We start from the raw sequence: 455,934 nt of genomic DNA, 5'->3' as shown, positions 1-455,934 counted from the left end.
CTCGCAGTACCAGGACACGGGCGACGCGGCCACCGAGGGCAAGAAGGGCGTGGGCGTGCCGAACTACACGCTGACGCTGAGCGGCGAGTACGACCTGCCGTTCCTGGCTGGCGCCACGGTGTCGGGCCGCTTCATCCAGACCGGCCGCCAGTACGCCAACCCGACCAACACCATTGCGCTGCCGTCGTGGAACCGCTTCGACCTGGGGGCCCGCTACACGTTCAAGGCGTCGCAGATGCGCTACACGCTGCGCGCCGCCGTGGAGAACGTCGCCAACAAGGACTACTGGGCAACGGTGTCGACGTCGGCCAACACGCTGGCCATCGGCAATCCGCGCACCTTCAAGGTGTCGATGACGGTCGACTACTGATCGTGCGCCGGCATCGCCAGATGCCGCTGCTCCGCGCGCAGCCAGTCGCGCGGAGACTGGCCCACCCGGGCCAGGAACACACGTGACAGCGCCGACGGATTGGCATAGCCCAGTTCGTCGGCCAGCAGCTTGAGCGGCTTGCCGTCGCGCAGGCGCGTCTGCGCCAGGCTGATGCGCCAGTCGGTCAGGTAGTCCGCCGGCGGCTGCCCCACCACCTCGCGGAACGCCGACGCGAACGCGCTGCGCGACATGCCCGCGCAGGCCGCCAGCCTTTCCAGATTCCAGTTTTCACCCGGTGCCTCGTGCATGGCCACCAGCGCCCGCGCGAGCCGTGGGTCTGACAGCCCGGTGATCAGCCCCGGCTGGACGCCGACGCGCGCGGGATTGTCCAGCATCCAGCGCAGCAGCTGGATCACCACCACCTCGAACAGCCGGTCGGCCAGCAGCCGCTGGCCGCAGCGCACCTGCTCGGTCTCCGCGAACAGCAGCGACAGGGCCGGGGACAGCCCGGGCACCTCGGCCAAGGGCAGCACGATCAGCGGCGGCAGCGCCCGCGCCAGCGGATTACGCGCGCCGCCGGCGAACTCCAGCGTCGCGCACGAGAACTGCGAGCCTTCCTCGGGCGGGTTGTGGAACGTGTGGAGCGCCGGGCGTGGATACAGCAGCAGCGACGGCTCGCGGATGTCCAGCCGGCGGGGCAGGCCCTTGGCGTGATGGGTCACGCTCATCTCGCCTTCGCGCATGACGTGCAGGAAGCCGCGCTCGGGCTCGTGAAAGCGCGAGATGCCGCACAGCGGGCCGGTGTGGAACAGGTGGGCGTGGATGCGAAAGCGCTCAAGCAGCGCGGACAGGCGATCGATGCCGGACGGAACGGGGTGGCTGGACACGGCTGGACGAATGGGTAGCTTTCGTGGACGAACAGCATCCTATCGTATGTCGTCGGCATCCATAGTGGAACCCAGGGACGGCAACGTCCTGACTTGACCCAAACGAACCTACCGTACAGGAGATCCACCATGACCGCACGTATCCCCGTGCCGGAGCCCGCGCATGCTCCCGCTGCCAGCCAGCCCGCGCTCGACCAGATCCAGGCCGCCTTTGGCGGTGTGCCACAGATGTTCCGCGCCGTCTCGAATTCGCCGGCCGCGCTGCAGTCGATGTGGGGCGCGTTCGGCGCGCTGGGCGGTGGCGCCATCCCGGCTCGGCTGGGCGAGCAGATTGCCGTCGCCGTGGCCGACCGCAACCGTTGCGAATACTGCCTGGCCGCGCACACCGCGCTGGGCCGCAAGGCTGGTGCGTCGGCTGCGGAAATGGCATCCGCACAAGCCGGCCAGTCCGACGATCCGAAAACCGCTGCGGCGCTGGCTTTCGCGCTGCAACTGGTGGAAGGCCGCGGCCAGGTATCCGATGCCGACGTGGCACGCCTGCGCGAAGTGGGTTTCAACGATGGCGAGATCGTGGAAATCCTGGCACACGTGGCGCTGAACCTGTTCACGAACTACGTGAACGTGGCATTCAACGTGCCGGTCGACTTCCCGGCCGTCAAGCTGACCGCCCGCTGATTCGCCGCCCCGCCATGAGAAAGGCCGCCCACATGGGCGGCCTTTTTGCATTGCATCATGCCGTGATGGGAACCCGGTGGCAGACCGGGCACCGGTCAGGCGTGGATGGCGGCGGGCGCGAACTGCTTGCCGGTCAGGCTGGCCACGGCCACTGCCATGGCCTGCTCGCGCGCCTCGGCGGCGGCGGGGGCGGGCATGAAGCGCTCCGGCTCGTCGCGGGCCAGCCGCTGCAAGTGGCGCAGCTTGGCCTTCAGGCCCGGCTCGACGCGCGAATCGGGCGTGACGGTGGACGGGCAGGCCACGCCCAGGATATCGAGCGCCTTGCGGAAGTTGTCAACGGTCAGGCCCTCGGCCGGATCCACCTGCACCAGGCGCGCGCGCTGGGCCGTGGTGAACGACGCGACCGGCGCGGTGGAGATGATGACCCATGCGCCCGGCGCCGGATGCTGGCCAAACCAGGCGTCGATCTCGGCCGGATGACCCCCCTGCACGGGCGGCGTCATGCCTTCCACCTGCAGGTCCAGTTGCTGGAAGATCGCGGCGGGCGTGCCACGGCGCCATGCGTCGGCAACCACCACGCGGGCGCCGGCAATGCCGAACAGGCGGCGCAGGAAGCCAAGGGCGATCGGATCGAAAAACCTGACGTCACGCAGGGTCCCCGTGTTTGGCGTACCACCCAGGCGGGCAGCGGAGCGGTCCGAATACAGGACGCCGGGTACGTCCAGCATGATGAGGCGTTCGGTCATGATTTCTCGTGGTCAATCGGTGATGGGATGAACCAAGCGTATCCGTGTTTTGCGTGGGAAAGTCGACACAAAATGTGCGCAAGTGCAACAGTTGTGTAACTTTTACGCGGGACTCGTTAATGCCGGTTACCGCTTCGGTCCAAGTGTTTCTCGCGGACACATCTGCCGCGCCAGGCCTTGTTTTCCGGCCTGTCCCGCTGCGCGGATACCGCCGTAATGCAAGCCTCAACGGGTCGTCGGGGCGCCCGGTTGACAGGAAAATGAAAGGAAATGTTCGAGTGGGGCGGGGACGTCCGGGATCGATCGTCGATGGCTAGCCCTTGCGCAGCAACCGCATTTCGAAATGCTCGAACGCGTACTGGCAGGCGATGCCGCAGAACAGGTCGGCCTGGCCCACGGGCTGCTCGCAGTTGTGGCACGTGCCGCACGGCTTGAGCCGGGGCGCCCAGTCGCGGCCCGCGGCTTCGAAGTCCTCCTGGAACGACATGTCGTCCTGCACTGCCTTGCGTAGCATGCGTTTCTCCGCTTTCCGTCCGCCGGGGCGCTCCCATCCGACACCGGCCGCCACCGTGGGCATGACCTGCCATGCTAGCGGGGCGCGGCCGGGCGGCGAATCGGATCTGCCTTAATTACGGCGGCAATCGACGAAAGCTGAAGTTTTGCGGCGGTGCGGCAACGGCGCGGCGTGTCAGAACTGGAAGCGGGCGACGTCCGATTCCAGCGCGGCCGCCTGGTGATCGAGCCGCGCGGCCTGCGTGCTGACCTCGTCGACCAGCGTGGCGTTGTCGGCGCTGGTCTGTTCCAGCCGCGCCAGCGCGTCGCCGACGGTGCGGATGCCGCTGGCCTGCTCGTCGGCCAGCATGCGCAGTTCGGCCGCGAGGGTGTGGCTGTGGTTGACGGCTGCGTCGATGCCGGACATCGCCGCTTCCACCCGGCTGCTCAGGTCCGCGCCGCGCGCGATCTCGTTGGCGGCGTCGCCGATGATGCCGCCGATCTCGCGCGCGGCCGTGGCGCTGCGCTGCGCGAGTGCACGCACTTCCTGCGCCACTACCGCAAAGCCCCGGCCGGCCTCGCCGGCGCGCGCGGCTTCCACGGCGGCGTTGAGCGCGAGGATATTGGTCTGGAACGCGATGCTCTCGATGACCGAGACGATCTCGGAAATATTGCGCGACTGGGCGTGGACGTTGGCCATCGCGCCGCTCATGTCGCGCACGGCGGCCATGCCGGCGCCGGTGGCTTCGCGCGCGCGGCTGGCCATGTCGCTCGATTCCTGCGCCTGCGCGTGAGCCTGCTGCACCAGCGTCGTCAGCCGCGTGACGTTGGCCGCGGCCTCGGCCAGTGCGGCGGCCTGCAGGCCGGTGCGCGTGGCCAAGGCCTGGTTGCCCTGGGCGATGCCGTCGCTGGCGCCGGTAATCTCGTGCGCGCAATGCTGGATGCGCGCGAGCACGCCGGCCAACTGGTCGCGCATGCCGGACAGGTTGAACAGCAGGCTGCTGTCGTCTCGGTCGCGCAGGGCGATGTGGGCCGTCAGGTCGCCGCTGGCGATGCGCGTGGCGAGCGTGGCGGCATCGCGCGGCTCGCCGCCGAGTTCGCGCGTCAGGCTGCGCGCGGCCACCCACGCCAGCAGCGCGGCGGCGGCCAGGCTGGCGGCCAGCAGGCCGATCATCACGGTCTGCGCGGTGACCTGCGCCGAGGCCACGCCGGCCACGGTGTCGGCCGCCTGCTGGGCCATCGACACCCGCACGGTTTCAATCCGCGCGCCCAGCTTCTGCAACTGTTCGCCCAGGAAATGGCCGTCGATGGACACCGCCGCGTCGAACTGCAACGGGTCCAGCGGCTGCTTGCGGATCAGATCGACATAGTTGCCGACCAGTTCGGCGGCGGCCTTGCGTTCGGCCAGCAGCGCGCGGGCCTGGGCCGGGGCGGCCTGCCGGACGCCGTCCACCGCCGCGTCCAGATGGCGCGATGCCTCGGTGATGTCGTGGACCGCGGCGTCGCGCTCGGCGGAACTGGTGGCCAGCGTCAGCGCCAGTTGCGCGCGGCCCAGCATCGCCAGCGATGCCTGCGCGCGCTCGGCGGCGATGGCGCCGCGCATGTCGCGCTGGTAGAGCGTATCGGTATCGCGTTTGAGATCGATCAGGTTGACGATGCCGGTGAGCCCGACCATCGCGCCAAACGCGTAGATGAGGACAAATGCCGCGGAAAGACGCACGACCAGCGGCAGCGCCGTCAGGCCCCGCCAGACAGATTGGCCGCGCCGGCCCGGCAATGCCAGCTTGATGGCTTGCAACACAACAGAACTCCTTCGGAGCAGCGCTCCGCCATGCATGACCCTGGCAACCGCCACAGCGGGCTTTTTGGCGAAACGGCCATGAGGGGAGGCTGGCGACGCCCGTCTTGCTGCGGTGCGGCGTGATGCTCGGTGAACAATGTGACAACGGCGTGACAGTCGGCATGTGGCAGGTTTGTCATACGGGCGACACAATTCTGTCCTGCAATGGCGCGCGCTTCCTCTGTGCCTGAATTGCAAAGTCGTGCTCAAGCGTGCTTGGGGTCGGCCGTTAACAAGCAGGTGGCCTGCCATCCGTCCGAGTTCGTTTCATGTTGCCCGTTGCCTCCGATTCGGCCGCGGCCCGAGAGGCCGTGAGACCGCCACCGCTGCACGCGGTGTTCCAGCCCATCGTGACGCTGGCCACTGGCGACATCCTGGGCTACGAGGCGCTGATCCGCGGCCCAGCCGGGTCGATGCATGCATCGCCGGACGCGCTGTTCCGGCTGGCGCAGGACACCGGCACCACGGTGGCCCTGGAGATGTCGGCCGCGCGCACCGCGCTGGCGTCGTGGGCGGCGCTGGACCTGCCCGGCAAGCTGTTCCTGAACTTCAGTCCGCTGACGCTGCGCCATCTGCTGGACCGGCGCGGCAGCGCCATGGCGTCGTTGCTGGGATTGGACGGCGGGCAGGGCGCCCGCACGCGCATCGCCCCCTCGCGCGTGGTGATCGAGGTGACCGAACAGACCGCCGTGGGCGACGCCCGCAGCTTTGCCGCCGTGATGGCGGTGCTGACCGACCTGGGCGTGCCTTACGCGCTGGACGACTTTGGCACCGGCCATGCCAACCTGGACCGGCTGGCCGAACTGGCGCCGCAGTACATCAAGATCGACAAATCGCTGGTGCGTGGCATTCATGCCAGTTCGCGCCGGCTGGAGGTATTGCGCGCGATCCTGGGCACGATGCACGCGCTGGGCGGCCGGGTGATTGCGGAAGGTATCGAGACGGCCGAAGAACTGGCGCTGGTGCGCGACCTGGGCGTGGCGGCGGGGCAGGGCTACTTCCTGGGCCGGCCCGCCGCGCTGCCGCCCACCGAGATTGCGGCGGAGGTGCGCACGGTGCTGGCATCACGCCAGATCGCCGTGTTTCCACAGATGCTGCGCACCGGGTGGTCGGGCATCACGGCGGGGCAGTTGCTGCGGCCGGTGCCGGCGGTGAGCGCGGAGACGTCGAACAACGACGTGCTGGCGCGCTTCCACGCGCATGGTGACTTGCATGCGATGGCCGTGCTGGACGAGTACCAGCGGCCCATCGGGCTGATCAATCGTCAGACGCTGCTCGATCGCTACGCGACGCCGTTCCACCGGGAGCTGTACGGCCGCAAGGCGTGCATCGCGCTGGCCAACCTGGAGCCGGTCTGCTTCGACCGGCGCGCGACGCTGGAGGAGATGGCCGACCACGTGGCCGGCGAGCCGTCGCGCGCACTGGCCGACGGCTTTGTGATTACCGACGAGGGCCGCTACGTGGGGTTGGGCACGGGCGCTGACCTGCTGCGCGCCATCACCGATGTCCGAATGGAGGCAGCACGCTATGCGAATCCGCTGACATTCCTGCCCGGCAACATCCTGCTGAACCAGCATATCGACCGCCTGATCGAGGCCCGCAGCCCCTTTCACGCCTGCTACGCCGACCTGAACCACTTCAAGCCGTTCAACGACCACTACGGCTACTGGAAGGGCGACGAGCTGCTCAAGGGCGCCGCCGCGATCCTGGCGCAGGCGTGCGACCCGGCGCGCGACTTCCTGGGCCACATCGGCGGCGACGATTTCCTGGTGCTGTTCCAGGGCGACGACTGGGAGGCCCGCATCCGCGGGGCGATGGCGAGTTTCGATGATGCCGCGCTGTCGATGTACGCGCCGGCGGACCGCGTGGCGGGCGGCATCCATGGCGAGGACCGGCACGGGCGGCCGATGTTCTACCCGTTCGTGACGATGGCGGTGGGCGCGGTGCGCGTGGGGGCCGAGGCAATGGCCACGTGGCGGCTGGGCAGCCAGCACGTGGGCGCGGCGGCCGCCGTGGCCAAGCGGCAGGCGAAGGGGGCGCCGGAAGGCGTGGCGGGTATCGACATCGCCGACCTCGCCGCGCGTGGCGAGCTGGAGAGCTAGCGCCGGCCTAGCGGTTGGCCAGGGCTTCCAGGCCCAGCCGTGGCGCGCGATGGGCGGTCAGCTCGGCCCGTGCGGCGCTGTCCAGCACGTCGAGCCGGTAGCCCTGCGCGTAGACCACCGTGACCGTCACGCCGTTCTCCGCGCAGAGATCGAGCGTCCGGCGCATGCGCGACACCAGCCCGGCCAGCGCGCGCGACGAAGGCGGCAGTGAGTGGCCCCAGATCGTGTTCTCGATGCGCTGCGTCGCCAGGATGCGGCCCGCGTTCGCGAACATCAGCATCGCCAGGTCGAACTCCTTCGGCGTCATCGGAATGCGCTGGCCGTGCAGCGTGGCGTAGCGGCCGGGGTTGTTCAGTTCGTAGGGGCCGGCGCGCAGGGGGATATGGATGCTCAGGCGGGTGCCGGACATGCGGCGGCGCAGGGCCGCGATACGGGCCAGCAGCACGCGGGCGTTGAGCGGGCGGACGATGTAGTCGTCGGCGCCGGCGTCCAGCGCTTCGACCATGTCGTCGTCATCGTTCTCGCTGGAGATCATGACGATCGGCACGTCGCGGTTGCGCACGGCGCGGACGGCGCGGATGACGTCGATGGCGGAGATATCGGGAAGGTCGCGGTCGATGAGCAACATGTCGAAGTTGTCGTGGCCCAGACCGTGGATCAGGTCTCTACCTGCCTGGAAGGCGCTGCACTGGAAGCCCGCGATGGACAGCAGTTCCTGCATGGGATAGAGCGGCGAGTTGCGGCTGGCGAGCAGCGCGATATTGGATTGGGGGTTCATACGACACTATCGAACTTGCAAAATGCATTGAATGGAACAAACACGATGCAGCGTATCGACGGGGCATGGGCGCAACAATCGGTGTTTCTTTAAAAGGACCGACCGGCGACGACGGGGTGGCGCCGGGCTGGCGCTGGGGACAAGCCCGATCGTTATCCACAGATTTTGTGGATAACCGGGGCGGCGGGTGGCGCGGCGCGGCGGTGGGCCGCCACCGCATCGGCGTGATCAAAAATTGGGCAGCGCGCGGCCGGCGACGGGCGGGGTGCAAATGGCGCGACGCGCTATGCCAGAATACGGCTCATCGTGTCCAGGACAGTCCACGGTATACGTGCCTATGTTCAGTCCCAGCGTGATTGCCGCCGTCATCCTCGCGTTCCACATTGTCGGGATCGTTGCCGCGCTGCATGCCGTCATGACCGTGCGCACGGCGCCCGGCGCCATCGCGTGGGCGGGGTCGCTGGTGATGATGCCGTACCTCGCGATCATCCCGTACCTGATCTTCGGCCGCAGCCGCTTTGCCGGCTACGTCAACGCGCGCCGCTTCAACAACGACCGCCTGCGCGAGATTCGCCACGGCATGACCCACCAGGAGCGCGAGGCGCTGGCCGCCAACGTCGTGCCGGTGCCGCAGCAGGCGTGCCTGCGGGCGCTGCCCAGCCTGACCGGCATGCCGTGCCTGACGAACAACGACGTGCGGCTGCTGGTGAATGGCGACGCCACGTTCGCGGCGATCTTCGACGCCATCGACGCCGCGACCGAACAGGTGCTGGTGCAGTTCTTCATCGTCCATGACGACGATCTGGGCCGCGCGCTGCAGCAACGCCTCTGCGACAAGGCGCGGGCCGGCGTCAGGGTCTACTTTCTCTACGACAGCATCGGCTGCCACGCGCTGGGACGCGGCTACGTGCGGACGCTGCAGCAGGCCGGCGTGCAGGCCCGGCCGTTCTCCACCCATCCCGGCTTTGTCAATCGCTTCCAGCTCAACTTTCGCAACCACCGCAAGCTGGTGATCGTGGATGGCGCGCGGGCGTTCGTCGGCGGGCACAACGTCGGCAACGAGTACCTGGGCAAGCGCCCGCCGCTGGCGCCGTGGCGCGACACCCATGTCGACATCCGCGGCGCGGCGGTGCTGGACCTGCAGATGGCGTTTGCCGAGGACTGGTATTGGGCCGCCCGCGAGGTGCCTTACCTGATGACGCCGCCGCCGCGGCGCGTGGGCGACATGATCTGCCAGGTCGTGCCGTCGGGGCCCGCCGACGCTCAGGAAACCTGCTCGCTGTTCTTCGTCGAGGCCATCCAGGCGGCCACGCGCCGGCTGTGGATGACATCGCCATACTTCGTGCCGGACGAGGCCGTGTTCGCGATGCTGCGGCTGGCGGTGCTGCGCGGCGTGGACGTCCGCATCCTGATTCCGTCGCGGCCCGACCACCTGGTGGTGTACGGCGCGTCGACGATCTATGCCTACCAGGCCGTGCGCGCGGGCGTGAAGATCTATCGCTACCAGCCGGGGTTCCTGCACCAGAAGGTCGTCCTGATCGACGACGAGGCGGCCGCGGTGGGCACCGCCAATCTCGACAACCGGTCGTTCCGCCTGAACTTCGAGCTGATGGTGATGACCGCCCACCCGGCCTTTGCTGCCGACGTGGCGCGCATGCTCGAAGCCGATTTCGCCCAGGCCCGCCAGATCGACTCGCGCGATTTCCTGGGCTCGCCGGCCATCCTGCGCGTGGCGATGCACGTCGCCAAGCTATTCGCGCCCATACTGTAGATGTGGCGTTTTCGCCATTCCAACGCGCCCTGTGTGCCGTATCGACGACTGGCAGTCGTTGTGTACACTGTCTACTATTCACAGTAGACGCGTGGACAACGTCCACATGGGAGCTGACATGACCCGAACTGCCGCCGCAACGCCTCCCACCCGCACCACGTACCGCCACGGCGACCTGCGCCGCGCACTGCTCGAAGCCGGTATCGACCTGGCCCGCGAAGGCGGCCCCGACGCCATCGTGCTGCGCGAAGCCACCCGCCGCGCCGGCGTGGTCCCCAACGCCGCCTACCGACACTTCGCCAGCCGCCAGGACTTGTTGCAGGCCGTCCGCGCATCGGCGCTCTCCAGCCTCGCCATGGCCATGGAATCCGAAATGGCCGCCATCCCACCCGACGCAACCCCACCCGACCGCGCCCGCGCCAGCCTGCGCGCAGTGGGCATCGGCTACCTGCAGTTCGCGCTGGCGGAAACCGGACTTTTCCGCACGGCATTCTCGGTACCGGACGACGTGGAAGGCGACGCCGACCCGGCCAAGGCCGGCAACAGCGGGATGAACCCCTTCGAACTGCTCGGGGCGGCCTTGGACAGATGGGTCGACGCGGGCCTGCTATCGGCGGAACGGCGGCCCGGAGCGGAGTACGTGGCGTGGTCGGCGGTGCACGGGCTTGCGGTGCTGCTGATCGACGGACCGCTGCGAAGCCGGGCGAAGGAACAGGCGGGGGTGATTGGGGAGCGGCTGTTGGGGATGGTGGAGAGGGGGTTGTAGGGATAGCCGTCGACGACAACTCGCGCCGCGCCATTCACAACCCCCAACAAAAAAACGCCAGCCTCCCGGCCGGCGTTTTCCCAAACCCCAACACCCAAATCAGAACTGATTCATCGTGTTGTCCTTGCCTGCGGCCTTCAGCGCAGCTTCGCCGCTGAAGTATTCCTTGTGGTCGTCGCCGATGTCCGAGCCGGACATGTTCTGGTGCTTGACGCAGGCGATGCCCTGGCGGATTTCCTTGCGCTGCACGCCTGCCACGTAGCCCAGCATGCCCTGGTCGCCGAAGTATTCCTTGGCCAGGTTGTCGGTGGACAGTGCGGCGGTGTGGTACGTCGGCAGCGTGATCAGGTGGTGGAAGATGCCGGCTTCGCGCGAGGCATCGGCCTGGAAGGTGCGGATCTTCTCGTCGGCCAGCTTGGCCAGTTCGGAATCGTCGTACTCCACGCTCATCAGTTGGCCGCGTTCGTACATCGACACGTCCTTGCCAGCTTCCTTCATGGCGTCGTACGCCTGCTGGCGGAAGTTCAGCGTCCAGTTGAACGACGGGCTGTTGTTGTACACCAGCTTGGCGTTCGGGATGGTCTTGCGGATCTCGCTGACCATGCCGTTGATCTGGGCGATGTGCGGCTTTTCGGTTTCGATCCACAGCAGGTCGGCACCGTTCTGCAGCGCGGTGATGCAGTCCAGCACGCAGCGGGCTTCGCCGGTGCCGGCGCGGAACTGGAACAGGTTGCTCGGCAGGCGCTTCGGACGCAGCAGCTTGCCGTCGCGCTTGATGATCACGTCACCGTTGCCCAGCTGGTCGGCCGACAGTTCCTCGCAGTCCAGGAACGAGTTGTACTGGTCGCCCAGGTCGCCCGGCGTGCGGGTCACGGCGATCTGCTTGGTCAGGCCGGCGCCCAGCGAGTCGGTGCGGGCCACGATGATGCCGTCGTCCACGCCCAGTTCCAGGAAGGCGTAGCGGATGGCGCGGATCTTGGCCAGGAAGTCCTCGTGCGGCACGGTGACCTTGCCGTCCTGGTGGCCGCACTGCTTTTCGTCGGACACCTGGTTCTCGATCTGGATGCAGCAGGCACCGGCCTCGATGAACTGCTTGGCCAGCAGGTACGTGGCTTCGGCATTGCCGAAACCGGCGTCGATGTCGGCGATGATGGGCACCACGTGCGTCACGTGGTTGTCGATCTTTTCCTGGATGGCGGCCTTGGCCGGGCCCTCAGCGGCGTCCAGTTCGCGGAACAGGCCACCCAGTTCACGGGCGTCGGCCTGGCGCAGGAACGTGTACAGCTCGCGGATCAGCGCGCTGACCGACGTCTTCTCGTGCATCGACTGGTCGGGCAGGGGGCCGAATTCCGAGCGCAGCGCGGCGACCATCCAGCCGGACAGGTACAGGTAGCGGCGTTCGGTGCTCTTGAAGTGCTTCTTGATGGAGATCATCTTCTGCTGGCCGATAAAGCCATGCCAGCAGCCCAGCGACTGGGTGTACTTCGACGGGTCCGCGTCGTACGCAGCCATGTCGGCACGCATGATCTTGGCGGTGTACTTGGCGATGTCCAGGCCCGTCTTGAACTTGTTCTGGGCCCGCATGCGCGCGGCGTATTCGGGATTGATCGCATTCCAGGCGCTGCCGTTGGTCTCTTTCAGCGCGGCGATTGCCTGAATGTCGTCTTGATACTGGGCCATGGGGAAGTCCTAATAAGAGTTGACGCGTTGGTAGAAGGATTCGGTGCCGCCACCGGCTGTTTCAGCCAGCAGCATGGGAACAAGTGTATGGCCGAATCCCGCATTGCAACGTAACTCTTATATAAGACATAAGACTTTGTTTGTCGTTATGAATCAATGAGATAGCAGCGATATTTTGCAATGTGGAAGGCGTTTTCTCAAAACGAAACCGCAGGATGGCCGCCAGACCCGGTCAGATTTCGCAATGTGAAAGGTGCTTTCAGGTGCTGAGTGGCGGGGGGCAACGCCCGGCCCGGAAGCGCCGCTGCAGATAGCAGCCGCCAACAGCTACGCCGCCAGCCGCAGCGTGCGGGTCAGCAGGTTCTGCAGTTCGTCCACCGCCTTTGCACCGCGCGATTCGCGGCTGCGATAGACGGCCACTTCCATCGGTTCCAGCGGCCCCAGGCCCTGCTCGCTGCCCAGGATGCGCAGGTGCGGGGGCGCGCTGCATTGGGTCAGGGCGGCCACGGCCAGGCCGCTCTCGATGGCGGCGATCTGCCCGGCCAGGCTGGAGCTGTGATAGACGACCTTGTAGCGCCGCCCCTGCTGCGCCAGCGAGTGGATGGCCACGCGCCGCGCCAGGCTGGCGTCCTCGTAGACGGCGATGGGCAGCGGGTCGCGCCGCCACGTTTCGAACTCGGGCGACCCCACCCAGACCATCGGCTCATGAAACAGCAGCGTGCCGCGCCGCGCGTGGTCGCGCGAGACCAGCGCAAGGTCCAGGTCGCCGCTGGCCACGCGGGGAATCAGCGACGTCGACTGCTCGCAGATCAGTTCGATTTCCACGCCGCTGTGGCGCGGGGCGAATCGCTTCAGTACCGGCGTCAGGTATTTCTGGGCGTAGTCGTCCGGCACACCTAGCCGCACGCGGCCAGTCAGTTCGCCGCCAGTCAGCGCGCCCTGCGCCTCGGCGTGCAGGTCCAGGATGCGCCGCGCGTAGCCCAGCAGCGTCTGGCCCTCGGGCGTCAGGCTCAGCTTGCGGGCGCTGCGTTCCAGCAGCCGCTGGCCAAGGGCGTCTTCCAGCTTCTTGATCTGCATGCTGACGGCCGACTGCGAGCGATGGATCTCGCCCGCGGCGCTGGCTAGCGACCCGGCGTCGACCACGGCGACAAAGCACTTAAGCCAGTCCATCTGCAGATCGCGGGGTGTCGTCGTCATCGTGATATTTCGATTATCGAAACCATATTTCGCGGATTATGCGCTTTTCAGGATCGACGCGGGGCGCCAGACTGGTCGCCATGAAATCCGATCCGATACCGCATGGCGCCACGACCGGCGCGCTCCGCACGACATGTACGGGACTTGGCGATGGCGCCTGGCCGTTCCTGCTTGGCAACGTGCTGCTGGGCACCATCGGCATCTTCGTGAGCCAGGCCCACGCGCCGCCGCTCACGGCTGCGTGGTCGCGCTGCGCCTTCGGGTGGCTGGGCCTGACCGTCTGGCTGCTGTGGCGACGAAGGCTGCGCGATGTCCGGCTCACGCGCGCCCATGCCGCCTGGGCGCTGACGGCAGCCTCGCTGATGGTGGCAAGCTGGGTGCTGTTTTTCGATGCCATCGGCCGCACGTCGGCGGGCATGGCCGTCGTGCTGTTCCACGTCCAGCCGCTGTTCGTGCTGGTGCTGGGTGGCCTGTGGCTCGGCGAGCCGGTCGGCAAGGCCCGTCTGGCGTTCGTGATGGTTGCGATGGCCGGGCTTGTGCTGGCCACCGGCCTGCTGGAGCCGATCTTCCGGCCCGGCACGGGCCGGGTGCCAGACGCGGCCTACTGGATCGGCGTGGCCGCGTGCCTGCTGGGCGCGCTCTGCACGGCCGGCGCCACGCTGATCGCGCGGCGGCTCGGCAACCTGCGCGCCGGCGTGCTGGCATGGTGGCAATGCGCCATCGGAACGGTCGTCCTGCTGGCCTGGCCGATCCACCACGGCTGGCCGGCGCCGGGCTGGCCATGGGCGTGGCTGGCCGGCATCGGCATCGTGCACACGGCCCTGGCCTATACGCTGATCTACGCAGGCATGGCGAAGCTGCGCACCGCCCGCATCGCCGTGTTCCAGTTCGTCTATCCCGCCACGGCGGTGCTGATGGACTGGCTGGTACTCGGCCACCGCCTGAGCGCGTGGCAGATCGCCGGCATCGGCGTGATGGCAGCGGCCATCCTGATGGCGGAACGCCAACGCTGACCGGCGCCGCAGAGCCCGCGTCCGGCCGCCACGGTGCGCGTGGCGGCCGGGGCAGCGCTGCGGATCAGGCGCGCCGCGCCGTGAGCCACTTGTCCGCGGCCAGCGGCTCGGTGCAGATCCGCACCTCGCCAATCTGGCCGAGGAAGCCGTTCGACGGCACGTTGGCGTAGACGCCGCCGCCCACGAAGAAGCGGCTGGCGGCGCCCACGGTGGCGATGCCGCGCGTATTCGACGCGTTGCGCAGCACCGGGGCCCCTTCCACGTACATCACCGTCTCGTTGTTGGCCGGCGTGTTGACCACGGCCACGTGTACCCATTTCTCGGCGATGATCTCGCCCGACCAGTTGGCGGCCGGGTTCTTGGTGCCGGCCGTGCTGGGCGTGACTTCCCACTGCACCTCGCGCAGGCTGGAAATGGCGAAGATCAGCGGGCTTTCGTCGGCGTCGCCGCTGCCAAAGCCCGTCACGGCGCCGCGCCGGCCTTCGCGCTCCATGATGTTCATCCAGGCGTTGTTGCCGGCCGTCCACGACGCGGGCACCTTGATGAACGCCTCGACGGTGTAGCCGTTGTCGAACGTCATCGCGTTGAGTGCCGCCGTGGTGTCCGTGGCAAAGAAACTCATGCGCGTGGGGCTGTTCACCGAGTTGGCGAACTTCACGCTGCCCGGCGCGGCCGACAGGAAGTGGTGGTCGTTCGACCACGTCACGTCGCCCAGCTGGGCGGCGCCGCCATCGGCCAGTGCCGCGCGGCTCAGCGGGTTGGCGCCGGTCATGTCGTTGATGACCTGGCCCACCGGCACCGCCGCGCCGTTGGCGCCGCCAAAGAAGCGCCAGTGCGCCACGGTGGAGGCCACCAGCGGATAGTCGTTGGTATCGGCGGCGGCCTTCTTGTCGGCCACCGACGGCTCGGTGTAGTTGGCCAGGATGGCAGCTTTGGCGCGGTCGTTGATCGGGTCGTTGCCAGCCGCCGGGATGGCGAAGTCCGGGTTGAAGCGCGCAAAGCGCTTGCGGAAGTCGAAGTCGATCTCGAACTGCTGGTTCTTGTCGGTCAGCACGGCCACGTCGAACTCGTTCAGCGTCTCGGTGGGCTTCTGCGGCACCCACGGCGAGAACGAGATGACCTTGATCTTGTTGTGCGTGAGGTCGAATTCGTACAGCCGCATCAGGCCGTTGCCGCCCATGTACGCCATCTGGTAATCCACCACCATTTCCTCGACCGGGTTGCCGAAGTCGTTGGTCTTGGTCAGGTGCGCGGCGCCATGGTAGTGGCCGTTCAGCGTCATGAAGATCTGGTCGTTGTCCTTGATCAGCTTGTCCCAGAGCATCAGGCCGTACGGCACCTCCAGCGGGCTTACGCCGTCCGGGCCGATGTTCAGCAGCTGGTGGGTCGACAGGATGACCGGCACCTTCGGGTAGCGCTTCAGCACGTTGCGCGCCCAGGTGATGGCCGCGTCCGACGCGCGCCACGACATCGACAGCACCATGAAGCGGTTGCCGTCGACTTCGAAGAAGTGGTACTCGTGGAAGCCCGACGGGTCGCGCCCGCCAAACGTGGCCTGGCGCTGCGCCCGCGTGGTCGGGAAGTTCTTGAGGTAGGGCTCGTTGGCCAGGTTGCGCTGCGCGTCGGTGTTCGACGCCTGGCTGCCCGCGTTGACGTAGTCCACGTCGGAGATCACGTCATGGTTGCCGGCCAAGATCGAATACGGTGCGCGGGCGGCCTCCATCACCTCCATCGCCTCGCTGGCAATCTGCCATTGCAGCGGCTTGGCCTGCTGATCCACCACGTCGCCCAGGTGGATCGTGAACGGAATGCGCAGGCTGGCGGCGTTTTCCGTGATCCACTTGGTCTGCGCCATGAACGGCGTGGAGCCGTACTTGCGCTGGAACTGCAGGTTTTCGTCCGTGGTCGCGTAGCGCGAGTAGAACTGCGTGTCGGGCAGCACGGCCAGCGCGAAGCTCGATACCTTGGCCGACGGCGTCGTGCCAGTGCCGGTGCCCGGCGTGGTGCCCGTGCCCGTGCCGGGGCTGGTGGCCGGCGGCGTGCCGGGCGCGGTATCGTCGCCGCCGCCGCAGGCGGCCAGCAGCGCGGAGGCACCCAGCGACATCCCCAGCCCGGCTCTCAGCAGCAGGCGGCGCTGACGGTCTGGAATGCCCTCCAGGCTGGCGGTATCGATGGCGGATGGCTTGCCCGGCGTTTTGTCTTGCATGTCGACTTCCCTGTTGACCCACGAAAAGCCGGTGATTCTGGCCAGCGTCCGTGACAGGGTGTTGATCGAAATGTGACGACTCGGTGGCGCTCGGGCGTTACGACACCTTGCGCACCTCGGTGTCGGCCGGGCGCAGCGAGGCTCCGTCCTTGCCATGCGGCTGCATCGGCGGCACAGGCTTGCCGGTGCGTTTGTCGATCAGCACCGAATGCGGTTCGCCGGGCGCAAACCGCTGGCGCTCGCCCCACTGGCGCAGCGCCACCACCACCGGAAAGAGCTGCGCGCCGGCCGCCGTCAGCACGTATTCCTGGTAGGCCGACCCGTCGGACGCCGCCTGGGTGTCGAGGATGCCGGCTTCGACCAGCTTGTGCAGGCGGCCAGCCAGGATATTGCGCGCCACGCCCAGGCTGCGTTGCAGGTCGCCAAAGCGGTGGATGCCGTCGAACAGGTCGCGGACGATCAGCAGCGTCCAGCGGTCGCCAATGACGTCGAGCGTGCGCGCCACGGGGCAGGGCTGGTACGGCGGGGCAGGGGTCTTGGGCATGCGCGGGCGCGATGGCGGATTGAGGTGGTTGCATTTTAAAACCAGGTGGCCTAGCATTCAACCGGTTTCGATTTGCAACTACTTTGCCGATGCCTACCCCGTCGAATCCGGCCGCCATGCCGCGCGCCCTCGTCCTGCTGTTCGCCATCGCCAGCGGTGCCAGCGTGGCCAATGTCTACTACGCCCAGCCGCTGCTGGACGTGCTGGCGCGCGAATTCCACGTGCCCGGCGCGGCCGTGGGCGGCGTGGTCACGGCCACGCAGCTCGGCAGCGCGCTGGCGCTGGTGTGCCTGGTGCCGCTGGGCGACCGGGTCGACCGCCGGTGCCTGATGACGTGGCAGCTCGCCGCGCTGGTCGTGGCGCTGCTGGCGGTGGCCGCCGCGCCGGGCGTGCCGTGGCTGCTGGCCGGGATGGTGGCCGTGGGCCTGCTCGGCACGGCGATGACGCAGGGCCTGATCGCCTATGCCGCCAGCGCCGCGTCGCCGCAGCAGCGTGGCCGTGTGGTGGGCGCCGCGCAGAGCGGGGTGTTCGTGGGATTGCTGCTCGCGCGGGTCTTTGCCGGCATGGTGGGCGACATCGGCGGATGGCGGGCGGTCTATCTGGCGTCGGCCGTGGCCATGGCGGGCATTGCGCTGGCGCTGCGCCGCCGCCTGCCAGCCACGGCCGCAGCGGCACCGGCGGTGGGGTACGGACAACTGGTCGGCTCGCTGCTGACGCTGCTGCGCCGCGATCGGACGCTGCAGGTGCGGGGCGTGCTGGGGATGCTGATGTTTGCCGCGTTCAACATCTTCTGGAGCGCGTTGGTGCTGCCGCTGAGCGCGCCGCCGTTCTCTTTCTCGCATACCGCGATTGGCGCATTCGGCCTCGTCGGCGCGGTGGGCGCGCTGGCCGGTGCGCGCGCCGGGCGCTGGGCCGACGCCGGCCACGCGCAGCGCACCACGGCGGGTGCCTTGCTGCTGATGATGGCGGCATGGTGGCCGCTCTCCAGGCTCGACGGCCCCCACGGGCTCGCGCTGCTGATCGTCGGCATCGTGCTGCTCGACCTGGGCGGGCAGGCGCTGCACGTGACCAACCAGAGCCTGATCCTGCGCACACGGCCCGATGCACACAGCCGGATGATCAGCCTCTACATGCTGTTCTACGCGGCGGGCAGCGGTCTTGGCGCCATCGTCACCACGGCCACTTACGCCCGCGCGGGCTGGCAGGGGGTCTGCATGATCGGGTTTGCGGTGTGCCTGGCGGCGCTGGCATTCTGGGCCGCGACGCGGCGGCGCGGAACGGCCGAGACAGAGGTGGCCAGCGTCGCGTAGCGGCTGCGTTATTGCAGCCTAACGCCCGCCAATGCCACCCCCGCACTGCTCGCAGGCCCCGGCCGACGGCAGCCAGTTGACCTGGGCCAGCCGCAGCCGGGTGGCAAGGTTCGATGTCCGCAGTGCCTGCGTGGCGTGGGCCAGGGCCTGGGTGCTGGCGATCAGGGCCGAGATGCTGGCTGCGGCGCGGTCCAGGTGGCCGGGCGGGGCGGATGGCGTAGCGTGGCGGGGCGTGGTCGGATTCAACGGGGCGTAGGCGGTGGATAGGGAACAGCCTCAAGGCTACGAGCCGCATCGCAGCCCACGCATCCGCGCCCGTCCGAACTCCTTGTCGTCCATCAGGTGAACCCCGGTGTCGGTCGATTGCCGACGCCGCGCGCGCTACAGCCCCTGGATGCCGCGCTTGCGGATGAACTCGCCCCAGACCTTCGACTCGCTCATCGCGCGCTGCCGGATCGCATCGGCGCTGCCCACCACCGGGAACAGGTACAGCGACGCCAGCCTGGCCTTGATCTGCGGGTCGGCCAGCGCGGTCTGCACGGCCGTGTTCAGGCGGGTCACGATCTTCGGGTCCAGGCCGGCCGGGCCCACCAGCGCGTACCAGCTAGGCATCACCGGCACGTCCACGCCCGCTTCCTTCAGCGTCGGCACGTTCGGCAGTTCCTTCACGCGCTGCGCGCCGACGATGGCCACCGGCACCACCGTGCCACCCGTGACCTGCGGCAGCGCGGCGCCCAGCACGCTCACCATGGTGTCCACCTCGCCGGCCACCACGCCGGTCAGCGCCGGCCCCGAGCCCTTGTAGGCCACGTGCGTCATCTTGGCGCCGAGCTTGTCGGCCACGACTTCCATGGCGAGGTGGGTGGAATTGCCCACGCCCGCGCTGCTGAACGTCAGGCCGCCCGGCTTGTTCTTCGCCTTGTCGATGAACGACTGCACCGACGTGATGCCGCTGGCCTTGCTGGCGACGATCACGAACGGCGTGTCCACCACCGGCGCGATGAACGTGTAGTCCTTCTGCGGGTTGTACGGCAGCGACGCATAGAGGTGCGGGTTGAAGCTGATCTGCGACACGCCCGTCAGCAGCACCGTGTAGCCGTCCGGCGCGGACTTGGCCACCGTGCTCATCGCCACGATGCCGTTCGCGCCGGGGCGGTTGTCCACGACGATGGACTGTCCCAGGTCCTGCGCCAACCGGTCGCTCAGCAGCCGCGCCACCACGTCGCCGCCCGATCCGGCCGACTGCGGCACGATCAGCCGCACCGGCCGGTTCGGATACGCATCCTGGGCCTGTGCGGCACCCAGGCACAGCATGGTCGAGGCAAGGCACGCGGAAGCCATCAAACGTCGGTACATCAATACTCTCCAATCGAATCGAAGCCAGTCACGAAATTTTCATGACGATGGTAGGGACCTGCGCCATCGGCGGCCAATACGGATTGTCGATGCCAACATAGGCCGGGGCTATGCCCGGGGCAAACCCTGACCGCCATGCCTCGCCCTGGCGCGCGGCTGCACTATTGCGGCGCAGCATGACGCGCGCCGCGCACCGGCCCTGTGCCTGCCCGCCGCGAAAGCCGGCCGCAGCGCTGCCCCAGCGCCATCGGCCATAGGGCAGGGCTATGGCGGGATCGGAATTTCGTCTTTCCGGAAGGCCCCGGGGGCTCCGTACCATGGCGGCGTTACCCGATCCCCACCGCTCAAGCTCCCATGTCCGACATCGACACCCGTGGCAATGCCTGGCTGACCCCGCCGTCCGCCTACCTGGCCAGCCGCCCCTCCGCGTTCTCCGTGCCGGCCCGTCCGGCGTCGTGCTACCTGCCGATGCGCGATGGCTGCCGGCTTGCCACCGACGTGTACCTGCCGCATCCGCTGCCGGGCACGCAGGCGCCCGATGCGTTCCCGACGGTCGTGATCTTCACGCCGTACTACCGGCGCTTCCGGCTGTCGCACCCGGGCGCGGAGCCCAGCCCAAACGGCGCCAAGTATCGCGACGCCTTCGTGCCCAAGGGCTACGCCGTGGTCGTGGTGGACGTGCGCGGCACCGGCGCCAGCTTCGGCACGCGCGACGCGCTGCGGTCGCCCACCGAGCGCGACGACTACTACGAAGTGGCCGAATGGATCGCCAGCCAGCCGTGGTCGAACGGCCGCATCGGCTCCACCGGCATCTCCTATCTCGGCGCGGCCGCGTGCTTCCTGGCCAGTACCGGCCATCCGGCCGTCAAGGCCATCGCGCCGCTGTTCTCGGTGTCCGACATCTACAGCGAGCAGCTTTACCCGGGCGGCATGCTGTCGAAGGTGTGGGTGGAAGCGTACGACGAGCTGATGCTTGCGCTGGACCAGGACCGCCGCGACCTCGTGGCCGGCTTTCCGTACTTCAATGACCTGAGCTTCGCCGGCCCCGAGCGGACCGACGAGGACGCCGACGGCACGCTGGTGGCCGCCGCCGTCGCCGAGCACCGCAACAACTTCACGCTGGCCGACCTGGCGCCCGAGTTCGCCTATCGCGACGGCGCGGCGTTCCACGACCCCGCGCTCGATTCCGGCAGTTGCAGCCCGTACCGTTACCTCGACGGCATCGCGCCCGACGTGGCGGTCTATTCGATCTCGGGCTGGTACGACGGCGGCGGCTACGCCAACGGCGCCATCACGCGCTTCCTGTCGCTGCCGTCGCACGACAGCCGCCTGCTGCTGGGGCCCTGGGACCACGGCGCCCGCACGAACGTCTCGCCGTGGCGCGACAGCGCGGCGTCGGGCTTTCCGCTGCTGGGCGAGGTGCTGCGCTTCTTCGATCACCACCTGCTGGGCCTGCCCACGGGCCTGGAGCGCGAGGCGCGCGTGCATTACCACAGCATCCACGACAACCAGTGGCAGCCGGCCGACACGTGGCCGCCGGCTCCGGCCGCCACGCGGCTGCACCTGGCCGATGGCGGCGCGCTGACCGGGACGCCGCCGGCCGTGCCCGCCACGGTGTGCACCCAGGTCAGCTTCGACTGGACCACCGGCCGCCAGACGCGCTACGAGCGCCTGGGCGCGGCCAATATCGAGGACTACTACGCGGACTGGGGCCGGCATGAGGCGGCGCTGCCGCATTTCGACACGGCGCCGCTGGCGGCCCCGCTGTCGCTCGCAGGGCACGTGGTGGCGCACCTGCAGGTGGCGTCGTCGCAGCCGGACGCGGCCGTGTTCGTCTACCTGTCCGAGGTGGAGGCCGACGGCACGGTGCGCTACATCACCGAAGGCATGCTGCGCGCGTCGCATCGCAAGACCGAGCCGTGCCCGCCCGCGTATCGCACGACGTGGCCCTACCGCGCGCATCGCCGTGCCGATGCCGAGCGGCTGACGCCGGGCGTGCCCGTCGCGCTCGATTTCGCGCTGCTGCCCGTGGCGTGGACGCTGGCGGCGGGCAGCCGGTTGCGCGTGTCGATCGCCGGCGCCGACCGGGGCCACTTTCCGCAGGTGCCCCACGGCCGTCCGCCGGTGCTGACGCTGGCGCTGGGCCCTGACGGCTGCCATCTCGACGTGCCCGTGGCCGCGCCGGCAAGCGGGCGCTGACGGCCGGGCCGATGCCCGCCCGGCACGTGAAGTGCTAGAGTGGGCTTCCGCCCCCAAGTATTCCCGTCGTCATGGATTTCCGGCAGCTTCGCTACTTCGCGCGCATCGTCGAGCTCGAAAGCATCACCGCCGCGGCCGATGCGCTGCACATCGCCCAGCCGTCGCTGAGCCAGCACGTGGTCAACCTCGAAGCCGAACTGGGCGCCAAGCTGCTGGTGCGCGGGCCGTTCGGCGCGCGGCCCACCGAGACGGGCCAGATCCTGTACCGCCACGCCAAGATGGTGCTGCGCCAGATGGAAGAGGCGCACGCGGCGGTGCGCCATGGCCGCGACGTGCCGTCGGGCCACGTGCGCGTGGGCCTGCCCACCAGTACGTCGCGCGTGCTGGCCGTGCCGCTGCTGCAGTTCGTCACGCGCAACGTGCCGGACGTGACGGTCGAGATCGTCGAAGGCAGCAGCGCCGACCTGGCCGAGCTGGTCACCACGCAGAAGCTCGACCTGTGCATCGCCATGGACGCGCAGCAGCGCCCGAACATGCACCTCGTGCCGCTGCTGGACGAGGACCTGATGGCCGTGGGCCCGGCCAGCGCCCAGCGCGACACGCCGCTGACGCTGGCCGAGATGGCCACGCTGCCGCTGCTGCTGCCGAGCTTTCCGAATTCGGTACGTGTGCTGACGGACCGCGCGTTCGTTGCCGCCGGGCTGGAACTGAAGCTCGTGGCGGAGACCAGCGCCGTGTCGGTGCTGCTGTCTGCGGTCAGCGCCGGCATGGGCTGGACCATCCTGCCGTGGAGCGCGCTGGCCACCGAGCCGCCGGGCGCATTCGCGTGCGTGCCGATCTCCGATTCGTCGCTGGTGCGGCGCGTGTTCCTGTGCGTGGCGGGCGCCGCGCGGCTGAGCCTGGCGTGCAAGACTGTGGAGGATGCCTTGCTGCGGCTGATCGTCGACGCCATCGCCTCGCAGGCGTGGCAGGGCGTTACGCCGCTGGGCAGCCTGGCCAGCGCGCGCCGCGACGCGGACGGGCAGGGCGGCTGACGCCTGCCGCTCACGGCGCCGGCGCCTCGTCAGCCAGCTTCCGGGCCAGCGCCAGCGCGGCCTCGATTTCAGCTTCGACATTGGCGCGCGCGCCGGGGCCATCCACGCGCAGCGCGTACGACGGATGCCATGTCGCCACGATCCACGTATCGCCCTGCCGCAGCGGTGCTGCCATTGCGTCGCGCAGGCGGATCTTCTCGTGGACCACGGCGCCCAGCGCGGTCGCGCCCAGCGTGACGATCACCTTCGGCCGCACCCGTTCGCGCTCCTGGTCCAGCCAGTGCGCGCAGGCATCGACTTCGAGCTGCCCCGGCGTCTTGTGCATGCGCCGCTTGCCGCGCGCGAACCACTTGAAGTGCTTGACCGCGTTGGTCAGGTAGACGCTGTCGCGCCGCACGTCGGCGCGCCGCAGCGCCTCGTCCAGCACGTGTCCGGCGGGGCCGACGAATGGCTCGCCCGACAGGTCCTCCTGATCGCCGGGCTGCTCGCCGACGACCATGATGCGCGCCGTGTCCGGCCCCCGCCCGGGCACGGCCTGCGTGGCGTGGCGCCACAGGTCGCAGTTGCGGCACTGGTCCAGCGATGTCGGCGCGGCGCGCACGGGCTGGGCCTGCTCGGCGTCCACCGCCACGCGCTTGCCCCGCATGCCGCCGATGTTCGCCGCCTGGCCGACGCGCCGGGCGCCGTTGCGGGCGTCGGCGATCATGCCCGGAATCAGCGCCGCCTCGGGCAGCCCCTTCCAGAATCGCACCGGCATGTGCTGGTGCAGCGCCGCCTCGTTGAGCCGCGCCGGGTTGAAGATGTTCCTGTAGTAGGCCATCCAAAGCGGCTCGATCTGGTCCGCGCCGGCGCGGAAAGCCGCCGGGTCCGCCGGCGCGGCCGCGTAGCGGATGGTCCGGCCGTCCCAGGTGGCGGCGCCGTCCGGCGTGCCGATCCACCACGTGGCGCCGCCCATGCGCCGGGCAAAGTGCTCGGCCGCGTAGGGCAGCACATCGTGGTCGGGCTCGTACCAGGCCAGGTACTGCGGCAGGTCGTCGCCGGTGCCGACGGTCATGTCGGGGCGGCGCTCCTGGAACCGCACGTAGGCGATCATGTCGTGCTGCGCGCGCCGCACGGCCTTGGCCATCGCGTAGAGCCGCGCACCGTCCTCGTCGGCTGCCGACGCTACCGAGCGGTCGCCTTGCGCCCAGCGCCACAGCACGCGGTACAGAAAGGCCCAGCGCTGCGGCGAGCGGTGCGCGGCGGCGTCGCGCAGCAGGTCGGCCAATGCTTTCGAAATCCGCAGCGTGGGGGTGCTGGCGCCGGCGTCGACAGTAGACGACGCCGGCGCCGCATCCATCGCCAGCGACAACTGGCCGGCCTCGCCAGCAGCCGTCTCGCCGCCGCCTTCCCACACCACCGCCTCTGGCCGCCAGCCCTGCGCCAGCGCATGCAGCGCCAGCTTGCGCCAGCCGGCGTAGCCGCCTTCGACGACGAGCACGGGCGCCACGCCGTCGTTCATAGCAGCGCCAATTGCTGCGGCGCGGGCGCCAGCGCGCGGCGCAACTGGTCGGAAGTTGGCTCGGCCAGTGCCGGCTTGTAGTCCTGCGTGACGACAAACGCCTTGACGGTATCCATCGCGCAGCGCAGCCGGATCAGGTCCTGGTAGCGGATGGCCCGCGTGCGGCGCAGCTCGGCCAGCCGCTTGGCGTTGCGCATGCCGATGCCGGGCACGCGCGCGATCAGCCGCTGCGGCGCGCGGTTCAGGTCCACCGGGAACGCCTCGCGATGCGCCAGCGCCCAGGCCAGCTTGGGGTCGATGTCGAGCGGCAGCGCGCCGTCGGCCTGGAACAGCTCTTCGGCGCGAAAGCCGTAGCCGCGCAGCAGGAAGTCGGCCTGGTACAGCCGGTGCTCGCGCAGCAGCGGCGGCGCCTGCGACGGCAGCGCGGACGGGCTGTCGGGGATCGGGCTGAACGCCGAGTAGTAGACGCGCTTGAGCTTGTACGCGCCGTACAGCGTCTGCGCGGTCTGCAGGATCGTGCGGTCGTCGGCCTCGTCGGCGCCGACGATCATCTGCGTGCTCTGGCCAGCCGGCGCGCGGGCCGCCGGCGGCCGCTTCTCGGTCTCCGCTTCCTCCTGGGCCAGCCGGATCGATCCCATCGCGCGCTTGATCGTGTGGACGTTCTTTTCCGGCGCCAGCCGTTGCAGGCCGCCGTCGGTGGGCAGTTCGATATTGACGCTCAGGCGATCGGCGTACTGGCCGGCCTCGCGGATCAGGCGCGGATCGGCGTCGGGAATCGTCTTCAGGTGGATGTAGCCGCGGAACTGGTGCTCCTCGCGCAGCGCGCGGGCCACGGCCACGAGTTGTTCCATCGTGTAGTCGGCGCTGCGGATGATGCCCGAGCTCAGGAACAGCCCGTCGATGTAGTTGCGGCGGTAGAACTCCAGCGTCAGGTTGACGACTTCGGCCGGCACGAAGCGGGCGCGCGGCACGTTGCTGGAGCGCCGGTTGACGCAATACTGGCAGTCGTACTGGCAGAAATTGGTCAGCAGGATTTTTAGCAAAGACACGCAGCGGCCGTCCGGCGTGAAGCTGTGGCAGATGCCGGCGCCCGTGGTGGCGCCCAGCCCGGCCCGGCCTTGCGAGTCGCGCCGGGGCGCGCCGCTGCTGGCGCACGATGCGTCGTATTTCGCCGCATCGGCCAGGATTTCGAGTTTCTTGAGCAGTTCCATGACGCGATACTGTATGGATATACAGTATTCTACGCGACCGCCGGAATTGCGCAATCTCGCATTTTCGTCAGCGTCGAAAAAGGCAGCAGGCGCCGCGCGGCGGGTGATTCGTCAGGCGCGCAGGGGGTGCCGGGCGGCCTGGGCGTCACGTCGCAGCCGCTCGATATCGAGCCGACCACGGCGCCATCCCGCACGGCCGCGCCGCGTCAGCCGGCCGCGCCTTCGTGTTCGAGCCACGTGCGGAACTGCGCTACGCGCGCGTCTTCGGCCTGCGCGTCCGGCACGTAGGTGCAGTAGGTGCGCGACGGCAGGCGCGGGGCGTCGAACGGCATGACCAGCCGGTCGGCGGCCAGGTCGTCGGCCACCAGCGCGGTGGGGCCGATGGCGATGCCGATGCCGTCGATGGCGGCCTGCAGCGTCAGGTAGAAGTGGTCGAAGGTCAGCGTGGCGGCCGGCGTCAGGTCCGACGCGCGGGCGCGGGCCAGCCAGTCGGGCCAGAGCCGTGGCAGGCTCGACGTATGCAGCAGCGTGTGGTGCCGCAGGTCGTCCGGTTCGCGCAGCGGCTGCCGGTCCAGCAGCGCCGGGCTGCATACGGGCAGCCGTTCCTCGGTCAGGAACGGGCGCATCGCAAAGCCGTAGAACGTGTCCGGCCCGCCCCGGATGATGATGTCGTGCGGCGCCTGCAGGCTGTCCAGCGGATCGTTGGACGTCTCCACGCTGACCTCCACGTCTGGATGCCCGGCACGAAAGCGGCCCAGCCGTGGCACCAGCCAGCGCAGCGTGAAGGTGGCCGGCGCATTGACCGACAGCGTGCGGGACACGGGCCGTGGCACGCCATAGCGCGCCGTGGCCTGCGAAAGCTGCTGGAACAGCGGGCCGATGTCGTCCAGATAGGCGCGGGCGGCCGGCGTCAATTGCACGCGCCGGTTGTGCCGCTCGAACAGCGGCGCGCCCAGCCAGTCCTCCAGCAGCCGCACGTGCTGGCTGATGGCGCCCGGCGTCACGTGCAGCGCGGCGGCGGCCTCCTTGAAACTGCCGAGCCGGCCGGCCGCCTCGAAAGCGCGCAGGGCATTGAGGGGCGGCAGCTTGTCCATTGGAGAGAGTTTTTCTGGGGCGAGCGGCCAATTTATCTGGTTTGTCGCGCGGCTACAAGATAGATAACCTGCACGCTTCGTTGCCCCTGGGGATCCCCATGCTGAGTCTGTCCGGCGGTGCCGTCCTGCTGGCCGCGGTGCTCCACGCGAGCTGGAACGCGATGCTGCACGGCAATCGCGACCGCTTCTGGTCCATGACGTGGATGAGCGTCGCGATGGCGGCCGTGGCCACGCCGGTGGTGCTGACGTCCCCGCTGCCGGACCCGGCCGCTTGGCCGTACATCGTCGCGTCCGGGCTCGTGCACATCGTCTACAACGTCAGCCTCGTGCGGTCCTACCGCCGCAGCGACCTGGCCGTGGCCTATCCCGTCGCGCGTGGCTCGTCGCCGCTGCTGGTCGCGCTGGGCGCGGCGCTGTTCGCGCAGGAAGCGATCCGGCCCGTGCACGCGCTGGGCATCGTCATGATCTCGGGCGGCATCATCGCGCTGGCGCTGCAGGGGCGCCGCGTGTCCGGCGCGGGCGTGTGGGCGGCGCTGGCCACGGGGGCCATCATCGCGCTCTATACCGTGATCGACGGCATCGGCGTGCGGGTCTCCGGCGGGCAGGCGGCGAGCTACGCCGCGTGGATGTTCCTGTTCTACTGGCTGATGCCGGTGCTGTTCGTCGCGGCGCGCGGCAGCGAGGCGTTCTGGGCGCCGATCCGCACGGCGCCGTGGTCGGCGGTGTCGTCGATGGGCGGCGGGCTGGTGTCGGTGGCCGCCTACGGCATCGTGATCTGGGCGTTGCAGGCCGGGGCGATGGGCATGGTGTCGGCGCTGCGCGAAACCAGCGTGGTCTTTGCGGTGCTGATCGGCCGGGTATGGCTGCGCGAGGCGGTCAGCCCCGCGCGCTGGGTGGCCTGCGTGGTGGTGGCGGCCGGGGCCGTCTGCCTGGGGCTGTGAGCCGGGTGCGGGCGCGTCACGGCGTGCCGGCGATGTCCCGGCCGATGCCGCGCGCAATCCGCCGCGCAATCCACGGCCCGCAGACGACCACCGAGAACAGCCGCAGCGTCTGCGTGGCGACGACGAAGTTCATGTCGGCGTGCGTGCCCAGCGCGATGGCGACGATCGATTCGACGCCGCCGGGCGACGTAGCCAGGTAGGCGGTCAGGAAACTGACGTCGCCGGTGGCCGAGATCAGCCATGCGGCCGCGGCGCAGAGCGCCATCATCGCCACGATGGCGGCCAGCATGACCGGCAGCGATGCCACCAGCGGCCGCAGCAGGTCGCGCCGGAACTGCAGGCCGATGGTCCAGCCCAGCACCGCGAAGCAGCCGGCCAGCAGCGGGGCGGGCACCACCACCGGCACCGGCACGGCGGTCACCCACGCGGCGCCGAGCGCCATCGGCACCAGAAAGGCGCCGGCCAGGATGCGAAAGCGCGTGCCGATCCAGCAGCCCAGCGCCGCGATGCCGAAGGCGGCCAGCGTGCCGATCTGCCAGGGCGTGCCGGCGAGCGGCGTGGCCGCTGTCAGCGCCGCCGGCGCCAGCGGCTGGGCATCGACGATGGCATGGGCCACCAGCGGCCCGGTGACCACCACCAGCACCACGCGCAGGTACTGCATCAGCGAGACCAGGATGCCGTCGCCGCCGTTGTCGGTGGCCAGCGCGCCCATGATCGACGCCGCGCCGGGCAGGCTGCCCCACGCGCCGGTCGTGCCGGGCAGCCGCGAATACCGTACCAGCAGCCAGCCGACCAGCGCGGCACTGCCGATGGTCAGCGCCACGCCCAGCACCACCAGTCCGTCGGATGCCGCTTCCAGCAGTTCGGAAAGATGCAGCGTGCTGGCGATGGCCGTGCCCGTCAGCGCCTGCGCCAGGGCGGTGAGCCGGGGCGCGATGCGCAGGCGGACGTCGAGGCAGCCGGCGGCCATGCCGCAGGCCATCGCCGCCACCAGCACGCTGGCCGTGGCGATCACCGGCTGCAGCAGCCAGCCCAGTCCCAGCGTACAGGCCAGGACGACGGGCCAGTGCAAGGCCCAGCGTTGGTTCGACATCGCGTGCGGCGGGGGCGCCCGTGGAGGGAGATCGACGAGGATCGGAGGCTGGATTCTATCCCGCCACCGGGCCGCCGCTCAGTCCAGCTTGATGCCGACGGCCTTGACGACCTTTTCCCACTTCTGGGTGTCGCGGTTCACCAGTTGCGTGAATTCCACCGGCCCCAGCGCGCTGGGCTCCATGCCCTGCTTGGCGATGGTGTCGCGGATGGCCGGCTGCGCCACCACGGCCGCAATCTCCTGCGCCAGGCGGTTCACGGTGGGCATCGGCGTGCCGCCGGTGGTGAACACGCCGTACCACGACACCACCTCGTAGCCGGGCACGCCCGATTCGGCGATGGTCGGCACGTTCGGCATGGTCTCCACGCGCTTGCTGCCGGTCACGGCGATGATGCGCACCTTGCCGGTATCGGCGCCGGCCTTGGCCGACGGCAGGCTGGCGAACGTCATTTGCGCCTGGCCAGCCATCACGTCCTGCATGGCCGGGGCATCGCCGCGATACGGGATGTGCGTGATCGACACGCCCGCCATGCTCTTGAACAGCTCGGCCGACAGGTGCGAGATCGTGCCGTTGCCGGGCGACGTGACGTTGAGCTTGCCGGGGTTGGCGCGGGCGTACGCCAGCAACTCCTGCACGGTCTTGACGGGCAGGTCGTTGTTGACCACCAGCGCATTGGCCGACCGGGCCACCAGCGACACGGGCTGCACGCCCTTGACCGGGTCGTACGGCAGCTTGCTGTAGATCGACGGCGCGATGGCCTGCCCGCCCACGGAGCCCAGCAGCAGCACCGAGCCGTCCGGCCGGGCGCGCGCCATCTCGGCCGTGGCCAGCGTGCTGCCGCCGCCGGGCTTGTTCTCCACGACGATCGTGGTCTTGGTGTTGATCTGGAACTGCGTGGACACCGTGCGCGCGATGACGTCGTTGCCGCCGCCCGGCGCAAAGCCGACGAGCATGCGGATGGGGCCGGGGGGCAGCTCCTGCGCCAGGCCGTGCGTAGCGGCCAGCGCAAGGGCGAGAGCGGGGACGATCTTGGTAAACGCCATGTTGAGTCTCGTTGGAAGGTTGGGGTGGCTCTCAGGGTGCGCGTCGCTGTGCTGGTCTGGCTGGCGGGATCCGGCCTGCGCCGGTCCCGCTCGATAGGTATGGGTGCTGCGTTACTTCTTGAATCGCACCACGGCGTCCCGCGATGCCTGCGTCTGCGGCAGCGTGGCGATCTCGCCCAGCGTCACCGGCTTGGTCGGGAACCGCAGCCGGTAGTAGCCCACGTCGCGCGGATGGCGCTGCTGCTCGTCGGCAATCAGCTCGGTCACGGTCAGCCCGCAGAAGCGGCCCTGGCACGGGCCCATGCCGCACCGCAGGAACGCCTTGAGCTGGTTCGGCCCCTGGCAGCCGATGCGCGCGGCGTGGCGCACCTGCTCGGCCGTGGCTTCCTCGCAGCGGCAGACGATGGTGTCGCCCACCGGGCGGCGGAACTGGGGCAGCGGGCGGTACAGCACCTCGAAGAATTCCCGGCCCCGCGTGGCGCGGGCCAGCGCGGCCCGATGCGGCGCGGCACTGGCGTCGCGCGCGGCGGTGCCGATGGCACCCAGCGCGGCGGCGGCGCCGAGCGCGGCGATGCGTCCCCGGTGCTCGGCGGCCATGGCGCCCGCGATGCCGGCGCCGTCACCGGCGATGCTCACATGCGGCACCGATGTGGCGCCCCAGCCGTCCACCTGCGGCTCCCAGCAGTCCTGCCGGTCGTTCCAGACATGCTCGGCGCCAATGGCGCGCGACAGGTTCGTATTCGGCACCACGCCCTGGTGCAGCAGCACCTGGTCGACGGCCAGCGTGCGGCGCTGCCCGCCGGCTTCGTAGCGCAGTTCGGCCACCAGCCCGCTGTCGCCGGCAATGGCTTCCAGCGCGGTCACGTTGCTGACGATCGGCACGGCCTTGCGCACCGCGCGCAGCATCGTCAGGCCCTTGCGCAGGTACGGCGAGCGCAGGAAGCCCCAGGCGTGCGGCAGCGCGTGGCGCCACTGGCCGTTGTCGGTCGTCTCCAGGATGGCCTCCAGCCGGACGCCGGCCTGCAGGTACTGGTACGCCAGCAGGTAGAGCAGCGGCCCGCCGCCGGCCAGCACGGTGCGGCCATCGGGCACCACGCCGGACGTCTTGAGCAGGATCTGCGCCGCGCCGGCCGTGATCACGCCGGGCAGCGTCCAGCCGGGGATCGGGAAGGGACGCTCCTGCGCGCCGGTGGCCAGGATGATGTGGCGGCAGTGCAGCAGCGCGGCCTGCGGGTCGTTGCCGGGCGCCGCCACGGAGTACGCGACCTCGAAGCCTGCCGCGGCGCCGTCCGGCTGCGGATCGCGGGCGTTGATCGACCAGACCGTGGCCGCGCCAATGTGCCGCGCGCCGCTGCGGGCGAAGGGTTCCAGCAGGGCCTCGCCATGCCAGTAGTCCTTGCCCAGGATCGCGCGGTCCTGCACGGGCGTGCTGGTGATCGCGCGATAGATCTGGCCGCCCGGGGCTGGCTGTTCGTCGACCAGCACCGTGGACAGGCCCAGCGCCGCCGCCTGCGTGGCGGCCGCCAGCCCGGCCGGGCCGGCGCCCACCACCAGCACGTCGCAGTTGGTCACGTCGATGCTCATGCCGCCACCTCGCGCGCGCCGATCTGGCGCTCCACGCGCATGCCGTCGCGCACGCGGGTCATGCATGCCTGCTGGTTCGGCCGGCCGTCGATGCGGACCAGGCAGTCGTAGCAGACGCCCATCATGCAATAGGGCCCGCGCGCGGCGCCCGACACGGCGGTGTCGCGGCACGCCAGCACGCCGGCCGCGAACAGGGCCGCCGCCACGCTGTCGCCCTCGCGGCAGGCCAGCGGCACGCCGTCCACGGTAAGCCGTACGGGGCGCCCGGCCGGTTCGGCGGCGTCAATGCGTCTGAACATGGAATCTCCGGGTCGAGAAGGGGGCCAGGTCCGGCGACAGCGCGCCGGCGGCGATCATCGGGGCAAGGTGCAGCGCGTGCGTGGCGGCCAGCGTCACGCCGCTATGGCAGGTGACGATGAACGCGCCGGGCTGGGTGGGCGACTGCTCGTAGACCGGAAAGCCGTCCTTGGCCCGCACGCGCAGGGCCGACCACGCGCGCACCGCGCGCACATCGCGCAGCGCGGGCAGCGTGCGCACGGCGCGGTCGGCCAGCGTCGCCAGCACCGGCAGCGTGGTGACCTGCTCGGCATAGCCCGCGTCTTCCTGGGAATCGCCAACCAGCCAGCTACCTTCGTCGTTCTGGCGCAGCGTGACCATCGGCGTGTCCAGCAGCCGGCGCGTGCGCTCCAGCACCAGGATCTGGCCGCGTTGCGGCGCCATGGGCAGGTCGATGCCGACCATGCGGCCCAGGTCGCCGTTGCGCAAGCCGCCGGCCAGCACGATCTTGCGCGCGCGGATGTCGCCTTGCGGCGTGGTCAGCGCAAATTCGCCGCCGGGCTGCCGCTCGATGGCCGTGACGCCGTGGTGCGGCAGGTATTGGACGCCGCTGGTGCTGAACGCGGTATGGAACGCGCGCAGCAGCTTGAGCGGGTTGACGATGCCATCGTGCGGCGTCCAGATCGCGCCCGTCACGTCGGGCCCCAGCCCCGGCACCAGCGAGGCGGCCTGGTGGTGGTCCAGCAGCTTCCACTCGTACGGTTCCACGCCGGGCTGGGCCATCAGCGTCTGCACCCACGCCAGCCGCGCTTCCACTTCGTAGTCGCCCATCAGCGGGGTCAGGCCGCCTTTCTGTTCCAGCGCCACGTCGATGCCGGTTTCCTGCGCCAGCCGCGCGGCCAGGCGCGGCCACATGCGCGTGGAGTTCAGCGTCCAGCGGCTGTAGGTGCCCAGGCCGTAGCCCTTGCTCTGCAGCCAGACCAGCCCAAAGTTGCCGCGCGATGCGCGCAGCGCGATGTCGCCTTCGTCCAGCACGGCGATGGTGCCGGCGTGGTCGCGCAGGCCGTAGGCCACGGCCGAGCCGACCAGGCCGCCGCCCACGACGGCCACGTCGAAGACCGGGAAACGGGGGGAGGCGGCAGCCATCAGCGGCGCCTCCGGTGGGGATGTTGCGGGCCCTGGGCCCTGCTGGAATTCATGTCGTACTCGCAAGCGTGTCACTGCGAGCGAGTATGCGCACGCGGGTGGCCCCCGCGCAAATACGAGTCTGTCAGGCGTCCATACCAAAACCTGATAGCTCGGCCGGCAGCGATGCCGTTTCGGCCGCGATGCCGGCGATCATCTCCGCGATGAAGCGGTCCACCAGCACGTTGGCGGGCCGGTTGCGGGCCAGCAGCAGGTAGCTGACAAACGGAATGCGTGGCGCGAACGGGCGCACCACCACCTCGTTCAGGTGCAGCCGGGCTACCAGCGGATTGACAATGCCGACGCCGAGCCCCAGCCCCACCATCCGGCAGATCGTGGCGCCGTAGGGGGTCTCGAAGTGCAGCACGCGGCGGTCGTCGGCGGCAAAGGCGGCGTCCACGGCGGCGCGCAGGCCGTCGCCATGGCTCATCGAGATGAACGATTCCCCGGCAAGGTCGGCCGGGGTAATCACGTCGTGGCTGGCCAGCCGGTGGCTGGGCGGCAGCACGCAGCAGCCGGACAGGTCTGCCACGGGCTGCGCGTCGGTGACGGCGGCCGGTGGCAGGTACGAGACGAGCCCGAGGTCGCAGTAGCGGCCACCGACGCGGTCCGCCACCAGCTGGGTGCTGCCGGTTTCCATCGCCACGTGGACGTCGGGGTAGTCGGCATGAAAGCGCTGGAGCACCAGTGGCAGCACGGTCATGGCCAGCGACGGCACCGACGCGATGCGCAGCCGGCCCTTGCCGAACTGGCGGATGTCGCGCGCGGCGTCCTTGAGCGCGTCCAGCCCTACGAACGCGCGCTCCACCTCGCGCACGAAGGCCAGCCCTTCCTCGGTGGGCACCAGCCGGCCGGCCGTGCGCGTGAACAGCGTGAGCCCCGTGCCGTATTCGAGCTGGGCGATCAGCCGGCTGACGTTCGGCTGCGACGTGTGCAATTCCGCCGCGGCGGCGGTCATCGATCCGGACCGCATGACGGCCTGGAATGCCTGGATTTCCTTGAATTTCATCGCGGGGGCTGGGGGGATGGGGCGCAGCCGCGATGGTATACCAGATCCGTATGCGGGCGGCCTGCGTGACGCCGGATCGGTATGGCGGCTCAGGACTTGCCGTCCGGGCAGGGCGCCAGCGATCCGCCCCAGAGAATCCGTTCCAGCGGCTGCCGCTGTCGCCAGCCTTCCTGCTCCAGCATCGGCGCGGCATAGAACGCCGGCACCGGGCCCAGGCACAGCAGCCCGAACGGCCGGGCGCCGGGCGGCAGGCCCAGCTCGCGCGCGAGCGCGTCGGGGTCGAACATCGAGACCCAGCCGAGGCCCAGGTTCTCGGCCCGCGCCGCGAGCCACAGGTTCTGAACCGCGCAGGCGGCCGACGCCCAGGCCATCTCCACCGGCATGCTGCGGCGGCCGAAGACCGTGCCGTCGTCGGGCGCCAGGATCACGGCCAGCAGCTCGGCGGCCTCGCGGATGCCCTCGACCTTGAGCCGCAGGAATTCGTCGCCGCGCGGCCCCAGCGCCTGCGCCGTGGCCTGCCGCTCGGCTTCCACCAGTGGGGCCAGCCGCGCGCGCCACGCCGGCGTGCTCAGGCGCATGAAGCGCCACGGCTGCATCAGGCCGACCGATGGCGCCTGGTTGGCTGCATCGAGCAGGCGCGCCAGCTGGTCGTCGGGCAGCAGCGGGCCCGGCGTGAAATGGCGGCAGTCGCGCCGCAGCGCCAGGATGCGGTACAGCGCCGCGCGTTCGGCGGCGTCAATGTGGGGATCGGCCGAAGGCTGTTCCATGGAGTCTGCAAGTCGTCAAAACAAGCGGCGGGCAAGGGCCCGCCAGTGGCCGCGAGGGTACCGCAAATGGCGCGGGCCCGCGCCGGTCGTTGTCTGCTGGAGTCGGAAGATTCTGATCCGCAGCGCTGACGGCCGGGACGAAAAAAATGCCACGCGGCGGGGATCCGCGTGGCACCGAAGATGAGCGCAGGGGAGGGTCAACCCTGGACTCCGTTGGGTCACCCGCATTGCACGGGCAAACCCAGTGTAGGGGAGACGATTCTCATCGTGGAATCGGAAAAATCTTAAATTCGCTCAGAAGCGTCCGAGTCGACCAGCGCGGCCATCGCGCGATCCTTTTCTTCCCATTGCTGTGCCAGCCAATGGTGGAAATCCGCGCGGAAGACCGGATCGGCGCCGTAGTCGCCGCCGCAGAAGCTTTGCGGGATCGGAATCTGCCGAATCATGACGACGATGCGCCCGGCGCGGCCGCAGGCAAGGTCCCAGAAGCTCGGCACGCCGTCGGGGTACACGATCGTCGCGTCGATCATCGAGCGGAACTGGTCGCCCATGGCGCTGAGCGTGGTAGCCAGCGCGCCGGCTCGTGGCTTCAGCAAATGGCGATACGGCGACGATTGCGCGATCCGCTTGGCCTCGGAAAACCGCGTGCCCTCGGCAAACACCATCACGCTGGTCGGCACGAGCCGGAACTTCTGGCACGCGCGCCGGGCCGTTTCCTGGTCCTGGCGGCCCCGCTGCGGCTTGCGGCGCAGTTGCGCCTTGCTGTAGCGCTTCATGAACGGGAAATCGAGCGCCCACCACGCCAGGCCGATGAACGGCACGTACAGCAACTGCTGCTTCAGGAAGAACTTCAGCAGCGGGATGCGCTTGTTCAGCGCGGCCTGCAGCACGAAGATGTCGACCCAGGTCTGGTGGTTGCAGTTGACCAGGTACCAGTCGTCGAGCCGCAGCCCGCTGTTGCCGTGAATCGTCCAGATGCCCGGTTGCAGCCGGGCGATCCAGCGCGTATTGCACGAGATCCAGTAGGTGGCGATGCCGTTCAGCACCGGGTCCAGCCGCCGGCGCACCGCGCGCGTCGGCACGGCCAGCTTGACCAGCGCCAGCAGGACGATCGGCACAAAGCACAGCAGCGTATTGACCACCAGCAAGGTCACGCTGAACAGGCCGGTCAGCGCTGGCAGGCGGCGGGTGGGGTGGCGGGTCTGGCGGGGGAGGTCGGACGCGGACAGCGGCGCCAGGCTGGCGCGACGGGGGGTGGGGGGTGTCGATGGCATGCCCGCCAGTGTGCAAGAGCGGGTCACGCCATCATTTGTCCTCGATCAAATCGAGGTGGGCAATCTGGCGATTCGACGATCCGGGAGGCGGATTGGCCGCGCGGGGGATGGCAGCGTGTGCAGTCAGGGCCGGGTTGCGTCGGCCGGCGCGCCGGCGTCAAGCAGCGCGGCGATTTCCGGGTCTCGCTGCCGGATATCCCACTCCCCGGCCGCCACCTTGGCGAACTGCTCGGTGCAAAGCTCGGCGATGACCTGCCGTTCGCCGTGTTCCAGCGCCACGCGCATCACGTCGAGTTGCTGGTTGGTGAAGCTGTCGATCAGCATCGCGTTCTGGGTCAGCAATTCCTGGCTGGCGCGGCGTTCTTCCTCGGTGCTGCCATGGGCGGCCGATGCTTCCAGCCGCGCGCGGTACTGGCGCGACACGGCCATGTGGGCCGCGTTGCGGGCCTGCCAGCCGGCCCAGGCGGCTTCCACCGCCGCGCGGGTGCGCGGAGCGTGGCGGCTGCAATAGTCGGCCGTGTTGCGCAGCACGGCTTCGTCCAGATGCGGCACGAGCGCGGCCGCCGCTTCCAGTTCGCTGCGCGCGGCGGGCGGCGCGGGGGTGGCGGGCGCGGCGGGCTCCTCGTTGGAGCAGGCCGTGGCCGCCAGGATGGCCATGCCGGCGGCTACGGCCAGCGGCATGGTCTTGAAGCGGGACATCCGGGGACACCTCCTGTCGATCGATGGTCGGCATTTTACTTGGATCGACATGGCGCCCGGCCAGCCAAGTAAAATGCCGCTCCTTCCGCCCTCGTCAACGCTTTTTGTCCCATGGCAGTCACTCCCGGTAGAACCCAGGCCACGCTGATCGGCCTTGTCGCGATCGTGCTCTGGAGCGCCATCGTCGGCCTGATCCGCGGCGTCAGCCAGAGCTTTGGCGCCACGGGCGGCGCGGCGCTGATGTACACGGTTGCGTCGGTGCTGCTCTGGCTCACGGTGGGCCCGGCCCGCGTCCGTGCGCTGCCGCGCGCCTATCTGGTCTGGGGCAGCCTGCTGTTCGTGTCGTACGAGGTCTGCCTGTCGCTGTCGATCGGCTACGCCAACACCGCCCGGCAGGCCATCGAGGTCGGCATGGTCAACTACCTCTGGCCGAGCTTCACGATGCTGGCCGCGATCCTGTTCAACGGCCAGCGCGCCAACTGGCTGATCGTGCCCGGCTTTGCGGTGGCGCTGCTAGGCATCGCGTCAGTGCTGGGCGGCGACCAGGGGCTGGACCCGGCCGGCATGGCGGCCAATATCCGCGACAATCCGCTCAGCTACGGCCTGTCGTTCTGCGGCGCCATGATCTGGGCCGGCTACTGCACGGTGACGGCCCGCATCGCCCAGGGCAAGAACGCCGTCACGCTGTTCTTCATGCTGACCGCGCTGGTGCTGTGGGGCAAGTACCTGTTCACCGGCGGCGAGACCATGGTGTTCAGCGCCGCCGGCTGCCTGTACCTGGCGCTGGCCGCCTGCGCCATGGGCTTTGGCTACGCCGCGTGGAACGTCGGCATCCTGCACGGCAACGTGACCGTGCTGGCCGGCGCGTCCTACTTCATCCCGGTGGTGTCGGCGGCGCTGGCCGCCACGCTGCTGCAGGCGCCGCTGTCGCTGGCGTTCTGGAAGGGCGCGGCAATGGTCTGCGCCGGATCCATCCTCTGCTGGTTCGCCACGCGCGCGGGCAGCGTCCGCAAGGCATCCACGGCCGATACCGCGTCCTGACCGCGCGGTATAACTTCGGCCTTCCTCTCAGGGATTTCCCGCAACGGGCTCCCCATGCATCACTACATGATGTAATGTCGCATCCCTGATACATCCGAACCGACGGCTGTAACGCATTGAAATATGCGATCGGCCGCCGCGCGGAACGGGGACGTACACAGCGACAGCAGCATGCAGGCCCGGCACAGCCGGGCCGACGAGTGTTTTTTCAACGAGGGGAGACCCCAGAGTCATGAAGAAGAGAGAGATGTGGATGGCGGCGGCCGTGAGCGGCCTGTTCGCCGGGGGAGCGTTTGCCCAGACTTCCGTCACGCTGTACGGCGTGGCCGACGTGGGCGTGGAATTCGTCAACCATGCCGGCGCCGGTGACAACACCGCGGTGCGCATGCAGTCGGGCAACCTGTCGGGCTCGCGCTGGGGCCTGCGTGGCACCGAGAACCTGGGCGGCGGCCTGAGCGCCGTGTTCGCGCTGGAAAGCGGCTTCAACATCGACGACGGCCGCAGCGGCCAGGGTAACCGCCTGTTCGGCCGCCAGGCCTGGGTGGGCCTGAGCAGCACGTACGGCACGCTGTCGCTGGGCCGCCACAACACGCCGATGTATGACTTTGGCGTGCAGTACGACCCGATGGGCATCTCCACGCGCTACTCGATCGGCGTGCAGGACCCGTCGTTCCAGTCGCGTGCCGACAACTCGGTCAAGTACGCCGGCAAGTTCGGCCCGATCGCGGCCAAGCTGATGTACAGCACGGGCTACGACGGCGCCGCCGGCGTCAACGGCGAAGTGCCGGGCAACTACAAGGTGGGCCGCGAATTCGGCGGCAGCCTGGCCTACGAGAGCGGCGCGCTGGCCGTGGCCGTGGTCTATGACGAGCTGCGCGGCAACACCGTGGCCACCGGCGACGACAAGACCCGCAAGGTGGCCGTGGCCGCCAACTACAAGATCGGCCCGGTCAAGCCGTACCTGGGCTACCGCTACGCGCGCTTCATGACGGCGCCCGCGTCGCAGACCGCCAACCTGTACTGGGCTGGCGCGCAGTGGGACGTCACGCCGGCGTGGTCGCTGACCGGCGCGGCCTACTACCAGGACTTCCGCAACTCGGGCGCCGATCCGTGGCTGTTCGTCGTGTCGGCTGACTATTCGTTCTCGAAGCGCACCGACGCGTACCTGAACCTGGCCTACACGCGCAACAAGGACGGCTCGGATCTGGGCACGGGCGGCTTTGGCACCACGCTGCCGGGCAAGAACCAGACCGGCGTGCTGGTGGGCGTGCGTCACAAGTTCTGACGCCGCGCAGCGCCATGCGATGGAAAAGGGCACGTCCGCCGGATGTGCCCTTTTTTGTTGCCCGCAGGCGGGCCGCAGCGCACTTTTGCGCGTCCGGCGGGCAGCGAGTCAGCATCCTCCGACGCGCCGTGCCGGCCGGCGTCCGATGCAGCGGCAACGGCCGCGCGCCGCAGAATCGACGGGAATGTCGAGATTTCCGACGATCTGATCCCGGAGGTGGACCGTGAGAAAGTCAATGATGCCGCTGGCGGCAGCCGGCGTGGCCCTGGTGGGCGCCGCGTTCGCGGCCAAGGCGTATGGCAAGTTCTCGGGCGGCAAGCGCGGCAACGTGGCCGTGCCCGAACCGGCCAAGGCGGTGGACCTGGACCGCTACCTGGGCCAGTGGTACGAGTACGCCCGCTACGAGAACGGCTTCGAGCGTGGCTGCGAAGGCGTGACCGCCGAATACACGCTGCGCGACGACGGCCTGATCGGCGTGCGCAACACCTGCCATGAAGGCTGCGCTGGCGGCGAAGCGCGGGTCTCGGAAGGCCGTGCCCGCGTGGTGCCGGGCAGCGGCAACGCCAAGCTGGAAGTGTCGTTCTTCGGCCCGTTCTTCTTTGGCGACTACTGGGTGCTCGACCATTGCGACGACTACGCGTGGTCCATCGTCGGCGAGCCGTCCGGCCGCTTCCTGTGGGTCCTCACGCGCGACGCCCGGCCGTCGCCGGAACTGGCCGACTTCCTGGTCAGGCGCGTGGCCGCGCTGGGCTACGACACGTCGCTGCTGCGGACCACCGAGCACTGAGCCGGGCACCGAGCGCCCAGCGCGGGCTCAACCGGCTTCGCGCTGCCATTTTTCGCGCCGCGCCAGCTCCCGCGCGCTGGGCGTGGCCTGGGCGAACGACCCGGCTGGCACGTCGCCGGCCGGCACGTAGGTGCTCATCACCACGCCCGAGCCGGACGTCCGCGATTCCACCAGCTTGAGCGCCCCGGGCCGGGTATCGGGCTCGAACAGCCGCTTGCCGTGGCCCAGCACCACCGGGAAGGTCCACACGTTGTATTCGTCGACCAGGGACGCGGCGCGCAGCGTCTGGATCAGGTTGCCGCTGCCGATGACCTGCAGGTCCTTGCCCGCTTCGGCCTTCAGCGCGGCCACCGCGGCGGCCACGTCGCCCTGCAGCAGCGCCGCGTTGTCCCACTCCAGCGACGTCAGCGTGCGCGAAGCCACGTGCTTGCGCGTGGCGTTGAAGGTGCTGGCGATGGGGTCGTCGGCCGGCTGGTACGGCCAGTACGCGGCGAAGATCTCGTAGGTCTTGCGGCCCAGCAGCAGCTCGCGGTCCTTGCCGTCCAGCCCCTTCATGTCCTGGCCCATGGTGTCGTCCCAGAACGGGAACGTCCAGCCGCCGAACGCAAAGCCGCCGGCGGGGTCTTCCTCGGGGCCGCCCGGGGCCTGCATGATGCCGTCGAGCGAGACGAAGGTGGAGACGATCAGTTTTCTCATTGGTGGGCTCCCAGGGGCGGGGGCCGCCGCCGCATGCCGCAACCCCTGAGCCAAGGTAGGCGCCCGGGGCCTGCTGCGCAAGGCAAAACCGTCAGTCGAGCGCCCGGTTGCGCGATTCCACGTTGACCGACCCCACCGCCAGCGCCGCCGCGGCCAGCATGGCGGAAATCATCGCCAGCGCCAGCGTGAAGTGCGTGGCCATGACCGGGGCGATGATGGCCGGCGCGAACAGGCCGCCAAAGCGGGCCACGGCGCCGGCCGTGCCCATGCCGGTGGCGCGCAGGTTGGTCGGGTAGACCTCGGGCGTGAACGCGTACAGCGCGCCCCAGGTGCCCAGCAGCGCAAAGCTCATCAGCAGCGTGGAGCCCACCACCACCGTGGTCGACGTCCCCAGGCTGTACAGCATGCAGCCGGCCGCGCTGAGCAGCAGGAAGCCGATCAGCGTCGGCTTGCGGCCCCAGCGCTCCACGCCGTAGGCCGCCAGCGCATAGCCGGGTAGCTGCACCAGCGCCAGCACCACCAGGAACACCTGCCCGCGCATCCAGCCAAAGCCGGAACTGCTGAGCCGGATCGGCAGGTAGACGAACACCGCGTAGTAGGCAATCGAGATCAGCAGCCAGGCCAGCACCAGCCCCACGGTGCGGCGGCGGAACGTGGCGCCGAACAGCATGAAGACCGACGCCCGCTCGGGGGTTTCGGACTGCAGCGGGGGAATGGACACCCGCCGGCCGTTGGTGGACGCCACGCGCTCCAGCACCTGCCGCGCCTGTTCCGACTTGCCGTTGCGGTTCAGGAACAGCGGCGACTCGGGCACATACATGCGCGGGATCAGGCCGACCAGCGCCGGAATGCCGGTGACGAAGAAGATGATGCGCCAGGCGTCGTTGCCGTGGGCGCCGGCCGCCAGGGCCAGCATCGCCAGGCAGATGGTGCCCAGCGCCCAGAACGATTCCAGCAGCACCAGCCAGCGGCCGCGGCGGTCGCGCGGCAGGAATTCGGCCAGCATCGTGTAGTCCACGGGCAGCGTGCCGCCCACGCCGATGCCGGTCAGCAGCCGCAGCACCATCAGCCAGCCCAGGCTGGGCGCGAAGGCCGAGGCCACGCCGCAGGCCGCGTCGATGATGACGGCCAGCATCAGCGCCGGGCGCCGGCCGATGCGGTCGGCAATGCGGCCGAAGCAGAAGGCGCCCATCAGCATGCCGACGAAGAACGCGGTGCCGGTCTGCAGCGCCTGCGGCACCGTGACGCCGAAGGTGGCGGCAATCGACGGCGCGCTGAAGCCGATGGACAGCACCTGCATCGCGTCGGCCATCCACACCAGCCCGAAAATCACGAACAGCCGGTACTGGAACTTGCCGACACCGGCGGTACGGATGGCATCTTCGAAACTCATCGGCGTGGACGACATGGCGGGGGGCGGTCCGTTCGGCGGGTTGGGGGCGGTCGCGCCCATTCTAACGTGGCGCGAGCCGCCGCAGGGTCAGGCCAGTTCGGGATAGCCGCCGTCGTTGCTGGCTGCCGCCACGGCCAGCGGCGCGTAGGCGGCGGGGTCGGGGCGCACGAAGCGCGCCACCAGCACGGCGTCGAGCAGCGGCGCATAGGCAGCGTCGGCGTGCAGGCCGCAGAGCCGGTCGATCAGCGTCGCGCGCGCGGCGTCGTCCAGCGTGGCGGACGCCACCAGCAGCGGATTGGGCGTCCACGGCGTGCAGGCTACGGTGTGCAGGCCGTCGAGCCGGTCGGGCGCGTGCCGGCGCAGCAGATCGAGGAAATAGCTGTCCAGCGCGGTGACGTCGATCTCGCCGTCGCGCAAGGCCGTCAGCGCCCGCATCGGCGTGTCGAGCGGGCCGACCGAGGCACGGAACAGCGGCGCGCCATGCGTCTGGGCGCTGGGCGCCAGCAGGTGGCGCGCCGCGTGGTAGCCCGACTGCGAATGGCGCGCCATCCAGCCGATGCGGTGGCCGAACGTGTCGTCGATGTGCTGCCAGCCTGCATCCGCACGCACCAGCAGTTCGCTGCGGTAGCGCGGCTGGCCGCCGTATGCGGCCGGCGATGGCACCGGCGCCACCAGCGGCACCACGGGCGCCACGCGCTGCGCGAACGGCAGCCCGCACATGAAGCCGCACACCAGGTCCGGCCGCTGCCAGAGCTCGGGCAGCGGCGCGGGCCAGGCGTGCGGCACGATTGCCACCGGCCAGGACAGGTCGGTAAACACCCGCGTGAACAGGGCCTGCCACGCCGCCGCGACGGCCGGCGTGGCGTTGTACATGCGGAACGACGCGATGCCGGCCGCCATCTCAGGCAAAGCGCAGCGTCTGGCCCAGGCCCTTGGCGCGCGCCTTGGTCAGCATGGCGTGGCCCAGCGCGATGTCGGTGGTGGAAAGCCCGCGGTGCCAGAACAGGATCGTCTCGTCGTCGCGCTCGCGCCCCGGCTTCAGCCCGGCCACGATCTGGCCCAGCTCGGCGTGCAGGTTTTCCTCGTTCAGCCGACCGCTGTCCACGTGCTGGCGCAGCGCGCCGAACGGCAGGCCCTTGCGGCACTGGCCCCAGTCGTCCACCACCATCTTGCTCATGATGTCGGTCAGCGACAGCTCCACGGCGCTCATCGTGCCGTACGGAATCACCAGCGCGCCGGGCTGGATCCACTCGGTCAGCAGCATTGGCTGCGGCTTGGGCAGCCGCGACGCCTCTACCACGATATCGGCGCCGCGCACGCACGATTCCCAGTCCTCGGTCACGGTCACGGGCTTGCCCAGGTCGCGCGCGAGCCGCGCGGCAAACGCGTCGCGGCTCTCGGGCCGGCGGGAATGGACGCGGATCTCGTCGAAATCGAACAGCGAGTCGAGCAGCCGCACGTTCCAGTACGACGTGCCGCGCGCGCCGATGTGCCCCAGCACCTTGCTGCCCCGGCGCGCCAGATGCCTGGCGCCCAGCGCGGTCACGGCGCCGGTGCGCATGTCGGTGATGGCCGTGGCGTCGATCACGGCCAGCGGCACGCCGTTGTCGGGGTCGAACAGGTTCAGCAGCGCCATCTCGGACGGCAGCCCGTGCCGGTAGTTGTCGACATAGTCGGACACCACCTTCACCCCGGCCACGTGCAGCGGCTTGATAAAGCCGCGCAGCACGTTGAAGTGGCCCTTGTCCGACGATTCCGGCACCAGGTGCACGCGCGGCTCGATCACGGTCTCGCCGCGGCCCTGGGCGGCCAGTGCCGCTTCCACGGCGGCCAGGATCTCGGCGTCGGTCAGCGCCAGCTCGGCCACGTCCGGGCCGTTCAGGTAGGTCAGGTACAACGGGTTCACGGGGCGTCTCCTTACTGCAGCGGGGGAATGTTGGCGCGATGCACGATCGCGCGCCATTTCGTGGTCTCGGTGGCGATGGTGTCGCCGAACGCCTGGCTGGTGTTGCCCACCGGCTCCAGGCCCAGGCCATCTAGCTTCTGGCGCACGTCGGGGTCGCGCAGCACGGTGGCCACGTCGGCCTGCCACTTGCGTACCACGGCCTCCGGCGTGCCCTTGGGCGCCACCAGCCCGTACCACGACGTCACGTCGAAGCCCGGATAGCCCGATTCGGCGACGGTCGGCACGTTGGGCTACTGCGGCAGCCGGCGCGGCCCGGCCACGGCCAGCGGCACCAGCTTGCCGGTTCGGATGTGCTGGAGCACGGTGGAGATGCCGCCGAACATCATCTGCACCTGGCCGGCCAGCACGTCGTTGAGCGCCGGCGCCATGCCGTTGTACGGCACGTGCACGGTCTTGACGCCCGCTTCGAGGTTCAGCAGTTCGCCGGCCAGATGCGCGCCGCTGCCGTTTCCGGGCGAGGCAAAGTTCAGCTCGCCCGGGTGCGTGCGGGCGTAGGCCACGAGGTCCTTGAGCGAGCGCGCCGGCACCGACGGATTGACGACCAGCACGTTGGGCGAGGCCGCCAGCATCGTCACGGGTACGAAGTCGCGCGTCTCGAAGCTGAGCTTGCGGAACAGGATCGGGTTGACGGTCAGGTTGCCGGCCGGCGCCAGCCCCAGCGTATAGCCATCGGGCGCGGCGCGTGCCACGGCTTCCATGCCGATGTTGCCGGCCGCGCCGGGCTTGTTGTCGATCACCACGGGCTTGCCCCAGCGCTCCGACAGCTTCTGCCCGATCAGCCGCGGCAGCGCATCGGCCACGCCGCCGGCCGCGAACGGCACGACCACGCGCACGGGGCGGGACGGATAGTCGTCGGGCTGCGCCAACGCGGGACGCGGCAGCGCCGCGAGCACGGAGACCACGGCCGGCACGGCCATCCACAGCCGCCATCCGATGGCCGGCCTTCTTACGCAACGGTTCACGCAATTCTCCCCGTCATGGCACTTCGATCGTTGACCCGGCGACGCCGTGCGGCCCTTGTGCTGCCGGCCGACTTGTATAGACTGATCTTACGGAAGCCGTCAGATACTGTATAGACAACTTTTCGCATATCGGAAAGCGGATTTCTCATAAGATGCGGGGCGGCACGCGCGCGGTGCCGCGTGGCACTGGCGCTGTGCATGGCCATGCGTGGCACGCGGCGCTTTTCCCCGACATGGCCCACGCGCGGTCGCCTGATTCGATCGTCCACCCACCCGCAGCCGGGAGCCTGCATGCCGACACGCCCGACCGTCCGACCCAGCAACCCGCCCGCGCCGGCGTTCCAGCGCATCAAGGACTACGTGCAGGACCAGATTGCCGCCGGGGTCTGGCGCGAGGGCGACGCCATCCCGCCCGAGCTGCGGCTGGCCGAGACGTTCGCGGTGTCGCGCATGACCGTGAACCGCGCGCTGAACGAACTGGAGGCCGAGCAGATCCTGGTGCGGCGCAAGGGCGCCGGCACGTTCGTGGCGCAACAGCGCTACCAGGCCACCGTGGTGGAGATCCGCTCGATTGCCGAGGAAATCCGCGCGCGCGGCCACCGGCACCGCAGCAGCCTGTACCGGCTGGAGCGGCAGCGCGCCACGCGGGCCCTGGCCGCGCAGTTCGGCGTGGCGGAGCGCAGCACGCTGTTCCATTCGGTCATCGTCCACTTCGAGAACGACGCGCCGATCCAGGTGGAAGACCGCTGGGTCAACCCTGCGCTGGCGCCGGACTACATGGAGGCCGACTTTGGCGCCATCACGCCGAACGAGCACCTGATGCGCGTGGCGCCGCTGCAGCGGGCCGAGTACCAGATCGAGGCGCTGCTGCCCACGGCCGACGTGGCCGAGATGCTGGCCATCGCGCAGACGGAGCCGGCGCTGGTGCTGCGCCGGCGCACGTTCTCGCAGGGCGCGGTGGCGTCGGTGGTGGTGCTGTGGCACCCGGGCAGCCGCTACCGGTTTGGCGGCGCGCTGGGCCAGGCGCTGTAGCAGGCGCCCCGGCGCCGGGCGAGCTTGTCTGCCTCTGAATAAGCAATAGAATCCAAAGGGACAGGACGCCGGACAACGCAGGACGGCCAGGCCTGCCCAAGTGGAGAAGGGAATGGGTGCCAAACGCAAGACGCTGGCCGGAGCCCTGGCCGGGTTTGCCCTGATGCTGTCCGGCTGCGTGACCTATCCCGGCTACGACACGGGCTACGCCAGCTACTACGGCAGCGGCTACACCGGCTATGCCAGCTACACCGGCACGGGATCGTCCTACACCACCTACACCGGTTATCCGGCCTACTACGGCGGGTATTACGGCGGCTACCCCTACGGCTATCCCTACAGCTACGGCGGCTGGCCGTATTCCACCAGCATCTGGCTAGGCTATGGCTGCTGCGGCTACCGGGGCTACTACGGCTATCGCGGGTACTACGGCGGCTATCGCGGCTACTACGGCTATCGGGGCGGGTATTACGGCGGTTATCGCGGCGGCTATCGGGGCGGATATCACGGGGGATACCACGGCGGCTATCGCGGGGGTTACCACGGCGGTGGGGGCTACCGGGGTGGCGGCTATGGCGGCGGGGGCTATGGCGGCGCCTACGGCGGACGTGGCGGCGGCAGGGGAGGCGGACGGGGCCGCTGAGCGCGGCCCTGGGTGGCTTACGGTAGCTGGCGGAGCTGGCCGATGACGGACATCAGCCGGCCGTGCGCCACGGTGACCGACGCCTCGTCTTGCAGCGCTTCCTGGTAGCGCTTGCGGAACAGTTCGTCGCCCTGCTCGCTGAACAGCTTCTGCGTGGCGCCGGCCACGGCGCGGCAGGTTTCGTCGTGATGCTCGTCGCCGTCCAGTTCCTCGTCGATCTCGATGATCAGGCGCGACAGCGGATCGAGCCAGCGGAAGAACGATTCCTCGGTCACCAGCTGCACAAACTGTCCGGCGGGAATCGGGCCATGCAGTCTCTCGTACTGGCCCCGGTCGTAGCCGATGACCTCCTTGTGGACCTGGAGCAATGCCGCCCGCAGGGCACGCAGCCCCGAGCGGCGGGTTTCCTGGGTAGCAAGGAACTGTTCGCTGGGCATGCCCATCTCCACTTTTCCTGTTCATGGGCAGGCCGTATCGACTCGACCTTCGGCGGCATCCTCCCGGGGCCACCCTTCGCCTGCCCGTTGTTATCGGCAGCACACGTCCACGCTCGTTACCATGCACGCTGCGCAAGTCAGTATAGGCAGCGCCATGTCCCCAATCTAGCGCGGGGGCCTAGCGAAATACCCGTATTGCGGCCATGCGGCAAGGCAGGCAGGCCATGCGCCGGGCCGCCGTGCAGGCCCGCCTATATTGCGATGCAGCGGCTAGCGCGACGTGAGCCGCATGCGCGCCAGCAGCGGCAGATGGTCAGACGCCAGGCGCGACAGCGCCGTGCGATGGCTGGTCACCGCCACCAGGTGCGCGCGTGGCGAAGTCCAGATGCGGTCGAGCGCCAGGAACGGCATGCGCGACGGAAACGTCGACACGTGCGGCGTGCGCTCGAAGTAAGCATGGAGCCAGCGCAGCGGGCGCCCCCACAGGAACCACTCGTTCACGTCGCCCAGCAGGATGGTGGGCTGCTCGGGCGCCTCGGCCAGTGCGGTCAGCAGCCGCTTGACCTGCCAGCGGCGCTCGCCGGGCCGCAGTCCCAGGTGCGTGGCGATCACGCGCAGCGCGAACGTGCCGGACTCGATGGCATTGCATTCAAGCTGGGCGTCGATGGCGCCGCGCGGCTCGCAGCCCCTGACGCTGAGGTCGATGTGCCGCACGGCCAGCGGCCGGTAGCGCGTCAGCAGCGCGTTGCCGTAGTCGCCGTCGTCGCGCACCAGCGTGGGCCCCGGTATGGCATGCAGCCCCGTGTGCTGGGACAGGAAGCGCAGCATGTCGAAGCCGGTGCCGCGCGTTTCCACCTCCTGCAGCGCGATCAGGTCGGCGCGCAGTTCGTGCAGCACCTCGCAGATGCGCTTGGGCACGAAGTGGCCGTCGGTGCCGACGCCCCCGTGGATGTTGTAGCTCGCCACGGCGATCTCCGCGTGGAGCGCGCCGTGCGGCGTGGCGTGATGGGTCATGGGCCGGGTATCCGGTGCGTTCATCGCGCCCCCTGGCCAGACGGCGGCGGGCAGCACCGCGCCGCGCCCGCGCCACTGCGCAGGGCCGCCTCCGACGCCTGCGCGCGCCGCTGGCGCCGGCGCCGCAGCACCCACCACAGGCCCAGCGGAATCAGCAGCACCACGCCCAGCCATGCAAAGCTGGCCGCGCCGGGATCGCGCGCGACGGCGGCAATGCGGTCCACCAGCGACGCCGACACGATGATGCCCGGCGACATGCCGATGGCCGTGCCCAGCAGGCAATCCCGCAGCCGGATGCGCGACGCCCCCACCACGAGGTTGACCAGCGTGAACGGCGCCACCGGCACCAGCCGCAGCACCACCATCGCCAGCAGCCCGTGCTTGCCCACCTGCTGCGTCAGCCGGTTCAGTCGCCGGCCGCCAAACCGCTGCACGGCGTTGCGGCCGATCACGCGGCCCACGGTGTAGGTGGCGGCCGTGCTCAGCACCGTGCCGCCCAGCGCGATGGCCGCGCCATAGAGCGGGCCGAACACCACCAGCGTGACCACGATCAGCACGGTCACCGGGAACAGCGCCAGCCCGCCGGCCACGAACGCGCCCAGCATCGCCAGCGGGGCAAAAGGCTGGTCATCGAGCTGCTGGACGGTGGCCAGCAACTGGCGAAAATCGGTCCATTCGCGCAGCGGCGTGTAGCGCCACGCGAACACCACGCCGGCAACGAACAGCACCAGCGCCAGCAGCATGACCACGCGGTTGGCCACGCGCGGCCGGCCTTCCTGGCCGACGAACTCGGACACGATCTCGTCCGGGTCGATCGGCTCCATCGGGTCCAGCAGCCCCGCGTCGGGCAGGGCGGCGTCGATGTTCTCGGGCACGGTCGGCACGAACGGCTGCAGCGTGCGCCCCTCGGGCCGGTACAGCGCCGCCAGCGCGGTGTTCAGCCGGCCGTGGGTGTCCAGCGCCTGCGCCAGCGCCTCGGGCGTCACGGCCAGGTGCTCGCACAGCAGGCGGTCGCGCATGGCGCGAATGCCGGCCGCGATGCGGGCGTCGCCGTTCGACTCGATGACGAGGTTGCACTCGGTATCGAGCCCGAACGAGCGGTTGCTGAGGTTGGCGGAGCCGATGGTCAGCAGGCGGTCGTCCACCACCATGACCTTGGCGTGCACGTTGACGCAGGCATCGCCCAGGTCCGGCACGTGCGGGCAATAGAGCTGGAAGCGGCCGTCCGGGTCCGCCTCGCGCAGGCCGCGATAGAGCCGCGCGCGCAGCACGCCCATGCTCGCTTCTTCCAGCCAGCCGCTCTCGGTGCGGCGCGATACCAGCGCGATGTCGGGCCCGTCGGGCTCGCGCAGCCTTGCCTCGAAGGCGTCGGCGATCAGCCCCGAGCTGAAGTACTGGTTTTCGAGATAGACGCTGTCGCGCGCCGCGGCAATGGCGTCGGTGTGCAGCGCGCGGATCTCGCTGACGGCGGGCGAATCGGGCCGTTCGGGATAGGTGCGGCTGATGCCCACGCGCACGTCGGTGATGTCGGGCATGACCTGGCCGGGCCACGGATCGGTGCCCACGGGGGCGTCCGGCGCCGGCACGCGGGGGCGGCGCCCGGTGGCGCGCAGCCAGCGTTCCGCGGCCATGTCGCCCAGCGCCCGCGCGGCCGGGCCATCGACCACGCACTGCACGTCATGGAATGGCGGGTAGGGCTTGCCGTCGGGGTCCACGCGGCGCGGGTCGTTGGGCAGGTGGTGGTGGGTGTCCCAGCGGCGGATGGTCAGGTCGAGGCCGCCCACGAACGCCACGCGGTGGTCGATCACGACGACCTTCTGGTGGTGCGAGGCGCCCGACGGGTGGTTGCCGTCCAGGCAAAAAGACAGGCGGCGGTGCGTCTGCCAGTGCTCCTTGGCCGACGGCAGGAATTCGCGTTCCAGCGCGAAGACCATCGCGTAGTCCCAGCTCAGCACATAGATGCGCAGCCCGCGCCGGCGCCGGCACAGCGCGTTCAGGAAATCGCGCAGCTCGGCCGGCAGGCCGTCGGTGGGGGCGTCGGGCAGCAGCCGCATGCGGCTGTCGATGTCCCATCCGAGGATGAACACGCTGTGCTCGGCGCGCGTCAGGGCCTCGCGCAGCGCGGGGAAGTAGGCGTCGGCGTCCACCAGCATCGCAAAGCGCGCGCTGGGCTCCACGCGCCAGCAATTGTGGCCCGGGCGCAGCAGGGATTCTGGGGCATCGTTTCTCATGGCGAACGGTAGCCCGCGCAAGTTTCGTACCGGTCGGGCGGCCGCATGCCGCCGTGGGGCGGCGCGCGCCGGTCGTGTGCGGCTTACTTGCCTTTGTAAAAACTGCAGTCAGGCAGCGGCGGGCAGGGCGGCGCTGCGCCAGGCGGCTGGCGGCATGCCGAAGCGGCGCGCGAATGCGCGCGTGAAGGTGGTCTGGTCGGGATAGCCGACGCCGGCCGCGATGTCGGCCAGCGGCATCGTGCCGGCCATCAGCCATTGCACGGCCTGGTCCAGCCGCAGCCGTGTCTGGTAGCCGTGCGGGGTGTCGCCAAAGGCTTCGCAGAACAGCGTGTGGAAGCGGCGCGGACCCCAGCCGATGCGCGCGGCCAGCGCGTCGACGCGCAGCGGCGTGGCCAGGTGGGCGCGCAGGTAGTGGTCCACGGCGGCCACCGGAAAGCGCTCGGCGGCATCGCCCTGCCGGTCATCGAGACCGAGCATCCGCGTCAGCCCGCCGGCCAGCGCGGCGGCGCGCTGCCACGCGTGCTGGGCGGCCATGCCGCTGCCAGCGGGCGCCGCCGCCAGCCGGCGCACCTGCACGGCAAAGCTGGCATCCATCGCGAACATGCGCGGCCGGGCCATCAGCCGGGCCGGCAGCGCCACCGAACTGGACGGGAAATCGGCCACGAGCTGCAGGTTGTCGGGCAGGCCGCTGCACAGGTGGTGATGCCCGGCGGGAATCACGAGGCCCTGGGTGCGGTCGACGCGGTACGCGTGGCCGTCGATCTCCAGCTCGGTCTCGCCATCGACGCCGAACAGGAGCTGGTGATAGTCGTGGGCATGGCCGAATGGCCGCCGCTGGTAGCGGCGCGGCTCGACCAGCGGAGACGCATGCTCAACGAGCTTCGGCATGGCGCTGCCTCCCCTGTGTCTGGCACAGCCAGACCCCGACCCCGGCGACGGCCATGCCGCACCACTGCAGCGGCCCCAGCCGGTCGCCGAACAGCAGCGCCGCCTGCACGGCCGCCAGCGGCGGCGCCAGGAACATCAGCGCGGCGGCGTTGGCCGCCTGTCCGCGCCGTACCAGGCCCAGCAGCAGCCACGTGCCCAGCCCGGACAGCACCACGGCCGCCCAGAGCAGCGCGGCCCACAGCGTGAGGCCGGACGTCCAGCGCAGGCCGCCGATGCCGCCGGACGCGGCCACCACGACGGCGGCCACCAGCAGCGCCCCGGCGTTCTGCCAGGCCGAGCTGGCGCGGATATCCGCGCGGGCAATCGAGGTTTTCTGTAGCAGCGTTCCCATCGTGATCGAAATGATCGCCAGCACGCCCACCAGCACGATCCACGGCGAGACGGCGTGCGGCGCACCGGCCTGCATCGCGGGCAAGACTACCAGACCCACGCCCAGCGCGCCCAGCGCCAGCCCGAGCCAGGTGCGCGACGTCGGCTGCTCCTTGAGCAGCGGTATCGCAAGCAGCGCGGTCAGCAGCGGCTGCAGCGCGCCCAGCAGCGCCATGATCGACGGCGACAGGCCGTGCGCCACGGCGCCATAGCCGGCGCACAGGTAGATGCCCTGCATCAGCGCGCCGGCCAGCAGATGGCGCGGCACCTGCGCCAGCGGCGGCCACGCGGCACGGCCGGCCGCCGCCACCGCCGCGAACATCAGCGTCGCCAGCGCAAAGCGGGCCAGCAGGAACAGGCTGGTATCGGCCACCGGCACCACGGCCTTGCCGACGATGAAGCCGGTGGACCAGATCAGGACGAAGGCCATGGCGGGCAGCCAGGCGGGCAGGGGGCGCGGCATGGTGGGGTGGGGGCGGTTGGCGGAAAGCGGACCGGAGGGGTGGAATCTGCCGCGCAGCCTATCGCAACGCGGGCGGCGTGTCTTGGCAAATCCTGCAGCCGGTGCCTGCCATCGGCACAGCCTCAGGCCGCCGCCTTGACCTGGGTGCGCAGGTAGTCCACCACCCGCGCCACGCGCGGCGGCAGCGACCACTCGGAGCGGTGGATCAGCCACAGCTTGTCGATCACGGGCGCCTGGCAGTCCAGCACGCGGATGCGGTCCGGCTGCACAAACGCCTCGCGTGCGTAGCGCGGGATCACGGTAAAGCCAAAGCCGCGCGCCACCGGTTCCAGCATCAGGCTGACCTGGTTGCTGAAGCCCCGGCACGGCAGCGTATGGACGCCCGGATTGCCGGGGTAATGCCGGCTCAGCAGCCGGTTGGCCATGGTCTTGCCGTCGGGATGGTCGACGAAACCAATGCGCTGCAGATCCTCCCAGCCGTCAACCTGTTCGCTGGCCGGGTAGACCAGCTCCAGCGGCTCCTCGCTGAACGGGCTTGCCGCCAGACGCGGCTCGTCCGGCTTCAGCGATACCAGCCCGACATCGAAGCGGTTCTGCAGCACGCCTTCCAGCACTTCGGCATCGGGCGCGAAGCGGTGCCGGATGATCAGCCCCGGCGTGCGCGCCTGCAGGTCCAGCAGGCGCGGATAGAGGAACAGGCCGATGCTGCCCGGCGTGATCAGCCCGACCACGCCGCTTTCGGCGTTGGCGCTGAGGCGGGCGCGCAGACGGTCGTTGGCCACCTCCATGTCGCTGCAGTATTCCAGCAGCGCCTTGCCGGCCGGCGTCAGTTCCAGCGCGCGCGGGCGGCGGATCAGCAGCGGGCCCAGCGCCTCTTCCAGATGGCGGATGTGCTGGCTGACGGCGGCCTGTGTCAGGCCCAGTTCGTCGGCGGCACCGGTAAAGCTGCCGGATTGGGCCAGCATCGCGAACGAACGCAGCCATTGCGGGTTAAGCATAATGAACTCTTATTGAAGCGATAAGGCGTAGACGGTTTTCATTATAGCGACCCGTCGCTACTATCGCTGCATTGCAACACGTCTCGACAATTTCATGACTACGCCTGCACTTTTCACGCCGTTTACCCTCAAGGAAGTCACGCTGCGCAACCGCATCGCGGTGCCGCCGATGTGCCAGTACAGCGCCATCGACGGCTTCACCAACGACTGGCACCTGTCGCACTACGCCGGACTGGCGCGCGGCGGCGCGGGGCTGGTCATCGTCGAGGCCACGGCGGTGTCGCCGGAGGGCCGGATCTCGCCGGGATGCACGGGGCTGTGGAATGACGAACAGGCCGTCGGCATGGCCCGCATCGCCGAGGCGATCAAGGCCGGCGGCGCCGTGCCCGGCATCCAGATCGCCCATGCCGGCCGCAAGGCCAGCGCCAACCGCCCGTGGGAAGGCGACGACCATATCCCCGAAGGCGACCCGCGCGGCTGGCAGACCATCTCGCCGTCGGCCAAGCCGTTTGGCGCCCATCTGCCCAAGGAACCCAGGGCGATGACGACCGAAGACATCGCGCGCATCCAGGCCGATTTCGTGGCCGCCGCCAAGCGCGCCCGCGACGCGGGCTTCCAGTGGCTGGAACTGCACTTTGCGCACGGCTACCTGGCGCAGAGCTTCTTCTCGGTCCATGCCAACACGCGCACCGACGCCTATGGCAACGATGCCATCGGCCGGGGCCGCTTCCTGCTGGAAACGCTGGCCGCCGTGCGCGAAGTCTGGCCGCAGAACCTGCCGCTGACCGCCCGCTTTGGCGTCATCGAGTACGACGGCAACGACGAGCAGACGCTGCGCGAATCGATCGAACTGGTGCGCGCCATGCGCGAGGGCGGGCTGGACATGCTCAACGTCAGCGTGGGCTTTTCCACGCCGGACGCCCAGATCCCGTGGGGCCCGGCCTTCCTGGCCCCGATTGCCGAACGCGTACACCGCGAGGCGGGCCTGCCGGTGGCGTCGTCGTGGGGCATCGACGACCCCGTGGTAGCCAATCGCGTGGTCGAAGCGGGCCAGATGGACCTCGTGATGGTGGGCCGCGCGATGCTGTCCAACCCGCACTGGCCGTACCAGACTGCCATGAAGCTGGGCCTGGAGCGTCCGTCGTGGGTCCTGCCGGCGCCGTACGCGCACTGGCTCGAACGGTATCGGGTGCAGTCGGCCTGATGCAAAACGCGTCGGCCCCGCGAACGGGCCGACGCGCCGCCGTTTGACCGGCGCGCCATAGCCGCTATACTTGTACAGTTAATTGGACAAGTACCGGAGTTGAATGATGCGCACCGTCCACTTCTCGGATGCCCGCAACAACCTCAAGGGCGTGATCGACCAGGCCATCGATGACCACGAGGCGGTTCTGATCACGCGCCGCGACGCGCCCAACGCGGTGATCATGTCGCAGGCCCAGTACGATAGCTGGGCCGAAACCATCTACCTGCTCAATTCCCCCGCCAACGCCGCCCATCTGTCGCGTTCGCTCGAACAGTTGCGCGCCGGCGAGGCCAAATCGCGCACCCTTCTGGACCCCGATACCCCGACCGAATGACGCGCAACATCCTGTTCACCGCGGATGCGTGGGCGCAATACCTGTTTTGGCAGGGGCAGGACCGCAAGACCCTGAAGCGCATCAACCAGCTTGTCGAGGATGCGCGGCGGTCCCCGTTCGAGGGGATCGGCAAGCCGGAGCCGCTGAAGGGCAACCTGACCGGCTTCTGGTCGCGCCGCATCGACGATACCAATCGGCTGGTCTACAAGGCCGACGACGCGGCCGTCTCGATCGTTAGCTGCCGCTACCACTACGGCGACCGCTAGCCAGCCCCTCGCCCGTTACTCCACGATCTCGAACGCGTCCAGGTACGTGTTGTTCAGCGTCAGCCCCAGGCCCGGGACGTTGTCGTCCAGTTGCAGGAAGCCGTTGTCGGGCGCCGGTTCCCCGTTGAAGATGTAGTAGAACAGTTCGTTGCCGACCTCCACGTCGTGCACGGGGAAGAACTCGGCCATTGGCGACGCCGTGGACGCCATCGTCAGGTGGTAGTTGTGCATCTGGCCGGCGTGGGGGATCACGGGCACCGACCACGCCTCGGCCATGGCGTTGATCTTCTGCGCGGCGGTGATGCCGCCCACGCGGTTGGTGTCGTACTGGATCACGTCCACCGCGCGGCGTTCCAGCAGGTCCTTGAATCCGTACGACGTGAACTCGTGCTCGCCGCCCGAGATCGGGAACGGGCTCATCTTCTTCAGTTCGGCGTAGCCCTCGATGTCGTCGGCGATGACCGGCTCCTCCAGCCAGCGCGGGTTGAACTCGGCCAGCCGCGGCACCATGCGGCGCGCATATTCGAGTGTCCAGCCCATGTAGCACTCCAGCATGATGTCCACGCCGTCGCCCACCAGCTCGCGCAGCAGCCGCACCTGTTCCAGGTTCTTCTGCATGCCGGCGGCGCCGTCGCGCGGGCCGTAGCCGAAGCGCATCTTCATCGCCGTGAAGCCCTGGTCCAGGTAGCGCTGCGCCTCGCCCAGGAAGGCGTCGCGGTCGTCGTTGTTGTAGAGCTTGGACGCATAGCACCAGATCTTTTCCTTGGTGCGGCCGCCCAGCAGCTTGAACACGGGCCGGCCGGTGGCCTTGCCCATGAGGTCCCACAGCGCGATGTCCACCGCCGAGATGGCGGCCATGCCGATGCCCTTGCGGCCCCAGGCGTGGGTGCGGCGGTACATCTTCTGCCACAGGTATTCGTTGTCGAACGGGTCCTGGCCGATCACGATCGGCGCCAGGTACTGGTCGACGATCTGCTTGGCCACGCGCGGCGCCAGCGCGCAGTTGCCGATGCCGACGTGCCCGTCGTCGGTTTCCACCTCCACCACCAGCCAGCCGTGAAAGCGGAACGACCCCATCGCGTCGCCGCGGTCGAACAGGATGTCGGTGGCGTTGGTGCAGAAGTGCGCCTGCGGCGGCACGGTCTTGCCCTTCCATTCGAAAACGCGGGCGCGGACGTTGGTGATCTTCATGGTCGATTCCTTTGAGCGGGACGGGGTCAGGCGGCGCGGGCGTCGGCCAGCCGGCGCGCGCCCATCTGGCAGGCCAGGTGGAACGCCTGCAGCGTGGCGCCCGGGTTGGCGCGGCCCTGTTGCGCGATGTCGAACGCGGTGCCGTGCGCCGGCGTGGTGATTGGCACGGGCAGGCCGCCCTGCACGGTCACGCCGCGCGAGAAGCCCATCAGCTTGATGCCGATCTGGCCCTGGTCGTGGTACATCGTGACGATGGCGTCGAACTGGCGTTCGTCGGGCCCGCCCTGCACCTTCAGGAAGATCGTGTCGGCCGGAAAGGGCCCCTGCGCGGCCACGCCGCGTGCCTGGGCGGCGGCCACGGCCGGGCCGATCACATCGATTTCCTCGCGGCCGAAGGCGCCGTTGTCGCCGTTATGCGGGTTCAGGCCGCAGACGGCGATGCGCGGGGCGGCCACGCCAGACTGGCGCAGCGCGTGGTCGATCAGGTCGATGGCGTCGCGCACGCGCTCCGGCGTGATCAGCGCGGGCACGTCGCGGATGGCCACGTGCGACGTGACGCGCGACGTCCACAGCCCGTCGAGCACGTTGAACTCGCAGAACGGGCCCCGGTAGCCCAGCCGCTCGGCAAACCAGTGCAGCTCGTCGTTGTGGCCCATGCCGGCCGCGTGCATCGAACTCTTGTTGAGCGGGCCGAACAGGATGGCGTCGGCCTGGCCGGCCTGCGCCAGGTTCAGCGCCACCTGCAGCGTGCCCAGGCAGTAGCGGCCGCCCTCGGCACTGGCGGCGCCGCGCGGATAGGCGGGGTTGCCGTCGAGCGCCCAGTGATGGAGCCGCGGGCCCTGCTCGGTGCCCTGGAAGTCGGGCCGGTCCACTTCGGGCAGCGTCAGCGAGACGCCGGCCACCTGCATGGCGCGTCGCCATTCCTCGCGGTCGGCGATCAGCAGGATGCGGGCCTGCGCGGCCACGGGGTCGGCCAGCAGCCGGGCAATCAGTTCGGGGCCGATGCCGGCGGGGTCGCCGAGCACCATTGCGATACGGGGACGTGGCGTCATGGTCGGGATAGGGTTTGGGGTCAGTCGAGCTTCACGCCCAGTTCGGCGATCAGCTTGCCGTAGCGCGCGTATTCGCTGCGCGAGAAGGCGTCGAAGCGGGCGGCGTCCATCGTGCCGGGCACCGCGCCAACGTCGCCCAGCCGGCGCAGCGTGTCGGGGTCTTTCATGACCTGTGCCATGGCGGCGCCCAGCTTCTGCAGCGTGGCGGGCGGCGTGCCGCCCGTGGCGTAGACGCCGTACCAGGTGTTGGCCTGGATCTCGGGCACGCCGGCTTCCTTCAGCGTCGGCACGTTCGGCAGCAGCGCCGAGCGCGTGTCCGATGTCACCGCCAGCGCGCGCAGCTTGCCGGCCTTGATATGGTTGATGACCGACGGCATGGTCTCGAAGCTCATGTCCACCTGGCCGCCCATCAGGTCGACCAGCCCACTGGCGCTGCTCTTGTACGGCACGTGCAGCATCCGGCCGTGGATCTGGTGCGCAAAGGCCGCCGCCGCCAGGTGCTGCGTGCTGCCGACGCCGGACGAGCTATAGCGGTACTTGTCCGGATGGGCCTGGATCTGGGCCACGAGCGCGCGCGCGTCCTGCACCGGCAACTGGTTGTTAACGACCAGCACGTTGGGCACCTGCGCCACCAGCGCCACCGGCGCCAGGTCCTTCAGCGGGTTGAACTGGAGTTTGAGCAGGTGCGGCGCGATGGCCTGCGACGTCGACACGCCCATCAGCAGCGTGTTGCCGTCGGGCGGCGCCTTGGCGGTCAGGTCCGCGGCGATGGTGTTCGACGCGCCCGGGCGGTTGTCCACCACCACCGGCTGCTTGAGGATCGCGGCCAGCTTGTCCGCGACGATGCGCGCCATGATGTCCGTGCCGCCGCCGGGGGCCGCGCCTACCATCATGCGTACCGGGCGAGCGTCATCCGCCCAGGCGGCGGGGGCTGCCAGGCCGAACCCGACGATGCCGGCCAGTGCGCCGGCCATCCAAGTCTTCATGTCTGTCTCCGTGGCACGCAGTCTGCGCTGCGTGAGACCCACTATACGGAGCGCGGCGGGCGCCGAAAACTGAGCATTTCTGAAGCGGCGATAAGCAGTGCTGATATCCGGGTTAACGCGGGCGGGCCCCGGGCGGCGGCTGGCGCGGCGCCGGCCGGGCGCCGAGCGATCACCGCAGGCGATCACGGTATCGGCACGTTTCATTAGGCAGCGCGCGGGCCGGCCCGTATATTGGGCGGCACAACATCAGACCCAGGAGACAGCGCATGACGACCCCCGTGTATCGCGGAGTGTTCCCCGTGGCCCCGACCATCTTCGACGCCCAGGGCGGGCTGGACCTGGACGGCCAGCGCCGCTGCATCGACTTCATGATCGACGCCGGATCGGACGGCCTCTGCATCCTGGCCAACTTCTCCGAGCAGTTCGTGCTGACCGACGACGAGCGGGCGCGGCTGATGACCACGGTGCTGGACCACGTGGCCGGGCGGGTGCCCGTGATCGTGACGACGACGCATTTCAGCTCGCGGATCTGCGCCGAGCGCAGCCGCGCCGCGCAGGACGCCGGCGCCGCCATGGTGATGGTCATGCCGCCGTACCACGGTGCCACGATCCGCGTGCCCGAGCCGGCCATCTTCGACTTCTTCGCGACGGTCTCGGCGGCCATCGACATCCCGATCATGATCCAGGACGCGCCGGTCAGCGGCACCACGCTGTCAGCGCCGTTCCTGGCCCGCATGGCGCAGGCGCTGCCGAACGTTTCCTATTTCAAGATCGAGGTGCCGCAGGCGGCAGCCAAGCTGCGCGAGCTGATTGCGCTGGGCGGCGACGCGATTGTCGGGCCCTGGGACGGCGAGGAAGCCATCACGCTGATGGCCGACCTGGAAGCGGGCGCCACGGGCGCGATGACCGGCGCGGGCTATCCGGACGGCATCCGCCAGATCCTGGACGCCTGGCAGGCCGGCGATGCCGAGGGCGCCGCCGCCCGCTACCAGCAGTGGCTGCCGCTGATCAACTACGAGAACCGCCAGGGGTGGCTGGCGACGGCCAAGGTGCTGATGCAGGAAGGCGGCGTGATCCGCTGCGATGCGGTGCGGCATCCGCTCCAGCCCATGCATCCGGCCACGCGCGAGGGGCTGCTCCGGGTGGCGCGGCGGCTGGACCCGCTGGTGCTGCGCTGGGGGCGCTGAGCGGGTTGCAACCAGGCGCTAGGCCGCGCGGGCGCGCAGGGCGTCGATCAGCAGGCTCATCGACGCCGTGGCGGGCCGGCCGCGCCGCGTGACGATGCCGTACGGCCCGAGCTGGATCGGCAACGGCAGCGGCAGCACGGCCAGCGCGCCGAGCCGCGCGTAGTACGCGGCCACCGATTCGGGCAGCACGGCCACCAGTTCGCTGTCGGCCAGCAGCGACGTGGTCATCAGCACGGCGGCGGTCTCGATGGTCGACGGGGGCGGGGCGACGCCGGCGTCCTCGAACGAGCGGTCGATCAGCGCGCGCATGGGGCTGGGGCGCGGCTGCATGATCCACGGGTAGCGCGTCAGCTCGGCAAACGCCAGGCGGCGCTTGCGTGCGAGCGGGTGCTGGGGGCCGACCACGATCGCCAGGCCCTCGTCGCCCAACTGCTCGAAATCGACGCCGCCGGCGTCCCAGCCTTCGGGCACGCGGCCGAGCACGACGTCGAGCTGGTCGCGCTCCAGCAGCGGCATCAGCACGTCGCTGGTATCGACCTGGACAGCGATTTCGAGCTGGGGATGGTCGCGGTTGAGGTCGCGGATGGCATCGGCCAGCAGACCCGGGGCTGGTGCCATGACGGCGCCGACGCGCACGCGGCCGATCTTGCCGGACGCCAGCGCCACCAGCTCATCGCGCAGGCCGGCCATGTCGGCAAACACAAGCTTGGCGTAGCGCGTGGCGGCATGGCCGAAGCGCGTTGCCCGCAGGCCGCGCGCGTGGCGCTCGAACAGGGCCACGCCAAGCAGGTCTTCCATGTCCTGCAGCATCTTGCTGACGGCGGGCTGCGAGAGCGTGAGCGCCTCGGCCGCCTGCCGCAGCGATCCGCGCGCCTCGATGGCCACCAGCAGGCGCAGGTGCTGCATCTTCAGGCGGTTGTGCAGGGCGGAGACGGACGGAATCATGGTCGGGGGCGGGCTGGGCCCGCAGGCGGGCGGCGCATCATTCTAATGTGCCGGCGCGGGCGGCCGGGGTGGCGGTAAATCTTCCAACGGATGGGGCGGGCTACACGCGGGCGCCTGGGCAGGCACCGCTGCGGAGGCTGGCTGTGGGGGTTTTTCGTCGCGGAACGGATTTTGCATCGTGTCTTTCCCATCGCCACCACTACGGGAGACCGATATGACGAAGCACAATCGCTGGTTCCAGCCCGGTGTGTCCGACGCCGGTAGCGACTGGGCCGTCCATGACCAGACCGAGGACTTTGGCGGCCCGGAGGCGTATCCCCGGCCCTGGGCGCGCGGGCGCGAGGCCGACACGCGCGTGTACGAACAGTCGCGCGTCGACCCCGCCGCCTATGGCATCTCTGAGGATGACGGCCTGCGCACGGCGCCCGGCCGCGCAAGCTGGCACCGCGCCGCCGACGTGAACTGGCAGGACCGCCACGAGGACGGCGCGCTGCGCCATCGTCCGGGCAGCGGCGGACGCCCGGCCGGCATGCCGCACGAACAGTCGCGCGGATATGGCGAACGGGTCGAGTGGCGCTCGCAGCCGGTCTGGCCGAAGGGCTACACCCGCTCCGACGAGCGCATCCGCGACGATGTCTGCGAGCGGCTGGCCCATGACGGCCGGGTGGACCTGCGCGAGGTCGAAGTCGATGTCGAGGCCGGCGTGGTCACGCTGAAAGGCAGCGCCCGCGATCGCGGGGAAAAGCACCGCATTGAGGACATCGCCGGGCATGTGATGGGCGTGAAGGACGTCCAGAACCAGCTTCGGGTGGGCTGAACGCGAACACGGCGAGGGGCGGGGCGATGTCTGACCCCGCCTCGGATTCTTAAAATGCCATTAACCGCCAAGCGTTTCTGACGCCCGCAACGTTTCGGCGACAGCGCAGGCCGTGCGGCGTGCAAGTCTCATGGCGAACTGCAGGGTTACCCGACCTGCGTCAACGTGGAGCCGCCAGTCGTCCATCAAAATCTGACGCCATTCGAATCGATGGCGGGCACGGTGGACGGACAGAACGATATCGCGGCGGGGCGGCGTCAGGCCCTGGTGGGGCGTCAGGCATATCGCCTGGAAGTGCCCGGGGCGCCAAGCGCTGGTGGGCTGTCCGTGGTCTCCTTCGACGCCGTCGAGCGGCTGGGCGAACCGTATCGCGTCACCATACGGCTGACCCACGCGGCCGAACTGGCGCGGCTGGACTACCTGCGCAAGGACGCGACGTTCTCGATCGCCCCGGCCGATGGCACCGAGTCCAGGCGGTTCTCGGGCTGCATCGTCCAGTTCTCAAAGACGGGACAAAGCCGCGACTTCTGCGCGTATGAGATGGTGGTGCAGCCGAAGGTCGCGCTGCTGGCGCTGACAAAGGCCAGCCGTGTCTACCAGCACCAGACGGCACCGCAGATCATCGAGGCCATCCTGCGCCGGCACGGGCTGGAAGGCCACCAGTTCGCCTTCAAGACCCGCCGCCAGTATCCGGAGCACCGGTTCCGGCTCCAGTACCAGATGTCCGACTGGGACTACATCCGGCTGCTGATGGAGCAGGAAGGGTTGTACTGCTACTTCCTGCCCGGCCGGTTCGGCACGGCGTTTGGCGATGTGCTGCAGTTCTCCGACGACATCGACCACTACATCTACCAGCCGGCCTTGCGCGTGCCGTACCGGGAAACGGCGGGGCTGGAGTCCGGCGTGGAGTCGGTCTCCGATATCCGGACCGATGTCCGGACCGTGCCCGAATCGTTCCTGACGGCTGACTACAACCCGGACCAATCCTACGAGCGCCTGAAGGCCGAGGCGAACGTCGCCCGCAAGGAAACCGGCAACTACGGACAGCCCTACGTCTACGGCACGCACCACCTCGACATGGCCGGCGCCCGCTGGGCCGCGCAGTTGCGTCACGAGGCGGCACTGGCCGGGCAGATCGTCTACGAGGGCCGGAGCAACATCCTGGAACTTCGGCCGGCCCGCGTGCTGCGCATGGACCTGTCGCTGCCCGACGCGCCGAACGGGCAGGTGGTTACCGAGGTCATCCACACCGGCGCCCGGGACCGCGCCTATAGCAACACGTACAAGGCGATACCGGCGGACCGGCGCTTCCGCCTGCCGGTCGATGACAGCCGGTGGCCGCGCATCGCCGGCACGCTGAGCGCGCGGGTGACGTCGCCGGGCGACTACAAGTACGCCTACCTGACGCAGCAGGGTCTCTATGTGGTGCGGTTCGACCTCGATTTCGACAACTGGCCCAGGGGCAGCGAGAGCGTGCCGCTGCGGCTGGCCAAGCCGTTCGCCGGGGCGCGCCAGACCGGCTTCCATTTCCCGCTGATCGACGGCACCGAGGTCGCCATCGCGTTCCGCGACGGCGATCCCAACAAGCCCTATATCGCCCACGCCCTTCACCACAGCCAGCACGAGGACCTGGTGACCTGCCAGGACCGCTGGCTGTCGCGCAACGTCATCCGCACGCAGAGCAACAACAAGCTGCGGTTCGAGGACTGGGAGGGCGAGGAGGGCGTCAAGCTGTCCACCGACTACGGCGGCAAGACGCAGTTGAACCTCGGACACCTGGTCGATAGCCATCGCAAGAAGCGCGGCGAAGGCTTCGAACTCCGCACCGACCGCCACGGCGTCGTGCGCGCGGGCGGTGGCTTGCTGGTCACCGCGGACAGGCAGGCCAATGCCATCGGCCAGCAGACCGACACGGCTGGCGCCATGCGGCAACTGGAGCTGTCAATGGCTGGCGCCGAGGGGCTGGCCGAAGCGGCCCGGGCCGCCGTCGCCGAGGTGGCCGACCTGAGGGCCGAGAACCAGTGGCTCAAGGACAGCGTCACCGATCTGAAGCAGGCCGTCCTCGCGCTGTCCGCACCGGCCGGCATCGCGGCGGCCACGCCGCAGCGCATCGCCCTGTCGGCGGGCAACGACGTCGGCATCAAGACGGGCGCGGCGTTCCACGTCAACGCCCTGCGCAGCGTCGCCATCGCCGCCGGCGACGCACTGTCGCTGTTCGCCCACAAGCTGGGCATCAAGCTGTTCGCCGCGCGGGGCAAGGTGCTGATCCAGGCGCAGTCCGACGCCATGGAACTGGTGGCCGAGAAGAACATGCAACTGACCAGCGCCAGCGGGTCGCTGATCGCCAACGCCCGGAACGGCATCGTCCTGAGCGGCGGGGGCAGCGCCTATATCAAAGTGCAAGGCGACAACGTGGAAATCGGCGGGGCCGGGCATCTCATCCTGAAGATGATCGAGATCCAGAAGTCAGGCCCCGGCTCGCTTTCGCTGCCACGCCCGACGTTCGCCCAGACCGACACCATCAACAACGAACGGTTCGTGCTGACCGACGTCGTGACCGGCCAACCGCTGCCCAATCGCGCCTATCGGATCCGGCTCGCCAACGGCGAAATCACCGAGGGCGTCACCAACGAAGACGGCGAAACCTCGCTGCTCACCAAGCACGTCGCACAGGGCATGCAACTGCTGCGCGTCAAACTGAAGCTCTGACATGGCCGATCAAACTGGCGAAACAACGATGGACGCTGCGGCTCCCCAGGCCAAGGCGTCGCCGCAGCAGGCTCGACCCAAGGAAGCCACCCGCGTCGTACCGACCCAGCGGGACGCCCACGGCAACCCGTACTGGGAGTCGTACATGACCCCCGACAGTTTTGGCGTCCGGGCCGAAGCCCAGATCCCCCCGCATCTGCCCGGCGTGATTATTTTTGTGCACGGGGTGAATTCGGAGGGGGAGTGGTATGACGCGGCCGAGAAGGCGTTGTGTGAGGGGTTGAATGAGAGGTTGGGGCTGGGGGATAGCGAGTTTCGGCTCAGAGAGAACAAATACCTAGATCAGGTCCCCGGTACTCCTCGGATCATGCACGAGCGCCGCTACGTCTCCAATGATCCTGGCAGATCCCTCGTGATTCGTTTTTTCTGGGGCTACCGTGAACCAGAAGCCGTCGCAGCGCAAGGGAAGTACAAAGTGCCACTTCGAAACATCAGCGGAGTGGATTTCGCCAAGCGCTCCAAAGATGACCAGGGACCGTGGTTCTGGGGCGGCGGGCCGTTCCAAAATGGTACCAACAACCTGCAACAGATGTGGAGTGGCAAGGGTTTCAGCCGCCACCTGTTCGGCGTCGTCAATCTCCAACTGCTGAATACCGAGCCGGAGCGCCAACTGCAGGACGCGCCTGCGCGAGACTATTACCCCCACGCCGCTCAACGGCTGGCCAATCTGATCGACAAGATACGCGCCCGATATCCGCACGACACGATTACGGTCATGTCGCACAGCCAGGGCACCATGATCGCCATGGCGGCTGCGGCACTGTGCAGCACCCGGGCGCCAGACGCGCTGTTCCTGATGAATTCGCCGTTTGCCCTCGACGACAAGATCACGGATTTCGCGACAAGCGGCAATGACCGCCCGACGGCAGCGGCGCGTGAAAAGACCTTCCGAAATATCGCAAATCGCATCCGCGCCGACAGGCGCATGCTCGATGACCGCCTCAAAGGGCTGCTCCAGGTTGGCAAGACCCCCGACGGCAAGCCCTGGCGCCCCGATGCCCAACTGGCTCCGGAACTCGCCGAACGGGATAACCATGGGCGGTTGTACGTTTATTTCAGTCCGCACGATCGGGTGATGGGCATGTCCGCTTTGGAGAGTATCGGCTGGCAGGGTGTCAGCAGCCGGCTGCTGGAGGAACTGGGGGAAACGGTCAAGCAGCGGATGCTGGCCCGGCTCACCCCTTGCGGAGATACGCCCGGTATCAAGCGTTTCGGCACGCTGCCCGACATGAAGGGCGGTGACCCGGCCGATCCAAAGTCTCCCAAGGAATTCTGGGATGGCAATCGGGGGCCGATTTTCAATGGCATCAAGCTGTGGACCGTGCCGTCCACACATCAAACGGTCCACATCAATGCCGAGGCAGTGCCGCGACCGCTGACGCCGGCGGAACTTAGCGCCTTTGATGAGTCTGTGGATGAAGCAAGAGAAATGGGCGCGATTCGGCCAGACAACGGCGAGTACTACTTGAAGGAATACCCGTACATGCGTTCCGTCTATGAGGGCGAGCTTTACAAGGATCGGGGTGAAGACATCTACAGCGGAAATCAACGCATCCGAACCAAAGAGACGGATGACGAAGCGCGTGAGCGGTTGAGCACCGTCAAGGCCGAGCCTCCCGATCACAGTACGCTGCCGTCAGATGTGAACTTCATGTCGCGGGTAGCCGCTTACGACCTGCCAATCGGCTTCTGCGAGTCATTTGAAGACCGCCGGTTTTGGCGTGAGCTCACGCTCGAAGCGGATTGGACTCAGATGACCGATGCGTATTTCACCAATGGAATATTACTTCGGCCGGAAATGCCAAGCGCCTACATAGACGAGGAAGCGGTCGCTGATGCGATAGCGGCCAAGGCTCACAACGACAAATTCAGAGGGGCATAATGAGGCAGCGAGTTATTCAGGGGGTCACCGCAGCGCTGGTTCTGTCGGGATGTGCATATCCGCCAACTCGTATCCCAGAAAAGGTGCGTAATTTCGACGTGCCGCCGCAGGTTATTTACCGAATCGACGACCATCGTTTTATCACGTTGGAAAACTATCGAGACTGTCGTCATGGAACGGCGTATTACAACGACACTCAGCAAGGTATTCGTACCCGGCTGGGCGACGAAAGCATCGAAAACTACCAAGGACGGCTGATCAATGCTGATTCAACAGGTCGGAATATCGTTATCCCCTCATCGGAGCCACCGAGGATCTCATGCCCGGACAAAGGCTGCAATGTTGGCTTTGTCTATTCGACTGACGGTGGGCGTTCGTTCTTGAGTGGTGGATATTACATGCGTAATGTGCGCCGACCTTATGATGAGTCAAAGAGATATATCGTCGCGGCCACTACCGACCGAATCTACATTGCTGAAAAATGGGGGGCAAAGGATTACTTCGTCATTCAGTACCCATTGGCTCCCGGCATCGACCTCCGTCCCTTCCGACCTGACGAACCACCGCGTCCCAAGGTCCAAACGCCAGTCAAAGGCGACACTTTTGCAGCTTCCAGACGCCCCAACTACCTGGACGGTCTCCGCACCCCCTCCGGCCAGGAATATGTCAGCTGCGACGACTCGATTCGTCCGGCCAAGGTGAGCAAATAAGGAGAGCCGATTGATTGCATATCGCCACATTCTGGGCGTTTTCGCCATCGCAGCCTTCTTCACCACCGGCTGCGCAAATCCGTCGTCGAATCGTTTGGAGGAAATGCCGAGTTTTGATGTGCCCCCGCAGATTATCTATCGCATCGACGATCAGCGTTTCGTCTCCCTTGAGGACTACAAGCATTGTTACTTCGGCACAACATACTACAACGACACACGTCAGGGCATTCGTACCAAGTTCGGCAGAGGCGGCGGCATAGCCAGCTATAGAGGGCGGCTCATCAACGCAGACCCAACAGGACAGAACATCGTTATTCCGTCGTCTTATCCTCCCAATGCGGCATGTCCAGACAAGGGTTGCAACATAGCTTTCATTTATTCGACAGATGCCGGCAGAACCTTTCTTAGTGGCGGTTATTACATGCGAGATTCCCCGAATCCATTTAGGGATTCTAAGGACTACATCGTCGCCGCCACCACAGATCGAATTTATATTGCTAGGAAATGGAGAACGGATGACTACTACGTCACCCAGTATCCATTGGCTCCCGGCATTGACCTTCGCCCGTACCGTCATGGCGAACCGCCGCGACCCGAAGTCAAGACGACAGTCCGAGGTGAGAGGTTTTCCGCATCGCAGCGTCCCAACTACCTGGACGGTCTCCGCACCCCCTCCGGCCAGGAATATGTCAGCTGCGACGACTCGATTCGTCCGGCCAATGTGAGCCAGTAAGGAGAGCCGATTGATTGCATATCGCCACATTCTGGGCGTTTTCGCCATCGCCGCCTTCCTCACCACCGGCTGCGCAAATCCGTCGTCGAATCGTTCGGACGAAGTGCCTAGTTTTGATGTCCCCCCGCAGGTCATCTACCGCATTGACGACCACCGGTTTATCACCTTGGAGAACTATCGCGACTGCCGTCATGGCACCACGTACTACAACGATGTCCGACAAGGCATCCGTACCAAGCTAGGGACCGATAGCGTCGAAAACTACCAGGGAAGGCTTATCAACGCCGATCCGACTGGCAGGAATATCGTGATTCCGTCCTCTGAACCACCTCGACGCTCCTGTCCCGACCGCGGGTGCAATATTGCATTTATATACTCCACAGACGAGGGGCGGTCATTTCGGAGTGGTGGTTATTACATCAGAAATACGTGGAAGCCATTTTTGGATTCTGCGAATTATATCGTCGCGGCCACTACCGACCGAATCTACATTGCTAGAAAATGGAGAACGGATGACTACTACGTCACCCAGTATCCATTGGCTCCCGGCATTGACCTTCGCCCGTACCGCCCTGGCGAACCGCCGCGCCCCGAAGTCAAGACGACAGTCCGGGGTGAGAGGTTTTCCGCATCGCAGCGTCCCAACTACCTGGACGGCCTCCGCACCCCCTCCGGCCAGGAATATGTCAGCTGCGACGACTCGATTCGTCCGGCCAATGTGAGCAAGTAAGGAGAGCCGATTGATTGCATATCGCTACATTCTGGGCGTTTTCGCCATCGCCGCCTTCCTCGCCACCGGCTGCGCAAATCCGTCGTCGAATCGTTCGGACGCAGTGCCGAGTTTTGATGTCCCCCCGCAGGTTATCTACCGCATTGACGCTCATCGCTATATCTCGCTGGAGGACTATAAGCACTGCTACTTTGGAACTACGTACTACAACGACACGCGTCTGGGTATCCGTACCAAGTTTGGCAGGGGTGGCGGCATAGCGAGCTACAGGGGAAGACTGATCAATGCCGACCCAACGGGCCGAAATATTGTCGTTCCCTCCTCGTACCCACCTATGGGGGTGTGCCCGGACAAGGGCTGCAATATTGCATTCATCTATTCGACGGATGGCGGACGTTCTTTCAGAAGTGGCGGCTACTATATGAAAAATTCGCGTAGTCCTTTTGAGGACTCGGCCCAATACATCGTGGCTGCCACAGCAGACCGAATCTACATCGCAGAGAAGATTGCCCGCGATATTGATGACTATTGGGTCGAGCAGTATCCCCTTGTTTCGGGCATTGACCTTCGTCAGCCTTTGCCTCCAGGCATCAAGGGCGATTACTTCCGCGCATCGCGGCGCCCCAACTACCTAAACGGTCTCCACACCCCCTCCGGCCAGGAATACATTTCCTGCGACGACTCCATCCGCCCGTCCAATTTCCCGAAACCTACCCCATGAAAGATCCCGTGCTGCTGGGCGATGCCACCAGCCATCAAGGTGTTGTGAAGACCGCATCGTCGACCTTTGTCATTGGCGGCCGGCGCGTGGCGCTGGTGGGGGATATCGTGTCCTGTCCCACGCATGGCGATAATCCTATTGTCGAGGGCGGCGAGGGGTATACCGAGCAGGGGCGACGGCTGGTGGTGCATGGGTGTCGATCGCAATGCGGCAGTATCGTGCTGGCCGCGCCGTCTGGGGCCAGGTTCGCATGAGTTCGGGTTGGGAAATGGAAGAAATTCCGGCGCGTCAGGAGCCGCGGGCGCCGTCGGGCTGGTTGTTGCTGGCGGTGCTGGTCGCATTTGAAGCGGTTGGTGTGCTGGTTGTTTTTGCCGGATGGCCGAAAGGCGAGACGGTGTGGTCCAACGCGTTCGTTTATCAGGCGCTGTATATACCGTTGACGATATGCACGGCGCTGCTGGGTGCATGCCTGTACGCCGGCTATGAGTTGCCGGCTGACAGTGCTTGGCTCTGGAACGTGCGGCGGCAATGGCGCGCCTATTACTGGTTGAACTGGGCGCGCGGCCATGTGGCGATTGTCGACAGCGTGGTGCTGACGCCCGAGAACGATCTGGCCGAGCGGCTGCTGGGGCTCGAAGGGGCGCCGCCGGTCAATCCCGACAAGGTGCTGGCGCTCGACCTCGATGCGCCGGCGGGCAGCTCCCGTCTGGTCTGTGCGCTCGAATCCCTGCTCTCGCCGCTGTTGCCCGTCTTGACACGATTGGTCCGGTTGGGGCCCCTCGAAATCGTCCTGCAGACCGCCGACGAAGGAGATCTAAAGGAATTGCTACGCCTGATGCGCCAGCTCGGGGTGCCGGACCGCGTGTCGGCGAGGTGGACGCCGGGCAGCAAGGCGGCGTGCATGGATACCCTGTGGGGCGCCGCGCCGCCGCTGGCCGGGTCGCGGCTCGTGCTGGCGTGTCAGTTGCACGATGGGCAGGAGGCGCCGGAAATTTCCGAAATCGCCGTCGCCGTGCTGCTGGCGGCGCCGCAAACGCTGGCGGGTGCCCGACCGCCGATCAGGCCGCAGGGCAACCTGTGCCGCGCGATCACCGCCGAGGCGGATGGCGTCGAGGCGGCGCTGGTCAAGCTGGTCGATGCCGGGCAGGTGCCGGCCAAGCGGATCAAGCAATTCTGGTACACGGACCTCAACAAGGGGCTGCGGCATGCGGTCACGACCGCTGTCGGGGACTCGGCGCTGACCGTCGCCAGCCACGACATCGACCGCGCGCTTGGCCGCCCAGGTCCCGCGCATGCCTGGCTGGCCCAGGCGCTGGCGGCCAGCATGATCGGGCACGGGCAAGGCGCGCAACTGGTGGCTACGCCCTGCAGCGCGGGTGTGGCGCTCAATGTGGTCGGCCCGGCGCCGGTAGCGGCCGTTCGCCCGACCGACTACGGCCCGCTGCCGCTGTCGCTGTTCTGGACGATGGGCGCGGCGGGCTTCACGGCTTTGCTGCTCTGTCTCGATCTGCCCGGGAAGGACGATGCCCGCGACGCCGTCCTGCCCGTGTGGGCCTATCCGCTGATCTGGCTCGGCCTGATGGCCGCGCAGGTGGGGATGAGCATCGTCCACCAGCGGCAGACCTCCACGGCGTTCGATCAGGTCGACGGCCGCTGACCCACCGCCCGCGTCTCAGATAATTCCGCCGTTGGCCCGCAGTGTCTGGCCGTTGATCCACGACCCGTCCGCGCCGGCCAGGAAGGCCACGGCATTGGCGATGTCCTCCGGCTTGCCCAGGCGTTCCAGCGGTGCCATTTTTGCCATCTTGTCGATCAGTTCCGGCGATTTGCCGTCGAGGAACAGTTCGGTGGCGGTCGGGCCGGGGGCCACGGCGTTCACGGTGATATTGCGGCCGCGCACTTCCTTCATCAGCACGTGGGTCATGGCTTCGACGGCCGCCTTGGACGCCGCGTAGACGCCGTAGGTCGGCATCAGCAGTCCCACCAGGCTCGACGACAGGTTGATGATCCGGCCGCCGTCGCGCAGCCGGCGGGCGGCTTCGCGCATCGTGTTGAAGCTGCCCTTGACGTTGATGCGCATGATGCTGTCGAACAGGGCGTCGTCGCTTTCCGCCACGGTCGCCAGTTTCATGATGCCGGCGTTGTTGACCAGCACGTCCACCCCGCCAAACGCGGCTTCGGCGGCGGCGAACATGCGCGCGACGGCGGCGGCGTCGCCGACGTCGGCCTGGTGGGTCAGCGCGCGGCCACCGGCGGCCTCGATGTTGGCGGCGACGGCCTCGGCGTCGCTGGCACTGCCGGCATAGTTGACGACGACGGTAAACCCATCGGCGCCCAGCCGGCGGGCGATGGCGGCGCCGATGCCGCGCGAGGCGCCCGTGACGATGGCAACGCGCTGGCCAGTCTGGGCGGAAGTGGACGGGAAAGTGGTCATGTCGGGCTCCAGGGTGGATCGTTGGTCGAACCGCGTCGGCGCGGTGTGACTGCACTATCGGCGATAGTCGGCACTGGATAATCGGCCTAGAATTGCCATCACTTGTTCTGCCAGAGAAACAATACGTCGTTAAATATGGCGGATACGCCATAGAGAGGCCAAAGTGGACCGATTCGATGCGATGCGGCTCTACACCCGCGTGGTTGAGCGCCGCAGCTTCACGCTGGCTGCCGGCGACATGGACGTGCCCCGGTCGACGGTGACCAAGGTCATCGCCGATCTGGAGAAACGGCTAGGGGTTCGGCTGCTCCAGCGCACCACCCGTGTGGTCCGCCCGACGCTGGACGGCGAAGCGTATTACCGCCGCTGCCTGCGCATCCTCGACGATATCGAGGACGCCGAGGGCGGTTTCAGTGGGGCCGAGCCGCGCGGGATGCTGCGGATCGAGGTGCAGGGCACGCTGGCGCGCCATTTCCTGATGCCCGGCTTTCCCGATTTCCTGGCGCGCTACCCGCAGTTGCAGATCACGATGAGCGAAGGGGACCGGTGGGTGGACCTTGTGCAGGAAGGCGTCGACTGCGTGCTGCGCTACGGGCGGCTGCCCGACAGCGAACTGGTGGCGCGGCAGGTGGCGATGCTGGACCGGCTGACCTGCGCCACGCCCGCCTATCTGGCGCGGTTCGGCACCCCGGCCAGCTTTGACGCGCTGGACGGCCACCGCATGGTCGCCATCCGCCAGATGAGCACCGGCAACGTTACGCCGCTGGAATTCACCGTCGGTGATGACCTGAAGACCGTGTCGCTGCCGTGCCCGCTCGCAGTGACCGGCACGGAGAGCTATCTCACCGGCATCGAACTCGGGCTCGGGATGGCCCAGGTGCCGCGCTTTCACGTGATCGACCAGCTTCGGCGCGGCTCGCTGGTCGAAATCCTGCGCGACACGCCGCCGCCGTCCCAGCCCGTGTCGCTGCTCTATCCCCGCTCGCGGCAGCTTTCGCCGCGCGTGCGGGCGTTCCTGGACTGGGCGGCCGGCGAGTTTGCCCGCAGCCCGTTGCTGGCCTGAAGCCTGCCCCGGTTCAGGCCAGCGTGGCCCGCAGCCCGGCCAGTTGGTCGAGCGCGGCCTTCAGTTCCTGTTCCAGCACGAAGACCATCTCGCCGGCCGGCATCACGCGCGCCAGCGGCACGGCCTGGCCGGCCCATTGCGCCGCGTAGTCGCTGACGCCCTTGGCCTTGGCCGCCGCGTGCAGCGCCTTGCCGGCGTCGTAGGTGACCGGGTAGTCCGGAATCGCAGGCGCGCCGGCGGCGGTGCCCAGCCGGGTGAAATGGCTGGTGAAGCCGCGTGCGGCGCGCCCGGAGATGGCGCGCGTCAGCGTGGTCGGGCGGGTTTCGGCCGCCGTCAGCGCGCTGCGGTAGGCCGCGTCGGCGGCCGATTCGTCGGTGGCCACGAACGCCGTGCCCAGTTGCGCGGCAACGGCGCCCAGCGCCAGTGCCGCCGCGATCCCCGCGCCGTCCATGATGCCGCCAGCGGCGATCACCGGCAGCCGTGTGCGCGCAACCAGCAGGCGCACCAGCGCAAACGTGCCCAGCCCTTCGTCCTCGGCCGCGGTGTCGAACACCCCACGGTGCCCGCCGGCCTCGATACCCTGGGCCACCACGGCGTCGATGCCGGCCGCCTCGATCAGCCGCGCTTCCTGCAGCGACGTGGCGCTGGCCAGCAGCACGATGCCGGCGGCGCGCAGCGCGTCGATGCGATCCTGCGGCGGCAGCCCGAAATGGAAGCTGACCACGGCCGGCTTTTCTTCCAGCAGCATCTGGTACATCTCGTCGTCGACCACGAAGCTCTTGTAGATCTCGCGCAGGTTGGCGGGCGGCGTGGCGCCGAACTCGGCAAACGCGGACGCCAGGTAGGCCAGCCAGCCAGACTCGCGCTCGGCGTCGGGCTGGGCCGGCGCGTGGCAGAACAGGTTGATATTGAACGGGCGGGCGGTCAGCGCGCGCGTCTCGCGGATGACCTGGCGCGCGCCTTCGGCGTCCATGGCGCCGACGCCGAGCGAGCCCAGGCCGCCGGCCTCGGATACCGCCGCCGCCATGGCGGGCGTGCTGACGCCGGCCATCGGCGCCTGGATGATCGGCAGCCGGAGGCCCAGACGGGCCAGCAGAGGGTGGGAAGTGTGCTGCGGGAAGGCGGTGTTCATGGCGAGAATCCTTGGAAAACGGGCGAAATAGGGCAGGGCGCTAGCTACGGCGCAGCGCCTGCTGGAATGCTTCGAAGGCCGACGTGGTAAAGCCGGCCCGCTGGATCAGGAACGTGTGGACCTTGCGCACGGGCACGGTCTGCCATGCGGCGCCGTCGTCGTGCATCGCCAGCAGGGACCGCGGCACGATCGCGACCGCCGACCCGGCCGTCACCTGGGCCAGGATCGCGTGATAGGAGGGCAGTTCGATGACGGTCAGGCGGCGGCGCACGCCGTCGCCGGCCTGTTCGAGCCAGTCTTCGGCACAGCGCCGATAGGTGCAGCCCCGGGCAAAGGCGGCAAGCTGCCGCAGCGTCACGTCCTCGGGGCGGTGCACCTTGGGATGGGTGGCCGGCAGCACCAGCACCAGTTCCTCGGTCTTGAGAAACGTGCCGTCCAGGCCGTCGCCCAGTTCCGCCAGGTCGATGTCCTTGTGGGCGCCGGCGCCCGGGTGCGCCACCACCGCGCAATCGAGCCGCCGTTCCAGCACCGCGTCGGCCAGCGCCTGCGACGTACCGGTGGTCAGTTCCACGTCGACGTCGGGCCACGCGGCATGGAAGCGGCCCAGCGGCCCCGGCAGCAGCGTGGCCGCCGTGCTTTCCATCGATCCCACGCGCAGCCGGCCGCTCGGGGCGTCCGCGCGCATGGACTGGCGCGCTTCCTCGGCCAGCGCCAGCAACTGGTCGGCGTAGCCCAGCAGCCGCTGCCCGGCCGGCGTCAGGATCATCTGCCGGTTCGCGCGCTGGAACAGCGCCACGCCCAGGCTTTCCTCAAGCTGCTTGACGCGGGTGGTGACGTTGGATTGCACGCGTTCCAGCGCCTTGGCCGCGCGCGTGACGCTCTGCTCACGCGCCACGGCCCGGAAGATTTCGAGTTCGGCCAGTTCCACGCTGTATCGACGACACCACGGTGTCGTTCTCGAATAGGGATCAAAGTTGATAGAAGTATTGTGTTTGGAGAATCCATTGTCAACCCCGGCGGGCAGGGCCGCCCGTGTCCTATAGTGATGTGTCAGGAACACCAGAACGGGAGACAAATGATGAAAAAAGACGCAGCGGCCGATGGCATTCCGGCAGCCGAGCTGATCGACGCCAGGATTGCCGAGCTGGGCGACTGGCGCGGCGAGCTGCTGGCGCAACTGCGGGCGCTGGTCCGCGAGGCCGACCCCGACGTCGTCGAGGAATGGAAGTGGAGCGTGCCGGTGTGGTCGCACGACGGCATCCTGTGCACGGGCGAGGTCTACAAGGCCGCCGTCAAGATGACCTTCCCGAAAGGCGCGTCGCTGCCCGATCCCAAGGGCCTGTTCAATGCCAGCCTGGAAGGCAACGTGCGCCGGGCCATCGACTTCCCTGAAGGCGGCCGGATCGACCGCCCGGCGCTCAAGGCCCTGATCCGCGCGGCCGTGGCCGCCAACCAGGCCACGGTCAAGGCCCGTACGACAGCCAAGGCGCGTCCGAAGCCGGCCCCGGCCGCCAAGGCCAGGGCCCGCGCCTAGGGCTTCAGCCGGCGACAAGCTTGTCCGGCGTCATCGGCGTGGTGCGCAGCCGCTTGCCGGTGGCGTGGTAGATCGCGTTGCTGATGGCCGCCGCCACGCCGACGATGCCGATCTCGCCCACGCCCTTGGCACCAATCCGGCTGACGATCCGGTCGTCTTCCTCGACGAAGATGACGTCGATGTCGCGGATGTCGGCATTGGCGGCAATGTGATATTCGGCGAGATTGTGATTCATGAAGCGGCCCAGGCGGTGGTCGCTCAGCGTTTCCTCGAACAGCGCCTGGCTGATGCCCCAGACCACGCCGCCCGAGATCTGGCTGCGGGCCGTCAGCGGATTCACGATCCGGCCGGCGGCCACGGCGCTGACCACGCGCGTCACGCGCACCGCGCCCAGCGCCTCGTCCACGCGTACCTCGCAGAACACGGCCGAATGCACCGCCCGCACGGTCTGCTTCTGCTTGCGCACGTCGGGCAGCAGCAGGTGCCGCACGCCAAGCTGGGTCTTGCCGCACGCCAGCAGCAGCGAATCGAGCGGAATGCTGGTGTCGGGCTGCTGCCGCAGCCGCATGGCGCCGTCGGCGAACTCGACGTCGTCGAACGCGCACTGCTCGAATCCGCGCCCCTTGACCGTGCGGGCCAGCCGCCAGAGTTGGCGGCGCAGCTTCTCGCAGGCGCCGTCGACGGCCGAGCCCACCGTGGCGATATGCGACGACCCGCCCTCGATCGGCGCGAACGGCAGGTCCGAGTCGCCCAGCCGGAAGATCACCCGTTCCACGGCGATGCCCATCGCATCGGCGGCAATCTGGCTGATGGCCGTATAGGTGCCGGTGCCGATGTCGCTGGCCGCGCAGGTGATCTCCAGCCGGCCGTCGGCCAGCAGTGTGGCGCTGGCGCGGGCGGCCATCTGCAGCGCGTCCCAGGTGCCCGTCGCCATGCCCCAGCCGATCAGTTCGCTACCGTCGCGCATCGCGCGCGGTGCCAGCGGCCGCTGATCCCAGCCGAACGCGCGCGCGCCCTGCTCGTAGCAGTCCATCAGCTGCTTCGTCGAGAACGGCAGCCCCTGGTTGCCGTCGCGCGTGGCGTAGTTGATGCGGCGCAGTTCCAGCGGATCGATGCCGGCCGCGTACGACAACTCGTCCATGGCCACTTCGATCGCGTGTACGCCATGCGCGGCGCCGGGCGCGCGCATGTCCATCGGCGTGTATTGGTCCAGCGCCACCAGCTTGTACACGTAGCGGATGTTGTCGCAGGCGTAGAGCTGCCCGGACCAGTTGACCACCACCTCGACGTAGTCTTCCTGCCGCGACGTCTCGGCGATGGCTTCGTGGATGATCGACGTGAGCCGGCCGTCGCGCGTGGCGCCCAGCCGTACGCGCTGCCAGGTTTCCGGCCGATGGCCGAACGTGAACATCTGCTGGCGCGTCAGCACCACGCGGACGGACCGCTTCAGATGCAGCGACGCCATCACGGCCAGCAGCAACTGGTACTGCGGCCGCAGCCCGGACCCGAACGCGCCGCCGACAAACGGGTTGCGCACCGTGACCTTGCGGCCGGGCAGGCCGAACACCCGGGACACCATCCAGCGCGAATTCTGCGAGCCCTGCGTCTTGTCATAGATGAGCAGATGGCCGCGGCTGTCCCGGATCACGGTGCTGGCGTGCATCTCCATCGGATTGTGGTGCTCCACGCCGGCGTAGAACTGGGCGTCGACCTTGACCTCGGCGCCCGCGAACGCCGCGTCGGGATTGCCCTTGGGCTTGGGCGGCTTGGAAAAGCCCACCTTCAGCGGGCTGGGCTCGTGCGCGGCGTCGCGCCGGGCCAGCAGGTTGGTCTCGTGGGGCGCCGGCGCGTATTCCACACGCACCAGCGTGGCCGCGTGTCGGGCGGCCTCGAAAGACGTGGCCACCACCAGCGCCACGGGCTGGCCGCTGCAGTGGATCTCGTCGTCGTGCAGCGGCCGGAACGGCTTGCCGGCCGGAGCGGTCATGTCCTTGTAGAAGAAGCGCATCGACCGCATCGACGGGCGATGGTCGTGCGTCAGTACGTCCAGCACGCCGGGGAAGGCGCGGGCCGCGTCGGTGTCGATCCGCGCAATCCGGCCGCGCGCGATCGTGCTGTTGACCGCCACGCCGTAGCAGAGGTCGGGCGACTGGTGCTCGGCCGCGTAGCGGGCGGTGCCGGTGACCTTGGCCAGGCCGTCGATGCGCGGCAGCGGGGTGCCGATGCCGGCCGGGCCGGCGTTGCCGGGGGCCATCGGCTGCTGGTCGGCTTCCAGCGGCGGCAGCGTGGTTTCGCTCATTGCCAGCCCTCCTCGCGGCAGGCGTCCTGCCCGGTGTTGGTGAGCACGCCGGCCGTGGCCATTTCCAGGGCCCGCACGATGGCGCGGTGCGCCAGCGGAATCTTGAACGCGTTGCCGGGCGTGCTTTCCGGCAAGGCGGGGCCGCCCCAGGCGCGGGCGTCGCGCAGCACGAAGGCGGCCACGTCGGCAAACGTCTCGGCCGTGGCCGGGCGTCCGGCCAGCATCGCTTCGGCGTCCCGGTCGCGCCAGGGCTTGTGCGCCACGCCGCCCAGCGCCAGCCGCGCGTCGCGGATGGTCTGGTCGGGCTCAAGCGCCAGCGCCGCCGCCACCGACACCAGCGCGAATGCATAGGACGCCCGCTCGCGCACCTTCAGGTAGGTACTGTGGCCCGCGAACGCGTTGGGCGGCACGCTGATATGGGTAATCAGCTCGTCGGGCGCCAGCGTGGTGTCGTGCTCGGGATGGTCGCCGGGCAGCCGGTGAAAGTCCTGGAACGGAATCTCGCGCGGCCCGCGCACCGATTCCACATGGACCACGGCGTCCAGCGCCGCCAGCGACACGCACATGTCGGACGGATGCGTGGCGATGCACGCCTCGCTGGCGCCCAGGATGGCGTGCTGGCGCGCCAGCCCGTGCGCGGCCGGACAGCCGCTGCCGGGGTCGCGCTTGTTGCATGGCACGCCCGCGTCGTAGAAGTAGTAGCAGCGGGTGCGCTGCAGCAGGTTGCCGCCGTTGGTGGCAACGTTGCGGATCTGGCCCGAGGCGCCGGCCAGGATGGCCGCGCGCAGCAGCGGAAACCGCTCGCGCACCAGCGGATGCTCGGCCGTGTCCGCATTGCGCGCCATCGCGCCCAGGTGCAGCGTGCCGTCGTCCCACAACTCGATCTCGTCGAGCGGCAGCCGGCCGATATCGACCAGCGCGCCGGGGCGCATGACGTTTTCCTTCATCAGGTCCAGCAGGTTCGTGCCGCCCGCGAACAGGCGCGGCAGGGCGGCCGGGTGGGCGCCGTCCGGGTCATTGCCGAGCTGCCCGGCGATGACCGCCAGCGCCTCGGGCACGGATTCCACGCGGATATAGCGAAACGGGTGCATGGCTTATCCCTCTGCGGGTGGGGTGGACTGGGGCGGCGCGTCCACGCTCAGCGCCTGCGCCACGGCCTCCACGATCTGCGGATAAGCGCCGCAGCGGCACAGGTTGCCGCTCATCCGCTCGCGGATTTCGGCGCGGTTGCGCGGGGGCGTCTCGCCCTGCAGCGCCACGGCCGAGCAGATCTGCCCGGGCGTGCAATAGCCGCACTGGAACGCGTCACAGGCCATGAACGCGCGCTGGACGGGGTGCAGGTCGGGCCCGGGATGCAGGTCGGCCACGCCCTCGATGGTCGTGATGTCGGCGTCGTCGTACGCCACGGCCAGCGCCAGGCAGCTATTGATGCGCCGGCCATCGACAATCACGGTGCAGGCGCCGCACTGGCCGTGGTCGCAGCCCTTCTTGGTGCCGGTCAGGTCCAGTTGGTCGCGCAGCAGGTCGAGCAGCGTGGTCCAGACGGGCAGGTCGAGCCGGTAGTCCTGCCCGTTGATGCGCAGGTGGGTCCGGCGCCGCTGGGGCGCCTGGACGCTGTCGGGGAGGTGGATGGGGGCATCCATCGTCGTCAGCCCGAAATGTCCGGCTTGTCGCTCTGCGGGCGGTTGCCCTGCTCGTCGCGCGGAGACTGGTCCTCGCGCATGATCTCGTTGGGCGTCGGGGCCGCCTTGCCGGCGTCGGCGGGGGCCTTGCCGGCGGGGTCGCGCGGCTTCGTGGACGGATCAGTGGCGGGCGGCGTGGGGGCGCCGGGGTTGCTCTGCGATGCCATGGCGGGCTCCTGGGTTCGTTGCAGTGCCACCAGGCGCGCAATTGTCGTACCCGTGCCGTCCCCGGCGCCACGCCCGGCGCGGCCGGCCGGACCGGGGCGCGGGATTGCAGTTTTCGAACCGATCCGGTGTAACGGTTGCCGATCCGGTGGCGTGCTGCGGCGCAGCAAATGTCGGTGCAACACCGACAGCCTTTTCGGTCGGCGCGGGGTAGCATGAGTCGCTTTGCGTTGGCGATCTGGCCGTCCGGCAATCCGGGGCGTTGCCGTGACCTTTTCGACATCCATCGGTATGCACCCGTCCTCCCTGCAACGCTTCCTGTTCGGCGTCATCATCGTCCCGGTCTCGCTCGTCGTCGTCTTTGGCGTCGACGCGATGACGCCGCTCGGCCTGGCCGTCTGGCTGTTCTACCTCGTGCCGGTCTGCCTGTCGCTCTACGGCAACGACGCCCGGCTACCCCTGATCACGGCGGCCGCCGCCACGGTGCTGATTGGCATCGGCTACGCGCTGTCGCCCTCCGGCGGCGCCAACGTCCTGTTCGCGATCATCAACCGGTCAGCCGGCGTGATCATGGCGTGGTTCCTGGCGGTGGTGGTCTACCGCTACATCGTGGCGCAGCAGGCCATGCAGCGCGCGAGCTGGCTGCAGCAGTCGCAGGTCAGGATCCACCAGGCGGTGCGCAACGCACAGTCGGCCGGCAATGTCGGCGACGCGCTGGTCCGCGCGCTGTCGGACGTGCTGCAGGCGCACGTCGGCGTGGTCTACCAGGTGGAAGGCGCGCAGTTGCAGCGCCTGGCCACCTGGGCGCTGGCCGATGCCGACCGCCTGCCGCAGACGCTGGCCAAGGGCCAGACTCTGGCCGGCCAGGCGGCCGCCGAGAACCGCGTGATGGCCGTGGGCGGGCTGCCGGCGGACTACCTGCAGGTGTCGTCGGCGCTGGGCCGCTCCGCACCGACCGAGATCATCGCCGCGCCGCTGACGGCCGAGGGCGACGTGGTCGGCGTGGTGGAACTGGGCTTCATCAAGGCGCAGCGCGACACGGCCGACGTGGTGGAACTGCTGGAGCGGCTGGGCGAGTCGATCGGCATGACCGTGCGCGCCGCCGTCTACCGGGGCCGGCTGGAAAAGCTGCTGGCCGAGACGCAGCGCCAGAGCGAGGAACTGCAGGTGCAGCAGGAAGAGCTGCGCGTGTCGAACGAGGAACTGGAAGAGCGTGGCCGCGCGCTGATGGATTCGCAGGCGCGGCTCGAAGCCCAGCAGGCCGAGCTGGAGCAGACCAACGTCCAGCTAGAGGAACACGCCCAGCGGCTGGAAGGCCAGAAGCGCGAAATGCTCGCCTTCCAGGCCGAACTGGCGGCCAATTCGCGCGCGCTGGAACGCTCCAACCAGTACAAGAGCGAGTTCCTGGCCAATATGTCGCACGAACTGCGCACGCCGCTGAACAGCGCGCTGATCCTGGCCAAGCTGCTGCAGGAGAACAAGGAAGGCACGCTGACCGACGAACAGGTGCGCTACGCGGCCACGATCCACGCGGCCAACACCGACCTGCTGAACCTGATCAACGACATCCTGGACCTGTCCAAGATCGAGGCCGGGCACCTGGTCATCGAGCCGGAGACGGTGGAGCTGAAATCGCTGAGCAGCACGCTGCAGAACCTGTTCGGCCCGATCGGCGAGGGCAAGGGCGTGCCGTTCCGCGTGGAGTTCATGCCCGGGGTGCCCGAATCGATCGTGTCCGACAGCCAGCGCCTGCAACAGGTGCTCAAGAACCTGCTGTCCAACGCGTTCAAGTTCACGGAAACCGGCTCGGTCACGCTGGCGCTCGCCGCCCATGGCGACGATGCGGTGCGCTTTGAAGTGCGTGACACCGGCATCGGCATCCCCAAGGACAAGCAGCAGGTCATCTTCGAGGCGTTCCAGCAGGCCGATGGCACCACGAGCCGCCGCTATGGCGGCACGGGGCTGGGGCTGTCGATCTCGCGCGAGCTGGGCCGGCTGCTCGGTGGCGCAATCTCGGTGGCCAGCGAGCCTGGGCAGGGCAGCGTTTTCGCGCTGACCGTGCCGCGCGTGCTGTCGACCGACGCCGCCTCGCAGGCCGGGCTGCTGACCCAGCCGCCGGCCGCGGCCCCGATCATGGCGCCGCCGTCGCGTGCAGCCCGGCTTTCCGGCGCCGATTCCCGACGACCGCGACCATCGCACGCGCGGCAACCGGCTGATCCTGGTGGTCGAGGACGACATCGACTTCGCCGGCATCCTCTACGACCTGGCCCACGAACTCGATTTCGACTGCATCCACGCCACCACGTCGGCGCAGGGCCTGGAACTGGCGCGCCAGCACCAGCCGTGCGGCATCCTGCTGGACGTGGCGCTGCCCGACCAGTCGGGCCTGACGCTGCTGGACTGGCTCAAGCGCGACCCCACCACGCGGCACATCCCCACGCACCTGGTGTCGGTCAGCGACCACGCCGAGGCGGCGCTGCACCTGGGCGCGGTGGGCTACACGTTCAAGCCCAGCGAGCGTGAGAAGCTGGCCGCCGCCATCCGCGGACTGGAGGCCCGCATGACGCCGGGCCAGCGCCGCGTGCTGGTGATCGAGGACGATCCGGCGCTGCGCGAGAGCATCCGCGCGCTGCTGAAATCGCTGGACGCCGAGATTGTCACGGCCGACAGCGTGGCCGCCGCCACCGCCACGCTGAACGGCACGCCGTTCGACTGCGTGGTGATGGACATGGTGCTGCCCGACGGCACCGGCCACGACCTGCTGGCGCACATGGCCAACACGGCGCTGGCCGATGCCAACCCGATGCCGCCGGTCATCATCTACACGGGCCGCCAGCTCTCGGCCGAGGACGAGCGCCGGCTGCGCAAGTATTCGAAGTCGATCATCATCAAGGGCGCGCGCTCGCCGGACCGCCTGCTGGACGAAGTGACGCTGTTCCTGCACAGCGTGGAGTCGTCGCTGCCGCCGGAGCACCAGCGCATGCTGCGCGCCGCGCGCAACCGCGACGACACGTTCGACGGCCGCAAGCTGCTGCTGGTGGAGGATGACGCGCGCAACATCTTCGCGCTGTCGAAGGTCATCGAGCCGCTGGGCGCCACCGTGGAGATTGCCCGCAGCGGCCGCGAGGCGCTGGACATGCTGAACCGCATGGACGACGTGGACCTGGTGCTGATGGACATCATGATGCCGGAGATGGACGGCATCACCGCCATGCGCCATATCCGCGAGATGCCGCGCTTTGCGCGCCTGCCGATCATCGCGCTGACGGCCAAGGCCATGCAGTCCGACCGCGAGGCGTGCCTGCGCGCCGGCGCCAACGACTACATCGCCAAGCCGATCGACGTCGACAAGCTGCTTTCCCTGTGCCGCGTATGGCTTCACGCAAACTGAAACCGCAGAGCCCCCGCGCCCAGGTGGCCGTCCCGGGGCTGGACGGCGGCGTGGTGCTGCCCGACGCCAACTTCGACATCGAGCTGGAACTGCTGCTGCAGGCCATCTTCCTGAAGTACCAGCACGACTTCCGGCGGTACTCGCGCGCGTCGATGCGCCGGCGGCTGCAGCAGGCGCTGCAGGACATGCAGGTGCCCACGCTGTCGCAACTGCAGGACCGCATGCTGCGCGATGCGGCGGTGTTCGGCCGGCTGCTCCAGTACCTGACGGTGCAGGTCAGCGAGATGTTCCGCGACCCGGCCTACTTCCTGGCCATCCGCGAGCACGTGGTGCCGGTGCTGCAGACCTACCCGTCGATCAACGTCTGGGTGGCCGGCTGCAGCAGCGGCGAGGAACTGTGGTCGCTGGCCATCCTGTTCGAGGAGGAAGGGCTGGCGGCGCGCACCGTGTTCTATGCCACCGACATCAACCCGGAAGCGCTGGCCATCGCCCGCACCGGGGTCTACGACGCCGGGCGGCTGCGCGGCTTTGGCGAGAACTACCTGGCGGCCGGCGGCCGGCGCTCGCTGTCGGACTACTATCACGCGGCGTACGGCAAGGCCAAGTTCAACGCCCAGCTGATCCGCCAGTCGGTGTTTGCCGACCACAGCCTGGCCACCGACAGCGTGTTCCAGGAGGCCCAGCTGGTCTCGTGCCGCAACGTGCTGATCTATTTCGACCGCCCGCTGCAGGACCGCGCCATCGGCCTGTTCCGCGACGCGCTGGCGCGCCGCGGCTTCCTGGGCCTGGGCAGCAAGGAGAGCCTGCATTTCAGCGCGCATGCGCAGGATTTCGAGACGGTGGCGTCGCACGAGCGGCTTTACCGCAAGCTCTGAGGACCGACATGGACAGCACGACGCGGACGTATGGCGGGGTGGTGATCGGCGGCTCGGCCGGCGCGCTGGAGGCGCTGAACGCGCTGTTGCCGATGCTGCCGGCGCACATGGTGCCGCCCGTGGTGGTGGTCATGCACCAGATGCCGTCGGGCCCGAGCCTGCTGCCCGAGATCTTCACGTCGCGCTGCGTGCTGCCCGTGCTGGAGGCCGAGGACGAGCTGGCCGTGCAGCCGGGCCACCTGTACGTGGCGCCGCCCGACTATCACCTGCTCGTGGAACGTGATCCCGACGCGCCGGACGCCGTGCGGCTGGCGCTGTCGGTGGATCCGCCCGTGCGCTTTTCGCGGCCGTCGATCGACGTGCTGTTCGAATCGGCCGCCTATGCCTGGCAACGACGGGCGCTGGGCATCCTGCTGTCCGGCGCCAACGACGACGGCGCGCGCGGGCTGGCCGCCATCCGCGCGGCCGGCGGGCAAGCCTGGGTGCAGACGCCCGAGAGTGCGCTGGTCGATACGATGCCGCAGGAAGCGATCACGCGCGGCGCGGCAGACCGCGTCCTGACCCTGGAAGCGATTGGCCACGGGCTGGCCCGCCTGACTGAATGACCCCTACCATGCAACCTCCCGTCAAGATCCTCGCGGTCGACGATATCGCCTCGAACCTGACCGCGCTGGACGCCGTGCTGGCCCGGCCGGGCGTCGAGATCGTCCACGCCAATTCCGGCGCCCAGGCGCTGGAACTGCTGCTGGAGCACGAGTTCGGCCTGGCCATTCTTGACGTGCACATGCCCGAGATGGACGGCTTCGAGCTGGCCGAGCTGATGCGCGGCAGCAAGCGCACGAGCCAGATCCCGATCCTGTTCCTGACCGCGGCCGGCCACGACAGCCAGCGCGCGTTCCGGGGCTACGCCACCGGGGCGGTCGACTTCCTGTTCAAGCCGGTCGATGCGCGCGTGCTGTCCGCCAAGGTCGACGTGTTCGTGCAGTTGGCCCAGCAGAAGCAGCTGCTGGCCGAGCAGCTCGAAACCGCCCAGCAACTGCTGAAGACCAACGAGATGCTGATGGCGGTGCTGGCGCACGACCTGCGCACGCCGCTGTCGGCCATCATCGCGTCGGCGTCGTTCCTGGGCCGTTTTGGCGGGGAAGAGAAGCTGAAGCCGGCCACCGACCGCATCGCCCGCAGCAGCCAGCGCATGGCGCGCATGGTGGACCAGCTGCTGCACGTGGCGCGGCTGCACGGCGGCCGCGTGAGCCTGATGCCGCAGGCGGCTGACCTGGGTGCGATCTGCGCGGCCATCGTCGACGAATGCCAGGTGTCGCGGGGCGCGGCGGCAGTGACGCTGGAGCAGCGCGGCGACACGCGTGCGACGATCGACCCGGACCTGATCGCGCAGGTAGTGCAGAACCTGATCGGCAACGCCCTCCAGCACGGCGATCCGGCCAGCCCTGTGGTCGTCACGCTGGACGGCACGGCGGCCGATACGCTGGTGATGTCGGTGTCGAACGGCGGCGTGATCGACGCCCGCGCGCTGCCCCATATCTTCGAGGCGTTCCGATCCGGCGCGGACGCGCCGGCGGGCGGCGGCACCCCGGAAGGGCTTGGCCTGGGCCTCTACATCGCGCGCGAGCTGGTGATGTTGCACGGCGGCACCGTGGTGGCCGAATCGTCGCCCGAGCAGCGCACCACCACCTTCACCATGACGCTGCCGCGCGAATGCTGCACGGCCCAGCGGGCCATCCAGCCCTGAGCGGCCGTCAGCGCGCCCAGGGCGCCTCGGCCGCCGCCTGCAGGCCGTAGCGCGCCACCGCCTCGGCATGGCGCGTGGCATCCACGGCATGCAGCGCGGCAGCCACGATGTGGTGGCGGTCGATGCCGAAGAAGCGGCGCAGCGCGCTGCGAGTGTCGCTGCGGCCGAACCCGTCAGTCCCCAGTGCGATGTAGCGGGCCGGCACGTACGGCGCGATGAGCTGCGCGTAGGCGCGCACGTAGTCGGTAGCGGCCACGACCGGCGTGGAGCCGGCCAGGCAGCGGGCCACGTGGCTGGTGGCGCCGGCATCGCCGCCGAACATCTGCTGCCGCTCGCATTCCCGCGCATCGCGGGCCAGTTCCGGGAAGCTCGTCACGCTCCAGATCTCGCTGGGCACATGCCAGTCCTGCGCCAGCAGCTCGGCGGCGGCAATCACCTCGCGCAGGATCGGGCCGGAGCCCAGCAAGCGCACCCGTGGCGCGCCGTCGCCCTGCGTGCCGAAGCGGTACATGCCGCGCACCACATCGGCGTGGGCCGATTCGGGCAGCGGCGGATGGGCGTAGTTCTCGTTGTTGACGGTGATGTAGTAGAACTCGTCGCGTTGCTGTTCGAGCATCGCCCGGGCGCCGTGGTCGATGATCACGGCGGCCTCGCCGATGAACGCCGGGTCGTAGGCGCGGCAGTTGGGCACCGTGGCGGCCACAAGCTGGCTGCTGCCGTCCTGGTGCTGCAGCCCCTCGCCGGACAGCGTGGTGCGCCCGGCCGTGGCGCCGATCAGGAAGCCGCGTGCACGCTGGTCGGCGGCGGCCCAGATCATGTCGCCCACGCGCTGGAAGCCGAACATCGAGTAATAGATATAGAACGGCAGCATCGGCTCGCCGTTGACGCTGTAGGACGTGGCGGCCGCCGTCCACGACGCCATCGCGCCGGCCTCGGTGATGCCTTCCTCCAGAAGCTGGCCGTCGCGGCTTTCCTTGTAATAGAGCATCGAGCCGGCGTCCTCCGGCTCGTAGAGCTGGCCCACCGGCGAATAGATGCCGATCTGGCGGAACAGGTTGGCCATGCCGAACGTGCGCGCCTCGTCGGCCACGATCGGCACCACGCGCGGGCCGATGGTGCGGTCCTTGATCAGATTGGTGAACAGCCGCACGACGCCCGTGGTGGTCGACACCTCGCGGCCGTCCGGCGCCAGCGCAAAGCCGGCGTAGGCTTGCAGCGGTGGCACGGGCAGGGCCGGGGCCTGCGTGCTCCGGCGCGGCAGGAAGCCGCCCAGCGCGGCGCGGCGCTCGCGCAGGTAGCGCATCTCGGGGCTGTTCTCGGCCGGCTTGTAGAACTGCATCGATTCCAGCGCGGCATCGTCGATGGGCAGCTGGAACCGCTGGCGGAACGCGTGCAGCGCGTCGGTATCGAGCTTCTTCTGCTGGTGGGCCGTCATGCGCGACTCCCCGGCGTTGCCCATGCCATAGCCCTTCTTGGTCTTGGCCAGGATCACGGTCGGCCGGCCCGTATGCCGCACGGCCGCGTCATAGGCCGCGTGCAGCTTGCGCAGGTCGTGGCCGCCGCGCCGCAGGCCGTCGATGTCGGCGGCGCTCATGCCGGCCACCAGCGCCTTCAGCTCGGGGTCCTGGTGGAAGAAGTGGGACAGGTTGTAGTCGCCGTCCTTGGCGCCCAGGTTCTGGTACTCGCCATCGACCATGGCCGCAAAGCGCTTGAGCAGCGCGTGCTGGGTATCGCGCGCGAACAGGGCGTCCCATTCGGACCCCCAGACCACCTTGATGACGTTCCAGCCCGCGCCGCTGAACAGCGCCTCAAGCTCGTTGATGACCTGCCCGTTGCCGCGCACCGGGCCGTCCAGCCGCTGGAGGTTGCAGTTGATGACGAACGTCAGGTTGTCCAGCCGCTCGCGCGCGGCCAGCGACAGCGCGGCCAGCGATTCGGGCTCGTCCATCTCGCCGTCGCCGAACACGCCCCAGACGCGGCGTCCGGCCGTCGGCGCGATGCCGCGGTGCTCCAGGTAGCGCAGAAAGCGCGCCTGGTAGATCGCGCTGATCGGGCCGATGCCCATCGAGCCGGTGGGGAACTGCCAGAAATCGGGCATCAGCCACGGATGGGGGTAGGAACAGAGGCCGCCACCGTCCACCTCCTGCCGATAGCGCGCCAACTGGTCCTCGGACAGCCGGCCCTCCAGGAAGGCGCGCGCGTACACGCCCGGCGCCGAGTGCGGCTGGAAGAAGACCAGGTCGCCCCGGCGCTCGGCCGTATCGGCGCGAAAAAAGTGCTGGAAGCCGACTTCGAAGATCTCGGCGGCCGACGCGTAGCTGGCCAGATGGCCGCCCAGTTCGCCATACGCCTTGTTGGCGCGCACCACCATCGCCAGCGCGTTCCAGCGCAGGATGGCCGTCAGCCGCTGCTCGATGGCAAGGTCGCCGGGGTAGGGCGGCTGGGCGTGCGCGGGAATCGTGTTCTGGTAGGCGGAGTACGGGTGGGCGCGGTGGTCCAGCCCCAGGTGGCCGGCATGCTGGCCCAGCTGCTCCAGCAGGAAGCCGGCGCGCTGCGGGCCCGCGCAGTCCACGACGCCGCTTAGCGCGTCCAGCCATTCGCGGGTTTCGAGTGGATCGATATCGCCGTCGATCTGCAGCGGTGTCAGCGGTTCGGCGCGCCCCATGGCCGGTCTCCTGATGCGGTTGTCGTGCCTACGATTCTAGGCCGCACCCGCAGGCCGGAAATGTCGGATTGCGCCGGTCGATGCCGGATCGGCAGCACGCCGTGTGGCGCTATGCCGGTCCTGCGGCATGACCTGCTGCGGGACCGCTCAGGCGCCGGTACGGACCGGCAGTGCCTGCACGCCCCGGAGGTTGTTGCGCCGGTGCCAGGACAGGGCGGCCAGGTCCACCGGCTGCAGGTTGGGAAAGCGGGTCAGCAGCCCCGTGATGGCCGATTCCAGCTCCAGCGTGGCCAGCCGGGCACCCAGGCAATAGTGGATGCCGCCGCCGAACGACAGCGACGGCGCGTCGGCGCGCGACAGGTCGAGCTGGTCGGGGTGGGGGAACACCGCCGGATCGCGGTTGGCGGCGCCCAGCAGCATGAAGACGATGCTGCCGCGCGGCACCACCACGTCGTCCAGCGCGATGTCCTCGAACGCGGTGCGCACCACCATCTGCACCGCGCCGTCGTGGCGCAGGCACTCGGCCACGGCGCGGGACACCATCGCCGGGTCGGACAGGCCGGCCTTGAGCTGCTGCAGCGCCTCCGGCGCGCGGAACAGCCCGATCAGCGTGTTGCCGATCATGTTCGACGTGGTCTCGTGCCCCGCCACGAACAGCAGGATCACGTTCGAGATGATTTCCGCTTCGGTCAGCGTCGCGCCGTCCTGTTCCACGCCGATCAGGCTCGAAATCAGGTCGTCGCCCGGCTGCGTGCGGCGGCGCGCCACCACGTCGCGGAAGTACGCCTCCAGCGTCAGCGCGGCGTCGTTGGCATCGGCTAGCTGGCGCTCGTCCAGCGGCGCCAGATCGAGCGCGGTGGCCATCCGGCTGGCGGCGGAGCCGAGCCGCACGCCGTCCTCGACGGGGATATCGAGCAGGCGGCAGATGATCTCGACTGGCAGCGGCAGCGCAAAGTCGGCGACGACGTCGAACTCGGTGCGATGGCCCACCCGGTCCAGCAGGCTGCGCGTGGTGGTGTCGACGATGCGCGCCAGACCTTCCACCTGCCGGCGGTTGAACACCTGCATCAGCAGCGCCCGCAGCCGGGTGTGGGCCGGCGGATTGATCATCAGGAAGGTGCGGCTGATCGCCTGGAACACCGGCGCCTGCGTGGCGGCCTCGCCGTAGCGGGCCTGCACGCTCTGCAGGTAGGTCTTGCCCATGCGGCGGTCGCGCAGCAGGGCGTCGATCACGTGGAACCGGCCGGTCACCCAGACGTTGGGGCCCAGCGGCAGCAGCGGCCCGGCGGCGCGGATCTGTTCGTAAAGCGGGTAGGGGTTTTCGAAGAAGGCGGGGGTGGCAAAGGACTCGAATTTCATCACGGGGTGTTCTTGTTATGGCGAGGGGAAACCTAAATCGGCCTGCGGAAAACGAAAAGCCCGCGGCGGGCTTTCGCGGAGAATTATAGCAGCCGCTCGCCGGGCCAACCACCGGGCTCTGTATCGCAATGTATCCGTCCGCTTCACCGGTACAACCTGTTACAGACCTGGCACGGCGGGCCTGAAATGTACGAGTTTGTATCGGCGCGCATGCGCGATACACACCGATCCAAAAAGGGGCCGGCGCCGACACTTGGCGCTCGTATTCGATTCCTAGACTGCGAGGGTCCATTCAGCCCGCGCTCGTTTCTGCCCGTCAGCAGCGCCAACCAGGAGCCTTCTCATGTCTTTCGGCATCGCCCGCAGCATCTCGCCATTCCCGTCCGCCGCCCGCGCCATCGCCGCCGCTTCGGCGCTGGCCGCGCTGGCCCTGTCCGGCCATAGCCCGGCCGCCCATGCCGCCGACGCCGCGCCCAAGGCCCAGGCCGCCGCACCCGCCAAGGCGGACGAGAGCATCCGCCCGTTCCGCGTGCATGTGCCGCAGGCCCAGCTCGACGACCTGCGCAAGCGCATCGCGGCCACGCGCTGGCCCGACAAGGAAACCGTGGCCGACGACAGCCAGGGCATCCAGCTTGCCCGCGTGCAGGCGCTGGTCAAGTACTGGGGCACGCAGTACGACTGGCGCAAGGCCGAGGCGCAGCTCAACGCGCTGCCGCAGTTCGTGACCAAGATCGACGGCGTCGATATCCAGTTCATCCACGTCCGTTCGCGCCATCCCAATGCGTTGCCGATCATCCTGACCCATGGCTGGCCGGGCTCTATCTTCGAGTTCATCAAGACGATCGGCCCGCTGACCGACCCCACGGCCTACGGCGGCCGCGCCGAGGATGCGTTCGACGTGGTGATCCCGTCGATTCCCGGCTATGGCTTCTCGGGGCGTCCCAAGGACCTGGGCTGGGGCCCGGACCGCACGGCGCGGGCGTGGGACGTGCTGATGAAGCGGCTTGGCTACACGCAATACGTGTCGCAGGGCGGCGACCACGGCTCTGTCATCTCCGATGCGCTGGCGCGCCAGGCGCCGCCGGGGCTCAAGGCCATCCACCTGAACATGCCGGCCACGGTGCCGGGGCCGCTGATGAAGTCGATCCTGGCCGGCGACGCCCCGCCCGCCGAGCTGACCGATCCCGAGCGCAAGGCCTACCAGTCGCTGAGCACGTTCTTCGGCCGCAACGCCGCCTATGGCGCGATGATGGTCACGCGGCCGCAGACCATCGGCTATTCGCTGGCCGATTCGCCGGCCGGGCTGGCGTCGTTCACGTACGAGAAGATCGCGGCGTGGAGCGACAGCAACGGCGAGCCGGAGCGCGTGCTGTCCCGCGACGCCATCCTGAACGACATCACGCTGTACTGGCTGACCAATACGGGCGCGTCGTCGTCGCGGTTCTACTGGGAGAACAACAACAACAACTTCAGCGCTGACGCCCAGAAGACGCGCGACATCAAGGTGCCGGTGGCCATCACGGTGTTCCCGCACGAGATCTACCAGGCGCCGGAAAGCTGGAGCAAGCAGGCGTACCCGTCGCTGTACTCGTACCGGACCGTGGCCAAGGGCGGACATTTTGCCGCCTGGGAGCAGCCGCAGCTCTTTGCCGAGGAAATGCGCGCGGCCTTCAAGTCCGTGCGATGAACTGATTGTCCTGGGGGTGCCGTTTTGTGGTGCGGTAGGGCGGCCCCGGTCCCTCCCCCGGCCCGCCCTTGGGCCCAGCCTGCGCGGCTGGGCCGTTTTTTTTGGCGCCGCGCTAGCGCCGCTGCGCCAGCCAGATGCCAGCGCCGATGCAGAGCAGCCCCACGCCGTGGTACCAGTGCGGCGAATCCCCAAGCAGCACCGTCGACAGCACGGCCGCGAACAGTGGCGTCAGCGTGATGAAGAACACCGGCAACTGGGCCCCGGCGCGCGAAATGGCGCGGTCCCACGCAAAGTACGCAAGCAACGACGGCACCGTGCCCACGTAGAGCAGAATCCACCCCACCTTGCCGCTCCATTGCAGCGGCGCGTCCAGCGCGCTGATCTCCCAGGCCGCCATCGGCAGGCTGGCCACCACCCCCATGAAGATCTGCGCGAACAGCAGCACCGGCAGCGGCAGGTCAGGCCGGCTCTTGCGCAGCAGCCACGTATAGAAGCTCCACGCCACCGTGGCGGCCAGCATGTACAGGTCGCCCGGCACGAAGGCAAGCTGGGCGAGCCGGCCGGGGTCGCCGCGCATCAGTACAAAGCCCACGCCCAGCAGGCAGAGCAGGGCGCCGCCGATATGCCACGGCTTGAACCGCTCCCGGAAGAAGCAGGCGCCGATGATCAGCAGGAACAGCGGGGTCGACGCGCCGATCAGCGTGACGTTGATGGGCGTGGACGTGGTCAGCGCCAGGTACTGGAACGCGTTGTAGCTGGCGATGGACAGCACGCCTATGGCGCACAGCATGCCAAAGTGCCGCCTGATTGCCGCCCGGTGCGCCACGATGCCGCGCCAAGCATAAGGCGCCAGCAGGGCGCCGGCGATCAGCCAGCGTACAAGGTTCAGCGTGATCGGCGGCACGGTGCCGGCGGCCAGCCGGCCGACGATGGCATTGCCAGCCCATGCCAGCGGCGGAAATGTCAAAAGCAACAGCGTGGTGGAATCGAGGCGGGTTTTCATCGGTCGGGGTCGACGCGGGCACGGACGCAGAAGGGAATCCCGAAATATACGGGAATTGGCCGCCGCCGCCCGAGCGGGGCGTCGCCGGCGCCACCGCCTGGGGGCGGGCGATGCTAGCGGCAAAGCCTTAATGCCAGATTAACGAAGGCTGGCGGATTGCGTGTTGCCGGATCAACCTGCCGGTTTTTTTGCGTTTTGGCGACAGGTACATTCCCGATACGTGTAGAGCGTTGACCTGACGGGGGCGCCACTTCTAGACTCGTCGGCACAACAGTTCCTTGCGGCACAGGGTCGGCCGGAAAGAAAGGGAGCAAGAACATGGGCAAGCATCGCCCCACGGCGCAGGTGGGCCGCGCAGGCACGCGCGCGTTCGCGTCATTCGGGAAGCAGGGGGTACACCGGGGCGGCACGCCAGTGCATCGCGCCGGGGCAGGATTCACGCTCATCGAGCTGATGGTGACGGTCGCCATCATCGGCATCATCGCGGCCATTGCGCTGCCCACCTATACCCAGTACATCGTCCGCAGCAACCGCACGGCCGCCGAATCGTACATGCTGGAGCTGTCCAGCCTGCAGGAACGGTTCATGGTGGACCGCCGAGCCTATGCCACCGACCTGACCGCGCTGAACGCGCCCACCGCGCCGGACAGCGTATCCCCCCACTACCAGATCACGATGGCGACCACGGCCACGCCGCCCGCCTACACGATCACGGCCACGCCGATCAACGCCCAGGCGTCGCGCGATACCGGCTGCGGCACGCTGACCCTCAACCAGGCCGGCGCCAAGACCGCCAGCGGTACCGCGCCGACCGGCTGCTGGAAGTAAGACCATGGCCCTCCATCGCATCCACGTGGCCCAGCACCGCCGCGCAGGCGGCTTCACGCTGACCGAGCTGCTGGTGACGATGTCCGTGCTGGCCATCGTGGCCACGGCGGCGCTGCCCTCGTTCTCGCAGTTCATTGCCAGCCAGCGCGTGCGCAGCGCGGCCAGCGACCTTGCGTCGGCCTTCACGCTGATGCGCAGCGAGGCCGTCAAGCGCAACACGTCCACCACGCTGGCCCCGGATGGATCCACCTGGTCGGCCGGCTGGGTCGTCAGCGCCGGCACCGAGCGGCTGCGCGGCTACGGCCCGTACGCCGGCATCACCATCACCACCAGCGGCGGCAACACGCTGTCGGTCGGCAACGACGGCCGGCCCGGCAACGGCAGCCAGACGTTCCAGGTGGCGATGGCCGACGGCAGCACCGCCAACGCGGTCTGCGTGCAGATCAGCGGCACGGGCCGCGTCGCGGCCATCGCGGGAGCCTGCTCATGAGCGTCCAGCATCGCTTCCACCGGAGCCGGCGCCGGCTGGCCGCGCAGCGCGGCGGCACGCTGATCGAGGTGCTGATCTCGATCGTGCTGGTACTCGTGGCCTTGCTGGGCACCGCGGGCCTGATCGCCCGGTCCGGCCAGTCGGAGATGGAGTCTTACCAGCGCGGGCAGGCGCTGACGCTGCTGCAGGACATGGTGAGCCGGCTCAATGCCAATCGCCAGGCCATCGGCTGCTACGCGAGCGGCGCCAGCGCCACGGTCATGGGCACGGCCACGGTGCCGCCGGCCGCCTGCACGGGCGGCACCGACGCGCAGCGCGCGATGGCCGTGGCGGACCTGGCTGCATGGAACGCCGCGCTGCTGGGCAGCGCCGAGACCGACGGCAGCAACAAGGTTGGCGCGATGATCGGCGCCGTGGGCTGCATCGAGGCCATCGACGCGGCCACCCAGACCTACCGCGTCACCGTAGCCTGGCAGGGCCTTGCCAAGACCGCCGCGCCAGCACTGCCGTGCGGGCTGAACCGCTTCGGCAACGACGCCCACCGCCGCGTGGTCAGCGTGCAGGTGCGGATCGGAGTGCTGTCATGATGGCCCGCCAGAGGGTGACACGCGGCCGGCCGCTCGCCCGCCAGCGCGGGCTGTCGCTGGTCGAACTAATGGTGGCGATGACGCTGACGCTGCTGCTGCTCACGGCCATGGCGGCGCTGTATTTCCAGACCAGCCGCACCCGCAACGCCTTTGTGGAAAGCGGCGAGCAGATGGAAAACGGCCGGTACGCGCTAGACATCATGAGCCGCGAGATCGAGCTGGCCGGCTTCTTCGGACCGTCCAGCGTGGCGCGCGGCGCAGTGGTCGCATCGCCGGACCTGTGCGCCGCCGACCCCGCCGCGCTGGGCTTCTCCGCATCGCCGGTCACCGTGCCGCTGGGCGTGCAGGGCTTTGCGCCGGGCACCGTGGCGCCTTGCCTGCCGAACCTGTTGCCGGGCTCCGAGATCGTCGCGGTGCGGCGCGTCAGTACCACGGCAGCTGGCGCGGCCACGGTCGGCACGCCTTACCTGCAGGCGTCGTACTGCGCAGACGACGCGCAGCCGGTGGTGTTCGGCGCCAGCGCGCCGGCCTTCACGCTGCGCACCAAGGCGTGCGACAGCACGGCCCCGGCCGAACTGCGCGCCGCCGTGGTACGCATCTTCTATCTGGCCGGCTGCGACCAGTGCAGCGGCAATGGCGACGGCCGGCCCACGCTCAAGATGGCCGAACTGGTCAACGGCGCGTTCCAGGTGCACGCGGTGGCCAATGGCATCGAGGACATGCACCTGGCCTACGGGGTGGACCTGGACGGCAACGGCGCGCCCGACTGCTACGTCGACGATCCGGGCGCCAACAATGCCGCCGCCTGTCCGAATGTGCCCACCTACGACTGGTCCGTGCCGCTGACGAACTGGCGCAACGTCACGGCCGTGCGTACCCAGCTGCTGGCCCGCACCGCCAGCGTGACCGGCGGCTGGACCGATCAACGCCGCTACGACCTGGGCCGCGCCGAGCCCAGCGGCCCTTTCCGCGACGGCTACAAGCGCCATGTCTACGCACAGCTCGCGCGCGTGATCAACGTCGCGGCTTCCCGGGAATCCCAATGAAACCATTCCGCCGCCGCCAGCAAGGCGCCACGCTGCTGATCACGCTGGTGTTCCTGGTCGTTTTCCTGATGCTGACGATTTCGTTGGTCGGCTCTGGCGTGGTCAACACGAAGGTGACCGCGAACCAGCAGTATTCGGTGGAAGCCCGCCACGCCGCCCAGCAGGGCATCGAGAAGGCCATCAGCCAGGACTTCACGGCGGCACCGGCCGCGCAGGCCGTGAGCGTCGACGTGACCGGCGACGGCAAGGCCGACTACATCGCGCAGGTGTCCGCGCCGGTGTGCCAGACCAGCAAGCCTGTCAAGAACGTCGAACTCGACGAAACCAACGCGGACGACGTGTCGTGCTTCGTCGGCAACGGCAACAACAACACTGGCATCCTGCCCGCCGCTGGCGGCGGCAGCGGGGGCGGTGGCAATTCGCTGTGCAACGCCACCCAGTGGGACGTGGCCGCCACGGTCAACGACACCGCCACGACGTCCGCCCGCGCCACGCTGCACCAGGGCATTGCGGTCCGCGTGCCCTACGGCACGGCCTGTCCGTCCTGACCCGACAAACGTACCGAACCCTTCGCGCCAACCCAACACAGCCCCCATGCGCACATCCGCTCTCAGCCTCGCGTTCGCCCTCTGCATGGGCACGGCAGCGTCTCCCAGCCTGGCCGAGGACATCGATCTCTACACGGGGCTGCAGCCTGAAGCGGGCAAGCCCAACGTGCTGATCCTGCTGGACAATGCGTCCACGTGGGACGCCGACGCCAACTTCACGTGTTCCACCGCCGGGGTGGTCAGCAGCAACAACGCCGGCAAGGACGTGGGGGCGCTGCAATGCGCGCTCTACAACGCCATCAGTTCGATACGGGATTCCAAGACGCTGTTCGGCAACATCAACGTGGGCCTGATGATGTTCGGCAGCGGCAGCAACGTCGGCGGGCGGATGCGCTACCCGGCGGCCGCGCCGTACAAGCTGCCGCTGATGGACGGCAGCGGCGTGGACGGCTTCCTGACATACCTGAAGACCATCGACCGCCAGGCCGACAACGCCAACAACTCGCAGGTCGGCGGCGGGATGCAGGAAGCCTGGGCGTTCTTCTCGGGCAACACGGGGCTGTCCGGCACCAAGTACACGTCGCCGATCGACAACCCGTGCCAGCGCAACTTCATCATCTACATCGGCAACGCCGTGAACAACGGCAAGCCGCAGGACACGGGGCAGAACGCCTTCGATTCGCTGGTCAAGGCCGGCGCCAGCACGGCGCAGCAGCAGGAGATCGTGCTGCCGATGAACGCCAAGTACCAGAGCAGTTGGGGCGACGAGTGGGCGCGCTTCCTGTACCAGACCGACGTGCGCGGCAACATGGACAACCGCCAGAACGTCACCACGTACACGATTGCCGTTACCGACGACAAGAACCCCGACTATGTGCAGCTTGCCGTCAGCATGGGCACCAATGGCGGCGGCAAGTCGTACACGGTAAAGCTGGGCGCCGTGAATGACCTGGCGTCGGCACTGGTGTCGATCTTCAACGAGGTGCAGGCGGTCAACAGCGTGTTCGCGTCGGTCAGCCTGCCGGCGTCGGTCAATGCGCAGGGCCAGTTCCTGAACCAGGTGTACATCGGCATGTTCCGGCCCGACGCCACCGCTGGCCCGCGCTGGATGGGCAACCTCAAGCAGTACAAGGTGGGCTACGACAAGACCGGCAAGCTGGTGCTGCAGGATGCCGTGGGCGAGTCGGCCATCAGCAACGCCCAGACCGGCTTCATCTCGCCCAACGCGGTCAGCTACTGGACGGCCGAGGCGCCGCTGTCGTATGCGGGCGGGGCGTACGGTGCCACGGTCAAGGACTGGCCGGCCAAGGGCTACTGGCAGAACAGCCCGTCCGGTGCCGGCTGGAACCTCGATTCGCCCGATGGCGAAGTCGTCGAGAAGGGCGGTGTTGGGGAGATGATGCACGCGCAGTGGCTGACCAGCCAGGGCTCGCGCACGCTGCTCACCTGCAACGGCATCGGCAATTGCCCGGTAGGTGGCGCGCTGCCGAGCTTCGATACGTCCAACACGTGGCTGACTGGCACCAGCGGCGTGGCGGCGGCCAATAGCGGCACCAGCGGCGCGGCCGCGATCCCGGCGTCCGAGATGCCCAAGCTGATCGCATGGGTGCGCGGCCAGGACGTCAGCGCGGCCGACACCAAGACCAGCAAGAGCATGGCTGGCGCCGAAGGCGAGCCGGGACCGGGATCGCCGGTGACGGTTCGCCCGTCGATCCATGCCGACGTGCTGCATTCGCGTCCGGCCGTGGTCAACTACGGCGGCACCACTGGCGTCGTGGTGTTCTACGGCACCAACGACGGCGTGTTCCACGCAGTCAACGGCAACCAGAAGGCCGGCATGGGCACCGTGCGGCCTGGCGGCGAGATGTGGGGCTTTGTCGCGCCCGAGTTCCTGGGCAAGCTGAGCCGCCTCTACACCAACTCGCCGGAGATCAAGCTGTCGACCACGCCGGACGGCATCACGCCAACCCCCAAGCCCCGCGACTACTTCTTCGACGGCAGCACCACGGTCATGCAGGACATGCGCGACGCCGCCAATCCGCGCGTGATGCTGTACTTGACCGCCCGGCGCGGCGGGCGGCTGGTCTATGCGCTCGACGTCAGCAACCCGGCCGTGCCGCGCTTTGCCTGGAAGCGGTCCAGCGACGACATCGCGGAGCTGGGCCAGACGTGGTCGCAGCCCAAGGTCGCCCGCGTGCGCGGCTACGCCAATCCGGTCATCATCATGGGCGCCGGCTACGACCCCGCCGAGGACAGCGACCCGTCGCCGGGCGTCAACACGATGGGCCGCGGCGTGATCGTGCTGGACGCGTACACCGGCAACGTCGTGTGGTCGGCCCAGCCGTCTTGCGCCGGCGCAAGCGGCACCTGCACCGAGGTGCCGGCGATGACGCGCGCCATCCCTTCCGACGTGACGACGGTGGACCGCAACAGCGACGGCTACGTCGAGCGCATCTACGTGGGCGACGTGGGCGGCAACCTCTGGCGCGCCGACTTCGAAACCACGGCTGGCAACGCCCCCGCCAACTGGGCGATGGCCAGGCTGGCCGCGCTGGGCGGCGCCGCCAACACCAACAACGCGCGCAAGTTCTTCTACGCGCCCGACGTCATCTCAACGCGCGGCTACGACGCCGTGTCGATCGGCTCGGGCGACCGCGAGCATCCGCTGTATTCAGCGTCGGCCACACCGGGCACGGCCTACAACGTGGTGAACCGGCTCTACATGATCCGCGACGTCAACACGATGAACCTGCCGGCCACATGGACGCCGCTCACCGAAGCCAACCTCGTGGACGCCACCAGCACCCCCTACGACGGCTCGCGCTCCGGCTTCTTCATCACGCTGGTGAACCCTGGGGAAAAGGCGGTGAACGCGCCGCTGACCGTGGCCGGCTACACCAGCGTCGGCACCAACACGCCGTCGGTGCCCAAGCCCGGCGTCTGCTACCCCAACCTCGGCATCGCGCGCAGCTATTCGTACAGCTTCCTGACCAGCGCCGGCCAGAACGCCGACCGCTCGATCATCCTCGACGGCGGCGGCTTCCCGCCATCGTCGGTCTTCGGCGTGATCAACGTCGACAAGGACGGCCAGCCCACCGTGGTCCCGGTGCTGTTCGGCGCCGGCAACCAGACCGGCAACGCCGGCGGCGACGACAAGTCCGCGCTCGGCGTGCAGAAGGTGACGCTGACCGGCGTGGGCAAGCGCAAGCGGATCTACTGGTACTCGGAGACGGACCGGAAGTAGGGCGGCTATCCGCCGGCAATGACCCAGGTGCACCGGCCACTACTGGCTATGCGAGCCGGAGGTCCCACAGCGCGTCCAGCACGTGCTGCGTGGCGCGTTCGACGGGGCCGGCGCGATGCGCGATGCCGAGGCGTCGCCATAAGGCCGGGCGCAGTGGGCGCATGACGATACGCGGGTCGGGCACGGGTGTCGTAGCCTCGTGGGGCAGCAGCGCCGCGCCGTAGCCGGAGGCGACCAGGCTCTTGATGGCGTCGTTGTAGTTAAGCTGGATGCGTGGCACAGGCTGGTGTCCCGCTGCAGCAAACCACTCCGCGGTCTGGCGCGATAGCCGGGTGGTGGCGTCATTCAGGATCAGCGGCTGGGTGGCCAGCCAATCGGGCGTGACGCGTTCCGGGCACTGCCAGTGGGCGGGGAGAAAGGCCATCACGGGGTCCCGACGCCATGGTTTGATCACCAGACCGGCTACTGGCGGTTGCGGCAGGGCGACCAGCCCGATATCCAGCGTGCCGTTCGCCAGTCGGGACAACGTTTCCTGCGAGGTCAGCACTGCGATCTGAACGTCGATGGCGGGATGCTGCTGGCGCAGTACCTCCAGCGCCTGCGGCAGCAGATGCGCGATGGCGCCGGTCGACGCACCCAGGCGCGCGCGGCCTGCAAGCCCTTCCACCTGGCGCCGTATGTCGTCGAACGCCTGCTCGGCATCGGCCAGCAGCCGACGACCCCTTTCCACCAGCACCTCGCCAATGGCAGACGGCCTGACCTGTCCACGCTTGCGCGAAAGGAGTGGTGCGCCGACCCGCTGTTCCAGCTCGGCGATATGCAGGCTGACCGTGGGTGGCGCCAGATGCAAGGCGCGCGCTGCCTCGGCGAACGAGCCATGGTCGGCAATGGCGACCAGCGTACGCAGGCGGTCTAGGCTGATTTCGCGCATCGCGGCTCCAATACTGAATTCAGGAAAGATGAATGTCACGGTTGTGAAATTCAACTTTTCCTATTTTAGCCGCCACTGCAACATAGGGCTCCTTTGACCTCAATGCTGCAGCAGCCACTGGAGATTCCGCATGAGCGCTCCCCTTGTTTTCATCGACGGCGACCAAGGTACGACCGGGTTGCAGATCCACGAGCGGCTGCGCGGCCGCACCGACCTTAGCGTGGTGACGCTGGCGGCATCGGAACGCAAGGACCTGCGGCGGCGTGCGGAAGCGATCAACGGCTGCGACATCGCCATCCTGTGTCTGCCCGACGCCGCCGCGCGCGACGCGGTCGGCGCCATCGTCAATCCTGCGGTCCGGGTGATCGACGCCAGTTCCGCGCACCGGACGCACGCCGACTGGACCTATGGCTTTCCGGAGATGGCGCCAGATCAGGCCGCGCGCATCGCCACCGCGCAGCGGGTCACCAATCCCGGCTGCTATCCGACTGGCGCGATTGGCCTGCTAAGGCCGCTGGTGCAGGCGGGCCTGGTGCCCGCCAGCTATCCGCTCAGCATCCATGCCGTATCGGGCTACTCGGGGCGCGGACGGGCAGGGGTGGAGGCGTACGAAGGCGGGGATGCCGTGGGCGCGCCGCCGTTTCAGGTGTACGGCCTGGCGCTTGCGCACAAGCATCCGCCGGAGATCCAGCAGCATGCGGGGCTTTCGCAGCGTCCCATCTTCGTGCCGGCCTACGGCGCGTTCCGGCAGGGCATCGTCCTGACGGTGCCGCTCGACGCGCGGTTGCTGCCTCACGGCGTGGATGGCGCGACGCTGCATGCCTGCCTGGCGCAGCACTATGCAGAGTCCCGGTACGTCCACGTCATGCCGATGGATGACGGTGCCGAGTACCTCGACCCGCAGGTGATGAACGGTACGAACGACATGCAGTTGCGCGTGTCCGCAAACGCCGAGCACGGCCACATCCTGCTCTCGGCGGTGTTCGACAACCTGGGCAAAGGCGCTTCCGGTGCCGCGGTGCAGAACCTCGACCTCATGCTGACACGCCAATAGGCGGCGCCAGCCTAGGCGGGCCGCTTCGGCCTGGCCGCTGCGACGAGGATATCGCGGATGTCTGTCCGATCGCTCGGCAAGGCCAGGCCGATGCCGACCGAAAGTTCTTCGCCCTCGGCTAGCGGGCGGTACACGACCCCCGCGCGCCGGAATGCGGTGAACGATTTCGGGAGCAGGGCGATGCCCCGGCCATTCGCGACGTCGGCAAGCAGGACGTGATGGTCCGTCGGCTCTTTCAGTTTTGACGGCGCAAAGCCGTGACGGACGAAGACTGTCTGGCAGTGGTCGTAGAAGGCAGGCTGCCGCGCGCGTTCGAACCAGAAGACGGGCTGACGTGCCAGATCCGCAAGGCCGACGGTCCGGCGCTTCGCCAGCGCATGGCTCGACGGGATCGCGGCAATCATCGGCAGGCGGTCCAGTTCCAGCACGTCCAGCCCGTGCACTTCCGTAGGCAGTGCGATAAACGCCGCGTCGAGCTTGCCGGCGCGGAGCTGCCTGATCAGCCGTGGCGACGTGTCAGAAGCGGTGGACACCATCGTTTCGGGATGGCTGGCTTGCATGCGCTGGGCCAGGCCGCGAAACCAAGCCGGTTCCACCGCGCTGGTCAGGCCGACCCGGAGATTCGACGGAAGGCCCTTCGTGGCCAGCGCTGCCTCGGCTTCGCGCAGCATTCGCGCGATGTTTCGCGCATACGGCAGCAGCTTTTCCCCGGCAGCGGTGAGCGTCACGCCTTTCGTGTTCCGGTCGAACAGCTGCACGCCAAGTCGCGCTTCGAGCTCCCGGATCGCCCGGCTCAGGGGCGGCTGTGACAGATGCAACGTCTCTGCCGCCTGCCGGAAGCTCAGCGCATCGGCTACGGCAAGGAACAACGTCAGGGATCGGGAATCAAGGCGCTCGGACATACCAAAAAGGTATCACGAACTCGGTCATTCCGCTCCGCCGGCGTGTGCCATAGAGTGGCCACATCAACCCTCTGGAGAACGTCATGCACCTGTTCCACCGTACTGTCCGGGCGAGCGTCGCCCTTGATTGCCGGGAAGATGCCCGATGAACGCCGATCGTTACGCACGCGGAATGCGCATGCTGGAAGCCGTCGATGGCGCCACCGGTCAGGAAGTGGTCAAGAACCTCGCCCGGTCATTCCCCGACTTCGCACGCTACATCGTCGAGTTTCCGTTTGGCGATATCTACGCCCGCGATGGACTGGGCCTGCGCGAGCGCGAACTGGCGACCGTCGCGGCGTTGTGCGCGCTTGGCAATGCCTCGCCGCAGCTCCGCGTACACGTGCATGCGGCCTTGCACGTAGGCTGTCAGCCGCGCGAGGTGGTGGAAGTCGTCATGCAGATGGCGGTGTACGCGGGGTTTCCGGCCGCCTTGAACGGGCTGTCCGTGGTGCGCGAGGTCTTTGCCGAAAGCGGGATAGCGCTGCCGCTGGACTGACGCTACCCCGGCAACGCGCCTTAGACCCGCGCTTGTTCCGCGTTCCTGCAAAATAAGCAACTTTCCGGCACCCTTGGCACGGCATGCGCCGTGCGTCCCACGCCCCCTTGAAGATGGCCATCCTTACCAACCTGCGCGCCTGGGCGCAACGCATCAAGCGCGACGGCGTGACCCTCTGGTTCGCCTGTCGGCATCCGGGGACGCCCGTGCTGGCCAAGGCGCTGTGCGTCCTCGTGGTCGCGTACGCGCTCAGCCCGATCGACCTGGTGCCCGATTTCATCCCGGTGCTGGGCTACGTCGACGACGTCCTGCTGCTGCCCGGCCTGATCTGGCTGGCGGTCAAGCTGATGCCTGACCACGTTCTGGCGGACTGCCGCACGCAGGCTGACCGCTGGTTCGAAGCCCGGCGCGACAAGCCGACCTCCTACTGGGGGATCGCGCTGGTGGCCGGCGTCTGGGCGGCCGTGATCTATGCGATCTGGTCGGTCCTCCGCTGAATCCGGAATCCAGCGTCGGCCGCGACCACGGCCGCCCCGCGTTACTCAGGCTGCACGCCCGCGTCGCGCGTGACCTTGCCCCACTTTGCAATTTCCGCTTTCTGGAATGCGGCAAACGTGGAGGGCGTCATCGGCTGCGGCTCCACGCCAAGCGCACGCAGCCGCTGCAGCACCGCCGGCGTATTGACGACCGCCGAGATCTCGCTCGACAGCCGGTCGACGATCGGCTTCGGCGTGCCGGCCGGCGCGAAGATGCCTTGCCACGACTGCATCTCGAAGCCCTTCAGGCCCTGGTCAGCCAGCGGCAGCACGCCGGGCAGGCTCGCCAGCGCATGGCTGGACGACACCCCCAGGGCGCGAACGCGCTTGCCATCGAGCATCGGCTTGGCCGCCGCCACCGTCTCGAACACCAGGTCGATCTGCCCGCCGATCAGGTCCGTCATCGCGGCGGCGCCACCCTTGTAGGAGATCTGCTGCAACTGCGTGCCGGTGATGCTCTGGAACAACTGCCCCGACAACTGCTGCGAACTGCCGGGCCCGGCCGTGCCGAAAGTCAGCGAACCGGGCTTGGCCTTCAGCGCCGCGACAATCTGGTCCACCGACTTGTAGGGGCTGTCATTCGCCACGACGAGCACGTTGCTGACCGTGCCCACGAGGTTCACCGCCACAAAGTCCTTCAACGGGTCGTAGTTGAGCTTCTTGTAGAAGAACGGGTTCACGGCGTGCGTCGTGATGGTCCCTTCCATGATCGTGTAGCCATCGGCGTCGGCACGCGCCACCAGTTGCGTGCCCAGGATGCCCGAGACGCCGGGCCTGTTGTCGATGACGACCGGCTGTCCCAGCCGCTTCGACAAGCCTTCGGCCACGATGCGCGCGGTGGCGTCGGTGACGCCGCCGGGCGAGAAGGGCACCACAAGCTTGATCGGCTTGCTAGGCCACGTATCGGCCCGCACGCCGGTGGCGACAGTGGCTAGCGACAGTCCGGCAATGGCAAGCGCGATGCACGCGGCACGGTGGGCTAGGGCTTTCATGATCAGTCTCCATGTTGTTCTGGGAAGGTAAGGCGGGGCGGGGCGTCAGTACAAGGGCCGCCCGCCGTCGACGGGAATTGCCACGCCAGTGGTGAACGGCATCGCGCCAGCGGCCACGAGTACCGCCGTGGCCACTTCAGCGGGGTCGGCAAGCCGGCCGAGCGGTGTCAGCCGCGCCTGCATGTCGCGCCAGGCCGGGTCCATCGCCCGCACGAAATCGGTGTCGACGAGCCCGGGCGAGACCGACAGCACGCGGATGCGTGGCGCCAGTGCGCGGGCCAGCGACGCCGTCACGTTGTCCAGCGCCGCCTTGGACGCACAGTAGGCGATGTTGCTGCCCATGGCCGTCCGCGCCGCGACGGACGAGATGTTGATGATGACCGGGCTGTCCGCCGCCTCCAGCAGCGTGCGGAATGCCCGCACCATCGCGATCGGCCCGCGCACGTTGGTGGCCAGCACCATGTCGATGAGCGCATCGTCGAGCCCGTCGAGGTCATCGTGCCGCACGTACCGCGTGGTGCCCGCGCAATTGACCAGCACATCCACACGGCCGAACGCTTCGGCAACTTGGGCGGCGCTGCGCGCCAGCGCGGCGCTTTCGGTCACTGGCAACGGCAGGGCCACATGGCCGATCTGGCTGACCTGGCCGGGGCCGGGCACGGGCAGGGCGCGCGCCAACGCCAGGGCGTCGTCGGCCGAGCGGTTGTACCCGGCCACCACCGACGCGCCCATCTCGGCGAATGCGTGGCAGATGGCGGACCCGAGTCCGCCGGCGGCGCCGGTCACGACGACCACCTTGCCCGTGAAATCGATCTGCCCGCTCATGGCCGTGCGCGCGGCGTTGCTCATGCTGCGTGGCGCGGCTTGCCGTAGCGGCGCACGCGAATGTCGGCCTGTTCCTTGTGTCCGGCAAAGCCTTCCAGCGCACACAGCCGCGAGCAGTACTCGCCGATCATGGCCGACGCCTCGTCGGTCGTCACGCGCTGGTACGTGCAGGTCTTGATGAACTTGCCCACCCACAGCCCGCCCGTGTAGCGCGCGGCGCGCGTGGTCGGCAGCGTGTGATTGGTGCCGATGACCTTGTCGCCATAGGACACGTTGGTGCGGGCGCCCAGGAACAGCGCGCCGTAGTTCGTCATGTGCTGCAGGAAGTAGTCCGGATCGCGGGTCATGACCTGCACGTGCTCCGACGCGATGCGGTCTGCCTCGGCCACCATCTCCTCGTACGAATCGCACAGGATGATCTCGCCATATTCCTCCCACGCCACGCGGGCGATTGGCGCCGTCGGCAGAATGGCCAGCTGGCGCGTGATCTCGGCCGGCACGGCTTCGGCAAGGGCGCGCGAGTTGGTCAGCAGGATGGCGGGAGAGTTGGGGCCGTGCTCGGCCTGGCCCAGCAGGTCGGCCACGGCAAGTTCGGCATCGCAGGTATCGTCGGCGATGATCAGCGTCTCCGTCGGGCCGGCCAGCAGGTCGATGCCCACGCGGCCGAACAGTTGGCGCTTGGCTTCGGCCACATAAGCATTGCCGGGGCCCACGATCATGTCGACGGGTTCGATATGTTCCGTCCCCAGTGCCATCGCGGCGATGGCCTGCACGCCACCCATGCAGTAGATCTCGTCGGCGCCGGCCAGATGCATGGCGGCCACGATGGCCGGCGACGGCTTGCCATCGAACGGCGGGGCGGCGGCAATCACCCGCTTCACGCCGGCCACCTTTGCGGTCAGCACGCTCATGTGGGCCGATGCCACCAGCGGATATTTGCCACCGGGGATGTAGCAGCCGACGCTGTTGACGGGCAGGTTCTTGTGGCCCAGCACCACGCCCGGCAGCGTCTCGACCTCGACGTCGTGCATCGAATCCTTCTGGATCTGCGCGAAGCGTCGAATCTGGTCCTGCGCGAAGCGGATATCGGCCAGCACATCGGGCGACAGCGACGCCACGCACGCTTCGATTTCCGCCTGCGACAGGCGGAATTGCTTCGGTTCCCACTTGTCGAACTGGGCCGAGTACTCGCGCACCGCAGCGTCGCCCCGGCTGGCGATCTGCGCCAGGATGCCGGCGACGGTATCGCGCACCTGCGCCTGGATTTCGGTCTTCACTGCCTGCGGCTTCGACGTCTTCAAGTATTGGGCCATGCTGTATCTCCTTGGATGAGTGCCAGGCGCGCACGACGCCGGGACGCACTGCGCCCGGTCGCCGCTGCGATCCTGCGATGTCTTGAAATGGTTGGATGCCGGCGCACCAGAACGCGCGCGAGCCGGCGCGACGCGCTAGTAGCGCAACGCGGGTGAGACGACGTCCTGCCCGCCCTGGGCGGCCTGACGGAACGCCTGGGTGATCAGGCTGGTGGCGACCGTGGCGAAGTAGCGGGCACCGAATGCGCCATAGCGTCGCTCGTCATCGGGGCTGAGCGCGATGATGCCGGCGCACTTGCCCTGCGACTGGACCGCACGCAGCGCCTGCTCGATGGCCGCGGCCACGGCGGGCGTTTTCCAGTCGTTGCCATAGCCCATCGCGTGGGCAAGGTCGTTGGGGCCGACGAACACCGCGTCGATGCCATCCACGGCGGCAATGGCCTCGGCATTGGCCACGCCCGTGGGCGTTTCGATCATGGCGATGAGCGCCACCCCCGCATTGCTGCGCGCCGTATGCGCCGCGCCGGGAAACGCGCCGTAGCCGGCGGCCCGCCCGCTGAAAGCGCTGCCGCGCCGGCCGATGGACGGGTAGCGCACGCGCTGTACCAGCTCGCGCGCATCGTCGGCGGTCTCGATCATCGGCACCTGCACGCCGCTGGCACCCATGTCCAGCACGCGGGGGATGTCTTCCATGAAGCAGCGCACCACCGGAATGATGCCGCTGGCCCGCGCCGCACGCAGCATATGCTCGGTGGTTTCGAAATCCGCGGCGCCGTGTTCGTTGTCGATGATGACGAATGTGAAGCCGGCATAGGCGCACATTTCCACGAGGGCCGGGCTGGGCATTGCCGTGAAGATGCCGCGCAGGGGCTGGTCGCCGCGCAGCAGTGCCGGCAGGCGGTCGTCGATGGGGTGCTGGATGGTCATGTCTCGCATCTTGTCGTTGTCACGGCGCATGGGGCGGCCGGGTGAAGACATTCTGCGACCAGGCGAGTTATATTTCCAATATTACTTCTGTATCTCATTTATACAGCGCCTGTATATGTACAACCCACTCGAACTCCGTGTGCTGACCTCGTTCCTGGTGCTGGCCGACGAACTGAATTTCACGCGCGCCGCGCGCCGGCTGAACATGACGCAGCCGCCGCTGAGCCTGCAGATCAAGCAGCTCGAAGCCCAGATCGGCGCGCAGTTGTTCGAGCGCACCAAGCGTAGCGTGCGGCTGACGCCGGCAGGGCAGGTCTTGCGCGCCGAGGCCGAGAAGCTGTTCGATATCGAACATCGCGCCCGCCAGATGGTGACGCAGGCCAACCGGGGCGAGGACGTCGGCCATCTCAGCATCGGCCTGACGGCAATCTCCGCTGTGGAACTCGTGCCAAACATCCTGCGCCGGTTCTCCGCGCGCGTGCCCGGCGTCCTGTACTCGCTGCGCGAGATCAGCTCGGAGGCCATGCTGCAGGCCCTGCTGCGCAATGAACTCGACGTCGCCATCCTCCGGCCGCCGGTTACCGATCCGCGCCTGCAGGCGCGGCGGCTGATGTCAGAGCCCTACGTGCTGGCCGTGCCGGTCGATCATCCATTGGCCACGCAGCGCAAGGTCCACGCCCGCGACCTCGACGGCCAGAGCCTGGCCACGCTGGAGCGGCGATTCGGGCAGTACGCGCACGACCTGATGATGACCTGGCTGGCAGAGCACAACGTGGTGCCGCTGCGGATGCACGATGCCGCGCGCCATCACGCGATGATGTCCATGGTGGCGGCCGGCATCGCGGTGTCGCTGGTGCCGGCGTCCGCCGCCGCGCAGCCCATCAAGGGGGTGGTCTATCGCCGCCTGGCGGATCGGGACGTTCCCGCGCTGGAACTCTGGGTCGCCTTCCACAAGGAAATCGGCAATCCGATGACGTTGCCGTTCGTGACGCAGGCGGTGGAATCCGCCGCGGGCTACAAGATCGGGGCGGAGTGTTTTGGGGGGTAGGGGGCTGAACAAGGCGTCGATCAATCCCGCAGAGGTGAAGGCGGAGATCCTGCGCATGATGGGGCAGTGGCTGCAATAGCCTCTGCACGGAAGTTCGACCCCCTGGCCTCGTACCAGCCGGACCCCTCACCGCGGCCCGGCTGGCACGCACCCCCATTCAGAACTTGTGGCGAATGCCGGTCGTCACGCCAATCCGCGTGCCATGGCCGTAGAACGGCGTGACGAAGGTGGGCTGCGCGGCCAGCGTGCGCCACGTGCCGTTGAGGGTCGTGTAGTCGGCTTCGATGTAGACGTCGGTGCGCTTGCTGAAGTTGTAGTCCAGCATGACCGCACCGGTGAAGCGGTTGCCGCTGTCGCCGTTGATCTTCATGCGGTCGTAGGTGCCTGTGACCAGCAGCATCCATGCGTCGCTGAACGAGTGCTTGGCGCCCGCGTAGAACGCGTTGTCGCGATAGCCCGCGTTGTTGTACGTGCTCCGGGTGAAGCCGGCGTTGAACTGCGTCCTGCCCAGCTTGTACGTGCCGCCGACGGACCAGACCTGCTGGTCGCTCAGGGGCACGACCGTGCCGAAGTAGGTGCTGGTGTCGCGCATGACCTGGTAGCCGCCGGCCAGCTTGAGCGGGCCGCTGGCGTACGTCACGCTGGCCCCGGTGGACGAGGACGTCTTGAAGCTGCCGGCGACTTCGCCAAAGGCATGTTGCGCGGCCAGCGTCACGGGGCCGAACGTGCCCGCGTACTTCAGCATGTTGTCCTGCCGCACGCCGCCGGTGTAGTTGCCGCTCTGGAAGGCGACCAGGCCCAGGTTGGGCAGCGCCATGGTGTCGTAACTGGCGATGACTTCGTGGATCACGGTAAAGTCGCGGCCCAGCTTCAGCGTGCCGAAGTCGCCGGACAGGCCGACGAAAGCCTTGCGGCCGAACAGGCGCCCCCCCTGCGAGGCCATGCCCGTGTCGGGCAGGAAGCCGTTTTCCAGCACGAACAGCGCCTGGTAGCCACCGCCCAGGTCTTCCGTGCCTGCCAGGCCCCAGCGCGTGCCGGTCAGCACGCCGTCGCCCATCTGGACCTTGCCGCTGCCGTTCGCATTCTCGTGCGTGGTGTAGCGGATGGTGGTATCGACCAGGCCGTACAGCGTGACGCTCGACTGCGCCAGGGCCAGTGTCGGGCTCGCACCGCCGCAGGCCACGCATAGCGGCAGGATGATCTTCCTCATGTTGTCTCCGTGATTTTTTGGATGGATGTAAGGCGGCGGCCGATTGCGGCGCGCCACCGTGGGACTGCGAAAACGTGTGTTGGCGCGCCGGCGTCAGGCCTGGATGTATGCGGTCTTGCTCGTGGGGAAAAACTCCCGCGCTGCCCAGCCTTGTTCGTGGGGGCCCGATGAGGAACCTTTGGTGCCGCCGAACGGCACGTGGTAGTCGACGCCTGCCGTGGGCGCGTTGACCATCACCATCCCGGCCTGGAGCCCGCGTCGAAAGCGCGTGGCCCGCGCCAGCGATTGCGTGCACACCCCGGCCGACAGGCCGAAGCTGGAGTCATTGGCCAGCGCCAGCGCATGGTCGTCGTCGCGGGCGCGCAGCACGGCCGCGATGGGGCCGAAGATTTCGTCCCGCGCGATGCGCATGTCCGGGTGGCAATCGGCAAAGATGGCTGGCGAGAAGAAGAATCCCTCGGTATCGGTACGGAGCCGCTCGCCGCCGACCACGAGCCGCGCCCCTTCGTCCTGCCCGATCGAGACATACCGCAGGTTCTTGTCGAGCTGTACCGCATCGACGACGGGGCCGATATCGGTGCGGTCCTCCAGCGCATGGCCCACCCGCAACTGGCTTGTCGCTGCCACGAAGGCGGAAAGAAAGCGGTCGTGGATGGCGTCGGCGACGATGATCCGGGACGATGCCGTGCAGCGCTGACCGGTGGAGTAGAAGGCGCCCTGTACCGCGGCGTCGATGGCCACGTCCAGCGCGGCATCGTCCAGCACCACAAGCGGATTCTTGCCCCCCATCTCCAGTTGCAGGCGCTTGCCGGCCGCTGCCGCGGCGAGTGCAATGCGTCGTCCGGTCGCCTCTGATCCTGTGAAGGAGATGGCCGTCACGCGCGGATCTGTGGTCAACGTGGCGCCCAGTTCCGCGCCGTGGCCCATCACGAGGTTGAACACGCCGTGCGGCAGGCCGCTGCGCGACAGGATGTCGGCCAACGCCCAGGCGCAGCCGGGCACCAGCTCGGCCGGCTTGAACACCACGCAGTTGCCGAAGGCGAGGGCAGGGGCGATCTTCCAGGCGGGAATCGCAATCGGGAAGTTCCAAGGCGTGATGATGCTGATGACGCCGACAGGCTCGGCCGTGACTTCTACCTCGATGCCGGGCCGGGTGGAGGGCAGGTGCTGACCATGGGGGCGCAGCGCTTCCTGCGCGTAGTACTTGAAGATGTGGCCGGCGCGCGTGACCTCGCCAATCGCCTCGCGCAGCGTCTTGCCTTCTTCACGGGCCAGTAGCCGGCCCAGCTCGTCCTTGCGGGCGAGGATTTCCATGCCCACACGCTCCAGCACGTCGGCGCGCTGCTGGACGGGGCTCTGGGACCACATGGGAAAGGCACTGGACGCGGCGGCAATCGCCTGTTCGGCCATATCAGGCGTGGCCAGGGCCGCGTAGCCGATGACCTCCGTGGTTTCCGAAGGATTGATGTTCGGCGCCCACCGCTCGGCGCCCATCCATTGCCCGTCGATCAGGTTCTCGTATCTCATTGGATTTTGGATTTTGGAAAATCCAATGTATAGTAAGCTCACGTTCCACCAAACGCAACCGGGTTTCCACGACCATGCAACGTATCAACACCCCCACGTACGTCCGGCTCCGCGAGCAGATCCGGGCCGATATCGCGGCTGGCGTCTGGCCGCTCGGCGCGCATATCACGCTCGCGCAGATGGTCGACCGGTACGAGGTGAGCCTCAATCCGGTTCGCGAGGCACTGCTGCACTTGCAGGGCGAGGGGATCATCGACATGCAGATGCACCGTGGCGCCGTGATTCCCACGGTCGACGCCACCTACATCGCCAACATCTACGACATGCGCGGCGCCATCGAGCAAATGCTGGCCGCCAAGGTAGCCACGCTGGCGACGCCCGAGGACCTGCAGGCCATCGACGCCGCGCGGCTGCGGCACGAGGAACTGGTGACGGGCACCGACATTGGCGCGTGCGTGGCGGCCAACCGCGAATTCCACCGCGTCTTCAACGGCGTGGCGGGCAACCAGCCGGCCGTGGACGTGCTGGGGTCCCGGTCTAGCCTGGTGGATGCGCTGCGGCGATCGCTGGGCTACGGCGCGCAGCGCAAGGACGCCGTGATCGCACAGCACCGGAAGCTGGTAGCCGCCGTGCGCAAGGGCGATGCGGCGCTGGCCGCGAAGGTTGCCCTGGAACACGCCGAGTCCGCACGGGACGACCTGCTGCGCATGATCGACAAGCCGCACTAGCCGTGCGCGCCCGCCCGGGCGCCACGAGAAAATTTCCAATCAACAAGGAGACAGCCGAAATGACATTCGGTAAGGGCGTCCTGCGCCTTGCGTTTTTGATGACCGCCAGCCTTGGGCTGGTAGAAAGCGGCGCCGCGGCGCCCGCACCCTATCCGTCCCGCCCCATCCAGCTCATCGTGGGCTTCGCGCCCGGCGGTGCCGCCGACACGGTGGCGCGTGCCGTGGCCGAGCAGATGGCCAAGTCGCTCGGGCAGCCCGTGGTGATCGACAACCGCAGCGGCGCGTCCGGCAACATCGCCACCCAGACCGCACCGGCCGCGCCGGCCGACGGCTATTCGGTCATCTTCGCCGCGATCCACCTGGCCACCAATCCGTCGATGATCGGCGTGCCCTACAACCCGCGCACCGATATTGCGATGGTGGGCCAGATGACCAGCGTGCCGGTGCTGATGCTGGCCGCGGCGTCGTCGCCGTACAAGACGGCGGCCGACGTGGTCACGGCTTCGCGCCGCACCGATGGCGGGCTGCGCGTGGGCAGCGGCGGCATCGGCACGTCGTCGCACCTGGCGCTGGAACTGTTCAAGCGGGCGGAACACGTGCCGGCGCTGCACGTGCCTTACCGCGGCGGCACGCCCGCGCTGCAGGGGCTGATGTCGGGCGAGGTCGACGTGATGTTTGACCTGGGGTCCGGCACCCTGAAGTCGTATATCGAAGCCCGCAAGGTGCGCCCGCTGGCGGTCATGCAGGCCGAACCGGTGGCCAGCATTGCCGCGCCCACGGCACCGCAGGCCGGGCTGCCCAAGGAGACCTATATCCGTAGCTGGCAAGGACTGGCCGTCAAGGCCGGCACGCCCCCGCAGGTCATCGCCCGGCTGCACGACGCGCTGAACCAGGCCCTGCAGCAGCCGGCCGTTCGCGCGCGGGTGCAGGCGCTTGGCATGGAGGTCAAGCCCAGCGCGGCCCCGGCCGATTTTCAGAAACTCTATGTCGACGAACTGGACCGCTGGTCCGCGCTGATCAAGTCGGCCAACATCAAGCCGCAGTAAGCGCATTGGCAACCATGAAAATCACTCGGGTCAACGTTCATCTGATGCAGGCAGGCGCGCCCACGCATACCGCATGGGGCGGGGCGGGCAAAAGCGCACTGGCATCGGGCCGCAACTGGTTGTTCGCGGAGATCCATACGGAAGAGGGACTGGTCGGTCTGGGCGAAGGCTCCGGCTGGCCACGCGTGGTGGCCGCGGCGCTGCCTGACCTGGCACCGCTGCTGGTGGGCGAAGATGCGTTTCAGACCGAACGGCTGCACCAGAAGTTGCGCGTGGCGACGATGGGCCACGGCCATCTGGGCGTCGTCGGTGGCGGGGCGCTGGCCGCCATCGACACTGCGCTGTGGGACATCAAGGCCCAGGCACTGGGGCGTCCGCTCTGCGACTTGCTGGGCGGCCGCGTGCGGGACCGGGTTCCCTACTACGCGCACGTCAAGGACGCGGACACCGCGCGTGCCGCCGTGGCGCGCGGCGTGCGGGCGCTGAAGGTGGGCGGCACCCGGCAAATCGTGGAACGTGCCTGGGCGATTCGCGAAGCCATCGGGCCGGATGTCGACCTCATCGTCGACCTGCACGGCCCGGCGTGGCTCACGGGTGCCGACGCCGTGGCGGTGGGCCGCGCGCTGGAAGGGACGAACCTGCTGTTCCTGGAAGAGCCGGTGGCGCCCGACGATGCGCTCGGCTGGCGCCGCGTGCGCGACAGCGTGGCGCTGCCGCTGGCATCCGGCGAGCGGCTGGGGACGCTGGCCGAGTTCGACCAGCTTATCGGCAGCGGCCTCGTCGATGTGGTGCAGCCCGACACCGGACGCACCGGCGGCCCGACGCAACTCAAGAAGATCGCGGCGCTGGCCGAGGCCAGGGCGCTGCTGGTGGCGCCGCATTCCGGTTCGCTCGGGCCGGTGGCCGAGTTCGCGGCGGTCCACTGGATGGCCGCGTCGCCCACCGGGCTGATCCTGGAGCGGCTGGAGCCGGACTGGGATGGCAAGCAGGCCGCCGTGACGCGGTCGTTGCAGGCCAGCGATGGATATATCGACGTGCCTGCCGAACCGGGCCTTGGCACCTCGCTCGATCACGCCTTCGTCGCCGCGCATCCCAGCGAGCGCAACATCGCGCTGCCCGCGGGCGGCTGGGAGCCCGGCACCGAGCACGAAATCCCTTACCTGCAGGCGCGGCGCAGCCGGGCCCGCCTGACCGACCGATAACCTCAAGATCACAGAACCATGGAGACGACCATGCCTTTGTCCGAAAAATCGCGCGAGATCCTGATGCGGGTCTCCACTGCCACGCTGACCACCATCATGTTCAAGCGCGGCTTTCGCAATGTCTTCCTGCAGGGGTTGAAGCCGCTGAACCCGCAGGCGTGCCGCTTTGTGGGGCCGGCGTTCACGCTGCGCTACATCCCCGCGCGCGAAGACCTCGACCCGATCAGCGCCTTCGAGGACCCGCGCCACCCGCAGCGGGTGGCCATCGAGGAATGCCCGGCCGGCCACGTGCTCGTGATGGACAGCCGGGGCGACGCCAGCGCGGCGTCGTCGGGCAACCTGCTGGTGACCCGCCTGTGGAAGCGGGGTGGCGCCGCGGTAGTCACGGACGGCGGCTTCCGCGACAGCCCTGAAATCGCGGACATGGCGTTCCCGGCCTGGCACACGCGCCCGTCGGCGCCGACCAACCTGATTCGCCACCATGCGGTCGACCTGCAATTGCCCATCGCCTGTGCGGGCGTCAGTGTCTATCCCGGCGACATCATGGTGGCGGACGAGGAAGGCATCGTCTGCATCCCGCAGCACCTGGCCGAGGAAGTGGCGCAGGAGTCGATTGGCCAGACGATGTACGAGGACTGGGTCAACGAGAAGATCCTGGCGGGCAGCGCGCTGCCGGGCCTGTATCCGCTGCTGAACCCGGCGCTGCAGGCCGAATACGCCGATTGGCAGTCGCGGGAGCGTCATCGCTATGCCTGAGCAAACCTTGCCAGTCGTGGTGCTGACCGGCGCGGCGGGGCGCCTGGCGCAGCACGTGCGGCCGCTGCTGGCGCAAATGGCCGGTGAAGTGCGGCTGTGCGACCAGCGTGCCGTCGCCACGCTGCATCCGAACGAGACGGCATGGCAGTGCTCGCTGGAAGACGCCGATGCCTTGGGGCCGATGCTGCAAGGCGCCGACGCCATCGTGCATTTTGCGGGCTATCCGCGTGAAGCCGCGTGGGACGTGATCCTGCCGGCCAACGTGGCGGGCGTGGCGAACCTGTGGGAAGCGGCCCGCGCGGCCGGCGTGCGCCGCATCGTCTATGCGAGTTCCAACCATGCGGTCGGCATGTATCCCCGCTCGGTCATCATCGGGAGCAACGATGCGGCGCGTCCGGACTCGCGTTATGGCGTGTCGAAGGTGTTCATGGAGGCCGTGGCCAGCCTCTATGCGCAGAAGTTCGGCATCAGGGCCTTCGGCATGCGTATCGGCCATTGCTCCGAGGCGCCGCTGGATGCCCGCATGCTGTCGCACTGGATCAGCCCGCGCGATCTGGCGCAACTGGTGCGCGTCGGCCTGACGGCGGCGTTCGATGAGGCCCTGGTCTACGGCGTGTCCCACAATTCGCTGACGTGGTGGGACAACTCGCGTGCCTACGCGCTGGGCTATGCGCCGCAGGACTCGGCCGATGCCTATGCCGGGGCGCTGCGCGGCAAGACATCCCAGGACCCGGTGGCGGAGTTCTACCAGGGCGGCAGCTTTGCCGCGGAGGAGTACGACGGTGATCGTTCGGCATTCGACGCGCCTCGTTGAAGTCCGCGAACGGCGTACCGCCGACGGGCTGCGCCTGAGGGAATTCCGCGTGGGCAACCGCGTTGGCGAGTGTCCGGTGTGGGATGCCGGCCAGCTCGCGTGGATCGATGTGCGCGCGCCAGCCTTCCATGTGCTGGACCCGCGCACGCGACTGATGACCACCTGGCATCTCGACAAACCCGTCGGCGCACACTGCCGGCGCGTTGACGGCCGCATCGTGCTGGCCCTCAGCGACGAACTGGCCGTGCTGGACCCGGTCACCGGCAAGCTCCGCACCGTGGCGCATCCCGAGCCGGACCGGCCGGGCAACCGCCTGAACGAGGGGCGGGTATCGCCCTGTGGCAACTGGTTCCTGTTCGGCTCGATGGACGACACCGGGGCACGCCAGCCCACGGGCCGCATCCATGCGCTGCATGCGTCCGGCCGCTGCCATGTCGTGCACGATGGCCTGTACACCGCCAACGGCTTCGCATGGGCGGCCGACGCGCAAACGTTCTACTTCTCCGACAGCCTTGCCGGCGTGGTCTATCGGGCGCGATGGCAGGCCGATACGGGGACGCTCGACGCCATCGCGCCATGGATCAGGGCCGGCGAGCAGGAAGGGCGGCCCGATGGCGCCTTTGTGGACGACGCCGGCAACTACTGGTCGGCAGGCGTGTCGGCCGGGCGCCTCAACGTCTATGCGCCTGGCGATGGGGCGTGGCGCTTCACCGTGGCGCTGCCATGCCAGGCCCCCAGCATGCCGTGCCCGGGGCCGGACGGCTCGGTGTTCGTGACATCGCTGGTCCGGCCGCAATGGCAGCCCGATGACATCCGTCCCGAAGATGGCCAACTGTTCCAACTGATGGACGTGCTCGACACCGGCGCACGGCCGTCGCCCCGTCTTTCCATTCTCTAGGAGCTTCTATCGCCCAGCTATCCCAGGCACGCGTGCATGAATTATGGATTATCCAAAATTCATGCCGCAGCAGGTCACGTTGAACAAAACCCAAAGAGGAGACACATGTACCAACGAAACTTGACCCAACTCGCCAGCCTTGTCGCAGTGGCAGCGCTGACCGCCGTCATGGCCGGCTGCGGGGGCGACGACTCCCCGGCATCGGCTGGCACACCGCCTACCAGTTCCCCCACGGCGCCACCGCCGGCCAATTCACCCACCCAGCCCGGCCCGACGCCGTCCATCAATCCGCCGGTCAGCGCCGAAACCCGCGCCATTCTCGATGCGGACCCGGCCAGCTACGCCGCCTTGCAGCCGGTGGCCGCCAGCGGCTACACGCAGCTTGGCCGCATCAAGCCGCGTACCACGATGGAACTCAAGGCGCAGGGCCTGAGCAGCACGCTGATGATCGGCGGCGAGACCACCGACCGCGACTTCAGCGTGTTCTCGAACTGGCGCGAGTACCTGAATCCGCTCGGGACGACAAAGGTGCGCGTCCAGTCGGGCTGGAACGACATCGAACAAACCATCACCACGCCCGCCACCTACAACTTCGCCAAACTCGACGAAATCGTCGACGGCGCCATCGCGCAGGGGCAGGCGCCGCTGGTCTTCCTGGGCTATGGCAACGTGCGTCCCGGCTGCACCGACTGCGGCACCGCAAGCCTGGGCGGCGCGTTTCCGACCGGCGAAGGCAAGGAGCGCTTCCTGAACTTCGTGGCCGCCACGGTCATGCGCTACAAGGACAAGGTGAACGACTGGCAGATCTGGAACGAGCCCACCAAGGACCTGGACACCTACAAGACGCTCATCGTCGAGACCGCCAGGCTGATCAAGCGCATCCAGCCCGAGGCCAAGCTGACGATCGGGTCGTGGTACACGGTGCACTACGTGCTGGGCTGCCTGGAAAACTGCAATGACAGCGCCGCGAACCAGGAGGCGCGCAACTACATCCTGACGTCGCTGAAGTACTTCTACGACAACAAGGGGCCGAGCGTGCCAAGCGGGGACGTCTACGTGGCGTTCCACCCCTACACGACCGCGGTGGATTACGACCACTCGGCCTGGGACAAGCAGAGCATGGACAACTTCCTGGCGCTGGTGGCGGGCTACGGCTTTCGCGTGCGCATGGACGAGAACGGCGCCCCGTCCACCCCGTGCAACACCTACGCGATGTGCAACCAGGGCGCGCTGGTCTGGACCGAGAAGAACCAGGCGAAGTACAACCTGCGCCGGGTGCTGGGCGACCTGGCCCGCGGCATCGAGACCAGCATGTTCACGATCACGGACCTGCACTACAACGACGCCAAGAACACCAAGGGGCTGCTCACCACCGGCGTCTGGGACCCGAACAACGATTCGCCGTTCCTGAATGGCGACCAGCGCGTCCACGGCAAGAAGATCGCCTACGGCGCGTTCCAGAACGTCACGGCCCTGTTCGACAACCGCATGCAGCCCGTACCGGATCACGGCTGCGTGGCGCCGGCCGGCTATACCGCCCACGCCTGGAAGCAGACCAGGAACGGTGCGGCCTCCACGGTCATCGGCGTCTGGAAGATGACGAAGTTGCCCGTGGCCGACGACGCGGAGCCGCGTGCCGTGGTGCAGGTCACCTGCAGCAAGATCGGTTTCACCGAAATGGCCGCCGCTGGCAGCCAGCCGCGCTATGTCGACATGATGGACGGCAGGGTCTATGCAGTGCCGGCCGGTGGCATCGCCGCCAACAGTCCGAACACCGTGACGTTCTCCGTGCCGGTTGCAGACTGGCCGGTGCTGATCGCCGACGCGTCGGTCGTGCCGCAGGCTGCCCTGCGCTAAGCCCCGGGGACGCCAGCCCGCTTCAGTTCCGGCGGGCCGGCGCCGCCGACAGAAACCCCAGAATGCCGTCGACGATGGCGCCCTCGACGTTTCGGGCGTCCTTGCCGTCCACGGTTTCCAGCACGGCGGCGTGCACCAGCGCCTCCGTCATCTTGATCGTCATCCAGGCTGCCATGTCCAGGTCGTCGTGGCGCAGCGCGGCGCGATGCCGGTGCAGCAGCTCGACCACGTGGCGATGGATGCGATCCCCGGCCGCGCCCATGTTGGCCTCCAGCAGCGGCCGTTCCCTTTCCAGCAGACGATGCAGCTCGGGCTCCACCTCATGCGCGGCCATGGTGGCGCGGATCAGGCTGGCAACCGCCCCCGGCAGGCCCTCTCCATGGGGCGCGGCCAGCACGGCTTCGATCGACTCGGCCATCTCGGTGGCGTGCCGCTGGTGCAGCGCGGCCAGCAGCGACGCCTTGTTGGGAAAGTACTGGTAGAGCGATCCGACACTGATGCCGGCGCGCTGCGCGACCGCGTTGGTGCTCATTTCGGCATATCCCCGTTCCTTCAGAACGCGAGCACTGGCCTCCAGGATGGTGTCCACCATCGCCATGGAGCGGCGCTGCCGTGGGGCTTTGCGGGGTGTTGTCTCGGCGGCGCGTGGCATGGTCGGAATGCGAGTTGAAAAGACGAGCGATAACTCGCATTATTCCCATGTCGATCGGCACAGTCAAACACGGGGCATGGCCCCAAACAGCGAGGAAACTCAGGTGAAGGAAATCGTAGTCATCGGTGGGGGCTTTGCCGGGCTGTGGGCGGCTGCGGCGGCGGCGCGCATGGCGCAAGAACTGGACAAGGCCGTCCAGATCACGCTGGTCAATCGGGACGATCAGCACAGCATCCGCGTGCGCAACTATGAGGATGACCTGGCTGCCACGCTGGTGCCGCTGCACGACGTGCTGGACCCGATCGGCGTGGCGCTGCAGGTGGGCATCGTCGCCGATATCGATCCCAGGGCGCGGTCCGTGGCCATCGAGCGCGATGGCCGGACGATCTTGAAGCACTATGACAAGCTGATCCTGGCAAGCGGCAGCAAGCTCGTCCGCCCGCAGATCGCGGCCGTGGATGTCTGTTCGTTCGACGTCGACACCTACGCGGAGGCCCGCCGGCTGCAGGACCACATCGCCGCGCTGCCGGGCCGTGCACCGTCTCCCGGCCAGTGGACGGCCGTGGTGGTCGGCTCGGGCGCCACGGGCGTGGAACTGGCCTGCGAGCTGCCGGCGCGCCTGCGGGCCGTGGCCGTGGCTGCCGGCCAGCCCGATGCGGCCCGGCAAGTACGCGTGATCCTGGTCGACAGTGGCGCCCGGATCGCCGGCCACCTCGGCGGCGCCCAACCCGTGATCGAGAAGACCTGCCGGCAACTGGGCATCGAACTGCTGCCGGGCACAACGGTCAAGTCGCTGGACGCGCATGGCCTGACACTGTCCGATGGCCGGCATCTGGACACGTCCACCGTGGTCTGGTGCGCCGGCATGCGCGCAAGCGAGCTGACCGCGTGTTTCGGTGCCGAGCGCGACGCGCAGGGCCGGCTGATGGTCGACGCCTACATGCGCGTGCAGGGCGTGGACGACGTGTACGCGGCGGGCGACGTCGCGCACGCGCTGATAGACGGCGTGCATCCGTCCGTCATGTCTTGCCAGCATGCCCGGCCGATGGGTCGCTACGCGGGCCACAACGCGGTGTGCGAACTGTTCGGCAAGGACCTTTTGGCGCTGAACATCGACTGGTACACCAACATCATCGACCTCGGCCCGGCCGGTGCCGTCTACGCCCAGGGCTGGAACCGCGAAGTGGTTGCCGTGGGCGAGCAGGCCAAGCAGACCAAGCAGGTCATCAACCGCGAACGCATCTATCCGCCCCGCAATGGCGTGCGTGCCGACATTCTCGCGGCGGCGTCTCCGGATCTGCAGCGGCCACCGGTGTTGCGTCCGCTGTCGGCGGCGTAGTCACTGCGCGGCGGCGTCCGGTGCTTCGGTGTTTCGGATGAAGTCCGCCGGCACGTCGGGGCCCCACTGGTAGAGCGAGTCCTCGGGCGCGAAATCGCCGGCCGGCCAGGGGTGGTCGGCGGCGACGAAATCGATGTCGGCCGAGTACTCGTTGAACGATCCCCACGGGTCCTGCACGTAGTGAAAATAGTTCGAGCCGAGCACGTGGCGGCCCGTCCCCCAGCCCCGCGTGTACCCGGCGGCCGCCATTTGCGCTGCGCCTTGCCCCACCATGTCGAGGTCGCGGACATCCCACGCGGCGTGGTGCCAGCCGCGGGCGGTGCTTTTGGCGAACGCCACCAGGTGATGGTCGCTGCCGTGCGGGGCGTGCGTGAACGCGATGATGTCCAGCGACTTGTCCGACAGCCGCAACCCGATGGCGCGTGCGTAGAAATCGACCGCCCGCAGCACATCGGGCGTGAACAGCAGCACGTGCGACAGCCGCTCCGGATGGACGGTCTGCACCTGCGAGCGCACCACGGCGCCTCGCGCATTGGCGCCAGCGCCCACGGTCACGTGCGGCGCCTTGGCGCTGGGGCTGGTCTTGGGACCCACCCGCACCTGCAGCAGATTGCCGTCCGGATCGTGGAACCACAGACCGTCCGGGTCCGCACCGGGCGGGGGGCTGGCGAGCGTGGCGCCGGATGCGTGGACCTGGCGCGCCAGCGCGTCGATATCGCGCGCGTAGCCATTGAAGCTCAGGTAGGCGAGGGACTTGGCGGAAGCCGGCAGGATGCGCGCCCAGCGGTGTCCGTCGGCCGCGTGCAGGGCCAGCTCGGCGCCACCGGCGGGCTCCCTGACGTCGAGCCCGAACGCGCGGTAGAAGCGGGCGGCGTCGGCAAGGGAGGGCACGTTCAGCGCGAAATGGTCGATCGAATGGACGGCCGCGCGGGCACCCGCCACCTGTGTATCGGGCATGACTGTCTCCGGGATTGGCCGCCGGCGCGTACGCTGGCGGCCTGTTCTACATGCGCTGGCGGCGGGTTACTTCGCTTCGTCGACGATCGGATTCGACAGCGTGCCGATCTTTTCCACGATCACCTCGCACACGTCGCCCTGTTTCATCAGCAGCTTGGGCTCGCGGGCCCAGCCGATGCCTGCCGGCGTGCCGGAGACGATCACGTCGCCCGCTTCCAGCGTGATGGCTTCCGAGATGATGGAAATCAGCGTCTCGACGTCGAAGATCATGTCGTCGGTACTGGCCGACTGCACCACCTGGCCGTTCAGCTTCGTCTGCAACTGCAGCCCGCGCGCACCGGGCGGCAGTTCGTCTGCGGTGACGAGGTCCGGCCCGAAAGCGCCGGTACCGTCGAAGTTCTTGCCCACCGTCCACTGCGGAGCCTTGAACTGGTACTCGCGCACGGAGCCATCATTGAACAGCGAATAGCCCGCCACGTGCGACAGCGCGTCCTGCTTGCGGATATGGCGGCCGCCCTTGCCCAGCACCACGGCCACTTCGCCCTCGAAGTCCAGCCCGGCGCAGTCTTCCACGGCGGGCCGCACCAGGGGCTGCCGGTGTGCCACCAGGCTGGTGTGGACGCGGAAGAACAGCGTCGGGTAATCGGGCTGCTCGTACGGGCTTTCCTTCGTGTGGTCGGCGTAGTTGAGCCCCACGCAGATGATCTTGGGCGGGCGCGACAGCGGCGGCAGCAGCTTGACCTCGCCAATGTCCAGCCATTCTCCGCCACTGGCCTGCGCGGCATGGGCAACCAGGTCCACGCCGCGCGCCAGCAGCGACTCCAGCGATTCGTCGCCCAGCACGCGGACCCTGCCGCCTTCCCGCACGCCCACCGCATGCTTGCCCTGAAATTCAACACTGACGAAACGCATCCTGGAGTCTCCGGTTTTCATCTTGACGAACTTGTCAGGTCGAATTCTAGTCAAGTTGACGAATTCATCAATATGGAATTGACTAGGGGAAACCCGCGACCGTTGCGCTGCTAGAATCGAGCGCCATCCATGGAATGACAGATATGTCAGCTAAAAGCGAGATCGACGTACCCGAGTCGCCCACCGAAGACCACCGCACCCGGGTGGCGGCCATCCGGCGAGAGAACACCCGCAACCGGCTGATGGAGTCGGCCCTGGCCGTCTTTGCCGAGAAAGGCCCCGATGGCGCGATGATCGACGACTTCATCGCCGCCGCCGGGGTCGCGCGTGGCACGTTCTATAACTATTTCCGCACCACGGGCGAGCTGCTGTCAGCGGTGGCGGGCGAGGTGAGCGACGAGGTGCTGGCCGTCATCGACCCCGTCGTGCGGCAGTTCGACGACCCGGCGATGCGCATGGCAGTGGGCTGCCGGCTCTACATGCATATGGCGATCCGCTACCCGCTGTGGGGCGCGTTCATCACGCGCGTGGGCACGCGGCGGGGTTCGCGGGGGCGCCTGCTGGACGCCTACATGACGCGCGACCTGGAGATCGGCATCGAGAGCGGCCGTTTTCCGATCGCGCAGGTGGACGTGGCGCGCGACCTGTCGCTGGGCGCGCTGGTGTATGGCATCGGCACGATGCTGCGGCCCGGCGCGGCCGCCGACTATCCCGAGCAAGTCATCCTGGCCATCCTCCGGGCGCTGGGCTTGCCGGAAACGGAGGCCACGACGTTTGCCTATGCGCCGTTGCCTGACACGCAGCCGCCGCAGGGCGTGATATTCGAACGGATTGCCGCGAATCCGCCAGCCGCGGACTAAGCGTCGCGGCTAGCCGGGCAGGGCGTGCCGCGACGCGCGCTGGCGGGCGTAGTGGCCGGCCTCGCGCTCGAACAGCGTGGCCAGATGCGATGCCGCCGGGGTCAGCGGCAGCCCGGCACGGGCGATGCGCACGATATCGGCACTGTCCATCCGTTCCTCGATGGCGATCATCTCCACCACGCCGGCGAACAGCGGTGAGTCGATCCACTGGCGGGGCAGCAACGCCAGCGCGTCGGTCATCGACAGCAGCGCCGCCACGCCGATCATCGATTCCGCCTGCACCATGGCCACCGGCGGATTCAGGCCGTAGCCGGCGAACACCTCGGCAAACTCACGCTCCAGCGGCTCGCGCGCGCCGGTCAGGATCCATTCCGCGTCGACCAGCTCCGCCAGTTGCAGGGCCTGGCGCAGCGGGTGGCCGCGACGCCCGGCGACCACCCGATCGTTCTGGAACAGCAGGTCCACGCTGTAGCGGTCGGCGTCGATGCGTTCGGGCCGGGGGCCGATGTAGAAATCGAGGGTGCCGTCCGACAGGCGGCCTTCCAACGCCGGGAAGAAGCCTTCCACCATGCGCAGCCGGACGGCCGGATGCGATTTGCGGAAGGCCGGAAACACCTCGGGCACCAGCCCCAGCCAGGTGGCGCCGGACAGACCCACTGCCACAGTGCCCGTCTGCGTGCCACGCATCTGGGCCACTTCCTCCTGTGCGCGGCGAATCTCTTCCATCGCGGCATGCGCGCGGCGCAGGAACGCCTGCCCGATGGGCGTCGGCACCACGCCGCGCGCATGCCGCTCCAGCAGCGGCGCGCCCAGTTCGGTCTCCAGTTCGCGCAGGCTGCGCGTCAGGGCCGGCTGGGTCAGGCCAAGCTGGCGCGAGGCGCCCCGGATGCTCCGTGTCTCGGCAATCGCAACAAAGTCGCGCAGGTGATGCAGTTTCATAGGATGGCCTTGGATTCGAGCGGACTGATGCCAATCAGGCATCGATGGGGCAATTCTGCCATCTGTTGGTTGTCAGTAGGGCTTCCTACGATGGCGTACACATACATAAGAACCACACGGAGACAATTCATGACTCGCCCCCACGCTGGCCGCATCGTGCCGGCCGGCGCCCCCGCGCCTACCGCGTTCTCATCCCGCGCCTTGCTGACGCTTGCGGCCGTCTCCGCTGGTGCGGCGCTAGCGCTGCTGGCGGCGCCGTCGGCACACGCGCAGGCATTTCCGTCCCGCGCGGTCCGGCTGATCAGCCCCTTCCCGGCCGGCAGCGGCCCCGACGCCGTATCGCGCCTGCTCGGCGAACAGCTTGGCAAGGTCTGGAACCAGCCCGTCATCGTCGATTCCCGCCCGGGCGGCAACGGCTTCATCGCGATGGAGGCGGGCAAGCGCGCGCCGGCTACCGGGCACGAACTGGTCGTGGCGGATGTGGGGCACCTTGCCATCAATCCCGGCCTGTTCAAACGGCTGCCCTATGACCCGCGCCGCGACTTCGTGCCGGTCACTGGCCTGTACCGCACGGCCTTCTTCATCGTGGTCTCGCAGCAAAGCCCGATTCGCACGGTGCCCGAACTGATCGCCGCGGCCAGGAAGGCACCCGATGCGGTGACGTACGGCTCGTGGGCGGTTGGCAGTACCGGCCATCTGGGCGCGGCGCAGCTTGAAGCGGCCACGGCCACGCAGATGCTGCACGCCCCGTACAAGGACACGGCGCAGCTCTACACCGCCGTGGCCAACGGCGAAGTCACGTGGGCGCTGGGCACCTATGCCACGGCGGGCCCGCTGATCCAGGCGGGCAAGCTGCGCGTGCTGGCCGTGGCCGACAGTGCGCGGTCGCCGGTGCTGCCCAATGTGCCGACGCTGGCCGAGGCGGGTGGCCCGGCAGGGCTGGAAGCATCCAGCTGGGTGGCACTGCTGGCGCCGGCCGGCACGCCGCCGGCGACGGTCAACGCCATCGGCAAGGCCGTGCGCACGGCGCTGGGCGACCCGGACGTCAAGGCAAAGCTGGCCACCTTCGGCTTTGCGCCAGCACCCGGCAGCAGCGACGAGGTTGCCGAGTGGGTCGCACGCGACAGCCAGCGCTATGCAGAGCTGATCAAGCGCACCGGCGCCACGGTCAATTAATCCGAAGCAGACAGGAAGATCAGTTGTGAACACGTCAGTTGCAAACACCGTGGATACCGACGTCGTGATCGTCGGGGGTGGTCCGGCCGGATTGATGCTGGCCATCGAACTGGGCTGTCGCGGCGTGCGATGCCTGGTGCTGGAAGAGGATGTCGATCCGCCGGATTTCCCGAAGGCCAACGCGACATCCGCCCGCACGATGGAACACTACCGCCGCCGTGGCTTTTCGGCGGATGTGCGCGCGCTGGGCCTGCCGCCCGACTATCCGCAGGACCTGGTCTATTGCACGCGCCTGGCCCATGCCGAGTTGTCGCGCTTCCGCGTGCCCAGCCGGGCGCAGGCGGCCAGCCGCGCGGTGTTTGGCGACTATGGCGCGTCCGCCTGGCCCACGCCCGAGCTGCCGCACCGCGCCCAGCAGATGTATATCGAGCCCATCCTGCGCCGCGAGGCCGCCAGGTATCCGAGCGTCGACCTGCGCTTCGGGCATCGGGCCGTCCGGGTGGCCGACCTGGGAGAGGGTGTGGAGGTGGACGCCGCCCCGCATGACGGCGGAGCGCCGTGGCGCGTGACGGCCCGCTACGTGGTCGGGTGCGACGGCCCGCGCAGCCTGGTGCGCAAGACGCTCGGCATCCAGTACGAAGGGCAGGGCGGCGAGAAGCGCGATTTCTTCGGCGGACAGATGCTGTCGATCTACTTTCGCTCCAGCGACCTGTACGACGTGATCGGCAAGGAGCGGGCGTGGCAGTACTGGGCCGTGAACGCCAGCCAGCGCGGCTTGCTGATCGCCATCGATGGGGTCGACACGTTCCTGCTGGCCGTGCAGTTGAAGGACGGCCAGCAGCCCAGCGATATCGACCCGTGCGCCACGGCGCTGGCCGTCGTGGGCGCGCCGCACGATTTCAGGCTGATCGGCATGATGCCGTGGGTGGCCGGCTATACGCTCGTGGCCACCCGCCTGAGCGCGGGCCGCTGCTTCCTGGCCGGCGATGCCGCGCACCTGTTCACGCCGACGGGCGGCATGGGCTACAACACGTCGATCGACGACGCCGTGAACCTGGGGTGGAAGCTGGCTGCCGTGCTGCAGGGTAGCGCGCCGCCGGCGCTGCTCGACAGCTACGACCTGGAACGCCGGCCCATGGCGGTGCGCAACACCGCGTTCGCACGCCGCATGGCCGACAGCATCGGCAACGTGCCGATTGCTTCGAGCCTGGAACTGGCAGGCGCGCCGGGCGACGCGGCGCGTGCCGAACTGGGGCGCGCGCTGGCCGTGCATGTCGCGACCGAGATCAATATCCCGGGCCTGCAACTGGGCGTGCGATACCTCGAAAGCCCCATCGTCGCGCAAGAACCGGGCACGCCGCCGCCAGACGATCCCAATCACTACGTGGCCAGCGGCTGGCCCGGCTCGCGGGCGCCGCACGCGATGGTCGACGGCATCCCGCTGTTCGACCGCTTCGGGCGCGACTTCACGCTGCTGTCGTTCGATGGCCATGACACCACGGCGTGGTGGCAGGCCGCGCACGCGCTCGGCATCCAGCTCGACGTGCTGCAAGTGAGCGATGCCGAAGTCCAGGCGCTCTATGGCGCGCCCACGGTGCTGATTCGTCCCGACCACCACATCGCCTGGCGCGGCAATGGCGCCACCGACGCCGCCGCGGTGCTGGCGAAGGCCACCGGAGGTGCGCGCCCCGCCTGACTTCCAGCGGTACCCGGCCTTGACGCCGGCACACTAAAAGACGAAGGAGGAGACCCATGAAGTTCCGCAATCTGGTGCTGGCCTGTGCCAGCGCCATGCCCGCACTCGCGTGCGCGCAGGCATCGCCGTCGTCGGTCACGCTGTATGGGGTGGTCGATACCGGCATCGAGTACGTCAACCACGTGGGGGCCGCGGGGAACAGCGTGGTGCGCATGAACTCGCTTTCCGGCATGGTCCCGTCGCGCTGGGGCCTGCGCGGCACCGAAGACCTGGGCGGCGGGACGAAGGCGAACTTCGCGCTCGAATCGGGCTTTGCGTCGGACTCGGGCGTCATGAACCAGGGCGGCCGGCTGTTCGGCCGGCAGGCATGGGTCGGCCTCTCGGGCAACTGGGGGCAGGTTTCGCTGGGCCGCCAGTACACGATGCTGTTCTGGGCCATGCTCGACCCCGACATTCTCAGGCCCAACACGTTCGGCTCGGCATCGATCGACAGCTACATACCGAACGCCCGGGCCGATAACGCGATCGCCTACAAGGGAAAGTTCGGCGGCCTGACACTGGGCGCCACCTACAGCCTTGGGCGCGACGTAGCCAACGCAGGCCCTGGCCCGGCCGGCACGAACTGCGCCGGCGAGAACCCGGCCGCGCGGTCCGATTGCCGCGAATGGTCGGCCATGATCCAGTATGAAACGCCGCGCTTTGGCGTGGCGGCGGCCTACGACTCGCTGCGCGGCGGGCCGGGCGCGTTTGCCGGGCTGAACTCGGGCGGCAAGTCCGACGACCGGCTGTCGCTGAACGCCTACGCGCTGTTCGACCGCACCAAGCTGGGCGCGGGCTGGCTGCGGCGCGACAACGACGGCAGCCTGACCCGGCTGAGCGACCTCTGGTATGCCGGCGCATCGTACGACCTGACGCCCGCGTTCAACGTGGCGGGACAGCTCTACTACCTGCGCTATCACGGCAGCGACAACAAGGCGATGCTCTACGCGCTGCGCGGGACGTACAGCTTCTCCAAGCGCACGGCGATCTACGCCACGGCGGGCTACATCAACAACGATGGCCAGCTCGCACTGTCGGTCAGCAGTGGCTCGCCCGGGGCCAACCCCACGCCGGGCGCATCGCAACTGGGCGCGATGGTCGGCGTCCGGCACGTGTTCTAAGGCGAAGTTGTCGCGGCCGCCGTGATGGTCCGCAAGCCCGTTTTATCCGCACACAGGCGACTGGTCCCGCAGTCGCCTGTGTCACTTTCTGCCCTCGCGCCACTGACAGATTGTCAGAGTGACGGCGGTCAGCGCCCGGATGCGGGCAATTCCCGAGGAGATTGATCTTGTCCCACAACCACTGCCGATCTACATTAGACATCAATGTCGTTCTGACATATTCGTACAAGAACTGGAGACCACATGCCCCGCATCTCACCGCGCCGACGGCGCCACACCGCCCGCTAACCGCCGGCGCCTCTTCCCTGAGCCTATGACGTTCGGCCCGGTGTGACCCGGGCCGGGGGAGACGCGCACGCCTGCGTTTTTGCTTCCCAAGCCATCACATCCATTTACAGCCGAGATTAGCCATGTCCCAATCCGCCGCCGTCATCGAAGCGTTCTACCCCTCGCATGCCACGCCCTCGCTGGAGGAACTGGTGCGCCGCGCCGAAGCGCTGCAACCGCTGCTGCGCGACAATGCCGTCGCCTCCGAGCAGAACCGCCGCGCCGCCGAGCAGAACATCGAAGCCATCGCCGACGCGGGGCTGTTCCGCCTGATGGTGCCCAAGCGCTACGGCGGCTTTGAAGGCACGACGCGCGCCCATCTGGAAGTCACCGCCGCGCTGGCCGAGGCATGTGGCGGCACCGCGTGGGTGGTGGCGCTGACCAATGTCTGCGCGTGGTTCACCGGCCTGTTCCCTCGGCAGGCGCAGGACGACGTGTTCGGCGCCAATCCCGACGCCCGTGTCTCGGGGGTGTTCACGCCGTCGACCCAGTGCCGCCGCGTGGAAGGCGGCCTGCGGATCTCCGGCAAGTGGTACTTCTCGTCCGGGTCGCTCCATGCGGACTGGGCCATGGTGGGCGTGATCGAGTCGGACGCCAATGGCGCGTTCAAGGCGCAGCACCTGGCGCTGGTGCCGATGGAGGACGTGACCATCGAGGACACGTGGTACACGGCCGGCATGCGCGCGTCGGGCAGCAACTGCATCGTGGGCAATGACGTCTTCGTGCCTGAGCACCGGCTGATGAACATCCTGGACGCCGTGGACGGCGTCTATCCCACCGAATTCAAGGACGAGGCCGCCTACCGGGCCGCCTTCGTGCCGGTGGCGGCGCTGATCCTGGCCGGCGCGCAGCTCGGCATGGGCCGCGCCGCGCTCAGGTACGTGATCGAGAAGGCCCCGCAGCGGGCCATCGCCTTTACCTCGTACGACAAGCAGAGCCATTCCACGCTGTTCCAGGGCCAGATTGCCGATGCCGCCGTGCGGATCGATACCGCCCACGTGCTGGCCTTCGCGGCCGCCGACGAGATTGATCGTGCCGCGCAAGAGAACCGCGAGCTCGACTACCTGACGAAGGCGCGCATCCGCGCCCACACCGGCCAGGTCATCACGCATGTCACCGATGCGCTGAACGTGCTGCTGTCCGCGCATGGCGCTGGCAGCTTTGCCGAGGCCAGCCCGATGCAGCGGTGGTGGCGCGACGCCAACACGGCCGCCCGCCACGCGGTGGCGTTGCCGGCAGTGGGTTTCGAGGTCTACGGCAAGGCGCTGCTCGGTGTGGAAAACACCGTGACGCGGCTGGTCTGACGGAGACGTAGCCATGCATGACGCCGCCCGCTCCCATCCATCCGCCGCCACGCTCGACGCCCGCCTGCTGCGCGCGACGATGGCGCAGTTCGCCACCGGCGTGACGGTCATCTCGTACCTGGCCGATGGCGCGCCGGCCGGCATGACGGCCAACGCTTTCATGTCGGTATCGCTGGAACCGCCGCTGGTGCTGGTGTCGGTGCGGGCGGCGTCGCGGTTCCACCAGCATATGCAGGCTGGCGTCTGCTACGGCGTCAATTTCCTGGCGGACGACCAGCGCCACCTGAGTGGCCATTTCGGCGGCCGGCCCGTGGACGGCATCGAGCCGCCATTCATCCACCGCAACGGGACACCGCTGCTGGACGGCAGCCTGGTGCACCTGGTGGCGCGCACCGTCGACGTGCACCCGGCCGGCGACCACTTGCTCTACATCGCGCAGGTCGAGGACATCCGCTTCGGCTCGCCGCGCGGTCCACTGCTGTTCTACGGCGGCAGGTACCACCACATGCCGACACAGCACCCGGTAATCGATCACCGCGACGCGGCCGACTGCTGCTGAACCCGCATTCATTCCAACGTTCCCATCCCGCCATGCAAGCCCAACCCATCGATCCGACCGACTTGATCCCTTCGAGCGGCCACCACCCCGACGACGCCGACCGCCAGGAAACCGGCGAATGGCTCGACGCCCTGGCTGGCGTGGCCCGCCAGGGCGGCGCCGAACGCGTGGGCTTTCTGCTGCGCCGGCTTGCCGAGCACGCCAGCCACTTGGGCATGGCACCATCAGCCCATCCGTACCAGCTCTACCAGAACACGATTGCGCTGGAAGAGCAGCCGGCCTATCCGGGCGACCTGGCGATGGAGGAGCGCATCACGTCCATCCTGCGATGGAACGCGCTGGCGATGGTCGCGCGCGCCAACAAGGCGTATGGCGAACTGGGCGGACATATCGCCAGCTACGCGTCGGCAGCCGAAATCTTCGAGATCGGCTTCAACCACTTCTTCCGCGCCGACAGCGAAGCGGGCAAGGGCGACCTCGTCTACTTCCAGCCGCATTCCGCGCCCGGCGTCTACGCGCGCGCCTTCCTTGAGGGGCGTCTGGACGAGGCGCAACTGGGCCGCTACCGGCAAGAGGTCAATGGCGGCGGACTGTGTTCGTACCCGCACCCGTGGCTGATGCCGGAGTTCTGGCAGTTTCCCACCGGTTCGATGGGCATCGGCCCGATCAGCGCGATCTACCAGGCGCGGTTCCTGCGCTACCTGGAACATCGTGGCATCGCGCCCACGGCCGGGCGCCGCGTGTGGGGCGTGTTCGGGGATGGCGAGATGGACGAACCCGAGTCGATCGCCGCGCTGTCGCTTGCCGCGCGCGAGAAGCTGGACAACCTGACGTTCGTCATCAACTGCAACCTGCAGCGGCTGGACGGGCCGGTGCGAGGCAATGGCCAGATCATCCAGGAACTGGAATCGCTGTTCGCTGGCGCGGGCTGGAACGTCATCAAGGTGGTCTGGGGATCGGACTGGGACGCGCTGTTCGCGCGCGACCATCACCACGCGCTGCTGCGCCGCTTTGCCGAAACGGTCGACGGTCAGTACCAGACGCTGGGTGCCAACGATGGCGCCTACAACCGCGCGCATTTCTTCGACCTCGATCCGGAACTGCGGGCGCTGGTGTCGCACATGAGGCCAGAGGAGATCGACGGCCTGCGCCGTGGCGGCCATGACTTCCGCAAGCTGTACGCGGCCTTCGATGCCGCCCGGTGCCACGCCGGCCGGCCGACCGTGATCCTGGCCAAGACCAAGAAGGGCTACGGCATGGGGCAGGCGGGCGAGTCGCGCAACACTTCGCACCAGCAGAAGAAGCTCGACGTGGATGCGCTGCGCGCGTACCGCAACCGCTTTCAGCTGCCGCTGAGCGACGATGCCGTCGAGACCATGCAGTTCCTGAAGCCGGGCGACGACAGCCCGGAACTGCGCTACCTGCAGGCGCGCCGCGCAGCGCTTGGCGGCTATCTGCCACGCCGGGTAACGACGGCGCCCACGGTGCCGGTGCCGGGGCTGGAGAGCTACGCGCAATTCGCGCTGCAGCCCGATGGCCGCGAGGTGTCCACCACCACCGCCGTGGTGCGCCTGTTCACCAACCTGCTGAAGGACAAGACCCTGGGCCCGCGCATCGTGCCCATCGTTGCGGACGAGGCGCGCACGTTCGGCATGGCCAACCTGTTCCGGCAGGTCGGCATCTATTCGCCGCATGGCCAGCTCTACGAGCCCGAGGACGCGGGCTCGATGCTCTACTACAAGGAATCCCGCGACGGGCAACTGCTGGAGGAAGGCATTACCGAGGCGGGCGCGGTGTCATCGTGGACGGCGGCCGCCACGTCGTACAGCGTCAACGGCGTGGCGATGCTGCCGTTCTACATCTATTACTCGATGTTCGGCTTCCAGCGCATCGGTGACCTGATCTGGGCCGCGGCAGACCAGCGTGCGCGCGGCTTCCTGATCGGCGCCACCGCCGGGCGCACGACGCTGTCGGGCGAGGGCCTGCAGCATCAGGACGGCACCAGCCACCTGATTGCGTCGACCATTCCTAACTGCCGCGCCTGGGACCCCGCCTTTGCAGGCGAGGCCGCCGTCATCATCGATCACGGTGCGCGCCGCATGCTCGAACAGCAGCAGGACGAGTTTCACTACCTGACCGTCACCAACGAGAACTACGCGCAGGCGCCCATCGATCCGGCGCAGCACGCCGACATCCTGCGCGGCATGCGCCTGCATGCGACAACGGGCAGCGGCCAGCCCCAAGTGCGGCTGCTGGGCTCGGGGGCGATCCTGCGCGAGGTCATCGCCGCCGCCCAGACACTGGCCGACGACTGGGGCATTGCCGCCGAAGTCTGGAGCGTGACGAGCTTCTCCGAACTCGCCCGCGCGACCCAGGAAGCGCAGCGTCAGCGCCTGTTCTCGGCCGGCACCGTGACACCCAGCCACCTGGAGACCTGCCTGGCAGGCGACGCGCCGGTAGTGGCCGCCACCGACTACGTACGCGCCTACGCCAACCTGATCGCGCCCTACGTCCGGGCGCCGTACACCGCGCTGGGTACCGATGGATTCGGCCGTAGCGACACGCGGGCGGCCCTGCGCAGCTTCTTCGAGGTGGACCAGCGCCATATCGTGCTGGCGGCGCTGGCCGCCGTCGACGCGGAGAAGCATCGGGCCGCCCTGGCGCGCGACGGTGCTACGGATTCGACGCCCGCGCCGTGGCATTGCTGATTCCATAGACCGAGATAGTCATGCAGACGATTACGATCCCCGACATCGGGGACTACAGTCAGATCCCCGTTATCGAAGTGCTGATCCGCGCCGGCGATGCCGTGGCGGCCGAGCAGCCCGTCGTCACGCTCGAATCCGACAAGGCCACGATGGATGTGCCCAGCGACCGTACGGGCACCATCCGCGAGGTGTTGCTGAAGCCGGGCGACCTGGTGTCGAAGGGCACCCCCATCGCGCGGATCGAGTTCGGCGAGGTGCCAGTCGCCGGAGCCGCCGCGCCGGAAGTCGCCACGCCGGCCATCCCACGCGTGGCGGCACCGCCGGTGCCGTCGCCAGATCGCGTGGCACCGGCTGCGCCCGTCACGTCGGCTGTGCGCGATGACACCGGCCACGCCGGCCCTTCCGTGCGCAAGCTCGCGCGCGAACTGGGCGTGTCGCTCACTGACGTACGGCCGTCAGGCCCGAAAGGACGTGCGCTGCGTGCCGATGTGCTGGCCCATGCAAAGTCGCTGCTGACCCGGCCGGACACGGCGGCGCCGGCAAGGGGAGGGGACCTTGACCTGCTGCCATGGCCGAAGGTCGACTTCGCGCGTTTCGGCGCGATCGAACGGGAGCCGCTGAGCCGCGTGCGCCGCATATCGGGCGCAAACCTGCATCGCAACTGGGTCAGCATCCCGCACGTGACCAACTTCGGCCAGGCCGACATCTCGGCGCTCGAAGCATTCCGCGTGGCCCTGAACGAGAAGGCGAAGCCCGAGACCGCGCGGGTTACGTTGCTCGCCTTCCTGGTACGCGCTGCCGCTGCCGCGCTGCGGGCGTTTCCGCAGTTCAACGTCAGCCTCGAAGGCACCGACGTCATACGCAAGCACTACGTCCATATCGGCTTCGCGGCCGACACGCCCAGCGGCCTTGTGGTGCCGGTGATCCGCGATGCCGACACGAAAGGCGTGCTCGCCATCGCCGCCGAAATGGCGGACCTCGCGGCCACCGCGCGCGCGGGGAAGTTGAAGCCCGACCAGATGCAGGGCGGCTGCTTCTCAATCTCGTCCCTCGGCGGCATTGGCGGCTCGCATTTCACGCCCATCATCAACGCCCCCGAGGTGGCGATCCTTGGCGTTGGCAAAGCAAGCATGCAGCCGTGCTGGGATGGCAGCGCATTCCAGCCGCGCCTGCAATTGCCGTTGTCGCTGTCCTGGGACCATCGCGCCGTCGATGGCGCCGAGGCCGGCCGCTTCCTTGCCCACTTGGCTGGCTTGATTGCCGACTTCCGCCGCGTGCTGCTTTGACGGCGTTCCGACTACATCATCAGGAGACCTGACATGACCACCCTGCAAGCGGCGCAAGCCGACCGCGTCGTCCCTTTCAAGATGGCCCACCTCGTGTACCGCTGCGCGCGCCGCGCGGAGACCGTCGCGTGGTACCTGGCCGTCTTTCAGGCAAAGCTCGTCTTCGAGGACGACGTGCTGACCTTCATCACCTACGACGAGGAACACCACCGCCTGGCGTTCTTCAACATGCCAGACATTCCGGCCAAGCAGCCGGAGGCTGCGGGCGTGCACCACGTCGCCTACAGCTATCGCTCGGTCGGCGAACTGCTTGGCACGTACAAGCGCCTGAAGGAAGGCAACATCCTGCCGGTCTGGTGCATCAACCACGGCCCGACCACATCGCTGTACTACCGCGATCCCGAAGGCAACAACATCGAGCTCCAGGTGGACAACTATCCGGATCCGGCCGACTGTTCCGGCTTCTTCCAGACCGAGGCGTTCGCCAGCAACATCATGGGCATCGAGTTCGACCCCGATGCGCTGGTCGCCATGTGGGAGGCCGGCGCCAGTGACGCCGAACTCTGCGCGCTCGGCGCCGCGCGTGCGGCCGAGCAGAAGGGCCCGCAATAACACCAGGGATACACCATGAAACTCGCGACCTACCAGAACGCTACCGGCAGCATCCATATCGGCCTCGTCGTGCCCGGCGGCCTTGTCCAGATCGACGCGGCGCTGCCCGACGCCCCCCGTGACATGATCGGCCTGATCGACGCCTTTCCTGTCTGGCGTGAACGGCTGGAAGTGCTGGCCGCCAGCGGCCGCGTCGACACGGCGCTGTCGGCCGTCACGCTGCTGGCGCCCATCCCGCGCCCCGGCAAGATCATGGCCATTGGCCTGAACTATGCCGACCATGTGGCCGAATCAGGCATGGCAAGGCCGGCCGAGCAGCTATGGTTCGCCAAGATGCCGACCGCCGCCACCGGCCCCTACGCACCGATCGAGCGTCCGCGCGTGTCGGAGCAGCTCGACTATGAGGCCGAGCTGGCCTTCATCATCGGGCGCCGCTGCAAGCACGTCAGCCGCGACAACGCCAGGGACGTGATCTTTGGCTACTGCGTGTCGAACGACGTCAGCGTGCGCGACTGGCAACTCCGCACGTCGCAGTTCACGCTCGGCAAGTCGTTCGATACGCATGCCCCGTTTGGCCCGTGGATCGTGACGGCGGACGAGGTGCCCGATCCGCATGCACTGGGCATCCGCTGCTTTGTGAACGGTGAGAAGCGCCAGGACTCCAGCACGGCGCAACTGATCTTCGATTGCTACGATCAGGTCGCCCATCTGTCGGCGGCCATGACGCTGGAGCCTGGCGACGTGGTCATGACTGGCACGCCGGGCGGGGTAGGCGTGGCGCACAAGCCGCCGTCGTGGCTGCGTGCGGGCGACCGGGTGCTGGTCGAGATCGACGGACTGGGCGAGATCGAGAACCGCGTGGAAGAGGAGGGCGCACGATGAACACCATCACCGCGACGCTGGATGCGTCCGCTGTGGCTGCCGAAATCCGCCGGCTGGAAGCGGAACGCTGCAAGGCCCTGGTGGCGGGCGACATCGACATGCTGGACGCGCTGGTCGCGGATGACGTGATCCATATCCACGCCAATGGCCAGGTCGACGACAAGCCAACCTACCTTGCCATGGTGCGCGACAAGATCGCATTCCTGTCGGCCAGCCGCGACCACCTGGACGTGCGCATCCAGGGCGACATGGCGGTGGCGGTGGGCCGTCTGCTGCAGTCGATCGAGATGCGCGCCACCGGGCAGCGGATCGACATGGACGTGATGACCTCGCAGGCATGGCGGCGCGAGGCCGACGGATGGCGGCAGGTCACCTTCCAGGCGACCAACCGCTGAGCTGGCCGGTCCGCGATTGCCGTGCCGCGCGTGCCCCCGCTATCCCATCGGTAGCGGGGGCATTTTCCACGCCCAGGCGCATGCTTCAGGGTTGCTCAGCGGCGGGGCCGGGCTCCAGCGCGTTTTCGCCCAGCAGCATTTCTTCCAGTCCGCGCCCACCGCGAATCATCGGCCAGACGTTCTCGCTGCCGTCCACATGAATGTCCAGGAATACCGTGCGGTGCTTCTGCGCCAGCGCTTCGCGCAGGGCCGGCTCCACGTCTGCGGGCGTGGTGACCTGGATGCCGACGTGCCCGTAGGCACGGGCCAGCGCCGGAAAGTCGGGCAGGGCATCCATGTACGACTCGGAATAACGCCGTTCGTACTCCACGTGCTGGAGCTGGCGCACCATGCCCAGGTAGCCGTTGTTGAGCGAGACGATCTTGACGGGAAGGTTGTACTGGCGGCAGGTGGACAGTTCCTGGATGCACATCTGGATCGAGCCATCGCCGGTGACCGTAATGACGTCGTGCTCCGGAAAGGCGTGCTTGACGCCCATGGCATACGGCAGGCCCACGCCCATCGTGCCAAGGCCGCCGGAATTGATCCAGCGACGCGGACGGCCGAAACGGTAGTGCTGGGCCGCCCACATCTGGTGCTGCCCGACATCCGAGCAGATGAACGCGTCGTCGCCGGCGATCTGGCACAACGTCTCGATCACGAACTGCGGCTTGATGCGCTGCGCATCGCGCTCGTACGCCAGGCATTGCGTGGCACGCCAGGCGGCAATGTCGCGCCACCAGGCCTCGCAGTTGCCCGGCGCGGGTGGCGTGTCGCACAGCACGGCGATCAGGCTGCGCAGCACGCGCCGCGCGTCGCCAACAATCGGAACGGTCGGCTTCACGCGCTTGCCGATGCTGGCCGGGTCGATGTCGATATGGATGATCTCGCGCGGCGTGGCGGCAAAGCTGGCCACGTTGCCGATGACGCGGTCGTCGAAGCGCGCACCGATGGCGACGAGCACGTCGCAGTCTTGCATCGCACGGTTGGCCTCGTAGGTGCCGTGCATGCCCGGCATGCCGACAAAGCGAGGATCGCTGGCAGGAAAGCAGCCCAGCGCCATCAGCGTGGTGGTCACGGGTGCGTCGACCAGCCGCGCCAGTGCGGCGACTTCGGCTGCGGCTTCAGCGGCGACCGCGCCACCGCCCACGTACAGATAGGGACGGCGCGCCGTGCGCAGCAGCCTTGCCGCCTGGCGGATCTGGCCTTCGTGGCCGTCCAGCGCGGGGCGGTACGACCGGATGTCGATGGTGGCCGGGTAGTCGAATGCACCGCACGCCAGTGCCACGTCCTTCGGGATATCGACCAGTACCGGACCGGGCCGGCCCGTGCGGGCGAGATGGAAAGCCTTTTTCAGCGTGACGGGAAGCTCGGCTACGTCGCGCACCAGGAAGTTGTGCTTGACGATGGGCCGGGTGATGCCGACGGCGTCGCACTCCTGGAACGCGTCCTCGCCGATCATCGCGGTGGGCACGTTGCCGGACAGCACGACCAGCGGAATCGAATCGAAATACGCGGTGGCAATGCCCGTGACCGCGTTGGTGACGCCCGGTCCAGAGGTGACGAGTGCCACGCCAACTTGGCCGCTGGCGCGCGCAAAGCCATCGGCGGCGTGCACCGCAGCCTGCTCGTGACGCACCAGCAGGTGGCGCAGGCCGTCCTGCGCGGCGATGGCGTCGTAGATCGGCAGTACCGCGCCGCCCGGATAACCCCAAACCGACGTCACCCCTTCGGCCAGCAACGCCCGTACCACCATGTCGGCACCGCGCATGACGGGCGACGCTGCGGCGCGCGGCGCAGCAGGAACGTTGTGGGGGCGAAACTCGGGGGCCGGCATGTTCATGGCGTGATCTCCGTCGAAGCTCGGAATCTTGAAGAAAAGAGGTGCATCGATTCTAAGAAGAAGGCCCCGGCAGAGGCTGCCGCAATCGCGGGCGCCAGATGCGCATCGCAGTGAAACGTACTGCGGCAGGCTGCGCAGGCAGCCGATTCTGCGGGGGTGGCGCGAAGCCTGAAACCGGTGCAAGAATGCAGCCAGCAAAGAGGCTGCAGAACAAGGCGTGATGGCCACGACCGTCACCGCGGAGACGACATGATGATGACAACGACCCCACATCCGCCCGCTTGCGACGGGGCCGGCGACGCGCCGGACCATCGCTCGCGCGTCGCGCAGGCCAAGCGCGTGGCTACGCGGGCACGTATCGTGTCCGCCATTCTGGACCTGGTGTCGGACCCGTCGAACCTGACGGTGTCGATCGAGGACGTCGTCAAGGCGGCCGGCATCGCCCGCGGCACGTTCTACAAGCATTTCGCGTCGCTGGACGAAGCGATGCTGGCCATGGGGCGCGAGGTACGCGACCAGTTCACCGCGCAGATCCTGCCGGCCCACGATCTGCTCGCGGACCCGGTGCAGCGCTTCAGTTGCGGCATGTACTGCTTTCTGGCGCACGCCCATGGCGACCGGCGGTGGGCCGGCTTTGCGCTGCGGGAAGAACTGGTGCCGGGCCGCTCGCTGCTGCTCGATTGCGTGTTGGCGGACCTGCGGGCAGGCGCGCTGCAAGGCCGCATGGAGATCGACGATCTGCAGGCGGCGGTCGATCTCGTGCTGGGCACCGTTCTCGAAGGCATCCGCACGTTGTACTTCCGCCGGACACGGTATCCGCAGCAGTACATCGACACCAGCATACGCATGGCGCTTCGCAGTCTCGGGGTCGACGCGAAAGCGGCGGCGGAAGCGGCAGCGTTTGCTCGCGCCTACGCAAGCCGATGTGAAGCGGCAGGGCCTGAAAGCGCTGACAGAACGTCAGAGTGACGGACATTAACGCGGGAATAGGGGGCAATTCCTGACGCGGGCGGCCTTGTGGCGGCAATGGCTGATCTCTAGAGTGGACATGATTGTCGATATGACATATTCATATAACTCTGGAGACAAAGATGAACAGCATTCCCCGTGCGGTCCGCGCTTGCTTGTTGGCCGCGGCGCTGCTGCCCGCCACGACCTTCGCAACGGAGAACGGCCTGGGCACCTATCCCATCGGCGTGAATACGGTGCTTAATGGCGTGCTTCCGCCACCGGGCGGGACACAGTTCTACAACTACTCGCTGTTCTATGTCGCGAACAAGTTCGCGGGTCCCGACGGCAACGCTGCGGTACCCGGCTTTCGCAGCGCCGTGTTCGTGGACGCGCCGCGCGTGGTGCACACGTGGGGCACGATGCTGGGACCGTTTGCGATATCGAGCGGCATCGTGGTGCCCGTGGCACGTGTCAATGTGGATGCGGCCGGGAGTTCGGGTACCCGCACCGGACTGGGAGACATCATCCTGCAGCCGTTCATGATCGGCTACACCAATCCGGACAAGACCTTCTTCACGTTCCTGTCGCCAGATGTCAGCTTGCGGACCGGGTCGTACTCGTCGACGCGCCTGGCCAACATCGGCACTAACTACTACGCATTCCAGCCCAACCTGAACGCGACGTGGTTTCCCTCGCCCAAGTGGGAGCTGTCGGCCACGGCGCAACTGGAAGTCCATTCACCGAACCATGCCACGCAGTACCACTCGGGAACGATCGGGTCGATCGACTGGCTGGTTGGCTACGCGATTGGCAAGAAGCTGCAAGTTGGCGTGCAAGGCTATTACCTGAAGCAGGTGTCGGACGACAAGCAGAACGGGCAACGCGTGGGCCCGGATGGCTTCCGGGGACAGGCGGCCGCGATCGGGCCGCAACTACGTTATGACTTTGGCCCGGCGGCTGCCGTTGTCCTCAAGTATCAGCATGAGTTTGCAGTGCGCAACCGGTCGAAGGGGGAGCGCATCTGGATCGAGTTCGCGTTCCCGATCTAGTCAGGCCGCATCGTGGGCCAGGAAGCGGTGGCCATCCTTTGAATTCAGGTTCAGCGCCCAGAGCGGGCGGCTTGCGGTCAGCTCACCGCTGGCCCAAGCCTTCAGATAGGACTGCGAGAAGGCCACGCCGTGGTCACACAGGTCGTCGGTACAACCGACGGCTTGCAGCGCCATGCGCGTGGCGGCGTCCATATAGGCGGGCGGGTCGTCTACACCGTGACCAATCGCCTGGATGCAGCGCGCCGATGCGCCCATCAGGAAATCGGTGGCGGCTTCGATGTTGTCGATGCGGAACTGCCCGCGCGCCTTGCCGGCGGCAAGGTCGCCGGACATGTATTTCGCAAGCTGCGCGGTGTGCGGCCAGGCTTCGATGCGAATCACGAACCCGGCCCACTTGCGGTCCAGCAACGCGCGCACCATGAACAGCCGGAACCCGACGGCCGCTCGCTGCCAGGGTTCTTCCAGCACGTTGTAGACGGGCAGGATGTCCGTCACCATCTGGTTGTTCATCTCCTGCCCGATCGCGTTTATGACCTCTTCCAACGACGTGAAGTAGTTGTAGAAGGTGCCGCGAGAGACTTTCGCCTCCCGAATGACATCGTCGATGACCGTTGCGGCGCCGGTCTGTTCGCCGATCACGCGCATCGCCGCGTCCAGCAGCTTTGTGCGCATCAGCAGACGCTTTTTCTCCGCCACCTTGGTGCGATGGTCGCTCACGTTACCTCCGTCATTTTTGACAGATCGTCATACTGACAAGTATAGCCAAACTGTGAGGTTGAAAATCGTCCGCTCGCCTGCAGCATCGCTTCCCGCCCAGAACGTGACAATACACGGCGCGCGGCGCGCGAAGTCCGGCGCGTTGCTCCACATCGGGTATCCTCCGCGATGCGTTTCGTGTTGCTTTGAGAGGAAGTTGTGTCGCGCAGCAGTTGGGCCGTGGCTGTTGGGCCACTTTTAGGGTTGTTCATTGTGAGTTTGGGAAGCGGTTTCATGTCTTCCCTCACGTCTCTCCGCCTCGACGCGGCGAACGTTTCGGCAACGATGATCGGTGCCATTTCGTCGGCATATTTTGTAGGGCTGACGCTCGGCGCGGTGACCAGCGACCGGCTGATCTCCCGGATCGGGCACATTCGCTCGTACAGCAGCTTTGCCTCCCTTGTCGCCATTACCTACCTGCTCCAGGGATTGGTTTTCGATCCCTGGGTCTGGCTCCTGCTGCGTCTTGTGAATGGCTGGGCGATGGTGGGCATCTACCTCGTCGTGGAAAGCTGGTTGCTACTCGTCGGGGATACGAAGTCCAGGGGGCGGCTGTTGGCGATCTATATGATCGCGCTCTACGGATCGATCATGCTTGCCCAGATGAGCCTGGGCGCCATTGGATCCGTGGCGGCGAGCGCGCCGTTCATGGTGGCCGGCGTGCTCGGGTCCATGGCGGTATTGCCCATGGCCGTTCTGCCGAAGACTGCGCCGGACGTGGCCCATGCCGCGCCGCTGATGCCACAGGATCTCGTGCGCTTGACCCCCGCAGGTGCCATTGGCAGCTTCGGTTCCGGCGTGGGCATCGCGGCGGTCTATACGCTGCTGCCGATCTACCTGCAGCGAGAGGGCATGAGCGTTGCCCAGGTCGGGCAGTTAATGGCCTGTGCGATCTGCGGCGCCATGGCATTGCAATACCCGGTAGGTCGATGGTCCGACAGGGAGGACAGGCAGACCGTCCTGCTTGCCTTGAGCGTGGGGTGCGCGGCGGTTTCCTTGGCCGTGCTGATCCTTCCGAGTTATCCGCCATTGTTGATGGCACTGATGTTCCTGATCGGTGGCGGCATTTTCGCCATTTACCCGGTAGCGGTGAGCCACTCGGCGGATCGTGCGGAGGCCAGCGATCTGGTACGCGTCATCCAGGGCATGCTCCTGATCAACTCGGTTGGTTCGGCAATCAGTCCCTTGATCATCTCGCCGCTCATGAACCGGTTAGGTGCCAGCGGGCTCTTCTGGGCGTTTCTCGTCCTGCACGCCGGACTGGCGTCGTTCTTCCTGTGGCGACGCAATAGCCATCCGTCTCCGACCTCGGCCGCGCCATTTGCGGCAACGGCGCAAATGACGCCGATCGGGGCAGAGATTCGTGTGACCGAGGAACTGGTGCAAGCAGTCGCGGACGCGAGAACGGAGGAGGTTGTCTCGTAATCCTTATCTTGTGCCGCGGAGGCAGGAACCTTGTTTGCCTGACGAACTCTCACGCAACGGCCCCTTATGCGGCATCACCAGATCGAGCCTCCCGCCGCGCAAAGCCGAGCATGATTGGCGGGAGCAGTTGGCTGACCAAGCGCTTTTGATATGAACAGCAAGCAACGCCGCAAAGCGTACCGACAAAGTCCCTACCAGGTGGAGACGACTTGGATCTTCCGGGGCGCTCCCGTGACTATCACCCGCGTTGCGAGCCCCACCGCGGTCATCGTCGAATTCGAAGGGGCCGGAGCACGTACCCATGTTCCGACGCGAGCGCTGGAGCCCCGCAGCACCATCGGCACCGGGGGCCAGCCGCTCGTGTAGGCGCAGGCGCTTAGTCGAGCTTGGCGCCCGACCTTTCCACGATGGGCTTCCACGCCTTGTATTCCGATGTCACCAGTTCCGCGAACTGCGGCGAGCTCATCAGCTTCGGCTCGGCGCCTTGCTCGTGGATGGCACGTATGACGTCAGGCCGGGCGAGCACCTTGTTGACCTCGGTTCCGATGCGCTCGACAACATCGGCAGGCGTTTTGGCCGGGGCGAAGATGCCGTACCAGGTGCTGACGTCCACGTTCCTGTAGCCGCTCTCCGCGACAGTCGGCACATTCGGCAGCGACGTGCTGCGCGTTGCCGACGTGACCGCCAGCGCGCGCAGCTTGCCGGCCTTGACCTGCGCCAGCGCGGAGGGCACGGAGGCCACCATCAGGTCGACGTTGCCGGCCATGGCGTCCATCATCGCGGCATTGGAGCCCTTGTAGGGCACGTGCAGCAACTTGATACCGGCCGCCTGGCTGAAGATCTCGGCGGCCAGATGGATGGTCGTGCCGTTGCCGGGCGACCCGTACTTGATGGATTCCGGATGTGCCTTCGCGGCGGCTACCACGTCAGCCAGGGTCTTGAAGCGCGAATTGGCCGACGTGACAATGGCGATAGGCGTGTAGGCGACGTGGCTGATCGCAACCAGATCGCGACCCGGCACATAGGACACCGACTTGTAGAGCCACGGCGCGACCACGAGATTGTCTTTCTGTCCCATCACCAGTTCGTAGCCGGTAGGCGCCGCGCGGACGATTTCCGCGATGCCCAGCGTGCCGCCGGCGCCGGGCTTGTTGTCCGGCACAAAGGTCCATTTGGTCTCCTGCGACACCTGGTTGGCCACCAGACGCGCAAGAATATCGGTGCCGCCGCCCGGCGGGAACGGAATCACCAGCCGGATCGGCTTGGTGGGCCATTGGCTACTGGCGGTTTGGGCGAGTACGGGCGTGGTGGTGAAACCACAGGCCACCAGCGCGGTGGCCAGCATTGCCTTCAGCATTGCGAGGATCCTTGTAAAGCGAATCCTGGGCCGAGCGTTCGCCGTCTTTTGGCGCGGGCTGGTTGGGGGTAGGTGATGACGCCGCTGCTCACGCGTTCATTTCGCGCTGCGGGTGGCACAGGCGCGCAGAATCGAGACATCACTTCAGACAACAGGAATTCGGGATGAGATGCGGCCCGAATTATACCGGTGAAGCGAAACCGGCCGCCGGAAAGGGCAGCCGGGGTGTTGGCACTATCTGGCTGCCACGGCGGCCAGTGCGTCAGGTTGCCAGCCGCCGATGGCTTGAAGTCATGACGGTTTCCTTCCCAGGCGTGCCGGTCGCGGAAGCGCTCAGTACGGGCTGGCAGTGGGCCGTACGACGATCTCACTGACATCGACATCGGCCGGTTGCTCCACGGCGTAGGCGACGGCACGAGCGATGGCGTCGGGCGTGATGGCAACGCGGCGGAACTCCTGCATCGCCGAGCGCGCGGTGTCATCGGTAATCGAATCGGCAAGCTCGGACTCGACCACACCCGGGCAGACCACCGTCACGCGGATCTTGTCCGTCTCCTGGCGCAGCCCGTCGGAAATGGCGCGCACGGCAAACTTGGTGGCGCAGTAGACGGCGGCCGTCGGCGACACGGACAGGCCGCCGATCGAGGAGATATTGATGATCTGGCCCTGGCCTTGCTGCTCCATCGTCGGCAGGACGGCAGCGATGCCGTGCAGTACGCCACGGATGTTCACGTCGATCATGCGGTTCCATTCGGTAACCTTCAGCGCGTTCAGCGGCGAAAGCGGCATCACGCCCGCATTGTTGACCAGCACGTCGATGCGGCCAAACGCATCGAGCGCGAAGCGTGCAAAGGCGGCCACGTCCTCTGCCGACGTGACATCCAGTTCACGATAGCGGACGTGACCGCCGGCTTGCTGCAGCGATTCGGTCAGCGCGACGAGCCTGTCGGTGCGCCGTGCGCCAACCACCAGGCGGTGGCCTTGCGCGGCAAGCAGGCGGGCGGTGCCTTCGCCAATGCCGCTGCTGGCGCCGGTGATCAGGATGACTTTCGATTCGGTGGTTGAGGTTGCCATCTTGCTTACTCCTATTGTCGGTTCGGTTCTGGCGGTGCCTGCCCGCGATTGCTCGGGGAGGACGCACGCCGGCTGCGGCCTGCAATGAAGCGAAAGGGGTTCGTCGGCCGGTGAATGAATGGTAGGGAAGGGGCGCCCGGAAGCGAATACACGGTCCGATGCCGTTATTGCCTATTCCTATTGAATGCACTGGCGCGGCTGGCTGAGGGCCAACTACAATGTCGTCCGTCGCGACAACAGGAGAGTGCGGTGTCGAACCTCCGCAATCCCGCTTTCACCCGCATGGTCCGTCTGCTGGAGAGGCTGGCGCCCAACGAGGGATACACCCAGTCGGCGCTTGACAGCGTGCGGCTGATGCGTTCGGACCGGCCGCTTGGGCGCACGCCGGTGCTGTACGAGCCTTGCATCGTGATCGTTTGCCAAGGGCGCAAGCTTGGCTTTCTCGGCAACGAGGTCTATATCTACGACGCACAGCACTACCTCGTGCTGTCCGTCCCGCTGCCGTTCTCGACGGAAACGGAAGCTTCGCCGGAGGAACCCCTGCTGGCGGTGTCCATCCGCCTGGACCTGATGGAACTGAGCGACCTGATCACGCAGATCGGGGCCGCCGGACATCACCCCGAAGCGCCGCCGACCGGCATCGTGTCTACCTTGCTTGACGGCGATCTTGCCGGCGCCACGATCCGCTTGCTGGAGGCATTGACGGTGCCGCTGGACGCCCAGGTGCTGGGGCCAGGGATCGTGCGGGAGATCTGCTATCGAGTGCTCACCGGCGAGCAGGGGGCGGCGATGCGTGCCGCGCTGGCGCATAACGGCCGGTTCGGACGTGTGGCCCGGGCACTCAAGCGGATTCACACCGAGTATGCGACGCCGCTCAACGTCGCGCGCCTGGCCGAAGAAGCGGGCATGAGCGTGCCGGCGTTTCACGCCAACTTTCGCACCGTGACGCAGACATCGCCAATCCAGTACATCAAGTCCACGCGGCTGCACCAGGCGCGCCTGATGATGATCCGCGACGGCGTGACCGCGGCCGCTGCAGCGGGACGAGTCGGCTACGAAAGCGCATCCCAGTTCAGCCGGGAGTTCAAGCGGCTTTTTGGGCGGACGCCAATCGAGGAAGTGCGTGACATGCGCGAATCCTTCACGCTTTCGCCGGCGGTCCGCTTCGGTGGCTAGGTGGTGGCTTGCCGAATGCTTATTTCCCGTGGCACTTCTTGAATTTCTTGCCGCTGCCGCACGGGCACGGGTCGTTGCGGCCGGGCTGGTCGCCCCTCACCAGGGCCTCCACCCGCGGGCCCAGGCTCTTCCAGATCTGACGCAGGTCGTAGACAGCCCAGATTGCTTCACCGAAGGTTTCCAGGCGCGCCTGGCTGGTGCTGGGCGGGCCATCCTCGTCGTACATGCAGACCGCGGGCTGGCCGGTGTCGTCCTCGGTCAGGGCGACAATGGCTTCGAGCGCGTCGTCCAGCCATTGGGCAGCTTCCTTGTCGCGTGGGGCGGCCCATTCCTCGGGCCAGTTCTCCACCGCAAACATGAAGCCCAGCGCCCACACCTGGCCAAACGCCGGGATCTCCCGGCCATCCATCTCAGCGCGTTCTTCCTGCGGCAGGCTCAAGATGGCGCCGCGCATGTCCATGACTTCGGGACAGAAGGAACGTTCGTCCTCCAGCCTCTCCACGGGCTGGTCGAGTTGATATTCCACCTCGTTCCATCGACGCTGCCACAGCTCCATGAAGCGGGCCTGCTGGGCCGCCTCATGGAACGCGGGCAGCAACGGCAGAGGGCTGTCCTCGGCCACGTCCAGCGCCGCGCCGTCTCCCAGCAACATCGGCAAGTAGTCGGCAGCCGGTATGCGGCGGCGCGTGCAGACCAGGGCCGTGAGAAAACCGTCGCAGAACTCCCACTGCGGGATTTCCTCAGCGCGCTGGCGCAGGTCGTCCAGCATATCGTCGAGCTCCTGGAGTTCGTCGGGCGTCAGGGAGGTGATTTCAGTCATAAGGCAGATTCGTGCGGTGCAGGGTGGGGATACGCTAGACGCGTGGCGGCGAAGTATAGCGCGGCCTCTTTGGAGAAGTGCATCGCACGATTTTCGCGGCCGTGACGTTTCGGTGCCGCGACAAGTCGGGCACATCCTCGCTGCCGTTCGCGGGAGCGACTGCCAGTCTCAAGTGGGTATTGGGATACGCTTCGAGATTCAATTCAACTGGTTCGCCTTGTTCCAGCTCGCGCTGGATCACTTGGCGTGGCAGCATGGTCCAACCTAGGCCGGAGCGAGCAAGTTCCAATATTTGTTGAGAACGTGCGAAGCAGTGGCACTTCACGATGTCATATCAAGGATGGCGACGATGCTAGTCGCCGAGATTACATCACGGACGTGAGTCTGCTGATCCCCAGCCTTGCGATGCCGGAAAGGGCTTTCGCCAGTTGTGTGAAAGCTGGGGACTTGGCGTGCGCCTCAAAGTCGGACTCACTGTGCGAACGTGCGCGCGCCTGCGAACTGAGTGTTCGGTGGATATAGACGATGCAGGTTGCAGCGCTACTTCACCGGAGGGAAGTCCAAAGTCGTGTCGTTGACACGATTGAAGAAGTTGGTCGTCAGGATTGCGGTGACTGCGAAGATGGCCTCCGTCACCTGCACATCGCTATATCCTGCCTGGCGGACGCTATCCAACGTGATCTGCGGCACCGTTCCCGATGTGCGTACCAGCGTCAGCGCAAACTTGACGAGGGCATCAATCTTTGCATCGGCGCTCAGACCACCGGCGCGTAGCTCGCGCATCTGCTCGGTGGTATAGCCTGCCATCTTGCCCGTCAGCGTATGTGCAGCGAGGCAATAGTCGCAGCCACTGTTTTCGCTGATCGCAAGGTTGATTGCTTCCAGTTCCTTCGCCGACAGTGCGCCGCTTGATTTCAGGGCCGCGTTGGCGGTCAGCAACGATTGGAGCGCTATGGGCGATTGCGAGCCAATGGTCGCATACGCATTCGGCACTTTGCCAAGGCCGCGCTTGATGCTGGCGAAAAGCTCTGCGGTCAGGCCGGTAGCGGATGCAATATCGATCGTGGACATGCGAGTCATCTTTTGGTCCTTTTCTAAGAAGAATTTCACTGTTCATCTGAGCTGCGTCGGAATAATCAGGCAGATTGAAGGAACGACGCCGCTCATATGCAACTGCTGCAACCCTAATGGAAACAAGCATTCGTTGGGAGAGCCTTCGGCAAACATAGATTTCGGTCAGGCGTGACAATCCATCCGGCGTATCAACTTGCTCGTTGATAGAATTTTTGATTAGAGGCCGTGACGCGACTATCGCGAGGAGGCCGGATAGGGGAGAGACGTGGGCTGAAGAACAGGATTCTTTGTCGCGATGGGATAGATACTGACGACGTTCATACTCGTGGCGATGGCCGCGGCGGCATCGCCATGGCTGGCCCCGTGACCTCGCGCGATAGAGAGTTTCAGGCGATTTTCGGCGGTGCCTTATGACGTCGAGTCACTTCTGTCTGGTGCTTGACGATTCAGAGCGGTGCGACGGATAAAGTCAAAAACAAATAACCGTCATTCGTCAACAGTTCCGATGACAAATCGGAGGCAAAGAAGGTCCACAAAGGGAGCGGTAAAGTCTGGCGACCGTCTGTTAGGCGGCAACGGGGGTCCTGGCATCCCGGCGCAATTCCTGGGGGCTTACGCCATAGGTGCTGACGAAGACCTCGCGGAGGTGGCTGCGATCACGAAATCCGGTTTCTCGCGCGATGACTTCCAGGGGGTGGCGTCCGCGCTCAATCATGGTGCGTGCCGTTTCGATGCGAAGCTGTTTCACCGCCTTTGCAGGGGATTGGCCAGTTTCAGACTGGAAGATGCGCAGGAACTGCCGCGTACTGAGATGCGCGGCGCGTGCCAGTTCTTCTACCCGCAGTGGTCGCGCCAGGTTCTGGCGCGCGTACTCGAGCGCAGTCTGGATGCGGTCGGATTTCGGCGCGAGCTTCAGCATCTCGGACTGTTGGGACTGGCCGCCGGCGCGGCGCTGGTTCATCACCATGACGCGCGCGACTTTGGTCGCCACTTCATTGCCCAGGTCTTTCTCGACCAGACCGAGCGCAAGGTCCATGGCAGCGGTCAAGCCTGCCGACGTCCAGATGGGCCCATCCACAACGAAGATGTGGTCGGGTTCGACCTGGGCGCTGGGGCAGCGTACCTGCAGCGCATCGGCGTAGGCCCAATGGGTTGTCGCGCGCTTGCCGTCTAGGAGGCCGGCGTCTGCCAGTACGAATGCACCGGTACAGAGCCCGGCGGTCCGGCGCGAACGTTCCGACGCCGCGCGGACAAAAGCCAGTTCCGCAGCGGTGCTGGAGCGCTGGGTCGGATCGACGATGCCACTGATCATCCAGGTGTCGGCGTCGGTGCTCTTGTGAATGGGTTCAGTCTTGACGGAGACACCTAGCGACGCCTGCACGTCTCCCCCCGACAGTGAGTAGTTGGTCACGGCGTAGACGCGCTCGCGGGCCACCACGTTGGCGAACTCGAACACGGATTGTGTCCCGATTGCCATGACCTGAAACCCGTCCGTCAGAAAGTACCCAATTCGATGCATCCGCTCCACCGTACTGCTGTCCGAAAGCCAGATTATAGAGGGTGCGCGAAATATATGCCGGCCGGAAGAAAATCGGAATGGGTCCATTGTGGCGTTCGCCGTACTGGACGCCTCAGCTCCTTCAGGCTGGGGTGCATGCGGCGTCGAACTCTGTGCGCCGTCCGTCTTCAGACCTTGGAAGGGAGGCGGGTGTCTGGCAGCCTTCCAGCGCCGATGACAGCCATTCGACGAAGACGCGTAGCGCCATCGATTCACGCGTCCTGCATGCATAGACGGCATGGATCGGTCTGGCTTGCGGGCGGCAATGCGCGAGCACTTCCGTGAGCCGTCCGCTTGCGATATACGGCGTTGCCACGGCATCCCAAACCTGGATGACCGCGCCATTCTGCAGGCCATATTGAAGAAGCAGATCCATGTCGTCGAAGGCGATGGATTCGGGCAAGGGGTACCGGGTGCTGCGGCCGTCAAGTGCGAAGCCGAATTCCCACGGTCGCCCGTCGCCTTGGTGGGAAGCGTGCGCCGTGCGATGTGCTGACAAGCTCTGCACCGTATCGGGGCACCCATGCTGCAAAACATAGAGGCGGCTCGCCACCGTGATCAATTGGTAAGTGCCGACCTGACGGCTGAAATGGTACGAATCCTCCAGATCGCCTAGCCGAACCGCGCAATCTATGCCATCGCGGATCAGGTTCGAGGAATGCCGTGGCGTGGAAATTTGCATGCTGACACTCGGATACTGGAGACGGAATCGGGCTATGTGCGGCATCAACTGGCGCGCAATGTCGCCCGGCAACTCCACGCGTAACCTGCCGCTCGCCTGCTCCGCAGCCGAGCCGACCTTGGATTTGAGTTCGGTGATGTCGAGCAGTATCTTGAGGCACTGCTCGTAGAAGGTCATGCCGGCGGCCGTAGGCCGAACCAGGCGCGTCGTACGGTGAAGCAATTTTACTTGCAGATGAAGTTCGAGCTGCTGGATCAGCAAGCTTGCGGACGCCTTTGGAATGCCCAGAAGATTGGATGCGCGCGTGAAATTCTCGCATTCGACGATCCGCGCAAAAACCTCCATCGCTTGTAGCATGCGTTCCATTGACCTTACCTCGCGTGTCACCTTTGATGATTGCTCGAGTGTATGGGCGGCCGCACCGGTGCAACAGTCGCAATTGGCGCATGGTGCGCGACACGTTCGTATAGTTTCCCTACTTTGGCGATGCTGCTGTATCAGGGGCCAGTGTTCAAAACGCGAGACAGCCAGCCGACCAGGTCGTCGGGATCCACCGGTTTGTCGAGCATGCAGACTGCTCCATGCTGCCTGGCCTCTTCACGGCAATGCGCAGTGGCATGGGCGGTAACGAAGATGCACGGCGTCTGAAGGCCTGTGGCGCGGAGTCTGCGCAGCAGTTCGATGCCGGAGATGTCCTCCAGCGCGATATCGCAGATCAGGCAGTCGTAGGAAGTGTTGCTCGGGTGGGCCATGAAGCCTTCCGCTGAGGAGAAGAAGGCTGCGCCCCAGCCAAGTGAACGAATCAACGCGCCAGTGGATCTACGAACCGATGGTTCGTCATCAATGACACAAACAATCTTGACAGGCACGGGCATCAGCGTTGGAACGGGCAAAACATAGGGGAAGCGTCTTGCAAGATGCGGGCGCTTGACGGGACATTAACGCAATCGGGATACGGGGGCACTTATACAGAAGTATCGCGTTGCATACGCCATCGCACATCGGGTTTGTACTGCAGGGTAAGGCGAGATGGGGCTTGGCGACGGCGGGAGATTCGCGGTCGCCGGCGCCTAGGGCTATACGTTTGTATAATCGCCGCCGCATTCGCCGCTTGGTATTGCTACCATGGCAACCGCATGATTTGCCGTCATAACCATCCTCTTTATGAGCCATCCTGATACCGACGCTTTTGCACTTCGCTGTAAATTCGAATCGGATGGCGGTGAGTGCCCGGAATCCACCAACCAACTCGTTGACGAGACCTTCCGCTTCGCGCCGATTCCCATCCTCGTGGAAGATTGGTCCGGTATCCGGCAGTGGGTAGATGACCGCAAGGCCGAGGGCGTCACGGATCTGGACGCCTATCTGGATGACCACCCCACCGCGATCCAGCAGTTGCGCGACCGTCATCACCACTTCGTGGATGCCAACGATGCTGCATTGAAGTTGTTCGATGCAGGATCGCGCGAAACGTTCTTCGCCGCGGCAAAGGCCTTGCTGCCGGCTAGTCGCCCCAGCAATTCGAAGGTACTCAAGGCGATCTTCGATGGCGAGACCGCTTGCCAGGGCGAACGTACCCTCACATCGCTGACGGGCGGGAAGATTCCCATCGTGTGGCGCTGTTCGTTGCCAGTAGACCCCGCGCGCTACGCGCGGCTGCACTTCTATGCGTTCGATATCTCCGAGTATCAAGAGAACATCAACCGACTGCAGGTCATGCGTGCGGATGTGGCGCGCGCGGGGCGTATTGCACTGGTGGGGCAACTGGCTGCATCCATCACGCACGAGATCAGCCAACCGTTGTCTGCAACACGAACATCGATCGAAGCCGCTGCACGATGGTTAGATCGTGAAGGACCCGATGTCATGGAGGCCATGGCATCCGTACGCGACGCAGCACGCTGGGCGCGGGATGCTACCGACATCTGCCACAGGCTGCGCGGATTCATGATGCACGCGCCCGTACAGGCGCGGCTTCAGTCCGCAGCCGATGTCGTGGCATCGGCGATCTACCTGATTTCGCCGGAAGCGGCAGCCAGAGCAATCGAGGTTGAAACGTCGGTTGACGCGGGGCTGCGCGTGTTCGTCGATCGTGTTCAACTCCAGCAGGTGCTGGGCAATCTTCTGCTGAACGGCATTCATGCTATTGATGCCACAGCGGACGCGCGGGCACGAAAGCTTACCGTGGGCGTCGAACCGGAGGGTGATGTCAGCCTGCTGTTCAAGGTGACGGACACCGGCCATGGCATCGATGCCACGTCGCTCGATACACTGTTCCAACCGTTCTCCACTTCAAAGGCGGAAGGTATGGGGGTGGGGCTTTCGATCTCCAAATCTATCATCGAAGCGCACGGCGGGCACATCTGGGCCGAATCGGGCGACGGGATGGGCGCGACGTTCTGTTTTACCCTGCCGGGCGCAAAGGCCTTCGCAGGATAGTCAATTGCGGATGCGCTCCTGGTGACGCTGTAGCACCCGCACCGCGACGATAGCCCCGAGGGCCGCCGCCGAAATAGTCCAGGCTGCGGCCATCCGGCTTCCCGCCCATGCATCCCACGTGGTAACAAGCGCCGGAGCCGTTCCGCCGAAAACCGCGACACCCACGGCATAGATAAAGGAAAGTGATGTGGCGCGCGACGTGCTGCGAACTGTCGATAGCAGCAGGACGACCGTTGGCCCGGCGGCCAGGCAACTCGCGGCCGTCACCGCGACGATGCCAGCCACAAAGAAGCGGTTACCCATGCCATGAACGGCGGCGAGATAGGTCGGCACCACGGCCACGATCGAGAGTAGTCGCGCCCAGATCACGACGACGGCATGTCCGAGACGGTCGGCAAGCAATCCGCCGATGATGGATGCCGCAGAGGTGATCGCGCCCAGGGCGATGGTCACGAGAAACGATTCCTGCAGCGTTGGCATGGTTCCCGCCATTTCGAAAGGGGCGGTGAAGGTGGCGACATAGGTTGGCACCGTACCGCCTGCGATCAACAGGGTCCCGATTACAAGGAATCTCCAGCCGTGCAGTCGCCCCGCGTCGTTGTCCGGAGCCACGGGCGGGGGCTTGTCGAGAGCCAATAGGCGCCGCCGCAGCAGCACCTGGACGGGAATCATCAGGACAGCTAGAAGAAAAGGGACCCGCCATCCCCATGCAGCAAGCTGCGCGGCGGTGAGCAGCTCATTAAGCAGGAAGCCGCAAACGCCGATAGCCAGCAACGCAAGTCCCTGCCCGGCGAGCAGCCACCCGCAGTAGAACCCCCGCCGCGCCGGCGCACACTGTTCGATCACGTACGCACCTGCCGCGCCGATCTCTCCGCCAATGGCGAACCCCTGAAGCATCCGGCAGGCCAGCAGCAGAAGCGGTGCCGCAACGCCCAGGACGGCGTAGCCTGGTATGAGCGCCATGCCAAGTGTGCCAGCGGCTACCAGTGTGATGTTGAGAACCAGAGCGGGCTTGCGTCCCACGCGATCGGCATATGCACCCAGTACCAGCGCGCCGATCGGACGCATGAGAAACCCCGTGGCAAAGGTGCCGAACGCGGCAAGTGACGCGACTCCGGAGTCGCCGTGCGGGAAGAATGCCGTGCCAATGAAGCGGGCGAACGTGGCATAGGCAAAATACTCAAAGAATTCCAGTGCATTGGCGAGGACCACTGTCACCAGCGCGCGGGGATTCAGTGTCTTTTTCACGGACTAGGCGCTGTGCTAGCGAGTCATCGGTTCGATGCCAAGCATCTGCGCCTTGCGGACCAGATCGGCGACGGAGCTCGATTTCATTTTTTTCATGGCGGTGCCGCGATGGACCTTGACGGTGATTTCGCTGATCCCGATGCCGGCTGCAATCTGCTTGTTCAACGCGCCGCCAACCACGTAGGCCAGCACTTCACGCTCGCGCGAGGTCAGTGACTCGTACAGCTCGATGAGGGTGCTGCGCTGGTAATCGGCTTCAAGCCGTTTCCTGTCCTGTGCCAGCGCGGCCGTGACGGCGTCGATAACATCCTGCTCGGACAACGGCTTGAGCAGAAAGTCAGTGGCACCGGCCTTCATCGCCTTGATACAGATGCTCACGTCTGCAAATCCCGTCATGAAGATGATGGGCATCTGTTGGTTGACCTTCTCCTGTTGCTGAAAAAACAGGCCGCTTTCACCGCGCAGGCGAACATCGAGCAGCATGCAACTGGGTCCGGCATTCTTCTCAGATGCCTTGAATGCTGCCGTACCCTCGAAGCTACGGACCGTAAATCCCACGGAACGCAGGAGATTCGTCAATGACGAGCGGGTGGCTTCCTCGTCGTCGATGATGTAGACGACTGAAGTCGCCTCCTGTCTTTGGGCATTACTGGGCATGCTTCATTTCACGAGTTCGGAAAGACTATCGAGTCGTGATGGCGGAGATGTCTTTCCAGGCGTCACGGTCGCGGCGATTGTCGCATAACCGTACTGCGGAGGTTTGGCGAAAGCCGCCGCGAAAACACGTGTCGAACCGCGTCGCACAACGTCTCCAGTGAACGATTGTTCGGTTTGGACGGAAGTACTGTTCATGCGTCGACGCTTTATCAGGACTGGCTTTGCGGCTAACTTTCACATCGAAGCCGCGCCATAAAATGACGCTGCGACTGGGTAAGGACGACGCCGCTTCATGGGTTTCGATGTCCGAAAACCCCACGATAAATGTCGTTTCCCATTGACGGGAAAGCGGCAATGATTTGGGGGCACGGCATCCGTGCCTCACATTGCATCGATGGTCATGCAAGGTTGGATAGAATGAATGCTTCAATCGCCGAATCCTCGGCAAGTCTTAACGCCAGAACCCGATTCGTCGACGTGCCCGGGCGGCGTCTCGCCTATCGCACGATCGGCAGCGGCAAGCCGATTGTTCTCTGCGTACGATTCCGCGGCACCATGGATGCCTGGGACCCGCTTTTCCTCGATAGCCTTGTGAACCAGGGCTTCCAGGTGACGGTGTTCGACTACAGCGGGCTGGGACAATCAACAGGCGACCCCACCTATCAGCCGGCGGCGCTGGCCCGTGATGCGATGGATCTAATCACCGCGCTCGACCTGGGCAGCGTCATTCTTGGTGGCTGGTCGGTGGGCGGCATTGCCGTGCAGCTCGTGATGACGATGGCGCCGCAGCTCGTCAGCCACACGGTGTTAATCGGCACCACGCCGCCGGGCACTCTAGTCAAGTCTGGCGAAGCGCTGTTCTACACCCTGGCGAAGCGCGAAAACGACTTTGATGATTTTGTCAGCCTGTTCTTCGAGCCAACCTCTGCCGAGAGCACGGATGCTGCCAGGCGGTCAGCCGATCGGCTTGCTGCACGCAAACTCGATGCCAGTCCGGAGGTGCCGTGGGAGTGGGCCGGGTCCCAGCTTGGCGACGCACCAAAGAATCCGGTCTTTCCAGTGGATGCAGTGCTTCAGGCGCTCAAGTCCACGCGCATCCCTATCCTGCATATCGGTGGCGATCACGACATCGTCTTCCCGGTTGAAAACTGGTACGCGCTCAACAACCAGCTTCCGACCTTGCATCTTGTGACCTTTCCGCGCGCCGGGCACGGGCCACAACTCCAATATCCTCAGGCATCCGCGCGACATATCGCGGCGTTCGTCGACGCCCACGCATAGCGGAATCCAGTTGGTATTCGGCGCGTCAGCCGCGCCACTCACGTACTTCGAGAACCCAGCCTCGAAGGGGATTAACTCGCCCTCCAAGTAGCAAACCAAGCAGAAGGGAAATCATGTCTGACCTGATCCATTTCGCCATCGATGCCGCAGGCGGTCTCGAACGCTTCAAGAGTTTCAAGCGCGTTTCCGCGCGTCTGCACCACACCGGCATCCTGTGGAATCTGAAACAGCGCGACGGAGTGCTGACGGATTCGCGCGTGACCGTGGACCTGCATGCACAGCGGGTCTCGCACGAGCCGTTCGCCCCGACTACCGATCATTCCGTCTTTACGCCGGATCGTGTCGAGATCCGGCAAGCGGACGGCACGCTCGTCGAATCGCTCGATCGTCCCCGCACGTCGTTCGAAGGTTTCGAACTCGAAACACCGTGGTCGAATCCGCAACTGGCGTACTTTGCAGGCTACACGATGTGGACGTACCTGACGTCACCGTTCGTGCTGCGCCATCCCGGCGTTGTGGCCACAGAGATCGACCCGTGGGTGGTCGATGGCCTGTCCTGGCGCCGCCTGCGCGTGACGTTCCCGGATTCGGTGGCGACCCATAGCGCCGAGCAAACCTATTACTTCGACGCAGACGGACTGCTGCGCCGTCATGACTACGAAGTGGACATCCAGGGCCGCAATGCGGCCGCACGTTACCTCAGCGACTACGTCGAGGTACAAGGAATCCGTATGCCCACCCGCATGCGCATCTATCCGCGTACGGCAGAAAACCTTGCGATGCCGGAGCCGCTGATCGTAGGCGTGGATCTTTCCGACTTCCACTTCGAGTGAGGCATGACGATGACTGTGAATCAAACCTATCGCGCCGCCGTAGTCGTGGCGCCTGGCAAGCTGTCGATGATCGACCGACCGATCGAGGACCCCGGATTCGGACAAGTTCGCATCCGCGTGGAGGCCTGTGGTGTCTGCCACTCGGACAGTGCGACGGTTGCACGGGCTCCGGCCAATCCGGCGCACGGGCTGACTCCCGGTCATGAAGTCGTGGGCCGCATCGAAGCGGTCGGCAACGGCGTCGAGGGCTGGCACGTAGGCCAGCGCGTGGGCGTGGGCTTCCTGGCCGGCGAAGACCGGACTTGTCCTTCCTGCCGCCAGGGTGACGTGGTGAATTGCCAGAGTCCGGTGATCACGGGCATGACGACCAACGGCGGCTATGCCGAAAGCATGCTGGCAGAAGCGCGCGGCCTCGTGCGGGTGCCGGATGAACTCGATGCCGCTGAAGCGGCCCCGCTGCTGTGCGCTGGCCTGACTACGTTCAACGCCTTGCGCAATGCGAATGCACGGTCTGGCGATGTGGTGGCGGTACATGGCCTTGGCGGCCTCGGTCACCTCGCCGTGCAGTTCGCGCGCAAGATGGGTTTCCATACGGTGGCGATTGCACGGGGCGCAGACAAGGCGGAACTCGCTGCTCAACTCGGCGCGCATCGCTACATCGATTCCGAAAGCGAAGATGCGGTGGGGGTACTGCGCAGCCTGGGTGGTGCGAAGGTGGTATTGGCGACGGCACCGACCGGCGCCGGTATGTCCTCTCTCGTTCCGGGATTGGCGGCTCGTGGCCAGTTGATCGTCGTGGCTGTGCCGGGAGATCCTCTCTCGTTGACCGCAACGGACCTCGTGTTCGGTGCGCGCGCCGTAGTGGGTGCACTGACCGGTACGGTCTTCGACAACGAGCAGACGTTGGCCTTTGCCAATCTGCAGGACATTCGTCCCATGATCGAAACGTTCCCGCTGGAACAGGCCCAGGTGGCGTACGACCGAATGATGCGTGCCGATGTGCGGTTCCGCGCGGTGCTGGTCACGTCGGCCTATGACGGCCCCTCTGCCGCTTGAAGGAGGCAACGATGACACTCATGACTTCCTCGAATGCCTCGACCCAGTATGTTGAAGCGGGTGGCGTGCGCTATGCGTATCGCCGCTTTGGCAACGCCAATGGCGGGCTGCCGTTGCTTTGCCTGCAGCATTTCACGGGTACCCTCGACAACTGGGACCCGGCCATCGTCGATGCGCTGTCGGCGGATCGCGAAATCATCCTGTTCGAGAACGCAGGGGTCGGTAGATCCGGCGGCGCCGTACCGGCATCGATCACAGCAATGGCGGAGCATGTCCTGCAGTTCGTGACTGCGATCGCACTGTCGAAGTTCCATATCCTGGGCTACTCGCTCGGCGGATTTCTGGCGCAGGAGATTGCCATCGCAAAGCCTGATCTGGTTGAGCGCATGGTGCTTTCCGGGAGCGCACCCGAAGGCGGGAAGGGAGCTGGCATGGATCGACCGGAACTGATCGCCATCTATACGGATGCTGAGATGCCGATGCAGGAGAAGCTTAAGCGGCTTTTCTTCCCAGAGACGGCCGAGGGCAAGCAAGCTGCACAAGCCTTCGTGGATCGTCTTGCATCGCGCATCGGCGAACCCGACCTACCTGCCAATGCCGAAGTCGCGCCGGCGCAGCTTGGCGCAATGATCGCCTGGGCGAACTGGCCGGGCGATGTGGCGCGCAAGCTGGCAACGATTCCGCATCCAGTGCTAGTCACCAATGGCGACAACGACACCATGATTCCCACGCGAAACAGCTTCGCGCTCGCGGAGGGTTTGCCGAATGCCACATTGGTCATCTATCCGAACTCAGGTCACGGCGCGCTGTTCCAGTACGCGTCCACGTACGTTGCACACGTGCGCGAGTTCCTGCGTGGCGCCTGAGCGCGCTGCATTTCCCTATCGAGGAGTCAAGCAGAAATGAAAGCGATTGTTTACGACAAGGCCGGCCTGCCGATCGATGATCCCCGCGCCCTGTACGAAATGGAGCTGCCCCGACCGGCACCGCAGGCGCGTGACCTACTGGTCAGGATCGAGGCAATTGCAGTGAATCCGGTAGACAGCAAGCTGCGTCTCGGCGTGCAACCGACTGGCCCTCGCGTTCTGGGCTGGGATGCGGTCGGCACCGTGGATGCCGTCGGCGAGGCGGTGGAGCTGTTCAACGTGGGCGACAAGGTCTGGTACGCGGGCGATATTACGCGACAAGGCAGCTACGCGGAGTACGGACTCGTGGACGAACGCATTGCCGGCCATTGCCCCAAGTCGTTGAAGACTGCCGATGCGGCAGCCCTGCCGTTGACAAGCATTACCGCCTGGGAACTGCTTTTCGATCGCCTGCGCATTCCCGAGGCCGGCGGCCACGGACAAAGCCTGCTGGTGATCGGTGCCAGCGGCGGCGTGGGCTCCATCCTGGTCCAGTTGGCACGCAAGTTGACGGGTCTGACTGTGATCGGCACGGCGTCGCGACCAGAAAGCCGGAAGTGGGTGACGGATCTGGGTGCGCACCTTGTGATCGACCACAGCCAGCCCCTGCAGCCGCAACTGACGGCGGGGGGCATCCACCAGGTGGACCACGTCATCAGCCTGACGCATACGGACAGCTACTACGCGCAGATCGTGGAACTGCTCAAGCCGCAAGGCCAGTTGGCGCTGATCGACGATCCTGCCACGCTGGACGCGATGCCTCTCAAGCGCAAGTCGATATCGTTGCACTGGGAGTTCATGTTCACGCGCTCGATGTACCGCGCAGCGGACATGGTCGAACAGCACAAACTGCTCGACCGTGTGGCTGCATTGCTCGATGAAGGAGTACTCAAGACTACGGTTGGCGAACACTTTGGCGACATCACGGTCGACAATCTGCGTCGCGCGCATGCAGTGCTGGAGAGCAGCAAGGCCGTAGGAAAAATTGTCCTTGCACGTAGCTGAACCAGGCGAGTTGGGCGCGTCCGCCCGGGCCTAGCGCCCAGTCCCTCATAGACCGGCTGGCCGCACTGGGCGCGCGATGGTGGTCAAGGTGCTTGGTAGGCCAGGGCCGCAATCTCGCAGACCGGCCAGACCGCCGCGGCAGGGTACGTCTGCAGAGCGCTTGTGCAGGGGCGTCGGGGCCCGGCGCTTACGAACCTTGAATTGGCAAGATGATGTCGACCATAGTACAGAAAAGCCTTTCGGTGACGCACGTCAGCGAGGTCTTCGAGATTGCGCCGGATGCGTTCTGCCGGCAGTTCGAGCAACAACTTGGAAAGCTGGATCATGGCGCCTTGGAGTTGATGTATCAAGATCCGGCCGCCGCTGAAGCGCGGATGGCGGAGATGGAAGGTCCGCACGGACTGATGCTGTTCGACAAGCTGGATCACGGCGTCCTGTTCGCACTGGGCGGCGAGCCACGCGTTTCCTTCCGCTATCACATCGGCAATCCCCTCGTGGCGTGGCGTATGACGCGGTACGATATGCGCGCCGCGTTGTACGCTCCCCTGACCTTGCTCGTCTTTGGCAATGGTGACCATCACACGCAGGTCGAGTACGACCTGCCGTCATCGCTCTTTGGTCAGTTCGGTGATGCTGTCGGCACCGTTGGCAAGTTCCTCGATGAAAAGCTGCGGGCGATCTTCAGCGCATTGGCCAGCCAAGAGGCACCATGACTTCGCCGACGACGATAGGGTTCTCGATTCCGGCTTCCGCTATGGGCATTGTGCTCGGCATGGCCGGTCTATCGAACTGTTGGCGAGTTGCCCACACGTTGTGGGGCGTCATGGCAGCGGTATCCGATGTGCTGTTTGCAGTCACGACGCTTATCTGGGCGGTGCTCGTGCTCTCATTCGTCGCCAAATGGCTCGCGCACCGCGATGAGGCCCTCGCCGAAGCGCGGCATCCGATAGCCTGCTGCTTTATCGGTCTGATACCGGTGGCGACGCTGCTGGTCGCGGTCTGGCTGCACGGCTTCGTTCCGGCGATTGGGTCGACCTTGATCGTCATCGGCGTGATTGCCCAACTAGCCTTTTCCACGTTTCGCAGCGGCGGCATGATGCGCGGCGGCCGCAAGCTTGGGGACACTACCGCGGTCATGTATTTGCCGACGGTGGCGGGCAACTTTGTCTCCGCGATGGCCATGACATCGCTTGGTTGGATGGATCTGGCCAAACGGTTCTTCGGGGCAGGGCTGTTTTCATGGTTCGCCCTAGAGTCGATTATCACTTATCGCCTTTATCTGGGCGACGAACTGGCGCCTGAGGTGCGGCCTACGCTGGGCATCCAGCTTGCGCCGCCAGTGGTCGGCGCGACGGCATATCTTGCGGTGACGGGCGGTAGGCTTGACTGGCCTTTCTATGCGATGGTCGGCTACGGATTGCTGCAACTGCTGTTCCTGTTCCGGCTCTCACGTTGGTTCCTGGCATCTGGCGCGACACCAGGGTTCTGGGCGTTCAGCTTCGGGATTACAGCGTTGGGGATTTCGTGCATGCGTGCAGCGACCTTTGCGCCGGCATCCCTGTTCGCGAGCATTGCATTGCCGGTGTTCATCTTTGTCAATGTGGCAATCGCCTCGTTGGTCCTGTTGACGTTGGGGCTGCTGTTGAGAGGGCGCCTGTTTCGTCGAGCCGGTTGACCGATGTGAAGAAGGGATGGGCACCGCTGAGACGTGTAGAAACTGTGTAGGTGCGACACGCTGCACGATCACCCGTTCCATGTGCCTGTTCGTGTGTAAAAGATGGCATTCCTTTCCATCCCTATGAAGGACATTGGAAGGAAGCTTGTTGGTGGAACAGAAAAAATGCACGCGCAATGCTCCAGAGGCAGGGCCGCGCATCAAGAAACTCTTATGAAAAAGCTCACGACCGCTTTCGGCGCGCCCGTCGTCGACAACAACAATATCCAGACCGCGGGCCCGCGCGGCCCGGCACTGCTGCAGGATGTCTGGTTCCTGGAAAAGCTGGCCCACTTCGACCGCGAGGTCATCCCCGAGCGCCGCATGCACGCCAAGGGCTCGGGCGCCTACGGCACGTTCACCGTCACGAACGACATCACCAAGTACACCCGCGCCAACCTGTTCTCGCAGGTCGGCAAGAAGACCGAGCTGTTCATGCGCTTCTCGTCGGTGGCCGGCGAGCGCGGCGCGGCCGACGCCGAGCGCGACATCCGCGGCTTCGCCATCAAGTTCTATACCGAGGAAGGCAACTGGGGCCTCGTGGGCAACAACACCCCGGTCTTCTTCCTGCGCGACCCGCTCAAGTTCCCCGACCTGAACCACGCCGTGAAGCGCGACCCGCGCACCGGCATGCGCAGCGCCGAGAACAACTGGGACTTCTGGACCAGCCTGCCCGAGGCATTCCACCAGGTCACCATCGTGATGAGCGACCGCGGCATCCCGCGCAGCTGGCGCAACATGCACGGCTTCGGCAGCCACACCTACAGCTTCATCAACAAGGACATGGAGCGCTACTGGGTCAAGTTCCACTTCGTCACCCAGCAGGGCATCCAGAACCTGACCGACGCCGAGGCCGCCGAGGTGACGGGCCAGGACCGCGAATACCACCAGCGCGACCTGTATGAAGCCATCGAGCGCGGCGACTTCCCGCGCTGGAAGTTCTGCGTGCAGATCATGCCCGAGGCCGACGCCAGCAAGGTGCCGTACAACCCGTTCGACCTGACCAAGGTCTGGCCGCACAAGGACTACCCGCTGATCGAAGTGGGCACGCTGGAGCTGAACCGCAACCCCGAGAACCATTTCGCCGAGGTGGAGCAGTCCGCGTTCGCGCCGTCGACGATCGTGCCGGGCGTCGGCTTCTCGCCCGACAAGATGCTGCAGGGCCGCCTGTTCTCGTACGGCGACGCCGAGCGCTACCGCCTGGGCGTGAACCATCACCTGATCCCGGTGAACTCGCCCAAGGCCGCGCGCTACGTCAACAGCTACCACCGCGACGGCCGCGGCCGGACCGACGGCAACCAGGGCGGCACCATCGCCTACGAGCCGAACACCAAGGGCGAGTGGGCCGAGCAGCCGGACTTCCGCGAGCCGCCGCTGACGCTGGAAGGCAGCGCCGACCACTGGAACCACCGTGTGGACGACGACTACTTCTCGCAGCCGGGCGCGCTGTTCCGCCTGATGTCTCCGGCGCAGCAGCAGGCGCTGTTCGACAACACGGCGCGCGCCATCAAGGGGGTGTCCAAGCCCATCCAGCAACGCCACATCGAGCACTGCACCAAGGCCGACCCGGCCTACGGCGCCGGCGTGGCGGCCGCGATCGAGAAGATCGAGGCGAAGTAATCATCCCTAGATGACCCGCGATCGTTGTATGAACTGGAACTGCGCGCCGGGAGCTCGGCGCGCAGGCTCCTCCCGTCAAAACCGACGCAATGCGTTCCGTTCGTTGGTGCATTGGCCCACATTTTTTTCTGAGATAACCGTCCAATAGTCGCTATGACAACCTTCTTCTCACTACGCAAAATTCTGCTCCCCAGCTTTCTGGCCGTAGGCGCGTTGACCTTGCCGGCGCAAAAGGCAATAGCGCAACAGATTAAGAACCCGGATCCCTATACACAGGGCGCGCGAATCGGGAAACCGGACCCTTACACCGATGGCGCAAAGGCGGAGAAGTTCGATACATACACGGACGGCGCATATTCGACGGCGGGCTCCCACTTGGTCGATGACAAGGCAAAAGCCTATACGCAAGGGGAAAATAACGGCGCCCGTGATCCGTACACGGATGGCGCCAAGGTTGGTAAGTCTGACCCGTGTACCGACGGTTCGCGCAAGACGCAAAAGTAAGGGCCGGTTACGGCGTAATCGAATAACTTGAATCAAGTTTTGCAGGAAAAGCTCATGTCGAACATCGTCCCCCAACAAAAAGCTGAACAACTGGACCAACCGGGCGCCGCGCGCCGCAAGCTGCTGGTTGGCAGCACGGTGGGCGCCGCCGCCGCATCGGTGGCTTCGATCGCCGCGCTGACGCCGGCCGCCGCAGAAGCCGCGCCGGCCGCTGCCCGCCAGTCGAAGCAGGGTCACTTCGTGACCACCAAGGACGGCACGCGCATCTTCTACAAGGACTGGGGCTCGGGCCGCCCGGTGGTGTTCTCGCACGGCTGGCCGCTCGATGCCGACGCCTGGGACGCCCAGATGCTGTTCCTGGTGCAGAAGGGCTTCCGCGTGATCGCCCATGACCGCCGTGGCCATGGCCGCTCGGACCAGCCGGCGCAGGGCAACGACATGAACACCTACGCCGACGACCTGGCCGCCGTGCTGGACGCGCTGGACATCAAGGGCGCCACGCTGGTGGGCCACTCGACCGGTGGCGGCGAAGTGGCCCGCTACATCGGCCGCCATGGCACGAAGCGCGTGGCCAAGGCCGTGCTGATCGGCGCCGTGCCGCCGACGATGGCCAAGAGCGCCGCCTACCCGAACGGCCTGCCGCTCGAAGTGTTCGACAACATCCGCAAGGGCGTGGCCGAGAACCGCTCGCAGTTCTACAAGGACCTGGCCACGCCGTTCTTCGGCTTCAACCGTCCGAACGCCAAGGTCTCGCAGGGCACCATCGACGCCTTCTGGGCGCAGGGCATGGCTGGGGGCATCCTGGGCCAGTACCTGTGCATCAAGGAGTTCTCGGAAGTGGACTACACGGCCGACCTGAAGAAGATCGACGTGCCCACGCTGATCCTGCACGGTGACGACGATCAGATCGTGCCGATCGACAATGCGGGCAAGCTGTCGGCCAAGATCGTCAAGAACGCCACGCTGAAGGTGTACCCGGGTGCGTCGCACGGCATGTGCGTGGTCAATGCCGACCAGGTCAATGCAGACCTGCTGGCCTTCCTTGGCGCCTGACGCCGCAGATGCACTAACACCATCCCCGAAACGAAACGGTCGTTCTCGGCAGGCCCGCGACCGCTTCTCCAGTTTCATCTTCTTCGCCGAGTTGGGCCGTCAATAGTACCGGGAACGCGATCGTAAGGTCGCGTGAACGGTGTGTCGTGGGCATCGGATCGTTTTTGTCTTTCTGAGCGATCGAGCGAGCGACACTATTAGGTTCACCAACGGTCATCGCGCTTGCATACTGGGGATGTCCCTTTATGGCCGGCAACCGACCGCTGGCGTGCCATCTCCCCTTGCGGGCCAACATTGCCTCACTATCCTCAGACTTGTGCCTGTCCACCGTCAACGAACAATTCTGCGCCGTTGACGAAGCTCGAGTCGTCGGAGGCGAGGAATAGGGCAGCACCGGCAATCTCGTCAGGCTCGCCTACACGCCCCATCGGGATGCGCGATGCAAGATAGTCGAGCAGCCCCTGCTGCTGCGAGGCATCGGGACCCGCCAGGTCGACCAAGCCGGGCGTACGCGTGGCACCCGGGCTGATCGTATTGACGCGAATGCCGCGGTCCTTCAGGTCCAGAATCCAGCTGCGGGCGAACGCCCGAATCGCAGCCTTCGAGGCGGAATAGACGCTGAAAGCGGCGGTGCCTTCAATGGTCGTGGTGGAACCGGCCAGAATCACTGACGCGCCGCTGGAGAGCAGCGGCAACGCCTTCTGCACGGTGAACAGCGTGCCCTTGACGTTACGATCGAAGGTGTCGTGATAGTGGGCCTCGGTGATGTCGCCAAGCGGCACCATCGTGCCGCCGCCGGCGTTGGCAAACAGCACATCGAGCCGGCCCTTCTCGGTGCGGATCTGCTTGTAGAGCAGATCCAGTTCTTCAGGCTTCGACGAGTCCACACGCACGCCGGTGGCGTTGCCAATGGCTACGACCGCTGCATCGAGTTCGGCCTGCCTGCGGCCGGTGACATACACGTGCGCACCTTCGGCGGCGAACCGCTTGGCAGTGGCCAGGCCGATGCCGCTCGTGCCACCGGTAACGAGTGCAATCTTGTTTTCGAGTCTGCGGGTCATGGTGATTCTGCTTGCCTGATATCGGTTGATGTCGTTGATATTTAGTCGCGGGAGGCGATGTAGGAAGCATATCGACGGACGCACCATTTCGAAATAGAATTGATCGCAAATCATCGTTGCGAAAATGAAATGATCAAGTTCCCTGATTTCGAAGGGCTGGCGATGTTTGCCAAGGTGGCGGAAGAGGGGTCGTTTGCCGCGGCGGCGCGCGTCATGGGCGTGTCCGTGGCCACCGTGTCGCGCGGCGTTGCCAGGCTGGAGGAGCGGCTAGGAGCACGGCTATTCAATCGCACCTCACGGCAACTGGCGTTGACGGAGTTCGGCGCGACGATTGCCGAAAAAGCGGGCGACATCTACCGGCAGGCCGAAGAGGCAGAGAGCGCCGCTAGGGAAATGTCGACGCAGCCACGTGGCCTCATCCGCCTTGCTGTGCCGATGTCCTTTGGCGTGCGCTGGGTAGCGCCTCTGCTCCCGGCGTTCTTCCAGGCCTATCCCGAGGTCTCCATCGATCTACACTTGTCCGATGCCACCACAGACATCGTCGCCCAGGGATTTGACGCGGCATTGCGCATTGCCGCACTACCGGATTCCTCGCTGGTCGCCCGGCGGTTGGTAACGGTCCGGCGAGTACCGTCTTTCGCGATTGAGACAGAGTCGGCAAGCTCTGGTGTCTTAGCGGGCCGCATAGGCGTCCGCTTAATTTAGGCGGACACCTATGAAGACCCAGCCGGATCCCGTTTCGGAAAGGCGCATCCAGCGACGCCGGTTCTCCGAAGCGTTCAAGCGCGATATCGTTGCGCAGTGTTTGCAGCCCAATGCGTCTGTGTCGGCGATTGCGCTGGCCAACGGCCTCAATACGAATCAGGTCTTCAAGTGGCGCCGCATGGCTCTCGATGGCGAGCACGCGTCCTCGTCCACGATGCTACCGGTGACCGTCGAGGACATCTCCTCCATGCCTGTCGTTCCTGCGTTGCGGCACGAAGGTGCCGTGGAGATCCGACTTGAGCGAGGCACGATCCGCCTTACCGGTCCCGTCGACATTGCTATATTGAATGCGCTGATGGCGTCGCTAACAGCATGATTGGATTGCCTGCCGGAACACGGGTGTGGTTGGCTGCGGGGATCACCGATATGCGCTGCGGCTTTAATGGCCTGGCTGCGAAGGCACACACCACACTGTCCGAGGACCCGTACAGCGGTCACGTCTTTGTCTTCCGCGGTCGGCGCGGCGACCTGATCAAAGTGCTGTGGTGGAGCGGTGACGGTCTCTGCCTGCTGGCCAAGCGTCTGGAGCGAGGCCGCTTCGTCTGGCCCCAGGCTGACAGCGGGAAGGTCCACCTGACGCCGGCGCAACTCTCGATGCTGCTCGAGGGCATCGACTGGCGCAAGCCAGAACGGACCTGGCGCCCGACACTCGCCTTGTAAACTGCTGCGCCGCTTCCTACACTGCGGGGCATGCAAACCGATCCCGCAACGCTTCCCGACGACATCGCTACCCTGAAGGCGATGATCATTGCACGCGACAGCGCGTTGCGTGATCACGCGATCGAAATCGAACACCTCAAGCTGCTGATTGCCAAGCTCAAGCGCCAGCAGTTCGGTCACCGGTCCGAGAAGCTGGACCGGCAGATCGAGCAACTCGAACTCAAGCTCGAAGAACTGCAGACCGATGAAGGCGTCGTTGCGGCAAGTACACCTCGCTCGCGCACGGCCCATAGCAACGGCGGACGCAACCCGCTACCGGTGCACCTGGAACGCGAAGACGTCATTCACTCGCCGGCGGAGACCACTTGCTGCCCATGTGGCGGCACCTTCGAAGTCCTCGGTGAAGACGTCTCCGAACAACTGGAACTGGTCCCCGCACGGTTACGTGTCATCCGACATCGACGTGTGAAGCTTGCCTGCACGGGCTGCGATCGCATCGTGCAGGCACCCGCGCCCAGCCGCCCCATCGACCGCGGCATCCCCGGCCCGGGACTGCTGGCCAATGTGCTGGTCTCGAAGTTCTGCGACCATCAGCCGCTGTATCGTCAGCGCGTCCGCTGGGAACGTGAAGGGGTCGACCTGCCCGAATCCACGCTGGGTGACTGGGTTGGCGGCTGCTCGGCGTTGCTCAGCCCGCTGGTCGCAGCGGTGGAGCGTTACGTGATGGGTGGCAACAAGGTGCACGGAGACGACACGCCGATCCCGGTACTGGCACCCGGCAATGGCAAGACCAAGACGGCACGGTTGTGGACCTATGTGCGTGACGACCGGCCATCGGGTGATGCCGCGCCACCTGCGGTGTGGTTCGCCTACTCGCCCGACCGTAAGGGTGAACACCCACAGCACCATCTGCGATCCTTCGCCGGAACATTGCAAGCCGATGCGTACGCCGGCTTCAACGCGGTGTATGAAACTGGCCGAGTGCAAGAAGCCGCGTGCTGGGCGCACGCAAGACGCAAGTTCTACGAGTTGCATGCAATAAGGCCCAATGCCGTCACAGAACAGGCGCTGGCGCGCATCGGCGAACTCTATGACATCGAGCGCGAGATCCGAGGGCAGCCGCCAGATCTGCGCCAGGAAGTGCGGCAACGCGAGGCTGTACCGCGACTAACCATGCTCAAGACTTGGCTGGAAGAGACGGCGGCTAAGCTCTCGCGCAAGTCCGATACCACGGCAGCCATCCTCTACACGCTCAAGCGCTGGGAGGCGTTCACGCGCTATGCGAACGATGGGCGGCTGGAGATCGACAACAACAGCGCCGAGCGCGCGTTGCGCGCTGTCGCCCTTGGCCGCAAAAACTTCTTATTCGCTGGCGCTGACAGCGGCGGTGAACGTGCGGCTGCGATGTACACCCTCATTGGCACCGCCAAACTCAATAACCTCAATCCCGAGGCGTACCTGCGCCATGTGCTGAGCCGCATCGCCGATCATCCGATCAATCGGATCGATGAACTGCTGCCCTGGGCCGTCGCGCATGAACTTCGGCCCGCGACATAAGCGCTGAGTTGCGCTCCCTCATACCGGGAGCCAGTGCTATCGCAACCTTAGTCGCTGGGCTGAACAACGTATCCGCTTGGCGGCTGCCGGAGCAGAGTCTCCGATCTGTTCCCACTCCCATTCAGAATGCCACCAAGAGAGGCGGTCGGCCGCATTCCTGATACTCGGCGCGCGGACCACGGCCGACACATCTGCCGCAACTGAGGTCCACCAATCGAGACCCTCGCCGTCACGTGCCTTCGGATCGACTGCGTCTCGATAGATCTCTTTTACTTGTTCGAGGGTAAGCGCGCCATCACGGTAGTCCGATAGTACGGATACACGAGACGCTACCACATCGGCTTTGCAGTGCAAGTCCCCCTGTCACGCGAACATCAACGTGCTATTCGTCAACACGGTATTGACCGGGCCGTTACGGCGGTTGTGCCGGGTCTCACAGATCTTGGTGGCGTCGTCAGCGTACCTGGACGTTTTCGGTCGCCCGGCCCATCCCCGCGATCTCGTTGGCAGACCATGCTTTTCGTATGCCTACCGGGCGCGTGGCGACGTCTGGCGCTTCGCCAATGACGCGGGTGAGGAGCACCCGGTGACGCCGGTGGGGCCGCTGCGCGTGACCAACTCGGAAGCGTTTCTACCGATGCTGCTAGCGGGGCAGGGCATTGCAGAGTTGCCGGAATTCATGGCGGGCGAATATCTGGCCGATGGGCGGCTGGAGGCGATCCTGCCTGGCTGGAGCCTGACACGGGGCGGACTGTACTTCGTCACGCCATCGGCACGAACTCGGCCTGCAAAGGTCACCGCGCTAGCCGATTACCTTGCAGAACACTTGTCTTCGCCTCCATGGTTGCGGCCGCCGGCTGATGGAGCTGGCACTCCAGAGCTAAGGAAATAGCGTTAAAAAGACTCTTGCCGAACCTTAGCGGTCCTTCACGTGCGGGCAATTTTGGGTACAGGCTCGCAGAGAATCGTGATGCAAAAGTGCAGACGATCCGTCGAATCTGGATGATCCCTCGACCATTCGCGCGCCGCAATCGGGATGGTTTGGCGGCAGAGTTCCGCAGCGTCCAGTGGCGAAAGGTCTTCGAGATTCGTCGTGCCTTGCGGTGCGCTGCCATGACCGACCCGTCCATCCTCCGCCAGAATCCACCCTTCCCACCCCAGAATGTGAATCTGTTTGCTGGCGAAATAGTCAACCGCTTCAATGGCTGCATTGAGAGGTAAGACAATTTCGCGATGGGAGATTGATTGCAGCGCGAGTTCAGGGGGTAGAAATGTCAACGACCTCATTGCGAGCGTTTTCGCTATTCAAGCTAGCAGATTAGCCTGATCTCGTCCTGGCCGTCGAGTGTCTGCTCATGGCTGTGAATTCAACCGGTCAACGCAACGGTCTGATGGAATCGTTCTGCAGGTGTGTCGAAGTTTAATGTCTTTCGCGGCCGTTCATTGAGTTGCCTCGCTATGCCGTTGAGCTTTGCCTGGGAATAGATGGAGAGATCAGTGCCTTTTGGGAGGTACTGCCTCAAGAGGCCATTTGTGTTCTCGTTGGAACCGCGTTGCCAGGGATGTTGAGGGTCGCAGAAGTAGACCTTGATGTCGGTCGAGACGGTGAAGCGCTTGTGATCGGCCAGTTCTTTGCCACGATCCCACGTCAGGGATTTGTACAGTTCTTGTGGCAGCTTTCCAGCATGTTTGATCAGCGCATTGACGACCGTCTCTGTGTCTTTGCTGGAGACCTTGAGCAGCATCACGAACCTCGTCTGACGCTCGACCAAGGTTACTATCTGGCTGTTGGCACTGCCGAAGAGCAAGTCTCCTTCCCAGTGGCCCGGTATCGCGCGGTCTTCAACGCTCGCAGGCCGCTCGCTTATTGAAACGGCATCACGGATTCTTCCGCGCTCATCGGTCTTCGCCGAGTAGTTCCGTGCGTGACGCATGATCCGGCACCGCCTCAGATGTGCGAGCAACTCCTTCTTTAGGGCGCCGCGGGCCTGGACATAGAGGCTACGGTAGATGGTCTCGTGTGACACCTGGTAGTCCTTGTTGACCGCATAGTCATGCTTGAGCCAGCCAGCAATCTGTTCCGGAGACCACCGCATCTTCAGTTTGGCCGCCACAACCTGTGCCAGCGCAGGATTTCTGACGAGCTTACAGGTCTTCGGACGGAGCGCGCGAACCCAGGCGAGTTCATCGGCTTGACTTGCGCGATAGCATTGGCTGCCGCCATTGCGCCGCAACTCCCGGCTAATGGTCGATGGGGCGCGCCCGAGCCGGCAGGCGATCGATCGGACCGACAGACCCGCCACTACCGAGCGAGAGATTTCTTCCCGTTCGGCGAGGGTCAGGGCAAGCCTGGAACGGTGTCGCGGTGACGGTTGAATGCCGCCGGACTTCGCCAGAATCCCTTGTACTGATGAATGGTACCGATCAAACAGCCGGGCGATCTGGTGAAGCGTGTCCCCTTTTCGCCACCGCTCCCACATTAGTGCCTTCTGAGTCTCGGTGTAGTAAATCCGGCGCCTTTGTTTCATTTGCAGCACCTTCACGGCTTACGCAGTGTCTAGTGTTGCATCGACCCATTGAATCCACGGCCGAAAAGAGCCATCCCTCAGCCACACAACCAGCTCCAGCCTTCCGTGCGTCGCACGCTTCAGACGGTCGTTCCTGGCGACGGCCGGCGGGCCAGGAAGCGATCCAGTTGGGCGGCGAATGCCTTGCTATCTTGTGCGGCGTATGGCGCCGGACCGCCGGTATCGATGCCCGAGCCGCGAAGCTGGTCCATCACCTCACGCATCGTGAGGCGTTCCTGGATGTTCTCGCGGCTGAACCAGTTTCCGCGGGGGTCGAGCACATAAGCGCCCTTTTCAAGGGCAGCGGCGGCAAGAGGTATGTCCGCCGTGATCACGAGGTCACCGCTACTTGCGAGTTCGACGATGCGGTCATCGGCGGCGTCGAAGCCGGCTGGCACTTGCAGCGCCTTGATGAAGCGAGACGGCGGCGTGCGCATGTACTTGTTCGCTACCAGCGTCACGCACACCTCGACACGCTGCGCGGCCCGGAACAACATTTCTTTGACAACGACAGGGCAGGCGTCTGCGTCAACCAGTATTTGCATCGCGGTATTTCCAGTCCAGGGAGGGGTGTGCTCACGCTACTGCCCGCAGGCGTCTCGCACGCTTGCGCGCACAATCCCAACCTCAGGCAGCAAACACCCCAACAACACATCAAACGCCGCCTCGGCGCCTCCCGGTCGTTTCAACGTTCCAGGAACAGCCTCAGCTTGTCAGCACGGACGGGATGCTTCAGCTTGCGCATCGCCTTGGCTTCGATCTGACGGATCCGTTCGCGGGTCACGTCAAACTGTTTGCCGACCTCTTCGAGTGTGTGCTCGGTGTGGGTGTCCAGCCCAAATCGCATGCGCAGTACCTTGGCTTCGCGCGGCGACAACTCGGCGAGCGCGGCTTCGATCTGCTCGCGCAGGCCGGACATTACGGCTGCCTCCGCAGGTGAGCTTGTCGCGCTGTCTTCGATCATGTCGCCCAGCGTCGTGTCGCCTTCTTCGCCAACGGGGGTCTCAAGCGAGATGGGTTGCTTGGCGATCTTCAGGATGCCGCGTACCTTTTCCTCGGACATCGCCATGCGTTCGGCCAGTACGGCAGGATCGGGCTCCTGCCCGGTTTGCTGGAGGATCTCGCGCGAAATCCGGTTCAGCTTGTTGATCGTCTCGATCATGTGCACGGGCACACGAATGGTTCGTGCCTGATCGGCCAGCGCGCGCGTCACGGCCTGGCGAACCCACCACGTCGCGTACGTGGAGAATTTCCAGCCGCGCCGGTACTCGAACTTGTCGACGGCCTTCATCAGGCCGATATTGCCTTCCTGGATCAGATCCAGAAACTGCATGCCCCGGTTCAGGTACTTCTTCGCGATGGAAATGACGAGCCGCAGGTTAGCTTCGATCATTTCGCCCTTGGCCTGCCGCATCTTTCGCTCGGCGGCACTCATCTCGCGGTTGATCTGCTTGAGCTGCGTGAGAGGCAGGGCGACTTGCGTCTCGATGTCGATCAGCTTCTGCTGGCTTGCCTGGATGGAGGGCAAGTGGCGCGCGAGGGCAGGGCCAAACTGTTTCGACGTTGCCGCCGTGCGGTGGGTCCATTCGAGATCGGTCTCGTGGCCCGGGAATGACTCGATAAAGGCCTCGCGAGGCATGCCACACCGTTCCACGGCAATTTCCAGGATGCCGCGTTCGATGGTGCGCACCTCCGCGACCTTCTCGTGCACGCTGCCACACAGGCGGTCGATCATTTTCGCGGTGAAGCGGATCGGCGCGAGTGCCTGCTGAATCTCGGCTCGCACCCCTGCAATCGCTGCCGATCGCGCCTTCCCCGACACCACACCCTCGGGCACTTGCTCGAACAGCGCGCGCACCCGCGCAAAAATTACGAGACTGTCGGCCGTCAGCTGTTCCAGGCGGGCTGCGTTTGCTTTCTCTGAGTCCTCGGCACCGGCATCGCCATCATCGTCGTCCGACCCATCGTCTTCGGCATCGGCCGCAACGCTGTCAGCGCCATCGTCGTCGGCGCGCGATTCGTCTGACGTAAGCGCTGGAATGTCGCCTTCGTCCGTGGCATCGCTGATGCCGTCCACGATGTCGTCAATGCGCAACTCGCCGGCGACCACGCGGTCCACGTCGGCCAGGATCATGGACACCACCGACGGACACGCCGCGATGGCGCGAATCATGTCCTGAAGGCCGCTCTCGATGCGTTTGGCGACTTCAATCTCCCCGGCGCGGGTGAGAAGTTCGCTGGAACCCATTTCGCGCATGTACATGCGGACGGGATCCGTAGTACGGCCGAATTCGGAGTCGACGGTCGACAGTGTCGCTTCCGCTTCTTCGTCTGCCTGGTCATCGGACGCCGTGGTCGGGGCGTTGTCACTCAGCAGCAGTGTTTCCGCGTCGGGCGTCTGTTCGTAGACGGCCACGCCCATGTCACTGAACGTGCTGACGATGGTGTCCATCGCGGCCGGCGTCACATTGTCCGGCAGATGGTCGTTGATGTCCGCGTGCGTCAGGTAGCCGCGCTCGCGTCCGAGGGCGATCAGCGAGCGCATCTGGCTCTGACGCTCTGCATCCTGGCGAGCGTTGGACGTGCTGTCGGGGGTTGTCGCTACAGCTTTGGACTTCCCGGCTGTCTTGCGGCGACTGGGTTGCCCGCTGTCAGGTAACGGGTTCGACGAATCAACGTCACGATCCGGATGAGTCAATACATACTCCTGTGGGCAGGCGGCTGATGATTTGGCGTTCTACCGCTATGCACGACATTGCTGACCGCTTGCCAGTACACAAGGCTCCTACCGCGAGATCCTTCTGCCGGTCCACAGTGTGCGCGAAAAATGGGGATCGCGCATGATACTGATCGCGATGATGCAGTGCAACGTGAGCTTGGTTCGCGCTTTGCGATTGTGGACGGTGGGTTGCATTTCAAGCGGCCGCCACGCTCATCGCGCGTTTCGACGGGCCTACAACGACCCTGGACATCAGGCGGAAGGGGCTTCGGCCAGCAAGACGAGGTCTGCCAAGGCTCTGCCGCCTGCCGAAATATGGATCCGCATCGCTTCGGCGGCGGCATCCGCTTGTCCGCTCAGTATCGCGTCGACAACCTGGCTGTGTTCGCGATAAGACGATGCCAGGCGCGCCTCATTGATAAGGTCCTTGCGCTGCCAATAAATGGCCAGGCGCCTTCTCAACTGGACGATCTGCTCGGTCAGAAACGGATTGGCTGCGGCCTGATACAGCACGTCATGGAAGGCGCGATTTGCCTCGGCATAGGCGGCCGCATTGCATGCACGGGCCGGGATGCCCGCGGCTTCGTGCGCGGCTGACAGTGCTTTTCGACCCTCTGTGGAAATTCGTCGCGTCGCCAGACGGGCGACCACCCCCTCCATTTCCGCCAGCGTCTCGAACATGGCCACCAGCTCCGCCGCACTGGGCTTGTGGACAAACATGCCGGCACGCGGCGCGATCGACACCAGCCCTTGGGCGGCGAGCATCAGCAACGCCTCGCGGACAGGCGTGCGCGAGCTGTCGAACTGCTCGGCCAAGGCCTTCTCATCTATCTGCGCGCCAGGGCGCAACTCGCCGGCCTGGATCGCGGCGATGACGTTTTCTCGGATGCGGTCTTGGAGCGATTGCACGGGTTAACCCTCTACTTTCCCTTGGAAAATATCTGTAGCCTATTTTGATATATCAAAAGGCCAACGAAATATATCAAGATGAATGATAACTTGCCCTCGCTTTCCGTCGAAGGTCGCATTGCCACCATTACGCTGCGACGACCCGAGGTGGCCAATCGGCTAAGTCCAGCCGACCTCGACGCATTGCGCGACCACGTGGCGGCGGTCAACGGCCGGCCAGAGTTGCTTGTGCTCCGTTTTGCCGCCGAGGGTAAGTATTTCTGCAGTGGCTACGACATCGGCTCCCTGGGTGGCAAAGCGGAAGAGGGCGCCGCAAATTTCGGCGACGTGATCGACGCCATCGCCGTGGCGCGGCCGGTGACGATTGCTGCCATCCAGGGCGGGGTCTACGGGGGAGCAACGGACCTCTGCCTGGCATGCGATTTCCGGGTGGGGGTACCGGATTGCGACATGTTCATGCCGGCTGCTCGGCTCGGCCTGCATTTCTATCGCGGCGGCATGGAGCGCTATGTCTCGCGTCTCGGTCTGAACGCGGCCAAGAGGCTGTTCCTGACAGCCGACCGTATTTCGGCGGAAGAGATGCTGCGCGTGGGCTTTCTGACAGAGCTGGTGGCAGCCGAGGCGCTGACTTCCCGTGTCGAAGCACTGAGCGCGCAGCTCGCCAGCATGGCGCCCATTGCGCTGCTGGGCATGAAACGCCACCTCAACGACATCGCCTGCGGGCGCCTCGACATTGACGCCTTGCAGGAGGACATCCGTCGCTCGGAGTCATCGGAAGACCTGCGCGAGGGCGCAGCAGCATGGCGGGAAAAACGGATCCCGGCGTTCCACGGCAGGTAGCCTGCCGCGGCCATTCACTCAAGTGGCGATACAGCTACGGAGGAGACATCATGATGAAGACCACCCCGACCCGTCGTACTGTGCTTGCCGTGATCGGCACGATGATGGGCGCCTTGCCCATTGCCGCCTCGGCGCAGGCCAACTATCCCACCAAGCCGATACGACTCGTGATCGGCTTTCCCGCCGGCGGCGGCGCCGACAATACCGCGCGCCTCTACGGCGATGCGCTGAGTCGAGAGCTGGGCCAGCCGGTGGTCGTCGACAACCGGCCGGGGGCGGGCACGACTATCGCGGCGGAGTATGTCGCCAAGTCGGCCCCCGACGGCTACACGCTGTATATCGCCACCGCCAGTCTGATGGGTGGCGACAAGGTGCTGTACAAGAACATTCGCTACGAGCCGTCCGACTTCGCGCCCATCACGAAGCTGTCGGCGGCGCCGCTGATCCTGGCCGTGAACAAGGACGCTGGCATCCGCAACGTGCAGGACCTGATTGCCCAGGCCAAGGCCCATCCTGGCGCCATCAACTATTCGTCATCGGGCAACGGCGTGATCACGCACCTGGCGGGCGTCTATTTCACGAAGCTGGCCGGCGTGCGCATGACGCACGTGCCGTACAAGGGCGGCGCGCCGTCGGCACAGGCTGTCGCAGCCGGAGACGTGCAACTGACGTTCGGCACGGCGCCGTCCGTCAAACCCATGATCGACACCCACAAGGTGATTCCGATCGCCGTCACGTCGGCCCAACGCTCGAATGCCAACCCGCAGTTGCCGACCATTGCAGAAAGCGGCCTCAAGGGCTACGACCTTTCCGCCTGGTACGGGCTTTTTGCACCCGCCAGGACCCCGCCGGAAATCATCGACAAGCTGTTTGCGGCGACGGCAAAGGTCATGGCCGATCCCGAACTTCGCAAGCGCTTCCTGGCGCAAGGCGACGAGGTGTCCGTATCGGCTTCCGTGGCTGAGTTTCGCGAATTCGCTGCACGCGAAGGCAAGATCGGCGTGGACCTTGCGCAATCGAGCGGGGCGAAGATTGACTGATGCCGAGGGGTAAACCAAGCATGAAGGAAACCGGTATGAACGTCCTGCAAGGCCCGCTGCACGGCATTACGGTCATTGACCTGACCCGGGTGCTGGCCGGCCCCTACTGCACAATGATGCTGGCCGACCTGGGCGCCCGCGTCATCAAGATCGAAAACCCCGGCAAGGGCGACGACTCGCGCCAGGTGGGGCCATTCGTCGACGGCGAATCCGCATATTTTGCGTCGGTCAACCGCAACAAGTCGTCGATTGCACTTGATCTGAAGGCCGACGTGGACCGGGCAGTCCTTGAACGGATGCTGGAAGGGGCCGATGTTCTGGTCGAGAACTTTCGCGCCGGCGTGATGGACAAGCTGGGCTACACCTGGGAGATGCTTCGGCAGCGATATCCGCGCCTGGTGTACGCGTCCATATCTGGCTTTGGCCAGACAGGTCCCTATCGAAACCGGCCGGCCTATGACATGGTGGTCCAGGCGATGGGCGGACTGATGAGCGTGACGGGCGAGCCGGATGGAAACCCGGCGCGCGTCGGCGTGTCGATCGGCGATATTGGCGCCGGCCTATATGCCACCATCGGCATCCAGGCCGCGCTCCTGCGCCGCGCGACAACGGGAGTGGGGGAGCGGGTCGACATCTCGATGCTCGATTGCCAGGTGGCGCTGCTGGAAAATCCCATCGCACGCTTCTCTGCGACGGGCACGGTGCCCAGGCCGCTCGGCACCCGCCATCCGTCGATTACGCCGTTCGACATGTTCGCCACGCAAGACGGCTTCGTTGTCATCGCTGTCGGCAACGACGCGCTGTTCGAGCGGCTTTGCAACGCGCTGGACCGACCCGAGTGGATCACAGACCCGCGATTCGCATCCGTACCGGCCCGCAACGAACATCACGCTGCCCTGAAGGCATGTCTGGAAGGCCGGTTGCGGGAGGCCAGGACGGCGAATTGGGAAGCCGTGCTGGAGGCAGCCGGCGTACCGCATGGACCCTTGAACGGTGTGCCGGAGATCATGGAAAACGCCCACGTATCTGCCCGACACATGCTGTTGGACGTCCCGATCGGGGGAGACAGGACGCTGCGTGTGTCTGGAAACCCCATCAAGATCGGCGAAGCGTGGCAGGGTAGCGCTGTACGCCGCGCGCCCCGACTGGATGAAGATCGTGAAGCCCTGCTAGGGGAGTTCGGCACCTGACGGGTCGTCCACGGGACCACTGGTCATGGCCAGAAGTCGCGTTGTGGAGCCTGCCCGGCCGGACGACAAGGTTATCGCCGGATCTGACCGAATCCACCCTCCGCCCATCGCGTCGCGCTTTCCGCCGTCAAACGAAAGTCCGCGGGCACGCTGACGCTCGCCACGACCTCACCATACGCATCGATTGCGGTCAGCGTGCCGAACGGTTCGAATTCGTCCGGCGTGATCGCGAGTTTGACGGTCAGCATCTGCGAAGCCGTCGTGATGGTGACTTCCTTGTTCAGTCGTGCATGCAACTGCTGCTCGTGCCGGCGGATGACTTCAGACGCTGTCTTGACCAACGTCTGGTGCGCAGCCGCATCGAGCGGCTTGGGATCGACCTTGTTTCGGCCCATTGTCCACGGGCCGACGAGTGCAGGCTCGACATGACCGTCGCGAATCATCTCCACAGCCCATCCTTCGCCATCCTCGTTCTTGATGACCCTCGCCGTCCAGCCTTTGTCTCGCCAAATCCTCGGTTCGTGGATCGGCGGAGCGTCGTCTTCCAGGAGGGTGGGATTCGAGGACATGGGCGAGGCGTCAGGAGTCAAGGTGGCGGGATTATACTGTATGAATATACAGTGCCGGTGATCAGCCCTTACCACTGCGGCATCTCGAAACCCGGATAGCCTTGCTCCGCGGCAACCACCGGGCAGCATCAAATTAGCATCCAATCATTGTTATGTTAAATCTTGGATGCCAGTAAGAATTGCCTCCCCAAGCATCCCTGCCACCCACAACCGCCTCCCGAGTGCCGCCCCAGCCCCACGAGGCCCTCCCACGCCCCGGCACCATCCTTGCAACCGACTGAGACACGCCGCTTGCCGCCCCAGGGGTCATAGCGGTCCATGCCACCCGACACGTTGAGGTTTCCATGATCAAGACACTCCTGCACAGCGTTATGGCAGTCGCCGTCGTCGCCGCGCCGTTGGCGCATGCCCAGACCAAGTCGGTCGATCCGTACACCCAGGGCGCCAAGACGGCCAAGCCGGATCCGTATCTGGACGGGGCCAAGACCGGCAAGCCGGATACGTTCACCGATGGTGCGAAGTCTGGCAAGTTCGACTCCTATACCGAAGGCGCCCGTCAGCCGACCGCTTCGAGCCTGGCGCCGGGCAAGACGGCGGATCCGTTCACGGATGGCGCGCAAGGCTGATCCCTACACCGATGGCGCGAAAAGTTCGCGATAGCCTGCCAATGCGCTAGCCGATCGTCACCGCACTTTCGGACATGCCCGCGCGGCCTGCACCGCGCACCGCCCGGCGGCCCCAGCGGCCATCGGGCCCGGCCGCTGCGTCTGGCCCGATCGCAGCCGGCCACAACGAGCCGCGTCAACTACACCCCGGTGGGATAGAATCGCCCAATCCGGGGTCGCCCCCGTCCCTGCACTCCCCTTCTGGGCCAGCCTTAGCGGTCGGGCCTGTTATCGATCCAGTTATGACTAAACAGCTCGTGCGCGTCCAAAGCGGTGTACCGGGGCTTGATACGATTCTTTGCGGCGGCCTTGTGCAGGGGGCGACGTACATCGTCCAGGGCAGTCCCGGCGCGGGAAAGACGATCCTGGCCAACCAGATCGCGTTCCATCAGGTCAAGGCCGGCGGGCGCATTCTCTACGTCACGCTGCTGGCGGAGTCGCATGACCGGCTGTTCCAGGCGCTGGCGACGTTCGATTTCTACGATGGCGCGGCGGTCGGCCGCGACGTTTTCTACATCAGCCTGTTCAAGATCCTGCAGGAGCAGGGGCTCCAGGCGCTGGTCAAGGCGCTGCGCCAGGAAATGGCGCGCAACCAGTGCGACACGCTGGTGCTGGACGGCCTGCTGATTGCCAAAGACAAGGCCGAGTCCGCGCTCGACGTCAAGACGTTCGTGGCCGAATTGCAGAGCCACGCGGCGTTCACCGGCTGCACCGTCTTCTTCCTGACCAGCGCCGGCATCGACGATGTCAGCCCCGAGCACACGATGGTCGATGGCGTCATCCAGCTCAAGGAAGAACTGGTCGGCATCCGGACCGTGCGCCAGATGCGCATCTCCAAGTCGCGCGGCAGTGCCGCGCTGGGCGGCCTGCACCAGTACCGCATCTCCGACCACGGCATCGACGTCTATCCGCGCCTGGAGGCGCTGCACGACACCCCGTCCAGCGACGAATGGCTCGAACACGCGCGCCTGGAAACCGGCGTGCAGGGCCTGGAACCCCTGATCGGCGGCGGGCTGCCAGCCAGTTCGGTGACGCTGCTCATGGGCGCGGCCGGCAGCGGCAAGACGACGTTCGGCATCAATTTCCTGAGCCTGGTCACCCCCGAGTCGCCCGGGCTCTATTTCGGGTTCTACGAATCGCCGCTGCGGTTGAAGGCGAAGGCGCGCGCGCTGGGCATCGACCTCGATGCGCTGGAGCGCTCCCGCGCGCTGCACATCCTCTGGAATCCGATGACGGAGAACCTGCTGGACCTGCTTGGCCACCAGTTGCTCGCCGCCGTGCGCGAACATGGCGTGCGCCGGGTGTTCATCGATGGCGTGACGGGCTTCCAGCGGTCTGCCTTCCACCAGGGCCGACTGGTCGAGTTCTACACGGCCGTGACCAACGAGCTGCGCGCCGCCGGCGTTTCCACCGTGGCGACGCTGGAGGTGCCGGATTTCAACAGCCTGACGGGCACTGATCCCCTGCCCGACTACAGCAGCCTGATGGACAACCTGATGCTGCTGCGGCACGTCAGGCTGGGCGGCGAGCTGCGGCGGTTCGTGGGCGTCGTCAAGATGCGCGACAGCGCGTTCGACACCACGTTCCATGACGTCGTGATCGGTCCCGGAGGCCTGCGGGTCGCCAACCGCCTGATCGTGTCCCAACATCCAGGCGAACCGGATTCTGTTTCAGTTTTCACAGGCGCCCAACCCCAAACCAGGTCCTAAGCCATGGCAACGGTAGTCGTCATTGACGATGAAACCATGAATGCCGATGCGCTGGCGTTCATGCTGGAGGCCGAGGGGCTCGAGGTTCGCACGGCTGCCGATGGCGAGGAAGGCATTCGCCTGGTGGCAGACCTGGTGCCGGACGTCGTCATCACGGACTTCATGATGCCTGTGATGACCGGCCTGGAAGTCGCGCAGGCGCTGCGGGCGGACCAGGCGGTGGCGCACATCCCCATCATCCTGCTCACCGCTGCGCAGGCCGAGATCGGCCGCCAGCATCCTCACCTGTTCGATGTCGTGCTCGAAAAACCCTGCCTGCCCGTCGACGTGATCGACATTGTGATGCGGCTCGCCAGGGACGGCCGCGGCAACTAGCCAAAAGAGCCGGGCCGCCCACTGGCGGCCCGTCCCGTACTGCCTTACATCCGGTAGCGCAGGGTCGCCATGACGCTGCGCGGTGCGCCCGGCAGGTTCAGGTTCGGGCTGGAGCCGTGCCCGGACACGATGTAGCCCTGGTTGAAGATGTTGTAGAGGTTCAGTTGCGCCTCGAACTTGCCGCGGCGATACCAGGCCACCATGTCGGCCGTGACGTAGCCCGGCAGCGTCACCGTGTTGGCCGGATCGGCCTGCCGCGCGCCCACCAGGTTCAGCCCGCCGCCCAGGCCAAAGCCGTGGCCCAGGTCCTTGGTCAGCCAGACATTGCCCGAATGGCGCGGCGTCAGCGTCGCCTGCTTGCCCTGCAGCGCCGGCGTGGACTGCGTGACCACCGCATCCAGATAGGCGTAGCCGCCCAGCATGCGCCAGCCGCCGCCCAGTTCCGCCGCGCCGCTCAGTTCCAGGCCGTCGGTCCGCTGCTCGCCAATCGGGATCAGCGCCGTGCCGGTGGCGTTGGCCACCTTGATGTTGGTCCGTTCGATCCGGAACAGCGACACCGTCGTGCTGGCCTTGCCATCCAGGAAGTCGTACTTGGCGCCCACTTCGGTATTGCGCGTCGTCTCCGGCGCCAGCTGCGCGTTGTTGGCCGCCAGCGAGAACGCTTCACCGGACGGCTGGAACGACCGGCTCCACGACACGTAGTACGACTGCTGCTTCGACGGCTGCCAGACCAGTCCGGCGCGCGGGCTCCAGGCGTTGTCCGTGCGCGCCAGGTTCGGCTGGCCCGGCAGGCGCTGGATGGTTTCCTGCTCGAAGCGGTCGTAGCGCACGCCCACCAGCGCCTTCCACTGTTCCGAGAACTGGATCATGTCCTGCGTGTAGAGCCCCAGCGTCTTGAACACGCCCAGGTTGCTCGTGGCCGGCGTGCCGCCCACCAGGCGCGGCAGCACCGGCAGCACCGGGTTGAACAAGTCCACCGACGCCACGTTGGCACGCGAGTAGTTGACCAGGTCCTTGTTCTGCTGCCCCACTTCCACGCCATACAGCAGCTCGTGCTTCATGCCGAAGAACTCGGCCTTCTGCGTCAGGTCGGTCTGGTTGAACCAGCCGTGTTCTTCGCGGTAGACGTTGCTGTGCGTCAGCGATGCGCGCCGCGTGGTCTCGTTGACCGAGCCCACCAGCGTGTTGTTGCGGTCGAGCGAATAGTGGTAGTAGCGCGTGGCGTTGCGGATCGACCAGTTGTCGTTGAACCGGTGGTTCACGGTGGCCGTACCCGAGTAGACGCGGCTCTGGCTGTAGTCGGCATCGCGCGCGTTGGCGGCGCCGTAGTACGTCGACGGGTCCACCGGCACGGGACGGCCCCGGTACGCCGGCACGCCGAAGTCGGTAACGCGGCGGTCTTCCAGCCAGTCTGCCTGCAGCAGCACGGTGGTCTGCGGGGCCAGCCGCAGCTCCAGAGACGGCGCCACGGCCGTCCGGTTCAGGAACTGCTGCGACCGGTAGCTGTTGGCTTCCTCGTGGGCGGCGGTGATGCGGAATGCCGCGGCGCCGTCGCCGAACGTGCGGCCCACGTCGCCCTCCACCCGGCGGTCGGCCCACATGCCGTAGCTGAGCGCGAAATCGGTGACGTCGATGCCCGGCTTCTTCGTGACGCGATTGATCAGGCCGCCCGACGAGCCCCGCCCGTAAAGCACGGCGGCCGGCCCCTTGATGACCTCGATACGGTCGACGTTGGACAGGTCGCGGAAGTACAGCGCGTCGTCGCGGATGCCGTCGACGAACTGGTCGGCAATGGCGCTGAAGCCACGGATCGACACCTGGTCGCGCTGCCCGTCGCCCGACGAAAAACTCACGCCCGGCACGTTCTTGAGCGCGTCCTGGATCGACGTCGCATGCTGGTCCTGCATGACCTGCGCGGTCACCACGTTGACGGTTTGCGGGACGTCGCGCAGCGGTGCCTCGGTCTTGGTGGCGCTGACGGTCGACGTGGGCTTGTAGCCGGTGCCGAGGTCCTTGTCGCCATCGGCGCGGACCGTCACGGAAGGCAGTGTCTGGGGTTCGGCGGGCACGTTCTGGGCGTGCGCGACATGGAAAAACAACGCTGGTCCGATCGAAACGCTGACACGGACGTACTTCTTGTGCAGATAACGGCTCATTTCCCTGACTGTAATGGTTTTGTAATTCTTTGAATGGGAGCGATTATCATTTTCGATACCTGCGCCGTCAACGAATTTGCTCCAAACGGGTGAAACTGTTGCGCGGCCCGGCGGCGTTAAGGTTTTTTTAAGGTCCGTCGGATACTCTGCGCGACGGCGCTTGGCCCGTCCTCCACGGGCAGGCGCCGGCCGATCCACCGCCTGACGCAGAGACGATCTCCATGCCTCACCACAAGCCCCGGCCCCCACACCTCCGGCCGGCCGGCGTACCGCTGTATGGCCAGGGATCGATCGCCCCCCATCTGTCCGGCGCAGGCTGGGCCGCCCTGTGGGTTGCCGCCGCCCTGCTGCTCTGGTTCGGTACGCTGGGCCTGGGTCACCTGCTCGGGCCCGACGAAGGCCGCTACGCGGAAATCTCGCGCGAGATGCTGTCCACCGGTGACTGGGTCACCATCCGCTACAACGACCTCAAGTACTTCGAGAAACCGCCCTTCCACATGTGGGCGACGGCCGTGGTCTACGCGCTGTTCGGCATCGGCGAGTGGCAGGCCCGGCTGACGGTGGCACTGGCCGGCCTGCTCGGCATGGCGATGACGATGCTGGCCACGTGGCGATGGTTTGGCCTGCGGGCCGCCGCCTTTGCCGGGCTGGCGCTGCTGGCCGCACCCATCTGGAGCATCGCCGCCCACTACAACACGCTCGACATGACGCTGGCCGGCGTCATGTCCTGCGTGCTGGCCTGCATGCTGATGGCCCAGCACCCGGACGCCGCGCCCGCCGCGCGCCGCAGGTGGATGCTGGCCTGCTGGGCCGCGATGGGCGTGGCGATCCTGACCAAGGGGCTGGTCGGCATCGTCCTGCCGGGGCTGGTGTTGCTGGTCTACATGGCCGTGACGCGCGACTGGCGGCTGTGGCGGCGCCTGCATCCCGTGCTGGGCGCGCTGGTCATGCTGGCCGTCACCGTGCCGTGGTTCTATCTGGTGGCCAGCCGCAACGCGGAATTCCTCCATTTCTTCTTTATCCACGAGCACTGGCAGCGCTACACGACCAACCTGCACGCCCGGAGCGGCCCCCTCGCCTACTTCGTGCCGATCCTGGTCGGCGGCTTCCTGCCCTGGATCGGCCTGTGGCCACGGATCTGGGCGGCCGTGCCCCGCACGGACGGGCGCCAGCCGCCCGCGTTCCGGCCGGCACTGATGGCCGGCCTCTGGGCCGCATCGATCTTCGTGTTCTTCAGCCTGTCCCATTCCAAGCTGCCCGGCTATATCGTGCCGGTCGTCCCGGCGCTCGGCCTGCTGGCCGGCGTGGCGCTCGACAAGCTCGACCCCGCCGCCTGGCGCAGGCAACTGCGGATCATGGCGGCGATTGCCGGCTGCGGGCTGCTGGCCGCGCCGTTCGTGGCGACGCTGCATGCCAACCACACGCCCAACGCGGTCTGGCGCGTCTACGCCGTGTGGGTCGCCGCGGCCTTCCTGATCATGCTGGTGTCGATCGCCATCGCCGGCGTGCTGGCGCGCCGCGGCGTGCTGCGCAGCGTGGCGGTGTACGCGATGGGCATGTACCTGGGCTTCAGCACGGCGCTGGTCGGCTATCAGGCTGTCGCAGGCCCCGTATCGGGCGCAACGCTAGCCAACGAAATCAAACGCGTGCTGACACCCCAGATGCGGCTATACGGCGTCGAAATGCTTGACCACACGCTGCCGTTCTACGTCGGCCATCCGCTGACGATGGTCGGCGCGGCGGACGAGCTGGCGTTCGGCACCGACATCGAGCCAGGCCGCGCCGTTCCCACCCTTGCCGCGTTCGAAAAGCGCTGGGCCGGCCCCGAGGCGGCGATGGCCGTCATGTCGCCGGAGACCTACCTGCAGCTCTCGCCGCTGATGCATACCTATGTGGTCTACCGCGACTGGTACCGCGTCGTGGTCAGCAACACCCCGCTGCCGGCCGCGCTGGCGGGCCACCGGAGCGCCCCCGGCCCCGTCGATTCCCGCGAGATCCGGCTCGGCATGCGGCATCCGTAGCGGGGCATTCAGGCGTCCGACAGCCGTCGGCGGGCGGTCTTACATTTGCGGGCAGAGCCGTGTATAAGTCGGTCTGGCTTGATTCCCGCGCAACAATGAAGACGACGATCGACGAACTGCTGGCCTTTGTGGCCGTCGTGGACACCGGCTCGATAACGGCGGCGGCCGATCACCTGTCGCTGACCGTATCCGCCACCAGCCGCACGCTGAGCCGGCTGGAGGAAAAGCTGCAGACCACGCTGCTGCGCCGGACCACGCGGCGGCTGGAGTTGACCGAGGAGGGCGCCGCCTTCCTGGAACAGGCACGCGCCATCCTGGCGATGGTGGACGCGGCCGAGGAGCAGATGGCCGCCCGCCGCCTGCGCCCGGTGGGCCGCCTGCGCGTCGACGCCGCCACGCCATTCATGCTCCATGTCATCGTGCCGCTCGTGGAAGGCTTCCGCGCGCGCTACCCCGACGTCGAACTCGAACTCAATTCGAACGAAGGCATCATCGACCTGCTGGAAAAACGCACCGATGTGGCGTTCCGGATCGGCACGCTCAAGGATTCGACGCTGCATGCCCGCCCCATCGGCACCAGCCGTATCCGCGTGCTGGCCAGCCCCGACTACCTGAAGCGGCACGGCACGCCGACAAAGGTCGAGCAACTGTCCGGCCATGCGCTGCTGGGCTTCACGCAGCCCGAATCGCTGAACGACTGGCCGCTGCGCGCCGCCGACGGGGGCATCGTCCACATCAAGCCGACCATTGCCTCATCGAGCGGCGAGACGCTGCGCAGCCTGGCGCTGGCCGGCCAGGGCATTGTCTGCCTGTCCGATTTCATGACGCGCGACGACCGCCAGTCCGGCCGGCTGGTGCCGCTCTTTGCCCGCCAGACGCTCGATGTCCGCCAGCCGATCCACGCGGTCTACTACCGCAACACCGCCCTGGCCTCGCGCATTACCTGCTTTGTCGACTACGTGGTCGCCACGCTGGGCCGCCGGCCGTTCGAGGACTAGCCGGCGCGCCTAGTCGGGCGACTTCACGCCGGGCCGCATCGTGGCGCTTTCCAGCAACTGTTCGTGGACGAACGCGTACAGCACCAGCGATTCGCGCTCGCCGTAGGCATCGAAGGCCACGCCGACGTTGTGGAATGGCTCGGTCGCGTCGGCGTCGGGGTCCTGCCGTGTCCACCCTTCGACGGACAGCTTCTGCTTCAGCCCCGCCGCGCGCAGCGTGAATTCCAGCCGCACCGGCTGCCCAGGCGTTTCAAACTGCGGCGACGCCGTGGAAATCGACGCCCCGCCCGTGCTCAGGTCGGTGATCAGTACCGTCTGCGGCCGGGCCTGTTCCCCGGACAGCACCAGCGACCCCACCAGCCGCACCGGTACGCGGATGCTGCCGCGCATCTCGCGCGCCTCGATATGCCGGATATCGTCAAGCATCCAGTACGGGAACGGCATGCGCGACGTGGCCTGGACGCGCGCCGAGAAGCTGTGGATGTTGGTGCCCGAGAACCCGCGGAACAGCACCACTTCGCCATCGGCGATCTCGGCCGCCACGCCGGCAAGGCTGGGCCAGCCGATGAACGCGGCGCCGTCGTTGAAGCCGATCAGCCGGCTGACGGCCGCGCGCGCCGCGTCGGTGGGCCGCTTGACGTGCAGCAGCGTGCCGACCAGCAGGCCATACCGGTCGTGCCAGGCGGTGCTCGGCATGTCGGCCCGCAGCGGCGCCTCGCCATCGGCCCAGAAACAGCGGCCGCCGTGCAGCGCCAGTTCCCGCTCCTCGGCGGCGTGGAACACCGTGCCTTCGTCCGCGACCGGAAAGCCCAGTTCATCGACCAGCGTCGCCTTCAGCGGTTGGCCCAGTTCGATCTCTTCAGCCTGCACTTCCCTGCGCATGGTCAGCCCTTTGTTGTGGTGGGCGGGTCGATCCGCCACGGTGATTCGTGTTTCCGGCCCAGACCATCGCCGGGACGCTCAGCCGCCGAAGGCATCTTCCATCTGCCGGGCGCGCTTGACACTGTCGCCATGCAGGTAGAGCGAGGTCGTCGATACCGACGCATGGCGCAGGTTGTCGCGCACCGTGGTCAGCTCCGCGCCGCGTGCCAGCGCGTGCGTGGCGTGGGTATGGCGCAGCCAGTGCGGGCTGGCCTGGCGCAGTTTCTCCGCCGTGGCCGGGCGCTCGGCCTCCAGCGTGTCGGCGGCGGTCGAGAAGAACCGCTTGATGATCATCCACAATCGCGCGCCTGTAATCCCCCCACTTTCGTCGGGGCCCAGGCTGCCGACAATTGGCGTGGCGGGGTCCCAATGGGCGCGGGCCACCGGCAGGCCGCGTTCGACCAGGTAGCGGTCCAGCGCGTTGCGCGCCAGCGGCGGCAGCGCCACCCGGCCCGCCTTGGCGCCCTTGCCCACCAGATGCAGCCAGTGGTCGCCATGCAGGTCGGTTTCCACGTTGCGCAGCGTGGCGCCGACCAGTTCGCTGGCGCGCAGGCCCGTGGCATAGGTGAAATCGAGGATGAAACGCAGCCGCTGGGCCGCCGGCGCCTCCCAGCCGTACGACCATTCCAGGCCGTCGGCGATGCTGCGCGTGAGCATCCATTCCCCTTCGGAGAACGCATGCGAGACGTCCAGCGCCGCCGTCTTGGCCCCGCCGCGTACCTTCAGCCCCGCAAACGGATTGGCCAGCACGTAGCGCTGCTGCACCAGCCAGCGGAACAGCGCGCCCAGCACCTGCAGCGTGTAGGCGGCCGAGCGCGGCGATAACGCATCGGTAAACGGCTTCCAGTCCGGCGCGCTGCGCGGCCGGGCCGGGCCCACCCAGCGGTCGCGCGGCCGGGGCTGGCGCAGGAAATTGCGGTAGGCGGTGGCGTCCTCGGTCGTCAGCGACGACAGCGGCCGGCCTTTCTCGATGATCGCCCACAGGATCAGGCGCTCGGCCTCCTTGCGGTAGGCGCGCTGCGTCGACGGGGATTCATGGAGCGCTAGCCACGCCTGCACCGCCGCGTAATCGTTGTCGGCGTTGAGCGAGCAGGTGTCGCGCGGCGCGCGGAACTGGCCCAGCGAACCGTCCACTTCATGCGGCAGATGGCCCATCTGCTCCCACGGCACGATCATCGCGCGGGGCTGCGCCGCGACCAGCGCCCGGGCGCGGGCGGTCAGCTCGGGCCATTCGGCAAAGAACGCCTCGATCCGCCGCGCACCGCTGACGCCCAGGCCGGGAATCGTTGCCCACCACTGGCGGCGGCGCGGGATGCGGACGGTCAGGTCGGCCAGCGTGTGGATGTCGTGCGCCCGCAGCGCGGCCACCGACGCCGGCGCCAGCCACATGCCGATGTCATCGGCAATCTGCGGCGCGGGCGGCGGCATGTTGCGCAGCGTCTCGATGGCCTGGTCCGCCGCCCTGCCCCGCTGCGGCCGTTCGGCGGCCGGGAATTCGAACAGGGCGGCCAGGTCCTCGCGCCGGCGGTAGCGGGCGTAGGCCGCCAACTGCCGCCGGATGCGGCCGAGGATGCCGCGCGACGACTGGCCGTGCGCGCGGTCGGCATCGAGATACTGGGTGACGGCGGCCCGCGTCGACATCCCGGCGTGCCACGCGCGCAGCGTGGCCAGGGAATCGGCGTCGGGAAAGGCGGAAAGAGGGGTCTGGGGGGCTGTCATCGGCGGGAGTCTAGCACCGGCGTCCTCGCATTTATCGCAATGGCTTGCGGTGCTACCCAAACCTTCCCGCCGCAGTTTGCCGGTCAGTGGACCGACTCGCCCCGGATCAGCAGCACCGGCTTGGCCGACTTCGAAATCACGCCTTCGGAAACGCTGCCCATGATCACGCGCCGCATGCCGCGCCGGCCGTGGGTGCCCATCACGATCAGGTCGGCCTGCCATTGGTCGGCGTGGCTGACGATGGTCCCCGAGATGTTGCCCGGCGACACCGGCTTTTCGGCCAGCGCGGTCAGGCAGCGCACCCCGGCGTTCTCGAAGCGCCGCGACGCGGCCGCCAGCGCCTTCTGCCCCACGTGGACCATGCCGTTGACGATTTCGGTGGGATCGATATAGGCGTGCTCGAAGAACAGTTCGCTGTCATCCACCACGAACAGCACCTTGACTTCGGCCTGCAGTTGCTTGGCCAGGCCCACGGCCTGCGCGATGGCCAGTTCGGAGGACGGGCCGCCATCCACCGCCACGAGAATCCGCTCGTACATCGATGCACCTCTTGCGTCTGCGTTGTCGTTGCTACCAAGCATAGTTCCCGCGAAGCCGTGCAAATTGACCTGAATCAAGCGTGACGCAATCGTAGAAACTTTATTTCCAGATGTTCAAAGGGGTGGATCGATCACGATGATCGGATAGGATAGGCAGACGCCGAACGCAATCGACCTCATACGATGACTGTTGCCGCTGTTGCATGCATGACCCGGAAGTTCACGCCGGCCGCACTGCCCACGCGGGTCCGCCGGTCCCTCAATCAGGTGTTCGCCAGCGCCGGCACGGCATGGCTGCTCTGCAGCGCCACCGCCGCCCTGGCCCAGCCCCCGCAGGACCTGCTCTGGTTTGCCGAAGGCCGGCCCTCGCCGGCCGCGCAGGCCGCAATCAAGGCGCTGAGCGATTCGCCAGCTGACGGCCTCGATCCGCGCGACTACGACGCCGAGGGCCTGCAACGCACGCTTGGCGAGCTGGTCGGCGCCCCGGCCGCGTCACCCGAAGCCGCGCAGCGCTTCGACACCGCGCTGACTCGTGCGATGACGCGCTACCTGGCCGACCTCCATCGCGGCCGCGTGGATCCACGCAAGGTCCACGCGAATTTCTCGGCCAGCAACCTGCCACCGTTCGATCCCGAGGCCTACCTGCGCAACGCGATGACCGCCAACCGGCTGGCCGACGCGCTGCGCGAGGCCGCCCCGTCGTTCCCGCTCTACGGCACGCTGCGCACCGCGCTGGCCAGGTACCGCAAGCTGGCGGCCGAGCCGTACTGGAAGGCGCCGCTGCCCGCACCGGCCGGCGGCAAGCTGACGCCGGGCCAGCCCTACGCCGCCCTGTCCCAGCTTGCGCAACGGCTGGAAGCGCTGGGCGATCTGGCGCCCGGCACCGCCGTGCCGCAGCGCTACGAAGGCGCGCTCGTCGATGGCGTCAAGGCGTTCCAGAAGCGCCATGCGCTGGATACCGACGGCGTGATCGGCGCCGGCACGCTGGCGCAGCTCAATGTGTCGCCAGCCGCCCGCGTGGCGCAGATCGGCCTGACGATGGAGCGCCTGCGCTGGACGCCGCTGGCCGAGGGCCCGCGCATGATCGTGGTCAACGTGCCCGAATTCGTGCTGCGCGCCTACGACTATTCCGAGGGCAAGCTCGACATCAAGCTGGAGATGAAGGTCATCGTCGGCAAGGCGCTGGACACCCGCACGCCGTTGTTCAAGGAGGACATGCGCTACATCGAGTTCAGTCCGTACTGGAACGTGCCGTCGTCGATCGCGCGCAAGGAGGTCATTCCGAAGGCGCAGCGCGACCCCGGCTATTTCTCGCGGCAGGGCTTCGAGTTCGTCTACGGCACGCAGGCCAACGCCACGCTGAGCCAGGCGAACATCGACGCGGTGCTGAACGGGCAGGCGCGCATCCGCCAGCGCCCCGGCCCGCTGAACGCGCTGGGCGACATCAAGTTCATCTTCCCGAACAACCAGGCCATCTACCTGCACCACACGCCCACGCCGCAGTTGTTCAAGCGCGAGCGGCGAGACTTCAGCCACGGCTGCATCCGCGTGGAGGCGCCGGTGGCGCTGGCCCAGTTCGCGCTTCAGGGGATGCCCGAATGGACCGAGCCGCGCATCCGTGAGGCAATGACGGCTGGCAAATCGAAGACCGTCGCGCTACAGCAGCCCGTGCCCGTGGTGCTGGCGTACGGCACCGCCGTCGCGCGCGCCGATGGACGGGTATACTTCGTGCCTGACATTTACGGACAGGACAAGTTGCTGGACCAGGCGCTGCGGCAGCGCGCGGGCGCCAGGCCTGCCGTACGGCCTTCCTGAACGCCGCACCGTTGTAAAAGTTTCCATGTCCGATTCCAGCACCTCCCAGCGTCGCCGTTTCTTTCACCGTGCCGGCGCCATCGCGCTAGGCGCGGGCCTGTCGACGCTGGCACCGCGTGCCGCGCTGGCAGCGCTGGGCCCCGATGCCCGCTCGCTTTCCTTCGAACACACCCACACCGGCGAGCACCTGTCGCTGGTCTACGCGATGGGCGACCAGGTGCTGCCGCAGGCGCAGACGTCGCTCAATCGCTTCCTGCGCGACCACTATTCGGGCACGGTCGGCGAGATCGATCCGAAGCTGTTCGCCCTGCTGTTCAGCCTGCGCCGCGAGGTGGGCAGCAACGCGCCATTCCAGGTGATCTCCGGCTACCGCTGCCCGCTGACCAACGACCGCCTGCGCAAGACGCGCGGCGGCGGCGTGGCCCGGCGCAGCCTGCACATGGACGGCATGGCCATCGACATCCGGCTGCCCGGCGTGCCGCTGGCAGACCTGCGCGACGCCGCGCAGTCGCTGCAGGTGGGCGGCGTGGGCTTCTACCAGTCCGACAACTTCCTCCACGTCGACACCGGCCGCGTACGCCGCTGGGGCTAACGCCGCTCCAGCACCTTGAGCAGGGCCGCCTCGAAGCGCGGGTCCTGCAGCGCCCCGACGTTGTAGCGCGACCACGGCTGCGGCGAGTCCGCATCCACGCGGAACACGCGGCCGGGCGCGATCATCACCTTCTCCTGCAGCAGTTGCTCGGCCAGCGCCAGCGTGTCCGGCACGCCCGGCAGCGCGGCCCAGATGTACAGCGACTGCTCGGGCCGCACCAGCACCTCGGCGCCCAGCCGGTCGAACAGGGCCAGCGCACGGCTCGTGGCCTCGGCCAGCCGCGCGCGCAGCCGCGTGATGTAGCGCTGGTAGTGGCCCTCGCTCAGGATCACGTCGACGGTCCGCTCGCAATATTCCGAACTGCTCACGTGGATCAGCGCCTTCAGGTCGGCCAGATCGCTGGCCAGGTCTGCCCCGCAGGCGATAAAGCCCACCCGCAGCGCCGCCGAGCATGACTTCGAAAAACTGCCGATATAGAGCGTCCGGTCGAGCTGGTCCAGCGCGGACAGCCGCGGCAGCGTGGCCGGCTTGAAATCGGCCAGCGGGTCGTTTTCCACCACCTGGATGTTGTATTTCTGGGCCAGTTGCAGCACCCGGAATGCCTTGGCCGCCGACAGGTCCGAGCCCGTCGGGTTGTGACCCACCGACTGCGTGAAGAACAGCCGCGGCCGTTCGCGGATCAGGATCTGCTCGAATGCCTCCAGGTCCGGCCCATCGGCCAGCCGCGGCACGCCGACGATTCGCACACCCGCCAGCTTGAGCTTGCCGAACAGCGGGTAGTAGCCCGGATCGTCCACCAGCGCCGTCTCGCCCGGCTGCAGGAAGTAGCGGACGACCAGGTCCAGGGCGTCGTTGGCGCCGTGCGTCAGCACGATCTGCCGGGCTTCGGCGCCGATGCCCAGGTCGCCCAGCTTGCGCACCAGATGGTCGCGCAGCGGCGCGTAGCCGAACCGGTTGCCATAGCGGAACAGCGCACCCAGCCCGGTGCGCACGACCTTGTGGTGGTACTTGTCCAGCCGCGCCTCGGACAGCCATTCGACCGGCGGAAAGCCGTCGCCCACCGCCAGCACGTCGGGCCGGCTCTTGAGCTGCTCGCGCATCAGCCAGACGATGTCCATCGCCCGGTTCAGCGAGCCGGCATCCTCATCCGGCTTCGGCCGGGCCGGCTGGGACGTCACGAAGTAGCCCGCACCGCGCCGGGGCTCCACCAGCCCCCGCCCCACCAGGATTTCGAACGCGGCGACGATCGTATTTTTGCTATGGCCCTGCAACTGGGCCAGCTCGCGCAGGGACGGCAGTTTCTCGCCGCTGCGGTAGGCACCGTCCAGGATCTGGCGCTCCAGCATATCGGCCAGCGAGACGGAAATCGGCGTGGATTTTGGGCTCATAGGGGTACAGACCATCACAAAGGGAGGACGAGGTGGGCGCGACTGTCCCGCCAAACTGTACCTTTCGATACTGGTACAGCGTCCCTAAACTGTCTCCATCTTATACACATATGGAGACCTCGATGGCAACCGATTCCGCGCTTCCGAACTTTCGCGCGCTCACTCCGGCCCAGCGGCTCGAACACGTCGCCGCCGTGACCGGGCTGACCGCGGACGAGGCGCGCCTGATTGCCGAGCCCGGCGCGCTCGGCACGGATCGGGCCAACGGGATGATCGAGAACGTGGTTGGCACGTTCGACCTGCCACTCGGCATCGCCGGCTACTTCCAGGTCAACGGCCGCGACTACGTGGTGCCGATGGTGGTCGAGGAGCCCTCGGTCGTTGCCGCGGCATCGTTCATGGCCAAGCTGGCGCGCCAGGACGGCGGCTTCCAGGCATCGAGCTCCGGCCCGCTGATGCGGGCGCAGGTCCAGGTGCTGGGCATTGCCGACCCGTTCGGCGCGCGCCAGGCACTGTTGCGCCAGCGCGACGAAATCGTCGCCCTGGCCAACAGCCGCGACAAGGTGCTGATCGGCCTGGGCGGCGGCTGCCGGGACATCGAGGTCCATGTGTTCCCCGACACGCCGCGCGGCCCGATGATCGTGATGCACCTGATCGTCGACGTGCGCGACGCCATGGGCGCCAACACCGTCAACACGATGGCCGAGGCCGTGTCGCCGACGGTGGAACGCATTACCGGCGGATCGGTAAGATTGCGCATCCTGTCGAATCTGGCGGATCTGCGACTGGCCCGGGCGCGCGTGCGGCTGACCGCCGACACGCTGGCCACGCGCGAGCGCAGCGGGGCCGAGATCATCGAGGGCGTGATCGATGCCTACACGTTCGCGGCCATCGACCCGTACCGGGCGGCCACGCACAACAAGGGCATCATGAACGGCATCGACCCGGTCATCGTGGCCACCGGCAACGACTGGCGCGCCGTGGAAGCCGGCGCGCACGCCTATGCCTGCCGCGGCGGCCGCTACACGTCGCTCACGCATTGGGAGAAGGACAACACCGGCGCGCTGGTGGGCACGATCGAGATGCCCATGCCGGTGGGGCTGGTTGGCGGGGCCACGAAGACGCACCCGCTGGCCCGGCTGGCGCTGAAGATTCTCGACGTGGATTCCGCGCAGACGCTGGGCGAGGTTGCCGTGGCGGTGGGGCTGGCCCAGAATCTGGGCGCCCTGCGCGCGCTGGCCACGGAGGGCATCCAGCGCGGCCATATGGCGCTGCACGCGCGGAACATCGCGCTGGTGGCCGGCGCGGTGGGCGAAGAAGTCGACCGCGTGGCGCGCCGCATGGCCGAGGAACACGATGTACGCACCGATCGCGCGGTGGCGCTGCTCCAGGAGCTGCGCAGCCGCTAGTCAGCAGTTCATCCTTGAAGAAAGAGCTGGCCAGGCGTGCAAGGGCATGCCCAGGCCAGCCGATATCGGAGACAAATCATGCATCCACACGAGAATGCATCGGAACGCCGCCTGGTGGAGGTCTGGGGCGACACGGCCGATACGACGCACCTGGCGTGGTCCATCGCCATCGGCGCCGCGGTCAGCCTGACCTGCTACTGGGCCGCGAGCCGGCTGCTGGCCGCCGTGGTGGATTCGCCCGAGCTGGCGCGCGCCTACGCCATGCTGGCCGGCCTGTTCGGCTGCCTGGTAGCCGGCCTGATCTGCGCCATGCTGTTCAAGCCCAAACGCATCGTCGTAGAGAACGAGACCGGCCAGACTGCGGCCCGCCTGGACGCGCTGCGCAAGCTGGCCGAAGACGCCGGCGGCATCGGCCCGATTCACGCGCTGCCGCCCGTGGTGGTGGCCGAACTGCGCGAGCTGCAACTGCTGGAACTGTTTCATTCGCCAGAACATCCCGGTGCCGCACCGGCCAGCGCCCCCGTGGCGCAGGCACTGGCGCAGCGGCAAGCGGTTTGAAGTCCCGGGGAGACCATTCATGATCGAATCCACACTGTTCTCGCATATTCTTGTCGCCGCCGGCATGGGGCTGGCCGGCGCCATCGTCTTTGCCGCCATCGGACTGATTTCCGGCACCGATGAAACCACCACGCTGGCGCCGCTGACGCTGCTGGTGGTGCTGCTGGGCGTGCCGCCCGAGGGCGTGTTCACGTTCTTCCTGGCCGGCGCCGTGGCCAAGCACATGACCCACGCCATTCCCACCGCGCTGCTGGGCATTCCCGGCGACACCATGGCCACGCCGCTGCTGCAGGACGCCAACCACCTGCGCAACCTGGGCGTGCCGCATATCGCGCTGCGCAAGATGATCTCGGGCGCCATCATCGCGGCCTTCGTGGCCGTGCCGCTGGCCGTGCTGTTCGCCGTGCTGCTGGCACCGTTCGGGCCGACCATCACCAAGGCGGCGCCGTGGATCTTCGTGGCGGCGGCCGTGATCATCGCCTACAGCTCGGCGGGCCGCTGGGCGTCGGTGGCCGCGCTGCTGCCGTTCGTGGTGGTGATCGTCGCGCTGCAGACGCTGACGGCCAAGTTCGGCGTCAAGCTCAGCATCAGCTACTTCCTGGGCATCGCCATCGGGCCGCTGATCGCAGACCTGTTCTCGTCGATCTCGCCCGTGGAACGCCCGCGCATGCGGCGCGACAAGGTGCGCACGTTCTCGCTGGCGCCCGACGTCAAGGGCTGGGCGGGCTATTTCCCGAACCCGCTGCGCGTGCTGGACCGCAGCCAGGTCAAGTGGACGCTCGGCACCGCCGTCATCTCCAGCGCCACGTTCGTGTTCAGCCCCGTGGCGATGACCGTGGTGCTGGGCGAACTGGTCGGCTCGCGCGTGCGCCACGCCTACCATCGGCTGACCACGGTGCTGAGCGCCCGCAACGGCGTGACCGAGGCCACCTACATCGCCGAGGCGCTGATCCCGCTGATCGCCTTCGGCCTGCCGCTGAGCCCGGTGGCCGCCGGCCCGGCCGCGCCGCTGTTCAACGCGCCGCCGGTCTACACGGTCGACGCCGGCGGCGGCCAGACCCACAACCTCCACAACCTGCTGAACCACTGGGAGTTCCTGGGCTACGGCATGCTCGCCGTGGTGCTCGCGGCGCTGGTGTCCTACCCGTTCGCGATGAACCACGCGCGCCGCGCAGCCCTGTTCGTGGCCCGCAAGATCTCCCACGAGGCGATCATCGCCACGTTTGTCGGCCTGATCCTCGTGATCAGCGTCTGGGAAGGCAACTTCCTGGGCCTGCTGGTGATCCTGACAATGGGCCTGCTCGGCGGCCTGCTGTCGCGCACCATCGGCTTCAACACCGGCGTGCAGTTCATGGGCTACTACACGGCCGTGCTGACGGTGCCGGCGGTACTGAAGCTGGTGGGGTAAGGCCGGGTTGCCCCGCGGCTAGTGTTCGCGCGGGGCGGGCTGGGTCCAGTCTTCGATCTGGATGCCCGGATACGACGCAAAATCGCTCACATTGTTGGTGACGACGACTGCGCCCACGGACCGGGCGTGCGCGGCAATCAGCTTGTCGAGCGCGTCGGACTTTCGATGGCGCGTGGCCTTGCGGATGGCGCCATAGGCGTGGGCGGCGGCAGGCGTCAGCGGCAGCACCGGCACGCGTGCGACGAGCGCGTCCAGTGCGTGCCGGGCATGCTCCGGGGCGCTGGAAACCGATACACCGTATTCGAGTTCCGCAAGCGTAATCACCGATAGCACGACCTCACCCTCAAAGCATTCCGCCAGCCGCGCCGCAACCTGCGGCGGCTGCCGCTTCATCAGGTAGATGCAGATATTGGTATCCAGCATGTAGGTTGGCATCAGAGCGGATCCCTTTCCGACTGGGACTGCTCCTCACGGCCCTCGGCCATGAAGTCGGCCGGAAAACTGGCGAAGACATCCAGCAGTCCGGTGAGACGCCTGCGGGCCGGGCGGATGCGCAATTCATCGCCCACCCGCTCGATCTCGAAGGGAATATCGGTATCCGGATAGGCAAGATCGGCGGGAATCCGAATGGCCTGCGAATTGCCGTTTCGGAAGAGTTTCGTGCGGTGCATGGCGGCCTCTGAACAGGTAACGAAACCAGTATACGCCGCCGACGCCAGATGTACATACCGTGTGTACATCTGGCTCACATGCATGCTTGGCGTCACATTTCCGAACCATGCCTGGGAATTCGTCAGCTTCTTGCCTCCCGCCGCACCGCCTGCGGCGGCATGCCGAAGCCGCGCAGGAAGGCCTCGCGCATGTGGCGGCGGTCGCGGAAGCCGGTTTCGCGGGCCACTACGTCCAGCGGGTGGCGGCTTTGTTCGATCATCAGGCGGGCGGCTTCCAGGCGCAGGCTTTCGATGGCCTTGGCTGGTGACTGGCCGGTCTCGGCCGTGAATACGCGGCTGAACTGGCGCGGGCTCAGGTGGACGGCGGTGGCCAGGTCTTCCACGGTCAGCGCGCGATGCAGGTTCTTGCGCGCGTAGGCGAGCGCGCTCTGGATGCGGTCGGATTTCGGCGCCAGGTCCAGCAGTTCGGAATGCTGCGACTGCCCGCCCGCGCGGCGCTGGTACATCACCAACTTGTGGGCCACGGACCGCGCGGCGTCGGCGCCGAGGTCCTTTTCCACCATCGCCAGCGCCAGGTCAAAGCCGGCCGTCATGCCCGCCGACGTCCAGATTGGTCCGTCGACGATATGGATGCGGTCGTCCTCCACGCGGATCCCCGGATGGGCGCGCTGCATCTCGCGCGAGAAGAACCAGTGGGTGGTGGCGCGGCGGCCGTCGAGCAGCCCGGCTTCCGCCAGCACGAACGCGCCGGTGCAGATCGACGCCACGCGCCGCGCCCGGGGCGCCGCCTTGCGCATGAAATCGAGCACCGGGGCCGGCGCGGGGGCGGCAATCGGATCGCCCACGCCCGCGACGATCCAGGTGTCCACGGTCACGCGCGCCGTTGCCGGCCGCGCCTCGACCATCACACCGAGCGACGACCGCACCGGGCCGCCCGGCACCGCATAGACGTCGATCCGGTAGAACGGCTCGCCCGCTACCAGGTTCGCGTACTCGAAAACCGCCTGGGCGCCCAGCGTCATCATCTGGAAGCCGTCCGTCAACAGAAACCCCACCCGGTGCATTCCCGCCCCTCGCCATGTCCGATGTCCTGAAAACGGACTATATACGTCATTTCGGCCAGGACCAACCTTCCCTACCATGCTTCCCATGGATGCCTCGCATCCCCCACCACCCGAATGGAGAAGCTCATGTCCCCGCACCCCTACCTTGGCACCGCCCTCGTCACCGGCGCATCGTCCGGCATTGGCGCGATCTACGCAGACCGGCTGGCCCGGCGCGGCCACGACCTCGTGCTGGTCGCCCGCAGCCGCGACAAGCTTGACGCGCTGGCGCGGCGCATCACCGACGAAACCGGCCGCGCGGTCGAGGTGTTTCCGGCCGACCTGGGCGACCGCGCGTCGCTGGCCACCGTCGAAGACAAGCTGCGTACCGATGCCAGCATCACGCTGCTGGTCAACAACGCCGGCATCGGCACCCATACGCCACTGCTGGACAGCGACGTCGACCAGATGACCAGGATGATCGAGCTGAACGTGACCGCGCTGACGCGGCTCAGCTACGCCGCCGTGCCCGGCTTCGTGGCGCGCGGCCAGGGCACCATCGTCAACATCTCGTCGATCGTGTCCATCGCGCCGGAGATCCTGAACGGCGTCTACGGCGGCAGCAAGGCGTTCGTCACGGCGTTCAGCCAGTCGCTGCACCATGAGCTGGCGGCCAAGGGCGTGCGCGTGCAGGCCGTGCTGCCCGGCGCCACGGCCACCGATTTCTGGGAAACGGGCGGCCTGCCGGTCGAGCACCTGGACCAGGCCATCGTCATGCCGGCGGCGGACCTTGTCGACGCCGCGCTGGTCGGACTGGACCGCGGCGAGCTGATCACGATCCCGTCGCTCCACGCGGTGGAGCACTGGCAAGCCTACGAAGCCGCGCGCGGGGCGATGGCCGCGGTGCTGTCGCAGAACACGCCGGCGGCGCGCTACGCCAGGGACTGAAGCCGCTCCACCGCGCGCCGCAGCGCGGCCCGGCTGGCGTCGACGGCGACACGCAGCGCGTCGATGGCCTGCCGGTCGCGCGCCAGTTCGTCGAGCTGGTCGGCCACCTGCTGCCGCACCAGCGCCGGGGCCGGGCCGCCGGCCGACTGCCGCGCCGCCACGCCCTGCACGGGATCGAGACAGCGCGCCACGACCTCTGCATCGACGTCCAGCGCCCGGCCCGTGTGCGCGGCGGCGGCCCGGTTCACCATGCCGCTGTCGATCTCGCTGGCCGGCAGGTGGCGGTCGAGCGCCTCGCGCACCACGGCGCCGACCACGTGGTGCGCCTCGCGGAACGACATGCCGGCGTCGCGCACCAGCATGTCCGCCAGATCAGTGGCCGACGAGAAATCGCAGCGGGCCCGGTCCAGCATGTTCGCGCGACGCGGCGTGGCGGTCTGCAGCACCAGCTTCAGCAGGCTCGTGCAGCGCAGCGCCTCGTCGGTAGCCTCCCAGAAGCCGCGCATGCTTTCGCGGTTGCCGTCGCCGGAATGCGTGAAATGGCTGCCCTTGAGCGCCGCCAGCGACGCCGTGAGCATGCCGATCATGTGGCCACCCTTGCCCTTCAGGTACTCCAGCACCACCGGGTTTTTCTTCTGCGGCATGATGCTCGACGTGCCAGCCACGCTGTCCGGAAAGTCGATCAGCCCGAACTCCGGCGTGGCCCAGACGTAGAGGTCCTGCGCCACGCGGCCCCAGGTGACCGTGGCGATGGCCATGGCCGACAGGATCTCCCAGGCGAAGTCGCGCGACGCCACCGCATCGAGCGCGTTCGGCGCATAGGTGCCAAAGCCCAGCCAGCGGGCGGTGGCCGCGCGGTCGATCGGAAACGCGGTGCCGGCCAGCGCGCCGGCGCCCAGCGGGCAGGCGTCCAGCCGGTCCAGCGCCTGGCGCAGCCGCGCGATGTCGCGCCCCAGCGCCTGCGCCACGCCGCACAGGTAGTAGCCATACGTGATCGGCTGCGCGGCCTGCAGGTGCGTGTAGCCGGGCATCACGGCCTCGGCGTGGGCATCGGCCTGCCGCAGCACCACGTCGCGCGTGTCGGCCAGCGCGGCCAGCAGCGCCAGCACGGTGTCGCGGGCGCGCAGGCGGTCATGCGTGGCCAGGATGTCGTTGCGGCTGCGCGCCACATGCAGGCGGCCGCCCGCGTCGGCGCCGGCCATCGCCATCAGGTGCGCTTCGTAGTTGAAATAGGCGTCCTCGCGCTCGGGGTCCAGCGGCACCGCGTCGGGGCCGTCCTGCTCGATCCGCAGCAGCGCCCGCGCCAGCGTGGCGGCCACGTCCGTCGGCACCAGTCCGGCGCCATGCAGCATGACCAGGTGCGCCGCGTTGATTTCGGTGAGATAGCGAAAGCCGGGGGCGAACTCGCGCGCCAGGCGCGGCAGGTAGATATGCGCGCAAACCTCGGGGGCGGTGGCTTGCGTCAGGCGGCGGCTGACCTTCGATTCCATGCAACTCTCCTCGTTGATGGCGCCGAGTATGGGAATCGCACGGTCATACCGTCAAATCACAGTTTGCACGGGGGTCATACGGTTTTGTTATGCGCCTGGCCGTGGTCTATCGTGAAGGACGTCCACCCCGGACGCCCCGCCGGAGCCCGCCGTGCCCACTCGCCGCCGCCTGCTTGCCCTCCCCGCCGCCCTCTGGACGGCCACCCTGCCGGCGCTCCTGCCGCCCCGCGCGCACGCGGCAACATCGCCCGTCGACCTGACCCGCCCGAACGTCGTGGTCGTGCTGCGCCATGCCCGCGCGCCGGGGGTGGGCGATCCCGCCGGTTTCCGGCTCGACGACTGCGCGACGCAGCGCAACCTCTCCGCGGGCGGGCGCGAGCAGGCGCGCAAGCTGGGCGAGCGATGGAAGGCGGCCGGATTCCGGCCCACGCAGGTGCTCACCAGCGCCTGGTGCCGCTGCCAGGACACGGCGCGGCTGATCGGCCTGGGGCCGGTGCGCGTGGAACCGATGCTGAATTCGTTCTTCGGGTCGGACGCCGCCGCGCGCGATGCGCAGATCAAGCGGCTGTCGCGCTATATCGACCAGCTCGACCCGCGCGGCGGGCCGTACCTGCTGGTCACGCACCAGGTGGTGGTCACGGCACTGACCGGCCATGATGCCGACAGCGGCGGCGGCGTGACGATCGAACTGCCGGTGGCGGGACAGGCGCGGCGCGTGACTGTGCTGCCCGCGCCCGAAGTGGCCGACTAGCGTCAGGTGGAGCCGCGCTCGACGATGCGGAAGCCGACGTCGACCACCGGCTGCGCCACGGTCTCGCCGCGGCAGCGCGCCAGCAGCAGCCCGGCCGCCAGCGTGCCCATGCCCGCCCCATCGACCTGCACGGACGTCAGCGACGGCACCATGTGCGCGGCAAAATCGGCGTCGCCAAAGCCGCAGACGGCCAGATCCTCGGGCACGCGCAGGCCGCGCGCCCGCGCTTCCTCGATCACGCCCTGGGCCAGCTGGTCCGAGCTGCAGAAGATGGCCTCGATGCGCGGGTCCTGCGCCAGCAGGTCGCCCAGCGCCTGCCGCCCGAGCCCCAGGCTGCTGGGCGCCGGCACGCGCGCCACGGGCACGTCGTGGCCCAGTGTCGAGACAAAGCCTTCGCGCCGCACGGCGGCCCGCTGGTCGTCGCCGGTGGCGATGCCAAAGCGCCGCCAGCCCTTCGACAGGAAATAGCCCGCCACGGCGCTGCCGACCTTCAGGTGCGAGAACCCCACGGCCATGTCCACGGGCCGGTCGCTCAGGTCCCAGGTCTCCACCACGGGAATGCCAGACCGCCGCAGCCGGTCGCGCGAGGCCTGCGCGTGGACCAGCCCGGTGACGACGATGCCGTCCGGGCGGCGGCTGATCATCGTGCCCAGCAGCGCCTCCTCGCGCGCGTGGTCGTAGCCGGTCTGGCCCAGGATCAACTGGTAGCCGGCCGCGTCCAGCGCATCGGTCAGCGCCTTGACCGTCGGGATGAACTGCGCCACCGCGATATTGGGCACCAGCGCGGCCACGGTCATGGTGCGGCGCGACTTCAGGCCGCCGGCCAGCAGGTTCGGGATATAGCCGGTGGCCTCCACCGCCTGGCGCACGCGGGCGATGGTCTTGTCGGAAACCAGGCCCGGGTTGCTCAGCGCGCGCGAGGCTGTAATCAGTGACACGCCGGCCTCGCGGGCGACGTCGTGCAGCGTGACAGACTTGCTGCCGGATGAATCGGACATAAGGGGTTTGCGGTGCGGGTAAACGACTACGCCAGGTGCGGCCCGCCCCGATTGACCGAGGCGGATGACAACGTTAGCATTCTTTCCATTCGCTGTCCGGGCAACGTGTTGCCGGTGACGCGAAAGCAGCTTCGGGCCGTCGCCAGTCAATGCATGGCCCCGGATGATAGCAATGCCCGTGCGGCCGCTTTCGGCCGTTTTTTGACAACGATGTCATACGATGTCTGAAGTCTGGAACCCGGTTCCGACGCTTTACAGGATGCGCCCGCCCATGACCGCCCCGTCTGTCTCGCCCGCTTCGCAACGCCCGTCCGCCGCCGACGCCATCACGTCGATCCGGCTGTCGTCCTGCTACCTGCCGCTGGCCACGCCGATCAGCGACGCCAAGGTGCTGACCGGGCGCCAGAAGCCGATGACCGAAGTGGCCATCCTGTTCGCGGAAATCCGCACCGCCAGCGGCCACGAGGGGCTGGGCTTCAGCTATTCCAAGCGCGCCGGCGGCCCGGGCCAGTTCGCCCACGCCCAGGAGATCGCCCCTACCCTGCTGGGCGAAGACCCGAGCGACATCGGCAAGCTCTGGGACAAGCTGTGCTGGGCCGGCGCGTCGGTAGGCCGCAGCGGCCTGTCGACGCAGGCCATCGGCGCGTTCGACGTGGCGCTGTGGGACCTGAAGGCCAGGCGCGCGGGGCTGTCGCTGGCCAAGCTGCTGGGCGCCCACCGTGACGCCGTGCGCTGCTACAACACGTCCGGCGGCTTCCTGCACACGCCGCTGGACCAGTTGCTGGTCAACGCGGCCGCGTCGGTGGAGCGCGGCATCGGCGGCATCAAGCTCAAGGTCGGCCAGCCCGACGGCAAGCTCGACATCCAGCGCGTGTCGGCCGTGCGCGAGAAGCTGGGCGATGCGGTGCCGATCATGGTCGACGCCAACCAGCAGTGGGACCGCCCCACCGCGCAGCGCATGTGCCGCACGTTCGAATCGTTCAACCTGGTCTGGATCGAGGAACCGCTGGACGCCTACGACCACGAGGGCCACGCCGCGCTGGCGCAGCAGTTCGATACGCCGATCGCCACCGGCGAGATGCTGACCAGCGCCGCCGAGCACTGGGACCTGATCCGCCACCGCGCGGCCGACTACCTGATGCCCGACGCGCCGCGCGTGGGCGGCATCACGCCGTTCCTGAAGGTCTGCGCGCTGGCCGAGCATGCCGGGCTGATGATCGCGCCGCACTTTGCGATGGAGCTGCACGTCCATCTGGCCGCCGCCTATCCGCGCGAGCCGTGGGTCGAGCATTTCGACTGGCTGGAGCCGCTGTTCAACGAGCGGCTGGACATCGCCAACGGCCGGATCATCGTCCCCACCCGCCCCGGCCTGGGGCTGACCATCAGCGACCAGGCCCGCGCCTGGACGCGCGAGCAGGCCGAATTCGGCACGCGCTGACCCGCGCTGCCGGCCACACGCACAACACACGTACAACACACGCACAACGAAGGAGACAACGATGATGAAGAAAGCGCTGGTATCGCTGCTGCTGGGCGCCACGATGGCCGCCGCCCACGCGGCCTGGCCCGAAAAACCCGTGACGATGATCGTGCCGTTCCCGCCGGGCGGCTCCACCGACAACATCGCGCGCATCCTGAGCGCCAAGTTCCAGCAGACGTTTGGCGGCAGCTTTGTGGTGGACAACCGCCCCGGCGCGGCCGGCATGATCGGCGCGGCGGCAGCCAGGCGCGCGCCGGCCGACGGCTACACGCTGTTCGTGTCGTCGCTGGGCCCGTTCGTGATCGGCCCGCACCTGACCAAGAACGCGGGCTACGACCCGACCAAGGATTTCGACTACATCAGCGTGGCCGTGCAGGCGCCGAACGTGCTGGCCGTGCCGGCCGCATCGCCGCACAAGTCGCTGCAGGACGTGATCGCGTTCGAGAAGGCCAACCCGAACAAGATGTCGTTCGCGTCGGCCGGCAACGGCACCAGCGACCACCTGACCGCCGAGCTGTTCTGGCAGCAGACCGGCACCACCGGCGTGCACGTGCCGTACAAGGGCGGCGCGCCAGCGCTGAACGACCTGCTGGGCGGCCAGGTGGATGCCACGTTCATGAACATCAACACCGCCGTGCCGCACCTGAAGGCCGGCAAGCTGCGCGCGCTGGCCATCACCAGCACCAAGCGCTCGCCGATCCTGCCCGACGTGCCGACCATGGAGGAACTGGGCTACAAGGGCGTGACGGTCTACTCGTGGCAGGCCATCGCCGCGCCCAAGGGCCTGCCGGCGGATATCAAGGCCAAGCTCCACAATGCCGTGGTGGCCGCGATGAACGACCCGGCCAACAAGCCCAAGCTGCTGGAACTTGGCTTCGAGGTCGTCGCCAACACGCCGGAGCAGTTCACGGCGTTCCAGGCGTCCGAGTTCGCGCGCTGGAAGAAGGTCATCCAGACCGGCAACATCACGGCCGACTGATCCGCCGTCGTCCCCCTCCTACCACGCCTGCGGGGCGCCTTCATGGCGCCCCGTTTTATTTCGGTGATGTCGCCACAGATTTACATTCGGTTTCACGAAGCGGCGATTGCGTCACTGGCCTGTCACGTTCCCTCCTTAGCCTTGCGGGGCTTCCGGCCATCTGCCGGAGCAAGACAACCCCTCCAGTCGAAGGAATCCCCATGCCATCCCTGCTGCGCCCTGCCCGGGTGCTGCTGGCCGTCTGCCTGACGGTCGCGGCACTGTCCGCCTGCGGCGGCAACGACGACGCCCCGGCACCGTCGAATCCGACCAACCCCGGCAACCCGTCGAACCCCTCGGACCCGTCCACCCCGTCCCAGCCCGTCGAGAAGCGCTGCGCGCCCTGATCGCCTGCCCCGCACCGCCACCAACCCTTGCCCGTTTCCAGAACATGACATCCCGCCGCAAATTCCTGCAGGCCAGCGCCGGCGCCGCCTTCTCGGCCGCAGCCCTCGCCACCTTTCCGCCCAGCATCCGCCGCGCGCTGGCCATTCCGGCCAGCAACGTCACCGGCACCATCATGGACGTCCAGCACGTCGTGATCCTGATGCAGGAAAACCGCTCGTTCGACCACTACTTCGGCACGCTCATGGGCGTGCGCGGGTTTGGCGACCGCATCACGATCCCGATGCCGAACGGCCGCAAGGTCTGGCAGCAGGAACGCGCCAACGGCACGCTGATCACGCCGTACCACCTGGATGACCAGGCCGGCAACGCCCAGCGCGTGTCCGGCACCCCGCACGCCTGGGCCGACAGCCAGCAGGCGTGGGACAACGGCCGCATGTCGCGCTGGCCCGTGGCCAAGACCGACACGTCGATGGGCTACTACAAGGAAAAGGAAATCCCGTTCCAGTTCGCCCTGGCCAACGCGTTCACGATCTGCGACGCCTACCACTGCGCCATGCACACGGGCACCGACGCCAACCGCTCGTTCCACATGACCGGCACCAACGGCGCGATGCCGCAGGGCGTGGCCTTCGTCAACAACGAGTGGGACGCCATCAACGGCACGGCCGGCGACGCCAACACCGGCTACACGTGGAAGACCTACGCCGAGCGCCTGGAAGAGGCCGGCGTGAGCTGGATCAGCTACCAGAACATGCCCGACGAATGGGGCGACAACATGCTGGGCGCGTTCCGCACGTTCCGCCAGGCCAACCTGAACTCGGGCTTCCCGGTGTCCAGCGGCGGCGCGCCGGGCGCCCCGTACAACAACACGGGCCAGGCGCTGCCGTACCACGCCTACAACGCGGCCACCGACAACGCGGCCAATCCGCTGTACAAGGGCATCGCCAACACGCTGCCGGGCGCGCAGCCGGAGCAGTACCTCGATGCGTTCCGCCGCGACGTGATGAACGGCACGCTGCCGCAGGTGTCGTGGATCAACGCGCCGTCGATCTATTGCGAGCATCCGGGGCCGTCGAGCCCGGTGCAGGGGTCGTGGTTCCTGGCCGAGGTGCTGGACGCGCTGACCGCCAACCCCGACGTCTGGAGCAAGACCGTCCTGCTGATCAACTTCGACGAGAACGATGGCTACTTCGACCACGTGCCGTCGCCGTCGGCCCCGTCGCGCAACGTCGACAAGAGCTACGCCGGCAAGACCACGCTGTCCGAGGACGACCTCAAGGCCGAGTACTTCGACCACGGCCCGCCGGCCGGCAGCACCAGCCAGCCGGCCAAGGACGGCCGCGTCTACGGCCCGGGCCCGCGCGTGCCGCTGTACGTGATTTCGCCGTGGAGCCGGGGCGGCTGGGTCAACTCGCAGGTGTTCGACCACACGTCGGTGCTGCGCTTCCTGGAAGCCCGCTTTGGCGTCAAGGAGCCGAACATCAGCCCGTACCGCCGCGCCGTCTGCGGCGACCTGACCAGCGCCTTCAACTTCAAGTCGCCGAACACCGAGCCGCTGCCCGCGTTCAGCGGCCCGTCCACGCGCACCCAGGCCGACCAGATCCGCGCCGCGCAGCAGGCCCTGCCGCAGGTGCCGGTGCCGCGCGACATGCTGCTGCCGCAGCAGGCGCAGGGCACCCGGCCGTCGCGCGCGCTGCCCTACGAGCTGCACACCAGCGCCCGCTGCCACGCCAGCGGCCAGGTGGAACTGGTCTTCGCCAACACGGGCGGCCAGGCGGCCGTGTTCCACGTGTACGACGTCAACAAGCTCGACCGCAACCCGCGCCGCTACATGGTAGAAGCCGGCAAGACGCTGACCGACAGCTGGGACGCCGCGCTGGACAACTTCGGCAAGTACGACCTGTGGGTGCTCGGCCCGAACGGCTACCACCGCCGCTTCACCGGCGACGTCAAGACACTGGGCGCGGCGCAGGCAGCGCCCGAGATCCGCGTCTGCTACGACATCGCCAACGGCAACGTCTACGTCGACCTGATGAACCAGGGCGCCAGGCCGTGCACGTTCACGGTCACGCCGCTGGCCTACCGGACCGACGGCCCGTGGAAGGCTGACGTGGCCGCCGGCGGCACGTCGACGCTGGACTGGAAGCTGGCCGACAGCGCCCAGTGGTACGACTTCGCGGTCACGTGCAGCAGCGACCCGACGTTCTACCGCCGCTTTGCCGGCCGCGTCGAAACCGGCCGCCACGGCATCAGCGACCCGGCGATGGCATTGGGTTGAGCGTGGATTGAGCTGATGGGTTTCTCCCCTCTCCCGCTGGGAGAGGGGCTTCGGGAGAGGGCGTCGAGGTTCTGCTTGCCGAGTGGTGGTGGCAACTTGTACCGCCGGCCCTCACCCCCGGCCCCTCTCCCGCGCGCGGGAGAGGGGAGAAACCCTCAGCTTGAGATGCGGGCTGTCAGAACACCAGCGTCGCCGTGGCCAGGAAGGTTGATGTGCCGTCGAGCCGGTTCTTGCTGGCGACGGTTGGCACCCAGCGCAGGCTGAACGACAACGGATGCTTGCCGGCCAGCCTGGTGTCGTAGGTCACGATCGGGCCGATCGCGAAGTCGTGGCCGCGAAAGCCGTTCAGGCGGTCGGCCACGGGGCCGGTATCGTCGCCAAGCTGCTGGACCGTGCCCATCACCACGCCGGCGCCCCAGGCGCCGAATTTCTTGACGCCCATGACGTCCAGCGTGAACAGCGGCGCGTTCTGGTAGTCGGTGGCGCTGTTGCGCGTGTAGAACTGGAACGCGGCCACCGCGTTGAATTCCAGCCCGTACTGCGGCATCAGGTGGGTGAATGCCACCTGCGGCACGAAGGTCCAGGTGTTCAGGCCCGGGTTGGCCAGCGCGTTCTTGTCGTACTGGCCGGTCGGGGCCCAGATGTTGAAGCTCAGCGCCATATGGCTGGTCTTCGAGAAGTGATAGCCGGCGATGACCGGCGCCAAATAGATGTCGTAGAGGTTCGACGCCCGGTCCGAGCTGCCGCGCGAGAACGCGCCGTTGGCGCCCGTGAAGGCCGTGGTGGCATGCACCGACGTCCAGACATAGGGCAGCGTGAAGCTCGTGGCAAAGTTCCAGGCGCCCGGGCCGGTGTTCCAGACCTTCATTACCGTTGCCAGCGTCAGCGCCAGCTTGGCGTCGATGCCGGCCGTGGTGCGTCCGCCGATGGCTACCTCGCGCCCGCCGCTGACCGACCCGTCCAGGTAAAGCTGCTGGAGGTTGCCGATCCAGACCGGCTGGTCCGGGATCACCCCCACGTTGGGCGACACGCTGGTGCCGGCCACCGGCCGCCCGAGCGCGCCTTCGGTGGCCTGCGCGGCCAGCGGTGCCAACAGCCCGGCGGCCGCCAGGGCGCCCAGACATGCGCGTTTCATGAAGGTCTCCTCGTGGGTGCGGGCAAGCCCGCCTGGACGGTGGCGAATGCCGCATCGTCGCAGATTCCACGCGGATTGGAAGTCAGTTTTCTCGGTGGGTGATTTCAATAGTTTTTGTCAGCGCCGGCGGCCCCGGCGGCCACGTATCGGCCGCCGACGACGCGCCAGTCAGACTCAGACCGCGCCGCGTGTTTCCACGTACAGCGCGTACACCGAATGGCTGCTGGCCATGTACAGGCGGTTGCGCTTGGGCCCGCCGAAGCACAGGTTGGGGCAGCGCTCGGGCAGGTGGATATGACCGATCGCCTTGCCCTGCGGGTTGAACACGCGCACGCCATCGAGCTTGGCCGGGTCCGCGCCGGGCGCCCCGCTGCTGCCCCAGCCGGCCCAGATGTTGCCGTCCACGTCGACCTTGAAGCCGTCCAGCGCGCCGGGGCCGTTGGCATCGATCACGCGCGTCTTGCCGCTCAGTTGGCCGTCGGCGCCCACGTCATAGGCCCACATCACGCGGTACGGCTGCGCGCGGGACTCGATCACGTACAGCTTGCGCTCGTCGGGCGAGAACGCCAGGCCGTTGGGGCCGTTCAGGTCGGCGATGACCTGCGTCACGCTGTTGTCCTTGGGGTCGATGCGATAGACCGCGTGCGGCAGTTCCGACGCGGCCTTGTCGCCCTCCCAGTCGCCGGCGATGCCGAACGGCGGGTCGGTGAACCACAGCGAGCCATCGGACTTGCAGACGATGTCGTTGGGCGAGTTGAAGCGCTTGCCCTGGTAGCGGTCCGCCAGCACCGTGATCGAGCCGTCGTACTCGGTGCGGGTCACGCGCCGCGTCAGGTGTTCGCAGCTCACCAGCCGGCCCTGCCGGTCGCGGCAGTGGCCGTTGGTGAAGTTGGCCGGCGACCGGAACACGCTCCACTGATTGGTCGTTTCGTCGAACTTGATGATGCGGTTGTTCGGAATGTCCGAGAACAGCAGGTAGCGGCCATCGGCAAAATACACCGGCCCCTCGACCCAGCGGAACCCGGTGGCCACCTGCTCCACGGTGGAGCTGAACAGGCGGTACTTGCCAAAGCTCGGGTCCAGGATCTCGACGGCGGGGTCGGGGTAGCGCTGGGCCGGCTTGAATTCGAAAGCCTGGGCCAGGGCCTGGCCGCTCGCGGCGGCGGCGCCAAGGGCCGCGCCGGCCTTGAGCCACTGGCGGCGGCGGGTATCGACGTTGGACGGATGCGATGCCATGCGGTCTCCTCTTTGGGATGCCGGACGGGTGCGTTGGAGGGCGCGTCCAGCGTCGTTATAGTTGTCCGACATCCTATGAGAAAGTGCGCCGCGTGACAAGCACTTGTATGACGACTAGCCGGTCCCTATGGCTTGCCCATAACCCCAGCACGGGAAAGGCTCGGTGCTATTGTCTGGTTGTGCGCGTCCGGGACAGGACGCCCGATCCGCCTTCTCAACTCCTCTGAAGCACGCCCTACCCTCATGGCAAGCGCTCTCCTGCTCGAAAACATCCACGCCAGCGGCCAGCAACTGCTGGGCCGCCATCAGATCGACGTCGCCACGCAATCGAAGGCGCTGGCCGGCGACGCCCTGCTTGCCGCCGTCCGCGACCACGACCTGCTGGGCATCCGCTCCGCCACGCACCTGGGCGCCGAACACTTTGCCAACGCCCAGCGGCTGCTGACGGTTGGCTGCTTCTGCATCGGCACCTCGCAGGTGGACCTCGGGGCCGCGGCCCACGCCGGCATTCCGGTGTTCAACGCGCCGTTCTCGAACACGCGCTCGGTGGCCGAGCTGGTGATCGGCCAGACCATCATGCTGATGCGCCGCATCCCCGAGAAAAGCCGCGCCGCGCACCAGGGCCAGTGGCAGAAGACGGCCAAGGGCTCGTTCGAGATCCGTGGCAAGACCATGGCCGTGATCGGCTACGGCAATATCGGCGCCCAGGTGGGCATCCTGGCCGAGGCGATGGGCATGCGCGTGGTGTTCTACGACGTCCGCCCGCGCCTGTCGATTGGCGGCGCGGTGCCGATGCACTCGCTCGAAGACGCGCTGGCGGCGGCCGACGTGGTGACGCTGCACGTGCCCGCCACGCCCCAGACCCGCAACCTGCTTAACGCCAAGGCGCTGGCCGCCATGCGGCCGGGCAGCATCCTGCTCAACGCGTCGCGTGGGACGGTGGTCGATATCGACACGCTCGCCGCGATGCTCGACAGCGGCCACATCGCCGGCGCCGCCATCGACGTGTTTCCGGAGGAACCGCGCAGCAATACCGATCCGTTCGTCACGCCGCTGCAAGGGAAGCCGAATGTGATTCTGACACCGCACGTGGGCGGCAGCACCGAGGAAGCGCAGGAGAACATCGGCGTCGAGGTGGCCACCAAGCTGGCCAACTTCCTGGAAACAGGGGCGACGATCGGCGCCGTGAACCTGCCGCAGATCCAGCCGAACCCGCTCGATTCCCCGGCGCGGGTGCTCAACATCCACTACAACCGGCCCGGCACGCTGTCGCACCTGAACCAGGCGCTGGCCGAGATTGGCGCCAACATCGAGGCCCAGCAACTGCAGACCGAGGGCGACATCGGCTACGTAATTACCGATATCAGCCTGGTGCCGCCGGCCGGCTGGGCCGACACGCTGATGCAGCACGAGGCATTCATCCGCTCGCGCGTGATTGTGAACAGCTAGGCCAGCCCGCCCGCATGCAATGCAGGCTACGCATGCGGGCGATGAAATCGGTGGATAAGCGCGCGACCTGCGCAAAGTCCCGATGGCGAGGCGTCTCCGGGGTTGTCATACTGGCCAAACAACCTCGCAGACCGGACATGACAGATCCGGCAGACAACCCAGGAGACCCTCATGCAACGACGACGCTTGCTTGGCGCCGCGCTGGCCCTGTCCGGGCTGACGCTGGCCGCCGCCGGCCCCGCCCTGGCGGCCGACGAATTCCCCACCCGTCCCATCCGGCTGATCGTGCCCTACGGCGCGGGCGGCGTGACCGACCAGGTGGCACGCGCGCTGGCCGATGCCGCCGGACGCGAGCTGGGCCAGTCCATCGTGGTCGAGAACAAGCCCGGTGTCAGCGGCACGCTCGGCGCCACGCAGATGGTGACCACCGAGCCGGACGGCTACACGCTCAGCATGGCGCCCGTGGTGATCTTCCGGCTGCCGCACGTGCAGAAGATGCGCTACGACCCGCTCAAGGACCTGACGTACGTGTCGATGATCGCGGACTACAACTTCGCGGTGGCGGTGCGCAAGGACGCCAAGTGGCAGACGATGCAGGAGCTGATTGCCGACGCCAAGGCCGACAAGAAGGGCATCAGCTACGGCACCACCGGCATCTACGGCAGCCAGCATCTGACGATCTCGGAACTGGCGCGCGTCACGCAATCGAACTGGACGCACGTGCCGTACAAGGGCGACGCCGAGGCCATCACCGCGCTGCTGGGCGGGTCGTCGGACGTGGCCGTGCTGTCGAACACGCTGCTGCCGTACGTGCAGAACGGCCAGATGCGCGTGCTGGCCACGCTGTCGGAGAAGCGGGCGGCCGATTTTCCGAACGCGCCGACGCTGAAGGAGATCGGCTATCCGGTCTGGTCGAATTCGCCGTTCGGCATCATCGGCCCGGCCAACATGAAGCCGGCCGTGGTCAAGCGGCTGGACGACGCCTTCCGCACCGCGCTCAAGGACCCGAAGTTCCTGACCGTGACGCGCCAGTACGGCATGGACACCAACTACATGGGCCCCGACCAGTACGCCGCCTACGCCCAGAAGGCGTTCAAGACCGAAGGCGAGATCATCCGCCGGCTGGCCGACGCGATGAAAAACCAGTAGCGCCCGGCCGCGCCGGGGAGGCGGCGGCCGGGCGCGGGACGCGGCAGGGTCATGGCAAGCCGCTCCGGGTCAGGCTCCGTCGTAGAACGCGTTGCGCGGCAGATCGATGCGCGGCACCGTGTTGGCGGCGTGCATGCTTGCCATCGGCTGCACCGTTTGCACCGGCTGCTTCACGCCCTGTTCGGCCGCGACCTTGGCCTCGGCGCGCTGCAGGTCGACCGGATAGTCGTCGTCATTGCGGCCTGGCTGGTAGCCGGCCTTTTCCAGCGCGATCAGGTCGGCCCGCACCTCGGCGCGGGTCACCGGCGCCTGGGCGCTCTGCACGCTCTGGGCGAACGACATTGCGGGGATTGCCACAATCGTGGCGCCAATCAGCATCTTCCATGTGTTCATGATTTGCTCCTTGTGTCAGCAGGGGTTGCGAACAAGCTGAATCATGGACGTCAAAGGCCAATCGGCTTTTTCAGTTCGCACGACGGTTGTTCCGTTGTCACGGTTCGCGGCGCGCGGCTCCCGGGCAGGCGCCGGGCTCCACGTGCGCGCCCGGGCCCTCGCCGGCCATCACATCCTGCGGATTGCGTAGCGGACACGCCTTCAGCGACAGGCAGCCGCAGCCGATGCAGCCGTCAAGCTGGTCGCGCAGCAGGGTCAGCATGCGGATGCGGGCGTCCAGGTCCTCGCGCCACGCGGCGGACAGCCGCCGCCAGTCGGCCACGGTTGGCGCCTTGCTGGCGGGCAGGTGCGCGAACGCGTCGGCGATCGTCGCCAGCGGCAGCCCCATGCGCTGCGCCACGCGGATGACGGCCAGCCGGCGCAGGATGCCGCGCGGATAGCGGCGCTGGTTGCCCGCGCTGCGGGTGCTGGCGATCAGCCCCTTCGATTCGTAGAAATGCAGCGCGGACACGGCAATGCCGCTGCGCTCGGCCACCTGGCCGATGGTCAGCGGGTCTTGCGCCCGCAGCTTCGGCGCGTCTGGTGTCTTGGTCATGGTCGTCATCGGAAAGCCCTTGCACCGCGCGATGGTATCGCAACCGCGCTTGACCTCAAGTGCGCTTGAGGTCTGATACTGCCGCGACGCCTTTCCATGGACCCTCACCCCTACCCAGGACCCTGCCATGCTGCTCGAATCGCCCCGCGCCCCCTATCTGCAGTTCATGAACCCGCCCGACCTGTACGACCCCCGGCTCAACGGCTATTCCCACGTGGCCGTGGCCACCCGCCCGGCCCGGATCATATTCGCCGCCGGCCAGGGCGGCGAGGACATGTGCGGCGGCCTGCGCGCCGACTTCGCGGCGCAGGTCAACCAGGCGCTGGCCAACCTGCGCGTGGCCCTGCAGGCCGGCGGCGCCGACATTCCGGACATCGCCAAGATCACGGTGCTGATCGTCGACCATTCGATGGAGCGCCTGGCCGTCTTCAGCCGGGCCTGGCAGGCGCTGCTGGGCGACTGGCCGGCGCCGCCCTGCACGTTGATCCCGGTGCCGCGGCTGGCGCTGGACGGCATGCTGTTCGAGATCGAGGCGGTCGCCGTGCTGCCCGAATCGCCGGGGGATTGATACCGCCGTTCGCCGGACCGGCACGCGGCTTGCAACTTTTCCGGTCATGCCCGGCTATACGGCCGGGTTGCCCTTCCTGACCGGCCGGAGTTGCAACCGTATGGAAATTCCACATCCCCTGACCATCATTTCGCCCCATCTGGAAGACGCGGTATTCAGTTGTGGCAGCCTGCTGGCCGCCAGCCGGCGCGCCATGGTCATCACCGTGTTCGCGGGATTGCCCGATCGCCACCAGCCCGCGCGGGCGCGCGACAGCGCGGCGGGCTTCACGTCCGCGCGGCAGGCCATGGAGGCCCGCCGCCAGGAAGACGCCCGCGCGCTGGCCACGCTAGGCGCCCAGCCCGTGTGGCTGGACTTTCTGTCGCAGGACGAAGGCCCGCGCTACGACCCGGTAACCATCGCCGTGCGGCTGGGCCGGCTGCTGGCGCTCCAGCCCGGCAGCACGATCCTGGCGCCAATGGGCCTGCGCCACGCCGACCACATGCTCGTCAATGCCGCGTGCATGCTGGTGCGTGAGGCCGCCTATGTCGACGTGCCCGAGACCGTGCCCAGCACGCACCCGACCGTCGCGTCATCGTTCCGCTGGATCTTCTACGAGGAAGCCATCCACCGCCGCGTGCCCGGCGCGCTGCAGAGCCGCATGGCCGGATGGTGGCAGGAGGGGCTGCTGGCGTCACCGGTGCACATGCCCGTTGGCGTGTTCACCGCGCAGAAGGCCCGCGCGGTGCAAGCCTACGAGAGCCAGCTAGGGCTGTTCTCGCCGGCACAGCTTGCCGACGTCTGCGCACCCGAGCGTTACTGGTCGCTCGACGCAGCCGATCTGGTGCGATAGCCGATGAACCAAGCCCAGGCCCCCGCGCGTGGCGGGGGCCCGGCATCGGATTGCTGCGTTGGTTACGGCCGCTTGGCCGGCGCCGTCTTCGGCGCGGAAGCGGGATAGTCGTAGGTCTGCGCCGCAGAGGCGCCCTGGTTCGACGCGGTGCCGCTGCCCGACTTGCGATGGCCGTCCTTCGACACACCCGTCGACGGCGCACCGGGCGCCACGTCCGACGCGGCCATGCCCGGCCCGCGATTATCGACCTTGGGCGTCTGGGTAGACGTCTGGGCGTGGGCCACGCCGTACATGGCCAGCAGCGCGATGGCGCTGGCAGCTATCGAATGTCGCATGGTGTCCTCCTCTCAGGAACGGTTGTCGACCGGCGGAGCGTCCGGGTCGCGGCTGCCGGGGTCCAGCAGGTCTTCGCTGCCCACGCCCGGCGGCATCTCGCCACGCTGCGGCTCGCGCGCGGTGGCGCGTTCCTCGTCGGCCGCGCGGCGGGTGGCCGTGGGGTCCCGTTCCTCGCGCGCTTCGGTGGGGCGGGTGCCGTCCGGCTGGGCGGCGCTGCTTTCCAGCGTGTCGTGGGCGCGCCGGCGGTCGCGGTTGCGGCGGCGACGGGTTCCTGCATAGGCGAAAGGCATGGCATCTCCTCGTTGGAATGGATGGTTGGCGGATGCACGTGCGGGGCGCCACGCGCCGGTCCGGTCAGCACAGGCCGACCAGACCGGCGCGGGCAAACGCGTCGTCAGCTACCCGACTTGCCCGGCGTCGAGCCGCTGCCGAGGCCACCCGACGTACTGCTGCTGCCCAGGCCGCTACTGCTGCCCAGGCTGCCGCTGCTGCCGGACGCACTGGACGCTGCGCTGGTGCCCTGGCCCGACAGACCCTGCGACTGGCCGCTGGTGCCGCTGGTGCGGCTGGTACCACTGGTGCCGCTGGCACCACCGCTGCCGCTGCCGCCCGATCCGCTGCCGGCCAGGCCGCCGGTGCGGCTGACACCCTGCCCGCCAGCCGAGCCCGATTCCCGCGAATCGCGCGAGTCACGCGATTCCCGCGCGACGCGGATCTGGTTGTGCACGTCCTTCACGCCGAACACGTCATCGACCATGTCCTCGATGCGGTACTTCTGCTGGCGATCCTGCACCGTGCCGCTCAGCGTCACCACGCCGCCCGAGACCGATACCTCCACCTCGCGCACGTCGACGCGGCTGGTCATCGCCAGCCGTTCGCACAGGTCCTCGCGGATGCGCTCGTCCGAGCGCTGGTAGCCCTTCGGCCCCACCCGCTGCGAGCGGCGCGCCGCTGCCGAACCACCCGCGCCGCCGTAGCCACGATTCAGGTCGCTGCGCTCGTCGGCGCCGGTAAAGTGTTCGTACGCGCGTTCGTCGGGGTCATAGCGGCCCCGCTGCTGCGTCCGCCCGAACCGTAGCCATAGCCGCCTGAGCGTTGCTCACGCCCGTAGGTCTGGCCGCGGAACTGCTCGCCGCCGCCCTGGCCGCTGCCATAGCGCTCGCTGCCGATGTCGGACTGGCCATAGCCGCCGCGATAGTGGGTGCGCATGTCGGCTTCGGATCCGGTCGGGCCCGACCAGTCGTCGCCCCAGGACTGGCCGCCACGCGACTGGCCGCCGCCCGCCTGGCCACCCTGGCTCCATTGCCCCGAGCGGCCGGACTGCCCCGATTGCCCGAACTGACCGGACTGGCCCGACTGGCCCGACTGGCCCGATTGCCACGACTGTCCGCCGCGCTGGCCACCCGACTGGCCGCCCCATGACTGGCCACGGCCCTGCGATTCACCGCCCTGCGACCAACGACCCTGCCCTTCCCGTCCGCGCTCCCAGCCACCTTGCCGCTGGGATTGCCCGCCGCGTGCCGGCTGGTCCCATGCGGCGCGGCCTTGTCCCCATTCATCGCGCTGGCTGCCTTGCTGGCTCGACCATTCGCTGCCCCGGCCTTCCTGATGCCAGTCGCCCCAGCGCTCGCGTTCGTCGTGCTGCGACTGCGATCCATAGCGCTCGCGTTCGCCGCGCTGCTGGCCCTGCTGCCCGCCGGCCGACTGTCCGCCGCGCCGTTGCTGGTCGCCTTCGCCGTATTCGCCGTAGCGGCCCTCGCCGTAGCCTTCCTCGAAGCGGCGGCCCTGGCCTTCATAGCCGCCGTAGCCGCTGGACTGCGACACCGGCGACGATCCCGATCCCGACGTGCGCTGGCCGCCCCAGCTGCTGCCGCCGGCCTGCTGGCCGCTGCCCTGCCAGTCGCTGCCGGCGCCGGGCTGCTGGCTGCCACGCCCCTGCCCTTCGCTGCCGCCCTGCTGGCGGTGCGTCAGCCAGTCGCTGCCGCTGTACGCCTCCTGCTGGCGCTGGCGGGAACCCTGGCTTCGGCGGTCGTCACGGTCTTCCCGATCCTCGCCCTGGCTGCCGTAGCCGCCCTGGCGGTCGTCGTAGTCACTGTTCCTGCTATTCCCCTGGTTCATGAGCGTCTCCAGTACGTGGGTCAATACAGGGGAGGCGACGCAAGTTCCATACCGCTGCGGCGCGCGAGCGCGGAGTGCGCGCTGCCACCGCCCGCGGCGCGTCCCATGCGCCGCGCGGCACGCGGCCGGCGCGGACCGATTTACATCGGCATATAAATCCTGCCAACGTCCACCACATGTTGTAGTCAACGACCTACAGGGGTTTCAGTCGGGCCCTCCTGAGCGGGCGGGTGCGCGGGACATATCGTGAAGTCACCGCCACCATTCCTTGGAGACGTACGATGAAACGCTTGCTTGCTATCACCGCCCTCGCGGTCAGTTCCGCCCTCTGCGTGCCTGTCATGGCACAACAGGCCCCTGTCTCGCCCAACGCACCGAACCCCAGCGCCCCGCCGGCACCGGAAGGTCCGTCGACCCAGCGCGGCAGCATGGGCACCACCACCACGCCGGGTGGCAGCGGTGCCATGACGTCCGATTCGACGATGCAGCACGACTCGATGAAGTCGTCCAAGCCCAAGAACACGGGCCAGCGCGCCAAGAAGCCGCGCGAACAGAACGCATCGCCCACGGCCACGCCGACCGCGCCTTCGGGCCCGAAGGGTGATTCGCCGGACCCGGTGCCGAAGCAGTAACCATCGGTCCACGCAGCGGACCTGACTTTCCCCGATGTGCCGCGCGCGCATCGGCGGTCCGCACGCGGCGCGCCGCACGCAGCTCTCCGGGGCGGCGCGCGGCGCGTTTTTTGCTTCTCCCCGTGGCTGGACTGCAGATTTTTCACAACGGACACGGGCTTGAAACGCTGGCCTCCGGGCGTGCGTCGCCTACATTGAATGCATGAACCGGAGACGGACATGGAAGGACTGAACACCTCGCTGGCGCGGCTCGGCCGCCATGCGATGCAGTGTGCGGAGGCGCTGTCGGCGGTGGCCGCCGCCGCGTCGGACCCGCAGATGCGGGCGGTGTTCGCGCACCGCGCCAACATGCAGCGCTGTGCGGCGGTGGAACTGGCGGCGCGCGCAGGCGCGGCCGGAGAAGGGACGTCGGCGCCGCTGCCCACGGTAGGCAGGCGTCGCGACCCACAGCAGATGCTGCCCCCGTCAGAAGCCGGCGAACTGCCGCTGGTGCGCTATGCGGCCCAGCAGGCCGGACGCGCCGCCGCGGCCTATGGCGAACTGCTGCGCGCCCCGCAGATCGAGCCCGAACTGCGGCTGCTGCTGGCCCACTACTACCGGGGCGCGACCGAATTGCAGCGTCTGCTGGAGCAGCGCGCGATGGAGTTCGGCTCGGCCCGCACCGCCGGCATGGCCGCACGGCGCGCCACGCCGCCGATGCACTAGCCGTCAGACCTGCCCCGCCGGGGCCCGCAGCGCGGCCTGGCGCCGTGCGGTCAATTCCTGCTGCGGCTGGTAAGGACGAATCACCACGGCGACATAGTCCTGGTCATCGGGATTGACGACCAGATAGACCAGCCCGGACATCACCAGCGCCACCTCGCCCAGCTGCGCGGCCACGCGCGCCGCCACGAAGTACTGCAACAGGTTTGGATCCACGGACGTGTCGATGGCCCGCGCCGCCGTGCAGATGGTCATCATGCACTGCTCCACCGCGCGGCACACCACGATCACTTCATCGAGCGCATGGCCGGTCTGGGCCGCCCGGACCAGCACGGACACGCCCTGGCTGGTGTGGGCCCGATGCCAGCCGGGCTTGGCGGCAAACTCGGGCAGCGTCAGCTTGGCCCCGGCCTCCTGGGCCGCGACGTTGAATTTCTGCGCAAAGTCGTGCGGGCTGATCGACAGCAACTGCTTTTCGACGGGCGTGGACGATACGGCCACGGACGATGCCACGCTGAGGGTGGCCAGGACGGCAGTGAGGTTCATCGCTTGTCTCCCACGCACGATGCTTCCCTTGCTTCAGCAATAGCCGTTCCAGCCCGCTGGCGGGCAGTGCGGCGCCGGTCCCCTGGCTTCCACTATAGGTCTCTGACCAAGATAAGACGGGACTGCCGCTATAAGCCTGGAAACAGTGACCGGCAATCCAGACTTCACCGCAACAGGGCAGTCCTGTTGTTTCCCCTTTTTGTTGCAAGTGTCTAATAGCGCTCTCCCCGTGCGTGCCGATGTGTCGTTTAGCCACTCAGGCGCCACGTTCCGCACGGTGGCCGCTTTGTTTGCATCTAATCCCGGGAATGTAACCTTCAGGTGTTTGTCGGTGCATCATGGATGACCGACGTAGCCGGTTTCATGATGCGTCTTCGTCGGCGAGTACGAGTCCGGCCAACCAGTTTTTCGTGCAAAACAGTTCGTGCCCACCAGACCCGCGTCGATAGTTACCGCGTTGATAATCAATTCGTAAGCTTCTCTAAGAACGATTTCAAATCTACGGTATAGCAAAATGGAACGCCATTACCCTCCCCCGACACTTCCGGACCTAACTCCCCGATCCCAATGTAGATTGCTGGAATCTTCACTCCCCGCATTCCAAAGCAAACCTCGTGGCGGTGTCGGTACTCGAACAGTTCGTCCAGTTGGTCATCCAGATAGGCATCAAAGTTTTCATATGTAGCCTCAATGGACTTGTAAATTGATCGGCCCCCTTCAACGAAGTTTGGAAGAGACTCACTTTCCATGTAAGCCCTGTTTTCGTTAAACCAACTTACCAGCTCGTCAAAATCCCAGATAATATCGAGAACGATGTGTTTCTTCTCGTTTTCTTGAACGGATAGAACAATCCGACCAACACGGTGGCCTGATGGAAACCCTAAGTCTGTTTCGGATCTATTCTGCAATGGGAAAAACTCAAGATTTAGGTCCCGCATCACTTTCCCTTGATAAGCTTCCCATATTCGACTCTATTAATATCGCCGCGTTGCAATAGTGTCCTCAAAACGCTTGTTGGAACTTCGTTGCCAGGAACTGGATAGCCATGCCATCCTCCCGCATTGTCAGGCTGGAATTCATACACTTTCCCGTCGGAAACGCCGTAACGCTGCTTTCCGCCCTGCACAGAATCATTCAGTACTTGCTGTGCTGCTGAATCTTCCAGATCCATGGGCGTACCCCAGCCTCCAACGTCGTGTTTCGGGCTAGGCACGTACTTTGGTGCGCCATTCCCACTACTGAAGATCGCCCCAAGCCCTTCAACAGTCTTTAGCGGATTAGGCAATATTCCGCCAACTACAGCCCCAATGGTATCTGCTGTATCGACGATCGGCTGGACAATTGGCTTCGACGTATTGTCTTTGGACTCATCTGGCGTTCCCGTGAGAGCGGCCTCGCTCGGGTCTGCTGGCTTGCCGGGCGCCTGGAACGGCTTCTGCGGCGTTGCCGGTCCCCAAGCGGGTAGAGCACCACCACTCTGCACGGGAGAAAGCTGATTGTTCTCGATCTCGAACGTCGCCCCGTTCATGGCCGCAGCAGCATTGCCACCAGTCGCACCGGCAACACCCGCCACCAGGCTCTGGATCGCATTCTCCCGCGCCTGCTTCTGCTCCGCGGTCATGCCATCGGTCGGGCTCAGCAGCGAGCCGAGCACCGATGCCGTGGCCGCACCCATGGCACCCGCCCCGCAACTCTGGCTGGCCGCAGCCGCGCCAGCGCAACCGACGATCGCATGCAGAGCCCAGCGTGCGGCTTCGGCCTCCGGCGTGCCCTTGCCCAGCGAATCCGCCAGTCCCTTAACCTCATTTGCCGCCAGCCCCTGCAGGTAGCCCACCGCTGCATTCTGGGCGAACTGGGCCGTGGAGCCCGTCACGTTGCCACTGGCCGCAGCCGTCAGGGCCGTCATCACCTGGCGGTAGCTGCCGCCTTGCCCCCATTTCGCGAGGTCATCGGCCTGCTGCTGCAGGGCGGCACGTTGGTCCGGGGTAGCGTTCGGGTCCTTGGCTGCGGCCTCGGCCGCCTTCTTGGCCGACTCCGCTTCGGTCGCCCGGTTGTTCAGGAAGATTCCCGACTCACGCTGCAAAGCGCCCACGATCTGGAAGTCCGCCTTGATTTCGCTTGCATTGAAGATCGGATTCAACGAGTTCGCGGTGTTCGTCGTATCGCGGTTCACGCTCGCCACCGTGTCATCCGCGCTCTTGCCGGTCAGTTCCTGTTGCTTGGCATCATTGCGAATCGTGATGTTGCCCCCGCTGATGCCACTTTGCGTGGTGCTGCTAGCGCTGCCCGACGCCGCGGCCACCATCGGCGGCGCGAACGAGGCGCCTTGGCCAGCCCCGCCTGTCGTCGGCAGATCAGTCCCCGGCACGGCGCCGGACCCAGCCGTGGCCGCCTCGCCACTCTGATTCACGCCGACCCCCGACTTGCCGCTACTACCGCCCGACGAATAGCCGCCGCCAATCCCAATGCTGCTGGCACTATAGTGAGCATGGTTCTGAATATCGGAGACAGTCAGCGTGTCGGTCGACAGGCTGTTCTTGTCCGAGGTCCCGCCCGCGATGACGGCGCCCTTGAGATCGGTGTTGCCCTTGACATCGACCTGGTAGCCACCGCTGCCGGCACGGATCGCGGTCTGCTCACCGACGCTTGCAAAGTCGCTATCCATCTTCTGCTGGCTGACGCTAGCGCTGCCCGAGAAGCCATAACCAACTGTCACGCTGCCGCTGGCCGACTGGTCCTTGCTGTGGTAGGTGCTGGTGTCCTGCAGGCTCTCCATATTCAGATCGCCGCCCACGTTGGCGACGACCTGCTTGCCAGATACCACGGTCCCCTTCAGGTTGGTGTCCCCACCGGACTCGATGGTGAGCGTGTTGCCCGCCGTGGCGTGGGTGTTGGTCCACGCCACGTCATTACCATCCGCATTGCCGCGTGCGGCGGCAGCGTTGGCCGTCACCCCAAAGGCGGCGCCGTTCGAGCCGTAGCTGACCGCAAGGCCCACGCCACCGGACATGCTCTTGCTGTTGCTATGCTGCTCGGCCGTGTTGGCCGCGGCCTGCAGATTGACCTGGTTGTCGGCCTTGAGCAGCAGATCGTTGCCAGCCTTGACGTCGCTGCCAATGATGTTGATGTTGCTAGCCTGGCCAGCACCGGTCGCCTGGATACTCACATAGCCGCCAGCGTTGACCTTGCTGCCAAGGGCGGTGGTACTGGTCTGCGTTTGCGTGCTGTGGCTCTTCGAGCCGCCCACCGTGATGCTCACGCTGATGCCGCCGGCTGCCTGTGGATCCTTGCTCACCGCATCGAAGGCGTTTTTACCCGCCAGACCGGTTGCCGCCCCGGCAAGCGCCTTCATGCGCGGATCGCTGGTCTGGCTTTGGGCCTGCGCCATCTGGGTGGCGGTCTGGGCCGCGGCAAGCACTGGATTGGACACGGCGATGGTCAAGCCACTTTGCTTGAAGTGGGTTTCCTGATCGGAACGCCAGGTATCCGTGGCGGCCTTGATATCGACCGTCTTGGCACGGATGTCCACATCGCCCTGCAGGGCCGTCACAGCGCTGCCGGTCTGCGCATAGCCCTCGCCAGCGCTCAGACTGACATTTCCACCGACGCTGCCAACCATGGAGCCGGTATGCGTCGTAGATTGCTCTGTCTTGGTCTGGTTGACCTGCTGCTTGCCGAATGTCACGGTGGCACCGCCGCCCGAGAACATGCCGGATTTCCGAGTCTCCTCGGACGTGGTGCTCGACGCGGTGCTTTGCGCCGCACCGATTGTCAGATTGCGATCAGCATGCAGGGCAACGTTGCCACTTCCCGCAATACTGGAACCCATGACGGTCAGATCCCGGCCGGCACTGGCGGCCACGCTGTCCGCCGATACGAGTGAGCCTACTGCGACGGTTTGCTGCTGGCTTGTCTGGGTGGTCGTCTGCTCCTTGGACAGGAAGCCCGAGTGCCGCGACTGGGACCAGCTCTCGGAGGTGTGCTGTCCGGTGACGGTACCGACGGTCACATCTCCCGTTGCAGCAAGCTTCGCAGCCCCACCACCACCGTTTGCGCCGCCCGTGGTGACCACAGAGCCGAGGATGGCGAGGTCGCCTTTGCCGCCGACGTCGGTCGGCACAGGCGCGATGCCGTTGGCTCGCAGGATGTTGCCGGCGACGGATTGCCCAGCACCCAGCGTGGCATTGTTCCCCGCTTGTACCGAACTACCACGTGCGGTCTCGTCGTAAGACGATTGGGTGAATTGAGACTGCTTGTTGCTGAATGCGCCGGCGTCGCGCGTATGCGTATCCATCGACGCGGTGACCGTGGTGTTGCGTCCAGCCAGCAGCGTTGCGTCTTCCCCGGCCTGGATCGCCGAGCCGCTCAGCGTGGCATCCCGACCCGCAACAGCCGTGACACTGCCGCCGGCCTGCACCAGGCTGCCAGCGCCTGCCGTGGCCTTGTCGTGCAGATGGTCCCGTCCGCCATGTGCAGTCGCATCTTGCGTCGTGGTCGTCGCAGCCGTGCCGAGGTTCAGATCGCGGCCAGCGCCGAGCAGTGCATCCTTACCGGCATTTACGCTACCGCCGGCCATGTTGATGTCGCGCCCGGCCAGCACACCCACATTGTTCGTCGCCGAGATCGTGCCCACCGTCCCTACGCCGGTCGCGCTGGCACTGTTGCCGTTGGACAGCGTGGTCGTGTTCGTGATGGTCTGAGCCACATTGATCACGTCCCGGCCTGCTGTCACGAGGGTATCCGTGCCAGCAATGCGCCCGCCCAGGTTTTGTACGTCCTGCTGGGCCTGCACCATAGTCGTACCGGTGCTGCCGATCTGCCCACGGTTGACGATGTTATTGCCCAGCACCTGCGTGGCCAGGTCTCCCACCAGCTTGCCGCTGTTCGTGACGTCGCCCGCGGCATTCAGGCTGACCTGGCTACCTGTCACCAGTGCGCCGGAACTCTGCAGGTCGAAGGTATGCGATTGCGCGAGATAGAGCTTTGGCACCAGCACGGATTGCTGCGTGCCATCGGGCAATGTCACATCCTGGCTGACCAGCCACACCATGTCCGTCGTGAGCTGGGCCATTTGGTCGGCCGTCAGGCCAATGCCCGGCGCCAGGTTGAACGCGCGGGCGTAGGCCACACCGTTGTCCATCAGCGCCTGATACTCGGTCAGGTTGTCGCTGTAGCCCGCCAGAAACGTACGGCCAGTCAGCTGTGTGACCTGGTCACGGATCAATTTTTCTTCGTAGAATCCATCGCCCAGCCGCTTTTGCGTCTTCATCGGGTCGAGCCCCAACTGACCGAGCATGTAGTCACTGGAGATGAACTTCGAATATTGCGTGAAGCGCGGATCGGTGGCGATCAGGTAGGTCGCCCCCGGCGCGCTCTGGTGGCGATACAGGCCGTTGGTGGGCAAGCGCAGGTTCGGAATGCCCCCTTGCGCGGTACTGAGTGTCTGCTGAGGCTTGCCCTGGGTTGCGCCACCGCCAACGCCGCTGCCGATGATGGTTTCACCCGAGCGGTTCACCGTCGTCACATCGATCGTTTGCGCGGTGGTCTGCACCGTCTGGTTGGCCGACGCAATGGCCGGAAGCGCCATGACCGTTGTCGGGGCCTGCGGCGTCGACGGATACGCCACATCCTGCCAATCCTGGCTGCCACCGGTGCGCTGGTGCCAGTAGAACGTGGAAGTTTCAGCGGTGCTTACCTTCTGCTGCAATGCCGTCCCGATATCCTGCACTCCACCGGCTGTAGCAACCCGCGTCAGATCCCCGCCAGCAGCCATGATCGAAGACTGGTTCAGAATGTTGCCGCCGCTGCTATTGATGCGGATGCTGCCGCCGGCCTGAATCTTGGCAGGGTCCGAGGCACTGATCAGTTCGTCGGTGGCCGTGGTGATGACGGTGGTCCGTGAGATCTCGTTGTAGTCGTGGCCGAAATTCGCCTGGCGCACCTCGTCAGGCCGGATGTGCTTGTTCGGGTCCCAGTCCGGCCAGAAGGTAATGCTGTAGGTGCCGCCGTTGTCCGTGATCGATTGGTAGTACTGGATCGGACTGGTCGCGATCGGACGCGAGCAGACGCCCGTGTCGACGTCACAGTTCGGCCCAGCGTAGTACCCCACATATTGCTCGATAGGCGACTGGGTGAACGACAGCGTCTGCTTGCCAGTGTCCAACCCGGTGACAGTCGATTTGTCCACCGTCACGGTAATTGGCGCACGCAAGGCATTCGTCTGCGGCGTGCTGACCTGAGCGTTGCTGGTATTCCAGGTCCAACCGGGGAAGGTAATACTTGTGTGGTTGTTGAGATCGCCGCCGGTGAGGCCGGCCTGCCAGAGGGTCAGCGTCTGGCTGGTCGAGGTCGGCGTGCCAGGCGCCGTCACGATGCTCGTGCGCGTGTTGCTGACCTGGGTAGCGGCAATATCGATCTCACCTTCGGCCTCGATGGTGGCTGAGCGATTCGTCAGGGCATTCGTCTGATTGACCAGAAGGCCGGTATTAGGGTCCCGCGTGCCATCCCGGGCGATCCGAAGATTGCCCGCGCCATAGAGCGTCGCGCCATCGAGATTCTGTACCGAGTTGCTGGCGTAGACGTGCAGGTTCTGGGCGGCCGCCATCAGGGCAGCGTCGCCGGTGTTGACGACGCCCGCGCCCTGCACGGTCACGTTGTTGCCGATGATGGTGCCGGTGTTGGCGGTCGTCGGACTGCTGGTCTGGACCGTGTCGCCCTCGATGCGGCCGGCATTGCTGAGCGAATGGGAGGCGCTGACTGTGGTGGTTGAACCGTTCATGCCCGCCCCGGCGGCATTGACGATATCTGCGCCTTGCACGGTCAGTCCGCCGACGGCGGCAAGCATTCCAGTGTTGTTCAAGGTGCCCGTCGCGGCCACACGCATGTCACCGTCGGCGCGCAGCTTGTTGGCCGCATCGTTGGCATAGTCTCCGGCAACGTCCAGGGACAGATTGCGCCCGGCGGCCATCTCCCCACTACCAGAGACAGCGCCCGCCACGGCAACGTCGTGGTTGGCCTTGACCGCACCGCCCAGGTTGTTCACCGACGCGACATTCACCCGGACGTTGGTGCCGCCGAGGATCTGACCGGCGGTGTTGTGAAGCGCAGCGCCAGCCTGATCCAGAGTAAGGCCCTTGCCGCCGTAAAGCGTGCCACCACGGTTATCCACCGCAGTGGACACATCCAGGTTCAATGCGCCGCCTGAAGCCAGCAACGCCCCGGTAGTGCCGTCTGTACTGTTCGCAAGCGTCTGGGCGTGGATAGTGACGTCGCCGTTGCCGCCGAGCCTGCCAGCGGTATTGGTGAGGGTGGTGTTCGCCGTGACCGTCGTCGTGCCGTCGCCAGAATTGCCGATCACGCCGCGCGTGTTATCCACGCTGGCGGCGCCCACCGCGAGCTTGCCGTGATCGCCGTTGGCTGCCAGCGTCCCGTCAGTGTTTGCAACGCCGCCATCGGCGCTCACGGACAGGTCGCCTTGGGTCTGTACGGAGCCGCCAGTGTTGTCCAGCGAGCCGCTGCGGACCGACAGGCCGGACTGACCGTACAGATTGCCCTGGCGGTTGTTGACAGTCCCCGTTACGGCCACGGCGAGTGCACCACCGGCCACCATGTTGCCGGCAGCATTGTCCAGTGACGTCGCATTAAGGGTCGTATTGCCCAATGCGCTGACCTGGCCGTGGTTCGTGATCGCGCCAGCAGCGAGTCGCACATTGCCATTGCCGCCAATCACGCCACCCTGGGCACCGTTGGCGGTCGTGCCCGCCACGTTTTTGAGCACACCGGAGGCTTGGATCGACAAACCGGCGCCGTCGAGCGATACGATGCGTCCGGCCGTGTTGTCGAGTGACGCAGCGTTGGCCGTCAGCGCGCCGCCAGCTTGCACCGTGCCCTGGATATTGTCGATGGCGCCTGTCGATGCAATCGTGGTGGCGCCTTGCGAGACAATCTGGCCCCCTCGGTTGGACACATTGCCGGCCGCGAGGGACGTCGCACCCTGGCTCGACATCTGGCCACGATCGTTGATGAGGGCACGCTGCGTCGCTGCGACCAGACCTGCGCCAGCGGCAACCGTGGCGCTCGTCAGATCCAGATCGCCCGCGCCCGCTTGCAAGTTGAGGTTGCCGCCCGCCGTCGTCTGGCTGCCTGCGAGGCTCACACCTGTACCCTGGAGCGTGGCATTGCCGCTCGCCTGGTTCCGGCCCGTTGCGGCCATCGCACCGCTGGTGGCGATCACTGTCAGGTCGGCGGGCGCGGCTGTGGTGCCATCCGCGTTCACGCCGGCCGCGAGGGTTCCCGTTGATGACACACTGCCGCCCGTGGCGTTCAGCCACTGCTGCGCGGCCAGCGTGCCGCTGTTCGACAGCACGCCGTCGGTGTTGACCGACACGCCTTGCGTGCCATACGTCGTTCCCGTGTTGTCGATCCCGTCGCGCGCATAGGCAACCAGGTTGCCGCTCGCGTTGGTCTGCCCGGCCAGGATCAGCTTGCCCTGGGCGGTCAGGGTCAGGTCGCCCGCTTGTGCTGCGGCAACGCCACGCAGCGAGACGCCCACGCCATTCTCGGTGGAGGCCAGCAGGATCTTGTTGGCGTACATCCCGCCAAGTTGGGCGACGTCGATTCCCATCGCCGGGGCAGCACCCGCGCCGGCAATCGGCGTAGCGACAAGCGTGTCGTGGTTGACCTGGTTGGCACCCACAATGACGTTCAGCTGGTTCGCGTACAATGCCGCATTGGCCTGCACCGCCCGAGCGATCAGGTCGACCTGATCGACGTTGGCGGCATTGAGTCCCTCGCCCTGGACCGTGATCTGACCACTGGTGACACGAAACGCATCCAGACTGCCGCTGCCCCCATACACGGGCACACCGGTGGTGAGCGTGGCACGGCTGGTATTGATGAAGCCAGCGCCATCTACAAGGATCCCGTTGGGGTTCGCCACGATCACTTCGCTGCGCGGCCCGGCAACCTCCAGATACCCCTGCATTTGGCTCGGCAGCGTGCTCGTGATCTGATTGACGATGATCCGGGCGGAGCCCCCGGGCAGCAGGTTGGGATTGCCGTTGATATACCCGGCCTGCTGGGTCGCCGTGATGGTCGGGGAATTATTGAGGATGACGCCCGCCTTCGGTACGTCGAATTGAGTGTAGGCGTTCGTGGACACGCCGGCAGCCGACGGCCGCGTGATATTGACTTGCGGCAAGCCATTCGCTGTCTGCCCGACCGTCGGCCCGTTTGCGCCAGCGTTCGGATCCGCCACCACCTGGGCCAAGCTCTTCGTTGGCAAGCCCAGCGCCATCCAGACCGAAAGCACCAGCGCCGGCAGCGTGAAACGCACGGTGTGTGTCTCGCTGGCCCTCGTCTTCGCCTCGCCGCCGCCGTTGCGTCCTTCGTCCTGGCTCTGGGCGGATTCCTGGACCGCCATCAGCATGCGACGGTGCCGGTTGAAAACAACTCGATAGCAACAGCAGTTCATATTCTCGGTCGGGTGCAGGGGCACAGGTTGAAGCGCACTCTAACCGGGAACTTGAGCGGCAAATCTTAGTAGAACTCAAACTTTGTCAATTCTACAAATTCGTACTTATCCTATATACGTCAAGCAGTTTGACGTGATTACGGCAGCCTGCGCGACGGTCGACGGCGGCCGGATGACCGAAGGCCGAGAGGCGTCCGCCACGGCGCCGCTGCAACTGGCATGCAACTTGCCGCCTCCTGCTTTCAGATCGACACGCAAAAGGAGCCACGATGAGCAAGACCACCCGACAAGGACGCCCTGAAGCCGCCGCACCGGACGTCGACCCGAGCGAGACCGAGAGCATTCCCAGCACGCTGGACCCGACGCTCGACCCGGAGACCACCGAGGAGCTGGAACGCGAGATCGGCGATATCGCGCCGGAGAATCACGAGCCGCCCGAGGACGAGATTCCCGAGGAAGCGATCTTTGAGGAAGTGCGCCGCGCCGCCGAGGAATTGCCGGCCGACACGCCCGTGGACCGTGCCGACCAGACCGACAAGCGCATGGAGAATCCGCCCAGCGGCAGCGACCTGTAGCCGGGCGCCGCCCCGCAAAAAAGCCCCGGCCAGGCCGGGGCTTTGTCCATGGCGCGCGGGTGGTCCGCGGGCGCCCGTGCGGCGGCCAGGCCGCTATTCCGATGCCAGCACGCCGTACGGGCGCACGTGCAACTGGTTGACGACGTCGGACACGCCATAGGTATCGTCGACGATGTCCTCGATCTCGTACTTCATGCGCCGGTTGTCCACCGAGCCTGTCAGCGTGACCACGCTGCCGGTCACCGTCACCGTGACATCGCTGACGTCCACGGTCGGGGCGTGGGTCAGGCGCTCGCAGACTTCCTCGCGCACCCGCTCGTCCGAGCGCGTGTAGTTCTTCGGTCCGGCCTGCCGCCCGCCGTACGGACGCTGCGACTCGCCGCCATAGGCGTACGGGCCTCGGCCCTGCACGGCGTCGCCGGTGCGCGGGCGTTGGCGGAAATTGCGGCCCGCCCGCACGCCGTAGTCCTCGTAACCGGTTTCATAGCCGCCGCGGGTGCCTGCCCAGCGCTCGTCGCTGTCGCGCGACGGGTTGCGCGCCGACGAACGCGATGCGGCGTCGTAGCCATCCTCGTAGCCGCTGCTGTATGCGCTGACGTAGCCGGGGCTGTGCGGCGAGCTTTCGTCGCGCGATTCCTGGTAGGTGGAGCGGCCCGGGTAGTACACCGTGCCGCTGCGTGACCGCCATCCGCCGCTCAACTGCGCCGTGCGGCCCTGCCGCCACGCGCCTCGGCTGCGCGGGTCCTCGTCGCGGCCGCGCGTGTCGCCGTTGTCGTAGGCGTCATAGGGATTGCGTTCGGTGGCGTTGCCATAGCGGCCTGCGGACAGGTCACGGTCGCGCCAGTTTCGATCGTCGCCAGGCACGTGGCCATAGCCCTCCTCATAGCCTCCGTAGCGCTGATCGGGCCTGCGGCGACGTCCGTAGTCGTCTGATCGGTTCATTGCCTTGCCTCCGTGTAGCTGGGGCGATACGCCCCGATACCCGGGATGCGGGCAAGTTTCATACCGATGCGCCAGCCCATGAAAAATGGCGCCCGGGCCACGGGCGCCATGCACAATCTACAAGGTCTGCGCGCAGGTCTTGCCCCTGCCGTCCGCCTTGGTCGTCAGGATGACTTGCCGGCGCCCTGCATGGCCGCGCTGTCCGCGCTCTGCGGCGTGACCAGCCGCAGCCAGCTTGCGACGGCTGCCGCGGCGGCGAACCCGGCGCCCAGGCCGAGCGCCAGCGTCGGGCCATGCGCGCCGGCGATGCCGAACGACAGCGCCACCAGTGCCGCACCAGTCGCCTGTCCCAGCAGCCGCGCCGTGGCCACCACGCCGCTTGCGCCGCCGGACCGCTCGCGCGGCGCGCTGGCCATCAGCGCCTTGAGGTTCGGCGACTGGAAGAAGCCAAAGCCGGCGCCGCAGATCGCCATCCGGATGCCGATGTTCAGCACGCTGGCGTCGGCCGGCATCATCGCCAGCGACGCCATGCCGGCCGCCATGATCGCCAGCCCGATGCCGCCCAGCAGCCCCGGCGGATAGCGGTCCGACAGCCGCCCGGCAATCGGCGCCATCAGCGCCACCACGGCCGACCACGGCGTGAGCAGGAAGCCGGTTTCCACCGGGTTACGGCCCAGCACGTGCTCGAAATAGAACGGCAAGGACACGAACGCCAGCCCCTGGGCCGCGAACGAGCAGACGGCGGTGGCCGTGGACAGCGCGAACATCGGCCGCTTGAGCAGGTCCACGGGCAGCATCGGCGCCGGATGGCCGCGCTCGCGGCGCAGCAGCAGGCCGAAGGCAATCACGAACACGGCGGCCGCGGCCACCACGTATTGCACCGGCTCGCGCTGCACGCCCTCGCCCAGCGCGAAGATCAGCGCGGCGAACGTGATGGCGTTGAGCACGGCCGCCACGGGGTCAAAGCGGTGCTGGCTGCGCTTGGTCTCCGGCAGCGACGGCCACGCCATGAACAGCGCCAGCAGCCCGATCGGCAGGTTGACGGCGAACAGCCACGGCCACGAGCCAAATGACAGGATGACCGACGCCACGGTCGGCCCGACCGCGAACGACACGCCCACGATGAGCGCGTTGAGGCCCACGCCGCGCCCCAGCCGGTGGATCGGAAAGATCGCGCTGATCAGCGCCGTGTTGACGCTCATGACGGCCGCCGCGCCAATACCCTGCAGCAGCCGCGCGGCCGCCAGCGTCGGCAGCGACCACGCCATCGCGCAGATCACAGACGAGACGATGAACACGATGACGCCGCCGATGTAGATGCGCCGGTGGCCGACCACGCCGCCCAGCGCCGCGAACGGCAGCAGCGTGGCCACCATCGCGAGCTGGTAGGCGTTGATGATCCAGACCGACGCCGCCGGCGTGCTGTTCAGGTCGGCCGCGATGTTCGGCAGCGCGGTGTTGGCGATGGCCGTGTCCAGCGTGGCCAGCGACACGGCAATCATGATCGCGGCCATCGCGCGCTTCTCGCGCGGGGTCATCGGGGAGTCGGCGGGTGGCACGGCGGCTTGGGCAGGCTGGCTGGCGGGGCTGGTCACGATATCGATCCGGGGGCGGCTGGTACGACGGACGGCGGCGTGAATGACGCGGCAATCATTGCGCAGTCAAGCATCGCCAGATCGAGACGATACGCCAAAACGCCAAGGCTTGCTCGGGCGCAAATCGGGACGGGGGGATCGGTCGGACGGAACCGGCGGGGCCGGGCGGGATCGGCCATGCAACATGGCCGGCGCTCCGTCGGGAACGCCGGCCAACATCGTGGAACCGGAAAGAAACGAATGCCCGGCCTAGTGCGGGCCGTAGCGCATCTGGACGTCGTCCACGCGCTGCGTGCGGACGTTGTAGAGGCAGGTGTAGCGGAAGCCCATTGCTTCCTCGCTGGCATCGGGTTCGAAGGTACCCTCGCCGCTCACGGCTGTCTGGTTGACGGTCTGCTGGGTGATGCGTTCGCGGTCCGGCATCATCATGACGCTGCCCGGCTGCGGGTAGCGCATCTTGACCGCGTCGGCCACGCGCTTTTCGCAGGCGTTGCCGGCGGCTTCCAGCTGCGCGCGGCTGAAGCCGCCCTGGGACGGCGTGGTGATCGTCGCGGGCGCCGTCGGCTGGGTGCGCGGCGGCTGCGGTGGCGGCATCGGGGTGCTGGCACAGCCGGCCAGCCAGGCGGCCGTCAGCAAGGCTGCGGCGGTGAGAAAGGGGGTCGGGAAGCGAGGCATCAGGTCTATCCGGAGTCGGCGGGAAACCGTCGGAGGACGGGCTGCAGGTCCTTGGACTCTATGCCAGAAATGCTTTTGGAGCAACCTGGCAGCCGCCCGGCTCAGGCCGCCGGTACCTTGGCCGCCGCCGGACTGGCCATGTGCGAAGCCGCCGACGAGAGCCGGTCGCGCGTACGATCGTCGGCCGCCGGGCCGGCGCGCATGACGTGGCGCTTGCCCATCTGCAGCGGTTCGCCGGTGGCCGCATCCACCAGCAGCGGCTCCACCACCTTGCCGGTCTCGCGGTCGACGATCTGCACGCTGGCACCCTCGGGCGCGAAATTGCGGTTGCCCCAGGCCAGCAGCGCCAGCAGCACGGGCCGGAAGTCGCGTCCGCAGTCGGTCAGCACGTATTCATAGCGCGGCGGGCGTTCCGAGTACTGGCGCTTTTCCAGCAGGCCCTCCTCGACCAGCCCGTTGAGCCGCCGCGTCAGCATGTTCGGCGCAATGTCGAGATTGCGCTGAAATTCGTCGAAGCGCTTCGTGCCGTAGAACGCATCGCGCAGGATCAGAATGCTCCACCACTCGCCCACGCGCTCCAGGCTGCGGGCGATGGGGCATTGCAGGTTGCGGAATGTCTTGCGTTGCATGGTGTTCGGACCTTTTTTGCGCCTGTGCGATGCCGATGATACGCATCTTTCGCCGCCAGCCCGCCAAAGCACCTGCCCGTCGTGATGAAAAAAGGCGCCGCACCCGATAGGCTGCGGCGCCGCAATGCCTGCGCGTCGTGGAGTTCGCGCCGGCCCCTCGCCTGGCGTTGGCGGCCCGGGCCCCGGGCGCGGTCAGAAGATGTGGCGCATGCCCAGCGAAATGCCAAGCTGGCCGCTGGCATCGGGCGTCTTGTAGTAGACCTGCGACGTCGACGGCAGGTAGCCGACCGACTGGCCGTTGGGCAGGTACGAGATGTTGTCCCAGTTCAGCGACGCATTGCGCGCGTAGTTGACCGCGAAGAACACGTCGGTGCGCTTGGACAGGCTGTAGTCGGCCAGCGCCAGGTACTGCTGCGGGTTCTTCGGATTGGTCGACACGCCGTTGATGCGCGCCGCCTTGATGTCGTCGTAGTAGTAGGCCAGCGTCAGACGCAGCGCCGCCGACGCGTCCCAGCTCACGCCGGCCCAGTACATGTCGTCGCGATGGGGCAGCAGCGTGGGCGTGCCCGTGGCCGGCGCCACCGAATTGCCCCAGCGATAGCCCGCCACCATCTTGACCGGCCCCAGCCGGTAGCTGCCGCCCACCATGGCGCGCATGTCGCGGCCGTGGTCGTTGGATCCCGACGTGCCGGCCGCCTGCGCCGTGTTCAGCGTCTTGACCTCGTCATAGGCCGCCGCCAGCCCCAGCGGCCCGGCGTTGTACTGCAGGCCCACGCCGTAGGCCGAGCCGGCCGCGAACGTGCCCGAGCGTTCGCCGAACGACCAGTGGGCCATCGCCGTGACCGGGCCGAACGTGCCCTGGTACTGGACCATGTTGTTCTCGCGGAAGTTCGGGCCGGCGATGCCCACCACCGGCTCGAATTCCGGCGCGTACGCCACCGGCGTGAAGCTGCCCATCGTCAGGAACGCGGACGTGTACTGGCGCCCGAACGTCAGCTTGCCCCAGGGGTTCTGCACGCCCACGAACGCCTGGCGGCCGAACAGCAGCCCGCCGTTGCCCAGCCGGCCGTCGTCGGCGTTGAACTGGTTTTCCAGCACGAACAGGCTCTTCAGGCCACCGCCCAGGTCTTCCACGCCGCGCAGGCCGAAACGTGACTGCGCGATGCCCGACGAGTTCATGAACACGGCGGAGCCGCTGCCCGGCGCCAGCACGCCATTGCTCGTGTTCTGGACGTGGTTAACGTACTGGATGCTGGTGGTCACGACGCCATAGAGCGTCACGGACGATTGGGCCCAGGCGGCTGGCGCCAGCAGCGCGCCGGCGACAGCGGCGAACAGCGTCTTCTTCATTGTTTGTGGTTCCGAGAGGGAGTGGCTGATGGCGCCAGTGGTCTCCTCCGTCCGGCGCCCGACGCACGGCCGTTGCCGGCCGCATTCCGCCGGATTAATCCCTTGTATTAATCCGGCATGGACGCAGGCTAATGGCATCCGGCGGTTCAGATAGCTAGGGCTTTCCCGAAGCGGGTATGAAATTGAAGGAATTACGATGCGGATCAGATGTCGGACATCCGCTTTTTCCGTATCCTTGCGAAGCTTTCATTTCGATAACGACAAGCCTCCACGCAAAGCCCCCCATGAAGCTCAAGCAAGCGCGCGCCCTGATCGCCGACGAGCCCCGTACCCCGGCCGCCCCCCGGCCGCGCCGCGCGGCGCCAGCCGAGACGGCCCCGGCCGACGACGCCACGGCGCCCGACAGCCGCGACGGGCTGACCGACACCGCGCGGCGCATCCTGGAGATCGCCGAGCGGCTGTTTGCGGAGCAAGGGGTGGAGCAGGTGCCGCTACGGCAGATCGTGGTGGAAAGCGGCCAGCGCAACCGGTCCGCCCTGCACTATCACTTTGGTTCGCGCGAGGCGCTGGTCAGCCACCTGCTGAACCGGCGGCTGCACCAGGTCAACGAGATCCGCCACCGCTACCTGGACGCGCTGGAAGGCCGCGGGCAGCCCATCGACATCCACGGCGTGGTGCAAGCCACCATCCGCCCGCTGGTCGACGTGGTCCTGCACACGGACTGGGGCACCCACTACCTGCAGGTGCTGGCGCAGACCACGTTCAGCCCCGGCCTGCTCAACAAGGGCCTGGTCGACAAGACGGCCATGAGCGCGCTGTACCGCGTGCGCGAGCACGTGTACGGCCTGCTGCCGGACGTGCCGCGGCCCGTCATGAAGCTGCGGCTGATCTGGTTCATGGACACGGTGGTCTATTCGCTCGCCCACTGGGTGCGCGAGCGCGGCAAGCGCGTGCGCAGCGATCCGCCGGTGGAGGAACTGGTCGACTTCTGCGCGGCGGCGCTGGCCGGGCCACGGCCGCCGCCATCGCCACCGGGCAGGCCGGCGCGGACGCGCTAGCCGCCCACGCCCACCCGCACTCGTCCCGCCCGCCCGGCGACCGCTGCCGGTCAGCCCGCCGCGCGCGCCGCGTCCGGTGCGTCCGGCGCCGTGCGTGCCAGCACCGGCACCAGCGCGGCCCCGGTGTGGCTGGCCTTGATGCGCGCCAGCGCCTCGGGATCGGCCGATCCGACGATGGTGCCGCCCTGCGCGCCGCCTTCCGGCCCCAGGTCGATGATCCAGTCGGCCTCGGCAATCACGTCGAGGTCGTGCTCGATCACCACCACGCTGTGGCCGCCATCGGTCAGCCGGTGCAGCACGCGGATCAGCCGCGCCACGTCGGCCATGTGCAGGCCCACGGTGGGCTCGTCCAGCACGTAGAGCGTGTGCGGCGCCTTCTGGCCGCGCCGCGTGATGTCGTCGCGCACCTTCGACAGCTCGGTGACCAGCTTGATCCGCTGCGCCTCGCCGCCGGACAGCGTTGGCGACGGCTGGCCCAGCGTCAGGTAGCCCAGCCCCACGTCCTTCATCAGCTGCAGCGGATGCGCGATCTGCGTGATGGCGGCGAAGAACGCCACGGCCTCGTCGATCTCCATCGTCAGCACGTCGCCAATGTTCTTGCCGCGCCACGTCACCGCCAGCGTCTCCGGGTTGAAGCGCTGGCCATGGCAGACGTCGCACGGCACCTTCACATCGGGCAGGAAGCTCATGCCGATGGTGCGCACGCCCTGGCCCTCGCAGGCCGGGCAGCGCCCCTCGCTGGTATTGAACGAGAACCGCGACGCGCTGTAGCCGCGCGCCTTGGCCTCCAGCGTCTCCGCGAACAGCTTGCGGATCGCGTCCCAGACGCCGATATAGGTGGCCGGGCACGAGCGCGGCGTCTTGCCGATCGGCGTCTGGTCCACTTCGAGCACGCGGTCGATCGATTCCCAGCCGCTGATGGCCTCGCAGCCATGCCAGGCATGGGCCACGCTGAGTTGCCGGGTCGCCGTCGGCTTGCCGGCCTTTTCAGCCGCCGCGCGGGCGCGGCGCGTGGCCGGCGACGACATCACCGAGCGGCCCACCGCATCCAGCAGGTTGGTCATCAGCACGTCGCGCGCCAGCGTGGACTTGCCCGACCCCGACACGCCGGTGATGGCCACCAGGCGTCCAAGCGGAATGCGGGCCGTCACGTCGCGCAGGTTGTGCAGGTGCGCGCCGTGCACGGTCAGCCATTGCGCGGGCTCGGCTTCCTTGCCGGCCCGGGCAGGCCGTACCGGCCGGCGCGGCTGCAGCGGGTGGATCATCGGCCGGGCCAGGAAGCGGCCAGTCGTGGAATCGGGCGCCGCCGCCAGCGCGGCCACGCCACCCTGGGCCACCAGGTTGCCGCCGCGCTTGCCCGCGCCGGGGCCGATGTCGATGATGTGGTCAGCGCGCCGGATCGTGTCCTCGTCATGCTCCACCACCACCAGCGTGTTGCCCTTGTCCCCCAGCTTGCGCAGGGCGTCGAGCAGGATCTGGTTGTCGCGCGGATGCAGGCCGATGGTCGGCTCGTCCAGCACGTAGCAGACACCCTGCAGGTTGCTGCCAAGCTGCGCGGCCAGCCGGATCCGCTGCGCCTCGCCGCCGGACAGGCTCGGCGCGGCACGGTCCAGGCTCAGGTAGCCCAGCCCCACCTCCTCCAGGAACTGCAGGCGGCTGGCGATCTCGGTCACCACGTCGCGGGCGATCTCGGCGTCGCGGCCCGTCAGCCGCAGGCCGTCGACCCAGCGCCGGGTGTCCGATACGGTCCACTGCGCCACGTCGGTAATCGCGTTGGTGTCGAAGGTCACAGCCCGCGCCACGTCGTTCAGGCGCGTGCCGCCGCAGTCCGGACATGGCGTATCGGCCACGCCTTCGGGCTCCTGCTCCTCCGACGGCAGCGTCTGCTCGCGGCCGCGGTCGTCGCCACCCACCACGGTGTCGTCGTAGGCCGCGCGCTGCTCGCCGGTCAGCGCCAGCCCGGTGCCCACACAGGTGCCGCACCAGCCGTGCTTGCTGTTGTACGAGAACATGCGCGGATCGAGTTCCGGATAGCTCGTGCCGCAGACCGGACAGGCGCGCTTGGTCGAAAACACCACCGTCTCGCACTCGTGCGTGGTGCCGCACTGCATCGCGTCGCTCAGGCCGTCCAGCGGGGCCAGCAGGTGCATCACGCCCTTGCCGGCTTCCAGCGTCTGGTCCAGCAGCGCGCGCAGCGCCGCCTCGTTATCTGGCGAAACGACGATGTCGCCGACCGGCAGCTCGATCGTGTGCTCGCGGAAGCGGTCCAGCCGCGGCCACGGGTCCACGGGCAGGAATTCGCCGTCGACGCGCAGGTGCGTATTGCCGCGCGCCTTGGCCCACTTGGCCAGGTCGGTATAGACGCCCTTGCGGTTGACCACCAGCGGCGCCAACAGGCCCACGTGCTGGCCGCGATAGTTGCGCAGCAGTTGCGCGGCAATCGACGCCGGGCTCTGCGACGTCACCGGCGCGCCGTCGTGCACGCAATGCTGGATGCCCAGCTTGACGTAGAGCAGGCGCAGGAAGTGCCAGACCTCGGACGTCGTCGCCACGGTACTCTTGCGCCCGCCGCGCGACAGCCGCTGCTCGATGGCCACCGTCGGGGGGATGCCATAGACCGCGTCCACCTCCGGGCGGCCCGCCGGCTGCACGATCGACCGTGCATAGGCGTTCAGCGATTCCAGGTAGCGCCGCTGACCTTCGTGGAACAGGATGTCGAACGCCAGCGTCGACTTGCCCGACCCGGACACGCCGGTGATGACGTTGAACTTGCCATGTGGGATATCGACGTTCAGCGCCTTGAGGTTGTGCTCATGAGCGTTGACGATGCGCACCACGCCCTCGCCTTCCACGGCGCGGCGCGCCTGGGCCGCTTGCACCGCCGCCTGCAGCGGCAGGCCGTGGCGGGCCTGTTCCTCGCGCTCCGCCGCCAGCGTGCCGGCCTCGCCTAGCGCCTGGTCGTAGGCCACCAGCGCGTGCCCGGTATGCGAGTCCGGGCAGCCCTTGACCGTCCCGGGCGTGCCCACGCACAGCACCTGCCCACCGGCGTCGCCGCCTTCCGGGCCCAGGTCGATGATCCAGTCCGACGCGCGGATCACATCCAGGTTGTGCTCGATCACGATCAGCGAGTGGCCGCCGTCCAGCAGCTTGCCGAACGCCCGCATCAGCTTGGCGATATCGTCGAAATGCAGGCCGGTGGTCGGTTCGTCGAACATGAACAGCCGCTTCGGCAGCACCACGGCCTTGCGGTTCTTTGCCGGCTGGGCGGCGGCCGTCTCGGCCAGGAAGCCGGCCAGCTTCAGGCGCTGGGCCTCGCCGCCCGACAGCGTCGGCACGGGCTGGCCCAGCTTCACGTACTCCAGGCCCACGTCGGCAATCGGCGCCAGCACGCGCAGCACGGCGCCGTCGCCCTCGAACAGCGCCGTGGCCTCGCTGACGGTCAGCTCCAGCACGTCGGCCACGCTCAGCAGGCGCGGCGCCTGTCCGCGCGCGGCGCGCTCGATCTTGACCTCCAGCACTTCGGCGCGATAGCGGGTGCCGTCGCAGTCCGGGCAACGCAGGTAGACGTCGGACAGGAACTGCATCTCCACGTGCTCGAAGCCCGAGCCGCCGCAGGTGGGGCATCGGCCATCGCCTGAGTTGAAGCTGAACGTGCCGGCCGTGTAGCCGCGCTGCAGCGCCAGCGGCGCCTTGGCGAACAGCTTGCGGATCTCGTCGAACGCGCCCACGTAGCTGGCCGGGTTGGACCGCGCGGTCTTGCCGATCGGCGACTGGTCGACGAACACGACGTCATCGACCAGCTCGGCCCCGGCCAGGTCGCGGAACGCGCCCGGCGACTCGGTGGCCTTGCCGAAATGGCGGGCCATCGCCGGGTAGAGCACGTCCTGCAGCAGCGTGGACTTGCCCGAGCCCGACACGCCCGTCACGCAGACCAGCCGGTTCAGCGGAATCTCGACCGTCACGTCCTTGAGGTTGTGCTCCGTCGCGCCTTCCAGCCGCAGGCGCGGGGTGCCGTCGTCCACGGGGCGCAGCTGCCAGTCCGTGGCGTCGGTCACGCGCCGGCGGCCACCCAGGTAGTCGCCGGTCAGCGTCGGCTCGCCGCGGATGGTCTCGGGTGTGCCGTCGAAGATGATCGACCCGCCGCGCTCGCCGGGGCCGGGGCCCATGTCGATCAGGCGGTCGGCGGCCAGCATGACCGACGGGTCGTGCTCCACCACCACAAGCGTGTTGCCCGCGTCGCGCAGCCGGTGCATCGCCTCGACAATGCGGTTCAGGTCGCGCGGATGCAGGCCGATGCTGGGCTCGTCGAGCACGAACAGCGTGTTGACCAGCGACGTGCCCAGCGCGGTCGTCAGGTTGATCCGCTGCACCTCGCCGCCGGACAGCGTGCGGCTCTGGCGGTCCAGCGTCAGGTAGCCCAGGCCCACGTCGCACAGGTACTTGAGCCGCGTGCGCACTTCGGCCAGCAGCAGCTTGAGCGCGTCGTCCAGCAGCGCGGTGGGCAGCGTCAAGTCGTCGAAGAAGCGCCGGATACGCGCGATCGGCATCAGCATCAGGTCGTGCACGGTCAGGCCCGGCAACGATTCGAGCTGGCTGCGGTTCCAGTCCACGCCACGCGGCAGGAAGCGGCCGGCCGGCGCCAGCACGGCGTCGGCGTTGTCCCGGCTGCCCAGGCGCCACAGCAGCGCCTCGGTCTTGAGCCGGGCGCCGCCGCAGGTCTCGCACGGCGTGTAGCTGCGGTACTTCGACAGCAGCACGCGGATGTGCATCTTGTACGCCTTCGACTCCAGGTAGTTGAAGAAGCGCATCACGCCGTACCACTGCTTGTTCCACTGGCCCGTCCAGTCCGGCGATCCGTGGATGACCCAGTGCTGCTCGGCCTCGGTAAGCTGGTTCCACGGCAGGTCGCGCGGGATGCCGGCCTTGGCGGCGTAGCGCATCAGGTCGTCCTGGCACTCCTTCCAGGCCGGCGTCTGCATCGGCTTGATCGCGCCGTCGCGCAGCGACTTGCGGCCGTCGGGGATCACCAGGCCCAGGTCCACGCCGATGACGCGCCCGAAGCCGCGGCACGTTTCGCAGGCGCCATAGGCCGAGTTGAACGAGAACAGCGCCGGCTGCGGATCGGCGTAGCGGATGTCGCTCTCGGGGCTGTGCAGGCCCGTGGAGAACTTCCAGACCGGGCCCTCGCCGTCATCGATCACCACGTTCACGCTGACCCGCCCGCCGCCGCGCTTCAGCGACGCCTCGATGGCCTCCACGGCGCGGGCTTTTTCCACGTTGCCGATGCGGAAGCGGTCTGCCACCACGTCCAGCACCTTGCGCCGGCCCGTGGGCGATTCCACGATCCGCTGGCCGTGCACGCGGGTATAGCCGCTGACCGACAGCCACTGCGCCACCTCGTCCTCGGTGGCCGACTCCGGCAGTTCCACCGGAAACGTGACCACCAGCCGCGCATCGGCAAACGGCTGCCCGGCCGCGGTGCGGGCCTGCAGCTCGGCGTAGATGGTCTCGGGGGAATCGTGGCGCACCGGCAGCGCGCTCTGCTTGTCGAACAGCTCGGCCGCGCGGGCGTAGAGCAGCTTCAGGTGATCGTTCAGCTCCGTCATCGTGCCGACCGTGGAGCGCGAGCTGCGCACCGGGTTGGTCTGGTCGATGGCGATGGCGGGCGGCACGCCGTCCACCTTGTCCACCTGCGGACGGTCCATGCGGTCCAGGAACTGGCGCGCATAGGCGCTGAAGGTCTCGACGTAGCGACGCTGGCCTTCGGCGTACAGGGTGTCGAACACGAGGCTCGACTTGCCCGACCCGGACGGCCCCGTCACGACGGTCATCTGCCCCGTGCGCAGGTCCAGATCAATGTTCTTGAGATTGTGCTGACGGGCGCCGCGAATGCGAATGGTGCCGGAATCTGACAATTTCTTGCCTCGAATCAGTAGGTTGGAAGCGAAACCTGAAGTGTTGCATGCACTTGGCTGCGCAGGGCTCCGGAGGCGGAGGTGCCGTAACTATACTGTATAAACGTACAGCCTTCCTGACAGCCAGCAGACAATTCTGATTCTGGCGCCGAGGGATGGACGCGCCGCCGAACCGTCCGCTACATTGCCCTCGACCGTCAAGCCGCCCCCCGGATACAGCAAACTTTGTTTGCAATGAATTAGCTTTATGCTAACCTCGGGATGCAGCACACGATCGACTTCACCAGACAGGCTACACAGCAGTTGTTGGCGATGCCACGAAACATTGCCGCCAACATCCGCGCCAAGATCGACTTGCTGGCGGCCAATCCGTACGCGCCGAACCAGAACGTCAGGAAACTTGCGGGCCGGGATGCCTTCCGGCTCCGCGTGGGCGACTGGCGCGTCGTGTACAGGATCGAGGCCGGGCAACTGGTGATCGTGGTGCTGACCGTCAAATCCCGTGGGAGTGCCTATTCATGAACGCCATCCAATTCATCGAGCGTGACGGCCAACGCGAGTACGCGATCGTGCCGATCGACATCTGGGAGCGGGTCCGCGAACTCGTCGAGGATGCCGAAGACGTGCTGCTTCACGACGCCGCCGTGGCGGCCGACGACGGCTTTCGCGTGCCGTCCGCCGTGGTGGACGCGCTGCTGGCCGGCGACCATCCGGTCAAGGCGTGGCGCATGCACCGCCGCCTGACCCAGGACGCGCTGGCCACGGCCGCCGGCCTCAGCAAGCCCTACCTGAGCCAGATCGAAACCCGCAAGCGCGACGGCAGCGTGGACGTGCTGCGGGCCCTGGCCACGGCGCTCGGGGTGCCGCTCGACGCGCTGGTCGAGCGCCCGGCGGCTAGCCCTGCTGCGGCAGCTTCCAGCCCGGCCGGATGAAGTGGCAGGTATAGCCGTTGGGAATCCGTTCCAGATAGTCCTGATGCTCGGGCTCCGCTTCCCAGAACGGGCCGGCCGGCACGATCTCCGTGACGACCTTGCCGGGCCAGAGGCCCGACGCGTTCACGTCGGCCACGGTCTGCTCGGCCACGCGCTTCTGGGCGTCGTCGCGGTAGAAGATGGCCGAGCGGTAGCTGGTGCCGACGTCGTTGCCCTGCCGGTTCCGCGTGGTCGGATCGTGGATCTGGAAGAAGAATTCGAGGATCTGGCGGTAGCTGATCTGGCCGGGATCGAACACGATCTCGATCCCCTCCGCATGGGTGCCGTGGTTGCGGTACGTGGCATTGGGCACGTCGCCGCCGGTATAGCCCACGCGCGTGGTCAGCACGCCGGGGTAGCGGCGCAGCAGGTCCTGCATGCCCCAGAAGCAGCCGCCGGCCAGGATCGCGGTTTCGGTTTGTGTCGTCATGGTCGTGTTCCATCGCAATGCATCGAGCCTCGTAATATACGCACACGCCACGGAATCCGCTTGCCACGATGAAGTCCCCCCACCGCGCCCAAGGTGTCATCGCGTCCCTGCGGCGCGAGATTGCCGATTGCACCCACTGCGCCGCCGATCTGGCCGCCGGGCCGCGCCCGGTGCTGCAGTTCAGCGCCACCGCCCGCATCCTTGTCATCGGCCAGGCGCCGGGATCGCGCGTGCATGCCAGCGGCGTGCCGTTCGACGATCCCAGCGGCGACCGCCTGCGCGACTGGATGGGCATCGACAAGGACACGTTCTACGACGCGTCGCGCGTCGCCATCATGCCGATGGGGTTCTGCTATCCGGGCAAGGGCAGGAGCGGCGACCTGCCGCCCCGCAAGGAGTGCGCGCCGCGCTGGCATGCGCGCGTGCTGGAATGCCTGCCCGCTGACCGTCTGACGCTGCTGGTCGGCAGCTACGCGCAGGCCGCCTATCTGCCGACGCCGGCCGGGACGTCGATGACAGCCCAGGTGGAGGACTTCCGGCGCCACGGGCCGGGCGTATTCCCGCTGCCCCACCCGTCGTGGCGGGTCGTGATGTGGATGCGTCAGCACCCGTGGTTCGAAGCCGAGCTGTTGCCCGCGTTGCGGGCGGCGGTGCAGGCGCGGCTGTAGGCCGGCCCGGTCAGCCCAGCGGCAGCGCCGTGCTGTACAGCACCTGCTTGAGCGCGAAGCTGGAGCGGATGTTGGCCACGCCGGGAATGCGCGTGATGTGGTCGATGATCAGCCGTTCCAGCGCTTCCACGTCCGGCACCACCACGCGCAGCAGGTAGTCGGCGTCGCCCGACATCAGGTAGCACTCCATCACCTGCGGCAGCGCCCCGATCTTGCGCTCGAACGTGTCCAGCGTCTCACGCCGCTGCTTGTCCAGCGACACCGAGATAAAGACCACCACCTTGAGACCCAGCCGCCGCGCGTCCAGCAACGTCACCCGCCGCGAAATCACGCCGATCTTCTCCAGCCGCTTGACGCGCGCCAGGCAAGGCGACGGGGACAGGTTGATGCGGCTGGCCAGCTCGACGTTGGTCAGGCTGCCGTCACGCTGCAGTTCGCCCAGGATCCGGATATCCGTGGCGTCGAGGTCGATGTCCAGCATGATTGGCTTGTGGGAAGGGAGGTGGTCAGCATTCTATGCTGCTGATATCGGGATGAACAGTGCCGCCCGCCGCCCCGGGCTCACGGCTGGACCGACGGCTCGCGCTTCAGCGTCCGCAACACGAACGTCGAGTGGCTGTGCCGCAGGCCGGGCAGCTTGTAGAGCTTGTGGCGCAGGAACTCCTCGTAGCCCTCGGTGCCGGCCACCGCCACCTTGATCAGGTAGTCGTACTCGCCCGTCAGCAGGTGGGCTTCCAGCACTTCGGGCAATTCGGCCAGCGCCTCGCCAAAGCGGTGAAGCATGTCGTCGTCATGTCGATCCAACGTCACTTCGATCAATACCGTGTCGGGCAGGCCCAGCGCCTTCTGGTTCAGCAGCGCCGCGTAGCCGCTGATGACCCCGGCATCTTCCAGGGCCTTCACGCGGTTCCAGCAAGGCGTGGCGGACAGGCCGACGCGCTCGGCCAGCTTGGCGTTCGAAATCCGTCCATCCCGGCGCAGTTCGCGCAGGATGCGGCGGTCCATGTCATCGAGTTTGGGAACGTTTGTCACGAGGTTGTCGGCAAGGAAAAAAGAATTCTCCGTAAATATACGCCGAACCACGCATTCCTTCTCCATTTCGAATCAGAATGGAGAAAATTCAGAAGCCCATTCCGCCGCCCGGCTGGTAGATTTACCGGACACCTAGCGAATCACTTCGCGCCACGAACCGGACCCGCCATGCCTGCCCTGCACCTTTCCCTGCAACTCGACAATGCCGACATCTTCGGCAGCCTGGAATGGGTATTGGCCAACGCCCGTCGCACCGGCCTGTCGCTCGCGCAAATGCATTTCGACGCCAGCCGGGCCAATGCCGTGCGGCTGCACTGCGCGGCGCCGGCCGCGGAACTGCTCGAACTGTTCGTGCGTCGGGTGGCCCACGGCGTGGACCTGGACATCGTCGATGCGGAATTTTCTGACGATGTCGATGCCGCCGAGGCCAAGGAGCCGCTAGCCGCCTGACGGCCCGGCGTCGTCCAGCAGCTCGATGCCGTCCAGCTCGGCCGCGCACGTTTCGCGCACGATCGACACGAAATCGCCCACGTACGGCCGGTCCGCCATCGCCACCGGCAGCACGGCATAGAGCTCGCTCCACAGGCCCTTGGCGCCGATGCGCTTGGCCAGCACGTAGTCGTGATCGACGTAGTTCTTGACGCCCCAGTTGGGCAGCGCGGCCACGCCGCGGCGGCTGGCCACCAGTTGCAGCACCGCCACGGTCAGCTCGGCCGTGCGCCGTTCCAGGTGGATGCCGGCCGGCTCCAGCACCTCGCGGATCAGGTCGATGCGGGTTTCGGGCACCGGGTAGGTAATCAGCGTCTCGCCCGCCAGGTCGGCAGCCTCGATGCGCCGCTTGTTGCGCAGCCGGTGCTCGTTGGCGATGACCGCCAGGATCTCGAAACGGAACAGCGGCGCCACCGCCAGCCCGCGCTTGGACGGCGGCTTCGACCCGATCACCATGTCCGCCTTGCCCTGCGCCAACAGCGCCAGCGGATCGGCATGAAAGCCGGCCACGAGGTCGATTTCGACTTCGGGCCATCGGCGTCGGAATTCGTCCATTACGGGCATCAGCCAGTCGAAGCAGGTGTGGCACTCCAGCACCACGCGCAGTTCGCCCCGGGTATCGCTCTTCAGGCGCAGCAGGTCGCGCTCGGCGGCGCTGATGGCGGCCAGCGCCTCGCGCGCCAGCGCCAGCAGCCGTTCCCCGGCCGGCGTGAAGCGCAGCCCTTGCCGCGTGCGATCGAACAGCGCCATGCCGTAGTGCGCCTCGATGGCCTTGATCTGGTGCGACAACGCCGACTGGCTCACATGCACGCGCTCGGCGGCCGTGGCGAGCTTGCCCGAATCGGCAATGGCCACCAGCGACCGGAAATGCCGGACCTCGATCATCGCCCCACCCCTGTGACTTGAATGAAATTCATACTTTGTTTAAAACATCTCGCTTGATTCATTCTAGCCGGGAATCGACACTGTGCGCCACGACAGACATCACCGGAGCACAGGCATGGCACAGACACACGTTTTGGGATTTCCGCGCATCGGCGCACGGCGCGAGTTGAAGTTCGCGCAAGAAGCGTTCTGGCGCGGCGAGACCTCGGAGGCCGCCCTGCGCGAAACCGGCGCCACGCTGCGCCGCCGCCACTGGCAGTTGCAGGCCGATGCCGGGCTGGCCACGGTCGCGGCCGGCGACTTTGCCTGGTACGACCAGATGCTGGGGCTGACCACGCTGCTGGGCGCCCTGCCCGCCCGCTTCGGCTTCGATGCCGCCGCGCTGACGCTGGCGCAGTACTTCGCGCTGGCCCGCGGCAACGCCGAGCAGCCGGCCATGGAAATGACCAAGTGGTTCGATACCAACTACCACTACATCGTCCCGGAACTGGACGCCGACAGCAGGTTTGATGGCGGCACGACGTGGTTCTTCGACGACATCGACGAGGCGCTGGCGCAGGGCCTGCCGGTGCGTCCGGCGCTGATCGGGCCGGTGACCTACCTGTGGCTGTCCAAGTCCCACGTGGCCGGATTCGACCGCCTGACGCTGCTGCCGAAGGTGGTGGCAGCGTATCGGCGCATCCTGTCGCAACTGCACGCCCGCGGCATCGAATGGGTCCAGATCGACGAGCCCGCGCTGTGCCTGGACCTGCCGCCCGCCTGGCGCGACGCCTACGACCACGCCTACGCGGCGCTGGCCGATAGCGGCGTCAAGCTGCTGCTGGCGACCTACTTCGACACCGCCGAGGACCACGCCGCCCGCGTGGCCACGCTGCCGGTCCACGGCTTTCATATCGATCTCGTGCGCGCCCCGCAGCAACTGCCGGCGTGGCTGGCCGTGCTGCCGGCCACGGCCGTGCTGTCGGCCGGTGTGATCGACGGCCGCAACATCTGGCGCGCCGACCTGCGCAAGGTGCTGGCCACGGTGGCGCCGCTGCACGCGAGGCTGGGCGACCGGCTCTGGCTGGCGCCGTCCTGCTCGCTGCTGCACGTGCCGGTGTCGCTGGACGCCGAGACGCGGCTCGATCCCGAACTCCGAAGCTGGCTGGCCTTCGCCACCGAGAAGCTCGACGAGTTGCACACGCTGTCCACCGCGCTCGTGCATGGCGAGGCCGCCGTGGCGGACAAGCTGGCCGCCGCCGATGCCGCGCTGGCATCGCGCCGCACCTCGCGCCGCGTGGTGAACCAGCAGGTACAGAAGCGCCTGGCCGCCGTGACGGCCGACATGGCCGAGCGCGCCAGCCCGTTCGACCATCGCATCGTGCGGCAACGCGACGCGCTGAAGCTGCCGCCGCTGCCCACCACGACGATCGGATCGTTCCCGCAGACGCCCGCCATCCGCCAGACCCGCGCCGCCTACAAGCGCGGCGACATCGGCGCGCTGGAGTATCTGGAACGCATTCGCGGCGAGATCGAGCTGGCCGTGCGCAAGCAGGAGGCGCTGGGCCTGGACGTGCTGGTCCACGGCGAGGCCGAGCGCAACGACATGGTCGAGTACTTCGGCGAGCAGCTTTGCGGCTATGCGTTCACCGAGAACGGCTGGGTGCAGAGCTACGGCTCGCGCTGCGTCAAGCCGCCCGTGATCTTTGGCGACGTCTACCGGCCGGAGCCGATGACCGTCGACACCGCTCGCTTCGCCCAGTCGCTGACCGACAAGCCGATGAAGGGCATGCTGACCGGCCCCGTGACGATGCTGCAGTGGTCGTTCGTGCGCGACGACCAGCCGCGCGCGCAGACCGCCCGCCAACTGGCGCTGGCCATCCGCGACGAGGTGTGCGACCTGGAAGCGGCCGGTATCCGCGTGATCCAGATCGACGAACCGGCGCTGCGCGAGGGGCTGCCGCTACGGCAGGCGGACTGGACCGCGTACCTGGAGTGGGCGGTCCAGGCGTTCCGGCTGTCGGCGTCGGGCGTGGGCGACGCAACGCAGATCCACACCCACATGTGCTACGCCGAGTTCAACGACATCCTGCCCGCCATCGCCGCGATGGACGCCGACGTGATCACGATCGAGACCTCGCGCTCGGCCATGGAACTGCTGGAAGGCTTTGGCGCGTTCGACTACCCGAACGAGATCGGGCCGGGCGTCTACGACATCCATTCGCCGCGCGTGCCAACCGTGGCCGCCATGACCCGGCTGCTGGAGCGCGCCTGCGAGGTGATTCCGCCGGAACGGCTGTGGGTCAACCCCGACTGCGGACTGAAGACGCGCGGCTGGCCCGAGACAGAAGCAGCCCTGGCCAACATGGTCAGCGCGGCCCGCGCGCTGCGGCAGACGCTGGCCGGACAGGCGGGCACCCAGTGGAAGCGCGCCAGCCGGCCGGCGGCGGGCGTGGCGCATGCCGCCGGCAGCCATGTGCACGGCGCCGCCTGCGGGCCGTCGTGCGCCGGGCAGGCGGCGCTGTAGGCCGACGCAAACCGGCTGAGCTTATGCGCTGAAGCGCACGTTGCGTCGCTGTGTCGCATGGCGCGGCGGCGTGCGTCTTCGTATGCTTCGGGTCGAGCCAAACAAGAACATGCGAGCCACGCCGGCCTCTGGCGTGGGACTCGACCCAGCGAATGAAACTAGCCACACCTTGGCGCCGCGTTGCGGTGCTGCCTGCCGCCGCGCTGACCGGCGCGGCGTTTGCCCAGTCCGCTACGGTCCCCGGCGCGGAATCTTCATCCATCCAGACCCTTCCCACCGTTACCGCCACCGCCCAGGCCGTCGGCTCGCTGACCGCGCCGGGCCTGGCCCGGCAGCGCCAGTCGCTGTTCCAGTCAGCCGGCTCGGTCGGCTTTGTCGAGGCGCAGTCGTTTGCCAACACCTATGCGTACGACTTGCGCGACGTGCTGAAGGACTCGCCCGGCGTCTACGTGCAGGACCGCTACGGCCAGGAACTGCGGCTGTCGGTGCGCGGCTCCGGCGTGGCACGCGGGTTTCACACGCGCGGCATCGAGATCCTGCAGGACGGCGTGCCGACCAACTTTGCCGATGGCAGCGGCGACTTCTACCAGATCGATCCGCTGTCGCTGACCGCCGCCGAGGTCTACAAGGGCGGCAACGGCCTGGCCTACGGCAGCACCACGCTGGGCGGGGCGATCAACTTCACCACGCCCACCGCGCTGACCGCCGAGGCGCCCAACATGGTGCGCGTGGACGGCGGCAGCTTCGGCACGATCCGCGGCAGCGGGCAAGTCTCGCGCCAGATCGGCCAGTGGGACTTCCTGGCCAACGCCACGGTCAGCCACGCCGAAGGCTGGCGCAACCACGAGCGCGGCCAGTACGAGCAGATCAACGCCAACGTGGGCTACCGCTTCAGCCCGGCCGTGGAGACGCGGTTCTACTTCGGCGCCTACATCGTCGACCAGTTGCTGCCCGGCGCGCTGACGCTGAACCAGGCACTGACCACGCCGCGCATGGCGTCGGCCAGCGCGCTGGCGGGCGACCAGGCGCGCAACACCCGCACCGAGCGGCTGGCCAACGTCACCAGCATCCGGCTCGACAACGGCCAGATCGACTTCACGACGTGGGGCATCCACAAGAGCCTGTACCACCCGATCTTCCAGGTGGTGGACCAGGACAGCTGGACCTACGGGTTCGCGCCGCGCTACACCGGCACGTTCACGCTGGGCGGCATGCGCAACCAGCTGATCGCCGGCGCGCGGTTCTTCGGCGGCAACAACAACGCGCGGCAGTACGTCAACGTGAATGGAGACCGGGGCGCGCAGACGCTGAACGCCCGGCAGGACGCCTACAACTACGAGGCGTACCTGGAAGACCGCCTGTACGTGCTGCCCACCCTGGCGCTGATGGCCGGCGCCAAGGCCTACCGCAACCGGCGCGAGTACACCGACTTCGGCGGCCTGCCGGCCAACCCCGCCGCCAAGTCGGACGCCACCACGTTCAGCGGCGTCAACCCGAAGTTTGGCGTGCTGTGGGAGCCGAAGCCAGACATCCAGGCGTTCGTCGACATCACGCGCAGCGCCGACGTGCCGGACTTCTCGGACCTGAACCAGACCATCGGCACCACGCAGCAGTTCGTGCCGCTGGCCGCCCAGCACGGCTGGACGCTGGAACTGGGCACGCGCGGCAAGTGGGATCGCTTTGCCTGGGACGTGACCGCCTACCGGTCGCTGCTGCGCGACCAGTTGCTGCAGTACACGGTCAGCGCCGACATCCCGGCATCGACGTTCAACGCCGGCAAGACGGTGCTGCAGGGGGTGGAACTGGGCGCCAGCGCCGAGCTGCTGCGCGACGTGGCCGCCCGGGGCGACAAGGTGACCGTGTCGCAGATCTGGAACTACAGCGACTTTCGCTTCGACAACGACCCGGTGTACGGCAACAACCGCATCGCCGGGGTGCCGAAACACGTGCTGCGCACCACGCTGGCCTACAGCCGCAACAGCCGCCTGCGCGTGGCCGGCACGATCGACTGGGTGCCCAGCGGCGCCTATGTCGACTACGCCAACACGCTCAAGGTGCCGTCGTACGTGCTGTTCGGCATCGAGGCCAGCTACGAATTCGAGCGCGGCGTGACGCTGTTCCTCGACGCCCGCAACCTGGCCGACAAGCGCTACATCAGCGACTTCAGCACCGTCACCGACGCGCGCACGGCCAACACGTCGGTGTTCTACCCCGGCGTCGGCCGCGCGTTCTATGCCGGGGTGCGGTACCGCTTCTGACGGCGGGCTTACACCTTGCCGTCGTGGATCACCACCGACAAGGTGGTGCGCGGCGGCACCGTCACGCTCTCCCGGTACGTCCCCTTGACCTGACGCCGCACGACTGGCGCCATCGCATACGGCGCCAGCTTGTCCTGTAGCTCTGCGGGCAGCTTGCGCGTGGCGACCTGGGTCTGCAGGTCGATGGCGGGCAGCGGGTAGTCGGCGTCGGTGCGCGCCGGATAGCCGTAGCCGCCGGGCACGGCCGCCGCAGGCACCAGCGCGCCGACACTGGCTGCCCAGCGACGCAGTTCGGGCACCATGCCCGATTCCGGCCGCACCGCACGGATGGCCGCGTCCAGCACCTGCTCGGACGCGGTGTGCGTGCTGTCGTTGAGCAGCTTGCGGAAGAACGGCATGCCGAGCTGCCGGTTCAGGAAGCCGCCCCACGCCCCCCAGACCCCATAGCCGTCGCACGCGTCACCGGCCTTCGGCCACACCGTCACGCTGCAGCCATACATCGGCGTGGTCAGGTACTGCGGCAGGCGGTAGTCGCGCACCTCGTTGTATCCGTCGCCAAGGATGTGGGTCGCATAGTCCTGCACCATGACGGCCGAGCCCTCGTCCAGCCAGTCGGCCAGCGCGTAGTCGGCGCCAAGCCGCACCGGCCGGCGGTAGAAATTCTGCATGTGCAGCGATTCGTGGACCAGCGTCTGGATCGTGGTTCTCATCCCGTCTGGCCTGTCGCCGGACAGCGTGGCGGTATTCAGGAACACCGCGACGGCCTCGTTGCTGGTCGATGTCTCCGTCCCCGGCTCGTTGACAAACGCGTTGGCAGCCAGGAAGTAGCCGGCGGTGCCCTCCTCGGCCAGCCGCAGCAGCACGATGTTGACCGGCTGGCGGTCCGGCGCGATCAGGTCCGACTCGGTGTGCGGGCCCCACATCGGCCCGCCGATGTCGACCAGGAAATCGTGGATCCCGTCGCGACGAGCATAGATCGTCGCGATTGCATCGAGCATGGCGTCGGTCACCTGGCCGGGCCCGTACGCGCTGTCCTCCAGCCAGACGTTGACGACCACGCCGTCGCGCGTGGTCGTCTGGCGGCGCAGCGTGGTATCGCGCGGCTCGCCATCGTCGGTGTACCAGGGCCGCTCCGCGCCGGGCTGGCTGTCGATGACGCTGGGCAGCCGCGATCCGCCGTCCAGCGTATCGGCCGCCATCGGCGGCGCACCCTTGCGCGCCTTGAGCCGCTCCAGCCGCTCGATAAATCCGCGCGTGTTGAACGCCCGGATCCGGTCGGCCGTCGACACCCCGGCATAGGCCACCGCGACGCGGTTCATCGCCATCTGCGGCACCTGCGCCGGCGCCGGTGACGGCTGTGCCGCGGTTGGCGACACCGGCTCCGACTGCGGCTGCGACAGCGGCTGGCCACTATCGTTCGAGAACACCAGCGTCACGTCATTGCCGGGCAGCGTGCCGATGGCCACCGGAACTGTGACCGGCTGGTCGCTGGCATTGGTGTAGGCCCATACACCAGTACCCCGGCCGGCATAGAGCGTCGGCGCCAGCGCACCACAGTCAGTACACGCCGGCGTCACGGTCGACACGGGCGCCGAGTCGTCACCGGAACATCCGGCAATGCCGACCGCGGCCAGCAACCATGTCAGACGCTTGAATTTGGGGGATTGCATCGTTACTCCTTCTTCCACTTCAGAACGGAGTTAGCGTGCGCGTCACGACGTCCGGGTGATTTGACGCCTTCCTAGGCCGACCCAGCTTTCAGCGAACAGCTATGCATCGCCCCTTGCCAATTTGAGATAGCGCAAAAAGAAAAAGCCCTTCCCACCAGGAAGGGCTTCTTTCCAACCACACCACCGCCGGTTCAGTTCACGCGCTGCACCGGCGGGGGCATCCACTTGCCGTCCAGCAGTACCTGGTCGGGCCAGTAGGCGCGCATCATCAGGTTGAAGGCGTCAGGCGGGGCGGGCAGCCAGTTGGCTACCTGGTTCGCGGCCGGGCGTTCGTACTGGATGAAGATGTCGAGCGATCCGTCGCGGTTGTAGCGCAGGCGGTCGCGGCTGCCGATCGAGTAGCGTTGCAACGGATTTGCGACAAGTGCCTGCTTGTCGTTGTATGCGCTCAGCGACCAGAACGCCTTGGCCGGCGGGAGCTCGCCTTTCTCGAAATGGAGCACGTAGCGGCTGCCGCCGTCGAACGGGCGGCCGGTGGCGTCGGCGCGGGCGATGGGGTAGACGGCGTCCTCGGGCAGGTTGGCGCCCAGGCCGGACATGGCCACCGCGGCGCGGCGGGCGTAGTCGGCGCCGTAGTTGCCGGCGTCGCGCTGCACGCGCCAGCCCGAATTGCCGGCCGCGTTCTTGCGGGCCTCCACGGTGATGGCGGCCAGCGCCGCCGTGGCGCCCTCCTGCACGGCGCGCGCGGTGGACGGCTCCAGCACCGTGGTCTTGAACGGTTCGCCGGCCTTGATGTCCATCCGCTGCATCTTCTCCAGCATCGCCACGTCGTCAGGGCCCGGCGGATTGGTCTGCAGCAGCGCCGCCATGCGGCTGAAGAACGCCTGGGCGTCCATGGCCGCCACCTGCTCGGCGGGTGGGGTCTCGGTGTCGATCAGCCCCACGCGCGGCATGGCCGGCGGCGGGTTGCGATTACCCTTGCGCCAGGCGGACAGCTGCACCAGCCGCAACTGGTCCTGCAGGCGATGGACGTTGCCGTAGTCGCCCTTGCCGTTGGTCTGGAAGCGGCCGATCAGCCAGACCATGCCGGTCGGCGCGCGCACCTCGGTCACGCCCTTGGGCAGCGTGCCCCGCCAGTCCGGCCCGACAATCGCGAACGCGCCGCGCCGGGTGCCGGTGGTGCGCTTGCCCGGCGCCGCGAACACGTTGGTCCAGGCGTCGACCATCTGCATCACGTAGTAGCGGCCGCCGGTGTCCGGCACGCTCAGCACCACCGGCTCGGCCGACACATCGACCCAGGCCGTGGAAATCAGCGTATCGGCATTGGCGCTGACGCCGCTGGCCAGCGCCGCGTCGGGCAGCGCGCGATGATGGTTGAAGCTGTTGGCAGGCGTCCGGGCCGTCATCACCTCGCGGGTGACGTCCATCAGCACGAGCGGATAGCCATAGGTGAACACGTCCGCCGACAACGTCTTCATGGCCTGGTCGGAGGGCGGCTGCTCGGCGGCAGGCGCGGCGACGGGCTCGGGCGTGGTCGTGCAGGCGGAAAGACAGACGGCAAGCGCGAGCACGCTTGCCAGTTGGCGTATCGATAGGTTCATGACCCCGTTTCCCAGTGTGGTGGCGACCTTTCGGGAACAACCGCTGAACGTGCCGGGGGGCGCGTGTTGCTCCGGAGGCGCATCTATTCCGAACGAATGATGTGCCTGCGGCTTGGCGGCTGTCAATGACCCCTGCGGACCGTTCCGGGGGATATCGAACACTGGTATGGCGGGGGCTGCGGCGGGCTGCGCCGCCATGTCGGACAGGCGTCACGCGGCGCCTTTGTCCAGCGGCCGGGCGCGCTGCGGGCGCCGGAAATGACGAAGGGCTTCCATTGCTGGAAGCCCTTCTATATAAGTGGCGCGGCTGGCAGGATTCGAACCCACGACCCCTTGGTTCGTAGCCAAGTACTCTATCCAACTGAGCTACAGCCGCACGCGAGGGACGCATTGTATCGCAATTCGTCGCATTCGCAAGTGCTTTTTGCAGCGGGATGTGGAGCGGCCGGCGCGGCGCGTCACCATCGGTACCTGGCGCCCACCGTGCCCCCCGCGTTGCGGCCGCCGCGTGCCTTGACCCAGAGCTTGAGCCCGGTGGGCGAGTTGCTGTGGGCGCCGACATTGAACGAGAACATGCCGCGCAGCAGGTCGGTGTCGATCCGCGTGCCGTTGATGTTGATCGACTTCGTGCGGCTGTCCTGCCACCAGTCGGCCTCGACGAACGGATACACGCCATTGAGCCGCGTCGGCGCCGCGCTGTAGAGCCGCACGGCGAGCCCCGTGGCACTGACCGCGCCCGGCGGCGCGTCCCAGTTGCCGGGCACCGGCGCCATGCCGGGCCGGTACGCCATCTCCACACGCGGCTGCAGGGTCAGGCCACTGCCACTGCGCGACAACGGCGCGTCCAGCGCCAGCGCCATGCTGCGCGCGCGGCTGTCGAGCGTGCCGGTGGCGGTGGTGGCATCGTCGAGATGAACGGCCGGGGCACGTGGCGCGCTGCTGAAGCGGGCCACCACGCGGTCGATCGACGCGAGGTTGATCGTCACCGGTTCGGCATCGACGGCCGCGTCCGGCGGGTTGCGCGACGCGCGCACGGGGACGGGCAGGTCCGGGCCGTCGTCGAGCATGGCCATGCGCGGTGGCGCGAGCGACGGCGGCGCGTCCAGCGCCTGCGCGGCGGCCACGGCCGGCGGCTCGGGCGGCGGACCCAGCGCGGGCGCGTCCGGTGTCACGGACGCCATCGCCAGCGCGTCGCGGCCCGACATGCCGTCCATCGACTCCTCGGCATGCACCACGGCGCTGAGCATCAGCGCGAGTACGAAATAAAGGGGGAGACTGGCGTGCCCGGGATGCGCGCAAACGCGCCCCTCCCGGCCGGACCATTGCCCGGCACACTCCTCTCTCCCGCACATCAGCTGTACGGACATGGCGACCACCTCGTCGGGCGTTGTAGGAAGCATGCCCGATCAGCTTGAGCATAGGTCAAAGGCCGTGCGACGGTTAGCGTCGAATGTGCGATGGCCCGCCGCCTGAATGGCTGACGTCAGGGGGAAAAGGGATGAGTTGGATGATGTCGGACGAGAGAAGGAGTCCGCGAGAGATTGCCCAGAAGAGGACTCGGTCACCCGGGCGCGACCCCGGGCTGGGCTTGCAAGCCCAGCCTTTTCGAGTCGTCGCGGGCAGTCCTCAAGGACTGCCCTTTCTGGGCGTACAAATGAAAAGACCCTGCTCATTGAGCAGGGTCTTGAATATGGTGCCCAGAAGAGGACTCGAACCTCCACAGTGTTGCCACCGCTAGGACCTGAACCTAGTGCGTCTACCAATTCCGCCATCTGGGCTTCGTCTCGCTGCATTGCTGCGGCGATGCGAAGACCGTGATTATGCTGAGCGGGCCGGGGGCTGTCAACACCCTTTTCGCAGAAACCTTAAAAATCGGAAACCGTCAGCCCCGGTGTAGCCGGAAGTCGACTTCGGCCGGCCGGCCCGGCAGCGACAGGTTGGCCGTGGCCGGGGCCGTGCGCGCCAGCACCTTGCCCGCGCGCATCACCAGCAGCCGCGTGGCCCGCAGCCGGATGGCCTCGACCGGGTCGCGGGCCTGCAGCAGAACCAGGTCGGCGCGGCAGCCGGGCGTCAGGCCGTAGCCTTCCAGCCCCAGGATCGTGGCCGGGGTTTCCGTCACGGCCCGGAAGCACGCGCGCATGCCGTCCTGCCCGGTCATCTGGGCCACATGCAGGCCCATGTGGGCCACCTCCAGCATGTCGCCCGAGCCCAGGCCGTACCAGGGGTCCATCACGCAGTCGTGGCCGAATGCCACCGGGATGCCGGCGGCCAGTAGTTCCGGCACGCGGGTCATGCCGCGACGCTTCGGGTAGCTGTCGTGGCGACCCTGCAGCGTGATGTTGATCAGCGGGTTGGCGATGGCGGCCACGCCCGCCTCGCGCATCAGCGGCAGCAGCTTGGACACGTAGTAGTTGTCCATCGAATGCATCGACGTCAGGTGCGACCCGGTGACCCGGCCCTGCAACCCCAGCCGGACCGATTCACTGGCCAGCGTCTCGACATGGCGCGACAGCGGGTCGTCGCTCTCGTCGCAATGCATGTCCACGCGCAGCCCCCGCTGGGCCGCCTCCTCGCACAGCAGCTTCACGGACGCCGCCCCGTCAGCCATCGTCCGCTCGAAATGGGGGATGCCGCCCACCACGTCCACGCCCATGTCCAGCGCGCGCCGCAGGTTATCCAGCGCGCCGGGCGCGCGCAGCACCCCGTCCTGCGGAAACGCCACCAGTTGCAGGTCCAGGTACGGACGCACCCGTTCGCGCACGTGCAGCAGCGCCTCGGTGGCCAGCAGGCGTGGGTCGCAGACGTCCACATGCGAGCGGATCGCCCGCAGCCCCTTGGCCACGGCCCAGTCGCAGTAGGCCAGCGCGCGCTCGACGATGGCCTCCTGCGCCAGCATCGGCTTCAGCTCGCCCCATAGCGCGATGCCCTCCAGCAGCGTGCCGGACGCATTGACGCGCGGCAGCCCGTACGACAGCGTCGAATCCATGTGGAAATGCGCGTCGACGAACGGCGGCGACACCAACTGGCCGGCCGCGTCCAACTCCTCGCCGGCCGTGGCCGCCAGCCGCGGCTCCACGGCGGCAATCCGGCCATCGGCGATGCCGATATCGACATCGGTACGGCCATCGGGCAGGTTGCAGTGACGCAGAATCGTATCGAACATGGGGATGGGTTCCGTGGGATTCGGTTGCAGGGTCAGCGCTCGCCCTTGCGGTACGGCTTCATCAGCGCCTGCGGATAGGCCGCGCGCCGCGCCACCAGTACCAGCGCAAGGATCGACAGGATATACGGCAGCATCAGGTAGATCTGGTACGGCAGCGGCGGCAGCCCCGGCAGGCTGGCGCCGCCCTGCTGCAGCCGCAGCTGCAGCGCGTCGAACGCGGCGAACAGCACCGCGCCCAGCAGCGCGCGCCCCGGCCGCCACGACGCGAACACCACCAGCGCCACGCAGATCCAGCCGCGCCCGTTGATCATGTTGAAGAAGAACGCATTGAACGCCGACAGCGTCAGGAACGCCCCGCCCACGGCCATCAGCGCCGACCCGGCCATGATCGCGCCGATGCGCACCATGCCCACGCGGATGCCCTGCCCCTCGGCCGCGGCCGGATTCTCGCCAACCATCCGCAGCGCCAGCCCCAGCGGCGTGCGGTAGAGCAGCCACGCCAGCAGCGGCGCCATCAGCAGGGCCAGCAGCGTCAGCGCGGTCTCGGCGGCCATCACGGTGCCCACCAGCGGCACGCCGGCCCACCCTGTCATCGGCGGGAACGGGGTGATCGTCGGCGGCGTCGATACCTGCGCAAAGCCCAGCCGGTAGGCGTAGTAGGACAAGCTCGTGGCCAGCATCGTCACGCCCAGCCCGGACACGTGCTGCGACAGCGCCATCGACACAGTCAGCCAGCCATGCAGCAGCCCGAACGCCAGCCCCACCGCCGCGGCCACCGCCACGCCGCCCCAAAGCGGCGCGCCCTGGTAGACGGCCAGCCAGCCGGAGAACGCCCCGGCCACCATGATTCCCTCGATGCCAAGGTTGAGCACGCCCGCGCGCTCGCACAGCAGCACGCCGAGCGTGCCGAAAATCAGCGGCGTGGCCACACGCAGCACCGCGATCCAGAACGGCGCGCCGGCCACGATATCGAACAGTTCCATCAGGCCACCTTCCCGATCCGGTCGAAGCGGATGCGATAGCGGGTCAGCATCGTCGCCACCAGCATGGCCAGCAGCGCCACGGCGACGATCACGTCGGCGATGGCATTGGGCACGCCCACCGCGCGGCTCATGCCGTCCGCGCCCACCAGAATGCCGGCCACGAACACCGCCGACGCCACCACGCCAATCGGATGCAGCCCCGCCAGCATGGCGATCACCACGCCGGTGTAGCCATAGCCGGGCGACATGTCGAGCGTCAGGTAGCCGGTGCGCCCGGCCACCTCCACCACGCCGGCCAGCCCCGCCAGCGCGCCGGACAGCATCGCCGCCAGCAGCGTCACGCGCGCCACCGGCATGCCGGCAAACGCGGCGGCGCGCGCGTTGGCGCCCACCGCGCGCATCTGCAGCCCGAACACCGTGAAGCGGTTGACGGCCCAGACCAGCACCGCCAGGCCGACGGCCGCCAGCAGGCCGCTGTGCACGCGCGATCGCTCCAGCAGCCGCGCCAGTTCCAGCTCGGGCACCAGCGCCACCGACTGCGGCCAGCCCATCGCCAGCGGGTCCTTCATCGGCCCGTCGAGCATCGTCGACACGCCCAGCAGGACGATGAAGTTCAGCAGCAGCGTGGTCACCACCTCGTCCACGCCGAGCCTTGTCTTGAGCATGGCCGGCAGCAGCAGCAACAGCGCGCCGGCCAGCATGCCGGCCGCCACCATCAGGCCGAACAGTACGCCCGGCGGCAGCGACGCGGCCCACGGCGCCGCCGCGCCATCGACCTGCCCGCCCACGGCCACCGCCGCCAGCGCGCCCAGGTACAACTGGCCCTCGGCGCCGATGTTGAACAGCCGCGTGCGGAACGCCACCGCCACGGCCAGGCCGGTCAGGATCAGCGGCGTGGCGCGCGTCAGCGTCTCGGACCACGCAAAGCGCGAGCCGAATCCGCCTTCCAGCAGCAACAGGTAGGCCCGGCCGACCGGCGCGCCGGCGGCCGCCACCAGCAGCGCACAGATCAGCAACGTGACAACGATGGCGCCCACCGGCGCCATGACCAGCGCGGCACGCGACACCGCGGAACGGGCTTCAAGCCGCATGGGCCACCTCCGCGTCGGCATGGCCGCCATCGGCGCCGGCCATCGCCAGGCCAATCGTGCCGAGCGTCCAGGCCGGCGTGGCGCGCGCGGCGCCCAGCCGGCCCGCGTGAATCACCGCGATGCGGTCCGCCAGCGCCATCAGTTCGTCCAGGTCTTCCGAAATCAGCAGCACGGCCGCGCCGCGCGCCGCCGCCTCCAGCAGCTGGCCGCGCACGTAGGCCACCGCGCCAATGTCCAGCCCCCAGGTCGGCTGGCTGGCCACCACCAGCACCGGCGCCTGCGTGCCGCGCACCGAGAACGCGCGGCCCAGAATCAGCTTCTGCATGTTGCCGCCCGACAGCGCGCGGGTCGGCACGTCGATGCCGCCGCCGCGCACGTCGAAGCGCCGCACCAGTTCGCCCGCAAACCGGCGCGCCGCGCGGCCCCGGATCACGCCGCCCCGCACAAAGCCGGGCTGGCCCAGTTGCTCGACGATGGCGTTCTCCCAGACCGCGAGGTCGCCCACCGCGCCCTCGGCGTGGCGGTCCTCGGGAATGCGCGCCACGCCGGCCGCGATCCAGCGGCGCGGCGCGGCCGGCAGCGCCCGCCCGTGCAGCGTGACCTGCCCCGCGGACGCGGCCACCACGCCGCTCATCAGTTCCGCCAGCGCCACCTGTCCGTTGCCGGAGACACCCGCGATGCCGACGATCTCGCCCGCATGCAGCGCCAGCGACACGTCATTGAGGCCCGGCCGCCCGGCCACGGCCGGCACGGTCACGCGGTCCAGCCGGGCCACCACTTCGCCCGTGGCCGTGGGCGCGGCGCGCACCGGCATCTCCACGCGGCGGCCCACCATCAGCTCGGCCAGTTCCGCCTTACCCGTGGCGCGCGCGTCGCGCTCGGCCACCAGCCGGCCGCCGCGCAGCACCGCCACGCGATGCGAGACACGCAGCACCTCGTCGAGCTTGTGGCTGATGAAGATCACCGACAGCCCTTCGGCAATCAACTGCGCCAGCGTGGCAAACAGGCTGTCCACCTCCTGCGGCGTCAGCACGGCGGTGGGTTCGTCCAGGATCAGCACGCGCGCGCCGCGATACAGCGCCTTGACGATCTCCACGCGCTGGCGCTCGCCCACGGAGAGCGATCCCACGCGCGCCTGCGGCTGCACGGCCAGGCCAAAGCGCCGGGCCAGGTCGTCGATGCGCGCCCGCGCGGCGCCGCGCCGCTGGCGCCAGCGCCACAGCGGTTCGGTGCCGATCAGGATGTTGTCCAGCACCGACAGGTTGTCCGCCAGCGTGAAATGCTGGTGGACCATTCCGATGCCGGCAGCCAGCGCGGCGCGCGGGTTGCCCGGCGGCAGCGCCACGCCGTCTACCTCCACGGTGCCGGCGTCGGCCACGTAGTGGCCAAACAGGATATTGACCAGCGTGCTCTTGCCGGCGCCGTTCTCGCCCAGCAGCGCCAGCACCTCGCCACGGTGCAGGTCCAGCGAGATATCGTCGTTGGCCACCAGCGCGCCGAACCGCCGGGTGATATGCGAAAGCCGGAGCACCGGCGGTTCCTGGGACATCGATGTCGGGATAGGCAATGGATACGGCCCCGTCCGCGCGGAACGGGGCGATGCAGGGTGGATCGGCAAACGCGCTTACGGCGTCGACTTCGGCTCGGTCTCCACGGCCTTGACCGCGAACTTGCCGTCGAGGATCGCCTTCTCCTTCGCGCGGACCTTCGTCATCACGTCGGCCGGCACCTTGCCCTCGAACGTGCCCAGCGGCGCCAGTTCCGCGCCCTTGTACTTCATCAGCGAATACTGGCCGTAGTCCTCGTTCCTGAACTGGCCGGCCCTGACCTTGGCCAGCGCGGCCGCGATGGTCGGCTCCATGTGCCAGAGCGCGGACGCCACCACGGTTGCCGGGTACTGCGGCTGGGTGTTGATGACGTTGCCGATGGCCAGCTTGCCGCGTTCCTTGGCCGCGTCCGACACGCCGAAGCGCTCGGCGTACAGCACGTCGGCGCCCTTGTCGATCATCGCGAAGGCGGCTTCCTTGGCCTTGGGCGGGTCGAACCACGAGCCGATGAAGCTCACCGTGAACTTCACCTTCGGGTTCACCTCGCGCGCGCCTTCCATGAACGCGTGCATCAGCCGGTTGACCTCGGGAATCGCGTAGCCGCCCACCATGCCGATATGGTTGGTCCTGGTCATGCCGCCCGCGATCATGCCGGTCAGGTACGACGGCTCCTGGATGTAGTTGTCGAACACCGAGAAATTCGGCGCCTGCGGCTTGCCCGACGACCCCATCAGGAACGCCGTCTTCGGATAGTCCTTGGCCACCTTGCGCGCCGCGCCTTCCACCGCGAACGACTCCCCGACGATCAGCCCGGCGCCCTGCTCGGCGTACTGGCGCATCACGCGCTCGTAGTCGGCGTTGGACACGCTCTCGGAGAACACATAGTCGATCTCGCCGCGCCCCTTGGCCTCGTTGAGCGCCTTGTGGATGCGCGACACCCACTGCTGCTCCACGGGCACCGTGTAGACCGCGGCCACCTTGACCCTGGCCTGCGCGTGGACGGCCGGCGGCAGCCCGACGGCCGCCAGCGTGGCGGCTGCGGCGGCGGCCTTGAGCCAGGTACGGCGAACGCTTCCCTTTTGCATGACTTCACTCCCCTTTTTCTGGTTGGTGGATGGTGATGATGGATGGCCGCCGGCTCAGGCGGCAGGGCTGCCCGGCCCGCTCTCTGGCGGGGCCAGCCCGCAGCCGCGTAGCAGCAGCGCCACCAGGTGCTCGGTGGCGCGCTCGAAGTCCTGCGCGTCCAGCGCGCTGACGTCCAGCACCGCGCAGACCTGCGCCTCGAAATCGGCATAGGTCTGCGTGGCGGCCCAGATCGTGAAAAACAGGTGGTACGGGTCTACCGGCGCCATCTGGCCGGCGTCGATCCAGGCGCGGATCACCAGCGCCTTGCGCGCCACCAGTTCGCGCAGCGCCTGGCGCAGCACGCCGCCAATCTCGGGCGCGCCGTGCAGCAGTTCGTTGGCGAACACGCGCGAGGCATCGGGGTGGCTGGCCGACAGCCGCATCTTGGCGCGGATGTACTGCTCCAGCGCCAGCCGCGGCGGGTAGTCGGCGCTGATGATGTCGGTCTCCGACAGCCACAGGCTCAGCGTATGCGCCAGCACGGCCCGGTACAGCGCCTGCTTGGTGCGGAAGTAGTAGTGCAGGTTCGACTTGGGCACGCCGGCGCGCGTGGCGATGTCCGCCATGGTGGCCCCGGCAAAGCCGGCCCGGGCAAACACGTACTCCGCCGCGCGCAGGATCAGCGCCTCGTTCTCCTGCCGGATGCGGCCGCCCGCCGGTGGGGCGGCGCGCGGCGCGGCGCGTGCGTGGACCCTGGCGTCCATCATGCGTCGTCCATCGGTCGGCCGCCGGTCACTTGGTGCCGTACAGCCGGTCGCCGGCGTCGCCCAGCCCCGGCACGATGTAGCCGTGGTCGTTGAGCTGCTCGTCGATGGCGGCGGTGACGATGGCCACGTCCGGATGCGCGGCCTGCAGCGCGCGCAGCCCGGGCCGCGACGCGATCAGGCAGACGTACTTCATCGTCGTCACGCCGGCCTCCTTGAGCCGGTTGATGGCCGCCACGGCCGAGTTGCCGGTGGCCAGCATCGGGTCCACGACGATCACAAAGCGCTCGTGGATGTCCTCGGGCATCTTGAAGTAGTACTCGATGGGCTCCAGCGTTTCCGGGTCGCGGTACAGGCCGATATGCCCGACGCGCGCGGCCGGCAGCAGGTCCAGCATGCCGTCCAGGAAACCGTTGCCGGCGCGCAGGATCGACACCAGGCAGAGCTTCTTGCCGGACAGCACCGGCGACTGCATCGGCGCGATGGGGGTGCGGATGGCGATGGTCTCCATCGCCAGGTCGCGCGTGGCCTCGTACGTCAGCAGCTGGCTGATCTCGCGCACCAGTCGCCGGAAGTTGTCGGTGGTGGTTTCCTCGCTGCGCACCAGCGTCACCTTGTGCTGCACCAGCGGATGGTTGACCACCATCACGGCGGGCGTGGCCGCGCTGGTTTCGGCAAAGGTCTCCACGGCCGTCGGTGCGTGGGTCATGTCGTTCATGGTGCGCTCCTGGTTGTCCGGGTGTCGCCCGGTGCGGGCGCAGCGGGCCGCCGGCCGCCAGGTGGGGCGGCCGGCCGATGCCTGCGCTGCGAATGCTTCGTGGTCCTGCCGCTAGAACACCGTGCCGTCGCTCTGGATCTCGAACGGCGGCGGGCCACCCGGCGGCCGGCGCTGCGCCGCGATGCGCCGCCCCGCCGCCCAGGTGCCGCCTTCCAGCACGCGCGCCAGCGGAAAATCCTCGGCCTTCAGGCCCAGCGCCTGGCGCACCGCGTCGGCCACCAGATCCAGGCCAGTCACGGTCAGCGCGCGCCATTCCACGATCTCGGGCTCGTCCACCGTATGGGCGCGGCTGGCAAACGCGCGGTCGCGCGGCACGGTCAGTTCGAAGTCGTAGAGCAGGCCGCCGTTGCGGTACTCGGGCAGGCCGGTCAGCGCGTCCAGGCCCACCACGGTCAGGCCGCCGTCCTCCAGCGGCTCCAGCAGCGAATAGGTCAGCCACTGCGTGAGCTTGTGGAATGGCACCAGCCCGCCCGGCGCGGCCGGGTGCCGCCAGCAGTCGCCCAGCGACACGCCATCCATCTGCACGCGGCCCGGCCACACCGGACCCAGCGCCACCAGCAGCGTGCGCAGCACGAACGACGCTTCGATCCGATGGTCCTGCGCGTGCGCGGCCAGGTAGTCGAACAAGTTGCCCAGCCGCGCCGGCGTGCCGAACACGGCCGGCGTGGCCTGCATCACCTCGCCCAGCCGGCGCAGCAGCCCGGCGCGGCCTTCCAGCCCCACCAGCGGGTTGTGCTGCGCCACCTGGAAAGCCGTGGCGATGGTCGACGCGTCGATGCGGGCCAGCCGCTCGGCATCGGCGCGCAGCGGATCGCCCGGCTCGGCCGAGAAGCCGCCGCGCGCGAACAGGTCGAAGCTGGCCACGCCCAGCCCTTCGGACCGCGTCAGCATCATGTCGCTGGCCGGGTCGCGGTAGCGCCAGTCCGGCCCCGCGCCGGCATCGAGCAGCACGCTCGGGATGACGAGGTCGATGCCGATGCGCGCGCGTTCCGCGCAGTGGTCGGCGCCCGACATGCCCGCGCGCTCGCACAGGATCTGCCAGCGGTTGATCGATTCCTGGCCCGGCCCGCCGCTCTCGAAATGGCGCCAGCGGCTGTGGTACGGCACCTTCAGGTCCGGGTAGCGGCGCCGGATCGTGGCGGCCACGTAGTCGGCGATGGCATGCACCCGGTCCGGATGCCAGGTAAAGCGTTCGGACTCGCCGGATGCGACGAATTCGGTCACGGCCGCGCAATGCGTGCGCACCGCCTGGCCGCTCAGCAGCGCCGCGGCGGGGTGGTCGGCCGGCACCGGGCTGTGCCAGCCGCTGCCCGTGCCGGGTTCGTGTCCGGTCGTACCTCCTGCGGAATGTTCGTTCATTCGTTCAACCCCCTGCCCTTTGCCAGGGCGAGTTCGTTGGCATCCGGCGGCGTGTAGCTGGTGAAGTAACCCGCCGCCACCTTCGCATCGATTTCCACGCGCGCATCGGCCGGGATCAGCGCATCGGGGATGGCCACCTGCTCCACCACCTCGATGCCCTGCGCGGTCAGCGCGCCATGCTTCATGTTGCTCATCGAGGCCCAGCGGTCGATGCGCCGGATCCCGAGCCAGTGGAAGACGTCGGGCATCAGTTCCTGGAACCGCATGTCCTGCACGCCGGCCACGCATTCGGTGCGCGCGAAGTACGTCTCCGCGCGATCCCCGCCCACCTGCCGCTTGCGAGCGTTATAGACCAGGAACTTGGTGACCTCGCCCAAAGCCCGGCCCTCCTTGCGGTTATAGACCACGAGCCCCACGCCGCCCTGCTGGGCCATCTCGATGCACACCTCGATGCCGTGTGCCAGGTAGGGCCGGCAGGTGCAGATGTCGGAGCCGAACACGTCCGAGCCGTTGCATTCGTCGTGCACGCGGCAGGCCACGCGCGTCTCGGGCTTGCCGAGCTGGCTGATGTCGCCGAAGAAGTAGAGCGTCATGCCGCCGATGGGCGGCAGGAAGACCTTCAGGTCCGGCCGCGTGACCAGTTCCGGAAACATGCCGCCGGTTTGCTCGAACAGGCTGCGGCGCAGGATGCTTTCCTTGATGTTGAAGCGCCGCGCGATGCCGGGCAGGTACCAGACCGGGTCGATGGCGGCCTTGGTCACGCGCACGTCGCCGTTCGGATAGAGGATGTCGCCATCGGGCTTGAGCCGGCCGGCCGCGATGGCGGCGCCCAGCTCGGGCATGTTGATGTGGGCGCGCGTGATGGCGATGGTCGGGCGGATGTCGAAGCCGGCCGCGATGCGGTCCGCGAAGACCGTGGAGACCAGGTGGCCCCAGGGGTCGAGCGAGACAATCTTGTCCGGGTCGCCCCATTGCGCGTGCGGGCCGATGGCCTCGGCCGGCGCGGTGTCGGTCAGGTCCGGCCGGTGCGCGCGCTGCAGGCTGCCCGACGCCACCGCCAGCGCGCGGTAGATTGCATAGGCGCCCGCATGCGTGCCGATGACGTTGCGCTGCGCGGGGTCGGTCAGGCTGGCGATCACGGGCCCCCGCTCCGCGGCGGTGGGCGCGCCCCACTGGATGGGCTCCGCCGGCTTGTCGCGCCGCGCGTGCGAAGTCAGGACGATGTGATCGGACATGGTCGCCTCCCCGGTGCTGCACCGGAACACGAATCCTGACCAGATGGTCAGGTTTACATGTTCATACTAGGCAACGTCCATGCCAACGCCCAAGTGGGGTTGTTACGGTTGGTGAGGACCCGTACGCACCGGCCGGGTGCGGCGGGGGACGGACATGCGGGGCCGCGCGGGTACTTCGCGGTGCACGTGCACCAGCATCCACCGGCCAGCCCGCCATAAAAAAGCGGCACGATCCGGTAAGGATGCGTGCCGCTTCTGGCGCTTGAGGGGGCGGGTTTAGCCGCCGGCCCGTTGCCCCAGCCGCCCGCGCGCGCGGTTCGGCAGCCCGGCCGTCAGCCAGCCCACCACGGCGCGCACCGGGTTGCCGGCCTCCACATAGCGATGGAAGACCGCGCCGGCGGCGTTGCTGGCCACCCAGGCGAACACCATGCCGGCCGCGTTCAGCATCGGCCGGCCCGGCGCCACGTGCGTGACCACGGCGTTGACCACCAGGCAGACCGGAAAGTGGACCAGGAACACCGAGTAAGAGATCTTGCCGAAGTACGCCGTCAGGCGGCCGCCCGGCCAGTGTTCAAGCCAGCCGCCCCGGCGCGACACCGCCAGCAGCACCGCCGCCGCCAGCGCCACCGCGATCCGCGTGCGGAAATCGACGGCCAGCGCCGCCAAGCCAACCGCGGCCAGCGCCACCAGCGCCCAGCGCGAGCGGTCAGGATGCGACGCCCAGAACGCCAGCGCGCCCAGCCCGTAGGCGCCGAAGAAGTAGACGGCCCAGATGTCCCAGGCCGCGTCGCGGTTGAACCAGAACAGCGACGCGCCGGCCAGCACGGCCACCAGGGGCACCGCCAGCGGCAGCGCCTGGCGGGCCACGGCGCGCGACAGCCAGAGCACCGCCACCATCAGCGCAAACAGTTGCAGGTCGATGGCGATATACCAGACGCCGGCCGACAGCGCGTCCACGTCCAGGATGTTGTGCAGCAGCAGCACATGGGCGACGAACTGCGCCAGATGCGGCGCGGCGGGAATGGAATCGTGCTGCATCCACGTGCGCGCGATGGCGGCGCCGGCAATCGCCACGAGGATGGCGGCCGAGAACGGCACCACCAGCTTCTGGTAACGGCGCCAGACGGTCAGGACGGGATTGGCCACGGTCAGGTAGCCGTCCGGCGCCAGGCTGCGCGCGGCCAGGAAGCCGCTGATGACCAGGAAGACCTGCACGGCGATGCGGGCGTAGTCGGCCAGCCAGCCGATCAGGCCCGGCGCCAGAGGCTGCGCGGCGTCCGACATCGGCCCGTAGAACGCCAGGTGATGCCACACGATCAGCTGCGAGCTGACCGCCTTCAGTGCGTCCACACAGGCCAGACGGGAAGGACGGGGGCTCATTTTCGTTATTTTGTTATGCGGAAGATACAAAGTGGCGGCATTGTACCGGAACGGTGCAGCCGGAAATCCGGCGCGGCGGGGGCCGAGGGTAACGGGATGTAAGGCTTACGGCCGGATGCCGTATCCGCCACTGCACGCGGGCCGTGGCGCCCCGTTTCCGTGCATTAGCTAATAAGAAACAAATTCTTCGCGCGGGCCGGGTGCGGGTATACCCTTGCGGCTTTCCCTGCCTGACCCCGACCATGTCGCTGACCGCTGTCCTTCCTTCCCTCCGACGCCTGCTGGCCGGCGTCGCCCTCGCCACCGCGCTGCCCGCCGCGTTTGCCCAGAGCCCCGTGCTCGACAAGATCCGCGAGACCGGCACCATCACGCTCGGCTACCGCGAATCGGCGTTGCCGTTCTCGTTCGCCGACGATCGCGGCCAGCCCGCCGGCTACGCTGTGGACCTGTGCCTGCGCGTGGCGGACGCCGCCAAGCAGAAGCTCGGCCTGAAGGACCTGAAGGTGCGCTGGCTGCCGCTGACCCCGCAGAACCGCGTGCCGGCCATCGTCAACGGCCTGGCCGACCTGGACTGCGCGCCCAACACCAATACGCTGGAGCGCCAGAAGCAGGTGGCTTTCAGCGTGTCGCACTACGTGTCGACGGTGCGGATGCTGGTGCGGGCCGATGCGGGCATCCAGTCGTTCAGCGACCTGCGCGGCAAGACCGTGGTCACCAGCGCCGGCTCCACGGGTGACCGCCACGTGCGCCGCCTGAAGGGCGAGTACGGCTTCCACGACGTCTACGCCAAGGACCACGGCGAATCGTTCCTGCTGCTGGAAACGGGCCGCGCCCAGGCTTTCGTCATGGACGACGTGCTGCTGGCCGGCCTGCGCGCCAAGTCGAAGGACCCGTCGCAGTACGTGATCGTCGGCCCGGCGTTGTCGGTGGAGCAGAACGCGCTGATGATGTCGAAGGCCGATCCGGCCTGGAAGCAACTGGTCGACCAGACGCTGACACGCACGTTCGCCAGCCCGGACGCCGCCGCGCTGCAGAAGCGCTGGTTCCAGCAGCCGATCGGCAATCGCGGCACCAACCTGGCGCTGGCGCCGTCCGCCGAGGTCGTCAACGCCTGGAAGCACCCCTCCGACGCCGTGACGGAATAGCCATTTCCGGGGCGCCGCCCCCGGATAACCCCTGAGTTGACGCCCCGCCAGCCCTTGTCCACACTGGCCCGAGCCCGGTTCTACCGTCCGGTAGGCCCGGCGACAACACGAACCGCCTTCGTGGAACCCACCGGCGGCAACTCAGAGGAGAACCCGATGCACAAATTGATCGCCACCGCCATCGCCCTGGGCCTGGCCACCGCGTCCGCAGCCGCCATGGCCCAGGACAAGAAGTCGTTCGATCCGTACTCGCAGGGCGCCAAGGCCGGCGAGAAGTTCGACACGTACAGCCAGGGCGCCAAGTCGGGCGACAAGTTCGACCCGTACTCGCAAGGCGCCAACAAGAGCACCCGCGCCGACCTGACCGACCAGACCACGGCCGCCCCGAAGCAGCCGAAGGCCAAGAAGTCGACCAAGAAGGCGGCGCCGGCGAATTGAAGCGCGGTCGGCCGATGTGCGGCCGATCATCAAAAAAATGGAGCCGCGTCAGGCTCCATTTTTCTTTCCGGGCGGTCGGGCAACCTGCGGCGGCTATCGCCCCGCCTCCACCGGATCCATCTCCAGCGCCGTCACGTCCACCTGGTACACCTCGTTGTTCTGCCGGATCTGCGTGCGCAGCACGAATGCTTCCATCGGGCAGTACCAGTCGGTCACGTGCAGCACGCTCGGTTCCAGTTGCAGGATTTCGTCGCCCACCATCAGCGGCCCCAGCGACGTGCGTTTCTCGTAGGTGATCGGCATGCACTCCTTGCGGCCCATCACCGTGTTGATCATCTGCTTGCGACCGACGTGCCGGGAGCCGACGATGATCGACGCATGCAGCGCCTGCATGCTGCCGACCACCTCGTCCTTGCCCAGCGGGTAGATCTTCAGCGCCACGCTGGACTGGAAGGTCTCGCCCTCCAGGATGGCGCCTTCCTTGATGTCCACGCCGGCGTAGTTGAAGACGCCGCTGCCCGTGAACGACGCCTCGCCGAACATCCGCGCATAGCGGGCCCGGGCGTTGATGACGGCGTTGCGGCTGTCGATGCGGGTGCGCGAGGTGGCCGCGTTGCGGTCGATGTTGATCTCGTGGACCTGATCCATGACCACCGGCGGGCCCATCAGCGCCGCAAACGCCGACTTGGAGCGGACTTCGAGCTGGGCGCTGCATCCACGTGCCGTACGCATCACTTCCCGCAAGGTCATGGTGATCGACAGCGGCATCGTCCCGTCGCCCTCCATCTGGACGCGGGAACCCGAGCGGAACCACGGCGCGTCGCAGAGCGCGGCGGCGGCGGGCATCGGCGGCGACATGCCGGACACCGGCGCGGCATCGGGCGCCGACGCCTGCGCGAATGCCGCCGGCGTCACCGCGGCAAGCAGGGACATCACGGCGGACAACAACAAGAGCCTCGGCGCCCGGGTCATGGGGATCTTTCCAAATCAGTGGCCGGCGGCCGCCAGGTCAGTGTCTGCGGGGGTAGGTGCCGGAATGGCGCAAGTATTGCGCGAAATCCGCGCGGCGGAAATGGGGCTTCGGGGTCAATTTCCGGGAACGCCCGGTCGCCGCGCCGGCCTGACCCGAAACGGCCGGCGGCGCCATGCGCTCGTGCTAACATTGCGCGCCCGTGGATGCCGCCCGGCGCCTGCGTACGTGGCGTGCGGGCCCTGCGGCGCCTGCCGCGCGGCCCGTGTCGGACCCCTTGTCCACCAATTCGCGCCATGCCGCGTTGTGGGGAGTCCGCCACCGGGCCACCTGACGAACAGCCTCCGGGACCCCGGCCATTTCAGGAGAGATATGCGTAGTTCTTCGCCCACGCGCCAAGCCGGGCTGCCAGTCGGCATGGTTGCGCTCGTTGTCATCGGCGTCCTGCTGGTCTGGTTCGGTACCCTCGATGCCCGCCACCTGCTACGCCCGGACGAAGGCCGCTACGCCGAGATTTCCCGCGAGATGTTCGCCACCGGCGACTGGGTCACCATTCGCTACAACGCCCTCAAGTACTTCGAAAAGCCGCCCTTCCACCTGTGGGTGACCACGCTGGCCTACGAGCTGTTCGGCGTGGGCGACTGGCAGGCCCGGCTGTGCGTGGCGCTGTCCGGCATTGCCGGGCTGGGCGTGACGATGCTGGCCACCGCGCGCTGGTTTGGGTGCCGCGCGGGCCTGCTGGCCGGGCTGGCGCTGCTGGCCATGCCGATGTGGAGCGTGACCGGCCATTTCAACTCGCTCGACATGACGCTGTCCGGCGCGCTGGCCTGCGTGCTGGCGAGCATGCTGCTGGCCCAGCACCCCGAGGCCACGCCGCGCGCGCGGCTGGGCTGGATGCTGGCCTGCTGGGTGACGATGGGCGTGGCCATCCTGACCAAGGGGCTGGTCGGCATCGCGCTGCCGGGGCTGGTGCTGGTGGTCTACACGCTGCTGACGCGCGACTATGGCCTCTGGCGCCGGCTGCACCTGGTGCCCGGCATCGTCGTGCTGCTGGCGGTGACCGTGCCGTGGTTCTGGCTGGTATCGTCGCGCAACCCCGAATTCCCGCATTTCTTCTTCATCCACGAGCACTGGGACCGCTACACGTCCACCGTGCACGCGCGCAAGGGGTCGATCTGGTTCTTCGTGCCGCTGCTGGTGGCCGGCATGCTGCCGTGGCTGGGCCTGGTGCCGCGCATGTGGGACGTGGTGCGCGACCGCGCCGGTGCCGCGCGCGGCGTGGGCGGCAAGCCGTTCCAGCCGGCGCTGCTGAGCCTGGTCTGGTTTGGCGCGATCTTCGTGTTCTTCAGCCTGTCCGGCTCCAAGCTGCCCGGCTATATCGTGCCGGTGTTCCCGGCACTGGCCATCCTGGCCGCCGTGGCGCTGGACCAGATCAACGAGCGGTCCTGGAAGCGCCAGATCAACGCGCTGCTGGTGCTGGCCGTGGTGGGGCTGATCGCCGCGCCCATCGTGGCCACGCTGGACCGGCCGAGCAATCCCAACGTCGTGTTCCGCGCGTTCGCCGTCTATGTGGGCGTGGCGTTTGCGGTGCTGCTGGCCGGGATGCTGCTGGCGCGCCGGCTGCTGGAATCCCGCGGGCTGTTCCCGAGCATCACCGCGTTCGCGCTGTCGATGTTCCTGACCTGCACCATCGGCCTGATGGGCCACGAGGTCATGGGCCGCCGCGCGTCGGGCGTGGACATGCTGCCGGCCATCAAGGCCGCGCTCAAGGACGACATGCCGATCTACGGCGTGCGCATGCTGGATCACACGCTGCCGTTCTATCTTGGCCGCACGCTGACCATGGTCGAAGCTGCCGACGAGCTGTCGTTCGGCACCGAGCAAGAGCCGGACAAGTGGATCCCGACGCTCGACGCGTTCATCGCCAAGTGGCAGGACGGCCAGCCCGCGCTCGCCATCATGTCGCCGGACATGTATGACAGCCTGGCGGCGCGCCAGGTGCCGCTCTACGTGGTGGCGCGCGACCTGCGGCGCGTGGTCGCCAGCAATTTCCCGCCGCCGGCCCCGGCGCCCCGGAACACCCCATGACCCTGTCGACTTTCGCTTTCATCCTCACGGGCGTGCTGCTCAACGCCTGCGCGCAGCTGCTGCTCAAGGCCGGCACCAACGCCGTGGGCGCCATCACGCTGGAACGCGCGACGATCCTGACCACGGCGTTCCGCGTGCTGACCCAGTGGCCGGTGATCGCCGGGCTGACCTGCTACGTGATCAGCGTGGGCGTGTGGATCGTCGGGCTCTCGCGCGTGGACGTTTCCATCGCCTACCCGATGCTGTCGCTTGGCTACGTGGTCAACGCGCTGGCCGCGTGGTGGCTGTTCGGGGAGATGATCGGCCCCTTGCGCATGGCCGGCATCGTGCTGATACTCGCTGGCGTTTTCCTGATTGCCCGTTCCTGACCCCATGACTGCTTCCGCTCCGCAGGATTTCCTGCCGTTCGTCCGCCCCCAGATCGACGACGCGACCATTGCCGAAGTGGGCAAGGTGCTGGCATCGGGCTGGATCACGTCCGGCCCCAAGGTGCAGGCGTTCGAGGCGGCGCTGTCCGACCTGTTCGGCGGCCGGCCCGTGCGCACGTTCTCCAACGGCTCGGCCACGATGGAGATTGCGCTGCGCATCGCCGACATCGGCCCGGGCGACGAGGTCATCACCACGCCGATCACCTGGGTGGCCACGGCCAACGTGGTGCTGGCCGTGGGCGCCAGGCCGGTGTTCGTCGACATCGACCCGGTCACGCGCAACATCGACCTGGACGCCGTGGAGGCCGCCATCACGCCACGCACGCGCGCCATCATGCCGGTGTACCTGTCCGGCCTGCCGGTCGACATGGACCGGCTCTACGCCATTGCGGGGCGCCACGGCCTGCGGGTCATCGAGGACGCCGCGCAGGCCATCGACTCGCGCTGGCGCGGCCAGCGCATTGGCGCGTTTGGCGACCTGGTCAGCTTCAGCTTCCAGGCCAACAAGAACATCACGACTGTCGAAGGCGGCTGCCTGGTCATGAACACACCCGAGGAAGCCCGGCGCGCCGAGCGCCTGCGGCTGCAGGGCGTGATCCGCACCGGCATGGACGGCATGGACGTCGAGGAACCGGGCGGCAAGTTCAACCTGACCGACGTGAACGCGGCGATCGGGCTGGCGCAACTGGCGCAGCTCGATGGCATCACCGCCCGCCGCGCCGCGCTGGCCGAGACCTATTTCCGCTGTGCGGCCGACCTGGGCCTGGCCGACCTGGGCATCGAACTGCCCGTGCCGCGCGACGCCGACGTCGCCACCACGAACTGGCACATGTTCCAGGTGGTGCTGCCAACCGACCGGCTCGAAGGCGGCCCGGCCGACGCGCGCCGCCGCGTGATGGAAGCCATGCGCGACCTCGGCGTGGGCACCGGTGTCCACTACCCGCCCGTGCACCTGTTTACCTATTTCCGCTCGCTGGGCTGGCGCGAGGGCATGCTGCCGCATGCCGAGCGCATTGGCCGCGGCATCGTGACGTTGCCGTTGTTCCCGGCCATGCAGGCCGCCGACGTCGAGCGGGTTTGCGCAACCCTCAGCGAAACATGCAAACGTCTCTCTCACTAAGTCCCGTCGAGGTCTCGGTCGTTATTCCCGTCTACAACGAGGAAGACGGCCTGCAGGCGCTGTTCGACCGCGTCTATCCGGCGCTGGACAGCCTGGGCGAATCGTACGAGATCATCTTCGTCAACGACGGCAGCGCGGACCGCTCGCCGGCGATGCTGGCCGCGCAGTACCACAAGCGCCCCGACGTGACGCGCGTGATCCTGTTCAACGGCAACTTCGGCCAGCACATGGCCATCCTGGCCGGCTTCGAGCACACGCGCGGGCGCATCGTCATCACGCTGGACGCCGACCTGCAGAACCCGCCCGAGGAAATCCCGCGCCTGGTGGCCGAGATGCGCAAGGGCCACGACTACGTGGGCACCATCCGGCGCCAGCGCAACGACACGGCGTTCCGGCGCTATGCGTCGCGCGCGATGAACCGGCTGCGCGAGCGCATCACCAAGATCAAGATGACGGACCAGGGCTGCATGCTGCGCGCCTACGACCGGAACATCATCGACACGATCAACGCGTGCCGCGAGGTCAACACGTTCATCCCGGCGCTGGCCTACACGTTCTCGTCGAACCCGGTCGAGATCGAGGTGGGCCACGAGCAGCGCCACGCCGGGGAGTCGAAATACTCGCTCTACCAGCTCATCCGGCTGAACTTCGACCTCGTGACCGGCTTCTCGATCGTGCCGCTGCAGTGGTTCTCGGCCATCGGCACGATGCTGTCGATCACGTCGGCCGGGCTGTTCGTAGTGCTGCTGATCCGGCGTTTCATCCTGGGCTCTGAAGTCCAGGGCGTGTTCACGCTGTTCGCCTTCAACTTCTTCCTGATCGGCATCATGCTGTTCGGCATCGGCCTGCTGGGCGAGTACATCGGCCGGATCTACCAGGAAGTCCGCGACCGGCCGCGCTACCGCATCCAGGCGGTGCTGGAGCGCGACCCCGAACGTGACGGCCAACCGGAGGCATCGTGCGCGCCGTAGTCTTTGCCTATCACAACGTCGGCGACCGCTGCCTGCGCGTGCTGCACGCGCAGGGCGTGGACGTGGCGCTGGTGGTCACCCATCGCGACCGGCCCGACGAGAACATCTGGTTCCAGCGCGTGGCGGACACCGCCGCGGAGTTGAACCTGTCCTTCGTCTATGGCGAGGACCCGGCAGATCCGGCGCTGGCCGACGCGATCCGCGCCGCCGCGCCCGACGTGATCTTCTCGTTCTACTACCGCGCGATGATCCCGGCCGACGTGCTGGCCATCGCGCCACGCGGCGCCTTCAACATGCACGGCTCGCTGCTGCCCACGTACCGGGGCCGCGTGCCCGTGAACTGGGCCGTGCTGCATGGCGAGACCGAGACCGGCGCCACGCTGCACGCGATGGAAGCCAAGCCCGACGCCGGCTACATCGTCGACCAGACCGCCGTGCCGATCCTGCCCGACGACACCGCCGGGCAGGTCTTCGAGAAAGTCACCGTGGCCGCCGAGCAGACGCTCTGGCGCGTGCTGCCCGCCATGAAGGCGGGCCAGACGCCCAAGCGCCCGAACCGGCTGGCCGACGGCAGCTACTTCTCGGGCCGCAAGCCCGAGGACGGCCGGATCGATTTCCGGCAGCCCGCGGCAGCCGTCTACAACCTGATCCGCGCCGTGGCGCCGCCCTACCCCGGCGCGTTCACAGACCTGGGCGGCCGCCGCTTCATCGTGGCCCAGGCGCGCCGGCTGGACGCCGCCGCCGTACCCGGCGGGCTGCCACCGGGCCTGCACGTCGTGGACGGCCGCATCGTCGCCATCTGTGGCGACGGCGGCGCGCTACGGGTGCTGCAACTGCTGCAGGGCAGCAGCGCCGACCATGCGGACCCCGTGTCCGCCCCCGAATTCCAGAACATCACCGCACAGCATTGAAAGGATAGCGATGAAAAAGGTCCTGATTCTTGGCGTCAACGGCTTCATTGGCCACCACCTGACGCGCCGCATCCTGGAGACCACGCAGTGGGAGGTCTACGGCATGGACATGGCGTCCGACCGCCTTGGCGACCTGGTGAACCACCCGCGCATGCATTTCTCCGAGGGTGACATCACGATCAACAAGGAGTGGGTCGAGTACAACATCCGCAAGTGCGACGTGATCCTGCCGCTGGTGGCCATCGCCACGCCGGCCACCTACGTCCGCAACCCGCTGCGCGTGTTCGAGCTGGACTTCGAGGCCAACCTGCCGATCGTGCGCAGCGCCGTGAAGTACGGCAAGCACCTGGTGTTCCCGTCGACCTCCGAGGTCTATGGCATGTGCACCGATGACGAATTCGATCCCGAGGCGTCGTCGCTGGTCTACGGCCCGATCAACAAGCCGCGCTGGATCTACGCCTGCTCCAAGCAACTGATGGACCGCGTGATCCACGCCTACGGCATGGAGCAGGGCCTGAACTACACGCTGTTCCGCCCGTTCAACTGGATTGGCGCCGGGCTGGACTCGATCTTCGAGTCGAAGGAAGGCTCGTCGCGCGTGGTGACGCAGTTCCTGGGCCATATCGTGCGCGGCGAGCCGATCAAGCTCGTCGACGGCGGCGCCCAGAAGCGCGCGTTCGCCGATATCTCGGACGGCATCTCGGCGCTGATGCAGATCATCGAGAACAAGAACGGCGTGGCCAGCGGCAAGATCTTCAACATCGGCAACCCGGCCAACATCCACTCGGTGCGCGAGCTGGCCGAGATGATGCTGTCGATGGCGGCCGAGTACCCCGAGTACGCCGACTACGCGCGCCAGACCCGAATCGTGGAAACGTCGTCGGGCGACTTCTACGGCAAGGGCTACCAGGACGTGCAGCACCGCGTGCCGAAGATCGACAACACGGTGCAGGAGCTGGGCTGGAAGCCCGAGGTGACGATGGAGCAGGCGCTGCGCCGCATCTTCGAGGCGTACCGCGACAAGGTGGTGGACGCCCGCACGCTGGTCGACGGCGACAACTGATCCGTCCATGGCCCGCATTTGCCTGAAGGTAGACGTCGACACGCTGCGCGGCACGCGCGAGGGCGTGCCGGCGCTGCTGTCGATGCTGTCGGCCGTGCAGGCCGACGCCACGTTCCTGTTCAGCCTGGGGCCGGACCACACCGGCTGGGCGCTGCGGCGCGTGTTCCGGCCCGGCTTCCTGAAGAAGGTGTCGCGCACGTCGGTGGTGTCCAACTACGGCCTGCGCACGCTGATGTACGGCGTGCTGCTGCCCGGCCCCGACATCGGCCGCCGCGCCGCCGCCGAGATGCGCGCGGCCGCCGCCGCGGGCCACGAGTGCGGCATCCACACCTGGGACCACGTCTACTGGCAGGACAACGTGCGCACGCGCGACGCCGGCTGGACGCGCCGCCAGATGCAGCAGTCGTTCGACCGCTTTACCGACATCTTCGGCGCGCCGCCGCCCACCCATGGCGCGGCCGGCTGGCAGATGAACGACGAGGCGTTCCGCCAGATCGACGACTGGGGCATGGCCTACGCCTCAGACGGGCGCGGCACCGGCCCGTACCGGCCCACCGTGGCCGGCCAGCCGTGCCGGCACGTGCAAATGCCGACCACGCTGCCCACGCTCGACGAACTGATCGGCGTGGACGACCTGACCGAGGACAACGTCCACCACGCGGTGCTGAAGCTCACCGAAGGCGACGCCGACCACGTCTTCACGCTCCACACCGAACTGGAAGGCGGCAAGCTGGCGCCCGTGTTCCGGCGCCTGCTGGCCGGCTGGCGCGCCCAGGGCCACGAACTGGTGTCGATGGCCACCTACCATCGCCACCTCGACGCGGCGTCGCTGCCGGCGCAGCCCGTCGCCTGGGGCGAGATTCCCGGCCGCAGCGGCGAACTGATCCTCCAGCCGCAGCGCTGAGCCTCACCCCTTGCGCGTCAGCCGCAGCCCGTTGAACACCACGAGCAGGCTGGCGCCCATGTCCGCGAACACCGCCATCCACATCGTGCCCAGGCCCATCAGGGTCAGCGCCAGGAACACGGCCTTGATGACCAGCGAGAGCGCGATGTTCTGCCGCAGGATGGTCGACGTCTGACGCGACAGCCGCACGAACGTCGGAATCTTGCGCAGGTCGTCGTCCATCAGCGCCACGTCGGCGGTTTCGATGGCCGTGTCGGTGCCGGCCGCGCCCATCGCAAAGCCAATGTCGGCCCGCGCCAGCGCCGGGGCGTCGTTGATGCCGTCGCCGACCATGCCGACCTTCCCGCCCTGCCCGTGCACCTGGTCAGCCAGCGCCGCCAGCGCATCGGCCTTGTCCTGCGGAAGCTGATGGCCGCGCGCCTCGTCGATGCCGACGGCCTTGCCGATGGCCTGCGCCGTGTGCGCGTTGTCGCCGGACAGCATCAGCGTGCGCACGCCCAGCGCGTGCAGTTGCTCGATGGCCTGCCGGCTCGACTCGCGCACCGTATCGGCAACACCGAACAGCGCTAACGCGCGGGCCGGCTGGCCGCCGGCGGGCAGCGCCGCCAGCATCACGATCGACCGGCCCTGCCGCTCGATGGCCTCCAGCCGCGCCTCCAGCGCCGGCGAGCAAGCGCCGAGGTCGTGGATCATCCGGTGGTTGCCGAGCCGGTACGCCACGCCGTCCACGGCACCGCCGACACCCTGCCCCGGCACCGCCGCGAAATCGGTCACGTCCAACCGCGCCACGCCGTCCGCATCAGCGGCGATGGCCACCGCGCGCGACACCGGATGGTCCGACCGGCCCGCCAGGCTGGCCGCGATGGCGCGCGCCTGCGGCACGTCATCGGCCAGCAGCGCGAAATCGGTCTGCGCCGGCTTGCCGTGCGTCAGCGTGCCGGTCTTGTCCAGCGCCAGCCACTTCAGCCGGTGGCCCTGCTCCAGGTAGACGCCGCCCTTGATCAGGATGCCGCGCCGCGCCGCCGCCGCCAGCCCGCTGACGATGGTCACGGGCGTGGAAATCACCAGCGCGCACGGGCAGGCAATCACCAGCAGCACCAGCGCCTTGTAGATCCACGCCAGCCACGGCGCGCCCATGGCCAGCGGCGGCACCACGGCGATCCCCACCGCGATGGCGAACACCACGGGCGTGTAGATTCTGGCGAACTGGTCGACGAAGCGCTGGGTCGGCGCGCGGCTGCCCTGGGCCGCTTCCACGGCATGGATGATGCGTGACAGCGTGGAGTCGTTGGCCGGCGCGGTCACCGCGTATTCGAGTTCGCCGGACTGGTTGATCGACCCTGCGAACAGCGCGTCGCCAGGCGACTTGTCGACCGGCACGCTTTCGCCGGTGATGGGCGCCTGGTCCAGCGCCGATTGCCCGCGCATGACGCGGCCATCGAGCGCCACCCGCTCGCCCGGGCGCAGCCGCACCGTCGCGCCCACCGTCACCGTGCGGGCCGGCACGGCCTGCCACGTTCCGTCGGGCTGCAGCACCGTGGCCTGCTCGGGCGCCATCGCCATCAGCCCGCGCACCGCGTTGCGGGCGCGGTCCAGCGACGCGGCCTCGATCCGCTCGGCCAGCGCGAACAGCGCCATCACCATCGCCGCCTCGGGCCACTGGCCGATGAACATCGCCCCGGTCACGGCGATGCTCATCAGCGCGTTGATGTTCAGGTTGCCGTTGCGCACGGCGATCCAGCCCTTGCGATAGACGCCCAGCCCCGCCAGCAGCACCGTGGCCAGCGCCAGCGCGGCCGGCAGGTACGGCGTGGCCACGTTGAACCACTCGGCCAGTTCGGCGCCCAGCGCGGCGGCCCCACCCAGGGCCAGCGGCCACCACGGCTTGCGGGCCTCGCTGGCGGCCACCTGCGTGCCATCGTCGGCGGCACCGGCCAGCGGCTCGGCCTTCATGCCGAGCGACCCGATCGCCTGGACGACCGGGTCAGTGGAATCGAGTGTGTGATGCACGGTCAGCACGCGCTGCATCAGGTTGAAGTCCAGCGCCGCCACGCCCGCCATGCCGCCGAGCTTGTTGCGGATCAGCGTTTCCTCGGTCGGGCAGTCCATGGCATCGATGCGGAACGCCGCAGCGCGGGTGCCGGCCGGCGCCGCCAACGGCGGGGCAGCCGGCGTGGCGGTTGCGCCACATCCCCCGCCACAGCAGGCGTCGGCCGGCGGGTGGTCGTGGGGATGATCGTGGGGATGATCGTGGGAGTGGTCGTGGGAATGACCGGGCACGACCGGTGGCAGGACGTTGTCAGGTGTCGAACGGGCCATGATGGGGTCCTCGTAGCGTATTACCTGCCATTGAAGACCCTGTAGCGGCTACAAGGTCAAGTGGCCGGGGCCGGCAGCGGGCCCACCGCGTCGGGAAACAGCAGTTCGAAGACCGTCTCGCCCTCGGCGCTGCGCACGCCGACGCTGCCGCCGTGGAGCCGCATGATCGTGTCGACGATGGCCAGCCCCAGCCCGGTCGACGACGCCGAGTTGCGGCGCGACGGGTCGGCGCGGTAGAAACGGCCGAACAGGTGCGGCAGCGCTTCCGGCGCGATGGCCGGGCCGCCGTTGAGCACCGTGATGGCGGTCTGGCTGGCCTGCGGGCAGACGCACATCCGCACCATGCTGCCGGCCGGCGCGTGCCGCAGCGCGTTGTCCAGCAGGTTGATGACGGCCCGCCGCAGCAGCGTCTGGTCGGCCACCACCGTGGCGTACCCCGACACCGACACGGTCACGTTGCGGTCGGCGGCCACGGCCTCGAAGTACTCGGCGATCTTGTCCAGTTCCGCGCGCGCGTCGATGGGCCGCGCGCCAAGCGCCACCTGCGCGTTGTCGGCCCGCGCCAGGAACAGCATGTTCTCGATCATGCGCGACAGCCGCTCGTATTCCTCCAGGTTCGACTCCAGCACCGCCTCGTACTCGGCCGGCGTGCGGCGCTGGGCCAGCGTCACCTGCGTCTGGCCGACGAGGTTGCTGATCGGCGTGCGGAAATCGTGCGCCAGGTCGGCCGAGAATTGCGACAGCCGCGTGAAACTGTCCTGCAGCCGCGCCAGCATCGCGTTCAGGGCGCCGGCCAGTTCGCGCAGTTCCTCGGGCGCGCCGCCCACGTCGAGCCGCGTGGCCAGCCGGCTTGTCGTCACCGCGGCCGCGTCGCTGGCCATCCGGCGCAGCATCCGCAGCCCGCGCCGCGCCAGCAGGAACCCCAGCGCCGCCGCGACAATCGCGCCGCACAGCACGGCGCCCAGCAGTTCGCCACGGTACTCGCGCATCAGCGCCACGCGGTAGCCGGCGTCGCTGAGCACGATGATCTCGACGGTCCGCTCGGTATTGCCGATCTGGCCCAGCGCCGCCATGCCGCGCGACGGCACGCCATTGCGCGGCAGCCAGGTCTGCAGCAGCGACTTGTCGGGCGTGGTGGTCACCGGCAGCACGCGCAGCGGCGGCAGGGTTTCGTTGTGGGGATTGAGGGTGATGAGCGGGTCGCCGTTGCGTGTGCGGACGACGAGGATCAGGCCCTCGTGGCCCATCGCGATATCGGCAAAGCGATGCGTGTCGGTGCGGATCTCGTTCTCGTCGGCCACCTCTCGCAGCAGGTGGCGCACCAGCAGCACCTCGCCCACCAGCTCGCCCTCGTCGCGCGACTGGAGCTGGCTGCCGAGCGCGCTGGACAGGTACGTGGCCACCCCGACCAGGATGGCGGCCGTGGTCAGCCCGTAGGCCAGCGCCAGCCGCGTGGTCAGCGAGGCAGGCATCCATGCATCGATCGCGCGGCGCACGCGCAGCAGCCGTTTCATGCCGGGCCGCTCACACTTCTTCGGATTCGTCGAGCACGTAGCCCATGCCGCGCCGCGTGTGGATCAGCTTCTTCGGGAACGGGTCGTCCACCTTGGCGCGCAGGCGCCGGATCGACACGTCGACGACGTTGGTGTTGCTGTCGAAGTTCATGTCCCAGACCTGCGAGGCGATCAGCGAGCGCGACAGCACCTCGCCCCGGCGCCGCGCCAGCAGTTGCAGCAGCGCGAATTCCTTCGACGTCAGGTCGATCTTCTGGCCCGCGCGCGTCACGCGGCGCCGGATCGTGTCGATCTGCAGGTCGGCCACTTCCATGAACTCGCTCTCGCGCAGCGGGCCGCGCCGCAGGATGGTGCGGATGCGGGCCACCAGCTCGGCGAACGCGAACGGCTTGACCATGTAGTCGTCGGCGCCCAGTTCCAGGCCCTTCAGGCGGTCGGACAGCTCGTCGCGGGCGGTCAGGCACAGCACCGGGGTGTCCTTGTCGCGCCGCAGGTCGCGCAGGACCTGCCAGCCGTCGATGCCGGGCAGCATCACGTCCAGCACGATCAGGTCGTAGTGCTGTTCGCGCGCATGGGCCAGGCCGTCCACGCCGTCGCGGGCCAGGTCGGCCACGAAGCCGGATTCGGTCAGCCCCTTCAGCAGATAGTCGCCCGCCTTCGGTTCGTCTTCGACAATCAGGATACGCATGGTGCTTCTACGGACCGGCCTGCTGCCGGCCCTGCCTTTCAGTTTGCAATGGAGACCCTAGACACTATCCGAGGTTAGCCGCTTTTGGGGCAACATTGCACGAATGTCATCGTGATTTGGCGAATTTTCTGCATCCAACGCAGTACAATGCCGGCTGCCCACCCCCGGGCCCTGCGGCGCCCCCTGGACGCAGGCCAGCCTCTCCATCCCAGCATGAAACGTCAGATTGCCCAATCCCTGTTGTGTCTCGCCGTGTTCGCGGTGCCCGTGCAAGGCGCCCTGGCGTCAGCCATGCCGCGCTGTGCGGGCGTGACGGCGATCGGGCTGTCGATGCAGGAACGCCATGCGGCGATCAAGGCCGAGGCGGAAGCCGAAGCGGGGATGGCGGCCCGGGAGCGCGCCCGGTGCACCGAGGCGTCCGCGCGCGAGGGCCGCGACATGCCGGTCTGGCACGATGCCCAGCCCGTTGGCCGCACTACCGAGCCGCCGGCTGACACTTCGCATCATGTGTATCGGGGCGCGGAATACTGTCACGCCTGCGTGGCAGAAGCGGCCAGCACGACGGTGCTGCCGGAACTGCCTCCGGCGGCCCTGCAGCACCGGCGCCACGCGCTGCCGCTGGCCAGCGCCACCGCGCTGGCGGATCTGCCGGCCTGCTGAAGGATGGAAACCGGGCGCCTTGCCGGCGCCCGCGCATCGTGACGTTCAGTCGACGCGGTAGAAATCGATCGACTGCCCAGCGTTGACCGCCCGCTGCAGCCAGTCGGGATACTCGCCGGTGCCGTCCCAGGTCTGACCCATTGCATTGCGATACATGACGCGCCCTGCCCCGGCCTCTGCGGTCTTGTTGGCGGGGGCTTCGGCGTGCCCGGCCGGCCCGGCCTCGGCTTCTTCCTCGTGATCGGCAAAGCAGCCTGCTTCGACAAGGTGGTCGAATGTCAGGCCATGGTGATCCATCTGCTCGCGGATCCAGGCCACCGCGGCTTGTTTGGCTGCATCAGACTCGGACATGACGTATCGTGCGCGCCGCCACGAAAGCGGGGCGGACTGGGGAAATGATTGCGGGGAACGGTCCGCGCAGAAAAAAGCCGGCGAACCAGACCCCGATTCTACAGGGTGTTGCGGCCGGCATCGGTGGAATCGTCTGAAAGCCGCGCCAGCGGCCCTGCCGGCATGCGTCCGGCGACGCATGACACTGATGTCATGCGTGGGTCATGTTGACGTGTACGGCCGTTGCCTAGACTTGCCGGCAAGGTCGCACTGACGGCCGAGTCATCAAAGACCGCAACATTTCCTCGATCCAAGCCTCTCGAACCAGGAGTTCACCATGTTCAAGAAAGCCCTGCTCTATACCGCCCTGGCGACCACGCTCGCCGGCGCCGCCACGATGGCCAACGCCGCGCCCCGCAGCGCCGATCCGTACACTGACGGTGCCCGCGTGACCAACCGCGACGGCTACGTGGAACGCCTTGGCACGCGTGACGTCTACACCGACGGTGCCCGCGACGTGCGCGACGCCCGCAACCCGTTTGTCGACGGTGCGCACGACGTACGCGACGCGCGCAGCCCGTACACGGACGGCACCTGATCCTTCCCGAGACGCCCGGCAAACGGGCGGTGACGGCCCTTCCGGGCCGCCGGCGGCGCTCAATGCGCCGCCATTTCTTTCATGAACTGCGCCGGCGGCACCGGCCTGCCCAGCAGGTAGCCCTGCAGCGCGTCGCAGCCCAGCCCCGCCAGGAACGCGCGCTGCGCCGGCGTCTCCACCCCTTCCGCCACCACCTGCAGGTTCAGCGTACGGCCCAGCGCGACAATGGCCGACACGATGGCCGCATCCTCCGAATCCTCCGCCAGGTCCCGCACAAAGCCGCGGTCGATCTTCAGTTCGCTTGCCGGAATCCGCTTCAGGTGCAGCAGGCTCGAATAGCCGGTGCCAAAGTCGTCGATGGCGATGCGCACGCCCATCCGGTCCAGCTGGGTCATGATCGCCAGCGTTTCCTCCACGTCCCGCATCGCCGTGCTCTCGGTGATCTCCAGCGTCAGGCTGGCGGCCGGAATGGCGTGGCGCGCCAGCACCTCCGCAATCGTGTCGATCAACCCGGCATGGCAGAACTGCAGCGTCGACAGGTTCACCGCCATGGTCCAGTCCGCGTGGCCCGCCGCATGCCAGATGGCAAGCTGGCGGCACGCTTCGTCCAGCACCCACTTGCCGATCGGCACGATGGCGCCGGTCTTCTCGGCCAGCGCGATGAACTGGTCGGGCATCAGCAGCCCATGCACCGGGTGCTGCCACCGCAGCAGCGCCTCGGCGCCCACCGGCTTGTTGGTCGATGCCGAGAACTTCGGCTGGTAGTGCAGCGCCAACTGGTCCTTGCGCGTGACGCCGCGCAGGTCCTGGATCAGCATCTGCTGCACGCGCGCCTGGTGGTTCATCGACCCTTCGAAGAAGCAGTACGCGTTACGGCCCGACGCCTTGGCGTGGTACATCGCCGCGTCGGCGTTGGTCATCAGCGTGTCCTGGTCGGCCCCGTCGGCCGGATAGAGCGCGATGCCGATGCTGCCCGACACGTGCAGCGCGTGCCCGGACACCGTCACCGGCTCGCGCAGCGCCTCGATCAGCTTTTCCGCCACCACGCCTGCGTCGGCCGGGTCCTCCACGCGCACCAGCACCACGAACTCGTCGCCGCCCACGCGCGAGATCGTGTCCTCGGACCGCGTCGACGCCCGCAGCCGGCCGGCGATTTCCACCAGCAGGCTGTCGCCCACCTGGTGGCCGTAGGTATCGTTGACGCCCTTGAAGCCGTCCAGGTCGACGAACAGCACGGCAAACGTGGCCGGCTGGCGTGCCGCGCCCTGGATGGCCTGCTGGAAGCGGTCTTCCAGCAGCACGCGGTTGGGCAGGTGGGTAAGCTTGTCGTGCAGGGCCAGGAACTCCAGCTCCTTGTTGGCCACGCCCAGCGCGTCGGCCAGCATGGCCGTGCGCATCTCCAGCCGCATGTCCAGCACCGAAGTAATCAGCGCCACGGCAATCACGCAGACCGTGATGACGATGATCGGCAGCGCCAGCGTGGCGCTGTCCACGCCCGTGCGCGCCGCGCCGCAGATGCTGCCCAGCGGAAAGCGGGCCGCCGCCATGCCCGTGTAGTGCATCGACGCAATGGCCCCGCCCATCACCACCGCCGCGCCAAAGCGCAACTGGTGCACGCGCGGCATGGCCCGCCGCAGCCGGAACGCGATCCACAGCGCCACGCCCGACGCCGCCATGGCAATGCCGATCGACAGCATGAACAGCGCCGGCTCATAGTCGATGGCCGGCCGCATGCGCAGCGCCGCCATGCCCGTGTAGTGCATGGCCGAGATGGCCGCGCCCAGCACCAGCGCGCCCAGCGCCAGCCGGCGCGGCGGCAGGTATTCCTGGCTGACCAGGTGCAGCGCGAACGCCGACGCCAGCACCGCGATCAGCAGCGACGCCCCGGTGATGGCCGGGTCGTAGCCCAGCGGAATCGGCAGCCGGAACGCGAGCATGCCGATGAAGTGCATCGACCAGATGCCCACGCCCATCGCCACCGCGCCGCCGGCCAGCCACATCCGCGCGTAGCGGCCCCGGCCAGCGGTGGAGATGCGCCCCGCCATGTCCAACGCCGTATAGGACGCCAGCACGGCAACTAGCACGGAAAACAGGACCAGAATCGCGTCGTAACTCGGGGACATCATCGCAGCAGGTGACGGGGCAGTGGCTTGGCAGGCCCGCCATATTGAGGGGAGTGGCGATCCGGGCGTGAATCTCCCGCCATCCTCAAGGGTTATCGGTCGTTGCAGCCCAGACTGAAGCGGGATTGTGCATCAGCGGCGTTGCTGCCGCACGGACTACCCCGTTTGTTGTCTTGACACACCAGCCGGGCCGATTCGGACCCGTCCGACAAACGCCGACACCGCAATCAGCGCGCACCGGAGATGCCGCCGGGGCCGAGCCAACTATGCTTGAGGCGTGGTGAACAACACATGGCGACGCGCAACGCAGAAGGAGAACCGGGCGGCGCCAGGCAAGGAGAACACATCATGTGGAAACGACTGACGGCGATCATCGCGGTAGGCGCATGTGCGTGGGCGATGTCGGGCTGCACGGCGACCGGCGCGGTCGCGGGCGGGGTGGTTGGCCATGAGGTCAGCGACGGCAGCGCGCTCGGCACGGTTGGCGGCGCCGTGGTTGGCGGCGTGATTGGCCACGAGCTGGGCAAGTAATTTCGATTTCCGCGGCCGGGACGGCGGGCAGGGTCGTCCAGGTTTGCGCGGCATGGGCTCTTAGATGGGAAGACCATGCCGCCGCGCGCCGCGCCATGAGCGTCGGCCGTTGCGCCCTTCAACGATGATTTCGGACGTTTTCATCGCTGAAAGGCACAGCGGCATCCACGGCGAAAGATCCTCACCGATCGTCATGGCGCGGCAGCGGGAAACCTGCAACGGGAAAACCCCGGACGATTGCGTCCGGGGTTTTTTCTTTTTCGCGCGGCTTCTGCAATGGCGATCGGCGGGCTCCCCTCTCCCGCGAAGTGGGAGAGAAGCCGGGGGAGAGGGCCAGCGGTTCCAATGGCGACCAGTCGGCAAGCAGAACCTCAACGCCCTCACCCCCAACCCCTCTCCCGCGCGCGGGAGAGGGGAGCGAAAACACCCCGCCCATCAACCACCCGCAATACGACTTCGGCGCCCTCAACCACCCGCAATATAAATTCGGCCCCATCAACCACCCTCAATACGACTTCGGCAGCCCCAGCACCCGCTCTGCAATGTGGCACATGATCAGCTGGGCGCTGACCGGTGCGATACGCGGGATGTACGACTCGCGCAGGTAGCGCTCCACGTGGTATTCCCGGGCGTAGCCCATGCCGCCCAGCGTCAGCACGGCGGTCTGGCATGCCTGGTGAGCGGCCTCGGCGGCCAGGTACTTGGCGGCGTTGGCCTCGGCCCCGCACGGCTTGCCGTTGTCGTAGAGCCAGGCGGCCTTCCAGACCATCATGTCCGCCGCCTCCAGCGCCATCCACGCCTGTGCCAGCGGGTGCTGGATGCCCTGGTTCTGGCCGATTGGCCGCCCGAACACGGTCCGCTCGCGGGCGTAGCGCGTGGCCGCGTCCAGCGCGGCGCGGCCCAGGCCCACGGCTTCCGCGGCGATCAGGATGCGCTCCGGGTTCAGCCCGTGCAGGATGTATTCGAATCCCCTGCCCTCCTCGCCAATGCGGTCCTCGGCCGGCACCATCAGCCCGTCGATGAACAGCATGTTCGAATCCACCGCGCCGCGCCCCATCTTGTCGATCTCGCGCACCTCGATGTGGTCGCGGTCCAGCGCCGTGTAGAACAGGCTCAAGCCCTGCGTGGGCTTGGCCACCGCGTCCAGCGGCGTGGTGCGCGCCAGCAGCAGCATGCGCGTGGCCACCTGCGCCGTGGAAATCCAGATCTTGCGGCCGTCGACGCGATAGGCGCTGCCATCGGCCGTACGCACCGCCTGGGTCTTCAGGTGCGTGGTGTCCAGCCCGGCATCGGGCTCGGTCACCGCAAAGCAGGCTTTCTCGTGCCCGGCAATCAGCGGCGGCAGCGCGGCCGCCTGCTGGGCCTCGTTGCCGAACACCACCACCGGGTTCAGGCCGAACACGTTCATGTGGATGGCCGACGCCCCCGAGAATCCCGCCCCCGACGCCGACACCGTCTGCATGATCAGCGCGGCCTCCGTGATCCCCAGGCCCGCGCCGCCAAAGCGCTCGGGCATGGCGATGCCCAGCCAGCCGGCGCCCGCCATCGCCAGGTGAAACGCTTCCGGAAAGCGGTGCTCGCGGTCCAGTCCGGCCCAGTAGTCGGGCCCGAAGTCGGCGCAGAGCTGCGACACCGCCTCGACGATCGCGTTTTGTTCGGCCGTCCTTTCAAAGTTCATCTCCGCTCCCGTTCATTCCGGCTGGATGCCCGCGTCCTTGACCAGCTTGGTCCACTTGACCAGCTCCCCGGCCACGAACCCCGCAAACTGCTGCGGCGTCTGCCCGAACGCCTCGAAGCCCAGCGCCTCGAACTTCGGCGCCACGTCCTTGCTGTTGGCGATCTTCGTCAGCTCGCGGTTCAGCCGATCCACCACCGGCTGCGGCGTCCGGGCCGGCGCGAACACGCCGTTCCACGACGTGATGTCGAAACCCTTGAGCTCCGGCGTGTCGCCAATCGGCGGCAGGTCAGGCAGCAACCGGCTGCGCTGCGCCGTGGTCACCGCCAGCGCGCGCATCTTGCCGGCCTTGACGTTGGCGATGCCGGCCGCCACGTCGACGAACATCATCGGCACCTGCCCGGCGATGACGTCGGTCATGGCCGGCGGCGTGCTCTTGTACGGCACGTGCAGCAGGTCGACCCGGGCCATGCGGCCCAGCGTGGCGCCGGACACGATGCCGGTGCTGTTGCCGCTGGCGTACGACATGCCCGGATGCGCCCTGGCGTAGGCAATCAGCTCGCCCACGGTCTTGACCGGCAGCTTCGGATTGACCACCAGCATGAACGGCAGGTTGCCCATGCGCGCCACCGGCGTGAAATCCTTGATCGGGTCGTAGGGCAGCTTCTTCATCAGCGACGGATTGGCCGAATGCGTCGTGTTGGTGGTCATGAACAGCGTGTAGCCGTCCGGCGCGGCCTGGGCCACCAGCTCGGCAGCAATCGCGCCATTGGCGCCGGGCCGGTTGTCGACCACCACGTTCTGGCCCAGCGCATCGCCCAGTTCCTTGGCGGTGATGCGCGCCACGGCGTCGGTGCCGCTGCCGGCCGCGAACGGCACTACCAGCCGGATCGGCCGGCTGGGCCAGGGGTCGGCGGCCTGCACGGCCAGCGGCAGCGCGGCCGCGGGCAACGCCAGGATGGCGGCGACGAGCGTGCGCCGCGCGCGGAATGTCAGCATGGGGGTTCCTCCAGGTTATCGGCGTGGCTGCCGGATCGATCGGGCGTCGCTCAGGCCGGGCGGATCACGCGGTCCGGCGATTCCTCGTACGGCGGGGCGTAGATGACCAGCAGCTTGACGGGCTCGTCGCTGATCACCGTGAACACGTGCATCGCATCGGCCGGAAAGAAGCAGCAGTCGCCGGGCCCCAGTTCGCGGGACTGGCCGTTGACCTCGGCCCGCGCGCGGCCTTCCAGCACGTAGCAGACCTGCTCGATGCCCGGATGGGCATGCGGCAGCGCGCCCTTGCCGCGTTCGATGGTGCCGTGGATCACTTCGAGCTGGGTGGCGCCGACGTTCTCGCGCCCGATGATGCGGCGGTTCAGCGTGCCGACGTGGTTGGCGGGGTGATACCCGGCCACGTCCTCGGTGCGGACGAAATAGGTGGGGGCCGCCTTGGCGGCGGACGATGCTGTCATGGGTAGGCTGTCTCCAACATCGGCGCCGTGCCGGCTGGCCGGCGCCTGTTTTCATGGTTGTGAAACAGATTTTATGCTCATGAAACCTGCCGTCAACTAGGGGTTGGTACCGATGCACCCCGGTGCAATACCGGCCGGTCGGGCTTTCCCGATCCACATCAAGGTCCGCGCCGTGGCACGCACTAGACTGGCTCGGTACGGGCCGCGCCCGTGCGTTTCGCCGAAGTCTCCAAGGAGTCCACCCATGACCACCATGCGCGCCGCAGTCTTCCAGGGTCCCGGCAAGATCGTCCTGCAGGAAAAACCCATCCCCGCCGTCGGCCCCGGTGACGCCCTGATCCGCATTACCACCACCACGATCTGCGGCACCGACGTCCACATCCTCAAAGGCGAGTACCCGGTCCAGCCGGGCCTGACCATCGGCCACGAGCCGGTCGGCATCATCGAGAAACTGGGCAGCAATGTCACCGGCTACCGCGAAGGCCAGCGCGTCATCGCCGGGGCCATCTGCCCGAGCTTTCATTCCTATGCGTGCCAGGACGGCTGCGCGTCGCAGGACGGCCAGGCGCACGGCCACGGCTACAAGCCGATGGGCGGCTGGCGCTTCGGCAACACCATCGACGGCACCCAGGCCGAGTACGTGCTGGTGCCCGACGCCCAGGCCAACCTCGCCCCCATCCCCGACGCACTGACCGACGAACAGGTGCTGATGTGCCCGGACATCATGTCCACGGGCTTCGCGGGTGCCGAGCAGGCCAACATCAAGATTGGCGATATCGTCGCGGTCTTCGCGCAGGGGCCGATCGGGCTCTGCGCCACGGCCGGGGCCCGGCTGCGCGGCGCGTCGAAGATCATCGTCGTCGACGGCATCGAGGAACGGCTGGCGATTGCCCGGCTGATGGGTGCCGACGCCACGGTCAACTTCCGCCAGGTGGACGTGGTTGACGAGATCCTGCGGCTGACCGACGGCCGGGGCGTCGACGCCTCGATCGAGGCGCTCGGCACCCAGGCCACGTTCGAGGCGGCGCTGCGGGTGCTCAAGCCCGGCGGCACGCTGTCCAGCCTGGGCGTGTACTCCACGGACCTGCACATCCCGCTGGGCCCGTTCGCGGCCGGGCTGGGCGACCACCGCATCGTCACGTCGCTGTGCCCGGGCGGCAAGGAACGCATGCGCCGGCTGATGAACGTGATCGAGACCGCGCGCGTGGACCTGGCGCCGCTGGTCACCCACCACTACAAGCTCGACGACATCGAGGCCGCCTACGACCTGTTCGCCCACCAGCGCGACGGCGTGCTCAAGGTGGCCATCACGCCCTGACCCGCCGGGGGCGCCTGGCGCCCCCAAACCATTGCCAAATCAACGGCTTGCCGCCCCCGCCGCCCCCTTCCACTAAATAATCCACGGCCCCTTTCGTCCAACAGGGTGATGCCGCCACCAGCGCGCGGCCCCGCCACTCCGTACCGAAAGGGAGCCTTTCATGAGTTTCGACCGCGACGACGCCACGTTCCTGGTTCTCGTCAATCACGAAGAGCAGTACTCGATCTGGCCCGACTACAAGCCCGTGCCCGGAGGCTGGCGCGCGGCGGGCTTCAGCGGCAACAAGCAGGCGTGCCTGGACCACATCGAGCGCACCTGGACGGACATGCGTCCGCTCAGCCTGCGCCGGTTCATGGAGGAGCCAACGCGGGCGGATGCCTGACCATGGCCGCCCTGCAACTGTTCTGCCTGCCCCATGCCGGGGCCAGCGCCACGGGCTACCTGCGCTGGCGGCGCCTGCTGCCGGCCGATATCGCGCTGGTGCCGCTGGAGCCGCCGGGCCGTGGCGCGCGGCTCGACGCCCCGCTGCTGCGCGACTTCGAGCCGCTGGCCGCCGACCTGGCCGACCAGTTGAGCCGCCTTCGCACCGCCCCCACGCCGTTCGCGATCTTCGGCCACAGCATGGGCGCGCTGCTGGCCTGGCGCGTCTGCCATCTGCTCCATGAGCGGGGCCAGCCGCTGCCGCGCCGGCTGCTGGTGTCCGGCTGCGCCGCCCCGAGCCGGCGCGACCCGCAGCGCCTGGCCGCATTGCGTGGCGATGCCGCGCTGATGGCCGATCTGCGCAAGCTCGGCGGCACGCCCGAGGCCGTGTTTGCCGAGCCCGAGCTGCTGCGCCTGACGCTCGACGTGCTCGATGCCGACTACCGCGTCTGCGAGCGCTTTCGCCGCGCCGACGCCGCGCCGCTGCCCGTGCCGCTGCACGTGTTCGCCGGCCGCGATGATCCAATCGCACCGGCCGACCTGCACGCCTGGGCCATCGAAACCGCCGCCGGCCACACGCTCGACTGGTTCGCCGGCGGGCACTTCTTCCTGCACGACAACCCGGCCGCCGTGGTGCAACGGCTGCTTGCCCGCCTGGACCACCCCGCCGCCCTGCCGTCGCTCGCGCCCGCCTGAGCCCCGCCGACCCTGCCGCGCCGCGCCCGCCCATCGCCAACCGTCTTCCCTGGAAAGCAGACTCCATGCCGTCCGATCCGAACGTCCCGGCCACGCTGGTGGCCCACCTCGACCGTCTGGCCGCCCAGCGCCCCGATGACACGGCGCTGATTGTCATCGACGCCGAAGACGAGACCCGCTACGACTACGCCGCGCTGCACGTCCGCGTGCGCGCGCTGGGCGCCCACCTGGCCGCGCAGGCCGCCCCCGGCGACCGCGCGCTGCTGCTGATGGACAGCGGCATCGACTACGTGACCGCGTTCTTCGCTTGCCTCTACGCGGGCCTGATTGCCGTGCCGGCGTTCGAGCCCGGCGCCGTGCGGTCAGCCCAGGTGGCGCGGCTGCGCGCGATGGCCGCCGACGCCCAGCCGTCCGTGCTGATCGCCACCGCCGCGCAGGCCGCCGCCCATGCCGATGCACTGGCCGACATCGCGCCGGCCGCACGCATCGTCCACGCCGACGCCGCGCACGCGCCGGCCCCATCCGGCTGGCAGCCCTACCGCGCCGAGCCCCGGACGCTGGCCTTCCTGCAGTACACGTCCGGCTCCACGGCCGCGCCCAAGGGTGTGATGGTCAGCCACGGCAACGTCATGGCGAACGAGGCGGCCATCGCGGACGGCATGGGCATCGGCCCGCACGACGTGATCGCCACGTGGCTGCCGCTCTATCACGACATGGGGCTGATCGGCGGCCTGCTGCAGCCGATGTTCGTCGGCGTGCCGGTGGTCATGATGTCGCCGCAACGCTTCCTGGAACGCCCCGTGCGCTGGCTGCAGGCCATCAGCCGCCACCGCGCCACGGTCTCGGGCGGGCCGGACTTTGCGTACCGGCTCTGCGTCGAGCGCGTGCGCGACAGCCAGCTCGACGGGCTCGACCTGTCGAGCTGGGCCGTCGCCTACTCGGGCGCCGAGCCGGTGCGCGCCGACACGCTGCGCGCCTTCGTCGACCGTTTCGCGCCGGCCGGCTTCCGCGCGCCGGCACTCTACCCGTGCTACGGCCTGGCCGAAGCCACGCTGTTCGTCACCGGCGGCCCGCGCGGCGGCGGCATGGCCTGCACCACGTTCGATGCCGGCGCGCTGGCGCAAGGCCGAGCCGAAGCGGTGGATACGGGGCTCGAACTGGTGGCCTGCGGCTTTCCGCGCGCCGGCCATGCCGTGCGCATCGCCAGCCCCGACGGCACGGCGCTGCCCGACCACTGCGTCGGCGAGATCGAAGTCAGCGGGCCCAGCGTCACGCACGGCTACTGGCGCAACGCCGACGCCACGGCTGCCACGTTCGGCGCCGAAGGATGGCTGCGCACCGGCGACCTGGGCCTGCTGCGCGACGGCCAGCTCTACATCGCCGGCCGCCGCAAGGACCTGATCATCGTGCGCGGCCAGAACCTCTATCCGCAGGACATCGAGCGCGCGGTGGAAGCCCACGTACCCGCCGCCCGACGCGGCCGCGTGGCCGCCTTCGCCGTGCAGACGCCCGACGGCGAGGCCATCGGCGTCGCCGCCGAAATCTCGCGCCCGGACCAGAAGCGGCTGGGCCACGATGCGCTGGTGCAGGCGCTGGCGCTGGCCGTGGGCGATGCCTGCGGCGAACCGCTGGCCGTCGCGCTGCTGCTGAACCCGGGCGGCCTGCCCAAGACCACCAGCGGCAAGCTGCAGCGCAGCGCCTGCCGCCAGGGCTGGATCGACGACAGCCTCGACGCCTGCGCCATCTGGGCCCATGGCCGCTTCACGCGCGGCGGCATCGGCGGCCCCGTTGACGCCGCGGAAGCCCCGTGCGGCGACACCGAAATCGCGCTGGCCGCGCTGTGGCAGGAACTGCTCGGCACCGCACCCGCCAGCCGCCACGCGCACTTCTTCGCCAGCGGTGGCAGCTCGCTGACCGCCGCGCAACTGGTGGCCCGGCTGCGCGCGCAGTACGGCGCCGGCATCGCGCTGCGGCTGCTGTTCGATCATCCGACGCTGGCCGCCTGCGCCGCCGCGCTCGACAGCCATCGCGCCGATATGCCGGCTGGCGACGACCCCCAAGTCGCCGCCATAACCCCGGCCCCGCGCACCGGCCCGCTGCCGCTCGCGCCGGCCCAGCACCGGCTCTGGCTGACCGACCGCATCGCCAACCCGGCCCAGCGCTGGACGTACAACATGGCCGGCGGCCTGCGCCTAACCGGACCGCTCGACACCGCCGCGCTGCACGCCAGCCTCAACGCACTCGTCGCGCACCATGAAATCCTGCGCACCGGCTATCCCGCCGATGCCCATGGCGATCCCTACGCGCACATCGTGCCCGCGCTGGCCATCGACCTGCCCGTCAGCGACATTTCGGGCGTGAGCCCGGCCCGGCGCGACGCGGCGCTGCAGGAACTGGCCGAGGGCCAGGCCCGCGAGCCGTTCGACCTGGCCCAGCCGCCGCTGCTGCGCGCCCGGCTGGTGCGGCTGGCGGACGACGACCACGCGCTGCTGGTCACGCTGCACCATATCGTCGGCGACGGCTGGTCTATCGGCGTCCTGCTCGATACGCTCGCCACCGCCTATAACGCCGCCCGTGCCGGCCAGCCCGCCACGCTGGCGCCGCTGCCGATCCAGTACGTCGACTACGCCGCCCACCAGCAGGCCGAAGCGCGCCACCCGCGCAGCCAGGCCGACGCCGACTACTGGCGCACCGCGCTCCACGGCGCGCCACGGCTGCCCACGCTGCCCACGCCGCATCGCCGCCCGCCTGTCGCCGCGTCCGATGGCGCCGCCTGCCACGCCGAGTTGCCCGCCGCGCTGCTGGCCCAGGTCGACGCGCTGGCCCACCGCCACGGCGCCACGCGCTACATGGTGCTGCTGGCAGCGTTCCACCTGCTGCTGCATCGCCTGGGCGATGCCCGCGACCAGCTCGTCGGCATCGACGTGGCCGGCCGCACGCGCCGCGAGCTGGAAGGGCTGATCGGCTTCTTCGTCAACGTGCTGCCGCTGCGCGCGCAGCCGCGCCCCGACATGCCGTTCGGCGACCTGTTGGCGCAGATCCGCGCGCAGACGCTGGCCGCCTTCGACCACCAGTCGCTGCCGTTCGACCGCATCGTCGAAGCGGCCGGCGTGCCGCGCGAGCGCGCATGGCATCCGCTGGTGCAGGTGCTGTTCGTGCTGCACAACACGCCGGCCGCCGCCCGTGCGTTCGATGGCCTGCAGGCCCGCCGCCTGCCCACGCCCGTGCATGCCGCCAAGTTCGACCTGGCGGTGTTCCTGGACCCGCACGCCGACGGCCTGCGTGCCGAATGGGTCTACGCCACCGCCCTGTTCCCGCGCGCCACCGTGCAGCGCCTGGCCGACGCCTACGGCGCCGTGCTGGCGCAGGCCGTGGCCAACCCCGCACGCGCGCTGTCCGGCTTCGACGTGCCGGCCGGCCTGTGCGATCCCGTTCGCGACGCCGTTCGCGCCCCTGTTTCCGAGACGCCCGCCATGCCCACCGCCCAAGTGTCCAGTCCCAGCAAGCTCGACAAACTCGACAAACTCGCCAGGCTCGGCAAGCCCGCCAGCAAGCCGCCGGCCGCGGCACCGGCCGGCGCGCCCGTGCGCACTTCGTTCCTGTCGTCGGGGCAAACCTTCCCGATCGTGATCGAGCCGGCCTCGCCGGACCTGGACCCGGTGGCCTGGGCGCTGGCCCATCGCGACGAGATCGAGGCCACGCTGTGCCGCCACGGCGGCATCCTGCTGCGCGGCTTCGGGCTGCGCACGCCGCAGGAGTTCGAGGCGTTTGCCGAATCGATCGAGCCGGGCCTGTACGGCGCCTACGGCGATCTGCCGAAGAAGGAAGGCGGCCGCAACACCTACCGCTCCACGCCGTACCCGGAGCGCGAGATGATCCTCTATCACAACGAAAGCGCGCACCTGTCGCGCTGGCCGCGCAAGCAGTGGTTCTTCTGCGAGCTGCCGTCGCCGGTGGGCGGCGCCACGCCCATCGTCGACTGCCGCGAGATGTACCGCCGCCTGCCGGCCGACCTGGCCGCCCAGTTCGAGGCCAGGGGCCTGCGCTACGTACGCACGTTTAACGACAAGCTCGACGTGAGCTGGCGCGACTTCTTCAAGACCGACGACCGCGCCGAGGTGGAAGCCCGCCTGCGTGCATCGGGCACCGATTTCACGTGGCTCGATGCCGACACGCTCCAGACGCGCGAGCGCTGCCCGGCCGTGATCGCCCACCCGGTCACCGGCGAGCGCAGCTTCTTCAACCAGGTGCAGTTGCACCACACGGCCTGCCTGGACCCCGAAGTGCGCCGCGACCTGCAGGAGATCGTCGGCGCCGACCGCATGCCGCGCCAGGTGACGTTCGGCGACGGCAGCCCGATTGGCGACGACGTGATGGCGCTGCTCGGCGCGCTGTACGAGGCGTGCGCCGTGCGCTTCGACTGGCGCCAGGGCGACGTGGTCATGCTCGACAACATGCTGGCCGCCCACGCGCGCGACCCGTTCGAGGGCCCGCGCAAGATCGTGGTGGCGATGGGCGACATGTTCGAACGCCGCAACCTGCCGCCGCTCGCCGCCGCGCCCGCCCGTCAGGACGCCGCCGCGCTGGAGGGCTGAGCCATGAACGCCATCGTCCAAGCGTACGCCACGCTGGATGCCCACGCCCAGCCGCTGGGCCGCGAGCAACGCGCGCTGGAAGCGCACGCCGGCACGCCCGTGACGCTGACCGCCACGGTCGACGGCCCGCTCGACATCGCCCGGCTGGAACGCGCACTGGCCGGCGTGGCCGCGCGGCATCCGGCCACCTGCCTGGCCTTCGGGCGCGTCGACGGCCTGCGCGGGCTGCGCCAGCACTTTGGCGCCGGCGATGATCTGCCCGCGCTGGGCTACCACGTCCGCACGCCCGCACCCACCCGTACCGCGCTGACGCTGACCGCCCACGCGCTGGCCATCGACGGCCCGAGCCTGCGCACGCTGATGCGCGAACTGGCGCTGGCCTATGCCAACGACGCCGCCCCGGCCGACGCGCCGCCGCTGTCGTACGCCGACTATCTGGACTGGACCGCCGGACTGGCGCAGGAAAACATCGACGCCGGCCGCGACTACTGGCACGCGCTACGCGACCGTCTGGCTTCGCTCGACGCCCCGCGCCTGCCGTGGCGCCAGCAACCCGGCGACGCCACCGCGCTGCAACCAATCCCCGTCGCGCTCGGCGCGGAAGAGGCCGCCACCATCGCCGGCTGGGCCGCCACGTTCCACGTGCCGCCCGCGCACGTGCTGCAGGCCGCATGGTGGCTGCTGCTGGCCCGGCTCGATCCCGCCGCGCCGTTCTGCGCCGGCTGGGTCAACGACTGCCGCGACGACTTCGAGGCACTGGCCGGCGCCGTGGGGCGCTATACGTCGGTGCTGCCGGTCACGGTGGCGCCCGATCCGGCGCGGCCCTTTGCCGACTGGCTCGCCGCGTTCGGCGGGCAGCTCCAGCAGCACATGGACTGGCGCGAACACGCGCCGGCCGACATCGCCACCGCCGCCGCGTCGCGCTACGTGTTTGCCGTGACGGCCGCCGATCCGGCGCATGTGGCCGGCTGGCACATCGGCTGCCCCGCGCTGCTGCTGCCCGGCACCACGCTGGCGCTGGAAATCCAGACGCACGGCAGCGACCAGCCGCAAACGTTGGTACTGCACCATGACGCCAGCTTCCGCGCTGACGACGTGGCGTGCCTGCTCGACCAGTACCGCACGCTGCTGCACACGCTGCGCGCGCAGCCCGACACCGCCGTCGGCGCCCTGCCGCTGGCCACCGCCGCCGACCGCGCCCGCGCCACCGCGCTGCACGCGCCGGCGCAGGACTTCGGCACCGCATCGCTGCCGCAACGGCTGGCGCGCTGGGCCGCCGAACGGCCGCAGGCCGCCGCGCTGTCGGCTGATGGCCGCACGTGGACCTATGCCGAACTGGCCGCGCGCGTGGACGCCATCGCCACACAGCTGCCCGCGCTGGGCCTGCGTCCGGGCCAGCCAGCCGCGCTGGCGCTGCCGCGCTCGGGCGAACTGGTGATCGCGCTGCTGGCGGTCATGCGCGCCGGCGCTGCCTACCTGCCGCTCGATCCGGCCTGGCCCGCGCAGCGCCGCGCGCAGATTGCCGCCGATGCCGGCGCCACGTGCCTGATCGAACCGGCCGACATGGCCGCGCTGATGGCCGCGCCCGACGCGCCCGCCGCGCTGCCGCTGCTTGACCTTGCTGCCACGGCCTACGTGCTCTACACGTCGGGCTCCACGGGCACGCCCAAGGGCGTGCCGATTACGCACGGCCAGTTGCTGAACTACGTCGCCGCCGTTGGCCATGCGCTGCGCCTCGACGCCTGCCGGCGCTTTGCGCTGACATCGACCGTCGCGGCCGACCTTGGCAATACCACGCTGTTCGGCGCGCTCTGGCATGGCGCCTGCCTGTGCGTGGCAAACGATGCCGACATGCAGCACGCCGCCAGCTTCGGCGCCTTCCTGGCGCGCGAGCGGGTGGACTGCCTGAAGATCGTCCCGTCGCACCTCGATGCGCTGCTCGACGCATCGGGCGACCCCCTGCCGCTGCCGACGGACGCCGTGGTCGTGATCGGCGGCGAGGCCGCCTCACCTGCGTTCCTGGCCCACCTGCGCGCGCAGGCCCCGGGCGCGCGGCTCTGCAACCACTACGGCCCGACCGAAACCACGGTGGGCATCCTGGTCCACGACGCCGGCCCCGTGGCCGACCTGTCCGGCCAGCCGCTGCCGCTGACGCGCGTGCTCGCCAACGGCGTGGCGGAAATCCGCACCGCCGCGGGCCATCTGGCGACGGCCGGCGAAACCGGCGAGCTATACCTTGGCGGCGCGCAGCTTTGCGCGGGCTACCTCGGCGGCGCGCACGCCGACGCCTTCGTGTCCGATCCCGAGCATCCCGGCCAGCGCCTGTACCGCAGTGGCGACCTGGCGCGCTACCTGCCGCACGGCGGCATCGAACTGGTCGGCCGCGCCGACAGCCAGGTGAAGGTGCGCGGCTTCCGCATCGAATGCGGCGAGATCGAGCAGGTACTGGCCGCGCTGCCGGGCGTGCGCCACGCCGTGGTGCTGCCGCTGGCCGCCGCGGACGGCACCACGCAACTGGCCGCGTGGCTGGTGCCGGCCGACCCCGCGCAGCCGGTCACGGCCGCCCAGCGCGGCGCGCTGAAGCAGGCACTGGCCGAGCGCCTGCCCGATGCGATGATCCCGACGCAGTGGTCCGTCATCGACGCGCTGCCGCGCCTGCCGAACGGCAAGGTGGACCGCCGCGCGCTCGCCCAGGGCGCCGTGGCGGCCCAGCCCGCAGCCGGTGAACCGGCGCGCGAGCCCGCAACGGCGCTCGAAGCGCTGCTGCTGGACCAGATGCGCGACCTGCTGGGCTCCGGCCAGCTTGGCGTGACCGACGACCTGTTCGAGGCCGGCGGCCATTCGCTGCTGGTCATCAAGCTCGTGGCACGCGTGCGCAAGCTGCTGAAGCTCGACATCGCGCCGGCCGTGGTGTTCGACGCGCCAAGCGCCGCCGCGCTGGCCAGCGCGCTGCAGGCCGCCAGCCCCGACCCCACCGCGCTGGAAACGCTGGCCGGGCTGCAACGCCAGCTAGCCGCCATGTCGCCCGAAGCCCGCGCCGCGCTGCGCGCCAGCGCCACTGCTTGACGCCATCCATCAGGACCCGAATTCATGACGCCCTCGCCCTCCGCCGAGCAGGCCGCATTGCTGGCGCTGCTGCTCGAACAGGACGCCGACACCCCGCCGGCGCCCGCCACCGACGCCGCGCAGGACGCGCCGCTGTCGTTCTCGCAGCAGCGGCTGTGGTTCCTGCTGCAGTATGAGCCGGGCAGCACCGCCTACAACCAGACGCGCGCGTTCGTGCTGCGCGGCGCGCTGGACCGTGCCGCGCTGGAACGCGCGCTGCGCGCCGTGCTGGCCCGGCATCCCGCGCTGCGCACGCGCTTCGTGGCCGATGGGCAGGCGCCGGGCGCGCTGCCCCGGCAGGTGGTGGAACCGGCGCCGGCCTTCGCGCTGGCCGAGGCGCCGCTGGCCGCCGGTGACGCCGCGCTGCACGCCCGCATCGACGCCGAAGCGGCTCGCCCGTTCGACCTCGCCCAGGCGCCGCTGCTGCGCGCCACGCTGCTCGCGCGCGGCGCCGACGACCACGTGCTGCTGCTGTCGCTGCACCACATCGTCTCCGACGCCGTGTCGAACGCGGTCATCGCACGCGACCTGTCCGCCGCCTACGCCCAGGCGCTGGCCGGCGACGAAATCGCGCTGCCGGCACCTGCCGCCACCTTCGCCGCCCACGCCCGACAGCAGCGTGCGGCACTGGCCAGCGGCGCGCTCGACGCCCAGCGCGACTGGTGGCAGCGGCTGCTGGGCAGCCACGTGCCCGCGCTGCAACTGCCGACCGACCGACCGCATGGCGCCGAGGCCGAACACATCGCGCGGCGCGTCAGCACGCCGCTGCCGGTGCCCATCGCCAGTGCGCTGCGCACGTTCTGCGCCGCCCAGCGCGCCACGCCGTTCGTGGCGCTGCTGGCCGCGTGGCAGGCCCTGCTGGGCCGCTACGCGGGGCAGGACGACTTCGCGGTCGGCGTGCCGCACGCGGGCCGCGACGGCGACGGCTTTGACGACGTGGTCGGCTTCTTCGCCAACACGCACGTCTACCGCTCGCGCCTGCTGCCGGGCATGACCGGCCGCCGCCTCTGCGAAGCGCTGCGCGCCGACGCGCTGGGTGCGCTGGGCCATGCGGCGCTGCCGTTCGAAGTGCTGCTCGACGGCATGCAGGTGCCGCGCGACGCCGGCCGCACGCCGCTGTTCCAGGTCATGTTCAACCTGCGCAATACGGCAGGCGCCGCCCCGCTGGCGCTGCCGGGCCTGCGCACCGAGGCCGTCGAGGCCCGCGCGACCGGCGCCAAGTTCGACCTGATCCTCGACGTCGAACAGGCGCCCGACGCCACCGCGCTCCATCTCGAATACGACACCGCGCTGTTCGACGCCGCCACGGCGCAGCGCCTGCTGCGTCACTACGTCACGCAGTTGTCCGGCCTGCTGGCCAATCCCGACCTGCCGCTCACGGCCACGCCGCTGCTCGATGGCGAGGCGGCCGACGACGCCGCCGCGCTGGCGCATCAGCGCGCCGCAGGCCGGCCCGCGCAGCGCGTGGCCGACCCCGAGCCCGCCCATCGGCAGATCGCGCGCCACGCGACGCAGCGCCCGGACGCCATCGCGCTGCGCTACGGCGACACCACGATGACCTACGGCGAACTGGACCGCCGCGCCAACCGGCTGGCCCATCGCCTGATCGCGCTTGGCGTGGGGCCGGAGTCGCGCGTCGGCATCGCGCTGGAGCGTTCGCCCGCGATGATCGTCGCCATGCTGGCGATCCTGAAGGCCGGCGGCGCCTACGTGCCGTTCGATCCCGCCTACCCGGCCGAGCGGCTGGCCTACCTGTTCGCGGACAGCGGCATTGCCGCGCTGCTGACGCAGGCCAGCCTGCGCGGCCTGCTGCCCGCACGCGACGGCCTGCCGGTGCTGCTGCTCGACGGCGACGACAACGACGGCTGGCCCGACCAAGCGCCCACCGTCGACGTGCGGCCCGACCACCTGGCCTACGTGATCTATACCTCGGGCTCCACGGGCCGGCCCAAGGGCGCGCAGCTCCAGCACGGCAACCTGTCGCGGCTGCTGGCGGCCACGCAGCACTGGTTCGGCTTTGGCGCCGACGATGTCTGGACGCTGTTCCACTCCTACGCGTTCGATTTCTCGGTGTGGGAAGTCTTCGGCGCGCTGTGCCACGGCGGCCAGCTCGTGATCGTGCCGTTCCACATGAGCCGCTCACCGCAGGACTTCATCGCGCTGCTGCGGCAGGCCCGCGTGACCGTGCTGAACCAGACGCCGTCGGCGTTCCGCGCGCTGCTGGCCCAGCCCGAGCTCTATGGCGCACCACTGGCGCTGCGCCACGTCATCTTCGGCGGCGAGGCGCTGGACCCGCAGGCGCTGCAGCCGTGGATCGACCATTTCGGCGATGCGTCGCCGCGCCTGATCAACATGTACGGCATCACCGAGACCACGGTGCACGTCACATACCGGCCGATCACGCGCGCCGACCTGGACCCAAGCAGCCGCGCGCGCAGCCCCATCGGCGCCCGCATTCCAGACCTGGGCGTGCGCGTGCTCGATCCGGGCCTGAACCCGGTGCCGCCCGGCGTGGCCGGTGAACTCTATATCGCTGGCGACGGCCTCGCGCGCGGCTACCTGAACCGCCCCGCCCTGACCGCCGAGCGCTTTATCCCCGACCCGTTTGCCACCGATGGCGCGCGGCTCTATCGCACCGGCGACCTTGCGCGCTGGCTGCCCGATGGCGAACTCGAATACCTGGGCCGCATCGACCAGCAGGTCAAGATTCGCGGCTTCCGGATCGAGCCGGGCGAGATCGAGGCGCGGATCATGGCGCACGGCGGCATCGGCAACGCCGCCGTGCTGGCCGTGGACGGGCCGTCCGGTGCGCGGCTGGTGGCCTACGTGGTGCCGGTGGCCGGCAGCACGCCCGACGTGCCGGCGCTGCGTGCGGCGCTGGGCGACGAACTGCCGGATTACATGGTGCCGGCCGCGTTCGTGGTGGTCGACGCGCTGCCGCTGACGCCCAACGGCAAGCTGGACCGTCGCGCGCTGCCCGCGCCGGCCTTCGACAACGCGCAGGCGTTCGTCGCGCCCGAAGGCGACGCGGAAACCGCGCTGGCGGCCATCTGGGCCGAGGTGCTGGGCCTGCCGCGCGTAGGCCGCGCCGACAACTTCTTCGAACTGGGCGGCGATTCGATCCTGAGCCTGCAGATCGTGGCGCGCGCCCGCGCGGCTGGCTGGCTGCTGACGCCGCGCCAGTTGTTCGAGCGCCAGACGCTGGCCGAACTGGCCGCCGTGGCCACGCGCGCGTCCGCCGCCGTGGACGACGCCGCGCCAACCGGTGCCGTGCCGCTGCTGCCGATCCAGGCCGACTTCTTCGCGCTGCCGCTGGCCAATCGCCATCACTGGAACCAGTCGGTGCTGCTGGACTGCCACGCCGCGCCCGACTTGGCGGCGCTGTCGCAGGCGCTGGGCGATCTCGTGGGCCATCACGACGCGCTGCGGCTACGCTTCACGCAGCGCGACGGTGCGTGGCAGCAGGTCTATGCGGCCGCCGAGCCCTGCACGGACCTGCTCTGGGTGCGCCACGCCGATGACGAATCCGGGCGACTGGCGCACTGCGAGGCGGCCCAGCGCAGCCTCGATATCGCCAACGGTCCGCTGCTGCGCGCCGTGGCGCTGGAAACCGGCGGCTCGTGGCAGTTGCTGCTCGTCATCCACCACCTGGCCGTCGATGGCGTGTCGTGGCGCGTGCTCGTGGAAGACCTGCTCGCGGCCTATCGCCAGCGCCTGCAAGGCGAGGCCCCAAAGTTGCCGCCGCGCACCGCGTCATACCAGCGCTGGGCGCTGGTCCTGCGCGACCACGCCGCGCGCCGGGCCGACGAACTGCCGCACTGGCAGGCGCTGGCCGCCATCGACGCCGCGCTGCCGGCCGACGATGCCACGGCAAGCGCGACGCTCGCCGACCGCGCCGACGTCACGCTGACGTTGCCCGCCGATCTGACGCAGGCGCTGCTGCAACGCGCGCCGGCCGCCTACCGCACGCGTGTCAACGACCTGCTGCTGACCGCCGTGACACGTGCGCTCGGCAACTGGGCCGGGCGTCCGCAGGTGCTGGTCGACCTGGAAAGCCATGGCCGCGCGGCCGGTGTCGACGACGCCATCGACCTGAGCCGCACGGTCGGCTGGTGCACCACGCTGTTCCCGGTAGCGCTCGACGCCAGCGGCGACCTGGGCCACGCCATCCGCGCCGTCAAGGAGCAATTGCGCGCGGTGCCCGGCGAAGGCATCGGCTTCGGCCTGCTGCGCCACTTCGGCACGCCCGCGCAGCAACAGGCGCTGGCCGCCGTGCCGCGCCCGCAGGTGGTTTTCAACTACCTGGGCCAGTTCGACGCCACGCTGGCCGACGACGCCCCGTGGCGGCGTTCGTCGGGCGCCACGGGGACCACGCAAGACCCGTCCGCGCCGCTGTCGCATCCGCTGTCGATCAGCGGGCAGGTGTTCGACGGCCAGCTTCACCTGACGCTGGCGTTCAGCCGTACGCGGCATCGCGGCGCCACCATCGAACGACTGGCCGACGCGATCCGCGCCGAGCTGGCAGCCGTCATCGCGCACTGCACCTCGGGCGCGCAGGGCATGTCGCCGTCGGACTTCCCGCTGGCGCGGCTGACGCAGGCCGGGCTCGACGCGCTGGGCCTGGACGCCGCGCAGGTGCAGGACATCTACCCGCTCTCGCCGATGCAGGCCGGCATGCTGTTCCACTGCCTGTACGCGCCCGCCGGCAGCGCCTACACGAACCAGCTACGGGTGGACGTGGACGGGCTGGACGCCGACCGCTTTGTCGTCGCATGGCGCGCCGCGCTGGCGCGGCACGACAGTCTGCGCAGCGGCTTTCTCCATCGCGGCGACCAGCCGCTGCAGTGGGTAGCCAGGGACGTGGCGCTGCCCGTCATGGCCGAGGACTGGACCGGCCGCGACGCTGCCGCGCTCGACCGCTTCGCGCAGGACCAGCTCGCGCAGCGCTTCGACCTGGACCGCCCGCCGCTGATGCGGCTGGCGGTGCTGCGCACGGGCGCCGCTCGCCATCATCTGGTCTGGACCGTCCACCACCTGCTGCTGGATGGCTGGAGCACCGCGCAACTGCTGGGCGAAGTGCTGCGGCACTACGCCGGCGAGCCGCTGGCCGCGTCGGGCAGCCGCTTTGCCGACTACATCGGCTGGCTCCAGTCGCGCGATGCCACGGCCAGCCAGGCGTTCTGGCAGGCCAGCCTGCGCCGGCTGGAATCGCCCACGCAACTGATGGCGGCGCTGCCGGCGCCGGCGGCCCACGCGGCCGGCCATGCCGAACAGCACCATCTGCTGGATGCCGCCGAGACCGCCGCGCTGGCCAGCTTTGCCCGCGCGCAGAAGGTGACGCTGAACACGCTGGTGCAGGCCGCGTGGCTGCTGGTGCTGCAACGCGCCACGCGGCAGGACGGCGTGGCATTCGGCGCCACCGTGGCCGGGCGCCCGGCCGACCTGCCCGCCGCGCAGCAGATGCTGGGCCTGTTCATCAACACGCTGCCCGTGGTGGCCGCGCCACGCGCGCAGCAGACCGTGGGCGACTGGCTGCGCGAGGTGCAGGCGCTGAACCTGGCGCTGCGCGAGCACGAGCACACCCCGCTCTACGACATCCAGCGCTGGGCCGGCCACGGCGGGCAGGCGCTGTTCGACTCGATCGTCGTGTACGAGAACTACCCGGTGGATGCCGCGCTGCGCACCGCGCCGGGCGGGCTCGCCTTCGGCAACGTCACCAACCGCGCCGAGACCAACTATCCGCTGACGCTGGTGCTGGCGCAGACCGACGTGCTGCGCCTGACCTGCCGCTTCGACCGCGCGCGGATCGATGACGCGCAGGCGCAGCGGCTGGCGCAGAGCCTGTACCACGTGATGCGGGACATGGCGCGCGATGCGGCGCGTCCGCTGGGCCAGATCGGCCTGTCGCCGGCATCGGTGGCCGCGCCGCCCGCGCCGGTGCCGGTGCAGCCGCTGGCCCACTACCGGTTCGAGGCCCACGCGGCCACCACGCCGGACGCCGTTGCGCTGACCGCCGACGGCCAGACGCTGACTTACCGCGAACTCAACCGCCGCGCCAACGCGCTGGCCGCGCGGTTGCTGGCGCGCGGCGTCGGGCCCGACGTGCCCGTGGGCGTGCTGGCCGAGCGCTCGGTGGAAATGGTCGTGGCACTGCTGGGCATCCTCAAGGCCGGCGGCGTCTACGTGCCGTTCGATCCCGACTACCCGGCCGACCGGCTGGCCTACATGGTCGACGACAGCCGCGTGACGCTGCTGCTGACGCGCCACGCCGGCCTGCCGCAGACGGCCGCGTGCGCCGTGCCGGTGATCGACCTGACGGCGCCGGCGCTGTATGACGGCGACGCCGCCAACCCGGCGGTCAACCTCGATCCACGGCATCTGGCCTACGTGATCTACACGTCCGGCTCCACCGGCCGGCCCAAGGGAGTGGGCATCTCGCACGCGGCGCTGGCGCACTACCTGCATGGCGTACTGGCCGAACTGGCGCTGCCGCCGGGCCTGCGCATGGCGATGGTGTCCACGCCGGCCGCCGACCTGGGCCACACCGTGCTGTTCGGCGCGCTGGCCAGCGGCGCCGCGCTGCACCTGCCCGAGCGCCGCTGCGTGTTCGATGCGGCGGCGTTCGCGCGCGACATGGCCGGCCATGGCGTCGACGTGCTCAAGATCGTGCCAAGCCACCTGCGGGCGCTGCTCGATGGCGCGGCGGCGGCCGGCGTGCCAGAGGCCGACGTGCTGCCCGCGCATACGCTCGTGCTCGGCGGCGAGGCCACCGACGCCGCGCTGCGCGCGCGCATCCACGCGGCGCGGCCGGACTGCCGGCTCGTCAATCACTACGGGCCGACCGAAACCACGGTCGGCGTGCTGGTCCATGTGGCCGGCACCACGCCCCAGCCCGGCGCCGGCCTGCCGCTGGGCCAGCCGCTGGCCGGCACCGTCGCGCACGTGCTGGACGCCGACTTGCAGCCGCTGCCCGATGGCGTGGCCGGCGAGCTGTACCTGGGCGGCCCGGCCCTGGCGCGCGGCTACCTGGGCCGCGCGGCACTGACGGCGGACCGCTTCGTGCCGGACCCGTTCGCAGCCGACGGCGCGCGCCTGTATCGCACCGGCGACCGCGTGCGGCGCCATGCCGACGGGCGCTTCGCGTACCTGGGCCGTATCGACGACCAGGTCAAGATCCGCGGCTTCCGCGTGGAGCCCGGCGAAATCGCCGCGCAACTGGCCGCGCTGCCGGGCATCCGGCAGGCCGCCGTCATCGCCGCATCGGCCGACACCGGCGTGCAGCTCGTGGGCTATGCCGTGCCCGACGCCGGCGCGCAGCCCGATGCGGCCGCGCTGCGCCGCGCGCTGGCGGCCGTGCTGCCGGGCCATATGGTGCCGGCCGCCATCGTGCTGCTCGATGCGCTGCCGCTGACCGCCAACGGCAAGCTGGACCGCCGCGCGCTGCCCACGGCCAATGCCCCGCTGGCCACCGCCGGCGAGCCGCCGCAGGGCGACGTGGAGATCCGGCTGGCCGCCATCTGGCAAGACCTGCTGCACGTGCCCGTGGTGCATCGCCATGACAACTTCTTTGCCCTGGGCGGCCACTCGCTGCTGGCCGTCCAGCTTCTCTCCCGCATCCAGGGCGAACTCGGCATCGACGCGCCGCTGGCGCTGCTGTTCGGCGCGGCGACGCTGGCCGAGCTGGCCGCCGCGCTGCCGTCGCAGCAGCGCCATGCCGACGAAGCCGCCCTGCTGGAGCTTGAAGCGTTTGCCAATTCCCTGGAGTCAGTCTGAATGATCGAAGCCAACACCGCGGCGCGTCTGGCCGCGCGCTTTGCCACGCTGGCGCCGGCCCAGCGCCGCGCCTTCCTCGACAAGATGGCCGAGCAAGGCATCGCATTCGCGCAACTGCCGATTCCCGCGCTGCCGCGCCCCGACGCCGGCGCCGTGCATGACGCGCCGCTGTCGTATGCGCAACAGCGGCAGTGGTTCCTGCACCGCTTCGAGCCGGACAGCGCCGCGTATCACATCAGCAGCAGCGTCGACCTGCGCGGCACGCTGGACGTGCCCGCGCTGGAAGCCGCCTTTGCCGTGCTGGCCCAGCGCCACGACGCGCTGCGCACCGCCTTTGTGGCCGATGCCGATGGCCAGGTCACGCAGCGGGTGCGCCCGGCGGTGACGATCGCGCTACCGGTCACCGACCTGTCGGCCGACCCGTCTGCCGCCGATGCCCGCGCCGCCGCCATTGCCGAGGCACCGTTCGACCTCGGCCACGCGCCGCTGCTGCGCGTGCACCTGCTGAAGCTGGGCGCGCAGGCCCACCGGCTGGTGCTGGTGATGCATCACATCGTCTCCGATGGCTGGTCGATGCAGTTGCTAATCGACGAACTGGCCGCCGCATACCGCGCGCAACGCGCCGGCCAGGCGCTGGTGCTGCCGGCGCAGCCCATCGGCTACGCCGACTACGCGGCCTGGCAACGCAACTGGCTCGAAGCCGGCGAACGCGAGCGCCAACTGGCGTGGTGGTGCGACACGCTGGCCGGCGCACCCGACGTACTGGCGCTGCCGACCGACCGCCCGCGCCCGGCCGCCGCGTCATACGTGGCCGACCGGTGCGAGATCGACCTGCCCGACATGCTGGCCGCCCGGCTGCGCACGCGCGCACAGGCCCAGGGCGGCACGCTGTTCATGGCGCTGCTGGCCGGCTTCCACGCGCTGCTGCACCGCTACACGGGCAGCGGCGACATCTGCGTCGGCGTGCCGGTGGCCGGCCGCAACCGCATCGAGACCGAGCGCGTGGTGGGCCTGTTCGTCAACACGCAGATCGTGCGCGGCCGCATTGACGGGCGCCAGCCGCTATCTGCGCTGCTGGACGGCATCCGGCAGGCCGTGCTGGGCGCGCAGGCGCACCAGGACCTGCCATTCGAGCAACTGGTGGATGCGCTGCAACCGGCGCGCAGCATCAGCTACCACCCGCTGTTCCAGGTCGTGCACAACCATCGGCGGGGCGACCGCGCCGCGCGGGTGTCGCTGCCCGACCTCGAACTCGAAAGCGCGCCCGTGGGCGAGCGCAGCACGGCGCTGGAACTGACGCTCGACACGCGCGAAGACTCGGCCGGCCGCATTCACGCGTCGTTCCTCTACGCGCGCGAACTGTTCGACGCGGCCACCGTGCAGCGGCTGGCACGCCACTACCTGCGGCTGCTGGGGCAACTGGCCGATGACCCGTCCGTGGCGCTCGGCGCCGTGGACCTGCTCGACAGCAGCGAGCGCGACGCACTGCTGCAGATCGGCCACGGCATCGCGCCGGCCGATGACTGCCTGCCCGTCCACGCCCATATCGCCCGCCATGCCGCCGCGCAGCCTGATGCCATCGCCGTGATCTGCGGCGAGCAATCGCTGCGCTATGGCGATCTGCTGGCCCGCGCCGACCGGCTGGCCGCTACGCTGCGTGCGCGCGGCATCGGCGCCGAGGATCGCGTCGGCATCGCGCTGTCCCGCTCGCCCGACATCATCGTCGCGCTGCTGGCCGTGATGCGGGCCGGCGCCGCCTACGTACCGTTCGACCCGAGCTATCCGAAGGACCGGCTGGCCTACCTGTTCGACGACAGCGCAATCCGGCTGCTGGTGACCGAGCCGGCGCTGCTCGACGTGCTGCCGGCCCCCGCCGCGCTGCCTGTGCTGACGCTGGACATGGTCAGTGCCGATGTGGCGCCGCTGGACGAGGTCGCCGTCCATCCGGACCAGTTGGCCTACGTGATCTACACGTCGGGCTCCACGGGGCGGCCCAAGGGCGTATGCGTGTCGCACGGGCCGCTGGCGATGCATGTGGCGGTGACCATCGAGCTTTACGAGATGAGCCCGGCGTCCCGGGAACTGCACTTCCTCTCGTTCGCGTTCGACGGCGCCCACGAGCGCTGGCTTTGCGCGCTGGCCTGCGGCGGCTCGCTGGTGCTGCGCGATGACACGCTCTGGACGCCCGAGCAGACCGCCGAGGCCATGGCCCGACACGGCGTGACCAACGCCGGTTTTCCGCCGGCCTACCTGCGCCAGTTGGCCGAGCATTGCGAGCAACGCGGCGAGCATCCGCCGGTGGCGCTCTACTCGTTCGGCGGCGAGGCGATGCCGCGCGGCGCCTTTGCGCAGGCGCGCCGGGCGCTGGGTGCCCGGACCTACATCAACGGCTACGGCCCGACCGAGACCGTGGTCACGCCGATGGTGTGGAAGGTCCGGGCCGAGGCGGCCGACTTCACCGGCACCTACGCGCCGATTGGCCGCCCCGTGGGCGACCGCCGCTGCTACCTGCTCGATGCCGAACTGAACCTCGTGCCGCCCGGCGTGGCCGGGGAGTTGTATATCGGCGGCGAAGGGCTGGCGCGCGGCTACCTGAACCGCGCGGCGATGACGGCCGAGCGCTTCGTGCCGGACCCATTTGCCGACGACGGCGCACGGCTCTATCGCACCGGCGACCTCGCCCGCTGGCTACCGGACGGTCAGCTTGAATACCTGGGCCGGATCGACCAACAGCTCAAGATCCGGGGCTTCCGGATCGAGCCGGGCGAGATCGAGGCGCGGATCGTCGCGCAGGCTGGCGTCGCCCATGCGGTGGTGCTGGCGGTGGACGGGCCATCCGGTGCGCGGCTGGCGGCCTATGTCGTCGCCGCCGACGGGGTGCGCATCGACATCGAAGCAATCCGCTCCGCGCTGGCTGCCGAACTGCCCGACTACATGGTGCCGGCCGCGTTCGTGGTGCTCGACGCGCTGCCGATGACGCCGAACGGCAAGCTCGACCGCCGCGCGCTGCCCGCGCCGACGTTCGACAGCGCACAGGCGTTCGTCGCGCCCGAGGGCGATGCCGAGACCGCGCTGGCCGCCATCTGGGCGGCCGTGCTGGCCGTGCCGCGCGTAGGCCGGGCCGACAACTTTTTCGAACTGGGCGGCGATTCGATCCTGAGCCTGCAGATTGTCGCGCGGGCCCGCGCGGCGGGCTGGCTGCTGACGCCACGCCAGTTGTTCGAGCGCCAGACGCTGGCCGAACTGGCCGCCGTGGCGGTGCCGGTGGGCGCCGACGCCGTCGACGACCATGCCGCGCCGCGTGGCGCCGTGCCGCTGCTGCCGATCCAGGCCGACTTCTTCGCCCAGCCGATGCCGCGCCGCGACCACTGGAACCAGTCGGTGCTGCTGGACTGCCGCGACGGCCTGGATACCGACGCGCTGCGCCAGGCCGTGGACGACATCGTCGCCCATCACGACGCGCTGCGGCTGCGCTTCACCCCTGATGGCAGCGGCTGGCAGCAGGTCTATGCCGACGCGGAGGCGTGCGCCGATCTGCTGTGGGTGCGCCATGCCGACGACGAAGCCGGGCGGCTGGCGCACTGCGAGGCGGCCCAGCGCAGCCTCGATATCGCCAATGGTCCGCTGCTACGGGCCGTGGCGCTGGAAACCGGTGGCGCGTGGCAACTGCTGCTGGTGATTCACCACGTCGTTGTCGACGGCGTGTCGTGGCGCGTGCTCGTGGAAGACCTGCTGGCGGCCTATCGCCAGCGCCTGCAAGGCGACACGCCCGCGCTGCCGCCGCGCACCGCGTCGTACCAGCGCTGGGCGCTGGCGCTGCGCGACCACGCCGCGCGCCGGGCCGACGAGTTGCCGCACTGGCAGGCGCTGGCTGGCATCGACGCCACGCTGCCGACCGTCGATGCCAACGCGCCGTGCACGATGGCAGCGCGCGCGCATGTCCACCTGACCCTGCCGGCCGACCTGACGCAGGCGCTGCTGCAACGCGCGCCGGCCGCCTACCGCACGCGCGTCAACGACCTGCTGCTGACCGCGCTGACCCGCGCGCTGTCGGGCTGGACGCAGCGCGCGCAGGTGCTGATCGATCTGGAAAGCCATGGCCGCGCGGCCGGCGTCGATGACGCCATCGACCTGAGCCGCACGGTCGGCTGGTTCACGACGGTGTTTCCGGTGGCGCTGGACGCCAGCGGCGACGTGGGCCACGCCATCCGCGCCGTGAAGGAGCAACTGCGGGCGGTACCGGGCGAAGGCATCGGCTACGGGCTGCTGCGCCGCTTTGGCACGCCCGCGCAGCAGCAGGCCCTGGCCGCCGTGCCGCGGCCGGAGGTCGTCTTCAACTACCTCGGGCAGGTCGATGCCACGCTGGCGGGCGACGCCCCGTGGCAGCGCGCGGCCGGTGCCACCGGCGCCAACCAGGACGCCGCCACGCCGCTGTCGCATCCGCTGGCCGTCAGCGGGCAGGTGCAGGATGGCCAACTGCGGCTGTCGCTGGCCTATGCGCGTGGCCGCTACGATGCCTCCGCCATCGACGCGCTGGCTGCCAGCCTGCGCGTGGCGCTGGAGGACGTGGTCAACCACTGCACGTCGGGCGCCGTCGGGCTGACGCCGTCCGACTTCCCGCTGGCGCGGCTGTCGCAGGCCGAGCTGGACGCGCTGGCGCTGGACCCGGCCGCCACGGCCGACCTGTATCCGCTGTCGCCGATGCAGGCCGGCATGCTGTTCCACAGCGTGTTCGGCGAGCACGGCAGCGCCTATACCAACCAGTTGCGCGTGGACGTGACCGGTGTCGATCCGGCGCGCTTCACGGCCGCGTGGCAGGCCGCGCTGGCCCGCCATGACAGCCTGCGCTGCGGCTTTCTTCATCGCGCCGGCCAGCCGCTGCAGTGGGTGGCCCGCGACGTGGCGCTGCCGGTGCGGATCGAAGACTGGACCGGGCGCGACGCGGCCGAGATCGACGTCTTTGCCGCCAGCGAGCGCGCCATGGGCTTCGACCTTGCCCGGCCGCCGCTGATGCGCGTGGCGCTGCTGCGCACCGGGCCGGACCAGCATCATCTGGTCTGGACCGTCCACCACCTGCTGCTGGACGGCTGGAGCACGGCCCAGCTACTCGGCGAGGTGCTGCGCCACTACGCCGGCGAGGCGCCGCCCGCCACGGCGGGCCGCTTTGGCGACTACATCGGCTGGCTCCAGTCGCGCGATGCCGACGCCAGCCGGGCGTTCTGGCAACAACAGCTTGCACCGCTGGACGCCCCGACCCGGCTGCTGGCCGCGCTGCCGGCGCCGGAAAGCGGCCAGGGCCAGGGCGAGCACCATCACCAGCTCGATGCCGACGAAACCGCCGCGCTGGCCAGCTTTGCCCGCGCGCAGAAGGTGACGCTGAACACGCTGGTGCAGGCCGCGTGGCTGCTGGTGCTGCAACGCTGCACGAACCAGCCGTGCGTGGCGTTTGGCGCCACGGTGGCCGGGCGCCCGGCCGACCTGCCGGCCGCGCAGCAGATGCTCGGGCTGTTCATCAACACGCTGCCCGTGGTGGCCGCGCCGCAAGCCGCCATGACCGTGGGCGACTGGCTGCGCGAGGTGCAGGCGCGCAACCTTGCCATCCGCGAGCACGAGCACACGCCGCTCTACGACATCCAGCGCTGGGCCGGCCACGGCGGGCAGGCGCTGTTCGACTCGATCGTCGTGTTCGAGAACTACCCCGTGGATGCCGCGCTGCGCCGCACGCCGGGCGGGCTGGCGTTCTCGGGCGTGCGCAACCTTGCCGAGACCAACTACCCGCTGACGCTGCTGTTCGCGCAGAACCAGGCCGATCCGCTGCACCTGACCTGCCGCTTCGACCGCGCGCTGCTGGCCGAGGACCATGCGCGGCAACTGGCCGCCAGCGTGTTCGCGGTGCTGCGCCAGATGGCTGCCGACGCCGCGCGCCCGCTGGCGGGCATCGGCCTGCTGGCGCCTGCCGATGCGCGTGCCGCGCTGGCGCAAGGCGCCGTGGCCGAGCCGTATCCGCCCAGCCAGCCCGTGCATCGCCTGTTCGAAGCCCACGCCGCCGCGCAACCCGACGCCATCGCGCTGTGCCTGGGCGACCAGTCGCTGACCTACGGCGCGCTGAACCGCCGCGCCAACGCACTGGCGCACCGGCTGATCGCACGCGGCGTGGGGCCGGACGTGCCCGTGGGCGTGCTGGCCGAGCGCTCATTCGAGATGGTGGTGGCGCTGCTGGCCATCCTGAAGGCCGGCGGCGCCTATGTGCCGTTCGATCCGGACTACCCGGCCGACCGCCTGCGCTACATGATCGAGGACAGCGGCGTGGCGCTGGTGCTGGTGCAACGGCCGGACGCGATGCCGCCGCTGTCGCACGCGATCACGCCGCTGGACCTGCGCGCGGCGGCCGGGCACGACGATGCCGACGCGGGCAATCCCGCGCCGGCGCTGTCGCCCGAGCATTTGGCCTACATCATCTACACGTCGGGCTCGACAGGGCGGCCCAAGGGTGCCGCCAACCGCCACGGCGCGCTGTTCAACCGGCTCTGGTGGATGCAGCGGCAATACCGGCTCGATGGCGCCGACACCGTGCTGCAGAAGACGCCGTTCAGCTTTGACGTGTCGGTCTGGGAGTTCTTCTGGCCGCTGATGACCGGCGCGCGGCTGGCGCTGGCCGCGCCGGGCGATCACCGCGATCCGCAGCGCATTGCCGCGCTGATCGCGCAGCATCGGGTCACGACGCTGCACTTCGTGCCGTCGATGCTGCAGGCGTTCGTCGCCGATGCGGCCGTGGCGGGCGCCTGCGGCACGCTGCGTCATATCGTCTGCAGCGGCGAGGCGTTGCCCGCCGACCTGGCGCGCCGCACGCTGGCGCTGCTGCCGCACGCGGGGCTGCACAACCTGTACGGCCCCACCGAGGCGGCCATCGACGTCACGCACTGGACCTGCTGCACCGACCCCGGCCACGTGGTGCCGATCGGCCACCCGATTGCCAACGTCAGCGCCCACGTGCTGGACGCCGCGCTGCAACCGGTGCCCGATGGCGTGGCCGGCGAACTCTATCTTGGCGGCGCCGGGCTGGCGCGCGGCTATCTGGGCCGCGCGGCGCTGACGGCCGAGCGCTTTGTGGCCGATCCGCACGGCTCGCACGGCGAGCGGCTCTATCGCACCGGCGACCTCGCGCGGCGGCTGGCCAGCGGGCAGATCGAGTATCTGGGCCGCCTGGACCATCAGGTGAAGATTCGCGGGCTGCGCATCGAACTGGGCGAGATCGAGGCGCGGCTGCTGGCGCACGACAGCGTGCGCGAGGCCGTGGTGATCGCGCAGACGCAGGACGGCCCGGCGCGGCTGGTGGCCTACGTGGTGCCGGCCGCCGGTGCCACGGCGCAGGCCGACACGCTGCGCCAGTGGCTGGCGCAGGCGCTGCCGGACTACATGGTGCCGGGCGCGGTGGTCGTGCTGGACCGCATGCCGGTGACGCCGAATGGCAAGCTGGACCGCCGCGCGCTGCCGTCGCCCGACTTTACGGGCACGGCCGCCTATGAGGCGCCGCAGGCCGGGATCGAGGAAACGCTGGCCGGAGTCTGGCGCGACGTGCTGAAGGTGGCGCGCGTGGGCCGGGCCGACAACTTCTTCGAACTGGGCGGCGATTCGATCCTGAGCCTGCAGATCGTGGCCCGCATGCGGGCGCTGGGCTGGCACCTGACGCCGAAGCACCTGTTCGAGGGCCAGACGCTGGCCGTGGTGGCTGAGGCCGCGACCATGATGGCCGAGTCAGCGGCAGCCGCCCCGCAGGCGGCCCGGCGCCGCGACGCGCTGCGCAGCGTCGATTTTCCGCTGGCGCGGCTGTCGCAGCCGCAACTGGACAGCCTGGGCCTGGACGCCGCGCGCGTGCAGGACATCTATCCGCTGTCGCCGATGCAGGCCGGCATGCTGTATCACAGCGTGGCGCGAGCCGATGCCGGCCATGCCTACATCAACCAGTTGCGCGTCGATATCGACGGGCTGGACCCGGCCCGCTTTGCGCGGGCGTGGCAAGACACGCTGGCCTGCCACGACACGCTGCGCACGGGCTTTGTCCCGCGCGGCGAGCAGCCGCTGCAATGGGTGGCGCACGACGTGGCGCTGCCGATAGCCGAGCATGACTGGTCGGGCCGCAACGACCACGCGGCCGCGCTGGACGCCCTGGCGGCCGACGAACTGGCACGGGGCTTCGACCTCGAACAGCCGCCGCTGATGAGGCTGGCGCTGGTGCGCACCGGTGCCGCCCGCCATCATCTGGTCTGGACGGTCCACCACCTGCTGGTCGACGGCTGGAGCGCGTCGCAACTGCTGGGCGAAGTGCTGCAGCGCTATGCCGGCGAGCCGGTGAACGCGCCGGCGGGCCGCTTTGCCGACTACATCGGCTGGCTCCAGTCGCGCGATGCCGATGCGGCACGGACGTTCTGGGCCGGCGCGCTGGACGGCTTCGACACGCCGACGCGGCTGGCGGAGACCGTGCAGGCGCCCGCGTCGGGCCAGGGCTACGGCCTGTTGCAGCAGGCGTGCAGCCAGGCGATGACCGACCGGCTGGCCGCTTTCGCGCGCACGCAGAAGGTGACGCTGAACACCGTGGTGCAGGCCGCGTGGCTGCTGCTGTTGCAGCGCTACACGGGCCAGCGGCGCGTGGCGTTCGGTGCCACCGTGGCGGGCCGTCCGGCCGACGTGCCGGGCGCGCAGCAGATGCTTGGGCTGTTCATCAACACGCTGCCGGTCATCGCCACGCCGCGCGCCGAGCAGGATATCGGCGAGTGGCTGCGGCAGCTGCAGGCGTTCAACGTGGCGGCGCGCGAGCACGGCCACACGCCGCTGTCCGACATCCAGCGCTGGGGCGGCCAGGCCGGGCAGCGGCTGTTCGACAGCATCCTGGTGTTCGAAAACTTCCCGCTGGAAGACGCGCTGGCGTCGGCCACGCGCAGCGGGCTGCGGCTGGAGACCCAGGGCAGCACGGGCCTGACCGAGTACGAGATGGACGTCGAGGTGAGCCTGCGGCAGACGCTGCGGCTGAGCTTCACGTACATGCGGCGCGCGTTCGACGCGGCGCAGGTGGAACGGCTGGGCGCGCAGATGATGGCGCTGCTGGCCGGCATCGACACGGCCGGCACGGTAGGACGCTGGAGCCTGCTGACGCCGGACGCGCTGGCCGCGTTGAAGCAGATCGGCCACGGCATCGCGCCGGCCGATGACTGCCTGCCCGTCCACGCCCATATCGCCCGCCATGCCGCCGCGCAGCCTGATGCCATCGCCGTGATCTGCGGCGAGCAGTCGCTGCGCTATGGCGATCTGCTGGTCCGTGCGGACCGGCTGGCGGCCACGCTCCGTGCGCGCGGCATCGGCGCCGAGGATCGCGTCGGCATCGCGCTGTCCCGCTCGCCCGACATCATCGTCGCGCTGCTGGCCGTGATGCGGGCCGGGGCGGCCTATGTGCCGTTTGATCCCAGCTATCCGAAGGACCGGCTGGCCTACCTGTTCGACGACAGCCAAATCCGGCTGCTGGTGACCGAGCCCGCGCTGCTCGACGTGCTGCCGGCCCCCGCCGCGCTGCCCGTGCTGACGCTCGACATGGTCAGTGCCGATGTGACGCCGCTGGGCGAGGTCGCCGTCCATCCGGAGCAGTTGGCCTACGTGATCTACACGTCGGGCTCCACGGGCCGGCCCAAGGGCGTGTGCGTGTCGCACGGGCCGCTGGCGATGCATGTGGCGGCGACCATCGAGCTTTACGAGATGACGCACGCCTCGCGCGAACTGCACTTCCTGTCGTTCGCGTTCGATGGCGCCCACGAGCGCTGGCTTTGCGCGCTGGCCTGCGGCGGCTCGCTGGTGCTGCGCGATGACACGCTCTGGACGCCCGAGCAGACCGCCGAGGCCATGGCCCGACACGGCGTGACCAACGCCGGTTTTCCGCCGGCCTACCTGCGCCAGTTGGCCGAGCATTGCGAGCAACGCGGCGAGCATCCGCCGGTGGCGCTCTACTCGTTCGGCGGCGAGGCGATGCCGCGCGGCGCCTTCGCGCAGGCGCGCCGGGCGCTGGGTGCCCGGACCTACATCAACGGCTATGGCCCGACCGAGACCGTGGTCACGCCGATGGTGTGGAAGGTCCGGGCCGACGCGGCCGACTTCACCGGTACGTATGCGCCGATTGGCCGTCCCGTGGGCGACCGCCGCTGCTACCTGCTCGATGCCGAACTGAATCTCGTGCCGCCTGGCGTGGCCGGGGAGTTGTATATCGGCGGCGAAGGGCTGGCGCGCGGCTATCTGAACCGCGCGGCGATGACGGCCGAGCGCTTCGTGCCGGACCCGTTTGCCGAGGATGGTGCGCGGCTCTATCGCACTGGCGACCTCGCCCGCTGGCTGCCCGACGGGCAGCTTGAATACCTAGGCCGGATCGACCAACAGCTCAAGATCCGGGGCTTCCGGATCGAGCCGGGCGAGATCGAGGCGCGGATCGTCGCGCAGGCTGGCGTTGCCAATGCGGCGGTGCTGGCGGTGGACGGGCCATCCGGTGCGCGGCTGGCGGCCTATGTCGTCGCCGCCGAAGGTGCGCGCATCGACGTCGAAGCGATCCGTGCCGCGCTGGCCGCCGAACTGCCCGACTACATGGTGCCGGCCGCATTCGTCGTACTCGACGCGCTGCCGATGACGCCGAACGGCAAGCTGGACCGCCGCGCGCTGCCCGCGCCCGAGGCCGTGACGACCGACCAGTTCGTTGCGCCGCGCACCGAGGCCCAGCGCTGGCTGGCGCAGGTCTGGCAAGACGTGCTGGGCGTGGCGCGCGTGGGGCTGGACGACAACTTCTTCACGCTGGGCGGCGATTCGCTGCTGAGCCTGAAGGTGATTTCGCGGGTGCGGGCCAACAAGACGCTCGGCATCGACCTGAAGCTGCGCGACCTGATGCGCACGCCGACCATCGGCCAGTTGCTGCCCGACGGGCAGGCCGAGGCACCGTCCGCGCCGACGGCGCTGCGCGCGCTGGTGCAGGGGCCGGCCGCCGGCGCGCTGCCTCCGGTGGCGGTGGTCCACGCGGCGCTCGGCACGCTGTTCGACTACGACGCCATCGCCGCCGCGCTGGGGCGCCACTGCACCGTCTACGGCTTCCAGTCGCGCGCGGCGGGCGATCCAGCGTGGCGCGACACGTCGCTGGCCGCGCTGGCGGCCGACTACGTGCGCGAATGGCGCGCCGCGCAGCCGCAGGGGCCGTATCGCCTGCTCGGCTGGTCGGTCGGCGCCACGCTGGCCACGTGGATGGCCCGCGAGCTCGAACAGCAGGGGCAGGCAGTGGAATGGCTGGGTCTGGTGGACCCGTTCGTGCCCGAGGCCGCGCCAGCGGACGACACCCAGGCACCGGGCTGGCCCGCCGCGTTGCAGGCGTTCGCCGCGCGTCTGCTGCCCGGCAGCGCGCCGCTGGCGATCCCCACGCCGGTGGCCGCCGCGCCCGATGTGGCTGGCGTGGCCGCACTGCTGGTGCCACTGGTGGCGTCGACGCAGGGGGTGCCCGGCGCCGACGAACTGGCCCAGATGTTCGTCGCCGCGCATCGGCTTGGCGCGCTGGTATCGGCGGAGGCGGCCATACCTGTCGTACAGGCGCCACGGTTTGTGTGGTGGCGCACGGGTCGTGACGATGCCATCGCACGGCTGGCGCAACGGGCTGGCGAGCCGGCCGGCCAGGCCGTGCTGGACGGCGTGGACCACCACGCCATCGTCCGGGATCCCCGGCTGCTGGCCGATCTTGCCCGCTGGCTCGATGCCCCCGCGCCGGCGCCTGGCACGACAGGGTCCGCCGCCGACGTAGCAGACCGCCGTGCCGCAACCCTCCCGACGTAGGTATTCCGCAATCGCCTCGCAATAGAAATGCGAATGATTTGTATATAGAATGTGCGCGCCATCAGAAAAACTGCAGAAATCAGGAGAAATATGAAAAGGGGTAGAAGCGGTGGGTCGAGCCAGACCCAGGGGAGCCGTCAACCGTTCGCGCTGACCGCGCTGGCATTGGCCGTATCGATGCAGGCTGCGTACGCGCAGACCAGCGCACCGGCCACGGGCAGCGAAACCACGCTGCCCACGGTCAGCGTACGCGCCGACACCATGGCCGAGAACTACGGGCCGGCGGGCAAGAAGTCGACCTCGGGCACCAAGTCCGACGTGCCGATCGAGGACACGCCGCAGTCGATCAGCGTGATCACGGCGGACCAGATCCGCAGCCAGGGCTCGACCACGGTTGAGGAATCGCTGCGCTACAGCGCCGGCGTGCGCACGCAGCCGATCGTCGACACGCGGCGCGGCACGTTCTACATCCGCGGCTTCAACGCCGCGCAGAACGGCCAGTACCTGGACGGCCTGAAGCTGCCGTGGTCCGGCGGCTACGCCTACTGGGACATCGACCCGTACAGCCTGGAGCGCGTGGATATCGTGCGCGGGCCGTCGTCGGTGCTGTACGGCCAGACGTCGCCGGGCGGGCTGGTGAACCAGGTCAGCAAGCGTCCGCAGGCGGAGTCGTCCAACGAGATCAACCTGAGCTTCGGCAACTACAACCGCAAGGAAGTCTCGGGCGACTTCACCGGCGCGCTGGACCAGGACGGCAAGGTGCTCTACCGCGTGACCGCGCTGGCGCGCGACAGCGGCACCCAGACCGACCACGCCGACGACAACCGCTTCTTCATCGCGCCGCAGATCACGTGGCGCCCGACCGCCGATACGAACTTCACGTTCTACACGCAGGTCCTGCACGACGACGCCGGCAACAGCGCCAACTTCCTGCCCGCGCTGGGCACCATCACGCCGCTGGCCAATGGGTCGAAGATCCCGACCAGCCTGTTCACCGGCGAGCCCGGCTTTGACCGCTTCAAGCGCGAGCAGTACGTGGCGGGCTACGAGTTCTCGCACCGCGTCAACGACACGCTGACGCTGCGCCAGAACCTGCGCTACGCGCACCAGTACGCCAGCTACGAGAACATCGGCAGCAACAGCGGCCTGGTGGCGAACCCGCCCAACGGCCCGTACCTGCTGCGCCGCCTGGGCCTGCGTTCGAGCGAATCGTTCGACGTGTTCACGGTGGACAACCAGGCCCAGGTCAAGGTCAAGCACGGCATCTTCGACCACACGATCCTGGCCGGCGTGGACTACTCGTGGTCGCACTTCGACCGGCTGCTGGGCCAGACCGCCGTGACGCCAGCCTCCGGCATCCCCACCGCCACCACCGAGCCGCCGCTGAACATCTTCAACCCGCAGTACGGCAACTTCGTGCGCACGGCCTACCAGACCGACAGCGACGTGCGCCGCAGCCAGATCGGCTTCTACCTGCAGGACATGCTGCGCGTGGCGGACCGCTTTGTCTTCCAGGCCGCCGGCCGCTACGACAAGGCGCGTGTCGATACCGACACCAAGACGCTGGCAACGGGCGCCGTGGCCAACACCGGCACCAACGACGGCAAGTTCACCGGCCGCGCCGGCGTGCTGTGGGAAGGCCCGTACGGGCTGTCGCCGTACTTCTCGTACTCGACGTCGTTCGAGCCCACCGGCGCCACCACGCTGTTCGGCGGCGGCACGCCCAAGCCCACCACCGGCAAGCAGTACGAGGCCGGCCTGAAGTTCCAGCCCGCCGGCAGCCGCAGCTTTGCGCAGCTGTCGCTGTTCAACCTGACGCAGGAAAACGTGCTGACCACGTCGCCGGTGTCGGGCCAGTTCTCGCAGATTGGCGAAGTACGCTCGCGCGGCGTGGAGCTGGAAGGCACCTGGGCCGTCACGCCGAACCTGAACGTGCTGGCGTCGTACACGTACACCGACGCGGAAGTCACCGCGGCCGGCCCGAGCGCGCCGAACGCGGGCAAGACGCCGCAGTACATTCCGAAGCACATGGCGTCGCTGTGGGCCGACTACCGCCTGGGCAGCAACTTCGGCTTCCTGCAGGGCGTGTGGCTGGGCGGCGGCGTGCGCTACGTCAGCAAGACCTACGACCAGACCAACGTGACCGAGGTGCCGGCGTTCACGCTGTTCGACCTGGCCGCCAGCTACTCGTTTGCCAAGCACTACACGTTGCGCCTGAACATCAACAACCTGTTCGACAAGACGTACGTGGCGGCCTGCGACAGCGCGACCAACTGCTACTACGGCCGCCGCCGCACCATCATCGGCACGGCCAGCTACCGCTGGTAAGCTGCGCGTCACCGGCCTGAACGGCCCCGCCTCCGGTACCTGCCGGCGGCGGGGCCGCGCCGCTCAGGAGCCCACATGAAAGCCCCCACCCTGCGCATCTGGTATGCCATCCACCGCTGGACCAGCCTGCTCTGCACGCTGAACCTGCTGGTGCTGTGCGTGACCGGGCTGCTGCTGATCTTCCACGAGGACATCGACGCCCTGCTGGGCCAGGAGCACCACGGCCTGGTGGCCGCCGAGCGCACCGTGGCCGTGCCGGCGCAGCGTCCGCCGCTGCAGTCGCTGGTCGATGCCGCACAGGCCGCGCATCCGGGCCAGGTGGCCAAGTCGATATCGTTTGCCGACGACGATGCCGATGCCGTGGGCGTGCGCGTGGGCCCGCCCGGAGAGCCGAAGCTGCGCAACGGCACGACCACGCAGTTCGACGCGGCCACGGGCGCCACGCGCAAGCCGGGCCCGCCGGGCGAGACGTTCAGCGGCTTCATCCTGAAGCTACACCTGAACCTGTTCCTGGGGCTGCCCGGACAGTTCTTCATCGGCTTCATCGGCGTGCTGTTCGTGCTGAGCCTGATCAGCGGGCTGGTGGTCTACGGGCCATTCATGCGCAAGCTGGCGTTCGGGCTGGTGCGGTTCGGCAAGCCGGTGCGGATCGTGCAGGCCGACCTGCACAACCTGTTCGGCATCGTCGTGATGGTCTGGGCGCTGGTGGTGGGGCTGACGGGCACGTTCCTGTCGTTCTCGCCGCTGATCATCGGCGTGTGGCAGAAGACCGAGCTCCAGCACCTGATCGCCACGCTGCCCCGCCCCACGCCGGCGACGTTCGTGCCGGTGGACCGCGCGCTGGAGCAGGCGCACCGCGAAGTGCCGGGCAAGGACCCGGCCTTCGTGTTCTATCCCAATACCGAATTCTCGACCGGCCGCCACTATGGCGTGGTGCTGCGCGGCCATACCGAGCTCCAGAAGCGCGTCTATGCCATCGTGCTGGTCGATGCCGGGGACGGCAGCGTGGCCGCCGTGCGCGGCATGCCGTGGTACCTGCAGGTGCTGCTGCTGTCGGCGCCGTTCCACTTTGGCGACTATGCGGGCCGGCCGTTGCAGATCCTGTGGGCGCTGCTGACCGTCATCACGGCCGGCGCAACGGTCACCGGCTTCATCTTCTGGCTCAAGCGGCCGCGCCGCAGCCGCGAGGACGCGCGCGCGCCGCTGCCACCGCAGTTGTCGGGAGACCAGGCATGAAGCTGATGGACGATACGTGGCCGATGCCGGGGCTGCTGGGCGCGCTGTCGCTGGCAGGGCTGGCCGCCGGCATCTTTGGCGATGGCGCGTGGGACGCGCTGTGCTGGGTCGGGCTTGGCGTGCCCGTGGCCGTCACGGCGTGGTGGCTGTGGCGCCAATGGCGCGCGCGGGACGCGCAGGACTGACCGCCACGCGCGGACACGTGCCGCAGTGGCCTTCCGCCGGCAGCCGGTAGCTGAGGCAGCAGATGCGCCGCACCGGCGCCACGCCCGGCACACCGGGCTCCGCGCCGGGGCGGAACGCGCCATGCAACGGATTGGCGAGGCCGTCGGCGGACACCGCGTGGCCGATCCACGCCAGCACTTCTTCCCTTGCTCCGGCGGACAGCGCCGGATGGGCCGCCACCTGGCGCGCGATGCCGGTTGCGGCGACGCCCCCGGTGCACCAGAGCAATCGCTCGGGCACCCTGGCAGCCGCGGCCAGCGCCGCGACGACCTTCGGCATTTCCACATGGACCAGCGGTGACAGCAAGGCCGGCAACGGGGTACCGGCTGGCGCCTGCTCGCCATCGTCGGGCAGGTTCAGGCGGCCGAGATACCCGTTTGCCGCGAGCTGCAGCGACGCCCGGTCGAACGGCAGGCACCGCCGATACACGGCCGCCGCCACCAGCGCGCCCGGCAGCACGGCCTTCGTGTAGTCGCGGAACCACGCAGCCGCCAGCGGGCGGCGATCGGCGCAGCCCAGCGCCTGCGCGGCGCGCGCCAGCGCCTCAGTGACCCACGGCTGCGGCACGGCGTCAGCCGGCCCCGCCAGGCACAGGCGGTCGGCGAAGGGGCGCAGCGGGCCGGGAAAACAAGGGGCCAGGAAGGGAAGCATGGGTTGGGCTTGAGGGTGGCGGTGCTGGAGGCGCTGACCTTTACTCCCGGCCCCTCCCCCCGCGTGCGGGAGAGCGGAGGAAACATGGCGCACCGCTTTCCACAGCAGACGGATAGCCCGCCGCGAAATTTACCCCTGCCCCGGCCCTAACTTTCGGCCGTCGCCACCCGTCTTCCAGACAGTGTCGATCCGATCCCCTTCCCGCATGTCGCTCATTGCCTCGTTGCCGCGCAAACTGCGGCTGACCATCGTCCTGGCCGCCGGGGCCAGTCTTGCCGCGGGCCTTTGCGCCGTCAGCATGGTCGCGCTGATCAACCGTGTGCTGGCCACCCAGGGCGCCGACGCGCCGCGGCTGGCGCTGCCGTTCGCGGCGCTGGCCATCGCGGTGCTGGCCTGCCGCACGCTGGCGTCCACGCTGTTCGTGCGCGTCAGCCAGAGTGCGCTGGCGCGCATCCGGGCGCAGATCTGCGAGCGCTTTATCGGCGCGCCCTACCCCCACATCGAGCAGACCGGCAACGCGCGCGTGCAGGCCGCGCTGGCCGACGACAGCCAGCACGTGGCCAATGGCCTGTCGGTGATTCCCGTGGTGCTGACCAACGCGATGGTGGTGCTGGGCTGCCTGGGCTACCTGGCGTGGCTGTCGCTGCCGACGTTCGGCATCGCCTGCGCGATCCTGGGCCTCGGCTCGTGGGTCTATCACCTGAACCACCGCCGCGCGCTCGTGCACCTGAAGCAGGCCGGCACCGCGCAGGATGCGCTGCACGGCCAGTTCAAGGCGCTGGTGGCCGGCGCCCGCGAACTGAAGCTGAACCACGACAAGCAGCGCAGTTTCCTGCGCGATAGCCTGGGGACCACGCTGGAAGCGGTGCGCAGCGCGCGCACGCGCGGCCTGTCGATCTTCTTCGTCGCGCTGGGCTTTGGCAGCTTCCTGTTCTTCGCGGTGATCGGCGGCGTGCTGTTCGCGCCGCGCGCCACGCCGCTGGACCCCGCCGTGATGACCGGGTTCACGATCATGTTCCTGTACATCATGTCGCCGCTGGAATCGCTGCTCAACGCGCTGCCGGCGCTGAGCATGGGCCGCGTGGCCTACGCGCGTATCGAGGCGCTGGGCGCCGATGCCGAGCCGGAGGCGCCACCACGCGCGCCGGCCGCCGCGCCGTTTGCGTCGGTGGCGCTGGACGGCGCCAGCCATCGCTACTTCCACGAGGCCGAGAACAGCTTCTTTGCGCTGGGGCCGGTCGATTTGACGCTTCACGCCGGCGAGATCGTGTTCCTGGTGGGCGGCAACGGCAGCGGCAAGACCACGCTGGCCAAGCTGATTGCGGGGCTGTACCCGCCGCTGTCGGGCCACCTGCTGCACAACGGCCGGCCCGCCGATGCCGCGCATCTGGCCGACTATCGCGCGCTGTTCTCGGCCGTGTTCTCGGACTTCCACCTGTTCGACACGCTGCTGGCCCACGACCCGCAGGACGAGGCGCTGGCCAACCGGCTGATCGCGCGCTTCCAGCTTGGCCACAAGGTCAGCGTGCGCGATGGCCGCTTCAGCACGCAGGCGCTGTCGCAGGGCCAGCGCAAGCGGCTGGCGCTGATCGTGGCCTGCCTGGAACGCCGCCCGGTGCTGATCCTGGACGAATGGGCCGCCGACCAGGACCCGCTGTTCAAGGACATTTTCTATCGCGAGGTGTTGCCGGAACTGCGCGCGCAGGGCAAGGCCGTGCTCGTGATCTCGCACGACGACCGCTACTTCGACCTGGCCGACCGCATGATCAAGATCGAGAACGGCCAGATCGTGGCCGATTCCGCCGCGCCGGCGCACAGCCAGCCGCTGCCCGTGGCGTCCGCCGCCTGACGCATTCCCAGCCCCGTATCCCATGCCCCTGCATCCCGATCTCGAAGCCCTGCTCGACATGGTGGAAATGGCCACCGCCACGGGCAAGCGCCCGGTCATCCATGAACTGACGCCGGCGCAGGCGCGGCGCGAATTCGACGCGGCGTCGACGGCGCTGGATCTGCCGCCCGCCCCGCTGCCCCGCGTCGAGCCGGTGTCGATTCCCACGCGCGACGGCCAGCGCATCGACGCCCGGCTGTACGCCCCCCGTGCGCATGGCGATGGCGATCCGCTGCCCGTGCTGCTGCATTTTCACAGCGGCGGCTTCACGGTGGGCAGCCTGGACTCCCATGCCGCGCTATGCAGTGCGCTGGCCGCGCGCACGCCGTGCGCCGTGGTGTCGGTAGCGTACCGGCTGGCGCCCGAGCACAAGTTTCCGACGGCCGTGCATGACGCCATCGACGCGCTGGCGTGGCTGGGCGCGCAGGCGCCGGCGCTGTGGCTCGATCCGGCACGGATCGCCGTGGGTGGCGACAGTGCCGGCGGCACGCTGAGCGCCGTGCTGGCGCTGGCCGCGCGCGACGATCCGACGCTGCCCCGCCCCTGCCTGCAGGTGCTGTGCTACGCGGGGCTGGGCGGCACCACGGACACGGCATCGCACCGGCAATACGGCCAGGGCCACCTGCTCGATACCGACACGATCGAGTGGTTCTACAGCCAGTATCTGCGCGACGCGCGCGACCGCGAGGACTGGCGCTTTGCGCCGCTGCGCGCGGTCGATCACGCTGGCGTAGCGCCCGCGTGGATCGTGCTGGCCGAGTGCGACCCGCTGTGCGACGAGGGCCAAGCCTACGGCCGCAAGCTGGCCGCGGCCGGCGTGCCGGTGACCGTGCGCGAGTACCCGGGCATGGTCCACGAGTTCCTGCGCATGGGGAACATCGTGGCCGAGGCCGGGCAGGCGCTCGACGACATCGCCGGGGCGCTGGCCCGGCACTTCACGGCGGCGGTGCCGCAGACGGCCGACGCGCTGTAAATCGCGCGCCACGTCCATCGTCTCAACAGGCATGCCGATCCACGCAGCGATGCCCGCTCATTCCGCAGGACAGTAACGATGCCGACTCCGATTCCCGCCTTCACCCACCTATCCTTTGCCGCCCAGCCGGCGCTGCGCTGCACGAGCCGCCATGACGGCCAGTGCCTCACGGTGACGCAGGACGAGCGCCAGCTCGCGCGCTTTGCGCTGGACACCGACGCGCTGCAGCTGCTCGATGGCGATGCCGACGCGCTGGTGCCGGCCGCGATGGCCGCGCTCGATGCCGCCTTTGCCCATGGCGCCGCACGCACGCTGCGGCTGCGCATCGAATCGCGCGACGCCGAGCGGCAGCTTGCCAGCCTGGGCGTGTTCGACAACGGCAGCGCGCACGCCAGCCAGCTCTGGCAGCGGCCGGAGTTGTACCTGGCGCCGTCCGCCGGCCCGTATCCGCTGCGCTACGCGATCTCGGATGGCAAGCGCCACCCGCAGCGCCCGCCCAAGCCGTCCGGCGTGGTCTACGCGCGGTACATCCCCTGGCTGGGCCAGACGCTGACGCTGCGCGCCGCCGAACTGGCGCGCGACCTGCCGCTGCTGCATCGCTGGATGAACGACCCCGACGTGGCGTACTTCTGGAACGAGGAAGGCGACGAGGCCAAGCATCGCGCCTATCTGCAGGGGCTGATCGACGACCGCCACATGCTGCCGCTGATTGCCGCGTTCGACGACACGCCGTTCGGCTACTTCGAGGTCTACTGGGCCAAGGAAAACCGCATCGCGCCGTTCTACGACGCGCAGGACCACGACCGCGGCTGGCACGTGCTGATCGGCGAGCCGGCGTTCCGCGGCAAGCAGTTCCTGACCGCGTGGTTCCCGGCCATCCAGCACTACCAGTTCCTGGACGATCCGCGCACGCAGCGCATCGTCGGCGAGCCGCGCGCCGACCACGTGCGCCAGATTGCCAACCTGGACAAGGCAGGCTTCTCGAAGATCAAGGAGTTCGACTTCCCGCACAAGCGCGCGATGCTGGTGATGCTGCTGCGCGAGCGGTTCTTCGGCGAGCACCTGCTGCTGCCGGCGCCGGACGCACCGCGCCCCTGATTCCCCTGCCAGCCCGCGGGAGCCGTCCCGCCCTTCCCGACTTGTTTCAGCCAAGGACCGAACCCATGACGCTTCGCGACCTCTCACCCGCCGTCCATGACGTGATTGGCATCGGCTTCGGGCCGTCCAACCTGGCGCTCGCCATCGCGCTGCAGGAGCAGGCCGATGCCGGCCGCCCGCTGGACGCCCACTTCCTGGAAAAGCAGCAGCAGTACCACTGGCACGGCAACACGCTGGTATCGCAGAGCGAGATGCAGATCTCGTTCCTGAAAGACCTGGTGTCGATGCGCAACCCCACCAGCCCGTACAGCTTTGTCAACTACCTGCACCGGCACGGCCGGCTGGTGGATTTCATCAACCTGCGCACGTTCTATCCGAGCCGGATGGAATACAACGACTACCTGCGCTGGGCCGCCAGCCACTTTGCCGACCAGTGCAGCCTGGGCGAGGACGTGCAGCGCGTGGAGCCCGATGGGCAGCGCGGTGCCGACGGGCGCATCGACCGCGTGCGGGTGGTGTCCGTCGACGGCCAGGGCCGCGAGCGCGTGCGGGTGGCGCGATCGGTGGTGCTGTCCACGGGCGGCACGCCGCGCATTCCGGCAGCGTTTGCCGGGCTGCGCGGGGATGCCCGCATCACCCATCACAGCGGCTACCTGAACTGGGTGCGCCAGCAGCCGTGCGCGGCCGGCGAGCCGATGCGGATTGCCGTGGTCGGCGCGGGCCAGAGCGCCGCCGAGGCGTTCATCGACCTGCACGACAACTATCCGTCGGCCAAGGTGGACTGGCTGGTGCGCGGCGCGGCGCTGAAACCGGCCGACGACAGCCCGTTCGTCAACGAGATCTTTGCGCCGGCCTACACCGACGTGGTCTACGAACAGACGCAGGCCGGCCGCGACCGGCTGATCGACGAATACCTGAACACCAACTACTCGGTGATCGATGCCGACCTGATCGAGCGCATCTACGCGATGCTGTACCGCCAGAAGGTGAGCGGCCAGTTCCGTGTGAACCTGCTGACCTGCAAGGCGGCGCTGGCCGCCCACGCGGGTGCGCATGGCGTGGAGCTGACGATCGGGTCGACGGCGCCGACGGCGATGTCCGGTGCGGACGGCGGGTCCGGGCGCGCTTCCGGCGGGGCATCCGATACCGAGACGCGCCGCTATGACGCCGTGGTGCTGGCCACCGGCTACGAGCGCGAGAGCCACCGGCGGCTGCTGGCGCCGCTGGCGGACCACCTGGGCGACTTCTCGGTCGACCGCAACTATCGCGTGCAGGCGTCGGCGGAACTGCCCGTGCCGGTCTATCTGCAAGGCTTCTGCCAGAGCAGCCATGGCCTGAGCGACACGCTGCTGTCCGTGCTGCCGGTGCGCGCCGAGGAAATCGCCAGCGCGATCCACGACGCGCTGCACGCCGGCCGTGGCTGGACGCCTCAGTCGGCGGCCGCCGCAAGCCAGGCCGCCGCGGCCTGAGCGCCAGCCTTCCACTCGCCCGCTTACCGGGTCCGCATCGGCACATGGCCGGGCGGACCCGCCCGCCTCGCCTGCCGCCCGTCCATCGCGGCGATCCCCTTCCGTCGACAAGGCTTTTTGCCGGAGTTGCCCCGGCGCCACAGCGGTCTGGCGCTGTCCGCGACCGGCCTGATGTATCCCCAAGCGAATGGTGACGAGCGGCTCGGTCGGAAATTTAATCGAGCCGCTCCCGCATAGCCGTTTCCCTAGACGAACCAGCCATCGCGCAATTTAATGGCTTCCACATGCTGGAATCGTGACAGTTTCGGCGCCTGAAGTAACAACAGGGTTACAGTTTAGTTAATTGACTATCATTCTCATTATTATTAACGTACCTGCTCCTGACTGCATCAGCCCCTAGGAGCCGCCCCCGTGATTCCCGCAACCGAAGTTGAGAAACGCCCCGCCGCGCCCGTGGGCGCAGACACGCTATTAGGGTTGTTCATGGAAAACCGGCGCGCGCTGGTGGGTGCCGCCGCCCGCATCGTCGGCTCGCGCGACGTGGCCGAAGACGTAGTGCAGGACGCCTTCCTGCGGCTGCGCGACATGACCGACGACGGCGCCATCCGCTGCCGGCTCAGCTACCTGTTCCAGGTGGTGCGCAACCTGGCCATCGACACCTATCGCCGCCAGTCGCTGGAGCAGCGATGGATGGCCGACGAGGACGAGGGCATCAACGCGCCGTCGCCCACCACCGCGCCGGACCTGATCATGATCGGCCGGCAGGCGCTGTGCGCGCTGGCCGGGGCGCTGGCGGAGCTGCCCGAGCGCACCCAGCGGGCGTTCGAGATGTGCCGCGTGCAGGGGATGGCGCAGAAGGACATCGCGTCGCAGCTGGGCGTGTCGCCCACGCTGGTGAACTTCATGGTGCGCGACGCCTGCATACATTGCCGCGCCCGGCTGACGCGCCAGCAGGCCATCTGAGCGCGCCCGGCGGCGCCGCGTAGAATGCCGGGCCTTGCCTGCGCACGCGGGCCGTACCGGAGCTTTCCATGCAAGACACCGACATCGACGCGATCACGCAGGCGTTCGCGCTCGTCAGCGAATTCGGCGAAGGCCGCAATCCGCGCTACCGCCCCGCCAGCGAGGCCGAGGCGCTGAAGCTGGCCACCCATCGCCATTACAAGGGCGGGCTATACCGTCGCGTCTTTGAGGCGAAACATTCGGAAGACGGCGACGTGCTGACTGTCTACGTCCATCTCTGGCCGCATGACACGTCGCCGTGGGTGCGCCCGGCGGAGATGTTCCACGGGCGGCTGGAAGACGAGCGGCTGCGCTTCGCGCCGCTCTGAGCCGGGACTGACTGGGCGGCCGGCGGCTCAGGCCAGCGCCGGCACCTGGAACGACGACACCGAGGCGCGCAGCACGTCGGCCTGTTCCTCCAGCGCCTGGGCCGCCGCGGCGGCCTCTTCCACCAGCGCCGCGTTCTGCTGCGTCATCTGGTCCATCTGCGTGACGGCCTTGCCGACCTGGTCGATGCCGGCGCTCTGCTCGCGCGACGCGGTGCTGATCTCGCCCATGATCGACGTGACGCGGCCCACGGCCTGCACCAGGTCCTGCATCGTCGTGCCGGCCTTGTCCACCTGCCGCGTGCCGGCTTCCACCTGATCGACGGTATCGGTAATCAGTTGCACGATCTCCTTGGCCGCCGACGCCGAGCGCTGCGCCAGTTCGCGCACCTCGCCCGCCACCACGGCAAAGCCGCGGCCCTGCTCGCCGGCCCGCGCGGCCTCGACGGCGGCGTTCAGCGCCAGGATATTGGTCTGGAACGCGATGCCCTCGATCACGGCCGTGATTTCGCCGATGCGGCGCGACGCCTGCTGGATGCCGCTCATCGTCGACACCACGTTGCGCATGTCCTCGCCGCCGCGCGACGCGGTGTCGGACGCTTCGGCGGCCAGCAGGTTGGCCTGGTGGGCGTTCTCGGCGTTCTGGCGCACGATGGCCGTCAGTTGTTCCATGCTGGCCGCCGTTTCCTGCAGCGCGCTGGCCTGCTGCTCGGTGCGCTGCGACAGGTCCAGGTTGCCAGCGGCGATCTGGCGCGTGGCCGTGGCGATGGCGTCGCTGCCACCGCGCATCGTGTGGATGGCATCGACCAGCCCCGACTGCATCCGCTGCAGGCCCTGCGTCAGGTCGCCCATCTCGTCGTGGCTGGTGGCGCGGATGCGCTCGGTCAGGTCGCCCTGCGAGATACGGCCGAAACTTTCCAGCATGCGCACCAGCGGCACCGAGATGGCGCGGCGCAGGCCGATGGCGCAGGCCAGCGCGCCGGCGATGCCCACGCCGATGGCGCCGATCACCATCCACAGGAACCGTTGCGAGCGGGCCGTGGCGTGCTCGTACATCTGCTGCGCCTGGTCGCTCTGGTTGCGTTCCAGCGCGTTCACGGCGGCGGTCAGTTCGACGAACATCGGCGGGATGCGGGCCATGACCTGCTGGTCGACGGCGGCCGTGTCGTGGGCGCGCAGCGCAGCCACCAGCGGCTCGACACCTTCGGTAAAGAACCGCTGGCGCAGCGCCGCCACCTTGTCGGACAGCGCCTGCTCCTCCGGCGACTTGGCCAGCGCCTGGTAGGCGCGCCACGCCTGCTCGGACTTGTCGCGGTAGGCGGCGGCCTTGTCGATGGTGGCCGGCACGTCGGCCGCGTCCGGGTGGAACGCGGCGCGGTCCAGCGTGGTGCGCACCACGGCCGCGTTCAATTGCGACGCCGCCACGTAGCGCGTGGAGGCAAGCTGGTTGGTGTAGATCTCGCGGATATCGGCAATGGACGCCCGCATGCCGAACACGCCGATGATGCCGATCAGGGTCAGCAAGGCGGCCAGCACGGCCAGGGCCGCGTTGAGGCGGAAACGGATCGAAAGTCTGGTGGGCATGGTCGCGTATCAGGAAAACCGTTGTCGATGCTGCAGCGCACTAACGGCCAGCCGCCACCCCGGCTGAAGCTTTTACACGCATGTAGACATATGTAGACATTGGCGCGCGGCGCCGGGCCCACATTGCAAACAATCCGTCCGGATGGTATCTTCCGCCGCCATGAGCGAAGCCCACCGCCGCCCCAAGCAGCCCCAGCTGATCCGCGACCGCCTGATCGCCGCCACCATCGACCTGCTGGTCGAGGAAGGCATTGGCGCGGTCACGCTCAACGCCGTCGCGGCCCGCGCCGGCGTGTCCAAGGGGGGCCTGCAACACCACTTTTCGAGCAAGCAGGAACTGCTGCAGGCGCTGTCGAGCGAGGTGCTCGACCATTTCAAGCGCCAGGTGGAGACCGTGGCGGCGTCTGATACCGAACCGCACGGCCGCCATACGCGCGCCTACCTGCGCGCGTCGGCCGACGGCTTTGTCGAGGCCGGCGAGCGCGAGCTGTGGAAGGCCGCGATGATGCTGGTCATGGCCCGCCCCGAATTCCGCATGCCCTACCAGGCATGGGAGGCCGCGTCGCTGCAGCATGACGCCGCCGGGTGCGACGATGCCACGCGGCTGCTGCTGTGCCGGCTGGCCGCCGACGGCCTGTGGCTGGCCGACCTGCTCGGCCATCGCTCGATCGATCCCACACAACGCGCGGCGCTGGTGCGCCAACTCGAACAGATGACCCGCCCGCGCCCGGCAACAGAACAAGCATGACGCCCCAAGACATTCCGGCATCGGATCTCGATGCCGCGCTGGAACGCGCCCGCGACGCCCTGCTGGACCTGCAGCAGCCCGACGGCCACTGGTGTTTCGAACTTGAATCGGACGCCACGATCACGGCCGAATACATCCTGATGATGCATTTCGTCGACGAGATCGACACCGCGCTGCAGGCCCGCATGGCGCGCTACCTGCGCGCGCTGCAGCGGCGCGACCGGCACGGTGCGTGGGACCTGTACTACGGCGGCGATGTCGACGTGTCGTGCAGCGTCAAGGCGTACTTTGCGCTGAAGGCCGCCGGCGATTCGCCTGACGCTCCGCACATGGTGCAGGCGCGCGACGCCATCCTGGCGCACGGGGGCGCGGCGAAATCCAACGTCTTCACGCGCATTCTGCTGGCCACGTTCGGCGAGGTGCCGTGGCGCGCCACGCCGTTCATGCCCGTGGAGTTCGTGCTGTTCCCGCGCTGGGCGCCGATCCACATGGACAAGGTGGCGTACTGGGCGCGGACCACGATGGTGCCGCTGCTGGTGCTGTGCTCGATGCGGGCGCGCGCCAGGAATCCGCTCGGCATCCACGTGCAGGAACTGTTCGTCACGCCGCCCGAGCTGGAGACCGAGTACTTTCCGCGCAAGCGCGGCCTGCAGGGCCTGTTCCTGAAGCTCGACCGCGTGGTGCGCCACGTGGAACCGCTGATCCCGCGCGCGCTGCGCCGCAAGGCCATCGAGCGGGCGGTGCGCTGGAGCGAGGAGCGGATGAACGGCGAGGACGGCTTCGGCGGCATCTTCCCGCCCATGGTCTACGCCTACGAGATGATGGTGCTGATGGGCTATGCCAAGGACCATCCGATGCGGCGCGACTGCATGGACGCGCTGAAAAAGCTGGTGGTGCATCGCGACGACGGCGTGTCGTACTGCCAGCCCTGCCTCTCGCCGGTCTGGGACACCGCGTGGAGCCTGATGGCGCTGGAACAGGCGCCGGCCAGCCCGCGCTCGGCCGAGGCCATCGCGCGCGGCTACGACTGGATGACCGCGCGCCAGGTGCTGGACCTGACCGGCGACTGGCAGCACAACGCCGCGCCGGGCACCCGGCCGGGCGGCTGGGCGTTCCAGTACGAGAACCCCTACTACCCCGACATCGACGATACGGCGGTGGTGCTGGCCATGCTGCACGCGCACGGCCAGCGCACGGGCCAGGCGGAACGGTTCCAGCCGCACGTGGACCGCGCGCTGGACTGGTCGATCGGCCTGCAGTCGAAGAACGGCGGCTTTGGCGCGTTCGACGCCGACTGCGACCGCGACTACCTGAACGCCATCCCGTTCGCCGACCACGGCGCCCTGCTGGACCCGCCGACCGAGGACGTGTCCGGCCGCATGCTGCTGGCCATGGGCGTGACCCGCCGCCCGCAGGACGCCACGGCGCGCGACCGCTGCATCGGCTACCTGCGCGACACCCAGCAGCCCGACGGTAGCTGGTGGGGCCGCTGGGGCACCAACTATATCTATGGCACGTGGAGCGTACTGGCCGGCCTGGCGCTGGCCGGCGTCGACCGCAAGCTGCCGATGGTGCGCAAGGCGGTGGACTGGCTGCGCGGCAAGCAACTGGCCGACGGCGGCTGGGGCGAGACGAACGACAGCTACCTGCATCCCGAACTGGCCGGCACGCACGCGGCCGGCAGCACGGCCGAACATACCGCCTGGGCGCTGCTGGGCCAGCTTGCGCTGGGCGAGCATGAATCCGATTCGGTGAAACGCGGCGTGGCATGGCTGGTGCGCAACCAGGGCGACGACGGCTTCTGGACGCACCCGTTCCACAACGCCCCGGGCTTCCCGCGCATCTTCCACCTGAAGTACCACGGCTACACGGCGTACTTCCCGCTGTGGGCGCTGGGTCGGTACCGACGGCTGGCCGGCAGGCGGCCGGCAGAAGCCACCCGTCCGGCAACGGTGCCGGAGCGGGAACTGGCCTGAGGGGCTGGGAGAAAGAAAATGGGGCGCCGGAGCGCCCCATTTTTCCATAGCGCCCGCCATGGGCGCCCTTCCATTCGCGTCAGGCTGGCACCTGCGTACCCGCCCTCTGCTCGTCCGCGTATCGCTGTTTCGCGGCCGCCACGTGGTTGGAGAACACCGGTCTCAGTACCGTGAACGCCAGGAACGCGGCCATCAGGTCCATCGTCGCCACGGTGTAGAGCACAGTGGACCATGTGCCCGTGGCCTCCATCATCAGGTTGCCGATTGGCACGAACAGCGCGCCGATCCCCTTCGCGGTATAGAGCACCCCGTAGATCTTGCCGATGTGCTTGGTGCCGAACGCGTCGCCGGCCAGTGCCGAGAACAGCGAATACACCTCGCCCCACGCCAGGAACACCAGCCCCGACAGGATCAGGAACGCGTACGGGTTGCTGCCGAAGTAGCCCAGCGCGATGATCCCGATGCCTTCGAGCGAGAACGCGATCACCATCGTCTTCTCTCGGCCGATGTTGTCGGAAATCCATCCGAACAACGGTCGGGAGATGCCGTTCATCACGCGGTCGAGCATCAGCGCCAGCGGCAGCGCGGCCATCGTGAAGAAGTACAGGTTGACCTTGAACTCCTTGACGCCGAGGTCCTTGGCAATCACGCCCAGTTGCGCCACGGCCATCATGCCGCCCGTCACCACCAGCACGAACATCACCAGCATCAGCCAGAACAGCTTGGTGCGCAGCGCTTCGCCGAGCGTGTAGTCGCGCGTGGACTGGTAGATCTTGCTGGACGCCTTCACCTCGTTCGCCTGCGGCGCGCGCAGGAACCACGCGGCCAGGAACGCCAGCGAGCCCTGCAGGATGCCGAAGAACATGAACGTGTGCTGGAAGCCCTGCGACTCGATCATCGCCGCGATCGGCAGGATCGTGGCCGCCGAGCCCGCGCCGTAGCCGCCGGCCGTCAGACCCACGGCCAGGCCGCGGCGGTCCGGGAACCACTTGATGGCGTTGTTGATACAGGTGGCGTAGATCGACCCCACGCCCAGCCCGCCCACGGCGGCGCCGACGTAGAAGCCCATCAGCGTGGTGGCCTGCGAATTGATCACCCAGGCGAAGCCGATGAATAGTGCGCCAAACGCCACCATCAGGCGGGGCCCGAATTTATCGATGAAATACCCTTCGATTGGCGCCAGCCAGGTCTGCACCAGCACGAAGATCGTAAAGGCGATCTGGATATTGGCGCGTGACCAGCCGAATGTGTCCTGGATTTCCGGCACGAACAATGTCCAGGCGTACTGGATATTGGCCGTGGCGATCATGCAGACCACGCCGACCAGGAGCTGCAGCCAGCGGCGGCGTTCCGAAACCTGCGGATTGGGGCGCATGGCCCCCGACGTTGCGTAAGTCATTGCGCGCTCCCTGTAATCGAATGGCCTGCCTTTGTGGGAAATGTCGTTCGATACACCGGCACCGTGCGTTCGAACCTTAATGCGGTCGTGTGCATTTGCGTGTCTCCTGTGTCATCGTTATTTTTGTTGTTGTGCTTATGGATTTGCTTGAAATGCTGCGCAGGACCGCCATTGCCCGATTACGAGTTGGTACCGAAGCGCGCCAGAACTGTTGCCCGGTGGTGGATCCCAGGCACCGCACCAACGTGTTATTCGTATCCCATATCAAACCTCCGACATATTGAAAAACGCCGAATGAATTACAGATTTGTAATGTTCGACGTAATGTTCGCGTAATCGTGAGCCGCGATAGGTATAAGGTATGTGATATGCCAGGTTAGTCAAGATAAAGGCTGGGCAGGGTTTTCACCATGCCGGGAGCGATTGATGCGGGGGAAAGATCAACCATTTGCCATTAATAATCGCGGGGAATGCATGGATTATCGACGGGCAAAAAAAAGCCCGCAGGCTAGCACAAGCGGGCGGAGGCGTGGAGCGTGACACCAGTTCGCAACACGTAGGCATATTTATAGGTGAAGTTTTGCGGCGCGAAAGGTATATGCAGGGTTTTCGCCAACCATTAATGCATTACATTTTTGTCAGAATTCAAATAGGCGCGGGAAAATAACCCGTTTGCAGTACCCGCCCGCCACAGGCCAACCCGAATGGCCAGGGCGTCACAAATCGTGGTGCCGTATGTCTGTGTTGTTCGCGCAACGTATTCACCCCGCGTGATATGCCCATTTATTTGACAGACGCGTCAGCTTTCTGTTAATAATAATGATTCTCATTTGTGACAATAGTTAGCTGCATGGCTCGCCGGAGACCGCTCACGGGGCTGCGTGTAGTCGACCCACGACGGGCTAGATCATGAGTACGCCAGGCTCCCTCTTTCCTTCGACCATCGAGTCGCTCTATTGCGACCACCATGCATGGCTCAAGGGCTGGCTGCAACGGCGGCTGGGCAGCGCCGAGCAGGCGGCCGACCTGGCCCACGACACCTTCGTCCGGCTGCTGCACAGCGAACGCGTGCCGGCCCGTCTGGACGAACCGCGCGCCTACCTGACGACGGTGGCGCGCAACCTCGTCTCCAACCACTGGCGCCGCGAGCAACTGGAGCGCGCGTATCTGGAAGCGCTGGCCCTGGCGCCGCGCGACGTCGAACTCTCGCCGGAAGACCGCGCGATCCTGTTCGAAACCCTGCTGGAACTCGATCAGTTGCTCGACGGCCTGCCACCGCTGGTGCGGCAGGCGTTCCTGCTGTCGCAGCTCGACGGCCACACGCACGCCCAGGTGGCCGAAGCCCTGGGCATCTCGATTCCCACCGTCAAGCGCTACGTCGTCAAGGGGCTGCAGCAATGCTACTTTGCCGACCTGTCGTTCGTGAGCTGACCGGTGCCCGCCTCTTCCTGGTACCGGGCGACCGCCGACGCGGCGACGATTCCCCCGCACGTGGCCGAGCGCGCGCTTGAATGGCTGGTGGAACTGCAGGCCGACCCCGTCTCGCCGCAGGTGCGGCAGGCGTGGTTGCGCTGGCGCGCCGAACATCCCGATCATGAACGCGCGTGGCAGCGCATTGAATCCGTGCGTGGCCGGCTGGCGCCGCTGTCCGCGCCGCAAACGGCCGGGCTGGCGCGCGCCGCCCTGGCCACGCCACGCCCGAAGCCACGCCGCCAGGCCATGAAGACGCTGGCTGTGCTGGCCTTTGCCGGCGGGCTCACGTGGACGGGCCGCGAGCATACGCCCTGGCGCCAGTGGATGGCCGACCACCGCACCGCCGTGGGCGAGCGGCGGACCGTGGTGCTGGCCGATGGCACCCGGCTGCAGCTCAATACCGATACCGCCGTGGACGTGCGCTTCGACGCCACCGCGCGCCGCGTGCGCCTGCTGGCCGGCGAAATCCTCGTCACCACGGCAAGGGACCCGCAGGCCGCGCCGCGTCCGTTTTTCGTCGAGACCGCCCACGGCAGCGCCCACGCGCTGGGTACGCGCTACGCCGTGCGGCAGGACGATGCCGACACCGAAGTCTGCGTGTTCGAAGGCGCCGTCGAGATCCGCCCGCACGCGGCGCCCGACCGGCCGCGCGTGCTGCAGGCCGGCGCCTGCGCGCGCTACAGCGTGGAGGCAATCGGCGCGCCCTTCCCCGCCGAAGCGGCGCGCATCGCGTGGGCCGACGGCTTCATCGTCGCGCGCAGCATGCGGCTGGATGCCTTCATCGCCGAACTGCGGCGCTACAGCCGTGCCGCGCTGTCGTGCGATCCGGCCATCGCCGGCGTGCGCGTGAGCGGGTCGTTCCCGCTCGACGACCTCGGCAAGGTGCTGCAGACGCTGGCCAGCACGCTGAACCTGCGCAAGGAAACCACCACGCGGCTCTGGGGCCAGGACGAGATCCGCCTGGTACCGGCGCCGCGGGCCTGACTGCCGTGCTGTCGCACCGATTGCAAAAAAATGCGCTGGACCTGATCCGTTTTCGAAACTCGCGGGTCAAGGAGGGCAAGAACGTCATTTCACCTCCTATTCGAAAGGTCTGATCATGGGTCCGGTCCCGGCGCGCCAGCGTCCATCCAATCGTGTTTTCCGCCGCAAGCTGCTGACGACGCTGGTCGGCCGCGTCGCCTTTGGCGCCGTGGTGGCCGCGCCCGCGCTGTCCGTGCCGATGGCGGCGCACGCCCAGGCCGCCGCGCGCGCCTACAGCATCCCGGCGGGCTCGCTGGAAGACGCGCTGAGCCGCTTTGGCCGCGATGCCGGCATCATGCTGTCGTTCAAGCCCGAAATCACGGCCGGGCGCCAGAGCGCCGGCCTGCAAGGCACCTACACCCCGCGCGCCGGCCTGGACGCGCTGCTGGCCAACACCGGCCTGGAAGTGGCGCAGCAAGCCAACGGCAGCTACCTGATCAACGGCCCGGCCGGCGGCGGCACGGCCGATGGCGCCCGCACGCTGCCGGTGGTCACCGTATCGGCGGCCGGCGCCCATGAGCTGCCCGGCGCCTACGCCGGCGGCCAGGTGGCGCGCGGCGGCGGCCTGGGCGTGCTCGGCACGTCCGACGTGATGGACCAGCCGTTCAGCACCACCAACTACACCAGCGACATCATCGAGAACACGCAGGCACGCACGCTGGCCGACGTGGTCATCAACGACGCCTCGGTGCGCACGCTGACGTCACGCGGCGGCTTTGGCGAGGACTTCCAGATTCGCGGCTACACCGTGGCCAGCGGCGACGTGGGCCTGAACGGCCTGTACGGCATGGCATCGTCCAGCCGCATGCCGGCCGCCATCATGGAGCGGGTGGAGGTGCTCAAGGGCCCCGGCACGCTGATGTACGGCATCGGCCCCAACGGCAGCATCGGCGGCGCCATCAACGTGGTGACCAAGCGCGCGGGCGACGAGCCGCTGACCCGCCTGACCACCACCTACGAGAGCAAGTCGCTGTTCGGCGTGCAGGCCGACGTGGGCCGCCGCTTTGGCGAGAACAAGGAATGGGGCGTGCGCGTCAACGGCGTGTTCCGGGGCGGCGATACCACGCTCGACGACGGCCGCCAGAAACAGGGCGTGGGCGCGCTGGCGCTGGACTATCGCGGCAAGAAGCTGCGCTGGTCGCTGGACACGTACACCCAGCACGAAGGCACCGACAACTTCCGCCCGCAGATCGGCTTCCAGGCCGGCGTGACGAAGATTCCGGACGCGCCGTCGGGCCACCGCAACTTCTACCCCGGCACCGAGCTGTGGCTGCACGACACGGCCGTGATGTCGCGGCTGGAATACGACATCCTGCCGAACCTGACCGTCTACGCGGCCGGCGGCTACCGCGACGGGTCGGCCTACCAGACCTTCCCGCTGGGCCCGGCCAACACGCAGGGCAACTTCAACGTCACGAACGCGTTCTACGACTCGTACAGCAAGACCTGGACGGCCGACGTGGGCGCGCGCACGTCGTTCAGCACGTTCGGCATCGGCCACACGGTCACGGCCAGCTTCTCGCGGCTGGAGCAGAAGCTGGGCAACGCCTACGTGCCGTCGTCGGCACCGGCCCAGGCGTCGAACCTCTACAACCCCGTGCCGCTGACGCCGGTGGTGGGCACCCGCATCGACGCCACCAAGGCATCCGAATCGGCGCTCACGAGCTTCACGCTGACCGATACGCTGGCCATGTTCGACGACCGCCTGCTGCTGACCGGCGGCCTGCGCCACCAGCGCGTGGGGCTGGACAACTTCAGCACCACCACGGGCGCCCGACAGTCCAGCTACGACGAAAGCGCGGTGTCGCCGCTGGCGGGCATCGTGATCAAGCCGGTGAAGAACGTGTCGCTGTACGGCAACTTCACCTCGGGCCTGTCGCGCGGCGGCGTGGCGCCCACCACGGCCGCCAACGCGGGCCAGGTCTTTCCGCCGTACAAGTCCAACCAGTACGAGGGCGGCGTGAAGGTGGACTGGGGCACGGTCACCACGACGGTGTCGGCCTTCCAGATCGAGCGCCCAAGCGCCATCACCGACCCCGCCACCAACCTCTACAGCTTCGACGGCGAGCAGCGCAACCGCGGCATCGAGCTGTCGGCCTATGGCGAAGTGGTGCGCGGCCTGCGCCTGATGGCCAGCGCCACGTTCTACGACGCCAAGCTGACGCAGACCGCCGGCGGCGTGAACGACGGCAACAAGGCCAACGGCGTGCCGAACAACGCGTTTAACCTGGGCGCCGACTGGGACGTGCCCTGGGTGCCGGGCCTGAGCGTCAACGGGCGGATCATCCACACGTCGTCGCTGTACTTCAACGCAACCAACACGCTGAGTATGCCGAGCTGGACCCGCTACGACATCGGTGCCCGCTATCGCACCAAGGTCATGGGCAAGTCGGTGGTGTTCCGTGCCAACATCGAAAACCTGTTCAACTCGAACTACTGGCTCGTGAGCGGCACTTACGCTACTGTTGCGGCACCGCGCACGGTCTTCCTGTCCGCGCAGTTCGATTTCTGACCCAACACGACGAGGCCCTATGCACCCGCGCATTACCGTAGCTGCTGCCCTGCTTGCCCTGACCGGCGCCACTCAGGCGCACCAGATCTGGATCGAACAGCCGGCCGGGCAGCCGGCCACCATCCGCTTCGGCGAATTCGGCGAGAACCTGCGCGAAGTCTCGCCGGGGCTGCTGGACAAGTTCGTGGCGCCCACGGCCACGCTGATCTCGGCCAGCGGCGAGAAAACCGCCACCGCCAGCAAGACCGGCAACGGCCTGCAACTGCCGTTCACGCTGGGCGAGCGCGACGCGCTGGTGGCCGAGGACGCCCGCTACCCGCTCTACACGGGCAAGCGCGCCGACAAGGAATTCACGAACCGCTACCATCCGGCCGCGCGCTGGGTGTCCGACTTCGCCGCCCAGCCGCCCCGGCTGACGCTGGATCTGGTGCCGGCCGGCCAGCCGGGCGCGTTCAAGGCGTACTACCAGGGCAAGCCGCTGCCCAAGGCCAAGGTCGCGCTGGTCACGCAGTCGGGGTGGGCCAAGGAAGGCCGCACCGACGAGCAGGGCCTGGTGACGTTCGACATGCCGTGGAAGGGCATGTACGTGGCCGAGCTGCAGCACAACGACCCGGCCGGCGGCGAGCGCCAGGGCACCAACGGCGTGGAAAAGTACACGGCGGCCAGCTACGTCACGTCGGTGACCTACGTGAAGCGCGACGGCATCGACCCGATCCCGGCCGGCCCGGCGGCCACGCCGAACAAGTAAGCCGCCCGGCCTGCTTTCGTCTGCTGCCGGCGGTTGGGTGTCTGGCTGCTGCGCGGTGTCGCGATGGGGAACGCCGGCCCTCTCCCCCACCCCTCTCCCGCGCGCGGGAGAGGGGAGCGCATAACCACGTCACGCGCCTTGCGGCAGCGCGCGTCCGTCTACCGGCCTGCTACCGTCCCTTCACCGTCTCCACCGCGTCCAGGATCACCTTCGCCACGTCGGCCGGGCGCGATTGCTGGGGGACGTGGCTGGTCGGCAGCGTGGTGACCTTGGCATCGATCCGCTTGGCCATTGCGCGCTCCAGGTCGGGCGGGATCATCCGGTCGTTGGCGCTGACGATGTACCACGACGGCCGGGTGGCCCACGCCGCCACGGTCGTTTTCTCGCCGAACGCCTTGGCCTGGATCGGCCCCTGCGTGGCTGCCATCACGCGCGCCTGCGCCGCGGGCACGTCCTGCGCAAAGTCGCTGGCCACGGCCTCGGGCGGCAGCGACAGGTAGCCGTCCTTGTCGGCCACGAGCTTGCCGATGCCCGGCGCGGGCGGGAACGCCTTGCCGGCTTCCTCGGTGGACTGCCCGGCCTCGGGCGCGAACGCGGCCACGTAGACCAGCGCCGATACCTTGTCGTTGGCGCCCGCCTCCGTAATGACCGTGCCGCCCCAGGAATGGCCCACCAGCACCACCTTGCCGGGCTGGTTGTCGATCGCCCGGCGCGTGGCCGCCACGTCGCCCGCCAGCGATTCCAGCCCGTTCTGCACCGCCTGCACCTTCACGCCGCGCGCCTGCAGCAGCGGGATCACCTTGGCCCAGTCCGAGCCATCGGCAAACGCGCCGTGGACGATGACGACGGTGGGCGTCTGCGCCTTGTCGGCAGCCTGCGCCGCGGGTGCGGCGGAGACCGCCGACGCCGCGCCCAGACCCAGGGCAGCCACCGCCAGCGATGCAATCGTTCGTTTCAACATGGGATCTCTCCAGATTCACTATTGGGTGAAGGCCGGCATGGAGCGCGCCTGCCACGCGACGGCCAATGCCGCGCACGCGGTAGCCACGGCGAGCATCGCCGCGGCCAGCGTCAGCCCCTGGAGCGCACCGGGCGGCAGCGACGAGAACGCGGCCCTCGCCATCTGCAACGCAATATTCCATTTCGACATGGGTGGCTCCTGCCTGACCGTGGTTTGGCGGCGCCCCGCGCGCCGGCCATGGAGCCTATTGGAAGGGATGGACGTATCGCGCCCGTGTGCCGCACCCGGCCGTTGCGTGTGCCGACGTATCGCCGGTCCGCGCGGATACAGAACGGTACAAACCGGGCGCCGGCACCGGCCGGCCAGACCTCAGATGCGCCGGGCCTGCGCGCGCAGCCCGGCAAAGACGCGCTCGGCCACGTCGGCGGGAAAGCCGGCGGGCAGTTCGCTGGCCGTGGCGTCGATGGCCGGCGCCACGGCGTCCTTCAGGCCGGCCAGGATGGCCTCGACCTCGTCGGCGGGCAGCCCCACCCGGCGCCCCTGCTCCAGCCAGTGCCGACGCAGGATCTGCGCCACGCGATAGTGGTTCTGGCTGCCGCGTACCGCCATGGCCAGCCGCGCCTTCTGCGGAGCCAACTGGTTGGCGCCGCTGCCCATGATCGGATACGCGGAGAGCACGTCGTAGAGCGGCGTGGACCAGTAGCGGCCGCCGGGCCCGATCGACAGGCTGAAGTTCTTGGCATGGCCGTCCGTGGCGGCCAGCAGCCAGAACAGGATCTGCGCGGTGAAGAACTGCTGCCGGTCATGGCCCGGCGTCTCGGACCCGGCCAGCACCGCCATGATGTCGGCGATGCCCGGCCCGCCGTCGGCCTGGTACTTCGACAGCGGCGACAGGCCCAGCGCCTGGCAGAAATCCTCCTGCGGCAGGCGGATGATCCAGCTCCCATCGGGTGCCAGCCGGCGGTCGAAGCGCGTCACGGCCAGCACCTTCTGGTCCTCGAACGTGGCGATGGCGCAATCGGCCACCGCCAGCCCGAAATGCCGCACCAGCCGCGCGCACAGCCATTCGTTCTCCACCGACGTGCGCATGTCGGCCCGCATGTTGCCCACCAGCCCCAGCGGCAGCTTGAGGATGTGCGTGGTTGGCGTGCTGCCGTGGGGCAGCAGCCAGCGGCCTTCGTGATACAGCAGCGCGGTCTTTTCCTGCGCGCCGGCGATCGACAGGCGCAGGTCGCTGTCGTCGTCGTGCTGGCCCAGCGGCACGCTGCGCGTGGCGTCGCGCAGCAGCCGGGCGATGGCGGCGTCGTCCAGCGGCGTGCCGTCGATGCTGCGCAGGTGCTCGGGCGCCGCATCGGCTGGCAGCAGTTGCAGCGCGCCGACGCAATCGCGGCCCAGCGCGGCCAGCAGCTCGAACGGCCCCGTGCCCTGCGTGCGGTGCCGCTGGGCCAGCCGGCGGCGGATGGCGTCGCTGTCGGGCAGCAGGTTGTCGAAATAGTCGGTCACCACCCGGCCACGGTACGGCAGCGCGTCGGAGCGGAACGGCAGCGACAGCGATAGCGGCCGGCCCTGGCTGCTGGCCATCCAGTCAGCGTCGTAGGCGAAGGACTCGCCGTCCGGGCCGTGCTCCCAGATGCCGGTCAGCCAGCCGTTCATCCACACGCCCAGCCGGCGCCGCAGCGCGCGTCGACCCATTTACCAGTCCTCCCCCGGCGCCGTCCGGGGCTTGCGCGAACGGGCCGGCCTGGCTGTCTTGGCGGCGGGCGGGGTTTTCGGGGCGTTGGCTTTCGGGGCTTTCGACGCCTTGGCCGCCGTCCCGGCATCGATCTGGCCGCGCGGCGTCAGGGCCAGGTCCACCTCCAGTGCCTGCAGCGCCGCCAGCACGCGTGCCATGCTGGCCCGGCCGGGATTGGCTTCCAGCCGCGCGTAGCTCTGCTGGCTGACGCCCAGCCGCGCGGCCAGTTCGGCCTGGGTCAGGCCGCGCGCCTTGCGAAACCCCTGCAGCACGGGGCTGAGCTGGCTCAGGATGCGGATCGGGTAGGTCGTGGACATGGCGGGACAGGATGGATGGGGGCGGCCGACATCGTATCGGTTGTAAAGGCGTTTTACACCGTAAACGTTGTATTGGCAATTTACAACGTATCGGTTGTAAGACGACGATACAACCGATAGGTTGTACGGGTTGGCGCGCCGGGCGCCGCCGGTCGCCTCGTGGCCCGGTGCCGTGCTACAGTCGCGGCCGATGGCGTCCGACCGATCCGAACCCGAACCGCCGCCCATGCCAGAGCGCCCAGAGCCCACCAAGACCCCGGCGATGAACGTCAAGACCGCCTTGCGCGTGATCGAGATCATCGAGACCTTCGCGCGCGAGCGTCGCGCGCTGTCGCTGTCCGAACTGGCCCGCCTGCTGGCGGTGCCCGCGTCGAGCTGCCTGGCGCTGATCCGCACGCTGACCTCGCTCGGCTACCTCTACGAAACCGCGCGCCGCCAGGGCTACTACCCCACCGGCCGCCTGCTGGCGATGGCCCAGCAGATCGCCCGGCACGACCCCGTGCTGGACCGCGTGCACGGCACCATGAGCGAACTGCGCGATGCCACCGGCGAAACCATCGTCATCGGCAAGCTCCACGAAGGCACGGCGGTGGTCTATCTGGACGTGCTGGAGTCCCCGCACGCCATCCGCTACATCGCCACGGCCGGCGAGCGGCGCGAGTTGCATGCCAACTCCATCGGCAAGGCGCTGCTGGCCGCGATGGACGACGGCGAGCGCGCGGCGCTGCTGCCCCGCCTGACGTTCCAGCATTTCACGCCGCGCACGCTGACCACGCCGGACGCGCTCGAAGCAGACCTGCGCCTGGCGCGCGAGCGCGGCGCCTATGTCAATCTCAGTGAATCGATGCCCGACGTGGGCGCGTTGGCGTGGCCGGTGCGGCTGTCCGGCGAGTGCTACGCGATCTCGATTGCCGGGCCGGTGTACCGGATCGAGCCGCATCTGGACCGCTACGCCGCCATCCTGCGCGCGGCCTGCGCGTCGCTGGAAAAGACCTGAACCGGCCGGCGGCCGGGGCGTTCAGTCGACCGTTTCGCGCGCATCCAGCCGCCAGCCCGTGGCCTGCGGCAACTCCAGTTCGTCGACCAGCGTGGCAGCCGCCAGCGCCAGCACGGCGTTCTTGCGCTGCCAAGTCAGCCCGTTGGCCTGTTCCAGCGGCGCCGGCACGGCCTGCACCACGTGACCCACCATCGTCTGGAACAGGTTGCCGCCATGGCACTTGATCCACGCTTCCTTGAGCGTCCAGAGCTGGAAGAACGCGAGCATGCGCGCATCGTCGTCGCCGCGCGCCAGCAGCGCCGGCAGCGCGGCCCGCTCGGCCTCGGTCGTGGTGGCCTCGATCAGCGTGTCGAGATGCTTGCGCGGCTGCAGTTCCTCGATGTCGACACCGACAGGCATGTCCGACACCGCGCACGCCAGATGGTCGCCCGAGTGGGCAATCGACACGAACACCGGCGTGCCCACCATCCCGCCCGTGTGCGTGGCCAGCGGCGGCGCATCCTCGGCCGCCGACAGCGCCCATTCGGACGCATCCCCGCCAAACGTCACCGCCAGCAGCCGGCGCGCCAGCCAGCGCCCGGCGGCAAACTGCTCCGCGCGCTGCTGCGCCCGCATCTCGGCCAGCCGCGCCAGTTCCTCCGGCGACATCCATCGGCTGACAGGCGGCGCCATGGCGGCAAAGGCCATGACCGATCCGGTGCGCAGGGCGAGCGGCATGGCTTTGGTCTCTCTGGGCGGCGAGGCTGGGGGCGCCGTGCGTTACTGCGCCACGCGGGCGAAGGTGCCCTTGAGCGCCACGCCCACCACCACGGCGCCGGCATGGCATTCGTAGTCGGTGGCGTTCGCGTTGGTGTCCTTCCTGTAGTAGCTGACCATGTCGATCACGGCGTTGGCGCCGAGCGTCCTGGCCTTGTCCTGGAACGAGATCAGCGCCGACAACGCGGCCCATCGGCAGGCATCCTCGTCGCTCTTGCCCACGCCGTTGGTCTTGCGGTTCGATACGTCGCTGTCCTTCTTCTCCAGCACGGTCGGCGTGGGCGCTCCCGCCAGGTAGAACTTCACCGAGCCGTCGAGCTTTTCCTTGGCCTCGGGCATGTTGAGCACGTCTGCCAGCGGCAGCATGTACTTGGTATCGCGCGCCGCGGCGGGCGTCGAAAGCAGCGAAGCAGCACAGGCCACGGCGGCCAGCGGGAGAGCGAATTTCATTGATCTTCCTTTTTCTGGTTGTGGATCAGGTGAAACAACTGCCGTACGGATGACTTGACTGCTGCCACTGGCGGGGCCCGCCCACCTTCAATCGGTCCAGCGGCGGAATACCAGCGAGGTGTTGATGCCGCCGAACGCGAAATTGTTGCTCATCACATGATCGGTGTCGATCCGGCGGCCCTCGCCCATGATGTAGTCGAGGGGCGCGCAGCGCGGATCGGGCTCCGACAGGTTGATCGTCGGCGCGAACCACCCGTCGCGCATCATCTCGATCGACATCCACGCCTCAAGCGCCCCGCAGGCGCCGAGCGTATGCCCCATGTAGCTCTTGAGCGAGCTGACCGGCACGCGGGCGCCCAGCACCTCGTGCGTGGCATGCGATTCGGCCACGTCGCCGTGGTCGGTTGCCGTGCCATGCGCGTTGACGTAGCCGATGGCCTCGGGCGACAGGCTGGCGTCTTCCAGCGCGAGCCGGATGGCATCGGCCATGGTCCGCGCCTGCGGCTGGGTGACGTGCGCGCCGTCGCTGTTGGTGCCGTAGCCGACGATCTCCGCCAGAATCCGCGCGCCGCGCGCCCGCGCATGCTCCAGCTCTTCCAGGACCAGCGTGCCGGCGCCCTCGCCAAGCACCAGGCCGTCGCGGTTCACATCGAACGGCCGGGGCGTGGTTTCCGGCGCATCGTTGCGCGTGCTCGTGGCAAACAGCGTGTCGAAGACCGCCGCTTCGGTCGCGTCCAGTTCTTCCGCGCCGCCCGCCAGCATCAACGTCTGACGGCCCGCGCGAATGGTCTCGAACGCGTACCCGATGCCGTGACTGCCCGACGTGCACGCGCTCGACGTGGTCAGGATGCGGCCCGTGATGCCGAAGAAGACGCCAATATTGACGGCCGTGGTGTGGGGCATCATGCGGATGTACGTGGTCGCGCTGATGTCCTCGGTGGTTCGGTCGACCATCATGCGGGCAAAATCCTGCACCGCCGCCGGCGAGCCGGTCGACGAACCATAGGCCACGCCCATGCGGCCACCGGTCACCAGCGGGCTGCCCGTCAGGCCGGCATCGGCCAGCGCGGCCTCGCTGGCCATCACGGCCATCAGCGACACGCGTCCCATCGACCGCGTCAGCTTGCGCGTGTAGTGCGACGGCGGCGTGAAAGCGGGCACGGGCGCGCCCAGCCACGTGTTCAGGCCGCGGATGTCCTCCCAATCCGGCATGCGGACCACGGCACTGCGCCCGCCGGCCAGGCGTTGGCGCACCGTGGCCCAGTCATTGCCCAAGGCGCTGATCGCCCCGGCGCCGGTTACGACGACCCGCTTCATCCGAACATCCCCCCGTTCACCGAAATCACCTGCCGTGTAATGTACCCGGCATCCGGCGACAGCAGGAAAGCCACCGTGGCGGCCACCTCGTCCGGCGTTCCCATCCGCCGGGCGGGGATCATTTTCAGCGCCTCCTCCAGCACATGCGCGTCCACCATCTCGGTGTCGATCAAGCCCGGCGCCACGCAGTTCACCGTGATCTGGCGCTTGGCCAGTTCGATCGCCAGCGCCTTGCTGGCGCCGATGATGCCGGCCTTGGCGGCGCTGTAGTTGGTCTGGCCCCGGTTGCCGACCAGCCCCGATACCGAAGACAGCGTGACAATACGGCCGGGCTGCCGCCGCTGCACCATCGGCATGACCAGCGGATTCAGCACGTTGTAGAACGCGTCGAGGTTGGTGTGCACGACGTCGTCCCATTCCTCGCCCGTCATGGCGGGAAATGCCGCGTCGCGGGCAATGCCGGCGTTGCACACCACCCCGTAGTAGCAGCCGTGCTTCTCGACGTCCGCCAGCAGCACTTCCGCCGTGGCGTCGCGCTGCGCGATGTCGAAGGCGAGCACGCGCGCGTTGCGGCCGAATGCGCGCACGGCATCGGCCACGGACTCCGCTTCGTCGCGGCGCGAGCGGTAATGCACCACCAGGTCGTAACCGTCGCGCGCCAGGCGCAATGCGATGGCGCGGCCAATGCCCCGCGAGGATCCCGTGACCAGCACGGTCTTGTTCGTCATGCTTGCTGCCCCTGGAGAAAAGCCTCCGCATCCCCAGGCTGGAACACGGAAACGTTGGCGCGGGCCACTTCACGGCCATCCAGCGCCAGTGTGCAGGCGAACATGCCCAGGCCGTTGTTGCCCACCAGTTCGGCCTGCACGGAAATCGTCAGTACGCCGCCGACCGGGAATGCGGCCACGTCGCACGCGTAGCGGCGCGACCCGAGCAGAAAGCCGATGCCGGGCGCCCGCCCCGCCGCACGGTCCTTCACCCCGGCCCATGCCGCGATCGTCTGCGCCATGTATTCGATGCCGACCCAGCCAGGCATGCCGTCGTCGGCCACGAACAACTGCGTGGGACGCACCGTGGCGCGCGCCACGCAGTGTTCCGCATCCGCCTCGACCAGTTCGTCGATCAGGCGCATGGCCCCGGCATGGGGCACCACCTCGGCCACCGGGGGCAACGGTATATGCGATATCGGTTCGGTTGTCGCCATCTTTACCCCTCCGCCAGCACCAGCACGCTGTTGCTGCCGCCAAACGCAAACGAATTGCTCATCACATGGCGCGCCGGCCGGCCCAGCGATTCGTCCGCACCCACCACATGCAGGGCCGGAAGCGTGGCGTCGGCCGCGCCATCCCACCAGTGCGCGGGCAGGCGCCCTTGCGGATTGTCGGTCAAGGTCAGGAACATCAGCGCGGCTTCCACCGCGCCGGCCGCCCCCCAGCGTGTGGCCGGTCTGCGGCTTGGTGGAACTGACGGGCACGTCGGCGCCAAGCAGGTCCATCACGGCGCGGGACTCCATCGCGTCATTCTGTTCGGTCGCCGTGCCATGCAGGTTCAGGTAGTCGATATCGGCGGCCCGCAGGCCCGCGCGGTGCAGCGCCTGCGCCATGGCCGTCCGTGCGCCCAGCCCGTCCGGATGGGGCGCCGACATGTGATGCGCATCCGAAGTCTCGCCCCAGCCGGCCAGGCGCACCGGCCCGGCTTCACGCGACATCAGGAACAATGCCGCCCCTTCGCCGAGGTTGATGCCATGGCGATGGGCGGACAACGGATTGCAGCGCTCCGCGCTGATCGATTCCAGCGAACGGAACCCGGCAATCGTGAAGGCGCAGAGCGTGTCCACGCCGCCGGCAATGGCGACGTCGACCACGCCCTGCTCCAGCAGCCGGCCCGCCGCCGCCAGCGCCTTGGCACTGGAAGAACAGGCCGTGGAAATGGTATAGGCCGGCCCGGCCACCCCCAACGCCAGGGCGAGATACTGCGCCGGCGACCCCAGTTCCTGCTGGCCGTAGTGGAACGCCGCCGGCCACTGGCCGGTCTGCTGCCGTGCCCGTACGGCTGTCTCGCCGTCGCTGATGCCCGACGTGCTGGTGCCGAGCACGATTGCCACCCGCGTCGGGCCCACGCGCGCGGCGGCTGCGTCCACGGCCGGCCGCAGCGCTGCCAGCGTACGGTCCAGCAGCGCGTTGTTGCGACTGAACAGCGCCGGCGGGACGCCTTCGGGCAGGTCGGACGCCGCAATCGGTTCGCGTACCGTCCCCAGGTGCAGCGGTGTGCCCGGCGTATAGCGGTCGGTGGTTTCGCCACCCGACGGCCCGTCGGTCCGCCAGAGCGCCCCGCGCACCGCATCGTTGCCGCTGCCGAGCGCGCAGATCACGTTCATCGCATTGAGATAGACCGTCATCGCGCGCCTCCTGTCTCCTGCAGCGTCCGAATCGTCAGCCGGTAGCCGTCGCGATGCTGTACGAACAGCGTGGTTCGGGCATCGGGATAACGGATTTCCGCGACGACCTCGTCACCGGCGCGCAACTGGCGCAACCCTGGCGAGGCATCCACCCGCCAGCCAGCGGGCAGCGCGGCCTGGATGGCCGGCACGGGCCACAGCGACAGTTGCAGATCACTGAGGATACGCTCGGGCAGCAGCTCCTGGGGCGCCCACGGCGCGCGCGTGACGCGCAGGTCGCGCCCGTCCCAGTCGAGCCGTGCCAGCACCTGCCCGCCCGCCACGGCGGCAAGCCGCGTGTGCTGTGCATCGGCCTCAAGCAAGGCCACGATGTCGCGCGTCTGTTCGCCTTGGGGCGACGGGTACTGCACGGTGATCTGCTGCTGCAGTTGCAGCGTCCGGCCCAGCGATGCAGGCGGCAGCCGCAGCAACGGTACCGCTTCGGCGGACAGTGTGCGGGCCGGCGGCTCCACGGCACGCGGCGCGGACGCGCAGCCGGCCAGCGCGAGCGTCCCCGCCAGTGCCACCCCTGCGATCCATCGGAGAATAGGACTCAGGCCGTGCAAAGCTGCTCCAGCACCTTGAGACGCCGCTTCGATTCGGCCACGTACGGGTTATCCCGGTCCCACGCATAGCCGGCCAGGATCGAGGAAATCATCTGGCGGATCTCCGGCGTGCTGTCCGGATAGAAGATCACCTTCTGGAAGGTGCCGTCATACCAGCCCTCCACATAGGTGCGGAAGCAGTCCACGCCGCCCTTCAGCGGCCTGGCAAAGTCCGCGTCCCAGTCGACCTGCTCGCCCGCAAGCTGGCGCGCCACGCATGCCGCCGCCAGGCTGGTCGACTTGAATGCGATGGTCACGCCCGACGAGAACACCGGGTCGAGGAACTCGCCGGCATTGCCCAGCAGCGCATATCCCTTGCCCCACAGCGAACTGACATTGGCCGAGTAGCCGACGATCTGCCGGGCCGGCGTGTCCCAGTTGGCATTGCCCAGCAGCCCGGCCAGCCCCGGCTCCTCGAACACCAGCGTCTTGAGCCTGGCCATTTCGTCGCCGGGATAGCGGTCGAGGAACGACTTCTCCGCCACCACGCCCTGCGAGCAACGGCCATTCGAGAACGGGATCGTCCAGTACCAGACGTCGGTGTGCTCGGGATGCACGCTGATCAGGATCTTGTTGCGGTCGAACGCGCCCACCGGCACGCGATCCTCCACATGCGTGAAGATCGCGGCCCGCACCGGGAAGTTCGACGGCGATTCGAGCTGCAGCAGGCGCGGCAGGATGCGGCCGAAGCCGGACGCATCGAGCAGGAAGCGCGGCTCGACCAGGTAGGATTCGCCATCCGGGGCGCGAACGGTCACCAGCGGCTGGGCGCCATTCACGTCGACGGCTTCCACCACATGCCGGAAGCGGACCTCGGCACCCTGCTTCTCGGCCTCGCGGATCAGCACGTTGTCGAAATCCGCGCGCTGCACCTGGTAGGTGGTGCCCCAGCCGGGCGAGAACTTGTCGCGGAAGTCGAACGCCGTATGGCGGCCCGCGTGCGAGAAGGCCGCGCCGTTCTTGTGCTGGAAGCCGGCCTCGACCACGGCCTGCAGCATCCCGGCCTCCTCGATATACGCCATGCTCTGCGGCAGCAGGCTCTCGCCGATCGAAAAGCGCGGAAACTGCTCCTTCTCGATCACCAGCACGCCAATGCCCCGCTTGCGCAGCAGCCCCGCCGCCACCGACCCCGCAGGACCGGCGCCGACGATCAGCACATCAACCTGTTCCTTCTTCATGAGGATCAACCCTGTTCAATGTTGTGATGGGGTGGACTGGCCGCCGGGCGAAACCACGGCGACAAGAACCATACGGCACCCACGCCGGTCAGCATGGTCATGCCAAACGCATGCAACGCCGGCGTCGACGACAGCGCAAGCAGGCCGAACGCAAGCAGCGTGCTGGCCGCGCCAAGGACGATGGCCGTCCACGACACGCCATCGCCCGGATGCTCCAGCAGAAAGATGCCGTAGTCGACACCCACGCCAAGCAGCAGTGCCAGTGCGAGCACCGAGAACAACTGCAACGGCACGTGCAGCCAGCCGAGCGCGGCCACGCTGATGGCCGCCGCCAGCAGCGTGGGCAACAGTGCGCGCCATCCGGCACGCCCGTAGCGCCACGCCAGCAACAGCGCAACCCCCGCCGCACCGGCCAGCAGCAGCCAGCTCATCAGCACGCGGTAGTGGCGCAGCAGGCCCGACAGATCCGCGATGCGATCCACCCATTCGGCGCCCCGCACTTCACCAACCGCCCGCGCGATGCCCGGCATCACCGCCGGCTTGTCCAGCCCGCGCAGCAGCATCACGCTGGCGTAGCCATTGCCTTCGCGTCCCAGCCAGAGGTGGCGCAGCGTGCCGGACACCGGATGCGCGAGCCATGCATCAAGGGTCAGCACGGCATCGCCACCCTTCGCGCCGGGCGCGGCGATGGTACCGCCGAGCGCCCTCGCCACGCCTTGGCGTACCGCAATTTCCTGCCGATCAGCGAGCGCCGCATCGGCGCGCTGGCGGGCAGCGGACGGTACCCAGTCGGACACCGAAAGGAATCCCGCCAGATCGCCGCGCGCGATCGCATCGCCGAGCCTTGCCTTGACCGCTTCCTCGCGCGCCAGCACCTCGTCGGGCGTGGCGCCACGCACGAGCACGAACTGCGCCGGGCTGGGCGTGCCGAGCAATCGGCCGGCGGTGCGCTGCGCCTCCACCAGCGCAGGCGGCGAACTCTGCAGTTGGCGCACATCGTCGACCACACGTACCTGCAAGACGCCCGGCACGATGAACAATGCCAGCACGGCCAGCGCCATCCACGTGCGTCGATCGTTGCGAACGCTGGGCCAGCGGCCCAGGCTGCCGGCCAGCCACGTGGACAGCCGGGTCTGGCGCAACGTGCCGCGATCGAGCAGCGGGAACCAGAACGCCACGGTCAGGAAGGCGCAGACAAGCCCGACGGCCGAGAACAGCGCCATCTGGCGCAAGCCAGGGAAAGGCGCGACGCCCAGCGCCATGTACGCCACGACACTCGTGAGCAGCGCAAGCGCGAGGCCCGGCAACAGGAACCGCATCACGGCGGGCGGCGTCGCGCGCGGCATCGACTGCCGCGTGACGAAGTAGTGGATGCCGAAATCCTCGGCCACACCGACCAGACTGGCGCCGAACACCAGCGTGACGAGGTGTACCCGGTCGAAGACGATGGCGGTGGCAGAAATCGCCGCGGCCGTGCCGATCACCAACGACAGCCCGACCAGCAAGATCGGCCGCAGCGACCGGAACGCCAGCCACACCAGCAGCAGCACGGCGGCCAGCGAGCCCCAGCCGATCACGTTCATCTCCCAGTTGGCTTGCGCGGCGGCGGCCTCCGCATGCAGCGGGATGCCGGCGGCAATCACCCGCACGCCATCGTCGCCCTGCCGCGCCGCGTGCTCGGCCGCGACCAGCAGATCGCTGTAGTCCGTGCTGCCACTGACGGAGAAAGCCGGCTTGGTAATGCGATACGACAGTAGCGCCCACTCCTTGCCATCGCCCGACAGCGACGCCAATCCATCACGCTCGTGCACACGGGTGACGGCCGCGCGCGACAGCCACCAGTCCTGCCAGAGCCCCAGCGGGTCTGCCGCCCAGTCGGTCAGGCGCGGCCCCGTCGACAACTGGTACAGCCTGGTGAGGGCCTGCTGGGCGAGCGTATCGGCATCGGCCGTGGCAAGCTGCGCGCGCTGCGCATCGGTCAGCAACCGATCGCGCCACGGCCGGTAGAACGCCAGCGCGGCATCGAAATCGAATGCCGCGATCTTGTCGACGGGCTTGAGCAGGGACGCCTGCCGCGCCGTGGCCGCGCTGAACCGCTCGGCGGCGGCGCGCGTGCGCGACCAGTCGTCGCTGCCCACGAGCACGATCACTTCCTGCTCCACGCCTTCGGCCAGCCGACGCAGCACGCGGTCCGCCGTCGCCGTGCGCTCGCTCGTCGGCAGCAGCGCCAACACGTCGGTATCCAGCCGCGATGCCCGCCAGAACGCCACCTGGTGTGCCACCAGCGCCAGCACGAACAGCAGCCAGCCAACGGCGAGCCATCGCTCGATCCGGGTCAGCCCGCCGCGCATCGCCACGCCCGCCGTCTCACTCAAAACGCTGCTCCTCGGCGGGCGTCAGACTGGCGGCCGAGACGGGACCGATCATCTTCACGACGGTGCTGTCGCCGCCCGCCTCTTCCAGCCGGACATCGCGCACGAACCTGTCGCCCGCGAGCTCGATGCGGGTGAACACGCGGCGCATGCCGGCGTCGGTCGGCGTCAGCGTCAATGTCCAGCCCGCCTTGCCGACGAGCTTGCCCGTGACGTCAAAGCGCGTCTGCAGGCTACGCAGATCGCCACGCAGCACGGCGATCATCGATTCGCCAACCACGCGCATCGCCGGCTGCGAATCGGCCTGCATCTGCTGCTGCACCTTGCCGTCCGCCCCCCCGCATCACCAGCCGGTCGGGCGTGACCAGCAGGCTCGACGCAAACGGCTCGCGCGTTGCCCACACCACACCGCGGCTCTTGGCCAGCACGAAATCGCCACGCGAGACCAATGGGTGGCTGAAACCCGGCAGCTTGCGGGTCTGCTCGAACTGGCCGCGGATCACCGGCGCATCGGCCAGCCGCGCGGCGACATCGCCAAGCAGATCGGCGGCATGGGCTGGCAAGCCCAGCAACATCGCCGCGCCAAGCAGCACGCCACGCAGCAACTGGCGGCGGTTCATGGCGTGATCCCCAGCTTTTCCAGCAGCACCGGCGGGCAGACGTACAGCATCTCCTGCGTCTCGATGTCCACGGCCACCTGGATCGAGTAGCCCTTCGTCAGGCGCTGGCCGGATGCGGCATCACGGATCTCGTAGTCGATCTTGAGCCGGTTCTCCCATTCGACGATCGACGCGTGCACGACCACCGCTTGCCCGTAGACCAGCGGCCGCACGTACTTGACCCGCAGGTCGACCACCGGCCACGCATAGCCCGAATCGCGCATCTGCGGGTAGTCGTAGTCGATGGTCTGCAGCAGCGCGCAACGCGCCAGCTCGAAATAGCGGATGTAGTTGCCGTGCCAGACCACGTTCATCGGATCGAGATCGTGGAAAGCCGGGGTCAGCGTAATGGCGTGGTGGATGACTTTTGACATGGGAATCGGTGAGCGCAGGCCGCTCAAGCCTCCTGCGCGCCCTGGCGGCCGACGGTCACGGGATCGTCGGCCCAGAATTCGTAGAAATTGAACCAGTCGTAGGGCGACTGCACGACCAGTGCCTCCAGCCACGCGGCGTAGGCGGTGGCCAGCGCCACGAGCGCCTGCTCGCGGCGCGCCCGGGGCAGGTTCACCTCGTGTGCGATCTCGGTGAAGCGCAGCAGATGGCCCTCGCGCTGACGCACGCAGCCCATCGCATAGAGCGGGCAGCGCATCAGCGCGGCAAGCACATAGGGGCCGACGGGAAAGCGCGCCGGGTCGCCCATGAACGGCACCCGTACCGCGCGGCCACCGTGGGCCGGCGCGCGGTCGCCAGCAATGGCCACGAACTCGCCGGCCTGCACCTTGGCGGTCAATTCCAGCGCCGTGGCGGGCGAGATATCGTCCACCTGGTAAAGCTGCACGCCGGACCTGGGATCGATCCGCGACAGGATGCGGTTGAAACGCTCGGCATGATGCGTGTGGACCAGCACGGTCAGCCGCATGCCGTTGCGCTGGTTGGCCAGCACCCGGCACAGCTCCAGGCAGCCCATGTGCGCGGTCATGATGATGCCGCCCTGCCCGCGCGCGATCTGTTCGAGCAGCACCTCGTTGCCTTCGCGCCTGACGCTGCCGAATCGATACTGGCCGCCGATGGCCAGCAGCTTGTCCAGCAGCGTATCGGCAAAAGAGAACAGGTGGCGCAGCGTATGCCGCCACGTGGGCCGGCCACCGATGGTGCCGGCGGTGCGCTCCACGCGCGTCAGGAAGTCGAGCGACGAGCGGCGGGCGAGCGGGTGTGTCAGCCAGTAGTAGCTGACCACCGGATAGACGACCAGGCGGAACAGCGTGCGGCCGAAGATCCGGTTCAGGAAATACAGGCACCAGACGCCCCAGACGCATGTGACCTCACCGATCGTGCTCCAGTGGCGCGAGCGTGCCGCGGCGGCAGTGCTTGCCGGATTCGAGTGCGCCGCGCTCATGCCGCCACCTTGCGCCAGAGCAGGCGCGGCAGACGCCAGACCATGCCGAAGAACAGCCGCGTATGCATGCGCGAGATCAGCACGTTGTCCCGCAACGCCTGGAAATGCGACACGCCGTCGGCGGGATACGTGACGCGCGTGGGCACATTGACGATCCGCACGCCGCGCCACACCAGATGCACGAGCACCTCGGTATCGAACTCCATGCGGCGGCCCAGCCGTACCTCGCGCATCAGCCGCGTAACCGCGGCCAGCGGGTAGACGCGCAGGCCGCACATCGAATCGCGGATCTCGAAGGACAGGGTGTTGATCCACACCCAGACATGCGTCAGGTAGCGCGCGTACAACCGGTGCTTCGGCACCGACGCGTCGTAGACGGGATGCCCGCAGATCATCGCCTGGGGATCGGCTTCGGCCAGCGCGAGGAACTGTGGAATGCACGTGGCGTCATGCTGTCCATCGGCATCGATCTGCAGCGCGTGGGTGTAGCCGAGTTCCGCGGCCGCCTCGAAGCCCGCCATGATCGCGCCGCCCTTGCCCTGGTTCTGCGGCAGGCGCACCAGGCGGATGCGGGCGGGATGGGCGTCGGCAATCTCGCGCAGCACGCGCTCGCAGGCCGGGCCGCTGCCGTCATCGACCAGCAGGCACGGAATCGGATGCCGCAGGATGGCGTCGACCATCGCGCCGATCGCGCCTTCGTGGTCGTAGACGGGCACCAGCACCACGGGCCGGAAGCTGGCATCGGAGCAGGACCGCTGCGTGGGGCTCATGGCGCTTCGGGATGGAACATGATCCGGCCGCTGGCGTGCGGCCCGGCGTCGGAAGTCAGCCGGAACCCCAGCGCGCGCACGTCGGCCTGCCACATCAGCGCTAGCTGCACGGTACTGTTGGGGCGGATGACGGCCTGGAACTTGAGCACGTCGAGCCGCGCGAAGCGTCGACGCGGCGGCACGTCGAGCTTCTGCGGCGCAAGCGCCATGACCCAGTCTACCTGTGCAACGCCGGGCACGATCGGCGCCCCGGGAAAGTGTCCGTCGAACACGGCAAGGTCTTCGGCCACGTACAGCTCGGCGGTCGCCGATGTTGCGTCGTGGTCGAGCCAGCGCACCTCTGGCATCGTGCGGCGGAACACTTCGCGCAGCATCGCTTCAGTGGTCTTGCCTTGCGCGTTGCAAGGCAGCGCGGGCAGGAACGCCCAGCGGCGCGGCAGGGCCACCGGGTCGATGGCGCCAGCCAGATGCTTGCGCAGGACGGCGCTCACCGCACCCCGGCCGTCCGCTTCGAGCTGCGCGTGAGCGGCTTCGTCCAGCACGACGGCGGCGGCCACACGCATGCCGACATCGAGTTCGACCATGACCACCCGCGCTTCGCGCACGCCCGGCGCGGCGGCCAGCGACTGCTCGATCTGGGTCAGCGAGATGCGCTTCTCCTCGATCTTGACGATGCGGTCGGCCCGGCCTGCCAGCACGAAGCTGTCGTCACCGGCAGGCAGCGCGCGGTCCGCGCAGACATGCCAGCCGTCATCGGGCAGGTGCGGCGAGCGGACCGCCAGGTAGCCGTCCTGGAGCCGCCACGCAATGCCGGGCAGCGCGCTCCAGCGATCGGCGTGCACGGTGCGCTGGCGCCATGCGATGCCGCCCGTTTCCGAACTGCCGAACACTTCGATGGGCGAGTGGCCGATATGGCGCAGCACATCGGCGGCGGCTTCGGGCGGCAGCGGTCCGCCCGAAGAAAACACCGCGCGGACCGACCTGCGTACCGCGGCCCAGTCCAGCGCGGCCGGCATGCGCTTCAAATGGGCGGGGCTGCTGACGAACACGGCGGGAGCGGCATCGGCCTGGCATGCCGCAACCAGTTCTTCGTGGAACGCAAACCGGGCTGCACGCATGGGACGCCCCGCCGCCAGCGGCCACAGCACCGTGAACAGCAGGCCATAGATGTGCTGGTGCGAAACGGTGCAGAGTACGCGCGTATCCGGGGTGCAGTGCTGCCCGAACGCCTGTTGCAGCGTGTGGACTTCCGCGTCCAGCTGCGCGAGCCGCTTGTGGATCGCGCCCGGCACGCCGGTGGAACCGGACGTGAACAGCGTGACCCAGGTGTCGTGGGTGGCGAGCATCGGCCAATCGACGTCGGGGTCGAGGTCCGCGTCCGTGGCGGCGACAGGCACGCGGGCATCGGGCAATTCACCGGCCCAGCCGTCGCTCTCCGAGCGCAGCGCCGCGAGCGTTTCGGGCCGCGTATCGCCCGGCAGCACCACGTGCTTGCCGGCATACCAGGCGCCGAACAGCGCGGCGGCAAACTCGGCCACATCCTCGATATGGATCGCCCAGCGCGCGCCGGGCGCATCGGCCAGCATGCGGCGCCACGCTGCGGCACGCGCCACGAAGCGTTGGGCGCCGACACCGCTGGCGGCATCGCCTGCCACGCATCGCGCAACCGGCGCAGCGGCCAGCGCCGCCATGACCCCACCCAGGCCGGTCCACGCCGGCTTTCCCTCAACCATGACGTTTCTCCGCGCCGCGCGCCTTGACGCGCTGGCGCACGAGCCATTCGCCGGCGAACATCGCGCCGATCAGGCCATAAGCAATGGCGCCGTTGTAGAGCGCCCAGACTCGGTCATTGGCGGCAAAGGCCGTGATGGTCGCAATCGTGCCGTTACAGACGAAAAATACGCACCATGCCTGCGTGACGCGGCGCGTGTAGGCCACCCCGCTCGGCGGCAGGTCCGGCTCCCGCATCCGCGCCAGGCGCTCGACCAGCGTGGGCGGATAGCGCAGCGTCCAGCCGAATACCCCCAGCATCGCCACGTTGACCAGCACCGGGTACAGCTTCAGCGGCAGCGCGTGGCCGGACGCCATGACGACCACCGCAAGGGCGGCCGCCAGCAGCGCCATCACGCGCCAGCCGGCCTGGCGACTCGTCCCCGCGCGCAGCAGCGCGAGCGCGACCAGCGCCAGCGCCATCACGCGCGGCGAGAAATGCTGCAGCCCAAGGTAGATCACCAGCGGATAGGACAGCGTGAGCAGTCCCAGCCCCCACTTGCGCCAGGCCATGCTCGGCGTCAGGCCGTTGCCGGGGAGTCGATCAGCAGCGCCAGCGCCTGCACCACGTCCTGCACGGTGCGCACGGACTTGAACTGCTCGGGCTTGAGCGGCTTGTTCAGCATTGGCTTGAGCTTCACCAGCAGGTCCACCGCGTCGATGCTGTCGATGTCGAGGTCGTCGTACAGACGCGCCTCCGGCGTGATGCGGGCCGGCTCGATCTCGAAGGTTTCCTCAAGAACCGCGGCCACGCGCGCGAAGATTTCGTCATGGGTCATGTCGGACTCCGTGTCTGGGCAGGATTACTGTGTCGATGGATCAGGCCGGCGCCTGCCCGCGCTGTTCGGCCACGAAGGCAGCCAGCGCGGACACGCTGGCAAAGCGGGCGCGAACCGCTTCCTTGTCGCCATTCATGGTGATGCCATAGCGCTTCTGCAGCGCCAGGCCAAGCTCCAGCGCGTCGATGGAATCGAGGCCGAGACCTTCGATGAACAGCGGCGCCGCCGGGTCGATATCATCCGCGGTCACGTCCTCGAGGGACAGCGACGAGATGATAAGTTCCTTGATTTCTTGCTCAAGCGCCTTCACGGCGGATCTCCCTGGAGAAAAATTCGGATAGCGATTGCGTCAGGTGACGCACAGCCAGCGCGTCGTCCAGCCCCGTCGGCACCCATTCGGATACCGCCACGTCGGGATGGACGTCGATGACGAACCGCGGCCGGCGCACCGGCACGTGGTACCACTTCTCGCCCTTGGTCAGCGTGGGCGGATGGCAGCGGATGACCACCGGCGTCAGCGCGAACCCGCCGCGCACGGCCACGTTCGCCGCCCCGCGCAGCAGTTGCAGCGCCTGCCCGGGACGCGTGCGCGTGCCTTCGGGAAAGATGATGAGGTTGTTGCCCGCGCGCAGCGAGGCGATGCAGTCGTCGACCATGGCCGCGCCGGCATCGTTGCGGACCCAGCCGGTGGCAAGCACCGGACCGCGCGTGAACGGGTTGCGCACGAGTGCGGACTTGACCACGCAATCCGGACGCGGCGTGAGCGACATCAGGAACACCACGTCGATCAGCGACGGATGGTTGGCAACGATCAGCAGGCCCTGCCGGCGCAAGCGCTCGGCATGGCGCACTTCATGGCGGATGACGCCCACCGTGTGCATCAGCCAGACAAACAGACGGAAGGCGTGATGGATCAGGCCGCGGCAGGCACGCTGGCGTGTCTGCGTGGACCACGGCAGGATCGCCAGCACCGGAAACACCAGCACCCGCAGCAGCAGGCCGCCCACGCCGAAGCTGGAAAAGCAGAAGCCGGTGGCGCAGACCCGCCACATGCGGTCCAGGCGTTCAACCATGACGTTGCCACCTCCAGATCGCGCGCTCGCCACGATGCTGCAGTGCCGGTTCGCCTGCCAGCATGAACCGCAGCACATCGAGCCCATGGGGAAGCGCGTGGCGGACGGGATGGCTGTCGCCAGCGCTGCGCGGCTGCACGATGTCGAGCGTGAAAACAGGTTTGCCGGCCTGGGGACGGCCGATGCGCCAGGCCCAGCCATACAGGCAGCCCGGCTCGTCGGCGAATTCGGCATAGGCCTCGGGCAGCGGCGCGTCGTAGCAGACCAGCAGGACCTCGTCGGCGCCGTCGGCCAGCAGGGCGCAGGCCTCGACGACCGCGGTTTCCACCGTATCGCGCCCTGCGGCGACGGCCTGCAGGTTCGAGGCGTCGCCCCGGTCGATCGTGAACATGGCGCCGATCGCGTTGTGGACCGACAGCCCGAACGCGGTGGGCGACAACGGCTCGCCGGCAGCCAGCTCGCTGAGCATCTCGAACGCGCGCTGGGTATCGCCATGGCGCGATGCGAAGACAGCGGGACGGTGGGGCGCAACGTCGCCCTCGCCGGGCTCGGCCACCACGTCGTAAGTGGGATGCAGGGCTGCCTTGCCAATTGCATTGACGCGCCGGCGCAACATCGGGGCCATGGCCTGGAGCGCCGGCAGGGCCGCGCCATCGGGCAGCCAGGGCGCCAACGCCCAGGCCTGCCAGGCTTCAGGCGTATGCAATGCCGGCGCTATCGCCGCCCATGCGCGAATTCCAAATTCCATTGCCATGCCAATCGCGTGGGTGAATGTGAACCCGGGCTCGCCTCAGGCGTTGGCCACGGCGAACGAGAATGGCGCGCGCAAGGCGCCCATGTCCGCGCGACCCCGGGGACAGTTCCGCATTTTTCCCTGAAATTAGTGTCAAAGACCGATCAGATCGGCGACGTTGTATGTCTTTTGTAGCGCGCGGGCGTTCGTCGCCCTGGCCCGGCGCCGGCAGCGTCCGGACATGCCGGCGTGCGCCGCAACGGCTTTCATGGTGTCGGTTCCGGCAACCTCGCCTGCACCCCTCCGACAGGGGGCAAGGCGGGCATCACGAACTTCTACCCCGCGTTTTTGTCAGGGCCGAATTCTCGCATAAAGGGTGCGCGCGAGGCTATGGCGCAACCGTAACGTTCCTGCGCAAATGTAACGGGGCGGAAGCAGCCCTCACAGACTGCTCCCGCCCCGTTCCCACGATCGGAAATCTACGGTATATCAGCGCTTGCCTGGCAGGATCTTTCCCTCCACCTGGCCAAAACCCACCCGATACCCCTCCCCCTGGCACCAGCCCGTCATGACGACGGAATCGCCGTCCTCCAGGAAGCCGCGCGTGGTGCCATCTGCCAGCGTGACCGGCTCGGCGCCGTTGCGGGTGGTTTCCAGCAGGCTGCCGAACGAATCGGGCGTGGTGCCGCTGATCGTGCCGGAGCCCATCAGGTCGCCCACGCGGACGTTGCAGCCGGACACGGTGTGGTGAGCCAGTTGCTGGGCCATCGTCCAGTACATCGCCTTGAAGTTGGTGCGGCAGACCGTGGTGGCGGCCGGGGCGCCAGCGGGTTGCAGCGCCACTTCCAGGGCGATGTCGTAGGCGTTGCGCGCGGGCTGGCGCAGGTAGTCGAGCGGCTCGGGCGATTGCTCGGGGTTGTCGCTGCGGAACGGTTCGAGCGCTTCCATCGTCACGATCCATGGCGAGATCGACGTCCCGAAGCCCTTGCTGTTGAACGGGCCCAGCGGCACGTATTCCCATTGCTGGATGTCGCGGGCGCTCCAGTCGTTCAGGATGACCATGCCGAACATGTGCGACGAGGCGTCGGCCGTGCTGACCGGCTCGCCCAGCGTCGACGGCTTGCCGACGATGAACGCCATTTCCAGCTCGTAGTCGAGCTTGCGGCACGGGCTGAACACGGGGCGCGGCTGGTCCGGCAGCTTGATCTGACCATTCGGGCGGCGCAACGGCGTGCCGCTGACCACCACCGAACTGGCCCGGCCGTTGTAGCCGATGGGGATTTCCAGCCAGTTCGGCAGCAGCGCGTTGGCCGGGTCGCGGAACATACGGCCGACGTTGGTGGCGTGCTCGCGCGACGAATAGAAGTCGGTGTAGCCGGGGATGTCCACCGGCAGGTGCATGGTGGCCGATGCCATCGGCACCAGCGCTTTGTCGCGCAGCGCCGCGTTGCCGGCCAGCGTCTGGTCGTCGCTGGACAGCAGGGCGGTCAGCCGCGCGCGCGTTTCCGACCACACGGGCTTGCCCAGCGCGATGAAGCGGTTCAGGCTGGCTCCGGCAAACGTGCCGCGGGCGGCAGCTGGCAGCAGGCCGGCGTCGTCGAGCACAGACAGGTCGAGCACCTGGTCGCCGATGGCCACACCGGCGCGCGGCGTGCCGCCGGCGGCGGAAAAGATACCGTAGGGCAGGTTCTGGAGCGGGAAATCGGTCTTGCCGTCGTTGGCCGAGGCAACCCAGCTGGTCTTGGGGGCGGTCATTGTTGTGGCACTCCGGAAATCAGCGCACGTTCGGATTGAAATGCTTCTTCAGGCCCTGCCAGCACGTGTAGTAGTCGTGCTGCAGCAGCGCCGATTCGGCGGCGTAGCGGGTGGGCCGGATCACGCCCGGCGTCTCGAACATGAACGCCATGGTGTCGTGGATGTGGTGCGGCGTGCCCGTATCGGCCGCGCTGGCCCGCTCGAACGTCTCGGCATCGGGGCCGTGGCCACTCATGCAGTTGCGCAGGCTGGCGCCGCCCGGGGCAAAGCCGTCTGCCTTGGCGTCGTAGACGCCGGCAATCAGGCCCATGAACTCGCTGGCGATATTGCGATGGAACCAGGGCGGGCGGAACGTATCCTGCGCGGCCAGCCAGCGCGGGCCGAAGATCACGAAGTCGATGGTGTCGACGCCCGGCGTGTCCGACGGCGCCTGCAGCACCAGGAAGATCGACGGGTCCGGATGGTCGAAGCTGATCGAACCGATCGTGTTGAAGTGCCGCAGGTCGTACTTGTACGGCGCGTAGTTGCCGTGCCACGCCACCACGTCCAGCGGCGAATGGGCGATCTCGGCCCGCCACAGGTTGCCCTGGAAGCGGGCGATCAGCTCGAAGCTGCCTTCGCGGTCCTCGTAGCTGGCCACGGGCGTCAGGAAGTCGCGCGGGTTGGCCAGGCCGTTCGAGCCGATCACGCCAAGGTCGGGCAGCTTGAACAGCGCGCCGTAGTTCTCGCAGATATAGCCGCGCGCCTGGCCGTCGAGCAGTTCCACGCGGAAACGCACGCCGCGCGGAATCACGACGATCTCCTGCGGCTCCACGGCCAGCCGGCCCATCTCGGTGGCGATCAGCAGGCGGCCCTGCTGCGGCACGATCAGCATCTCGCCGTCGGCGTTGTAGAAGAACCGGTCCTGCATGGACTGGTTGGCCAGGTACAGGTGGATGCCGCAGCCGGTCTGCGCCTCCGGGCCGCCATTGCCGGCCATCGTGACGATGCCGTCGACGAAGTCGGTGGGCGCGGCCGGCATCGGCGGCGGATTCCAGCGCATCTGGTTGGGCGACGGCGGCACGTCGTCAAAACGGCTCAGCCAGCGGCCGTTGTCGATGCGCTCGAACGGCTTGTGCATGGCCGCCGGGCGCATCCGGTACAGCCATGACCGCCGGTTGTGGGCGCGCGGCGCGGTAAACGCCGTGCCGGAAATCTGCTCGGCATACAGGCCGTACGGCGCCCGCTGCGGGGAATTGCGGCCCACCGGCAGCGCGCCGGGCAACGCTTCCGTGGCGAACTCGTTGGCAAAGCCGGACATGTACTGGGCCACCTGCGTCTCGGCCGCGTGCAATTGTGTCTGCGTCATGAAGTCTTCCTCTCACACCTCCGCCGGCCGGCAGGCCAGCGTGCGGCTCATTGGCATGGCGTGGTCGCCACGTCCGTGAATTACGAATAGTAAAACTGATTCACCAAATCGTAATCACGTTGCCGCGCGATGTCAAACCACAATTACGATAGGCGAGCGGGGACGGGCCAGCCGGTGTAGCGGGCGGACAGGAAGGTGGAAACGGGAAAAAAGCGGAAAGCAGCGGCGCGGGCGACGCTGGGACAACGCCCGCGCGGGGCGCCGGACAGGCAGGACACGGCACAGGCCGGACGGCCTGGCTTGGATGGAAATGCACGACAGGGCAGATCGATCGACCTGCCCTGTCACGAATTCCTCGGGTCAGACGGGCTTGTGGCCCTCTCCCGGCGTGGATCCGGAACCGAATCCACCTGACGTGGGGCTCGATGCAGCCGGCGCTGCAGCCTGGGCGGGCTGGCCTGCCATCGACGCCGCCGTCACGCCGCCGTTGCGGCTGGCAATGAATGCGTTGACGTCGGCGGCAAGGTGTTGCGGCGCCAGCACGACTTCCAGCCCCAGCGCCTCGCAGGCCGCCAGGAAAGTGGACATGCGCGGGTCGGCCTGGCCCGATTCGGCACGAAGATATGCCTCGCGGGAAATCCCGGCCTTACGGGCGACGTCCTCCTGCTTGAGCTTGCGCGCTCGACGCAACGCCCGCAGTTGCCGGAACGGTTCGCTAGCGCCTCTTGGCACGGCTGTACTGTTCATGTCGGTCTCCAGTCACCAGTGAAAAAAAAGTGCGCGGACGTGCATTCGAGTATAGAGCACGTTAAGCGTTCCGTAAGGTCTGTTGTGGAACACTTTTACAGATTTCTTATGATGGCTTGATCCTGACGCCCGGACCCTCGTCCAAAAGACGGATACCGCACATCATCCTCCTCCCGCCCCCACATAACGAGAATGCACGCTTTGCGTTGACGCCACATCAGTATCGTCCATGTGTGGCACAAGGCAAGTTGACAAACCGACCGGTCGTGCTATTCTCCAGCGCATGCAAAAGGGACAGCTCACGCGCACCGCGATCATCGAACAGGCCTTGCAGGCGGCGTCGCAGGTCGGCTTCGAGCAGTTGTCGCTGGCCTCGCTGGCCGCCGACACCAACATGTCGAAGAGCGGCCTGTATGCCCACTTCAAGTCGAAAGAGGCGCTGCAGGAAGCCGTGCTGGGCCGCGCGATGGAACGGTTCTCGGAAATTGTCGTGCAGCCGGCCATGCGCGTGGACCGCGGCGCCGGGCGGCTGGAGACCCTGTTCGACGGATATCTGACGTGGATTGCCGGCGCCGTGAGCGAAGGCGGTTGCGTGTTCATGGCGCTGTCCCAGGAGTACCGTAACCGGCCTGGCGTGATACGCGACAAGCTGGTGCAGGCGTTCAAGGACTGGCACAGCACCATCGTGCGCGTCGTGAGCGACGCCATCGACGAAGGCGATCTGCGCGCCGACACCGACGCGCGTCAGTTTGCGTTCGAGATGGTCGGCGTGGGCATGTCGTACCACCAGGCTTCGCGGCTGATGGCGCGCAGCGACGCCGAAACGATGGCCCGTCGCGCGTTCGCGCGGCTGGTCAATGACTTCAGAGAGAATCGCGCCGAGGCGTCCGCCCGGCCATATTGAATCCAGTTCCCACGGCAAGGTTGCCGGGTTTTCTTGCCTGGAAAATAGCACGACCGGTCGGTCGTAAAGCATAAAAAAATTCACCCAAAAGGGTCTTGCCGCCGCTCAGGTGGGCAACGTTTCAGCCGGAGGTATTCGTCGTGCCGCAAGTGCTGTCATCCACATCCCGCCCCGCCCCGTCCTCGCCGCGTGGCACCCCCCCGAATCGTCGTGGCCTCGGCCAAACGCTGGAGGCCGCCGTCGCGGCCTGGCAACGGCTGCGCTGGCAGGCCGGCAGCCTGTTCTTTCCGACGGCGACCGCGCACGCGCTGGAACGCCTCTGGTTTAGCCCGCCGCAAGGGCGCATCAGCCCCGAAGGTCGCCGCCTGCTCGATTCTGCGCGCACCGAATGGGCCCTCGTGACCGGCCAGGGCGGCAGCCGCCGCGTGCGCGTGTATCGCTGGGGCAGCAAGGGCCCGGTGGTGCTGCTGGCGCATGGCTGGGGCGGCAACGCCGGGCAATGGCACGCGATGGCGACCGGGCTGCTGGCGGCCGGGATGCGCGTCGTAGCCTTCGACGCGCTGTCGCACGGCGCGTCCGATGCCGGCGCGCGTGGCCAGCAGCAGTCGTCGGTGCTGGAGATGGCGCGCTCGCTGCTGGCGGTGGCGTGGCATGTCGGGCCGGTCCACGCGGTGGTCGCCCACTCGCTGGGCGGCGCGGCGGCGGCGCAGGCCATCCGCGAGGGATTGCCGACCCGCGGCGTGGCGATGATCGGCTCGCCCGCCGACATGTACGACGCCTGCTCCACGCTCGCCTGGCGTCTCGGCGCCGCGCCGCGCGTGCTCGACCGCATGCGCGCGCTGAGCGAACAGTGGCTGGGCGCACCGTGGTCGACCTTCAACGTGCCCGACATCGGCCGTACGCGGCCCGTGCCGCCCGTGCTGGTCATCCACGACCGCGACGACAAGGAAGTGCGCTGGGAAGACGGCGCGGCCATTGCAGGCGCGTGGCCCGACGCGCGGCTCATTACGACCGAGGGCCTGGGCCATCGTCGCATCCTGCGCGATGCGGAAGTCGTGTCGCATGTCGCCCATTTCATCTGCGGACTGGCCGCCGCTCCGGCCGTGCCGCCCATCCGCACGGCGCCGGCCCGCCAGACGTCCGCGCCGCACTGAAGCCGCCACCTGGCCACCCCCTACCCTGCTCGCCCCGCCCTGCTTCCGGCCATGGCCGGAAGCGCTCGTTGATGATTGGGACGCTTGGCGGTTAATTGCTAAACAGCTACCAACAACCTTCCACGCCATAAAAAAAGCCCGCTTTCGCGGGCTTTCTCGTCAGGGATGGTCCAGCAATCAGACGATCACGTCAGATCTTCAGGTACCGCGCGATACCCCATCGGCGTCGAGGCGTCCTGGACGTACTTCTTTGCGTGGGCTTCCCGCATCGGCTTGAGGACGAAGATCGCCATCAGTGCCGAGATGGCAGCCATGCCCGACGCCAGCATGAACACCGCGTACCAGTCGCCCGTGGCGGCCGTGATGACGCTTGAGAACGGTACCAGCAGCGCTGCCGTGCCCTTGGCCGTGTACAGCATGCCGGCGTTGGTGGCGGCAAACTTGGGACCGAACGTGTCGCCGCAGGTGGCCGGGAACAGGCTGTAGATCTCGCCCCAGGCGAAGAACACGATGCCGGTCAGCACCACGAACGCCACGGGGTTGTGGCCGTAGCGGGCCAGCAGCAGGATGCCCACCGCTTCCACCGCAAACGCCAGGAACATCGTGTTTTCACGGCCGATGTTGTCGGATACCCATCCAAAGAACGGCCGGGTCAGCCCGTTCAGCACGCGGTCGATGGTCAGCGCGAAGGTCAGGGCCGGCAACGTCAGGCCCATGATCGACACTGGCGAGTCATGCAGGCCGAAATCCTTGGCGATGGGGCCGAGCTGGGCCGTCGCCATCAGGCCGCCGGCTGCCATCATCACGAACATCGCGTACATGACCCAGAAGATCGGCGACGACAGCACCTGGCGCGGCGACGCGTTGTAGGTGGCGGCGGCCTTCAGCGTCGATTTCACTTCGCCGAGGATCTTGGTCGACGGCGGCAGCAGCAGCACCCCCAGCAGCATCACGATCAGGCCCTGGCCAAGGCCGAACGACAGGAACGTCGATTCGTAGCCGCTGGTCTTGATCATGTTGGCGATAGGCACCACGGTGGCCGCGGAACCGGCGCCAAACCCGGCGGCGGTCAGCCCGGCCGCCAGCCCGCGACGGTTGGGAAACCACTTCAGCGCATTGCCGACGCAGGTGCCATAGACCGCCCCGGCACCCACCCCGCCGATGGCGGCGGCCACGTACAGCATCGGCAACGTGGAGGCCACCGAGTTCAACGCCCAGGCCACTGCGCAGAGCAGCCCCCCGCCCACCACCACCGGGCGCGGGCCGTACTTGTCGACGAGGTAGCCTTCGATCGGCACGAGCCAGGTCTCGGTCACCACGAAAATGGTGAACGCCACCTGGATGGCCGTGCGGCCCCAGTGGTATTTCTCGTCGATCGGGTTGACGAACAGTGTCCAGCCGTATTGCATGTTGGCGATCATCGCCATGCAGATCACGCCAAATACGAGCTGCATCCACGGCGATGCATACCACGACGCTTGCGCGCGTGCGCTTTGCTGACTTTCCATGGTGTCTCCTTCTAGGTGGGTGGTCCCACCGTTGTGGAATGGGCATCTGCATTGGATGCCATGGTGTCTACTGCCTGGTGTTTCTTGGGTAGGTCTTGTTGTGGTGAGTCTTCTTATGCTGAGTCTGTTGTGCTGTCTTGTTATGCGGCCGGCTGAACCGTCCTAGTGCTATACAGTATGTGATATATCAACCAAGTCAAGCCGATTCGGCGCGATACCTGACTGCTCAAGAAGACAATCGAAAGTGCGCAGTGGCGAGATGGTCCGCACTGGTGCAGCGGTCGCATGAAAACTGCATCGCCAGGCCGGGCACTTCCCTTTCGGATCAACCACTTGGAAATGGATCGGGCATCAATGAAAAATGCTGCGGCGCATGTCACGGATAACCCGTGCTAGGGAAAGTCCGGAGTCCCGGAAACGCTGAAATCTCGCCATGGCGACGCGAAAGCGCGGGCCGTGCGGCGAGGCGCGAGGCAGACAAATCGTCAAGGAATGGGGAGGTTTGCCGGACTGCGTCGGGACCTGAGGTCCGCGGGCGCAGGGGCATGGAGAACTGCAGAGAAGACGGCCGCTGAGGACTGCTTGAACTCAACTACTGCGGGGGTTGCCGGCCGCTACAACACCCAGACTGCAACTACCTAAGACTGCTGACTGACTGAATGGCGATCAGGCGTGCAGGAAGCGCGGCTGGAGCACCATGTCCGAAGCCGAGCTGCCGATGCCGGTCGATTCTTCCGACGAGCCCAGTCCAGCGAAACGGCCGTGTTCCTGGGCGGTGGTCAGCAGACCCATCGGCAGGACGGTGGCGAGCACGTAAGTGACGGTGACACCCAGCGAAAGGACACCGAGGGCGAGGATGGTAAGCAGCGTGGCGTTCATGAAAACTCCTAAGTCGTAAGGATCAAGGTGGATTCATTATATGCTGCACTGCGAGGTCTGTAAATATTTGGTATGTGGTATATCAGTAGAGAGTTTGCTCCAAAAACAACAACGCACCCCGTGGGGTGCGTTGTGCATCTCAAAAGAAGATGTCGAAGGGGGCGCTACGGGCAGATCAGCATCGGAAAATGCCTATAGCGACACAAATCACGCTATCGCACCGCACCAGATGAATCCCGTTCATCGCCCTACCCTACTTTCTTCAGCAAACTCTGGTCGTACTCCTGGGCGCGCAGGTTGTCCCACACGGCCGCGGCATTAGGCTTCAGCGACCGGGCCTTGCGCCGGACCAGCATGACGTTCGACGTCACCTGTGGCCGCAGCGGGCGCAACACCGCGGCTGGCGCCATGCCGCTGGCCTGCGCGCGAGACGGCACGACGCCGATGCCGAGCCCCATCGCCACCATGCCGAAGATGGCCGCGAAATGCCCGAGCAATTGCAGCGAGCCGGGCCGCACGTGGTACGTGGACAGCGCGCGCTCCACGGCCGGCTGCACGCCCGAGTTCTGATCGAGGGCCAGCACCGACGCGTCGGCCAGTTCGCCCCACCCCAGCGATTCGCGTGCTGCCAGCGGATGGTCCGCCGGCAGGACCGCTTGCAGCGGATCGGTGCACAGCGGCTCGCAATACAGGTCGTCACACGCGGCGGGGTTGCTGGCGATGCCGAAATCGACCTCGCCGCTGCGCACGCTCTGCAGCACCGAGTCATGCGCCTTGTCGCGCAGCGTGATGCCGATGCCCGGCCACGCCTTGCGGCACCCGGCCAGCCACATCGGCACCGACATCGACGACAGCACCGGATCGGTAGCGATCTGCACCGTGCCCTGCGATGGCTTGCAGGTGCCGTGGCTGTCCCGCAGCGTCTGCTCGACCTCCTCGATCAGATGGCAGATGCGTTGCGACAGCATCTCGCCGGCGTCGGTCAGCTCCACCTGCCGCGTGGTGCGATCGAACAGCCGCTGGTCGATTTCTTCTTCCAGCTCGCGCACGCTGCGGCTGATGGCCGACTGCGTGAGGCCAAGCTCGGCCGCCGCGCGCGTAAAGCTCTTCTGGCGCGCCACCGCGGCGAACGCCTTCAACTGAGGAAGCGAAACATTCATGGTGCCGCTCCTTCCTGTGCGGGGACTGCTGGGGTTGGGAGCGCCGGCTATTCGCCTTTGCCCGTGGATAGACCGGCCAGGTAGCCGTTGTCGCCGACCGTCCTGGCCGCCGCGTGGCCGGTGATGAAGCGCCGGCGCATCGGTTGCAGCACGAACTTTGCCGATAGCCCCGCGGCCACGGTCATGACGGCCGCCACCGCGAACACCAGGTTCCAGCCCCCGGTATGCGACAGCACCGATGCCAGCGGCACCAACAGCGCGGCCGTGCCCTTGGCCGTGTACAGCGTGCCGGCGTTGGCGGCGGCAAACTTGCTGCCGAACGTATCGGCACACAGCGCCGGGAAGATCGAGAAGATCTCGCCCCAGAACAAGAACGTCAGCGCCGCAAACAGCATGAACCAGTACGGGTTGTGTCCCAGCTCCAGCAGGCCGATCAGCGACAGCCCCTCGCCGATGAAGATCACGAACATCGTGTTCTCGCGCCCGATGCGGTCCGAGACCAGCCCGCACAGCGGCCGCGTCAGCCCGTTGCAAAGGTTGTCGATCGACAGCGTCATCGTCAGCAGCGGCAGCGTCATGCCCAGCATGGTCACCGGCATCGTGGCGAAGCCGAAGTCCTTGGCAATCGGGCCCAGCTGCGCCGTGGCCATGATGCCGCCGGCCGCCACCGCCACGAACGAGGCGTAGATCACCCAGAACACCGGCGTGCGCACCATCTGGCCCGGCGTGAACTCCACCGGGTTGGTCAGGATGGCCTTGTTGGCCTTCACGCCCTTCGGCGGCTGCGGCTTCACCAGCAGCAGCGCCATCGCAAAGATCAGCACGCCCTGCAGGATGCCGAACGTGAAGAACGCATGCTCGTAGCCCGACTTCTGGATCATGTTGGCGATCGGGATCACGGTCAGGGCCGAGCCGGCGCCAAAGCCGGCCGCGGTCAGGCCGGCGGCCAGGCCCCGCTTGTCCGGGAACCACTTCAGCGCGTTGCCCACGCAGGTGCCATAGACCCCGCCCGCGCCAATCCCGGCGATCACGGCGGCCGTGTAGAGCATCGGCAGCGACGTGGCATAGGAATTCATGACCCACGCCAGCCCGGCGCAGATCGCCCCGCCGGCCACCACGGGACGCGGGCCGAACTTGTCGACGAGCCAGCCTTCCAGCGGCACGAGCCAGGTTTCGGTGACGATGAAAATGGAAAAGGCGACCTGGATCGCAGAGTCGCCCCAATGGTGCTTGGCGTTCATGGGCGTCACGAACAGCGTCCAGCCATACTGGAGGTTCGCCACGAGGCCCATGCAAAGTACGCCGATGAATAGCTGGAACCAGCGGTTGCGGAGCAGACCGCCGTTGGTGTCGCCCATGGCGGGGCCTGTCGCATCGAAGTGCGCCATGTCGTTGTCTCCTTGCATTAGTGTCTTTCGCGCTCTGCGGCGCGCGTTGTGGGCTGGCCTGGGGGGACGCCCGACTTTCACTACTGAATGAGCGCCTGACATTGCGGCACTGAATTCGTGGATTGATGCTACTTCAAACTTAGATCAGCACAGCATAAAGTTTTTTATTATGATCATTGACGATCGTTTATAGATTGCGGGAAATCGTTCAATGAAGAATGCCACGCTGCGCCAGCTGAAAGTATTCGAAACGGTGGCCCGCCACCTTAGCTTTTCGCGCGCGGCGGAGGAACTGCACCTCACCCAACCCGCTGTTTCCACACAGGTTCGGCAGCTGGAGCAGCACGTGGGGCTGCCGCTCTTCGAACAGCTCGGCAAACGCATCTACCTGACGCCGGCGGGCACCGAGATGCTCCACTACAGCCGCAGCATCATCCAGCAATTCCGCGAAGCGGAAGACGCGATGGCGCAGCTTAAGGGTATATCCGGGGGGCGGCTCAACGTCGCCGTGATCAGCGCCGGTGACTATTTCTTCCCGCGGCTGCTGGCCGAATTCATGAACCGGCATGATGGCGTCACGCTCAACCTTGCCGTGCACAACCGCGAGGAACTCCTGCACCAGCTGGGCGGCAACCTGACCGACCTGGCCGTGATGGTCCGCCCGCCGGAGGGCATGGATACCATCGCCGAGCCGTTCGCGCCCCACCCCTATGTGATCGTCGCCGCGCCAAACCACCCGCTGGTGGGCGAGCGCAACATCCCGCTGGCCGGCCTGACCGAGGAAGCGTTCGTGTCGCGCGAGAAAGGATCGGACACCTGGAACTCGATGCAGGAAGGCTTTGCCGGCCGGCTGTCGAACCTGCGCATCGCCATGGAGATCAAGAGCACCGAGACGATCAAGCAGGCCGTGATTGCCAACATGGGCATCGCGTTCCTGTCCGCACACACGGTGGGGCTGGAGCTGCAGGCCGGCAAGCTCGCGGTGCTGGACATCCAGGGCTTCCCGGTCATGCTCAACTGGTATGTCGTCCACCGCAAGAACAAGCGCCTGCCGCCTGTGGCGCTGGCTTTCAAGCAGTTCCTGATGGAGGAAGGCCACACGCTGATCCAGCAGATCACGGGCGTGGAAGGCTTGATCCGCCCCCATCGGCCCAAGTCATCCCATACATAAACGATGACTTATGGTTTTTCGCTGAAACTTTAATTATCGTAAATCGTTCCCCGGGCCTAAGCTCCACTCCACACGCGAAAGACGTGTGTTGTTCAACCCGAGGAGACGATCATGAACCACCTCCAGTCAGACGCGCCCGCCACCGCCGCAATGTCGGCGGCCGTCAGCGAGATGCGCCGTCCTGATCGTGACAACCAGTTGGCAGCCTTCAACGCCGCGTTCGAAGAACTCGGCCTGCGCTTCCGCTGGGACATGCCGATGTTCGACTGGCTTTGCGGCATCGAATGCGAGAAGACGCGCGTCACGCGCTACATCGAGCACTACCATGCCCACCTGCTCACGGCCTATGACGCGCCGTTCCTGAGCCAGCTGATTTTCGACAAGAAGAACGCGTACCTGAAGGCCCGCGAAGGCGCCGGCATCAACTGATTCCGCGTAACGCCTTCCTGGCGCCGACACCCTCCGCTGCGGGCCCCTTCAAGGGGCCCGTTGCTTTTATCGGCGGTTGTGGCCCCAAGCATCCTTTCCAGCACATCTCCTTGCATTCGTTGGTATATCACATACCATATTCCAATAACGATATCAGACCGGCAGCAGTTTGCCGGCCAGACGCACAAGGAGACACGTGAATATTCACGAGCATCAGGCAAAGGAGCTGCTGAGGCGCTACGACGTGCCCGTCCCCCCGGGCTGCGTGGCCTTCACGCCGGACGAGGCCGCCCACGCCGCACGCAAGCTGGGAGGCCCGGTCTGGCTCGTCAAGGCGCAGATCCACGCCGGCGGCCGCGATGTAGGGCGCTTTGCCGGCGATGATTCGGGACAGGGCGGCGTCCGCGTCGCCACGTCGATCGACGCGGTGCAGGCCCACGCGGCCCAGATGCTGGGCCAGACCCTGGTGACCGGCCAGACCGGGCCGGCGGGCCGGACGGTGCGGCGCTTCTACGTCGAGAAAGGCGTGGAGGTGGAGCGCGAGCTGTTCCTGGGCATCGAGATCGACCGCGCCACGTCGCGTGTCGCCATGCTGGCCGCCCCCGACGTCGACGCGGGCACCCGCGCCCTCAAGGTGACGATCGATCCGGCCACCGGCATCCAGCCGTTCCATGCGCGCCGGCTGGCCTGCGCGATGGGGCTGTCCGGCCGGCAGGTAGACGCCGCCACGCGCTTTGTCCATGCCGCCTACCGCGCCTTTGTCGAGCTCGATGCCTTGCTGCTGGAAATCCATCCGCTCGGCGTCACAGGCTGCGGCGACCTGATCGCGCTGGACGCGACCTTCCGGTTCGACGACAGCGCCCTCTTCCGCCATCCCGAGATCGAGGCCATGCGCGACGAGAGCGAGGAAGACCTTGCCGAGGCCGAGGCGGCACACCACGGGCTGGCCTATGTGCGGCTGGGCGGCAATATCGGCTGCGTGGCCAACGGCGCCGGCCTGGCGATGGCCACCATGGACCTCGTCCGGCTGGGCGGCGCCGAACCGGCCAGCTTCCTCGACCTGCGCAGCGACGCCACCCCGGAACACTTCGCTGAAGCCTTCCGGCTGCTGCGGGCCGACCGGCAGGTCGAAGGCATCCTGCTCAACCTTTTTGGCGCCACCGTCCACTGCGACGCGATGGCCGAAAGCGTGGTCGCCGCCGTGCGGGACACCGATCTGACCCTGCCAATCGTCGTCCGGCTCGAAGGCATCCGTGCCGACCTGGGCCGCCAGATCCTGCGCGATGCGGGCCTGCCCATCGTCAGCGCCAGCCATCTGGCCGAGGCAGCCGGGAAAATCGTGGCCGCCGTCGGCGCCAGCCGCAAGAAAGGAGCGCCATGCCTGTGCTGATCGACAAGAACACGCGCGTGATCTGCCAGGGCTTTACCGGCGCGCAGGGTACGTTCCATGCCGAACAGGCGCTGGCCTACGGCACGAACATGGTCGGCGGCGTCACGCCGGGCCGGGGCGGCGAATCGCACCTGGGCCTGCCAGTGTTCGACACCGTGGCCGCGGCGGCTGAGGCCACCGGCGCCAATGCGTCGGTCATCTACGTGCCGCCCGCGTCGGCCGCCGATGCGATCCTGGAGGCCATCGACGCCGGCATCGCGCTGATCGTCTGCATCACGGAAGGCGTGCCGGTCATGGACATGGTGCGCGTCAAGCGGGCGTTGTCAGGCTCCGCCAGCCGCCTTGTCGGGCCGAACAGCCCGGGGATCATCACGCCCGGCCAGTGCATGATCGGCGCGATGCCGGGGCCGCTCCACGCGCCGGGCCGGATCGGCGTGGTGTCGCGCTCGGGCACGCTGGCCTATGAAGCGGTGGCGCAGACCACGGCGGCCGGGCTCGGGCAATCGACCTGCATCGGCATTGGCAGCGACCCGGTGCACGGCACGGACTTCATCGACTGCCTGGCGTTGTTCATGGCCGACGACCAGACCGAAGGCATCCTGATGATCGGGGAAATCGGCGGCTCGGCCGAGGAGGAAGCGGCGCGGTTCTTGCGCGACGCGCGCCGGCGCAAGCCGGTGGTGGGCTACATCGCCGGGGCCACGGCGCCGCCGGGACGCCGCATGGGCCATGCGGGCGCCATCATCTCGAACGGGACTGGCGCGGCACAGGCCAAGATCGACGCCCTGCGCGGCGCCGGCGTCCACGTGGCCATGTCGCCCGCGGAACTGGGGTCGACGATGGCGGCGGCGTTGAAATAGGCAGCGGGAGCGGGCTGGCCCCGCCCCCCCTGTGCACCGAAGCGGCGGACGAGAAGTCCGCCCGGCCTGCGTCAGCCAGCGCCGGCCACGGCCGATGCCTTGGCTTCCAGCTCGGTAATGCGCTTGCGCAGCGCCCGTTCTTCCTGGAAGCGCGCGGTCTCGTCGCGGATCACCGCCACGATGCCGGTGATTTCCCCGCCGGCGCCGTGCATCAGCGCCACGGTAAAGGCGATCGACATCGCGTCTCCGCGCTTGTTGACCGCCGGCACCTTCAGCAGGTCGTGGCCGTAGCGGGTCTGGCCCGTGGCCATGGTCTTGTCGTAGCCCTCCCAGTGCCGCGCGCGCAGCCGCTCGGGAATGATCAGGTCCAGCGACTTGCCCAGGGCTTCTTCCTGGGTATAGCCGAACATGTATTCCGCGGCCGGGTTCCACAGCGTGATGGCGCCGTCGGGGCCGGAGATGATGACCGCGTCGCCGATGGCGGACACCAGTTGCTGGTAGTCGATTTCAGTCTGCATGGTCATTCCTGAGGAATGGGGAGAAGGATCTGCTGCACCGCCCGGTCAGCGGGCGACTCATTATGGCACCGGCCTTGCGGCCGGGCCGACGGGGCGTCCGGGAGCCCAAAACACGCCGGGGCCGCGTGGCATGCCATCCACGCGGCCCCGGCACCCGGACGCTGGCGCCAGGGCGCCAGCACCTGGGTCAGATGACCTGGGCCTCGCGCAGGCGGGAGATATCCTCCTCGCTGTAGCCCAGCCCGGCCAGCACCTGCTCGCTGTGCTCGCCCAGCAGCGGCGACCCGGTGATCTCGGGCTTCATGTCCGAGAACTTGATCGGGCTGCCCACCGTCAGGTACGTGCCACGCTGCTTGTGCGGCACCTCCACGATCGACCCGCTCTTGCGCAGCGATTCATCCGCGGCGATTTCCTTCATCGACAGCACCGGCGAGCAGGGGATGTCGAACTTGCGCAGGATGTCCACCGCTTCGTACTTGGTCTTGTCGGCCAGCCAGGCTTCGATGGTGTTGAAGATGTCGAAGATGTGCGGCTGGCGCGCCTTGGGCGTGTTGTAGTTCGGGTCGGTGATCCACTCTTCCTTGCCCAGCGCCTTGCAGATCGGCTCCCAGGCGTGGCCCTGGATCGTGAAGTAGATGTACGCGTTGGGATCGGTCTCCCAGCCCTTGCACTTCAGCACCCAGCCCGGCTGGCCGCCACCGCCGGCGTTGCCGCCACGCGGCACCACGTCGGTGAACGTGCCGTGCGGGTACTGGGGATACTCTTCCAGGTAGCCCAGGCGGTCCAGGCGCTGCTGGTCGCGCAGCTTCACGCGGCACAGGTTCAGCACGGCGTCCTGCATCGACACGGCCACCTTCTGGCCCTTGCCGGTCTGCTGGCGGCCGATGATGGCCGTCAGGATGCCGATGGCCAGGTGCATGCCGGTGTTGGAATCGCCCAGCGCGGCAGCCGACACGGTCGGCGGGCCGTCCCAGAAGCCCGTGGTGGATGCGGCACCGCCCGCGCACTGCGCCACGTTCTCGTAGACCTTCAGGTCTTCATAGTGGTGGCCGTCGCTGAAGCCCTTGACCGATGCCACGATCATCATCGGGTTCAGCTCGTTGATGCGCTCCCACGAGAAGCCCATGCGGTCCAGCGCGCCCGGGCCGAAGTTTTCCACCAGCACGTCCGACTCGCGGATGAGCTGCTCCAGGATCTTCTTGCCTTCCGGCTTCTTGGTGTCCAGCGTCAGCGAGCGCTTGTTGCTGTTCAGCATCGTGAAGTACAGCGCGTCGGCGTCCGGAACGTCGCGAAGCTGCGTGCGGGTAACGTCGCCCGATCCGGGGCGCTCCACCTTGATCACGTCCGCGCCAAACCACGCCAGAAGCTGCGTGCAGGCGGGGCCGGCCTGGACATGCGTGAAGTCGATGATCTTGATGCCGTTCAGAGGTAGGTTCACGTTCTGTCTCCCATTGGAATGGAGGTGAAATGCAGGGGATTACTTCTTGGCCGAGCTTTGCGGATTGAGGTTGGTCAGCCGACCGCTTTCGGTGCCCGCGGCCGGATCGATCACGGCGTTGACCAGCGTGGGCTTGCCCGACCGCAGCGCGTCGCGCACCGCGGCTTCGAGTTCCTGGGGCGTGGTGGCGGTGTGGCCCGCGCCACCAAACGCCTCCATCATCTTGTCGTAGCGGGCGCCCGGCACGAACATCGTGACAGCCGGGTCCTTGCCGCCCGACGGGTTGACGTCGATGCCCTTGTAGACACCGTTGTTGTTGAACACGACCACGCAGATCGGCAGGTTGTAGCGGCAGATCGTCTCCACTTCCATGCCCGAGAAGCCGAACGCGCTGTCGCCGCACACGGCCAGCACCGGCTTGCCGGTTTCCACCGCCGCCGCCACCGCGTAGCCCATGCCCACGCCCATCACGCCCCAGGTGCCCACGTCCAGGCGCTTGCGCGGCTGGTACATGTCGATCACGGCGCGCGCGTAGTCCAGCGTGTTGGCGCCTTCGTTGACGAACGGAATGTCCGGATGGTCCTTGACCACGTCCTTCAGCACGCGCAGCGCGCTGTGGAAGTTCATCGGCGACGTATCCCTGGCCAGCGTCTCGGCCATCTTCGACAGGTTCTTGTCCTTGCGCTCCTCCACCGCGCCCAGCCAGTCGGCGCCCGGCTTGGCAAAGTCGTTGCCGATCTTGCCCAGCAGTGCCGACACGCACGAGCCGATGTCACCGATCACCGGCGCGGCGATGGCCACGTTGCTGTCGATCTCGGTCGGCGAGATGTCGATCTGGATGAACTGCTTCGGCTTGCCCCAGGTCTTGCCCTTGCCGTGCGACAGCAGCCAGTTCAGGCGGGCGCCCACCAGCATCACCACGTCGGCTTCGGCCAGCACGTACGACCGCGCGGCCGACGCCGACTGCGGGTGCGTGTCTGGCAGCAGGCCCTTGGCCATCGACATCGGCAGGTACGGGATGCCGGTCTTCTCGACCAGCGCGCGGATATCGGCATCGGCGCAGGCATACGCGGCGCCCTTGCCCAGCAGGATCAGCGGACGCTTGGCGCCCTTGAGCAGCTCCACGGCACGGTCCACCGCGTCCGGCGCGGGCAGCTGGCGCGGGGCGGGATCGACAACCTTGATCAGCGACTTGCGGCCCTGCTCGGCTTCCATCGACTGGGCCAGCAGCTTGGCCGGCAGGTCGAGGTAGACCCCGCCCGGACGGCCCGATACGGCCGCGCGGATGGCGCGGGCCACGCCTACGCCGATGTCTTCGGCGTGCAGCACGCGGAAGGCGGCCTTGGCGTGCGGACGGGCGATGGCCAACTGGTCCATCTCCTCGTAGTCACCCTGCTGCAGATCGACGATCTCGCGCTCGCTGGAGCCGCTGATCAAAATCATCGGGAAGCAGTTGGTGGTGGCATTGGCCAGCGCCGTCAGCCCGTTCAGGAAGCCGGGCGCCGACACGGTCAGGCAAACCCCGGGCTTCTGCGTCAGAAAGCCGGCGATGGCCGCCGCGTTGCCTGCGTTCTGCTCATGGCGGAAGCTGATGACGCGCATGCCGTTGGCCTGCGCCAGGCGGGCCAGATCGGTGACCGGAATGCCGGGCAGGCCGTAGATGTTCTCGATGCCATTGAGCTTCAGCGCGTCAATGACCAGATGAAAACCATCGGTTTGTGCCTGTTGCTCTTCCACAGCGTGACGCTGCAGTTCGTTGCCGACTTCTGCCATGGTTGCTTCCTTCTTTGCAAAGTGACGGTGATGGGAATGTCTCTGCTGGGATGTCTTCAACGGCTGCCCCGGTGTCTCCTCCTGAGGCCGCATCCGCCGGTGACGCTGAAATACGGTATGTGATATATCAACAATCGGCAAGGAATTTTCCCGTGTTGCGACCAACTTTCGTCGATGCAACGCAGCATTTCCTGCAAACCGGGGCGTAAAAAAGACAACGCCCCGCCCTGCCCAGGCGCAGCCGGCTTCAGCCGCGCATGTGGTTGACGAGCGCGCCGATCCCGCGGATCGACACCTCCACGACCGCGCCGTCCTTCATCGATCCAACCCCGATCGACGTGCCGACGGCAATCACGTCGCCCGGCATCAACGTCATGTCCTGCGACAGCCGGCTGACCTGCTCTTCTGGCGAAAACACGATGTCCGACAGCGGGTAGTTCTGCCGCTCGACGCCGTCCAGGCGGGTCACCACGCTGGCGGCGCGCCAGTCGAAATCGCGGACGATGGCCGGCCCGATGCACCCGAAGGTGTCCGAGCCCTTGGCGCGCGTCCACTGCGGGAAATTGGGATCGGCGTTGAGCAGTTCGCCCGCCGTGACGTCGTTGACGATGGTGTAGCCAAAGATGTGCGACGCCGCCGCGCTGAGCGGCACGTTGCGGCATTCGCGCCCGATGACGATGCCAAGTTCGCCCTCGTAGGCGATCTTGCCGGTGTAGCCACTCGGCCGCACGATCGCGTCGCCGGGGCCCGCCAGGGAGCTAGCCGGCTTGAGCAGGAACAGCGGATGCACGGGCACCGACTTTTCCAGCCGGGCCGCCAGCGCGTGGAAGTTGTTCCATAGCGCCACGATCTTGCCGGGCTGGCACGGCGCCAGCAGTTCCAGCGCGCCATAGCTGTAGGTGTTGCCCGTGGGGCGGGGATCGGCATAGCCGGGACCATCGTATTCGATGACCCGGTCGGCATCGGCGTCGTCGATCCGGCCGTAAGCGGTGTCGCCGTCAGGACGGCGGAAGCGAATCCAGGTTTGCACGGCAGCGTTCCTTCGGCAGGCGGCGGGCGTGCCGCGCCTGCGCTGTCAGCGGAAATGGAAGCCCCTGTCAGGGGCCGTGGAGATGGGCCCGCGCGGGCCGGGCGCCGGCGTCTAGATGGCCCCCGCCACGCGCAGCGCGGCGATCTGCGCCGGCGAGCGGCCCAGCCATTCCAGGATCTCGTCGGTGTGCTCGCCCAGCAGCGGCGAACGCTCCACGCTGACCGGCGACGCCGACATCATGATCGGCGAGCCAAGCTGCACGTACTTGCCGCGCGCCGGATGCTCCAGCTCCACCAGGTAGCCGCGCTCGTAGAGCGAGCGGTCCTCGATCAGGTCCTTCATCGACAGGATCGGGCCGCACGGCACGTCCACCTGGTTCAGCGCGTTCATCACCTCGAACTTGCTGCGGCCCTGCGTCCATTGCTCGATGATGCCGAAGCAGGTGGACAGCTTTTTCAGCCGCACTTCCGGCGTGGCGAATTCCGGATCGGTGATCAGGTCCTCGCGGCGGCACAGGCGCATCAGCGGCTCCCAGCCCTGCGGCTGGATGATGACGTAGACGTAGTCGTTGGGGCCGCCCGGCGCGCAACGCAGCGCGGCGCCCGGCTGGCCGCCGCCCGACGCATTGCCGGCGCGCGGCACGTGGTCGTCGAACTGTTCGTTGGGATACTCGCGCAGCGGGCCGGCCTCCAGGCGCTGCTGGTCGCGCAGCTTCACGCGGCACAGGTTCAGCACGGCGTCCTGCATGGCCACTTCCACGCGCTGGCCGCGGCCCGAATGCTCGCGCTGCAGCAAGGCGGCCAGAATGCCGACCACGCAGTGCACGCCGGTGCCCGAATCGCCAATCTGCGCGCCCGTCACCATCGGCGTGCCGTGGGCCTCGCCCGTGGTCGAGGCCGAGCCGCCCATGCACTGCGCCACGTTCTCGTACGCCTTGCAGTCCTGGTACGGGCCGGGGCCGAAGCCCTTGATCGACGCATAGATCATGCGCGGATTCAGGTTCTGGATATGGTCCCAGTCGAACCCGGCGCGGGCCAGCACGCCCGGGCCGAAGTTCTCGATCAGCACGTCGCTCTGCTGGATCAGGTCTTCCAGCAGCGCCTTGCCTTCCGGCGTCTTCATGTTCAGCGTCAGGCTGCGCTTGTTGCTGTTCAGCATGGTGAAGTACAGGCTGTCGGCATTCGGCACGTCGCGCAACTGCGCGCGCGTGATGTCGCCCCGGCCCGGCATTTCGACCTTGATCACGTCGGCCCCCATCCATGCCATCAACTGCGTGGCCGACGGACCGGCCTGCACATGGGTCATGTCAAGGATGCGGATGCCATCCAAAGCTTTGCGCTGCTCCGGGCTGCTGGTGTCGCTGGGGTTCCGGCTCTCGGCCATGCTTGTCTCCTGGGTTTGCGTGTTCTTTTGACATACAGTATGTGGTATATCACGGAGATGCAAGAGGGTTTCACCCCCATATGCGCAGGTTTCGTCGTTGCAGCGCAGCAAACGCAATTTGGCCGCACGCGCAGCCTTGCAAAAGGCTGTTCAGGGGGATTCAGAGACCGGGGGAACGGCGCTCACACGCCAAGGACGACGCGCCGCATGCCGGGGGGGCGGCGGATGGGGAGATGGGAAGGGAGGTGCCGGCGCGTGCCCGCACCGGCCAATGCTCAGCGGCCAAACATCGCGTGACGCGACAGGCCGCTCAATCCAGGAAATCGCAATACTTCTGCACGTACTCGGCCAGGTCCAGCGAATGCTGGCGCACCAGGCGCTCGGCCAGTTCCGTGTCGCGCTTTTCCAGCGCCTCGATGATCCGCAGGTGGTCGACGATCGATCGCGCCGCGCGGTCGCTCTGCGAGATCGTCATCTTCCGAATGGCGCGCACATGGACAAAGATGTTCTTGATCTGGTCCATGATGATCTGCGACTTGGACAGCTGCACGATCGCCTGGTGGAACGCGATGTTGGCGTCGGAGTATTCCTCGATATGCTCGGCCGGCGTCGAATCGCGGAAGCTGTCGAACATATGGCGCAGCTTGCCGATTTCCTCGTCCGAGGCGTTCTCGGTGGCCAGCCGCGCGGCCATGCTCTCCAGCGCGGCCCAGACCTGGATCATCTCCACGATCTCGCGCTTGGTCTTGCGCGTGATATAGATACCCCGGCGCGGCACGGTGCGCAGGAAGCCTTCCTGCTCCAGCAGCGTCATGGCCTCGCGGATCGGCGTGCGGCTCACGCCCAGCGCTTCGGACAGCACGCGCTCGTCCAGCCTCACCTCCTCGCGCGACTGGTAGATGTCGGCGTCGGCAATGGCCTGGCGCAGCATCGCGTACGCCTGGTCGCGCAGGCTGGCGCCCGCATTGATCGGTTGCAGCGACAGGGACAGCCCGTGCGGCTGTACATGCGGCTGGACTTCGGGTTGGCTTTGGGCAGACATGAATGCACTCATCAGTGGCCGGAGCCCCGGGTGCCGGTTGGCACCCGGTGGCGGCCGACCCTTCGCGAACGTCATTCCATCCAGTTTGGCATGGCGCCATGCGTCCTGCTCATCTATCTTGGGCAGGCGCGCATGGCAACGTGGGCGAAGGGGCCGATCCGGCCTTTCGTATATGGTATATCACATCGAAGGCAGGACCGGAGGGTCATTGCCCTCCGCCCTCAGGCCGCGCGCGCCACTGGCACCGCTGAGGCCTGTGCCGCCGGTGCCGCCTGCGCTGCCTTTGCCATGGTGTCGCGCTGCTTGATCAGGCCCAGCACCGCGTCGATCATCGGCGTGGGCTGGCCGATCATCCGACCCATTTCCTGGACCACCGTCAGCAGCGGGTCGATTTCCATCGCCCTGCCCGCCTCCAGGTCCTGGAGCATCGACGTCTTGTGCGCCCCCACCGCGCCCGCGCCGTCGATGCGGCGCTCCACGTCGACGCGGAAATGCACGCCAAAGCTTTCGGCGATGGCTTTCGCCTCCAGCATCATCTGCTTCGACAGCGCCCGGGTGGCCGGGTCCGACGTGATGACATCCAGCGTCCCATGGGTCAGCGCGCTGATGGGGTTGAAGCACAGGTTGCCCCACAGCTTGAGCCAGATCTCGTCGCGGATGTTGTCCCGGACCGGCGCGTCCAGGTCGGCCTGGCCCATGATCTCGGCCAGCCGCGTCACGCGCGCCGAACGGCTGCCATCGGGCTCGCCAATCGGAAATTTCTTGCCATAGACGTGCTTGATGACGCCCGGCGCCACGATCTCGGCCGCCGGGTACAGCACGCAGCCGATGGCGCGCTCCGGCCCCAGACCATTCCACTGCTTGCCGCCCGGGTCCACCGATTCCAGCGTGCGGCCGGCGAATTCGCCGCCATGCTGGTGGAAGTACCAGTACGGAATGCCATTGACGCCGGTCACCACGGCCGTGTCCGGGCCCAGCAGCGGTTGCATCAGGTCCACCACGCCCGGCACCTGGTGCGCCTTGAGCGTGATGAACACGTAGTCCTGCGGGCCCAGTTCGCGCGGATCGTTGGTACATCGCACTTTCGCCACGCGCTCCTCGCCCTCGATCTGCAGGCGCACGCCGTGGGCCTGCATCGCGGCCAGGTGCGGCCCGCGGGCGATGAAGCTGACGTCGGCCCCGGCCAACGCCAACTGCGCGCCCATGTAGCCGCCGATGGCGCCGGCCCCATAGATACAAATCTTCATGGTTGTCTCCTCGATTGTGATGATAGTGATGCGTTAGATGTCTTGGTATATCACATACTATATTTCACAATCGCGGTTCGACAACCTCGATCTGCATCCGCGCGCGCACTGACCCGCTGTACCGGTTCCGTCCACGCCGCGGTGTGCGCTACCATGTGGGCTGTTGTCCGCTTGCGGGCCGCCGCCCCGGCCTGTCGTCCACCGTCCCCCCCGGAGATCTGGAGTCCGCATGGAAACATTGCTCGCACTGGTACGCGACCCGTCCGCCTGGGCCGCGCTGGCCACGCTGGTGGCCATGGAGATTGTGCTCGGCATCGACAACCTCATCTTCATATCGATCCTCACCAACAAGCTCCCCGAGCAAACCCGGGAAAAGGCCCGCCGCATCGGTATCGGCCTGGCGCTGATCCTGCGGCTGGCGCTGCTGGCCACCATCGCGATCATCGTGGCGCTGACCGAGCCGGTCTTCACAGTCTTCGGCAAGGGCATCTCGTGGCGGGACATCATCCTGATGGCCGGCGGTGCATTCCTGGTCTGGAAGGCGACACGCGAGATCCACCAGCACGTGGCGCCCGACGCCGAGCACGGCGACGAAGCGGCAAAGGTGCGCGCGGTGCCCAGCTTTGCCGCCGCCATCGGCCAGATCCTGGTGCTGGACCTGGTGTTCTCGATCGACAGCATCATCACGGCCGTCGGCATGACCGATCACGTACCGATCATGTTCGTGGCCGTGATTGCCGCCGTGACCGTGATGCTGGTGGCCGCCACGCCGCTGGCCAACTTCATCAACCGCAATCCGACCATCGTGATGCTGGCGCTGGCCTTCCTGATCATGATCGGGATGACGCTGATTGCCGACGGCCTGGGCCATCACGTGCCCAAGGGCTACATCTACACGGCAATGGCGTTCTCCACGGCCGTGGAGGGGCTGAACATGCTGGCGCGCCGGCGCCGCGAGAAGGCGCGCGGCAGCCACCCGGCCTGATCCGGTCTGCGGCAGGCCGGGCAGTGGTCCGGCCTTAGCCGTTGCGGAACAGGAAGCTGTAGGCGCTCAGCGCCGGGACGCCGCCCAGGTGGGCGTACAGCACGCGCGAGCCGGCGGGAAATTCGCCACGGCGGACCATGTCGATCATGCCGTGCATCGACTTACCCTCGTAGACCGGGTCGGTCATCATGCCTTCGTAGCGCGCGCAGGTGCGGATGGCTTCCAGCGTGCCCTCGGACGGCAGCCCGTACTCCGGGCCGCCATAGCGCGTGTCCAGCACGACATCGGCGGCGACGATATCGCGGTCCAGTCCGACCAGCCCGGCCGTGTGCTTGGCAATCCGCAGGATCTGGGCGTGCGTCTGCTCCGGCTTGGCCGACGCGTCGATGCCGATCACGCGGTCCGCCCGGCCATCGGCCGCGAAACCGACCACCATCCCCGCCTGCGTGCTGCCCGTGACCGAGCACACGACGATGTAGTCGAACCGGAAGCCCAGTTCGGCCTCCTGCGCCCGCACTTCCTCGGCAAACCCGACGAAACCGAGCCCGCCCAGCGGATGCTCGGAGCAGCCGGCCGGAATCGGATACGGCTTGCCGCCGGCGTGCCGCACGCTCTCCATCGCCTCTTCCCAACTCTTGCGGATGCCGATGTCGAAGCCGTCGGCCACCAGCCGCACGTCGGCGCCCATCATCCGCGACATCTGGATATTGCCGACGCGGTCGTACACGGCATCGGCGTAGTTGACCCAGTTCTCCTGCACCAGCACGCACTTCAGGCCCAGGTGCGCGGCCACGGCGGCCACCTGGCGCGTCTGGTTGGACTGGATGCCGCCGATGGACACCAGCGTGTCGCACCCCTGCGCCAGCGCATCCGGAATCAGGTATTCGAGCTTGCGGGTCTTGTTGCCGCCGAACGCCAGGCCGCTGTTGCAGTCCTCGCGCTTGGCGTACAGCTCGACCTTGCCGCCCAGATGGTCCGACAGGCGTTTCAGCGGCTGGATCGGCGTGGGGCCGAACGTCAGGGGATAACGGGGAAAGCGTTCCAGATGCATGGTGGAAGCTCCATCTCGATGGGTGGGGAAACAGCCTCCATGCTAGGGAAAACCGTTCGAAACGTGGTTGCAAAGAATGTCGTTTCGCCACACCATCGGGTATCGATAATGGCGTTCAACCTTTTAATATTCCGCCAACCATTCCATGAAAGAAACAAAATTTCGCACCCGGAAGCAAACGCCGGCGCCGGAGCCCGCGGACACGCCGTTACCGCATGTCAACGCGCTGGACCGGGCCGACAAGGCCATCCTGCGCGCGTTGCAGCAGGATGCGTCGATCTCCAACGTGGCGCTGGCCGCCAAGGTGAACCTGAGCCCGCCCGCGTGCCTGCGCCGGGTGGAGCGGCTCAAGGAGATGGGCCTGATTCGCGGCATCGTGGCGCTGCTGAACCCGAAGGCGCTCGATGCCGGGATGCTGGTAATGATCGGCGTGGTGCTGGACCGCTCGACGCCCGAATCCTTCGCGCAGTTCGAGACGGCCGCGCAGAAGGTGTCCGGCTGCATGGAATGCCACGTGGTGACCGGCGAGTTCGACTATTTCATGCTGGTGCGCACACGCGACAGCGACAGCTTCAACCGCCTGCACGCGGAGCAGCTGCTCTACCTGCCCGGCGTTCGGCAGATTCGGTCGTTCATGGTGCTCAAGCAGGTCCTCTCGACGACGCAGTTCCCCATTTGAGCCAGGTCAGGGGCGTGATGCCGGGTGACGGCGCAACCCCCGGCGCACCCGGTCCGCCGATGTAGAATCGTGCGTTTTGGCCGATCTGCGGTGTCTGCCTGATACCGACCATCGGCCCGACCGGATAACCGCCTGATTCATTTCGGTTATTCTCCAAAAACCGGCTGTCCTGCAGTCAACTCCTGACGTTTTCATGCTTCCTACGGACCTGGCTGGCGCCGACGGCGACCAGAGTGCTTCGTTGCCGCGTTCCGAGCGGGCCTATCAACAATTGCGTGCCGCCATCCAGGCAGGCCAGCTGCCGCCGGGTACCCGTCTGCGTGAAGTGGAACTGGCCGAATCGCTGGGGCTGTCGCGCACGCCGGTGCGCGAGGCGCTGTCGCGGCTGGAATCCGAGGGCCTGGTGGTCAACGAGCCCAACCGCGGCATGATGGTCACGCGGCTGGACGCCAGCATGGTCAGTGAACTCTACGTGATGCGCGAGGTGCTGGAATCGACGGCGGCGGCGCTGGCCGCCCGGCACGCGACCGATGTGGAAATCTCGCTGCTGCGCGACATCGTCGAGCGCGACCTGTCGTTCGCCGAAGACCCCGACAAGCTGGCGATGAACAACCGCCTGTTCCACGAGACGCTGCACCGCTGCGCGCACAATCGCTACCTGCTCAAGACCCTGCGCTCGCTGCACGAGTCGATGGCGCTGCTGGGCCGGTCGACGCTGGCGGTGCCGGGCCGGGCGCGTGGCTCGTACGAGGAACACATGGCGCTGGTGGAAGCACTGGAGGCGCGCAACCCCGAGCAGGCCGAATTGATCACCCGGCGCCATATCCAGCAGGCGTACAAGGTGCGGCTGTCGCTCTGGATCGAGGAACAATCGGGCAGCTAAGGCCGCCCCGCCTTGCCCCGCATGGCCCCACATGGCTCCGCTCCGACGGGGCCATTATTCTATGGGGCCGAAAAGTGTGTTCCGCCGTTGCGCTTTTCCGCAACGATCGCAGCCGCTATCTTCTTCCCAGGGCTGCAGGATCTCTCTCCCTTTCAGCCCCACGTCACCTCCGTGGCGGTTTTTTCATGATTGGCGCGGGCGCGCACGGCTCTCAGGCGTGCGACATGGCCGGCGCGGGCGCGGCAGCTTGCCGCGCCTACCTTTTTCCCGCCGTTCCCCTCAAGGAGTCGCCATGACCGGCCCGTCCGTCAAGATCCCCGGCCCCGACCATCCCATCACGATCACCCCGCAGCGCCAGCGCGTCGTCGTCAAGGCCGGCGGCCATGTCGTCGCCGATTCCCGCCGGGCGCTGAACCTGCAGGAAGCGTCCTATCCCGCCGTGCAGTACATTCCGCGCGAGGACGTGGACATGGCGCAACTGTCGCCTACGTCACATACAAGCCACTGCCCGTATAAGGGCGACGCCAGCTACTTCAGCATCGCCTCGGCGGGCGCCCGCGGCGACAACGCGGTCTGGAGCTACGAGCAGCCGCACGCCGCCGTGGCCCAGATTGCCGGCCACGTCGCGTTCTACCCGAACCGCGTCGACAGCATCGAACTGCTCGACTGAGCCCGCGAAAAGAAAAAACCGGCCCGCCGCACACTTGAGCCGTGTGCGGCGGGCCGGTTCTTTATATGGCGATGCGGCGCCCGGAGGCGCCGCTCACGCAATCAGCGTCGGCCGATCAGCCGTTCGCGTAGACCACCTTGGCCTTGCGCGCTTCCGCCTGCAGGCGGGTGAAAACGTTCTGGACGGCGGCGATCACGCGCTTCACGTCGTTGGCGAAGCCCAGGCTTTGCGCGCCCAGTTCGCGGTCGATGAGGTCACGTTCCAGTTGATCGGTCAGCTTGATATCGGATTGGGTGTTCATGGCGTCCTTCCTTACAGGGATTACCCTTATGGGGTTTTCCCGAATTGTAGCAGAGCGATTGCGGCATTGCAGCATTAGGTAATAGTGCGTATGGAAGGAGGCGCGCCATTTCACCCTCTTCGGGCACCCGCCGCCGAGCCAAAGTGGCGCCGGGCATGCCTGGCGTCGCCGAATAGCGACTGATCTTCCACATATCGCAATGGAATTTCGTAATCCGAAACGATGTGTTGCGATCGGTACCGTGGTATGGATGCATCACCGAGCGCCAAGACCGCTAGGGTAAGCACCGACGCCCCGCGCCTTGCCTCGCACCACCCCGGTTCCTATCCTTGTTCCATGATTTGTCCGGACAAAATAATAAATCGGACAAGATGATCCCGATCCGGCTCCAGCCGGACTTCATCGCAGGAAAGAGGAGACAACCGCATGACTGCGCCCCACACCCTCACGGCCATCGCGCTGGGCCTTGCCGTAATCGCCCTGCCCGCGCGGGCCGAGTTCCCCGACAAGACGGTGCGGATCGTCGTGCCGTATTCGGCCGGCGGCGGCACCGACATCGTCGCCCGCCGCCTGGCCGAGCGCCTGACGCCCCGGCTCAAGCAGTCGGTCGTGGTCGACAACCGGCCTGGTGCCAACGGCATCATCGGCACCGAATACGTCGTCAAGTCGCCGCCCGACGGCCATACCTACGTGCTCGTGGTGAACACCCACCTGCTCAACCCCATCCTCTACAAGAAGTTGCCGTACGACACCTTCGCGGATCTGGTTGGTGTCACCATGGTCTGCCAGTCGCCGCTGGTCTTTGTCACGCAGAGCGAATTCCCGGCCCGGAACGCGGTGGAGTTTGCCCGCCACGTCAAGACCAAGCCGGACAAGTACTCCTACGGCAGCTCCGAGAACATGACCCGGCTGGTTGGCGAGATGTACAACAAGTACCAGCATCTGGACATGGTCAACGTGGCCTACAAGGGCGGCGCGCCGCTGATGACCGACGTGATCGGCGGCGTGACCACGGTCGGCGTGACCAGCGTGCTGACCGCCAAGCCGTTCATCACGGCCGGCAAGCTGCGCCCGCTGGCGGTGACCGGCGCGCAGCGCACGCCGGCGCTGCCCAACGTGCCCACCATGATCGAGTCCGGCATGAAGGACTTCGAGGTCTACACGTCCTACAGCCTCTACGCCCCGGCCAGGACGCCCAAGGCGGCGCTGGAGCGGATGCAGAAGGAAATCCACGAGATCGTGATGGCGCCCGACATGAAGGAAATCCTCGCCGAACAGGCCGCCACGCCCGTGGCCCAGCCGGTGGACGCGTTCAACGAGCAGGTGAAGAAGGACTTTGCCTTCTGGCAGCGCCTGGCCAAGGAAGTCAACCTGCAAGCAGAGTGAGGCAAGCGAACATGACCCCCCAAGACACCCCGTCCGTCGATGCCATCCGCCCCGTGCCCGGCGGCTGGACCCGCGCCGACATGGAGCGCGACACAAGCTGGATCCACGTGCTCGATGCCGAGGAAATCGCCGCGTTCGAGCAGGCCCTGCGCCATGCGCTGGCCACCGGCAAGGACATGTTCGACATGTCGATCGAGGATTTTCCGCTCGACGCCCGCGTGCGCCGCCGCCTGGTGGCGCTGGTCGACGATACCCAGGGCGGCTTTGGCGTCAAGCTGCTGCGCGGCTTTCCGGTCGAGCGCTGGGACGTGGATGCGCTGCGCAAGCTGTTCTGGGGCATCGGCCTGCTGCTGGGCGTGCCGCGTCCGCAGGGCAAGCTGAGCCAGTTCGTCTCCGACGTGCGCGATGCCGGCGGGACCTACCGCTCCAGCACCGGCCGCGGCTACAACACGCGCTCGGGCCTGGACTTCCACGCCGATGGCAGCGACATGGTCGGCCTGTTCTGCGTGCGCACGGCCAGGCGCGGCGGCTCCAGCCTCATCACCAGTTCCATCGCCGCGCACAACGAGATGGTGCGCCAGCGGCCGGACTTGGCCGCCGAGCTCTACGCGCCGCTGATCTTCAGCCGCCAGGGCGAACAGGCGCCCGAGGAAGCCCCGTGGTATGCCGCGCCGATCTTTGGGGTGCGCGACGGCCACTTTGCGTGCCGCCACATCCGCAACCACATCAAGGGCGCGCAGGCCACGTTTCCGGACGTGCCGCGCCTGTCGCCCGGGCAGACCGAGGCGCTGGACCTGTTCGATGCGCTGCTGGCGCGCGAGGACCTGTGCTACGACATGGACCTGCAGCCCGGCGACATCCAGCTCCTGAACAACCATATCGTGCTGCACTCGCGCACCGAGTACGAGGACCATCCCGAACCCGAGCGCAAGCGCCACCTGTTCCGGCTCTGGCTGTCGCTGCCCCAGGCGCAGCCGCTGCCGCTGGGCTGGCTCGACGCCTACAAGGACGTGGATGCCGCCTGCGTGCGCGGCGGATTCCGCGGCACCGGCATCACCCCCGAAATCCGCGCGTTCGAAGCCCGCATGGCCAACGCCCACGGCATGAAACTGCGCATCTACCCCGTCAAGGAAGCCGCCTGATGACCGCTACCCCCTCCCAGGGCGCCGCCCGCCCGTCGATCCGCGAACTGCTGGCGCGCAAGCGCCTGATCGCCGCGCCCGGCGTGTTCGACATGATCTCGGTGCGCATTGCCACGCGCATGGGGTTCGACTGCCTCTACATGACCGGCTACGGCACGGTGGCCTCGTACCTGGGCCTGCCCGACGCGGGCCTGGCCACCTACACCGACATGGTCAACCGCGTCGGCGCGTTCTGCTCGGCGGCCACGGTACCGATGATCTGCGATGGCGATACCGGCTACGGCGGCCTGCTCAACGTCGCCCACACCGTGCGCGGCTACGAACGGGCCGGCGCCAGCGTGATCCAGCTCGAAGACCAGGAATTCCCGAAGAAATGCGGCCATACGCCGGGCCGGCGCGTGATTCCCGTCGAGGACATGGTCAGGAAGATCCAGGTGGCCGTGGAAGCGCGCGAGAGCCGCGACTTCCCTGATCCTGGCCCGCACCGACGCGCGCACCACGCTGGGCCTGGACGAGGCGCTGCGCCGCGCCGAAGCCTACGCGCGGGCCGGCGCCGACATCCTGTTCGTGGAATCGCCCGAGTCCGAGCAGGAACTGGAGACCATCGGCCGCACCTTCGACCTGCCGCTGCTGGTCAACGTGGTGGAAACGGGCCGCACGCCGGTGCTGCCGGCCGAAACGCTGGAGCAGATGGGCTTTGCCATCGCCATCTATCCCGCCGTCGGCTTCCTGGCGATGGGCAAGGCGCTGGAGGACATCTACGGCCACCTGCAGACGCACCGCACGTCGCTGGGCATCGGCGACCGGCTCTACGACTTCCCGCGCTTCAACACGCTGATGGATTTCGAATCGGTCTGGGATTTCGACAAGCGGCACGCTTCATGACCGCTGCCCCGCCGGCCGGCGGGGCAGCTTGCCCGTGCGGCGGGGTGCCGGCTATGCTCCGTTACCGATGACCCCGTGACCGCCACCTGAGGCTTGCACTGCGATCCATGGAACAAGGCAGCCCCCTTCCAGACGACTTTGCCGACGCGGACGCCGACGTGCGCGCCGACGCCAGCCCGCGCTACCTGGCGCTGGCCCGCAGCCTGCGCGCCGAGATCGAATCGGGCACCTACCCCGTGGGCGGCAAGCTGCCGACCGAGATGGAACTGTGCAAGCAGTTCGGCGCCAGCCGCCACACGGTGCGCGCCGCCATCGAACGGCTGGTGCGGCTTGGCATGATCAAGCGCACGCCGCGCGTGGGCACCGTGGTCACGGCCGCGCGCGCCAAGCAGGGCTACGAACTGGCCGTGGGCCAGGTGGGCGACCTGCTCCAGTACGCGGCCACCACGCGCATGCGCGTGCTGTCGCGCGACCTGCGCGAGGTGGGCGACGATGCCGATCCCGTGCTGCACCCGTACCAGGGCCAGCTCTGGCTGGTGATCCGGGGCGTGCGCACCGGCGAGGATGCCGGGACGCCGATCTGCTACAACGAGGTCTGGGTCCACCCCGACTACCGCGGCGTGCGCGGCGCCGAGCAGGACATCGAGGCGTCGGTCTTCCACCTGATCGAGCAGCAGTTCAACGTCTCGGTCTCGCGCATCGAGCAGGTCATCCACGCGGCGGCGCTGCCCGCCGACATCGCCGCGCTGCTGGGCATGCCGGCCGGCGCTGCGGGCCTGTGGATCAACCGCCAGTACCGCGATACCGCCGGCAACCTGATCGAGATGGCGTGGTCGGTGCATCCGGCGGAGCGCTTCTCGTACCGGATGGTGCTCGACCGCACCTGGCGCAGCGGCCGCGCGCAGCAGGACGGCTGATCCCCTGCGCGGCCGGCGTCAGCCAGCCGTCCGCCATGGACCGGCGCCCCGCCCTGCGGCATCGGCACGTTCAGGAATTCAGGCCGCCGCGGCAGCTTCCTGCAACGCGGCCAGCACGTTGCGGGCCGCGCCCACGCCCATGTTCACGTAGGCCGCGTCGCTGACGCCGCCGATATGGGGCGAAAGAATCAGGTTCGGCACCTGCTGGAACGGGTGCGGCACGGGCATCGGCTCCACGGCAAAGCTGTCGAGCCCGGCCGCGTAGAGCTTGCCGCTGGTCAGCGCCTCGGCCAGCGCCGCCTCGTCGATCAGGCCACCCCGCGCCGTGTTCACCAGGATCGCGCCGTCCTTGAACAGCGCCAGCGTGTCGCGGTTCAGCATGCCGCGGTTCTCGTCGGTCAGCGGGCAGTGCAGCGACACGACGTCCGACTGGCGGTACAGGTCGTGCAGGTCGTCCACCCGCGTCACGCCATCGGGCACCGTCTTCGCGTACGGATCGAACGCGATGACCAGCATGCCCAGCGCCACGCCAGTAACGGCCGCCCGCCGGCCGATCTCGCCCAGCCCCACCAGGCCCAGCGTGCGGCCGTTCAGCTCGATGGTCTTGTGGATCGACTTGTCCCAATGGCCGGCGCGCATGCGGTCGTTCAGGTGCGGCACCGCCTTGGCGCAGGCCAGGATCAGCGCCCAGGCGTGCTCGGCCACGGCGGCCGCGTTGGCCCCCACCGCCGCCCGGACCGCGATGCCGCGCGCGGCGGCGGCCTGCTGGTCGATCACGTCGATGCCGCTGCCGTGCTTCGAGATGACCTTCAGCGACGGCGCGGCGTCCATCACGGAGGCGCCGATCTTGCCGTAGCGGACGATGATCGCCACCGGGTCCGTGGCCCTGGCCAGCGCCACCACGGTGTCCTCGCTGCACTGCTTGCCGGCAAAGCTGACCTCGAAATCGTTCAGCAGCGCCAGCGCCTGCGGCGCCAGGTCGTTGCCGGTCACCAGCAGCGCGGGCTTTTTCACGGCGGTCACAGCGATTCCCCTTCGGCCAGCACGCCGGCGGCGCGCAGTTCCTTGTCCAGCCAGCCCGGACGCAGTTCGCCGGCCCGGATTGCCGCGATGCGCCTGGCCTCGATATCAACCTTCTTCTGCGCCAGTTCCAGGATGGCCGGCACGTCCTCGCGCGGAATGACCACCACGCCGTCGGCATCGCCGACGATCAGGTCGCCCGGGTTGACCGCCACGCCCGCCACGGCGGCCGGCCAGTTCACAAGCCCGCCGATGGCCTTGGTGGGCCCGCACGGGTTGGTGCCGGCCGAGAACACCGGGAAGGGGCCGCTGGCCAGTTCGTGCGAATCGCGCACGGCGGCGTCGATCACGAAACCGGCCACGCCGGACGCCTGCGCCTGCGCGGCCATGATTTCGCCGCACAGCGCGGCGGTCTGGTCGCCCTTGCCGTCCACGACGATCACGTCGCCGGGCTGGGCGATGGCCAGCGCGACGTGGAACATCAGGTTGTCGCCGGGCCGGACCTCGACGGTCAGCGCCGGGCCGCACACCTTCATCGCGGGCGACAGGCCCTGCACGCGGGCGTTCATCGTGCCGCGGCGGCCGACCACGTCGGCCAGGATGGCGGCCTGGAAAGTCGAGGCGCGCTCGACCAGTTCGGGCGACACGCGCGGATAGTCGCGACGGATCGCGGGGGACGCTTTGGCTTGGCTCATGTACGGCTCCAGGTAAGACGAAAATACGGGAATACGGGAATCGGGGGACCGGCGGGTCGGCGCCTACTTCGTGGCCGCGATCTTCCAGAGGCTTTCGAACTTGCCGCGCTGCGTGGCCATGTGCTGCGTCCACGCCGCGCCGGACAGATACGAGATACCGCGCGCCTCGTTGACGGCGCGGGCCAGGAACTCGGGGTCCTTCGTGGTGGCCTCGATGGCGTCCTGCAAGCGCTTGGCGATCTGCGGCGGCAGGCCGCGCGGGGCGGCAAAGCCGCGCTCGGACGAAATCGTGATGTCCAGCTTCTGCTCGCGGGCCGTCGGCACGTCGGCCACCAGGCCGGGGCGGCGCTCGGCGCCCAGCTGGGCCAGCACCTTCACGTCCTTCGACGCGCGGTCGGCCTCGGTGAACTCGGTCGTGCTCATCGCCATCAGGTCGATGTGGTGGCCCAGCAGGCTGGTCTTGGTCTGCGACGTGCCCGCAAACGGGATGTGGTTGACCTTGGCGCCCGTGGCCTGCTGCAGCGCCAGCGCCGCCATGTGGCCGTTGGTGCCGATGCCGTTGCTGCCCATCGACAGCCCTTCGGGGTTGGCCTTGAGCTGCTTCACGAGGTCGGCCATCGACGCCAGCTTGCTGTCGCCGGCCACCACGAACATGGCCGGATCGTCGATCACGCGCGCCAGCGGCACGATGGCGGCCGGGTCGTACTTCGGCTTGCGCTGGATGGGGATGGTCAGCAGCGACGGCGTGGACACGATGCCGATCGTGTAGCCGTCGGCCGCCGCGCGGGACAGCGCCGAGTAGGCGATCTCGCCCGACGCGCCCGGCTTGTTCACGACGACGATGCGCGCCTTGCCGCCCAGGTGCTTCTGCAGGAACGGCGTCATGGCCCGGGCCAGCAGGTCGGTGCCACCGCCGGCGGCAAACCCGACGTAGACCTCGATGGGCCGGTCGTCCGGCCACGCGGCACGGGCCGGCGCGGCCGTCACGGCCAGCGCCGCCGCCAGGGCACACATCGAAAAGAACAGGGGTCGCGCTGCACGCATGAGTTGTCTCCGTCTGACGCGTTGTATTCTGTACAACGGCGTTTCATTAATATGCGACCACTATAGTCCGGTACGCTTCGCCTTCCGATTATCGTTAACCCGTGTACTGTGCAAAACCGCGTTGTACATCGTACAATCGCCAGCATGGCATCCGGGGGAAGGACACATGAGTAATCACGGCGTGGCAGCGGTCGAGAAGGCACTCGGGCTGCTGGACTGTTTCCGGCTCGGCGCGACAACCATGTCGCTGGCGCAACTGGCCACCGCATCGGGCATGCACAAGACCACGGTCTTCCGGCTGCTGAATTCGCTGGAACGGATGAGCTACGTGGTGCGCACGGCCGACAGCCGCTACGCGCTGGGCCCGCGCCTGCTCTACCTGGGCAAGCTCTACGAGCAGTCGTTCCAGCTCGGCACCGTGATCGAGCCGGTGCTGCAGGACCTGGCGCTGGCGACGAAGGAAAGCGCGTCGTACTACGTGCTGCACGGCGACGAGCAGCGCATGTGCCTGTATCGCGCGGAACCCAGCGAGGGCCTGCGCGAGACGCGGCTGCCGGGCACCATCCTGCCGCTCGACGACACGGCCATCGGATCGGTGCTGAAGTACTGGGGAAAGGACGATGCCAGCGCGCGCCGCGAGGAACCGCTGCCGTGGTTCACCTCGGGCTTCCGGGACATCTACACCGCCGCGTTTGCCACCCCGCTGTTTGGCGCCGGCGACAAGTTCATGGCCGCGCTGACGCTCTCCGGCCCCGCGTCCAGGCTGGAGGCGGCCAACCGTGCAGACATCGCCCGCGTGCAGCTCGTGGCCGCCGCCAGGCTGTCACGCCGGCTGGGCGCGAGCGCGTTGTGGTGCGAGAAGGTCTACGGCGCGGCGGCGCGCGCATCGGACTGACCGGGCAGCCGGACGCGACGATCGGCACGTCCGCCCCGCCCGGAACGATAGTTGCAGCGCCAAGGTCCCGCCCACCCTATCGGAGACCGAAATGAGCATCTTCAAGGACATCCTGAACAAGCTGCTGCACCGCGGCCAGTCCGCCTCGGCGCAGACCACCGCCACGGCCACGCCTGGGACTACGCCCGGCGCCACGCCGGGCACCACGGCACCGGGCGCCAGCCCCGCCGCGCCGGCACCGGGTGCCACGCCACCCGCTGGCAGTGCCCCGGCGCAGGGCCAGCAGCCGCTGTCGCAGGTGGACGTCGAGGCCGTCATGGACAAGGCCGTCAGCGAGGCCGGCCAGCCGCTGAACTGGCGCACGTCGATCGTCGACACGCTCAAGGCGCTGGGCATCGACAGCAGCCTGGAACACCGCAAGGCGCTGGCCAAGGAGCTGAACTACACCGGCGACACCAACGATTCGGCGGCCATGAACATGTGGCTCCACAAGCGCGTGATGCAGGAACTGGCAGCCAATGGCGGCAAGCTGCCGAAGGACCTGACCGACTGACTTTCTGACACCCGCCGTGCAAGATTGCGCCGCAGCTTCTGCAATGCACGGCGGGCCGCCGCTCAGGCGCGGCGCGTGGGGGCCTGCCGTTCGCCCCCGGTGTCGCGCTTGCGCAGCGATCCGAACCGGTTGGCATAGAGCCACGTGAACTCGGCCCCCAGCAGGAAGATCTGCGCGGAGTAGTAGACCCACACCAGCACCACCACCAGCGACCCGGCCGCGCCGTAGCCGGTGGCCACGCCGGTCTTGCCGATGTACAGCCCGATCAGCAGCTTGCCCACCGTGAACATCACCGACGTGACCACGGCGCCAAGCCAGACGTCGGGCCAGCGCACGTCCGCGTGCGGCATGATCTTGTAGATCATCGCGAACACCACGGTCACCAGCCCGAAGCTCAGCGCCATGTCGATCAGGTGACCGATGGCCTCGCCCTCGCCCAGCATCGGCGACCAGTACCGCCCGATGGCGGCCAGCGCGGCGCTGGCCACGAGCGACACGATTAGCAGAAAGCCGATGCCCAGGATCATGCCGAACGACAGCACCCGGGCGCGCAGCAGTTCCCAGATGCCCGACGGCTTCTTGCGCTCCGGCACGCGCCAGATGCGGTCCAGCGCGTCCTGCAGTTCCGCGAACACCGTGGTGGCGCCCACCAGCAGCGTCACCATGCTCAGCAGCGCGGTCAGCGTGCCTTTTTCCGGCGAACTGAGCGATACCAGCATGCTTTCGATGGCCTTGGCGCCTTCCTCGCCCACCATGCCGCCGATCTGGTCGACCACGGCGCCGCGCGCGGCCTCGGCGCCGAAGGCCAGCCCCGCCACCGAGATCACGATCAGCAGCAGCGGCGCTACCGAGAAGATCGTGTAGTACGCCAGCGCGGCGCCCATGCTGGGCGCGTAGTCGTCCAGCCAGGCGGAAAACGTGTCCTTGAGCAGGACCCAGAAAGTACCGAATGACCGTCCGGCCATGAACTCGCGTTGCATCGTCGCCCTCCTTCGCTGGCGCTGCCTGTCTGAAGCCTAGTGGCCGATGCCGCGCACGGGTATCGGTCACGGTCTGACATGCGCCGCGCCGGGGCGTACCGGCATGGCCATTGCATGCGCATTGCCACATCATCCACATGCCAGGAGCACGCCATGGCGACGATCTCGAAGGGCGACAAGGTCAAGTGGCAGACCTCGCAGGGCTAGACCGAAGGCACCGTCACGCGCAAGGTGACCGGCACCGCCAAGGCGGGCGGCCACGTGGCCAAGGCGTCGGCCAAGGACCCGCAGTACGAGGTGCGCAGCGCCAAGACCGGCAAGAAGGCGATCCACAAGGCCGGGGCGCTGAAGAAGGCGCGCTGACCGGCTCGCCGCCGGGCTACGACCAGCCACCGCCCAGCGCGCGGAAGGCCGCTACCGCGGCGCGCGCATTATCGGCGCGCACGCGGGCCTGCTGGTCGCGGGCGGCCAGCAGTTGCCGGTCTTCCTCCAGCACCTCGAACAGGCTGACGGCGCCGCCCTTGTACGCCTCCTCGGACGCATTGCGCGCCCGCTCGTGCGCCGACACTTCCTTGTCGAGTTCCACCCGCTGGGCGTCGAGCTGCGTCAGCGTGACCAGCGCGTTCTCCACGTCCTCGGTGGCCTGCAGCATGGCCCGGCGATACCCGGCCAGCGCTTCCGCGTAGGCCCCGTTGGCGCCGGCCACCTCGGCGTCCACGCGGCCGAAATCGAACAGCCGCCAGCGCAGGCCGGCCGTGGCGGCGGGCTGGAACGCCTGCGCGGTGAACAGCTTGCCGGCCGACAGGCTTTCGAAGCCCAGCAGCGCCGACAGCGACAGCTTGGGGTAATACTCGGCCGTCGCCACGCCGATCCGCGCGTTCGACGCCGCCAGCCGGCGCTCGGCCGCGATCACGTCGGGGCGCCGTTGCAGCAGGTTGGCCGGCCCCTGCGCCAGCGCCACCTGCGGCACCGTCAGCGCCGCCGGCGCCTCGCGCAGTTCGGCGGCATAGGTGCCCGGCTGCGCGCCCATCAGCACGTCCAGCCGGTTCAGTTGCGTGTCCAGTTCGATCCGCAACGGCGGGATCGTGACGCGCGTCTGCGCCACGCGCGCTTCCGCCTGCGCCAGTTCGCGCTCGGCGCCGATGCCATCGGCCAGCCGCAGCCGCACCAGTTCCAGCAGCCGCTGGTCCGTCGTCTCCTGCTGCCGCGCGATGGCGATACGGTCCTGCGCGGCCCGCACGCGAAAGTACGCGTCGGCGGCCTCGGCGGCCACCAGGATCCGCACACCCACGTGGCTGGCCTGCGCGGCCTGCCACTCGGCATCGGCCGCCTCGGCGCCGCGCCGCAGCCCGCCCGCGAGGTCGATTTCCCACGTGGCCGCCGCGCCCACCGCGTAGAGCGTCTGCCCGCCCGTGTAGCCGGGCAGCGTGCTGCCGATCTTGCCCAGCGGGCTTTCCAGTGACTGGCGCTGCTTCGTGACGTCGCCGTAGGCACTGGCCTGCGGCAGCAGTTCGGCGCCAGCAAACCGGGCCGCCGCGCGCGCCTGCTCCACCCGCGCCAGCGACGCCGCCAGATCCAGGTTCTGATCCAGCGCGCGCTGGACGATCCGCGTGAGCTGCGGATCGGCAAACCCGTCCCACCAGGTATCGAGCGAGACCGGCGGCCGTGCCTCGTTGATCGCCGCCAGCGCGGCCGCGTGCGGGTAGACCTGCGGCATGGCCGTGGCGGGCGCCCGGTAGTCGGGCCCCACCGCGCACGCCGCCATGCCGAACATCGCGGCCAACGCCGCCGCCAGCGTTGTCGCGCGGCGCCCCCATCCCTGTGCCTGCTCCGTCATTTCCGTTCCTTTCGTCAGATCGATGCAAAAGTTAGTTGCATCTTGATAGTGACTAGCCTAGACTAACTTTCATATTGATAGCAACCAATTTCTTGCAGGAGGCCGAACGATGCAGAAATCCGCGCACAAGGACGGCGCCTGCCCGACGGCGCGGGCGATTGCGCGGGTAGGCGACACGTGGTCGGTGCTGATCCTGCGCGAGGCGTTCTACGGCACCGCCCGCTTCGACGACTTCCAGAAGCGGCTCGGCATCGCGCCGAACATGCTGACCCGGCGGCTGAACAGCCTGGTCGACGAAGGATTGCTGGCGCGCCGCCCGTACTGCGCCCACCCGCCGCGCGACGAGTACGTGCTGACCGACCGGGGCCGCGATTTCCGGCCCGTGCTGCTGACGCTGATGGACTGGGGCAACCGCCATTTCGCGGACCAGACCGGCACGGTGCGGCTGGTGGAACGCCAGACCGGGCGCACCGTGCGCATCGCGCTGGTCGATGCCGATACGGGCCAGCGCATCACCGAGACCGACCACTACATCGCCGCCGGCGACGCCGCCAGCCCGGCCCTGCGCGCGCGGCTGGCACGTTCGGCCCCGCCCGGCACGCCGCCCGCATCGCATCCCACCCCTTCTTCATCCCCGACTTCCCGCGCCTGACAAAGGCGCGTTGCCGCTACGGAGCGTTTCCCATGACAAGCAGTACGACGACCGCCGACCGCGTGCCCGCAGGCGCCGCCACCCCCACGGCCCAGCCCGCCAGACCCGGCCGCAAGGCCCTGCTGATCCGCGCCGGCGCCGCGCTGGTGGTGCTGGCCGCGGCTGGCTATGGCTACCACTGGTGGACCGACGCGCGGTTCGTGCAGGAGACCGACGACGCCTACGTGGGCGGCGACGTCACGCTGATTGCCGCCAAGGTGCCCGGCTACCTGACCGAGGTGCGCGTGACCGACAACCAGGCCGTGCGCGCCGGCGACGTGCTGGCCCGCATCGACGACCGCGACTACCGCGCCGCGCTGGCCCGGGCCGAGGGCGCCGTGGCCGCGCAGCAGGCGCTGATCGCCAACCTGGATGCCCGTGCCCGGCTGCAGGACGCCGTGATCGCCGAGGCCCGCGCCGGCGTGACGGCCGCCGACGCCGAAACCCTGCGCGCCCGCGACGACCAGACACGCTACGCCAGCCTGGTGGCCAAGTCGGCCGTGTCGATCCAGAGCGCCCAGAAGGCCGACGCCGATTTCAAGCAGTCGCTGGCCCACGGCCAGAAGGCCAAGGCCAGCGCGGAGGCCGCGCGCCGGCAGCTCGACGTGATCGCCACGCAGAAGCAGCAGGCCGAAGCCGCGCTGGCGCAGGCCGTGGCCGAGCGCGACATCGCACGGCTGAACCTGAGCTACACGGAACTGCGCGCGCCCGTGGACGGCACCGTCGGCAATCGCCGCGCGCGCGTGGGCGCCTACGCGGCCAGCGGCGGACAGTTGCTGTCGATCGTGCCCGCGCGCGGCCTCTGGGTCGATGCGAACTTCAAGGAAGGCCAGCTCGCGCATATGCAGCCCGGCATGCGCGCCACGATCGTGGCCGACGTGCTGCCCGGCAAGGTCTTCCACGGCCGCGTGGAAAGCCTGGCGCCGGCCACGGGCGCCCAGTTCAGCGTGCTGCCGCCCGAGAACGCCACCGGCAACTTCACCAAGATCGTCCAGCGCGTGCCGGTGCGGATCGTGCTCGACGATGCCGACGCGCGGCTGGGCGTGCTGCGGCCGGGCCTGTCGGTCGTGGCCGAGATCGACACCCACGCGGGCCGCACCGACACCGCTGACGTGGCTACCGCCGCACCGGGCAAGTCATGAGCACCGCCGTCGCTGCCGGACCCGGCGCCACCGTGCCCGCCCCGCCCGCGCTGCCTTCCCCCGCCGAACTGCCCATCGCCACGCGCGTGCTGGCGTTCGGCACGATGTGCGTGGGCATGTTCATCGCGCTGCTCGACATCCAGATCGTGTCCGCGTCACTGCGCGACATCGGCGGCGGGCTGTCGGCGGGCACCGACGAGACGGTCTGGGTGCAGACCGCGTACCTGATCGCGGAGATCATCGTGATTCCGCTGTCGGGCTGGCTGGCGCGCGTGATGTCCACGCGCTGGCTGTTCTCGGCGTCCGCGGCCGGCTTCACGCTGACCAGCCTGCTGTGCGGCGTGGCGTGGAACATCGATAGCATGATCGCCTTTCGCGCGGCGCAGGGCTTTCTGGGCGGGTCGATGATCCCGATGGTCTTCACCACCGCGTTCGCGTTCTTCGCCGGGCGCCAGCGCGTGGCGGCGGCGGCCATCGTGGGCGGGCTGGCGTCGCTGGCGCCCACGCTGGGCCCCACCATCGGCGGCTGGATCACCGACAACTACTCGTGGCACTGGCTGTTCTTCATCAACCTCGTGCCGGGCATCTTCGTCACGGTCATGGTGCCGGTCCTGGTGAAGATCGACCAGCCCGACTGGTCGCTGCTCAAGGGCGCCGACTACCTGGGCATGCTGCTGCTGGCGCTGTCGCTGGGCTGCCTGGAATACACGCTGGAAGAAGGCCCGCGCTGGGACTGGTTCGGCGACCCGACCATCGTCGCCACCGCGTGGATCTCCGGCATCGCCGGGGCGGCGTTCCTGTGGCGCTCGCTGACGTACGCCAACCCCGTGGTGGACCTGCGCGCGCTGAAAGACCGCAATTTCGCGCTGGGCTGTTTCTTCTCGTTCGTCACCGGCATCGGCATCTTCGCCACCATCTACCTGACGCCGCTGTTCCTGGGCCAGGTGCGCGGCTACAGCGCGCTGCAGACCGGGCTGGCCATCTTCTCCACGGGCGTGTTCCAGGTGATGTCGATCCCGCTCTACTCGTACCTGGCCAACCGCTTGGACCTGCGCTGGCTGCTGATGGTGGGCCTGTCGATGTTCGCGCTGTCGATGTGGAGCTTTGCGCCGATCACGCATGACTGGGGCAGCACGGAGCTGCTGCTGCCGCAGGCGCTGCGCGGCATGGGCCAGCAGTTCGCGGTGGCGCCCACGGTCACGCTGACGCTGGGCGCGCTGCCGCCCGCGCGGCTGAAGCTGGCTTCCGGCCTGTTCAACCTGATGCGCAACCTGGGCGGCGCCATCGGCATCGCCGTATGCGGGACGATCCTGAACGACCGCACGAACCTGCATTTCCTGCGGCTGGCCGAGCATCTGAACATCCGCAACGAGGCCATGGCCGAGTTCCTGGGCAACAGCACGGCCCACCTGTCGGCGCTGGGCAACGAGGTGACCGACGGCCACGCCGCCGCCGTGCGCCAGCTCTGGACGCTGGTCATGCGCGAGGCCCATACGCTGACCTATGCCGATGCGTTCCTGGTCATCCTGGTCTGCTTTGTCGTGGCCATCCCGCTGGTGCCGCTGATGCGCAGGATTGCCCCGCCCAAGGCGCCGTCGGCCGATGCACACTGACCGGCGGCCCCCTACACTGTCGAAAACACCCATGGAGACGACATGACGACCCCCACATCCCCAGCGAAGGTTGCCCTGGTCATCGGCGCGGGCGACGCCACGGGCGGCGCCATTGCGCGGCGCTTTGCGCGCGAGGGCTACATCGCCTGCGTCACGCGCCGATCGGCGGACAAGCTGCAGCCGCTGGTGGACCGCATCCGCGCCGATGGCGGCCAGGCGTTCGGCTACGCTAGCGACGCGCGGCAGGAAGACGCGGTGGCGCAGCTATTCGACCAGATCGAGGCCGAGCATGGCCCGGTGGAGGTGCTGGTCTTCAACATCGGCGCCAACGTGCCGTGCAGCATCCTGGAAGAGACGCCGCGCAAGTACTTCAAGATCTGGGAGATGGCCTGCTTTGCCGGCTTCCTGACCGCGCAGGCCGCCGCGCGCCGGATGGTGGCGCGGGGCCGGGGCACGATCCTGTTCACCGGGGCCACGGCCGCGCTGCGCGGCAGCGCCAACTTTGCCGCGTTTGCCGGCGCCAAGCACGCGCTGCGCGCGCTGGCGCAGAGCATGGCGCGCGAGCTGGGGCCGCGCAACATCCACGTGGCCCACGTGGTGGTGGACGGCGCCATCGACACCGCGTTCATCCGCGACACGTTCCCGGACCGCTACGCGCTCAAGGACCAGGACGGCATCCTGAACCCCGAGCACATCGCCGACAACTACTGGTACCTGCACACGCAGCCGCGCGACGCCTGGACGTTCGAGCTGGACCTGCGGCCGTACATGGAACGCTGGTAGCCCGCCGCCGCGCTTCACGCGCGCGGGTCGGCCGGCCACGGGGCCGGCGGCGCGGCGCGGCTGCTGCTGAACCGGCCGTCGTCGACGCGGGGCTGCCACGTGGTGTCCAGCGCCGGGCGCGCGGGCGCCGGGGCGGGCATGGGCGTCGCCAGCAGATAGCGGCGGCTGGTTTCGAGGAACAACGTCGGGGCAACCACGGAAAGCGTCATGCCAGCACCTCGGAGCGATAAGGACGAGCGATAAGGACCAATGGCTTCGATGCTATCGCCTACACGCCGCGCTGGCTGCTGTACGAGAGGCTCGGGCCACCCAGCCAGTCGCTTATCCGTCTCATCCGTTCGGATAGGGTGCCGACCCGACCGGGGCACCTTGGGCGCCCCGGAGGGCTACTACGCGGGCCTGACCTGCGCGATGACGACCAGGATCACGGCCGCGTTGCCGGGCTGCTGGCTCTGCGCGTAGACCGCGCGCGCGTGGCCGGCCTGGTCGCCCAGCACCTCGGCAAACAGTTCGGACGCCCCGTCGATCACGGCCGGCTGTTCCAGCATGCCCGGCGCGCTGGTCACGTAGCCTTCCACCCGCACGATGTGGTCCAGCCGCGCAAAGCCGCCCAGATGGGCGTCGATCTGCGCCAGCACGTTCAGCGCCGCCAACTGCGCGGCCTGCCTGCCCTGCTCCACGGTCAGGTCCTTGCCAACCTGGCCCTGCCAGACCACCTGCCCGTCGCGCAGCGGCAACTGGCCGGAGATGAACAGCAGGTCGCCGGCCTGGCTCACGGCGGTGTAGCGGCCCAGCGGGCGCGGCGGCGGGGGGAGGGTCAGGCCCAGCGCGGCCAGTTTCGATGCGACGGTCATGGTGACTCCGTGGAAGGTTGGGGTTGCGGATGACTATAGGCGCCGGGGCGCAGGCGGGGAACGGGCCGGCGGGAACATCGATTGATACGCCATGGAACAAATCGGCCGTCCGGCGGGCCATCGCATACACTGGCGGCCATCGCCCCTGCCTCCCCTGCCGCCCCGACCATGAAGCGCCAATTCGACGATCTCCAGCTTGGCAGCATCGAACTCTTCTGCCTGGCAGCCGAACTGGGCAGCTTCACGGCGGCCGCGGTGGCGGCGGGCGTGACGCCGGCTGCGGTCAGCCGCAGCGTGTCGCGGCTGGAGGAACGGCTGGCGGTCCGGCTGTTCGTGCGCACCACGCGCCAGATCCGGCTGACCGACGAGGGCCGCACCTACTTCGAGGAAACCCGCCAGGCGCTGGCGCAGCTGGTGGACGCCGAGCGGCAGATCAGCGGCCAGCACGCCACGCCGGCCGGCCGGCTGCGCATCAGCCTGCCCACGCCCTACGCGCACTACCGCGTGCTGCCGGTGCTGCCCGAATTCCGCGAGCGCTACCCGGACGTGGACATCGACGTCCACATCAGCAACCGCAACGTCGACTTTGCCGACGATACCTACGACCTCTCGGTGCGAGGCCGCGCCCCCGACGATTCCACGCTGATCGCCCGCAAGCTCGAAGACGCCGAGATGGTCGTGGTGGGCACGCCGGCCTACCTGAAGCGCCACGGCACGCCGGCCACGCTGGACGACCTGCTGGCCCACGCGTGCATCCAGTTCGAGCGGCCCAGCAGCGGGCGCCGCATCCCATGGACGTTCCGCCAGGACGGCGAGGACGTCGACGTGGTCACCACGGGCCCGTATGGCACGTCCGAGGACGCGCTGGGCGGCGCCACGCTGGCCCGCGCCGGCGCCGGGCTGTTCCAGACCTACCGCTTCGTCGTGGAGCAGGACCTGCGCGACGGCACGCTGGTCGAGGTGCTGCAGGACTTTGGCGGCAGCACGCGGCCGTTCGTCCTGCTCTATCCGCACGCCCGCCACGTCTCGCGCCGCGTGCGCGCCTTCGTCGACTTCCTGGTCGAGAAGTTTTCCGCGTAGCTGACACGGCCGCGCGCCGGCCACTTGTTACCGGCGCGCACAAGTGTTTGTGCCGTGGTGCCGTTCAATCCCCCGCCCGCCTCACCTACATTTCCAGCCATCGACCACGACGGTTCGATTGGCAAGGACGCCAAGGTCATCCAGACAAACGAGGCAAATCATGAGCACCACGCAAACCACCACCCCCACCACCACCCAGAAGGTCGCCATCGTCACGGGCGCCTCGCAAGGCATCGGCGCCGAGCTGGTCAAGGCATACCGCCAGCGCGGCTACCGCGTCGTGGCCACGGCCCGCGGCATCCAGCAGCCCGACGATGCGGACGTGCTGGCCGTGCCGGGCGACATCGCCGACCCGGAGACCGCGCGGCGCGTGGTCGGGCAGGCCATCGAGCGCTTTGGCCGCGTCGACGCGCTGGTCAACAACGCCGGCATCTTCATCGCCAAGCCGTTCACGGCCTACACGGCCGAGGACTACGCCGCCAAGACTGGCGTGAACCTGGCCGGCTTCTTCCACATCACGCAGCTTGCCATCGCGCAGATGGAAAAGCAGGGCAGCGGCCACGTGGTCAGCATCACCACGAGCCTCGTCGACCATGCCATCGACGGCGTGCCGTCGGTGCTGGCGTCGCTGACCAAGGGCGGCATCAACGCGGCCACCAAGTCGCTGGCCGTCGAGTACGCCAAGCGCGGCATCCGCGTCAACGCGGTGTCGCCCGGCATCATCAAGTCGCCGATGCACGCACCGGAAACCCACGCGGCGCTGGGCGCGCTCCACCCGATGGGCCGCATGGGCGAAATGAGCGATATCGCCGAGGCCGTGCTGTTCCTGGAATCTGCGCCGTTCGTGACCGGCGAGATCCTGCACGTCGACGGCGGCCAGAGCGCCGGCCACTGACCCACCGCGCCACCCGGCAGGCCACCCCGGCCTGCCTGCCGACGGCCCGCCGCGCCCGGTGGGCCGTTGTCCTGTCTGGCGCCCGGACACGGGTAAACCCTCGGTCGCGCGGCGTGTGGGTGGAGGCCCGGTCTCCTAGACTGGAGGTTTTCCTCACCCGGAACCCCCCGACCATGGCCACGATAGAAGTGAAGGTGCCCCAGCTTTCCGAATCCGTCTCGGAAGCCACGCTGATCCAGTGGAAGAAAAAGCCCGGCGAGGCCGTGCAGCGCGACGAGATCCTGGTGGAGCTGGAAACCGACAAGGTGACGCTGGAGGTGCCTTGCCCCGACAACGGCGTGCTGGCCCAGATCGTCAAGCCCGACGGGGCCACGGTGCATGCCGACGAGGTGATTGCCGTGGTGGATACCGAAGGCAAGGCCGCGCCGGCCCCGGCGCCCAAGGCCGCGGCCCCCGCCCCGGCACCGGCCGCGTCCCAGGCTGCCCCGGCGCCCGCTCCCGCCGCCGCACCGGCACCGACCGCCGGTGGCGCCAGCGCGTCGGCGCAGGCCGATTTCGACGTGATCGTGATCGGCTCCGGCCCGGGCGGCTACATCGCCGCCATCCGCGCCGCGCAGCTTGGCAAGACCGTGGCCTGCATCGAGGAATGGAAGGACGAGGCCGGCAAGCCGCGCCTGGGCGGCACCTGCCTGAACGTGGGCTGCATTCCCAGCAAGGCGCTGCTGGCGTCGTCCGAGCATTTCGAGCACGCCCAGCACGGCATGGCCGACCACGGGGTGCAGATCAAGGGCGTGACGCTGGACCTGCCGCAGATGATCCGGCGCAAGGCCGCCATCGTCGACAAGTTCACGGGCGGCGTGGAATTCCTGTTCCGCAAGAACAAGGTCACGTGGATCAAGGGCCATGGCAAGCTCAAGGGCCGGGGCGCGGACGGCGTGGTCACCGTGGAGGCCGGCGAAGCGGGCAATACCAAGCCCTACACGGCGCGCAACGTGATCATCGCCACGGGCTCCAAGGCGCGCCACCTGCCCGACGTGCCGGTGGACAACAAGATCGTCTCCGACAACGAGGGCGCGCTGTCGTTCGACACCGTGCCCAAGCGGCTGGCCGTGATCGGCGCGGGCGTGATCGGGCTGGAGCTGGGCTCGGTCTGGCGCCGGCTGGGCGCCGAGGTGACGATCCTGGAAGCGCTGCCGACGTTTCTGGGCAGCGTCGACGAAGCCATCGCCAAGGAGGCGGCCAAGCTGTTCAAGAAGCAGGGGCTGACGATCCACCTGGGCGTCACCATCGGCGAGGTCAAGGCGAAGGCCAAGGGCGTCAGCATCGCCTACAAGGACAAGGACGGCGCCGAGCAGAAGCTCGATGCAGACCGCCTGATCGTGTCGATCGGCCGCGTGCCGAACACCGACGACCTGGGCCTGGACGCCGTGGGCCTGGCCACCGACGCGCGCGGCTTCATCCCCGTGGACGATCACTGCCGCACCACGGTGCCCGGCATCTACGCCATCGGCGATGTGGTGCGCGGCCCGATGCTGGCCCACAAGGCCGAGGACGAAGGCGTGATGGTGGCCGAGATCATCGACGGCCAGAAGCCGCACATCGACTACAACTGCATCCCGTGGGTGATCTACACCGAGCCCGAGATCGCGTGGGTGGGCAAGACCGAGGCCCAGCTCAAGGCCGAAGGCCGCGCGTATCGCACCGGCCAGTTCCCGATGCAGGCCAACGGCCGCGCGATGGGCATGGGCCGGCCGGACGGCTTCATCAAGATGATTGCCGACGCGCAGACCGACGAGCTGCTGGGCGTGCACATCATCTCGGCCAATGCCTCGGACCTGATCGCCGAGGGCGTGGCGGCGCTGGAGTTCAAGGCCGCGTCCGAGGACATCGGCATCATCAGCCATCCGCACCCGTCGCTGTCCGAGGTCATGCGCGAGGCCGCGCTGGCGGTGCAGAAGCGGGCGCTGAACATGTAGCGCTAGTCCAGCGCCGAGACAAAGCGCGTGCGGTATTCCGCCGGCTTCGGCAAAGACATCGAGCGGCCCCGCAGCTCGGCCTGGCGCGGCTGACTAGTCCGGCCCGGCCGCGAAGCGCTGCACCAGCGCGGTCATCGCGCGCAGGCCCACGGGCTTTTCGAGCAAGAGGTCCGCGCCGGCGGCCCGGCAGTCACGCCGCAGCGCCTCGGTGATGCTGACGGTAATGACGACGATGCGCACGCGCGACCCTTGCGCCTGCGCCGCCTGCCGCACCGCGCGCACCAGCGCCAGGCCATCCATGCCGGGCAGCCCGACGTCGGTCAGCAACAGCGCCGCCCCGCCCTGCCGCCACGCGGCCCAGGCGTCGTCGCCGCGCGCGCAGGCCACCACCTCGCAGCCGCCGATACGCAGCAGTTGCTCCTGCATCATCAGCAGGTAGGCGGGATGGTCCTCGGCAATCACCACGCGCGGCAGCGGCGCCGGCGCGCCGGACGGGCTGGCATCGGCGGTAGAGACGAGCGTGGAAGCAGGTTGGACGACGTGCGAAGGCATGCCACGATTGTCGCGGCTGGCCTGGCCGCGCGGTGGCGGAAACGTCGGCAATTCAATGCGGAAATTTCCGCAACCGCGTGGCGTCCTCTCAACTTGAGATGTTGCGGAGCGGCTGACCGTCGGCCCAGCGGCGCAGGTTGTCCAGGAAGATCTCCACCACGCGCGCCGCGTTGCCGTCCGAGAACCCGGCGCTGTGCGGCGTGGCGATGACGTTGGGCAGCGACCAGAGCGGCGACGTGGCCGGCAGCGGTTCATGCGCAAAGACGTCCAGGAACGCGCCGCCCAGGTGCTGCGCGCGCAGCGCATCGATCAGCGCGGCTTCGTCGACCACCTCGCCGCGCGCCACGTTCACAAGCCGGGCGCCGGCGGGCAGCCGCTGCAGCGCCGCGCGGCTGACCAGCCCGCGCGTCACGTCGGTCAGCGGGCAGGCCAGGATCAGCCAGTCAGTGCGCGGCAGCACCGCGTCGAACTGGTCGAACGTCACGGTCTCGAAGCCGCCCGCCACCGGCGCGGCGCGCTGCCGGACCACGGTCACGCCCACGCCCAGTACAGCCAGCACGGCGCCGATCTGCTGTCCGATCGGGCCCCAGCCCACGATGGTGGCGTGCTGGCCCTGCAGGTCGCGCGGCAGGCCGCTGCCGATCAGCGGCGCCCAGCGGCTGGCCCGCTGCGCGTCGATCAATTGCGGCAGGTGGCGCGCCAGTGCCAGCAGCCCGGCCAGCGCGGTCTGCGCCACGACGCCGGCGTTGGCCCCGGACGACGTGGTCACCGTCACGCCGCGCGCGCGGAGCTGGCCGTAGATCGCCCGGTCGGCACCGGCCGAGTGCGCGTGCGCCCAGCGCAGCGACGGCGCCTGCAGCATGGCCGTATAGAACCGCTGCGTGGCGGGCAGGATTTCGTGCTTGGTCGACAGCCCGGTCACGTCGCGCGACACGAACGCCACGTCGGCATCCACGGCGCGCGCATCGTCGACGTCCGGCACCACCACCGGCTGCCACGCGCGGCCCGGGCCCCAGCGCGGCGTCGATGGCCGGCCGGTGCGCGTCGAGCGTGGCGGCCGACAGCAGGATCCGCAGGGGCGCGCTGGCCATGGCGCTCAATCGACCGTGGCGCCGGAGGCTTTCACCACGGCCTTCCACTTGACGTATTCCTTGCGCGTGAAGTCTCCGAACTGCTTCGCCGATCCGCCCACCGGGTCGGCGCCTTCGCGGATCATCTGCGCCTGCAGCGACGGCAGCGCCTCGTTGACGGCCTGGTTGACCTTGGTGATCACGTCCTGCGGGGTGCCCTTGGGCGCGAAGAAGCCGAACCACGAGCCGGCCTCGAAGCCGGGGTAGCCCTTTTCCGCCACGGTGGGCAGGTCGGGCAGCGAGCGCGACCGCTTGGCGCTGGACACTGCCAGCGCGCGCAGCTTGCCGGCCTGGATATGCGGCATCACCGACGGAATTGTCGCGAACATGAACTGGATGCGGCCCGACAGCAGGTCGTTCAGCGCATCGGCGCCCTTGTACGGGATGTGCGTGGCTTGCGTGCCCATGCGCTCGGTCAGCATGTAGCCCGACAGGTGCGACGACGTGCCCACGCCCGTGGAGCTGTAGTTGAGCTTGCCGGGATTGGCCTTGGCGTAGGCGACGAATTCCTCGAACGTCTTGACCGGCAGCGACGGATGCACGACCAGCACGTTGGGCACGTCGGCAATCTGCACGACGGGCACCAGGTCGGTCAGCGGGTCGTAGTTGAGCTTCTTGTAGAGCGACTGGTTGATCGAGATCGGCCCGACCGAGTTCACCAGCAGCGTGTAGCCGTCGGCCGGCGCGCGCACCACGAACTCGGTGCCGATGTTGCCGCCGGCGCCAGGGCGGTTGTCCACCACGAACGACTGCTTGAAGCGCTGCGCCAGGATCTGGCTGACGCTGCGCGCGAGCATGTCGGTGGTGCCGCCGGCCGTGAAAGCCACGACCACGCGCACGGGCTTGGTCGGGTAGTCGTCGGCACGGGCCGGCTGGGCCAGCAGCGCGCCGGCCGCCAGCATGGCGGACAGCAGCCAGGGCGCGGCAGGCTGAGGCAGGGCGAATCGGTTCATGGTTGTCTCCGTTCCAGTCGTTGTTGTAGGTGTCGTCGTTGTGGGGCCGGGCTCCGGCCGTCAGTCGAAGCCATAGAGCCGTGCCGGGTTCGTCACCAGCACGCGCTGCCGCGCCGCCTCGTCGGGCAGCCAGCGCGCCAGCAGGTTGAACAGCACGCCGTCGTCGGGCATCTGCGCCGGATCGAAATAGTTGATGTGCGGCCAGTCCGAGCCCCAGACGATCTGTTCCGGGTTGGCGGCCAGCAGCGCGGCGACGAAGGCGTCCACGTCGCGGTACGGCGCGCCGGCCGGCTGCAGGCGGTCTGCGCCCGAAATCTTGGTCCATGCCACGCCATCGGCCAGCAGCGCGCACAGCGCCTGGAAGCCCGGATCGCCCACGCCGCGCGACGTGGCCATGCGGCCCATGTGGTCGATCACCAGCGGCAGGCCCAGCGCGCGCAGGCGGGGCCCGAGCGTGACCAGGTCGGGCGCATGGATCCAGATCTGCGCGTGCCAGCCACGCGCCTTCAGGCGCGGCGCCAGCGCCTCCAGCACGTCGATGCCCACGCCGTTGCGGTACACCGCGTGGCCGTCGAGCTGGTACAGGTTGAAGCGCACGCCGCGCACGCCGGCGTCGTGCCAGGCGTCGAGCTGCGCATCGGTGGTATCGGCGGCCGGTACGGCGATGCCGCGCAGGCGGCTGGGGTACTGGCGCAGGGCGTCGGTCACCACGCTGTTGTCGGTGCCGCTGGCGCTGGCCGTGACCAGCACGCCGCGCGTAAGCCCCAGCGCATCGAGATGGGCGATGAAGGCGTCGGCGGGATGCTCGGCAGGCGTGTAGCTGCGGTCATCGGCCAGCGGATAGCGCGCGAACGGGCCGAACACATGGGCGTGGCTGTCGCAGGCGCCCGGGGGCGCGCGGAACGCCGGCGGCGTGATATCGGCCAGCGGCGGCAGGCAGGGACGTGTCATGCCGGCGCTCCTATTCCGCGGCCTTCAGGCGGCCGGCCGTGGCCAGCGCCTGGGCGCGCGCATCTTCCTTCTGCAGCGACGCCAGCAGCTCCTGCGGCGTCGACCCCTGGGCCACGCTGCCCACGTTCTGGAGCCGGCTCCGGACGCTGCCCTCGGCCAGCGCCTTGCGCAGCGCGGCATTGATCGTGTCGATGACCTTGGCCGGCGTGCCCGCCGGCGCCAGCAGGCCGGTGGCCGTGGTGGCCTCGAAGTTGGCCAGCCCCGCCTCGCGCAGCGTCTGCACCTTGGGCAGCGCGGCATCGCGCTCGCGCGACATCACGGCCAGCGCCCGCAGCGCCCCCGACTGGATATGCGGCGCGGAACTGGTGAGCTGGTCCACCACGAAGTCGATCTGCCCGCCCATCAGGTCCACCAGCGCCGGGGCCGAGCCCTTGTACGGCACCTGGTTGAAACGGACCTTGGCGGCGTCTTCGAGCTGCAGCAGCGCCATGTGGTTGGTGGTGCCCGGCCCGGCATGGCCGGCGGCCAGCTTGCCGGCGTTGGCGCGCGCGAAGGCCAGCAGCGCGTCGACATCCTTGAACCGCGTATCGCCACCCTTGACCACGATCACCAGCGCCGTCGTCGACACCAGCCCCACCGGCGCAAAGCTCGCCAGCTTGAAGTTGGTGCGGGTCATCTTGGGCAGCACCACCAACGCGTTGGGCGTGGTCACCAGCAGCGTGCTGCCATCGGGCTCCGCCCGCGCCACGGCCGACGCCCCGATCACGCCGCCGGCCCCGGGACGGTTGTCGACAATCACGTTGCGGCCGAGCGCCTGCTCCAGCGCCGGCGCGATGGCGCGCGCCACCACGTCCAGATTGCCACCGGGCGCGAACGGCACCACCAGCGTGACGGGCTTGTCCTGCGCACGGACATCAAGCACATAAGGGGCGGCGCCCAGCGCCAGCATCCGCGCCAGCATGGTTCTGCGGTTCATCGTGTCTCCTCCACACTCTGCAGGGTGTTTCTTGTTTTCAAGCTCCCCTCTGCCGCTTTGCGGGAGAGGGGAGAAAACCGGCGGCATTGCGTCTGCCAGCCCGCCGCCGTTACTCCCGATACCCCGGATCGATGCGATCCAGCTTGCGCAGCAGCGCGGGCCATTCCATCAGTCCGTACGGGCGGCGGGTGCCGGGCTGGTAGTTGTTCCAGGTTTCCTCCAGCACGTTGGCGGGCACCTGCTGGAGCGGTGTGTTGCACGACATGGCGGCCACCTGCGAGCGGCAGGCCAGTTCCAGGCGGTGCATCCAGTTGAAGGCTTCGCCGACCGAGTTGCCCACGGTCAGTGCGCCGTGGTTGCGCAGTATCAGCGCCTCGCCGCGGCCCAGGTCGGCGATCAGGGATTCCTGCTCGGCGGTGTCCAGCACCACGCCCTGGTAGTCGTGGTAGCCGATCTTCAGGAAGCGCATGGCGGTCTGGGTGATCGGCAGCAGGCCGCATGCCAGCGACGACACGGCCATCGAGGCCCAGCTGTGGGTGTGGATCACGCACGCCACTTCGGGCCGGGCGTGGTGGACGGCGCTGTGGATCACGTAGCCGGCCTTGTTGATGCCGTAGTCCAGCGCGCCGAAATCGGGCTTGGACAGGATCTTGCCGTCGTGGTCCACCTTGATCAGGCAGGACGCCGTGATCTCCTCGTACATCATGCCGTACGGGTTGATCAGGAAGGCGTTGTCCTCGTCGGGCACGCGCACGGAGATGTGGTTGGCCATCATGTCGGCCATGCCATAGAGCTCGACCAGCCGGTAGCACGCGGCCAGGTCCACGCGCGCCTGCCATTCCGCCTCGCTGCATTGGCCGCGCATCGACGGGATGTTCAGCACACCGGGTTTCGTCATGATGGGTCTCCTTTGGGGATTTCGGTTTTCTTTTGCGATGCGGTTCAGTCCGCGCCCAGCGCGAGATCGCTGGGCCGGCGTTTTTCGATGTGGTACTTGAGCAGCGCCGCGCTGCGGAAGATGCCGTGCGCGAACTTGCCGTAGGGCAGCGTCAGGAACAGCGCCATGACGATGCCCAGGTGCACGGCCAGCAGCGACGCCATCGCGCCCGTGTCGCGCAGCGCCAGCAGCGCCAGGCCGCTGGCGCTGGTCAGGAACAGCAGCGCGATGAAGCCGCGGTCCATTGGCTTCTGCTTCGTGTCCATGGTGCGCTCGTCGCGGCGCAGGTTCAGCCACAGCAGCCCGGCCGGGCCGATCAGCAGCCCGATGCCGCCCGCGATGCCCAGCAGCACCGGCACGCTCGTCACCGGGTACGGCGCGTGCAGGTCAAGCAGGTAGTGGTACAGCGTGGCCACGGCGGTAGCCGCGAAGCACAGCATGAAGCCGTAGAACGTGAAGTGGTGGAAGCGCCGGCGCAGCAGCGTGAAGGCGTCGTCATCGTTGTTGCAGCCCTTGCCGTGGCCGCCGTCCAGGTACTTGAGCTTCAGCGCGTCGTGCGCGGCCCCGCCCACGGCGGCGCCCCGTGCGTCGCCGCTGCGCTCGCCGGGCGTGACGCGGCGCCAGAAGCGCGTGACGCCGATGCCCAGCGCCACCACGGCGAACAGGAACACCGCGCCAAACATCGCCGCCAGCAGGTTGTGCGGAAAGATCGCGTAGAAGTTGCCGGCCAGCGGTTCATGCCACAGCGTGCCGCGCATGGCCAGCACCATCAGCAGGAACAGCGCCAGCCCGCCGGCCAGCGCCAGCGCCATGGTCGTGCCGGCGCGCCGGTACAGCCCGCCCAGCGCCGCCGGAAACGCATAGTCGCCGTAGGTCTGCACGCGCACCTTGGCCATGGCCTGGGGGATGTTCACCGCAAACTCGTGCGGCGGCGCGTACTGGCATGCGTGGTAGCAGGCGCCGCAGTTGTGGCACAGGTTGGCCAGGTAGTGGATGTCCGCCTTCGGAAACTCCAGCCGGCGCGTCATGGCCGGAAACACGGCGCAGAAGCCCTCGCAGTAGCGGCACGCGTTGCAGATCTGCAGCGTGCGGGCCACCTCGGCCTCGTCGGTGGTCAATGGCAGCGCGTCGTTGGCCAGCGCCGCCGCCTCGCGCGTCAGCGCTTCAAGATGTTGCATGTTCCTTTTCCTTCGATACCCGCGATGCGTGCGGCGCCAGGGCGGCCATGCGGGCCGCGGCCAGCGCCGCCTGCGTGCCGGCGATGCGCCCGAACGCCGTGCCGATGGCCATGCCCACGCCGGCCGTGTAGCCCTTGCCCAGCACGTTGCCGGCCATCATCTCGCCGGCCACGTACAGGTTCGGGCTCGGCTGCCCGCCGAAATGCACGGCCGATGCCTCGTTGACCTTGAGCCCCAGGTACGTGAACGTGATGCCGGGCCGCAGCGCGTAGCCGTAGAACGGCGCCGTGTCGATCGGCCGCGCCCAGTGGGTCTTGGCCGGGGACACGCCCTCGGTGTGGCAGTCGTCCAGTACCGTGTGGTCGAACGTGCCAACGCGGCAGGCGGCGTTGTAGTCGCCGATGGTGCGCAGAAACGTGGCTTCGTCCAGCCCGAGCTTGCGCGCCAGTTCGGGCAGCGTGTCGGCCTTCACGCCGGGGAACACCGGCGGCATGAAGCGGCCCACGGCCTTGGCGTCGATGATCGAATAGCCGATCTGCTGCGGCTGCTGGGCCACCAGGCGGCCCCAGATCGCGTAGCGCTTGGGCCAGAAGTCCTCACCCTCGTCGTAGAAGCGCTCGGCGTTGGCGTTCAGCACCACGCCCAGCGACACGCAGTCGATCCGCGTGCAGATGCCGCCGTCGTACAGCGGCGCGCGCGCGTCGATGGCCACGCAATGGGACTGGGACGGATCGCCGATGGCGTCCGCGCCCGCGTCGATCATGTATTTGAGCAGCACACCCATGTTGAAGCGCGTGCCACGGATCAGGAAGTTGTCGGCCGGCCATTCGCCGCGCTCGTTCTGGCCCCAGGCGTCGCGCAGCCATTCGCGGTTCGACTCGAAGCCGCCGGCGGCCAGCACGCAGGCGCGCGCCTCGATGCGCTCGGCGCCGATGCGCGCCGCCACGAAGCGGTCGCCGTCCAGCTCGATTGCATCGACCGGCGCGTTGTAGCGGATCTGCACGCCAAGCTGCTCGGCGCTGCGGTAGTACGCGTTGACCAGCGCCTTGCCGCCGCCCATGAAGAACGCGTTGGTGCGTGCCACGTGCAGCGCGCCAGACAGCGGCGGCTGGAAGTTCACGCCGTGGCGGCGCATCCAGTCGCGGCACGTGGACGACGCCCGGATCGCCAGCCGCGCCAGCGTCTCGTTGGTCAGGCCGCCGGTTACCTTGAGCAGGTCCTGCCAGTATTCCTCTTCGGGATAGGCGTCGATCAGCACGTCCTGCGGCGCGTCATGCATGCAGCGCAGGTTGCGGGTATGGGACGAATTGCCGCCGCGCCATTCGCGCGGGGCGGCTTCCAGCAGCATCACGCTGGCACCTGCCTCGCGGGCCATCAGCGCGGCGCAGAGCGCGGCATTGCCGCCGCCGATCACAAGGACGTCGATCATGCGCGGCAGCCCTGCCGGCGGGTGGGGGGAGTGGGAATGGACACGACAATGCCTTCTGTAGTCTGTCCGGCACTCTATCGGCCGTGCGGAACGCTGCTAAGCCCCGGCCCGGCATGGGGGTATCACGATTCGTGATGACCCCGGGCCGCCACCCGCCCCGGCGCGGTCAGCCGCCGCTGCCGGGCACCTTGCCGCGCGTCTGGGCGGCGCGCAGGAAATCGAAGTCGACGCCCTGGTCGGCCTGGTTCACGGCGCTCAGGAACAGCTTGCGATAGCCGCGCTCGGCCGTCGGTTCCACCACGGGCCGCTCGGCCGCGCGCCGCGCCAGTTCGGCGTCACTGACGTCCAGGTGCAGCGTGCGGCTGGCCACGGACAGGCTGATGCGGTCGCCATCGCGCACATGGGCCAGCGGGCCGCCCACGGCAGCCTCGGGCGTCACATGCAGCACGATGGTGCCAAATGCCGTGCCGCTCATGCGGCCGTCCGATATCCGTACGATGTCCTTGACGCCGGCCCGCGCCAGCTTGCGCGGAATCGGGATATAGCCGGCCTCGGGCATGCCGGGCGCACCCTTGGGGCCGATGCGCTTGAGCACGAGGATGTCGTCGGCCGTGACGTCCAGGTCGTCTCGGTCGATGCGGTTGGCCAGATCCTCGGCGTCCTCGAACACCACGGCACGCCCGGCGTGCTCCATGAGTCGGGGGTCAGCCGCCGACTGCTTGATGATGGCCCCGCCCGGCGCCAGGTTGCCGCGCAGCACCGCGATGCCGCCCTGCGGATAGATCGGGTGGGCGCGGGGGCGCACCACGTCCTGGGCAAAGCCGGGCCCGGCCCGCTCGATTTCCTCGCCCAGCGTGCGCCCGGTCACGGTCAGCGCGTCCAGGTGCAGCAGCGGCTTCAGCTCGCGCAGCAGCGTGGCCATGCCGCCCGCGTGGTGAAAATCCTCCATGTAGTGGTCGCCGGACGGCTTCAGGTCTAGCAGCACCGGCGTATCGCGGCCCATGCGGTCCAGCGCGGCCAGGTCGATGTCGTAGCCCATGCGGCCGGCGATGGCGGCCAGGTGCACGATGCCGTTGGTGGACCCGCCGATCGCCAGCAGCACGCGCATGGCGTTCTCGAACGCGGCCGGCGTCAGGATGCGGTCGATGGTCAGCCGCTCGCGGGCCATGAGCACGGCCTGCTCGCCGGTCTGCTCGGCCACGCGGATGCGGTCGGCCGTCACGGCCGGGGGCGACGCGCCGCCGGGCACCGTCATGCCCAGCGCCTCGGCAATGCAGGCCATCGTACTGGCCGTGCCCATGACCGAGCACGTGCCCACGCTGGCCACAAGCTGGTTGTTCACGTCGGCAATCTCGTCCGCGTCGATCTCCTCCGCGCGAAAGCGCCCCCAGTAGCGCCGGCAGTCGGTGCAGGCACCCACGCGCTCGCCGCGGTGCGAGCCAGTCAGCATCGAGCCGGTAATCAGCTGGATGGCCGGGATGCCGGCCGACGCGGCGCCCATCAGTTGCGCGGGCACGGTCTTGTCGCAGCCGCCGATCAGCACCACCGCGTCCATCGGCTGCGCGCGGATCATCTCCTCGGTGTCCATCGACATGAGGTTGCGCAGGTACATGCTCGTAGGCGCGGAAAAGCTCTCGTGGACCGAGATCGTCGGGAAGTCCATCGGCAGGCCGCCGGCCAGCATGATGCCGCGCCGTACCGCGTCGATCAGCTGCGGCATGTTGCCGTGGCACGGGTTGTAGGCGCTGCCGGTGTTGACGATGCCGACCACGGGGCGGTCCAGCGCCGCGTCGGTGTAGCCGGCGCCCTTGATGAACGCCTTGCGCAGGAACAGCGAGAAACCGCGGTCCCCGTAGTGGGTCAGGCCCTTGGAGATCCCGGTGACGGCGGCTTCCGGGGCGATGTCATGGCGCGGGGCGCCGTCGGGGTGCTGGTCTTCGCTGGACATGAGGCTTCCTGCTGGCGGTTGCGGGAGCGGCGCGGCGTGTGGCGCGCCTGGCGTCCCCGAGCATAGCGGAATGGGCGGCCCCGCGCCCGCTGGCCGGCGGCCCTAGCCTTCCAGCAGCCTAGCGCCGTGCCACTCGCCCGAGCGCACCAGCCCGCGCGCCGTGTCGCCCAGCACCACGCGCAGCGCCAGCGCGGCCGGCGACAGTTCGTCGTCGGACAGGCTGCACAGCAGGTTGCGCCGGCCGACCTGCGGATCGTCGATCTGGGCCAGGTGAAAGCGCGTCTCGGCGTCCGGATAGCGGCCAACCGCCGCCCACGGCTGCAGCGTGGCGCCAAAGCCCATGTCGACGGCATCCATCAGCATGGCCAGCGAATCGACCTCCTGCACCACGTGGGGCGTGACCTTGGCGCGCGCGAACGCGGCGTCCAGCGTGCTGCGCAGCCCGTGCACGCCGCTGGGCATGATCAGCGGCACACCGGCCAGGTCCGCCATCGTGCGCTGCGCGGGCGGATCGGCACGGCCCTGCGGCAGGCTGCGGCGCGACTGGATCAGGAACAGCGTTTCCTCCAGCAGCGGCAGCACGGTCCAGCGCCGGGCCGCGTGCGTGCCGAACAGCACGGCCAGGTCAAGCTGCCGCGCGTTGAGCATGGCCGTCAGGTGGCCGGAGAGACTTTCGACGATATGCAGCCGGACGTCGGGATACCGCTCGCGCATCGCGCGGATCAGCGGCACGCCGATCACCGACGCCGTGGTCGGCGCCAGCCCCACGCTCACCGCGCCGGACAGCCGCGCCTGGTGCGCGGCCCGGCGGGCCTGCTCGGCATGGCGCAGCGTGAGCTGCGCTTCGTGGAAGAACGCCAGGCCGGCCTCGGTGGGCGTCACGCCCTGCGGCGTGCGGCGCAGCAGGCGGGTGGCCAGCTCGCTTTCCAGCCGGCTGATCTGCTGGCTCACGGCCGACTGGACCATGTCCAGTTCCAGCGCGGCCCGGCTCATGCTGCCCAGTTCGACCACCCGGACAAAATACTGAAGCTGGCGCAATTCCATCTGGCTCCCCCGGCTGGCCGGCCCGCCCGCGCCAGCGGGGGTCGGCTCCCATATTCCCGGGTCTTATACCAGATACGGGCGCGCCGCGGCGCCCGGGAGACAACCATCGGCCAACTCACCCCCCCGCCACCTTCACCAACCCATCCGCGCGGAACATTGCCTTGATGCCCCGCACGGCTTGGCGGATGCGGGATTCGTTTTCGATCAGCGCGAAGCGGACGTATTCGTCGCCGAAGTCGCCGAAGCCGATGCCCGGGGACACCGACACCTTGGCCTTGGCCAGCAACTGTTTCGAGAATTCCAGCGACCCCAGCGCGCGGTACGGCTCGGGAATCCGCGCCCAGATGTACATCGACGCCTTCGGGATATCGACCGGCCAGCCGGCCTCGATCAGGCCGCGCGCCAGCACGTCGCGCCGCGCCTGGTACTGCGCGGCAATCTCCTTCACGCATTGCTGGTCGCCTTCCAGCGCGGCGATGGCCGCCACCTGCAGCGGCGTGAACGTGCCGTAGTCGTGGTAGCTCTTGATGCGGGTCAGCGCGGCCACGAGGTCCGGGTTGCCGACCATGAAGCCGATGCGCCAGCCCGCCATGTTGTAGCTCTTGGACAGCGTGAAGAATTCCACAGCGATGTCCTTGGCACCCGGCACCTGCATGATCGACGGCGCCTTCCAGCCGTCGAACACGATGTCGGCGTAGGCCAGGTCGTGCACCACAAAGATGTCGTGCTTGCGTGCCAGCGCGATCACGCGTTCGAAGAAGTCCAGCTCCACGCATGCCGCCGTCGGGTTCGACGGAAAGCCCAGCACGATCATCTTGGGCTTGGGGTAGCTGCCGCGGATGGCGCGCTCCAGCTCGGCAAAGAAGTCGATGTCCGGCGTCAGCGGCACCGAGCGGATATCGGCCCCGGCGATGACCGCGCCGTAGATGTGGATCGGGTAGCTCGGATCGGGCACCAGCACGGTGTCGCCCCGGTCCAGCGTGGCCAGCATCAGGTGCGCCAGCCCTTCCTTCGACCCGATCGTGACGATCGCCTCGCGGTCGGGGTCGATCTCCACGTCGTAGCGGTCGCGGTACCAGTGCGAGATGGCGCGGCGCAGGCGCGGGATGCCCTTGGACGCCGAATAGCCATGCGTGTCCGGCCGCTGCGCGGCGTCGACGAGCTTGGCCACGATATGCGGCGGCGTGGCCCCGTCGGGGTTGCCCATGCTCATGTCGATGATGTCCTCGCCACGGCGGCGGGCGGCCATCTTGAGCTCGGCGGTGATGTTGAAGACGTAGGGGGGAAGGCGATCGATGCGCGCAAAGCGGCGCTTGCCGGATTCGGCAGTCATGGAGGAGTCCTTTACGTAAGCGCCCGGAACCGTCCGAGCGACGTCGTGGCCGTTGTCTCGGCCACTGGGGACTGATCATAGCCAGCCGCGCGAGATCGCACAACTGGCCGTCGCCACAAAAATCAGAACATGCCGCCCGGCGGGCTGGTGGGACGGTCCGCCGGCAGGTTGCGCACGATGCAGTCCAGCGCGTCGGCGTTGGCCTTGCTGCCGCCGAACGTGGCGGCGATGGCGTCGCGGTACTGCGGCACGGTGATGCGGTTGTAGTAGAGCCGCGACGTCTGGTCCAGCCAGTAGACGTAGTTGCTGTCGCTGTCGTCCGATCCGCTGCGCAGCCATTCGCCCAGCGGCTGGCTGCCCAGGCGCGTATTGGCGCAGACGTCCTGCACCTTGTCCAGATAGCTGTTGAGGCCGCGCGCCTCGTAGTTGCGGAACGAATCGGGCGCGCAGGCGGCCAGTCCGATCGAGGCTGTCAGGGCGGCGAGCAACAGGGGCAGACGTGGCATGGCGGGGTCCGTGGCAATGGGCGTGCTGGCAGTGTAGCCGCGCCGCACGCCCGCGCAAACCATACTTTGGGTTCAGTCGTCCAGCGTCTCGTGGACGGCCGCGTTGCCGCGCTTCCAGTAGGCCGACGCGCGGATGCGCGTCTTGTGGATGCCGCGCTCGTTCACCAGGTGCTGGCGCACCTCGCGCATCGCGGCGGCCTCGCCGGCGGCCCAGACGTAGCCCTCGCCCTGCGGCAGCGTCAGCCAGCGCAGCGTGGGGGCGAGCTGGCTGCCTTCCGGCACGTCGCCGCCCTGTGCATCGCGGTGGGCATCGCGGAAGATCCAGTGCACCTCGGCGTGCGGGCCGGTGGCCAGCGGGATGCGCGCCGACGCGTCGGCCACCTCGGCCACGACGATCACGCGCGCATCGGGCCCCAGTTCCTCGATGCGGCGGCCGATGGCCGGCAGCGCGGTGTCGTCGCCGATCAGCAGGTGCCAGTCGAACCCGTGCGGAATCACGAACGACCCGCGCGGGCCGCCCACGCCCAGGGCCTGCCCCGGCTGGGCCTGCGCCGCCCACGTGGACGCCGGGCCATCGCCATGCAGCACGAACTCGATGTCGAGCTCGCGCGCGGCGTTGTCGTAGCGGCGCGGCGTGTAGTCGCGCGCCTGGGGCCGGGGCTGGCCCTCGGGGAACACGATGCCGTCGGGGCCTACCTCGGGCAACACCGGCTGGTCGGTGCCCGGCGCGGGAAAGAAGACCTTGATGTGGTCGTCGAACGATGCGGACACGAAGTCGGCCAGGTCGTCGCCGCCCAGCGTCACGCGCAGCAGCTGCGGCGACACCTGGCGCGTGCGCAGCACCTGCAGCCGGCGCATCTTCAGCGGATGGCGCACGCGCTGCACGGTCAGGTCGCGGTTATCGCTCATGGTCAAACCCCCGGCTGGCTGGCGCCGCGTTCGATCTCGTCGACGGCGCGTTCGAGGATGGCGGCGATGCGGCGCTGCTCGTCGGCCGGCGCGCCGCTGCGCATCATCAGCATCTGCTTGAGCCGCGCGCGGGCCTGCACCAGTTCCGGCGCCCAGCCGCCTTCTTCCACGTCGCGCTGGGGCTGGCCGCTCATGGCGCGGCGCATGAAGTCCATCTTGCGCGCCACGTGCTGCAGGCGCGCCACCATCTGCTCCAGGCGGGCGCGGTGCTGGTCCAGGTAGGCGCGGCCGGCCTGGGATAGCTGGTAGCGCTTCTTGTTGCCTTCCAGGTCGACGGTGGCATAGCCCACGTCCTCCAGGAACGTCAGCGCCGGGTAGACCACGCCCGGGCTGGGCTTGTAGAAGCCGCCGGTGCGCGTCTCCAGCGCCTTGATCAGCTCGTAGCCGTGCGACGGCTTTTCGTCGAGCAGCGACAGCAGCAGCAGTTGCAGGTCCTCGGCGCTGAACTTGCGGCCCCGGCGCAGGTTGTCGCCGTCAAAGCCGTCGTCGCCGCCGAAGTCGCCCCCGCCGCCGCCCGACCAGAAGCCGCCCCGCCCCATCGCCGCCATCATCATCCGGCCCATGCCGTGGTGGAAGGGATGGCCGTGGCCGTGAGCGTGGCCGTGGTGGCCCCGGTGTCCGAAAAGATGTCGCATCGTGCACTCCGTTATGTCGTAAGACGTATCGTAAGATATATATCGTACGATATAAAGTCAAGGAGGGATTTCGCGCTGCCAACTCGGCCGGACACCCGCGCGGAGTTCCTGTCACAATGCAAGCCACCCCGGCCCCGCGCCGGCGGCCAAAGACCCGACACGACCACGACGGAGACAGCCCATGACCAGGCAGGTGGAGTTTTTCTTCGATTTCGGCAGCCCCTATTCGTATCTCGCCTACAAGGAACTGCCGCGCGTGGCGGCCCGCACGGGCGCCACGATCGTCTGGCGGCCGATGCTGCTGGGTGGGGTGTTCAAGGCGACGGGCAACCATAGCCCGATGGAGATCGAGGCCAAGCGCCAGTGGTCCGATAGCGACCTGGCCTGCTGGGCGCGCCGCTACGGCGTGCCGTTCCGGCACAACCCGCACTTTCCGGTCAACACGCTGGCGCTGATGCGCGGCGCGGTGGGCTACCAGCGCAAGGGCGACGCCGACTTCCAGCGCTACGTGGACGCCATCTACACGGCGATGTGGGAAGCCGGCCGCAACCTCAACGATCCGAACGAGATTGGCAAGGTGCTGGCCGAGGCGGGGCTGGACGCGCGCGAGGCGCTGGCGATGCTGGACGACCCCGAGGTCAAGGCCGAACTGAAGCGCGCGACGGAAGACGCCGTGGCGCGCGGCATTTTCGGCGCGCCAAGCTTTATCGTCGACGGCCAGCTTTACTGGGGCAACGACCGGCTGCTGTTCGTCGAGGAACAGCTCGCCGGCTGAGCGCGCCGCCCGGGGGTCAGGCCAGCCGGAACGTCGCCACGGCGGCGGCTAGCTGGTTGGCCTGGGCTTCGAGCGAATCGGCGGCGGCGGCCGCCTGCTCCACCAGCGCGGCATTCTGCTGGTTGACCTGCTCCATCTGCGACACGGCCTCGCTGACCTGCGTGATGCCGCTGGACTGCTCGATCGACGCCGCCGAGATCTCGCTCACGGTATCGGCCAGCCGCTTCACGGCCGCCACGATTTCCTCGATGGTGCTGCCGGCCTGCTCCACCTGCTGGCTGCCGGCGTCCACCTTGTCGACCGACGAGTCGATCAGCCCCTTGATCTCCTTGGCGGCATTGGCGCTGCGCTGCGCCAGGCTGCGCACCTCGCCGGCCACCACGGCAAACCCGCGGCCCTGCTCGCCGGCCCGCGCGGCCTCCACGGCGGCGTTCAGCGCCAGGATATTGGTCTGGAACGCAATGCCGTCGATCACGCCGATGATGTCGACGATCTTCTGCGAACTGCTGTTGATCTCGCTCATCGTATGCACGACGCCGCGCACCACCTCGCCACCGCGCGCGGCCAGGTCCGCCGCGTTGCGGGCCAGTGTACTGGCATGCGTGGCGCTCTCGGCGTTGCTGCCGACGGTGGAGGTCAGCTCCTCCATGCTGGCGGCGGTCTGCTCCAGCGCCGACGACTGCTCCTCGGTACGCGACGACAGGTCCGTGTTGCCGGCGGCAATCTCGCGCGCGCCGGTGGTCACCGCATCGGAACCCGCGCGCACCTTGGCCACGGTCTGCGTCAGCCCCGCCTGCATGCGGGACACCGCATCGAGCAACTGGCCGATCTCGTTGCGGCCCGCGCGCGGCACGTCGATGGTCAGGTCGCCGTCGGCCACGCGCATGATCAGGTCGCGCGCCAGGTACAGCGGCGTCACCACCAGCTTGCGCAGCGCCAGGTGCACCGCGACGATCAGCGCAGCCGACATCGCCAGCCCCACGCAGACCAGCGCGATCACCCGGTTCAGGCGCGCGCGCCCTTCGGCCATCGCATCGGCGTTGAGCTTGGTGGCGAACTGCTGAAAGCGCTCCACGCCGGCCGAGTACCTGGCGCCGGACGCCGTGATGTCCTTGTCGTTGATGGCGGCGTAGGCGTCGGGATCGCCCTTGCGCAGCGCGTCCAGGCCCCGCTGCACCACGTCCATGTGGGCGCGGCCGGCGGCGACGATGTCGTCGCGGGTGGCGGCATCCTGCTCCGGAAAGGCCGGCGCCTTCTCGAACGCGTCCAGCTCGTCCTTCGACTTGCCGATCGACTTCTGCGCGCTGGCCAGCGCGTCGTCGTTGGCCTGCCCGCTGGCCTTGGCCGAGCTGTACGCGCGCGTCAGCGCGGAGCGCGCGCGCGTCATGTCCTTGTAGGCGTCGTTGAGCAGCAGCGCGCGCGACGCAATCACGTGGATACGTTCCGCGGCGTCGCTGCTGGCGCTGAGCTGGCTCACGCCAAGCACCGCGCCGAATACGATCATCAGGCCGAAAATCACAAGCGTCGCCAGCAGGCCGTGGCGAATACTGAGGTTGTTCATCAAGGGGGCTCTACACGTATGGATTCAGCCCGCCTTAACGTCGCACCACCCTGAAAGCTTGAGACGCGCGCTGCCCGGCGTTTGCGCTACATCAAATTGAAGGGCCACCATGCGGCGCTGACGCCACATGACCGCCACCGGCTGGGGCTAGACGTAGGCAATCAGCCGTCCGGCGCAGATCACCAGTGTCCACGTCACCAGCGACAGCACCGCGCACGCGCGGGCCAGCGGGGGCGGCGCGCGGCGCGTCTCCCAGCCCGCGCCGGCGTGCAGCTGGCGATACGGCCCGGCGTGGAACCACGCCGCGTTGGCTACCCCGAACCCGATCAGCCCCAGCTTGACCAGGAAGGCGCGGTTGGCGACCAGTTCATCGGCATGCGCCACGAACAGCAGCGCGCCACTGGCCAGGATGATGACGAAGCCGACCACCGACGCGGGCAGCGCGTGCCGCAGTAGCAGCGACACCGGCAACTGGCGGCCCAGCCCGGCGAGCCGCAGGTCCACCACGACGATCGATCCGAACAGCAGCGCCATGCCGGCCAGGTGCAGGATCTCGCAGGCGGGGTACGCCCATGGCGACGCCCGCAGCCATACCGCGAACGGCGCCGCCGCCAACTGGGCGGCCCAGCCATCGAGCCAGCCCATCGGTCAGCGCAGCTCCACGGTCTGGCCGCCGTCGAACGTGATGCGCTCCACGCGCATTTCGTCGGCCTTTTCCTTGCTGGCGTAGCCGACCATGGTCACCTGCTGGCCGACGGCCACCTTTTCCGCCGTGGCCCCGCGCGACGTCATGCGCGACACCGGCGCCAGCACCGCGAACCAGCGCTTGCCCTGCGCGTCGACGCGGATCGTGGCGTGGGGGTTCTCGTAGTGGGCTTCGACGATCTTGCCGGTTACGGTGAGCGGCTTGGTCTCGTCGTAGGTGGACCAGCCGTGGTGGGCCAGCGCCGGCGCGGCGGCCAGCGCAACGGCGGCCGTAGCGGCCAGCGCGATACGGGAAACGAGGGGACGCAGGGCGAACATGTCGGACTCCTGGAGCGTGGATATGGGGGGCGCGGATGGGCTGGCGGGCAGCGCAACCGCCGCAAGGGACACCCCACCCATCGTAGATGACCGGGGCCGGCCCGCCAAGCCGAGGCATCCCGCACGCCGTGTTACGCTGTGGCCGCCTGTCAACGGTCATCTCCCACGCAACTCCCGCCATGTCCACCGCCTTCGATCTGCCGCCGGCCGCACGCCCGGGCCAACCCGCCGACACCATCGACACCCCGTCGCTCGTACTGGACCTCGACGCCTTCGAGCGCAACGTGGACCGCATGCAGCGCGCCGCCAACCGGGCGCGCGTCAAGCTGCGGCCGCACGCCAAGGCGCACAAGTGCCCCGATATCTCGCTGGCGCAGATCAAGCGCGGCGCGGTGGGCATCTGCTGCCAGAAGATCAGCGAGGCGATTCCGTTCGCGCGCGCGGGCGTGCGGGACATCCACATCAGCAACGAACTGGCCGGGCCGGCCAAGGCGGCGATGCTGGCCCAACTGGCCCTGCGTGCGCACGTCAGCGTCTGCGTGGACGACATGGCGCAGATCGACATCCTGGCCAAGGCCGCCGAAGCGGTCGGCACCCGGTTCGACGTCTTCATCGAGATCAACGTCGGCCAGGGGCGCTGCGGCGTGACCGACCCGGCCGCGATGCTGCCGCTGGTGGACCGCATCACGCGGCTTCATCCGCTGTCGCTGTGCGGCCTGCAGGCGTACCACGGCGGCATCCAGCACCTGCGCGGCTGGCAGGAACGGCGTGCCGGCGCGGCGCGCGCGGCGGATCGCACCGGCGCGTTCGTGGCCCGGCTGGAGGCGGCCGGCGCGCGCAACATGGTGATTACCGGCGGCGGCAGCGGCAGCGTGGAGTTCGACTTGCAGAGCGGCGTCTACACCGAGATCCAGCCCGGCTCGTACGTGTTCATGGATGCCGACTATGGCGCCAACGAGTACCTGACCGACGAGCGCCCGGCGTCGACGAACTGCGAGCACAGCCTGTTCATCGCCAGCGCGGTGATGAGCGTGGCGGCCGGAGACCGCGTGGTGGTGGATGCCGGCCTGAAGTCGATGGCCGTGGATTCGGGGCTGCCGTGGATCTGGGCCGACGGCGCGCGCTCGGAGAAGCTGGAATACGTGGCGGCCAACGACGAGCACGGGATCATCGCGCCCAGGCTGGCCAGCCGCGTGCGCGACCTGCCCGCGCTGGGCAGCCGCGTGATGCTGGTGCCGGGCCATTGCGACCCGACGCTGAACCTCTACGACGAGATCATCGGCGTGCGCGACGGCGTGGTGGAATGCGTGTGGCCGGTGGCGGCGCGGGGCCTGAGCCGCTGAGCGGCCCGGGCGTCAGGCGAACTGGGCCACCAGTTCGTTGAGGTCGGCCGGCACCCAGGCGGTGCCCGACCATTTCTCGAAATGCAGATCCGAGAGCGGAATCGCCGACAGCGTGCCGACCCAGTCGGTCGGCGCGGCGCCGCAGCGCAGGCCGCTGGCGACCATCGTCATGGCCTCGGGCACGTCGATGTCGGCCACGCGCGTGACGGTGGGCCACGGCAGCAGCCGCAGGTCCTGCTCGGGCAGCCCGAACCGGTACAGCCCGAAGCGCGCATGCAGCGCGGCGCGCGACAGCGACTGGCGCGCGGCGCTCAGCCCATCGTCGCGGGTGGCGGACGGGTCCCACTGCTGGTTACGGGAGAACCACAGGATGCCGTCGCCGGATCGCGGCGCGCTCGCGTGGCCCACGGCCGGCATCAGTTGACCTGAGCGGGCAATGGCGACAAGCGGTGTGCCGACCGTGTAGTGCCAGACGAATCCGTTTTCCTGTTCCATGTGAAGCTCCTGCAAACGCGCATCGATCCGCCTCTACTCTGGTGGCGGCCTGCCCCGTTTACAAGCAAGGTCACGGCCTGTTGCGACCGCAACAAAAATAGCGCAATCCGGGTCTATTGCCCGGTGGCGACCCTGCAGCCCTTGTGGGGCCTGGGTCTGCCGAAAATGCAGCGGCGCCGCGGGGGCGCGGCGCCAGCGTGGATCTGAGCGAAACGTCTAAAACCTTAGCACACGGCGTGGTGCGACGCAGCACGAATTGCATGCCAGATGCACGTTTCGGCATCGCAAAAGGCACTTGGGCCGCAAGTCTTTCGTATCCTGCCCATGTATGCAATGTCTGTACATGGACCACAAAATTCGCGAATGCCGGCATCGGAAATCTTGATGCGCATGTCACCGGGGTGACCTCCGGGCTGCTTACGCTGCGGTCCGTTCCTCCCCACGAGCCAACAGACCATGACCCAAGCCATCCGACACCTTGCCAGGCGCAGCCCCCCGGGCCTGCTGGCCGCCGTGCTGCTCTGCGCGGCGCTGGCCGCCTGCGGCGGCGACAGCGACAGCCCGGCCACGCCCGGCACACCCGGCACGCCCAATACGCCGGGCAACCCCGGCACCGGCGCCAGCACCCCCGAAGTCAAGCCGCAGATGAAGTGCGCGCCCTGAGGGCCCGCCCCACGACCGTACGTCCGCCCTTTCGCGCATCCGACCACTCAGGCATTCCGACATGACTTCCAGCAGCCGACGCAATTTTCTCAAGATGGCCGGCGGCAGCGCCGCGGCCACCGCCGCGCTTGCCGCGTTCCCGCCCGCCATCCGCCGCGCCCTGGCCATCCCGGCCAACAACGCCACCAAATCGATCCGCGACGTCGAATACGTCGTGGTGCTGATGCAGGAAAACCGCTCGTTCGACAACTACTTCGGCACCATGGCCGGCGTGCGCGGCTTTGGCGACCGCATCACGATCCCGCTGCCCGGCGGCCGCAACGTGTTCCAGCAGACCTACGCCAACGGCAACGTCAACCGCGTGGTGCTGCCCTATCACCTGGACCAGACCGCCGGCAACGCCCAGCGCGTGAACGGCACGCCGCACAGCCAGCTCGACGCGCAGGCCGCGTGGGACCTGGGCCGCATGAGCGCCTGGCCCACCGCCAAGCAGACCCAGTCGATGGGCTACTACACCGAGCAGGAACTGGGCTTCCAGTTCGCGCTGGCCAACGCGTTCACGATCTGCGACGCCTACCACTGCAGCTTCCACGGCGGCACCAACACCAACCGCCTGTTCCACTGGACCGGCACCAACGACCCGGCCGGCACGCACGGCGGCCCGGTCATCGACAACCGCGGCGATTCGCTGGACGCCACCGGCATCAACTACACCTGGACGACGTACCCGGAGCGCCTGCAGGCCGCCGGCGTGAGCTGGAAGGTCTACCAGAACATGCCGGACAACTTCACCGACAACCCGCTGGCCGGCTTCCAGCAGTACCGCGCCGCCAACGCCGCGCGCGGCAATGCCGCCAACGGCTCGCCGTACCCGCCGTACACCCCGGCCGACGACACCGCCAACCCGCTGTTCAAGGGCATCGCCAACACCATGCCCGACGGCGGCTTCCTGCAGGCGCTGCGCGACGACATTGCCGCCGGCACGCTGCCGCAGGTGTCGTGGATCGTGGCGCCGGCCACGTATTCGGAGCACCCGGGGCCGTCGAGCCCCGTGCAGGGCGCGTGGTACACCCAGCAGGTGCTGGACGCGCTGACGGCCAATCCGGACATCTGGAGCCGCACCGTCCTGCTGATCAACTTCGACGAGAACGACGGCTTCTTCGACCACGTGCCGCCGCCGTGCGCACCGGCGCTGGATGCCGCGGGCCAGCCGGTGGGCCATACGACGATGAACGCCGACACCGAGTACTACAGCGTGGACAAGACGCCGTTCGGCCCGGGCCCGCGCGTGCCGATGTACGTGGTGTCGCCGTGGAGCCGCGGCGGCTGGGTCAACTCGCAGGTGTTCGACCACACGTCGGTCCTGCGCTTCCTGGAGCAGCGCTTTGGCGTGGCGGAGACCAACATCAGCGCCTATCGCCGCGCCATCATGGGCGACCTGATGAGCGCGTTCGACTTCGTCAACCCGAACGGCAACTTCACGCTCGGCGTCACGCCGCTGACCAAGGCCGGCGCCGACGCCGCGCGCACCGACCAGGACGCCAAGCCGCAGATCGCCGCGCCGACCGTGCTGGCGCAGACCATGCCGAAGCAGGCCAGCGGCACGCGCCCGTCGCGCGCGCTGCCCTACTCGCTGCACACCAGCGGCCTGGAGGAGCCGTTGACCAATACGTTCCGGCTGCACTTCAGGAACGACGGCCAGCAGGCAGCCGTGTTCCACGTCTACGACCGCCTGCACCTGGGCAACGTGCCGCGCCGCTATGCGATCGAAGCCGGCAAGGAGCACATCGCCACGATCGACGTCAGCGCCAGCGGCGGCCGCTACAACTTCTGGGTGCTGGGCCCGAACGGCTACCACCGCGCATTCGTGGGCGACATCACCGCCCAGAAGGCCGCCGGCGGCGGCGCCGCGCCGGAGATCCGCGTCTGCTACGACGAGGCCAACGCCGCCGTCTGGCTCACGCTGTTGAACCGAGGCTCCGCGCCGTGCACGTTCACGGTCAAGCCGAACGCCTATCGCCAGGACGGCCCGTGGACCTTCGAAGTGCCCGCCGGCGGGGACCACGACCAGCACTGGCCCGTGGCGGCGCAAGGCAACTGGTACGACTTCACGGTCACCACCCAGCAGGGCGGCTTCAGCCGCCGCTTTGCCGGCCGGCTGGAGAACGGCAAGCACACCACGTCGGATCCGGCGATGGGCGGCTAACTCACCCCGCGCTGTCTGCTCCCCTCTCCCGCCTGCGGGAGAGGGGCTGGGGGTGAGGGCCGGCCGCTCAATATGCGGACACGGTCGGCAAGCAGACCCTCCCCCGCCCTCACCCCCGACCCCTCTCCCGCGCGCGGGAGAGGGGAGCAAACCCTCGCCCGCCCCCCTTCGTCACCCTGTCATATTTCCGCCTTATAGTCCGCGACCATTGCCTTTGGTCTATCGGATACCCCCATGCTTGGCGACCTGCTGACGACGTTCTACGAGGTGGCGCGACAGGGCAGCATCACCACGGCCGCGCGGCAGTTGCGCGTGAGCCAGCCCACGGTCACCGGTCGCATCCGCCAGCTTGAAGAGCTGTACGGGGTGGAACTGTTCCATCGCCGCGCCAGCCGGGTGGACCTGAGCGACGTGGGCGTGGCGCTGATGCCGCTGGCCGAGCAGATCATGCAGCAGGAAAGCAATGCCGACTTCCTGCTGCGCAACGCGGGCAACCTGCGGTTCGGCAACCTGCGCATCGGGGCCACCGGACCCTACTACATCCTGCGCAGCGTGGCGGCGTTCCGCCAGCGCTATCCGGCCATCGAGATCAGCATCGAGATCGGCAATTCCAAGCAGATGATCGACGCGCTCTACGAATACCGGATCGATGCCGCGGTCTCGTCGCACGCGCTTGACGACGACCGCCTGCACCGCGTGACGCTGGCCGCCGACCCGATGGTGCTGGTGGTGCATCCCGTGCATCCGCTGGCGCGCCGGCCGCGCGTGGAGGTGTCCGAACTGGCCGCCTGCCACCTGCTGGTGCGCGAGCAGGGGTCGATGACCCGCGAGGCCACCGAGGCGTCGCTGCGGGCCGCCGGCGCGGGCATGCCGTCGCATACCGTGATCGGCAGCCGCGAGGCCATCTGCGAGGCAATCCGCCACAACCTTGGCGCCAGCGTGATGCCGGTGGGCGAGGTGCCGCACGACCCGGCGCTGGTGGCCGTGCCATTCGCCAGCGAGGCGCCGGTGATCCACGAATACCTGTACTGCCTGGCCGGCCGCCGCCATACGCGGCTGGTGGGCGCCCTGCTGGATTGCCTGGTGGCGCCGCTCGATGCCGCCGGGCCGCGTTGCGAGGCGCCGCCCCCAGCGCCTATATTGAACTGACCCGCCCCCGCACCCCGCCGATGACCGGTCAGGCCCCCCACGGTTTTCCAGAATACGATCAGCTCCTGACGCTGCTGGAGCTGGGCGAGCCCTGGTTCGACACCCGCAGCGCGTGCCAGGTGAGCGTGGCCGACCGCACGCTCGACGTCCACGTGGCCAGTCTTGGCACCCGCGCGCCCGACGCGCCGGCCATCGGCATCTTCGGCGGCATCCACGGGCTGGAGCGCATCGGCACCCAGCTCGTGCTGGACTACCTGCGCTCGCTGCTGTGCCGGCTGAGCTGGGACGAACTGCTGCACCGCCAGCTCGAAACGGTGCGGCTGGTGTTCATGCCGATCGTCAATCCGGGCGGCATGTACCTGGCCACGCGCGCCAATCCCAACGGGGTGGACCTGATGCGCAATGCGCCGCAGAATGCCGATGCCCCGGTGCCGTTCCTGGCCGGCGGCCAGCGCATCGGCAAGTGGCTGCCGTGGTATCGCGGCCGGGCCGGATCGCCGATGGAAGCCGAAAGCCAGGCGCTGCTGCGCGTGGTGGAACAGGAACTGCTGCCCCGGCCGCTCAGTTTCGCGGTCGATTGCCATTCCGGCTACGGCTGGCGCGACAGCATCTGGTTCCCGTACGCGCGCACGCACGCGCCGATGCCGCACCTGCCCGAGATGTATCTGCTCAAGACCATGTTCGAACAGGCCCACCCCCACCACGGCTACGCCTTCGAGCCGCAGAGCCACCAGTACCTGCTGCACGGCGACCTGTGGGACTTTGCCTACGACCGCACGCCGCCGGCCAACCTGTTCCTGCCGATGACGCTGGAACTGGGCTCGTGGCTCTGGATCAAGAAAAACCCGCGCCAGTTGTTCTCGCGCGCCGGCATCTTCAATCCGATCAAGGCCCACCGCACCGCGCGCGTGCTGCGCCGCCACGTGAGCCTGTTCGACTTCCTGGGCCGCGTGGCCGTGGCGCCCGAGCGCTGGCTGCCGCACGGCCAGCACCGGCAACTGCTGCTGGACCAGGCGCGCGCGCACTGGCAGAACGGCAAGACGGCGCCATGAGCGGCTGGATCTTCCTGCGCGGGCTGACGCGCGAATCGCGCCACTGGGGCGCCCTGCCCGAGCGCTGGACCGCCCACGGCCTGCCGCCGCCGCTGATGATCGACCTGCCCGGCAATGGCAACGCCCGCCACCTGCCCGTGCCGGCCACCGTGCGCGGCATGACCGAGGCCGTGCGCGGCGCGGCGCGGGCGTCGCAGTGGCCGGGGCCGTGGCACATCCTGGCGATGTCGCTTGGCGCGATGGTGGCCACCGACTGGGCGCAGGCATGGCCGGGCGAAGTGGCCGGGCTGGTGCTGGTCAACACCAGCATGCGTCCGTTCAGCCGGGCCACCGAGCGGCTGCGGCCGCGCAACTGGGCCGCCATCGCCGGCATGGTTCGCCACTGGCACGACCGGCCGCGCTGCGAGCGCACGATCCATCGGCTGACCTGCGAACGGCTGGATACGCGCGACGCCGACCTGGCGCGCTGGGTCGAAATCGGCCAGACCGCGCCGGTCACGCGGGACGCGGCCTGGCGCCAGCTGATGGCCGCCGCACGCTTCCGGGCCCAGCCGGCGGCGCCGGCGTGTCCGACGCTGATCGTGTCGTCCGACGCCGACCGGCTGGTCAATCCGTCCTGCTCGGCCCGGCTTGCCGATGCCTGGCGCGCGGCGCGGCACGTGCGCCAGCCGTGGGCGGGCCATGACCTGCCGCACGACGATCCGGAATGGTTGTGTGAAACGGTGGGGGCCTGGGTGGCCGAGGGGTCGCGGCGTCCGCCATAAGCAATAGGCGCCGGATCAAACAAAACGGCCGCCTGGTGCGGCGGCCGGTACGGCAAGCGACGGGAGTGTTACAGCGATCCGCAGGTGATCTGCGAATCCAGCAGCGCCTTTGCCCGCTTGTTGCACAGGGCGCCGAGCAGCGTTTCGGCCGCCGCTTCCAGCCGATCCTGCGTGCCGAACAGCCGCGCCGCGATCAGGCCGCTCTGAAGCGAACCGTAGATCACCTGCGCCAGCATCGCCGGGGGCACCGGGTAAGGCGTCTCGCGTTCCCGCTGGCCGCGTTCGAGCAGCCGGGTCAGCCACGCCTCGTTGATGTGATAGAACTCCTTGAGCACGTGGTGCACCGACTCGGGCAGGCTCAGGATCTCCGTCGACAGCATGCCGGCCAGGCAGATCTGGCCGGAGCCGCACGTCTGGCGCAGCGGTTCCAGGTACTGGCGCGCCTGCTCCAGCACCGGCAGGGCCGGGTCGATGCCCGCCAGCCGTTCCGAAATCCGCCGGCTGTACTCCTTCACCGCTTCCAGCAGCAGGTCGTCCTTCGACGGAAAGTAATAGTGGATGCTGGACGTCTTGACGCCCACCAGCTCGGCCAGGTCACGATAGCTGAAGCCGTTGGCGCCGCGGCTGCGGATCAGGACCAGCGTATGTTCGAGCAGTTGCTCGCGGACGGGTTGGGTTTTCATGGCTGGTACTTTATCTACACGAAGATAGATACTCAACCGGGATTTTCCCGGAGTCAACTGCGGCCGTACAAATGGGCAGGCGCGCACCTTTTTGGGGTGCGCGCCTGCGTCGGCGGGCGTCAGGTCATGACGCGGTGCTCGACTACTGCGGGATCAGGCCAGGGCGCCGTCGGTGTAGACGTCGGTCGAGCGGGCACCGTCGAAGTACGGGTTGCGCGGACCGTTGCCACGGGCGCCGTCCAGATACGGATCGACCTTGCGGCCGGGGCTGGCGGACACACCCTTCGTGTCCAGGCCGGCCACGAAGCGGGCGCCGTCCAGGTACGGGTCGGCGGTGCGGGCACCGTCGGTAAAGCCGTCGCGGTTGCTGATGCGGGCGCCGCCCGAGTACACGTCGCGGTTGGCGATGCCGGCCACCAGGCCGTCACGGTTGGTCACGCGGGCACCGTCGGTGAAGGCGTCACGGTTGCCGATGCGGGCACCGTCGGTGAAGGCATCGCGCTGGCCGATGCGTGCGCCATCGGTAAAGGTGCTGCGGGCGTCGTTGACGCGGTAGGTGTAGCCGTACGCTTCGCCACGCGGCTGGGCGGCTTGTGCGGCACCGGTCACGAAGGCGGCGGCGAGGGCGGCGGCGGTCAGGATGGTCTTGGCGTTCATGATGCTCTCCTTGGCTGGGGCGGCGAGATCCTGGTTCGTTGGCGGATCGTGCTGCCCGGATGTTTGGCAAAGTCGGCGGCTTGCCCGGTAGTCCTCGCTAGCGTGATGCTATCTACTGCTAGATAGAGGATCGGGCCTAAAAAACCGCCGTCGGAACGGCAACCTCTGGTATTGCGTGGACGGTGGCGCTGGGTTCGTTCCGGCTGGCTTGCCGGTTCGTTCCGGTGCGTCGCTGTCCATGGCGTGAATACTATCTACCTGTAGATAGATTCGCAAGGACAAGATGGCGATCCAGGCCAAAAACTTTTCTATCGGGCCGATTGAGCGGCTTTATTTCGTCGATATACGATTGATTCACAAGGAGAAAATCGCCCCGAATCCGTGACGACTGTCCGCCGCGCCTGACGATTGCCCCGCCGAGTGCTACGGTTATCACACACTCGCTCTCGTCGAACGACACCATGTCCGAGCCCACCGCGCCGCCCGCGCCCCCCACGCCCCTGAGCGCCCGCCACTGGTTTTTCGGTGCGCTGGGCCTGGCCGGCCTGGCGATGGCGGCCGGCATGGGCCGCCTGCTGCTGTACCGCGCCATCGAGCGCGAGGCATTCGGGCCGGGCCAGCCCGGCACGCTGACGCCCGACGACCTTGGCGTCACCTCGCATCAATTCCGGTTCGACAGCGGCGACCGCTCGCTGCACGCGTCGTGGGTGGCCGCGCCAGACCCGGCGGCGCCCGCGCTGGCGGTCTTCCATGGCGATGAGGAATCTCTGGCCGACTGGGCGCCCGTGCAGGCGCTGCTGCACGCGGCCGGCATCAGTTCGTTCGTGTTCGATTACAGCGGCTATGGCGCCAGTTCCGGCACCGCCAGCGTGCGCCGGCTGCGCCAGGACGCGCTGGCCGCCTACACCCAGTTCCGCGCCGCCGCGCCGCGCGCGGCGCGGCATGTCGTGATGGGGTATTCGCTAGGCAGCGGGGTGCTGCTCGATGTGCTGGGCGGCCTGCAGCCGCTGCCGGACGGCGTGGTCATCGGCGCCGGCTTTCGCTCGGCCCGCGCAGCCGCCGTGGCGACGGGGCTGGTGCCGGGCTGGCTGGCGTGGGCGCTGCCCAACCCCTGGGACAACATCGCGCGGCTGCGCGCGCTGAAGCTGCCCGTCATGCTGATCCACAGCCGGTGCGACGCCACCATCCCGTTCCACCACGCCGAGCACCTGGTGCGCGCCACGCAGGGCCCGAGCCGGCTGGTGGTGTTCGAATGCCTGCCGCACAACGCCGCCATCGACGCCACGTGCATGAACACGTTCTGGGCGCCCGTGATCGGCTGGCTGCGCGGTAGCCGGCTGTAGCCGGCCCGGCGCCTACAGCCGGAACTCGCCCACCACCTTCTGCAGCACCTGCGCCTGGTCGGCCAGTGCCGACGACGCCGCGGCAGCCTGCTCCACCAGCGCGGCGTTCTGCTGCGTCACGTCGTCCATCTGCGTCACGGCGACGTTGACCTGCTCGATGCCCTCGCTCTGATGCTCGGACGCCACGGCGATCTCGCCCAGGATCTGCGTCACGCGGCGCACCGCCTGCACGATCTCCTCCATGGTCTGCCCCGCCTGCCCGACCAGCGCCGAGCCGCTTTCCACCTGCCGCGCCGAGTCGTTGATCAGCACGTTGATTTCCTTGGCCGCCGCCGCGCTGCGCTGCGCCAGCGTGCGCACCTCGCCCGCCACCACCGCGAAGCCGCGGCCCTGCTCGCCGGCCCGGGCCGCTTCCACGGCCGCGTTCAGGGCCAGGATATTGGTCTGGAAGGCAATGCCCTCGATCACGGCGATGATGTCCGTCACCTTGCGCGAGCTGGCGCTGATGGCGTCCATGGTCTGCACCACGTTGCCGACGATGGCGCCGCCGCGCTCGGCGATGCCCGACGCCGACGCCGCCAGCCCGTTGGCCGTCCGCGCGCGCTCGGTGTTCTGCTTGACCATCGACGTCAGCTCACCCATGCTCGACGCCGTTTCCTGCAGCGTGGCGGCCTGTTCTTCCGTGCGCTGCGACAGGTCCGTGTTGCCCACCGCAATCTGCTGCGACGCCGACGAGATCGAATCGCTGGCAGCCTTGATCCGCGTCACCAGCTCGGTCAGCATGTCCTCCATCTCGCCCAGCCCGCCCAGCAGGCGGCCAAAGTCGCCGCCGCGCTCGGTCTCGAAATCCTTGCTCAGGTCGCCGGCCGCCACGGTCTCGGCGATGAATTCGGCCTCCTTGAGCGGTTCCTCGATGGCCCGCGCCAGCCGGAACCAGCACACCACGCTGAAGACCAGCACGACGATGCCCAGCGTCCAGAGCCAGCTACGCGTGCTGCCATCGGACACATGGCCCTGCGCCAGTACCAGGATGGCCGCCACCAGCAGCACGTTTACGCCAAATGCCGCGCCCAACCGGGTGCGCATGCTCAAGTTGTCCCAGGCCATGATCGATTCCGCTCCACGTTTGCCGCCCCGCGTTGTCCGGGGCTATCGATGGGCTAACGGCCCGGGCGGCCGGAAACTTTAGCCGCCCTGCGCCAGCGATTCGGCGGTGCGGTAGTCGGCGTCCCAGGCGGCGGCAATCTGGCGGCAGCGACCCAGCGGCTGGGCGTGGCGCTCCACGTCGACGATGGTTGCATGGTCGGCCCACGCCGGCCGCGCGGGCGCCTCGGGGCTGCGGCCATCGGTCAGCAGCCAGAGCCAGCGCTGCTGCGCCGGCCAGCGGCGCGCCTGCCGCGCCAGCAACTGGTCGGCACGCGCCACGCCCAGCGCCAGCGGTGTGCCGCCGCCGCCCGCGATCGGCCGGATCCAGTCGTCGTTCCACGGCCGCGCGCGCGACGGTGCCAGCCGCACTTCGGCCTGCTGGCCGGCAAAGCAGACCAGCGCCACGTCGGCGCGCGCCTGATAGGCCCGCTCCACCAGCCGCGCCAGCACGCCCTTGGCCAGCGCCAGCGGCTCGCCGTGGGCCATCGACCCCGAACAGTCGAGCACGAAGCAATGCAGCACGCCGGCGCGCGCCGCCGCGCGACGGAAGCGCAGATGGCCCGCATCGAGCGTCGACTGCCGCCGCGCCGCCAGCGTGCGCGGCCAGTGCACGCGCGTGCCCGGCGTGCCACCGGGGGCCGTCTGCCGGCGCGACAAGGGAGCCTGCCACCGGTGGCCGCCCTGCCGGTCCTGCGCAGACGGCCGCCGGTGGCTCAGGCTTTTTTTGGCGCGAGCTTCCCGAACGGTTTCAGCGGCTTGACGTCGGCCATGCCCGGCGGCGCCGGCGGCGGCAGCCCGCCCCACGGGTCGTTCGATGGCGCCGGGTCCGGCGCGGGCGCCTGTGCTGCGTCCGCTTCGGGCGGCAACGCCTGGCGCCGGTGGTGCAGCACCAGCTCGGCCACGGCATCGACGTGCCCGGTGTCGATGGCCGCCGCGCCCTGCCACGCAGCCAGCGCGCGGGCGGCGCGCAGCATCACCAGATCCGCGCGCACGCCATCGACGGCCGCCGCCAGACACAGCGCGCTGACGCGGTCGTGCACGGCGTCGCCAAACGGCAGCCCGCCCAGCGCGCCGCGCGCCCGCGCCACGCGCGCTGCAAGATCGGCCTGCCGCTGCGCCACCGCCGCGCGAAAGCCCTCGGGGTCGGCATCGAACGCCAGCCGGGCCCGGACGATGGCCTGCCGCGCGGCCGGATCGGCATAGTTCGACAGCGCCAGCGCGAGGCCGAAACGGTCCAGCAGTTGCGGCCGCAGCTCGCCCTCTTCCGGATTCATCGTGCCGACCAGCACGAAGCGCGCCGCGTGCTGGTGCGACACGCCGTCGCGCTCCACCACGTTGACGCCGCTCGCGGCCACGTCCAGCAACTGGTCGACCAGCGGATCGGGCAGCAGGTTGACCTCGTCGACGTACAGCACGCCGTCGTGCGCCCGCGCCAGCAGGCCGGGCTGGAAGCGCACCTCGCCCTGCTGCAGCACGTGGCCCAGGTCCAGCGTGCCGGTGAGCTGTTCCTCGCTGGCGCCCAGCGGCAGCGTCACGAACTGGCCGTGCGGCAGCAGCTCGGCCAGCGCGCGCGCCGCCGTGGACTTGGCCGTGCCGCGCGGCCCGGTCACCAGCACGCCGCCGATGCCCGGGTCCACGGCCGCCAGCAGCAGCGCTTGCTGCAGCGGCGCCTGCCCCACCAGGGCACTGAACGGAAAAATCGGGCGCAGGGCCGTCTTCGTCATGGCATGCCTTCCAGATGCTGCTCGTTGTCGAGCAATAGATGTTCGATGCGGTCCTTCTGGTCGCCCGGCGCCTGCCAGAGCCCGCGCGCCATGGCTTCCAGCAGCCGCTCGCAGATGCCCTGCAGCGCGCGCGGGTTGTGCCGCGCCAGAAAGTCGCGCGTGGCGGGGTCGTGCACGTAGGCGTCGGCCACCAGCGCGTACTGGTGGTCGGCCACCACGCGCGCGGTGGCGTCATAGCCGAACAGGTAGTCCACCGTGGCGGCCATCTCGAAGGCTCCCTTGTAGCCGTGGCGCTTGACGCCGTCGATCCATTTCGGATTGACCACCCGCGTGCGGATCACGCGCGCGATTTCCTCCTGCAGCGTGCGCACGCGGGGCGCCGCCGGGTTGGCGTGGTCGCCGTGGTAGATCGCCGGCTGCGCGCCGCCCAGGTGGCGCACGGCCGCCACCATGCCGCCCTGGAACTGGTAGTAGTCGTTGGCGTCGAGGATGTCGTGCTCACGGTTGTCCTGGTTCTGGACCACGGCGTCGATGCCGGCCAGCCGCGTGGCGAACGTGTCCGGCGCCGCCACGCCATCGGCGCCCTGGCCGTAGGCATAGCCGCCCGCATGCAGGTAGGCGTGCGCCAGGTCGGCATCGGTCTGCCAGCGCCGCCCGTCGACCAGCGCCTGCAGGCCCGTGCCATAGTCGCCGGGCCGGGCACCGAAGACGCGCCAGCCGGCGCGCACGCGGGCCGCGTCGGGCGCCATGCCCCGCGCTTCCAGCGCCTGCTGCTCGGCCAGCACGCGGGCGCGGATCGGGTTGACGTCGGCGGGCTCGTCCAGCGCGGCCACGGCCTGCACGGCCGCGTCGAACAGCGCGACCAGGTTGGCGAACGCATCGCGGAAGAAGCCCGACACGCGCAGCGTCACGTCCACGCGCGGCCGGTCGAACACGGTCATCGGCAAAATCTCGAAGTCGACCACGCGATGGCTGCCATGCGCCCATTTCGGCCGCACGCCGATCAGCGCCATGGCCTGCGCGATGTCGTCGCCGCCCGTGCGCATGGTGGCCGTGCCCCAGACGGACAGCCCCACCGCGCGCGGATACTCGCCATGCTCCTGCAGGTGCCGCTCGACAAGCTGGCTGGCCGCGCGCAGGCCGAGCGTCCACGCCGTGCGCGTCGGCACGGCGCGCGTATCGACCGAGTAGAAGTTGCGGCCCGTGGGCAGCACGTCGGGCCGCCCGCGCGACGGCGCGCCGCTGGGGCCGGGCGGCACGAAGCGGCCAGCCAGCCCGCGTTCGAGCTGCAGCAGTTCCTGCGCCCCGCAGGCGTCCAGGCGCGGCGCCACCGTATCGCGCAGGCGCGCCAGCACCGCCGCCGACTGCGGCCCGATGGCCGCGCCGTCGTCCAGCAGCCGCAGCGCCAGCGCTTCCAGCCGCTCGCGCGTATCGCCATGGTGGCGCCACGGCGCCGCGTCGACCTCGGCCAGCAACGCCGGGCGCGGGCCGATCCACGGCGCGGCCCAGTCCGCGTCCAGCGGGTCGAAGCCGTCGCCGAGCGCAAGGTCGGCCGCCAGCGCCGCCAGCAGGCTGGCCCGGCCCTCGCGGCCGTCGCCAACGGGGAAGCGGCCCAGCGCGGCCAGCGTATCGCGCCGCTGCCGGCCCTGCGGCGACTGGCCGAACACGTGCAGCCCGTCGCGGATCTGCGACTCCTTGAGTTCGCAGAGCCAGGCATCGGTACGGTTCAGCAGCGCGTCTTCCTCTTCGCCACTGGCCGGCGCGTCGATGCCCAGCTCGCGGTGCAACTGCTGGTCGACGATGGCCCGCAGGATGCCCTTGCGCAGCAGCTTCGCGCGGCGCGGGTCCACGGTCAGCGCCTCGTAGTACTCGTCGACCTGCCGCTCCAGGTCCTGCAGCGGGCCGTAGTTCTCCGCGCGCGTCAGCGGCGGCATCAGGTGGTCGATGATCACGGCCTGCGCGCGGCGCTTGGCCTGCGCGCCTTCGCCGGGGTCATTGACGATGAACGGGTACAGGTGCGGCAGCGGACCCAGGATTGCGTCGGGCCAGCACGTGTCGGCCAGCGCCACGCTCTTGCCGGGCAGCCATTCCAGGTTGCCGTGCTTGCCCACGTGGACCACCGCGTCGATGGCGAACACGTGCCGCAGCCAGAAATAGAACGCCAGGTAGCCGTGCGGCGGCACCAGCTCGGCATCGTGGTAGCTCGCGTAGTCGTCCACGCCATAGGCGCGGGCCGGCTGGATGCCGACGAACACGTTGCCCGCGCGCACGCCGGCGATCATGAAGCGCCCGGCGCGGACCATCGGATCAGCCTCGGGCGGGCCCCAGCGCTGCGCGATGGCCGCCTGGTTCGCGGCCGGCAACCGGGCCAGCCACGCGCGGTAGTCGTCCAGCGCCACGCTCTGGAACGCGGGGCGTGCGGCGTGCTGCGCGATGTCGTTGGTCACGCCGCGCGTCAGGCCCTGCATCAGCGCGTCGCCGTCGGCCGGCAGCGGCCCCGTGGCGTACCCGGCATCGCGCAGCATGGCGAGTATCCGCACGACCGATGCCGGCGTATCGAGCCCCACCCCGTTGCCGATGCGGCCCTCGCTGGCCGGATAGTTAGCCAGGATCAGCGCCAGCCGCTTGTCGGCCGCCGGCAGCGTGCGCAGCCGGCACCAGCGGCGCGCCAGTTCCGCGACAAAGCCGATGCGCCCGGCATCGGGCTGGTAGCGCACGACATCCACCTGGGTGTGCGGGCAGCGGTAGGCCAGCCCCTTGAAGCTGATGGCGCGCGTGATGATGCGGCCATCGACCTCGGGCATCGCCACGTGCATGGCCACGTCGCGCGTGCCCAGGCCCTGGCTGTCGGCCAGCCAGTCCTCGCGGTTGCCGCCGCTCAGGATGACCTGCAGCACCGGCGCGTCGTTGGCCAGCGGCGCGTCGGCCTCGCCGGCGTTGTCGAGCGAGGCCACCGAGAAGGCCGTGGTGTTCAGGACCAGCGACACCGCGTGGGCGTCGCACAGCCGCTGCAGCACGTCGCGGCACACCGGCTCCTTGAGCGAGCTGACCGCCAGCGGCAGCGGGCACAGGCCGGCGTCGAGCAGCGCATCGGCCATCGCGTCGAACACGTCGGTATTGCCGGCCTGCAGGTGCGAGCGATAGAACAGCAGCGCCACCACGGGCGCGCCGCCGAGGCCGCGCGCGGCCCATTCGCGCTGCCAGTCGGCGGCCGTGGCCACGCCATGATCGCGGTGATAGAGCGCGGCCTGCGGCAGGCCCTGCACCGGCAGCACCGGCTCCGTGTGGCCGAACGCATGCTGGCCCAGGCAGCGGAAGAACTGCTCGGCGTTGCCGGCGCCGCCTTCGCGCAGGTAGCGCCAGAGCTGATGCGACAGCGCCGCCGGCGCATTGCCCAGCCGCGCGAGGTTGTCGTCCTCGGCCAGGTCGCCGGAGAACATCACCAGCAACTGGCCGCGCGCCCGCGCGATCTCGGGCAGGCGTTCCAGCCCGTAGGCCCAGTCGCTGGCGCCGCCCAGGTGGTCCACCACCACCACGCGCGCGTGCTGCAGCACCTCGTCGACGTAGAGATCGAGCGACGCCGGCTGGCGCAGGTACATCTGGTTAGCCAGCCGCACGGTGGGATAGCCGGCGCCGAGCCGGGGCACCGCAGCGGCCAGCAGCGACAGCGTGGTGTCGGCCGCGCTGAGGATGACGATGTCGCCCGGCGTCTGGTCCATGCGCAGCACGACGCCGTTGTCCTCGACAAAGCCGCCGGGACGGGTGGACAGCAGGTGCATCGCGCCAGCGCCCGGTGGTCAGCGCGTGGCGCCCAGCGCGGCGTCCAGCGATGCCTGCAGCGCCGCGCCGTCCAGGTCCTGCCCGATCAGCACCACGCGCGTGCCCTGCGGCTCGCCGGCGCGCCAGGCGCGGTCGAAATAGCTGTCGAAGCGCTGGCCCACGCCATGCAGCACCAGCCGCATCGCCTTGCCCGGCAGCGTGGCAAAGCCCTTGACGCGGTAGATCGTGTGGTCGGCCACCAGCTTCTGCAGCGCGGCGACCAGCGCGTCGCGCTCGACCGTGCCGGCCTGCACGACCACGGAATCGAACTCGTCGTGATGATGATCGGCATGGTCGGGGTCGTCGGCGCTGCCGTGGTGATCGGGCCGCAGGTGGATCGTCTCTTCCGACGCGCGCCGCAGGCCCAGCAGCATCGCCACGTCGAGCTTGCCGGCCTGCGCGGGCACGATCTTGACCTCGGCCGGAATCTCGGGCCGCACCAGCGCCTCCACGGCCGCCAGCTGCGCGGGGTCCATCAGGTCGGTCTTGTTCAGGATCACCAGGTCCGCGCTGGCAAGCTGGTCCTCGAACAGTTCGTGCAGCGGCGACTCGTGGTCGAGATTGGGATCGGCGCGGCGCTGGGCATCCACCGCCACCGGATTGGCCGCGAACTGCCCGGCCGCCGCCGCTGGGCCGTCGACCACGGTCACCACGGCATCCACCGTGAACGCATTGCGGATGCTCGGCCAGTGAAACGCCTGCACCAACGGCTTGGGCAGCGCCAGCCCCGACGTCTCGATCAGCACGTGGTCGATCTGGCCGCGGCGCTCCAGCAGTTGCTCCATCACCGGGAAGAATTCCTCCTGCACCGTGCAGCACAGGCAGCCGTTGGCCAGCTCGTAGAGCTGGCCCGTGGGCTCGCCGGCATCGTCGCAGCCAATGCCGCAGCCCTTCAGGATCTCGCCGTCGATGCCGAGTTCGCCAAACTCGTTGACGATCACCGCGATGCGGCGCCCGTTGGCGTTGTCGAGGATATGACGCAGCAGCGTGGTCTTGCCGCTGCCGAGAAAGCCCGTGACGATGGTGGCCGGAATCTTGGAGGTCTGCATGCGGGGGATGGGCGTGATTTGCGAAGGCGATCAGGATACGGACATACGAGGGGGCTGTCTATTTGGGGGTGCCTGGCGTGGGGTGGCCTGGTGGGTCTAGCAAGCGCTGACCCTCTCCCCCGGCCCCTCTCCCGCAGGCGGGAGAGGGGAGAACACCATCGCATTGCCATTCCTGTCGGTTTGCTTCCCTCTCCCGCGCGGGAGAGGGGGCGGGGGAGAGGGCAAGCATCGCAGCCTGCTACCTCCGCCGCCCCCGCCACCACCCCGCGAACGCACCCCCCGCGACAGCCAGTGCCGCCAGCAGCCACCCGATCGCCGGTTGTCCCGTTCGCGCCGGCGTCGCGGCCAGCTGCGCCACCAGCCGCTGGCCGCTGACGTGTTCGACATCCAATGTCGACGCCACCGGCGCCGCCGGCACGACTGTCTGCGGTGTCCGCACCGCCTGCGCCTCCCGCTGCGCCGGCCGCACCACCGCGTCGGCCAGCGCGCGGCCTACCGGTTTCATGTCGATCCGCGCCGCGCGGCCCGCGCGCGCGATATGCGCCATCAGCGTGGGATTGCCGCAGGTATTGGCCGTGCACGACAGCCCGTGGCGCTGCACGCTCGCCGCGTACTGGCGCAGCAATTCGCGGCGCTCGGCGTCGGTGAAGCGGTAGCTGCCCTGCCGGTCCACCTCCAGCAGCCGCGCCAGGATGCCCTGCCGCGCGTGCGGATTGGCGCCGCGGAAGAACGCCGCCATGCCCAGCCCGAGCTTGTCGGCCACGTAGACGTCGTAGGTGCGCTGCCAGAACTCGCCGGGCATCTGCTCGGGCACGGTGGCCTGGAAGCCGTACAGGTGCTCCACCTCCTTGTACATCTCGCGGGCGCCCGCGTAGCCGGCGCGCTGCATCCCGGTGATCCACTTCGGATTCCACTGGCGCGCGTTCAGCTCGGTGGCCAGCCATGTGCGGGCGTCGACCGTCTCGGCCTGGCCCGGGCGGCGCAGGTTGTGCAGCCACAGCGGCGGTGCCGTGCCGCCGGCCGCGCGCGTGGCGGCGGCCAGGCCGCCCGCGTACTGGTAGGTGTCGTCGTTGTCCAACGCGCCGTACAGCGTGCTGGCGCGCGAGAACAGCACCGCCTGGTTCGACTTCAGATGACTGGCCAGCGCCCCCGGCGCCGATTCGCCCCAGCCGTCGGCCGAATAGGCGAAGTTCATGTAGCGCAGGTACTGGCGCGCCAGCGCATCGGGCGGCCCCTGCGCGTCGCGGCTCTGCTCGACCATCTGCTGCACGCCGATCGAATAGTTGCCGGGCCGCGCCGCGAACACCCGCGACCGCGCCAGCCGCTGCGCCTGCCCCGGCTCCACGCCCTGCCGGCCCAGTTCCATGGCGACAGCCTCGTCATGGCGGCTAATTGCATTCTCACCGGCAGCGGCGGCCAGCCGGGCAGCCTTGTCCAGCAGCGCGATCTTGTCGCCAAAGCCGTCGCGGTAGATGCCCGACGTGGTCAGCAGCACGTTCACGCGTGGCCGGCCCAGATCGGCATCGGGAATCAGCCGCACGTCCTCCACATTGCCGCGCGCGTTCCACACCGGTTCCACGCCCATCAGGTACAGCGCCTCGGCCTCCATCGCGCCCTGGTGCCGCTCGGTCTCGCCGTACCACAGCACCATCGACACCGACTCCGGCCACTTGCCCCACTCGCGGCGGAAGCGGTCGAGCGTCTGTGCCGCCATCGTCTTGCCCAGCGCCCACGCGGCCTGGGTGGGAATGCGCGCGCCGTCGAAGGCGTGCAGGTTGCGGCCGGTGGGCAGGCTGTCGGGCACGCGCACGGGGTCGCCCAGCGGGCCGGTGGGCAGGTAGCGGCCGGCCAGCACCGTGACCAGGCCATCCAGTTCGCGCTGGGGCGACGCGCGCAGGTCGGCCAGCCACTGGCGGCCGGCGGCCAGCGCGCGGCGTTCGGCATCGTCCGAGCCCTCGACGTCGCGGCCCGCCACCAGCGCGGCCGACCACGCGCGCAGGCGGTCGGCATCGGCCTTGACCTGCGTGCCCAGCATCAGCGCCAGCGCGTCGGCCTGGTCGGCGTCGGGCGGCAACTGGCCGAGCGTGTGGATGCCCAGCGGCATCGGCTCGGCCTCCACCTTGTGCAGGAAGGCGTGCACGACCGGCTCGATGGTGTCCCAGGGCGCGCCGGCATCGACGCCTAGTTGCTGGTCCAGCTTCAGCGCGCGGATCTGGGCCAGCGCCTGGCGCCGGTACTGGGCCGACAGCTCCGGCGCGCTGTCGCGCGTGGCGTCGGCCTGTTCGATCGCCTCGTCCAGCGCGGCCAGCACCGGGGGCTGGCCCGCCGAGGCCAGCAGCGGCGACAGGTGGCTTACCAGCACGGCCGCGCTGCGGCGCTTGGCCTGGATCGCCTCGCCGCCGCCGTCCTGGATGTAGACGTAGGCGTTCGGCAGGTCGCCGAGCAGCAGTTCGGATGCGTCGTCGCCCGCCTGCGCGACCTGCTTGCCCGGCAGCCATTCCAGCGTGCCGTGGCGGCCCACGTGGACCACGGCATCGGCGCCGAACGCGTGGCGATACCACAGGTAGGCGGCGATGTAGGCGTGCGGCGGCGGCGTGATCGTGTCGTGCGAGACGTCCATCGCGCGGTCGAAGGTGGAGCGCAGCGGCTGCGGGCCGACAAACACGTTGCCAAAGCGCAGGCCCGGCAGCACGTAGGCGGGATCGCCGCGCGCGTCGCGCGCGAGCATCAGCGGATGGCGGCCGGGCGGGCCCCACGCACGCTCCACCGACGCGCGGAACGGCGCCGGCAACGCATCGAACCATCGGCGGTACTGGGCCAGCGGCACCAGCGTGACGTGGCCGGCGCGGACCATGCGGTCCAGCTCGCCCGGCGACCACGTCTCGACGTTGCGACCGTTGGCTTCGAGCAGCGACGTGAGCGCGGCGGTGTCGGGCAGGCTGGTGCCGGTGTCGTAGCCGGCCGCGCGCAGGCGCTGCAGGATCTGGGCGAGCGATGGCAGCGTCGCCAAATAGCTCGCGCCGATATTGCCGCGCCCAGGCGGGTTGTTGTAGTACAGCACCGCCACGTGCTTGCGCGCGGGCGGCGTGTCCTGCAGCGCGATCCAGCGCCGCACGCGCGCGACGATTGCGTCGACACGCTCCGGCACCGCCGTACTGGCCGTGGCGCCGTCCTGCGGCTCCTGCGTGGCGAACAGGATCGGCTCGGTCGCCCCGCTGCGCTCGGGGGCTGTCAGCAGCAGCGGCAGGCGCTCGCCGGCGATGCCGCGCACGTCGGCACGCCAGCGGGCGGCGCTGTCGCGCGTGGCAATCAGGTTGATCGTGTGCAGGCCGTGGCGCGCCAGCCAGTCCTTGTCCTCGGCGCGCGGAATTGTCAGGTTCAGCGCCAGCAGCGCGCGCAGCGGCGTGGCGCCGTCCTGCGTCAGCAGGCCGTCGAGCGCGGACAGCGGCCAGCCAAAGGCCGGGACCACGCCGATGCCGGCGCGCTCCAGCGCCGCGATCAGCGCGTCGACGTGAGCGAGGTCGCGCTGGCGGTGGTTCGTCGCATAGAACGCGATGCCGACCAGCGGCGCGTCGGTCCGCGGGCCGCCGTTGGCGCGGTACCAGCGCAGGTAGTCGCCCAGCGACGCGAACGGTTGCGGCACGCGCGGGTGGTAGAGCCCGGCGGCGGGCGCGGGCCGGACCGGCGGCACGGTGATCGGCGCCACGCCGGCGGCACGCTGTTGCGCGGCCACGGCGTAGGCCAGGAAGGCGGCAAGATTGTCGACGCCGCCGGCGTCCCAGTAGCGCTGGGCGCCCGCGTTCAGCGTCGCATCGGTATGGATCTGCCACGCGGCGTCGGCGGTCTCCGCCGGCATGGCCAGCACCGTTGCGCCACGCGCCTGGGCCTGCCGGATATCGGGCCCCATCTGGCGCAGTGCGGCGGCGGGGACGAACCACGCCGCGATCACGTCGGCGCGGGCCAGCGTCGCGGCATCGGGCGCCGCATTGGCAAATCGGAATTCGGCCACGCCATCGCCATGGGCCGCGCGGAACGCCTCGGCGGCGGCAGGCAGCAGATGGGTCTGGGACGACACCACGACCACCCGCACCGGCGCCGCCACGGCCACCAGTGGCAGGCAGACGCACAGCCAGGCCAGCCAGACCAGCAGTCGGCGGCAGGCGGTAGAAAGGAGAAGCGTGGCGGACACGTGGCGGGGGCGAAAAGAGGCGCTGGCGCGGCATTCTACCTGCCTGCCGGGGCCTGGGCCGGTCACGCCGGTGTCACATCCGGTCCCCCGTCGGCCGGCGCCGATGCGGGGCCGGCCCGGCGTGTGGTTTTTTTGCCGATGGCAGAGATTGGTCGGGCAGGCGGTCGTCCCATCCCGTAACGATTCCGAAACGGCAGCTTTCGCCACAATCGGAAATTTCGTATCACGCCGGGACGTAAAAAAGACAAAGCCGGCACGGGCCCGTTGGCGCGTACCGGCTGATGGGCGGTAAATCTACCGCACCATCCGGGTGACGGCAATCATTCTTGTGGGGGACCCCACATCAGCCATGGTGACCCATCGTGTACCTTGCGCCGGATCGTCTATATTTGACGGCATGGCGCGCTCAACCGAAATGACTCACCAGACGTACAAAAGCCCCGGGAGGTAACTGCCATGCGTTCGCTTGCAAACTTGTTCAGTCCGCCGACGCCAGAGAAGATCGCCGAAAAGGAACTGCAAGACATGAGGCTGACGCTCTTCCAGGCCGAACGCCGCCTGCTTGAAGCGCAGATGCAAGTCGATTACTACCGCAACATGATCGCCTTCCTGGAAGAGGTGGGCGCCACCGGCGTGGAAGGCGTGGCCGACCGCCGCTTTGGGTCGTCGCCGCAGCCGGACATGCCCGTGCTGCAATCCACGTCGCCCGCGCGCAGCGCCCCCGGCCTGGCCACGATTCCGATCGTCCCGAGCGCCGCCTGATCCCTGTCTTACCGCAGCAGACCGTCGCACGGACGCGCCAGGCGCCTGTGCGATACTGCCCGCTTTCCGGCATCCCCTGGAGCGGCCATGAGCCTGTTGCCCGCCATTGACATCGAAACCGCCCCGCATCCGACCCATGCCGTGATCTGGATGCACGGGCTGGGCGCCGACGGCAGCGATTTCGTGCCCGTCGTGCCCGAACTGGGCCTGCCCGCCACCGCCGCCGTCCGCTTTGTCTTTCCCCACGCCCCGGCCATCCCGGTCACCTGCAACGGCGGCTACGTGATGCCGGCGTGGTACGACATCTACTCGCTGGATGAAGCGGGCCGCAAGGCCGACCTGGCCGGCATCAGGCAGTCGCGCGATGCCATCCGCGCCCTGATCGCCCGCGAAAACGAACGCGGCGTGCCCACCGCCAACATCGTGCTGGCCGGCTTCTCGCAGGGCGGCGCCATTGCCTACACCACGGCGCTGACCCACCCCGAAGCGCTGGCCGGCGTGATTGCGCTGTCCACCTACATCCCGTCCACCGAACTGATCGAGGCCGAAGCCACGCCCGCCAACGCGACCACGCCGGTGTTTGCCGCCCATGGCACCGCCGACGAGGTGGTGCCGATGGCGCTGGGCACCCGGGCGCGCGATTTCCTGACCGCCCGGGGGCAGCCCATCACCTGGCAGGCGTACGCCAACATGCCGCATTCGGTCTGCCTGGAAGAAATCGCCGACATCGGCGCGTGGCTACAAGCCCGCTTTGCCTGAGCGCCTGCGCTACCATGGCGCGCCTTGCCACCCTGCCCCGCTGCCCATGATTCCCGCATCGCCGCCGCCCCGTATCGACTTCAACACCCGCAAGGCGCTGATGTTCGCGCTGACCGCCGAACGGCTGGCGGCGTTCTACGAGCATGGGAAATGGCTGACCGACGCTCAGGGCGCCACGCTGGCCGCGAGCTGGCTGTCGCGATCGAAGCTGCAACTGGCGCTGTCGGAACGGCGCCTGCTGTCCGAACTGAGCGACCAGCTTGCACGGCAACTGGCCGATACGCTGTCGCGCGAAGCCGGGCTCTATGCGTCACACGAGATGATGGAAGCGCTCGACCCCAACTACCAGTCTGCCTTTGCCCACGACATGCTGGACGAATGCGAGCGGATGCTGCGCAAGAACGGGGTGGAGGAATAGCCGGCGACAGCCGCTGAAGGGTGACTTATGAGCCTCTTTTCGTGTCGCAGGACGCCCAATTATTGACTTTTATCCCGGATTCCATAAATTATCCGGATCGAAATAATTCCGGATAAAAGGATGGGCTACTACCGCCGACCCGACCTTGCGGCCGACCTGGCCACCCAGCTGCAGGGCCGCGCCATGTTTGGCGATGCGCAGAATGGGCTGTTCCTGGCGGCACCCCGGCGCACGGGCAAGTCGATGTTCCTGCAGCACGACCTGCGGCCCGCGCTGGAAGACAACCATGTGCTCGTCATCTACGTCGACCTGTGGTCGAACCAGCGCCGCGATCCCGGCGAGCTGATCGCCGAGGGCATTGCGCTGGCGCTGGCCGACCACCAGGGCGTGGTGGCGCGCGCGGCGCGCAAGGCCCGGCTGGAAAGCGTCACCATCGCCGGCACGCTGAAGATCGACACGTCGAAGATCGGCCGGCCCGACGGCGCCACGCTGCCGCAGGCGCTGCAGGCCCTGCACCGGGCCGCCGGCAAACCCGTGGCGCTGCTGATCGACGAAGCGCAGCACGCGCTGACCAGCGAATGGGGCGAAGCGGCCATGGCGGCGCTGAAGTCCGCCCGCGACCAGATGAACACGCCGGACAACGTCACGCTGATGCTGGTGATGTCCGGCTCAGACCGCGACAAGCTGCTGCGGCTGGTCAATTCCGCTGCCGCGCCCTTCTATGGCTCGTCGATCCACCAGATGCCGACGCTGGGCAAGCGCTACGTCGACTATGTGGCCGATCTGATCGGCACACAGCGGCCCGACCTGAAACCGGTGGACCACGCGGCGCTGTTCCAGGCGTTCGAGCTGTTCGGCCAGCGGCCGCAGTTCTTCCACGCCGCGATTGGCGAGGCATTGAACCCCTTGGAGGCCGGCGACGGCGAACGCTTCGAGCAGCGCGTGCTGGCCGCCGCGCGCCGGCGGCAGGCGCAGGACACCGCGCAGATGCAGTCCGACTTCCTGGGCCTGAAGCCGCTGGAGCAGGCGGTGCTCTGGCGCATGCTGGCGGCCGGGCGCGCGTTCCGGCCCTACGATGCCGAATCGCTCGCGTTCTATCGGGAGCGTTGCCCCGGGTTGACGGTGTCGCCGCAGAAGGTGCAGGCGGCGCTGGACAGCTTGCGCGACCGTACTCCCGCCCTGGTCTGGAAGTCCGCGCGCGGCGAGTATTCCGTGCAGGATTCGGCGATGCACGAGTGGTACCAGGCGCTGGCGGCACAAGGCGGCTGGCCGCCGCCGGCCGCCTGAGGCGCTGCTACCGTGCCTGCACGGCGGCGCGTTTCACCGATTTCGGATTCAGCAGGCCGGCGTCGAGCCGGCGGAAGACCACGGCGGACAGCAGCGTGATGGTGCCGACGACCAGGAAGGTCAGCCGGTAGGCCGGCGCGGCGGCGCCCAGCTTGAGCGAGAACAGGCCGACGAGGCCGCCGCCGATGGTCACGCCAAGCCCGATGGCCAGCATCTGCACCATCGAGAACAGGCTGTTGCCGCTGCCGGCGTCCTCGCGGGTCAGGCCCTTCAGCGTCACGCTGTTCATGGCCGCGAACTGCATCGAATTGGCCGCGCCAAACACCGCAAGCTGCACGATCGACAGGGCCAGCGGCCAGCCCGGCGACATCGCCGAGAACGACGCGATCGACGCGCCGACGATCACCGTGTTGACGAGCAGGAAGGCGTCGTAGCCAAAGCGATTGACCAGCGGCACGATCCACCGCTTGGACAGCGTGCCCGCGATGGCCACCGGCAGCAGCATCATCCCCGAATGCAGCGGCGAATAGCCAAGCTGCAACTGGAACAGCAGCGGCAGCAGGAACGGCACGGCGCCCGAGCCGATGCGGCACACCAGATTGCCGATCAGCCCGATGCTGAAGTTGGGCTCGCGGAACAGCGCCAGCCGGAACAGCGGCGTGGCGTGCCGGCGCGCGTGGGGAATGTAGAGCAGCGCGCTGGCAACGCTGACGGCGGCCAGCAGCGCGCTGCCCGTGCCGTGCCCGCCATTTTCCAGCGCCAGCGAGAACGTCACCATGCACAGCGACAGCAGGCCGCAGCCGATCCAGTCAAACGGCGGCGCCACGCCGGATTCCCCCGCCGGCAGGTAGCGGCGCACGGCGAACAGGCCCACCAGCCCCACCGGCACGTTGATCAGGAAGATCCAGTGCCACGACGCGCTCTGCACCAGCCAGCCGCCCAGCACGGGCCCGAAGATCGGCCCCACCTGCCCGGCAATCGACACGAACGCCAGCGCCGCGATGTACTGCTCGCCCGGGATATTGCGCAGCACGGCCAGCCGGCCCACCGGCAGCAGCATCGAGCCGCCCACCCCCTGCAGCACCCGCGCGATCACCAGCTGCGTCAGCGTGTGGGCCGAGGCGCAGAACACCGATCCCAGCACGAAGATCAGGATCGCGCTGAAGTACACGCGCCGCGTACCGAACTTGTCGGCCAGCCAGCCCGACGCCGGCGTCAGCATCGCCATGGTCAGCGTGTAGGCCACCACCACCGGTTTCAGGTCGAGCGGTTTTTCGCCCAGGCTGTGGGCCATCGACGGCAGTGCGGTGTTGACGATCGTCGTGTCCAGCGTCTGCATGAAGAAGCCGGCGAAGACGATCCAGAGCATGGCTTTGCGGGATGCGGCCGGGCTGGCGGCTGGGGCGGGGGCGGTGTGCATGACTCGATTCCAGGGGCGGCGTCCATCGGGGAAACCGCGAACAACCGGCCTCCATGGTACGGACCGCGGCCCCCATCGGGAACCCCTCTGGCTTGATTGACTGCCATCGGCAAACCCGATGACAATGCCGCGATGCTCAATCCCATCTGGATCCAGACCTTTGCCACGGTGGCCACGTCGCGCAGTTTTACCGACGCCGGGCGCCAGCTTGGCCTCTCGCAGTCGTCGGTCAGCGACCATATCCGCCGGCTCGAACAGAGCGTGGGCCGGCGGCTGTTCGTGCGCGATACCCACAGCCTGGCCCTGACCCCCGACGGCGAGGCGCTGCTGGTGCATGCGCGGCTGATCCTGGCATCGCTAGCGCGCGCCGAGCAGCAGTTCAGCGCGCCCCGGCTGCAGGGCCGCGTGCGGCTGGGCACATCGGAAGATCTGGCGCAGGGCCCGCTGCCCAATGTGCTGGCCGCGTTCCGCGCCACGCACCCGGACGTGGAGCTGGAAATCAACATCGGCATGACCGGCAAGCTTTACGAATGGCTGGAGGCGGGCGAACTGGACCTGATGATCGGCAAGCGCCGCGAAGGCGAGCGGCGCGGCGTGCCGCTGTTCCGGGGGCAGCTTGAATGGCTGGCGCGGCCGGGCACCGTCGTCGACGTGGGGCAGCCGCTGCCGCTGATCCTCGTCAACGAGCCGAGCGTCACAAGGTCGGTCGTGCTCGATACGCTGGCCGCCGCCGGCTGGCAGTGGCGCATGGTCTGCACCAGCAGCAGCCATTCCGGCTGCATTGCCGCGGCGCGCGGCGGACTCGGCATCACGGTACGGGCCCAGAACCTGACTGGCGGCGGGCTGGTCTCGCCGATCAACGGGCACGCGCTGCCGGCGCTGCCCGAGGTGGAATTCATCACGCTGGCCGCGCGGCGGCTGTCGAAACCGGCGGACACGCTGCTCCAGTTGATCCGCCAGAGCGACCTGCGCGCGCCGCGCGCGGACTAGCGTCAGGCAGTCGGCAGCAGCGCGCGCAGCGCCTGCCAGGACGTGAGCAGGTGATAGGGCGTGGTGGACGGCATTTCGGCGCGCACCACGGCGCCGTCCGGCGCCAGGCACTCGTGCCAGCCCCGGGCATGGAGGAAGCGGCGCTGGAAGCTGTCGATCCAGTCCGCCAGCTCGGCCAGCGGCGCATCGTCGTGCTGCACGGCCGCGTGCACGACCAGCGCTCGCGCGAACTCGGTCTGCGCCCAGATGCGCTCGGTGGCGTCCTGCACGGCGCCCTGCCCGTCCAGCGCGGCGCAGACGCCCAGCGTGCCGGCGGCCACGCCGTGCCGCCGGGCAAAGTTGTAGGCGCGCGGCAGCGTGGCGGCCAGCGGGCCATCGGCAAACAGCGCCGGCGCGGTCATGACCAGCGAATACCACTCGAACTGATGGCCGGGCTCGATCCGGTTGCCAGCCGCGCCGCGCGGCAGCTCGGCCACGCAGCCGTCGGCCGGATCGACGAACGTGGCATGTACCGCATCGGCCAGCGTCTTGAGCCGCTGCGCCATCCACGGTTCGCTGGCGACGTCCAGCGCCGCCAGGTACGCCTCGGTCAGATGCATGATCGGGTTCTGCAGCACGCCGCTGTCGTTCGGGCCAAAATTGGCCGCCAATGCCGCGTGATAGAGCCCGTTGCCATCGGCAAAGCGTGATTCGATCACGGCCACGGTGCGATGCAGGACGTCCAGCGCGGCGGGGTCGCGGCTGGCGCGGTAGTAGTGCGCGCAGGCGTAGACGACGAAGGCGTGGGTATAGAGGTCGCGCGTGGTATCGAGCGGCGCCCCCTGCGGGTCGATGCTGTAGAGCCAGCCGCCCGCGCCATCGCCAAAATGGCGCACCAGCGAACCGAACAGCGTGGCGGCGTGGGCAAGGTTGCCCATGGTGGCAAAGACGTAGAGCTGCCGCGCGCAGGCCATCGTGCGATAGCGCTGGTCCGGGCGGGGCTGGCCCGTGGCGCCGTCCAGCGCCTCGTGCGCGAGCTGCATCGACGGGTTCCAGCCGGCACCCGTCCAGGCGGGCAGCACGACGGTGTCGAAGTGGGTCAGCAGCGCCGTAATGCGCGGGGTCAGATTCGGATCGGCAGGCATGGTAGAGGCTCCACGAGCGGGTCCGGTCCGGGCCGTTGTCAGGCGGCCATGTCGACCCCGAATCCCAAGGCCA

Annotated in this window: 392 protein-coding genes, 2 tRNA genes and 7 pseudogenes (1 of these 401 cut by a window edge); 190 read left to right on the top strand and 211 right to left on the bottom strand. The window is 68.2% G+C overall.

Annotated features, from left to right (window positions below; all coding sequences use genetic code 11):
* Positions 1-370 carry the 3' end of a TonB-dependent receptor gene (locus EPAKOI_RS20375; protein ID WP_423194467.1) on the top strand. Its footprint begins 1,823 nt before the window's first position, so 370 of the gene's 2,193 nt are visible here — the last part of the coding sequence; its start codon lies beyond the left edge, outside the window; the stop codon is at positions 368-370.
* On the opposite strand, the gene EPAKOI_RS20370 is transcribed toward EPAKOI_RS20375, so the two are convergent.
* Entirely contained in the window at positions 364-1,257 is an 894-nt protein-coding gene (locus EPAKOI_RS20370; protein ID WP_313836118.1) for an AraC family transcriptional regulator, read from the bottom strand. The two genes, EPAKOI_RS20375 and EPAKOI_RS20370, sit on opposite strands and share 7 nt — an antisense overlap.
* A gap of 129 nt (positions 1,258-1,386) precedes the next feature.
* Between EPAKOI_RS20370 and EPAKOI_RS20365 the strand changes: the two genes are divergently transcribed.
* A complete protein-coding gene (locus EPAKOI_RS20365; RefSeq protein ID WP_124686487.1) occupies positions 1,387-1,932 on the top strand; it encodes a carboxymuconolactone decarboxylase family protein in 546 nt (181 codons plus the stop codon).
* Positions 1,933-2,027: 95 nt separating this feature from the next.
* Here EPAKOI_RS20365 and EPAKOI_RS20360 read toward each other — a convergent pair whose 3' ends face one another.
* From EPAKOI_RS20360 to EPAKOI_RS20350, 3 genes are all read right to left on the bottom strand, one after another.
* Positions 2,028-2,678 (bottom strand): HAD domain-containing protein, encoded by a 651-nt coding sequence (locus EPAKOI_RS20360; RefSeq protein ID WP_423194466.1) that lies wholly within the window; start codon positions 2,676-2,678, stop codon positions 2,028-2,030.
* A 313-nt stretch (positions 2,679-2,991) separates the two neighbouring features.
* Entirely contained in the window at positions 2,992-3,192 is a 201-nt protein-coding gene (locus tag EPAKOI_RS20355) for a hypothetical protein (protein ID WP_313836122.1), read from the bottom strand.
* A 174-nt stretch (positions 3,193-3,366) separates the two neighbouring features.
* Complete coding sequence (locus tag EPAKOI_RS20350; protein ID WP_423194465.1) at positions 3,367-4,971, bottom strand: methyl-accepting chemotaxis protein; 1,605 nt, start codon at positions 4,969-4,971, stop codon at positions 3,367-3,369.
* Positions 4,972-5,279: 308 nt separating this feature from the next.
* On the opposite strand from EPAKOI_RS20350, the gene EPAKOI_RS20345 reads away from it, so the two are divergent.
* Positions 5,280-7,112 carry an EAL domain-containing protein gene (locus EPAKOI_RS20345; protein ID WP_423194464.1) on the top strand — a complete coding sequence of 611 codons (1,833 nt, stop codon included), beginning with the start codon at positions 5,280-5,282 and terminating at the stop codon, positions 7,110-7,112.
* A gap of 7 nt (positions 7,113-7,119) precedes the next feature.
* Here EPAKOI_RS20345 and EPAKOI_RS20340 read toward each other — a convergent pair whose 3' ends face one another.
* Positions 7,120-7,890 (bottom strand): response regulator transcription factor, encoded by a 771-nt coding sequence (locus tag EPAKOI_RS20340; protein ID WP_124686492.1) that lies wholly within the window; start codon positions 7,888-7,890, stop codon positions 7,120-7,122.
* A gap of 337 nt (positions 7,891-8,227) precedes the next feature.
* Here EPAKOI_RS20340 and cls point away from each other — a divergent pair, with 337 nt between their 5' ends.
* On the top strand, positions 8,228-9,661 hold the full coding sequence (gene cls / locus EPAKOI_RS20335) for a cardiolipin synthase (protein WP_423194463.1): 1,434 nt from the start codon (positions 8,228-8,230) through the stop codon (positions 9,659-9,661).
* Positions 9,662-9,779: 118 nt separating this feature from the next.
* Positions 9,780-10,427, top strand: coding sequence for a TetR/AcrR family transcriptional regulator (locus tag EPAKOI_RS20330; protein WP_313836132.1), 648 nt, complete (start codon positions 9,780-9,782; stop codon positions 10,425-10,427).
* A gap of 99 nt (positions 10,428-10,526) precedes the next feature.
* Here the strand turns inward: EPAKOI_RS20330 and EPAKOI_RS20325 are convergent, their stop codons facing one another.
* Positions 10,527-12,107, bottom strand: coding sequence for an isocitrate lyase (locus EPAKOI_RS20325; protein ID WP_423194462.1), 1,581 nt, complete (start codon positions 12,105-12,107; stop codon positions 10,527-10,529).
* A gap of 327 nt (positions 12,108-12,434) precedes the next feature.
* Positions 12,435-13,304: a LysR family transcriptional regulator gene (locus EPAKOI_RS20320; RefSeq protein WP_423194461.1), complete on the bottom strand. Its 870-nt coding sequence runs from the start codon at positions 13,302-13,304 to the stop codon at positions 12,435-12,437.
* A gap of 80 nt (positions 13,305-13,384) precedes the next feature.
* Here EPAKOI_RS20320 and EPAKOI_RS20315 point away from each other — a divergent pair, with 80 nt between their 5' ends.
* On the top strand, positions 13,385-14,317 hold the full coding sequence (locus tag EPAKOI_RS20315) for a DMT family transporter (protein WP_423194460.1): 933 nt from the start codon (positions 13,385-13,387) through the stop codon (positions 14,315-14,317).
* Between the two features lie 64 nt (positions 14,318-14,381).
* Here EPAKOI_RS20315 and EPAKOI_RS20310 read toward each other — a convergent pair whose 3' ends face one another.
* Positions 14,382-16,523, bottom strand: coding sequence for a LamG-like jellyroll fold domain-containing protein (locus EPAKOI_RS20310; RefSeq protein ID WP_423194459.1), 2,142 nt, complete (start codon positions 16,521-16,523; stop codon positions 14,382-14,384).
* A gap of 97 nt (positions 16,524-16,620) precedes the next feature.
* Positions 16,621-17,067 (bottom strand): winged helix-turn-helix transcriptional regulator, encoded by a 447-nt coding sequence (locus EPAKOI_RS20305; RefSeq protein WP_423194458.1) that lies wholly within the window; start codon positions 17,065-17,067, stop codon positions 16,621-16,623.
* A gap of 116 nt (positions 17,068-17,183) precedes the next feature.
* On the opposite strand from EPAKOI_RS20305, the gene EPAKOI_RS20300 reads away from it, so the two are divergent.
* Positions 17,184-18,377 carry an MFS transporter gene (locus tag EPAKOI_RS20300; protein ID WP_423194457.1) on the top strand — a complete coding sequence of 398 codons (1,194 nt, stop codon included), beginning with the start codon at positions 17,184-17,186 and terminating at the stop codon, positions 18,375-18,377.
* Between the two features lie 18 nt (positions 18,378-18,395).
* Here EPAKOI_RS20300 and EPAKOI_RS20295 read toward each other — a convergent pair whose 3' ends face one another.
* Positions 18,396-18,623 carry a hypothetical protein gene (locus EPAKOI_RS20295; RefSeq protein WP_423194456.1) on the bottom strand — a complete coding sequence of 76 codons (228 nt, stop codon included), beginning with the start codon at positions 18,621-18,623 and terminating at the stop codon, positions 18,396-18,398.
* Positions 18,624-18,758: 135 nt separating this feature from the next.
* Positions 18,759-19,733 (bottom strand): Bug family tripartite tricarboxylate transporter substrate binding protein, encoded by a 975-nt coding sequence (locus EPAKOI_RS20290; protein ID WP_423194455.1) that lies wholly within the window; start codon positions 19,731-19,733, stop codon positions 18,759-18,761.
* 354 nt (positions 19,734-20,087) lie between these two features.
* Between EPAKOI_RS20290 and EPAKOI_RS20285 the strand changes: the two genes are divergently transcribed.
* Entirely contained in the window at positions 20,088-21,932 is a 1,845-nt protein-coding gene (locus tag EPAKOI_RS20285; RefSeq protein WP_423194454.1) for a CocE/NonD family hydrolase, read from the top strand.
* A gap of 71 nt (positions 21,933-22,003) precedes the next feature.
* Entirely contained in the window at positions 22,004-22,966 is a 963-nt protein-coding gene (locus EPAKOI_RS20280) for a LysR substrate-binding domain-containing protein (RefSeq protein ID WP_124686502.1), read from the top strand.
* 10 nt (positions 22,967-22,976) lie between these two features.
* Here the strand turns inward: EPAKOI_RS20280 and EPAKOI_RS20275 are convergent, their stop codons facing one another.
* The 3 genes from EPAKOI_RS20275 to gcvA all read right to left on the bottom strand — a co-directional run bounded on the left by EPAKOI_RS20275 (position 22,977) and on the right by gcvA (position 26,772).
* The gene (locus EPAKOI_RS20275) at positions 22,977-24,467 is read right to left on the bottom strand and encodes a UdgX family uracil-DNA binding protein (RefSeq protein WP_423194453.1); all 1,491 of its coding nucleotides are present in this window, start codon (positions 24,465-24,467) and stop codon (positions 22,977-22,979) included.
* Entirely contained in the window at positions 24,464-25,678 is a 1,215-nt protein-coding gene (locus tag EPAKOI_RS20270) for a putative DNA modification/repair radical SAM protein (protein ID WP_313836152.1), read from the bottom strand. Before EPAKOI_RS20270 ends, EPAKOI_RS20275 begins: the two co-directional genes overlap by 4 nt.
* Before the next feature lie 206 nt (positions 25,679-25,884).
* Complete coding sequence (gene gcvA / locus EPAKOI_RS20265; RefSeq protein WP_423194452.1) at positions 25,885-26,772, bottom strand: transcriptional regulator GcvA; 888 nt, start codon at positions 26,770-26,772, stop codon at positions 25,885-25,887.
* A gap of 98 nt (positions 26,773-26,870) precedes the next feature.
* Between gcvA and EPAKOI_RS20260 the strand changes: the two genes are divergently transcribed.
* A complete protein-coding gene (locus EPAKOI_RS20260; RefSeq protein WP_423194451.1) occupies positions 26,871-27,713 on the top strand; it encodes an EamA family transporter in 843 nt (280 codons plus the stop codon).
* Positions 27,714-27,729: 16 nt separating this feature from the next.
* On the opposite strand, the gene EPAKOI_RS20255 is transcribed toward EPAKOI_RS20260, so the two are convergent.
* From EPAKOI_RS20255 to EPAKOI_RS20215, 9 genes are all read right to left on the bottom strand, one after another.
* Positions 27,730-28,806: an AbrB family transcriptional regulator gene (locus EPAKOI_RS20255; protein ID WP_423194450.1), complete on the bottom strand. Its 1,077-nt coding sequence runs from the start codon at positions 28,804-28,806 to the stop codon at positions 27,730-27,732.
* 78 nt (positions 28,807-28,884) lie between these two features.
* Entirely contained in the window at positions 28,885-29,850 is a 966-nt protein-coding gene (locus EPAKOI_RS20250) for a Bug family tripartite tricarboxylate transporter substrate binding protein (RefSeq protein ID WP_253700220.1), read from the bottom strand.
* A 111-nt stretch (positions 29,851-29,961) separates the two neighbouring features.
* Complete coding sequence (locus tag EPAKOI_RS20245; RefSeq protein WP_423194449.1) at positions 29,962-31,434, bottom strand: FAD-dependent oxidoreductase; 1,473 nt, start codon at positions 31,432-31,434, stop codon at positions 29,962-29,964.
* Entirely contained in the window at positions 31,431-31,733 is a 303-nt protein-coding gene (locus EPAKOI_RS20240; RefSeq protein ID WP_124686509.1) for a (2Fe-2S)-binding protein, read from the bottom strand. Before EPAKOI_RS20240 ends, EPAKOI_RS20245 begins: the two co-directional genes overlap by 4 nt.
* Positions 31,717-32,856, bottom strand: a complete 1,140-nt coding sequence (locus tag EPAKOI_RS20235; protein WP_423194448.1) for an NAD(P)/FAD-dependent oxidoreductase — start codon at positions 32,854-32,856, stop codon at positions 31,717-31,719. Before EPAKOI_RS20235 ends, EPAKOI_RS20240 begins: the two co-directional genes overlap by 17 nt.
* A gap of 124 nt (positions 32,857-32,980) precedes the next feature.
* A complete protein-coding gene (locus EPAKOI_RS20230) occupies positions 32,981-33,904 on the bottom strand; it encodes a LysR substrate-binding domain-containing protein (RefSeq protein ID WP_423194447.1) in 924 nt (307 codons plus the stop codon).
* An 89-nt stretch (positions 33,905-33,993) separates the two neighbouring features.
* Positions 33,994-34,671 (bottom strand): 5,6-dimethylbenzimidazole synthase, encoded by a 678-nt coding sequence (bluB, locus tag EPAKOI_RS20225; protein ID WP_423194446.1) that lies wholly within the window; start codon positions 34,669-34,671, stop codon positions 33,994-33,996.
* Between the two features lie 284 nt (positions 34,672-34,955).
* Complete coding sequence (locus EPAKOI_RS20220; protein ID WP_124686513.1) at positions 34,956-35,945, bottom strand: acyltransferase; 990 nt, start codon at positions 35,943-35,945, stop codon at positions 34,956-34,958.
* A 123-nt stretch (positions 35,946-36,068) separates the two neighbouring features.
* Positions 36,069-36,644, bottom strand: coding sequence for a hypothetical protein (locus tag EPAKOI_RS20215; protein ID WP_124686514.1), 576 nt, complete (start codon positions 36,642-36,644; stop codon positions 36,069-36,071).
* 111 nt (positions 36,645-36,755) lie between these two features.
* On the opposite strand from EPAKOI_RS20215, the gene yddG reads away from it, so the two are divergent.
* The 3 genes from yddG to EPAKOI_RS20200 all read left to right on the top strand — a co-directional run bounded on the left by yddG (position 36,756) and on the right by EPAKOI_RS20200 (position 39,757).
* Complete coding sequence (gene yddG, locus EPAKOI_RS20210) at positions 36,756-37,685, top strand: aromatic amino acid DMT transporter YddG (RefSeq protein WP_423194445.1); 930 nt, start codon at positions 36,756-36,758, stop codon at positions 37,683-37,685.
* 232 nt (positions 37,686-37,917) lie between these two features.
* Entirely contained in the window at positions 37,918-38,970 is a 1,053-nt protein-coding gene (locus EPAKOI_RS20205) for a porin (protein ID WP_313836180.1), read from the top strand.
* 238 nt (positions 38,971-39,208) lie between these two features.
* Positions 39,209-39,757: a lipocalin family protein gene (locus EPAKOI_RS20200; RefSeq protein ID WP_423194549.1), complete on the top strand. Its 549-nt coding sequence runs from the start codon at positions 39,209-39,211 to the stop codon at positions 39,755-39,757.
* 27 nt (positions 39,758-39,784) lie between these two features.
* Here EPAKOI_RS20200 and EPAKOI_RS20195 read toward each other — a convergent pair whose 3' ends face one another.
* The 5 genes and pseudogenes from EPAKOI_RS20195 to EPAKOI_RS20175 form a co-directional block, all read right to left on the bottom strand.
* The gene (locus EPAKOI_RS20195; protein WP_313836181.1) at positions 39,785-40,453 is read right to left on the bottom strand and encodes a dihydrofolate reductase family protein; all 669 of its coding nucleotides are present in this window, start codon (positions 40,451-40,453) and stop codon (positions 39,785-39,787) included.
* 91 nt (positions 40,454-40,544) lie between these two features.
* Positions 40,545-41,861 (bottom strand): MFS transporter, encoded by a 1,317-nt coding sequence (locus tag EPAKOI_RS20190; protein ID WP_423194444.1) that lies wholly within the window; start codon positions 41,859-41,861, stop codon positions 40,545-40,547.
* Positions 41,862-41,933: 72 nt separating this feature from the next.
* Positions 41,934-42,746, bottom strand: a complete 813-nt coding sequence (locus EPAKOI_RS20185) for a phosphate/phosphite/phosphonate ABC transporter substrate-binding protein (protein ID WP_423194548.1) — start codon at positions 42,744-42,746, stop codon at positions 41,934-41,936.
* Position 42,747: 1 nt separating this feature from the next.
* Positions 42,748-43,752 carry an ornithine cyclodeaminase family protein gene (locus EPAKOI_RS20180; protein ID WP_313836184.1) on the bottom strand — a complete coding sequence of 335 codons (1,005 nt, stop codon included), beginning with the start codon at positions 43,750-43,752 and terminating at the stop codon, positions 42,748-42,750.
* A gap of 11 nt (positions 43,753-43,763) precedes the next feature.
* Positions 43,764-44,729: pseudogene (locus EPAKOI_RS20175) on the bottom strand (Bug family tripartite tricarboxylate transporter substrate binding protein).
* A 336-nt stretch (positions 44,730-45,065) separates the two neighbouring features.
* Between EPAKOI_RS20175 and hutC the strand changes: the two are divergent.
* Together hutC and EPAKOI_RS20165 are read left to right on the top strand one after the other, a co-directional pair.
* A complete protein-coding gene (gene hutC, locus EPAKOI_RS20170) occupies positions 45,066-45,806 on the top strand; it encodes a histidine utilization repressor (RefSeq protein WP_313836187.1) in 741 nt (246 codons plus the stop codon).
* 112 nt (positions 45,807-45,918) lie between these two features.
* Entirely contained in the window at positions 45,919-46,449 is a 531-nt protein-coding gene (locus EPAKOI_RS20165; protein WP_423194443.1) for a hypothetical protein, read from the top strand.
* A gap of 17 nt (positions 46,450-46,466) precedes the next feature.
* On the opposite strand, the gene EPAKOI_RS20160 is transcribed toward EPAKOI_RS20165, so the two are convergent.
* From EPAKOI_RS20160 to EPAKOI_RS20135, 6 genes are all read right to left on the bottom strand, one after another.
* Positions 46,467-46,892: a hypothetical protein gene (locus EPAKOI_RS20160; protein ID WP_124686522.1), complete on the bottom strand. Its 426-nt coding sequence runs from the start codon at positions 46,890-46,892 to the stop codon at positions 46,467-46,469.
* A 264-nt stretch (positions 46,893-47,156) separates the two neighbouring features.
* A complete protein-coding gene (locus tag EPAKOI_RS20155) occupies positions 47,157-47,900 on the bottom strand; it encodes an endonuclease/exonuclease/phosphatase family protein (protein WP_253700226.1) in 744 nt (247 codons plus the stop codon).
* A gap of 20 nt (positions 47,901-47,920) precedes the next feature.
* Positions 47,921-50,131, bottom strand: coding sequence for a VTT domain-containing protein (locus EPAKOI_RS20150; protein ID WP_423194442.1), 2,211 nt, complete (start codon positions 50,129-50,131; stop codon positions 47,921-47,923).
* 108 nt (positions 50,132-50,239) lie between these two features.
* Entirely contained in the window at positions 50,240-51,019 is a 780-nt protein-coding gene (locus tag EPAKOI_RS20145) for a helix-turn-helix domain-containing protein (RefSeq protein ID WP_423194441.1), read from the bottom strand.
* Entirely contained in the window at positions 51,003-51,911 is a 909-nt protein-coding gene (locus tag EPAKOI_RS20140; protein WP_423194440.1) for a DMT family transporter, read from the bottom strand. Before EPAKOI_RS20140 ends, EPAKOI_RS20145 begins: the two co-directional genes overlap by 17 nt.
* A gap of 122 nt (positions 51,912-52,033) precedes the next feature.
* Entirely contained in the window at positions 52,034-52,909 is an 876-nt protein-coding gene (locus EPAKOI_RS20135; protein ID WP_124686527.1) for a LysR family transcriptional regulator, read from the bottom strand.
* A gap of 94 nt (positions 52,910-53,003) precedes the next feature.
* Between EPAKOI_RS20135 and EPAKOI_RS20130 the strand changes: the two genes are divergently transcribed.
* The 3 genes from EPAKOI_RS20130 to EPAKOI_RS20120 all read left to right on the top strand — a co-directional run bounded on the left by EPAKOI_RS20130 (position 53,004) and on the right by EPAKOI_RS20120 (position 54,755).
* Positions 53,004-54,113 carry an NADH:flavin oxidoreductase/NADH oxidase gene (locus EPAKOI_RS20130; RefSeq protein ID WP_423194439.1) on the top strand — a complete coding sequence of 370 codons (1,110 nt, stop codon included), beginning with the start codon at positions 53,004-53,006 and terminating at the stop codon, positions 54,111-54,113.
* Between the two features lie 106 nt (positions 54,114-54,219).
* Positions 54,220-54,489: a type II toxin-antitoxin system prevent-host-death family antitoxin gene (locus EPAKOI_RS20125; RefSeq protein ID WP_313836385.1), complete on the top strand. Its 270-nt coding sequence runs from the start codon at positions 54,220-54,222 to the stop codon at positions 54,487-54,489.
* Complete coding sequence (locus EPAKOI_RS20120) at positions 54,486-54,755, top strand: Txe/YoeB family addiction module toxin (RefSeq protein WP_423194438.1); 270 nt, start codon at positions 54,486-54,488, stop codon at positions 54,753-54,755. The genes EPAKOI_RS20125 and EPAKOI_RS20120 overlap by 4 nt, the downstream gene beginning before the upstream one ends.
* A gap of 15 nt (positions 54,756-54,770) precedes the next feature.
* On the opposite strand, the gene EPAKOI_RS20115 is transcribed toward EPAKOI_RS20120, so the two are convergent.
* Genes EPAKOI_RS20115 through EPAKOI_RS20105 form a run of 3 tightly spaced genes read right to left on the bottom strand, consistent with a single transcriptional unit; the run spans position 54,771 to position 57,984 of the window.
* Positions 54,771-55,946, bottom strand: coding sequence for an L-rhamnonate dehydratase (locus EPAKOI_RS20115; RefSeq protein WP_423194437.1), 1,176 nt, complete (start codon positions 55,944-55,946; stop codon positions 54,771-54,773).
* Positions 55,947-55,972: 26 nt separating this feature from the next.
* Entirely contained in the window at positions 55,973-56,998 is a 1,026-nt protein-coding gene (locus tag EPAKOI_RS20110; RefSeq protein WP_423194436.1) for a 4-hydroxythreonine-4-phosphate dehydrogenase PdxA, read from the bottom strand.
* 20 nt (positions 56,999-57,018) lie between these two features.
* Positions 57,019-57,984 carry a Bug family tripartite tricarboxylate transporter substrate binding protein gene (locus tag EPAKOI_RS20105; protein ID WP_423194435.1) on the bottom strand — a complete coding sequence of 322 codons (966 nt, stop codon included), beginning with the start codon at positions 57,982-57,984 and terminating at the stop codon, positions 57,019-57,021.
* Positions 57,985-58,250: 266 nt separating this feature from the next.
* Here EPAKOI_RS20105 and EPAKOI_RS20100 point away from each other — a divergent pair, with 266 nt between their 5' ends.
* Positions 58,251-59,171: a dihydrodipicolinate synthase family protein gene (locus tag EPAKOI_RS20100; protein WP_313836217.1), complete on the top strand. Its 921-nt coding sequence runs from the start codon at positions 58,251-58,253 to the stop codon at positions 59,169-59,171.
* A gap of 18 nt (positions 59,172-59,189) precedes the next feature.
* On the opposite strand, the gene EPAKOI_RS20095 is transcribed toward EPAKOI_RS20100, so the two are convergent.
* Complete coding sequence (locus EPAKOI_RS20095; protein WP_124686534.1) at positions 59,190-60,116, bottom strand: LysR family transcriptional regulator; 927 nt, start codon at positions 60,114-60,116, stop codon at positions 59,190-59,192.
* A 214-nt stretch (positions 60,117-60,330) separates the two neighbouring features.
* On the opposite strand from EPAKOI_RS20095, the gene EPAKOI_RS20090 reads away from it, so the two are divergent.
* The 9 genes from EPAKOI_RS20090 (at position 60,331) to EPAKOI_RS20050 (ending at position 70,135) form a co-directional block, all read left to right on the top strand.
* Positions 60,331-60,933, top strand: a complete 603-nt coding sequence (locus tag EPAKOI_RS20090; RefSeq protein WP_423194434.1) for a BON domain-containing protein — start codon at positions 60,331-60,333, stop codon at positions 60,931-60,933.
* A gap of 210 nt (positions 60,934-61,143) precedes the next feature.
* Positions 61,144-63,642, top strand: coding sequence for a type VI secretion system Vgr family protein (locus tag EPAKOI_RS20085; protein ID WP_423194547.1), 2,499 nt, complete (start codon positions 61,144-61,146; stop codon positions 63,640-63,642).
* A 1-nt stretch (position 63,643) separates the two neighbouring features.
* A complete protein-coding gene (locus EPAKOI_RS20080; protein ID WP_423194433.1) occupies positions 63,644-65,584 on the top strand; it encodes a T6SS effector phospholipase Tle3 domain-containing protein in 1,941 nt (646 codons plus the stop codon).
* 83 nt (positions 65,585-65,667) lie between these two features.
* Positions 65,668-66,294, top strand: coding sequence for a T6SS immunity protein Tli3 family protein (locus EPAKOI_RS20075; RefSeq protein ID WP_423194432.1), 627 nt, complete (start codon positions 65,668-65,670; stop codon positions 66,292-66,294).
* A gap of 10 nt (positions 66,295-66,304) precedes the next feature.
* Positions 66,305-67,027: a T6SS immunity protein Tli3 family protein gene (locus EPAKOI_RS20070; RefSeq protein ID WP_423194431.1), complete on the top strand. Its 723-nt coding sequence runs from the start codon at positions 66,305-66,307 to the stop codon at positions 67,025-67,027.
* Positions 67,028-67,037: 10 nt separating this feature from the next.
* The gene (locus EPAKOI_RS20065) at positions 67,038-67,757 is read left to right on the top strand and encodes a T6SS immunity protein Tli3 family protein (protein ID WP_423194430.1); all 720 of its coding nucleotides are present in this window, start codon (positions 67,038-67,040) and stop codon (positions 67,755-67,757) included.
* 10 nt (positions 67,758-67,767) lie between these two features.
* A complete protein-coding gene (locus EPAKOI_RS20060) occupies positions 67,768-68,478 on the top strand; it encodes a T6SS immunity protein Tli3 family protein (protein ID WP_423194429.1) in 711 nt (236 codons plus the stop codon).
* Positions 68,475-68,732, top strand: coding sequence for a PAAR domain-containing protein (locus EPAKOI_RS20055; RefSeq protein WP_423194428.1), 258 nt, complete (start codon positions 68,475-68,477; stop codon positions 68,730-68,732). The genes EPAKOI_RS20060 and EPAKOI_RS20055 overlap by 4 nt, the downstream gene beginning before the upstream one ends.
* A gap of 14 nt (positions 68,733-68,746) precedes the next feature.
* Complete coding sequence (locus EPAKOI_RS20050; RefSeq protein WP_423194427.1) at positions 68,747-70,135, top strand: hypothetical protein; 1,389 nt, start codon at positions 68,747-68,749, stop codon at positions 70,133-70,135.
* Between the two features lie 15 nt (positions 70,136-70,150).
* Here EPAKOI_RS20050 and EPAKOI_RS20045 read toward each other — a convergent pair whose 3' ends face one another.
* Positions 70,151-70,912, bottom strand: a complete 762-nt coding sequence (locus EPAKOI_RS20045; RefSeq protein ID WP_423194426.1) for an SDR family oxidoreductase — start codon at positions 70,910-70,912, stop codon at positions 70,151-70,153.
* A 163-nt stretch (positions 70,913-71,075) separates the two neighbouring features.
* Between EPAKOI_RS20045 and EPAKOI_RS20040 the strand changes: the two genes are divergently transcribed.
* Positions 71,076-71,975 carry a LysR family transcriptional regulator gene (locus EPAKOI_RS20040; RefSeq protein WP_124686542.1) on the top strand — a complete coding sequence of 300 codons (900 nt, stop codon included), beginning with the start codon at positions 71,076-71,078 and terminating at the stop codon, positions 71,973-71,975.
* 13 nt (positions 71,976-71,988) lie between these two features.
* Here the strand turns inward: EPAKOI_RS20040 and EPAKOI_RS20035 are convergent, their stop codons facing one another.
* Positions 71,989-73,107: an NAD(P)H-dependent flavin oxidoreductase gene (locus EPAKOI_RS20035; RefSeq protein ID WP_423194425.1), complete on the bottom strand. Its 1,119-nt coding sequence runs from the start codon at positions 73,105-73,107 to the stop codon at positions 71,989-71,991.
* 40 nt (positions 73,108-73,147) lie between these two features.
* Positions 73,148-74,035: a LysR substrate-binding domain-containing protein gene (locus EPAKOI_RS20030; RefSeq protein ID WP_423194424.1), complete on the bottom strand. Its 888-nt coding sequence runs from the start codon at positions 74,033-74,035 to the stop codon at positions 73,148-73,150.
* Positions 74,036-74,185: 150 nt separating this feature from the next.
* Here EPAKOI_RS20030 and EPAKOI_RS20025 point away from each other — a divergent pair, with 150 nt between their 5' ends.
* Positions 74,186-74,641, top strand: a complete 456-nt coding sequence (locus EPAKOI_RS20025; RefSeq protein WP_124686784.1) for a DUF1801 domain-containing protein — start codon at positions 74,186-74,188, stop codon at positions 74,639-74,641.
* A 4-nt stretch (positions 74,642-74,645) separates the two neighbouring features.
* On the opposite strand, the gene EPAKOI_RS20020 is transcribed toward EPAKOI_RS20025, so the two are convergent.
* From EPAKOI_RS20020 to EPAKOI_RS20005, 4 genes are read right to left on the bottom strand one after another with little or no spacing between them, the layout of a single operon-like run.
* Positions 74,646-76,940: a xanthine dehydrogenase family protein molybdopterin-binding subunit gene (locus EPAKOI_RS20020; RefSeq protein WP_423194423.1), complete on the bottom strand. Its 2,295-nt coding sequence runs from the start codon at positions 76,938-76,940 to the stop codon at positions 74,646-74,648.
* The gene (locus EPAKOI_RS20015) at positions 76,937-78,031 is read right to left on the bottom strand and encodes an FAD binding domain-containing protein (protein WP_423194422.1); all 1,095 of its coding nucleotides are present in this window, start codon (positions 78,029-78,031) and stop codon (positions 76,937-76,939) included. Before EPAKOI_RS20015 ends, EPAKOI_RS20020 begins: the two co-directional genes overlap by 4 nt.
* 3 nt (positions 78,032-78,034) lie before the next feature.
* Entirely contained in the window at positions 78,035-78,583 is a 549-nt protein-coding gene (locus tag EPAKOI_RS20010) for a (2Fe-2S)-binding protein (RefSeq protein ID WP_423194421.1), read from the bottom strand.
* Positions 78,584-78,588: 5 nt separating this feature from the next.
* On the bottom strand, positions 78,589-78,789 hold the full coding sequence (locus EPAKOI_RS20005; RefSeq protein ID WP_423194420.1) for a hypothetical protein: 201 nt from the start codon (positions 78,787-78,789) through the stop codon (positions 78,589-78,591).
* Positions 78,790-79,078: 289 nt separating this feature from the next.
* Between EPAKOI_RS20005 and EPAKOI_RS20000 the strand changes: the two are divergent.
* The 5 genes and pseudogenes from EPAKOI_RS20000 to EPAKOI_RS19980 all read left to right on the top strand — a co-directional run.
* Positions 79,079-80,794: pseudogene (locus EPAKOI_RS20000) on the top strand (GAF domain-containing sensor histidine kinase); the annotation flags it as partial.
* A 214-nt stretch (positions 80,795-81,008) separates the two neighbouring features.
* Complete coding sequence (locus tag EPAKOI_RS19995; protein ID WP_423194419.1) at positions 81,009-82,178, top strand: response regulator; 1,170 nt, start codon at positions 81,009-81,011, stop codon at positions 82,176-82,178.
* Positions 82,160-83,053, top strand: a complete 894-nt coding sequence (locus EPAKOI_RS19990) for a CheR family methyltransferase (RefSeq protein ID WP_423194418.1) — start codon at positions 82,160-82,162, stop codon at positions 83,051-83,053. Before EPAKOI_RS19995 ends, EPAKOI_RS19990 begins: the two co-directional genes overlap by 19 nt.
* 8 nt (positions 83,054-83,061) lie before the next feature.
* Positions 83,062-83,658 carry a chemotaxis protein CheB gene (locus EPAKOI_RS19985; RefSeq protein ID WP_423194417.1) on the top strand — a complete coding sequence of 199 codons (597 nt, stop codon included), beginning with the start codon at positions 83,062-83,064 and terminating at the stop codon, positions 83,656-83,658.
* Between the two features lie 8 nt (positions 83,659-83,666).
* Positions 83,667-84,800, top strand: a complete 1,134-nt coding sequence (locus tag EPAKOI_RS19980) for a hybrid sensor histidine kinase/response regulator (RefSeq protein WP_423194416.1) — start codon at positions 83,667-83,669, stop codon at positions 84,798-84,800.
* Between the two features lie 7 nt (positions 84,801-84,807).
* Here the strand turns inward: EPAKOI_RS19980 and mdeB (EPAKOI_RS19975) are convergent, their stop codons facing one another.
* Together mdeB (EPAKOI_RS19975) and EPAKOI_RS19970 are read right to left on the bottom strand one after the other, a co-directional pair.
* Positions 84,808-87,465 (bottom strand): alpha-ketoglutarate dehydrogenase, encoded by a 2,658-nt coding sequence (gene mdeB, locus EPAKOI_RS19975; protein ID WP_423194415.1) that lies wholly within the window; start codon positions 87,463-87,465, stop codon positions 84,808-84,810.
* A 147-nt stretch (positions 87,466-87,612) separates the two neighbouring features.
* Complete coding sequence (locus tag EPAKOI_RS19970; RefSeq protein WP_423194414.1) at positions 87,613-88,824, bottom strand: cytochrome P450; 1,212 nt, start codon at positions 88,822-88,824, stop codon at positions 87,613-87,615.
* Positions 88,825-89,167: 343 nt separating this feature from the next.
* Here EPAKOI_RS19970 and EPAKOI_RS19965 point away from each other — a divergent pair, with 343 nt between their 5' ends.
* Complete coding sequence (locus EPAKOI_RS19965) at positions 89,168-90,511, top strand: epoxide hydrolase family protein (RefSeq protein WP_124686555.1); 1,344 nt, start codon at positions 89,168-89,170, stop codon at positions 90,509-90,511.
* 112 nt (positions 90,512-90,623) lie between these two features.
* Here EPAKOI_RS19965 and EPAKOI_RS19960 read toward each other — a convergent pair whose 3' ends face one another.
* Positions 90,624-91,514 carry a DMT family transporter gene (locus tag EPAKOI_RS19960; RefSeq protein ID WP_423194413.1) on the bottom strand — a complete coding sequence of 297 codons (891 nt, stop codon included), beginning with the start codon at positions 91,512-91,514 and terminating at the stop codon, positions 90,624-90,626.
* Positions 91,515-91,832: 318 nt separating this feature from the next.
* Between EPAKOI_RS19960 and EPAKOI_RS19955 the strand changes: the two genes are divergently transcribed.
* The 6 genes from EPAKOI_RS19955 to EPAKOI_RS19930 are packed head-to-tail and all read left to right on the top strand — an operon-like array spanning position 91,833 to position 98,257.
* Positions 91,833-92,342 carry a type IV pilin protein gene (locus EPAKOI_RS19955; protein WP_423194412.1) on the top strand — a complete coding sequence of 170 codons (510 nt, stop codon included), beginning with the start codon at positions 91,833-91,835 and terminating at the stop codon, positions 92,340-92,342.
* A gap of 4 nt (positions 92,343-92,346) precedes the next feature.
* The gene (locus EPAKOI_RS19950) at positions 92,347-92,832 is read left to right on the top strand and encodes a GspH/FimT family pseudopilin (RefSeq protein WP_313836283.1); all 486 of its coding nucleotides are present in this window, start codon (positions 92,347-92,349) and stop codon (positions 92,830-92,832) included.
* A complete protein-coding gene (locus EPAKOI_RS19945; protein ID WP_423194411.1) occupies positions 92,829-93,419 on the top strand; it encodes a type IV pilus modification PilV family protein in 591 nt (196 codons plus the stop codon). Before EPAKOI_RS19950 ends, EPAKOI_RS19945 begins: the two co-directional genes overlap by 4 nt.
* On the top strand, positions 93,419-94,465 hold the full coding sequence (locus tag EPAKOI_RS19940) for a PilW family protein (protein ID WP_124686785.1): 1,047 nt from the start codon (positions 93,419-93,421) through the stop codon (positions 94,463-94,465). The genes EPAKOI_RS19945 and EPAKOI_RS19940 overlap by 1 nt, the downstream gene beginning before the upstream one ends.
* Complete coding sequence (locus EPAKOI_RS19935) at positions 94,462-95,013, top strand: pilus assembly PilX family protein (protein ID WP_124686560.1); 552 nt, start codon at positions 94,462-94,464, stop codon at positions 95,011-95,013. The genes EPAKOI_RS19940 and EPAKOI_RS19935 overlap by 4 nt, the downstream gene beginning before the upstream one ends.
* Before the next feature lie 46 nt (positions 95,014-95,059).
* Positions 95,060-98,257 carry a pilus assembly protein gene (locus tag EPAKOI_RS19930; protein ID WP_423194410.1) on the top strand — a complete coding sequence of 1,066 codons (3,198 nt, stop codon included), beginning with the start codon at positions 95,060-95,062 and terminating at the stop codon, positions 98,255-98,257.
* Between the two features lie 46 nt (positions 98,258-98,303).
* Here the strand turns inward: EPAKOI_RS19930 and EPAKOI_RS19925 are convergent, their stop codons facing one another.
* Entirely contained in the window at positions 98,304-99,188 is an 885-nt protein-coding gene (locus EPAKOI_RS19925) for a LysR family transcriptional regulator (RefSeq protein ID WP_124686786.1), read from the bottom strand.
* Between the two features lie 130 nt (positions 99,189-99,318).
* Between EPAKOI_RS19925 and argC the strand changes: the two genes are divergently transcribed.
* Positions 99,319-100,242 (top strand): N-acetyl-gamma-glutamyl-phosphate reductase, encoded by a 924-nt coding sequence (argC, locus tag EPAKOI_RS19920; RefSeq protein WP_423194409.1) that lies wholly within the window; start codon positions 99,319-99,321, stop codon positions 100,240-100,242.
* A gap of 11 nt (positions 100,243-100,253) precedes the next feature.
* Here argC and EPAKOI_RS19915 read toward each other — a convergent pair whose 3' ends face one another.
* Positions 100,254-101,144, bottom strand: a complete 891-nt coding sequence (locus tag EPAKOI_RS19915; RefSeq protein WP_423194408.1) for a LysR family transcriptional regulator — start codon at positions 101,142-101,144, stop codon at positions 100,254-100,256.
* A 145-nt stretch (positions 101,145-101,289) separates the two neighbouring features.
* Here EPAKOI_RS19915 and EPAKOI_RS19910 point away from each other — a divergent pair, with 145 nt between their 5' ends.
* Together EPAKOI_RS19910 and EPAKOI_RS19905 are read left to right on the top strand one after the other, a co-directional pair.
* A complete protein-coding gene (locus EPAKOI_RS19910; protein ID WP_423194407.1) occupies positions 101,290-101,682 on the top strand; it encodes a carboxymuconolactone decarboxylase family protein in 393 nt (130 codons plus the stop codon).
* Positions 101,683-101,795: 113 nt separating this feature from the next.
* A complete protein-coding gene (locus EPAKOI_RS19905; protein ID WP_423194406.1) occupies positions 101,796-102,179 on the top strand; it encodes a YkvA family protein in 384 nt (127 codons plus the stop codon).
* Between the two features lie 41 nt (positions 102,180-102,220).
* Here the strand turns inward: EPAKOI_RS19905 and EPAKOI_RS19900 are convergent, their stop codons facing one another.
* The 4 genes from EPAKOI_RS19900 to EPAKOI_RS19885 form a co-directional block, all read right to left on the bottom strand.
* Positions 102,221-103,210: a Bug family tripartite tricarboxylate transporter substrate binding protein gene (locus tag EPAKOI_RS19900; RefSeq protein ID WP_423194405.1), complete on the bottom strand. Its 990-nt coding sequence runs from the start codon at positions 103,208-103,210 to the stop codon at positions 102,221-102,223.
* 45 nt (positions 103,211-103,255) lie between these two features.
* Positions 103,256-104,059 (bottom strand): SDR family NAD(P)-dependent oxidoreductase, encoded by an 804-nt coding sequence (locus EPAKOI_RS19895; RefSeq protein ID WP_423194404.1) that lies wholly within the window; start codon positions 104,057-104,059, stop codon positions 103,256-103,258.
* A complete protein-coding gene (hisD, locus tag EPAKOI_RS19890; RefSeq protein ID WP_423194403.1) occupies positions 104,056-105,348 on the bottom strand; it encodes a histidinol dehydrogenase in 1,293 nt (430 codons plus the stop codon). Before hisD ends, EPAKOI_RS19895 begins: the two co-directional genes overlap by 4 nt.
* A 135-nt stretch (positions 105,349-105,483) precedes the next feature.
* The gene (locus tag EPAKOI_RS19885) at positions 105,484-106,275 is read right to left on the bottom strand and encodes an HpcH/HpaI aldolase family protein (RefSeq protein ID WP_124686568.1); all 792 of its coding nucleotides are present in this window, start codon (positions 106,273-106,275) and stop codon (positions 105,484-105,486) included.
* Positions 106,276-106,390: 115 nt separating this feature from the next.
* Between EPAKOI_RS19885 and EPAKOI_RS19880 the strand changes: the two genes are divergently transcribed.
* Positions 106,391-107,323, top strand: a complete 933-nt coding sequence (locus EPAKOI_RS19880) for a LysR substrate-binding domain-containing protein (protein WP_172966185.1) — start codon at positions 106,391-106,393, stop codon at positions 107,321-107,323.
* Between the two features lie 157 nt (positions 107,324-107,480).
* Here the strand turns inward: EPAKOI_RS19880 and EPAKOI_RS19875 are convergent, their stop codons facing one another.
* Positions 107,481-108,533 carry a porin gene (locus tag EPAKOI_RS19875; RefSeq protein ID WP_423194402.1) on the bottom strand — a complete coding sequence of 351 codons (1,053 nt, stop codon included), beginning with the start codon at positions 108,531-108,533 and terminating at the stop codon, positions 107,481-107,483.
* A 93-nt stretch (positions 108,534-108,626) separates the two neighbouring features.
* Positions 108,627-110,060 carry an aldehyde dehydrogenase family protein gene (locus tag EPAKOI_RS19870; RefSeq protein WP_423194401.1) on the bottom strand — a complete coding sequence of 478 codons (1,434 nt, stop codon included), beginning with the start codon at positions 110,058-110,060 and terminating at the stop codon, positions 108,627-108,629.
* A gap of 74 nt (positions 110,061-110,134) precedes the next feature.
* Here EPAKOI_RS19870 and EPAKOI_RS19865 point away from each other — a divergent pair, with 74 nt between their 5' ends.
* From EPAKOI_RS19865 to EPAKOI_RS19835, 7 genes are all read left to right on the top strand, one after another.
* A complete protein-coding gene (locus tag EPAKOI_RS19865; protein WP_124686572.1) occupies positions 110,135-110,788 on the top strand; it encodes a GntR family transcriptional regulator in 654 nt (217 codons plus the stop codon).
* A gap of 98 nt (positions 110,789-110,886) precedes the next feature.
* The gene (locus EPAKOI_RS19860; RefSeq protein ID WP_423194400.1) at positions 110,887-111,834 is read left to right on the top strand and encodes a Bug family tripartite tricarboxylate transporter substrate binding protein; all 948 of its coding nucleotides are present in this window, start codon (positions 110,887-110,889) and stop codon (positions 111,832-111,834) included.
* 14 nt (positions 111,835-111,848) lie between these two features.
* On the top strand, positions 111,849-113,036 hold the full coding sequence (locus EPAKOI_RS19855) for a mandelate racemase/muconate lactonizing enzyme family protein (protein WP_423194399.1): 1,188 nt from the start codon (positions 111,849-111,851) through the stop codon (positions 113,034-113,036).
* A gap of 30 nt (positions 113,037-113,066) precedes the next feature.
* Positions 113,067-113,792 carry a ribonuclease activity regulator RraA gene (locus EPAKOI_RS19850; RefSeq protein ID WP_423194398.1) on the top strand — a complete coding sequence of 242 codons (726 nt, stop codon included), beginning with the start codon at positions 113,067-113,069 and terminating at the stop codon, positions 113,790-113,792.
* A complete protein-coding gene (locus EPAKOI_RS19845; RefSeq protein ID WP_423194397.1) occupies positions 113,785-114,606 on the top strand; it encodes an NAD-dependent epimerase/dehydratase family protein in 822 nt (273 codons plus the stop codon). Before EPAKOI_RS19850 ends, EPAKOI_RS19845 begins: the two co-directional genes overlap by 8 nt.
* Complete coding sequence (locus tag EPAKOI_RS19840; RefSeq protein ID WP_423194396.1) at positions 114,575-115,504, top strand: SMP-30/gluconolactonase/LRE family protein; 930 nt, start codon at positions 114,575-114,577, stop codon at positions 115,502-115,504. Before EPAKOI_RS19845 ends, EPAKOI_RS19840 begins: the two co-directional genes overlap by 32 nt.
* A 105-nt stretch (positions 115,505-115,609) precedes the next feature.
* Entirely contained in the window at positions 115,610-117,361 is a 1,752-nt protein-coding gene (locus EPAKOI_RS19835) for a hypothetical protein (protein ID WP_124686578.1), read from the top strand.
* 22 nt (positions 117,362-117,383) lie between these two features.
* On the opposite strand, the gene EPAKOI_RS19830 is transcribed toward EPAKOI_RS19835, so the two are convergent.
* The gene (locus EPAKOI_RS19830; RefSeq protein WP_423194395.1) at positions 117,384-117,893 is read right to left on the bottom strand and encodes a TetR/AcrR family transcriptional regulator; all 510 of its coding nucleotides are present in this window, start codon (positions 117,891-117,893) and stop codon (positions 117,384-117,386) included.
* Between the two features lie 223 nt (positions 117,894-118,116).
* Between EPAKOI_RS19830 and EPAKOI_RS19825 the strand changes: the two genes are divergently transcribed.
* Complete coding sequence (locus tag EPAKOI_RS19825) at positions 118,117-119,352, top strand: NAD(P)/FAD-dependent oxidoreductase (protein ID WP_423194394.1); 1,236 nt, start codon at positions 118,117-118,119, stop codon at positions 119,350-119,352.
* On the opposite strand, the gene EPAKOI_RS19820 is transcribed toward EPAKOI_RS19825, so the two are convergent.
* Positions 119,353-120,309, bottom strand: a complete 957-nt coding sequence (locus EPAKOI_RS19820) for a VOC family protein (protein ID WP_423194393.1) — start codon at positions 120,307-120,309, stop codon at positions 119,353-119,355.
* Positions 120,310-120,375: 66 nt separating this feature from the next.
* Positions 120,376-121,221, bottom strand: a complete 846-nt coding sequence (locus tag EPAKOI_RS19815; RefSeq protein ID WP_423194392.1) for a fumarylacetoacetate hydrolase family protein — start codon at positions 121,219-121,221, stop codon at positions 120,376-120,378.
* Positions 121,222-121,364: 143 nt separating this feature from the next.
* Here EPAKOI_RS19815 and EPAKOI_RS19810 point away from each other — a divergent pair, with 143 nt between their 5' ends.
* Positions 121,365-122,081 carry a TetR/AcrR family transcriptional regulator gene (locus EPAKOI_RS19810; RefSeq protein WP_313836312.1) on the top strand — a complete coding sequence of 239 codons (717 nt, stop codon included), beginning with the start codon at positions 121,365-121,367 and terminating at the stop codon, positions 122,079-122,081.
* Between the two features lie 9 nt (positions 122,082-122,090).
* Here the strand turns inward: EPAKOI_RS19810 and EPAKOI_RS19805 are convergent, their stop codons facing one another.
* Positions 122,091-123,020 (bottom strand): LysR substrate-binding domain-containing protein, encoded by a 930-nt coding sequence (locus tag EPAKOI_RS19805; RefSeq protein ID WP_423194391.1) that lies wholly within the window; start codon positions 123,018-123,020, stop codon positions 122,091-122,093.
* A gap of 129 nt (positions 123,021-123,149) precedes the next feature.
* Here EPAKOI_RS19805 and EPAKOI_RS19800 point away from each other — a divergent pair, with 129 nt between their 5' ends.
* The 10 genes from EPAKOI_RS19800 to EPAKOI_RS19755 all read left to right on the top strand — a co-directional run bounded on the left by EPAKOI_RS19800 (position 123,150) and on the right by EPAKOI_RS19755 (position 135,125).
* On the top strand, positions 123,150-124,196 hold the full coding sequence (locus EPAKOI_RS19800; protein ID WP_423194390.1) for a Bug family tripartite tricarboxylate transporter substrate binding protein: 1,047 nt from the start codon (positions 123,150-123,152) through the stop codon (positions 124,194-124,196).
* 49 nt (positions 124,197-124,245) lie between these two features.
* The gene (locus EPAKOI_RS19795) at positions 124,246-125,892 is read left to right on the top strand and encodes an FAD-dependent monooxygenase (protein ID WP_423194389.1); all 1,647 of its coding nucleotides are present in this window, start codon (positions 124,246-124,248) and stop codon (positions 125,890-125,892) included.
* 56 nt (positions 125,893-125,948) lie between these two features.
* Positions 125,949-127,052 carry a porin gene (locus tag EPAKOI_RS19790; protein WP_423194388.1) on the top strand — a complete coding sequence of 368 codons (1,104 nt, stop codon included), beginning with the start codon at positions 125,949-125,951 and terminating at the stop codon, positions 127,050-127,052.
* Positions 127,053-127,462: 410 nt separating this feature from the next.
* Positions 127,463-128,683: an acyl-CoA dehydrogenase family protein gene (locus tag EPAKOI_RS19785; RefSeq protein ID WP_423194387.1), complete on the top strand. Its 1,221-nt coding sequence runs from the start codon at positions 127,463-127,465 to the stop codon at positions 128,681-128,683.
* A gap of 13 nt (positions 128,684-128,696) precedes the next feature.
* Positions 128,697-129,242, top strand: coding sequence for a flavin reductase family protein (locus EPAKOI_RS19780; RefSeq protein ID WP_423194386.1), 546 nt, complete (start codon positions 128,697-128,699; stop codon positions 129,240-129,242).
* A gap of 32 nt (positions 129,243-129,274) precedes the next feature.
* Positions 129,275-131,950 carry an alpha-ketoglutarate dehydrogenase gene (gene mdeB / locus EPAKOI_RS19775; RefSeq protein ID WP_423194385.1) on the top strand — a complete coding sequence of 892 codons (2,676 nt, stop codon included), beginning with the start codon at positions 129,275-129,277 and terminating at the stop codon, positions 131,948-131,950.
* 20 nt (positions 131,951-131,970) lie between these two features.
* Positions 131,971-133,236: a 2-oxo acid dehydrogenase subunit E2 gene (locus EPAKOI_RS19770; protein WP_423194384.1), complete on the top strand. Its 1,266-nt coding sequence runs from the start codon at positions 131,971-131,973 to the stop codon at positions 133,234-133,236.
* A gap of 33 nt (positions 133,237-133,269) precedes the next feature.
* Positions 133,270-133,848: a VOC family protein gene (locus EPAKOI_RS19765; protein ID WP_124686591.1), complete on the top strand. Its 579-nt coding sequence runs from the start codon at positions 133,270-133,272 to the stop codon at positions 133,846-133,848.
* 15 nt (positions 133,849-133,863) lie between these two features.
* On the top strand, positions 133,864-134,730 hold the full coding sequence (locus tag EPAKOI_RS19760) for a fumarylacetoacetate hydrolase family protein (RefSeq protein ID WP_423194383.1): 867 nt from the start codon (positions 133,864-133,866) through the stop codon (positions 134,728-134,730).
* The gene (locus EPAKOI_RS19755; protein WP_423194382.1) at positions 134,727-135,125 is read left to right on the top strand and encodes a nuclear transport factor 2 family protein; all 399 of its coding nucleotides are present in this window, start codon (positions 134,727-134,729) and stop codon (positions 135,123-135,125) included. The genes EPAKOI_RS19760 and EPAKOI_RS19755 overlap by 4 nt, the downstream gene beginning before the upstream one ends.
* Positions 135,126-135,210: 85 nt before the next feature.
* On the opposite strand, the gene ilvB is transcribed toward EPAKOI_RS19755, so the two are convergent.
* On the bottom strand, positions 135,211-137,007 hold the full coding sequence (ilvB, locus tag EPAKOI_RS19750) for a biosynthetic-type acetolactate synthase large subunit (RefSeq protein WP_423194381.1): 1,797 nt from the start codon (positions 137,005-137,007) through the stop codon (positions 135,211-135,213).
* 249 nt (positions 137,008-137,256) lie between these two features.
* Here ilvB and EPAKOI_RS19745 point away from each other — a divergent pair, with 249 nt between their 5' ends.
* Positions 137,257-137,976: a TetR/AcrR family transcriptional regulator gene (locus tag EPAKOI_RS19745; protein ID WP_313836335.1), complete on the top strand. Its 720-nt coding sequence runs from the start codon at positions 137,257-137,259 to the stop codon at positions 137,974-137,976.
* Between the two features lie 122 nt (positions 137,977-138,098).
* A complete protein-coding gene (locus EPAKOI_RS19740) occupies positions 138,099-139,007 on the top strand; it encodes a SphA family protein (protein WP_423194380.1) in 909 nt (302 codons plus the stop codon).
* Here the strand turns inward: EPAKOI_RS19740 and EPAKOI_RS19735 are convergent, their stop codons facing one another.
* Positions 139,008-139,724, bottom strand: a complete 717-nt coding sequence (locus tag EPAKOI_RS19735; RefSeq protein ID WP_423194379.1) for a TetR/AcrR family transcriptional regulator — start codon at positions 139,722-139,724, stop codon at positions 139,008-139,010.
* A 273-nt stretch (positions 139,725-139,997) separates the two neighbouring features.
* On the opposite strand from EPAKOI_RS19735, the gene EPAKOI_RS19730 reads away from it, so the two are divergent.
* The gene (locus EPAKOI_RS19730; RefSeq protein WP_423194378.1) at positions 139,998-141,188 is read left to right on the top strand and encodes an MFS transporter; all 1,191 of its coding nucleotides are present in this window, start codon (positions 139,998-140,000) and stop codon (positions 141,186-141,188) included.
* Between the two features lie 376 nt (positions 141,189-141,564).
* On the opposite strand, the gene EPAKOI_RS19725 is transcribed toward EPAKOI_RS19730, so the two are convergent.
* Both EPAKOI_RS19725 and EPAKOI_RS19720 read right to left on the bottom strand, forming a co-directional pair.
* Positions 141,565-142,545, bottom strand: coding sequence for a Bug family tripartite tricarboxylate transporter substrate binding protein (locus tag EPAKOI_RS19725; RefSeq protein ID WP_423194377.1), 981 nt, complete (start codon positions 142,543-142,545; stop codon positions 141,565-141,567).
* 333 nt (positions 142,546-142,878) lie between these two features.
* The gene (locus EPAKOI_RS19720; protein ID WP_423194376.1) at positions 142,879-143,619 is read right to left on the bottom strand and encodes an SDR family oxidoreductase; all 741 of its coding nucleotides are present in this window, start codon (positions 143,617-143,619) and stop codon (positions 142,879-142,881) included.
* A 282-nt stretch (positions 143,620-143,901) separates the two neighbouring features.
* On the opposite strand from EPAKOI_RS19720, the gene EPAKOI_RS19715 reads away from it, so the two are divergent.
* Complete coding sequence (locus EPAKOI_RS19715; RefSeq protein WP_423194546.1) at positions 143,902-144,795, top strand: AraC family transcriptional regulator; 894 nt, start codon at positions 143,902-143,904, stop codon at positions 144,793-144,795.
* A gap of 19 nt (positions 144,796-144,814) precedes the next feature.
* Here EPAKOI_RS19715 and EPAKOI_RS19710 read toward each other — a convergent pair whose 3' ends face one another.
* The 5 genes from EPAKOI_RS19710 to EPAKOI_RS19690 all read right to left on the bottom strand — a co-directional run bounded on the left by EPAKOI_RS19710 (position 144,815) and on the right by EPAKOI_RS19690 (position 149,798).
* Positions 144,815-145,615, bottom strand: coding sequence for a YecA family protein (locus EPAKOI_RS19710; RefSeq protein ID WP_124686599.1), 801 nt, complete (start codon positions 145,613-145,615; stop codon positions 144,815-144,817).
* A 540-nt stretch (positions 145,616-146,155) separates the two neighbouring features.
* Positions 146,156-146,695 (bottom strand): carboxymuconolactone decarboxylase family protein, encoded by a 540-nt coding sequence (locus EPAKOI_RS19705; RefSeq protein ID WP_423194375.1) that lies wholly within the window; start codon positions 146,693-146,695, stop codon positions 146,156-146,158.
* A gap of 559 nt (positions 146,696-147,254) precedes the next feature.
* Complete coding sequence (locus tag EPAKOI_RS19700) at positions 147,255-148,208, bottom strand: GlxA family transcriptional regulator (protein WP_423194545.1); 954 nt, start codon at positions 148,206-148,208, stop codon at positions 147,255-147,257.
* A gap of 121 nt (positions 148,209-148,329) precedes the next feature.
* A complete protein-coding gene (locus EPAKOI_RS19695; RefSeq protein ID WP_423194374.1) occupies positions 148,330-149,295 on the bottom strand; it encodes a LysR family transcriptional regulator in 966 nt (321 codons plus the stop codon).
* A gap of 131 nt (positions 149,296-149,426) precedes the next feature.
* Positions 149,427-149,798, bottom strand: coding sequence for a response regulator (locus EPAKOI_RS19690; protein ID WP_313836352.1), 372 nt, complete (start codon positions 149,796-149,798; stop codon positions 149,427-149,429).
* Between the two features lie 295 nt (positions 149,799-150,093).
* On the opposite strand from EPAKOI_RS19690, the gene EPAKOI_RS19685 reads away from it, so the two are divergent.
* Positions 150,094-151,368 (top strand): sensor histidine kinase, encoded by a 1,275-nt coding sequence (locus tag EPAKOI_RS19685; protein WP_423194373.1) that lies wholly within the window; start codon positions 150,094-150,096, stop codon positions 151,366-151,368.
* Here EPAKOI_RS19685 and EPAKOI_RS19680 read toward each other — a convergent pair whose 3' ends face one another.
* Together EPAKOI_RS19680 and EPAKOI_RS19675 are read right to left on the bottom strand one after the other, a co-directional pair.
* Positions 151,369-152,616: an MFS transporter gene (locus EPAKOI_RS19680; RefSeq protein WP_423194372.1), complete on the bottom strand. Its 1,248-nt coding sequence runs from the start codon at positions 152,614-152,616 to the stop codon at positions 151,369-151,371.
* Positions 152,617-152,631: 15 nt separating this feature from the next.
* Positions 152,632-153,273 carry a response regulator transcription factor gene (locus EPAKOI_RS19675; RefSeq protein ID WP_423194371.1) on the bottom strand — a complete coding sequence of 214 codons (642 nt, stop codon included), beginning with the start codon at positions 153,271-153,273 and terminating at the stop codon, positions 152,632-152,634.
* Between the two features lie 417 nt (positions 153,274-153,690).
* On the opposite strand from EPAKOI_RS19675, the gene EPAKOI_RS19670 reads away from it, so the two are divergent.
* From EPAKOI_RS19670 to EPAKOI_RS19625, 10 genes are all read left to right on the top strand, one after another.
* The gene (locus tag EPAKOI_RS19670) at positions 153,691-154,554 is read left to right on the top strand and encodes an alpha/beta fold hydrolase (protein ID WP_423194370.1); all 864 of its coding nucleotides are present in this window, start codon (positions 153,691-153,693) and stop codon (positions 154,552-154,554) included.
* Positions 154,555-154,667: 113 nt separating this feature from the next.
* Positions 154,668-155,387, top strand: coding sequence for a hypothetical protein (locus EPAKOI_RS19665; RefSeq protein ID WP_313836362.1), 720 nt, complete (start codon positions 154,668-154,670; stop codon positions 155,385-155,387).
* Between the two features lie 9 nt (positions 155,388-155,396).
* Positions 155,397-156,443, top strand: a complete 1,047-nt coding sequence (locus tag EPAKOI_RS19660; protein ID WP_423194544.1) for an alcohol dehydrogenase catalytic domain-containing protein — start codon at positions 155,397-155,399, stop codon at positions 156,441-156,443.
* Positions 156,444-156,454: 11 nt separating this feature from the next.
* On the top strand, positions 156,455-157,309 hold the full coding sequence (locus EPAKOI_RS19655; protein WP_313836364.1) for an alpha/beta hydrolase: 855 nt from the start codon (positions 156,455-156,457) through the stop codon (positions 157,307-157,309).
* 36 nt (positions 157,310-157,345) lie between these two features.
* A complete protein-coding gene (locus tag EPAKOI_RS19650; RefSeq protein WP_423194369.1) occupies positions 157,346-158,353 on the top strand; it encodes a zinc-binding alcohol dehydrogenase family protein in 1,008 nt (335 codons plus the stop codon).
* Between the two features lie 209 nt (positions 158,354-158,562).
* Positions 158,563-159,066, top strand: coding sequence for a DUF302 domain-containing protein (locus EPAKOI_RS19645; protein ID WP_423194368.1), 504 nt, complete (start codon positions 158,563-158,565; stop codon positions 159,064-159,066).
* A complete protein-coding gene (gene tehA / locus EPAKOI_RS19640) occupies positions 159,063-160,028 on the top strand; it encodes a dicarboxylate transporter/tellurite-resistance protein TehA (RefSeq protein ID WP_423194367.1) in 966 nt (321 codons plus the stop codon). The genes EPAKOI_RS19645 and tehA overlap by 4 nt, the downstream gene beginning before the upstream one ends.
* 213 nt (positions 160,029-160,241) lie before the next feature.
* Positions 160,242-161,687 (top strand): catalase, encoded by a 1,446-nt coding sequence (locus EPAKOI_RS19635; RefSeq protein WP_423194366.1) that lies wholly within the window; start codon positions 160,242-160,244, stop codon positions 161,685-161,687.
* Positions 161,688-161,840: 153 nt separating this feature from the next.
* Entirely contained in the window at positions 161,841-162,191 is a 351-nt protein-coding gene (locus tag EPAKOI_RS19630; RefSeq protein WP_423194365.1) for a hypothetical protein, read from the top strand.
* A gap of 54 nt (positions 162,192-162,245) precedes the next feature.
* A complete protein-coding gene (locus EPAKOI_RS19625) occupies positions 162,246-163,244 on the top strand; it encodes an alpha/beta fold hydrolase (RefSeq protein WP_423194364.1) in 999 nt (332 codons plus the stop codon).
* A gap of 308 nt (positions 163,245-163,552) precedes the next feature.
* Here EPAKOI_RS19625 and EPAKOI_RS19620 read toward each other — a convergent pair whose 3' ends face one another.
* The gene (locus EPAKOI_RS19620; RefSeq protein WP_423194363.1) at positions 163,553-164,305 is read right to left on the bottom strand and encodes an SDR family NAD(P)-dependent oxidoreductase; all 753 of its coding nucleotides are present in this window, start codon (positions 164,303-164,305) and stop codon (positions 163,553-163,555) included.
* Between the two features lie 129 nt (positions 164,306-164,434).
* Between EPAKOI_RS19620 and EPAKOI_RS19615 the strand changes: the two are divergent.
* The 5 genes and pseudogenes from EPAKOI_RS19615 to EPAKOI_RS19595 form a co-directional block, all read left to right on the top strand.
* Positions 164,435-164,926, top strand: a pseudogene (locus EPAKOI_RS19615) (LysR family transcriptional regulator); the annotation flags it as partial.
* Between the two features lie 94 nt (positions 164,927-165,020).
* Positions 165,021-165,386 carry an IS66-like element accessory protein TnpA gene (tnpA, locus tag EPAKOI_RS19610; protein WP_423194362.1) on the top strand — a complete coding sequence of 122 codons (366 nt, stop codon included), beginning with the start codon at positions 165,021-165,023 and terminating at the stop codon, positions 165,384-165,386.
* Positions 165,383-165,730, top strand: a complete 348-nt coding sequence (tnpB, locus tag EPAKOI_RS19605) for an IS66 family insertion sequence element accessory protein TnpB (RefSeq protein WP_008650705.1) — start codon at positions 165,383-165,385, stop codon at positions 165,728-165,730. Before tnpA ends, tnpB begins: the two co-directional genes overlap by 4 nt.
* A gap of 30 nt (positions 165,731-165,760) precedes the next feature.
* Positions 165,761-167,287: an IS66 family transposase gene (gene tnpC, locus EPAKOI_RS19600; protein WP_423194361.1), complete on the top strand. Its 1,527-nt coding sequence runs from the start codon at positions 165,761-165,763 to the stop codon at positions 167,285-167,287.
* Positions 167,288-167,702: 415 nt separating this feature from the next.
* Positions 167,703-168,179, top strand: a pseudogene (locus EPAKOI_RS19595) (substrate binding domain-containing protein); the annotation flags it as partial.
* 35 nt (positions 168,180-168,214) lie between these two features.
* On the opposite strand, the gene EPAKOI_RS19590 reads toward EPAKOI_RS19595, so the two are convergent.
* The 5 genes from EPAKOI_RS19590 to EPAKOI_RS19570 all read right to left on the bottom strand — a co-directional run bounded on the left by EPAKOI_RS19590 (position 168,215) and on the right by EPAKOI_RS19570 (position 173,482).
* A complete protein-coding gene (locus tag EPAKOI_RS19590; protein ID WP_124686603.1) occupies positions 168,215-168,565 on the bottom strand; it encodes a hypothetical protein in 351 nt (116 codons plus the stop codon).
* Positions 168,566-168,654: 89 nt separating this feature from the next.
* Positions 168,655-169,815 carry an IS30 family transposase gene (locus EPAKOI_RS19585; RefSeq protein ID WP_423193469.1) on the bottom strand — a complete coding sequence of 387 codons (1,161 nt, stop codon included), beginning with the start codon at positions 169,813-169,815 and terminating at the stop codon, positions 168,655-168,657.
* 119 nt (positions 169,816-169,934) lie between these two features.
* The gene (locus EPAKOI_RS19580) at positions 169,935-170,399 is read right to left on the bottom strand and encodes a YaiI/YqxD family protein (RefSeq protein ID WP_423194360.1); all 465 of its coding nucleotides are present in this window, start codon (positions 170,397-170,399) and stop codon (positions 169,935-169,937) included.
* A 140-nt stretch (positions 170,400-170,539) separates the two neighbouring features.
* Complete coding sequence (gene rpoD / locus EPAKOI_RS19575; protein ID WP_423194359.1) at positions 170,540-172,399, bottom strand: RNA polymerase sigma factor RpoD; 1,860 nt, start codon at positions 172,397-172,399, stop codon at positions 170,540-170,542.
* Positions 172,400-172,825: 426 nt separating this feature from the next.
* Positions 172,826-173,482, bottom strand: coding sequence for a GntR family transcriptional regulator (locus EPAKOI_RS19570; RefSeq protein ID WP_423194358.1), 657 nt, complete (start codon positions 173,480-173,482; stop codon positions 172,826-172,828).
* A gap of 78 nt (positions 173,483-173,560) precedes the next feature.
* Between EPAKOI_RS19570 and EPAKOI_RS19565 the strand changes: the two genes are divergently transcribed.
* From EPAKOI_RS19565 to EPAKOI_RS19555, 3 genes are read left to right on the top strand one after another with little or no spacing between them, the layout of a single operon-like run.
* Positions 173,561-174,322: an enoyl-CoA hydratase/isomerase family protein gene (locus tag EPAKOI_RS19565; protein ID WP_423194357.1), complete on the top strand. Its 762-nt coding sequence runs from the start codon at positions 173,561-173,563 to the stop codon at positions 174,320-174,322.
* 53 nt (positions 174,323-174,375) lie between these two features.
* Positions 174,376-175,362: a Bug family tripartite tricarboxylate transporter substrate binding protein gene (locus EPAKOI_RS19560; RefSeq protein ID WP_423194543.1), complete on the top strand. Its 987-nt coding sequence runs from the start codon at positions 174,376-174,378 to the stop codon at positions 175,360-175,362.
* Between the two features lie 35 nt (positions 175,363-175,397).
* Positions 175,398-176,552, top strand: coding sequence for a CaiB/BaiF CoA transferase family protein (locus tag EPAKOI_RS19555; RefSeq protein ID WP_423194356.1), 1,155 nt, complete (start codon positions 175,398-175,400; stop codon positions 176,550-176,552).
* A gap of 71 nt (positions 176,553-176,623) precedes the next feature.
* On the opposite strand, the gene EPAKOI_RS19550 is transcribed toward EPAKOI_RS19555, so the two are convergent.
* Positions 176,624-177,121, bottom strand: a complete 498-nt coding sequence (locus tag EPAKOI_RS19550) for a hypothetical protein (protein ID WP_423194355.1) — start codon at positions 177,119-177,121, stop codon at positions 176,624-176,626.
* A gap of 344 nt (positions 177,122-177,465) precedes the next feature.
* Here EPAKOI_RS19550 and EPAKOI_RS19545 point away from each other — a divergent pair, with 344 nt between their 5' ends.
* The 3 genes from EPAKOI_RS19545 to EPAKOI_RS19535 all read left to right on the top strand — a co-directional run bounded on the left by EPAKOI_RS19545 (position 177,466) and on the right by EPAKOI_RS19535 (position 179,870).
* Positions 177,466-177,747: a hypothetical protein gene (locus tag EPAKOI_RS19545; RefSeq protein WP_423194354.1), complete on the top strand. Its 282-nt coding sequence runs from the start codon at positions 177,466-177,468 to the stop codon at positions 177,745-177,747.
* A 281-nt stretch (positions 177,748-178,028) separates the two neighbouring features.
* Positions 178,029-179,495 carry an ATPase domain-containing protein gene (locus EPAKOI_RS19540; RefSeq protein WP_423194353.1) on the top strand — a complete coding sequence of 489 codons (1,467 nt, stop codon included), beginning with the start codon at positions 178,029-178,031 and terminating at the stop codon, positions 179,493-179,495.
* A gap of 3 nt (positions 179,496-179,498) precedes the next feature.
* Positions 179,499-179,870 (top strand): response regulator, encoded by a 372-nt coding sequence (locus EPAKOI_RS19535; RefSeq protein ID WP_124686612.1) that lies wholly within the window; start codon positions 179,499-179,501, stop codon positions 179,868-179,870.
* 44 nt (positions 179,871-179,914) lie between these two features.
* Here EPAKOI_RS19535 and EPAKOI_RS19530 read toward each other — a convergent pair whose 3' ends face one another.
* Complete coding sequence (locus tag EPAKOI_RS19530; protein ID WP_423194352.1) at positions 179,915-182,026, bottom strand: TonB-dependent receptor; 2,112 nt, start codon at positions 182,024-182,026, stop codon at positions 179,915-179,917.
* 221 nt (positions 182,027-182,247) lie between these two features.
* Between EPAKOI_RS19530 and EPAKOI_RS19525 the strand changes: the two genes are divergently transcribed.
* Positions 182,248-184,047 (top strand): glycosyltransferase family 39 protein, encoded by a 1,800-nt coding sequence (locus EPAKOI_RS19525; protein ID WP_423194351.1) that lies wholly within the window; start codon positions 182,248-182,250, stop codon positions 184,045-184,047.
* Between the two features lie 95 nt (positions 184,048-184,142).
* Complete coding sequence (locus EPAKOI_RS19520; protein ID WP_124686615.1) at positions 184,143-185,045, top strand: LysR family transcriptional regulator; 903 nt, start codon at positions 184,143-184,145, stop codon at positions 185,043-185,045.
* A 9-nt stretch (positions 185,046-185,054) separates the two neighbouring features.
* Here EPAKOI_RS19520 and EPAKOI_RS19515 read toward each other — a convergent pair whose 3' ends face one another.
* The 3 genes from EPAKOI_RS19515 to EPAKOI_RS19505 form a co-directional block, all read right to left on the bottom strand.
* On the bottom strand, positions 185,055-185,966 hold the full coding sequence (locus tag EPAKOI_RS19515; protein ID WP_423194350.1) for a flagellar brake domain-containing protein: 912 nt from the start codon (positions 185,964-185,966) through the stop codon (positions 185,055-185,057).
* Between the two features lie 39 nt (positions 185,967-186,005).
* Positions 186,006-187,685: a phage integrase family protein gene (locus tag EPAKOI_RS19510; protein WP_423194349.1), complete on the bottom strand. Its 1,680-nt coding sequence runs from the start codon at positions 187,683-187,685 to the stop codon at positions 186,006-186,008.
* Between the two features lie 83 nt (positions 187,686-187,768).
* Positions 187,769-188,224, bottom strand: coding sequence for a universal stress protein (locus EPAKOI_RS19505; RefSeq protein ID WP_124686617.1), 456 nt, complete (start codon positions 188,222-188,224; stop codon positions 187,769-187,771).
* Positions 188,225-188,431: 207 nt separating this feature from the next.
* Here EPAKOI_RS19505 and EPAKOI_RS19500 point away from each other — a divergent pair, with 207 nt between their 5' ends.
* Positions 188,432-190,039, top strand: coding sequence for a L,D-transpeptidase family protein (locus EPAKOI_RS19500; RefSeq protein WP_423194348.1), 1,608 nt, complete (start codon positions 188,432-188,434; stop codon positions 190,037-190,039).
* 25 nt (positions 190,040-190,064) lie between these two features.
* Entirely contained in the window at positions 190,065-190,631 is a 567-nt protein-coding gene (locus EPAKOI_RS19495) for a YcbK family protein (RefSeq protein ID WP_313836695.1), read from the top strand.
* Here the strand turns inward: EPAKOI_RS19495 and EPAKOI_RS19490 are convergent.
* A complete protein-coding gene (locus EPAKOI_RS19490) occupies positions 190,628-192,019 on the bottom strand; it encodes a PLP-dependent aminotransferase family protein (RefSeq protein WP_423194347.1) in 1,392 nt (463 codons plus the stop codon). The genes EPAKOI_RS19495 and EPAKOI_RS19490 overlap by 4 nt on opposite strands.
* A gap of 122 nt (positions 192,020-192,141) precedes the next feature.
* Between EPAKOI_RS19490 and EPAKOI_RS19485 the strand changes: the two genes are divergently transcribed.
* The 3 genes from EPAKOI_RS19485 (at position 192,142) to EPAKOI_RS19475 (ending at position 195,394) form a co-directional block, all read left to right on the top strand.
* Positions 192,142-193,428 carry a hydroxymethylglutaryl-CoA reductase, degradative gene (locus tag EPAKOI_RS19485; RefSeq protein WP_124686621.1) on the top strand — a complete coding sequence of 429 codons (1,287 nt, stop codon included), beginning with the start codon at positions 192,142-192,144 and terminating at the stop codon, positions 193,426-193,428.
* A gap of 78 nt (positions 193,429-193,506) precedes the next feature.
* The gene (locus EPAKOI_RS19480; protein ID WP_124686622.1) at positions 193,507-193,986 is read left to right on the top strand and encodes a hypothetical protein; all 480 of its coding nucleotides are present in this window, start codon (positions 193,507-193,509) and stop codon (positions 193,984-193,986) included.
* A 19-nt stretch (positions 193,987-194,005) separates the two neighbouring features.
* Entirely contained in the window at positions 194,006-195,394 is a 1,389-nt protein-coding gene (locus EPAKOI_RS19475; protein ID WP_172966188.1) for a tripartite tricarboxylate transporter permease, read from the top strand.
* A gap of 18 nt (positions 195,395-195,412) precedes the next feature.
* Here EPAKOI_RS19475 and EPAKOI_RS19470 read toward each other — a convergent pair whose 3' ends face one another.
* The 3 genes from EPAKOI_RS19470 to EPAKOI_RS19460 all read right to left on the bottom strand — a co-directional run bounded on the left by EPAKOI_RS19470 (position 195,413) and on the right by EPAKOI_RS19460 (position 197,129).
* The gene (locus EPAKOI_RS19470; RefSeq protein WP_124686623.1) at positions 195,413-195,829 is read right to left on the bottom strand and encodes a type II toxin-antitoxin system VapC family toxin; all 417 of its coding nucleotides are present in this window, start codon (positions 195,827-195,829) and stop codon (positions 195,413-195,415) included.
* Positions 195,829-196,065 carry an antitoxin gene (locus EPAKOI_RS19465; RefSeq protein WP_423194346.1) on the bottom strand — a complete coding sequence of 79 codons (237 nt, stop codon included), beginning with the start codon at positions 196,063-196,065 and terminating at the stop codon, positions 195,829-195,831. The genes EPAKOI_RS19470 and EPAKOI_RS19465 overlap by 1 nt, the downstream gene beginning before the upstream one ends.
* Before the next feature lie 122 nt (positions 196,066-196,187).
* Complete coding sequence (locus EPAKOI_RS19460; protein WP_423194345.1) at positions 196,188-197,129, bottom strand: GlxA family transcriptional regulator; 942 nt, start codon at positions 197,127-197,129, stop codon at positions 196,188-196,190.
* A gap of 126 nt (positions 197,130-197,255) precedes the next feature.
* Between EPAKOI_RS19460 and EPAKOI_RS19455 the strand changes: the two genes are divergently transcribed.
* Positions 197,256-198,056 (top strand): SDR family NAD(P)-dependent oxidoreductase, encoded by an 801-nt coding sequence (locus EPAKOI_RS19455; RefSeq protein ID WP_124686626.1) that lies wholly within the window; start codon positions 197,256-197,258, stop codon positions 198,054-198,056.
* Here the strand turns inward: EPAKOI_RS19455 and argH are convergent.
* Positions 198,041-199,546 carry an argininosuccinate lyase gene (gene argH / locus EPAKOI_RS19450; protein ID WP_423194344.1) on the bottom strand — a complete coding sequence of 502 codons (1,506 nt, stop codon included), beginning with the start codon at positions 199,544-199,546 and terminating at the stop codon, positions 198,041-198,043. The two genes, EPAKOI_RS19455 and argH, sit on opposite strands and share 16 nt — an antisense overlap.
* A gap of 151 nt (positions 199,547-199,697) precedes the next feature.
* Here argH and EPAKOI_RS19445 point away from each other — a divergent pair, with 151 nt between their 5' ends.
* Positions 199,698-200,297, top strand: a complete 600-nt coding sequence (locus EPAKOI_RS19445; protein ID WP_423194343.1) for a histidine phosphatase family protein — start codon at positions 199,698-199,700, stop codon at positions 200,295-200,297.
* A 2-nt stretch (positions 200,298-200,299) separates the two neighbouring features.
* On the opposite strand, the gene EPAKOI_RS19440 is transcribed toward EPAKOI_RS19445, so the two are convergent.
* Entirely contained in the window at positions 200,300-201,295 is a 996-nt protein-coding gene (locus EPAKOI_RS19440; protein WP_124686628.1) for a LacI family DNA-binding transcriptional regulator, read from the bottom strand.
* A 271-nt stretch (positions 201,296-201,566) separates the two neighbouring features.
* Between EPAKOI_RS19440 and EPAKOI_RS19435 the strand changes: the two genes are divergently transcribed.
* The 4 genes from EPAKOI_RS19435 (at position 201,567) to EPAKOI_RS19420 (ending at position 206,419) form a co-directional block, all read left to right on the top strand.
* The gene (locus EPAKOI_RS19435; RefSeq protein WP_124686629.1) at positions 201,567-202,733 is read left to right on the top strand and encodes an L-talarate/galactarate dehydratase; all 1,167 of its coding nucleotides are present in this window, start codon (positions 201,567-201,569) and stop codon (positions 202,731-202,733) included.
* A 64-nt stretch (positions 202,734-202,797) separates the two neighbouring features.
* A complete protein-coding gene (locus tag EPAKOI_RS19430) occupies positions 202,798-203,754 on the top strand; it encodes a tripartite tricarboxylate transporter substrate binding protein (RefSeq protein ID WP_313837079.1) in 957 nt (318 codons plus the stop codon).
* A gap of 200 nt (positions 203,755-203,954) precedes the next feature.
* Positions 203,955-204,140 (top strand): hypothetical protein, encoded by a 186-nt coding sequence (locus EPAKOI_RS19425; protein WP_124686631.1) that lies wholly within the window; start codon positions 203,955-203,957, stop codon positions 204,138-204,140.
* 44 nt (positions 204,141-204,184) lie between these two features.
* Positions 204,185-206,419 (top strand): phosphocholine-specific phospholipase C, encoded by a 2,235-nt coding sequence (locus tag EPAKOI_RS19420; protein ID WP_124686632.1) that lies wholly within the window; start codon positions 204,185-204,187, stop codon positions 206,417-206,419.
* A 175-nt stretch (positions 206,420-206,594) separates the two neighbouring features.
* On the opposite strand, the gene EPAKOI_RS19415 is transcribed toward EPAKOI_RS19420, so the two are convergent.
* Complete coding sequence (locus EPAKOI_RS19415) at positions 206,595-207,554, bottom strand: SphA family protein (RefSeq protein WP_423194342.1); 960 nt, start codon at positions 207,552-207,554, stop codon at positions 206,595-206,597.
* A 174-nt stretch (positions 207,555-207,728) separates the two neighbouring features.
* A complete protein-coding gene (locus EPAKOI_RS19410; protein WP_124686634.1) occupies positions 207,729-208,790 on the bottom strand; it encodes an SMP-30/gluconolactonase/LRE family protein in 1,062 nt (353 codons plus the stop codon).
* A gap of 243 nt (positions 208,791-209,033) precedes the next feature.
* On the opposite strand from EPAKOI_RS19410, the gene serA reads away from it, so the two are divergent.
* Entirely contained in the window at positions 209,034-210,239 is a 1,206-nt protein-coding gene (gene serA / locus EPAKOI_RS19405; RefSeq protein ID WP_124686635.1) for a phosphoglycerate dehydrogenase, read from the top strand.
* A 171-nt stretch (positions 210,240-210,410) separates the two neighbouring features.
* Complete coding sequence (locus tag EPAKOI_RS19400; RefSeq protein WP_124686636.1) at positions 210,411-211,388, top strand: tripartite tricarboxylate transporter substrate binding protein; 978 nt, start codon at positions 210,411-210,413, stop codon at positions 211,386-211,388.
* A gap of 69 nt (positions 211,389-211,457) precedes the next feature.
* Here EPAKOI_RS19400 and EPAKOI_RS19395 read toward each other — a convergent pair whose 3' ends face one another.
* Complete coding sequence (locus EPAKOI_RS19395; protein ID WP_124686637.1) at positions 211,458-211,781, bottom strand: DUF4148 domain-containing protein; 324 nt, start codon at positions 211,779-211,781, stop codon at positions 211,458-211,460.
* Positions 211,782-211,878: 97 nt separating this feature from the next.
* On the bottom strand, positions 211,879-212,376 hold the full coding sequence (gene soxR / locus EPAKOI_RS19390) for a redox-sensitive transcriptional activator SoxR (RefSeq protein ID WP_423194341.1): 498 nt from the start codon (positions 212,374-212,376) through the stop codon (positions 211,879-211,881).
* A gap of 127 nt (positions 212,377-212,503) precedes the next feature.
* Between soxR and EPAKOI_RS19385 the strand changes: the two genes are divergently transcribed.
* Together EPAKOI_RS19385 and EPAKOI_RS19380 are read left to right on the top strand one after the other, a co-directional pair.
* Positions 212,504-212,944, top strand: a complete 441-nt coding sequence (locus EPAKOI_RS19385; RefSeq protein WP_423194340.1) for a RidA family protein — start codon at positions 212,504-212,506, stop codon at positions 212,942-212,944.
* A gap of 100 nt (positions 212,945-213,044) precedes the next feature.
* On the top strand, positions 213,045-213,776 hold the full coding sequence (locus EPAKOI_RS19380) for a PIG-L deacetylase family protein (protein ID WP_172966189.1): 732 nt from the start codon (positions 213,045-213,047) through the stop codon (positions 213,774-213,776).
* A 62-nt stretch (positions 213,777-213,838) separates the two neighbouring features.
* Here the strand turns inward: EPAKOI_RS19380 and EPAKOI_RS19375 are convergent, their stop codons facing one another.
* The 4 genes from EPAKOI_RS19375 to EPAKOI_RS19360 all read right to left on the bottom strand — a co-directional run bounded on the left by EPAKOI_RS19375 (position 213,839) and on the right by EPAKOI_RS19360 (position 216,230).
* A complete protein-coding gene (locus EPAKOI_RS19375) occupies positions 213,839-214,111 on the bottom strand; it encodes a hypothetical protein (RefSeq protein WP_313836724.1) in 273 nt (90 codons plus the stop codon).
* 12 nt (positions 214,112-214,123) lie between these two features.
* Positions 214,124-214,402, bottom strand: a complete 279-nt coding sequence (locus EPAKOI_RS19370) for a hypothetical protein (protein WP_313836726.1) — start codon at positions 214,400-214,402, stop codon at positions 214,124-214,126.
* Positions 214,403-214,506: 104 nt separating this feature from the next.
* Positions 214,507-215,043, bottom strand: coding sequence for a BON domain-containing protein (locus EPAKOI_RS19365; protein WP_423194339.1), 537 nt, complete (start codon positions 215,041-215,043; stop codon positions 214,507-214,509).
* 53 nt (positions 215,044-215,096) lie between these two features.
* A complete protein-coding gene (locus EPAKOI_RS19360; RefSeq protein ID WP_423194338.1) occupies positions 215,097-216,230 on the bottom strand; it encodes a hypothetical protein in 1,134 nt (377 codons plus the stop codon).
* A 281-nt stretch (positions 216,231-216,511) separates the two neighbouring features.
* Between EPAKOI_RS19360 and EPAKOI_RS19355 the strand changes: the two genes are divergently transcribed.
* Both EPAKOI_RS19355 and EPAKOI_RS19350 read left to right on the top strand, forming a co-directional pair.
* A complete protein-coding gene (locus EPAKOI_RS19355; RefSeq protein WP_423194337.1) occupies positions 216,512-216,862 on the top strand; it encodes a hypothetical protein in 351 nt (116 codons plus the stop codon).
* A 219-nt stretch (positions 216,863-217,081) separates the two neighbouring features.
* A complete protein-coding gene (locus tag EPAKOI_RS19350; protein ID WP_423194336.1) occupies positions 217,082-217,567 on the top strand; it encodes a hypothetical protein in 486 nt (161 codons plus the stop codon).
* Positions 217,568-217,570: 3 nt separating this feature from the next.
* Here EPAKOI_RS19350 and EPAKOI_RS19345 read toward each other — a convergent pair whose 3' ends face one another.
* The 3 genes from EPAKOI_RS19345 to EPAKOI_RS19335 all read right to left on the bottom strand — a co-directional run bounded on the left by EPAKOI_RS19345 (position 217,571) and on the right by EPAKOI_RS19335 (position 227,531).
* Positions 217,571-218,110 carry a malto-oligosyltrehalose synthase gene (locus EPAKOI_RS19345; RefSeq protein WP_423194335.1) on the bottom strand — a complete coding sequence of 180 codons (540 nt, stop codon included), beginning with the start codon at positions 218,108-218,110 and terminating at the stop codon, positions 217,571-217,573.
* Between the two features lie 464 nt (positions 218,111-218,574).
* A complete protein-coding gene (locus EPAKOI_RS19340) occupies positions 218,575-219,048 on the bottom strand; it encodes a hypothetical protein (RefSeq protein ID WP_423194334.1) in 474 nt (157 codons plus the stop codon).
* Positions 219,048-227,531 carry a hemagglutinin repeat-containing protein gene (locus EPAKOI_RS19335; RefSeq protein WP_423194542.1) on the bottom strand — a complete coding sequence of 2,828 codons (8,484 nt, stop codon included), beginning with the start codon at positions 227,529-227,531 and terminating at the stop codon, positions 219,048-219,050. Before EPAKOI_RS19335 ends, EPAKOI_RS19340 begins: the two co-directional genes overlap by 1 nt.
* Before the next feature lie 320 nt (positions 227,532-227,851).
* Here EPAKOI_RS19335 and EPAKOI_RS19330 point away from each other — a divergent pair, with 320 nt between their 5' ends.
* Positions 227,852-228,157, top strand: coding sequence for a hypothetical protein (locus EPAKOI_RS19330; RefSeq protein WP_313836730.1), 306 nt, complete (start codon positions 227,852-227,854; stop codon positions 228,155-228,157).
* Between the two features lie 93 nt (positions 228,158-228,250).
* On the opposite strand, the gene EPAKOI_RS19325 is transcribed toward EPAKOI_RS19330, so the two are convergent.
* The 5 genes from EPAKOI_RS19325 to EPAKOI_RS19305 form a co-directional block, all read right to left on the bottom strand.
* Positions 228,251-229,099, bottom strand: a complete 849-nt coding sequence (locus EPAKOI_RS19325; protein WP_423194333.1) for a BON domain-containing protein — start codon at positions 229,097-229,099, stop codon at positions 228,251-228,253.
* A 164-nt stretch (positions 229,100-229,263) separates the two neighbouring features.
* Positions 229,264-230,637 carry an MFS transporter gene (locus EPAKOI_RS19320; protein WP_423194541.1) on the bottom strand — a complete coding sequence of 458 codons (1,374 nt, stop codon included), beginning with the start codon at positions 230,635-230,637 and terminating at the stop codon, positions 229,264-229,266.
* 306 nt (positions 230,638-230,943) lie between these two features.
* Positions 230,944-231,369 carry a short-chain fatty acid transporter gene (locus EPAKOI_RS19315; RefSeq protein ID WP_423194332.1) on the bottom strand — a complete coding sequence of 142 codons (426 nt, stop codon included), beginning with the start codon at positions 231,367-231,369 and terminating at the stop codon, positions 230,944-230,946.
* Between the two features lie 101 nt (positions 231,370-231,470).
* A complete protein-coding gene (locus EPAKOI_RS19310; RefSeq protein ID WP_124686648.1) occupies positions 231,471-231,998 on the bottom strand; it encodes a winged helix-turn-helix transcriptional regulator in 528 nt (175 codons plus the stop codon).
* 192 nt (positions 231,999-232,190) lie between these two features.
* Complete coding sequence (locus EPAKOI_RS19305) at positions 232,191-233,348, bottom strand: porin (protein WP_124686649.1); 1,158 nt, start codon at positions 233,346-233,348, stop codon at positions 232,191-232,193.
* Between the two features lie 284 nt (positions 233,349-233,632).
* Here EPAKOI_RS19305 and EPAKOI_RS19300 point away from each other — a divergent pair, with 284 nt between their 5' ends.
* Complete coding sequence (locus EPAKOI_RS19300) at positions 233,633-234,406, top strand: TetR/AcrR family transcriptional regulator (protein ID WP_124686650.1); 774 nt, start codon at positions 233,633-233,635, stop codon at positions 234,404-234,406.
* A gap of 50 nt (positions 234,407-234,456) precedes the next feature.
* Here the strand turns inward: EPAKOI_RS19300 and uvrA are convergent, their stop codons facing one another.
* On the bottom strand, positions 234,457-240,339 hold the full coding sequence (uvrA, locus tag EPAKOI_RS19295) for an excinuclease ABC subunit UvrA (protein WP_423194540.1): 5,883 nt from the start codon (positions 240,337-240,339) through the stop codon (positions 234,457-234,459).
* Positions 240,340-240,582: 243 nt separating this feature from the next.
* On the opposite strand from uvrA, the gene EPAKOI_RS19290 reads away from it, so the two are divergent.
* Entirely contained in the window at positions 240,583-240,843 is a 261-nt protein-coding gene (locus tag EPAKOI_RS19290; protein WP_124686652.1) for a type II toxin-antitoxin system RelE family toxin, read from the top strand.
* Entirely contained in the window at positions 240,840-241,253 is a 414-nt protein-coding gene (locus tag EPAKOI_RS19285) for a helix-turn-helix domain-containing protein (RefSeq protein ID WP_124686653.1), read from the top strand. The genes EPAKOI_RS19290 and EPAKOI_RS19285 overlap by 4 nt, the downstream gene beginning before the upstream one ends.
* Here the strand turns inward: EPAKOI_RS19285 and msrA are convergent.
* Positions 241,216-241,722, bottom strand: a complete 507-nt coding sequence (gene msrA / locus EPAKOI_RS19280; protein ID WP_124686654.1) for a peptide-methionine (S)-S-oxide reductase MsrA — start codon at positions 241,720-241,722, stop codon at positions 241,216-241,218. The two genes, EPAKOI_RS19285 and msrA, sit on opposite strands and share 38 nt — an antisense overlap.
* Before the next feature lie 68 nt (positions 241,723-241,790).
* On the opposite strand from msrA, the gene EPAKOI_RS19275 reads away from it, so the two are divergent.
* Positions 241,791-242,390, top strand: coding sequence for a uracil-DNA glycosylase family protein (locus tag EPAKOI_RS19275; RefSeq protein WP_423194331.1), 600 nt, complete (start codon positions 241,791-241,793; stop codon positions 242,388-242,390).
* 10 nt (positions 242,391-242,400) lie between these two features.
* On the opposite strand, the gene EPAKOI_RS19270 is transcribed toward EPAKOI_RS19275, so the two are convergent.
* Together EPAKOI_RS19270 and EPAKOI_RS19265 are read right to left on the bottom strand one after the other, a co-directional pair.
* Entirely contained in the window at positions 242,401-242,871 is a 471-nt protein-coding gene (locus tag EPAKOI_RS19270) for an Lrp/AsnC family transcriptional regulator (RefSeq protein WP_124686656.1), read from the bottom strand.
* An 80-nt stretch (positions 242,872-242,951) separates the two neighbouring features.
* A complete protein-coding gene (locus EPAKOI_RS19265) occupies positions 242,952-243,422 on the bottom strand; it encodes an Lrp/AsnC family transcriptional regulator (RefSeq protein WP_124686657.1) in 471 nt (156 codons plus the stop codon).
* 168 nt (positions 243,423-243,590) lie between these two features.
* Between EPAKOI_RS19265 and EPAKOI_RS19260 the strand changes: the two genes are divergently transcribed.
* Positions 243,591-243,872 (top strand): AsnC family transcriptional regulator, encoded by a 282-nt coding sequence (locus tag EPAKOI_RS19260; protein ID WP_423194330.1) that lies wholly within the window; start codon positions 243,591-243,593, stop codon positions 243,870-243,872.
* Here EPAKOI_RS19260 and EPAKOI_RS19255 read toward each other — a convergent pair.
* Entirely contained in the window at positions 243,861-244,796 is a 936-nt protein-coding gene (locus EPAKOI_RS19255; protein ID WP_313836744.1) for a LysR family transcriptional regulator, read from the bottom strand. The genes EPAKOI_RS19260 and EPAKOI_RS19255 overlap by 12 nt on opposite strands.
* A 115-nt stretch (positions 244,797-244,911) precedes the next feature.
* Between EPAKOI_RS19255 and metE the strand changes: the two genes are divergently transcribed.
* Together metE and EPAKOI_RS19245 are read left to right on the top strand one after the other, a co-directional pair.
* Positions 244,912-247,302, top strand: a complete 2,391-nt coding sequence (gene metE, locus EPAKOI_RS19250) for a 5-methyltetrahydropteroyltriglutamate--homocysteine S-methyltransferase (RefSeq protein WP_423194329.1) — start codon at positions 244,912-244,914, stop codon at positions 247,300-247,302.
* 152 nt (positions 247,303-247,454) lie between these two features.
* Entirely contained in the window at positions 247,455-249,560 is a 2,106-nt protein-coding gene (locus EPAKOI_RS19245) for a TonB-dependent receptor family protein (RefSeq protein WP_423194328.1), read from the top strand.
* 8 nt (positions 249,561-249,568) lie between these two features.
* On the opposite strand, the gene EPAKOI_RS19240 is transcribed toward EPAKOI_RS19245, so the two are convergent.
* The 15 genes from EPAKOI_RS19240 to EPAKOI_RS19170 all read right to left on the bottom strand — a co-directional run bounded on the left by EPAKOI_RS19240 (position 249,569) and on the right by EPAKOI_RS19170 (position 266,196).
* Positions 249,569-251,230: a M30 family zinc metallopeptidase gene (locus EPAKOI_RS19240; protein WP_423194327.1), complete on the bottom strand. Its 1,662-nt coding sequence runs from the start codon at positions 251,228-251,230 to the stop codon at positions 249,569-249,571.
* A gap of 191 nt (positions 251,231-251,421) precedes the next feature.
* A complete protein-coding gene (locus EPAKOI_RS19235) occupies positions 251,422-252,831 on the bottom strand; it encodes a DUF1254 domain-containing protein (RefSeq protein WP_423194326.1) in 1,410 nt (469 codons plus the stop codon).
* Between the two features lie 299 nt (positions 252,832-253,130).
* A tRNA-Arg gene (locus EPAKOI_RS19230) sits at positions 253,131-253,207 on the bottom strand.
* Positions 253,208-253,289: 82 nt separating this feature from the next.
* Positions 253,290-254,078, bottom strand: a complete 789-nt coding sequence (locus tag EPAKOI_RS19225) for a hypothetical protein (protein ID WP_253700238.1) — start codon at positions 254,076-254,078, stop codon at positions 253,290-253,292.
* Between the two features lie 444 nt (positions 254,079-254,522).
* A tRNA-Leu gene (locus EPAKOI_RS19220) sits at positions 254,523-254,609 on the bottom strand.
* A gap of 104 nt (positions 254,610-254,713) precedes the next feature.
* Positions 254,714-255,994 (bottom strand): amidohydrolase family protein, encoded by a 1,281-nt coding sequence (locus tag EPAKOI_RS19215; RefSeq protein WP_423194325.1) that lies wholly within the window; start codon positions 255,992-255,994, stop codon positions 254,714-254,716.
* A gap of 32 nt (positions 255,995-256,026) precedes the next feature.
* The gene (locus EPAKOI_RS19210; protein WP_124686660.1) at positions 256,027-256,980 is read right to left on the bottom strand and encodes an ABC transporter permease; all 954 of its coding nucleotides are present in this window, start codon (positions 256,978-256,980) and stop codon (positions 256,027-256,029) included.
* Positions 256,977-258,068: an ABC transporter permease gene (locus EPAKOI_RS19205; protein WP_423194324.1), complete on the bottom strand. Its 1,092-nt coding sequence runs from the start codon at positions 258,066-258,068 to the stop codon at positions 256,977-256,979. The genes EPAKOI_RS19210 and EPAKOI_RS19205 overlap by 4 nt, the downstream gene beginning before the upstream one ends.
* Complete coding sequence (locus tag EPAKOI_RS19200; protein WP_423194323.1) at positions 258,058-259,617, bottom strand: ABC transporter ATP-binding protein; 1,560 nt, start codon at positions 259,615-259,617, stop codon at positions 258,058-258,060. Before EPAKOI_RS19200 ends, EPAKOI_RS19205 begins: the two co-directional genes overlap by 11 nt.
* A 75-nt stretch (positions 259,618-259,692) precedes the next feature.
* Complete coding sequence (locus EPAKOI_RS19195) at positions 259,693-260,700, bottom strand: BMP family protein (protein WP_423194322.1); 1,008 nt, start codon at positions 260,698-260,700, stop codon at positions 259,693-259,695.
* A gap of 54 nt (positions 260,701-260,754) precedes the next feature.
* Complete coding sequence (locus EPAKOI_RS19190) at positions 260,755-261,444, bottom strand: TetR/AcrR family transcriptional regulator (RefSeq protein WP_409559005.1); 690 nt, start codon at positions 261,442-261,444, stop codon at positions 260,755-260,757.
* 28 nt (positions 261,445-261,472) lie between these two features.
* On the bottom strand, positions 261,473-262,162 hold the full coding sequence (gene upp / locus EPAKOI_RS19185; protein ID WP_124685178.1) for a uracil phosphoribosyltransferase: 690 nt from the start codon (positions 262,160-262,162) through the stop codon (positions 261,473-261,475).
* A 111-nt stretch (positions 262,163-262,273) separates the two neighbouring features.
* Positions 262,274-263,581, bottom strand: coding sequence for a URC4/urg3 family protein (locus EPAKOI_RS19180; protein ID WP_423194321.1), 1,308 nt, complete (start codon positions 263,579-263,581; stop codon positions 262,274-262,276).
* Entirely contained in the window at positions 263,578-264,816 is a 1,239-nt protein-coding gene (locus tag EPAKOI_RS19175; protein WP_124685180.1) for a GTP cyclohydrolase II, read from the bottom strand. The genes EPAKOI_RS19180 and EPAKOI_RS19175 overlap by 4 nt, the downstream gene beginning before the upstream one ends.
* A gap of 276 nt (positions 264,817-265,092) precedes the next feature.
* On the bottom strand, positions 265,093-266,196 hold the full coding sequence (locus EPAKOI_RS19170) for an acyltransferase family protein (protein ID WP_423194320.1): 1,104 nt from the start codon (positions 266,194-266,196) through the stop codon (positions 265,093-265,095).
* A 242-nt stretch (positions 266,197-266,438) separates the two neighbouring features.
* Here EPAKOI_RS19170 and EPAKOI_RS19165 point away from each other — a divergent pair, with 242 nt between their 5' ends.
* Positions 266,439-267,341 (top strand): amino acid ABC transporter substrate-binding protein, encoded by a 903-nt coding sequence (locus EPAKOI_RS19165; protein WP_423194319.1) that lies wholly within the window; start codon positions 266,439-266,441, stop codon positions 267,339-267,341.
* Positions 267,342-267,497: 156 nt separating this feature from the next.
* Positions 267,498-267,779 carry an amino acid ABC transporter permease gene (locus tag EPAKOI_RS19160; RefSeq protein WP_423194318.1) on the top strand — a complete coding sequence of 94 codons (282 nt, stop codon included), beginning with the start codon at positions 267,498-267,500 and terminating at the stop codon, positions 267,777-267,779.
* A gap of 93 nt (positions 267,780-267,872) precedes the next feature.
* Here EPAKOI_RS19160 and EPAKOI_RS19155 read toward each other — a convergent pair whose 3' ends face one another.
* Positions 267,873-268,712, bottom strand: a complete 840-nt coding sequence (locus EPAKOI_RS19155) for a hypothetical protein (RefSeq protein WP_253700240.1) — start codon at positions 268,710-268,712, stop codon at positions 267,873-267,875.
* A 409-nt stretch (positions 268,713-269,121) separates the two neighbouring features.
* Between EPAKOI_RS19155 and EPAKOI_RS19150 the strand changes: the two genes are divergently transcribed.
* Genes EPAKOI_RS19150 through EPAKOI_RS19120 form a run of 7 tightly spaced genes read left to right on the top strand, consistent with a single transcriptional unit; the run spans position 269,122 to position 276,234 of the window.
* Positions 269,122-270,837 carry a glycosyltransferase family 39 protein gene (locus EPAKOI_RS19150; RefSeq protein WP_423194317.1) on the top strand — a complete coding sequence of 572 codons (1,716 nt, stop codon included), beginning with the start codon at positions 269,122-269,124 and terminating at the stop codon, positions 270,835-270,837.
* Positions 270,834-271,205: an SMR family transporter gene (locus tag EPAKOI_RS19145; protein ID WP_124685185.1), complete on the top strand. Its 372-nt coding sequence runs from the start codon at positions 270,834-270,836 to the stop codon at positions 271,203-271,205. Before EPAKOI_RS19150 ends, EPAKOI_RS19145 begins: the two co-directional genes overlap by 4 nt.
* Before the next feature lie 4 nt (positions 271,206-271,209).
* Positions 271,210-272,385 carry a DegT/DnrJ/EryC1/StrS family aminotransferase gene (locus EPAKOI_RS19140; RefSeq protein ID WP_423194316.1) on the top strand — a complete coding sequence of 392 codons (1,176 nt, stop codon included), beginning with the start codon at positions 271,210-271,212 and terminating at the stop codon, positions 272,383-272,385.
* Complete coding sequence (locus EPAKOI_RS19135; RefSeq protein ID WP_124685187.1) at positions 272,364-273,356, top strand: glycosyltransferase; 993 nt, start codon at positions 272,364-272,366, stop codon at positions 273,354-273,356. The genes EPAKOI_RS19140 and EPAKOI_RS19135 overlap by 22 nt, the downstream gene beginning before the upstream one ends.
* Positions 273,344-274,267 carry a formyltransferase gene (locus EPAKOI_RS19130; protein WP_423194315.1) on the top strand — a complete coding sequence of 308 codons (924 nt, stop codon included), beginning with the start codon at positions 273,344-273,346 and terminating at the stop codon, positions 274,265-274,267. Before EPAKOI_RS19135 ends, EPAKOI_RS19130 begins: the two co-directional genes overlap by 13 nt.
* 10 nt (positions 274,268-274,277) lie before the next feature.
* Positions 274,278-275,330 carry a bifunctional UDP-4-keto-pentose/UDP-xylose synthase gene (locus EPAKOI_RS19125; protein WP_124685189.1) on the top strand — a complete coding sequence of 351 codons (1,053 nt, stop codon included), beginning with the start codon at positions 274,278-274,280 and terminating at the stop codon, positions 275,328-275,330.
* Between the two features lie 7 nt (positions 275,331-275,337).
* The gene (locus EPAKOI_RS19120; protein ID WP_423194314.1) at positions 275,338-276,234 is read left to right on the top strand and encodes a polysaccharide deacetylase family protein; all 897 of its coding nucleotides are present in this window, start codon (positions 275,338-275,340) and stop codon (positions 276,232-276,234) included.
* 3 nt (positions 276,235-276,237) lie between these two features.
* Here EPAKOI_RS19120 and EPAKOI_RS19115 read toward each other — a convergent pair whose 3' ends face one another.
* Genes EPAKOI_RS19115 through EPAKOI_RS19105 form a run of 3 tightly spaced genes read right to left on the bottom strand, consistent with a single transcriptional unit; the run spans position 276,238 to position 280,755 of the window.
* Positions 276,238-278,553, bottom strand: coding sequence for a heavy metal translocating P-type ATPase (locus tag EPAKOI_RS19115; protein WP_423194313.1), 2,316 nt, complete (start codon positions 278,551-278,553; stop codon positions 276,238-276,240).
* A gap of 56 nt (positions 278,554-278,609) precedes the next feature.
* Positions 278,610-280,067 (bottom strand): heavy metal sensor histidine kinase, encoded by a 1,458-nt coding sequence (locus EPAKOI_RS19110; protein WP_423194312.1) that lies wholly within the window; start codon positions 280,065-280,067, stop codon positions 278,610-278,612.
* A 10-nt stretch (positions 280,068-280,077) separates the two neighbouring features.
* A complete protein-coding gene (locus EPAKOI_RS19105) occupies positions 280,078-280,755 on the bottom strand; it encodes a heavy metal response regulator transcription factor (protein ID WP_124685192.1) in 678 nt (225 codons plus the stop codon).
* A 213-nt stretch (positions 280,756-280,968) separates the two neighbouring features.
* On the opposite strand from EPAKOI_RS19105, the gene EPAKOI_RS19100 reads away from it, so the two are divergent.
* Positions 280,969-281,415: a hypothetical protein gene (locus EPAKOI_RS19100; protein ID WP_423194311.1), complete on the top strand. Its 447-nt coding sequence runs from the start codon at positions 280,969-280,971 to the stop codon at positions 281,413-281,415.
* A 45-nt stretch (positions 281,416-281,460) separates the two neighbouring features.
* Here EPAKOI_RS19100 and EPAKOI_RS19095 read toward each other — a convergent pair whose 3' ends face one another.
* Positions 281,461-281,766, bottom strand: coding sequence for a histone-like nucleoid-structuring protein (locus tag EPAKOI_RS19095; protein ID WP_423194310.1), 306 nt, complete (start codon positions 281,764-281,766; stop codon positions 281,461-281,463).
* A 316-nt stretch (positions 281,767-282,082) separates the two neighbouring features.
* On the opposite strand from EPAKOI_RS19095, the gene EPAKOI_RS19090 reads away from it, so the two are divergent.
* The gene (locus EPAKOI_RS19090) at positions 282,083-282,343 is read left to right on the top strand and encodes a copper resistance protein CopQ (protein ID WP_124685195.1); all 261 of its coding nucleotides are present in this window, start codon (positions 282,083-282,085) and stop codon (positions 282,341-282,343) included.
* 59 nt (positions 282,344-282,402) lie between these two features.
* Here EPAKOI_RS19090 and EPAKOI_RS19085 read toward each other — a convergent pair whose 3' ends face one another.
* On the bottom strand, positions 282,403-284,469 hold the full coding sequence (locus tag EPAKOI_RS19085) for a putative bifunctional diguanylate cyclase/phosphodiesterase (protein ID WP_423194309.1): 2,067 nt from the start codon (positions 284,467-284,469) through the stop codon (positions 282,403-282,405).
* Positions 284,470-284,865: 396 nt separating this feature from the next.
* Between EPAKOI_RS19085 and EPAKOI_RS19080 the strand changes: the two genes are divergently transcribed.
* Positions 284,866-284,997 carry a glycine zipper 2TM domain-containing protein gene (locus EPAKOI_RS19080; RefSeq protein ID WP_409559006.1) on the top strand — a complete coding sequence of 44 codons (132 nt, stop codon included), beginning with the start codon at positions 284,866-284,868 and terminating at the stop codon, positions 284,995-284,997.
* Between the two features lie 505 nt (positions 284,998-285,502).
* On the opposite strand, the gene EPAKOI_RS19075 is transcribed toward EPAKOI_RS19080, so the two are convergent.
* The 3 genes from EPAKOI_RS19075 to EPAKOI_RS19065 are packed head-to-tail and all read right to left on the bottom strand — an operon-like array spanning position 285,503 to position 288,129.
* Complete coding sequence (locus EPAKOI_RS19075; protein ID WP_423194308.1) at positions 285,503-286,675, bottom strand: acyl-CoA dehydrogenase family protein; 1,173 nt, start codon at positions 286,673-286,675, stop codon at positions 285,503-285,505.
* Positions 286,676-286,687: 12 nt separating this feature from the next.
* Entirely contained in the window at positions 286,688-287,671 is a 984-nt protein-coding gene (locus EPAKOI_RS19070) for a tripartite tricarboxylate transporter substrate binding protein (protein ID WP_313836800.1), read from the bottom strand.
* 50 nt (positions 287,672-287,721) lie between these two features.
* Positions 287,722-288,129: a cupin domain-containing protein gene (locus EPAKOI_RS19065; protein WP_423194307.1), complete on the bottom strand. Its 408-nt coding sequence runs from the start codon at positions 288,127-288,129 to the stop codon at positions 287,722-287,724.
* Between the two features lie 244 nt (positions 288,130-288,373).
* On the opposite strand from EPAKOI_RS19065, the gene EPAKOI_RS19060 reads away from it, so the two are divergent.
* The 10 genes from EPAKOI_RS19060 to EPAKOI_RS19015 all read left to right on the top strand — a co-directional run bounded on the left by EPAKOI_RS19060 (position 288,374) and on the right by EPAKOI_RS19015 (position 321,626).
* Complete coding sequence (locus EPAKOI_RS19060; RefSeq protein WP_423194306.1) at positions 288,374-289,447, top strand: NAD(P)-dependent alcohol dehydrogenase; 1,074 nt, start codon at positions 288,374-288,376, stop codon at positions 289,445-289,447.
* 160 nt (positions 289,448-289,607) lie between these two features.
* Positions 289,608-289,829, top strand: coding sequence for an MbtH family protein (locus tag EPAKOI_RS19055; RefSeq protein WP_124685202.1), 222 nt, complete (start codon positions 289,608-289,610; stop codon positions 289,827-289,829).
* Positions 289,830-289,831: 2 nt separating this feature from the next.
* Positions 289,832-290,563, top strand: coding sequence for a thioesterase II family protein (locus EPAKOI_RS19050; RefSeq protein ID WP_423194305.1), 732 nt, complete (start codon positions 289,832-289,834; stop codon positions 290,561-290,563).
* Between the two features lie 65 nt (positions 290,564-290,628).
* A complete protein-coding gene (locus tag EPAKOI_RS19045; protein ID WP_423194304.1) occupies positions 290,629-295,158 on the top strand; it encodes a condensation domain-containing protein in 4,530 nt (1,509 codons plus the stop codon).
* A gap of 3 nt (positions 295,159-295,161) precedes the next feature.
* Positions 295,162-298,224, top strand: a complete 3,063-nt coding sequence (locus EPAKOI_RS19040) for an amino acid adenylation domain-containing protein (protein ID WP_423194303.1) — start codon at positions 295,162-295,164, stop codon at positions 298,222-298,224.
* 24 nt (positions 298,225-298,248) lie between these two features.
* A complete protein-coding gene (locus EPAKOI_RS19035; RefSeq protein WP_423194302.1) occupies positions 298,249-306,036 on the top strand; it encodes an amino acid adenylation domain-containing protein in 7,788 nt (2,595 codons plus the stop codon).
* On the top strand, positions 306,037-317,877 hold the full coding sequence (locus tag EPAKOI_RS19030; RefSeq protein WP_423194301.1) for an amino acid adenylation domain-containing protein: 11,841 nt from the start codon (positions 306,037-306,039) through the stop codon (positions 317,875-317,877).
* A 90-nt stretch (positions 317,878-317,967) separates the two neighbouring features.
* Entirely contained in the window at positions 317,968-320,205 is a 2,238-nt protein-coding gene (locus tag EPAKOI_RS19025; RefSeq protein ID WP_423194300.1) for a TonB-dependent siderophore receptor, read from the top strand.
* Between the two features lie 75 nt (positions 320,206-320,280).
* Positions 320,281-321,441, top strand: coding sequence for a PepSY-associated TM helix domain-containing protein (locus EPAKOI_RS19020; RefSeq protein WP_423194299.1), 1,161 nt, complete (start codon positions 320,281-320,283; stop codon positions 321,439-321,441).
* Positions 321,438-321,626 (top strand): hypothetical protein, encoded by a 189-nt coding sequence (locus tag EPAKOI_RS19015; RefSeq protein WP_423194298.1) that lies wholly within the window; start codon positions 321,438-321,440, stop codon positions 321,624-321,626. The genes EPAKOI_RS19020 and EPAKOI_RS19015 overlap by 4 nt, the downstream gene beginning before the upstream one ends.
* Here EPAKOI_RS19015 and fhuF read toward each other — a convergent pair.
* Positions 321,574-322,317 (bottom strand): siderophore-iron reductase FhuF, encoded by a 744-nt coding sequence (gene fhuF / locus EPAKOI_RS19010; RefSeq protein ID WP_423194297.1) that lies wholly within the window; start codon positions 322,315-322,317, stop codon positions 321,574-321,576. The two genes, EPAKOI_RS19015 and fhuF, sit on opposite strands and share 53 nt — an antisense overlap.
* Before the next feature lie 205 nt (positions 322,318-322,522).
* Here fhuF and EPAKOI_RS19005 point away from each other — a divergent pair, with 205 nt between their 5' ends.
* The 6 genes from EPAKOI_RS19005 to EPAKOI_RS18980 all read left to right on the top strand — a co-directional run bounded on the left by EPAKOI_RS19005 (position 322,523) and on the right by EPAKOI_RS18980 (position 329,076).
* Positions 322,523-324,166, top strand: a complete 1,644-nt coding sequence (locus tag EPAKOI_RS19005; RefSeq protein WP_423194296.1) for a cyclic peptide export ABC transporter — start codon at positions 322,523-322,525, stop codon at positions 324,164-324,166.
* 22 nt (positions 324,167-324,188) lie between these two features.
* Positions 324,189-325,178, top strand: a complete 990-nt coding sequence (locus tag EPAKOI_RS19000; protein WP_423194295.1) for an alpha/beta hydrolase — start codon at positions 324,189-324,191, stop codon at positions 325,176-325,178.
* Positions 325,179-325,256: 78 nt separating this feature from the next.
* Positions 325,257-326,276 carry a GNAT family N-acetyltransferase gene (locus tag EPAKOI_RS18995; protein WP_423194294.1) on the top strand — a complete coding sequence of 340 codons (1,020 nt, stop codon included), beginning with the start codon at positions 325,257-325,259 and terminating at the stop codon, positions 326,274-326,276.
* 65 nt (positions 326,277-326,341) lie between these two features.
* Positions 326,342-327,745, top strand: a complete 1,404-nt coding sequence (locus tag EPAKOI_RS18990; RefSeq protein WP_423194293.1) for a lysine N(6)-hydroxylase/L-ornithine N(5)-oxygenase family protein — start codon at positions 326,342-326,344, stop codon at positions 327,743-327,745.
* 483 nt (positions 327,746-328,228) lie between these two features.
* The gene (locus EPAKOI_RS18985) at positions 328,229-328,708 is read left to right on the top strand and encodes an RNA polymerase factor sigma-70 (protein ID WP_253700387.1); all 480 of its coding nucleotides are present in this window, start codon (positions 328,229-328,231) and stop codon (positions 328,706-328,708) included.
* A 173-nt stretch (positions 328,709-328,881) separates the two neighbouring features.
* Positions 328,882-329,076 (top strand): DUF1653 domain-containing protein, encoded by a 195-nt coding sequence (locus EPAKOI_RS18980; RefSeq protein ID WP_253700388.1) that lies wholly within the window; start codon positions 328,882-328,884, stop codon positions 329,074-329,076.
* Between the two features lie 27 nt (positions 329,077-329,103).
* Here EPAKOI_RS18980 and EPAKOI_RS18975 read toward each other — a convergent pair whose 3' ends face one another.
* A complete protein-coding gene (locus EPAKOI_RS18975) occupies positions 329,104-330,657 on the bottom strand; it encodes a methyl-accepting chemotaxis protein (RefSeq protein WP_423194292.1) in 1,554 nt (517 codons plus the stop codon).
* 160 nt (positions 330,658-330,817) lie between these two features.
* Here EPAKOI_RS18975 and EPAKOI_RS18970 point away from each other — a divergent pair, with 160 nt between their 5' ends.
* Together EPAKOI_RS18970 and shc are read left to right on the top strand one after the other, a co-directional pair.
* Positions 330,818-331,405, top strand: a complete 588-nt coding sequence (locus EPAKOI_RS18970; protein ID WP_124685219.1) for a TetR/AcrR family transcriptional regulator — start codon at positions 330,818-330,820, stop codon at positions 331,403-331,405.
* The gene (shc, locus tag EPAKOI_RS18965; protein ID WP_423194291.1) at positions 331,402-333,381 is read left to right on the top strand and encodes a squalene--hopene cyclase; all 1,980 of its coding nucleotides are present in this window, start codon (positions 331,402-331,404) and stop codon (positions 333,379-333,381) included. Before EPAKOI_RS18970 ends, shc begins: the two co-directional genes overlap by 4 nt.
* Before the next feature lie 79 nt (positions 333,382-333,460).
* Here the strand turns inward: shc and oxlT (EPAKOI_RS18960) are convergent, their stop codons facing one another.
* Complete coding sequence (oxlT, locus tag EPAKOI_RS18960; RefSeq protein WP_124685221.1) at positions 333,461-334,780, bottom strand: oxalate/formate MFS antiporter; 1,320 nt, start codon at positions 334,778-334,780, stop codon at positions 333,461-333,463.
* Between the two features lie 909 nt (positions 334,781-335,689).
* Between oxlT (EPAKOI_RS18960) and EPAKOI_RS18955 the strand changes: the two genes are divergently transcribed.
* The 4 genes from EPAKOI_RS18955 to EPAKOI_RS18940 all read left to right on the top strand — a co-directional run bounded on the left by EPAKOI_RS18955 (position 335,690) and on the right by EPAKOI_RS18940 (position 340,536).
* Complete coding sequence (locus tag EPAKOI_RS18955; RefSeq protein WP_124685222.1) at positions 335,690-336,211, top strand: sigma-70 family RNA polymerase sigma factor; 522 nt, start codon at positions 335,690-335,692, stop codon at positions 336,209-336,211.
* A gap of 3 nt (positions 336,212-336,214) precedes the next feature.
* Positions 336,215-337,237 (top strand): FecR domain-containing protein, encoded by a 1,023-nt coding sequence (locus EPAKOI_RS18950; RefSeq protein WP_423194290.1) that lies wholly within the window; start codon positions 336,215-336,217, stop codon positions 337,235-337,237.
* A 115-nt stretch (positions 337,238-337,352) separates the two neighbouring features.
* Complete coding sequence (locus tag EPAKOI_RS18945; protein ID WP_423194289.1) at positions 337,353-339,788, top strand: TonB-dependent siderophore receptor; 2,436 nt, start codon at positions 337,353-337,355, stop codon at positions 339,786-339,788.
* A 19-nt stretch (positions 339,789-339,807) separates the two neighbouring features.
* A complete protein-coding gene (locus EPAKOI_RS18940; protein ID WP_423194288.1) occupies positions 339,808-340,536 on the top strand; it encodes a DUF4198 domain-containing protein in 729 nt (242 codons plus the stop codon).
* 169 nt (positions 340,537-340,705) lie between these two features.
* Here the strand turns inward: EPAKOI_RS18940 and EPAKOI_RS18935 are convergent, their stop codons facing one another.
* The 4 genes from EPAKOI_RS18935 to EPAKOI_RS18920 all read right to left on the bottom strand — a co-directional run bounded on the left by EPAKOI_RS18935 (position 340,706) and on the right by EPAKOI_RS18920 (position 343,546).
* Positions 340,706-341,497, bottom strand: a complete 792-nt coding sequence (locus EPAKOI_RS18935; RefSeq protein ID WP_423194287.1) for an alpha/beta fold hydrolase — start codon at positions 341,495-341,497, stop codon at positions 340,706-340,708.
* Positions 341,498-341,515: 18 nt separating this feature from the next.
* Positions 341,516-341,686 (bottom strand): hypothetical protein, encoded by a 171-nt coding sequence (locus EPAKOI_RS18930; protein WP_423194286.1) that lies wholly within the window; start codon positions 341,684-341,686, stop codon positions 341,516-341,518.
* Positions 341,687-341,866: 180 nt separating this feature from the next.
* On the bottom strand, positions 341,867-343,189 hold the full coding sequence (locus EPAKOI_RS18925; RefSeq protein ID WP_423194285.1) for a type II toxin-antitoxin system HipA family toxin: 1,323 nt from the start codon (positions 343,187-343,189) through the stop codon (positions 341,867-341,869).
* On the bottom strand, positions 343,190-343,546 hold the full coding sequence (locus EPAKOI_RS18920) for a helix-turn-helix transcriptional regulator (RefSeq protein ID WP_313836860.1): 357 nt from the start codon (positions 343,544-343,546) through the stop codon (positions 343,190-343,192). It lies immediately after the preceding gene.
* A gap of 262 nt (positions 343,547-343,808) precedes the next feature.
* Between EPAKOI_RS18920 and EPAKOI_RS18915 the strand changes: the two genes are divergently transcribed.
* Positions 343,809-344,543 carry an IclR family transcriptional regulator gene (locus EPAKOI_RS18915; protein WP_423194539.1) on the top strand — a complete coding sequence of 245 codons (735 nt, stop codon included), beginning with the start codon at positions 343,809-343,811 and terminating at the stop codon, positions 344,541-344,543.
* Positions 344,544-344,564: 21 nt separating this feature from the next.
* Here EPAKOI_RS18915 and EPAKOI_RS18910 read toward each other — a convergent pair whose 3' ends face one another.
* The 23 genes and pseudogenes from EPAKOI_RS18910 to EPAKOI_RS18800 all read right to left on the bottom strand — a co-directional run bounded on the left by EPAKOI_RS18910 (position 344,565) and on the right by EPAKOI_RS18800 (position 364,688).
* On the bottom strand, positions 344,565-345,260 hold the full coding sequence (locus tag EPAKOI_RS18910) for a 4'-phosphopantetheinyl transferase family protein (protein WP_124685228.1): 696 nt from the start codon (positions 345,258-345,260) through the stop codon (positions 344,565-344,567).
* A gap of 42 nt (positions 345,261-345,302) precedes the next feature.
* On the bottom strand, positions 345,303-345,749 hold the full coding sequence (locus tag EPAKOI_RS18905) for an excinuclease ATPase subunit (RefSeq protein ID WP_124685229.1): 447 nt from the start codon (positions 345,747-345,749) through the stop codon (positions 345,303-345,305).
* Positions 345,750-345,836: 87 nt separating this feature from the next.
* Positions 345,837-347,066 (bottom strand): beta-ketoacyl-ACP synthase, encoded by a 1,230-nt coding sequence (locus EPAKOI_RS18900; RefSeq protein ID WP_423194284.1) that lies wholly within the window; start codon positions 347,064-347,066, stop codon positions 345,837-345,839.
* Positions 347,063-347,794 carry a 3-oxoacyl-ACP reductase FabG gene (fabG, locus tag EPAKOI_RS18895; RefSeq protein ID WP_423194283.1) on the bottom strand — a complete coding sequence of 244 codons (732 nt, stop codon included), beginning with the start codon at positions 347,792-347,794 and terminating at the stop codon, positions 347,063-347,065. Before fabG ends, EPAKOI_RS18900 begins: the two co-directional genes overlap by 4 nt.
* A pseudogene (locus EPAKOI_RS18890) lies at positions 347,791-348,171 on the bottom strand (hypothetical protein); the annotation flags it as partial. The gene fabG and the pseudogene EPAKOI_RS18890, both read right to left, overlap by 4 nt.
* Positions 348,172-348,272: 101 nt before the next feature.
* A pseudogene (locus EPAKOI_RS18885) lies at positions 348,273-349,464 on the bottom strand (beta-ketoacyl-ACP synthase).
* Positions 349,461-350,030 (bottom strand): DUF3261 domain-containing protein, encoded by a 570-nt coding sequence (locus EPAKOI_RS18880; RefSeq protein ID WP_423194282.1) that lies wholly within the window; start codon positions 350,028-350,030, stop codon positions 349,461-349,463. The pseudogene EPAKOI_RS18885 and the gene EPAKOI_RS18880 overlap by 4 nt, the downstream one beginning before the upstream one ends.
* Before the next feature lie 26 nt (positions 350,031-350,056).
* Complete coding sequence (locus EPAKOI_RS18875; RefSeq protein ID WP_423194281.1) at positions 350,057-351,286, bottom strand: NAD(P)/FAD-dependent oxidoreductase; 1,230 nt, start codon at positions 351,284-351,286, stop codon at positions 350,057-350,059.
* Positions 351,287-351,291: 5 nt separating this feature from the next.
* Entirely contained in the window at positions 351,292-353,661 is a 2,370-nt protein-coding gene (locus EPAKOI_RS18870; protein ID WP_423194280.1) for an MMPL family transporter, read from the bottom strand.
* Positions 353,654-353,944 carry a hypothetical protein gene (locus EPAKOI_RS18865; protein ID WP_423194538.1) on the bottom strand — a complete coding sequence of 97 codons (291 nt, stop codon included), beginning with the start codon at positions 353,942-353,944 and terminating at the stop codon, positions 353,654-353,656. Before EPAKOI_RS18865 ends, EPAKOI_RS18870 begins: the two co-directional genes overlap by 8 nt.
* The gene (locus EPAKOI_RS18860; protein ID WP_423194279.1) at positions 353,892-354,278 is read right to left on the bottom strand and encodes a LolA family protein; all 387 of its coding nucleotides are present in this window, start codon (positions 354,276-354,278) and stop codon (positions 353,892-353,894) included. Before EPAKOI_RS18860 ends, EPAKOI_RS18865 begins: the two co-directional genes overlap by 53 nt.
* The gene (locus EPAKOI_RS18855; protein WP_423194278.1) at positions 354,275-354,691 is read right to left on the bottom strand and encodes an acyl-CoA thioesterase; all 417 of its coding nucleotides are present in this window, start codon (positions 354,689-354,691) and stop codon (positions 354,275-354,277) included. The genes EPAKOI_RS18860 and EPAKOI_RS18855 overlap by 4 nt, the downstream gene beginning before the upstream one ends.
* 23 nt (positions 354,692-354,714) lie before the next feature.
* Positions 354,715-355,713: an acyltransferase gene (locus EPAKOI_RS18850; RefSeq protein WP_124685238.1), complete on the bottom strand. Its 999-nt coding sequence runs from the start codon at positions 355,711-355,713 to the stop codon at positions 354,715-354,717.
* On the bottom strand, positions 355,710-356,483 hold the full coding sequence (locus tag EPAKOI_RS18845; protein WP_423194277.1) for a glycosyltransferase family 2 protein: 774 nt from the start codon (positions 356,481-356,483) through the stop codon (positions 355,710-355,712). The genes EPAKOI_RS18850 and EPAKOI_RS18845 overlap by 4 nt, the downstream gene beginning before the upstream one ends.
* Positions 356,480-358,216, bottom strand: coding sequence for an AMP-binding protein (locus EPAKOI_RS18840; protein WP_423194276.1), 1,737 nt, complete (start codon positions 358,214-358,216; stop codon positions 356,480-356,482). The genes EPAKOI_RS18845 and EPAKOI_RS18840 overlap by 4 nt, the downstream gene beginning before the upstream one ends.
* Positions 358,209-358,766 (bottom strand): hypothetical protein, encoded by a 558-nt coding sequence (locus EPAKOI_RS18835; protein ID WP_423194275.1) that lies wholly within the window; start codon positions 358,764-358,766, stop codon positions 358,209-358,211. The genes EPAKOI_RS18840 and EPAKOI_RS18835 overlap by 8 nt, the downstream gene beginning before the upstream one ends.
* Positions 358,767-358,774: 8 nt before the next feature.
* Positions 358,775-359,032 carry an acyl carrier protein gene (locus EPAKOI_RS18830; RefSeq protein WP_124685241.1) on the bottom strand — a complete coding sequence of 86 codons (258 nt, stop codon included), beginning with the start codon at positions 359,030-359,032 and terminating at the stop codon, positions 358,775-358,777.
* Between the two features lie 40 nt (positions 359,033-359,072).
* Positions 359,073-359,342, bottom strand: a complete 270-nt coding sequence (locus EPAKOI_RS18825) for a phosphopantetheine-binding protein (RefSeq protein ID WP_313836885.1) — start codon at positions 359,340-359,342, stop codon at positions 359,073-359,075.
* The gene (locus tag EPAKOI_RS18820; protein ID WP_313836887.1) at positions 359,329-360,105 is read right to left on the bottom strand and encodes a lysophospholipid acyltransferase family protein; all 777 of its coding nucleotides are present in this window, start codon (positions 360,103-360,105) and stop codon (positions 359,329-359,331) included. The genes EPAKOI_RS18825 and EPAKOI_RS18820 overlap by 14 nt, the downstream gene beginning before the upstream one ends.
* Entirely contained in the window at positions 360,098-360,859 is a 762-nt protein-coding gene (locus EPAKOI_RS18815; RefSeq protein WP_423194274.1) for a beta-ketoacyl synthase chain length factor, read from the bottom strand. Before EPAKOI_RS18815 ends, EPAKOI_RS18820 begins: the two co-directional genes overlap by 8 nt.
* A 468-nt stretch (positions 360,860-361,327) precedes the next feature.
* The gene (fahA, locus tag EPAKOI_RS18810; RefSeq protein WP_423194273.1) at positions 361,328-362,593 is read right to left on the bottom strand and encodes a fumarylacetoacetase; all 1,266 of its coding nucleotides are present in this window, start codon (positions 362,591-362,593) and stop codon (positions 361,328-361,330) included.
* A gap of 19 nt (positions 362,594-362,612) precedes the next feature.
* On the bottom strand, positions 362,613-363,941 hold the full coding sequence (gene hmgA / locus EPAKOI_RS18805) for a homogentisate 1,2-dioxygenase (protein ID WP_423194272.1): 1,329 nt from the start codon (positions 363,939-363,941) through the stop codon (positions 362,613-362,615).
* 360 nt (positions 363,942-364,301) lie between these two features.
* Positions 364,302-364,688: a helix-turn-helix domain-containing protein gene (locus tag EPAKOI_RS18800; protein WP_124685247.1), complete on the bottom strand. Its 387-nt coding sequence runs from the start codon at positions 364,686-364,688 to the stop codon at positions 364,302-364,304.
* Positions 364,689-364,971: 283 nt separating this feature from the next.
* Between EPAKOI_RS18800 and EPAKOI_RS18795 the strand changes: the two genes are divergently transcribed.
* Both EPAKOI_RS18795 and EPAKOI_RS18790 read left to right on the top strand, forming a co-directional pair.
* Positions 364,972-365,592 carry a TetR/AcrR family transcriptional regulator gene (locus EPAKOI_RS18795; RefSeq protein WP_124685248.1) on the top strand — a complete coding sequence of 207 codons (621 nt, stop codon included), beginning with the start codon at positions 364,972-364,974 and terminating at the stop codon, positions 365,590-365,592.
* Positions 365,593-365,732: 140 nt separating this feature from the next.
* Positions 365,733-366,746, top strand: a complete 1,014-nt coding sequence (locus EPAKOI_RS18790; protein WP_423194271.1) for an alpha/beta fold hydrolase — start codon at positions 365,733-365,735, stop codon at positions 366,744-366,746.
* A 185-nt stretch (positions 366,747-366,931) separates the two neighbouring features.
* Here EPAKOI_RS18790 and oxlT (EPAKOI_RS18785) read toward each other — a convergent pair whose 3' ends face one another.
* From oxlT (EPAKOI_RS18785) to oxlT (EPAKOI_RS18770), 4 genes are all read right to left on the bottom strand, one after another.
* A complete protein-coding gene (gene oxlT, locus EPAKOI_RS18785) occupies positions 366,932-368,254 on the bottom strand; it encodes an oxalate/formate MFS antiporter (RefSeq protein ID WP_124685250.1) in 1,323 nt (440 codons plus the stop codon).
* Between the two features lie 666 nt (positions 368,255-368,920).
* Positions 368,921-369,133, bottom strand: a complete 213-nt coding sequence (locus EPAKOI_RS18780; protein ID WP_124685251.1) for a hypothetical protein — start codon at positions 369,131-369,133, stop codon at positions 368,921-368,923.
* A gap of 248 nt (positions 369,134-369,381) precedes the next feature.
* Complete coding sequence (locus tag EPAKOI_RS18775; protein ID WP_423194270.1) at positions 369,382-370,293, bottom strand: LysR family transcriptional regulator; 912 nt, start codon at positions 370,291-370,293, stop codon at positions 369,382-369,384.
* 47 nt (positions 370,294-370,340) lie between these two features.
* Positions 370,341-371,681: an oxalate/formate MFS antiporter gene (gene oxlT / locus EPAKOI_RS18770; protein ID WP_124685253.1), complete on the bottom strand. Its 1,341-nt coding sequence runs from the start codon at positions 371,679-371,681 to the stop codon at positions 370,341-370,343.
* A gap of 211 nt (positions 371,682-371,892) precedes the next feature.
* Between oxlT (EPAKOI_RS18770) and EPAKOI_RS18765 the strand changes: the two genes are divergently transcribed.
* From EPAKOI_RS18765 to sucD, 4 genes are all read left to right on the top strand, one after another.
* Positions 371,893-372,852 (top strand): LysR family transcriptional regulator, encoded by a 960-nt coding sequence (locus EPAKOI_RS18765; protein WP_124685254.1) that lies wholly within the window; start codon positions 371,893-371,895, stop codon positions 372,850-372,852.
* Between the two features lie 111 nt (positions 372,853-372,963).
* Positions 372,964-373,281, top strand: a complete 318-nt coding sequence (locus tag EPAKOI_RS18760; protein ID WP_423194269.1) for a LysR family transcriptional regulator — start codon at positions 372,964-372,966, stop codon at positions 373,279-373,281.
* Between the two features lie 196 nt (positions 373,282-373,477).
* Positions 373,478-374,671 (top strand): ADP-forming succinate--CoA ligase subunit beta, encoded by a 1,194-nt coding sequence (sucC, locus tag EPAKOI_RS18755; RefSeq protein WP_423194268.1) that lies wholly within the window; start codon positions 373,478-373,480, stop codon positions 374,669-374,671.
* Positions 374,659-375,531, top strand: a complete 873-nt coding sequence (sucD, locus tag EPAKOI_RS18750; RefSeq protein WP_423194267.1) for a succinate--CoA ligase subunit alpha — start codon at positions 374,659-374,661, stop codon at positions 375,529-375,531. Before sucC ends, sucD begins: the two co-directional genes overlap by 13 nt.
* 71 nt (positions 375,532-375,602) lie before the next feature.
* Here the strand turns inward: sucD and EPAKOI_RS18745 are convergent, their stop codons facing one another.
* The 7 genes from EPAKOI_RS18745 to EPAKOI_RS18715 all read right to left on the bottom strand — a co-directional run bounded on the left by EPAKOI_RS18745 (position 375,603) and on the right by EPAKOI_RS18715 (position 383,962).
* Entirely contained in the window at positions 375,603-376,049 is a 447-nt protein-coding gene (locus tag EPAKOI_RS18745; RefSeq protein WP_124685258.1) for a PAS domain-containing protein, read from the bottom strand.
* A gap of 187 nt (positions 376,050-376,236) precedes the next feature.
* Positions 376,237-377,487, bottom strand: a complete 1,251-nt coding sequence (gene frc, locus EPAKOI_RS18740; RefSeq protein WP_124685259.1) for a formyl-CoA transferase — start codon at positions 377,485-377,487, stop codon at positions 376,237-376,239.
* A 39-nt stretch (positions 377,488-377,526) separates the two neighbouring features.
* The gene (oxc, locus tag EPAKOI_RS18735) at positions 377,527-379,260 is read right to left on the bottom strand and encodes an oxalyl-CoA decarboxylase (protein ID WP_423194266.1); all 1,734 of its coding nucleotides are present in this window, start codon (positions 379,258-379,260) and stop codon (positions 377,527-377,529) included.
* Between the two features lie 247 nt (positions 379,261-379,507).
* Positions 379,508-380,290 (bottom strand): fumarylacetoacetate hydrolase family protein, encoded by a 783-nt coding sequence (locus EPAKOI_RS18730; RefSeq protein WP_313836906.1) that lies wholly within the window; start codon positions 380,288-380,290, stop codon positions 379,508-379,510.
* A gap of 111 nt (positions 380,291-380,401) precedes the next feature.
* A complete protein-coding gene (gene frc, locus EPAKOI_RS18725) occupies positions 380,402-381,673 on the bottom strand; it encodes a formyl-CoA transferase (protein WP_124685262.1) in 1,272 nt (423 codons plus the stop codon).
* Positions 381,674-381,983: 310 nt separating this feature from the next.
* A complete protein-coding gene (locus tag EPAKOI_RS18720; protein WP_124685263.1) occupies positions 381,984-382,715 on the bottom strand; it encodes a GntR family transcriptional regulator in 732 nt (243 codons plus the stop codon).
* 221 nt (positions 382,716-382,936) lie between these two features.
* Complete coding sequence (locus EPAKOI_RS18715; RefSeq protein WP_313836909.1) at positions 382,937-383,962, bottom strand: 2-dehydropantoate 2-reductase; 1,026 nt, start codon at positions 383,960-383,962, stop codon at positions 382,937-382,939.
* A gap of 229 nt (positions 383,963-384,191) precedes the next feature.
* Here EPAKOI_RS18715 and EPAKOI_RS18710 point away from each other — a divergent pair, with 229 nt between their 5' ends.
* Positions 384,192-384,947, top strand: a complete 756-nt coding sequence (locus EPAKOI_RS18710) for a TerC family protein (protein WP_423194265.1) — start codon at positions 384,192-384,194, stop codon at positions 384,945-384,947.
* A 34-nt stretch (positions 384,948-384,981) separates the two neighbouring features.
* Here EPAKOI_RS18710 and EPAKOI_RS18705 read toward each other — a convergent pair whose 3' ends face one another.
* Positions 384,982-385,998: a 1-aminocyclopropane-1-carboxylate deaminase gene (locus EPAKOI_RS18705; RefSeq protein WP_423194264.1), complete on the bottom strand. Its 1,017-nt coding sequence runs from the start codon at positions 385,996-385,998 to the stop codon at positions 384,982-384,984.
* 145 nt (positions 385,999-386,143) lie between these two features.
* On the opposite strand from EPAKOI_RS18705, the gene EPAKOI_RS18700 reads away from it, so the two are divergent.
* The 3 genes from EPAKOI_RS18700 to EPAKOI_RS18690 all read left to right on the top strand — a co-directional run bounded on the left by EPAKOI_RS18700 (position 386,144) and on the right by EPAKOI_RS18690 (position 388,230).
* Positions 386,144-386,677: an Lrp/AsnC family transcriptional regulator gene (locus EPAKOI_RS18700; RefSeq protein ID WP_423194263.1), complete on the top strand. Its 534-nt coding sequence runs from the start codon at positions 386,144-386,146 to the stop codon at positions 386,675-386,677.
* 193 nt (positions 386,678-386,870) lie between these two features.
* Complete coding sequence (locus tag EPAKOI_RS18695) at positions 386,871-387,560, top strand: GntR family transcriptional regulator (protein WP_124685267.1); 690 nt, start codon at positions 386,871-386,873, stop codon at positions 387,558-387,560.
* Positions 387,561-387,852: 292 nt separating this feature from the next.
* Positions 387,853-388,230, top strand: coding sequence for a DUF427 domain-containing protein (locus EPAKOI_RS18690; protein WP_313836913.1), 378 nt, complete (start codon positions 387,853-387,855; stop codon positions 388,228-388,230).
* 115 nt (positions 388,231-388,345) lie between these two features.
* Here EPAKOI_RS18690 and EPAKOI_RS18685 read toward each other — a convergent pair whose 3' ends face one another.
* Entirely contained in the window at positions 388,346-388,531 is a 186-nt protein-coding gene (locus tag EPAKOI_RS18685) for a hypothetical protein (RefSeq protein ID WP_124685269.1), read from the bottom strand.
* Between the two features lie 426 nt (positions 388,532-388,957).
* On the opposite strand from EPAKOI_RS18685, the gene EPAKOI_RS18680 reads away from it, so the two are divergent.
* From EPAKOI_RS18680 to EPAKOI_RS18665, 4 genes and pseudogenes are all read left to right on the top strand, one after another.
* Positions 388,958-389,917, top strand: coding sequence for a tripartite tricarboxylate transporter substrate binding protein (locus tag EPAKOI_RS18680; RefSeq protein WP_423194262.1), 960 nt, complete (start codon positions 388,958-388,960; stop codon positions 389,915-389,917).
* Positions 389,918-389,928: 11 nt separating this feature from the next.
* Positions 389,929-391,059 (top strand): TauD/TfdA family dioxygenase, encoded by a 1,131-nt coding sequence (locus tag EPAKOI_RS18675; RefSeq protein ID WP_124685271.1) that lies wholly within the window; start codon positions 389,929-389,931, stop codon positions 391,057-391,059.
* Positions 391,060-391,151: 92 nt separating this feature from the next.
* Positions 391,152-391,944 (top strand): annotated as a pseudogene (locus EPAKOI_RS18670) (isocitrate lyase/PEP mutase family protein).
* A 107-nt stretch (positions 391,945-392,051) separates the two neighbouring features.
* Complete coding sequence (locus tag EPAKOI_RS18665) at positions 392,052-392,861, top strand: GntR family transcriptional regulator (RefSeq protein WP_423194261.1); 810 nt, start codon at positions 392,052-392,054, stop codon at positions 392,859-392,861.
* 78 nt (positions 392,862-392,939) lie between these two features.
* Here the strand turns inward: EPAKOI_RS18665 and EPAKOI_RS18660 are convergent, their stop codons facing one another.
* The 3 genes from EPAKOI_RS18660 to EPAKOI_RS18650 form a co-directional block, all read right to left on the bottom strand.
* Entirely contained in the window at positions 392,940-393,884 is a 945-nt protein-coding gene (locus tag EPAKOI_RS18660) for an NAD(P)-dependent oxidoreductase (protein ID WP_423194260.1), read from the bottom strand.
* A complete protein-coding gene (locus EPAKOI_RS18655; RefSeq protein ID WP_423194259.1) occupies positions 393,881-394,576 on the bottom strand; it encodes an RraA family protein in 696 nt (231 codons plus the stop codon). The genes EPAKOI_RS18660 and EPAKOI_RS18655 overlap by 4 nt, the downstream gene beginning before the upstream one ends.
* A gap of 63 nt (positions 394,577-394,639) precedes the next feature.
* Entirely contained in the window at positions 394,640-395,620 is a 981-nt protein-coding gene (locus EPAKOI_RS18650) for a tripartite tricarboxylate transporter substrate binding protein (RefSeq protein ID WP_423194258.1), read from the bottom strand.
* Positions 395,621-395,786: 166 nt separating this feature from the next.
* Between EPAKOI_RS18650 and EPAKOI_RS18645 the strand changes: the two genes are divergently transcribed.
* Complete coding sequence (locus tag EPAKOI_RS18645; RefSeq protein WP_124685277.1) at positions 395,787-396,515, top strand: IclR family transcriptional regulator; 729 nt, start codon at positions 395,787-395,789, stop codon at positions 396,513-396,515.
* 91 nt (positions 396,516-396,606) lie between these two features.
* Positions 396,607-397,068, top strand: coding sequence for a DUF3597 domain-containing protein (locus EPAKOI_RS18640; protein WP_423194257.1), 462 nt, complete (start codon positions 396,607-396,609; stop codon positions 397,066-397,068).
* A 62-nt stretch (positions 397,069-397,130) separates the two neighbouring features.
* Here EPAKOI_RS18640 and EPAKOI_RS18635 read toward each other — a convergent pair whose 3' ends face one another.
* A complete protein-coding gene (locus tag EPAKOI_RS18635; RefSeq protein WP_423194256.1) occupies positions 397,131-398,048 on the bottom strand; it encodes a YihY/virulence factor BrkB family protein in 918 nt (305 codons plus the stop codon).
* 231 nt (positions 398,049-398,279) lie between these two features.
* Between EPAKOI_RS18635 and EPAKOI_RS18630 the strand changes: the two genes are divergently transcribed.
* Positions 398,280-398,411: a DUF2945 domain-containing protein gene (locus EPAKOI_RS18630; protein ID WP_423194255.1), complete on the top strand. Its 132-nt coding sequence runs from the start codon at positions 398,280-398,282 to the stop codon at positions 398,409-398,411.
* A gap of 16 nt (positions 398,412-398,427) precedes the next feature.
* Here the strand turns inward: EPAKOI_RS18630 and EPAKOI_RS18625 are convergent, their stop codons facing one another.
* Positions 398,428-399,885 (bottom strand): efflux transporter outer membrane subunit, encoded by a 1,458-nt coding sequence (locus tag EPAKOI_RS18625; protein WP_423194254.1) that lies wholly within the window; start codon positions 399,883-399,885, stop codon positions 398,428-398,430.
* Between the two features lie 109 nt (positions 399,886-399,994).
* Here EPAKOI_RS18625 and EPAKOI_RS18620 point away from each other — a divergent pair, with 109 nt between their 5' ends.
* The 4 genes from EPAKOI_RS18620 to EPAKOI_RS18605 are packed head-to-tail and all read left to right on the top strand — an operon-like array spanning position 399,995 to position 404,114.
* Positions 399,995-400,537: a winged helix-turn-helix transcriptional regulator gene (locus EPAKOI_RS18620; protein ID WP_423194253.1), complete on the top strand. Its 543-nt coding sequence runs from the start codon at positions 399,995-399,997 to the stop codon at positions 400,535-400,537.
* A 32-nt stretch (positions 400,538-400,569) separates the two neighbouring features.
* Positions 400,570-401,718 (top strand): HlyD family secretion protein, encoded by a 1,149-nt coding sequence (locus tag EPAKOI_RS18615; RefSeq protein WP_423194252.1) that lies wholly within the window; start codon positions 400,570-400,572, stop codon positions 401,716-401,718.
* The gene (locus tag EPAKOI_RS18610; RefSeq protein WP_423194251.1) at positions 401,715-403,331 is read left to right on the top strand and encodes a DHA2 family efflux MFS transporter permease subunit; all 1,617 of its coding nucleotides are present in this window, start codon (positions 401,715-401,717) and stop codon (positions 403,329-403,331) included. The genes EPAKOI_RS18615 and EPAKOI_RS18610 overlap by 4 nt, the downstream gene beginning before the upstream one ends.
* Positions 403,332-403,373: 42 nt before the next feature.
* Positions 403,374-404,114 (top strand): SDR family oxidoreductase, encoded by a 741-nt coding sequence (locus EPAKOI_RS18605; protein WP_423194250.1) that lies wholly within the window; start codon positions 403,374-403,376, stop codon positions 404,112-404,114.
* Between the two features lie 14 nt (positions 404,115-404,128).
* On the opposite strand, the gene EPAKOI_RS18600 is transcribed toward EPAKOI_RS18605, so the two are convergent.
* Together EPAKOI_RS18600 and EPAKOI_RS18595 are read right to left on the bottom strand one after the other, a co-directional pair.
* On the bottom strand, positions 404,129-404,323 hold the full coding sequence (locus EPAKOI_RS18600; RefSeq protein WP_423194249.1) for a hypothetical protein: 195 nt from the start codon (positions 404,321-404,323) through the stop codon (positions 404,129-404,131).
* 180 nt (positions 404,324-404,503) lie between these two features.
* Complete coding sequence (locus EPAKOI_RS18595) at positions 404,504-404,968, bottom strand: RidA family protein (protein WP_124685286.1); 465 nt, start codon at positions 404,966-404,968, stop codon at positions 404,504-404,506.
* Between the two features lie 168 nt (positions 404,969-405,136).
* Between EPAKOI_RS18595 and EPAKOI_RS18590 the strand changes: the two genes are divergently transcribed.
* The 3 genes from EPAKOI_RS18590 (at position 405,137) to lpdA (ending at position 408,919) form a co-directional block, all read left to right on the top strand.
* Positions 405,137-406,048 carry a LysR family transcriptional regulator gene (locus tag EPAKOI_RS18590; RefSeq protein WP_313836940.1) on the top strand — a complete coding sequence of 304 codons (912 nt, stop codon included), beginning with the start codon at positions 405,137-405,139 and terminating at the stop codon, positions 406,046-406,048.
* A gap of 160 nt (positions 406,049-406,208) precedes the next feature.
* Positions 406,209-406,943, top strand: a complete 735-nt coding sequence (locus tag EPAKOI_RS18585) for an SDR family NAD(P)-dependent oxidoreductase (RefSeq protein ID WP_124685288.1) — start codon at positions 406,209-406,211, stop codon at positions 406,941-406,943.
* Between the two features lie 173 nt (positions 406,944-407,116).
* Positions 407,117-408,919 (top strand): dihydrolipoyl dehydrogenase, encoded by a 1,803-nt coding sequence (gene lpdA / locus EPAKOI_RS18580; protein ID WP_423194248.1) that lies wholly within the window; start codon positions 407,117-407,119, stop codon positions 408,917-408,919.
* Between the two features lie 93 nt (positions 408,920-409,012).
* Here lpdA and EPAKOI_RS18575 read toward each other — a convergent pair whose 3' ends face one another.
* The 14 genes from EPAKOI_RS18575 to EPAKOI_RS18510 all read right to left on the bottom strand — a co-directional run bounded on the left by EPAKOI_RS18575 (position 409,013) and on the right by EPAKOI_RS18510 (position 423,460).
* The gene (locus EPAKOI_RS18575) at positions 409,013-409,471 is read right to left on the bottom strand and encodes a response regulator (protein WP_423194247.1); all 459 of its coding nucleotides are present in this window, start codon (positions 409,469-409,471) and stop codon (positions 409,013-409,015) included.
* A gap of 88 nt (positions 409,472-409,559) precedes the next feature.
* On the bottom strand, positions 409,560-410,453 hold the full coding sequence (locus EPAKOI_RS18570; protein WP_423194246.1) for a D-2-hydroxyacid dehydrogenase: 894 nt from the start codon (positions 410,451-410,453) through the stop codon (positions 409,560-409,562).
* Positions 410,454-410,567: 114 nt separating this feature from the next.
* On the bottom strand, positions 410,568-411,554 hold the full coding sequence (locus tag EPAKOI_RS18565; RefSeq protein ID WP_423194245.1) for a Bug family tripartite tricarboxylate transporter substrate binding protein: 987 nt from the start codon (positions 411,552-411,554) through the stop codon (positions 410,568-410,570).
* Between the two features lie 60 nt (positions 411,555-411,614).
* Positions 411,615-412,505, bottom strand: coding sequence for an amidohydrolase family protein (locus EPAKOI_RS18560; protein ID WP_423194244.1), 891 nt, complete (start codon positions 412,503-412,505; stop codon positions 411,615-411,617).
* A gap of 10 nt (positions 412,506-412,515) precedes the next feature.
* The gene (locus EPAKOI_RS18555; protein WP_423194243.1) at positions 412,516-413,481 is read right to left on the bottom strand and encodes a tripartite tricarboxylate transporter substrate binding protein; all 966 of its coding nucleotides are present in this window, start codon (positions 413,479-413,481) and stop codon (positions 412,516-412,518) included.
* Between the two features lie 109 nt (positions 413,482-413,590).
* On the bottom strand, positions 413,591-414,379 hold the full coding sequence (locus EPAKOI_RS18550; protein ID WP_124685294.1) for a class II aldolase/adducin family protein: 789 nt from the start codon (positions 414,377-414,379) through the stop codon (positions 413,591-413,593).
* A 44-nt stretch (positions 414,380-414,423) separates the two neighbouring features.
* Positions 414,424-415,596: a tricarballylate utilization 4Fe-4S protein TcuB gene (gene tcuB, locus EPAKOI_RS18545; RefSeq protein WP_423194242.1), complete on the bottom strand. Its 1,173-nt coding sequence runs from the start codon at positions 415,594-415,596 to the stop codon at positions 414,424-414,426.
* Entirely contained in the window at positions 415,583-417,025 is a 1,443-nt protein-coding gene (gene tcuA, locus EPAKOI_RS18540; protein WP_313836951.1) for an FAD-dependent tricarballylate dehydrogenase TcuA, read from the bottom strand. The genes tcuB and tcuA overlap by 14 nt, the downstream gene beginning before the upstream one ends.
* 166 nt (positions 417,026-417,191) lie before the next feature.
* A complete protein-coding gene (locus EPAKOI_RS18535; protein ID WP_423194241.1) occupies positions 417,192-418,973 on the bottom strand; it encodes an IlvD/Edd family dehydratase in 1,782 nt (593 codons plus the stop codon).
* 102 nt (positions 418,974-419,075) lie between these two features.
* Positions 419,076-420,017, bottom strand: a complete 942-nt coding sequence (locus EPAKOI_RS18530) for a LysR family transcriptional regulator (RefSeq protein ID WP_124685298.1) — start codon at positions 420,015-420,017, stop codon at positions 419,076-419,078.
* Between the two features lie 115 nt (positions 420,018-420,132).
* On the bottom strand, positions 420,133-421,350 hold the full coding sequence (gene alaC / locus EPAKOI_RS18525) for an alanine transaminase (RefSeq protein ID WP_313836956.1): 1,218 nt from the start codon (positions 421,348-421,350) through the stop codon (positions 420,133-420,135).
* Between the two features lie 122 nt (positions 421,351-421,472).
* Positions 421,473-421,856: a hypothetical protein gene (locus tag EPAKOI_RS18520; protein ID WP_313836958.1), complete on the bottom strand. Its 384-nt coding sequence runs from the start codon at positions 421,854-421,856 to the stop codon at positions 421,473-421,475.
* A gap of 72 nt (positions 421,857-421,928) precedes the next feature.
* A complete protein-coding gene (locus EPAKOI_RS18515) occupies positions 421,929-422,765 on the bottom strand; it encodes a siderophore-interacting protein (RefSeq protein ID WP_423194240.1) in 837 nt (278 codons plus the stop codon).
* A gap of 2 nt (positions 422,766-422,767) precedes the next feature.
* Complete coding sequence (locus tag EPAKOI_RS18510) at positions 422,768-423,460, bottom strand: PadR family transcriptional regulator (RefSeq protein WP_423194239.1); 693 nt, start codon at positions 423,458-423,460, stop codon at positions 422,768-422,770.
* A gap of 181 nt (positions 423,461-423,641) precedes the next feature.
* Between EPAKOI_RS18510 and EPAKOI_RS18505 the strand changes: the two genes are divergently transcribed.
* Complete coding sequence (locus tag EPAKOI_RS18505; RefSeq protein WP_423194238.1) at positions 423,642-424,235, top strand: 2-hydroxychromene-2-carboxylate isomerase; 594 nt, start codon at positions 423,642-423,644, stop codon at positions 424,233-424,235.
* Between the two features lie 16 nt (positions 424,236-424,251).
* Here the strand turns inward: EPAKOI_RS18505 and EPAKOI_RS18500 are convergent, their stop codons facing one another.
* From EPAKOI_RS18500 to EPAKOI_RS18490, 3 genes are all read right to left on the bottom strand, one after another.
* Positions 424,252-425,796 carry a methyl-accepting chemotaxis protein gene (locus EPAKOI_RS18500; RefSeq protein ID WP_423194237.1) on the bottom strand — a complete coding sequence of 515 codons (1,545 nt, stop codon included), beginning with the start codon at positions 425,794-425,796 and terminating at the stop codon, positions 424,252-424,254.
* Positions 425,797-425,943: 147 nt separating this feature from the next.
* A complete protein-coding gene (locus tag EPAKOI_RS18495) occupies positions 425,944-426,441 on the bottom strand; it encodes a DUF6644 family protein (protein WP_423194236.1) in 498 nt (165 codons plus the stop codon).
* 3 nt (positions 426,442-426,444) lie between these two features.
* Complete coding sequence (locus tag EPAKOI_RS18490; RefSeq protein WP_124685306.1) at positions 426,445-426,819, bottom strand: DUF6152 family protein; 375 nt, start codon at positions 426,817-426,819, stop codon at positions 426,445-426,447.
* Positions 426,820-426,998: 179 nt separating this feature from the next.
* Here EPAKOI_RS18490 and EPAKOI_RS18485 point away from each other — a divergent pair, with 179 nt between their 5' ends.
* The gene (locus tag EPAKOI_RS18485; RefSeq protein WP_423194235.1) at positions 426,999-428,162 is read left to right on the top strand and encodes a DSD1 family PLP-dependent enzyme; all 1,164 of its coding nucleotides are present in this window, start codon (positions 426,999-427,001) and stop codon (positions 428,160-428,162) included.
* Positions 428,163-428,174: 12 nt separating this feature from the next.
* Here EPAKOI_RS18485 and EPAKOI_RS18480 read toward each other — a convergent pair whose 3' ends face one another.
* Positions 428,175-428,657, bottom strand: coding sequence for a hypothetical protein (locus EPAKOI_RS18480; RefSeq protein ID WP_124685308.1), 483 nt, complete (start codon positions 428,655-428,657; stop codon positions 428,175-428,177).
* Between the two features lie 456 nt (positions 428,658-429,113).
* Here EPAKOI_RS18480 and EPAKOI_RS18475 point away from each other — a divergent pair, with 456 nt between their 5' ends.
* The 5 genes from EPAKOI_RS18475 to EPAKOI_RS18455 all read left to right on the top strand — a co-directional run bounded on the left by EPAKOI_RS18475 (position 429,114) and on the right by EPAKOI_RS18455 (position 434,491).
* Positions 429,114-429,320 carry a hypothetical protein gene (locus EPAKOI_RS18475; RefSeq protein WP_124685309.1) on the top strand — a complete coding sequence of 69 codons (207 nt, stop codon included), beginning with the start codon at positions 429,114-429,116 and terminating at the stop codon, positions 429,318-429,320.
* Between the two features lie 61 nt (positions 429,321-429,381).
* A complete protein-coding gene (locus tag EPAKOI_RS18470) occupies positions 429,382-431,526 on the top strand; it encodes a phosphocholine-specific phospholipase C (protein ID WP_423194234.1) in 2,145 nt (714 codons plus the stop codon).
* 234 nt (positions 431,527-431,760) lie between these two features.
* Positions 431,761-432,675: a LysR substrate-binding domain-containing protein gene (locus EPAKOI_RS18465; protein ID WP_124685311.1), complete on the top strand. Its 915-nt coding sequence runs from the start codon at positions 431,761-431,763 to the stop codon at positions 432,673-432,675.
* Positions 432,676-432,695: 20 nt separating this feature from the next.
* Positions 432,696-433,727, top strand: a complete 1,032-nt coding sequence (locus EPAKOI_RS18460; protein WP_423194233.1) for a M14 family zinc carboxypeptidase — start codon at positions 432,696-432,698, stop codon at positions 433,725-433,727.
* Positions 433,724-434,491, top strand: a complete 768-nt coding sequence (locus tag EPAKOI_RS18455) for an alpha/beta fold hydrolase (RefSeq protein ID WP_423194232.1) — start codon at positions 433,724-433,726, stop codon at positions 434,489-434,491. The genes EPAKOI_RS18460 and EPAKOI_RS18455 overlap by 4 nt, the downstream gene beginning before the upstream one ends.
* A gap of 68 nt (positions 434,492-434,559) precedes the next feature.
* Here the strand turns inward: EPAKOI_RS18455 and EPAKOI_RS18450 are convergent, their stop codons facing one another.
* Together EPAKOI_RS18450 and EPAKOI_RS18445 are read right to left on the bottom strand one after the other, a co-directional pair.
* Positions 434,560-435,174: a TetR/AcrR family transcriptional regulator gene (locus EPAKOI_RS18450; RefSeq protein WP_124685314.1), complete on the bottom strand. Its 615-nt coding sequence runs from the start codon at positions 435,172-435,174 to the stop codon at positions 434,560-434,562.
* Positions 435,175-435,327: 153 nt separating this feature from the next.
* Positions 435,328-435,831, bottom strand: a complete 504-nt coding sequence (locus EPAKOI_RS18445) for a copper resistance protein CopQ (RefSeq protein WP_124685315.1) — start codon at positions 435,829-435,831, stop codon at positions 435,328-435,330.
* Positions 435,832-436,292: 461 nt separating this feature from the next.
* On the opposite strand from EPAKOI_RS18445, the gene EPAKOI_RS18440 reads away from it, so the two are divergent.
* Positions 436,293-437,174 (top strand): alpha/beta hydrolase, encoded by an 882-nt coding sequence (locus EPAKOI_RS18440; protein ID WP_423194231.1) that lies wholly within the window; start codon positions 436,293-436,295, stop codon positions 437,172-437,174.
* A gap of 12 nt (positions 437,175-437,186) precedes the next feature.
* On the opposite strand, the gene EPAKOI_RS18435 is transcribed toward EPAKOI_RS18440, so the two are convergent.
* The 6 genes from EPAKOI_RS18435 to EPAKOI_RS18410 form a co-directional block, all read right to left on the bottom strand.
* Complete coding sequence (locus EPAKOI_RS18435; protein WP_124685317.1) at positions 437,187-438,260, bottom strand: methyl-accepting chemotaxis protein; 1,074 nt, start codon at positions 438,258-438,260, stop codon at positions 437,187-437,189.
* 99 nt (positions 438,261-438,359) lie between these two features.
* On the bottom strand, positions 438,360-438,977 hold the full coding sequence (locus EPAKOI_RS18430) for a vWA domain-containing protein (RefSeq protein WP_423194230.1): 618 nt from the start codon (positions 438,975-438,977) through the stop codon (positions 438,360-438,362).
* Between the two features lie 56 nt (positions 438,978-439,033).
* The gene (locus EPAKOI_RS18425; RefSeq protein ID WP_423194229.1) at positions 439,034-440,044 is read right to left on the bottom strand and encodes an ATP-binding protein; all 1,011 of its coding nucleotides are present in this window, start codon (positions 440,042-440,044) and stop codon (positions 439,034-439,036) included.
* Positions 440,041-443,823, bottom strand: coding sequence for a cobaltochelatase subunit CobN (gene cobN, locus EPAKOI_RS18420; RefSeq protein WP_423194228.1), 3,783 nt, complete (start codon positions 443,821-443,823; stop codon positions 440,041-440,043). The genes EPAKOI_RS18425 and cobN overlap by 4 nt, the downstream gene beginning before the upstream one ends.
* Positions 443,824-443,841: 18 nt before the next feature.
* On the bottom strand, positions 443,842-444,912 hold the full coding sequence (cobW, locus tag EPAKOI_RS18415; RefSeq protein WP_423194227.1) for a cobalamin biosynthesis protein CobW: 1,071 nt from the start codon (positions 444,910-444,912) through the stop codon (positions 443,842-443,844).
* Between the two features lie 238 nt (positions 444,913-445,150).
* On the bottom strand, positions 445,151-449,101 hold the full coding sequence (locus EPAKOI_RS18410) for a cobaltochelatase subunit CobN (RefSeq protein ID WP_423194226.1): 3,951 nt from the start codon (positions 449,099-449,101) through the stop codon (positions 445,151-445,153).
* Between the two features lie 456 nt (positions 449,102-449,557).
* Here EPAKOI_RS18410 and EPAKOI_RS18405 point away from each other — a divergent pair, with 456 nt between their 5' ends.
* The 4 genes from EPAKOI_RS18405 to EPAKOI_RS18390 all read left to right on the top strand — a co-directional run bounded on the left by EPAKOI_RS18405 (position 449,558) and on the right by EPAKOI_RS18390 (position 452,327).
* The gene (locus EPAKOI_RS18405) at positions 449,558-449,863 is read left to right on the top strand and encodes a hypothetical protein (RefSeq protein ID WP_124685322.1); all 306 of its coding nucleotides are present in this window, start codon (positions 449,558-449,560) and stop codon (positions 449,861-449,863) included.
* Positions 449,864-449,950: 87 nt separating this feature from the next.
* Positions 449,951-450,622, top strand: coding sequence for an alpha/beta hydrolase (locus tag EPAKOI_RS18400; protein WP_423194225.1), 672 nt, complete (start codon positions 449,951-449,953; stop codon positions 450,620-450,622).
* A 46-nt stretch (positions 450,623-450,668) separates the two neighbouring features.
* Entirely contained in the window at positions 450,669-451,040 is a 372-nt protein-coding gene (locus EPAKOI_RS18395; RefSeq protein WP_423194224.1) for a hypothetical protein, read from the top strand.
* 120 nt (positions 451,041-451,160) lie between these two features.
* Positions 451,161-452,327, top strand: coding sequence for an AAA family ATPase (locus EPAKOI_RS18390; protein ID WP_423194223.1), 1,167 nt, complete (start codon positions 451,161-451,163; stop codon positions 452,325-452,327).
* A gap of 7 nt (positions 452,328-452,334) precedes the next feature.
* Here EPAKOI_RS18390 and mdtD read toward each other — a convergent pair whose 3' ends face one another.
* Positions 452,335-453,747, bottom strand: coding sequence for a multidrug transporter subunit MdtD (mdtD, locus tag EPAKOI_RS18385; RefSeq protein ID WP_253700251.1), 1,413 nt, complete (start codon positions 453,745-453,747; stop codon positions 452,335-452,337).
* A gap of 132 nt (positions 453,748-453,879) precedes the next feature.
* Here mdtD and EPAKOI_RS18380 point away from each other — a divergent pair, with 132 nt between their 5' ends.
* Positions 453,880-454,737: a LysR family transcriptional regulator gene (locus EPAKOI_RS18380; protein ID WP_423194222.1), complete on the top strand. Its 858-nt coding sequence runs from the start codon at positions 453,880-453,882 to the stop codon at positions 454,735-454,737.
* Positions 454,738-454,739: 2 nt separating this feature from the next.
* Here the strand turns inward: EPAKOI_RS18380 and EPAKOI_RS18375 are convergent, their stop codons facing one another.
* Positions 454,740-455,861, bottom strand: coding sequence for an AGE family epimerase/isomerase (locus EPAKOI_RS18375; protein ID WP_423194221.1), 1,122 nt, complete (start codon positions 455,859-455,861; stop codon positions 454,740-454,742).
* Positions 455,862-455,934: the final 73 nt, after the last annotated feature.

The sequence above is a fragment of the Cupriavidus sp. H18C2 genome (assembly GCF_049393795.1).
Lineage (GTDB): Bacteria > Pseudomonadota > Gammaproteobacteria > Burkholderiales > Burkholderiaceae > Cupriavidus > Cupriavidus pauculus_C.
Note: the sequence above shows the minus strand (reverse complement) of the source record. Positions and strands in the feature narration are given on the sequence as shown.

What these genes read in the sequence shown, in the direction of transcription:
- EPAKOI_RS20365 (WP_124686487.1), top strand. Translation starts at nt 1,387, where the DNA reads ATGACCGCACGTATCCCCGTGCCGGAGCCCGCGCATGCTCCCGCTGCC.
- EPAKOI_RS20360 (WP_423194466.1), bottom strand. Translation starts at nt 2,678, where the DNA reads ATGACCGAACGCCTCATCATGCTGGACGTACCCGGCGTCCTGTATTCG.
- EPAKOI_RS20355 (WP_313836122.1), bottom strand. Translation starts at nt 3,192, where the DNA reads ATGCTACGCAAGGCAGTGCAGGACGACATGTCGTTCCAGGAGGACTTC.
- EPAKOI_RS20345 (WP_423194464.1), top strand. Translation starts at nt 5,280, where the DNA reads ATGTTGCCCGTTGCCTCCGATTCGGCCGCGGCCCGAGAGGCCGTGAGA.
- EPAKOI_RS20340 (WP_124686492.1), bottom strand. Translation starts at nt 7,890, where the DNA reads ATGAACCCCCAATCCAATATCGCGCTGCTCGCCAGCCGCAACTCGCCG.
- cls (WP_423194463.1), top strand. Translation starts at nt 8,228, where the DNA reads ATGTTCAGTCCCAGCGTGATTGCCGCCGTCATCCTCGCGTTCCACATT.
- EPAKOI_RS20330 (WP_313836132.1), top strand. Translation starts at nt 9,780, where the DNA reads ATGACCCGAACTGCCGCCGCAACGCCTCCCACCCGCACCACGTACCGC.
- EPAKOI_RS20325 (WP_423194462.1), bottom strand. Translation starts at nt 12,107, where the DNA reads ATGGCCCAGTATCAAGACGACATTCAGGCAATCGCCGCGCTGAAAGAG.
- EPAKOI_RS20320 (WP_423194461.1), bottom strand. Translation starts at nt 13,304, where the DNA reads ATGACGACGACACCCCGCGATCTGCAGATGGACTGGCTTAAGTGCTTT.
- EPAKOI_RS20315 (WP_423194460.1), top strand. Translation starts at nt 13,385, where the DNA reads ATGAAATCCGATCCGATACCGCATGGCGCCACGACCGGCGCGCTCCGC.
- EPAKOI_RS20310 (WP_423194459.1), bottom strand. Translation starts at nt 16,523, where the DNA reads ATGCAAGACAAAACGCCGGGCAAGCCATCCGCCATCGATACCGCCAGC.
- EPAKOI_RS20305 (WP_423194458.1), bottom strand. Translation starts at nt 17,067, where the DNA reads ATGCCCAAGACCCCTGCCCCGCCGTACCAGCCCTGCCCCGTGGCGCGC.
- EPAKOI_RS20300 (WP_423194457.1), top strand. Translation starts at nt 17,184, where the DNA reads ATGCCGCGCGCCCTCGTCCTGCTGTTCGCCATCGCCAGCGGTGCCAGC.
- EPAKOI_RS20290 (WP_423194455.1), bottom strand. Translation starts at nt 19,733, where the DNA reads ATGTACCGACGTTTGATGGCTTCCGCGTGCCTTGCCTCGACCATGCTG.
- EPAKOI_RS20285 (WP_423194454.1), top strand. Translation starts at nt 20,088, where the DNA reads ATGTCCGACATCGACACCCGTGGCAATGCCTGGCTGACCCCGCCGTCC.
- EPAKOI_RS20280 (WP_124686502.1), top strand. Translation starts at nt 22,004, where the DNA reads ATGGATTTCCGGCAGCTTCGCTACTTCGCGCGCATCGTCGAGCTCGAA.
- EPAKOI_RS20275 (WP_423194453.1), bottom strand. Translation starts at nt 24,467, where the DNA reads ATGAACGACGGCGTGGCGCCCGTGCTCGTCGTCGAAGGCGGCTACGCC.
- EPAKOI_RS20270 (WP_313836152.1), bottom strand. Translation starts at nt 25,678, where the DNA reads ATGGAACTGCTCAAGAAACTCGAAATCCTGGCCGATGCGGCGAAATAC.
- gcvA (WP_423194452.1), bottom strand. Translation starts at nt 26,772, where the DNA reads ATGGACAAGCTGCCGCCCCTCAATGCCCTGCGCGCTTTCGAGGCGGCC.
- EPAKOI_RS20260 (WP_423194451.1), top strand. Translation starts at nt 26,871, where the DNA reads ATGCTGAGTCTGTCCGGCGGTGCCGTCCTGCTGGCCGCGGTGCTCCAC.
- EPAKOI_RS20255 (WP_423194450.1), bottom strand. Translation starts at nt 28,806, where the DNA reads ATGTCGAACCAACGCTGGGCCTTGCACTGGCCCGTCGTCCTGGCCTGT.
- EPAKOI_RS20250 (WP_253700220.1), bottom strand. Translation starts at nt 29,850, where the DNA reads ATGGCGTTTACCAAGATCGTCCCCGCTCTCGCCCTTGCGCTGGCCGCT.
- EPAKOI_RS20245 (WP_423194449.1), bottom strand. Translation starts at nt 31,434, where the DNA reads ATGAGCATCGACGTGACCAACTGCGACGTGCTGGTGGTGGGCGCCGGC.
- EPAKOI_RS20240 (WP_124686509.1), bottom strand. Translation starts at nt 31,733, where the DNA reads ATGTTCAGACGCATTGACGCCGCCGAACCGGCCGGGCGCCCCGTACGG.
- EPAKOI_RS20235 (WP_423194448.1), bottom strand. Translation starts at nt 32,856, where the DNA reads ATGGCTGCCGCCTCCCCCCGTTTCCCGGTCTTCGACGTGGCCGTCGTG.
- EPAKOI_RS20230 (WP_423194447.1), bottom strand. Translation starts at nt 33,904, where the DNA reads ATGAAATTCAAGGAAATCCAGGCATTCCAGGCCGTCATGCGGTCCGGA.
- bluB (WP_423194446.1), bottom strand. Translation starts at nt 34,671, where the DNA reads ATGGAACAGCCTTCGGCCGATCCCCACATTGACGCCGCCGAACGCGCG.
- EPAKOI_RS20220 (WP_124686513.1), bottom strand. Translation starts at nt 35,945, where the DNA reads ATGCCATCGACACCCCCCACCCCCCGTCGCGCCAGCCTGGCGCCGCTG.
- EPAKOI_RS20215 (WP_124686514.1), bottom strand. Translation starts at nt 36,644, where the DNA reads ATGTCCCGCTTCAAGACCATGCCGCTGGCCGTAGCCGCCGGCATGGCC.
- yddG (WP_423194445.1), top strand. Translation starts at nt 36,756, where the DNA reads ATGGCAGTCACTCCCGGTAGAACCCAGGCCACGCTGATCGGCCTTGTC.
- EPAKOI_RS20205 (WP_313836180.1), top strand. Translation starts at nt 37,918, where the DNA reads ATGAAGAAGAGAGAGATGTGGATGGCGGCGGCCGTGAGCGGCCTGTTC.
- EPAKOI_RS20200 (WP_423194549.1), top strand. Translation starts at nt 39,209, where the DNA reads ATGCCGCTGGCGGCAGCCGGCGTGGCCCTGGTGGGCGCCGCGTTCGCG.
- EPAKOI_RS20195 (WP_313836181.1), bottom strand. Translation starts at nt 40,453, where the DNA reads ATGAGAAAACTGATCGTCTCCACCTTCGTCTCGCTCGACGGCATCATG.
- EPAKOI_RS20190 (WP_423194444.1), bottom strand. Translation starts at nt 41,861, where the DNA reads ATGTCGTCCACGCCGATGAGTTTCGAAGATGCCATCCGTACCGCCGGT.
- EPAKOI_RS20185 (WP_423194548.1), bottom strand. Translation starts at nt 42,746, where the DNA reads ATGGCGGCCGGCATCGCGTCGTTCCGCATGTACAACGCCACGCCGGCC.
- hutC (WP_313836187.1), top strand. Translation starts at nt 45,066, where the DNA reads ATGCCGACACGCCCGACCGTCCGACCCAGCAACCCGCCCGCGCCGGCG.
- EPAKOI_RS20165 (WP_423194443.1), top strand. Translation starts at nt 45,919, where the DNA reads ATGGGTGCCAAACGCAAGACGCTGGCCGGAGCCCTGGCCGGGTTTGCC.
- EPAKOI_RS20160 (WP_124686522.1), bottom strand. Translation starts at nt 46,892, where the DNA reads ATGGGCATGCCCAGCGAACAGTTCCTTGCTACCCAGGAAACCCGCCGC.
- EPAKOI_RS20155 (WP_253700226.1), bottom strand. Translation starts at nt 47,900, where the DNA reads ATGACCCATCACGCCACGCCGCACGGCGCGCTCCACGCGGAGATCGCC.
- EPAKOI_RS20150 (WP_423194442.1), bottom strand. Translation starts at nt 50,131, where the DNA reads ATGAGAAACGATGCCCCAGAATCCCTGCTGCGCCCGGGCCACAATTGC.
- EPAKOI_RS20145 (WP_423194441.1), bottom strand. Translation starts at nt 51,019, where the DNA reads ATGCCGAAGCTCGTTGAGCATGCGTCTCCGCTGGTCGAGCCGCGCCGC.
- EPAKOI_RS20140 (WP_423194440.1), bottom strand. Translation starts at nt 51,911, where the DNA reads ATGCCGCGCCCCCTGCCCGCCTGGCTGCCCGCCATGGCCTTCGTCCTG.
- EPAKOI_RS20135 (WP_124686527.1), bottom strand. Translation starts at nt 52,909, where the DNA reads ATGCTTAACCCGCAATGGCTGCGTTCGTTCGCGATGCTGGCCCAATCC.
- EPAKOI_RS20130 (WP_423194439.1), top strand. Translation starts at nt 53,004, where the DNA reads ATGACTACGCCTGCACTTTTCACGCCGTTTACCCTCAAGGAAGTCACG.
- EPAKOI_RS20125 (WP_313836385.1), top strand. Translation starts at nt 54,220, where the DNA reads ATGCGCACCGTCCACTTCTCGGATGCCCGCAACAACCTCAAGGGCGTG.
- EPAKOI_RS20120 (WP_423194438.1), top strand. Translation starts at nt 54,486, where the DNA reads ATGACGCGCAACATCCTGTTCACCGCGGATGCGTGGGCGCAATACCTG.
- EPAKOI_RS20115 (WP_423194437.1), bottom strand. Translation starts at nt 55,946, where the DNA reads ATGAAGATCACCAACGTCCGCGCCCGCGTTTTCGAATGGAAGGGCAAG.
- EPAKOI_RS20110 (WP_423194436.1), bottom strand. Translation starts at nt 56,998, where the DNA reads ATGACGCCACGTCCCCGTATCGCAATGGTGCTCGGCGACCCCGCCGGC.
- EPAKOI_RS20105 (WP_423194435.1), bottom strand. Translation starts at nt 57,984, where the DNA reads ATGAAGACTTGGATGGCCGGCGCACTGGCCGGCATCGTCGGGTTCGGC.
- EPAKOI_RS20100 (WP_313836217.1), top strand. Translation starts at nt 58,251, where the DNA reads ATGACGACCCCCGTGTATCGCGGAGTGTTCCCCGTGGCCCCGACCATC.
- EPAKOI_RS20095 (WP_124686534.1), bottom strand. Translation starts at nt 60,116, where the DNA reads ATGATTCCGTCCGTCTCCGCCCTGCACAACCGCCTGAAGATGCAGCAC.
- EPAKOI_RS20090 (WP_423194434.1), top strand. Translation starts at nt 60,331, where the DNA reads ATGACGAAGCACAATCGCTGGTTCCAGCCCGGTGTGTCCGACGCCGGT.
- EPAKOI_RS20085 (WP_423194547.1), top strand. Translation starts at nt 61,144, where the DNA reads ATGGCGGGCACGGTGGACGGACAGAACGATATCGCGGCGGGGCGGCGT.
- EPAKOI_RS20080 (WP_423194433.1), top strand. Translation starts at nt 63,644, where the DNA reads ATGGCCGATCAAACTGGCGAAACAACGATGGACGCTGCGGCTCCCCAG.
- EPAKOI_RS20055 (WP_423194428.1), top strand. Translation starts at nt 68,475, where the DNA reads ATGAAAGATCCCGTGCTGCTGGGCGATGCCACCAGCCATCAAGGTGTT.
- EPAKOI_RS20050 (WP_423194427.1), top strand. Translation starts at nt 68,747, where the DNA reads ATGGAAGAAATTCCGGCGCGTCAGGAGCCGCGGGCGCCGTCGGGCTGG.
- EPAKOI_RS20045 (WP_423194426.1), bottom strand. Translation starts at nt 70,912, where the DNA reads ATGACCACTTTCCCGTCCACTTCCGCCCAGACTGGCCAGCGCGTTGCC.
- EPAKOI_RS20035 (WP_423194425.1), bottom strand. Translation starts at nt 73,107, where the DNA reads ATGAACACCGCCTTCCCGCAGCACACTTCCCACCCTCTGCTGGCCCGT.
- EPAKOI_RS20025 (WP_124686784.1), top strand. Translation starts at nt 74,186, where the DNA reads ATGAAAAAAGACGCAGCGGCCGATGGCATTCCGGCAGCCGAGCTGATC.
- EPAKOI_RS20020 (WP_423194423.1), bottom strand. Translation starts at nt 76,940, where the DNA reads ATGAGCGAAACCACGCTGCCGCCGCTGGAAGCCGACCAGCAGCCGATG.
- EPAKOI_RS20015 (WP_423194422.1), bottom strand. Translation starts at nt 78,031, where the DNA reads ATGCACCCGTTTCGCTATATCCGCGTGGAATCCGTGCCCGAGGCGCTG.
- EPAKOI_RS20010 (WP_423194421.1), bottom strand. Translation starts at nt 78,583, where the DNA reads ATGGATGCCCCCATCCACCTCCCCGACAGCGTCCAGGCGCCCCAGCGG.
- EPAKOI_RS20005 (WP_423194420.1), bottom strand. Translation starts at nt 78,789, where the DNA reads ATGGCATCGCAGAGCAACCCCGGCGCCCCCACGCCGCCCGCCACTGAT.
- EPAKOI_RS19990 (WP_423194418.1), top strand. Translation starts at nt 82,160, where the DNA reads ATGGCTTCACGCAAACTGAAACCGCAGAGCCCCCGCGCCCAGGTGGCC.
- EPAKOI_RS19985 (WP_423194417.1), top strand. Translation starts at nt 83,062, where the DNA reads ATGGACAGCACGACGCGGACGTATGGCGGGGTGGTGATCGGCGGCTCG.
- EPAKOI_RS19980 (WP_423194416.1), top strand. Translation starts at nt 83,667, where the DNA reads ATGCAACCTCCCGTCAAGATCCTCGCGGTCGACGATATCGCCTCGAAC.
- mdeB (WP_423194415.1), bottom strand. Translation starts at nt 87,465, where the DNA reads ATGGGGCGCGCCGAACCGCTGACACCGCTGCAGATCGACGGCGATATC.
- EPAKOI_RS19970 (WP_423194414.1), bottom strand. Translation starts at nt 88,824, where the DNA reads ATGAAATTCGAGTCCTTTGCCACCCCCGCCTTCTTCGAAAACCCCTAC.
- EPAKOI_RS19965 (WP_124686555.1), top strand. Translation starts at nt 89,168, where the DNA reads ATGTCTTTCGGCATCGCCCGCAGCATCTCGCCATTCCCGTCCGCCGCC.
- EPAKOI_RS19960 (WP_423194413.1), bottom strand. Translation starts at nt 91,514, where the DNA reads ATGAAAACCCGCCTCGATTCCACCACGCTGTTGCTTTTGACATTTCCG.
- EPAKOI_RS19955 (WP_423194412.1), top strand. Translation starts at nt 91,833, where the DNA reads ATGGGCAAGCATCGCCCCACGGCGCAGGTGGGCCGCGCAGGCACGCGC.
- EPAKOI_RS19950 (WP_313836283.1), top strand. Translation starts at nt 92,347, where the DNA reads ATGGCCCTCCATCGCATCCACGTGGCCCAGCACCGCCGCGCAGGCGGC.
- EPAKOI_RS19945 (WP_423194411.1), top strand. Translation starts at nt 92,829, where the DNA reads ATGAGCGTCCAGCATCGCTTCCACCGGAGCCGGCGCCGGCTGGCCGCG.
- EPAKOI_RS19940 (WP_124686785.1), top strand. Translation starts at nt 93,419, where the DNA reads ATGGCCCGCCAGAGGGTGACACGCGGCCGGCCGCTCGCCCGCCAGCGC.
- EPAKOI_RS19935 (WP_124686560.1), top strand. Translation starts at nt 94,462, where the DNA reads ATGAAACCATTCCGCCGCCGCCAGCAAGGCGCCACGCTGCTGATCACG.
- EPAKOI_RS19930 (WP_423194410.1), top strand. Translation starts at nt 95,060, where the DNA reads ATGCGCACATCCGCTCTCAGCCTCGCGTTCGCCCTCTGCATGGGCACG.
- EPAKOI_RS19925 (WP_124686786.1), bottom strand. Translation starts at nt 99,188, where the DNA reads ATGCGCGAAATCAGCCTAGACCGCCTGCGTACGCTGGTCGCCATTGCC.
- argC (WP_423194409.1), top strand. Translation starts at nt 99,319, where the DNA reads ATGAGCGCTCCCCTTGTTTTCATCGACGGCGACCAAGGTACGACCGGG.
- EPAKOI_RS19915 (WP_423194408.1), bottom strand. Translation starts at nt 101,144, where the DNA reads ATGTCCGAGCGCCTTGATTCCCGATCCCTGACGTTGTTCCTTGCCGTA.
- EPAKOI_RS19910 (WP_423194407.1), top strand. Translation starts at nt 101,290, where the DNA reads ATGAACGCCGATCGTTACGCACGCGGAATGCGCATGCTGGAAGCCGTC.
- EPAKOI_RS19905 (WP_423194406.1), top strand. Translation starts at nt 101,796, where the DNA reads ATGGCCATCCTTACCAACCTGCGCGCCTGGGCGCAACGCATCAAGCGC.
- EPAKOI_RS19900 (WP_423194405.1), bottom strand. Translation starts at nt 103,210, where the DNA reads ATGAAAGCCCTAGCCCACCGTGCCGCGTGCATCGCGCTTGCCATTGCC.
- EPAKOI_RS19895 (WP_423194404.1), bottom strand. Translation starts at nt 104,059, where the DNA reads ATGAGCAACGCCGCGCGCACGGCCATGAGCGGGCAGATCGATTTCACG.
- hisD (WP_423194403.1), bottom strand. Translation starts at nt 105,348, where the DNA reads ATGGCCCAATACTTGAAGACGTCGAAGCCGCAGGCAGTGAAGACCGAA.
- EPAKOI_RS19885 (WP_124686568.1), bottom strand. Translation starts at nt 106,275, where the DNA reads ATGACCATCCAGCACCCCATCGACGACCGCCTGCCGGCACTGCTGCGC.
- EPAKOI_RS19880 (WP_172966185.1), top strand. Translation starts at nt 106,391, where the DNA reads ATGTACAACCCACTCGAACTCCGTGTGCTGACCTCGTTCCTGGTGCTG.
- EPAKOI_RS19875 (WP_423194402.1), bottom strand. Translation starts at nt 108,533, where the DNA reads ATGAGGAAGATCATCCTGCCGCTATGCGTGGCCTGCGGCGGTGCGAGC.
- EPAKOI_RS19870 (WP_423194401.1), bottom strand. Translation starts at nt 110,060, where the DNA reads ATGAGATACGAGAACCTGATCGACGGGCAATGGATGGGCGCCGAGCGG.
- EPAKOI_RS19865 (WP_124686572.1), top strand. Translation starts at nt 110,135, where the DNA reads ATGCAACGTATCAACACCCCCACGTACGTCCGGCTCCGCGAGCAGATC.
- EPAKOI_RS19860 (WP_423194400.1), top strand. Translation starts at nt 110,887, where the DNA reads ATGACCGCCAGCCTTGGGCTGGTAGAAAGCGGCGCCGCGGCGCCCGCA.
- EPAKOI_RS19855 (WP_423194399.1), top strand. Translation starts at nt 111,849, where the DNA reads ATGAAAATCACTCGGGTCAACGTTCATCTGATGCAGGCAGGCGCGCCC.
- EPAKOI_RS19850 (WP_423194398.1), top strand. Translation starts at nt 113,067, where the DNA reads ATGCCTTTGTCCGAAAAATCGCGCGAGATCCTGATGCGGGTCTCCACT.
- EPAKOI_RS19845 (WP_423194397.1), top strand. Translation starts at nt 113,785, where the DNA reads ATGCCTGAGCAAACCTTGCCAGTCGTGGTGCTGACCGGCGCGGCGGGG.
- EPAKOI_RS19835 (WP_124686578.1), top strand. Translation starts at nt 115,610, where the DNA reads ATGTACCAACGAAACTTGACCCAACTCGCCAGCCTTGTCGCAGTGGCA.
- EPAKOI_RS19830 (WP_423194395.1), bottom strand. Translation starts at nt 117,893, where the DNA reads ATGAGCACCAACGCGGTCGCGCAGCGCGCCGGCATCAGTGTCGGATCG.
- EPAKOI_RS19820 (WP_423194393.1), bottom strand. Translation starts at nt 120,309, where the DNA reads ATGCCCGATACACAGGTGGCGGGTGCCCGCGCGGCCGTCCATTCGATC.
- EPAKOI_RS19815 (WP_423194392.1), bottom strand. Translation starts at nt 121,221, where the DNA reads ATGCGTTTCGTCAGTGTTGAATTTCAGGGCAAGCATGCGGTGGGCGTG.
- EPAKOI_RS19810 (WP_313836312.1), top strand. Translation starts at nt 121,365, where the DNA reads ATGTCAGCTAAAAGCGAGATCGACGTACCCGAGTCGCCCACCGAAGAC.
- EPAKOI_RS19805 (WP_423194391.1), bottom strand. Translation starts at nt 123,020, where the DNA reads ATGAAACTGCATCACCTGCGCGACTTTGTTGCGATTGCCGAGACACGG.
- EPAKOI_RS19800 (WP_423194390.1), top strand. Translation starts at nt 123,150, where the DNA reads ATGACTCGCCCCCACGCTGGCCGCATCGTGCCGGCCGGCGCCCCCGCG.
- EPAKOI_RS19790 (WP_423194388.1), top strand. Translation starts at nt 125,949, where the DNA reads ATGAAGTTCCGCAATCTGGTGCTGGCCTGTGCCAGCGCCATGCCCGCA.
- EPAKOI_RS19785 (WP_423194387.1), top strand. Translation starts at nt 127,463, where the DNA reads ATGTCCCAATCCGCCGCCGTCATCGAAGCGTTCTACCCCTCGCATGCC.
- EPAKOI_RS19780 (WP_423194386.1), top strand. Translation starts at nt 128,697, where the DNA reads ATGCATGACGCCGCCCGCTCCCATCCATCCGCCGCCACGCTCGACGCC.
- mdeB (WP_423194385.1), top strand. Translation starts at nt 129,275, where the DNA reads ATGCAAGCCCAACCCATCGATCCGACCGACTTGATCCCTTCGAGCGGC.
- EPAKOI_RS19770 (WP_423194384.1), top strand. Translation starts at nt 131,971, where the DNA reads ATGCAGACGATTACGATCCCCGACATCGGGGACTACAGTCAGATCCCC.
- EPAKOI_RS19765 (WP_124686591.1), top strand. Translation starts at nt 133,270, where the DNA reads ATGACCACCCTGCAAGCGGCGCAAGCCGACCGCGTCGTCCCTTTCAAG.
- EPAKOI_RS19760 (WP_423194383.1), top strand. Translation starts at nt 133,864, where the DNA reads ATGAAACTCGCGACCTACCAGAACGCTACCGGCAGCATCCATATCGGC.
- EPAKOI_RS19755 (WP_423194382.1), top strand. Translation starts at nt 134,727, where the DNA reads ATGAACACCATCACCGCGACGCTGGATGCGTCCGCTGTGGCTGCCGAA.
- ilvB (WP_423194381.1), bottom strand. Translation starts at nt 137,007, where the DNA reads ATGAACATGCCGGCCCCCGAGTTTCGCCCCCACAACGTTCCTGCTGCG.
- EPAKOI_RS19745 (WP_313836335.1), top strand. Translation starts at nt 137,257, where the DNA reads ATGATGATGACAACGACCCCACATCCGCCCGCTTGCGACGGGGCCGGC.
- EPAKOI_RS19740 (WP_423194380.1), top strand. Translation starts at nt 138,099, where the DNA reads ATGAACAGCATTCCCCGTGCGGTCCGCGCTTGCTTGTTGGCCGCGGCG.
- EPAKOI_RS19730 (WP_423194378.1), top strand. Translation starts at nt 139,998, where the DNA reads ATGTCTTCCCTCACGTCTCTCCGCCTCGACGCGGCGAACGTTTCGGCA.
- EPAKOI_RS19725 (WP_423194377.1), bottom strand. Translation starts at nt 142,545, where the DNA reads ATGCTGAAGGCAATGCTGGCCACCGCGCTGGTGGCCTGTGGTTTCACC.
- EPAKOI_RS19720 (WP_423194376.1), bottom strand. Translation starts at nt 143,619, where the DNA reads ATGGCAACCTCAACCACCGAATCGAAAGTCATCCTGATCACCGGCGCC.
- EPAKOI_RS19715 (WP_423194546.1), top strand. Translation starts at nt 143,902, where the DNA reads ATGGTCCGTCTGCTGGAGAGGCTGGCGCCCAACGAGGGATACACCCAG.
- EPAKOI_RS19710 (WP_124686599.1), bottom strand. Translation starts at nt 145,615, where the DNA reads ATGACTGAAATCACCTCCCTGACGCCCGACGAACTCCAGGAGCTCGAC.
- EPAKOI_RS19705 (WP_423194375.1), bottom strand. Translation starts at nt 146,695, where the DNA reads ATGACTCGCATGTCCACGATCGATATTGCATCCGCTACCGGCCTGACC.
- EPAKOI_RS19700 (WP_423194545.1), bottom strand. Translation starts at nt 148,208, where the DNA reads ATGCATCGAATTGGGTACTTTCTGACGGACGGGTTTCAGGTCATGGCA.
- EPAKOI_RS19695 (WP_423194374.1), bottom strand. Translation starts at nt 149,295, where the DNA reads ATGGAACGCATGCTACAAGCGATGGAGGTTTTTGCGCGGATCGTCGAA.
- EPAKOI_RS19685 (WP_423194373.1), top strand. Translation starts at nt 150,094, where the DNA reads ATGAGCCATCCTGATACCGACGCTTTTGCACTTCGCTGTAAATTCGAA.
- EPAKOI_RS19675 (WP_423194371.1), bottom strand. Translation starts at nt 153,273, where the DNA reads ATGCCCAGTAATGCCCAAAGACAGGAGGCGACTTCAGTCGTCTACATC.
- EPAKOI_RS19670 (WP_423194370.1), top strand. Translation starts at nt 153,691, where the DNA reads ATGAATGCTTCAATCGCCGAATCCTCGGCAAGTCTTAACGCCAGAACC.
- EPAKOI_RS19665 (WP_313836362.1), top strand. Translation starts at nt 154,668, where the DNA reads ATGTCTGACCTGATCCATTTCGCCATCGATGCCGCAGGCGGTCTCGAA.
- EPAKOI_RS19660 (WP_423194544.1), top strand. Translation starts at nt 155,397, where the DNA reads ATGACTGTGAATCAAACCTATCGCGCCGCCGTAGTCGTGGCGCCTGGC.
- EPAKOI_RS19655 (WP_313836364.1), top strand. Translation starts at nt 156,455, where the DNA reads ATGACACTCATGACTTCCTCGAATGCCTCGACCCAGTATGTTGAAGCG.
- EPAKOI_RS19650 (WP_423194369.1), top strand. Translation starts at nt 157,346, where the DNA reads ATGAAAGCGATTGTTTACGACAAGGCCGGCCTGCCGATCGATGATCCC.
- EPAKOI_RS19645 (WP_423194368.1), top strand. Translation starts at nt 158,563, where the DNA reads ATGATGTCGACCATAGTACAGAAAAGCCTTTCGGTGACGCACGTCAGC.
- tehA (WP_423194367.1), top strand. Translation starts at nt 159,063, where the DNA reads ATGACTTCGCCGACGACGATAGGGTTCTCGATTCCGGCTTCCGCTATG.
- EPAKOI_RS19635 (WP_423194366.1), top strand. Translation starts at nt 160,242, where the DNA reads ATGAAAAAGCTCACGACCGCTTTCGGCGCGCCCGTCGTCGACAACAAC.
- EPAKOI_RS19630 (WP_423194365.1), top strand. Translation starts at nt 161,841, where the DNA reads ATGACAACCTTCTTCTCACTACGCAAAATTCTGCTCCCCAGCTTTCTG.
- EPAKOI_RS19625 (WP_423194364.1), top strand. Translation starts at nt 162,246, where the DNA reads ATGTCGAACATCGTCCCCCAACAAAAAGCTGAACAACTGGACCAACCG.
- EPAKOI_RS19620 (WP_423194363.1), bottom strand. Translation starts at nt 164,305, where the DNA reads ATGACCCGCAGACTCGAAAACAAGATTGCACTCGTTACCGGTGGCACG.
- tnpA (WP_423194362.1), top strand. Translation starts at nt 165,021, where the DNA reads ATGAAGACCCAGCCGGATCCCGTTTCGGAAAGGCGCATCCAGCGACGC.
- tnpB (WP_008650705.1), top strand. Translation starts at nt 165,383, where the DNA reads ATGATTGGATTGCCTGCCGGAACACGGGTGTGGTTGGCTGCGGGGATC.
- tnpC (WP_423194361.1), top strand. Translation starts at nt 165,761, where the DNA reads ATGCAAACCGATCCCGCAACGCTTCCCGACGACATCGCTACCCTGAAG.
- EPAKOI_RS19585 (WP_423193469.1), bottom strand. Translation starts at nt 169,815, where the DNA reads ATGAAACAAAGGCGCCGGATTTACTACACCGAGACTCAGAAGGCACTA.
- EPAKOI_RS19580 (WP_423194360.1), bottom strand. Translation starts at nt 170,399, where the DNA reads ATGCAAATACTGGTTGACGCAGACGCCTGCCCTGTCGTTGTCAAAGAA.
- rpoD (WP_423194359.1), bottom strand. Translation starts at nt 172,399, where the DNA reads ATGCGCTCGCTGATCGCCCTCGGACGCGAGCGCGGCTACCTGACGCAC.
- EPAKOI_RS19565 (WP_423194357.1), top strand. Translation starts at nt 173,561, where the DNA reads ATGAATGATAACTTGCCCTCGCTTTCCGTCGAAGGTCGCATTGCCACC.
- EPAKOI_RS19560 (WP_423194543.1), top strand. Translation starts at nt 174,376, where the DNA reads ATGAAGACCACCCCGACCCGTCGTACTGTGCTTGCCGTGATCGGCACG.
- EPAKOI_RS19555 (WP_423194356.1), top strand. Translation starts at nt 175,398, where the DNA reads ATGAACGTCCTGCAAGGCCCGCTGCACGGCATTACGGTCATTGACCTG.
- EPAKOI_RS19550 (WP_423194355.1), bottom strand. Translation starts at nt 177,121, where the DNA reads ATGTCCTCGAATCCCACCCTCCTGGAAGACGACGCTCCGCCGATCCAC.
- EPAKOI_RS19545 (WP_423194354.1), top strand. Translation starts at nt 177,466, where the DNA reads ATGATCAAGACACTCCTGCACAGCGTTATGGCAGTCGCCGTCGTCGCC.
- EPAKOI_RS19540 (WP_423194353.1), top strand. Translation starts at nt 178,029, where the DNA reads ATGACTAAACAGCTCGTGCGCGTCCAAAGCGGTGTACCGGGGCTTGAT.
- EPAKOI_RS19535 (WP_124686612.1), top strand. Translation starts at nt 179,499, where the DNA reads ATGGCAACGGTAGTCGTCATTGACGATGAAACCATGAATGCCGATGCG.
- EPAKOI_RS19530 (WP_423194352.1), bottom strand. Translation starts at nt 182,026, where the DNA reads ATGAGCCGTTATCTGCACAAGAAGTACGTCCGTGTCAGCGTTTCGATC.
- EPAKOI_RS19525 (WP_423194351.1), top strand. Translation starts at nt 182,248, where the DNA reads ATGCCTCACCACAAGCCCCGGCCCCCACACCTCCGGCCGGCCGGCGTA.
- EPAKOI_RS19520 (WP_124686615.1), top strand. Translation starts at nt 184,143, where the DNA reads ATGAAGACGACGATCGACGAACTGCTGGCCTTTGTGGCCGTCGTGGAC.
- EPAKOI_RS19510 (WP_423194349.1), bottom strand. Translation starts at nt 187,685, where the DNA reads ATGACAGCCCCCCAGACCCCTCTTTCCGCCTTTCCCGACGCCGATTCC.
- EPAKOI_RS19505 (WP_124686617.1), bottom strand. Translation starts at nt 188,224, where the DNA reads ATGTACGAGCGGATTCTCGTGGCGGTGGATGGCGGCCCGTCCTCCGAA.
- EPAKOI_RS19500 (WP_423194348.1), top strand. Translation starts at nt 188,432, where the DNA reads ATGACCCGGAAGTTCACGCCGGCCGCACTGCCCACGCGGGTCCGCCGG.
- EPAKOI_RS19495 (WP_313836695.1), top strand. Translation starts at nt 190,065, where the DNA reads ATGTCCGATTCCAGCACCTCCCAGCGTCGCCGTTTCTTTCACCGTGCC.
- EPAKOI_RS19490 (WP_423194347.1), bottom strand. Translation starts at nt 192,019, where the DNA reads ATGAGCCCAAAATCCACGCCGATTTCCGTCTCGCTGGCCGATATGCTG.
- EPAKOI_RS19485 (WP_124686621.1), top strand. Translation starts at nt 192,142, where the DNA reads ATGGCAACCGATTCCGCGCTTCCGAACTTTCGCGCGCTCACTCCGGCC.
- EPAKOI_RS19480 (WP_124686622.1), top strand. Translation starts at nt 193,507, where the DNA reads ATGCATCCACACGAGAATGCATCGGAACGCCGCCTGGTGGAGGTCTGG.
- EPAKOI_RS19475 (WP_172966188.1), top strand. Translation starts at nt 194,006, where the DNA reads ATGATCGAATCCACACTGTTCTCGCATATTCTTGTCGCCGCCGGCATG.
- EPAKOI_RS19470 (WP_124686623.1), bottom strand. Translation starts at nt 195,829, where the DNA reads ATGCCAACCTACATGCTGGATACCAATATCTGCATCTACCTGATGAAG.
- EPAKOI_RS19465 (WP_423194346.1), bottom strand. Translation starts at nt 196,065, where the DNA reads ATGCACCGCACGAAACTCTTCCGAAACGGCAATTCGCAGGCCATTCGG.
- EPAKOI_RS19460 (WP_423194345.1), bottom strand. Translation starts at nt 197,129, where the DNA reads ATGCACCGGGTGGGGTTTCTGTTGACGGACGGCTTCCAGATGATGACG.
- EPAKOI_RS19455 (WP_124686626.1), top strand. Translation starts at nt 197,256, where the DNA reads ATGTCCCCGCACCCCTACCTTGGCACCGCCCTCGTCACCGGCGCATCG.
- argH (WP_423194344.1), bottom strand. Translation starts at nt 199,546, where the DNA reads ATGGAATCGAAGGTCAGCCGCCGCCTGACGCAAGCCACCGCCCCCGAG.
- EPAKOI_RS19440 (WP_124686628.1), bottom strand. Translation starts at nt 201,295, where the DNA reads ATGTCCGATTCATCCGGCAGCAAGTCTGTCACGCTGCACGACGTCGCC.
- EPAKOI_RS19435 (WP_124686629.1), top strand. Translation starts at nt 201,567, where the DNA reads ATGACCGCCCCGTCTGTCTCGCCCGCTTCGCAACGCCCGTCCGCCGCC.
- EPAKOI_RS19430 (WP_313837079.1), top strand. Translation starts at nt 202,798, where the DNA reads ATGAAGAAAGCGCTGGTATCGCTGCTGCTGGGCGCCACGATGGCCGCC.
- EPAKOI_RS19425 (WP_124686631.1), top strand. Translation starts at nt 203,955, where the DNA reads ATGCCATCCCTGCTGCGCCCTGCCCGGGTGCTGCTGGCCGTCTGCCTG.
- EPAKOI_RS19420 (WP_124686632.1), top strand. Translation starts at nt 204,185, where the DNA reads ATGACATCCCGCCGCAAATTCCTGCAGGCCAGCGCCGGCGCCGCCTTC.
- EPAKOI_RS19415 (WP_423194342.1), bottom strand. Translation starts at nt 207,554, where the DNA reads ATGAAACGCGCATGTCTGGGCGCCCTGGCGGCCGCCGGGCTGTTGGCA.
- EPAKOI_RS19410 (WP_124686634.1), bottom strand. Translation starts at nt 208,790, where the DNA reads ATGGCATCGCATCCGTCCAACGTCGATACCCGCCGCCGCCAGTGGCTC.
- serA (WP_124686635.1), top strand. Translation starts at nt 209,034, where the DNA reads ATGGCAAGCGCTCTCCTGCTCGAAAACATCCACGCCAGCGGCCAGCAA.
- EPAKOI_RS19400 (WP_124686636.1), top strand. Translation starts at nt 210,411, where the DNA reads ATGCAACGACGACGCTTGCTTGGCGCCGCGCTGGCCCTGTCCGGGCTG.
- EPAKOI_RS19395 (WP_124686637.1), bottom strand. Translation starts at nt 211,781, where the DNA reads ATGAACACATGGAAGATGCTGATTGGCGCCACGATTGTGGCAATCCCC.
- soxR (WP_423194341.1), bottom strand. Translation starts at nt 212,376, where the DNA reads ATGACCAAGACACCAGACGCGCCGAAGCTGCGGGCGCAAGACCCGCTG.
- EPAKOI_RS19385 (WP_423194340.1), top strand. Translation starts at nt 212,504, where the DNA reads ATGCTGCTCGAATCGCCCCGCGCCCCCTATCTGCAGTTCATGAACCCG.
- EPAKOI_RS19380 (WP_172966189.1), top strand. Translation starts at nt 213,045, where the DNA reads ATGGAAATTCCACATCCCCTGACCATCATTTCGCCCCATCTGGAAGAC.
- EPAKOI_RS19375 (WP_313836724.1), bottom strand. Translation starts at nt 214,111, where the DNA reads ATGCGACATTCGATAGCTGCCAGCGCCATCGCGCTGCTGGCCATGTAC.
- EPAKOI_RS19370 (WP_313836726.1), bottom strand. Translation starts at nt 214,402, where the DNA reads ATGCCTTTCGCCTATGCAGGAACCCGTCGCCGCCGCAACCGCGACCGC.
- EPAKOI_RS19360 (WP_423194338.1), bottom strand. Translation starts at nt 216,230, where the DNA reads ATGAACCAGGGGAATAGCAGGAACAGTGACTACGACGACCGCCAGGGC.
- EPAKOI_RS19355 (WP_423194337.1), top strand. Translation starts at nt 216,512, where the DNA reads ATGAAACGCTTGCTTGCTATCACCGCCCTCGCGGTCAGTTCCGCCCTC.
- EPAKOI_RS19350 (WP_423194336.1), top strand. Translation starts at nt 217,082, where the DNA reads ATGGAAGGACTGAACACCTCGCTGGCGCGGCTCGGCCGCCATGCGATG.
- EPAKOI_RS19345 (WP_423194335.1), bottom strand. Translation starts at nt 218,110, where the DNA reads ATGAACCTCACTGCCGTCCTGGCCACCCTCAGCGTGGCATCGTCCGTG.
- EPAKOI_RS19340 (WP_423194334.1), bottom strand. Translation starts at nt 219,048, where the DNA reads ATGCGGGACCTAAATCTTGAGTTTTTCCCATTGCAGAATAGATCCGAA.
- EPAKOI_RS19335 (WP_423194542.1), bottom strand. Translation starts at nt 227,531, where the DNA reads ATGGCGGTCCAGGAATCCGCCCAGAGCCAGGACGAAGGACGCAACGGC.
- EPAKOI_RS19330 (WP_313836730.1), top strand. Translation starts at nt 227,852, where the DNA reads ATGAGCAAGACCACCCGACAAGGACGCCCTGAAGCCGCCGCACCGGAC.
- EPAKOI_RS19325 (WP_423194333.1), bottom strand. Translation starts at nt 229,099, where the DNA reads ATGAACCGATCAGACGACTACGGACGTCGCCGCAGGCCCGATCAGCGC.
- EPAKOI_RS19320 (WP_423194541.1), bottom strand. Translation starts at nt 230,637, where the DNA reads ATGACCCCGCGCGAGAAGCGCGCGATGGCCGCGATCATGATTGCCGTG.
- EPAKOI_RS19315 (WP_423194332.1), bottom strand. Translation starts at nt 231,369, where the DNA reads ATGCCTCGCTTCCCGACCCCCTTTCTCACCGCCGCAGCCTTGCTGACG.
- EPAKOI_RS19310 (WP_124686648.1), bottom strand. Translation starts at nt 231,998, where the DNA reads ATGCAACGCAAGACATTCCGCAACCTGCAATGCCCCATCGCCCGCAGC.
- EPAKOI_RS19305 (WP_124686649.1), bottom strand. Translation starts at nt 233,348, where the DNA reads ATGAAGAAGACGCTGTTCGCCGCTGTCGCCGGCGCGCTGCTGGCGCCA.
- EPAKOI_RS19300 (WP_124686650.1), top strand. Translation starts at nt 233,633, where the DNA reads ATGAAGCTCAAGCAAGCGCGCGCCCTGATCGCCGACGAGCCCCGTACC.
- EPAKOI_RS19290 (WP_124686652.1), top strand. Translation starts at nt 240,583, where the DNA reads ATGCAGCACACGATCGACTTCACCAGACAGGCTACACAGCAGTTGTTG.
- EPAKOI_RS19285 (WP_124686653.1), top strand. Translation starts at nt 240,840, where the DNA reads ATGAACGCCATCCAATTCATCGAGCGTGACGGCCAACGCGAGTACGCG.
- msrA (WP_124686654.1), bottom strand. Translation starts at nt 241,722, where the DNA reads ATGACGACACAAACCGAAACCGCGATCCTGGCCGGCGGCTGCTTCTGG.
- EPAKOI_RS19275 (WP_423194331.1), top strand. Translation starts at nt 241,791, where the DNA reads ATGAAGTCCCCCCACCGCGCCCAAGGTGTCATCGCGTCCCTGCGGCGC.
- EPAKOI_RS19270 (WP_124686656.1), bottom strand. Translation starts at nt 242,871, where the DNA reads ATGCTGGACATCGACCTCGACGCCACGGATATCCGGATCCTGGGCGAA.
- EPAKOI_RS19260 (WP_423194330.1), top strand. Translation starts at nt 243,591, where the DNA reads ATGCCTGCCCTGCACCTTTCCCTGCAACTCGACAATGCCGACATCTTC.
- EPAKOI_RS19255 (WP_313836744.1), bottom strand. Translation starts at nt 244,796, where the DNA reads ATGATCGAGGTCCGGCATTTCCGGTCGCTGGTGGCCATTGCCGATTCG.
- metE (WP_423194329.1), top strand. Translation starts at nt 244,912, where the DNA reads ATGGCACAGACACACGTTTTGGGATTTCCGCGCATCGGCGCACGGCGC.
- EPAKOI_RS19245 (WP_423194328.1), top strand. Translation starts at nt 247,455, where the DNA reads ATGAAACTAGCCACACCTTGGCGCCGCGTTGCGGTGCTGCCTGCCGCC.
- EPAKOI_RS19240 (WP_423194327.1), bottom strand. Translation starts at nt 251,230, where the DNA reads ATGCAATCCCCCAAATTCAAGCGTCTGACATGGTTGCTGGCCGCGGTC.
- EPAKOI_RS19235 (WP_423194326.1), bottom strand. Translation starts at nt 252,831, where the DNA reads ATGAACCTATCGATACGCCAACTGGCAAGCGTGCTCGCGCTTGCCGTC.
- EPAKOI_RS19225 (WP_253700238.1), bottom strand. Translation starts at nt 254,078, where the DNA reads ATGCTCAGCGCCGTGGTGCATGCCGAGGAGTCGATGGACGGCATGTCG.
- EPAKOI_RS19215 (WP_423194325.1), bottom strand. Translation starts at nt 255,994, where the DNA reads ATGTTCGATACGATTCTGCGTCACTGCAACCTGCCCGATGGCCGTACC.
- EPAKOI_RS19205 (WP_423194324.1), bottom strand. Translation starts at nt 258,068, where the DNA reads ATGCGGCTTGAAGCCCGTTCCGCGGTGTCGCGTGCCGCGCTGGTCATG.
- EPAKOI_RS19200 (WP_423194323.1), bottom strand. Translation starts at nt 259,617, where the DNA reads ATGTCCCAGGAACCGCCGGTGCTCCGGCTTTCGCATATCACCCGGCGG.
- EPAKOI_RS19195 (WP_423194322.1), bottom strand. Translation starts at nt 260,700, where the DNA reads ATGCAAAAGGGAAGCGTTCGCCGTACCTGGCTCAAGGCCGCCGCCGCA.
- EPAKOI_RS19190 (WP_409559005.1), bottom strand. Translation starts at nt 261,444, where the DNA reads ATGGACGCCAGGGTCCACGCACGCGCCGCGCCGCGCGCCGCCCCACCG.
- upp (WP_124685178.1), bottom strand. Translation starts at nt 262,162, where the DNA reads ATGAACGACATGACCCACGCACCGACGGCCGTGGAGACCTTTGCCGAA.
- EPAKOI_RS19180 (WP_423194321.1), bottom strand. Translation starts at nt 263,581, where the DNA reads ATGAACGAACATTCCGCAGGAGGTACGACCGGACACGAACCCGGCACG.
- EPAKOI_RS19175 (WP_124685180.1), bottom strand. Translation starts at nt 264,816, where the DNA reads ATGTCCGATCACATCGTCCTGACTTCGCACGCGCGGCGCGACAAGCCG.
- EPAKOI_RS19170 (WP_423194320.1), bottom strand. Translation starts at nt 266,196, where the DNA reads ATGAGCCCCCGTCCTTCCCGTCTGGCCTGTGTGGACGCACTGAAGGCG.
- EPAKOI_RS19165 (WP_423194319.1), top strand. Translation starts at nt 266,439, where the DNA reads ATGTCGCTGACCGCTGTCCTTCCTTCCCTCCGACGCCTGCTGGCCGGC.
- EPAKOI_RS19160 (WP_423194318.1), top strand. Translation starts at nt 267,498, where the DNA reads ATGCACAAATTGATCGCCACCGCCATCGCCCTGGGCCTGGCCACCGCG.
- EPAKOI_RS19155 (WP_253700240.1), bottom strand. Translation starts at nt 268,712, where the DNA reads ATGTCCCTGCTTGCCGCGGTGACGCCGGCGGCATTCGCGCAGGCGTCG.
- EPAKOI_RS19150 (WP_423194317.1), top strand. Translation starts at nt 269,122, where the DNA reads ATGCGTAGTTCTTCGCCCACGCGCCAAGCCGGGCTGCCAGTCGGCATG.
- EPAKOI_RS19145 (WP_124685185.1), top strand. Translation starts at nt 270,834, where the DNA reads ATGACCCTGTCGACTTTCGCTTTCATCCTCACGGGCGTGCTGCTCAAC.
- EPAKOI_RS19140 (WP_423194316.1), top strand. Translation starts at nt 271,210, where the DNA reads ATGACTGCTTCCGCTCCGCAGGATTTCCTGCCGTTCGTCCGCCCCCAG.
- EPAKOI_RS19135 (WP_124685187.1), top strand. Translation starts at nt 272,364, where the DNA reads ATGCAAACGTCTCTCTCACTAAGTCCCGTCGAGGTCTCGGTCGTTATT.
- EPAKOI_RS19125 (WP_124685189.1), top strand. Translation starts at nt 274,278, where the DNA reads ATGAAAAAGGTCCTGATTCTTGGCGTCAACGGCTTCATTGGCCACCAC.
- EPAKOI_RS19120 (WP_423194314.1), top strand. Translation starts at nt 275,338, where the DNA reads ATGGCCCGCATTTGCCTGAAGGTAGACGTCGACACGCTGCGCGGCACG.
- EPAKOI_RS19115 (WP_423194313.1), bottom strand. Translation starts at nt 278,553, where the DNA reads ATGGCCCGTTCGACACCTGACAACGTCCTGCCACCGGTCGTGCCCGGT.
- EPAKOI_RS19110 (WP_423194312.1), bottom strand. Translation starts at nt 280,067, where the DNA reads ATGAAACGGCTGCTGCGCGTGCGCCGCGCGATCGATGCATGGATGCCT.
- EPAKOI_RS19105 (WP_124685192.1), bottom strand. Translation starts at nt 280,755, where the DNA reads ATGCGTATCCTGATTGTCGAAGACGAACCGAAGGCGGGCGACTATCTG.
- EPAKOI_RS19100 (WP_423194311.1), top strand. Translation starts at nt 280,969, where the DNA reads ATGAAACGTCAGATTGCCCAATCCCTGTTGTGTCTCGCCGTGTTCGCG.
- EPAKOI_RS19095 (WP_423194310.1), bottom strand. Translation starts at nt 281,766, where the DNA reads ATGTCCGAGTCTGATGCAGCCAAACAAGCCGCGGTGGCCTGGATCCGC.
- EPAKOI_RS19090 (WP_124685195.1), top strand. Translation starts at nt 282,083, where the DNA reads ATGTTCAAGAAAGCCCTGCTCTATACCGCCCTGGCGACCACGCTCGCC.
- EPAKOI_RS19085 (WP_423194309.1), bottom strand. Translation starts at nt 284,469, where the DNA reads ATGATGTCCCCGAGTTACGACGCGATTCTGGTCCTGTTTTCCGTGCTA.
- EPAKOI_RS19080 (WP_409559006.1), top strand. Translation starts at nt 284,866, where the DNA reads ATGTCGGGCTGCACGGCGACCGGCGCGGTCGCGGGCGGGGTGGTTGGC.
- EPAKOI_RS19075 (WP_423194308.1), bottom strand. Translation starts at nt 286,675, where the DNA reads ATGAACTTTGAAAGGACGGCCGAACAAAACGCGATCGTCGAGGCGGTG.
- EPAKOI_RS19070 (WP_313836800.1), bottom strand. Translation starts at nt 287,671, where the DNA reads ATGCTGACATTCCGCGCGCGGCGCACGCTCGTCGCCGCCATCCTGGCG.
- EPAKOI_RS19065 (WP_423194307.1), bottom strand. Translation starts at nt 288,129, where the DNA reads ATGACAGCATCGTCCGCCGCCAAGGCGGCCCCCACCTATTTCGTCCGC.
- EPAKOI_RS19060 (WP_423194306.1), top strand. Translation starts at nt 288,374, where the DNA reads ATGACCACCATGCGCGCCGCAGTCTTCCAGGGTCCCGGCAAGATCGTC.
- EPAKOI_RS19055 (WP_124685202.1), top strand. Translation starts at nt 289,608, where the DNA reads ATGAGTTTCGACCGCGACGACGCCACGTTCCTGGTTCTCGTCAATCAC.
- EPAKOI_RS19050 (WP_423194305.1), top strand. Translation starts at nt 289,832, where the DNA reads ATGGCCGCCCTGCAACTGTTCTGCCTGCCCCATGCCGGGGCCAGCGCC.
- EPAKOI_RS19045 (WP_423194304.1), top strand. Translation starts at nt 290,629, where the DNA reads ATGCCGTCCGATCCGAACGTCCCGGCCACGCTGGTGGCCCACCTCGAC.
- EPAKOI_RS19040 (WP_423194303.1), top strand. Translation starts at nt 295,162, where the DNA reads ATGAACGCCATCGTCCAAGCGTACGCCACGCTGGATGCCCACGCCCAG.
- EPAKOI_RS19035 (WP_423194302.1), top strand. Translation starts at nt 298,249, where the DNA reads ATGACGCCCTCGCCCTCCGCCGAGCAGGCCGCATTGCTGGCGCTGCTG.
- EPAKOI_RS19030 (WP_423194301.1), top strand. Translation starts at nt 306,037, where the DNA reads ATGATCGAAGCCAACACCGCGGCGCGTCTGGCCGCGCGCTTTGCCACG.
- EPAKOI_RS19025 (WP_423194300.1), top strand. Translation starts at nt 317,968, where the DNA reads ATGAAAAGGGGTAGAAGCGGTGGGTCGAGCCAGACCCAGGGGAGCCGT.
- EPAKOI_RS19020 (WP_423194299.1), top strand. Translation starts at nt 320,281, where the DNA reads ATGAAAGCCCCCACCCTGCGCATCTGGTATGCCATCCACCGCTGGACC.
- EPAKOI_RS19015 (WP_423194298.1), top strand. Translation starts at nt 321,438, where the DNA reads ATGAAGCTGATGGACGATACGTGGCCGATGCCGGGGCTGCTGGGCGCG.
- fhuF (WP_423194297.1), bottom strand. Translation starts at nt 322,317, where the DNA reads ATGCTTCCCTTCCTGGCCCCTTGTTTTCCCGGCCCGCTGCGCCCCTTC.
- EPAKOI_RS19005 (WP_423194296.1), top strand. Translation starts at nt 322,523, where the DNA reads ATGTCGCTCATTGCCTCGTTGCCGCGCAAACTGCGGCTGACCATCGTC.
- EPAKOI_RS19000 (WP_423194295.1), top strand. Translation starts at nt 324,189, where the DNA reads ATGCCCCTGCATCCCGATCTCGAAGCCCTGCTCGACATGGTGGAAATG.
- EPAKOI_RS18995 (WP_423194294.1), top strand. Translation starts at nt 325,257, where the DNA reads ATGCCGACTCCGATTCCCGCCTTCACCCACCTATCCTTTGCCGCCCAG.
- EPAKOI_RS18990 (WP_423194293.1), top strand. Translation starts at nt 326,342, where the DNA reads ATGACGCTTCGCGACCTCTCACCCGCCGTCCATGACGTGATTGGCATC.
- EPAKOI_RS18985 (WP_253700387.1), top strand. Translation starts at nt 328,229, where the DNA reads ATGGAAAACCGGCGCGCGCTGGTGGGTGCCGCCGCCCGCATCGTCGGC.
- EPAKOI_RS18975 (WP_423194292.1), bottom strand. Translation starts at nt 330,657, where the DNA reads ATGCCCACCAGACTTTCGATCCGTTTCCGCCTCAACGCGGCCCTGGCC.
- EPAKOI_RS18970 (WP_124685219.1), top strand. Translation starts at nt 330,818, where the DNA reads ATGAGCGAAGCCCACCGCCGCCCCAAGCAGCCCCAGCTGATCCGCGAC.
- shc (WP_423194291.1), top strand. Translation starts at nt 331,402, where the DNA reads ATGACGCCCCAAGACATTCCGGCATCGGATCTCGATGCCGCGCTGGAA.
- oxlT (WP_124685221.1), bottom strand. Translation starts at nt 334,780, where the DNA reads ATGACTTACGCAACGTCGGGGGCCATGCGCCCCAATCCGCAGGTTTCG.
- EPAKOI_RS18955 (WP_124685222.1), top strand. Translation starts at nt 335,690, where the DNA reads ATGAGTACGCCAGGCTCCCTCTTTCCTTCGACCATCGAGTCGCTCTAT.
- EPAKOI_RS18945 (WP_423194289.1), top strand. Translation starts at nt 337,353, where the DNA reads ATGGGTCCGGTCCCGGCGCGCCAGCGTCCATCCAATCGTGTTTTCCGC.
- EPAKOI_RS18940 (WP_423194288.1), top strand. Translation starts at nt 339,808, where the DNA reads ATGCACCCGCGCATTACCGTAGCTGCTGCCCTGCTTGCCCTGACCGGC.
- EPAKOI_RS18935 (WP_423194287.1), bottom strand. Translation starts at nt 341,497, where the DNA reads ATGTTGAAACGAACGATTGCATCGCTGGCGGTGGCTGCCCTGGGTCTG.
- EPAKOI_RS18930 (WP_423194286.1), bottom strand. Translation starts at nt 341,686, where the DNA reads ATGTCGAAATGGAATATTGCGTTGCAGATGGCGAGGGCCGCGTTCTCG.
- EPAKOI_RS18925 (WP_423194285.1), bottom strand. Translation starts at nt 343,189, where the DNA reads ATGGGTCGACGCGCGCTGCGGCGCCGGCTGGGCGTGTGGATGAACGGC.
- EPAKOI_RS18920 (WP_313836860.1), bottom strand. Translation starts at nt 343,546, where the DNA reads ATGTCCACGACCTACCCGATCCGCATCCTGAGCCAGCTCAGCCCCGTG.
- EPAKOI_RS18915 (WP_423194539.1), top strand. Translation starts at nt 343,809, where the DNA reads ATGAACGTCAAGACCGCCTTGCGCGTGATCGAGATCATCGAGACCTTC.
- EPAKOI_RS18910 (WP_124685228.1), bottom strand. Translation starts at nt 345,260, where the DNA reads ATGCCGCTCGCCCTGCGCACCGGATCGGTCATGGCCTTTGCCGCCATG.
- EPAKOI_RS18905 (WP_124685229.1), bottom strand. Translation starts at nt 345,749, where the DNA reads ATGAAATTCGCTCTCCCGCTGGCCGCCGTGGCCTGTGCTGCTTCGCTG.
- EPAKOI_RS18900 (WP_423194284.1), bottom strand. Translation starts at nt 347,066, where the DNA reads ATGAAGCGGGTCGTCGTAACCGGCGCCGGGGCGATCAGCGCCTTGGGC.
- fabG (WP_423194283.1), bottom strand. Translation starts at nt 347,794, where the DNA reads ATGACGAACAAGACCGTGCTGGTCACGGGATCCTCGCGGGGCATTGGC.
- EPAKOI_RS18875 (WP_423194281.1), bottom strand. Translation starts at nt 351,286, where the DNA reads ATGAAGAAGGAACAGGTTGATGTGCTGATCGTCGGCGCCGGTCCTGCG.
- EPAKOI_RS18865 (WP_423194538.1), bottom strand. Translation starts at nt 353,944, where the DNA reads ATGCGCGTGGTTGGCGAATCGATGATCGCCGTGCTGCGTGGCGATCTG.
- EPAKOI_RS18860 (WP_423194279.1), bottom strand. Translation starts at nt 354,278, where the DNA reads ATGAACCGCCGCCAGTTGCTGCGTGGCGTGCTGCTTGGCGCGGCGATG.
- EPAKOI_RS18855 (WP_423194278.1), bottom strand. Translation starts at nt 354,691, where the DNA reads ATGTCAAAAGTCATCCACCACGCCATTACGCTGACCCCGGCTTTCCAC.
- EPAKOI_RS18850 (WP_124685238.1), bottom strand. Translation starts at nt 355,713, where the DNA reads ATGAGCGCGGCGCACTCGAATCCGGCAAGCACTGCCGCCGCGGCACGC.
- EPAKOI_RS18845 (WP_423194277.1), bottom strand. Translation starts at nt 356,483, where the DNA reads ATGAGCCCCACGCAGCGGTCCTGCTCCGATGCCAGCTTCCGGCCCGTG.
- EPAKOI_RS18840 (WP_423194276.1), bottom strand. Translation starts at nt 358,216, where the DNA reads ATGGTTGAGGGAAAGCCGGCGTGGACCGGCCTGGGTGGGGTCATGGCG.
- EPAKOI_RS18835 (WP_423194275.1), bottom strand. Translation starts at nt 358,766, where the DNA reads ATGGCCTGGCGCAAGTGGGGGCTGGGACTGCTCACGCTGTCCTATCCG.
- EPAKOI_RS18830 (WP_124685241.1), bottom strand. Translation starts at nt 359,032, where the DNA reads ATGACCCATGACGAAATCTTCGCGCGCGTGGCCGCGGTTCTTGAGGAA.
- EPAKOI_RS18820 (WP_313836887.1), bottom strand. Translation starts at nt 360,105, where the DNA reads ATGGTTGAACGCCTGGACCGCATGTGGCGGGTCTGCGCCACCGGCTTC.
- EPAKOI_RS18815 (WP_423194274.1), bottom strand. Translation starts at nt 360,859, where the DNA reads ATGGCAATGGAATTTGGAATTCGCGCATGGGCGGCGATAGCGCCGGCA.
- fahA (WP_423194273.1), bottom strand. Translation starts at nt 362,593, where the DNA reads ATGACCGCCCCCAAGACCAGCTGGGTTGCCTCGGCCAACGACGGCAAG.
- hmgA (WP_423194272.1), bottom strand. Translation starts at nt 363,941, where the DNA reads ATGACGCAGACACAATTGCACGCGGCCGAGACGCAGGTGGCCCAGTAC.
- EPAKOI_RS18800 (WP_124685247.1), bottom strand. Translation starts at nt 364,688, where the DNA reads ATGAACAGTACAGCCGTGCCAAGAGGCGCTAGCGAACCGTTCCGGCAA.
- EPAKOI_RS18795 (WP_124685248.1), top strand. Translation starts at nt 364,972, where the DNA reads ATGCAAAAGGGACAGCTCACGCGCACCGCGATCATCGAACAGGCCTTG.
- oxlT (WP_124685250.1), bottom strand. Translation starts at nt 368,254, where the DNA reads ATGGAAAGTCAGCAAAGCGCACGCGCGCAAGCGTCGTGGTATGCATCG.
- EPAKOI_RS18780 (WP_124685251.1), bottom strand. Translation starts at nt 369,133, where the DNA reads ATGAACGCCACGCTGCTTACCATCCTCGCCCTCGGTGTCCTTTCGCTG.
- EPAKOI_RS18775 (WP_423194270.1), bottom strand. Translation starts at nt 370,293, where the DNA reads ATGAATGTTTCGCTTCCTCAGTTGAAGGCGTTCGCCGCGGTGGCGCGC.
- oxlT (WP_124685253.1), bottom strand. Translation starts at nt 371,681, where the DNA reads ATGGCGCACTTCGATGCGACAGGCCCCGCCATGGGCGACACCAACGGC.
- EPAKOI_RS18765 (WP_124685254.1), top strand. Translation starts at nt 371,893, where the DNA reads ATGAAGAATGCCACGCTGCGCCAGCTGAAAGTATTCGAAACGGTGGCC.
- EPAKOI_RS18760 (WP_423194269.1), top strand. Translation starts at nt 372,964, where the DNA reads ATGAACCACCTCCAGTCAGACGCGCCCGCCACCGCCGCAATGTCGGCG.
- sucD (WP_423194267.1), top strand. Translation starts at nt 374,659, where the DNA reads ATGCCTGTGCTGATCGACAAGAACACGCGCGTGATCTGCCAGGGCTTT.
- EPAKOI_RS18745 (WP_124685258.1), bottom strand. Translation starts at nt 376,049, where the DNA reads ATGCAGACTGAAATCGACTACCAGCAACTGGTGTCCGCCATCGGCGAC.
- oxc (WP_423194266.1), bottom strand. Translation starts at nt 379,260, where the DNA reads ATGGCAGAAGTCGGCAACGAACTGCAGCGTCACGCTGTGGAAGAGCAA.
- frc (WP_124685262.1), bottom strand. Translation starts at nt 381,673, where the DNA reads ATGGCCGAGAGCCGGAACCCCAGCGACACCAGCAGCCCGGAGCAGCGC.
- EPAKOI_RS18720 (WP_124685263.1), bottom strand. Translation starts at nt 382,715, where the DNA reads ATGTCTGCCCAAAGCCAACCCGAAGTCCAGCCGCATGTACAGCCGCAC.
- EPAKOI_RS18715 (WP_313836909.1), bottom strand. Translation starts at nt 383,962, where the DNA reads ATGAAGATTTGTATCTATGGGGCCGGCGCCATCGGCGGCTACATGGGC.
- EPAKOI_RS18710 (WP_423194265.1), top strand. Translation starts at nt 384,192, where the DNA reads ATGGAAACATTGCTCGCACTGGTACGCGACCCGTCCGCCTGGGCCGCG.
- EPAKOI_RS18705 (WP_423194264.1), bottom strand. Translation starts at nt 385,998, where the DNA reads ATGCATCTGGAACGCTTTCCCCGTTATCCCCTGACGTTCGGCCCCACG.
- EPAKOI_RS18700 (WP_423194263.1), top strand. Translation starts at nt 386,144, where the DNA reads ATGAAAGAAACAAAATTTCGCACCCGGAAGCAAACGCCGGCGCCGGAG.
- EPAKOI_RS18695 (WP_124685267.1), top strand. Translation starts at nt 386,871, where the DNA reads ATGCTTCCTACGGACCTGGCTGGCGCCGACGGCGACCAGAGTGCTTCG.
- EPAKOI_RS18690 (WP_313836913.1), top strand. Translation starts at nt 387,853, where the DNA reads ATGACCGGCCCGTCCGTCAAGATCCCCGGCCCCGACCATCCCATCACG.
- EPAKOI_RS18685 (WP_124685269.1), bottom strand. Translation starts at nt 388,531, where the DNA reads ATGAACACCCAATCCGATATCAAGCTGACCGATCAACTGGAACGTGAC.
- EPAKOI_RS18680 (WP_423194262.1), top strand. Translation starts at nt 388,958, where the DNA reads ATGACTGCGCCCCACACCCTCACGGCCATCGCGCTGGGCCTTGCCGTA.
- EPAKOI_RS18675 (WP_124685271.1), top strand. Translation starts at nt 389,929, where the DNA reads ATGACCCCCCAAGACACCCCGTCCGTCGATGCCATCCGCCCCGTGCCC.
- EPAKOI_RS18665 (WP_423194261.1), top strand. Translation starts at nt 392,052, where the DNA reads ATGGAACAAGGCAGCCCCCTTCCAGACGACTTTGCCGACGCGGACGCC.
- EPAKOI_RS18655 (WP_423194259.1), bottom strand. Translation starts at nt 394,576, where the DNA reads ATGAGCCAAGCCAAAGCGTCCCCCGCGATCCGTCGCGACTATCCGCGC.
- EPAKOI_RS18650 (WP_423194258.1), bottom strand. Translation starts at nt 395,620, where the DNA reads ATGCGTGCAGCGCGACCCCTGTTCTTTTCGATGTGTGCCCTGGCGGCG.
- EPAKOI_RS18645 (WP_124685277.1), top strand. Translation starts at nt 395,787, where the DNA reads ATGAGTAATCACGGCGTGGCAGCGGTCGAGAAGGCACTCGGGCTGCTG.
- EPAKOI_RS18640 (WP_423194257.1), top strand. Translation starts at nt 396,607, where the DNA reads ATGAGCATCTTCAAGGACATCCTGAACAAGCTGCTGCACCGCGGCCAG.
- EPAKOI_RS18635 (WP_423194256.1), bottom strand. Translation starts at nt 398,048, where the DNA reads ATGCAACGCGAGTTCATGGCCGGACGGTCATTCGGTACTTTCTGGGTC.
- EPAKOI_RS18625 (WP_423194254.1), bottom strand. Translation starts at nt 399,885, where the DNA reads ATGACGGAGCAGGCACAGGGATGGGGGCGCCGCGCGACAACGCTGGCG.
- EPAKOI_RS18620 (WP_423194253.1), top strand. Translation starts at nt 399,995, where the DNA reads ATGCAGAAATCCGCGCACAAGGACGGCGCCTGCCCGACGGCGCGGGCG.
- EPAKOI_RS18615 (WP_423194252.1), top strand. Translation starts at nt 400,570, where the DNA reads ATGACAAGCAGTACGACGACCGCCGACCGCGTGCCCGCAGGCGCCGCC.
- EPAKOI_RS18610 (WP_423194251.1), top strand. Translation starts at nt 401,715, where the DNA reads ATGAGCACCGCCGTCGCTGCCGGACCCGGCGCCACCGTGCCCGCCCCG.
- EPAKOI_RS18605 (WP_423194250.1), top strand. Translation starts at nt 403,374, where the DNA reads ATGACGACCCCCACATCCCCAGCGAAGGTTGCCCTGGTCATCGGCGCG.
- EPAKOI_RS18600 (WP_423194249.1), bottom strand. Translation starts at nt 404,323, where the DNA reads ATGACGCTTTCCGTGGTTGCCCCGACGTTGTTCCTCGAAACCAGCCGC.
- EPAKOI_RS18595 (WP_124685286.1), bottom strand. Translation starts at nt 404,968, where the DNA reads ATGACCGTCGCATCGAAACTGGCCGCGCTGGGCCTGACCCTCCCCCCG.
- EPAKOI_RS18590 (WP_313836940.1), top strand. Translation starts at nt 405,137, where the DNA reads ATGAAGCGCCAATTCGACGATCTCCAGCTTGGCAGCATCGAACTCTTC.
- EPAKOI_RS18585 (WP_124685288.1), top strand. Translation starts at nt 406,209, where the DNA reads ATGAGCACCACGCAAACCACCACCCCCACCACCACCCAGAAGGTCGCC.
- lpdA (WP_423194248.1), top strand. Translation starts at nt 407,117, where the DNA reads ATGGCCACGATAGAAGTGAAGGTGCCCCAGCTTTCCGAATCCGTCTCG.
- EPAKOI_RS18575 (WP_423194247.1), bottom strand. Translation starts at nt 409,471, where the DNA reads ATGCCTTCGCACGTCGTCCAACCTGCTTCCACGCTCGTCTCTACCGCC.
- EPAKOI_RS18565 (WP_423194245.1), bottom strand. Translation starts at nt 411,554, where the DNA reads ATGAACCGATTCGCCCTGCCTCAGCCTGCCGCGCCCTGGCTGCTGTCC.
- EPAKOI_RS18560 (WP_423194244.1), bottom strand. Translation starts at nt 412,505, where the DNA reads ATGACACGTCCCTGCCTGCCGCCGCTGGCCGATATCACGCCGCCGGCG.
- EPAKOI_RS18555 (WP_423194243.1), bottom strand. Translation starts at nt 413,481, where the DNA reads ATGAACCGCAGAACCATGCTGGCGCGGATGCTGGCGCTGGGCGCCGCC.
- EPAKOI_RS18550 (WP_124685294.1), bottom strand. Translation starts at nt 414,379, where the DNA reads ATGACGAAACCCGGTGTGCTGAACATCCCGTCGATGCGCGGCCAATGC.
- tcuB (WP_423194242.1), bottom strand. Translation starts at nt 415,596, where the DNA reads ATGCAACATCTTGAAGCGCTGACGCGCGAGGCGGCGGCGCTGGCCAAC.
- tcuA (WP_313836951.1), bottom strand. Translation starts at nt 417,025, where the DNA reads ATGATCGACGTCCTTGTGATCGGCGGCGGCAATGCCGCGCTCTGCGCC.
- EPAKOI_RS18535 (WP_423194241.1), bottom strand. Translation starts at nt 418,973, where the DNA reads ATGTCCAGCGAAGACCAGCACCCCGACGGCGCCCCGCGCCATGACATC.
- EPAKOI_RS18530 (WP_124685298.1), bottom strand. Translation starts at nt 420,017, where the DNA reads ATGGAATTGCGCCAGCTTCAGTATTTTGTCCGGGTGGTCGAACTGGGC.
- alaC (WP_313836956.1), bottom strand. Translation starts at nt 421,350, where the DNA reads ATGACTGCCGAATCCGGCAAGCGCCGCTTTGCGCGCATCGATCGCCTT.
- EPAKOI_RS18520 (WP_313836958.1), bottom strand. Translation starts at nt 421,856, where the DNA reads ATGCCACGTCTGCCCCTGTTGCTCGCCGCCCTGACAGCCTCGATCGGA.
- EPAKOI_RS18515 (WP_423194240.1), bottom strand. Translation starts at nt 422,765, where the DNA reads ATGAGCGATAACCGCGACCTGACCGTGCAGCGCGTGCGCCATCCGCTG.
- EPAKOI_RS18510 (WP_423194239.1), bottom strand. Translation starts at nt 423,460, where the DNA reads ATGCGACATCTTTTCGGACACCGGGGCCACCACGGCCACGCTCACGGC.
- EPAKOI_RS18505 (WP_423194238.1), top strand. Translation starts at nt 423,642, where the DNA reads ATGACCAGGCAGGTGGAGTTTTTCTTCGATTTCGGCAGCCCCTATTCG.
- EPAKOI_RS18500 (WP_423194237.1), bottom strand. Translation starts at nt 425,796, where the DNA reads ATGAACAACCTCAGTATTCGCCACGGCCTGCTGGCGACGCTTGTGATT.
- EPAKOI_RS18495 (WP_423194236.1), bottom strand. Translation starts at nt 426,441, where the DNA reads ATGGGCTGGCTCGATGGCTGGGCCGCCCAGTTGGCGGCGGCGCCGTTC.
- EPAKOI_RS18490 (WP_124685306.1), bottom strand. Translation starts at nt 426,819, where the DNA reads ATGTTCGCCCTGCGTCCCCTCGTTTCCCGTATCGCGCTGGCCGCTACG.
- EPAKOI_RS18485 (WP_423194235.1), top strand. Translation starts at nt 426,999, where the DNA reads ATGTCCACCGCCTTCGATCTGCCGCCGGCCGCACGCCCGGGCCAACCC.
- EPAKOI_RS18480 (WP_124685308.1), bottom strand. Translation starts at nt 428,657, where the DNA reads ATGGAACAGGAAAACGGATTCGTCTGGCACTACACGGTCGGCACACCG.
- EPAKOI_RS18475 (WP_124685309.1), top strand. Translation starts at nt 429,114, where the DNA reads ATGACCCAAGCCATCCGACACCTTGCCAGGCGCAGCCCCCCGGGCCTG.
- EPAKOI_RS18470 (WP_423194234.1), top strand. Translation starts at nt 429,382, where the DNA reads ATGACTTCCAGCAGCCGACGCAATTTTCTCAAGATGGCCGGCGGCAGC.
- EPAKOI_RS18465 (WP_124685311.1), top strand. Translation starts at nt 431,761, where the DNA reads ATGCTTGGCGACCTGCTGACGACGTTCTACGAGGTGGCGCGACAGGGC.
- EPAKOI_RS18460 (WP_423194233.1), top strand. Translation starts at nt 432,696, where the DNA reads ATGACCGGTCAGGCCCCCCACGGTTTTCCAGAATACGATCAGCTCCTG.
- EPAKOI_RS18455 (WP_423194232.1), top strand. Translation starts at nt 433,724, where the DNA reads ATGAGCGGCTGGATCTTCCTGCGCGGGCTGACGCGCGAATCGCGCCAC.
- EPAKOI_RS18450 (WP_124685314.1), bottom strand. Translation starts at nt 435,174, where the DNA reads ATGAAAACCCAACCCGTCCGCGAGCAACTGCTCGAACATACGCTGGTC.
- EPAKOI_RS18445 (WP_124685315.1), bottom strand. Translation starts at nt 435,831, where the DNA reads ATGAACGCCAAGACCATCCTGACCGCCGCCGCCCTCGCCGCCGCCTTC.
- EPAKOI_RS18440 (WP_423194231.1), top strand. Translation starts at nt 436,293, where the DNA reads ATGTCCGAGCCCACCGCGCCGCCCGCGCCCCCCACGCCCCTGAGCGCC.
- EPAKOI_RS18435 (WP_124685317.1), bottom strand. Translation starts at nt 438,260, where the DNA reads ATGCGCACCCGGTTGGGCGCGGCATTTGGCGTAAACGTGCTGCTGGTG.
- EPAKOI_RS18425 (WP_423194229.1), bottom strand. Translation starts at nt 440,044, where the DNA reads ATGACGAAGACGGCCCTGCGCCCGATTTTTCCGTTCAGTGCCCTGGTG.
- cobN (WP_423194228.1), bottom strand. Translation starts at nt 443,823, where the DNA reads ATGCACCTGCTGTCCACCCGTCCCGGCGGCTTTGTCGAGGACAACGGC.
- cobW (WP_423194227.1), bottom strand. Translation starts at nt 444,912, where the DNA reads ATGCAGACCTCCAAGATTCCGGCCACCATCGTCACGGGCTTTCTCGGC.
- EPAKOI_RS18405 (WP_124685322.1), top strand. Translation starts at nt 449,558, where the DNA reads ATGCGTTCGCTTGCAAACTTGTTCAGTCCGCCGACGCCAGAGAAGATC.
- EPAKOI_RS18400 (WP_423194225.1), top strand. Translation starts at nt 449,951, where the DNA reads ATGAGCCTGTTGCCCGCCATTGACATCGAAACCGCCCCGCATCCGACC.
- EPAKOI_RS18395 (WP_423194224.1), top strand. Translation starts at nt 450,669, where the DNA reads ATGATTCCCGCATCGCCGCCGCCCCGTATCGACTTCAACACCCGCAAG.
- EPAKOI_RS18390 (WP_423194223.1), top strand. Translation starts at nt 451,161, where the DNA reads ATGGGCTACTACCGCCGACCCGACCTTGCGGCCGACCTGGCCACCCAG.
- mdtD (WP_253700251.1), bottom strand. Translation starts at nt 453,747, where the DNA reads ATGCACACCGCCCCCGCCCCAGCCGCCAGCCCGGCCGCATCCCGCAAA.
- EPAKOI_RS18380 (WP_423194222.1), top strand. Translation starts at nt 453,880, where the DNA reads ATGCTCAATCCCATCTGGATCCAGACCTTTGCCACGGTGGCCACGTCG.
- EPAKOI_RS18375 (WP_423194221.1), bottom strand. Translation starts at nt 455,861, where the DNA reads ATGCCTGCCGATCCGAATCTGACCCCGCGCATTACGGCGCTGCTGACC.